The 461,373-nt window shown below is 45.6% G+C and carries 393 protein-coding genes, 6 tRNA genes, 1 other RNA gene, 18 pseudogenes, 1 CRISPR repeat array and 1 riboswitch; of the genes and pseudogenes, 237 read left to right on the forward strand and 181 right to left on the reverse strand.

Annotation, left to right across the window (positions count from 1 at the left end):
* Window positions 1–68 precede the first annotated feature (68 nt).
* Window positions 69–140 (reverse strand) — tRNA-Val (locus tag LKE40_00005).
* Window positions 141–297: 157 nt separating this feature from the next.
* Window positions 298–1,500: an alpha/beta hydrolase gene (locus LKE40_00010; protein MCH3915881.1), complete on the reverse strand. Its 1,203-nt coding sequence runs from the start codon at window positions 1,498–1,500 to the stop codon at window positions 298–300.
* Between the two features lie 137 nt (window positions 1,501–1,637).
* Between LKE40_00010 and LKE40_00015 the strand changes: the two genes are divergently transcribed.
* From LKE40_00015 to LKE40_00055, 9 genes are all read left to right on the forward strand, one after another.
* Entirely contained in the window at window positions 1,638–2,288 is a 651-nt protein-coding gene (locus tag LKE40_00015) for a TetR/AcrR family transcriptional regulator (protein ID MCH3915882.1), read from the forward strand.
* Between the two features lie 300 nt (window positions 2,289–2,588).
* Window positions 2,589–3,881, forward strand: coding sequence for an amidohydrolase (locus LKE40_00020; GenBank protein MCH3915883.1), 1,293 nt, complete (start codon window positions 2,589–2,591; stop codon window positions 3,879–3,881).
* Window positions 3,882–3,904: 23 nt separating this feature from the next.
* On the forward strand, window positions 3,905–5,011 hold the full coding sequence (locus tag LKE40_00025; protein ID MCH3915884.1) for a BMP family ABC transporter substrate-binding protein: 1,107 nt from the start codon (window positions 3,905–3,907) through the stop codon (window positions 5,009–5,011).
* Between the two features lie 16 nt (window positions 5,012–5,027).
* On the forward strand, window positions 5,028–6,587 hold the full coding sequence (locus LKE40_00030; protein MCH3915885.1) for an ABC transporter ATP-binding protein: 1,560 nt from the start codon (window positions 5,028–5,030) through the stop codon (window positions 6,585–6,587).
* Window positions 6,580–7,644, forward strand: coding sequence for an ABC transporter permease (locus LKE40_00035; protein ID MCH3915886.1), 1,065 nt, complete (start codon window positions 6,580–6,582; stop codon window positions 7,642–7,644). The genes LKE40_00030 and LKE40_00035 overlap by 8 nt, the downstream gene beginning before the upstream one ends.
* Before the next feature lie 9 nt (window positions 7,645–7,653).
* Window positions 7,654–8,607: an ABC transporter permease gene (locus tag LKE40_00040; protein MCH3915887.1), complete on the forward strand. Its 954-nt coding sequence runs from the start codon at window positions 7,654–7,656 to the stop codon at window positions 8,605–8,607.
* Entirely contained in the window at window positions 8,597–9,526 is a 930-nt protein-coding gene (gene add / locus LKE40_00045) for an adenosine deaminase (protein ID MCH3915888.1), read from the forward strand. The genes LKE40_00040 and add overlap by 11 nt, the downstream gene beginning before the upstream one ends.
* Before the next feature lie 413 nt (window positions 9,527–9,939).
* Window positions 9,940–11,220 (forward strand): ATP-binding protein, encoded by a 1,281-nt coding sequence (locus LKE40_00050; GenBank protein MCH3915889.1) that lies wholly within the window; start codon window positions 9,940–9,942, stop codon window positions 11,218–11,220.
* Between the two features lies 1 nt (window position 11,221).
* A complete protein-coding gene (locus tag LKE40_00055) occupies window positions 11,222–11,776 on the forward strand; it encodes a hypothetical protein (GenBank protein MCH3915890.1) in 555 nt (184 codons plus the stop codon).
* A 498-nt stretch (window positions 11,777–12,274) separates the two neighbouring features.
* Here LKE40_00055 and LKE40_00060 read toward each other — a convergent pair whose 3' ends face one another.
* On the reverse strand, window positions 12,275–12,430 hold the full coding sequence (locus LKE40_00060; protein MCH3915891.1) for a hypothetical protein: 156 nt from the start codon (window positions 12,428–12,430) through the stop codon (window positions 12,275–12,277).
* 93 nt (window positions 12,431–12,523) lie between these two features.
* On the opposite strand from LKE40_00060, the gene LKE40_00065 reads away from it, so the two are divergent.
* Window positions 12,524–13,663: a transposase gene (locus tag LKE40_00065; GenBank protein MCH3915892.1), complete on the forward strand. Its 1,140-nt coding sequence runs from the start codon at window positions 12,524–12,526 to the stop codon at window positions 13,661–13,663.
* Between the two features lie 201 nt (window positions 13,664–13,864).
* On the opposite strand, the gene LKE40_00070 is transcribed toward LKE40_00065, so the two are convergent.
* The 3 genes from LKE40_00070 to LKE40_00080 form a co-directional block, all read right to left on the reverse strand.
* Entirely contained in the window at window positions 13,865–15,223 is a 1,359-nt protein-coding gene (locus tag LKE40_00070; protein MCH3915893.1) for a multidrug transporter MatE, read from the reverse strand.
* Between the two features lie 613 nt (window positions 15,224–15,836).
* A complete protein-coding gene (locus LKE40_00075; GenBank protein MCH3915894.1) occupies window positions 15,837–16,409 on the reverse strand; it encodes a TetR/AcrR family transcriptional regulator in 573 nt (190 codons plus the stop codon).
* The gene (locus LKE40_00080) at window positions 16,384–17,556 is read right to left on the reverse strand and encodes an MFS transporter (GenBank protein ID MCH3915895.1); all 1,173 of its coding nucleotides are present in this window, start codon (window positions 17,554–17,556) and stop codon (window positions 16,384–16,386) included. Before LKE40_00080 ends, LKE40_00075 begins: the two co-directional genes overlap by 26 nt.
* Before the next feature lie 239 nt (window positions 17,557–17,795).
* Here LKE40_00080 and LKE40_00085 point away from each other — a divergent pair, with 239 nt between their 5' ends.
* Window positions 17,796–19,007, forward strand: a complete 1,212-nt coding sequence (locus LKE40_00085; protein MCH3915896.1) for an NADP-dependent isocitrate dehydrogenase — start codon at window positions 17,796–17,798, stop codon at window positions 19,005–19,007.
* A 40-nt stretch (window positions 19,008–19,047) separates the two neighbouring features.
* Here the strand turns inward: LKE40_00085 and LKE40_00090 are convergent, their stop codons facing one another.
* Both LKE40_00090 and LKE40_00095 read right to left on the reverse strand, forming a co-directional pair.
* Window positions 19,048–19,683: a hypothetical protein gene (locus LKE40_00090; protein ID MCH3915897.1), complete on the reverse strand. Its 636-nt coding sequence runs from the start codon at window positions 19,681–19,683 to the stop codon at window positions 19,048–19,050.
* 73 nt (window positions 19,684–19,756) lie between these two features.
* Window positions 19,757–21,382, reverse strand: coding sequence for a radical SAM protein (locus tag LKE40_00095; GenBank protein ID MCH3915898.1), 1,626 nt, complete (start codon window positions 21,380–21,382; stop codon window positions 19,757–19,759).
* A gap of 91 nt (window positions 21,383–21,473) precedes the next feature.
* Between LKE40_00095 and LKE40_00100 the strand changes: the two genes are divergently transcribed.
* The 7 genes from LKE40_00100 (at window position 21,474) to LKE40_00130 (ending at window position 29,472) form a co-directional block, all read left to right on the forward strand.
* Window positions 21,474–23,342 carry a YgiQ family radical SAM protein gene (locus LKE40_00100; protein ID MCH3915899.1) on the forward strand — a complete coding sequence of 623 codons (1,869 nt, stop codon included), beginning with the start codon at window positions 21,474–21,476 and terminating at the stop codon, window positions 23,340–23,342.
* Window positions 23,343–23,680: 338 nt separating this feature from the next.
* Window positions 23,681–24,193: a hypothetical protein gene (locus LKE40_00105; GenBank protein ID MCH3915900.1), complete on the forward strand. Its 513-nt coding sequence runs from the start codon at window positions 23,681–23,683 to the stop codon at window positions 24,191–24,193.
* Window positions 24,162–25,943, forward strand: coding sequence for a chitobiase/beta-hexosaminidase C-terminal domain-containing protein (locus LKE40_00110; protein MCH3915901.1), 1,782 nt, complete (start codon window positions 24,162–24,164; stop codon window positions 25,941–25,943). The genes LKE40_00105 and LKE40_00110 overlap by 32 nt, the downstream gene beginning before the upstream one ends.
* Before the next feature lie 80 nt (window positions 25,944–26,023).
* Entirely contained in the window at window positions 26,024–26,233 is a 210-nt protein-coding gene (locus LKE40_00115; GenBank protein ID MCH3915902.1) for a four helix bundle protein, read from the forward strand.
* 392 nt (window positions 26,234–26,625) lie between these two features.
* Window positions 26,626–27,645: a hypothetical protein gene (locus tag LKE40_00120; GenBank protein ID MCH3915903.1), complete on the forward strand. Its 1,020-nt coding sequence runs from the start codon at window positions 26,626–26,628 to the stop codon at window positions 27,643–27,645.
* 297 nt (window positions 27,646–27,942) lie between these two features.
* Window positions 27,943–28,287, forward strand: a complete 345-nt coding sequence (locus tag LKE40_00125; protein MCH3915904.1) for a DsrE family protein — start codon at window positions 27,943–27,945, stop codon at window positions 28,285–28,287.
* Window positions 28,288–28,443: 156 nt separating this feature from the next.
* Window positions 28,444–29,472 carry a branched-chain amino acid aminotransferase gene (locus LKE40_00130; GenBank protein MCH3915905.1) on the forward strand — a complete coding sequence of 343 codons (1,029 nt, stop codon included), beginning with the start codon at window positions 28,444–28,446 and terminating at the stop codon, window positions 29,470–29,472.
* Between the two features lie 135 nt (window positions 29,473–29,607).
* Here the strand turns inward: LKE40_00130 and LKE40_00135 are convergent, their stop codons facing one another.
* Window positions 29,608–30,909 (reverse strand): NCS2 family permease, encoded by a 1,302-nt coding sequence (locus LKE40_00135; protein MCH3915906.1) that lies wholly within the window; start codon window positions 30,907–30,909, stop codon window positions 29,608–29,610.
* Between the two features lie 280 nt (window positions 30,910–31,189).
* On the opposite strand from LKE40_00135, the gene ade reads away from it, so the two are divergent.
* On the forward strand, window positions 31,190–32,929 hold the full coding sequence (gene ade / locus LKE40_00140; GenBank protein ID MCH3915907.1) for an adenine deaminase: 1,740 nt from the start codon (window positions 31,190–31,192) through the stop codon (window positions 32,927–32,929).
* Here ade and LKE40_00145 read toward each other — a convergent pair.
* Genes LKE40_00145 through LKE40_00155 form a run of 3 tightly spaced genes read right to left on the reverse strand, consistent with a single transcriptional unit; the run spans window position 32,926 to window position 35,801 of the window.
* Window positions 32,926–33,693: an ABC transporter ATP-binding protein gene (locus LKE40_00145; protein MCH3915908.1), complete on the reverse strand. Its 768-nt coding sequence runs from the start codon at window positions 33,691–33,693 to the stop codon at window positions 32,926–32,928. The two genes, ade and LKE40_00145, sit on opposite strands and share 4 nt — an antisense overlap.
* Window positions 33,690–34,676, reverse strand: a complete 987-nt coding sequence (locus LKE40_00150) for an iron ABC transporter permease (GenBank protein ID MCH3915909.1) — start codon at window positions 34,674–34,676, stop codon at window positions 33,690–33,692. Before LKE40_00150 ends, LKE40_00145 begins: the two co-directional genes overlap by 4 nt.
* Before the next feature lie 9 nt (window positions 34,677–34,685).
* Window positions 34,686–35,801, reverse strand: a complete 1,116-nt coding sequence (locus LKE40_00155) for an ABC transporter substrate-binding protein (GenBank protein MCH3915910.1) — start codon at window positions 35,799–35,801, stop codon at window positions 34,686–34,688.
* A gap of 583 nt (window positions 35,802–36,384) precedes the next feature.
* Here LKE40_00155 and LKE40_00160 point away from each other — a divergent pair.
* The 5 genes and pseudogenes from LKE40_00160 to LKE40_00180 all read left to right on the forward strand — a co-directional run bounded on the left by LKE40_00160 (window position 36,385) and on the right by LKE40_00180 (window position 39,103).
* Window positions 36,385–36,692: pseudogene (locus LKE40_00160) on the forward strand (BrnT family toxin).
* Window positions 36,689–36,952: a BrnA antitoxin family protein gene (locus LKE40_00165; GenBank protein ID MCH3915911.1), complete on the forward strand. Its 264-nt coding sequence runs from the start codon at window positions 36,689–36,691 to the stop codon at window positions 36,950–36,952. The pseudogene LKE40_00160 and the gene LKE40_00165 overlap by 4 nt, the downstream one beginning before the upstream one ends.
* A 513-nt stretch (window positions 36,953–37,465) precedes the next feature.
* A complete protein-coding gene (locus tag LKE40_00170; GenBank protein MCH3915912.1) occupies window positions 37,466–38,230 on the forward strand; it encodes a TIGR04255 family protein in 765 nt (254 codons plus the stop codon).
* A complete protein-coding gene (locus LKE40_00175; GenBank protein ID MCH3915913.1) occupies window positions 38,231–38,524 on the forward strand; it encodes a hypothetical protein in 294 nt (97 codons plus the stop codon).
* A complete protein-coding gene (locus tag LKE40_00180) occupies window positions 38,525–39,103 on the forward strand; it encodes a hypothetical protein (GenBank protein ID MCH3915914.1) in 579 nt (192 codons plus the stop codon).
* 140 nt (window positions 39,104–39,243) lie between these two features.
* Here LKE40_00180 and LKE40_00185 read toward each other — a convergent pair whose 3' ends face one another.
* Window positions 39,244–39,702, reverse strand: coding sequence for an RloB family protein (locus LKE40_00185; protein MCH3915915.1), 459 nt, complete (start codon window positions 39,700–39,702; stop codon window positions 39,244–39,246).
* 76 nt (window positions 39,703–39,778) lie between these two features.
* Window positions 39,779–41,104, reverse strand: a complete 1,326-nt coding sequence (locus LKE40_00190) for an ATP-binding protein (GenBank protein MCH3915916.1) — start codon at window positions 41,102–41,104, stop codon at window positions 39,779–39,781.
* A gap of 397 nt (window positions 41,105–41,501) precedes the next feature.
* On the opposite strand from LKE40_00190, the gene LKE40_00195 reads away from it, so the two are divergent.
* The 4 genes from LKE40_00195 to LKE40_00210 are packed head-to-tail and all read left to right on the forward strand — an operon-like array spanning window position 41,502 to window position 45,627.
* Window positions 41,502–42,806: a glutamate-5-semialdehyde dehydrogenase gene (locus LKE40_00195; GenBank protein ID MCH3915917.1), complete on the forward strand. Its 1,305-nt coding sequence runs from the start codon at window positions 41,502–41,504 to the stop codon at window positions 42,804–42,806.
* Window positions 42,807–42,810: 4 nt separating this feature from the next.
* On the forward strand, window positions 42,811–43,935 hold the full coding sequence (proB, locus tag LKE40_00200; protein MCH3915918.1) for a glutamate 5-kinase: 1,125 nt from the start codon (window positions 42,811–42,813) through the stop codon (window positions 43,933–43,935).
* The gene (locus LKE40_00205) at window positions 43,919–44,878 is read left to right on the forward strand and encodes a hypothetical protein (GenBank protein MCH3915919.1); all 960 of its coding nucleotides are present in this window, start codon (window positions 43,919–43,921) and stop codon (window positions 44,876–44,878) included. The genes proB and LKE40_00205 overlap by 17 nt, the downstream gene beginning before the upstream one ends.
* Window positions 44,875–45,627, forward strand: coding sequence for an N-acetylmuramoyl-L-alanine amidase (locus tag LKE40_00210; GenBank protein MCH3915920.1), 753 nt, complete (start codon window positions 44,875–44,877; stop codon window positions 45,625–45,627). The genes LKE40_00205 and LKE40_00210 overlap by 4 nt, the downstream gene beginning before the upstream one ends.
* A 55-nt stretch (window positions 45,628–45,682) precedes the next feature.
* Here LKE40_00210 and LKE40_00215 read toward each other — a convergent pair.
* The 4 genes and pseudogenes from LKE40_00215 to LKE40_00230 form a co-directional block, all read right to left on the reverse strand.
* Window positions 45,683–47,140 (reverse strand): annotated as a pseudogene (locus LKE40_00215) (nicotinate phosphoribosyltransferase).
* A gap of 20 nt (window positions 47,141–47,160) precedes the next feature.
* Entirely contained in the window at window positions 47,161–48,438 is a 1,278-nt protein-coding gene (serS, locus tag LKE40_00220) for a serine--tRNA ligase (GenBank protein ID MCH3915921.1), read from the reverse strand.
* 73 nt (window positions 48,439–48,511) lie between these two features.
* Window positions 48,512–49,354 (reverse strand): pyrroline-5-carboxylate reductase, encoded by an 843-nt coding sequence (proC, locus tag LKE40_00225; protein MCH3915922.1) that lies wholly within the window; start codon window positions 49,352–49,354, stop codon window positions 48,512–48,514.
* A gap of 19 nt (window positions 49,355–49,373) precedes the next feature.
* The gene (locus LKE40_00230) at window positions 49,374–49,883 is read right to left on the reverse strand and encodes a tRNA (cytidine(34)-2'-O)-methyltransferase (protein MCH3915923.1); all 510 of its coding nucleotides are present in this window, start codon (window positions 49,881–49,883) and stop codon (window positions 49,374–49,376) included.
* Between the two features lie 109 nt (window positions 49,884–49,992).
* Between LKE40_00230 and LKE40_00235 the strand changes: the two genes are divergently transcribed.
* Window positions 49,993–50,817: an undecaprenyl-diphosphate phosphatase gene (locus LKE40_00235; protein ID MCH3915924.1), complete on the forward strand. Its 825-nt coding sequence runs from the start codon at window positions 49,993–49,995 to the stop codon at window positions 50,815–50,817.
* Here LKE40_00235 and dinB read toward each other — a convergent pair.
* Both dinB and murE read right to left on the reverse strand, forming a co-directional pair.
* Complete coding sequence (gene dinB, locus LKE40_00240; protein ID MCH3915925.1) at window positions 50,773–51,957, reverse strand: DNA polymerase IV; 1,185 nt, start codon at window positions 51,955–51,957, stop codon at window positions 50,773–50,775. The two genes, LKE40_00235 and dinB, sit on opposite strands and share 45 nt — an antisense overlap.
* A complete protein-coding gene (gene murE / locus LKE40_00245) occupies window positions 51,950–54,466 on the reverse strand; it encodes a UDP-N-acetylmuramyl-tripeptide synthetase (GenBank protein MCH3915926.1) in 2,517 nt (838 codons plus the stop codon). The genes dinB and murE overlap by 8 nt, the downstream gene beginning before the upstream one ends.
* 217 nt (window positions 54,467–54,683) lie before the next feature.
* Between murE and LKE40_00250 the strand changes: the two genes are divergently transcribed.
* Window positions 54,684–55,727 (forward strand): hypothetical protein, encoded by a 1,044-nt coding sequence (locus tag LKE40_00250; GenBank protein ID MCH3915927.1) that lies wholly within the window; start codon window positions 54,684–54,686, stop codon window positions 55,725–55,727.
* Here the strand turns inward: LKE40_00250 and LKE40_00255 are convergent, their stop codons facing one another.
* The 4 genes from LKE40_00255 to LKE40_00270 all read right to left on the reverse strand — a co-directional run bounded on the left by LKE40_00255 (window position 55,728) and on the right by LKE40_00270 (window position 58,731).
* Window positions 55,728–56,555 carry a metal ABC transporter permease gene (locus LKE40_00255; protein MCH3915928.1) on the reverse strand — a complete coding sequence of 276 codons (828 nt, stop codon included), beginning with the start codon at window positions 56,553–56,555 and terminating at the stop codon, window positions 55,728–55,730.
* 10 nt (window positions 56,556–56,565) lie between these two features.
* Window positions 56,566–57,345, reverse strand: a complete 780-nt coding sequence (locus LKE40_00260; GenBank protein ID MCH3915929.1) for an ABC transporter ATP-binding protein — start codon at window positions 57,343–57,345, stop codon at window positions 56,566–56,568.
* Window positions 57,342–58,202, reverse strand: coding sequence for a zinc ABC transporter substrate-binding protein (locus LKE40_00265; GenBank protein ID MCH3915930.1), 861 nt, complete (start codon window positions 58,200–58,202; stop codon window positions 57,342–57,344). Before LKE40_00265 ends, LKE40_00260 begins: the two co-directional genes overlap by 4 nt.
* 94 nt (window positions 58,203–58,296) lie before the next feature.
* Window positions 58,297–58,731: a transcriptional repressor gene (locus tag LKE40_00270; GenBank protein ID MCH3915931.1), complete on the reverse strand. Its 435-nt coding sequence runs from the start codon at window positions 58,729–58,731 to the stop codon at window positions 58,297–58,299.
* A gap of 151 nt (window positions 58,732–58,882) precedes the next feature.
* Between LKE40_00270 and LKE40_00275 the strand changes: the two genes are divergently transcribed.
* From LKE40_00275 to LKE40_00305, 7 genes are all read left to right on the forward strand, one after another.
* Window positions 58,883–59,053, forward strand: a complete 171-nt coding sequence (locus LKE40_00275) for a hypothetical protein (GenBank protein ID MCH3915932.1) — start codon at window positions 58,883–58,885, stop codon at window positions 59,051–59,053.
* A gap of 66 nt (window positions 59,054–59,119) precedes the next feature.
* On the forward strand, window positions 59,120–60,604 hold the full coding sequence (locus LKE40_00280) for a Mur ligase domain-containing protein (GenBank protein MCH3915933.1): 1,485 nt from the start codon (window positions 59,120–59,122) through the stop codon (window positions 60,602–60,604).
* 3 nt (window positions 60,605–60,607) lie between these two features.
* On the forward strand, window positions 60,608–61,477 hold the full coding sequence (locus tag LKE40_00285; GenBank protein ID MCH3915934.1) for a YicC family protein: 870 nt from the start codon (window positions 60,608–60,610) through the stop codon (window positions 61,475–61,477).
* A 12-nt stretch (window positions 61,478–61,489) separates the two neighbouring features.
* Window positions 61,490–62,023, forward strand: coding sequence for an AAA family ATPase (locus LKE40_00290; GenBank protein ID MCH3915935.1), 534 nt, complete (start codon window positions 61,490–61,492; stop codon window positions 62,021–62,023).
* A gap of 84 nt (window positions 62,024–62,107) precedes the next feature.
* Window positions 62,108–62,326: a hypothetical protein gene (locus tag LKE40_00295; GenBank protein ID MCH3915936.1), complete on the forward strand. Its 219-nt coding sequence runs from the start codon at window positions 62,108–62,110 to the stop codon at window positions 62,324–62,326.
* Window positions 62,280–63,245 carry a tRNA (adenosine(37)-N6)-dimethylallyltransferase MiaA gene (gene miaA, locus LKE40_00300; protein MCH3915937.1) on the forward strand — a complete coding sequence of 322 codons (966 nt, stop codon included), beginning with the start codon at window positions 62,280–62,282 and terminating at the stop codon, window positions 63,243–63,245. Before LKE40_00295 ends, miaA begins: the two co-directional genes overlap by 47 nt.
* Before the next feature lie 43 nt (window positions 63,246–63,288).
* Entirely contained in the window at window positions 63,289–63,741 is a 453-nt protein-coding gene (locus tag LKE40_00305) for an Rrf2 family transcriptional regulator (GenBank protein ID MCH3915938.1), read from the forward strand.
* A 43-nt stretch (window positions 63,742–63,784) separates the two neighbouring features.
* Here the strand turns inward: LKE40_00305 and LKE40_00310 are convergent, their stop codons facing one another.
* A complete protein-coding gene (locus LKE40_00310) occupies window positions 63,785–64,498 on the reverse strand; it encodes a YfcE family phosphodiesterase (protein MCH3915939.1) in 714 nt (237 codons plus the stop codon).
* Between the two features lie 163 nt (window positions 64,499–64,661).
* Here LKE40_00310 and LKE40_00315 point away from each other — a divergent pair, with 163 nt between their 5' ends.
* Together LKE40_00315 and cysK (LKE40_00320) are read left to right on the forward strand one after the other, a co-directional pair.
* Complete coding sequence (locus LKE40_00315; protein MCH3915940.1) at window positions 64,662–65,390, forward strand: DUF434 domain-containing protein; 729 nt, start codon at window positions 64,662–64,664, stop codon at window positions 65,388–65,390.
* Window positions 65,391–65,510: 120 nt separating this feature from the next.
* Entirely contained in the window at window positions 65,511–66,434 is a 924-nt protein-coding gene (gene cysK, locus LKE40_00320) for a cysteine synthase A (GenBank protein MCH3915941.1), read from the forward strand.
* 3 nt (window positions 66,435–66,437) lie between these two features.
* On the opposite strand, the gene LKE40_00325 is transcribed toward cysK (LKE40_00320), so the two are convergent.
* The 4 genes from LKE40_00325 to LKE40_00340 are packed head-to-tail and all read right to left on the reverse strand — an operon-like array spanning window position 66,438 to window position 71,718.
* The gene (locus LKE40_00325) at window positions 66,438–68,054 is read right to left on the reverse strand and encodes a hypothetical protein (GenBank protein ID MCH3915942.1); all 1,617 of its coding nucleotides are present in this window, start codon (window positions 68,052–68,054) and stop codon (window positions 66,438–66,440) included.
* Window positions 68,044–68,883, reverse strand: coding sequence for an AmmeMemoRadiSam system protein B (gene amrB / locus LKE40_00330; protein MCH3915943.1), 840 nt, complete (start codon window positions 68,881–68,883; stop codon window positions 68,044–68,046). Before amrB ends, LKE40_00325 begins: the two co-directional genes overlap by 11 nt.
* 1 nt (window position 68,884) lies before the next feature.
* Window positions 68,885–70,312, reverse strand: coding sequence for an NFACT RNA binding domain-containing protein (locus LKE40_00335; protein MCH3915944.1), 1,428 nt, complete (start codon window positions 70,310–70,312; stop codon window positions 68,885–68,887).
* On the reverse strand, window positions 70,303–71,718 hold the full coding sequence (locus tag LKE40_00340) for a bifunctional folylpolyglutamate synthase/dihydrofolate synthase (GenBank protein MCH3915945.1): 1,416 nt from the start codon (window positions 71,716–71,718) through the stop codon (window positions 70,303–70,305). The genes LKE40_00335 and LKE40_00340 overlap by 10 nt, the downstream gene beginning before the upstream one ends.
* A gap of 223 nt (window positions 71,719–71,941) precedes the next feature.
* On the opposite strand from LKE40_00340, the gene LKE40_00345 reads away from it, so the two are divergent.
* The 3 genes from LKE40_00345 to LKE40_00355 all read left to right on the forward strand — a co-directional run bounded on the left by LKE40_00345 (window position 71,942) and on the right by LKE40_00355 (window position 74,917).
* Window positions 71,942–73,672, forward strand: a complete 1,731-nt coding sequence (locus tag LKE40_00345) for an acyl--CoA ligase (protein ID MCH3915946.1) — start codon at window positions 71,942–71,944, stop codon at window positions 73,670–73,672.
* A gap of 9 nt (window positions 73,673–73,681) precedes the next feature.
* Window positions 73,682–73,978: a YhbY family RNA-binding protein gene (locus LKE40_00350; protein MCH3915947.1), complete on the forward strand. Its 297-nt coding sequence runs from the start codon at window positions 73,682–73,684 to the stop codon at window positions 73,976–73,978.
* A 387-nt stretch (window positions 73,979–74,365) separates the two neighbouring features.
* The gene (locus tag LKE40_00355; GenBank protein ID MCH3915948.1) at window positions 74,366–74,917 is read left to right on the forward strand and encodes a LemA family protein; all 552 of its coding nucleotides are present in this window, start codon (window positions 74,366–74,368) and stop codon (window positions 74,915–74,917) included.
* Here the strand turns inward: LKE40_00355 and LKE40_00360 are convergent.
* The 8 genes from LKE40_00360 to LKE40_00395 all read right to left on the reverse strand — a co-directional run bounded on the left by LKE40_00360 (window position 74,914) and on the right by LKE40_00395 (window position 82,048).
* Window positions 74,914–75,387, reverse strand: coding sequence for a hypothetical protein (locus LKE40_00360; GenBank protein ID MCH3915949.1), 474 nt, complete (start codon window positions 75,385–75,387; stop codon window positions 74,914–74,916). The genes LKE40_00355 and LKE40_00360 overlap by 4 nt on opposite strands.
* Entirely contained in the window at window positions 75,368–76,483 is a 1,116-nt protein-coding gene (locus LKE40_00365; protein ID MCH3915950.1) for a hypothetical protein, read from the reverse strand. Before LKE40_00365 ends, LKE40_00360 begins: the two co-directional genes overlap by 20 nt.
* 75 nt (window positions 76,484–76,558) lie before the next feature.
* Window positions 76,559–77,227, reverse strand: a complete 669-nt coding sequence (locus tag LKE40_00370; GenBank protein ID MCH3915951.1) for a TrkA family potassium uptake protein — start codon at window positions 77,225–77,227, stop codon at window positions 76,559–76,561.
* A gap of 16 nt (window positions 77,228–77,243) precedes the next feature.
* Window positions 77,244–78,542, reverse strand: coding sequence for a hypothetical protein (locus tag LKE40_00375; GenBank protein ID MCH3915952.1), 1,299 nt, complete (start codon window positions 78,540–78,542; stop codon window positions 77,244–77,246).
* A 186-nt stretch (window positions 78,543–78,728) separates the two neighbouring features.
* Window positions 78,729–80,216: a glycoside hydrolase family 32 protein gene (locus LKE40_00380; GenBank protein MCH3915953.1), complete on the reverse strand. Its 1,488-nt coding sequence runs from the start codon at window positions 80,214–80,216 to the stop codon at window positions 78,729–78,731.
* Window positions 80,217–80,250: 34 nt separating this feature from the next.
* On the reverse strand, window positions 80,251–80,787 hold the full coding sequence (locus LKE40_00385; protein ID MCH3915954.1) for a flavodoxin: 537 nt from the start codon (window positions 80,785–80,787) through the stop codon (window positions 80,251–80,253).
* A gap of 245 nt (window positions 80,788–81,032) precedes the next feature.
* Complete coding sequence (locus LKE40_00390) at window positions 81,033–81,512, reverse strand: protein-export chaperone SecB (protein ID MCH3915955.1); 480 nt, start codon at window positions 81,510–81,512, stop codon at window positions 81,033–81,035.
* Window positions 81,485–82,048, reverse strand: coding sequence for a hypothetical protein (locus LKE40_00395; protein MCH3915956.1), 564 nt, complete (start codon window positions 82,046–82,048; stop codon window positions 81,485–81,487). The genes LKE40_00390 and LKE40_00395 overlap by 28 nt, the downstream gene beginning before the upstream one ends.
* A 702-nt stretch (window positions 82,049–82,750) precedes the next feature.
* Between LKE40_00395 and LKE40_00400 the strand changes: the two genes are divergently transcribed.
* The 3 genes from LKE40_00400 to LKE40_00410 all read left to right on the forward strand — a co-directional run bounded on the left by LKE40_00400 (window position 82,751) and on the right by LKE40_00410 (window position 84,557).
* Complete coding sequence (locus tag LKE40_00400; GenBank protein MCH3915957.1) at window positions 82,751–82,933, forward strand: hypothetical protein; 183 nt, start codon at window positions 82,751–82,753, stop codon at window positions 82,931–82,933.
* A 315-nt stretch (window positions 82,934–83,248) separates the two neighbouring features.
* Entirely contained in the window at window positions 83,249–83,821 is a 573-nt protein-coding gene (locus LKE40_00405) for an SAP domain-containing protein (GenBank protein ID MCH3915958.1), read from the forward strand.
* Between the two features lie 169 nt (window positions 83,822–83,990).
* Window positions 83,991–84,557: a WHG domain-containing protein gene (locus LKE40_00410; GenBank protein MCH3915959.1), complete on the forward strand. Its 567-nt coding sequence runs from the start codon at window positions 83,991–83,993 to the stop codon at window positions 84,555–84,557.
* A gap of 7 nt (window positions 84,558–84,564) precedes the next feature.
* Here LKE40_00410 and LKE40_00415 read toward each other — a convergent pair.
* The 3 genes and pseudogenes from LKE40_00415 to LKE40_00425 form a co-directional block, all read right to left on the reverse strand.
* Window positions 84,565–85,455: pseudogene (locus tag LKE40_00415) on the reverse strand (AraC family transcriptional regulator).
* Between the two features lie 62 nt (window positions 85,456–85,517).
* Window positions 85,518–86,501 (reverse strand): beta-lactamase family protein, encoded by a 984-nt coding sequence (locus LKE40_00420; protein MCH3915960.1) that lies wholly within the window; start codon window positions 86,499–86,501, stop codon window positions 85,518–85,520.
* Entirely contained in the window at window positions 86,425–86,649 is a 225-nt protein-coding gene (locus LKE40_00425; GenBank protein ID MCH3915961.1) for a hypothetical protein, read from the reverse strand. The genes LKE40_00420 and LKE40_00425 overlap by 77 nt, the downstream gene beginning before the upstream one ends.
* Window positions 86,650–86,738: 89 nt before the next feature.
* On the opposite strand from LKE40_00425, the gene LKE40_00430 reads away from it, so the two are divergent.
* Window positions 86,739–87,575, forward strand: a complete 837-nt coding sequence (locus LKE40_00430) for a TIGR02452 family protein (GenBank protein ID MCH3915962.1) — start codon at window positions 86,739–86,741, stop codon at window positions 87,573–87,575.
* Window positions 87,576–87,658: 83 nt separating this feature from the next.
* Here LKE40_00430 and LKE40_00435 read toward each other — a convergent pair whose 3' ends face one another.
* Window positions 87,659–89,317: a diphosphate--fructose-6-phosphate 1-phosphotransferase gene (locus LKE40_00435; protein MCH3915963.1), complete on the reverse strand. Its 1,659-nt coding sequence runs from the start codon at window positions 89,315–89,317 to the stop codon at window positions 87,659–87,661.
* A 125-nt stretch (window positions 89,318–89,442) separates the two neighbouring features.
* Between LKE40_00435 and LKE40_00440 the strand changes: the two genes are divergently transcribed.
* From LKE40_00440 to LKE40_00450, 3 genes are all read left to right on the forward strand, one after another.
* Entirely contained in the window at window positions 89,443–89,979 is a 537-nt protein-coding gene (locus LKE40_00440) for a DUF188 domain-containing protein (GenBank protein ID MCH3915964.1), read from the forward strand.
* Between the two features lie 268 nt (window positions 89,980–90,247).
* Window positions 90,248–91,924 (forward strand): carbon starvation protein A, encoded by a 1,677-nt coding sequence (locus LKE40_00445; protein MCH3915965.1) that lies wholly within the window; start codon window positions 90,248–90,250, stop codon window positions 91,922–91,924.
* Between the two features lie 157 nt (window positions 91,925–92,081).
* Window positions 92,082–92,810, forward strand: a complete 729-nt coding sequence (locus LKE40_00450) for a GNAT family N-acetyltransferase (protein ID MCH3915966.1) — start codon at window positions 92,082–92,084, stop codon at window positions 92,808–92,810.
* 13 nt (window positions 92,811–92,823) lie between these two features.
* On the opposite strand, the gene LKE40_00455 is transcribed toward LKE40_00450, so the two are convergent.
* On the reverse strand, window positions 92,824–93,684 hold the full coding sequence (locus LKE40_00455) for a DMT family transporter (protein ID MCH3915967.1): 861 nt from the start codon (window positions 93,682–93,684) through the stop codon (window positions 92,824–92,826).
* Between the two features lie 369 nt (window positions 93,685–94,053).
* On the opposite strand from LKE40_00455, the gene LKE40_00460 reads away from it, so the two are divergent.
* From LKE40_00460 to LKE40_00470, 3 genes are all read left to right on the forward strand, one after another.
* Window positions 94,054–95,355 carry an ABC transporter substrate-binding protein gene (locus tag LKE40_00460; GenBank protein MCH3915968.1) on the forward strand — a complete coding sequence of 434 codons (1,302 nt, stop codon included), beginning with the start codon at window positions 94,054–94,056 and terminating at the stop codon, window positions 95,353–95,355.
* A gap of 106 nt (window positions 95,356–95,461) precedes the next feature.
* On the forward strand, window positions 95,462–96,301 hold the full coding sequence (locus tag LKE40_00465; GenBank protein MCH3915969.1) for a sugar ABC transporter permease: 840 nt from the start codon (window positions 95,462–95,464) through the stop codon (window positions 96,299–96,301).
* A complete protein-coding gene (locus LKE40_00470; protein ID MCH3915970.1) occupies window positions 96,301–97,161 on the forward strand; it encodes a carbohydrate ABC transporter permease in 861 nt (286 codons plus the stop codon). Before LKE40_00465 ends, LKE40_00470 begins: the two co-directional genes overlap by 1 nt.
* Before the next feature lie 87 nt (window positions 97,162–97,248).
* Here LKE40_00470 and LKE40_00475 read toward each other — a convergent pair whose 3' ends face one another.
* The 7 genes from LKE40_00475 to asnS all read right to left on the reverse strand — a co-directional run bounded on the left by LKE40_00475 (window position 97,249) and on the right by asnS (window position 105,414).
* A complete protein-coding gene (locus LKE40_00475; protein ID MCH3915971.1) occupies window positions 97,249–98,226 on the reverse strand; it encodes a LacI family transcriptional regulator in 978 nt (325 codons plus the stop codon).
* 172 nt (window positions 98,227–98,398) lie between these two features.
* A complete protein-coding gene (locus LKE40_00480; protein ID MCH3915972.1) occupies window positions 98,399–99,505 on the reverse strand; it encodes a hypothetical protein in 1,107 nt (368 codons plus the stop codon).
* Between the two features lie 8 nt (window positions 99,506–99,513).
* On the reverse strand, window positions 99,514–100,617 hold the full coding sequence (locus LKE40_00485) for a hypothetical protein (GenBank protein ID MCH3915973.1): 1,104 nt from the start codon (window positions 100,615–100,617) through the stop codon (window positions 99,514–99,516).
* 521 nt (window positions 100,618–101,138) lie between these two features.
* Entirely contained in the window at window positions 101,139–102,098 is a 960-nt protein-coding gene (locus LKE40_00490; protein ID MCH3915974.1) for a D-isomer specific 2-hydroxyacid dehydrogenase family protein, read from the reverse strand.
* A 112-nt stretch (window positions 102,099–102,210) separates the two neighbouring features.
* Complete coding sequence (locus LKE40_00495; GenBank protein MCH3915975.1) at window positions 102,211–103,125, reverse strand: SufD family Fe-S cluster assembly protein; 915 nt, start codon at window positions 103,123–103,125, stop codon at window positions 102,211–102,213.
* Window positions 103,122–103,862, reverse strand: coding sequence for an ATP-binding cassette domain-containing protein (locus tag LKE40_00500; GenBank protein ID MCH3915976.1), 741 nt, complete (start codon window positions 103,860–103,862; stop codon window positions 103,122–103,124). Before LKE40_00500 ends, LKE40_00495 begins: the two co-directional genes overlap by 4 nt.
* A gap of 163 nt (window positions 103,863–104,025) precedes the next feature.
* A complete protein-coding gene (gene asnS / locus LKE40_00505) occupies window positions 104,026–105,414 on the reverse strand; it encodes an asparagine--tRNA ligase (GenBank protein ID MCH3915977.1) in 1,389 nt (462 codons plus the stop codon).
* 371 nt (window positions 105,415–105,785) lie between these two features.
* Between asnS and LKE40_00510 the strand changes: the two genes are divergently transcribed.
* Genes LKE40_00510 through LKE40_00535 form a run of 6 tightly spaced genes read left to right on the forward strand, consistent with a single transcriptional unit; the run spans window position 105,786 to window position 112,363 of the window.
* Window positions 105,786–107,669, forward strand: coding sequence for a long-chain fatty acid--CoA ligase (locus LKE40_00510; protein ID MCH3915978.1), 1,884 nt, complete (start codon window positions 105,786–105,788; stop codon window positions 107,667–107,669).
* Window positions 107,670–107,725: 56 nt separating this feature from the next.
* A complete protein-coding gene (locus LKE40_00515) occupies window positions 107,726–108,061 on the forward strand; it encodes a hypothetical protein (GenBank protein MCH3915979.1) in 336 nt (111 codons plus the stop codon).
* 2 nt (window positions 108,062–108,063) lie between these two features.
* Window positions 108,064–108,840 (forward strand): MBL fold metallo-hydrolase, encoded by a 777-nt coding sequence (locus LKE40_00520; protein ID MCH3915980.1) that lies wholly within the window; start codon window positions 108,064–108,066, stop codon window positions 108,838–108,840.
* The gene (locus LKE40_00525; protein ID MCH3915981.1) at window positions 108,833–110,683 is read left to right on the forward strand and encodes an AMP-binding protein; all 1,851 of its coding nucleotides are present in this window, start codon (window positions 108,833–108,835) and stop codon (window positions 110,681–110,683) included. The genes LKE40_00520 and LKE40_00525 overlap by 8 nt, the downstream gene beginning before the upstream one ends.
* Window positions 110,684–110,704: 21 nt before the next feature.
* Window positions 110,705–111,784 (forward strand): 3-deoxy-7-phosphoheptulonate synthase, encoded by a 1,080-nt coding sequence (locus tag LKE40_00530; GenBank protein ID MCH3915982.1) that lies wholly within the window; start codon window positions 110,705–110,707, stop codon window positions 111,782–111,784.
* Window positions 111,785–111,820: 36 nt separating this feature from the next.
* Window positions 111,821–112,363, forward strand: a complete 543-nt coding sequence (locus tag LKE40_00535) for a DJ-1/PfpI family protein (GenBank protein MCH3915983.1) — start codon at window positions 111,821–111,823, stop codon at window positions 112,361–112,363.
* 51 nt (window positions 112,364–112,414) lie between these two features.
* Here LKE40_00535 and LKE40_00540 read toward each other — a convergent pair whose 3' ends face one another.
* Entirely contained in the window at window positions 112,415–112,828 is a 414-nt protein-coding gene (locus LKE40_00540) for a hypothetical protein (protein ID MCH3915984.1), read from the reverse strand.
* Window positions 112,829–113,047: 219 nt separating this feature from the next.
* Here LKE40_00540 and cysK (LKE40_00545) point away from each other — a divergent pair, with 219 nt between their 5' ends.
* From cysK (LKE40_00545) to LKE40_00560, 4 genes are all read left to right on the forward strand, one after another.
* Entirely contained in the window at window positions 113,048–113,956 is a 909-nt protein-coding gene (gene cysK / locus LKE40_00545) for a cysteine synthase A (protein MCH3915985.1), read from the forward strand.
* Between the two features lies 1 nt (window position 113,957).
* Window positions 113,958–114,701 (forward strand): DNA lyase, encoded by a 744-nt coding sequence (locus LKE40_00550; protein MCH3915986.1) that lies wholly within the window; start codon window positions 113,958–113,960, stop codon window positions 114,699–114,701.
* Window positions 114,698–115,834, forward strand: coding sequence for a hypothetical protein (locus tag LKE40_00555; protein ID MCH3915987.1), 1,137 nt, complete (start codon window positions 114,698–114,700; stop codon window positions 115,832–115,834). The genes LKE40_00550 and LKE40_00555 overlap by 4 nt, the downstream gene beginning before the upstream one ends.
* A 97-nt stretch (window positions 115,835–115,931) precedes the next feature.
* Window positions 115,932–116,588: a cytidylate kinase-like family protein gene (locus LKE40_00560; protein ID MCH3915988.1), complete on the forward strand. Its 657-nt coding sequence runs from the start codon at window positions 115,932–115,934 to the stop codon at window positions 116,586–116,588.
* Window positions 116,589–116,696: 108 nt separating this feature from the next.
* Here the strand turns inward: LKE40_00560 and LKE40_00565 are convergent, their stop codons facing one another.
* Together LKE40_00565 and LKE40_00570 are read right to left on the reverse strand one after the other, a co-directional pair.
* Complete coding sequence (locus LKE40_00565) at window positions 116,697–117,677, reverse strand: bile acid:sodium symporter family protein (protein MCH3915989.1); 981 nt, start codon at window positions 117,675–117,677, stop codon at window positions 116,697–116,699.
* 315 nt (window positions 117,678–117,992) lie between these two features.
* Window positions 117,993–119,318, reverse strand: coding sequence for an FKBP-type peptidyl-prolyl cis-trans isomerase (locus LKE40_00570; GenBank protein MCH3915990.1), 1,326 nt, complete (start codon window positions 119,316–119,318; stop codon window positions 117,993–117,995).
* 270 nt (window positions 119,319–119,588) lie between these two features.
* Between LKE40_00570 and LKE40_00575 the strand changes: the two genes are divergently transcribed.
* A complete protein-coding gene (locus tag LKE40_00575; protein ID MCH3915991.1) occupies window positions 119,589–120,626 on the forward strand; it encodes a translation initiation factor 2 in 1,038 nt (345 codons plus the stop codon).
* Window positions 120,623–121,327, forward strand: coding sequence for an MTAP family purine nucleoside phosphorylase (locus LKE40_00580; GenBank protein MCH3915992.1), 705 nt, complete (start codon window positions 120,623–120,625; stop codon window positions 121,325–121,327). Before LKE40_00575 ends, LKE40_00580 begins: the two co-directional genes overlap by 4 nt.
* Here the strand turns inward: LKE40_00580 and putP are convergent.
* Window positions 121,324–122,835 (reverse strand): sodium/proline symporter PutP, encoded by a 1,512-nt coding sequence (gene putP / locus LKE40_00585; GenBank protein ID MCH3915993.1) that lies wholly within the window; start codon window positions 122,833–122,835, stop codon window positions 121,324–121,326. The two genes, LKE40_00580 and putP, sit on opposite strands and share 4 nt — an antisense overlap.
* A 321-nt stretch (window positions 122,836–123,156) precedes the next feature.
* Between putP and LKE40_00590 the strand changes: the two genes are divergently transcribed.
* Window positions 123,157–123,615 carry a hypothetical protein gene (locus LKE40_00590; protein MCH3915994.1) on the forward strand — a complete coding sequence of 153 codons (459 nt, stop codon included), beginning with the start codon at window positions 123,157–123,159 and terminating at the stop codon, window positions 123,613–123,615.
* A gap of 100 nt (window positions 123,616–123,715) precedes the next feature.
* Here the strand turns inward: LKE40_00590 and LKE40_00595 are convergent, their stop codons facing one another.
* The 11 genes and pseudogenes from LKE40_00595 to LKE40_00645 form a co-directional block, all read right to left on the reverse strand.
* Complete coding sequence (locus LKE40_00595; protein ID MCH3915995.1) at window positions 123,716–124,861, reverse strand: ABC transporter substrate-binding protein; 1,146 nt, start codon at window positions 124,859–124,861, stop codon at window positions 123,716–123,718.
* A 12-nt stretch (window positions 124,862–124,873) separates the two neighbouring features.
* The gene (locus LKE40_00600; protein ID MCH3915996.1) at window positions 124,874–126,046 is read right to left on the reverse strand and encodes a nitrogenase component 1; all 1,173 of its coding nucleotides are present in this window, start codon (window positions 126,044–126,046) and stop codon (window positions 124,874–124,876) included.
* Window positions 126,043–127,356, reverse strand: a complete 1,314-nt coding sequence (locus LKE40_00605; protein MCH3915997.1) for a nitrogenase — start codon at window positions 127,354–127,356, stop codon at window positions 126,043–126,045. Before LKE40_00605 ends, LKE40_00600 begins: the two co-directional genes overlap by 4 nt.
* Window positions 127,353–128,126, reverse strand: a complete 774-nt coding sequence (locus tag LKE40_00610; GenBank protein MCH3915998.1) for a nitrogenase iron protein NifH — start codon at window positions 128,124–128,126, stop codon at window positions 127,353–127,355. Before LKE40_00610 ends, LKE40_00605 begins: the two co-directional genes overlap by 4 nt.
* Window positions 128,123–129,187, reverse strand: coding sequence for a [FeFe] hydrogenase H-cluster radical SAM maturase HydE (gene hydE, locus LKE40_00615; protein MCH3915999.1), 1,065 nt, complete (start codon window positions 129,185–129,187; stop codon window positions 128,123–128,125). Before hydE ends, LKE40_00610 begins: the two co-directional genes overlap by 4 nt.
* A 3-nt stretch (window positions 129,188–129,190) precedes the next feature.
* The gene (locus LKE40_00620; GenBank protein ID MCH3916000.1) at window positions 129,191–130,297 is read right to left on the reverse strand and encodes an ATP-binding cassette domain-containing protein; all 1,107 of its coding nucleotides are present in this window, start codon (window positions 130,295–130,297) and stop codon (window positions 129,191–129,193) included.
* Window positions 130,294–131,292 carry an iron ABC transporter permease gene (locus LKE40_00625; protein MCH3916001.1) on the reverse strand — a complete coding sequence of 333 codons (999 nt, stop codon included), beginning with the start codon at window positions 131,290–131,292 and terminating at the stop codon, window positions 130,294–130,296. The genes LKE40_00620 and LKE40_00625 overlap by 4 nt, the downstream gene beginning before the upstream one ends.
* Window positions 131,293–131,481: 189 nt before the next feature.
* A complete protein-coding gene (locus LKE40_00630) occupies window positions 131,482–132,171 on the reverse strand; it encodes a YjjG family noncanonical pyrimidine nucleotidase (GenBank protein ID MCH3916002.1) in 690 nt (229 codons plus the stop codon).
* A gap of 110 nt (window positions 132,172–132,281) precedes the next feature.
* Window positions 132,282–132,355: transfer RNA gene (locus LKE40_00635), tRNA-Arg, on the reverse strand.
* A 264-nt stretch (window positions 132,356–132,619) separates the two neighbouring features.
* Window positions 132,620–132,931 (reverse strand): helix-turn-helix domain-containing protein, encoded by a 312-nt coding sequence (locus LKE40_00640; protein MCH3916003.1) that lies wholly within the window; start codon window positions 132,929–132,931, stop codon window positions 132,620–132,622.
* A pseudogene (locus LKE40_00645) lies at window positions 132,931–133,234 on the reverse strand (type II toxin-antitoxin system RelE/ParE family toxin). Before LKE40_00645 ends, LKE40_00640 begins: the two are co-directional and overlap by 1 nt.
* 260 nt (window positions 133,235–133,494) lie before the next feature.
* On the opposite strand from LKE40_00645, the gene tcmP reads away from it, so the two are divergent.
* Together tcmP and LKE40_00655 are read left to right on the forward strand one after the other, a co-directional pair.
* A complete protein-coding gene (gene tcmP / locus LKE40_00650; protein ID MCH3916004.1) occupies window positions 133,495–134,766 on the forward strand; it encodes a three-Cys-motif partner protein TcmP in 1,272 nt (423 codons plus the stop codon).
* A gap of 63 nt (window positions 134,767–134,829) precedes the next feature.
* Window positions 134,830–135,603, forward strand: a complete 774-nt coding sequence (locus LKE40_00655; GenBank protein ID MCH3916005.1) for a radical SAM protein — start codon at window positions 134,830–134,832, stop codon at window positions 135,601–135,603.
* A gap of 407 nt (window positions 135,604–136,010) precedes the next feature.
* Here the strand turns inward: LKE40_00655 and LKE40_00660 are convergent, their stop codons facing one another.
* Window positions 136,011–136,937, reverse strand: coding sequence for a hypothetical protein (locus LKE40_00660; GenBank protein MCH3916006.1), 927 nt, complete (start codon window positions 136,935–136,937; stop codon window positions 136,011–136,013).
* 633 nt (window positions 136,938–137,570) lie between these two features.
* Here LKE40_00660 and LKE40_00665 point away from each other — a divergent pair.
* Window positions 137,571–138,860 carry a transposase gene (locus tag LKE40_00665; protein ID MCH3916007.1) on the forward strand — a complete coding sequence of 430 codons (1,290 nt, stop codon included), beginning with the start codon at window positions 137,571–137,573 and terminating at the stop codon, window positions 138,858–138,860.
* A gap of 286 nt (window positions 138,861–139,146) precedes the next feature.
* Here LKE40_00665 and LKE40_00670 read toward each other — a convergent pair whose 3' ends face one another.
* From LKE40_00670 to LKE40_00695, 6 genes and pseudogenes are all read right to left on the reverse strand, one after another.
* Window positions 139,147–139,527 (reverse strand): metal-dependent transcriptional regulator, encoded by a 381-nt coding sequence (locus LKE40_00670; GenBank protein ID MCH3916008.1) that lies wholly within the window; start codon window positions 139,525–139,527, stop codon window positions 139,147–139,149.
* Window positions 139,528–139,541: 14 nt separating this feature from the next.
* Window positions 139,542–141,254, reverse strand: a complete 1,713-nt coding sequence (locus tag LKE40_00675) for an ABC transporter ATP-binding protein/permease (protein MCH3916009.1) — start codon at window positions 141,252–141,254, stop codon at window positions 139,542–139,544.
* A pseudogene (locus tag LKE40_00680) lies at window positions 141,241–143,012 on the reverse strand (ABC transporter ATP-binding protein/permease). Before LKE40_00680 ends, LKE40_00675 begins: the two are co-directional and overlap by 14 nt.
* Window positions 143,009–144,484: an energy-coupling factor ABC transporter ATP-binding protein gene (locus tag LKE40_00685; GenBank protein ID MCH3916010.1), complete on the reverse strand. Its 1,476-nt coding sequence runs from the start codon at window positions 144,482–144,484 to the stop codon at window positions 143,009–143,011. Before LKE40_00685 ends, LKE40_00680 begins: the two are co-directional and overlap by 4 nt.
* 14 nt (window positions 144,485–144,498) lie before the next feature.
* A complete protein-coding gene (locus tag LKE40_00690) occupies window positions 144,499–145,206 on the reverse strand; it encodes an energy-coupling factor transporter transmembrane protein EcfT (protein ID MCH3916011.1) in 708 nt (235 codons plus the stop codon).
* A complete protein-coding gene (locus LKE40_00695) occupies window positions 145,203–145,814 on the reverse strand; it encodes an MptD family putative ECF transporter S component (GenBank protein ID MCH3916012.1) in 612 nt (203 codons plus the stop codon). Before LKE40_00695 ends, LKE40_00690 begins: the two co-directional genes overlap by 4 nt.
* Before the next feature lie 193 nt (window positions 145,815–146,007).
* Here LKE40_00695 and LKE40_00700 point away from each other — a divergent pair, with 193 nt between their 5' ends.
* Window positions 146,008–146,979, forward strand: coding sequence for an AraC family transcriptional regulator (locus tag LKE40_00700; GenBank protein ID MCH3916013.1), 972 nt, complete (start codon window positions 146,008–146,010; stop codon window positions 146,977–146,979).
* Between the two features lie 38 nt (window positions 146,980–147,017).
* Here LKE40_00700 and LKE40_00705 read toward each other — a convergent pair whose 3' ends face one another.
* The 3 genes from LKE40_00705 to LKE40_00715 all read right to left on the reverse strand — a co-directional run bounded on the left by LKE40_00705 (window position 147,018) and on the right by LKE40_00715 (window position 149,055).
* Entirely contained in the window at window positions 147,018–147,782 is a 765-nt protein-coding gene (locus LKE40_00705; protein ID MCH3916014.1) for an MBL fold metallo-hydrolase, read from the reverse strand.
* A 208-nt stretch (window positions 147,783–147,990) separates the two neighbouring features.
* Entirely contained in the window at window positions 147,991–148,410 is a 420-nt protein-coding gene (locus LKE40_00710; GenBank protein ID MCH3916015.1) for a hypothetical protein, read from the reverse strand.
* Between the two features lie 159 nt (window positions 148,411–148,569).
* Entirely contained in the window at window positions 148,570–149,055 is a 486-nt protein-coding gene (locus LKE40_00715; protein ID MCH3916016.1) for a hypothetical protein, read from the reverse strand.
* A 456-nt stretch (window positions 149,056–149,511) separates the two neighbouring features.
* Here LKE40_00715 and LKE40_00720 point away from each other — a divergent pair, with 456 nt between their 5' ends.
* The 5 genes from LKE40_00720 to LKE40_00740 all read left to right on the forward strand — a co-directional run bounded on the left by LKE40_00720 (window position 149,512) and on the right by LKE40_00740 (window position 152,311).
* Window positions 149,512–150,579 (forward strand): HD domain-containing protein, encoded by a 1,068-nt coding sequence (locus LKE40_00720; GenBank protein ID MCH3916017.1) that lies wholly within the window; start codon window positions 149,512–149,514, stop codon window positions 150,577–150,579.
* Window positions 150,580–150,767: 188 nt separating this feature from the next.
* A complete protein-coding gene (locus LKE40_00725; GenBank protein MCH3916018.1) occupies window positions 150,768–151,283 on the forward strand; it encodes a ferritin in 516 nt (171 codons plus the stop codon).
* 103 nt (window positions 151,284–151,386) lie between these two features.
* The gene (locus LKE40_00730; protein ID MCH3916019.1) at window positions 151,387–151,530 is read left to right on the forward strand and encodes a hypothetical protein; all 144 of its coding nucleotides are present in this window, start codon (window positions 151,387–151,389) and stop codon (window positions 151,528–151,530) included.
* Window positions 151,531–151,683: 153 nt separating this feature from the next.
* Entirely contained in the window at window positions 151,684–151,983 is a 300-nt protein-coding gene (locus LKE40_00735; GenBank protein MCH3916020.1) for a hypothetical protein, read from the forward strand.
* Between the two features lie 79 nt (window positions 151,984–152,062).
* Window positions 152,063–152,311 carry a hypothetical protein gene (locus LKE40_00740; GenBank protein MCH3916021.1) on the forward strand — a complete coding sequence of 83 codons (249 nt, stop codon included), beginning with the start codon at window positions 152,063–152,065 and terminating at the stop codon, window positions 152,309–152,311.
* Between the two features lie 209 nt (window positions 152,312–152,520).
* On the opposite strand, the gene LKE40_00745 is transcribed toward LKE40_00740, so the two are convergent.
* The gene (locus LKE40_00745; protein MCH3916022.1) at window positions 152,521–152,889 is read right to left on the reverse strand and encodes an ACT domain-containing protein; all 369 of its coding nucleotides are present in this window, start codon (window positions 152,887–152,889) and stop codon (window positions 152,521–152,523) included.
* Between the two features lie 143 nt (window positions 152,890–153,032).
* On the opposite strand from LKE40_00745, the gene LKE40_00750 reads away from it, so the two are divergent.
* The gene (locus tag LKE40_00750; protein ID MCH3916023.1) at window positions 153,033–153,434 is read left to right on the forward strand and encodes a hypothetical protein; all 402 of its coding nucleotides are present in this window, start codon (window positions 153,033–153,035) and stop codon (window positions 153,432–153,434) included.
* A gap of 8 nt (window positions 153,435–153,442) precedes the next feature.
* Here LKE40_00750 and LKE40_00755 read toward each other — a convergent pair whose 3' ends face one another.
* Window positions 153,443–153,847, reverse strand: coding sequence for a hypothetical protein (locus LKE40_00755; GenBank protein MCH3916024.1), 405 nt, complete (start codon window positions 153,845–153,847; stop codon window positions 153,443–153,445).
* Window positions 153,848–154,380: 533 nt separating this feature from the next.
* Here LKE40_00755 and LKE40_00760 point away from each other — a divergent pair.
* The 10 genes and pseudogenes from LKE40_00760 (at window position 154,381) to LKE40_00805 (ending at window position 165,298) form a co-directional block, all read left to right on the forward strand.
* On the forward strand, window positions 154,381–156,033 hold the full coding sequence (locus LKE40_00760; protein MCH3916025.1) for a peptide ABC transporter substrate-binding protein: 1,653 nt from the start codon (window positions 154,381–154,383) through the stop codon (window positions 156,031–156,033).
* Between the two features lie 87 nt (window positions 156,034–156,120).
* On the forward strand, window positions 156,121–157,062 hold the full coding sequence (locus LKE40_00765; protein MCH3916026.1) for an ABC transporter permease: 942 nt from the start codon (window positions 156,121–156,123) through the stop codon (window positions 157,060–157,062).
* A gap of 38 nt (window positions 157,063–157,100) precedes the next feature.
* Window positions 157,101–158,147 (forward strand): ABC transporter permease, encoded by a 1,047-nt coding sequence (locus LKE40_00770; protein MCH3916027.1) that lies wholly within the window; start codon window positions 157,101–157,103, stop codon window positions 158,145–158,147.
* 2 nt (window positions 158,148–158,149) lie between these two features.
* Window positions 158,150–159,235 (forward strand): ABC transporter ATP-binding protein, encoded by a 1,086-nt coding sequence (locus tag LKE40_00775; protein ID MCH3916028.1) that lies wholly within the window; start codon window positions 158,150–158,152, stop codon window positions 159,233–159,235.
* Window positions 159,228–160,169 (forward strand): ATP-binding cassette domain-containing protein, encoded by a 942-nt coding sequence (locus tag LKE40_00780; GenBank protein ID MCH3916029.1) that lies wholly within the window; start codon window positions 159,228–159,230, stop codon window positions 160,167–160,169. The genes LKE40_00775 and LKE40_00780 overlap by 8 nt, the downstream gene beginning before the upstream one ends.
* 268 nt (window positions 160,170–160,437) lie before the next feature.
* Window positions 160,438–161,466 carry an ABC transporter substrate-binding protein gene (locus LKE40_00785; GenBank protein MCH3916030.1) on the forward strand — a complete coding sequence of 343 codons (1,029 nt, stop codon included), beginning with the start codon at window positions 160,438–160,440 and terminating at the stop codon, window positions 161,464–161,466.
* A gap of 99 nt (window positions 161,467–161,565) precedes the next feature.
* Window positions 161,566–163,164: pseudogene (locus LKE40_00790) on the forward strand (iron ABC transporter permease).
* A 168-nt stretch (window positions 163,165–163,332) separates the two neighbouring features.
* Window positions 163,333–164,319 (forward strand): ABC transporter ATP-binding protein, encoded by a 987-nt coding sequence (locus tag LKE40_00795; protein MCH3916031.1) that lies wholly within the window; start codon window positions 163,333–163,335, stop codon window positions 164,317–164,319.
* Window positions 164,320–164,408: 89 nt separating this feature from the next.
* Window positions 164,409–164,861: a LytTR family transcriptional regulator gene (locus LKE40_00800; GenBank protein ID MCH3916032.1), complete on the forward strand. Its 453-nt coding sequence runs from the start codon at window positions 164,409–164,411 to the stop codon at window positions 164,859–164,861.
* Window positions 164,861–165,298 carry a hypothetical protein gene (locus tag LKE40_00805; GenBank protein ID MCH3916033.1) on the forward strand — a complete coding sequence of 146 codons (438 nt, stop codon included), beginning with the start codon at window positions 164,861–164,863 and terminating at the stop codon, window positions 165,296–165,298. The genes LKE40_00800 and LKE40_00805 overlap by 1 nt, the downstream gene beginning before the upstream one ends.
* A 90-nt stretch (window positions 165,299–165,388) precedes the next feature.
* Here the strand turns inward: LKE40_00805 and LKE40_00810 are convergent.
* Window positions 165,389–165,461 (reverse strand) — tRNA-Pro (locus LKE40_00810).
* Between the two features lie 57 nt (window positions 165,462–165,518).
* Here LKE40_00810 and LKE40_00815 point away from each other — a divergent pair.
* On the forward strand, window positions 165,519–166,160 hold the full coding sequence (locus tag LKE40_00815) for an endonuclease III (GenBank protein ID MCH3916034.1): 642 nt from the start codon (window positions 165,519–165,521) through the stop codon (window positions 166,158–166,160).
* Here LKE40_00815 and LKE40_00820 read toward each other — a convergent pair.
* Window positions 166,066–166,605, reverse strand: a complete 540-nt coding sequence (locus LKE40_00820) for a hypothetical protein (protein ID MCH3916035.1) — start codon at window positions 166,603–166,605, stop codon at window positions 166,066–166,068. The two genes, LKE40_00815 and LKE40_00820, sit on opposite strands and share 95 nt — an antisense overlap.
* A 222-nt stretch (window positions 166,606–166,827) precedes the next feature.
* Between LKE40_00820 and rpmB the strand changes: the two genes are divergently transcribed.
* The 4 genes from rpmB (at window position 166,828) to LKE40_00840 (ending at window position 171,480) form a co-directional block, all read left to right on the forward strand.
* Complete coding sequence (gene rpmB / locus LKE40_00825; protein MCH3916036.1) at window positions 166,828–167,058, forward strand: 50S ribosomal protein L28; 231 nt, start codon at window positions 166,828–166,830, stop codon at window positions 167,056–167,058.
* 112 nt (window positions 167,059–167,170) lie between these two features.
* Window positions 167,171–169,558 carry a bifunctional aspartate kinase/homoserine dehydrogenase I gene (gene thrA / locus LKE40_00830; protein MCH3916037.1) on the forward strand — a complete coding sequence of 796 codons (2,388 nt, stop codon included), beginning with the start codon at window positions 167,171–167,173 and terminating at the stop codon, window positions 169,556–169,558.
* Between the two features lie 93 nt (window positions 169,559–169,651).
* Window positions 169,652–170,923, forward strand: a complete 1,272-nt coding sequence (gene thrC, locus LKE40_00835) for a threonine synthase (protein ID MCH3916038.1) — start codon at window positions 169,652–169,654, stop codon at window positions 170,921–170,923.
* A gap of 176 nt (window positions 170,924–171,099) precedes the next feature.
* The gene (locus tag LKE40_00840; GenBank protein ID MCH3916039.1) at window positions 171,100–171,480 is read left to right on the forward strand and encodes a hypothetical protein; all 381 of its coding nucleotides are present in this window, start codon (window positions 171,100–171,102) and stop codon (window positions 171,478–171,480) included.
* 53 nt (window positions 171,481–171,533) lie between these two features.
* Here the strand turns inward: LKE40_00840 and LKE40_00845 are convergent, their stop codons facing one another.
* Both LKE40_00845 and LKE40_00850 read right to left on the reverse strand, forming a co-directional pair.
* A complete protein-coding gene (locus LKE40_00845) occupies window positions 171,534–172,802 on the reverse strand; it encodes a galactokinase (GenBank protein MCH3916040.1) in 1,269 nt (422 codons plus the stop codon).
* Window positions 172,802–173,866 carry a UDP-glucose--hexose-1-phosphate uridylyltransferase gene (locus LKE40_00850; GenBank protein MCH3916041.1) on the reverse strand — a complete coding sequence of 355 codons (1,065 nt, stop codon included), beginning with the start codon at window positions 173,864–173,866 and terminating at the stop codon, window positions 172,802–172,804. Before LKE40_00850 ends, LKE40_00845 begins: the two co-directional genes overlap by 1 nt.
* 84 nt (window positions 173,867–173,950) lie before the next feature.
* Between LKE40_00850 and LKE40_00855 the strand changes: the two genes are divergently transcribed.
* Complete coding sequence (locus LKE40_00855) at window positions 173,951–174,937, forward strand: LacI family transcriptional regulator (GenBank protein ID MCH3916042.1); 987 nt, start codon at window positions 173,951–173,953, stop codon at window positions 174,935–174,937.
* Between the two features lie 7 nt (window positions 174,938–174,944).
* Here LKE40_00855 and LKE40_00860 read toward each other — a convergent pair whose 3' ends face one another.
* The gene (locus tag LKE40_00860; protein ID MCH3916043.1) at window positions 174,945–176,414 is read right to left on the reverse strand and encodes a RecQ family ATP-dependent DNA helicase; all 1,470 of its coding nucleotides are present in this window, start codon (window positions 176,412–176,414) and stop codon (window positions 174,945–174,947) included.
* 126 nt (window positions 176,415–176,540) lie between these two features.
* Between LKE40_00860 and LKE40_00865 the strand changes: the two genes are divergently transcribed.
* Complete coding sequence (locus tag LKE40_00865; GenBank protein ID MCH3916044.1) at window positions 176,541–177,758, forward strand: arginine deiminase; 1,218 nt, start codon at window positions 176,541–176,543, stop codon at window positions 177,756–177,758.
* 2 nt (window positions 177,759–177,760) lie between these two features.
* Here the strand turns inward: LKE40_00865 and LKE40_00870 are convergent, their stop codons facing one another.
* Both LKE40_00870 and LKE40_00875 read right to left on the reverse strand, forming a co-directional pair.
* Window positions 177,761–178,711 (reverse strand): XdhC family protein, encoded by a 951-nt coding sequence (locus LKE40_00870; protein ID MCH3916045.1) that lies wholly within the window; start codon window positions 178,709–178,711, stop codon window positions 177,761–177,763.
* Complete coding sequence (locus tag LKE40_00875) at window positions 178,708–179,862, reverse strand: aminotransferase class V-fold PLP-dependent enzyme (GenBank protein ID MCH3916046.1); 1,155 nt, start codon at window positions 179,860–179,862, stop codon at window positions 178,708–178,710. Before LKE40_00875 ends, LKE40_00870 begins: the two co-directional genes overlap by 4 nt.
* Before the next feature lie 90 nt (window positions 179,863–179,952).
* On the opposite strand from LKE40_00875, the gene LKE40_00880 reads away from it, so the two are divergent.
* The 14 genes from LKE40_00880 to cas2 (LKE40_00945) all read left to right on the forward strand — a co-directional run bounded on the left by LKE40_00880 (window position 179,953) and on the right by cas2 (LKE40_00945) (window position 192,260).
* Complete coding sequence (locus LKE40_00880) at window positions 179,953–180,990, forward strand: YedE-related selenium metabolism membrane protein (protein ID MCH3916047.1); 1,038 nt, start codon at window positions 179,953–179,955, stop codon at window positions 180,988–180,990.
* Window positions 180,990–181,199: a sulfurtransferase TusA family protein gene (locus LKE40_00885; GenBank protein MCH3916048.1), complete on the forward strand. Its 210-nt coding sequence runs from the start codon at window positions 180,990–180,992 to the stop codon at window positions 181,197–181,199. The genes LKE40_00880 and LKE40_00885 overlap by 1 nt, the downstream gene beginning before the upstream one ends.
* A complete protein-coding gene (locus tag LKE40_00890) occupies window positions 181,199–181,432 on the forward strand; it encodes a DUF3343 domain-containing protein (GenBank protein ID MCH3916049.1) in 234 nt (77 codons plus the stop codon). Before LKE40_00885 ends, LKE40_00890 begins: the two co-directional genes overlap by 1 nt.
* 26 nt (window positions 181,433–181,458) lie before the next feature.
* Window positions 181,459–182,457, forward strand: coding sequence for a selenide, water dikinase SelD (gene selD, locus LKE40_00895; protein ID MCH3916050.1), 999 nt, complete (start codon window positions 181,459–181,461; stop codon window positions 182,455–182,457).
* A gap of 466 nt (window positions 182,458–182,923) precedes the next feature.
* On the forward strand, window positions 182,924–183,544 hold the full coding sequence (gene cas6 / locus LKE40_00900; GenBank protein ID MCH3916051.1) for a CRISPR system precrRNA processing endoribonuclease RAMP protein Cas6: 621 nt from the start codon (window positions 182,924–182,926) through the stop codon (window positions 183,542–183,544).
* A gap of 6 nt (window positions 183,545–183,550) precedes the next feature.
* A complete protein-coding gene (cas10, locus tag LKE40_00905) occupies window positions 183,551–185,977 on the forward strand; it encodes a type III-A CRISPR-associated protein Cas10/Csm1 (protein ID MCH3916052.1) in 2,427 nt (808 codons plus the stop codon).
* Window position 185,978: 1 nt separating this feature from the next.
* Window positions 185,979–186,377: a type III-A CRISPR-associated protein Csm2 gene (csm2, locus tag LKE40_00910; GenBank protein MCH3916053.1), complete on the forward strand. Its 399-nt coding sequence runs from the start codon at window positions 185,979–185,981 to the stop codon at window positions 186,375–186,377.
* Window positions 186,374–187,030, forward strand: coding sequence for a type III-A CRISPR-associated RAMP protein Csm3 (gene csm3 / locus LKE40_00915; GenBank protein ID MCH3916054.1), 657 nt, complete (start codon window positions 186,374–186,376; stop codon window positions 187,028–187,030). Before csm2 ends, csm3 begins: the two co-directional genes overlap by 4 nt.
* Window positions 187,017–187,949 (forward strand): RAMP superfamily CRISPR-associated protein, encoded by a 933-nt coding sequence (locus LKE40_00920; protein ID MCH3916055.1) that lies wholly within the window; start codon window positions 187,017–187,019, stop codon window positions 187,947–187,949. The genes csm3 and LKE40_00920 overlap by 14 nt, the downstream gene beginning before the upstream one ends.
* A 2-nt stretch (window positions 187,950–187,951) precedes the next feature.
* On the forward strand, window positions 187,952–189,067 hold the full coding sequence (csm5, locus tag LKE40_00925) for a type III-A CRISPR-associated RAMP protein Csm5 (protein ID MCH3916056.1): 1,116 nt from the start codon (window positions 187,952–187,954) through the stop codon (window positions 189,065–189,067).
* Between the two features lie 13 nt (window positions 189,068–189,080).
* Window positions 189,081–190,643: a hypothetical protein gene (locus LKE40_00930; GenBank protein MCH3916057.1), complete on the forward strand. Its 1,563-nt coding sequence runs from the start codon at window positions 189,081–189,083 to the stop codon at window positions 190,641–190,643.
* Complete coding sequence (gene cas1 / locus LKE40_00935; GenBank protein ID MCH3916058.1) at window positions 190,640–191,692, forward strand: CRISPR-associated endonuclease Cas1; 1,053 nt, start codon at window positions 190,640–190,642, stop codon at window positions 191,690–191,692. Before LKE40_00930 ends, cas1 begins: the two co-directional genes overlap by 4 nt.
* Complete coding sequence (cas2, locus tag LKE40_00940) at window positions 191,692–191,967, forward strand: CRISPR-associated endonuclease Cas2 (GenBank protein ID MCH3916059.1); 276 nt, start codon at window positions 191,692–191,694, stop codon at window positions 191,965–191,967. The genes cas1 and cas2 (LKE40_00940) overlap by 1 nt, the downstream gene beginning before the upstream one ends.
* Window positions 191,964–192,260, forward strand: coding sequence for a CRISPR-associated endonuclease Cas2 (gene cas2, locus LKE40_00945; protein ID MCH3916060.1), 297 nt, complete (start codon window positions 191,964–191,966; stop codon window positions 192,258–192,260). Before cas2 (LKE40_00940) ends, cas2 (LKE40_00945) begins: the two co-directional genes overlap by 4 nt.
* Window positions 192,261–192,461: 201 nt before the next feature.
* A CRISPR array of direct repeats spans window positions 192,462–194,174; the repeat unit is 36 nt; unit sequence GTCTAAAGCTATTGACCTGTAGAAAGGGATTAAGAC.
* Between the two features lie 240 nt (window positions 194,175–194,414).
* Here the strand turns inward: cas2 (LKE40_00945) and LKE40_00950 are convergent.
* From LKE40_00950 to LKE40_00965, 4 genes are all read right to left on the reverse strand, one after another.
* A complete protein-coding gene (locus LKE40_00950) occupies window positions 194,415–194,789 on the reverse strand; it encodes a metal-dependent transcriptional regulator (protein MCH3916061.1) in 375 nt (124 codons plus the stop codon).
* The gene (locus LKE40_00955) at window positions 194,776–195,114 is read right to left on the reverse strand and encodes a hypothetical protein (protein MCH3916062.1); all 339 of its coding nucleotides are present in this window, start codon (window positions 195,112–195,114) and stop codon (window positions 194,776–194,778) included. Before LKE40_00955 ends, LKE40_00950 begins: the two co-directional genes overlap by 14 nt.
* On the reverse strand, window positions 195,095–195,730 hold the full coding sequence (locus LKE40_00960) for a MarR family transcriptional regulator (GenBank protein MCH3916063.1): 636 nt from the start codon (window positions 195,728–195,730) through the stop codon (window positions 195,095–195,097). The genes LKE40_00955 and LKE40_00960 overlap by 20 nt, the downstream gene beginning before the upstream one ends.
* 480 nt (window positions 195,731–196,210) lie before the next feature.
* The gene (locus LKE40_00965; protein ID MCH3916064.1) at window positions 196,211–197,791 is read right to left on the reverse strand and encodes an EF2563 family selenium-dependent molybdenum hydroxylase system protein; all 1,581 of its coding nucleotides are present in this window, start codon (window positions 197,789–197,791) and stop codon (window positions 196,211–196,213) included.
* A 69-nt stretch (window positions 197,792–197,860) separates the two neighbouring features.
* Here LKE40_00965 and LKE40_00970 point away from each other — a divergent pair, with 69 nt between their 5' ends.
* A complete protein-coding gene (locus LKE40_00970; GenBank protein ID MCH3916065.1) occupies window positions 197,861–198,460 on the forward strand; it encodes a hypothetical protein in 600 nt (199 codons plus the stop codon).
* 84 nt (window positions 198,461–198,544) lie between these two features.
* On the opposite strand, the gene LKE40_00975 is transcribed toward LKE40_00970, so the two are convergent.
* Entirely contained in the window at window positions 198,545–199,879 is a 1,335-nt protein-coding gene (locus LKE40_00975; GenBank protein MCH3916066.1) for an acetate kinase, read from the reverse strand.
* Window positions 199,880–200,050: 171 nt separating this feature from the next.
* Between LKE40_00975 and LKE40_00980 the strand changes: the two genes are divergently transcribed.
* Window positions 200,051–201,076: a hypothetical protein gene (locus tag LKE40_00980; protein MCH3916067.1), complete on the forward strand. Its 1,026-nt coding sequence runs from the start codon at window positions 200,051–200,053 to the stop codon at window positions 201,074–201,076.
* Here the strand turns inward: LKE40_00980 and murB are convergent.
* Window positions 201,058–202,035: a UDP-N-acetylmuramate dehydrogenase gene (gene murB / locus LKE40_00985; GenBank protein ID MCH3916068.1), complete on the reverse strand. Its 978-nt coding sequence runs from the start codon at window positions 202,033–202,035 to the stop codon at window positions 201,058–201,060. The two genes, LKE40_00980 and murB, sit on opposite strands and share 19 nt — an antisense overlap.
* A 47-nt stretch (window positions 202,036–202,082) precedes the next feature.
* Here murB and cysS point away from each other — a divergent pair, with 47 nt between their 5' ends.
* From cysS to LKE40_01030, 9 genes are all read left to right on the forward strand, one after another.
* Window positions 202,083–203,498, forward strand: a complete 1,416-nt coding sequence (cysS, locus tag LKE40_00990; protein ID MCH3916069.1) for a cysteine--tRNA ligase — start codon at window positions 202,083–202,085, stop codon at window positions 203,496–203,498.
* A gap of 28 nt (window positions 203,499–203,526) precedes the next feature.
* A complete protein-coding gene (locus tag LKE40_00995; GenBank protein ID MCH3916070.1) occupies window positions 203,527–204,039 on the forward strand; it encodes an RNA polymerase sigma factor in 513 nt (170 codons plus the stop codon).
* 7 nt (window positions 204,040–204,046) lie between these two features.
* Window positions 204,047–204,613, forward strand: coding sequence for a zf-HC2 domain-containing protein (locus tag LKE40_01000; GenBank protein MCH3916071.1), 567 nt, complete (start codon window positions 204,047–204,049; stop codon window positions 204,611–204,613).
* Between the two features lie 407 nt (window positions 204,614–205,020).
* On the forward strand, window positions 205,021–206,160 hold the full coding sequence (locus tag LKE40_01005; protein MCH3916072.1) for a BMP family ABC transporter substrate-binding protein: 1,140 nt from the start codon (window positions 205,021–205,023) through the stop codon (window positions 206,158–206,160).
* 15 nt (window positions 206,161–206,175) lie between these two features.
* Window positions 206,176–207,660, forward strand: coding sequence for an ABC transporter ATP-binding protein (locus tag LKE40_01010; GenBank protein ID MCH3916073.1), 1,485 nt, complete (start codon window positions 206,176–206,178; stop codon window positions 207,658–207,660).
* Window positions 207,644–208,705, forward strand: coding sequence for an ABC transporter permease (locus tag LKE40_01015; protein MCH3916074.1), 1,062 nt, complete (start codon window positions 207,644–207,646; stop codon window positions 208,703–208,705). The genes LKE40_01010 and LKE40_01015 overlap by 17 nt, the downstream gene beginning before the upstream one ends.
* On the forward strand, window positions 208,698–209,654 hold the full coding sequence (locus tag LKE40_01020) for an ABC transporter permease (protein MCH3916075.1): 957 nt from the start codon (window positions 208,698–208,700) through the stop codon (window positions 209,652–209,654). Before LKE40_01015 ends, LKE40_01020 begins: the two co-directional genes overlap by 8 nt.
* Window positions 209,655–209,669: 15 nt before the next feature.
* Window positions 209,670–210,338, forward strand: coding sequence for an amidohydrolase family protein (locus tag LKE40_01025; GenBank protein MCH3916076.1), 669 nt, complete (start codon window positions 209,670–209,672; stop codon window positions 210,336–210,338).
* Complete coding sequence (locus tag LKE40_01030; protein ID MCH3916077.1) at window positions 210,298–211,425, forward strand: amidohydrolase family protein; 1,128 nt, start codon at window positions 210,298–210,300, stop codon at window positions 211,423–211,425. The genes LKE40_01025 and LKE40_01030 overlap by 41 nt, the downstream gene beginning before the upstream one ends.
* Before the next feature lie 464 nt (window positions 211,426–211,889).
* Here the strand turns inward: LKE40_01030 and LKE40_01035 are convergent, their stop codons facing one another.
* The gene (locus LKE40_01035; GenBank protein ID MCH3916078.1) at window positions 211,890–212,780 is read right to left on the reverse strand and encodes a Fic family protein; all 891 of its coding nucleotides are present in this window, start codon (window positions 212,778–212,780) and stop codon (window positions 211,890–211,892) included.
* A 73-nt stretch (window positions 212,781–212,853) separates the two neighbouring features.
* Window positions 212,854–213,003, reverse strand: coding sequence for a hypothetical protein (locus tag LKE40_01040; protein MCH3916079.1), 150 nt, complete (start codon window positions 213,001–213,003; stop codon window positions 212,854–212,856).
* 232 nt (window positions 213,004–213,235) lie between these two features.
* Here LKE40_01040 and LKE40_01045 point away from each other — a divergent pair, with 232 nt between their 5' ends.
* From LKE40_01045 to LKE40_01075, 7 genes and pseudogenes are all read left to right on the forward strand, one after another.
* The gene (locus LKE40_01045) at window positions 213,236–214,603 is read left to right on the forward strand and encodes an amidohydrolase (GenBank protein ID MCH3916080.1); all 1,368 of its coding nucleotides are present in this window, start codon (window positions 213,236–213,238) and stop codon (window positions 214,601–214,603) included.
* A gap of 26 nt (window positions 214,604–214,629) precedes the next feature.
* On the forward strand, window positions 214,630–216,384 hold the full coding sequence (locus LKE40_01050; GenBank protein MCH3916081.1) for an amidohydrolase family protein: 1,755 nt from the start codon (window positions 214,630–214,632) through the stop codon (window positions 216,382–216,384).
* A gap of 154 nt (window positions 216,385–216,538) precedes the next feature.
* Window positions 216,539–217,363 carry a MerR family transcriptional regulator gene (locus LKE40_01055; GenBank protein MCH3916082.1) on the forward strand — a complete coding sequence of 275 codons (825 nt, stop codon included), beginning with the start codon at window positions 216,539–216,541 and terminating at the stop codon, window positions 217,361–217,363.
* 129 nt (window positions 217,364–217,492) lie between these two features.
* Window positions 217,493–217,687: a type II toxin-antitoxin system Phd/YefM family antitoxin gene (locus LKE40_01060; GenBank protein ID MCH3916083.1), complete on the forward strand. Its 195-nt coding sequence runs from the start codon at window positions 217,493–217,495 to the stop codon at window positions 217,685–217,687.
* A gap of 422 nt (window positions 217,688–218,109) precedes the next feature.
* A pseudogene (locus LKE40_01065) lies at window positions 218,110–218,688 on the forward strand (Fic family protein).
* Window positions 218,689–219,431: 743 nt separating this feature from the next.
* Complete coding sequence (locus LKE40_01070) at window positions 219,432–219,710, forward strand: hypothetical protein (protein ID MCH3916084.1); 279 nt, start codon at window positions 219,432–219,434, stop codon at window positions 219,708–219,710.
* A 213-nt stretch (window positions 219,711–219,923) separates the two neighbouring features.
* Window positions 219,924–220,274 carry a hypothetical protein gene (locus LKE40_01075; protein MCH3916085.1) on the forward strand — a complete coding sequence of 117 codons (351 nt, stop codon included), beginning with the start codon at window positions 219,924–219,926 and terminating at the stop codon, window positions 220,272–220,274.
* Window positions 220,275–220,419: 145 nt separating this feature from the next.
* Here the strand turns inward: LKE40_01075 and LKE40_01080 are convergent, their stop codons facing one another.
* Window positions 220,420–221,100 (reverse strand): DinB family protein, encoded by a 681-nt coding sequence (locus tag LKE40_01080; protein MCH3916086.1) that lies wholly within the window; start codon window positions 221,098–221,100, stop codon window positions 220,420–220,422.
* A 607-nt stretch (window positions 221,101–221,707) separates the two neighbouring features.
* On the opposite strand from LKE40_01080, the pseudogene LKE40_01085 reads away from it, so the two are divergent.
* The 4 genes and pseudogenes from LKE40_01085 (at window position 221,708) to LKE40_01100 (ending at window position 225,300) form a co-directional block, all read left to right on the forward strand.
* Window positions 221,708–221,991: pseudogene (locus LKE40_01085) on the forward strand (type II toxin-antitoxin system RelE/ParE family toxin).
* Window positions 221,960–222,286, forward strand: coding sequence for a HigA family addiction module antitoxin (locus LKE40_01090; protein ID MCH3916087.1), 327 nt, complete (start codon window positions 221,960–221,962; stop codon window positions 222,284–222,286). Before LKE40_01085 ends, LKE40_01090 begins: the two are co-directional and overlap by 32 nt.
* 475 nt (window positions 222,287–222,761) lie before the next feature.
* Window positions 222,762–223,880, forward strand: coding sequence for a DUF4143 domain-containing protein (locus LKE40_01095; GenBank protein MCH3916088.1), 1,119 nt, complete (start codon window positions 222,762–222,764; stop codon window positions 223,878–223,880).
* Window positions 223,881–224,013: 133 nt separating this feature from the next.
* Window positions 224,014–225,300, forward strand: a complete 1,287-nt coding sequence (locus LKE40_01100; GenBank protein MCH3916089.1) for an ATP-binding protein — start codon at window positions 224,014–224,016, stop codon at window positions 225,298–225,300.
* A 135-nt stretch (window positions 225,301–225,435) separates the two neighbouring features.
* Here the strand turns inward: LKE40_01100 and LKE40_01105 are convergent, their stop codons facing one another.
* The gene (locus LKE40_01105; GenBank protein ID MCH3916090.1) at window positions 225,436–226,188 is read right to left on the reverse strand and encodes an NERD domain-containing protein; all 753 of its coding nucleotides are present in this window, start codon (window positions 226,186–226,188) and stop codon (window positions 225,436–225,438) included.
* Between the two features lie 530 nt (window positions 226,189–226,718).
* Here LKE40_01105 and LKE40_01110 point away from each other — a divergent pair.
* The 9 genes and pseudogenes from LKE40_01110 to LKE40_01150 all read left to right on the forward strand — a co-directional run bounded on the left by LKE40_01110 (window position 226,719) and on the right by LKE40_01150 (window position 237,328).
* A complete protein-coding gene (locus LKE40_01110) occupies window positions 226,719–228,014 on the forward strand; it encodes an ATP-binding protein (GenBank protein ID MCH3916091.1) in 1,296 nt (431 codons plus the stop codon).
* 8 nt (window positions 228,015–228,022) lie between these two features.
* Window positions 228,023–228,526, forward strand: a complete 504-nt coding sequence (locus tag LKE40_01115; GenBank protein MCH3916092.1) for an RloB family protein — start codon at window positions 228,023–228,025, stop codon at window positions 228,524–228,526.
* A gap of 478 nt (window positions 228,527–229,004) precedes the next feature.
* Window positions 229,005–231,164, forward strand: a complete 2,160-nt coding sequence (locus tag LKE40_01120; protein MCH3916093.1) for a type I restriction-modification system subunit M — start codon at window positions 229,005–229,007, stop codon at window positions 231,162–231,164.
* The gene (locus LKE40_01125; GenBank protein MCH3916094.1) at window positions 231,161–234,187 is read left to right on the forward strand and encodes a type I restriction endonuclease subunit R; all 3,027 of its coding nucleotides are present in this window, start codon (window positions 231,161–231,163) and stop codon (window positions 234,185–234,187) included. Before LKE40_01120 ends, LKE40_01125 begins: the two co-directional genes overlap by 4 nt.
* A 352-nt stretch (window positions 234,188–234,539) precedes the next feature.
* Window positions 234,540–235,427 (forward strand): abortive infection family protein, encoded by an 888-nt coding sequence (locus LKE40_01130; GenBank protein ID MCH3916095.1) that lies wholly within the window; start codon window positions 234,540–234,542, stop codon window positions 235,425–235,427.
* Window positions 235,428–235,477: 50 nt separating this feature from the next.
* Window positions 235,478–235,825, forward strand: a complete 348-nt coding sequence (locus tag LKE40_01135) for a hypothetical protein (GenBank protein ID MCH3916096.1) — start codon at window positions 235,478–235,480, stop codon at window positions 235,823–235,825.
* Window positions 235,826–235,937: 112 nt separating this feature from the next.
* Window positions 235,938–236,507 carry a DUF4352 domain-containing protein gene (locus LKE40_01140; GenBank protein MCH3916097.1) on the forward strand — a complete coding sequence of 190 codons (570 nt, stop codon included), beginning with the start codon at window positions 235,938–235,940 and terminating at the stop codon, window positions 236,505–236,507.
* Window positions 236,508–236,529: 22 nt separating this feature from the next.
* The gene (locus LKE40_01145; protein ID MCH3916098.1) at window positions 236,530–236,916 is read left to right on the forward strand and encodes a hypothetical protein; all 387 of its coding nucleotides are present in this window, start codon (window positions 236,530–236,532) and stop codon (window positions 236,914–236,916) included.
* Between the two features lie 79 nt (window positions 236,917–236,995).
* Window positions 236,996–237,328, forward strand: a pseudogene (locus LKE40_01150) (transposase).
* A gap of 197 nt (window positions 237,329–237,525) precedes the next feature.
* On the opposite strand, the pseudogene LKE40_01155 reads toward LKE40_01150, so the two are convergent.
* Window positions 237,526–237,726, reverse strand: a pseudogene (locus LKE40_01155) (integrase core domain-containing protein).
* Window positions 237,727–238,344: 618 nt separating this feature from the next.
* On the opposite strand from LKE40_01155, the gene LKE40_01160 reads away from it, so the two are divergent.
* Window positions 238,345–238,563, forward strand: coding sequence for a hypothetical protein (locus LKE40_01160; protein MCH3916099.1), 219 nt, complete (start codon window positions 238,345–238,347; stop codon window positions 238,561–238,563).
* A 263-nt stretch (window positions 238,564–238,826) separates the two neighbouring features.
* On the opposite strand, the gene LKE40_01165 is transcribed toward LKE40_01160, so the two are convergent.
* The gene (locus LKE40_01165) at window positions 238,827–239,780 is read right to left on the reverse strand and encodes a LysR family transcriptional regulator (protein MCH3916100.1); all 954 of its coding nucleotides are present in this window, start codon (window positions 239,778–239,780) and stop codon (window positions 238,827–238,829) included.
* A gap of 178 nt (window positions 239,781–239,958) precedes the next feature.
* Between LKE40_01165 and LKE40_01170 the strand changes: the two are divergent.
* The 6 genes and pseudogenes from LKE40_01170 to LKE40_01195 all read left to right on the forward strand — a co-directional run bounded on the left by LKE40_01170 (window position 239,959) and on the right by LKE40_01195 (window position 246,717).
* Window positions 239,959–240,881: pseudogene (locus LKE40_01170) on the forward strand (FAD-dependent oxidoreductase).
* Between the two features lie 31 nt (window positions 240,882–240,912).
* A complete protein-coding gene (locus LKE40_01175) occupies window positions 240,913–241,569 on the forward strand; it encodes an SGNH/GDSL hydrolase family protein (GenBank protein MCH3916101.1) in 657 nt (218 codons plus the stop codon).
* A gap of 193 nt (window positions 241,570–241,762) precedes the next feature.
* Window positions 241,763–241,854: riboswitch (TPP riboswitch) on the forward strand.
* An 88-nt stretch (window positions 241,855–241,942) separates the two neighbouring features.
* A complete protein-coding gene (locus tag LKE40_01180) occupies window positions 241,943–242,737 on the forward strand; it encodes a sulfide-dependent adenosine diphosphate thiazole synthase (protein ID MCH3916102.1) in 795 nt (264 codons plus the stop codon).
* Window positions 242,738–243,014: 277 nt separating this feature from the next.
* A complete protein-coding gene (locus LKE40_01185) occupies window positions 243,015–243,389 on the forward strand; it encodes a helix-turn-helix transcriptional regulator (protein MCH3916103.1) in 375 nt (124 codons plus the stop codon).
* Between the two features lie 209 nt (window positions 243,390–243,598).
* Window positions 243,599–243,838, forward strand: coding sequence for a hypothetical protein (locus LKE40_01190; protein MCH3916104.1), 240 nt, complete (start codon window positions 243,599–243,601; stop codon window positions 243,836–243,838).
* A 228-nt stretch (window positions 243,839–244,066) separates the two neighbouring features.
* Window positions 244,067–246,717 (forward strand): annotated as a pseudogene (locus tag LKE40_01195) (valine--tRNA ligase).
* Between the two features lie 378 nt (window positions 246,718–247,095).
* On the opposite strand, the gene LKE40_01200 reads toward LKE40_01195, so the two are convergent.
* The 4 genes from LKE40_01200 to LKE40_01215 form a co-directional block, all read right to left on the reverse strand.
* Window positions 247,096–249,420 (reverse strand): hypothetical protein, encoded by a 2,325-nt coding sequence (locus LKE40_01200; protein MCH3916105.1) that lies wholly within the window; start codon window positions 249,418–249,420, stop codon window positions 247,096–247,098.
* Window positions 249,421–250,144: 724 nt separating this feature from the next.
* Window positions 250,145–250,603 carry a GNAT family N-acetyltransferase gene (locus LKE40_01205; GenBank protein ID MCH3916106.1) on the reverse strand — a complete coding sequence of 153 codons (459 nt, stop codon included), beginning with the start codon at window positions 250,601–250,603 and terminating at the stop codon, window positions 250,145–250,147.
* A 112-nt stretch (window positions 250,604–250,715) separates the two neighbouring features.
* Entirely contained in the window at window positions 250,716–251,045 is a 330-nt protein-coding gene (locus LKE40_01210; protein MCH3916107.1) for a TfoX/Sxy family protein, read from the reverse strand.
* A 578-nt stretch (window positions 251,046–251,623) separates the two neighbouring features.
* On the reverse strand, window positions 251,624–252,877 hold the full coding sequence (locus LKE40_01215) for an MFS transporter (GenBank protein MCH3916108.1): 1,254 nt from the start codon (window positions 252,875–252,877) through the stop codon (window positions 251,624–251,626).
* Window positions 252,878–253,388: 511 nt separating this feature from the next.
* Between LKE40_01215 and LKE40_01220 the strand changes: the two genes are divergently transcribed.
* On the forward strand, window positions 253,389–255,710 hold the full coding sequence (locus LKE40_01220; GenBank protein MCH3916109.1) for a chitobiase/beta-hexosaminidase C-terminal domain-containing protein: 2,322 nt from the start codon (window positions 253,389–253,391) through the stop codon (window positions 255,708–255,710).
* Window positions 255,711–256,182: 472 nt separating this feature from the next.
* Here the strand turns inward: LKE40_01220 and LKE40_01225 are convergent, their stop codons facing one another.
* The 5 genes and pseudogenes from LKE40_01225 to LKE40_01245 form a co-directional block, all read right to left on the reverse strand.
* Window positions 256,183–257,457, reverse strand: coding sequence for a U32 family peptidase (locus tag LKE40_01225; GenBank protein MCH3916110.1), 1,275 nt, complete (start codon window positions 257,455–257,457; stop codon window positions 256,183–256,185).
* Window positions 257,450–259,924: pseudogene (gene lon / locus LKE40_01230) on the reverse strand (endopeptidase La). The gene LKE40_01225 and the pseudogene lon overlap by 8 nt, the downstream one beginning before the upstream one ends.
* A 209-nt stretch (window positions 259,925–260,133) precedes the next feature.
* Entirely contained in the window at window positions 260,134–261,081 is a 948-nt protein-coding gene (gene arcC, locus LKE40_01235) for a carbamate kinase (GenBank protein ID MCH3916111.1), read from the reverse strand.
* A gap of 83 nt (window positions 261,082–261,164) precedes the next feature.
* On the reverse strand, window positions 261,165–262,109 hold the full coding sequence (locus LKE40_01240; GenBank protein ID MCH3916112.1) for an AEC family transporter: 945 nt from the start codon (window positions 262,107–262,109) through the stop codon (window positions 261,165–261,167).
* A gap of 78 nt (window positions 262,110–262,187) precedes the next feature.
* Window positions 262,188–263,543: a DUF4105 domain-containing protein gene (locus LKE40_01245; protein ID MCH3916113.1), complete on the reverse strand. Its 1,356-nt coding sequence runs from the start codon at window positions 263,541–263,543 to the stop codon at window positions 262,188–262,190.
* Window positions 263,544–263,582: 39 nt separating this feature from the next.
* Here LKE40_01245 and recO point away from each other — a divergent pair, with 39 nt between their 5' ends.
* From recO to LKE40_01305, 12 genes and pseudogenes are all read left to right on the forward strand, one after another.
* Window positions 263,583–264,362, forward strand: a complete 780-nt coding sequence (gene recO / locus LKE40_01250; GenBank protein MCH3916114.1) for a DNA repair protein RecO — start codon at window positions 263,583–263,585, stop codon at window positions 264,360–264,362.
* 18 nt (window positions 264,363–264,380) lie between these two features.
* Window positions 264,381–266,531, forward strand: a complete 2,151-nt coding sequence (gene recJ / locus LKE40_01255; protein ID MCH3916115.1) for a single-stranded-DNA-specific exonuclease RecJ — start codon at window positions 264,381–264,383, stop codon at window positions 266,529–266,531.
* A 174-nt stretch (window positions 266,532–266,705) separates the two neighbouring features.
* Window positions 266,706–266,912 (forward strand): 30S ribosomal protein S21, encoded by a 207-nt coding sequence (gene rpsU / locus LKE40_01260; protein MCH3916116.1) that lies wholly within the window; start codon window positions 266,706–266,708, stop codon window positions 266,910–266,912.
* A 218-nt stretch (window positions 266,913–267,130) separates the two neighbouring features.
* Entirely contained in the window at window positions 267,131–268,018 is an 888-nt protein-coding gene (locus LKE40_01265) for an NAD(P)-binding domain-containing protein (protein ID MCH3916117.1), read from the forward strand.
* A 1-nt stretch (window position 268,019) separates the two neighbouring features.
* Window positions 268,020–269,102 carry a 3-phosphoserine/phosphohydroxythreonine transaminase gene (gene serC, locus LKE40_01270; GenBank protein MCH3916118.1) on the forward strand — a complete coding sequence of 361 codons (1,083 nt, stop codon included), beginning with the start codon at window positions 268,020–268,022 and terminating at the stop codon, window positions 269,100–269,102.
* Between the two features lie 2 nt (window positions 269,103–269,104).
* Window positions 269,105–269,560, forward strand: a complete 456-nt coding sequence (locus tag LKE40_01275; GenBank protein ID MCH3916119.1) for an Lrp/AsnC family transcriptional regulator — start codon at window positions 269,105–269,107, stop codon at window positions 269,558–269,560.
* Window positions 269,561–270,330: 770 nt separating this feature from the next.
* Window positions 270,331–271,498: pseudogene (locus LKE40_01280) on the forward strand (ABC transporter substrate-binding protein).
* Between the two features lie 68 nt (window positions 271,499–271,566).
* Window positions 271,567–272,436: a sugar ABC transporter permease gene (locus LKE40_01285; GenBank protein ID MCH3916120.1), complete on the forward strand. Its 870-nt coding sequence runs from the start codon at window positions 271,567–271,569 to the stop codon at window positions 272,434–272,436.
* Between the two features lie 12 nt (window positions 272,437–272,448).
* Window positions 272,449–273,273 (forward strand): carbohydrate ABC transporter permease, encoded by an 825-nt coding sequence (locus tag LKE40_01290; protein ID MCH3916121.1) that lies wholly within the window; start codon window positions 272,449–272,451, stop codon window positions 273,271–273,273.
* A gap of 204 nt (window positions 273,274–273,477) precedes the next feature.
* Window positions 273,478–274,473 (forward strand): dihydroorotate dehydrogenase-like protein, encoded by a 996-nt coding sequence (locus tag LKE40_01295; GenBank protein ID MCH3916122.1) that lies wholly within the window; start codon window positions 273,478–273,480, stop codon window positions 274,471–274,473.
* 1 nt (window position 274,474) lies between these two features.
* On the forward strand, window positions 274,475–275,611 hold the full coding sequence (locus LKE40_01300; protein MCH3916123.1) for a glycerol acyltransferase: 1,137 nt from the start codon (window positions 274,475–274,477) through the stop codon (window positions 275,609–275,611).
* A gap of 373 nt (window positions 275,612–275,984) precedes the next feature.
* The gene (locus LKE40_01305) at window positions 275,985–276,455 is read left to right on the forward strand and encodes a hypothetical protein (protein MCH3916124.1); all 471 of its coding nucleotides are present in this window, start codon (window positions 275,985–275,987) and stop codon (window positions 276,453–276,455) included.
* Here LKE40_01305 and mutL read toward each other — a convergent pair.
* Window positions 276,452–278,305, reverse strand: a complete 1,854-nt coding sequence (gene mutL / locus LKE40_01310) for a DNA mismatch repair endonuclease MutL (protein MCH3916125.1) — start codon at window positions 278,303–278,305, stop codon at window positions 276,452–276,454. The two genes, LKE40_01305 and mutL, sit on opposite strands and share 4 nt — an antisense overlap.
* An 83-nt stretch (window positions 278,306–278,388) precedes the next feature.
* Between mutL and metH the strand changes: the two genes are divergently transcribed.
* Both metH and LKE40_01320 read left to right on the forward strand, forming a co-directional pair.
* Window positions 278,389–281,934, forward strand: a complete 3,546-nt coding sequence (metH, locus tag LKE40_01315) for a methionine synthase (protein ID MCH3916126.1) — start codon at window positions 278,389–278,391, stop codon at window positions 281,932–281,934.
* 21 nt (window positions 281,935–281,955) lie between these two features.
* Window positions 281,956–282,909 carry a methylenetetrahydrofolate reductase gene (locus tag LKE40_01320; protein ID MCH3916127.1) on the forward strand — a complete coding sequence of 318 codons (954 nt, stop codon included), beginning with the start codon at window positions 281,956–281,958 and terminating at the stop codon, window positions 282,907–282,909.
* Between the two features lie 84 nt (window positions 282,910–282,993).
* Here the strand turns inward: LKE40_01320 and LKE40_01325 are convergent, their stop codons facing one another.
* The 6 genes from LKE40_01325 to LKE40_01350 all read right to left on the reverse strand — a co-directional run bounded on the left by LKE40_01325 (window position 282,994) and on the right by LKE40_01350 (window position 292,256).
* Window positions 282,994–284,298: a hypothetical protein gene (locus LKE40_01325; protein MCH3916128.1), complete on the reverse strand. Its 1,305-nt coding sequence runs from the start codon at window positions 284,296–284,298 to the stop codon at window positions 282,994–282,996.
* Window positions 284,282–288,283 (reverse strand): hypothetical protein, encoded by a 4,002-nt coding sequence (locus LKE40_01330; GenBank protein ID MCH3916129.1) that lies wholly within the window; start codon window positions 288,281–288,283, stop codon window positions 284,282–284,284. Before LKE40_01330 ends, LKE40_01325 begins: the two co-directional genes overlap by 17 nt.
* Complete coding sequence (locus LKE40_01335) at window positions 288,252–288,518, reverse strand: hypothetical protein (protein ID MCH3916130.1); 267 nt, start codon at window positions 288,516–288,518, stop codon at window positions 288,252–288,254. The genes LKE40_01330 and LKE40_01335 overlap by 32 nt, the downstream gene beginning before the upstream one ends.
* Window positions 288,519–288,716: 198 nt before the next feature.
* A complete protein-coding gene (locus LKE40_01340; protein MCH3916131.1) occupies window positions 288,717–290,045 on the reverse strand; it encodes a hypothetical protein in 1,329 nt (442 codons plus the stop codon).
* 185 nt (window positions 290,046–290,230) lie between these two features.
* Window positions 290,231–290,995 carry an adenine nucleotide alpha hydrolase gene (locus LKE40_01345; GenBank protein MCH3916132.1) on the reverse strand — a complete coding sequence of 255 codons (765 nt, stop codon included), beginning with the start codon at window positions 290,993–290,995 and terminating at the stop codon, window positions 290,231–290,233.
* Window positions 290,988–292,256 (reverse strand): HD domain-containing protein, encoded by a 1,269-nt coding sequence (locus LKE40_01350; protein MCH3916133.1) that lies wholly within the window; start codon window positions 292,254–292,256, stop codon window positions 290,988–290,990. The genes LKE40_01345 and LKE40_01350 overlap by 8 nt, the downstream gene beginning before the upstream one ends.
* Before the next feature lie 94 nt (window positions 292,257–292,350).
* Between LKE40_01350 and LKE40_01355 the strand changes: the two genes are divergently transcribed.
* Window positions 292,351–292,803, forward strand: a complete 453-nt coding sequence (locus tag LKE40_01355) for a hypothetical protein (GenBank protein ID MCH3916134.1) — start codon at window positions 292,351–292,353, stop codon at window positions 292,801–292,803.
* An 18-nt stretch (window positions 292,804–292,821) separates the two neighbouring features.
* Here the strand turns inward: LKE40_01355 and LKE40_01360 are convergent, their stop codons facing one another.
* From LKE40_01360 to LKE40_01395, 8 genes and pseudogenes are all read right to left on the reverse strand, one after another.
* Window positions 292,822–293,733: a carbohydrate ABC transporter permease gene (locus LKE40_01360; protein ID MCH3916135.1), complete on the reverse strand. Its 912-nt coding sequence runs from the start codon at window positions 293,731–293,733 to the stop codon at window positions 292,822–292,824.
* Complete coding sequence (locus tag LKE40_01365; protein ID MCH3916136.1) at window positions 293,723–294,655, reverse strand: sugar ABC transporter permease; 933 nt, start codon at window positions 294,653–294,655, stop codon at window positions 293,723–293,725. The genes LKE40_01360 and LKE40_01365 overlap by 11 nt, the downstream gene beginning before the upstream one ends.
* Window positions 294,656–294,732: 77 nt before the next feature.
* Window positions 294,733–296,074, reverse strand: a pseudogene (locus LKE40_01370) (ABC transporter substrate-binding protein).
* 86 nt (window positions 296,075–296,160) lie between these two features.
* The gene (gene ppk1 / locus LKE40_01375) at window positions 296,161–298,308 is read right to left on the reverse strand and encodes a polyphosphate kinase 1 (protein ID MCH3916137.1); all 2,148 of its coding nucleotides are present in this window, start codon (window positions 298,306–298,308) and stop codon (window positions 296,161–296,163) included.
* 271 nt (window positions 298,309–298,579) lie between these two features.
* Window positions 298,580–299,545, reverse strand: a complete 966-nt coding sequence (locus LKE40_01380; GenBank protein ID MCH3916138.1) for a carbohydrate ABC transporter permease — start codon at window positions 299,543–299,545, stop codon at window positions 298,580–298,582.
* Window positions 299,535–300,467 carry a sugar ABC transporter permease gene (locus LKE40_01385; protein MCH3916139.1) on the reverse strand — a complete coding sequence of 311 codons (933 nt, stop codon included), beginning with the start codon at window positions 300,465–300,467 and terminating at the stop codon, window positions 299,535–299,537. The genes LKE40_01380 and LKE40_01385 overlap by 11 nt, the downstream gene beginning before the upstream one ends.
* A 77-nt stretch (window positions 300,468–300,544) precedes the next feature.
* The gene (locus LKE40_01390) at window positions 300,545–301,885 is read right to left on the reverse strand and encodes an ABC transporter substrate-binding protein (protein MCH3916140.1); all 1,341 of its coding nucleotides are present in this window, start codon (window positions 301,883–301,885) and stop codon (window positions 300,545–300,547) included.
* Between the two features lie 81 nt (window positions 301,886–301,966).
* Window positions 301,967–303,112, reverse strand: coding sequence for an IS110 family transposase (locus LKE40_01395; GenBank protein ID MCH3916141.1), 1,146 nt, complete (start codon window positions 303,110–303,112; stop codon window positions 301,967–301,969).
* Window positions 303,113–303,835: 723 nt separating this feature from the next.
* Between LKE40_01395 and LKE40_01400 the strand changes: the two genes are divergently transcribed.
* Entirely contained in the window at window positions 303,836–304,111 is a 276-nt protein-coding gene (locus LKE40_01400) for a DNA-binding response regulator (GenBank protein MCH3916142.1), read from the forward strand.
* Between the two features lie 134 nt (window positions 304,112–304,245).
* Window positions 304,246–304,971: a methyltransferase domain-containing protein gene (locus LKE40_01405; GenBank protein ID MCH3916143.1), complete on the forward strand. Its 726-nt coding sequence runs from the start codon at window positions 304,246–304,248 to the stop codon at window positions 304,969–304,971.
* A 50-nt stretch (window positions 304,972–305,021) separates the two neighbouring features.
* Here the strand turns inward: LKE40_01405 and LKE40_01410 are convergent, their stop codons facing one another.
* From LKE40_01410 to lnt, 3 genes are all read right to left on the reverse strand, one after another.
* Entirely contained in the window at window positions 305,022–305,852 is an 831-nt protein-coding gene (locus LKE40_01410) for a hypothetical protein (protein MCH3916144.1), read from the reverse strand.
* A gap of 19 nt (window positions 305,853–305,871) precedes the next feature.
* Window positions 305,872–307,176, reverse strand: a complete 1,305-nt coding sequence (locus LKE40_01415; protein MCH3916145.1) for an aminopeptidase — start codon at window positions 307,174–307,176, stop codon at window positions 305,872–305,874.
* Between the two features lie 80 nt (window positions 307,177–307,256).
* The gene (gene lnt / locus LKE40_01420; protein ID MCH3916146.1) at window positions 307,257–308,960 is read right to left on the reverse strand and encodes an apolipoprotein N-acyltransferase; all 1,704 of its coding nucleotides are present in this window, start codon (window positions 308,958–308,960) and stop codon (window positions 307,257–307,259) included.
* A gap of 150 nt (window positions 308,961–309,110) precedes the next feature.
* On the opposite strand from lnt, the gene LKE40_01425 reads away from it, so the two are divergent.
* The 4 genes from LKE40_01425 (at window position 309,111) to LKE40_01440 (ending at window position 312,275) form a co-directional block, all read left to right on the forward strand.
* Window positions 309,111–309,608 carry a 2-hydroxyacyl-CoA dehydratase family protein gene (locus LKE40_01425; GenBank protein ID MCH3916147.1) on the forward strand — a complete coding sequence of 166 codons (498 nt, stop codon included), beginning with the start codon at window positions 309,111–309,113 and terminating at the stop codon, window positions 309,606–309,608.
* The gene (locus LKE40_01430; protein MCH3916148.1) at window positions 309,586–310,341 is read left to right on the forward strand and encodes a 2-hydroxyacyl-CoA dehydratase family protein; all 756 of its coding nucleotides are present in this window, start codon (window positions 309,586–309,588) and stop codon (window positions 310,339–310,341) included. The genes LKE40_01425 and LKE40_01430 overlap by 23 nt, the downstream gene beginning before the upstream one ends.
* Window positions 310,338–312,083: an acyl-CoA dehydratase activase gene (locus LKE40_01435; GenBank protein ID MCH3916149.1), complete on the forward strand. Its 1,746-nt coding sequence runs from the start codon at window positions 310,338–310,340 to the stop codon at window positions 312,081–312,083. The genes LKE40_01430 and LKE40_01435 overlap by 4 nt, the downstream gene beginning before the upstream one ends.
* Before the next feature lie 119 nt (window positions 312,084–312,202).
* Window positions 312,203–312,275, forward strand: a tRNA-Met gene (locus tag LKE40_01440).
* A 41-nt stretch (window positions 312,276–312,316) separates the two neighbouring features.
* On the opposite strand, the gene LKE40_01445 is transcribed toward LKE40_01440, so the two are convergent.
* Window positions 312,317–312,637 carry a thioredoxin family protein gene (locus tag LKE40_01445; protein ID MCH3916150.1) on the reverse strand — a complete coding sequence of 107 codons (321 nt, stop codon included), beginning with the start codon at window positions 312,635–312,637 and terminating at the stop codon, window positions 312,317–312,319.
* A gap of 126 nt (window positions 312,638–312,763) precedes the next feature.
* Between LKE40_01445 and LKE40_01450 the strand changes: the two genes are divergently transcribed.
* Genes LKE40_01450 through LKE40_01460 form a run of 3 tightly spaced genes read left to right on the forward strand, consistent with a single transcriptional unit; the run spans window position 312,764 to window position 314,353 of the window.
* Window positions 312,764–312,973, forward strand: a complete 210-nt coding sequence (locus tag LKE40_01450; protein ID MCH3916151.1) for a zinc ribbon domain-containing protein — start codon at window positions 312,764–312,766, stop codon at window positions 312,971–312,973.
* Window positions 312,974–312,983: 10 nt separating this feature from the next.
* Window positions 312,984–313,760: a hypothetical protein gene (locus tag LKE40_01455; GenBank protein ID MCH3916152.1), complete on the forward strand. Its 777-nt coding sequence runs from the start codon at window positions 312,984–312,986 to the stop codon at window positions 313,758–313,760.
* 2 nt (window positions 313,761–313,762) lie between these two features.
* Window positions 313,763–314,353 carry a class IV adenylate cyclase gene (locus LKE40_01460; protein MCH3916153.1) on the forward strand — a complete coding sequence of 197 codons (591 nt, stop codon included), beginning with the start codon at window positions 313,763–313,765 and terminating at the stop codon, window positions 314,351–314,353.
* Here LKE40_01460 and LKE40_01465 read toward each other — a convergent pair.
* Window positions 314,331–315,113, reverse strand: a complete 783-nt coding sequence (locus LKE40_01465) for a hypothetical protein (protein ID MCH3916154.1) — start codon at window positions 315,111–315,113, stop codon at window positions 314,331–314,333. The genes LKE40_01460 and LKE40_01465 overlap by 23 nt on opposite strands.
* A gap of 3 nt (window positions 315,114–315,116) precedes the next feature.
* Window positions 315,117–315,788: a 1-acyl-sn-glycerol-3-phosphate acyltransferase gene (locus tag LKE40_01470; GenBank protein ID MCH3916155.1), complete on the reverse strand. Its 672-nt coding sequence runs from the start codon at window positions 315,786–315,788 to the stop codon at window positions 315,117–315,119.
* A gap of 98 nt (window positions 315,789–315,886) precedes the next feature.
* Between LKE40_01470 and LKE40_01475 the strand changes: the two genes are divergently transcribed.
* A complete protein-coding gene (locus LKE40_01475; GenBank protein MCH3916156.1) occupies window positions 315,887–316,165 on the forward strand; it encodes a peptidylprolyl isomerase in 279 nt (92 codons plus the stop codon).
* 25 nt (window positions 316,166–316,190) lie between these two features.
* Here the strand turns inward: LKE40_01475 and LKE40_01480 are convergent, their stop codons facing one another.
* Both LKE40_01480 and LKE40_01485 read right to left on the reverse strand, forming a co-directional pair.
* Complete coding sequence (locus LKE40_01480) at window positions 316,191–316,904, reverse strand: tetratricopeptide repeat protein (GenBank protein ID MCH3916157.1); 714 nt, start codon at window positions 316,902–316,904, stop codon at window positions 316,191–316,193.
* 14 nt (window positions 316,905–316,918) lie between these two features.
* On the reverse strand, window positions 316,919–317,980 hold the full coding sequence (locus LKE40_01485) for a uracil phosphoribosyltransferase (GenBank protein MCH3916158.1): 1,062 nt from the start codon (window positions 317,978–317,980) through the stop codon (window positions 316,919–316,921).
* 214 nt (window positions 317,981–318,194) lie between these two features.
* Between LKE40_01485 and LKE40_01490 the strand changes: the two genes are divergently transcribed.
* Window positions 318,195–318,824 (forward strand): adenylate kinase, encoded by a 630-nt coding sequence (locus LKE40_01490; GenBank protein MCH3916159.1) that lies wholly within the window; start codon window positions 318,195–318,197, stop codon window positions 318,822–318,824.
* 105 nt (window positions 318,825–318,929) lie between these two features.
* The gene (rnhA, locus tag LKE40_01495) at window positions 318,930–319,385 is read left to right on the forward strand and encodes a ribonuclease HI (GenBank protein ID MCH3916160.1); all 456 of its coding nucleotides are present in this window, start codon (window positions 318,930–318,932) and stop codon (window positions 319,383–319,385) included.
* Between the two features lie 3 nt (window positions 319,386–319,388).
* Here the strand turns inward: rnhA and LKE40_01500 are convergent, their stop codons facing one another.
* On the reverse strand, window positions 319,389–319,892 hold the full coding sequence (locus LKE40_01500; GenBank protein ID MCH3916161.1) for a TetR/AcrR family transcriptional regulator: 504 nt from the start codon (window positions 319,890–319,892) through the stop codon (window positions 319,389–319,391).
* A gap of 195 nt (window positions 319,893–320,087) precedes the next feature.
* On the opposite strand from LKE40_01500, the gene fucO reads away from it, so the two are divergent.
* Entirely contained in the window at window positions 320,088–321,236 is a 1,149-nt protein-coding gene (fucO, locus tag LKE40_01505; GenBank protein MCH3916162.1) for a lactaldehyde reductase, read from the forward strand.
* A 149-nt stretch (window positions 321,237–321,385) separates the two neighbouring features.
* Here fucO and LKE40_01510 read toward each other — a convergent pair whose 3' ends face one another.
* The 5 genes and pseudogenes from LKE40_01510 to LKE40_01530 all read right to left on the reverse strand — a co-directional run bounded on the left by LKE40_01510 (window position 321,386) and on the right by LKE40_01530 (window position 330,264).
* Window positions 321,386–322,489, reverse strand: coding sequence for an ABC transporter ATP-binding protein (locus tag LKE40_01510; GenBank protein ID MCH3916163.1), 1,104 nt, complete (start codon window positions 322,487–322,489; stop codon window positions 321,386–321,388).
* 27 nt (window positions 322,490–322,516) lie between these two features.
* Window positions 322,517–324,754 carry an iron ABC transporter permease gene (locus LKE40_01515; GenBank protein ID MCH3916164.1) on the reverse strand — a complete coding sequence of 746 codons (2,238 nt, stop codon included), beginning with the start codon at window positions 324,752–324,754 and terminating at the stop codon, window positions 322,517–322,519.
* Window positions 324,755–324,855: 101 nt separating this feature from the next.
* On the reverse strand, window positions 324,856–325,932 hold the full coding sequence (locus LKE40_01520) for an ABC transporter substrate-binding protein (GenBank protein MCH3916165.1): 1,077 nt from the start codon (window positions 325,930–325,932) through the stop codon (window positions 324,856–324,858).
* Window positions 325,933–326,084: 152 nt separating this feature from the next.
* Window positions 326,085–327,542, reverse strand: a pseudogene (locus LKE40_01525) (2-hydroxyacyl-CoA dehydratase).
* A gap of 145 nt (window positions 327,543–327,687) precedes the next feature.
* Window positions 327,688–330,264, reverse strand: a pseudogene (locus LKE40_01530) (acyl-CoA dehydratase activase-related protein).
* 179 nt (window positions 330,265–330,443) lie between these two features.
* On the opposite strand from LKE40_01530, the gene LKE40_01535 reads away from it, so the two are divergent.
* Both LKE40_01535 and LKE40_01540 read left to right on the forward strand, forming a co-directional pair.
* Window positions 330,444–333,116, forward strand: a complete 2,673-nt coding sequence (locus LKE40_01535) for a hypothetical protein (protein MCH3916166.1) — start codon at window positions 330,444–330,446, stop codon at window positions 333,114–333,116.
* A gap of 70 nt (window positions 333,117–333,186) precedes the next feature.
* Window positions 333,187–333,966, forward strand: coding sequence for a hypothetical protein (locus tag LKE40_01540; protein MCH3916167.1), 780 nt, complete (start codon window positions 333,187–333,189; stop codon window positions 333,964–333,966).
* Here LKE40_01540 and thiI read toward each other — a convergent pair.
* Window positions 333,953–335,164, reverse strand: a complete 1,212-nt coding sequence (gene thiI / locus LKE40_01545) for a tRNA 4-thiouridine(8) synthase ThiI (GenBank protein ID MCH3916168.1) — start codon at window positions 335,162–335,164, stop codon at window positions 333,953–333,955. The genes LKE40_01540 and thiI overlap by 14 nt on opposite strands.
* Before the next feature lie 5 nt (window positions 335,165–335,169).
* Window positions 335,170–336,441, reverse strand: a complete 1,272-nt coding sequence (locus LKE40_01550; GenBank protein MCH3916169.1) for a cysteine desulfurase — start codon at window positions 336,439–336,441, stop codon at window positions 335,170–335,172.
* A gap of 113 nt (window positions 336,442–336,554) precedes the next feature.
* Between LKE40_01550 and LKE40_01555 the strand changes: the two genes are divergently transcribed.
* From LKE40_01555 to LKE40_01570, 4 genes are read left to right on the forward strand one after another with little or no spacing between them, the layout of a single operon-like run.
* Complete coding sequence (locus LKE40_01555; protein MCH3916170.1) at window positions 336,555–337,634, forward strand: 3-dehydroquinate synthase; 1,080 nt, start codon at window positions 336,555–336,557, stop codon at window positions 337,632–337,634.
* A 4-nt stretch (window positions 337,635–337,638) separates the two neighbouring features.
* Window positions 337,639–338,181, forward strand: a complete 543-nt coding sequence (locus tag LKE40_01560; protein MCH3916171.1) for a hypothetical protein — start codon at window positions 337,639–337,641, stop codon at window positions 338,179–338,181.
* A complete protein-coding gene (locus LKE40_01565; protein MCH3916172.1) occupies window positions 338,132–339,430 on the forward strand; it encodes a glycoside hydrolase family 31 protein in 1,299 nt (432 codons plus the stop codon). The genes LKE40_01560 and LKE40_01565 overlap by 50 nt, the downstream gene beginning before the upstream one ends.
* Complete coding sequence (locus tag LKE40_01570; GenBank protein MCH3916173.1) at window positions 339,369–339,647, forward strand: glycoside hydrolase family 31 protein; 279 nt, start codon at window positions 339,369–339,371, stop codon at window positions 339,645–339,647. The genes LKE40_01565 and LKE40_01570 overlap by 62 nt, the downstream gene beginning before the upstream one ends.
* Before the next feature lies 1 nt (window position 339,648).
* On the opposite strand, the gene LKE40_01575 is transcribed toward LKE40_01570, so the two are convergent.
* Genes LKE40_01575 through hisS form a run of 3 tightly spaced genes read right to left on the reverse strand, consistent with a single transcriptional unit; the run spans window position 339,649 to window position 343,491 of the window.
* The gene (locus LKE40_01575) at window positions 339,649–339,960 is read right to left on the reverse strand and encodes a hypothetical protein (GenBank protein ID MCH3916174.1); all 312 of its coding nucleotides are present in this window, start codon (window positions 339,958–339,960) and stop codon (window positions 339,649–339,651) included.
* Complete coding sequence (locus LKE40_01580) at window positions 339,899–342,145, reverse strand: ATP-dependent RNA helicase (protein ID MCH3916175.1); 2,247 nt, start codon at window positions 342,143–342,145, stop codon at window positions 339,899–339,901. The genes LKE40_01575 and LKE40_01580 overlap by 62 nt, the downstream gene beginning before the upstream one ends.
* Before the next feature lie 5 nt (window positions 342,146–342,150).
* On the reverse strand, window positions 342,151–343,491 hold the full coding sequence (gene hisS, locus LKE40_01585; GenBank protein MCH3916176.1) for a histidine--tRNA ligase: 1,341 nt from the start codon (window positions 343,489–343,491) through the stop codon (window positions 342,151–342,153).
* A 118-nt stretch (window positions 343,492–343,609) separates the two neighbouring features.
* On the opposite strand from hisS, the gene LKE40_01590 reads away from it, so the two are divergent.
* Window positions 343,610–344,893, forward strand: coding sequence for a poly(A) polymerase (locus tag LKE40_01590; protein MCH3916177.1), 1,284 nt, complete (start codon window positions 343,610–343,612; stop codon window positions 344,891–344,893).
* 3 nt (window positions 344,894–344,896) lie between these two features.
* Here LKE40_01590 and LKE40_01595 read toward each other — a convergent pair whose 3' ends face one another.
* On the reverse strand, window positions 344,897–345,757 hold the full coding sequence (locus tag LKE40_01595; protein ID MCH3916178.1) for a hypothetical protein: 861 nt from the start codon (window positions 345,755–345,757) through the stop codon (window positions 344,897–344,899).
* Between the two features lie 438 nt (window positions 345,758–346,195).
* Between LKE40_01595 and rsxC the strand changes: the two genes are divergently transcribed.
* The 23 genes from rsxC (at window position 346,196) to LKE40_01710 (ending at window position 370,690) form a co-directional block, all read left to right on the forward strand.
* Window positions 346,196–347,512, forward strand: a complete 1,317-nt coding sequence (gene rsxC, locus LKE40_01600) for an electron transport complex subunit RsxC (protein MCH3916179.1) — start codon at window positions 346,196–346,198, stop codon at window positions 347,510–347,512.
* Complete coding sequence (locus LKE40_01605) at window positions 347,509–348,603, forward strand: RnfABCDGE type electron transport complex subunit D (protein MCH3916180.1); 1,095 nt, start codon at window positions 347,509–347,511, stop codon at window positions 348,601–348,603. Before rsxC ends, LKE40_01605 begins: the two co-directional genes overlap by 4 nt.
* Window positions 348,600–349,154, forward strand: a complete 555-nt coding sequence (locus tag LKE40_01610; GenBank protein MCH3916181.1) for an FMN-binding protein — start codon at window positions 348,600–348,602, stop codon at window positions 349,152–349,154. Before LKE40_01605 ends, LKE40_01610 begins: the two co-directional genes overlap by 4 nt.
* Entirely contained in the window at window positions 349,151–349,795 is a 645-nt protein-coding gene (locus LKE40_01615) for an electron transport complex subunit E (protein ID MCH3916182.1), read from the forward strand. Before LKE40_01610 ends, LKE40_01615 begins: the two co-directional genes overlap by 4 nt.
* Entirely contained in the window at window positions 349,792–350,385 is a 594-nt protein-coding gene (gene rsxA / locus LKE40_01620) for an electron transport complex subunit RsxA (protein ID MCH3916183.1), read from the forward strand. Before LKE40_01615 ends, rsxA begins: the two co-directional genes overlap by 4 nt.
* Before the next feature lie 12 nt (window positions 350,386–350,397).
* Entirely contained in the window at window positions 350,398–351,201 is an 804-nt protein-coding gene (locus LKE40_01625; protein ID MCH3916184.1) for an RnfABCDGE type electron transport complex subunit B, read from the forward strand.
* A 23-nt stretch (window positions 351,202–351,224) separates the two neighbouring features.
* Window positions 351,225–353,072 carry a DUF1926 domain-containing protein gene (locus LKE40_01630; GenBank protein ID MCH3916185.1) on the forward strand — a complete coding sequence of 616 codons (1,848 nt, stop codon included), beginning with the start codon at window positions 351,225–351,227 and terminating at the stop codon, window positions 353,070–353,072.
* Window positions 353,073–353,163: 91 nt separating this feature from the next.
* A protein-coding gene (gene prfB, locus LKE40_01635; protein MCH3916186.1) for a peptide chain release factor 2 occupies window positions 353,164–354,262 on the forward strand; the annotation gives its coding sequence in 2 pieces (ribosomal slippage) (window positions 353,164–353,232 and window positions 353,234–354,262; 1,098 coding nt in all).
* A gap of 3 nt (window positions 354,263–354,265) precedes the next feature.
* Complete coding sequence (locus LKE40_01640) at window positions 354,266–355,657, forward strand: hypothetical protein (protein ID MCH3916187.1); 1,392 nt, start codon at window positions 354,266–354,268, stop codon at window positions 355,655–355,657.
* Window positions 355,658–355,668: 11 nt separating this feature from the next.
* Entirely contained in the window at window positions 355,669–356,538 is an 870-nt protein-coding gene (gene ftsY, locus LKE40_01645) for a signal recognition particle-docking protein FtsY (protein MCH3916188.1), read from the forward strand.
* 2 nt (window positions 356,539–356,540) lie between these two features.
* Window positions 356,541–357,560 (forward strand): hypothetical protein, encoded by a 1,020-nt coding sequence (locus tag LKE40_01650; GenBank protein ID MCH3916189.1) that lies wholly within the window; start codon window positions 356,541–356,543, stop codon window positions 357,558–357,560.
* A complete protein-coding gene (locus tag LKE40_01655) occupies window positions 357,560–358,711 on the forward strand; it encodes an FtsX-like permease family protein (protein MCH3916190.1) in 1,152 nt (383 codons plus the stop codon). Before LKE40_01650 ends, LKE40_01655 begins: the two co-directional genes overlap by 1 nt.
* Entirely contained in the window at window positions 358,704–359,414 is a 711-nt protein-coding gene (locus tag LKE40_01660) for an ABC transporter ATP-binding protein (protein MCH3916191.1), read from the forward strand. Before LKE40_01655 ends, LKE40_01660 begins: the two co-directional genes overlap by 8 nt.
* Window positions 359,407–360,573 carry an FtsX-like permease family protein gene (locus LKE40_01665; GenBank protein MCH3916192.1) on the forward strand — a complete coding sequence of 389 codons (1,167 nt, stop codon included), beginning with the start codon at window positions 359,407–359,409 and terminating at the stop codon, window positions 360,571–360,573. The genes LKE40_01660 and LKE40_01665 overlap by 8 nt, the downstream gene beginning before the upstream one ends.
* A 54-nt stretch (window positions 360,574–360,627) precedes the next feature.
* Entirely contained in the window at window positions 360,628–361,551 is a 924-nt protein-coding gene (locus LKE40_01670) for a ribonuclease Z (protein ID MCH3916193.1), read from the forward strand.
* A gap of 377 nt (window positions 361,552–361,928) precedes the next feature.
* Window positions 361,929–362,960, forward strand: coding sequence for a LacI family transcriptional regulator (locus LKE40_01675; GenBank protein ID MCH3916194.1), 1,032 nt, complete (start codon window positions 361,929–361,931; stop codon window positions 362,958–362,960).
* Entirely contained in the window at window positions 362,957–364,135 is a 1,179-nt protein-coding gene (locus LKE40_01680; protein MCH3916195.1) for a diphosphate--fructose-6-phosphate 1-phosphotransferase, read from the forward strand. The genes LKE40_01675 and LKE40_01680 overlap by 4 nt, the downstream gene beginning before the upstream one ends.
* A complete protein-coding gene (locus LKE40_01685) occupies window positions 364,132–365,289 on the forward strand; it encodes a class II fructose-bisphosphate aldolase (GenBank protein ID MCH3916196.1) in 1,158 nt (385 codons plus the stop codon). The genes LKE40_01680 and LKE40_01685 overlap by 4 nt, the downstream gene beginning before the upstream one ends.
* The gene (locus LKE40_01690) at window positions 365,289–366,149 is read left to right on the forward strand and encodes a triose-phosphate isomerase (protein ID MCH3916197.1); all 861 of its coding nucleotides are present in this window, start codon (window positions 365,289–365,291) and stop codon (window positions 366,147–366,149) included. Before LKE40_01685 ends, LKE40_01690 begins: the two co-directional genes overlap by 1 nt.
* Window positions 366,150–366,226: 77 nt before the next feature.
* The gene (locus LKE40_01695; GenBank protein ID MCH3916198.1) at window positions 366,227–367,687 is read left to right on the forward strand and encodes a lactate racemase domain-containing protein; all 1,461 of its coding nucleotides are present in this window, start codon (window positions 366,227–366,229) and stop codon (window positions 367,685–367,687) included.
* Window positions 367,688–367,773: 86 nt separating this feature from the next.
* Window positions 367,774–368,499: a sulfite exporter TauE/SafE family protein gene (locus LKE40_01700; GenBank protein MCH3916199.1), complete on the forward strand. Its 726-nt coding sequence runs from the start codon at window positions 367,774–367,776 to the stop codon at window positions 368,497–368,499.
* A gap of 67 nt (window positions 368,500–368,566) precedes the next feature.
* Entirely contained in the window at window positions 368,567–369,301 is a 735-nt protein-coding gene (locus LKE40_01705) for a hypothetical protein (protein MCH3916200.1), read from the forward strand.
* 177 nt (window positions 369,302–369,478) lie between these two features.
* A complete protein-coding gene (locus tag LKE40_01710; protein ID MCH3916201.1) occupies window positions 369,479–370,690 on the forward strand; it encodes an ROK family transcriptional regulator in 1,212 nt (403 codons plus the stop codon).
* Between the two features lie 395 nt (window positions 370,691–371,085).
* On the opposite strand, the pseudogene LKE40_01715 reads toward LKE40_01710, so the two are convergent.
* A pseudogene (locus LKE40_01715) lies at window positions 371,086–372,543 on the reverse strand (sulfatase).
* A 402-nt stretch (window positions 372,544–372,945) separates the two neighbouring features.
* Between LKE40_01715 and LKE40_01720 the strand changes: the two are divergent.
* From LKE40_01720 to LKE40_01740, 5 genes are all read left to right on the forward strand, one after another.
* On the forward strand, window positions 372,946–373,938 hold the full coding sequence (locus LKE40_01720) for a tripartite tricarboxylate transporter substrate binding protein (protein MCH3916202.1): 993 nt from the start codon (window positions 372,946–372,948) through the stop codon (window positions 373,936–373,938).
* A 20-nt stretch (window positions 373,939–373,958) separates the two neighbouring features.
* Window positions 373,959–374,402 (forward strand): tripartite tricarboxylate transporter TctB family protein, encoded by a 444-nt coding sequence (locus LKE40_01725; protein ID MCH3916203.1) that lies wholly within the window; start codon window positions 373,959–373,961, stop codon window positions 374,400–374,402.
* Window positions 374,403–374,414: 12 nt separating this feature from the next.
* Window positions 374,415–375,947: a tripartite tricarboxylate transporter permease gene (locus tag LKE40_01730; GenBank protein ID MCH3916204.1), complete on the forward strand. Its 1,533-nt coding sequence runs from the start codon at window positions 374,415–374,417 to the stop codon at window positions 375,945–375,947.
* Window positions 375,948–376,149: 202 nt separating this feature from the next.
* Entirely contained in the window at window positions 376,150–377,493 is a 1,344-nt protein-coding gene (locus tag LKE40_01735) for a sulfatase (protein ID MCH3916205.1), read from the forward strand.
* Window positions 377,494–377,596: 103 nt separating this feature from the next.
* A complete protein-coding gene (locus LKE40_01740) occupies window positions 377,597–378,874 on the forward strand; it encodes a glucose-6-phosphate isomerase (GenBank protein MCH3916206.1) in 1,278 nt (425 codons plus the stop codon).
* Window positions 378,875–379,077: 203 nt separating this feature from the next.
* Here LKE40_01740 and LKE40_01745 read toward each other — a convergent pair whose 3' ends face one another.
* Window positions 379,078–380,064 (reverse strand): hypothetical protein, encoded by a 987-nt coding sequence (locus tag LKE40_01745; GenBank protein ID MCH3916207.1) that lies wholly within the window; start codon window positions 380,062–380,064, stop codon window positions 379,078–379,080.
* A gap of 108 nt (window positions 380,065–380,172) precedes the next feature.
* Between LKE40_01745 and LKE40_01750 the strand changes: the two genes are divergently transcribed.
* A complete protein-coding gene (locus tag LKE40_01750) occupies window positions 380,173–380,583 on the forward strand; it encodes a septum formation initiator family protein (protein MCH3916208.1) in 411 nt (136 codons plus the stop codon).
* 2 nt (window positions 380,584–380,585) lie between these two features.
* The gene (locus LKE40_01755) at window positions 380,586–381,164 is read left to right on the forward strand and encodes an L-threonylcarbamoyladenylate synthase (GenBank protein ID MCH3916209.1); all 579 of its coding nucleotides are present in this window, start codon (window positions 380,586–380,588) and stop codon (window positions 381,162–381,164) included.
* Window positions 381,165–381,264: 100 nt separating this feature from the next.
* Here LKE40_01755 and LKE40_01760 read toward each other — a convergent pair whose 3' ends face one another.
* Window positions 381,265–382,551, reverse strand: coding sequence for a DUF1015 domain-containing protein (locus tag LKE40_01760; GenBank protein ID MCH3916210.1), 1,287 nt, complete (start codon window positions 382,549–382,551; stop codon window positions 381,265–381,267).
* Window positions 382,552–382,654: 103 nt separating this feature from the next.
* Between LKE40_01760 and LKE40_01765 the strand changes: the two genes are divergently transcribed.
* The 3 genes from LKE40_01765 to aroH are packed head-to-tail and all read left to right on the forward strand — an operon-like array spanning window position 382,655 to window position 384,012.
* On the forward strand, window positions 382,655–383,281 hold the full coding sequence (locus LKE40_01765) for a thiamine diphosphokinase (GenBank protein ID MCH3916211.1): 627 nt from the start codon (window positions 382,655–382,657) through the stop codon (window positions 383,279–383,281).
* Window positions 383,282–383,291: 10 nt separating this feature from the next.
* Window positions 383,292–383,633 (forward strand): hypothetical protein, encoded by a 342-nt coding sequence (locus tag LKE40_01770; GenBank protein MCH3916212.1) that lies wholly within the window; start codon window positions 383,292–383,294, stop codon window positions 383,631–383,633.
* Window positions 383,634–383,643: 10 nt separating this feature from the next.
* Window positions 383,644–384,012 carry a chorismate mutase gene (gene aroH / locus LKE40_01775; protein ID MCH3916213.1) on the forward strand — a complete coding sequence of 123 codons (369 nt, stop codon included), beginning with the start codon at window positions 383,644–383,646 and terminating at the stop codon, window positions 384,010–384,012.
* An 80-nt stretch (window positions 384,013–384,092) separates the two neighbouring features.
* On the opposite strand, the gene LKE40_01780 is transcribed toward aroH, so the two are convergent.
* On the reverse strand, window positions 384,093–385,985 hold the full coding sequence (locus tag LKE40_01780; protein MCH3916214.1) for a right-handed parallel beta-helix repeat-containing protein: 1,893 nt from the start codon (window positions 385,983–385,985) through the stop codon (window positions 384,093–384,095).
* Between the two features lie 84 nt (window positions 385,986–386,069).
* A complete protein-coding gene (locus LKE40_01785) occupies window positions 386,070–386,225 on the reverse strand; it encodes a hypothetical protein (protein ID MCH3916215.1) in 156 nt (51 codons plus the stop codon).
* A gap of 93 nt (window positions 386,226–386,318) precedes the next feature.
* On the opposite strand from LKE40_01785, the gene LKE40_01790 reads away from it, so the two are divergent.
* A complete protein-coding gene (locus LKE40_01790) occupies window positions 386,319–387,458 on the forward strand; it encodes a transposase (GenBank protein MCH3916216.1) in 1,140 nt (379 codons plus the stop codon).
* Between the two features lie 1,589 nt (window positions 387,459–389,047).
* Here the strand turns inward: LKE40_01790 and LKE40_01795 are convergent.
* Window positions 389,048–389,121 (reverse strand) — tRNA-Thr (locus LKE40_01795).
* Window positions 389,122–389,374: 253 nt separating this feature from the next.
* Here LKE40_01795 and LKE40_01800 point away from each other — a divergent pair.
* From LKE40_01800 to LKE40_01835, 8 genes are all read left to right on the forward strand, one after another.
* Window positions 389,375–389,456: transfer RNA gene (locus LKE40_01800), tRNA-Tyr, on the forward strand.
* A 60-nt stretch (window positions 389,457–389,516) separates the two neighbouring features.
* A complete protein-coding gene (locus LKE40_01805) occupies window positions 389,517–389,960 on the forward strand; it encodes a YkgJ family cysteine cluster protein (GenBank protein ID MCH3916217.1) in 444 nt (147 codons plus the stop codon).
* 1 nt (window position 389,961) lies between these two features.
* Window positions 389,962–391,779, forward strand: coding sequence for a DNA primase (dnaG, locus tag LKE40_01810; protein MCH3916218.1), 1,818 nt, complete (start codon window positions 389,962–389,964; stop codon window positions 391,777–391,779).
* 39 nt (window positions 391,780–391,818) lie between these two features.
* Entirely contained in the window at window positions 391,819–392,919 is a 1,101-nt protein-coding gene (locus tag LKE40_01815) for a CHC2 zinc finger domain-containing protein (protein ID MCH3916219.1), read from the forward strand.
* 1,003 nt (window positions 392,920–393,922) lie between these two features.
* Window positions 393,923–395,773 (forward strand): RNA polymerase sigma factor RpoD, encoded by a 1,851-nt coding sequence (gene rpoD / locus LKE40_01820; protein ID MCH3916220.1) that lies wholly within the window; start codon window positions 393,923–393,925, stop codon window positions 395,771–395,773.
* 69 nt (window positions 395,774–395,842) lie between these two features.
* Window positions 395,843–396,619 (forward strand): C4-type zinc ribbon domain-containing protein, encoded by a 777-nt coding sequence (locus LKE40_01825; GenBank protein MCH3916221.1) that lies wholly within the window; start codon window positions 395,843–395,845, stop codon window positions 396,617–396,619.
* 15 nt (window positions 396,620–396,634) lie between these two features.
* An RNA gene (rnpB, locus tag LKE40_01830) (RNase P RNA component class A) lies at window positions 396,635–396,967 on the forward strand.
* 21 nt (window positions 396,968–396,988) lie between these two features.
* A complete protein-coding gene (locus tag LKE40_01835) occupies window positions 396,989–397,756 on the forward strand; it encodes a hypothetical protein (GenBank protein ID MCH3916222.1) in 768 nt (255 codons plus the stop codon).
* Here the strand turns inward: LKE40_01835 and mazG are convergent.
* Window positions 397,753–398,610, reverse strand: coding sequence for a nucleoside triphosphate pyrophosphohydrolase (mazG, locus tag LKE40_01840; protein ID MCH3916223.1), 858 nt, complete (start codon window positions 398,608–398,610; stop codon window positions 397,753–397,755). The genes LKE40_01835 and mazG overlap by 4 nt on opposite strands.
* 93 nt (window positions 398,611–398,703) lie before the next feature.
* Between mazG and glmS the strand changes: the two genes are divergently transcribed.
* Together glmS and LKE40_01850 are read left to right on the forward strand one after the other, a co-directional pair.
* The gene (gene glmS / locus LKE40_01845; GenBank protein MCH3916224.1) at window positions 398,704–400,512 is read left to right on the forward strand and encodes a glutamine--fructose-6-phosphate transaminase (isomerizing); all 1,809 of its coding nucleotides are present in this window, start codon (window positions 398,704–398,706) and stop codon (window positions 400,510–400,512) included.
* A gap of 32 nt (window positions 400,513–400,544) precedes the next feature.
* A complete protein-coding gene (locus LKE40_01850) occupies window positions 400,545–401,801 on the forward strand; it encodes a sel1 repeat family protein (protein MCH3916225.1) in 1,257 nt (418 codons plus the stop codon).
* Between the two features lie 5 nt (window positions 401,802–401,806).
* On the opposite strand, the gene LKE40_01855 is transcribed toward LKE40_01850, so the two are convergent.
* Together LKE40_01855 and LKE40_01860 are read right to left on the reverse strand one after the other, a co-directional pair.
* Entirely contained in the window at window positions 401,807–403,219 is a 1,413-nt protein-coding gene (locus LKE40_01855; GenBank protein ID MCH3916226.1) for a B12-binding domain-containing radical SAM protein, read from the reverse strand.
* A 54-nt stretch (window positions 403,220–403,273) separates the two neighbouring features.
* Window positions 403,274–404,713 carry a hypothetical protein gene (locus LKE40_01860; GenBank protein ID MCH3916227.1) on the reverse strand — a complete coding sequence of 480 codons (1,440 nt, stop codon included), beginning with the start codon at window positions 404,711–404,713 and terminating at the stop codon, window positions 403,274–403,276.
* 570 nt (window positions 404,714–405,283) lie between these two features.
* Between LKE40_01860 and LKE40_01865 the strand changes: the two genes are divergently transcribed.
* From LKE40_01865 to larC, 8 genes are all read left to right on the forward strand, one after another.
* On the forward strand, window positions 405,284–406,087 hold the full coding sequence (locus LKE40_01865; GenBank protein ID MCH3916228.1) for a class I SAM-dependent methyltransferase: 804 nt from the start codon (window positions 405,284–405,286) through the stop codon (window positions 406,085–406,087).
* Window positions 406,084–406,620: an FmdE family protein gene (locus LKE40_01870; protein MCH3916229.1), complete on the forward strand. Its 537-nt coding sequence runs from the start codon at window positions 406,084–406,086 to the stop codon at window positions 406,618–406,620. The genes LKE40_01865 and LKE40_01870 overlap by 4 nt, the downstream gene beginning before the upstream one ends.
* Window positions 406,617–407,771 carry an ABC transporter substrate-binding protein gene (locus LKE40_01875; protein MCH3916230.1) on the forward strand — a complete coding sequence of 385 codons (1,155 nt, stop codon included), beginning with the start codon at window positions 406,617–406,619 and terminating at the stop codon, window positions 407,769–407,771. The genes LKE40_01870 and LKE40_01875 overlap by 4 nt, the downstream gene beginning before the upstream one ends.
* Window positions 407,772–407,845: 74 nt before the next feature.
* Entirely contained in the window at window positions 407,846–408,838 is a 993-nt protein-coding gene (locus tag LKE40_01880) for an iron ABC transporter permease (GenBank protein ID MCH3916231.1), read from the forward strand.
* Window positions 408,832–409,626: an ABC transporter ATP-binding protein gene (locus tag LKE40_01885; GenBank protein MCH3916232.1), complete on the forward strand. Its 795-nt coding sequence runs from the start codon at window positions 408,832–408,834 to the stop codon at window positions 409,624–409,626. Before LKE40_01880 ends, LKE40_01885 begins: the two co-directional genes overlap by 7 nt.
* Window positions 409,623–410,378 (forward strand): ATP-dependent sacrificial sulfur transferase LarE, encoded by a 756-nt coding sequence (larE, locus tag LKE40_01890; protein ID MCH3916233.1) that lies wholly within the window; start codon window positions 409,623–409,625, stop codon window positions 410,376–410,378. The genes LKE40_01885 and larE overlap by 4 nt, the downstream gene beginning before the upstream one ends.
* Complete coding sequence (gene larB / locus LKE40_01895) at window positions 410,378–411,133, forward strand: nickel pincer cofactor biosynthesis protein LarB (protein ID MCH3916234.1); 756 nt, start codon at window positions 410,378–410,380, stop codon at window positions 411,131–411,133. The genes larE and larB overlap by 1 nt, the downstream gene beginning before the upstream one ends.
* Window positions 411,134–411,136: 3 nt before the next feature.
* Window positions 411,137–412,336 (forward strand): nickel pincer cofactor biosynthesis protein LarC, encoded by a 1,200-nt coding sequence (gene larC / locus LKE40_01900; GenBank protein MCH3916235.1) that lies wholly within the window; start codon window positions 411,137–411,139, stop codon window positions 412,334–412,336.
* Between the two features lie 172 nt (window positions 412,337–412,508).
* Here the strand turns inward: larC and LKE40_01905 are convergent, their stop codons facing one another.
* The 9 genes from LKE40_01905 to rpe all read right to left on the reverse strand — a co-directional run bounded on the left by LKE40_01905 (window position 412,509) and on the right by rpe (window position 420,953).
* Window positions 412,509–413,330: a hypothetical protein gene (locus tag LKE40_01905; GenBank protein MCH3916236.1), complete on the reverse strand. Its 822-nt coding sequence runs from the start codon at window positions 413,328–413,330 to the stop codon at window positions 412,509–412,511.
* 123 nt (window positions 413,331–413,453) lie between these two features.
* A complete protein-coding gene (locus tag LKE40_01910) occupies window positions 413,454–414,137 on the reverse strand; it encodes a tetratricopeptide repeat protein (protein MCH3916237.1) in 684 nt (227 codons plus the stop codon).
* Between the two features lie 66 nt (window positions 414,138–414,203).
* Complete coding sequence (locus LKE40_01915; GenBank protein MCH3916238.1) at window positions 414,204–415,910, reverse strand: 30S ribosomal protein S1; 1,707 nt, start codon at window positions 415,908–415,910, stop codon at window positions 414,204–414,206.
* A gap of 16 nt (window positions 415,911–415,926) precedes the next feature.
* On the reverse strand, window positions 415,927–416,586 hold the full coding sequence (gene cmk / locus LKE40_01920) for a (d)CMP kinase (protein MCH3916239.1): 660 nt from the start codon (window positions 416,584–416,586) through the stop codon (window positions 415,927–415,929).
* A gap of 1 nt (window position 416,587) precedes the next feature.
* On the reverse strand, window positions 416,588–417,355 hold the full coding sequence (locus tag LKE40_01925; GenBank protein ID MCH3916240.1) for an rRNA pseudouridine synthase: 768 nt from the start codon (window positions 417,353–417,355) through the stop codon (window positions 416,588–416,590).
* A gap of 44 nt (window positions 417,356–417,399) precedes the next feature.
* Window positions 417,400–418,032, reverse strand: a complete 633-nt coding sequence (gene scpB / locus LKE40_01930; protein MCH3916241.1) for an SMC-Scp complex subunit ScpB — start codon at window positions 418,030–418,032, stop codon at window positions 417,400–417,402.
* Entirely contained in the window at window positions 418,032–419,069 is a 1,038-nt protein-coding gene (locus tag LKE40_01935) for a segregation/condensation protein A (GenBank protein ID MCH3916242.1), read from the reverse strand. Before LKE40_01935 ends, scpB begins: the two co-directional genes overlap by 1 nt.
* A 49-nt stretch (window positions 419,070–419,118) precedes the next feature.
* Window positions 419,119–420,222, reverse strand: coding sequence for a recombinase RecA (gene recA, locus LKE40_01940; protein MCH3916243.1), 1,104 nt, complete (start codon window positions 420,220–420,222; stop codon window positions 419,119–419,121).
* Between the two features lie 59 nt (window positions 420,223–420,281).
* On the reverse strand, window positions 420,282–420,953 hold the full coding sequence (gene rpe / locus LKE40_01945; protein ID MCH3916244.1) for a ribulose-phosphate 3-epimerase: 672 nt from the start codon (window positions 420,951–420,953) through the stop codon (window positions 420,282–420,284).
* A 181-nt stretch (window positions 420,954–421,134) separates the two neighbouring features.
* Here rpe and LKE40_01950 point away from each other — a divergent pair, with 181 nt between their 5' ends.
* From LKE40_01950 to LKE40_01960, 3 genes are all read left to right on the forward strand, one after another.
* Window positions 421,135–423,861 (forward strand): GreA/GreB family elongation factor, encoded by a 2,727-nt coding sequence (locus tag LKE40_01950; GenBank protein ID MCH3916245.1) that lies wholly within the window; start codon window positions 421,135–421,137, stop codon window positions 423,859–423,861.
* Window positions 423,862–424,312: 451 nt separating this feature from the next.
* Window positions 424,313–424,882 carry a TetR family transcriptional regulator C-terminal domain-containing protein gene (locus LKE40_01955; protein MCH3916246.1) on the forward strand — a complete coding sequence of 190 codons (570 nt, stop codon included), beginning with the start codon at window positions 424,313–424,315 and terminating at the stop codon, window positions 424,880–424,882.
* Window positions 424,883–425,016: 134 nt separating this feature from the next.
* On the forward strand, window positions 425,017–426,705 hold the full coding sequence (locus LKE40_01960; GenBank protein ID MCH3916247.1) for an oleate hydratase: 1,689 nt from the start codon (window positions 425,017–425,019) through the stop codon (window positions 426,703–426,705).
* A 79-nt stretch (window positions 426,706–426,784) separates the two neighbouring features.
* On the opposite strand, the gene murJ is transcribed toward LKE40_01960, so the two are convergent.
* The 17 genes from murJ to LKE40_02045 form a co-directional block, all read right to left on the reverse strand.
* Entirely contained in the window at window positions 426,785–428,353 is a 1,569-nt protein-coding gene (gene murJ / locus LKE40_01965; GenBank protein MCH3916248.1) for a murein biosynthesis integral membrane protein MurJ, read from the reverse strand.
* The gene (gene tgt / locus LKE40_01970; GenBank protein ID MCH3916249.1) at window positions 428,301–429,434 is read right to left on the reverse strand and encodes a tRNA guanosine(34) transglycosylase Tgt; all 1,134 of its coding nucleotides are present in this window, start codon (window positions 429,432–429,434) and stop codon (window positions 428,301–428,303) included. Before tgt ends, murJ begins: the two co-directional genes overlap by 53 nt.
* Window positions 429,431–430,510 carry an LptF/LptG family permease gene (locus tag LKE40_01975; protein MCH3916250.1) on the reverse strand — a complete coding sequence of 360 codons (1,080 nt, stop codon included), beginning with the start codon at window positions 430,508–430,510 and terminating at the stop codon, window positions 429,431–429,433. Before LKE40_01975 ends, tgt begins: the two co-directional genes overlap by 4 nt.
* Window positions 430,507–431,805 carry an LptF/LptG family permease gene (locus tag LKE40_01980; GenBank protein MCH3916251.1) on the reverse strand — a complete coding sequence of 433 codons (1,299 nt, stop codon included), beginning with the start codon at window positions 431,803–431,805 and terminating at the stop codon, window positions 430,507–430,509. Before LKE40_01980 ends, LKE40_01975 begins: the two co-directional genes overlap by 4 nt.
* A complete protein-coding gene (dut, locus tag LKE40_01985; GenBank protein ID MCH3916252.1) occupies window positions 431,771–432,211 on the reverse strand; it encodes a dUTP diphosphatase in 441 nt (146 codons plus the stop codon). Before dut ends, LKE40_01980 begins: the two co-directional genes overlap by 35 nt.
* On the reverse strand, window positions 432,211–434,337 hold the full coding sequence (gene pnp / locus LKE40_01990) for a polyribonucleotide nucleotidyltransferase (protein MCH3916253.1): 2,127 nt from the start codon (window positions 434,335–434,337) through the stop codon (window positions 432,211–432,213). The genes dut and pnp overlap by 1 nt, the downstream gene beginning before the upstream one ends.
* A gap of 323 nt (window positions 434,338–434,660) precedes the next feature.
* Window positions 434,661–434,927 carry a 30S ribosomal protein S15 gene (gene rpsO / locus LKE40_01995; GenBank protein ID MCH3916254.1) on the reverse strand — a complete coding sequence of 89 codons (267 nt, stop codon included), beginning with the start codon at window positions 434,925–434,927 and terminating at the stop codon, window positions 434,661–434,663.
* A gap of 4 nt (window positions 434,928–434,931) precedes the next feature.
* Entirely contained in the window at window positions 434,932–435,738 is an 807-nt protein-coding gene (locus tag LKE40_02000; GenBank protein MCH3916255.1) for an FAD synthetase family protein, read from the reverse strand.
* 2 nt (window positions 435,739–435,740) lie between these two features.
* Complete coding sequence (gene truB, locus LKE40_02005; GenBank protein ID MCH3916256.1) at window positions 435,741–436,646, reverse strand: tRNA pseudouridine(55) synthase TruB; 906 nt, start codon at window positions 436,644–436,646, stop codon at window positions 435,741–435,743.
* Window positions 436,636–436,992, reverse strand: a complete 357-nt coding sequence (gene rbfA / locus LKE40_02010; protein ID MCH3916257.1) for a 30S ribosome-binding factor RbfA — start codon at window positions 436,990–436,992, stop codon at window positions 436,636–436,638. Before rbfA ends, truB begins: the two co-directional genes overlap by 11 nt.
* Window positions 436,964–439,723 carry a translation initiation factor IF-2 gene (infB, locus tag LKE40_02015; GenBank protein MCH3916258.1) on the reverse strand — a complete coding sequence of 920 codons (2,760 nt, stop codon included), beginning with the start codon at window positions 439,721–439,723 and terminating at the stop codon, window positions 436,964–436,966. Before infB ends, rbfA begins: the two co-directional genes overlap by 29 nt.
* 9 nt (window positions 439,724–439,732) lie before the next feature.
* Window positions 439,733–441,337, reverse strand: a complete 1,605-nt coding sequence (gene nusA / locus LKE40_02020) for a transcription termination factor NusA (GenBank protein ID MCH3916259.1) — start codon at window positions 441,335–441,337, stop codon at window positions 439,733–439,735.
* Window positions 441,327–441,794 carry a ribosome assembly cofactor RimP gene (locus LKE40_02025; GenBank protein ID MCH3916260.1) on the reverse strand — a complete coding sequence of 156 codons (468 nt, stop codon included), beginning with the start codon at window positions 441,792–441,794 and terminating at the stop codon, window positions 441,327–441,329. Before LKE40_02025 ends, nusA begins: the two co-directional genes overlap by 11 nt.
* A 201-nt stretch (window positions 441,795–441,995) precedes the next feature.
* The gene (locus LKE40_02030; GenBank protein MCH3916261.1) at window positions 441,996–442,604 is read right to left on the reverse strand and encodes a hypothetical protein; all 609 of its coding nucleotides are present in this window, start codon (window positions 442,602–442,604) and stop codon (window positions 441,996–441,998) included.
* Complete coding sequence (mutS, locus tag LKE40_02035) at window positions 442,579–445,266, reverse strand: DNA mismatch repair protein MutS (protein ID MCH3916262.1); 2,688 nt, start codon at window positions 445,264–445,266, stop codon at window positions 442,579–442,581. Before mutS ends, LKE40_02030 begins: the two co-directional genes overlap by 26 nt.
* A gap of 101 nt (window positions 445,267–445,367) precedes the next feature.
* The gene (bamA, locus tag LKE40_02040; protein ID MCH3916263.1) at window positions 445,368–447,887 is read right to left on the reverse strand and encodes an outer membrane protein assembly factor BamA; all 2,520 of its coding nucleotides are present in this window, start codon (window positions 447,885–447,887) and stop codon (window positions 445,368–445,370) included.
* Between the two features lie 38 nt (window positions 447,888–447,925).
* Window positions 447,926–452,689, reverse strand: a complete 4,764-nt coding sequence (locus tag LKE40_02045) for a translocation/assembly module TamB (GenBank protein ID MCH3916264.1) — start codon at window positions 452,687–452,689, stop codon at window positions 447,926–447,928.
* Between the two features lie 174 nt (window positions 452,690–452,863).
* Here LKE40_02045 and tmk point away from each other — a divergent pair, with 174 nt between their 5' ends.
* Window positions 452,864–453,490, forward strand: a complete 627-nt coding sequence (gene tmk / locus LKE40_02050) for a dTMP kinase (GenBank protein ID MCH3916265.1) — start codon at window positions 452,864–452,866, stop codon at window positions 453,488–453,490.
* On the opposite strand, the gene queA is transcribed toward tmk, so the two are convergent.
* The 7 genes from queA to lepB all read right to left on the reverse strand — a co-directional run bounded on the left by queA (window position 453,483) and on the right by lepB (window position 459,782).
* On the reverse strand, window positions 453,483–454,532 hold the full coding sequence (gene queA, locus LKE40_02055; protein ID MCH3916266.1) for a tRNA preQ1(34) S-adenosylmethionine ribosyltransferase-isomerase QueA: 1,050 nt from the start codon (window positions 454,530–454,532) through the stop codon (window positions 453,483–453,485). The two genes, tmk and queA, sit on opposite strands and share 8 nt — an antisense overlap.
* A gap of 1 nt (window position 454,533) precedes the next feature.
* Window positions 454,534–455,577: a Holliday junction branch migration DNA helicase RuvB gene (ruvB, locus tag LKE40_02060; GenBank protein ID MCH3916267.1), complete on the reverse strand. Its 1,044-nt coding sequence runs from the start codon at window positions 455,575–455,577 to the stop codon at window positions 454,534–454,536.
* Between the two features lie 54 nt (window positions 455,578–455,631).
* A complete protein-coding gene (gene ruvA, locus LKE40_02065) occupies window positions 455,632–456,270 on the reverse strand; it encodes a Holliday junction branch migration protein RuvA (GenBank protein ID MCH3916268.1) in 639 nt (212 codons plus the stop codon).
* On the reverse strand, window positions 456,267–456,764 hold the full coding sequence (gene ruvC / locus LKE40_02070) for a crossover junction endodeoxyribonuclease RuvC (GenBank protein ID MCH3916269.1): 498 nt from the start codon (window positions 456,762–456,764) through the stop codon (window positions 456,267–456,269). The genes ruvA and ruvC overlap by 4 nt, the downstream gene beginning before the upstream one ends.
* A gap of 2 nt (window positions 456,765–456,766) precedes the next feature.
* Complete coding sequence (locus LKE40_02075; protein ID MCH3916270.1) at window positions 456,767–457,510, reverse strand: YebC/PmpR family DNA-binding transcriptional regulator; 744 nt, start codon at window positions 457,508–457,510, stop codon at window positions 456,767–456,769.
* 72 nt (window positions 457,511–457,582) lie between these two features.
* The gene (hemW, locus tag LKE40_02080) at window positions 457,583–458,788 is read right to left on the reverse strand and encodes a radical SAM family heme chaperone HemW (protein ID MCH3916271.1); all 1,206 of its coding nucleotides are present in this window, start codon (window positions 458,786–458,788) and stop codon (window positions 457,583–457,585) included.
* The gene (lepB, locus tag LKE40_02085) at window positions 458,775–459,782 is read right to left on the reverse strand and encodes a signal peptidase I (GenBank protein ID MCH3916272.1); all 1,008 of its coding nucleotides are present in this window, start codon (window positions 459,780–459,782) and stop codon (window positions 458,775–458,777) included. Before lepB ends, hemW begins: the two co-directional genes overlap by 14 nt.
* 65 nt (window positions 459,783–459,847) lie before the next feature.
* On the opposite strand from lepB, the gene LKE40_02090 reads away from it, so the two are divergent.
* Window positions 459,848–461,290, forward strand: coding sequence for a formylglycine-generating enzyme family protein (locus LKE40_02090; GenBank protein MCH3916273.1), 1,443 nt, complete (start codon window positions 459,848–459,850; stop codon window positions 461,288–461,290).
* Window positions 461,291–461,373: the final 83 nt, after the last annotated feature.

Raw genomic sequence — 461,373 nt, forward strand, 5'->3', positions numbered from 1 at the left:
ATAACGACTTGTTTCTGAACTTGATACAAAGAAAAAAAACATGTATCAAAAATGATACATGCCATCTATGGGCCCGATTGGGTTTGAACCAACGACTTCTACCATGTCAAGGTAGCACTCTCCCACTGAGTTACGGTCCCGTCTGTTTGTCTTTTCGTATTACCGAATCGACGTTTTCAGACCATACAGAAAAGGAAAAAAAAAGTCAATAGCAAAACCTATTTGTAACCATTTTTCGTAAGCTTCAAATTATAGACACTGAGGAAAGGGCACTCACTAAGTAATATGCATGGCTGCTCATGTGTTGAATGTTTTCTCTATCCATTCAAAAAGGGCCTCGTGAAACACACTGATTGCACCCATCTGGCAATGTTCCTGTCCGCCTTCCTGTTCAGTAAATATGCGGGTAGTTACGCTACGGGCATTTGTCAGGGCTGACTTGAATGAGGAGATCTGTTCCAGGGGGAAATGATGATCTTTTTCTCCAGCGGCAATAAAAACATCGCAGGTAATCAGTTTTGCAGTATCCCTCAGATTGTATTGCTTGAAGATACTCAGCAGGTCCGATGGGCTTTTTGCACCCATCGTCCATTTTGCATTCTGTACTCCCCATTGTACACCTGGTCTGGATTTCATTGCCGATTTCAAAAGGAAATCGACAAGACCGGTATGTCCTTTTCTGTACAATTTTCTTACAAAAACAGGGGTTTTTCTCATGGCCGCTTCCTGGAAGTCATAACAGACATCGAAAGCAACGACACCGTCGATTCGCTTTTCGAAAGCAGCTGCCCGAGGGGCAAGATAGCCACCCATGCTGGCGCCGACCAGTACTATTTTCTTAGGTTTTCCGAATTTTCCGATAAATTCATCCAGAACCGCACCTGTCGGTTTTTCCCATTCCGGAGTGAACCGCATGCCGTACTTACGTATTGCCGAGCCCTGTCCTGGGCCCTCAAAAATGAGAGCAGCGTAACCTCGTTGCAAAGCCGCAGCAGCAACAAGGGAGTAAAGTTCCTCCAGCGTTGAATCATAGCCACCGTGAGCAACAATCAACGGCTTGGAGCCTGCATCTGTGCCACCGGGGAAATAGACAGCTTTCAGTTGCTTTGACTCGTAAGGGATAGAGAATATTTCATAGTTGATACCCAGATGGCCAAGACCATCATCGAAAGTATTGACGCTCTTATCAAATGTCGGTAATCGGCGTTCATCCTTTGGGTTCAGGAAAAACTCCGCCGTACGGTAGTAATTGGATGCACGTAGCATGGCTTTCCCATAGCTGACAGGATTACAAAGAGCCTTTGCCCTGGTTTCAACCATGGCCGCGACTCTGTGCCACCCCTGATACCAGGCTTCGTCATCACCGTCCTTTATTCCTGATAGGGCAGACAGAACTTCACCGACTTCAGCCCCATTGAATGTACTTTCTCCTAAAGTCCTCAATACTTCAAAGTTATATGTCTGATTCTTGAACCAGCGTGTATTTGCCTGTTTATTCATGACCTGATCTCCTAAGCTATGATTTTGATGACTAAAAACATGAACAATGTTCATGTTTTAAATTGGCAAGTACTGAATGTCAAGAAAACATGAACTGTGTTCTTGTTTTTCCTTGCAGAAACTTATACTGTCAGAGTATGACAAAAGAATCACAGATACCGAATGCCAGCAGATCCGGGCATTCGGTAAAGAATCCAGTGCAGAAGAGATCAATACAGAAAAAAGAAAGGATCATTGCCTCTGCATTCCGATTATTCAAGACAATGGACTATAATTCAGTGAGTATCAGGTTGATCGCCCGGGAAGCAGGGGTTTCAATCGGCATACTCTATTCCTATTTTGCGAACAAGCAGGATATCTTCTTTGCGGCCAGAGGGCTTTACCGTGATGAGATCTATCATCGGTTTCTCGAAACGATTGAAAAAAAGATAGATGTTTCCGATTCTCTCGAAAATGCCATAGTAATGGTTCTGGAAACTCTAGATGCCAGTATCTGCGATTTTGAGATTTTCCATCGTCAGATTCTGCTGTTTTCACTTTCTGATGCATCAGTAGCGAAGAATCAAATGAACTTGGAAAAGAAATATGCCACAGCAGTGTCTGCTGTGTTCTTTGAAAAATTCAAAGATAAGATTGCCATTGCAAATACAGCTGCCGTAACATACCTCTTACACCGTATACTGAAGGAAACAGTGGAAAGACTGCTGTTTTTTCCCTCTGAGATTTCCAAAGAAGAGGTTTTTCACGAAGTGTCAAAAATGCTGGCAGATTACTTGAGGGAACAATAGTTGTCAGTTTCGGTCAAATGAAAACATGTGTCCTGTATGTTTGCGGAATGGCAATGGTATGCTGCAAGTTTACTGCTTGCTTGGTTCCGGGACATAGTTTGTTTTCCGAGTTGAGAAGTATGATAAAAGATATATCTGAATAATATCTAAACTTATACAAGTTTGTAGATGTAAACTAATTTTATATAGGAACGATTATACTCACCTGTAAAACGAAATTGATAAAAACACATGTTTAGTAGAAATATATCTGTTTCAGTGGCAGTCTCGTGACAATATAGCATGACTTAAAGAGGCCTTATGGACGCATTGTTTGATTGCATTGTCAAGAAGATGATTGACTTTGGTGAGGATGTCTTCAGACATCCTGAACTTGGATACAGGGAATTTCGGACCAGTGCCAAGGTTAAACAATTACTGGATGATGAAGGGATTCATTGGACTGAAGCAGCGTATACAGGTTTGACTGCCGTTATCGACGGTGGATTTCCAGGTCCGGAAATAACACTAGTCTGTGAGCTCGATGCGGTTCCTACTCTCGGACATCCCTATGCGGAAAAAGAAACTTCGGCAGCACATACTTGTGGACATTATGCGCAGCTGGGCATAATGCTGGCTGTTTTTCTATACTTGCACCGTTCCGGTGTCTTGGCATCCCTGTCTGGTCGTGTGAGACTTGTGGTCACGCCTGCTGAGGAATATTGTGACCTTGCCTATCGTAACGATCTGATCAAGAAGGGAGTTGTCAGCTTTGCTTCAGGTAAACGGGAGTTGATTCATGAAGGCATCTTCAAATCTGCGGATCTGATTCTTTCCTGCCATACCATGGGCATTGACCAGGATCGCTGGGATGCGGAAGTCGGGTCAACCCTCAATGGGTTTATGTACAAGAAGGCGACGTTCATCGGCAAGGGCGCCCATGCCGGTTCGAATCCTGCAGGAGGCATCAATGCCCTCAATGCAGCAGATCTTGCCATGACTGCCATAAATTTCCAAAGGGAAACCTTTCGGGAAGAAGATGCGATCAGAGTACATTACATTCTTTCCAACGGCGGGCTTACCATCAATAGCATTCCAGAAAAAACCGTCCTGGAACTCTATGTCAGGGGAAAGACCCTGGAAGTAATCAAAGAGACGAACCAGAAGGTCGATAATTGCCTGAAGGCCGGTGCCCTTGCCATTGGTGCAAAGGTCGAGATTGCAGATAGCATGGGTTATCTGCCATTGTTCCAGGACTCAGCACTGACAGCGGTAGTCAAGCAGCAGATTGAGAAAACCTGTGTTGCTCCGAGGATTGCAGAAGGAACACATGGCTTTGCAAGCGGTGATATGGGCGACTTGTCACAGATTTATCCTACGGTCGAAATCGGTATTTCGGGATTTGAGGGCCATATACATGGCAGTGACTTCAAAACCAAAGATACCGGACGTGCTTATCGTGAACCTGCGGCATACTTTGTTGCGACTGTCATTGCGTTGCTTCGTGACCATGCAGCCAAGGCAAATGAAGTCAAAAGCTCGTTTAACCGGCGGTTGAATGAAAAGGAATACTTTGAACTCATAGCAAATCTGTCCGGTGTACATATGTATTGATATTCTTTTACTAGGAGAAAAAGATGAGAAGATTTCTTGTAGTCATGCTCGGACTCATGCTGACATTGGCTCCCGTTTTCGCACAAGGAAACAACGAGACGAAGAAAAACGCCGATGACGGTAAACTTAAAGTCACATTGCTGGTGACGGGATCCTTCGGGGACAAGGCATTCAACGATTCTGCACTCGCAGGCGTCAATATGATCAAGTCAAAGCTTGGTGATAAAGTTGCAATAAATACTGTTGAAATGGGAACGGACAAGTCTAAGTACGAAAGTGCCGTCCTTGATGTGGCCGACAGCGGTACGGATATCATTGTCACCGGTCTATGGGAAATGGCCCAGGTCATCCAGGATGTTGCTCCGCAATATCCTGACAAGAAATTTATTCTTTTCGATACATCCGTGGATTATAGTGCCGGAGATTATTCGAATGTGTATTCGATCAGCTACAGACAGAACCAGGCAGGTTTCCTTGCAGGCGTCCTTGCCGCAGGTGTTACGAAATCTGATATGCCAGAGTGTAACCCGCAGGCTACCATCGGTTTCATAGGAGCAAAGGAAAATGCTGCGGTTATCAACGATAGTGCTGTCGGTTATGTAGAAGGTGCCAAGTTCATTGACCCCAACATCAAGGTATTGGTTTCATATGTCGGTTCCTATGTTGACTCAGCTACGGCAAAGGAACTTGCACTTACACAGTATTCCAATGGTGCTGACATCGTATTTGTTGCTGCCGGACCTGCATCTGTGGGGGCTATCGAAGCTGCCTTTGACAGCCAGAAGTACATTATCGGTGTCGATTCTGACCAAGCTGCTGCCTATGCTGACAATTCCAATGCAAAATATATCATTTCCTCTGCCCTGAAGAATGTCGGAATGTCAATCTACAACAGTATCAGCCAAGATCTGGCAGGGACATTGCCGTATGGTCATTCCGAAACCCAGGGGCTTTCCAGTGATGCTGTCGGACTTGCCATGAACTCCATCTATGAATCAGAAGTTCCGGCTACGGTCAAGCAACAAGTAGCTGATGCCAAGAAGTCTTTGATCGAAGGTAAGGTCAAGGTCAATACCGCTTACGGCATGGAATTCGACAAGCTTAAAGCAATCATCAACAGTGCCCAATAACCTTGGGAGGGGAGCCATGGATTCTCAAACTGCTCTGGCAGTCAAGCACATCACTATGGTCTATCCCGGTGGCGTTGTCGCCAACCGGGATATCAACCTGGAAGTCAGAAAGGGGGAGATCCATGCTCTCATAGGTGAAAACGGCGCAGGCAAGTCTACTTTGATGAATATCCTCTATGGGTTGCTTGTTCCCACTAAAGGGACCATCGAAGTTGACGGACATGCCGTGACCTTTTCCAGCTCAAGGGATGCCATCAAGGCAGGGCTTGGTATGGTGCACCAGCATTTCAAGCTGGTGCCTTCGCTTACTGTAGCGGAAAACCTGATCCTTGGCGACGAACCGATGAAGGGGAAATATTTCATCGACAGGCGCAAGGCTGTCGACGTGACCAAGTCGTTGAGCAAGAAATATCAGCTCAATGTAGTCGCAGAGGAACGTGTCAGGGATATTTCACTGGCAATGATGCAGAAGCTGGAAATACTCAAGGCCCTGTACAGGGGAGCCCGGATTCTGATCCTTGATGAACCGACGGCCGTCTTGACTCCTCAGGAAACCCTTGAACTGTTTGAACAGTTGAAACTTTTGAAAAGCCATGGCATTACCATTCTTTTTATTTCCCACAAACTCAATGAAGTAAAACAGCTATGTGACAGGCTTACGGTACTTCGTGATGGACATGCCATGGGTACCTATGATGTCAGCAGCCTCAGTGAGAAGCAAATATCCACCCTGCTTGTAGGGCGGGAGGTCAACCTTGATATTGAAAAGCCGCCCGTTAAAGCCGGAAAGGTAGTTTTTTCTGCGCAGGGTCTTTGCTATACCGATCATTTCGGCAAGCTTCGTGTCAATGAAGTTTCGTTCAGTGTCCATGCTGGAGAAATCGTGGGCATTGCCGGAATCGATGGCAACGGACAATCGGAACTTGCAGAGTTGATCGTAGGTTCCTTGAAACAAGACAAGGGCATCATGATGTTCAACGGAACGGATATTTCCCATGCTTCGATTCGCCGTCGTCAGGATCTTAAGCTTTCACATGTCTCCGAAGACCGTATGCTCATTGGAACTGCCCCCCGTCTGTCCCTGGAAGATAACCTGATATCAAAGAGCTACGACAGTGGAACACTCCAGTCACATCATTTGTACCACAGGAAGAAAATTACTGAGTTTTCCAAACATGTCCTGGATGAGTTCCAGGTAAAATATGACCATACCCAACAGCATGTTACAGAATTGTCCGGTGGAAACATCCAGAAGCTGGTCGTCGGTAGGGAATATACTTCAGATCCTGATTTCATCATCCTTAACCAGCCTACAAGGGGCATAGATGTCGGTTCGATTGAGTTCATCAGGAAGAAGATCATCGGCAGCAGGAGCGAGGGTAAGGCAATATTGCTTATCTCTGCGGACTTGAGCGAAATAAGATCCATGAGTGATGTCATCCTTGTCATGCATGAGGGACGCATAGTGGCCTATATCGAGAACGTCAGTGAGAGTACAGAGGAAGAACTTGGTCTCTATATGCTAGGCGTGAAGGAAGATAATCCTGCACATATAAGGAAAGCGTACAATGGATAAGCGTAGACTATCAGTAAACGGTCTGTTTGATATCATCAGGGTTGTCGTTGCCATGTTGATAGCCGTGGCAATTACGGTTGTCATCATCTTTGCAGTCAGCAAGGAACCTGGTACGGCATTATTCAACTTGTTCATAGGTCCGTTTTTGACGAAGCGGCATTTCTTCGATATCGTGCAAAGCGCCATTCCTCTGATGTTCACGGGCTGTGCCTTGGCTATGATCTTCAAATCCGGCAATTTTTCCTTGATCGGCGATGCTTCCTTGTATCTTGGTGGTGTTACCACGGCAGCCTTGGCTGTTTTCGTACATCTGCCTCCCGTCATCCATCCTCTTTTCATCATAGTTGCCGCAGGGATCGTCGGAGCTGCCATCGGTGCCATACCTGCCATCTTGAAAGTGCGGTACGGAGCCAATGAATTGGTAACGTCCCTGATGCTCAACTTTGTCTTTGATGCCTTCGGCGTGTTTATCATAAATACATTCCTTGCCGATCGCAATGCCGGTACCTTTGCTTCTTTGAAATACGACAAGTCCGCAGGACTTGGAAACATGCTTTCCGGCACGAGACTGCATTGGGGGTTACTGGTTGCGTTAGGAATTGTAGTCCTTTCCTATCTTATCATGGAACGTTCCACCTTGGGATATAAGATCAAGGCTTGCGGCTCAAATCTTACCTTCGCCAAGCATGCAGGAATCAATACCGGCATGACCATCATACTTGCACAGGTCATCGGCGGTGCCATCTGTGGCATTGGTGGGGCAACTGAGCAGCTTGGCATGTTTACCCGCTTTATCTGGGCAGATTCACCTTCCTATGTATGGGACGGAGTCATCGTGACCATACTGGCTCGCAACAATCCCAAGAACATTCCCTTGTCGGCATTTTTCTTGGCATATCTTCGCATAGGTGCAGATTTGATGTCACGGCGCAGCGATGTACAGAATGAATTGGTTGCCGTAATCCAAGCCATCATCATCCTTTTCGTGACTGCGGAAAGTTTCCTTGCCGGCATGAAGCAGCACATGGAATCACGTCAGGCGCTGGCTGTCAAATAGGAGCATCACATGAGCATATTGAGTACCATATTACATACATTGATGAAACCTGATTTCTACTATGCAGTCCTGCGCAGTGCCACACCTGTATTGTTTGCTACGCTGGGCGCAATCATTTCTTCCGCCGCCCATTGCAGCAATATAGCATTGGAGGGGATGATGCTGATGGGAGCCTTTGTCGGTGTTGTTGTCAGTGCGTTTACCCAGAGCGCATTCCTAGGATTGCTTGCGGCTATGGGAGCGGGGCTGCTTATGAGCCTGATCCTTGCTTTCTTTGCCATAAACCTCAAGTCGAACATCATTATATCAGGTATTGCGCTCAATACCCTTGCTTCGGGAGGTACCATTTTCATGCTGTATCTCATCACTGGTGAAAAGGGTGCTTCTACCAGTTTGCATTCCTTGAAGATACCTGATATTGACATCCCGTTCCTTGATCATATTCCCGTGTTGGGAACTATCCTGTCAGGACATAACTTGCTGACATATACTGCGCTTATCTGTGTTATCCTGATCTGGGTCATGTTCAAGTATACACGTCTGGGGTTGCATATCATCGCAACCGGTGAGAACGAAGGGGCTGCCAGGTCCGTGGGGATCGATACCGTAGGTATCAAGTACATAGCACTTGGCTTGTCAGGAATCCTTTCTGCAATGGGCGGAGCTTTCCTTTCGATGGGATATGTAGGACTGTTTTCATCCGGCATGACCGCAGGACGTGGCTATACGGCCTTGGCGACCCAAGCCATAGCAGGCAGCAATGCTGTCATCGGGCTGCTGGTTTCCTTGTTGTTCGGTTTCTGTGCCAGCATGTCGAATTATCTGCAATCGACGGATATTCCCCTGCAGTTTGTGAAAATGGTACCTTATTTGACCATTGTCATTGTCTATACGTGGTTCTGTGCCTCGACTCGGAGGAAAAGCCAAGGGAAGAAGAAGGGGAGGTTGCCTGATGAACTGTGAACTTCATCTGCATCTTGATGGTTCGCTGAGACCTGCCACTGTTGATGAATTTCTTGGGACAAAGTCTCCTGGATTGGATAAGGTTACCGATCTGCTTAGGGTGCCGGAGAACTGTCCGAGTCTTGAGGCCTGTCTTGAGCGTTTTGAACTGCCGCTTAAGGTACTGCAGGACCATGATGCCTTGGAGCGGGTTTCCTTTGAGTTGGTAGAAGATCTTGTACATCTGGGACTTGACTATGCAGAGATACGGTTTGCTCCTCAGCTGCATACGGGAAAGGGTGCTTCACAACAGGCGATTGTCCAGGCAGCGGAGCGTGGTGTGCGACAGGCCATGAGTCAATACCCTTCCATACGTGTAGGATTGATCCTTTGTATGATGCGTGGCCGTGACAACCATGCCGAGAACATGGAAACGGTACGTGTTGCCCAGAAGCTGCAGGATGATGTAGTATGCGCGCTTGACCTTGCCGGAGCAGAATCCTTGTATCCTACTTCTGAGTTCATGAAGGAACTTCAGTGCGCGAAGGCCAGCGGGCTTGGCTTGACCATACATGCAGGAGAGGTGGATGATCCCCAAAGTCTCAGGGATGCCTTGAGTCTCAGGCCGGACAGGATCGGACATGGTATCATAGCGGCACGGTATCCAGACATCATAGATACGCTTATCAGGGAAGAAATAACGCTGGAAGTCTGCGTAACGAGCAACTACCATACCAAGTCAGTTGCTTCCATTGCTGAACATCCTATTCGATTCCTGCTTGACCATGGGGTCAAGGTAGCTGTCTGTGCAGACAATATGACGGTTTCACATACCGATGTACTGCAGGAACTTGAACTGGTCAGACAGACCTTCGGGCTTACTGACGCCAGCATGGATTTGTTCAGGTCATATGCTGAGGCGGCACGCTTCCTCAAATAAAGTCGTATGTTATAATGAATTTTTGCAAGTCTGAAAAAAACTCAAGGATATCTGAACAACTATTGATGAACGGTGCAAATTAAAAACAACGATTATGCTGGCATATCTGCATAGGTTGAAAATAGTTTTGGTATTGTTCTTTGCTTAATTGAAAAATATCTAATGATATTGTTACTATTATATCAGATAGTAAAAGCATCGCTGGCTACTTCCGTTAGGATATTCAACGGGCAGCAACTCCTTTGGACGAAGATAACTAAACAAATATTTTATTGTAATAAAAGGAATTGATTTTTTTCCATTAATACGTATGTCCTGATAGGATGTTGCTCCTTGACCAAAAACAAAAGAATCAAGTAGCATCAAGATAGTAGTATAAATCGTGTTATTTACTAAATTGATAGGTGTTGATTATGAAAGTTCAAATATCAGATATTGGGAAAATTCAAACTGCAGAACTTGCACTGGATGGAATTACAGTAATTGCAGGACAAAACGGCTCAGGAAAGACCTCTTTAGCAAAAGCGATTTATGGCATTTTATCTCCAGTATATAATTTTGAAGATCATATAATGGAGAAACGACTGACAAGTATACTTGCATCTGTACGGGAATGGTTTCGTTTCAGTTATGCAGGAAAACTTTCTTCTCAGCAAAATAGAAGTACAATTTTGCTTATGAATAGAGTCATGCGGTGGGTTAAGAACTATGTTAAGGAAAAAATTGACTTAGGTTGTGAAGATCTTGAATTGACACAAGCTAAGCTTGTAGAAATTTGTCTTTCAGCTGATAGCGATTCTTTTTCTCCTGAGTCTTTTGAAGAAAATAAGCGTACTCGAGAGACAATTGATAGGATTGGTTTGTATTGGGAAAAAGCAGATGAAGAATATGCAAGTTTGATTTATTTCCAACAATTCAGAAATTTATTTGAAAATCAAATCGTTTCTTTTGATTGTAAGCATCCGGGAGAAATTAAATTCGATGATGGTATCAGCGTACGTTTGACCAATGATAGAATTGATTCTCTAGATTATTCTGCAACTGGAAAATTGGGTGAGGTAGTATTTTTTTCAACAGACCGTGATTCTCTTCTTGGAAGAAATTTGTATACTGATGATTCACTTGCTAAGCAACTTAGGAGAAAGAATCTATTTGCAGATCAGGATATAACTCTTGAAACCTATAATGAGAACCTTGAGGCCGTAACTAAATTTCACCAGTTAATTGACAGTGTCATACATGGAAAATTCGTTAGCCAAGAAAATGGAATAGACTTTAATTTTGTTGAGAATGAGCATTCTTCTGAAAAATTAGAATTATGTAATATGGCATCAGGAATTCTTCCCTTTGCAATGATTGAACAGTTAATTGAAAATGGCACACTTTCCCGGGATAGTCTGCTTATCATTGATGAGCCCGAAATGAACCTTCATCCTGAATGGCAGTTGTCATTTGCAAAACTTATCATTGGTTTAAACCATCTGTTACATGTGAAAGCTCTCTTGATATCGCACAGTCCTTATTTTATACGTGCAATTGAAAAGGTGCTTTCAGATACTGAATATCAAGGAGTATCAAGAGCTTTTTATCTTATGGAAAAAAACAGCGGGAATGATCAATATCACACAAAAGATGTCACTAACGAAACTGAATTGATCTATCAACAGCTATATAGGCCCCTAGAGGAATTATAGAATGGGAAAAAATTTTACTAAGGGTTTTTGTCCTTTATGCAACTATAAATCATTGTTGGCACAAACCTCCCTGAATACTGCTTCTATGGAGTCCCTGCTTGATTCTGGAACTGAGGTTTATGATTTTGATAAATTAGCAGAGACTCTTTCTGGACTCAGAGGTGACGAAGCTTTAAATTCCTGTGATGCGTATTTTGAAAAAGATGATAAAATATACCTTTTTGAATTCAAAGATCAACCAAGGTGTAATATTCCTAATAAAGTAATCCAACAAAAAGCGTTTGATTCTGTAGCACAATTGCTGATGTCATGGAAAAATGGTGATTCACAGCAAATAGTATCAAGTAAATTGGTCCTTTTCGTTATTTTTAATAGTGAAAAGGAAAGGTCTTATGAAAAGACAAGCAAAAAAATTTATACAATGGCTTATCCTCACTCGCAGGAAGAGCCATGTTATTTTGGATTGGATTCGTCAATGCTCAAAGAATATTTTGTAAGAATTCATACAATTTCAATTGATTGTTTTATAGAAAAAATATATGCCGTTGATTTTTGATGAAGGCTGAATTACTTTGTTGAAGTGAAGTAACAAGACAGGCATCCTGCTATATTTACAGCATTCTCATTTGTCTTCAATTGGCCGATGGTTTCGTCTTTGGAATATTCTGTGGCAATCGGAACTGCTTGTTATGATCAAGTCATATTCCCCGCACAATTGCAGGCGTGTGGCTGTTATTTCCGGAGTATGTGAGGGGTAGAAGCATTCGGTTCCTTCAATTCCTTCAGAAAGCAATTCTCGGATGATGGCAGTGAAGGCATCTATCGATTTTGTCTTGATAACTTTGCCGGGATGGGCAAGGATTGCCTTGCCACCTGCTTCATGGATCCAACTGCAAACTTCTTTGACTGAGGGAAAATGGGTAAGCTGTCCGGATGATTATAGTTTAGATCATTTTTCAAGAATCAAAATCGATAATGAAAAAAATATCGGTTTTGATCTAATCATTATAATTATATATTTAAAGAGGTTTTTGCAAAACTCGAAACTGATGGGTCAGTGTGCATAAATATGCAGTTTTCTCAGCAGGATTCCCGGCCTGTGCCCGGAAGGGAAAGAAAGGGGAGAAACTGAGGGGAAGGCTGCACCGGCATGCCATGGTGCCGGGAGGACAGCCCCGCCCCGTACGGCAAAGGACAGGTGTACCGTCATCTTTTTCTTGAAAAACAATTCTTTTTAGGGTATGAAAAAAGGCTCGCTTTTGATATACTTTGATTGTAAAAAAGAATAAAAGGAGCCTTTACCATGGATAGTACACCGAACCGCCTTTCACTGCAACCCCTCCTCTTCGACCGGCAGGACCTGTGCGGCTGCTTCTTCCTTGAGCCCACCCCGAAGGAGGTGGAGTTCCTGCGCTACTGGCAGGCACTGGTTGCCCTGGTCCCCACGCGGCTTTCACGGCCTGCGGGAGGGCGTACCGGGCGCAGGGGCTACAGCCTGATGGACATACTGGCGGTGCGTGCGGTGCTGCTCTTCTTCCGCCTGGACACCGTCACGGCTGCGGTTGCCCTGCTGCAGTCGAGCCCGAACCTGAGGACGGTGACACAGCTGGGGCGGGTACCCAGCCCGTCGTCGGTGAGCAGGCGGACGTCACGGCTGCTGGAGGAGATGGACTTCCGGGGGATCCATGACCGGCTGTGCAGGCAGTTCTATGCAGGCAGGACGGTGTGCCACCTGAGCCTTGACAGCACGCCCGTGGATGCACGGGAGAAGCCTGCGGTGAGGGCGAAGCGGCAGAAGGGCCGGAGGGGCCGCCCGAAGGCCGGCAGCGCAGAGGAGAAGGCGGTGCAGGAAAGGAAGGGGCAGGAGGCACGCCTGGTGCAGCTGCGCGACAGCGGGGACCCCCATGCCTACCTGGCCACGCTGGAACAGCGGTGCACGGTCACGGGGAAGCGGAACAGCAGGGGGCACATGCAGTGGCGCGTGGGCTACAAGGTACACCTGGCAGTGGACGACAGCGGCATCCCGGTGGCCAGTGCGGTGACGGGGGCGTGCGTGCATGACACGCAGCCGGCGATCCCCCTGCTGCGCATCGCCGCAGGGCGGTGCACCTGGCTGTATGCCCTCATGGACGGTGGCTACAGCAGCGGGGCGATCAGGGACAGGGTGCTTGCCATGGGCAGGGTGCCGCTCATCGACTTCAAGGCCGACCGCAACGGGGCCAAGGAGGAGATGGACCCTGCGGGACGCGCCAGGTACCGGGCACGGACCACGGTGGAGCGTACCAACAGCGAGCTGAAGGAGTGTTTCCTGCCGAAGGCGCTGTACGGCCGGGGGCCGAGGGCACGTTTCGACCTGCGGCTTGCGGTGCTGCTGCTGACCGTCAAGCGGATGGGCAAGGTGCTGGAAGCACGGCAGCAGGCGGCAAGGAAGAAGAGCGCATAGCAGGAAGGAATGGAAATGATGGCAGAGTGCAGGCACCCGGGAGGGCGTCCGTCCTGCGTGTGCGCGCAGGCCTGCGGCAGGCCATGAAGGCTACGTGATGCGGCCGGTTTCCATCCCCTGCAGCTGTCAGGCATGGCTTCTGCATGGATATGCATCATCCGTGAATATTTATTCAGGCATTCGTGAGTTTTGCAAAAACCTCTAAAGTTTAATCTTCACTGTATGCTTTCGAATATAGACTAACGAAAAAGCCATTATAAAGAATTCTGAAACAGGTATAGCAATCCAAACACCATTTATGCCTAAGAAAATTGGTAATACGAACAAAAGCATTCCACTTGCAAGGCTCCTGAAAACAGCAATAAGCATAGATGCCATATCTTGCATAGTCGATTGTAAATAATAAGTTGACAGTACATTGATGCCAAGGAATAAATATATACTAGAATAAATTCGAATGATTTTAGGTGCCATTTCGAGAACACGTGGAGTAGTGGCCATAAATAGTTTCATAATCTGAATGGGGAAAAGTTGCCCAAGTCCCGCAAGCAATAGACCTATGACAATAACTAGTAACATGGACATGTTGTATATAGTACGAATACGTTCTCGCTTATTTGCACCATAATTTAATGAAACAATTGGTTGAATGGCTTGTCCCACACCACAATAAAGGGCTTGTATTAAAGACGAAATACTTGCAATCACTCCATAAACAGCAAGTGCCACAGAATCACTGTATCGCATGATTTGATTATTTATGATGACAGCTAGTACTACAGTTCCTAGATCAAGCAAACTTGAACCGAGACCAATCAAAAGAATGTCTCTAGTAGCCTTGGACATGCTGAATGGTTTCTTTAGCCTTAACCCACAGCTTTTCTGCAGGAAGTGACTACTCATGATGATGGCTTGCGCTGATGTTCCAATCACGGTTGCTATTGCAGCGCCTTCAATTCCCATTCCCAACGGAAATACAAAAAACCAATCACCAAAGACATTGATAAGTCCCCCTACAATGACTGCAGACATCGCCAAATTTGGAGCACCATCATTACGGATGAATGCACTTAAAAAAGCGGGGAAAATAAATATAGGCCAAAAACGAATTAGCCATTTTGCATATTTCATTACCATTGGTAAAGATTTTTCATTTGCCCCTAAAAAAAATAATATCTGTTTGGAAAATATTATAAAACCTATCCAAGAGAGAATTGTTAACATACTCATTAGAATAATTGCTGCAGTAAAATATTCATTACCTCTTTGATCTTTTTTTCCTCCTTTTGCATTACTCATTAATATTGATCCACCTATTCCGCAAAGGATAGCGAGAAAGACTTGTATCTCATAAATGGGCATAATAATCGCCATTGCAGCTGCACCTGCAGGACCTTCTGATTGTCCTACTGCAAGTGTGTCTACAAGACTATAGATTGACATAACGAGCGAACTACCCATCGATGCCAATAAATATTTAGTAAATAAACTTTTAATGTTGTCAGTTAATAAGTTGATTTTAAAGTACCTCACAAAAAAAAGACCGGATAAGCTATCCAATACACTTGTCTATCATATCTGGCGGCGTCACTACGATTGCGCGCGCTCTCTGATAAATAATGTATTCGACATCTTATCCGGTCTTGAAACTACGGTTACAAAGCCTCCGATGGTGAAAAAAGTTTACTAAGAATATTTATTTTTGTCAATCAAACACATTGAATTGCGCAATATCAAAATTGACAAAGATTTCAAGTGCAACAATCAGTCAAATTCTAAACACACCGATTCCTATCTTGACATTTTTTACTAGACGAATAAGAACTATATTCTTTGAAGAAGTGACTGATATAATAGATTGATTTGAAATATTGTTGGATGATTTTTCTATAAGAAAACGTTTATTGTAGGCCGACTACACCTGTTTTTTAACATTTTTTGTAAATATTTCAAAAAACAGAGGAAAATCTCCCTTATTAAAAATAGTGAAATTTTTTAAATCTTTGACATCCTAATGGTAGTTTTGTCTAATGGTTGGAAGTAATATGAAACTTCTGTATATAAAACTACCAATTGCAGAAAGCAACAAGAAAATCTATCTACAATTGGAAGATGTCGCATCCTTGTACAGGAAATCTATGAGTAGGACCAGGATGAGGATCCGGGATGTATGTTATTCCGTCTTAGCCTTTTCTTTTACTATGCCGAAAAACAGGATATCCAAGGAAGCGTCAATGGACTTTCCTACGGTCATACCCTGTTCCATTAGGAAGGGAAAGTCCATATACATGTTACTCATTTCCTTTATCATCCTGTTCAATATGGTCCAGTTGACTTCGGGTTTGAAGAGACCCTCCGTGATGCCCTGCTGTGCAACCTGTCTGAATATCTTGAACTTGAAGTGTTTGAGTTCTTCTACTTTTTCCCATTGCTCAGGGTAGTACTGCCGTATATCCTGCAGCAGTGAGACAGGAAGCGGGTAGGTATGTGTCGCATGGACCAGCATCCTTAGCTTTTTTATTGCATCGACAGGTGCGGCAAGGATTGCCTCGTCTCCCTCCTCGTTGCATGCAATTGCCGAGGCAATATAGCAGGCAATGAGATTTTCCTTGCTGCTGAATTGCTGGTAAATCGTCTTCTTGCTGATTTTCAATCCTGCGGCAAGCTCATCCACCGTGAACTTTTTTGGTCCATATTGTTTGACCAGCTTACCTGTAGCCTCAAGTATACGATCTCTTGTTTCCATGGTTTTTCTCCTCTTCGTGCGCCATGATGATACCAATCATACCAAGACAAAGCAACGGTATGTCCGTTGCAATGCTTGATACATCCCAGAGCATGCCTATAAGCACGGGGCCGATGAAATTGCCAAGATATTGTATGGCATTGAAAAGTCCGTTTGCAGTTCCTCTGGAAGCATTCGGTGTCAGTTCGTTTACTTTGGAAGAAATGATCGTTACATTGGATGCATATCCTCCTGCGAACAAAGCAAGCCCGAGCATAGTGGACAGTAACGATACTTTCATTATGCATAGTATCCCTATTGTGTCCAATAGGAACGAGAATCCCATCATCCGATAGCTGAAACCTTTGTTTACGGCCTGCACGGTCAGCCTGATCATCAATATTGCAACAGCCAAGGCCGGAATGAATACAATCCAAAGTTGTGTTTCCTTGAGCAACCCTTGCAGATGCATCGGAACAATGAAAAGGATAGATGTCAACATAAAATTGTTGATGAATGCAGCACTGCAAAGCCTCATGAATGGCCTGTCCGCGAGGAACTGCCGCAAAGCTACGCCATTGATCCTTCCCGTTGTTTCCCTTGGCTTGCCTGAAGAGGGAGTGAAAAAGAGTATGTACAGCTCAGTCATGATGATGAAAATGGCACAGCAGAGGAAAATCTGGTTTACGGCCAGATAGTTGCGAAGCAATGGTCCGAGTATGAATGACAGCATTGCGCCGAATGAAACCATGAAGCTGAGGATTCCCATGGTCTTGGCTCGTTTGTCATCTGGTGCCATTCCTGCTATCCATGAGTAGCCGACACCGATGATGGCTCCACAGCCTTGCAGCATCCTGGAAATGATAAGGGTATAGATTGATGTGGCGACATAGGCAAGCAACAGGCCCGCTACCGTGATAGTAAGGCCGATGAGCAGTATTCTCTTTGTGCCGAACTTGTCGCTCAGCATGCCGAACGGTGTCTGCAGGATGGCTTGCATCAGACCGAATATGCCCAATACCATTCCGGCAAGCATCGGCGTGTAACCAGTCAGTTGCGTACAATAGGTGGCAATGAACGGTGCTACGATGGAAAGTGACATCTGCCGTAGCATGAGGGCCAGGCTGATCATGAAAATGGCTACGTCTGTATGTGTGGAATGTTTCATGTAATGCTCCTGTGTACTATAGAAACTAAAATTGTATTTTTAGTTTCCAACAGGTGAAAATATCTTAGTATTTTTACTTTTCGTCAAGTGTTCGCTAGCCAAAAACAATAAAAATACTATGGCTTGGAGCTCTGGTTCTGTTGTTGCGTTTCTTTGTCGGAACCGGAATGCCTGATGTATTCCCACTCATGGCGCATATGTTGTATGGTAGAGGAAAACCCTGGATTGGAGGAACTTACGTGGATAAAATTCAGATGAAAACCCCTATCGTCGAACTCGATGGCGATGAGATGACAAGGATTCTCTGGAAAATGATCAAGGATGAACTTATCATCCCTTATGTTGATTTGAAGAGCAATTACTATGACCTTGGACTGGTAAACCGGGAAAAGACCAAGGACCAGGTAACCGTCGATGCGGCCAATGCCATCAAGCAGCTTGGAGTAGGTGTCAAATGTGCTACGATTACGCCAAATGAACAGCGTATGAGTGAGTATCACCTGACAGAAAAATATAAAAGTCCCAATGGTACACTCAGGGCTATCTTGGATGGTACGGTTTTCCGTACACCGATTACCATCGATTCCATCAAACCTGTGGTCAGGAATTGGAAGAAACCCATTACCATCGCCAGACATGCCTATGGTGACGTGTACAAGGCGACTGAATACAGGGTAGAGGAACCTGGCAAGGCTGAACTGCTGTTTACCGGGGAAAGTGGCAAGACGGTGCGCAAGACCATCTATGAATTCGAGTGTCCCGGAGTGCTTCAGGCACAGTACAACAAGGACAATTCAATAACCAGCTTTGCCCATAGTTGTTTCAAGTTTGCTCTTGCCACGCATCAGGATCTATGGTTTTCAAGCAAGGATACGATCAGCAAAAGCTATGACCAGCGTTTCAGACAGATTTTCCAGGACCTGTACGAAGACACATACAAGCAGAAATTCGAAGAAGCTGGCCTGACATATTTCTATACGCTTATCGATGATGCCGTTGCCAGGGTCATCCGCAGCGAAGGTGGGTTCATCTGGGCCTGCAAGAACTACGATGGGGACGTCATGTCCGATATGGTTTCCACAGCTTTCGGTTCCTTGGCCATGATGACAAGCGTACTTGTTTCTCCGGATGGAAAGTACGAGTATGAGGCAGCTCACGGTACGGTAACCAGGCATTACTATCGGTATCTGAAAGGCGAAGATACTTCAACAAATCCTATGGCAACCATCTATGCTTGGACGGGAGCACTGAAGAAGCGTGGAGAACTCGATGGCTTGCATGATCTTTCACAGTTTGCAGATCAGCTGGAAGCTGCCTGCATGCAGACGCTTGACGATGGGATAATGACGAAGGACCTTGCTCATTTGGCAGAAGGTATCAAGGTGACCGCAGTCAATACGGCCCAGTTCATCAGTGCGATCAGAAAGCATCTGGATGCCATCAGAGGCTAAGAAAACATGGTCGGATTGACCGGATAGTCTTGCTGTCCGGTCAGAGACCGAGATCCTGTGCCTTTTGGGCAACGAGAGGATATTTCGCATATGCCATTACCAACTGTACAGGAGCTTCCAGGTTACCGTGGTTGTCTGAGGCAAAGACATCAATAAGGTCCCTGTCAAGGTATTCCTTGGTTTTCGGCAGATTGATGTCTTCTGCATTGCATTGGAAAATTACGCCCATGTCCTGGAGCTGCTTGAAAAGGTCTCCGTTCCATGTCAGCCATGGAAAACGTTCTACATGTGCGATGATTACCCTGTATCCTTTGTCTTGGACCATCTTGATTTTCTGTATGATGAAATTAGGTGGGAACAATACCGGAAATTCTATGAGATAGAATTGATTTCCGATAGGAATGCCTTGGATATCCTTTTCACTGTCCTTGACGAATATTTCAGAACCCAAGTAGCAGGTGATGCCTAAGTCTTCCGCAATGGCCTTGCAGTTTTCATAGGTATGCATGATGTTCGGTATATCTGTGTGTACGTATGGATTGAACAGATGCGGGGTAAATACCAATGAGGTAATGAAGCATTGGGCATATGCCCGAAACATCTTTGGCAGCAGGCTTTCGTCTTTCAGACCATCATCAATGCCGGGAAGCAGGTGTGTGTGGATATCAATGTACATGCTCCTATAATACCTTTTCTCATTATTTTGTACATGGCTTGTTTTTTGCTTTTAGATGAGTGCTTTTGACAATTCAATCAGTTAGTCTGAAAAATTCAATGCCATTTTCTGTTTCGGTGATGAGATAGTATGCAGGCTGCTGACTCCTGTGAGTCCTGACAAAGTCCTTCACAGCCATCTTGTCCAGCAAGGCAAGTTCATTTGGATCGTAGCGGAGGCTTACTTCAGGTTCTTCCTTGCAGTCCATCAGATAGTCGATGCCTTGATGGAGTTCGACAAAGGAGATGACAGCATCCTCAATCTCTGTGTCTTTGCAGTCCTTCAGCAATTGTCTGATGAATAGTTCCTGCTGTCCATAGATATCTTCCTCTTTGTTCCTGTGTTCAATGAACAGTGCAAACTCCTTGAACAGTTGGCTTGCCGTGAGTCCCGTGGCTTCAAGGACCGTGTGGAGGAACATGGAAGCCCCTCCTTTTGTGTAGAATTCATCACATCCGTGCTTGATTACCATGGCTTCCTGTAACTCGGCAGGACTCAATGTCGATGTACAACGGATAGTGTACGTATCGTCATCACTGACTTCAAGGCCAAGTTTTGCTGCCTCATGCGCCAGTTTTGTCCCGGGCAGGAGGGAAAGCGGAAATATGTCCAGGTTGCTTGGTTGCAGACCTGTGGCAAAGTTGAGGCTTTCTTTGAATTTTTCCAGGGTATCTCCGGGAAGACCGATGATGAGGTCCAAACCGAAGACGATGCCGCTTTTTACCAACATCCTGACTTTTTCTTCAAATAGCTTACGGTCAAATTTACGGTCAGCGGCTTCCAATACATCCTTATGGATACTTTGCAAGCCGATCTGGAGAGAACAGTAGATTTGGCTGAATGCCTCGACGAGGTCTTCATCCAGCAGCTCGGCTCTGAGCTCGAAGGTGAAATGGACATCAGGAGCCTTGTCCCTGATCATGTGAAGGATGTGCAGGGTCCGTTCCTTGTTGATATTGAAGGTCGGGTCCAGTACGAATACGTCGGCCACGCCTTTGCTTACGATATAGTCAAGTTCCGCTTCCGTCCGTGCCATGGGATAGTCCCTGACGCTTCTCAGGCCTTTTGATTCAAAACAGAATGCGCAGTGATATGGACATCCTCTTGTCATTTCCCAAAGGATGGAGCAACCCGGAAAAAGGAAGGGATCGGCAGTATGGGTAAGCAATGGGGAATCGAGGCTTTCCAGATTCCTGATGCTAGCGAAGCTTGGTACGGTACATTCTTGAGTATAAATGCCTTTCCCTTCAGGTTTTTTCCCTTCTTTCAGCTGGACAAGGGCTGCAGGGGTACTTTCTTCACCCTCACCGACAACAAGGAAATCAAATCCATCTTTCCTGAAATTGCTGTAGTTGGCGCTGATCTCGGTTCCACCTGCGAACAGCCATCCTTTGTAGTTGGACTTCTTCAATGTTTCATGAAAGGAAGAAAACCATTTCCGGTTCCACAGGTAGATTGAAAAACCGATGCCATCAGGATGTTTCACAAGTATCTGCTTAGCGGCTTTCTCCGGCTCATCCGCAAGGCAGAAGAGGGATGTGTTGACGGAACAGTCCGAAAGCTGTGGGGTGTGCTCCAGTGCTGTCTGGATGCAGAGGGCTCCCAGGGGGTAGGAAAGGTTGTCTTTTTCAATAGCTGTCGAAACAAGTTCAATATGCATGGCAATAATCTAGCAGAAAGGACAAAGGACTGCAATTGCACATGTCTGACCCATATTGCAATGGAAGTGGAAAGCAACGTACAGTAGCGGTATGAAACAAGATGAGTATCGTGCTGCATTTCTTCCGGTGACGAAACAGGATATGGAAAACCGTGGCTGGGAACAGCTGGATATCGTGATGATAAGTGCCGATGCCTATGTGGACCATCCGTCCTTCGGCGTTCCTTTGCTGGCCCGCTTGCTGGAAAGCAAGGGCTACAAGGTCGGTATCATAGCTCAGCCGGATTGGCAGGATGACAAGGCGTTTCTCAAGTTAGGTGTGCCACGGCTTTGCTGCATGATAGGAACTGGTAATATTGATTCCATGGTTCTGAAGTATACCAGTGCCAATAAGCCGAGAAGTGAAGATTTCTACGCTCCCGGAGGCAAGTCCGGGTTCCGCCCTGATCGGGTCGCTCCTGTCTATGTATCCAAGGCGAGGCAGGCTTTCGGTAAGGATGTGCCGATCATCATCGGAGGCTTGGAAGCTTCACTGCGCCGGTTTGCCCATTATGATTTCTGGAGTGACAGGATCCGCAATTCCGTTTTGCTTGATGCCAAGGCTGACATGCTTATTTACGGGATGGGTGAGAAACAGACCTTGGAAATTGTCCGAAGGCTTCAGGAAGGCCAGAAGGTGGAAGAACTTACCGATATCAAGGGAACCTGTGTTTCATTTTCTGAAAAGCATAAGGAAGAGATTCTTAAAAATTCCGTATGGCCGCTTGTTATGTTACCTTCTTTTGAAGAGGTCGCTGGCAGAGATAAGAAGTCAAACCGTCCGACCGAGGAAGGGAAACGGGCGTATGCAGAGGCCTTTCAAATGCAACTTGAGCATGAAAACCCGCTCAAGAGTACACGCATACTCCAGCAAAGTGGCAATCGTTATGTATTGCAGAATCCTCCCGCCGACAGGTTGACGACAAAGGAGTTTGACAGCTTGTATGAACTGCCTTACACGAGGATGGCCCATCCCGATTATGACAAGGACGGTGGGGTTCCTGCCTTGAGGGAAGTACAGTTTTCCATTACGAGCAACAGGGGGTGTTTCGGAGGGTGTTCCTTCTGTGCTATTACCAGTCACCAAGGTAGGATGATTCAGATCAGAAGCAAGGAGAGCCTTGTACGTGAGGCAACATCATTGACCAAGCTCAACGGTTTCAAGGGCTATATCCATGACTTGGGAGGGCCTACTGCCAATTTCCAAGGTTTGGCTTGTATGAAGCAAAGCAAAGCCGGTCCCTGTGATCAAAGGCAATGTCTGTTTCCTTCTCCATGCCTGAATCTGCAGGATACCCACCGGCACTATCTGGAAATCTTGGAAGCGGTTGAGGCAGTCCCTGGGGTCAAGAAGGTTTTCATACGGTCTGGCATCAGATTCGATTATCTGATGGAAGTCTGTTCTCCTGAGATCAGGGAGCAGTTCATTGACCATATGGTAACCCATAATGTCAGTGGTCAGCTCAAGGTGGCACCGGAACATATTGATCCGCAGGTGCTTGCCGTAATGGGCAAGCCTCGGGTAGGGGCCTATGAGGCTTTTGAGGAAGCATTCCATCAGGCAAACCATAAGCATGGGTTGAAACAGTACCTTATTCCGTATTTCATTGCCGCCCATCCTGGTTCTACACTGCAGAGTGCGTTGAAGCTGGCACTGTACCTCAAGAAGGTCGGTTTTGTGCCTGATCAGTGCCAGGAGTTCTATCCGACACCGGGTACTGTTTCTACCTGCATGTACTATACCGGATTGGATCCCCGGCCCGGTATGGATTTCGCTCCTGTCTATGTGCCGAAGGGACGGGAGCGTACCTTACAGAGGGCATTGCTTCAATTCAATAAACCTGGCAATGCCAAGCTGGTCAAGGAAGCCCTGCAACTTTGTGATCGGATGGATCTCTATCATGTACTATGCAGGAGATAATGACAGTAAAGATGTGGCACTTGTGTCACTATTTGTAGTAGCAGTTCAATGATGAAAAATATGCATAAATCGGTGGATTTAACTTGTGACTGTTTTTATAATTTCTAATAATATCTGATATAGATAAAATATTCTTTATACAAACTGTGCATAAATATTGTTTGTTTAGGAAATAAAATTTAATAAATATATGATTTTTCTTACATTTTATGATAGTTGTCTATTGTGAATAATGAAAGTTATGACATAATCAAACCTGAAAAAAGAAAATCTGCATGGAAAGGTGTTTCTGTATTTGTATGGAAACACTTTCTTCTTGGATTGAAAGAGGTTCTGTTATGTCCATAAACAAGAGACTGAAATCTGCTAGAGGTGTATATAAACTTTTGTTCATTGCTTTACTTGCTGTTTTATTATTGCTGGTAGGTTGCAAGGACCCTGATCCCTACGGTGAACTGCAGTTTGGCTTAGACGAAGGTACGTCCAAGTCAATAACTCCCGGAAGCAGTGCCAAGGTCACCCAGGTGTCCTTCTGGGGGGAAGAGACAAACAGCAGCAAGACGCTTTCCAAGCAGACATTGATCCTCGGTGAAAAGAATACGGTCTCCAGCATTCCCGTAGGCACCTGGGACTTCCATGTGGAAGGGATGAACAGCGACGGGACGGTGATCACCGAACAGGCCGATGCAACCGGAGTCGCAGTCAACTCAGGGAAGACGAGTTCCATCAGCTTCACCCTGCATTACCTTACAAGTGACAACGGGACCTATAGCATAGGGATAGGCTGGCCGGATGACCTGTCATCGACCTTTACCAAGGTTGAGGGCAAGCCTCGGGGACAGCTGGTATGAAGGAGCCGTGAGCGGGGGCAGTGCGACGGTGAGTGGCAGTGCCGCTGCAGGCGACTACATGGTAGGGGTGAGGTTCACCAATCCCTCCGGTACACAGATTACTTTCTCAGGGATGGACATGGTGAACGTGTTCACGGGGCTGGAGTCGAGCGGGACGATCAGCTTCGAGGACGCAGACTTTGCCAAGGCGGCACAGCCGACGATAAGCACAGGGGATGTGACCGGCGGCAAGCAGGTGACCATGGCAACCGATACAGCAGAAGCGGCAATCTACTACACGACAGACGGGACTGACCCTGCCACCAGCAGTACGAGAGAGAGCTATACAGCTCCGTTCACCTTGGCAGAGAGCAAGACGATAAAGGCGGTTGCCGTGAAGGCAGACCTGCTGGATTCAGAGGGAGCCAGCCAAGTCGTCACGGTTTCTGCTGTTGCGACACCGACTTTCAGCCTGAGTTCAGGAGATTCGCAAGATGTTGCCATCAGCTGCAAGACTGGCGGAGCAACCGTCCATTACCGGTATGCAGTAGGCAACGGAAGCTACGGGAGCTGGACAGAAGGGATGGCAGTGCCGGTGACGCAGGGCAAGGAGCTCAAGGTGGAGGCCTATGCAGAAAAGGACGGGATGGTCAGGTCTGCCACAGGGACACAGGCCTACAGCGTTGCCACAGGACCAGACTTCAGCAAGACCACCGGAACCTACAGCAATACATTTACGCTGACACTGACCGGCGATACCATACGCTACAAGGCAGGAAGCGGTACCTACCGGACCTACTCGTCAGGCATCAGCATCGCAAGCACAGGGACGACGGTCACGGCATTCGACGAGGCAAGCGGAGAAGTGAACTCTGCACCTGTGAGCAATACCTACACGCTCAAAGTAACGACACCAGTCATTTCCCAGAGTGACACCACCGGAGGGCAGAAGGTAAGCATCAGCTGTGGGACCAGCGGAGCAACCATCCACTATACGACAGATGGGAGCACGCCTGCATCGTCCAGCACTGCCTACGCCGGCGCAATCACGCTGACATCAAGTACGACGGTCAAGGCCATTGCGGTGAAGGACAACTTTGCCAGTTCCGAAGTGGCAAGCAAGGCAGTTACAGTTTCAACAGTAACGACACCGACTTTCAGTCCCACAGGCTGTACTTTCAGTGATACGCAAAGCGTAACAATGACAAGTACTAGCGGGGCCACCATCTACTATACGACAGATGGTACTACACCGACGACAAGCAGCAGCCATGTTACATCAGGAGGAAGCATTACCCTCAGTGCCACAACGACGGTAAAGGCGATGGCAGTAAAGAGTGGCATAGCAAACAGCAGTGTGGCAAGTACAACCTATAAAACCTATTCCGTAGGAGATGAAGGTCCTGCGGGAGGAAAAGTTTTCTATGACAAAGGTTCTTATATTGATGACTGGCGGTATCTTGAGGCTGCTCCTGCTGATGAAAGCGGAACATATACTTGGTATTCAGCAAAAAGTAAATGTTCCAATAAGACGGTATCATATGGCGAAAAAACATATGATGATTGGTTCCTGCCATCAGTGGGTGAGTTATATGAAATGTACGAGCAAAAAGATAGTATCGGAGGATTCGTTAGTAGTCAGTATTGGAGTTCTTCTCAGTCCGGCGCTTACAGCGCGGGCGCGGTCAGCGTGGTCTTCAGCAGTGGCACCTGGTACGACGACTACAGCAGGAAGCACATCCACTCTGTTCGGGCTGTGCGGGCTTTCTGATTACCTATTTGTCTATTTGACTATTTTAAAAGGAGGTGCAGGAACTTGGGGCCCTGCACATGAAATACAAGGAGCTTTCTGTGGCATTATACTATGACTTGCCGGTATTCCATGATGTGTACCATATGATCCTGTTGCTTTTTCAGTATACAAAAGATTTTCCGCGGAAATACAAGTTTACGCTGGGACAAGATATGAAAAGGGATGGTATTGTATTGGTACGTAGTATTTATCGTGCGAACAAAGCCATGGAAAAACGGAGATATCTGGAGCAGTTCCTTGATGACTGAGAGATTCTGAAATTTGAAATTCGGCTTTGTGTTGATCTCAGAATCATGAGCATGAAACGGCAGGCAGCCCTTGCCGTATATATGGAACGAATAGGAAAACAAATCATCGGTTGGCGTAATGCCAGTCGGTGAAGGCCGGAATGACTGTGGTTACGGCCATAGCTAGCGAGCCAGGCTTTGGATGAAAGCGGCAGGAAGTCTGTATGGTAATACACACAGGGAAATGGTCTGACAAAGACGGGCGTCTCTGTCAGCAAAACGCTCCTGCGTCATTGGATTTGGTCCGTATGCGAGCTAGACGCAGGGCCTGTTGCAGTCCAGCGCTTACAACGCGTACAACGTAAACTTCAACAATGGCAACAAAAACGACAACAACAAGAACAACAACAAATATGTTCGGGCTGTGCGGGCTCTCAGGCCAAAGCTATGCGGGAGCTGGAGAAAAGATTTCCAGTTCCCGCATTTGTCCCTATCCTATACCACTTGTGGATTTCTATGATGCATATGAAGCCTGCCGGCAGCATACACGGCATACAGCTGCAGCCCAGTTGTTTGAGCTGGATTATGAGAAAAACTTAGAAGCACTTTACAAGGAAGTCAATTCAGGAACATACAAGATCAGTCCCGCTACGGCTTTTGTCGTGCGGGAACCCGTACCCCGTGAAATATTTGCTTCTGCGTTTCGAGACAGGGTCATACAACACCTTGTCGTACAAAAAATCCTTCCATTGCTGGAAAAACAAAACATCCAAGACAGCTATGCCTGCCGTAGGGGAAAAGGTACCCATGCCGCTATCCGAAGGCTGGATCATTTTATCAGAAGCTGCTCACAGAATTACACCAAGGAATGCTGGATTCTGAAACTTGACATCAAAGGTTTTTTCATGAGCATAGACAGGACAATCCTCTATCGACAGCTTTTGTCCTTGCTTACGCCTCTGTGCAATGAACCGAGTTTTTCCCTTGTACTTGCCTTGATTTCCCAAATTATTTTCCATGATCCTACGACTGACTGTATCATCAAAAGAAAGAGAAGCGACTGGAATCTCCTCCCACAGGAAAAAAGCCTTTTCCATGCGAAGAAAGGTTGTGGACTCCCACTTGGAAACTATACCAGCCAAATCTTGGCCAATTTCTACCTTTCTTCATTTGACCACTTTAGCAAGCATGACCTTAGGATCCGTCGGTATGTACGATATGGTCATTGTTCATTTGAAAAAGAATTTCCTGCAATTTCTTATTCCTGTTGTCCGCGCTTATCTTGCAAAACATCTGCATCTTACACTTCATCCGAAGAAAATGTATCTGCAACCATGCAAGAACGGGGTCCGTTTCCTTGGAATCCAGTTCAAGCCAGGTCATCTTCTTGTCTCCCGACGTGTTACGGAGCATGCCTTCAGGACAGTAGGTGAATGTAACAAAATTGCTTTTTACCATAAACCTACCGTTGAGGAAACCTTGCATGTACAGGCACGTGTCAATGCATACTTTGGCCTATTGTCCCATTACCATACCTACAGGCTTCGCAGAAATTTATCCCTTTCTCTTGTTACCTCATGGAAAAACCGTTTGGTTCCGGCTCCTGCCTACCGTTTTATGGTCCGTAAGAAATAATAGTCTGGCAGAAATGTCTAGTAGTTGGATTTGTCATTCAGTTACCTTGACTCCATTTTCCTAGGTGAGTAAGCTTGTTGACAAGGAAGGTTGCCATGGAAAAATCAAATCAACTGTATATACTCTGGACCAATGCTGATGAGTTGACATCAGAAAAGATGGTAATGATGTATGCCACCAACAGCCTGCTGGAAAAATGGTGGGATGCTGTAACCGTCATTATCTGGGGCGCCACCACGAAACTGGTTGCGGAGAATACCTCCATCCAAACAAAGATACAGGTTGCCCAACAAGCGGGAGTGCAATTTTCAGCCTGCAAGGCCTGTGCTGACCAGCTGGGCGTTGCTGACAAGCTCATCGGTCTGGGCATTGAAGTCATCTATTGGGGTGAAGGGTTGACGACAATACTGAAAGACGGGGATAAACTGCTGACCGTCTGACACAACAGGGAACAAAGGAATCAAGATATCCATCAACATTAGACGAGAATTCAGTTACTTTTTCTATTTCGCAAATTGACAGTAATCGGCCAAAGTTTTACCATTGTCCCAATATAGATTGCAGTATACTGCAAAATTAGTATTTGGAGCTGGAAAATGGAAAAGAAGAACATCGATTGGACTAGCCTTGATTTCTCCTATCGTGCGACCGACAAACGCTACGTAGCTGAATACAAGGATGGTTCATGGGGCAAGGGATACCTTACCAATCAAAGTGAAATCGTCATCAATGAATGCGCAGGAGTTCTTCAGTATGCCCAGACCTGTTTTGAGGGCCTGAAAGCCTATACTACCAAGGATGGACGAATTGTTACGTTCCGTCCTGACCTGAACGCCGAGAGGATGATGAATACCTGCAAACGACTATGCATTCCAGTCGTAACAAAGGAAATGTTCCTAGAGGCAGTAGACCAGGTCGTAGCGGCCAATGCAGCCTATGTACCACCGTTCGGAACAGGTGCAACACTCTATCTTCGCCCGTACGTATTCGGCAGTGGCCCTGTAATCGGCGTCAAAGCCTCGGGCGAATATCAGTTCAGGCTGTTCGCAACACCTGTCGGCCCCTATTTCAAGGGAGGTGTCAAACCCGTGAAGCTCATGCTCAGTGACTATGACAGGGCAGCTCCGCATGGAACCGGCAATATCAAGGCTGGACTCAACTATGCAATGAGCCTGTATCCGGGAACCCTCGCACATAGCCTTGGCTATGCTGACAATATGTATCTGGACTCAGCTACCAGAACCTATGTCGAAGAAACCGGAGGAGCCAACTTCCTCTTCGTGGACAAAGAGGGTACCATTGTCATTCCGAAGAGCCCGACGATTCTTCCTTCCATTACCAGAAGATCCTTGGTCACTGTTGCAAAGGATATGCTCGGCATGAAAGTCGTCGAACGTCCTGTTGCCTATACTGAAGTAAAGGACTTCGTTGAATGTGGTCTCTGTGGCACTGCTGCAGTCATCAGCCCAGTCGGACAGATCCATACCAAGGACGGAGATATCAACTTCGCAAGTGGCATGGACGAGATCGGGCCAGTAGCAAAGAAACTGTATGATACCCTGACAGGTATCCAGATGGGAGTGATCGAAGGCCCTGAAGGGTGGATCAGAACCATTATCAAATAGCATAGAAATTTCTTGTTTGCATATGGATGGGGATGGTTACCAAGTAGCCATCCCTGTTTTTCAGACAAAAGGAATCTCCCGTTTGCTTGCGGGAGATTCCTTTATGATGCTTTCGTAAAAATCATGCCATATGGCTTATACCAGTGGGCTGAAGATGATTTCAAGTATGAACAATATAGCAACAACCCATGTCATGACGGTGATATCCTTTCCTTTCCCGGTAAAAAGCTTCAGTACTGTATAACCCAGGATACCGATCAAGATACCATTGCTGATAGAGTAGGTGACGACCATGAACAGTATGCACAGATAGGCGGGAACCAGTTCTGTAAGATCGTCGAATTCAAGATCCTTGATAGGCGAGACCATCAGGACACCGACGAGGATAAGTGCTGGAGCGGTAGCCGCTGATGGAATGGATTCAAATATAGGACTTAGGAACATTGCCAGCAGGAAAAGAATTGCCGCAGTTACTGCCGTGAGCCCGGTCTTGCCGCCTTCAACAACACCAGCTGAGGATTCGACAAAGGTCGTAACCGTAGAACATCCGAGAATTGCGCCTACAGTAGTACCTACTGCATCTGCAAACAATGCTTCTTTGACGTGTGGGATGGAACCATCTTCTTTAAGCAATCCAGCCTTCGTTGAGCAACCGATGAGGGTCCCGACCGTGTCAAACATATCTACGAACAAGAAAGTAAAACAGACTGTGATAAAATCGAAGGAAGCCATGTGCGCAAATTCAAAAGGGAAGAAATACGGTGCATGGGGTGCAAAACTACCTCCGGCATAGTTGGTTACACCAAGAGGAATACCGATGACGGTCGTTGCAAGAATGCCGATCAGCATGGCACCTTTGACTCTCTTGACCATCAGTACAATCATGATGACCAATCCGATGACAGCGACGATAGGACCCGGAGTTGAAAGCCATTGAGGGTTCAGCTCAACAAGCGTCGATGCGTTGCCTTTGACAATACCTGCGTTTACCAATCCGATGAAGGCAATAAAAAACCCGATTCCTACAGAAATTGCTTTCTTCAGGTTGCTCGGGATGCTGTTGATTATTGCTTCTCTGATGTTGCAAGCTGTCAAGATCAGGAAAATGATACCTTCGACGAATACGGCCGAAAGTGCGAATTTCCAATCATAGCCCATTCCTAGGCAGACAGTGTATACCATGAAGGCATTGAGGCCCATTCCAGGGGCCAGTACAAACGGGAGGTCAGCCCAGAGTCCCATCACCAATGTAGCAATGGCACTAGCCAGACATGTTGCAGAGAATACCTGCTCAAATGCCATTCCCATGCCATTTGATGACAGCATGCCAGGTTCGACAGCTAGGATGTAAGCCATCGTCAGGAAGGTTGTCAACCCAGCCATGACCTCGGTACGTACATCGGTTTTTCTTTCAGATAATTTGAAGAACTTATCCATAACGCACTCCTTTTTCGATTGATAGCTTATTGTAAACCTGAATATCTGATTCGTACAGAAAAAAAATAGAATCAAGTGAACAAATTTGTTAAATAAAACTAATCGAGAATAATTATCATACAAAATTTATGTATACATAAAAAATCAAATAAAAAATATATTTATCTATAAATTACATACTGTGCAATTTATCTAAAAAAATGATAAAAAACTTGTTGCCTATGCAGACTGGTGATATGATGCAAGCATCAGAATCCAAAGATAATCGGGAGTAATACCAATGAAAGATTTGAAACGTTTGGTTGATGTTGCCATGGGAAGGAAGCAGGCACAGCTGTGTATCCGGAACGCAAAAGTGGTTGATGTCCATACATTGGAAGTGTTGGAAAAAGATGTTTTGATTGACAACGGCATCTTTGCAGGTTTCCGGGAACCTGACAAGGGTATGGCTGAAACGGTCTATGACGCTAAAGGCAGATATATGGTTCCCGGATTCATCGACGGACATGTCCATATCGAATCTTCCCATTGTGGTCCCCAGGTTTTTTCGGATCTCGTAGTCCGTAAAGGTACGACTACCGTTATCGCCGATCCCCACGAAATCTGCAACTGCAGTGGTTTGGATGGCCTTGATTGGATGATTGAGAATTCAAAAGGCCTTCCGCTCTCCATATATTATATGGTACCAAGCTGTGTACCCGCGACAGCCTTTGAGCATGCAGGGGCAACAATGCTGGCTGACGACATTGCAAAACGGATTGATAATGAGAGGGTACTCGGTTTAGGAGAGATGATGAATTATCCCGGTGTTCTGGCGGCTGACCCCATGGTACTGGACAAGATTGCCGTAGCACATAAGGCCGGAAAACTCATTGACGGACATGCTCCCAGTCTTGAAGGCATAGGCTTGGATGCCTATGCTGCCATGGGTATCAGGGATGACCATGAATGTACGACAGTGGAGGAAGCCCGGGAACGGCTGCGCAGGGGCATGTACGTGCTGGTCAGGCAGGGGACTGTCTGTCAGGATGAACTCAGGTTGCTTCCTGCGGTTACCATGGCAAATTTCAGGCATTGTCTTTTCTGTACCGATGACCGTCAGGTCGCCTCCCTGCTGGAAGAGGGAAGCATCAACAACAACGTAAGACTGGCTGTTGCCCATGGCTTTGATCCACTTATGGCAATAAGCATGGCCACGATAAACAGTGCCGAATGTTTCCGGCTTTCTGACCGTGGAGCCATAGATCCTGGTCTTAGGGCAGATTTCTCCCTTGTGGATAATCTGAAGGATTTCAAGATACACAGGGTCTATGTAGAAGGTCGGCTTGTTGCCGAAGGCGAACAGATGCTTGAACCGGCAACACCGGGAGAAGTAGGTGACAAGGTACTGTGCAATATCAACATCGGTTCTTTTTCCAAGGGGAAACTGGTTTTGCCACTATCTCAGGGACATGTACGTACGATCCGGCTCAAGGAAGGCGGTGTCGTGACTGAAGCCGGTGAAGCTTCGGTGAAAGTAGTGGATGGGCATTTTGTCCATGATCCGACTTTGGATGTCGTCAAGGTCTGTGTCCTTGAACGGCACCATGGGACAGGAAATATCGGCCTTGCCTTGTTGGAAGGCTATGGTATAAAACGAGGAGCTGTTGCTACGACTGTGGCCCATGATTCCCATAACATCATCTGCTGTGGTTGCAATGACGATGATATGTATCTGGCAATCGAGACACTCAAGGAGAACCATGGTGGCATGGTAGCTGTTGAAGGTGGCAAGGTCCTTGGCAAGCTTTCTCATCCGATTGCCGGACTTATGAGCAACAGGAAGGCTTCCGAAGTTGCCGAATCCCTCAAGGAGCTTGGAAATCTGGCATGGGAAAGATTGGGAGTTTCGAAGCAGTACGACCCGTTCATGACACTTTGTTTCATGGCTTTGCCAGTAATACCCGTATACAAGGTTACTGATCTTGGTCTCTTTGATGTATCCAAGTTCTCGCTGGTAGATATTGAGATCAAGGACTAATCCGTGATGAGTATCCTTTTGCCTGCTTCCTGCAGGACGGAAACCTTGGTGCCGTAGACAGCACTCAGGATTTCTCCTGTCAGGCAATCTTCGAGGGAACCGAAAGCTACGAGGTTCCCTCGTTGCAGTATAGCCGCCTTATCAGCGAGGTCATTTGCAAGCGTTGGATCATGTGTCGTGAAGAGAATGGTCTTTCCACTTGCATTGAGGGTCTTGATGAGGTTTTTGACCTTTACCTTATTACCAAGGTCAAGTGAGCTTGTCGGCTCGTCCAGAAGCAGGATTTTTGCATCCTGACAGATGGCACGGGCCAGTAAGGTAAGCTGTTCTTCTCCACCGCTGAGTGTGGTAATCGGCTTGTCGGCAAATTCTGCCATACCGACTTCCTGCAGTGCTTGCATGGCAATTTCCTGATCTTGTGCCTTCGGGCTTTCAAAGCCCTGAAGATATGGGGCCCGACCGAAAAGTACATAATCAAGGCAAGTGAAGGAAAACGGCGGTTTCTCTACTTGGGGTACCAAAGCCATGAGCCGGCCCCGTTCCTTTTTGTCATAGGATAGGATGTCCTTTCCGAAGGCAAAGACGGTATGCTTTGTGGGAAGGTATGAAAGCACAATATCCAGCAACGTGCTTTTCCCTGCGCCATTAGGGCCGAGCAATGCGACACATTCTCCTTCTTCTACGCTGAAATTGATGTCATTGAGCGTAGGCGCTGTATTCCCGTCATAGGTAAAGCACAGGTCCTTGACCTGTATGGCAGTCATAGCTTGCCTCCCTGTTTTTTCTGGGAAAGTATGATGATGAAGATCAAGGCTCCGACACTGCTTGTGATAAGCCCTATGGGAAGTTCACTTGCAAAAGCGCTTCTCCCGAATGAATCGCAGAGCAACATGAAGATTGCGCCGATGAGCATGGAACCTGGAAGTGCCACCGTTGAATCCGAACCCATGAGTTTTCTTGACAGATGGGGAATGATCAGGCCGATCCATCCGATCAGTCCGGTTACCGAAATAATCATGGTCGTGCCTACGGTTGCAACAGTAAGCAGGAAGATTCTCTCTCTTTTCGGTGAAGCGCCCATGGCAAAGGCTGTCTTTTCATCGAGGCTGAGAAGGTTGAGTTTCCACCGAAAGAGGAAAAGTATAAGCAGGCATGGAAGTGCGAGAGGTAGTATTGACAGCAGTCTTGCCCATGTTGCGTTCCAGAGTCCTCCCATCATCCAGAACGTAATGTCCTGCAGGTCCTTTGTGGGATCTGCTACCAGTTTGAGGGCTGAGAGCATGGAAGAAAAAATGGCAGATACCGCGATACCGGAAAGTACCAGTCTCAGGAGCCAGCCGCCGAACCGAAAATGGCGTGCCAAGGTATAAGCCAGAAAGAGGGCAAGCAGGGCAAAGAAAATTGCCGAAGCCTGCAGCAAAGCCGGCTGATAACCGATGTAGATAATTACCAATGCTGCTCCGAAAGCCGCGCCTTGGGATACTCCTAGGAATCCTGGTTCGACTAGAGGGTTTGAAAAAATCATCTGGAACGTAAAGCCTGCGGCGGAGAGCATGGCGCCGGCCAGAATTGCCAAAAGTATCCGTGGCAACCTGACCGACAGTATGATCGTCCGTGAAAGTCTGGTCGTAAGATCGAAAGAAAAACCTGGGTGGGGATATCTACCCAGAAACAATGTCAGTCCTCCGATAAGGAAAGTCAGGGCAAACAATTCCCACAGATATCTATGGCTTTTTCTTCCTTCCATGACGCCTTTCTACCTGTTGTTGTCTGCTACTGACTTGCGATAACGGGTAAGTAGGTCATTGATGATATTCTGATCAGTTATGCCGTAGAAATCCTTGAAGTACTGGGTAATGACATCTTCAAAATTGACACCTGCATAAAGCTGCGGATGCATTTGGCTGCATAGCCACTGTTCGCACAGAATCCAACGGGAGATAGGCTGGGCCCAGCTGAGATAATCCTGTGGGGTAGCCATGATATGTTTCTCCTGGACTGCCTTCAGCTGTTTCCATGCATTGCTTGAATAGATTTCATCAAGATATTTCTTGCTTGGAGCTTTGAAGGAGGTTACGAATATGTAGTCTGGGTTCCATTTTGCAATCTGTTCGAAGGAAACGACACTCCAGCTGCTTTTGTCAGCAAGCTGTCCTTTCCATACGGGAATTCCACCGGCCTTTTCAATCATTTCTGTCTGGATCCATGAATCCGGTGCAACGGAGAAAGCTGTGACACCGTCCTTGGAACTGAACTGCATCAGCAGGACCGTCGGTTTGTCACTGTCTTTGAGCGTGGCAACTTTTGCAGCAAGATCATCAATTCTTGTTTGATAGAGTTTGTCAATCTGCTGGGCCCTTGGTTCATCACCGATAAGCTTGCCTAGTTGCAAAGTCTCATCCATCCAACTCTTGGATGTTTCCAAGTCCAAAGTAAACAAAGGAATGCCCAGTTGCTCTATGTTCTTTCCAATTGATGAATAGTTGAAAGATTTTGTAAGTACAAGATCGGGAGACTGTGCTGCAACTTCCTCGGCACTTATGTTGTGGGGTAGCCTTTTTTCTGTCTTGAACTCAGGATGGATAGCTGGGAAAAAATCACCGATGCCTTGGTTTGTCTTTGCAAGGCCGCTGATGTCCTTTACTTCATCACTGAACAGAAAAACCATATCGGCCGGCATGATGGCTGATTTCCCGACTACCATTATATGGGCAGGCTTTTCCTTGAGGGTAACGGTTCTGCCAAGAACATCAGTAGCAGAATAGGTTTGCTGAGGCTGTGAAACAGCTGATTGCGTTTCGACATTCCCATTGGCAAAAACAAGGCTTATTGCCGTCAGGAGCATAAGCAGGGACAAAGTTATTTTTTTCATACGTACCTCTTGAGAAAAATGTTGCAATATGTTGCGTATGATACCATTATTTATTTAAAAAAGCAATGGAGTAGTTATTAAGAAGAGAAAACATCTTCATCAAAGATACACTAGATTTCTTGATTAATGGAACCTTTTGCCAGATTTTTACCTTCACAGGCAATCAGTATTTCTGGTATGACAGACATGAAAACCCGTTTCCTCTTAAGTTGCCTTTGTTGTTGCCTTTGTATTTTTCCTGTTGTTCCTTATAGCTATGGAACTCATTCTCAGGTCATCTTCGGTAATCTTGCAAAATCCTTCTGCTTTCTGAGTCTGGCTAGGTTGATGGAGATTGTCTTTGAATGCCTTCCTGAAGCCATCGGAGAGAATCTGAAACCGGCTGTTATGAGATGTCTATGATCAAGCAATGGGGATATGATTTCTTCGACATATGAATGAGGACAACCAAAACCAAAGAAAACTTCTATAGTACATTATAAGACAATGAAATATAATTTGTACTTATGTATTGTAAATATAATATATATTTACATTCTGGGGAAGATACGCTATGCTGAAACTGGGTAAGAAAGAAGCTTGCATGGAAGTTGTCGGGAACCGTTTCGAATGGAACGAAACCAAGAACGAGGACAACCAGGAAAAACATGGGTTTTCCTTTGAGGCCATCATTCCGATGTTTGATGATCCTTTTTTTTAGAGCGTTTTGATAAAGAACGTTCGAGTGTTGGAGAAGATCGGTTCTTTGGCTTGGGCCGTGTACAGAATTATGTCGTCGTTGCCGTAGTTTACGTAGAAGATGAGCATATCCGAATCATATCTGCACGATTGGCAACTCCATGTGAAGAAAAAATATACTACGACAAAGTAACAAGGAATCTGGACTTATGAAGAAAATAACAGAATTGACCCCGGAATTAGTAGAACGGATAAAAGCAAAAGGCATTGACCTTTCGGATATTCCTGAGCTTACCGAGACTCAGGCCAATGAATTGTATCCCCGAAATTGGAAGCCAGTGAAAAAAGTCATTACCATCCGCATTGACATGGATAACTTGGAATGGCTCCAATCCAAGGGTAAGAAGGGGTATCAGGGTCGTCTTAACGAGGTACTTAGGTGGGCAAGGCTAAAAGGGTGTCCATTCATATAAGCCCGGGTATATGACGTAATCCATGCAACAATACCTTACTGAGTTGTCTGTTGTTTGAAGCTTAGAAGATATTGTACTAATTTAAAAACAGTAGTAGATGATTCTTCCTGAGCTGGAGAATAGTGGGAAAGCCTGTCGTAGATTTTTTGTGCCCGTCTGATTGCAAGTGTTGATTGTCCGGTGTCTGGAATATATTAATGGTCCTTTTGCAATACTACTGTACATAATTATCAAATAAGTTTTTGAACTTGTAAAAGATTGAAAAAGTGATTTTATAAAAATAGTAAGCTACTTACTTGATCTGTGATATCATATAGTCTTACTAAGGGTTTATGAATGGGAAGAAAAAGCTTCCTGTAGTCCGGTTTGAGCAAAGAGGGAGTAAAGGCGTTTGAAATGACTAATAGAATTGTAAAAAATCAAATCAAATTGAAAGTGAAAACAAGGAGTGATGTATTTTTTCCTTGCATAAATCTCTTCGAATCTATTATATTGTAGTTCAGGAAAGGAAAAATGGAAGAGTATCCTCGTCAGCTAAAGAAAGGGCCGTTGGCCGAAACAGTTTTTGAAATTAGATTTACCTCATCTTTACCGGATGATGCTGTTTTCGGTATAATATACCAATCTCTTCTCGCAAAGATTAGCACACAAAACAAAGTTATAAATTTACCAATATTACAAATTCCGCCAGAAATTCGTAGCAGAGATCCAAACTTTAGATACCAACAATATTATCAAATACATAATACGGGCGTATATGATTTGATAATCGGAGTGGGACCTCGTGCTATTTCCTTTTCGAATCGATCTTCCGATTTGGTTTGGGAAAAATATCATGATGCTATTAGTAGTTTGCTCAATGAAATATTGAAACCATCAATATTTATCCAAATTGAACGGACAGGACTTCGGTATATCAATGTATTGGATGAGCCATTATTCAAATCCGCAAATTTACAATTGACTCTTGGAGCCAACCAAATAGGTAAAGATTCTGTAACAAATATTATGACCGAAGTATTAGAACCTGATTCCTATAAAATAACTTTACAGTTAAAGAATAATGCAAGGATTTCAATACAAGGTCAAAAATCTAAGATTGCTTCTATGATTGATATTGATGTTACGCATGACTCGATTTATACTTTTACTGCGTTCAAAAATACCTATGACGAGATACTAGTTCATTCGCATCTGTTGGCTAAGCAAGAATTTTTTGATTTATTAGATAAAGAGTATATAAAAACTTTTGACCCAATTTTCGATGAGGACAAATAAATGTTACACAGTGATACGACATTTAAAAAATTGGCAGCTGTTTTAGGATCTGCAGCGGTCAGTGTTATTCCTGTCAGTGGGGCAAATGATGTTATAGAGTCTGTATATGCAATACCTGTTGAATATATTTCTGTACTTACTACTCCTGAAACATATTCCGATCCTACATACATTACTTACGAAGCTAATGTATTCCAAGACAATCCAGAAGAATCTGTCATAACTTTACCTATTGCAGGGACCGTAAAACTGAGACTTTCGAAATTTAGCAAAAGGGAAAAGGTTTGGATTTAAATGGCAGAAGAAGACTATCCTTGGTATGATTATACGGTATGTGGAAAAACTCTAGAGCAAGGAGATATAATAGAAAATTGTAAGATTATTATACCATCAGATGAAGCTTATGAGTCATTACTCAATGATACAGTAACTGACAGTATTTCTGAATTTGTTGAACACCATTGTATCATTCTTTCGCAATCCTGTGATTTGCAAAATGAAAAAATAGAAAGCGTAATAGTCTGTCCCATACTTTCCCTTAAGGAACTCATTACTAATGGAGGAAATGGAGATTTTTATAGAAGTAAATCTGCAAGGGAGCAGTTAAGGCAAGGGAATCAACCTGCATACCATTTATTAAATAAAGTCGCTATAGGCTCAGAAAATGAAGATTATTACTGTGTATCTTTTAGGACAATTTACTCAGTACCTAAAAGTTATCTTATAGCTTTGGTTGGTTATAAAAAAAGAATTCGTTTGCTGCCTCCCTATCGGGAGCATTTATCTCAAAGTTTTGCGCGCTATTTCATGCGTGTAGGTTTGCCTTCTGGTATACCCTCAGATGAAATGAAACATTATAATTATACCACATAATAAATCTTGAAAATTTTTACATTCCAGAGGCTTTTTCAAAATTTACGGATACCTGAATAAATATTTATGTACGATGCATATCCATGTAGAATCCATGCCGACAGTTGCAGGAAATGGAAACGAGTAGCATCACACAACCTCTATAATCTGCTTGGAAATATCAAGGAAATTTTTCCGTAAGCACTTTTGGAATGGCTCCAGTCCAAGGGTAATAAGATTGCAAGTGTTGAACGTTCAGTGTTTTTTTCCTCATCTTTACTTTGCAACACATTGAATATTTCAGACGTAATGACCTTACAACCATTGCCTTCGTATTTCAAACCAAAGGGAGACAATTCTTCATTTATTATTTCTGCATACTGTTTTCTATCCATTGCACTTCCTTGATGGTCCCTAAAGTGTAAGATTATCCAATACTCAAAGGCTTGATTTGAATAAGCTACTTCGAAACCGTTTGCTTGGGCTTTGCTAACGGCATTGTCAAAATCGCAATTTGGAAAATCATCTTTATCAGATACACACCCGACTTTTTCATAAGAATGTCCTTTTGCCAAATTTTTACCTTCACAGGCAATCAGTATTTCTGGTATGACAGACATGGAAGCCTGTTTCCTTTTAAGTTTTCTTTGTTGTTGCCTTCATGCCTTTCCTGTTTCTCTTGTAGCCATGTTGTAATTATTCCTTTTCGCAGCATCGTTGGGCTGTGAATTCATTTAGAAAAGGCACGGCTCCATATTTTCCCTTGAGATAGCTTGTTTCAAAGTTTTCCCCTTTGCGAACTTTTGTTGATTTGAAATCTGATAGAGCATAGAGATGGGCGGCTTCAAATTGGTCTTTTTCTATAAACCATAGTTGATCTTTTCGTAGTATCCCTTCTTTTAGGAAAATTGAGTTTTGGGCTGTTATGATTAGCTGGGCCCCTTTCCCATTGATTTTGGAATTATTGAACAAGGCAAACAGCTTTAGGACGAGGTTCGGATGCAGACGTGCATCAAATTCATCAATAAACAGTGTTTGCCCTGTTTCAAGAGCGTTGATGATCGGTCCGGTCAGGTAGAAATATTTTTTGGTACCATCTGATTCATCTTTCTCCATCATGAAGTCTGTCTTGCCGATAATTCGATTCGTTTCATCGTAGTGGTAGTGGGTGGTGATTGTCCCCGTATAGACGGGGATATGCTCACTTTCAATTTTTGAAAGGAGAAATTCTTTCATTTCTTTTGGAGCACCAGTGGGTATTTCATTAATGCCCATCGTCTTGGACGTTACTTCTCTGATGGACAGATCTGCTACCTCTAACAATTTCATGATTCTGTCATGGAAGTTTTTATCTGATAATTTCTTCATGGTGTAGCCCTTGTATTCAATCTCTTTTTGAGTTGAAAGTACTGCTACTTGGTTGGTAAACCATTTGACGATTTTGCTACAGATTGAGTCATTGAACTGTGCGGCGACAGAAAGCATGAGTGCATTGTCCCTGACAAGTTGCTGTTCATGCAGCATGTTGCCTTTCTTGAAAAGTTTTTGGTGGCCTTCGAAGGTTCCATCGACTGTATCGCGATAGAAAATTTGCACCTCTCTGGTTTTTGCTTCCATCTTTTTATAAAAAAGCCATTCACTAAGTACCTGTTTACGTGTTACTTCACATCCATATCGGTAGATAGCACTATCATCCAAAAAAATGATATTAAATTCCGTCGGGGCGTTTTCAGTTGTGGAAGAAAGCAGAAATGGTTGTACATTGATTGGCTCTTCCTGTTGGCCGTTCTTGGATGAGTTGATAACTAAATGACGCAGAGTTCTTAACGATTCCAAGAGTTTTGTCTTGCCTGAAGCGTTTGCACCATAAATGACAGCAGATTTCAGGATGCGAAGCTTCTTGTCAGGTGTTTCAAGAAAATTTTCCTTTTGATTTTCCTTGTCATAGTTGGAAGCAATGAAGCTGATAGTTACTTCTTCTTTGAAAACCTTATAATTTTTTACGGAATATTCAAGAATCATAGTTATTACCTTTTTTGAATCACTTTTCGTTTAAAACAACATAAACATAATCAATTATACATGTAATAAATTGATTTTTCAACATAAAAATGTATTAAATTGATTTTATAAAATACTATCATGAAATAACGTTTCTAAAATTTGATACTTTTTGGGGAATTTAATCCTAGAAAGCAATGTTTTAAGTTTTTTTTGCTTCATAAGATGGTCTTGTGAATTACGGACTTCTTTGTTTGAAAGTAGAACTGGTTGCCTTTAATCCGGTAGTCAGCCGTATTCGTTTTCAATTTCATCAATTTAGTTGTTTTCCCAGGGTATATTGAGATTGCTTCCTTCTTGCGTTACATTGTAGAAAACAAGGATTGGAAATTTCCCTGTTTTCCTCAAGGAGATACAGATGGACTTGGCAGCACAATTGAAAAGCGTACGGCAGGCATCACAAAAACTTGCATCCAGTAGCTTGGAAGAGCGCAATCAGGCTCTGCGCCTTATAGCAGCAGGACTGAAAAGAGACAAGGTTTCTCTCTTTGCTGCAAATGAACAGGATGTTGCGCAGGCAGAGAAAAATCATGTGGCTCCTGCATTGCTTGGCAGGCTTCATTTTGATGAAAAGAAACTGCAAAGCGTACTCAGTGGTCTTGAAATGGTAGCGACACTTCCTGATCCGATCGGGAAAGTACTTCAGCGCCGTAAGTTGGACGATTCCCTGTTACTTGAGAAAGTTGCCTTTCCTCTAGGGGTCATCGGCATGATTTTTGAAGCCAGACCTGACGCCTTGGTACAGATTGTCTCGCTTGCCTTGAAAAGTGGAAACGGCATAGTCCTCAAGGGTGGCAGGGAAGCAGATAAAAGCAACACTGCGTTGGTAGCTTCGATAAAGAAAAGTCTGGAAGAGACATCATTCGGCAGTGATTGGTTACTGTTGATCCATTCTCGTGAAGAGACTCGCAGACTTTTCGACATGGAAGGTCTGATAGACCTGCTTATTCCTCGAGGATCCAATACCTTTGTCCGGTATGTCATGGAAAACACAAAGATACCGGTCATGGGACATTCCCAGGGACTTTGTTCCATCTATGTTGATGACAGTTGCGATATCGAACAGGCCGTAGCAGTCTGCGTGGATGCAAAAGTACAGTATCCATCTGCCTGCAATGCTGTTGAAACATTGCTGGTCAACCGTAAGATTGCCTCTGTGTTCCTGCCACTCCTGAAGAAGCAGCTGGAAACCTATGGTGTCATTATCCATGGGGATGAGACTTGTCGACGTCTCATTGACTGCGTACCTGCGACGGACGAGGACTGGGACACCGAGTACCTTGCCTTGGAAGTAGCAATCAAGGTCGTCAATTCCGTGGAAGAGGCAATGGAACATATTGCCCGCCACGGTTCGCATCATACCGATGCCATCCTGGCGGAGGATGAGACAAAACAGAAACTTTTCCTGACTCAGGTTGACAGTGCCGATGTATTCGTCAACTGCAGCACCCGTTTTGCCGACGGTTATCGGTTCGGCCTTGGCGCTGAGGTAGGCATAAGTACCAGTAAGCTCCATGCCAGGGGACCTGTGGGTATGGAAGGATTGATGACTACCAAGTACTTGCTGAAGGGTTCGGGAAACATAGTTGATTCCTACAGCAATGGTACCAGCCATTTTACCCATGAGGAGCTTTCCTTGGACGGGAAAGCTATGAACAGGTGAAATGATGGGTAGAAATTTTTCCCAAGTCAAACGGATAGTCGTCAAGGTCGGAACAAATTTACTGTCAGGGCCTGAAGGCATAGATGAAACACGGATTGAAGACATTGTCAGGCAGATCATGGAACTGGAAAAATCAGGTTATCAAATCCTGTTGGTTTCCAGTGGCGCCATCGGAATGGGAGCGAAAGAAATAGGGCTCTCACATTCCATCAGCCAAGTTGCAATGCGGCAGGCCTGTGCCTCAATCGGACAGCCGATTCTCATGCATGCCTATCGCAGGGCCTTCAAGAAATTCGGTGGTATCTGTTCCCAGGTACTTCTGACGCGTAAGGAACTTGATAACAGGACTACCTACAATAACCTGAGAAACAGCGTATTTACGTTGCTTGATCTTGGGGTAATTCCCATTTTCAATGAGAATGATGTCGTCAGTACTTCTGAAATAGGTTCGGCTTTTGGGGACAATGACAGGATGAGTGCCTTCGTAGCCAGTAAGATTGATGCCCAGTTGTTGGTTATCCTGACGGATGTCGATGGACTGTATGATGAAAATCCGAAGCTGACAGACGCGAAATTGCTTAAGGAGATAGATCAGGTTACCGATAAGGTGTTTTCCTATGCAGGTGGGGCCGGTTCTGCATTTGCTACCGGTGGCATGCGTACCAAATTGCTTGCCGCCAGGATTGCAAGCGTAGCCGGTTGTCAAAGTCTTATTGCTTCCGGTTATGAGAAGGATATCTTGCCCCGGCTTCTGGCTGGGGAAGAGATCGGAACCTGTATCCATGCCGTGGAGAAATTGAAACAGCGCCAGCGATGGATACTCAACAACAACCATAGCGGTGCCATTACCGTGGATGCAGGAGCAAAGGATGCACTGGTAAACCACAACAGCCTGCTTCCCAAGGGTATAATTGCAGTTGAAGGGGTTTTCAATGCCGGTGATGTGGTGGAAATCAGGGATGAAGGTGGTGTTGCCTTTGCAAAGGCAGTGCCGTATTATGATAGTACGGATATTGCCGCGATAAGCGGACATAGGAGTGATGAAATTTCCAAGTTGCTGGGACCAGGCAACAAGGATGTAGTCTTCCGTCCTGAGGATATGGTGTTTTTACATGAGTCAGATGAGTAAATACAGGATATATCACAGAAAGCAGGATGTGGGAAAGAAGATTGAGCAGCTTCACCGCAGTGAACAGCTGGCAATCGGCATCATTGATGTAGGGACGCTTGAGCAACTCAAGACGACACTCAGCAGATACATTTCTGAAATGAACTGTTGCCTGCATGCAATCATCAGCAGTGAGAGAGGAGATATCGCTACCTTGCTTGATGAGTTTCCAGATGTGACGTTCATTGTCTTCAATGGCCTTGGTTATCTTGGTGAGTTGATCAATGCTGTGGCTGACGAATGTTTTACGACCTATTTCATGATCGTCAGGACCGACATGGAGCTCGTACGTTTTGACGGTGCCTATATCCTGTCGCTTTTCAATGATGAGCGGGCGCCTGGCATCATCGTTCCTGCCATCGCAAACAGCAATAAGGAAATAATTCCTTCCATGAGGTCTCCTCGTCTTACAGGCAATCTCATTGATCCTGATTCGTATTTTCCTGTCATGTCCGATACCGGTATGTACCAGAGCCTGTATCCGTTCAAGGGCATCGGTTTCTATGACAGGGCATTGTTCCAGCGTCTGCGAGGCTTTGATTTTTCGATTCCCAGTGAGTATTGGCAATGTCTTGACCTTGGATTACGTTGCAACCAATTTGGAAATACAATCGGCTGTACCAGCAGTTTCATCATGAGTTTTCCTGATCGCCTGTCAATAATCGAAGACCGTAGTCCCGTTGAAGGTATGAACAAGGTGCATACAAGGGCCTTGGGTGTGGAAACGATCAACGGAAAGAATTTTGCCCATAAGTTCAGAGGACATTTCGACCGTAAGACATTCAATGAAGAAGTGAAAAAGAGGACGATGTTCCTCATCAAGAAAGATTGGCATACCCTCTGCGCTACATGGCAATATCCTAAAGAGGATAAGACAGAAGACAGCGGGAAGGATGCCCAGTGAAAAGAGTTGTTGCTTTCATTGCCGTCGGTTTGTTTTCATGTCTGTTTCTATTTTCCATGAATCCATTTTCCTATCCTGTTGAGACCGTCTTTATAGACCCTGGCCATGGAGGACAGGATTCCGGTGCAGTCCGGAATTGGGATTTCGCTCCTGGTGGAGAACTCATGGAAAAGGATGTGAACCTTGCCATATCGCTTATCCTGAAGGACTATCTGAAACAAAAAGCTCCGTCTTTGGATGTCGTGCTGACACGTAGCGATGATACCTTTCCCTCGTTGCAGGAGAGGAGCCAGCTGTGCTACCGGACTGTTCTTTCTCCCAAGACAGCTTCTTTGTTTTTGTCCATACATGCAAATGCTTCGACAAACCAATCCGCTGAGGGATTTGAAGTCTTTACGAAGCCAAAAGACAAACAGGTCCCAATCATTGATGAAAAGACGCCGTTGCTGAATATTCCTCTGTTTGCTTCAGAGGACAACAAGACATTGAATGTACAGCAAATGGAGGAAAACCTGAAATTTGCAGGCAACATTGAATCTTCATTGGCTGCAAGCTTTCCTTCCATGGAAGACAGGGGCATCAAGGAAGATGACCTGTATGTACTCAATGCCTGCCGTACCTGTGCGGCCTTGGTAGAAGTCGGTTTCATTTCCAACAGGGAAGATGCATTGCATCTGCTTGATCCGGCTTGGCAGCATAACATGGCCCAAGCCTTGGGAGATGCCATACTCAAATATGTACAACGATAAAAAAAGAAACTGCCCTTGCAGGCAGTTTCCCTTTTCCGTATATGAGTCTTGTTTGTCAATCCTCTCCGATTTTCATCCTTTCCTTTGCAATCAGCTCCCGTTTCAATGTCTTCAGGGCATGAGAGAGACTGACCTTGTAGATGTGCGGATTGATTTGCCGTTTGTAAGACTCGTGGAACATGGCAAGGTTTGCCTTTGCAAATTGCTGTAGCTGTGGCAATGTCTTTTCCTGTGCAATGCGTTTTCCCTCCTTTTATCTTGAGAGATAGCAGGGGAACGCAGGAATTATACATTGGCCCTTTCATCCTGAAGAAATCTGTATCGGAAAAGGGGTGATAGAACGTATATTCCTTGCCAGTTTCTACTTTTTCATCTTCAAGGGTAATAAGGTCTGCCAAAGCGGTGTGCTTCTTGTCATAGAATCTCCAGACCTGCTTGATCCCAGGATTGGTCGTTTTTCCAAAACTGTTGGAAAGTTTCATGGTGGGGATATATGGCTTGTCTGCTTCCGGTTGTTTTGCGCAGAGTTTGTAGACACCGTTGAGTGAGCTTTGGAACCCTCCCGTGACAAGATGCGTGCCGATGCCCCATGAGTCGATAGGTACTTCGTCCTGCATCAATGTCTGGATGATTTCTTCCGTCATATCATTGGATACACAGATCTTGGCATCAGGCAGTCCTGCGTCATCAAGCTTTTTTCTGATCATCTTGGGCAAGTAAGACATATCGCCGCTATCAATCCTCACACCTATGCTCGGAAGTCCCTTGGCTTTCTGTTCAAGGCCGACGATGATTGCATTGTCAATTCCGGAACCTAGTGTATCGTAGGTATCAATCAACAGGATGGCGTTATCAGGATACAGTTTCGCAAATGCCCTGAATGATTCCAGTTCGGAATCGAAACCCATTACCCATGAGTGTGCCATGGTGCCTGCAACGGGGAATGCCATATTTCTTGCCTGCCAAGGTGTTGCTGGTGCTCCGTGTGCCTCCGATGAACGAAGCTCTGGAAGCCGACAGTGCACCATCATCACCTTGTGCCCTTCTTAGCCCGAATTCCATGATCAAGCCATCCTTGCTGGCGTTTACCATGCGGGAAGCCTTTGTGGCAATGAGTGTCTGGAAATTCAGCGTATTGAGCAACATCCCTTCAATCAGTTGGGCCTCGATCAAAGAAGTATGGACTCTGACCAGCGGTTCTCCTGCAAAGACGACCTGTCCTTCGTCAACGGAATAGATGTCTCCGGAAAACCGATAGGAGGACAGATATGAAAGGAACTCAGGCGTAAATTTTCCCAAGGACCTGAGGTAGGCGATATCATCGTCACTGAAACTGAAACCTTCAAGTTTTGCAATCAGTTCCTCCAATCCCTGTGAACAGTGCATAGCCACCGTTGAAGGGGTTGGTCCGATAGAACATGTCAAATACGACATTGGGATTATATCCAAGGGTGTAAAACCCCTGCATCATGGTCAGTTCATAGAAATCTGTAGTCAATGCGCTGATTTGCATACAGTCTTACCTTGCCTTTCCTACTCAGCCTGGATGATCTGGAAACCGGTGTAGGGTACCAAGTTTTCCGGAATCCTGATGGAACCGTCAGCTGTCTGATAGTTCTCGAATATTGCAACAAGAGCCCGTGAAAGAGCGACCGCCGTGCCGTTGAGCATGTGGACGTACTTGATGGCCCCCTCGTCATCCCTGTAACGGATCTGCAATGACCTTGACTGATAGTCCGTACAATTGCTCGTACTGGTCACTTCCCCGTATTCTCCGTTTTCACCTCGGCCTGGCATCCAAGCCTCGATGTCAAATTTCCGATAAGCCGGAGCCCCCAGGTCACCAGTGCAGGTATCTACGATCCTGTAAGGAAGCCCAAGGCCATGGAATATTTCTTCTTCAATTGAAAGCAGCTTCTGATGATAAGCATCACTTTCCTCTGGCAGACAGATGATGAACATCTCAAGCTTTGAGAACTGATGGACCCTGTACAATCCCTTTGAATACTGTCCTGCGCCTCCTGCTTCTCTCCTGAAACAGTGTGAAAGTCCTGTCATCTTTATCGGAAGGTCTTTCTTGTCTATGATGGTGTCACTATAGTAACCGCCCAATGTGATTTCTGCTGTTCCTACCAGGCAAGTTCCCGTTCCTTCTATGGTATAGATATTTGATTCTGCTCCACGTGGATTGAAGCCGATACCTGCAAGTATTTCTTCTTTTGCCACGTCAGGAGTAATGAACGGCGTAAAGCCGTGCTTTACGACAATGTCCATGGCATACCGCTCCAATGCCATCTGAAGCAGTACGGCCTTGTTCTTGAGATAATAGAACTTCGGACCTGCAACTTTTGTACCCTTGTCAAAGTCCAGCAGATCGAGTTTTTCACCAAGCTGTACATGGTCAAGCGGTTTGAAATCGAACTTGGTCGGCTCTCCCACGAACTTTACAGCCAAGCTGTCCTTGTCTTCCTTGCCTACGGGTGCATCAGGATGGGCATAGTTTGGAATTCTTCGGCTTTCTGCATCAAATTCCGCACTGGTTGCGGTCAGTTCCTTTTCAATTTCCGCTATCCGGTTCTTCAGGTCCTTGCCTTCCTCAATCAGAGCCATCCTGGCCTGTTGGTCCATCTTGCCTTTCATCTTGGATGCATTTGCATTCCGCTGTGCACGCAACTCTTCACTTTGTCGGAGCAACGTGGACCGTGCATCCTGCAATTCCATAATATGTTCCAAAGGTACATCCATGAATCTGTTCTTGATGTTCCGGGCAATCTCGTCATGCCTGGTCTTCAGTTCCTTGATGTCAATCATTATAGTACGTCCCTTTAATTAGTGATGATTATTCAGTCTACTTCTTTTAATCCATTGTTGCCAGTAGGAAAAGTTACTTTCCCTTTGCAGCATCTTCCATCTTCCTTGATTTTTCTGCCGTCTTTGCTACGGCTTCGATGACTGTCCCGTTGAGGCCCCCTTCTTCCAGAGCCTTGACTCCTTCGATGGTAGTGCCACCTGCCGAGCAGACTTTCATTTCAAGTTCCATAGGAGCCACTGTACCTTCCTTTCCAAGGGCAAGGGCAACAGCACTTTCCATGGTCGCGTAACAGATGGCATGGCTTTGAGGATAGGGGATGCCTTCCAGGCAGCCCCCTTCGGCCATGGCATGGATGAACTGATAGATATAGGCGATACCACTTCCGCTGATGCCGATGAAAGCCGGCATAAGCCGTTCATCCAAGGGAAATGCCGAACCGAAGCTTTCAGCTATTGCCAAGGCAGTAGTCTTGTCAGCTTTTGTACAGGAAGGACCAAGACAGATTGCAGTGACACTTTTCTTTACTTTGGCCGCAATATTCGGCATGAAGCGTACGACACGTCCTGTACCCAGCCTGTCTTCCAGTATTGATAGCGGTACGCCGGCTGCTATGGAAATGAACAAGGTTTTTCCTTTGTCAGCTTTTCCCAGCCCTTCATAAAGTGTCGGAAGTACCTGAGGCTTGACACAGATCAACACGACTTGGGATTGTCCCAACAGATCCTGCAGATTGTTTGCCGGTATGACAGAACAGGCTGCATTTGCCAAGTCAGCCGCTTTTTGACGTGTGTCTTCTCCCGTATGTGCAAGTATGCACAGACTTTTGAACAGATCGCTGTCAGCCAAGGCTGATGCAATGGCTGAGCCCATGTTGCCCAGCCCGATGATACCAATAGTAAGTTCTTTCCCTTCCATCGTTTTTCCTCTCTGTAGTTCAGTCTTTCCAATGACTGTGATGTAGCTGTCCCTGTCCCTGCAGACCGATGAAATCAGTCTGCCTGAGATATTCATAGGCCGCAATGGCCACACTGTTCGAAAGATTGAGGCTTCTGAGTGCCGGACGCATCGGTATCCTGACACAGTTTTCCTTATGTTCTACCAATACTTCTTCAGGAATACCTGCACTTTCCTTCCCGAAGACCAAGTAGGTATCGCCCTCGCTGGTATAGATGACTTTATGATAGGACTTGGGAGCCTTTGTCGTGTAGAGGAAGAGTTGTTTTTCCTGTCCGTGTATTTCCATGAACTGTGCGATATCTTTCCATTTTGTTATTTCCAGCTGGGACCAGTAGTCCAAGCCTGCCCGTTTCAGATGTTTCTCATCAAGGCTGAAGCCAATGGGATACACAAGATCCAGTTTGGCCCCTATGACTGCACAGGTCCGTGCAATGTTTCCGGTGTTCTGAGGAATTTCTGGTTCAAAAAGTACAATATGCAGTGACATGTCTTTCTCCTTGCAAAACCTTATCATCAGAAGGCTAGCTATGCAAGGAGTTCTGTCCCGATGGTACCGAACCATTGTCAAAAGTGCTGTTTTTTTTTATAGTCGTGATATGTTTGAAATGGTAAAAGCCGTTATATTCGGTATCGTAGAAGGAATCACAGAGTGGCTTCCTATCAGCAGCACCGGTCACCTGTTGCTTTTGGACCAGTTCCTGAAGCTGCAGGTTCCACAGCATTTCATGGACCAGTTCCTGGTACTTATCCAGTTGGGAGCAGTATTTGCGGTCATTGTGCTTTACTTCGGACAGCTCAATCCGTTTTCATTGCGGAAAGATACCGAAGAAAAGAAGACGACGTGGCTATTGTGGGCCAAAGTCGTAGTTGCTACGATTCCTGCCGGTATAGCTGGCTTTTTCCTAGATGACCTGATGGACCGTTATCTCAACAAATGGCAGGTCATCGTCCTTGCATTGTTCGTCTACGGCGTTGCCTATGTGCTTGTGGAACGACATCCCGAACGGAGGAAGACCAAGGTAGACGATGTGGATGGATTATCTTTTCCGGATGCCATAAAAATCGGTCTGTTCCAAGCCCTTGCCATTGTACCTGGTACGAGTCGTAGCGGTTCCACTATCCTGGGAGGTGTCCTGTGTGGCATTTCCCGTCCGGCAGCGGCCCGTTTTTCATTTTTTATGGCAATCCCGGTCATGTTCGGGGCGTCACTTCTCCGACTGGTCAAGCTTGGTCTGTCATATACGCCCGCTGAGGTGCTGATACTTGCCATAGGTTCTGTCGTTTCTTTCCTGGTTTCCCTTGTGGTAATCAAGAAGTTGATGGCATACGTCCGGTCCCATAGCTTTGCAGTCTTCGGCTGGTATCGTATTATCCTTTCAGTCGTCCTGACGGTTGTGTTTCTGCTTCTCCGTCAGCAGTGAGGCCTTTGTCAGGTTCAGGCCTTTCTTTGAGAGCGAGTAGGCTACCTTTTCGATTTCCCTTTTCTTTTTTTCATCTTCATCAAAGAACTCGGGTTGCATCGGTGCCGTGCCTGCATATGTCTGAAAAAGACCGACACCCAACAGTCTGATCGGATTGTGGTTCCATTTTTTGTCCATAAGATCCTGGCTCAGTCCGTATACTTGGCTTGCGTTGTAAATAGGACGGTCCGGTGTAATTTGACAGGAAAAGGTCGTAAAATTCCCATATCTGATTTTGATGCCTATAGTTCGGGCTATCTGCTTTTCCTGCAGGGAACGGTAGATTACCTCAAGACTCATTTCCAGCAATGCATGGTCAATTTCATTTTTCTGGAAAATGTCTTCGGTAAATGTACGCTCAGTGGAAATGGAATGGGACTTTGCTTCCTGTGTATAGATACCGGGATCGATTCCCCTGCAGATTTCATAGAGGTATGTTCCCATTGCCTTGCCGAACAGATGTTCAAGTGAAAGCTGGGTATATTCCCTCAGTACCTGATTGTCGGTGATATGATGTTTCTGCAGCAGGTCCCTTGTCGATTTTCCTATTCCCCATAGTTTCCATAGCCCTACGGCATCGACGAATGGAATTTCCATGCCGGCATCGACAATGCACAGTCCATCAGGCTTGTTATAGTCGCTTGCCATTTTTGCAATGAGCCGGGAAGGGCCGACGCCGACTGAAATGACAAGGCCTGTGTGTTCCTTTACTTTCTGCTTGAGGGCCAGGGCTGCTTCCTTCTTGTCCTTGTAAAGATAGTTGAATCCTGACATGTCCAGGAAGGCTTCGTCGATGGATATCTGTCTGATATCCGGCGTAAAGCTTTTGAACAGTTCCATTACTTCATGGCTTTTTTCACTGTATCTTTTCATCCTGCCCCGGATGACAATGGCAGAAGGACACAATCGCAAGGCTTGGACCATAGGCATCGCAGAATGTATGCCGTATCGCCTTGCCTCATAGCTGCAGGTTGAAACAACGGATCGGGGAGCCCTGGAACCGATAAGCACAGGTTTTCCTGCCAGATCCGGATTATCCAGTATTTCCACTGATGCAAAGAACGCATCAAGGTCGACATGGAAGAAAACAGTCTCAACCATACAGGGTCTTCTCCAGAATGCACCCGACTGCAGAAGAAAATGATATGCCTTCACTTTCTACCAAGACAGGGAAATGGCTGGAAGAGGTCAACCCAGGCAGAGTATTTATTTCATTGATCAGCAAGGTACCGTCCGATCTTAGGAAAAAGTCGACGCGGGCAAAACCGGAACAGCCAAGAGCCTTGAATGCCTGCAATGCCTGGTGCCTGACCTGGGCTTTTGTTTCTTGGCTGACGGGAGCAGGGCAGATGATATGCACGCCCCCTTGCCTGTATTTGTTTTCATAGGTACAGACCCCCGCAGTTTCCTTGTCGGGATCAATGACAAGGCCAGGACCACAGGCAACCAAGGTCCCGTCCGGTTTCTCCAGTATGGCACATTCGATTTCATCCTTGTCGTCTATATAAGGTTGGATAAGCACCCTGGGACTGAGGGACAGCCCCAGTTCGACTGCCTTGCAGAAAGTTGCTTTGTCAGGAACCTTGAGCAAAGTGACCCCGACAGAGCTTCCTGTCGTTTCACTTTTTACGACAATGCTATGGGTATGCAAGGCCTTGCAGGCTTCCTCCAGACTGATTGGGTCTTTTCTGGATGTTATCAGCGTCGGTATGGTAGCCAGCCCTGCCTGCTGCCACACTGCTTGGGCCAGTCCCTTTGCCATACCCAAGGCGCTTGCAGTTGCATCACAGCCACAGCAAGGAATATTGCAGAGCTGAAGAAAAGACTGAAGCCTTCCGTCTTCTCCCTCATTGCCATGGATAATGTCAAAGACGGCATCGATTTCCAGCTGTTTCCCCTGGGGGCCGGTTGCCAATCCGACTCCTGGTACGGCAATGACTTTTTCAGTCGCGTGCCATGAGTTTTCTTCCATGCTGTCCTGAAGGAAGAAATTTCCTTTTTCATCGACTTGAACCAGATAAGGGACTACTCCTGTCTGGATGATGATGTAAGGGAGGATACCCCTGGCACTTTCGGCCGATACCTTCCGCTCGGGAGACCTTCCTCCGAAGAACAAGGCGATGTGGAATCGCTTTTTTCTCAGTTGTAGTTTTTCTGTTTCTTTGATAGCCCGCAAGGCCTCAGCTTTTTCATCCCATGGTAGTTTCTTGTCTTTGAACTCCATGCTATGTTCGTGTCCCTTTCCGAGGAAAAGGACGGTGGCGCCTTCTCCTGCAACGGACAGAGCTTGACGCATTGCAAGTTTTCTGTTGTCAGCACGGATGAATTTCTTTCTGTCATGGCTGTCTATCATGCTTATGATATCGTTGAAAATAGCCTTGTCATCTTCACCGCGTGGGTCTTCCTCACAGACAAAAGCCATCTGTACATAACGGGCTGCAGCTTTTCCCATTGCGCTGCGCTTGCTTTTGTCTCTTTCTCCTGCGGCTCCGAATACTATGATAAGCGGGCTGTCTGGACGAAGTTCCCTAAGTGAAGAAAAAAGCTTGGTAAAGGCATCTGCCGTATGGGCAAAGTCAATTGCTATGTGTATCTTCAGATGATTGTCCAGGACTTCAGAGCGTCCTTTCGGCAAGGAAAGCTTAGGCAGAAGCGGCAACAAGTCTTTTGTGCTGCACTTGAGAAGCAATGCCGCTGTTTCCATTGCAAGCAGGGCATCTGTCCTGAAAAAATAGGGAAACAGCGAACATGCTGTCTTTGTTCCATCAACAGTTATCTGACGAGGGGTTGGGTTGGAAATGCAATGTAGGTCTTCGATGATCCTGACGTTGTGTCCTGTCTGCTTTGCAATTTCCATGCAACGGTCAAGATGGGGATTTTCCCTGCTGGCGATCAACATGCCTTGAGGTTTCAGCTTCCGTATCAGATTGCATTTTGCCTGTATGTAGCCTTCTATGGTTTTGTGCAGTTCCAAATGTTCACTGGTAATGGTCGTAATGACCGCAAGATCAAAACAGACTGTTGCGAGTCTGTCGAGTTCGGGACTGAGCGCATGGCTGGTCGTTTCTACGATTGCCATTTTCAGACCATTGGACAGACAGGTAGCGAAGAAAGCCTGGAGGCTGTCTGCTTCCGGGGTGCTCTGACGATAAGGTGAATCTGCCAATCCCGTACCGTCATCCATATAGACGGTAGAGACAAGGCCGACTTGCAAGCCTTTTGCCTTGAGCAGCTGGTAGAGGAAAAAGGCGGTACTGGTTTTTCCGTCAGTACCTGTTATGCCGATGAGAGACAGACGGTCTGCTGGATGTCCGTAGAAATTGGCACACGCAATGGCAAAAGCTTGTCTGACATGAGGTACCGTGACATAGACGATACCTTTCTCCAACTTGTCGATTTTCTTTTCTGTTACCACAAGCCTTGCACCTTTTCCAATGGCGTCAGCAATGAAGTCATTGCCGTCGGTATGCGTTCCGGGAAAGGCAAAGAAAGCATCACCTTCATGGACTTTGCGCGAATCATAACACAGATGTCCTATTCCCTTGATGGACCGTTCAGCTTCAGTGCAGCTGAAGTCCGTACCTTCAAACAACTCTCCGATATTCAACATGCTGTCATGATACCTGCAACGGTCCTGTTGCGCAAGAAAAAGTGACTTGACAGTAGTAGCAAGGATGCAAATATGCTATAGTCAGGGCATGCGATATGCGGCATTTTCATTGAGAAAAGTCAGATTGCCTGCTATAAGAAAGCTTTTGCGCAGGAACAGATTCTGTTCCTGCTTGTTTTCCTTTCTTCAGGCGGGGCCTCATGCAGGGCGTTGCAGGATGAAACAGCATCTTGTGCTGTTGCTGTTCTCTGTCTCTATCCTGCCAGTCCTTGACGCTTCTGGATTGTCAACTTTTTCCCCATATGCCCTTTGTCTGGGTGGTGCAGGGATTGCGAATGACGAGGGAATGGAAAATCCTGCGAATCTTGCATCGGAAAACATGGAAGATATAACATTCAGTGATTATGCCTCTTATCAGGATACCTACGGTTCTTCATCTGGGTCGGGAAGCAATTCATCCATCTTCCAGAGTCCTGTTTCCTATCTGGGGGCCAGCTTCTTCGGTACCGGTGTATCAATGACCCTGCAAATAAAAAATTATCTTGATGACAAGAAAGATTCGACCGAAGATGCTGTTTCCTTTACCGGACACACTTTGACGATGATGCAAATGGATATTGCCTTGCCTCTGAAATTCCTTCAGGTAGGGCTGCGGTTGAGAGGGGGCAGTGAAGTCAAAAGGCAGAATGCCATAATCCGCAGTGGTTTGCTGGCAATACCGGACTACTTCATCCAGACTTATCTCGAACGTTATGAATATGTGGAAGGTTCTGAATCATACAGTGTCGGGTTAGGAGCAAGGAAACAGATCAATGATGCGTGGGCTCTTGCTTTTACAGCTGACTTGTACCAGGGTGGGGAAGATGCCAGTACGCATTATTTCCTTGATACGCTCAGACTTGGTTTTTCATATGCTACGCCGACCTACAACAAGGAAAACGCACTCAATTTCTTCAAGGTCAGGATATTCGGTGATATCTCCGGTTTTACTGACAGTGACAGCAGATATGTGAGCTTGGCAACTGAGGTCAGATGCCAATTGCTCAGGGACCATTCCGTCTCATTCTTTGCTGCAGTGAAAGCGCTGAAACCTGAGCTGATGGATTATATTACCTTTGATGCAGAAAAAATGTTGGCTACCACTGCATTGGCTCTTTCTTTGCCGTCTTCTGCATATTCCGTTGCGGTATCTTTCCCGCTTTCAGATTTCAGCGACTTTTCTGCTGTTACCGTTTCCTTGACTGGTCAGTATAGGCTATAGTCATCCTTTTTCAGTTGTCAGTTTCTGGACTTTGCCATTGACCAACCTGACGATCATCTGGACGGCGACGGCAATGATGACGATGATAGCTCCGCTGGCAAGGTCAAGCGTGTAGGATAAGGCCAGCCCAGCCAGGCATTCTGCTTCTCCTATCAGCATTGCCAGGAACATCCTTGATTTCAGTTTCCTACTGAGCAATGAAGCGGTTGCCGCGGGGGCACTGATCATAGCAATAAGCAGGATTATGCCTACCAACCGTATGAGGACCACTACTGACAATGCAATAAGCACCAGCAGAAGATATTCAAGGAATGTTACCTTCATGCCGGAAAGCCTTGCGAATTCAGGATCAAAAAGATAAGCCTTCCAGTCTGCAAACAATGCGACGAGAAGAAAAACAACGATTACGGTCAACAGCAGCATACGTAGCAGATCTGCATCGGTGACAGCAAGGATATTGCCAAAGAGGTAGGAATTCATGTCAGGGGGATACCCCGGCATCAATGAAGTGAACAGGATGCCCAGCGCCATACCCAGTGACCAGAACAAGGCTATGGTCACTTCACCGTCTTTTTCACCTTTGCGGCGCGTGTGTCCGATGGCAAGGGCTGCGAGCGTAGAAAATCCCATTGCTCCCAACATCGGGTCGAAACCGAGCAGGTAGCCGAGCCCGACACCGCCGTATGCTGTATGTGCTATGCCGCCGCCCATGAGTATGAGTTTCTTTTCAACGATGATTGTCCCTATAAGACCACAGACTATGCTGGCCAACAGGGTTGCAAAAAATGCGTTCTGTAAAAAATGGTAATGAAACAATGCTTGGATCATATATGCTTCCTCATGTGTGCTCGTGTGGGGGCAGTACCCTATGTGGTACTCCGTGTGCGATCAAGTCGACAGGACAACCATACATGTGTTCGACAATCTGTTCGTTGATCTCAGGATTACCATGGTAGATCAGATGCTCGCTGATGCAGGCCAGATGCTTGACTTGTGAAGAGATTGCCATCATGTCGTGGGAGACAAGGATGATGGTCATGCCCTTTCCATTAAGTTTTGCCAACAGGCTGTATATCTGTTCTCTGCTGGCGGGGTCAACGCTGGCAGTCGGTTCATCGAGCAACAGGAGCTTTGGATGCCTTGCCAGTGACCGGGCAATGAGCAGCCGTTGAAATTCGCCTCCTGACAGGCTTGCTATCTGCCTGTCTGCCAGTTCTGTAAGTCCGACTTCATCCAGTGTCTGCCTGGCCCGGTCAATATCCGCCTGGCGTGTCCGATGAAACGGATGGAGCCCGCTGCCAAGCAGTGCCGTGAGCATGACATCCATGCTGGTTACCGGATAGGAACGGTCGATGTTCGCAAATTGGGGTACGTAGCCTACCTGTTGCCAGCTTTCTTTCAGCGGATGCCCGAAAAACAACACAGGGCCACCCTGGCTCGGTATGAGCTCCAGGATAGCCTTGAATAGTGTTGATTTGCCTCCTCCGTTGGGACCTATGATCCCAAGGTAATCACCGCAGGGAACCTGCATTGAAATATCCTTCAATGCAAGGTTTCCTTCTTTGTATCTGACACTTAGGTGATGTACGGCAAGGGCGAATTTTTCGCTCTCACTCATAGCGTCTCCTTGAATGTATTTGCCATCTTGACCAGGTTGTTGACATAATCCCCGCTCAGAGGGTCAAGCTGGACAGCCTTTCCTCCGATTTCTTCGGCAAATGCCTGTGCCTGGCGACTGTCAATCTCTGCCTGATAGAAGATGACTTTGCAGCCTTCTTGCTTTGCAAGGTCAACCATCTGGGCCATATGCTGGGGCGAAGCGTCCTTGCCTTCTTCTTCCAAAGCGTACATCTTCAGACCGAAATCATCGGCAAAGTAGCCGAAGGCAGGATGATAGACAATGAAGGTCTTGCTTTCCGTTTGGAAAAGGATACCCTTGATCTGTGTAGAAGCTGCTTCGATTTTTCCGATATATGCTTTTGCATTTGCTTTGTAGAACGTTGCGTTGTCGCTGTCGATCTTGCTCAGTTCATCTGCGATTTGGTTGACCATTACTTCCGCTCTCTTAGGACTGAGCCAGATGTGCGGGTCTCTTCCGTCTCCCATTTTCCTGTCAGGATATTGCTGACGGCATGCGGCAGCTTGGTCCACGACTTTCATGTTTGCAGGAAGTTTCGGCAGGATGGCACTTTTTTCAGTCGGTACGCCGATAGAGAAATAGAGCTGTGCATCCTCGAGGTCTGCCATCTGGCGGGGAGTCGGTTCGTATGTTTCAGGACTTGCCCCTGGTGGGATTTCAGTGGAAACGGTTACTTTTGACTGTCCTACTTGCTTGACGAAGGTTGCCTGCGGGACGATGGAAACGGCAACTTTGGGATTTGTGTTGTTTGCTTGTGTTTCAGGCATGCCTGCTGCAGCCAAAGGCATGGCGGCACACAGGGCTACGATTGCAAACAGATGTATTCTTTTTTGCATGTTTTGCTTCCTTGTTTAAATTTGCAAGTAATTTGCAAATTGCACGCTATCATCAAGAAGGCTTCATGTCAACAGCTCTATGAAAAATCTTTGATTATTTTTTCTTGCTTTCTTCGGCAAGTTCTTTTTTGCATGCCTCGCACAGACCGAAAAGAATTGAATTGTCGCAGGTGAGGTCAAACCCATGCTGCTCAGAAATATGTTTGACAAACTGTTGCATGAATCTGCAGTCGAGGTGAATGACTTTTCCACATCTGGAACACTGGAGATGGAGGTGTTCGTTGCAGGTAAGGCATGGTTGGATCTGGTAGTAGGCTTTGTGCCCGTCAGTGGCGGGAAACTTGAGGATTTTGCTTTCTTCGGAAAGCCGGTCAAGGTTCCTGTAGATGGTGGTAAGGTTGAGGTCGATGCCTTTGTCCTCCAGCAATTGGTGGATTTCATCAGCACTGAGGGTAGTATCTGCATGCTTTTCCAGCAGGTCAATCAGCGCTTGTCTGCCTTTTGTGTTGTAGCTGATAGTCTTCATCATATATCCTCTGTGTCAGACTATAGAACAAGCTGAAGTTTTGTACCAGCCCTGAATAAAGTTAAAATGCCCTGTTTATTCTTCATCGGGCTTGACAGTATGAGCCGCTGTGGATATCCTTTTCCCACAGTATTGATTTTGGAAGGAGTACAATATGTCCAAAGCACATAGAGGAACTGGTATTCGTGCAGAAAAGAACCATGGACGCGGAACCTGTCCCGTTTGCGGCAGGACCGGAATCAAGGTTCTGTATGAATCGACCACCGGTGAAGAAAAGGTCATGATCTGCAAGCAATGCAATGCCCGGAAAAACAACGGCAAGTAAGCGGTATTCTTGGCTGAATGGGAGAGACTGTCGGTATGGCAGTCTTTTTCTTTGTTGGGAGGATGCATGGAAGCCAGTTATTTCCTCATCGGTATAAAAGGTACCGGCATGTCCAGCCTTGCCCTTCTGCTGAAAAGGAGAGGAGCTTACGTCTGGGGATGTGACAGCAATGAAGTCTTCCAGACCGACAGTGTCTTGGAAAAATCCGGTATCACCGTGGTGGCAGGATTTGACAGTTCGCATCTGGACCGGTTGGACGAGGCTGCCTGCATCATCTATTCCACGGCTTTTGGGCGAAAGCCTATTGTTTCTGAGGCCAAGAAAAGAGGCTTCAGGATATATAGTTACATTGATTTCCTTGCAGACCTTACAAAGACTTGCCAAAGTTATGGAGTAGCGGGAACCCATGGAAAGACAACCAGTACCGCCGCTACCTGCTGGGCGCTTTCACAAGGAAACAGAAGCAATTTTCCATTTTTTGCACTCTTCGGCTCTTTCCTGCAACATGGCAGCGATGGGCCGATATACCAAGGGAGTGAGGATTTCTTGCTTGAATGCTGTGAGTATGAGGATCACTTTCTCTCTTACAGGTTACGTGGGGCCTTGCTTACCAACGTCGAATGGGATCATCCGGATTATTTTGATGATTATGAAGCAACGGTCAGAAGTTTTGAAACCTTTGCCTGTAAATTGGAGCAGGGAGGTTTCCTTTTGTATTGCCATGATGACAGCGGCGCGAAAAAGGTTGCTGAGTATACCCGGTTGCGTCGGCCTGACCTCAGGGTCATCAGTTACGGTTTTGATGATCCCGGACCTTTTGGGATCAGCATCGATCGGCTTCAAGGAGGCTACAGGCTTCCTGTAACAGGTCTTACGTCTTTTTCTTTTCCCGTGTGGGGCAAGGATTTTGTACGGGACCTTGTCGGGGCTGCTGTATTTGCAACCTGCATCCTGCTGGACAGGCCGAATCCCAGCCTCTATCTGGATAAGGATGCCCTTGTGGTTGACGAAGCGTTGGTCACGGTCCTTGCTACATCCTTGAAGCTGCTCTCTTCCTTCCCTGGAACGGAAGGCCGATGTCAGATCATGGCCGAGGACGGAGGCGTAACCTTTGTAGATGACTATGCACATCATCCGACTGAAATACAAAGTACCATAGCTTCCCTTCGCAGCAGATGGCCTAATCGGCATCTGCTTGTTATCTTTGCTCCTCATACGAGCAGCAGGACCAGGCAGTTCTTCAAACAGTTTGTAACGGCACTGGACAGGGCTGACAAGGTCATTGTCCAGGATACGTTTGCTTCTGCACGTGAGGATCTGACTGATGTCAACTATTCAGAGCTACTGGCAGAAGAAATTGAGAAAAGCGGATTCCGTAGCAGGAAAAACCTCTGCGGGGCATGCATCTATGTACCAGGCAATGATGAAAAAGTCGCTCAGGTAGCTGCAGGCTGGTTGCAAGAGGGCGATGTGTGCATTACCATGGGAGCCGGCAACAACCATTGGCTGTATCGCCGGATCATTGAAAGAAGAAATGCAATAAGGAAATAAAAGATGAAGAGTATGACAGGATATGGTTCAGGGGAAGTCCTCTGTACCGATTTTCAGATGGTAGTAGAAGTCAAGAGCTATAACAACAGGTTCTTGGATATCCTTCATACGATCCCTTGTTACTTGGCACCGTTCGAGGCTGAAATTGACGAGGAAGTGAAGAAGGTTGCAAAGCGCGGCCACGTTGAGGTTTCCGTCAAGATCAGGTTATTGAAAAATGATGTTTCCCTTGTCGTCGATACGCAGGCTGTCAAGCAATATGCAAAAGCCTATGACAGTATCATAAGTGAGAGTGGTTTCAATATCAAACCTGAGCTTTCCGATTTCCTGTCGGTAGAAGGAATCGTATCCAGTGTCAATGCTACTGACAGTGAAAGGTTCAAGCCTGTGCTTTTCCAGTGCCTTACGCATGCGTTGGATCAGTTCGGGGCAAGCAAGGCAAGGGAAGGTGAAGCTACCAAGCAGGATCTGAAGGAAAAAGCTGAAGATATCAAGGAAGGACTTTCAGTCGTCAGCACCTATGCAGATGAGCTTGAGTCCATGATAAGGAAGAACCTTACTGAACGGATTGAGGAAATGCTCGGCGACGCTGGCTATGACAGGAACAGAATCCTGCAGGAAGTAGCCCTGATGCTTGTCAAGCAATCCATAAACGAAGAAATCAAGCGTTTGGGTATCCACCTGAGGGAATTTGACAAGTTGCTTGAAAAAGACGGACCTGTCGGTAAGCGGATGGATTTCCTCTGTCAGGAAATGAACAGGGAAATCAATACGATCGGCTCAAAAAGCCAGATAGCTGAACTTAACCTGCAGGTAGTCAGGATGAAAGACAGCTTGGAGAATATCAGGGAACAGGTCAGGAATGTTGAATAGGAGAGGAAAACTATGAGGATTGCGATCAGCGGGAAAAGCGGCTGTGGCAACACGACGGTAACCGGGCTTGTTGCCGAAAAACTGGGGTATCCCATGGTAAACTTTACATTCAGGAACCTTGCCAAGGAAAAAGGTATCGAATTCTGGGAATTCTGCAGATTGGCTGAGACTGATGATGCATATGACAGGGAGCTGGATCGGCGGCAGGTCGAGATGGCAATGAGGGAGAAGGATTGTGTCCTTGGCTCGCGCCTTGCCATCTGGATGCTTAAGGAAGCGGATTTCAAGGTCTATCTGCATGCAAGCAGCAAGGAGCGGGCCTTGCGGATCCTTAAAAGGGAAGGCGGAGATTTGAAGCTTCGGATGGAACAGACGGCCCGCAGGGACCGCAATGATAGCGCAAGGTACATGCGCATCTATGGCATTGACAACAATGATACGTCTGTAGCTGACCTTGTCATTGATACCGATGGGAAAAATCCTGATGAAATTGCAGAGATGATTGTTGAAATTGCAAAAAAACGGGAAAAGACAGCAGAAAAATAATAACAGCTTATCATTGCTACTATACATTTCTGAAGTATTACGATAAAATACCTTCCGCTGTAGAAGCGAATAGGAGTCAAGAGCGTGAATAAAATTCCATTGGACAAACTCATCGATTACAAGGGGAACATCTATGAAACCACTTGTGTGGCAATCAAGGAAGCTGAAATCCTCAGCAATCCCGGTTGCGGCGGAAAGGAAATCGAGGAAGCCAACGGCAAGATAGTGACCGAAGTTCTGGACCGGGCTTTGGAAGGTGAAATCAAATACACCAAGCTTGATGACGAACGGAAAGCTGAATAGCCGATCCTTTTCCAAGCTGATCTTTCTCTTCGGTCCTACCGGAGTCGGGAAGACAGCCCTTTTGACAGAACTCTGCAAAGATTGTTTTTCGGTAATAAATGCCGATTCGATACAAGTATACAAAGGCTTGGACATCGGATCGGCGAAGGTGTCTCCAGAGGTCATTGAAAGAGTGCCTCATTATTTGGTGGATATCCTTCAGCCGTGGCAGCAGTTTACTGTTGCGAAGTTCATTGAACTGGCCGATCTGGCAGTGGAGGATATAGTTGCAAAGGGAAGGATTCCGATTGTCAGCGGAGGTACTGCATACTATTTCAAACACTTTCTCTATGGCCTGAGCAATGCCCCCCAATCTACTGCAGGAACCCGACAGCAAGTTGCCGCATGGATTGAGAAAAACGGCATTGCGGAGGCTAGGAAGAAACTGCTTGAGGTCGATCCTGTTTCATATGGGAAAATCGCTGCCAACGATGTATATCGGCTCAGCAGGGCTTTGGAAGTCTATGAAGACAGCGGGAAACCTTTGTCGTCTTTTGAAGTTCCCACAACTTTCCGATATGGCATGGAGCCTTTGGTCATAGGTCTTTATAGATCGAAGGAAGAAATGGACCAGAGGATGCGTCTTCGTTTTTCCATGATGATGGAAGCCGGGCTCCTTGAGGAGATCGGACGGCTGAGAAGGGAAGGTGCCGATCCCCGATGGCCTGGCATGCAGGGAATCGGCTACCGTGAATTCTTTTCGGCGATGGAAAGCGGAGAGTATTCCATTTCCCAGATCGGTGATGAGATCGTCAGGGACAGCCGCCTGTATGCCAAACGTCAACTGACATTCTTTCGTTCTTTCTGTGATACGGAATGGGTCCATGCTGATGATATGGGTCGGGTACTTTCCTTAGTAAAAACATATCTTTCAACTTGAATATCTTAATTCCTTTTATTACACTAGGAATTGGAGGCCCATTATGATGATTTCTACCAAGGGCAGATATGCCCTGCGTGTCCTTGTTGACATGACCCGCCATGATGGCGAAGGTTTTGTATCCCTGTCCTTGCTTTCAAAGAGGGCCGGTGTATCACTTAAGTATCTTGAACTGATTGTTTCCGTCCTTAACAAGGGAGGCCTGTTGCTTAGCAAGAGAGGCAAGGAAGGTGGCTACAAACTTTCCCGCCGCGCTTCGCAGATCAGTGTGGGAGAAATCCTTAGGCTTACGGAGGGAACACTGGCTCCTGTGGAGTGTCTTTCAAAAGATGAGGACTGTCCACGTTCAGAACAGTGTCCGACACTTCCTCTTTGGCATAGGCTAGACCGTTTGATAGAAAATTACCTTGACGGTATCTCATTGCTCGACCTGAGTGAAGGGAAGTTCGATGATACTTCAGTGCAGGTACAGCCTTCTGTGTCTTTCCAAGGTTGAGATTTCAGTTACATGAAAGCTGAACTTTTTTTAATCTTACGTTTCAGTTGAACTGCATTGGCCTGGCGTGTTCGATTGCATAGGCAATGCTTTTCAATAAGGGGTATTTTTTTATCTGTGCATTAAGTTCGGCAAGATATTCCTGCCAATCATAAGCAACATGCCGAAATTCGACTTTTTTTCCATCCAATATGGCATATGAGGCCCTTCGGTCTCCATCAAAGGCATAACCGATTGCCCCTGGGTTGATGATTCTCTTTCCCATCGTGCTGAAATCGCAGGAATGGTGGGTATGTCCGGCAAGGATGATATGTGCCTGTTCCTTTGATAATTTTTGTTTCAGTTCGTGGCTGAGGCTTCCTTTATCAGACAGGCTTTCCTTGAATGAGTAGGGGCTTCCATGGCAACAGAGGAAATCCTGCAGGGGACGGGCAATCGGCCACGAAGCAATTGTTTCCTTTGCAAGAGAAGTAAGTCTGTCATCGCAGAACAGGATCAGATCGAGCAGTTCCTGCTCAAATTCGGAAGATGGAGTGAAAGTTTTTACTTCCTCAAGGTTCCCGTCGGTATTTCCTTTTATACAGATGATGGGGTTGAGTTGTTCCAGTGCATCAAAGCATTCTTGGGGATACAGGCCGAGAAAGACCAGATCACCTAAAAAGATGACACCATCGATATCTTGCAGGGATAAGTCCTTGATAACCGCAGTAAATGCCGGCAGGTTTCCGTGTATGTCACTGATACAGGCGTAACGCATATTTTCCCTCCGATATGCAAAAGCAGATGCATCTTTGCAAGATTATTCTCACTATAGACTTATGAACTTTCAATGTCGATAAGGCGTGCTTGGAATTGAGTTTTTTTGTTTTGCGCAACTGTCTTCGGTTGTGTTCTGTGTAAGCCCACGGTACAATCGGGCTATGAATGATGAAATTGCCGGCAATGAGCCAAGACATGTACGGAGGGGGTATTGTCCTTCGGACGAACAGCAGTTTACAGGAGAATCTCGATTACGCTTGGAATCGGGAGCAGAAGATATCATATATCTTCTTGACCGTGGCTATAGTATGGACAGTGCAATTTCCTTTGTCGGTAACCATAGGAGGCTTACTGCTCGTCAGCGGCTTGCCTTGATGCGGCTTTCTGCTTCAACGCAACAAATTGAAGGACGTAGTGCCCGTTGTCTTCCTTCTGTTGCCTTACAGGAAAGCGATGTCTATATTGACGGATTCAATATCATCATTACTTTGGAAACGGCACTTTCACATTCACTGCTTCTGTCGGGACGTGATAGAGTGGTAAGGGACCTTGCTGGAGTGCGGGGAACCTACAGGATCATCGATGTCACGGAATCTGCCATACGTCTGCTTTTTTCTTTTCTTGCTTCACTTTCTGTCCGTAAGGCAACGATATTGCTTGATGCTCCGGTATCCAATTCTGGAAGGCTTTCATGGTTGCTTGAGCAGCTTGCTGGTATGTATCCGTTGCAAGTAGACTCCATGGCCGTACCAGATGCAGACCGGATCTTGGGCAAACAGGAATGTGTCATGACCGGAGACAGTGTTATTTTGGATCGCTGTTCCCATTGGTATAACCTTGTCCGAAACATGTTGCCGCTCCTGGGAGATTACTGGCTTTTTGATTTATGAAATCCTTGGAAACGGATTAATTCCTAGTATTTTAGTATAAAATTACGCAGAACACTTGACAACAGGGATTTCATTGTATAAAATCCTATTAAAATAATAGGAATATAGGAAGGACAGTATATGCAGACAGCAAAAAGCATTGTAGATTTAATCGGCAACACGCCGTTGGTAGAACTGAAGCTATCGACCGATAGAATTTCCGACGTCAGATTGCTGGCGAAACTTGAGCAGGCCAATGCAACAGGTAGTGTCAAGGCAAGGATTGCAAAGGCAATGATCGAGGGGGCGGAAGAAAGAGGAGAGCTCAAGCCTGGATCGGTAATTATCGAGGCCACAAGCGGAAATACCGGAGTGGCTTTGAGCGCCATAGGAGTAAGCAAGGGTTACAGGACCATCATTGTCATGCCTTCGTCTATGAGCGAGGAAAGACGTCAGTTGATTGCAGCCTATGGGGCGGAACTGGTACTGACTGATGGTAGTCTCGGCATGAAAGGTGCGATAGAAAAGGCTCAGGCACTTTCCCAGGAGATTCCTGGAAGTTTCATACCATCCCAGTTTACCAATGCAGACAATCCGAAAGTCCACTACCGGACTACGGGACCTGAAATCTGGAAAGCTACCGAGGGCAAGGTTGATGTTCTCGTTGCCGGTGTAGGAACAGGCGGGACTTTGACCGGTGTTGCTACCTATCTCAAGGAACAGAATAAGGATATCAAGGTCATTGCGGTTGAGCCTGCAGGGTCTCCCGTACTTTCGGAAGGACATGCAGGCAAGCACAAGATACAAGGAATCGGCGCTGGTTTTGTACCGGAGGTCCTTAGGACTGAGCTGATTGATGAAGTCCTTACGGTCAGTGACGAAGAAGCCGCAGCAGGAGCAAAGGAACTTGCAAAATCCCAGCAGATCCTAGCCGGTATATCTTCCGGTGCCGCCTTTGCAGCAAGTCGAAAAGTAGTTGGAAGACAAGAGAGTCAAGGCAAGGTAATCGTCGTAATCTTCCCTGATGGCGGCGAAAGATATCTTTCTACAGGTCTCTTTGGCTAAAACTCATTTTTCATCCAATAAATGTTCTGAATTGGCTTCAAGTTTCTTGTCGTGGATTATTTCCACTTGCTTTGCTGAAGCTGCTTCCTTTGCATCTGCTGCTTGGGAAGCAGCGCCGGCGGCAAGCTGGCCCAGAGCCTTTGTCTTGGTATAGGTCGGAATCTTGAGGGTATAAAGGTACGATACTTTGTCCTGGGAAATCGAATCAATGAGGTACCAGCCGTGCTTGCTCATGGTCAGGTGGAACGTCTGCTGCTGTTGGTAACAATAGCAGTACGTATAGCCTTCCGGCTCTGTTACATCCTCATCTTCGTCAGAAGAGGAAAGATAGTCACTCGGTGAATAGAGCGTTGCTGTTGCCCTGTAGTATCCCTTTCCGAGATCTTGGATGGAAATGTCAGTCACACCGTAGATGTTGGTAGTGGCAGCAAGTGCTGGTTTGCCTTCGTCAATCCAAGTCTTGGGAGCGATGAAGGCTGGAACATTTTCGTATGCCATCCGGGTTTGCCTGGTGACAAACAATGTCGTTACTTCCGTTTCAACAGGGCTCTTCGTGCCACGTGAGAGGCTCGCATCAAGTTTTGTGACATCCAGGTCGTTCTGTGCCTGATAATAAGCCTGTATGACTTGTTCAGGTGCCATGTCAGCGGTGTAGGGAGGGGCAAGGGCTTCTTTGATCCTTGAAGCGGTAAAAGCGCCCACGATGATTATCGCTGCCGCTATGATTGTAATCTTTACGCCCTTATGCCGCCAGAATTTCTTTCTTTCGGCTTTTTTTGACTTTGCGACAAGAAATTCGTTCAATTTTTTATTTTTGTGCATTGTCTCTTCTGGATCCGGCAGCACTTCAAGGTTTTCAAGGTCCCAGCTTACATCCTTGAACCTTTCGATGAACCATTCCAAGGCAACCTGGGGATTCATGTTCCCGCTCAGCTCCCGTTGCTTGCCTAAGGGAAGCGTGAGGATACCGTCCAGGCGGCTGGCAAGCTTGGCGTCAAGTGACGGGGCAAAGACAGGGCCGCACAGCTTGAGCGGAATGATGCTGAATCCGGTTTCCCTCACATCTTCCCTTCCGAACGGCTTGAATCCTGTGATAGCATAGTAGTAGAACTGGGCCATCTGGTCGATCAGTGAGAAAGGCCTGTGCAGTTCGGCATGGATCCAGCCGGTACTGTTGTCAAAGCGGGCTTCGTTGGACACGCTTGAGGCAAAGATATCAGCAATATCGTGAGGAAGCAGCAGGACATCGCCTTCATCGGTGAAGAATATTCTCCACGCGCTCATTATGCCTCCATCCAAGTCAAGGAACGCATTGGTACAGAGCCTGAGCGCCTGTGCGAGGGCAGTGATAAGCTGTGGAGCCCTGTGCCTTAGGCCAAGTGCCAGCTCCGACATCGGATGGATATTCATCTTTTCGAAATAGACACAACGTTTTTCACCGATGACATTGAAGCCGCTCCAGAACCAAGGCCTGAGATTACCGTCGGTAAACAAGTAACCGGGTTGTTTTTCACCTTGAAGAAGGTAGCTTGGAATTTCCATGTCCTTGTTGCCGAACATGATCGCCGTGTATGTCTTTCCCTCGACTTCGATTGTCGTTATGTCTTTCTCAGTGAACACCGTTGCCCTCCTGGTTTGTCATCTTTGCGCACATGTGATAGACCGTCTTTCCTGTTGCAGTGATTTCGTCAATTGTCTTGCCTCTTTTCCCTTTTGCTTCTGTTCCCAGTATCTGCCAGATACCTTGGGGAAAGGCTCTCTGGATGGCTTCAATGATGGAAGCGCCGCAGGCAGAGATTTCCTTTTTCCGCAACGGTAGGAGCAGCGGTGTCTTGTTGACCAAGAGCTTGGCAAAAGCCGTTGCCTGAGTGGTGCAGGAAAGTGGATCAGCAGCTGCATTGCAGTTGCTGCTGACTATGGTCAATGTTCTTCCATTTTGCGTAATTCTTCCTATGAGGCCTGCCAGTTTCTTTACTTGGTCGGCCTTTTCAGCCATACAGCAGATAGGAAGGACCGTTGCCTTCGGAAGCATCGTCTGGATGAATGGCAGATTCAGCTCAAGGGCACATTCTTCCTCAAGATAACTGTTTCCTGATGATATGAAGGAGAATTCCTTGCAAAGTCGGTCTGCTGTCTGTTTTTCGAACTGTACCGTTCCCAGCGGTGTTTCTATTGATTCATCGGCAGGAACAGACAGGAATGCGTTGCCTTCGCTTTCCAACTTACCTTGGTGGCTGGGGTAAAGGAACAGCACACGGTCAAAAAGGGAGGCATCGATTGTGGCATAGGCAAGGACAAGCAGGTCTGCAATGTAATCATAGGCTGCATGCGGAGTCAGAAGTACCATCATATCGGCATCACTGTCTTTTCTTTCTGATGCGGCTACGGTATAGGAGTGCAATTGTCTTTGGTCACTCGGATAGAATATATCCTGATGATAGGTATGCATGTCAGGCCTCCTTTTCAGAAAATAATCGTTCAAGACGCTTTTCGTCTATCTCAGCGACGATGTTTTTTTCATGAGTCGGCAATACGAGCCCCAACGGACCGTCCTTGGCCCTTCTCAGATACTTGACTTGTGTAAAATAAAGGTCTGCCTTTCCACTGTTCTTTGCTCTTGAATAGGTTATGGCAAGGTTTGCGGCATCCAGGATGACGTCCAAGGGGATGCTCTTGTCTTTTTGAGCCTTGATGAATACATAGCCTCCCGGATAATCCCGGGTATGCATCCACCAATCATTGCCTCTGGTATATCGGCGTAGCAACTGATCGTTTTCCTTTGCATTCCTGCCTACGAGCAGAGTAAAGGAACCACTGTGCAATACCAATCCTACAGTCGGTACTGCCTTTGGTTTGTCTGCAGTCTGTTCACCCAAGGCTTTCTTGAATCGTCTTATATCGCTCTCATCATCTGTATGGGAAAGCAGGTGCTCATAGTAGGCCTGTTGCTTCCTGTAGTTTTCAAGAGCCTGTCTGTATTCTTCCTGGGCGTTCTGGAACGTACCTTTTTTCTTTTGGTACTTCTGATAGTACAGCTCGATGTTCTGTTTGGAACTGAGTTTCGGGTCCAGTATAAGCAGCCGTTTTCCACCATTGAACCAGTCGTCGACCTCAAGCTGGTGCTGGTCTGCTTTCAAGAGGTACAAGTTGGAAGCAAGAAGATCTCCGTTCTGCTTGTCATGTTCGAAATTTTCATTTGCATGTTGCCTTGCAAGCAATGCCTTGACACTTCCTTCCAGTTCCCTGAGCTTCCTGTCCCGTTGCTGTTCGATACGTTGCCTCAGCTGGGCAGCAGTTTCATCAGTACTTTTTCGTCCATATGCAAGTTCTATCTGGCGGTTGAATGATAGGCCTTCTTCCCGAGGACGGATAGGGAACCTGCCGTCATCTTCTTTTGGTTCGGGCAGAGGGAAGGGCTTTCCTGCGGTTTCATCCCGCCCCGGCCGTCTGTAGAGTAGCTCACTGATGACAAGCTTGTCATCAGTAATGATGATGTTTGCGCCGGCACCGGAATAGAGCCTGAAGAAAACATGCAGATGTCCTGTGGTGTCTTCCATGTGGAGATGCAGTATCCTGTCTCCTGGTATCGTTGATGCCTCCACGATCCTGCATCCTTCCAAGTGTGCCCTGCAGTACTGGATGAACCGTTGCAGCTTGCTTGTCTTTCCCGTCTGGGTCGGTGCAGTTTTTTCTGTTTCCCTGTGGATCCTGGCATTTGGGGTACCGATTTCCGTATACAAGGTCCATCGGCCCTCATCGGGATGATGGAATGACCATGACAGGCTATGGAAATCGTGCTGTACAACTGACTGCAGCCTGCTTTCTTTCAAAGGCAATTCACTGCAGATGAGCTGAAGTTCACGCCAGTTCAAAGACATGATGCCTCCCTTTTCCATTCTTCTGCAATTTCTCCGGCAAGATAGAATGAGCCGCAGACGAGGATGGCTCCTTCGGCTGGGCATCGTTGCCTTGCTTCCTTCAATGCTGCATCTGCCCCTATTTCAAGCAGTATGTCATGTGTATTGTCCGTATCCTGTTGCATGAACAGTTCGTACAAGGACTGCATGTCACTTTTCTTATAGGTCCCTGGCCTGCAGAGTATGATGGTCTTGTAGCTGTGGAGCAGCAGGTGCGCCATATGCAGATGATCTTTGCCTTGGATGGCTCCGAAAATGACGATTGTCTTTTCAGGGGCATAGAGCTGTTCCATCGAATCAATGAGAGCCTTGAGGCTGTGGTCTGTATGGGCACCGTCGATGTAAATCGGCGGATCATCGGAAATCTTTTCGAATCTTCCAGGTAGCGTACAGCTTTCCATGGCAACTTTTGAAGCTGGGGCATAGAGCTTGAGGATCCTCAGGCAGAGGAGGGCAAGTGCGCAGTTGGCGGCCATGACCCGTCCTTTCATGGCTAGGGTAAAGTGTTCTTCGAACACAGGTCTATCGTGCCATGTTGTTTCCTTCAGGTGCCATTTGGCGGTATCTTCGGTAATTTTCCATCGATAGGTTGCGATTTCTCCATCTGTAGTCGTCTTGCTCTCCATATCAAGCAACAGGTCTGAAAGCAACCACTGGGGACTATGGACATCCTTTGCCTGAGAGGCCATGACATTTCTGGCTTCAGGCAGCAAGGCTGCGACAAAGGAAGGGATTCCTTCCTTTATTATTTTGCTTTTTTCCGTGGCAATGGCATGGATGGTCTTGCCAAGTATCTGTGTGTGTTCGAGTTCAATCGGACAGAGGACGGAAGCTATGGGCGTGATTGTGTTCGTAGCATCCAGCCTTCCTCCCAAACCTGTTTCAATGACGGCATACTTGCAACCCCATGCGGAAAAGAGCATGAAGGCATACAGCGTATACAGCTCAAAGGTGGTGACTGAAGTTTCTCCCCATTCATCGCTGAAGCAAAAACCTTCCAGTCCTTCCCTGAGTCTGTTGCCGACTTTGACAAGAAATTGATCGGGAAAGAAAGTACCGCAGAGCGAAAAACGTTCCCTGTAATCGATCAAGTGGGGAGAAGCATACAGACCGGTCTTGAAACCTTGGGCCTGGATGGCCGAGGCGAGAAACATGGCAGTACTTCCCTTGCCTTTGCTTCCTGCTACATGTATGGCTTGGAAATCTTTTTCCGGATGAGCAAAATGGTCAAGCAGTGCACGCATCCTGTCCAGCCTATAGACTCTGGTAGTGTAATGGTCTGTCTGCTTTTCAAGGTTTGTGAAACTTTCCATATAGGAAATGATATCGTCAAAAGTTTCGAAACAATGTTTCGGCGTATTATTCATAGCAAGACTGTACCCTCAAATTTCTTTTTTGTGAACTACCGGCAGGCTTCCTGCAGAGGGAAGGAATTGCCATTGTCTTTACCCCAATTTAGATGTTTTGTGTAACAATACCCCTAGTAGTTGACAGATTTAAAAAAAATGTAATATTAACGGCTTGATTTTCTGAAAAGAGCTGAATTATCATTGTAACGTCATTAAGAGATCGTTGTTTGGAGGAGAGCTGATGAAGAGACAGGATGACCGCCCGTGGAGGACTCTGGATCCGTTCAGAGGGAAAATGTTCACTGGAGAATGGCCGACACTTGTCGAACTGTTTGATATAACCTGCAAACGGTTTCCGCACAGACCTTGCTTCAGGCAGTTTATTCCAGAGGACTGGACCCTTGATTTTACCCAGGCGCATGACCATATCATCGGCATTGCCAACTATATCCTTGCACAGGGAACCAAGAAGGGTGACAAGATAGCAGTCAGTGGCAAGAACAGCTGTGAATGGGCCCTTGCCTATTTAGGTGCGATTTATGCAGGATGTGTCATTGTTCCTTTGGATGCGGCCCTGAAACTGCCGGAAATGGAACATTTCATGGAATTTGCAGGCGTCAAGGGAGCTTTTCTCGACAATGACAAGCTGCAGAAGCTTTCTGCTGAAGGGGGAAGCAGACTTTCCTTTGCCTTGGGCCTTGATAAAGTTTCCGGCGATGCTTATCTGCTTGACCATGAGATTGCGGGGCCACTGTCCGAAGATGCCCCGAAAGCTATCTCTGGCGACGTGGCGGCTATTCTCTTTACCAGTGGTACGACCGGAATTCCGAAGGGCGTACAGCTGACCCATGAGAATATAGTGTCTGATACATTCCTGGCTGAATGTTATATGCCGGTCGATGCCTATGACGTATGGTATGCGATTCTCCCTATCCATCATGCTTATACGATGGTGGCTGTCTTTATGGAAGGAATAGCAACCGGCGCAGAAGTCGTCTTTGGCAAGCGCCTGGCAATCAACCAGCTTTTCAAGGAACTGAGGGACGGAAAGGTTACCATGTTCCTTGCCGTGCCGATGCTGTTCAACAAACTGTTGTCCGGGCTTATGGAAGGCATAAAGAAGAAATCCATCATAGCCTATGGCCTGATCCGGTTCGGAATGGGATTTTCCGGTTTTGTAAAGAAGCTTACGGGCAAGAACATAGGCAGAAAACTGTTCGGCGGGTTGCTTCGCAACATTGCCCTTGAAAGCAACAGGATCTGTATCTGCGGCGGCGGTCCTCTTCCTGCATCAACTTTCAAAATGTACAACCAGTTGGGAATTGATTTCGTGCAGGGATATGGCTTGACGGAAGCAAGTCCCATTACGCACCTCAATCCTGTCGATGCCTATAAGGAAACATCGGTAGGCAAGTTGTTCCCGACACTTGAACAGAAGATCGTGGATCCTGACGAAGACGGCAATGGCTTGCTGTATATCAAGGGATCTGTAGTCATGAAGGGCTATTATAACAATCCTGAAGCGACTGCTGAGGTACTGGCTGAAGATGGTTGGCTGAATACCGGTGATGTGGGACACTTGGATGATGAGGGATACCTTTACTTGACCGGACGCAAGAGAAACATCATCGTGACTGAGGGAGGCAAGAATGTCTTTCCTGAGGAAGTCGAGGATCATTTCCAGCTATACAATGAAATTGAACAGATCTGTGTCTGCAGCTACGTGAAGGACAAGGATATGAAGATCGAGGGTATACGTGCGATAGTCTATCCGTCTGAAGCATTGCGGAACAAATATGCTGAAGGAAAAGTATTGCAGACAAAAGTCCAGACAGTCATTGACCAGGTGAACAAGGGACTGCCTTCCTATGAAAAGATTGAGAAGTTGGTCATATCCATGCAGCCGTTGCCGGAGACGAGTACCAAGAAAGTAAAGCGTTTTGAGGTTGCAAAAATCTTTGAAGATCAATAGTATGCAGCTATGAACAGCAGTGTAAGGAATTTTCTCCGTGCGCAAGCGCACGATGTACATCCGATAGTAATGGTCGGCAAGGGTGGCTATGATGAAATGGTGGCAAAGGCCTTGGACGAGGCTTTGCTTCATCATGAACTGGTAAAAGTCAAGTTTCAGGCCAACAGGGACCAGATGGAACAGATTGCCTCTCAGTTGGCGGTGGCCACAAACTCCGAACTGGTCGGTAAGATCGGCTTCATCTCCATTTTCTATAGGGAAAGTGAGGAACATCTTATCACGATGCCAAGGGCCCTATTCAAATAGCAGGAAGGAACCGATGAAAAGACTCCAGCGGTCCTTTCTTCTATTGAAAGACTGGTGTCGGTTTTGGCCGTAGGGAGAAGTATAAGGCAGGGTGTTTCCTGCCTGAGTCTGTATGTATATGTTTTTCAAATAATTTTCTCTTTTGCCATCCGAAACTTTCATTTGAACGGTTCAGTCATCTGTCTCCGTTCATTTTTTGTCTGTACATGGCATGAGTTGGCAGATTTAAGGATTTACTAGTCAAGTTGCTAATCATAAAGCAAATACAAAGCCCGGCCAAATCTTCAATCAATATGTATAGAACTTGGCGAACTGTCAGCAAGGGGCAGGTGTAGGGGCCTTGCAATTGATATGGTACCGTACAATCGGTAGAATGAAGCCAAGGAGTTGACTATGGTCTATATCATTCTGGCGATTGTCGTTGTCTTGCTGCTCATCTATATCTCACTGTACAACAGCTTGGTACGTCTGAGAAACCGGAGCGAAGAAGCAGAAGCACAGATCGGCGCTCATGAAAAACAGCGGTACGATCTTATTCCGAATCTTGTTGAAACTGTCAAAGGGTATGCAGCCCATGAGAAAGGTACCCTTGAAGCTGTCGTAGCGGCACGGAACAAAGCTATTTCTTCTACGGGTATAAGTGAATCGGATGCAAGCAACAAGGAACTGAGCAATGCCTTAGGTAAATTGTTTGCCTTGGCAGAAGCCTATCCGCAGCTCAAGGCCAATGAAAATTTCATGAACTTGCAGCAGACTCTCAGTGCCGTGGAAGAGAAGATTCTCAATGCAAGAAAGTATTACAATGCCGTCGTGAGGGAATTCAATACCCGTTGTGAGACATTTCCTTCAAATCTAGCTGCAAGCATGGGACACTTTTCCAAGAAGCCATATCTTGAGATCGAAGAGGCTGCAAAGCAGAACGTCAAGGTCAGTTTCTAATCCATATCGGGTGTGAACAGGTTCTTGATTTTCTTTTTATGTCCTGTGCGTTTCAATAACCATCGGGTAACTTCCCTGCCATTGGCGGGGAAGAATATCCACATTGCAATGTAGTAATCAAGTGAACAAAGTCCGAACGCTGCACAGAAATAGGGCAATGCCGGCAGATTGATTTTGGAGAGAAGCCAATCTGTTGCCAGAGCCGTGCACATCAGCATGCTGAAATTCTTGGCAAAATCAATCATGTAAGGTTTCATGCTTTTGTGAAAACCATATTTGTGCACCATGTATGGTTCTATCCAGCTGCTGGTAAGAAGTTCACTGATGACGATTCCTAAAAAAATACCTGCTGCTTTGTAATACAAGCCGAATATATAGGAAAGCAGGACACTGAGGACAGTCTGGAGAACCGGCTTGTAGCGGTCTTGGTAAAATATGCCGTAGCTGCTCTCATAGATAGTTGCGATCAACCTTTTGTAAAGCAGGTATTGGGTCATGGAAATCAGGAACTACCGTTTTCGTAGAGAAGGTCGCTGCCTGTGGGTAAACCAGATGGAAAAACGGGTTGAAGCACGCAATGAGGATGATGGCAAGGTAGCCGATGCTGAGAGAATAGATATGGTTGATTTTTACGAACCATTGGTAGCAATACTCGGGGCTTTCCATCGTACAGAGGTTGCCTATGCTTGATTCTATGGATTTCTGCATCATGGCAATGCCTGTGGCAAGTCCCAATATGACCAACTGATAGTTTGCAAAACACCCAAGGGTAGAAGCTCCGAGCATCGCTGAAAGCAGTACGCATTCAATTGTCATCGTGATACTGAAGCCCATCCGATGGAAAATAAGTGCCCGTGTGCTCTTCCCGATATCCTGGACCGTCTTTTCAGGCAATGGAGCAATTGTCTTTTCCCGTAGATAGGGAAACATCCTGAATGACTTGTATCTTGCGATGACATACCGGAGCGTATTTGACAAAGCGTAGGCAAGGGCATATAGATAGAAATTCCTGGTAAGCAGCAGGATTGCTACCTGCACGACAAGCTGGAGCATCTGTGCAACAGAGATGATGGTAGTGGTGATATACTGCTTCTGGTCTGCCTGGATGATGATGGCATGCCAGCTGTTGAGCAATGACCCTACCGTTCCCAGCAGATAGATGAGGAAATAGATCCGTATCTGGTATGGTGCAATATGCGTAGTATTCGCTACATTAGGAATGAACGGAAGAAATGCCAGTCCGAACAACAGTACTCCATAGGTAATCCTATGATAGATTTTTCTGATATAGTGATTGAGGGATTTGATCTTTTCCTTGTTCGCTTCGACAAGCGGTGCATACAGATAAAAAGCAAGCGAGCTGCTTATGCCGAATTCCGTAATGGACAATACCATCAGGATGCTGGTGATCAATCCCTTTAAGCCTAAGTATTCTGCTGAAAGGCACTTTATGAAGAATGAACGCTCTACAAAGCCAAGCAAACCCGAAGAAAGCTGGAATATTGTAGCAAACTTGATGTTTCTCTTGGAATTGTCGATTCTTGTCTTGTCGTTGTTTTCTACCATGAATTCTCCGTCAGCTAGTAGCACAAATTTATAAGGGAAAATTTACAAGAAAGTGTGAAAAAAATCATATTTTTTTTACAAATTCTTTGAATTCATAGCTTCAAAGGCATTTACAGCGTTATTATCACCGCTGACTACCAAGATGTCACCTGCTTTCAGCATCGTAGATGGGGCTATGTACCCGTTTGCCTTGTCATCCCTGACGATGGCAACGATATTGATATGAAACTTTTCTCTGAAATTGACTTCCCTTACCGTCTTGTCAGCATACTTGTCATTCATGACCAATTCGATGATGGAAAAATCCTCTCCGATAGGCAACACATCCAGCGTCAGCTTGGCTGTGAGTGTCTTGGCAAGCTTCGCTCCCATTTCAACTTCAGGATTGACTATTTCAGCTCCAATCCTTCTCAGTAGCCTTCCGTGTTCTTCGTTGAGGGCTTTTGCTATTACCCTGGGAACGCCCAATTCTATGGCATTCATCGTGGCCAGAAGATTGGCCTCGATATTCTTGCCGATGCAGACAATGACCGTTGCACAGTTCTCTATGCCGGCAGATTTGAGTTCTTCTATGGTGAGGCGTTCCATTACCATGAGGTCATTGACTTGGTTCCTCAAGGGCTCAAGGCTGGCTTGATCCTTGTCAATTGCAATGACAGTCTTGCCTTCTTCCAGCAGTCCCCTAGCCAGGGACAATCCGAATCTCCCGATACCGATTACTCCAAATAGATTGTTATCTGACATATATCTGCTCCTTTTCTTATCCGATCAATATATCTTCCGTGAGGTAGTTCACGTTTTTCCTGGCTCTATGCCAGCTGCAGGTGATGGTCAACGGGCCAAGCCTTCCGATGAACATCAGCAGAATTAAGGTTAATTTACTGCAGATTCCCAGTCTCGTCGTTATGCCCATGGAAAGTCCTACCGTACCAAATGCACTTATGCATTCGAAGAGAACTTCCAGAAAGTTGAACCGTGGTCCCTCGACTGAAAAAACAATGGCTGTTGCAAGCAACGTAAAGAGGATGCCAAGGACCGTTACCATAAAAGCCCGAAGGATTGAGTCATCGTCAATAGTACGGTGGAAAGCTGAGATTTTCGAATGTGTTTCGATTTTTCTAATGGAAAGCAATACGGTAAACAGTGTCGTCGTCTTGATGCCGCCGCCGGTCGAACCAGGCGAGGCTCCTACGAACATCAGTAACATGGTCAGCATTGAACTGGTATTTGTAAGCTGTGAGATGTCGATGGTACTGAAACCAGCTGTCCTGGTAGTCGTACTCTGGAAAAAGGCCTCCATCCATGGAATATGCTGTGAAAAGTGGAAGCCGATAGTACCCAGTACCAGCAGCCAGAAGGTCATGGTCAGCACGATCTTTGAATGCATCTTCAACCTGTGGTTCTTCCTGTAGGCAAAGATGTCGTTGATGACATAAAAACCTAAACCACCGATGATGATGAGTGTTGTCGTCGTTATGTTGAGCAGGACACTGTGCCTGTAGGGAATCAAGCCGGTGAAGTTGCCAAGCAAATCGAAACCTGCATTGTTGAAGGCGGAAATGGCATGGAATATAGATATGCCCAGAGCTTTCATCGGCAGATAATCCTTGCTGAATACCTGATAGCTGAGCAATGCTCCGATTGACTCACAGACCAAGCTGGTTGCAATGACCGTACGCACGATTGAATTGATATCAAAACCGGGTTTTGAGTTCAGTGCTTCCCGTGCAAGCTGGATGTTTGAGTAACTTCTGTTACCTCCGATCAGCATGAGAAAAAAAAGGGCAAAAGACGCAAAGCCGATGCCTCCCAGCTGAATCAAGGTTCCCAATACAAAATCTCCGAAGAAAGAGAGCGTGTTTCCTACATCAATCGTAGAAAGTCCTGTTACACAGACGGCGCTGGTCGAAGTGAAAAAGGAATCTATCAACGAAATTTCCTTTCCTGGCTGATGGCTTATCGGAAGCCAGAGCAGGAAAGTACCCATGACGATGATTGAGGCAAAACCTAAGATAAGACGCTTGCCTGGCGTCAATCGTCTACGAAATGAAGATTTCATAAGGAAAAGTATACTGTTGCATGAAGAAGATTTCAACCTATGTCGTAACTGTATGACCTACAGTAATTAACGTAAGTCATATTTGCTGTTGCCATTGAATATTTCCACTGGTTTTGTGTGGAAAATGGCGATGTGTGGCGAACATCCTTTCCTGACATTCCCGATGCTCTTTGGTGATATGCTCTGCTACTGTTCTTCGATTATTGACAGGCTCTTTACCTCATGTACCTGCAGAGCTTTCAGCAGGCAGTTTCCCTTGAATTCAAGAGTTTCTAAATTTTGGATGGCTTCATTGGTCCTTGTGGCACAATACCTTCCACCGTCAATGAAGATTTCCATGACGCTATGGTCGATCAAAAGATCTATTTCGGTTGCGTTCTGCCTTGTGGATGGTATGTGGATACTGTCAAAGACGATTTCTTCAGGAGCAATACTGATTTTGCAGATTTCACGTGTTCCGGCTTTCAACAGCACTTCCATTTCTGCTGTTGCTTCGGATCTGATGACTGTACATGTAATACGGCATTGGAGCAGGGCAGGATCAGAAATCTGCATGGCGCCGTTGAGCATGATATCTGCCTTGTCCTTGCCGCCGCTAAGCAAGCTTTTCCCTTGCAACGTGTCAAATTCACTGATCGGCAACTGTACAAGTTCCCTGTTATCGGTAAGCGACAGTGTCCTTGGTATTGAAATGACATTATTCCAACCCTGTCCACTGCTGAAACCGTTGATGAATGCAACCAAGATGGTTCGGTTCCTGTTATCCCTGAAGGTATTGGTTGCATAGAATTGGGAACTGTGGTCGATCAGGCCGGCTTCTTCTGTTTTGAATTCCAGTTTTTCCGTATTAAAGGTACCCGTTTGATATTGTACCTGCCCATAAGGGGAGCCGAGAAGCACCCATTTGCCTTGCAAAGGGAAAAAGTTTGGACATTCCATCAGCTCGATTATCGGTTTGAATGTCTGAAGTACTTTCAGGTATTTCCAATTGACAAGACTGCCGTCTGGACTTTCAAAAAGAAGGATTGAAGGAACCTGTGAAGAACCTACAGCGGCTCCCAGGACAAGGAAGAACCTTCCGTCCGCATTGAACATGTAAGGATCTCTCCAGTCATGTCGTATTTCCGAAGGCAGACCTTCCATATCTACGGTAATCGCGTTGATCCGCTCATCTGACAGAGTTTTCATGTCCTTGTCCAGTAGGACGGCTTTCTGAATATTGGGATTGTGCTTCTCATCGTATTGTACACTTGTATACATGAGCACCGGATTACCATTGCTGTTGATGCCTATGCATCCTGAAAAGCAATGATGTTCTCCTTTCTCATGCTGAGGGCAGAGCATATCCTTCATGACCTCATAATGTATGAAATCCTTTGTACGGGTATGTCCCCAATGCAGATTACCCCATTTGTCCGAAGCAGGGTTATACTGGTAAAAGAGATGATAGCTGCCGTTGAAGTAGATGGTACCGTTCGGGTCGTTGATCCAATTATATGCTGGCCTGAAATGAAAACGTGGGTAATTCTTGTCCATTTTTGTCTGATGGTGAGGAAGCAAGCTTATCAAAACGACGCTTCCGCCTTTCTCCTGTTGAAAGATACGTGGAATTCTTCCTGATAGAATTCCTTGCTGTAGTGGCAACAGAATAGGAAAGACTGCAGGAAAAGTCAACAAAATGACTTTTGGCAGTTTCAGAAAACTTTTGTCAGAACTGTAAATCCTTAGCCCATCGCAAAGCTTTTGCTTCGTTGTTTTCCGTAGTGTTGATCGATTGGTCCAGGAAGTCCTGTCCACTGACACAGGTATTGCCGGAAAGTTCTTTTTTCAGTTGTATGAAGCATTTTTGTGCCGCATTTTCCTCTTTGCTTGCGTGGCATGCAAACAGAGCTATTTTTTTGCCTTCAATTTTATTTTGTTTAATAAAGGTATGAATGGGTGAAGCATAGGAACCTGCCCAGATTAGTGTGCCGATGATGATGTTTTGGTAAGAGTTTAAATCAACAGCAGAATTGACAAGTTTTGGTTTCATCTTGAAAATTGTACTTGCTCCGCCCAGAAAGAATCGCATGAAGCCTTTCGGTGGCAATTTCTTTTTTGGTTTTATCGCGAGCAAATCTGCCTGCAGTTGCTTGGCTATTATTTCCGCGATATATTTGGTGTTGTTTGTAGATGAATAGAATACGACTAAAGTTTTCATTTGATTTATCTTCTTTTTTAATATCAGATTAAAAGTATTTGCCATAGGCCTGGTTTTATCTCAAAGCCGATAAAAACATTTTAGGACCAGAATCTTCTGCATGTTTACACTTATACTCTTGCAGGTTCTATTAGTACTCAACAGCATCCAAGTATTGTATGCTAAGTATATAATATTTGTTCTGAAAATTCTCTCAATATTTATAATATGAGAAGAACTATTTTATAAAAGATAACCTTACTAAGAGGTTTTTTTTCTATGCTTTCAGTGTGATGGAATTGATTGGGAACTTACACTTTCTTGCTTTTATCAATGTCATCAACAAGATTTTTTACATTGATTAAAGGAAAAATAATAGCGCCAAAACCAGCTGTAGCAAATGTAGTTGTAATTGTTGCACGTAAATATGGAAATAAAATAGCTGGCATCGTATATTTTTCAAAATATGTTCCATTTTGAGTATGTTCTATTTCTTTTTTGATTCGGAAAAGTCCTGTTATACAGAATTCTCCTTCAGCTAATTGATTTTCATATTTTTCTGAGGCGAACGCTTTCAATTTAATTCCAAATTTACAAATAAGTATTTTATATTCATTGTTTGTGTCGTTGATAGATTCAAATGGAGGAATTCCAAAACTAAATCTAAAATTTGATAATGGCGCTTTATATTGTAGAACATCAGTATTATTTTTTACGTTGAAGTCAATTTTGTCTACTTTGTATGATAAAAATTCCAAATCAGCTAAGCAACCAGGCTTATCTTCTTGCATTCATTTCCTCTCTTTATATTAGCTGGGTTACATAAGTTGCTTTCAGATGTATACATGATTTTTTCTTTTGAACAAAATCTATCATTTATGTAACTTTCTGTATATTCTATGCTATATAACTCATTGCATGTTTGTACATGTAAGAAGCTTCCTGGTTCAAAGAAATACTTTTGAGGTTTGGTTTCTTTATGAATTTCAATAATATTTTGTGGTTTGCCCGCTTGAATTTCAAATGTAAACATTGGCCTGGAATTAAACAGTAAACTCATATCAAGTGTATTATTCTTTACATTTTCTATTTCTTGCTTAGTTACAGAGACGCAAATATATTTGAATAACATTCCATTGTCATCAGTAAAAGAACATAAAAACCACTTGCCAGAATTTTCTTCTTGTGCTGAAAACAATATCGGAAAATCATAATAATCTAGCATTTCTATTAATTGAATTTTCATAATATCCTCACTGAACCAATTTCCAACTTGTTGATATCCACCATGAAATGTGTTCTTCCTTTTGGAGAACCATTCCGTCATTTTCATGTAAAGTCAACATATAAATTTGCTGTTTTCGAAACTTGAGTACTCGCTTTTGTCTGTCTTTTGCAGCTTCCTTAGACTCAAATAAAGAACAAGCTCTTGCAATACATTCTAATTTTTCATTTTTCTGTGGAGGTTTACCGAAAAGAAAGACTGGCGTGTTTGAGGACTTTTCAGTTGATTCATATATTTTTCGTTGCGACCAAAAATCCGTTTCTGTAGGTGGCAATTTCCTTACAAATCTAAAAGCTTTCTTATTGCAAGGATAAATAGCCTCTTTGGGCGGGCAGGTTTCGCGTATATCGTCTAGTTTTTCAGTGAACTCAAATTTTTCTCTTTATTGAAACTAACATATAATTTTAAATATGTCAATTTTATTTTTTACCTAAGCTGTATACGGAAACAAAAAAATATATTTATATGTGAAATAGAAGGAAATCTATGAAAATCCGTATTTGCAAGCAAGTACCATTTCTGATTAGTGCCGTAACTGTCTTGGACGTAATAGAAAGCTGTTGAATCTGGTTATGAAGTTCTATTTGTAGTGTAGTATTCCTTTGCGGGATTAACGCCAAATTTTTCAAGAAACCATGTAGGACGCCCAGGGATTGTCTGGGAAATCTGGAACCATCCCAGATTTAACCCAGACGAACCCTGGACAAGAACACCATGATGACATCCAAGGGCTGACTTGAGAACGTGTTACTGCTTGTTCCCGAGTTCCAGAAATCGATAATAATCGAAGGAACAATGTTCATTGATGAGATGTTCTATGCTATTGTGATTTATGAAATTATTACTATTGAAGACAAGGAGCTCAGGGGTATTTCAAGGAACCAGAGGTGTATAGATATTGTATGTGACGAGCCCCAGCCTGTGTGACTGGTTCCTGAGTCGATTCCTTAAGAGGTTTATGCAGCATTCTGTGACCATATACAGCCGGGGTTTGCGTTGTGTCACGATAGGGAAAATACATTCTGCGATTGAAGTACTTTGATTGGCTCTTCAAACGTAGTTGAATTTTTTACCGTTTTTGACATAAAAAATGTCCTCCCTGGGTCACATCGTTGAGAGGTGCGGGAGGTCCTGTTACTTATTACATAGTACAAGATGCGAAGTTTTGCAAGTTTTTCTATTGATGATATCTTAGAATCTTTCAAAATAAAAAAGAGATTTTATAAATTACAGGGGAATAAAATGGTTGATAGACCGTATCTGGATAATCAATTGGATGGAAAAACATTTCGTAGTTTTTATTACTTGAAAGAAGAATTGGTTGGTTTCTGCAGAAAGAATGGTCTGTCGACTTCTGGCGGGAAATCAGAGATTACTGACAGAATTGCTCATTTTCTTGATTTCGGTGAAGTGATGCCTGCAGTCCACAAAAACAAAGTGGTAAGACAAATCGGGATAATTACGGAAGATACCAAAATAGAATCCGATTTTGTATGTTCTGAAAAACACCGTGCCTACTTCAAGCAAAAGATTGGCAAGAACTTTTCTTTTAATGTCACTTTCCAGAAATGGTTAAAATGTAATACCGGTAAAACATATGGAGAAGCAATTCAGGCTTATTACCAAATACTTGATGACAGGAAAAAAGAAAAATCAACGATTGGCAAACAGTTTGAATATAACACATATATCAGGGATTTCTTTGCTGAAAACAGAGATAAAACATTGGACCAAGCAATAAAATGTTGGAAATATAAAAAAAGCAAGGAAGGTCATAACCGCTATGAAAAAACTGATCTTGCGGCATTGACATGACTTGATTGGTTTTCGATTCAAAGTGATTTGGTTGACTATTGCTATAACTTCCGGAAACTATTATCGATCAACTTTATGATGTGAAGGAGCTCAAGATGTTCTTTGTTGACCTTGCTAATCCAATTAGCTAATTTATTACTATAAATAACAAAGAAGTTGGAGAATACCTATGCATGTTACAAAGGCAGCAGTAATTCAGGTGGCATCTGAGATTGCCGACAAAGATGGGCTCAAGGGAGTGTCACTGAAAAATGTTGCAGAGAAGCTGCATATCCGTACACCGTCTTTGTATAACCACATACAAGGGTTGGATGATTTGCTGAGGCAAGTTGCCCATACCGGAATGAAAACTATGAATGAACGGATGGCAAAGGCTGCAATAGGTACGGCCGGGGATGCGGCGATACAATCCGTAGGCGTTGCATATCTGCAGTTTATGATTGAACATCCGGGAGTATACGAAACTATCCAGTGGGCTACATGGAACGGGGACAAAGAAACTGCTCAGATTTTTGACACCTACACTTCACTGCTTACTACGTTGATCCTTTCCTGTGGTTTTACGAAACAGAATATTGAGGAAATCTTACATTTGCTGATGGGAGTTCTGCATGGGTATACGACGCTTCGGCTTGGTTTTGCCCTTGCAGAGCCGGAGGTGGCGAAGACGGATCTATGCAATGCAATCGATACCGTCTTGCTCGGTATACATCAGAAATATCAAACAAGGAACTGAAGGGAGACTATCTGCACATTATCTCTTTCTTTTCGACGGCAACCCATATTTCACAAGTATACTGAGGATTGTTTACATCTGCTGATGGATATGCTTCAAAATCAGTGCCATCGCATGGCCGGTATGCACTTGCAGGGAAGAATTCGCTGTAGATTTGCTGATAGAGCCTGTCAAAAGCTTCTGGCATTGCTCCGACACAAGTAAATACCGCATAGGTATGTGATGGAATCCTTTCTATTGTAAGACCATTTTTCTCTGTCGTTTCTCCACTATAATGGACACCGATGGCATAGGGGTAGTTTGTATCTGAAGTATCCTTGCCAAGACTCGCGCCGACAATACTGTCACCGAATAGGTTGCCTTTTGGAATGTACCTACACAGTGATGAAATCGTTCCATCTGTTCGGCATAGTTTCCAGAAATCCGAGATTTCGGCAGGAGTCAGTTCTTTTCCGCAGGGTTTATGCAGTTTCTTACAGATGATGGAGAATTCGTTTTTCGTTTCGATCCTATAGTTCGTCAAAGTACCACCGGCCAAAGTCAATTTCACGGATAGACGGGAAAACGATTTGAGATTTGCACCGTTTCGGGCCTGTGTCGGCGATACTCCATGGAAACGGGTGAAAGCCCGGCTGAAACTCTCCTGTGTTTCGTAGCCATACTTCAAGGCGATATCCAATATCCGTGCATCAGAAGATGCCAGTTCGCTTCCAGCAAGGGAGAGACGTCACATACGGATATAATCTCCGAGCGTAAAACCGCAGAGGATACTGAATATTCGCTGGAAGTGAAAGCTCGATGAATATGCTTGTCTTGCAATTTCACAGAAATCAAGTTTTTCCGTGATATGAGTCTCTATATAGTCAATGGCTTGCTGTATGCTACTGATCCAATCCATGGCCTATACCTCTTTGTCCATGATAGGACAGAATCGACAATGAAACCAGTCAGATAACATTGCTATCCGAACAATGGGACGATATGTCCTGTAATCAGCGCGAGTACCTGTTCAATCTGTGCCTTTGAACTGATTGTAAAGCGGGAAGCGATTGCGACTGCCATGTCTTTTCGCGGATTGACAAAGATTATGTTTCCTCCGTCACCTATGGCAGCATAGCAGTGATTTCCATTGCAGTCGATAATCCACCAGAGATAACCGTAAGGGAATTTCTCCCATTGGCTTTTTTCACTTGTACTTTCTTCAATCCAGTTTGAAGAAAGAATTTGTCTGTCTCCATATAGACCTCCGTTTGCATAGAGCTGGCCGAACTTTGCCATATCACGGGGTGTCAGACAAAGCCCCCAACCGGCAGTATGCACACCTTTCGGATCGACTACCCAACCACTGGCATGCCTACGATTCAGAAAAGCGATGTGTTCCTCTTTGCTATGGATTACCGTATTGTGGGGTGCCTTGATATCTAATGGTGCAAACAGGTATGCAGTGGCAAAATCGATTACAGGTTTGCCTGTTGCATTTGTAAGGATTCCTGATAGGATCTGGGTACCGATGGTGGAATACCTGAATTTGCCGGTGATACCAGATTTTCCTCCGAGCAGGTCAAGTGCTGCTTTTGTCCAGTCTGTGCTTGCATATACCTTTGTATATGGTTCTGATCTGTATTTATATGGTGCGGTCATTGTCAGCATATGCCGGATGGTCACATCCTGTATTGTTCTCTCTCCTCGTTTAGGCTTGTACCCAGGGAAGAAATCTATGACCTTCTGATCTACGCTTTCTATGTAGCCTTTGTCGATGGCAATACCGACCAAAGCTGATACTATGCTCTTTGTCACTGACATCACGTGGACGGTGTCAGTGGTATTGAACCCGTCAAAATAACTTTCATAGATTCTTTTTCCGTTTTTATGTACGACGATACCGACGATATCGGCATACTCTGTCCTGATCAGCTGTTCCAATTCCATGATCTGTCTTCCCATTTCCTTCTCCACCGAAATAACGTTCCGTATGTCCTGCAACACTATCTATTATATGAAGGAAGGAAAGCTTGCCGCTTGACATTTTGTGCGGAGCACTGTCAGGTAATGAAACGATGATGACAGATTGCCAAGATGTCTTGTGGTACATTTGATTTCTTCAAGTCTGCATGTCTTCCTGTGCTGTGGACCTTGTTTGGGAAGAAGCATATCATGTGAAGAAAGAGGGGAAGATGTGCCATGGCATGGAATTCAGAGATATGGCTTGCTGATTATGAGAATGCCGTACGGGAAAAAGATTGGCAAAGCAAGGCAAAATTGCTCAAGGCTGTCTTTGCATCGACGCTTGTTGCTATAAGAGAAGGGAATATGCTTCCCGCTTCTCCTAGCCTGATGATAAAAGGGCCGTTGAAATTGCCTTTTTCTGAGGAACACAAAACAAAAATCCATGTTGTCAGGGAAGATTGTCTGGCTGCGGCAAGGAAACTGAGAAATCGGTATACCCATGTTGCCGTACTCAACATGGCAAGTCCCGTCCATGCCGGAGGTGGTGTCAAAGAGGGGAGCGGAGCTCAGGAAGAATATCTATGCAGATGCAGCAACTACTATCCCAGCCTTATAGAATTGCAAGACCAGTATCCGCTTGATGCACGGTACGGTGGCATATTTACCGGAAATGTTACCGTGTTCCGTGATACGCAGGCACATGGCTACAGGATGCTTGATACACCGTTTTCCATCGATATCATTGCTGTGGCTGCAATGGACCATCCGCTTCTTTTACCGGATGGCAGATATGCTCCTGATGCCCAGGTCCTTACCGAACGGAAGATCAGGACTATTTTTGATATCGCCCTATCCCATGGCGAGCAGGCACTTGTCCTTGAGGCCTTCGGATGCGGTGTATTCGCCAATCCTCCATATGCCATGGCCAGGGCTTTTGGAAATGTCCTGAAGGAAAAACCATATCATACTGCCTTTGAGGAGATTGTCTTTGCAATCTTGGAAGATGCCAACAGTCCTGCCGGTGGCAATTTCCTGCCGTTTGAGGAAATCCTAGGCCGGACATTTTCCTGATGCAGACAGGAAGTCAGAAAAAAGCTAAAAGGTAAAAAATCAGGCAGGAAAGGCTCCTGCCTGATGTATGGGATTCTGAAAACTTATTTGTTGTGTTCCAAGGCCAATGTTCTGGTGGTGAGGTCACATACCTCTGCCGGGCCATAGTACTGGATGGCACCTGGATAGGTGAAAGAGGTCTCGATTGCCCATGTGTCACGAAGTCCGGCAAAGTAGGTGAACGGTTTGCCGTCCAGTTCTACCAAGGCTTTCTTGATGACAGGCTTCATTTCTCCATGGCGTTGTTCCATGTTCATCATCATCGTGATAGGAATCCCCCCTGCCTGCCACTGTTCTGCAGGAGCTGCAAGGTTCCTGATGCTTGATAGGTAACCTGTAAAGCCGCTTGCAATCAGCATGAAGGCATTGTAGCCCAGACTGTAGCAATAGTCTGCATCGAAATTCGAGGGGAACGCACAGCGGCCTTCATAGCCGAAGAAGTGGTGCTGGCTGCTGAACTTGCCTACATATTTGCCTTCTTTTTTCATTTCAGCGAGCTTGTTGCCGACCATCTCGATCAACAGCTTGTCGGTTTCAATGCGTGAAACCTGTACATTTCCGTGCGGGTCGCGGTCCATCAGCAACTGCTGGCGGATACCGGTCGGCAGGATTGAAAAGACTTTTGCACTCGGCTTGGTCAGATGTGCCGTGATGAAGGCAAACTGGGCGTCAGTACCTTCGCAGGCAGCATAGGCTTTTGCATCCTTTGCAAGCAGGTCATTTATTTCCTCAATCAAGGTCTTGACTTCAGGGATGAATTCAACGAGGCCTTCGGGAATCAGGATGACACCGAAATTCATGCCTTTTTCTGCCCTTTTGGCAATAATGGAAGCAATGTTGTCTACTACACCGGCAAGACTGGTGCCGTGCTTTTCGATTTCTTCGGAGATAAGGCAGATGTTCGGTTGGGTTTCCAAAGCACATTCGAGTGCGATATGGGAGGCACTGCGCCCCATCAGCTTGATGAAATGCCAGTATTTCTTTGCAGAGTTTGCGTCACGTTCAATATTGCCGATCAACTCCGAATATGTCTTTGTTGCCGTATCGAATCCAAAAGAGACTTCTATGCTGTCATTTTTGAGGTCACCGTCAATTGTCTTGGGGCACCCGATGACTTGTATGCCTGCCTTCTTGTTGAGAAAGTACTCGGCAAGGACTGCAGCATTGGTATTTGAATCATCGCCACCGATGATGACTACAGCGCTGACGCCCCATTTGTGGCAGGAAGCTTCGGCTTTTTCGAACTGTTCTTCTGTTTCAAGCTTTGTGCGGCCTGATCCGATGATGTCAAACCCTCCTGTGTTGCGGTATGCTGCCAGATAATCTGCTGTGATTTCAATTGCATCGTTTTCAATGATACCGCTGGGACCGCCTTTGAAACCGATGAGTTTGTTGTTCGGGTTTGCTTTTTTCAAGGCGTCATATAGGCCGCTGATGACATTGTGTCCACCCGGTGCCTGTCCGCCGGAAAGAATGACTCCGACATTGGTCGGTTTCCCGATGGTCGGGTGTTTGCCTTTTGAGAATGAGACGGTTTCCATACCACAGGTATTGGGAAACAGTTTCTTGATCTGTGCTGCATCATTTGCCGGGGTTGTCCTGTCGCCGAGTACAGGAACGATGGTATCAATGGGTTCGCGCAGGATGGCCGGTAGTTTCGGCTGATACGCGTACCGTGCTTTTTGAAGAGGTGAAAGATTCATGAGTGACTCCATTTATAATTTTTTCTTAATCGGATTGAAAAATACGTTCCGATACGATAAAGATAATGTAAAGCAAGGCTGCTATGCAAGTAGAATGCGGCCGACGAAAGACTTGGAGATTGAATGTGAAAATACTTGTCGATGCAGATTCCGTACCCTGCCAGATCAGGGCCATCATACTCAAGGCTGCGAGAAAAAGACGGCTGACCATACTGTTTGTTGCGGATAGACATCTGAAAGATGTGGACTTGGCGTATCAAGAAGATACTGCGGAGCTCAGGAAAGAGGCAAGGGAAAAGAATGGTGAGATGAACAGCCGTTCCCTACGGGCAATCCGCAGCAAGATCCGTTGGGAAACCGTAGTGACAGGAGAGAACAGCGCTGACGACAGGTTGGTTGAATCGGCAGAAGCAGGGGATCTTGCCATTACACATGATATTCCCCTGGCTGCCCGATTGGCTGACAAGGGGTGTACTGTGCTCGATGACAGGGGCGGTACCTATGATAAGGATACGATTGCCCGAAGACTTTCTGAAAGGAACCTGATGACTGAGCTGCGTAGCTATGGCATCCAGTCGGAAAAGACAAAAAGCTATGGGGAACGGGAAGTCAGGCTGTTTTCACAAGCGTTTGTTACCCAATTGGATAGGATGCAGCAGTAAGGAAGCTAATCTTTGTCACCGGACCTTTGCCGCTGTTGGCATGAAGGTCTGTTCTTCTGTGTACAATTTTGATAAATTGAACCAATACGTAAAAAATGATAAATATTTTACATGATACCTCAATTTATAATAATTTAATATATAATAAATAATTAATATACAATATTGAATATTTTCTGTATATTATTTGCATATATATACTAGTCATGCATAAAGAAAAATAGTAAGGTGCTATCAAAAATAGTCACATATCTAGGAGATAAGAATTATGAATGGAGTCATTATTCTTGTGATTGGTTGTGTCGCCTTGTTGAGCGGCTACCTTTACTATGGGCGTCGTCTTGCCAAGAAATGGGGTGTGGATCCTTCACGCAAGACACCTGCTTACGAATTCGAAGATGGTGTGGACTATGTTCCGACCGATTCAAACATTCTGTTCGGGCATCAGTTTGCATCTATTGCCGGAGCTGCTCCGATTATCGGACCTATTGCGGCTTCTGGTTTCGGATGGTTGCCCGTATTGCTATGGTGCTTGATTGGCGGTGTGTTTTTCGGAGGTGTCCAGGATTTCGGTGCAATGGTAGCCTCTGTAAAGAATGAAGGGCATTCCTTGGGATTCATCATTGAGAAATATCTGGGAAAAACGGGAAAGAACCTTTTCCTGCTTTTCTGCTGGCTGTTCTGTATCCTTGTCATTGCTGCCTTTGCAAACATCGTTGCCGTTTCTTTCGGCTCAGTAGCTGGAAATGAAGCTCTGACCAGCAGCAACGGAAGCACTGCAATGACATCCTGCCTGTTCATCGGTTTTGCCGTTGCATTCGGTTTCTTTGCCAGAAAAGTACATCCGGGCACGGTCATGCAGACAATCATTGCAATCGTGCTGCTAGTCGTTGCCATTACAATCGGCTTGCTTGTACCTATTACCAGCCTGACGGTCGGTCAGTGGACTTATATTATATTTGCCTATATTCTGGTTGCTTCTGTAGTACCTGTATGGGCTTTGCTCCAGCCGAGGGATTATCTGAACAGTTTCCTCTTGATTTTCATGATTGCAGCAGCAGTGCTGGGTATCTTTGTAGCCCATCCTTCGATGAAGCTTCCCGCTGTTACAACATATGTTGTCGGCGGACAGAGCATGTTCCCGTTCCTGTTCGTTACCATTGCCTGCGGTGCTGTTTCAGGTTTCCATGCCTTGGTAAGTTCCAATACTTCCAGCAAGCAGATCAAGAGTGAAAAGGACATGCTCAAGGTCAGCTATGGTGCCATGCTTGTCGAGTCGTTGCTTGCTGTCATCGCTTTGGTCTGTGTCGGTTCATTGGGCGGTATGCCCAAGGGGATTTCTGCTCAGCAGACATTTGCCATGGCAATTGCAAACTTCCTTGATGTGTTCCATGTCAAGCACAGTCTCAGCCTGACATTGATCAATCTTGCAATCAGTGCCTTTGCATTGACTTCACTTGATTCTGTTGCCCGTATTGCCCGTCTATCCTTCCAGGAATTGTTTACGGAAGACGGACAGGATCCTGCGACCATCAAGCCCGTACAGAAACTTTGCCAGAACTCGGTTTTTGCAACCGTACTTACCTTGATTCTTGGTTATGTACTTTCAAAGGGTGGCTACCTTAAGATCTGGGCTTTGTTCGGAAGTTCAAACCAGATGTTGTCAGCCTTGGCACTCAGTGCTGTCGCTGTATATCTGAAAAAAGCAGGAAAAGACAGCAAGAATGTCTGGATTCCGATGATTGTCATGATGGCTGTTACCTTTACTGCCCTGATGATGCTGAACATCAGCAACATCAAGTCTATCGGCACTCCTGCCTTTGAATTTGAGAAACAGGGTATGCAGTTGATTTTTGGTATCTTTATCCTGATACTTGGCATACTCATTTCCGTCAATTCAATACGGACATTGTTCTTCTCTAAGGATGATAAAGCCAAGGCTTGAGTCTAGTAACTGAAAGGTGTCGATTGCAACTCAGGAGTTGTGATTGATATGGTCAGGTGTAAATGCAGCGGCGCCCTAAAAAAAGGTGCCGCTGTTTGTTTTGCTGTATGGTATTAATGTCTTGCTTTGTCTTTGCCGTATGGAGGAGGATTGTACTATGGATGCCATGGAAAGGATTTCCATGCTGTTTGCAGGGTGGAATGATACCTTGGTGAAATCTTGCCTGCAGGGGTGCATGGGGGAAGCCGTTGCTGCAACTGATTTTTCTGCTGCCAGGATTACCGTAGGTGATTTCTGTTTCTTTGCAGGACAGCCTTCCGTTGATTTGGTAAGGGAGGCTCCTGCTCCGATATTGGTTCCCCATGATGATGCATGGGCAGCTGCAATTGAATCGGTATGGCAGGACCAGGTGAAAAAGGACCTGCGCTATGCCATACGCCAGGAACCGGCAGATATCTTTGACTGTGAAAAACTTGCGGGTTACGCAGCAGATCTGCCGGCAGGTTATTACCTGAAGTTGTTTGACCGCGCCTGCTATCATCAGTCGATGGCTCAGGTCTGGTCACAGGACTTCTGTGCCTTGTTTGCAGGTCCTGAGGATTATCTTGCCAGGGGAATCGGGGTGGGTGCATACAAGGATGACCTGCTTGTTGCAGGAGCTTCGTCATATGCCGTGTACGAAGGCGGTATTGAAATAGAGATAGATACCGAACCTGAATTTCAGGGAAAAGGCCTTGCCTCGGCATGTGGGGCACAGCTTATTCTTGCCTGTCTTGCGAGGAACCTGACGCCTACATGGGATGCCTGTGACCTGCGTTCAGTCCATCTTGCAGAGAAGCTTGGATATCATATGAAAGGGCCTTATATGGTTTATTTTCTCCGATGATGTCCGATGCAACCTATGTAGCAATGGCTTTTCTTTGCATCTTGAACATGGCCAATCCTGCTGCAATCATCACACCATAGCCGATAAAGCTGAGAGAACTGGGAAATTCACCGAAAACGCATATCGAAAAAATGGTTGCAAAGAGCATTTCGGAATAGTCATAGACGGATATCTGTGCACCAGGTGCGTAGGTATAGGCTCCTGTCAATGCAAATTGTCCGCAGGTCCCTGAGAGACCAACGAATAGCAGTATGAGTAGTTGAGCCGTTGAAGGCATCTTGAAAACAGGAAGTGACGCGAGCAGGCAAGTGATCGTGGAAAAAGTTGAAAAACAGAAGATGACGAGATTTGCATCGACATGGAGAAGCCGTACCTTCCTGAGCCCCGTCTGGGCCAGTCCCATGTTGACTGCTCCTATCAGTGCGATGATATAACCGAGCCGGCTGCTATTGCATGCCGGTCTGGCAACAAGGGCTACGCCAGCAAAGGCAAGGACAAGGCATGCAAGCTGTCCTTTCGTAGGCTTTTCGCCTATGAATAGATATGAGAAAAGCAATACAAAAAACGGTGATACCCTGCCGATGGTAGAAGCATCACTTAGGATCAGGTGGGAAAAAGCATAATAATTGCAGAGAATGGCAATGGTACCCGAACCTACCCGTAGCAACATGTACAGGGACTGTTCCCTGTCCATCCTGAATGAAATCCTTTGGCGGATGATGGGAACAGCCGTGATAAGCATTCCCAGGAAATTACGGAAGAAGGCCTTTTCTGCGGAAGGCAGATCACCTGCAAGTTTGACGAACATGCTCATCAGACTGAAGAAGAAGGCACTGACAAGCATGAGGGTGATGCCTTTTTGATTTTTTGTCACGTCATGGGCTCCTGAAAAAATATACAGGTATTATCTTCTTTTCGGTAAAACCTATCCAGTAGTTTTTTGAAAAACATGGCAGAAAGGAGTGCTGTTTACTGGTTGTTTTTGTTTTTTTCTTTGCCATTGGTCTTCCATGTGCTTGAAACGGTAAAATGACAATCGATGAATATATTTATTCAAAATTATCTAGAATATAATTGATATAACCTTAGAATAACTATAGAGTCCATAAAACAATAAGTATATAAGTACTATATTTATAGAAATTAAATAAATTTGTATGTGTAAAAAACGATATATCAAACGATTGACATATTTTTGGATTGTGCTATACTGATTACATCAAAAAATCATTAGGAGGAAAAAATGAAAAAAAACATAGCATTTCTGCTTGTCGCTGCACTGGCGATTACAAGTGCCTTCGCCAACGGCAAATCAGAAGAAACTGCTTCTTCAGCGAAAGAACCGGCTGCTTCCATTACGTTTCTGAACAGTAAAGGAGAGGTGCAGGTTGCCTTGGAGGACCTTGCCAAAGCTTATGAAAAGCAGACAGGCAACCACGTTGAGATCATTGCCTGCGGAACAGGTGAAGTACCATACACCAAGGTCACCACCATGTATAATTCCGGCAATGCGCCGACTATTTCCATGCTTGACCAGACTGATGTCTACTCCTTGTACAAGGACTATGCTGTTGATCTCTCGAATGAGAAATGGGTAGCACAGACCAATGGTTCGGCTTTGACGATTGATGGCAAAGTCTATGGTTTTCCTTTCTGCATAGAAGGCAGGGGCATCATCTACAATGGTGCGGCAATTGACAAGACCTTGAAACATCATGTGGACCTTGGCACGATCAACTCATATAGTTCTTTCAAATCCCTGCTTGAACAGCTGCGTGCCGCAGGTATGAAGAACCCTGTGTTCCTTGCAAAGGAAGACTGGTCCTTGGGCGCCCATCAGCTGGGATTCATCTATGACACCTATGACGGCACGACGGCTGGTTCTGCAAAGATCATCAACCAGCTTGAGAACGGATTGGATCCGCTTACCTATGATCGTTTCAACGAGTTCATCAAGACTTTTGATCTGCTGAGCCAATACAACTACTATCAGGCTGATCCTCTTGGGGCTGATTATGATGAAGGTGCCATGTTGCTTGCAGATGGAACGGTTGCTTTCTGGCCGAATGGCAGCTGGGCTTGGCCAAATCTCGCGGAAGGCGGTGCAACTACGGACCAGGATTTCGGATTCATTCCGTTCTTCCTTGGCGATGATACTTCTGATTTTGCCAACACCGGGATCGAAGCTGCCGCTACGAAAGTCCTGATGCTGGACAAGGTCCAGGCCAGTGCCGGACAACAGCAGGCTGCAAAGGATTTCCTCAATTGGCTCGTGTTTGATCCGACTGCACAGAAGCTGCTTGTAACGGATGCAAACATCATTCCTGCGGCAAAGAACAATCCTAACAAGCCGCTTGATCCTCTTGGGCAGAATATCGTTACGCGTATGGCAGAAGGAAAGACTTATCCTTCATGTTTCATTGCTCCTTCAGACCATTGGAGTGTCATCGGAGCTGCCATGCAGAAATACCTGGCAGGAAAGTCATCCAAGGATGATCTTGCCAAGTCCCTTTCTGCCTACTGGGTTGCACAGAAAACCAAGTAGTACGGTGTTACGGTACGGGAGAAGCACGTGCTTCTCCCGGATTATTTTGTCAACAAAAGGATAAGACATGATTAAATCTAGACATGATGATATCAAGGCCGGATTTATGTTTGCCCTTCCCGGCCTGGTTTTCTTTGTGTGTGTTGTAGTAGTACCGTTCTTCTATGGTTTCTATCTTACGCTGACCGACTGGAACGGCATGAACCCTGTCAAGACGTTCGTAGGGTTTTCAAACTACGTCGTAACGCTTCATGATGCTGCTTTCTGGTCTTCGATGTGGTTGACTATAAAGTATGTCTTTTTTTCCGTATTGCTGATCAACGTACTTGCTTTCCTTCTGGCGTATCTGCTGACCAACGGTATGAAGGGACAGAATGTTTTCAGGGGCGGTTTCTTTACGCCGAATCTTATCGGTGGTGTCGTGCTTGGTTTCATATGGGAATTCATATTCTCCAGGGTTCTGGTTTCCTTCGGCAAGGGTACCGGAATTGCATTGTTTACCTCATCTTGGCTTTCAGATCCTACCAAGGCTTTCTGGGCGTTGGTAATCGTGACTGTATGGCAGCTGACCGGCTATATGATGCTTATCTACATAGCGGGATTTACAAGCATGAGCCATGATGTCCTTGAGGCAGCTTCCATCGACGGAGCTACCGGATGGAAACGCATGAGGGACATCATCATGCCGTTGATGGTTCCTTCGATTGTCATCTGTACGTTCTTTTCATTGAGCCGGGCATTCATGGTCTATGATATCAACCTGACATTGACGAAAGGCGGCCCGTATGATACGACCCGGTTGGTTGCCATGTATGTCTATGACATGGCGTTCAAATCGAGAAAGTATGGTGTGGGGCAGGCCGAAGCTCTGTTCCTGTTCCTGCTTGTTGCTGTGGTGAGTATCATCCAGGTACAGCTAGGCAGGTCAAGGGAGGTGGAAGCATAATGGCAAAAACCAACCAAGTACGCGGTACAAGAGAGAAAGTCATTGCAACCATTGAATGGATACTTGTGCTTCTCCTTTTCCTGCTTGTGCTTTTTCCGTTTGTCATGGTGGCAATCAATTCATTGAAGGTGAAGAGGGATATCATCATGAATCCCTTCAGCATCATCACAGCCAGGGGACTTACCTTCAACAACTATGTCGAAGCATTCGTGAAGATGCATTTCATCCGCAGTTTCTTCAATTCCCTGATGGTGACCGGACTTGCAACCTGCCTGTCCATACTGACTTCCAGTATGCTTGCTTACTATCTTGTCCGTTATGTGAACAAGTTCACGGCTATAGTGTCTGCTATTCTCATAGCCTCCATGATCATTCCTTTCCAGGCACTGATGATTCCGCTTGTTTCAATCTATGGAGCTGGGCTGGGCGTCCTCAACCATAGGCTTACCCTGGTGTTCATGCATACGGGATTTGCCTTGGCCATGAGTACGTTCATTTACCAAGGATTCATCAAATCTGGGATTCCTCTTGCACTTGAAGAGGCTGCCTTGATCGATGGCTGTTCGAAGTATGGTATCTTTTTCAGGGTCGTGTTCCCGTTGCTGGGGCCTACGACTGCGACACTGGTCATCCTGAACGTACTTGCTTTCTGGAATGATTATCTGTTGCCTTCCTTGGTCCTGAGCCTGAAGGAATTGCTGACACTGCCGCTGACGACTTATACCTTCTATGGTACGTACAGTGCGAACTATGGGGTAATTATGGCAGCTCTTGTCCTTACGGTCCTGCCGATTCTCATACTTTATTTTGCACTGCAGTCCAAGATCATTGAGGGTGTCGTATCCGGGGCTGTGAAATAGAGCGATTTCCTGTAAGGATTTGTTTTTAAAAAGGGTTTCCGTCCGCAAGGATCAGGAGCCCTTTTTGTTGATTATACAAAACGGTGGTTATGTTGAGCCTCGTTGGATGAGTTTGACCGGCAGTTTGATGTATTTCGGTGCTACGTTGCCTTCCGTGACACAGCGCAGGCAATAGAAGGTATTGGTTGCCATTTCTTTCAATGGCTGTTGGATCGTCGTGATCGTCGGGGTAATCCAGTCACAGATGGCAGTATCATCAAAACCGATTACCTTGAGGTCCTCTGGTATGTTCCGTCCCATGAGCCTTGCCGTATCAATTGTCTGGAGTGCCGGGAGATCCCCTGAAGTGAATATGCCGTCGGTAGTAGGATAGGCTACCAAAGCTTCACGGATTGTCTGCTGATAAGCCCCTGAGTAAAATTGGCTGACGCCCAGTCTTATATTATGGCAGGATATGCCTTCTTGTGTGGCAACATCCATGAAACCTTTTGTCCTGTCGTCAGCCGGCATCGGAACGTTTCCGTCTCCGTTGAGGATCATCAGTTCCCTGCATTCCCGTTCGATGAGATGATGTGCTGCCATGGCACCGCCGGCATAGTTGTCGCAGACGATGCTGACGGTGCTGCCGTCCAAGGTCCTTTCTATTGAAATGACGGGAATATCGTTGGATGTAATGCGAGAAAGCGATACGCCGCCGCTGCAGAGAATAATTGCTGCAACACGGTTTTTCCTGCACTGTTGGATCTGCTCCTCTTCAATGTCGGCAAACTCATTGGAAATCATGACAAGCGTCTGGTAACCTTCCTGATGTGCCTGTTCCTGGAGTAGGGAAACAAGCTTGGAGAAGTAAGGATGCTGTAGGATAGGGACGATGATACCGACCAGGTTGCTTCGTTTCCTCAGCAGGCCCCGAGCCATTTCATTGGGTTGGTAGTCCAGTTCCTTGATGGCTTCATTGACTTTTTTCCGTGACTTGTCGCTTATGTAGCCACGGTTGTTCATGATCCTTGAAACCGTGCCGATTGCAAGCCCGCTTTTTTCTGCTATATCCTTGATTGTTGCCATGGATTAAGTATAGGCCAATCATTTTGATATGTCAAACGTTTAATATTTTTTATTTTTTCATACATCAGCAATTGTGTTTGTTTGACAGTATGATATGGTCCTGTATGTTTATGTGAAACTATACAACTTCTAGGCAACTGCTCCAGGCTGAAGACCAGCAATGGAAAGAGAATCATTCGGCAACGGAAAAACCTATTGAGACGTATCGTGTCCGTTGGTAGAAGAAGTTGAGCAAGGGGAATCTTCCGTCGTGGTAGAATACTTCAAGACGGGCAGAAAGGCCTGTAGGACCGGAAGGAAAGACAAGGGCTCCACCGACCGTATAGTCTGTCTCCCATGGATTGTCTGCGTCATATGAAGGAGAACTTGTGAACATATCCTCAATTTGTCCATCTTGGTAGAACTTCATGTCTGCGGCAAGTGTCAAAGACCCGACAGTCGGGATCGGGATAGCATATTCGATGCCTCCCTGCATGATCCAATCCTTATAGGACTGGTCATAGTCATTATAACCGTAGAGTACGCCGGAGGAAGGTTTCCTTACCCATGATGGAACAACGATATGTGGACTTATCCAAGAACTTTCCTTGGGTAGGCTGGCTGTTGCATATAGCCTCAGTGGTTTTAGTGGTGTCAGGCTCATGCCGATGGCAACATCATTGTCCCTGCAGTAGTCGACCAGGCTGCCGTCAGCCAGAAGTGTGTCATCATGGTCATATGCATTTTCAATTGTTTCATCACCGTAGTGTCCTGAATAATGCTGCAGTCCTGCCCTGAAGGTTACCATATCGAACAGTCTGGCATTTGCTCCGATAAAGAAGATTCCGTCATACCCCAGGTTGTCGGCTCCGCCGAAGCCTTGGAATACTGAGTTGAGGCCGCCTTGCAGGGTCAGTTCACTTTGTATCTTGTTGTCAAAGAGCGAAACCCTGAAGAATCCGATGTTGACTCCGGTCTTGAGCTGCAGATAGAGGTTTTTGTCCGTGTATGAACCTTCGCCATAGAGATTTTCCTTAGTGAAGGAACCGTCACTTTTTTCCTTATACAGGTACCGTGGTGTTCCTTCTTTTACCTGAAGGACTTTCAGGCTTGAGGAAGCAGCAAAGGGATCTGCTATAGCCGTAGGAAAGAGGGCATTTGAGGCGACCCAATCGAATCTGAAGTTCCCGTCGAACAGGGAGTATGCAGAGGCATTGGCTGCAGACATACCCAGCATGCAGAGCAGGCAGCACAGGGCAAGACGATGTTCCTTGATGTTGTACAGTGATTTCTTTTTCATAGGTTCCTCTATCCATTTATGGCAATGCCGAATACGATGTATCGGCTTCGTTGGAAGAAATAGTTGAGAAGGGGAAAGCGACCGTCATGGTAGTATGCTTCAAGGCGGACTTTCCTGCCTAGCTGTGTCTGGTTGAATTCAAAGCCACCGCCGATGGTATATTCCTGTTCCCATGGATTGCCCGGGCTGTAGCTGCCGCCTGTCGTTGCCTGGGTCTGCCCATCCTGATGGAACTTGACGTCACAGGCCAGAAAGACGGATCCCAGGGACGAAACCGGGAAACGCTGCTCTGCTCCAAGTTCAATGATCCAAGCCCTGTATGAGCTGTCATAGGGAATTGCACTCAAGCCTTCTCCTTCTGTGATATTTGTGAACTGTGACTCAAAATTGCCTGGCTTGAGCACATAGGATGGGACGAAAAGGCCGGGGCGTATCCATGAGTGCTGCATCGGAAGATCTGCCATTGCATAGAACCTGGTCCACATGGTCGGTTCAAATGACACGGCTGCCTGCAAAGTATTTCCTCTGGTATATTCCAATAACTTGTCATAGGTAGCATCGGGATTATATGTTTCCAGATCCTCAAGGATCTCATCGCCCCAATGTCCCGAAAAATGATGGAACCCAGCACGGAAGGCCAGTTTTCTGTACAACTTTACGGTAATGCCTGCTCCATACATGCCGTCAAATCCCATGCAGTCTACTGAGCCAAAGCCTTCGAAGACCGTGTTGATGCCGCCGCGTAGGTAACCTTCCATCTGGAATGGGCCGGAAGTAAAACGGAGAAATCCGATGTTGACGGCGCTTTTCATCTGCCAATATGCAGTATGGTCCGGATCATCATCTTCAAAGGCAATCCTTTCATATGAACCATCGTTGGAAACAAATACATCCCGTGGTGCACTTGTATCGTCTGTGACGACAAGACGTCTGAAACTTGATGAATCGGAAAAAGGGTCCGCCAACGGTTCTCGGAAGAGTGGATTTACAGGAACCGGTTCGAATATGACATTTCCACCGAAAAGCTTATATGAAGCCGAGGCAGATACCGACTGCATGGCTATGCAGAAAAATGTGATAGCAATAAGTAGTCGCATCTGAAATTGTTTCATCTTATTGTTGTGCATCCTTCTAATAGAATATCTTTATATTATACTTTGTCAATATAAAACTATAGTACCTATATCGGTACTATAGTTTGGACACAAACAATAGATTTCGATAAAAGGATTTTGTTTTCATTGTTGCAGAATTTGAATTAGCTGAAATATGACTGTGACTCATCTGCCTTGCCAAAGCTTAGATCTTTTGCTTTTGAGTCGGATTCCTATAATCGGGTAAAAGATGGGGTAGAAACCTATGGCAATCAGATAGATCCCGTCTGTTGAAGGCCATATATGTTTTTGTGACAAGTATAACTTGCATTAGCCTGATACTGTCTGAAGTGAAGTGTCCGATGAGGTGTCATGTGAATTCAGACTTGTTTTAGAAAAGTGGTCATTTTGCCACTTTTCTAAAACAGAGTGATTGCGTCAATATTAACCGATACATGAAACATGTCATAACGAGCAAAGGCAATGACACATAGCATATCAGTGATGCCAACTATCCCTGGACACTGTCTGACTGTTGTTCAAGCTTTCCCGACATGTTCAATGCAGGTCTTTATTGAGTTCTCTACCATATCGCTGATTGCCTGGTCCGTATGGAATGCCGTATGGGGCGTGATGATGACATTCGGATAAGAATGCAAGGTCGCAAATTCCCGGTCAGGAATTGGTTTGAAGCGCAGGTCATTATAATACAGTGCTTTTTCACCCTGTACGACGTCGAGGGCTGCAGCTCCGATCTTTCCGCTTTCCACTGCATCCATGAGAGCCTGTTGGTCAATGAGCGAGCCCCGTGCCGTATTGATCAGGACCGCACCGTCTTTCATGCCTGCGAATTCATTTTTGCCCAACAGGTGATTTCCATCAGGCGAAGCAGGTACATGCAGGGTGATGACGTCACAGCTGGACAACAATGTCTGAAGCGGCACGTAAGTAATTGTTTTCTGAAGTTCAGGATTAGGGTAGGGGTCAGTTGCCATGATCTTGCAGCCGAAACCTTGCAGGATGCTGATGACCGTGCGGCCTATTTTTCCTGTTCCCACGACACCGACCGTCTGGTTATGCAGTTGCCTGCCTGTGGTTGCCACAAGAGAGTAGTCCTGTATTTTTTCTTTTGCAAAGATTGTCTTGACCTTTCTGAGGGACATCAGCATGAGCATTACTGCATATTCTGCTACGGCATAGGGAGAATAGGCTACGTTTCCATAAGGGATTCCAAGACTGTCAGCCGCAATCCCATCAATGTGTTCGAAACCCACGGTACGCGTTGAAAGGTACTGGATACCCAGTTCCTTGAAGCGTCTGAGCAGGGTGGCATCCACGGGTGTCGTGATGATGCTTATGGCTTCATGTCCTGCAGCCATGTCTGCTGTTTCAAGATTCGGTGCTCTGTCTGTCGTATCGACGACAACATCATATTTTTTTGAAAACCTATGGAAAAGCCCGATTTCATCAGGCCTGACTGAGTATGCAAATATCTTCATTCGTTGTTACCTTCGGCTACTTTTCTTGTGGAACAGACTAGCGACTACCAAGAGAAAAATCAAGTTCAGGGAGAAAAAGTACATCCGACTGGAAGAAGCCGGATGCCGTTGTTTACTTGAGGAAGCCCTGGATAATCCAATTTTCGGCTTCACTTTCAGTCAAGCCCAGTGTCTGTAGTTTCTGGATCTGTTCTCCGCTGATCCTTCCGATTGCAGCTTCGTGTACCAGGCTGGCATCGGGACAATGAGAAATAACTATAGGCGATGAAGAAACCGTTGCATCACCCGTAAGTATGGAATCACATTCACTATGTCCCTTGCTCAACGTATAGCCGTCAATCCTACTTACAATGGTCTGGTTGGAATGGTCCTTTGCCACAGACCGGGAGACAAGGTCCACTGAGGAGCCTTTTCCTTTCAGGTCAACGGAAAAGGTCGTATCAGCTTTCTGTGTCCCTGTAGTGAGCAACCTTTCCTTCAGTTCAAGGGAAGCTCCGTCTGCAAGGGTCGCACGGGTAATCCTTTCCGTCTTGTCGACACCCTCGATCTGTATTGCCTCAAAGTAGAAATGTGAATCTTCATCCTGTCTGATGTCAGTGACCGTATCTATGAGATGTCCGGCACCTGCTCCGGTGCCAAGATGGTTTTCTTTGTAGGTAACATCTGCATGCTTGCCGATGACGAAAAGATGCATTCCTTTATGGTAGGATTGTCCATGCTCGCTGTGGACTGCACAGCCGGCATCGATGGTAACCTTTGCACCGTCTTCGACGATAAGGTCCGTATATGCCATGTCGTTGACACCGCTATGGGTAATACATGCAGGAATGAAGACTTTTTCTCCGTTGCATGAGGATTTGACGGTGACCGTGATACCTCCGCCTTCTTTCTTTCTTTCTTCGATAGTAACGTTCTCGCTGCTGCTCCTGGCTGCACAGAGACCGTCTTCACGGACATTTACTGCCTGGCTGTCTGCATAATCAGAACCAAACAGCTTGGTAAGGAAATTCTTGGTTACTGCATTCATGAAAATACCCCCTGTACCATGCAGACGTCGCAGAGCTGTGGATCCTCGGGTTTTTGCCGGTGTTCCATGAGCTGAGGAAGAAGCTTTTCACGTGACCCTGCTTGCTGTACTTCGCCTTTTGCCATGACGATGATCCTGTCTGCCTGTTCAAGGATACGTTCCTGGTGGCTTATGACGATAACGATCTTGTTGTCTTGTCTCAGTTGTCCGAATACTTCCAGCAGACCGGAAAAACTCCAGATGTCAATACCGGCTTCCGGTTCATCCATGATCAATACGTCTGCCTGTTTCCTGGCTAGGACACTGGCAATTTCTATTCTTTTTATTTCTCCGCCTGACAAGGAACCATCAACACCTCTGTCGAGATATTCCTTGGCACAGAGTCCGACTTTTGCCAACAGTTTTCCCAACTCCTGGTCAGTACAGTCAGAACCGGCTGCAAGGGTAAGCAGGTCACGGACCTTTAGTCCCTTGAAGCGGACCGGCACCTGGAAACCATAGGCAATGCCGGCCTTTGCCCTTTCTGTTATACCTAATTTCGTAATATCCTTTCCATCCAGGATGATGTTTCCTGATGTCTGCGGTGCGGTTCCTGCAAGTACCTTTGCAAGGGAAGTCTTTCCTCCTCCGTTAGGTCCTGTTATGGCATAGATCATACCAGGACTGAAAGAGAGGTTGATGTCCTTCAGTATCTTGATGTCACCTACGGTGTAGGTAAGGTGTTTGGTTTCAAGCATATTATTTTCCTCGATGTTTCTTAGCAAAAACTACTCAATTGTCTGCCGTTCGCCTAGTGTAAGGACGGTATAATCGGCAAAAACTGGGTATCGGACACAGACAAAAAGGCCCTTTCCTTGTTTGACCAAAGGAAAGGTGCCTTCCCTATAGGTGGGTATACTCCTAGAACTCGGCGTTTCCTGCTGTCCGTGGATAAGGAATTACGTCCCTGATGTTGGAAACTCCGGTAACGTACTGGACAACCCGTTCGAAGCCCAAGCCGAATCCGGCATGAGGTACAGAACCATATTTGCGCAGGTCCATGTACCACCAGTAATTCTTTTCATCAAGGTCAAGTTCTGCCATCCTTGTCCTGAGCGTCTCAAGGTTTGCTTCCCTTTCTGATCCTCCGATGATCTCGCCCAGCCTTGGCACAAGCACATCCATGCCACGTACGGTCTTTCCGTCTTCGTTGAGCTTCATGTAGAAAGCCTTGATTTCCTTCGGATAGTCCGTGACGATGACCGGAGACTTGCAGACTGTTTCGGTAAGATAGCGTTCATGTTCCGTCTGCAGGTCAGATCCCCAGTGGACGGGATATTCAAACTTGTCATTTACCTTTTCCAGTTCAGTTATGGCATCGGTATAGGTCATATGGGCAAAAGGCGTGTCAATGACGTGCTGAAGAGTTTCCCTGACGCCCTTTTCCACGAACTTTGAGAAGAATTCCATATCTTCGCTGCAGTCGTTGAGCACTTTGCTGAAAAGGAATTTCAGGAAGGCTTCCGCAACTTTCATGTTGCCATCCAATTCCATGAATGCCATTTCAGGTTCTATCATCCAGAATTCTGCCAGATGACGCTTCGTATTGGAATTTTCAGCCCTGAAAGTCGGCCCGAAGGTATAGATGTTCTTGAAAGCCATGGCGTAGGTTTCCCCTTCGAGCTGTCCGCTGACGGTAAGGTTTGCCTGCTTGCCGAAGAAATCCTTGCTGTAGTCGACTTTTCCTTCTGCGGTCTTCGGCACATTCGCAAGGTCAAGCGTCGTAACCTGGAACATTTCGCCGGCTCCTTCTGCGTCACTAGTGCTGATCAAAGGAGTATTGACATAGATGAATCCATTGTCCTGGAAAAATTCATGGATACCGTAGGCAAGTGTGTTCCTTACCCGCATCACTGCACCGAACAGGTTTGTCCTAGGGCGAAGATGTGCTATTTCCCGCAGGTATTCCTCCGAGTGCCGTTTCTTCTGCAGCGGGTAATCGGCAGGTGAAGGACCTACGACCGTGAGGTTCCTGCAGGACATTTCAACAGCTTGGTTTCCACCCTCGCTCTTGACTATCGGTCCTTCGCAAACCAACGCTGCCCCTGTGTTTATCTGTGGCAGCAAGTCTGCCAGGTTTGCCAGTTTTTCCTTGTCGATGACAATCTGCAGACCTTTGAGGCAGGAGCCGTCATTAAGTTCAAGAAAACATACATTCTTGCTTTCTCTCTTTGTCCGTACCCACCCCTCGGCCGTAAGGAGCTCTGGCCCTGGTTCTTTCTTCAGCAACTGGGAAATTCTGTCTTTCATTGCTACGTAAGCTACATGGCCGCGTCTGAACGGTCCATGGAACTTTCCTCCTATCAAATTCAATTGTTGTCGTATACCTGTACGATTCCACTGCGAAATTGAAAAAAAAGCAACCTACCGTCTGCAGGTGTTTTTATTTTTCCAGTATATGTTGGAAATCATGTAATTATCAATGTTTTTTCCCTTGGCCGTCAAGTCATCGGGGAAAAAAAACGATGGACAGATAATTTTTTAATTCGGATTGCCTTTGCCGGGATAGAGGACAGTCAGATATTTATACTTGACATTATTTGCCATAAATGTCAAAATAGACAAAAATATATAAAAGTGTCAGAATAAAAACAATGGCCATGACTGGCAAGGAGACAAATATGCAGACCATAGCACAGATGTTCCATGCAAACGTACAGCGATATCCTGATCTGGATGTCATCTGGGAAAGAAAATCCGGCAAAGGTGCTTTTGTGCCGGTTACTTACCTTGCTTTTGAAAAAAAGGTGCTGGCTTTGGCGACAGGACTTAGGCAGTTGGGTATCAGAAGAGGTGACATGGTTGCTATCCTTGCTGACAACAGTTCAAAATGGTTGCTCAGTGACCTTGCGCTCCAGTATTTGGGAGCAACGGATGTACCTCGGGGTACGGATGCGACGGACCAGGAAATCCTGCAGATACTTTCGACCTGTGAGGCTCACACCTGTTTCGCTGCTGACCAGGCAATGCTTGCAAGGCTGGAAAAACTCAAGGAACAGCTTCCTGCCTTGCAGAGGGTCATCATACTTCAGCAGAAAGATACTTCAGTTCCTTGTAATTCTTTTGAAGTGATTGACTTCAACAGCTTGCTTGTCGGTATTCCGTCCAGCTCTTCAGAGACAGAAATCTTGGCTGGACTGGCTGATGGGCAAGGCGAGGATATCGCTACGGTCATCTTTACCAGCGGTACGACAGGACTGTGCAAGGGAGTCATGCTGACCCATGGCAATTTCATGTACCAGTTCAGGCATCTTCAGCAGATTGTCGACGGGGCATTCCAACCGGGACAGCGTTGGCTGTCCGTACTGCCCATCTGGCATATCTTTGAGCGTATGGCAACCTATGTTGCCTTGTCCTATGGGCAGTGCATTGCTTACTCCAAGCCGCTGGGTAGCCGGCTTATGCTTGATTTCAAGCAGGTAGAACCTCATTGGTTTGCATCGGTGCCAAGAATATGGGAGATGATTTACAAGGGTGTCTGGAATAAAGTCGAACGTAGCAATGAGGTTGAGAAGGCTATCGGCAGGTTTTCTTTCGCAGTGGGTACTGCCTATCGCGATAATCTCAACATTTTCAATGATAGTTTTCCTGATTTTGGTTCAGGTCGGAAGAAAAGCCGTACCAAGGCCGCAGTGAAGGTTGCTTTGCTTTTTCCTTTTGCAAAGTTCGCTGATGCTGCTGTATTTTCCAAGTTGAGGAAAAATTTCGGTCCCAATCTGATCGCAGGGGTTTCCGGAGGCGGTTCCCTTCCTGCCATGATCGACCGGTTCTTTGATGCCTGTGGCATCAGGCTGCTGGATGGCTATGGGATGACCGAGACCGGTCCGATTATTTCCGTACGCAGGCTCCATGGGGGCAGGCTCGGTGCCATGTCGGTTCTTGACGGTACCCGGGTAAGGATACTGAAAGACGATGGCAGCGAAGCTTCCATCGGGGAGAAGGGCGTGCTGTGGGTCAATGGACCTCAGGTGATGAAAGGCTATTTCAAGATGGAAGGCGAAACGAAGAAGGTCTTCGATAAAGAAGGATTCCTCAATACCGGGGACCTGGTACGGAAGACTGTCAGCGGTGAGATTGTCATAGCAGGACGTGCAAAGGATACCATCGTGCTTGCCGGTGGAGAAAACCTTGAACCTGTGCCGATAGAAGCAAAGATACTCGAAGATGATGTGTTTGCCAATGCTGTGGTAATCGGGCAGGACAGGAAATTCCTTTCGGCCCTTGTTGTCCTGGATCCTGCGAATATAAAAGAGTATCTGGCTTCTGCCAATCTGCCGACCATAGGGACTCCGAATTATTTCCAGGAGCTACGGTCCCTGATACTCAGAAGGATAGAAGACAAGGTCAACATCCGTGCTGGATTCAAGAAATATGAGCAGATTGCCAAGGTGTATATATTGGATAAGCCATTTGAAGTCGGAAAAGAACTGAGCGCAAAACATGAACTCAAGCGCTTTGCCATTGAAAAACTATATCAGAAGGAGATCAATGCACTCTATACATAAACCTGCTGTTGTCATTTTTCTCTTGGTTTCGTATCATAGGCGCCAGGGAGCACTATATGTTGCAGATCATCGGATGGAGAAACTGCCGGCAGACGCAGAAGGCTATGAGAAATTGCCGTGAATCCCGTGTGGACTTCCAGTTCGTCGACCTAGGGAAAAGGGAACTTTCCGCAGGGGAATGGGAACATATTTTTACTGCTGTTGATGCAGAAGACTTGCTTGACAAGGATAGCAGCTATTACAAAAAGAATGGCTATGAGTACAGGACTTATGATGTCAGGGAAGAATTGATTGAACATCCCCAGCTGATGAAGACCCCGATACTTCGCAGCAAAGGACGTGTAGCCGTTGGCTTTGACCGGGCAACGTTGGGAACATGGGGGATAGTATAAATATGTTCCACGCAGTATTAGGGTCAGGTTCCTGTGGAAATGGCTATGTATTCTATGACGGCAAGGATGCCGTGCTGATCGATGATGGTTTTTCCCTTGCCGAATTGAAACGTCGTCTGGTACAGTTTGATGTCCCTCTTGATGCAGTCCGGTGTGTTTTCCTGACTCATTTCCATCCTGACCATCATCGGGGTCTTGGCGTATTCGCCAGGAAACTCGGTCTTCCTGTGTACATGAACAGGGAAGGTGTGGAAGGTGAGCGTACCAAATTTGCCAAGTTGGGTTTGCCGGAAGAAACGGTAAGGCTTACTGAGCCGTCTGTACCTGTTGCTGTCGGAAACTTCTGCCTCAGCAGTTTCAAGACAAGCCATGACAGCAAGGGGAGCGTCGGTTACTTCATTTCCCGTGGCAGTGAGCATGTGACTCTTATTACCGATACAGGTACTACCAGCTCTGAAATGGCAGGATATGCCTATGCGAGTGACATGCTGTATCTGGAAGCGAATTATGATCCTCAGATGCTGCAGGAAGGTGCCTATCCGGCTTTTCTCAAGCAACGTATAAGCGGCAAGTGGGGACATTTGTCAAATACTCAGGCTTTCCAGTTCATTAAGGATAGCGGTTTTCATGGAAATGCTGTATTCTTTATACATCTGTCCCGTAATAACAATACGGTTGATTTGGTCAATGCAGGAGCCCAAAGTTGTAATTTTCCTTTCTTTACTTTTGCATGTCCACGGGGCGAAGCAGTGAATCCGGCGGAGGTGCTTCATGGCTAGCAGGAAAGTTGTCAAGGGAAAGATGCCCAGACATATGGAAGTCATGACCTATAAAAAGTGTTTGGCTATAAAAAGGCCCGATGGGATCCGGATGCGGAGCCTGGACAAGTTTACTATGCCGGCACTCCTTCGTTGTACGGTATCAAGGAATTTCAAGCGTCCTTATCTTGCTACATACGGCGACGAAGAATATATCACCTATGGCAAATTCAATGTAATGGTCCAGAATGCCATGGCCTTTATGGTCGAAAAGGGTATGCATCCGCAACAGAGGATTGCATTGGTCGGTGAATCTTGCCCGAATTGGATGATTGCCTATTTTGCGACGACCTGCATGGATTGCATTGCCGTACCTATACTTCCTGATTTCTCTGCCAAGGAAATGAATATGATCCTTGATCATTGCGGCGCAGAGGCTGTGGTAGTCAATTGCAAGCAGGTCGAAAAGGTGCTTCCTTATCTGAAGCAGCATCCTGATGTCCCGCTTGTCCGTCTCGATGACCTGTTCTACATTCCCAAGAATGTCCGTGGGGAGATCATGGGACGGAAGGATTTCTGTGAATCACCAGGAATAGATCTCAGCCGTTTCAAGCATAGTAGGAAACTTGATGAACAGATTTCGGCGCTGCAGGTTGAGGAAGAGGACCTTGCGTCGATCATCTATACCAGCGGTACCACAGGAACCAGCAAAGGCGTCATGCTTACCCACAGGAACCTGCTGTCAAATGCTGATGAGGGCAGTTATAAATTTGTCAAGATCCATCCGGGTTATACCTTGTTGTCCATTCTTCCTGTCAGCCATGTCTATGAGTTTACCATCGGACAGCTGGTGCTGATGATGAACGGGGGAAAAGTCTGTTTCCTTGGCAAGCCGCCGGCCCCTAGCATCCTGATGCCTGCCTTGGCTAAGATCAGGCCACGGATCATACTTTCGGTTCCTTTGCTGATGGAGAAGGTCTATCGTTCGGCAGTATTGCCTGCCATACAGGGCAACAAGCTGCTGGCAATGCTGATGAGACATAGGTTGACTCGCAGGACGGTATCGAAGGTCATCGGCCGTAAGCTGATGATTACATTCGGAGGAAGGGTGAAATTCTTTGGTTTGGGAGGTGCTCCTCTTGATCCTGAGGTTGAAAAGTTCCTATACGATGCAAGGTTCCCCTATGCACTTGGATATGGCATGACTGAAACCAGTCCTCTCATAGCCGGTTGCAAGCCAAAGCACTCTGATCATAAATTGGGAACGATCGGCAAGTTGGTGACATACGTCAGTGTCAAGTTTGATCAAGTTGACCCAAAGACCGGCATAGGCGAAATCATGGTAAAAGGTCCGAACCTGATGAAAGGCTACTACAAGAGGGATGATCTCAATGCCGAGGTGTTTACAGAAAACGGTTATTTCCGTACTGGTGATTTGGGTATCATGAAAGGCAACCGGCTTTGCCTGAGGGGAAGGTCAAAGACGATGATTTTAGGCGCAGGGGGAGAGAACATCTATCCTGAGTCAATTGAGAACCTGCTCAACAACATGGAGTTCGTGCAGGAATCCCTTGTCGTACCGGATGGCGCAGGGCTGATGGCATTGATCAAGCTTGATCTGGAAGCTTATGCTGCCATAAAAAAACTTTCATACAATGATGCCAAGGTTGCCGCAGCAGAATATGTGAACAAGCTGAAACGAGACGTGAACAAGGAATTGAATTCCTTCTCACGGCTCAATTCTGCCAAGGTGCAGGAAGAGCCGTTCCAGCGGACACCGACATTGAAGATCAAACGATTTCTCTATACCCATAAACAGGAAGAAAAAAATAAGGATGATGATAATGGACACACCAAGACATGAGAAAAAAGTGCGAGGGGTAGCATGAGTACAGGCAATATAGATATCAGGATCAAAAGCTATGAACCGTTGATTACTCCTGCACAGCTCAATAAGAAATTTCCTCTTACCAAGGAACTTGAGGCAAAGATCAGGGAGAGCAGGGCGACGGTAAATGCAATTCTGAAGGGTGAAGACAAGCGTCTGCTTGCCATAGTCGGCCCTTGTTCGATACATGATCCGAAAGCTGCCCGTGAGTATGCTTCCAAGCTGAAAGTACTCAGCGACAGCCTGCAGGATGAAATTTTCATTGTCATGAGAACATACTTTGAAAAACCTAGGACGGTCGGCGGCTGGAAAGGTCTGATCGTAGATCCTGATATGGACCATTCCTACAAGATCGGCAAGGGACTGGAAGTAGCCAGGCATCTGTTGCTTGAAATTACGGAGATCGGCCTTCCTGTCGGCTGTGAGGTGCTTGATCCTGTCGTTCCCCAGTACATTGACGAACTGATGAGTTGGTCGGCCATAGGCGCGAGAACTACGGAAAGCCAGACACACCGGAACATTGCTTCCGGTCTGTCGGTTGCCGTAGGCTTCAAGAACAGTACCAACGGATGTGTTACCAATGCTATCAATGCCATAAAGTCATGCAATATTCCTGCGGCTTTCATCGGTATTGACCGCAATGGCAGCGATGTGGTGATACGGACTACCGGCAATGACCTTGGGCACCTGATCCTTCGCGGTGGTGACAGAGGCCCTAATTACTATGAGGACGAGGTTGAATTGGCAAAGCAGCGGATGGTAGAAGCCGGTCTCCAACCTCGGATTATCATTGACTGTTCCCATGCAAATTCCCGCAAGAGATTTTCTCTGCAGTCACGGGTACTGCGTGCTGTCATTGATGAGGTCTGCTGGGGAGAACATGCAATCAGGGGCTTTATGCTTGAAAGCAACCTGTATGAAGGTTCCCAATGCCTTGATGATGATGTCAAGCTTAAGTATGGAGTATCAGTTACGGATGGCTGCATCGGTTTTGACGAGACGCAGAGAATCCTGACGGGAGCCTGTCAGCTGCTCCGTAGGGCAAAGTATGATGAGACATTGTCCCGCCCTCTGTAGGTCGGGATGGCGACAAGCTGGCAAGGAGAAAAGATTATGAATGCATTGGTATTGTTTGCAGATGGCAGCGAAGAAGCGGAAACAATCCTTCCCATTGACGTATTGCGTCGGGCCGGGGTCGAGGTTACCGTTGCAGGTGTCGGAGGCAAACATATTGTCGGCGCACATAAGGTAGCCGTCGAGACAGACAAGGATGTCGCCGACTGTGACAAGGTCTATGATATGATTGTCATTCCCGGTGGCATTCCCGGTGCTGTCAACATTGCAGAATCATATGAGGCCATGGAACGGATCATCAACACGGCTCAGAAAGGAATCGTGGGTTGTATCTGTGCTTCGCCTGCTGTCGTGCTGGGCAAGACTGGAATTCTGGAAGGCCATGAAGCGACTTGTTATCCGGGAATGGAAAAGAGTTGTCCGTCTTTCAAGTTCTCAAAGAAACGTCTGGTAGTCGATGACCGTCTCATTACAGCCCAGGGACCGGCTGTTGCAATGGATTTTGCCTTTGCCTTGGTCGAGAAATTGCTTGGAAAGGCAAAGCGTGACGAAGTTGCCGAAGGCTTCCTCTACCTGCAGTAATAAAAGTCAGGAAAGGCCAGCCTCCTTCCTAGGGGGCTGTACGATCCTGATTCAACACCTGTGATGCTGCAGCATATGGACCAGAAGTCTTCCTCTTCTGTTGTCCCCATATGCCGTACAATATTCCTCAGCAGCTTCTTCTGCTGTTATGCTTGGGCGTTTCAACCTTTCGAAATACAGGTGGTCCACAAGCTCAAAATAAAGTTTCGATTTTTCTTTCTTTGGAAATGAAACATCGAATTCCCAACTGCAGACCAGTTTCATCAAAGGCCTGAATATAGTCTTGAAATAGCTTTCAGCGGCTTCTTCCCATGAAGGGGACGTGTGGGTGTCCAGTCCAAGGAAATACTTATGGCCGTCAATCTGTTCTTCTATTTCAAGGCAAGCCTTCTTGTCAAACGTATTGAACGTTTCTGCGGTAATGGCCCGCTCAAGCTTTGCTGTCGTTTCCCTATCCAGCGTCATATAATTATGCTCCTTGAATATTCATGGTAGGATTCCAATCCTTTGCCGGGTGTAAATATAATGCGAATATCTGCAAGTGAAAAGGGGGGTCTTGCCCGACAGAACGAAGAAAACCGGTAAATTGCCGTTTCTTTTCCTTGTGTACCGTGGAAAAGCATGTTCCGTTCTCATTGACTAAAGAAAACCTTTGAAGTAGTTTCTGTACAAGAGGTAGCCAATATGTTGATTCCAGATATTACAAAGGCAATCGGCAATACACCGTTGGTTCACATCCGGCATTTGGCCGGGAAGGACCGTTTCCTGTATGCAAAGGTCGAAGGAATGAATCCGCTTTCCAGTGCCAAGGACAGGGTTGCGCTTGTGATGATCGAAGAAGCGGAGAAAAAAGGCTTGCTTCACAGCAGCTCAGTCATAGTAGAACCTACCAGCGGTAATACCGGCATAGGTCTTGCCTTCGTGGCCGCAGTAAAGGGATATCATTGTATCCTTGTAATGCCTGAGACGATGAGCATCGAAAGAAGAAAGCTCGTGAAAGCTTTAGGAGCCGAGCTCATCCTGACTCCTGGTGAAAAAGGAATGCAGGGAGCAATAGATAAGGCAAAGCAACTTGCTGTCCAGGATGCCAAGTACTTCATTCCTTCCCAGTTTGACAATCCTGACAATCCTCTGGCGCATTACAGGACTACAGGTCCTGAAATATACAGGGATATGGATGGCAAGATAGATTTCTTCATTGCAACGGTAGGTACCGGTGGTACGCTCTGCGGCAGTGCAAGATATCTTAAGGAGCAGGCTCCCCATGTGCAGGTCATTGCGGTGGAACCATCGGCTTCAGCTGTCCTTGAAGGCGGAAAACCTGGCCCTCATGGCATCCAGGGTATCGGTGCAGGCTTCATACCCGGCAACTATGATGCCTCTTTGGTCGACAAGGTCATTGGAGTGGATGATGAGGCTGCCATGGCATATGCCCGCCGTGCGGCAAAGGAAGAGGGACTGCTTGTCGGAATTTCATCAGGTGCTGCCCTTGCTGCCGCCGTTGAGGTAAGCAATGCCCATCCTCGGAGCCGGATTGCCGTTATACTTCCTGACAGCGGTGAACGTTATCTTTCTACAGCGCTTTTCAGCTAGTATGGATTTTCATCTGGAACATACCCTTTTCTGCGGACAATGTTTTTGCTGGCGAAAGGAAAGAAATGGTTGGTGTGCCGTATTGGAAGGAGAGCTCCGCCATATCTGCCAACATGATGAACCGGAAGAGGGTTCTTTTCTCTATAGGTATCTTGATTTTGATTTTGACTATGTGAAGGCGCTTTCTGAGATTTCACAGATGGATCCTATTCTGAAAAAAGCTGTAGGACAACTTGGTGAGATCCATATCTTGCGACAGGACCTATGGGAAACCATAATCGGCTTCATTTTGAGCCAGAACAATAACATCAAGAGGATTGAAGGTCTCTATGACCGTCTGTCCTTTGCCTATGGGACTGATGTCGGTGAAGGCTTCCATGCCTTTCCCCGTCCTGAACAGATGTCCCATGTGAGTGAACATGAGCTACGGGAACTTGGTTTGGGATTCCGTGCAGGCTACGTGCTGGATGCCGTGGATAGGAGCGACAAGTTGCTGGGAATTGCAGGTCTTGAAGCAGATGAGGTCGATGAAGTATTGCGCAAGACCCGCGGGATAGGGCCGAAGGTAAGTGCTTGCATCAGGCTTTTCGGCTTGCATGACCTGTCGGCATTTCCCCGGGATGTGTGGATCAACAGGGTAATGGGCTGCTGGTTCCCTGACAGGGAAACATCTTGCTTTGCACCTTATCAAGGCCTTGTCCAGCAGTACCTCTTTGCATTTGCAAGGGCTGGGGGATTACCATGAAATTTTCAATCATCAGCCTTGATTTCCGTGATGACAATGCATTGCGGAAACTGCTGGAGGGGAAACTTGCTGAGAAGGCTAGACTGCTCTGCCTGTTCAAGTCCCGTCTCCAGCTTGAAGGCGTATTGTTGCTTCATACCTGTAACCGTCTTGAATTGTGGGCTGTCGGTGCAGAAGGGGATTTCATCGAAACATTGCTCAGGGTCTTGTCTCTTCCTATCCTTGCATACAAGCCGTACTGTAATCTCATCGAAGGAGAAACTGCCTGTATCGAACACATCTTTGAATTGGCCTGCGGCTTGGATTCGGCATTGTTCGGAGAACAGCTGATCATGCATCAGATGACCCGTGACCTAGAACAAAGCAGGATATGCGGCTGTAGTTGCAGCTATCTTGAAGTCTTGGTTAGGAAAGCTGTGGAAACAGGTCGGAAAGTGGCTTCATCTGTCAATTTGCAGATACCCGATCCATCTGTTCCACAGGCAATAATAGAAGACCTTGTACGCAGGCATAGGGATGTTGACGATTTGCTGGTAGTAGGTTCCAATGGACAGGCCCGGCTTTGTGCCAGGAAGTTTGCTGAACATGGCATCCATGTGACGATGACTTTGCGGGATATTGAGAAGAAGGACCTGCTTGTTCCTGACGGCATTGCCGCCGTAGGTTATGCCCAGCGTTTTGCAAAGGCAAGGGATGCCCAGGCCGTTGTCTGTTCTACCAGCGGTTTGGATTTTGCTTTTCCCCATGGCAGTCTTCCTGAGCGGTGTCTGGTCTATGACCTTGCTTCTCCCCATGATGTCGAAGACGATGATCGGATTGTCCTTGTGAGGCCAGACAGACTTCATATACGCTTTGCTGCCCGTACAACTGAAATTGATAAGGCACGGAAGCTGATTGCGGAAGGACAAGGGGCATTCTTCTCATGGTCGGAAGCAAGTCTGCAAAGCCCTGCTGTCGCTGATTTGGCCCATGATGCATCGATGGAACTTGTCTATAGGATGAGGTCCGCTGTTTCTGCCCTTGGACTTGGAAGTGAAGGCGAGGAAAAATTCAGAATGGTACTCGGAGAGTCGGCACGGAAGGCTTTTTCTCATCAGTTGTACCGTTTTTTTCAGCATGAAACAAAAAAATAAATATTTTTTTGATGAAGTGTCTCCCTTTGAAATTGTTTTTGTTTACGCAGGGTATCTCTCAGTGCTATAATCAAGTTATGGTTTGGGAGGTGCATATATGGCATTTGATACGATTTTTACGATCGGCAGGCAGTTCGGAAGCGCCGGACGCAGAGTGGGAAGCGAAATTGCAAAGAAACTGAATATACCTTTTTATGACAAGGAGCTTATCTCCCTTGTTGCAAAGGACAGTGGCCTGAATGAAGCAATCATAGAAAACGCAGATGAAAAGGCGGCGAATTCCTTTTTCCAGTCTTTGCTGGTCGGGACAAATCCCTTCGGAGCTTTTCCTCTGGCAACTTCAAACCTAGGCATGTCAGAATTGCCTTTGAATGAAAGGGTCTTCCTTATCCAATGTGATACCATCAGGAAAATAGCTGACAAGGGGGCCTGTGTCATCGTCGGCAGATGTGCTGATTATGTGTTGCGTGAGAACAGGGACAGGTTGTTGTCTGCATTTATCACCGCACCTCTTGATGACAGGATGGAACGAGCTATCAACCTATATCAGATTCCTGAAAAGAAAGCGACGAATGAAGTCCTGAAGAATGACAAGATAAGGGCTCACTACTACAACTATTTTACCGACAAGAAATGGGGTGCATGTGAAAATTATGATATTTCAATTGACTCTTCCTTGTTGGGCATAGAAGGAACTGCCCAGTTCCTTATAGATTTTGACAAGCTGAGAAGGGAAAAAGCTTCGTCAAAATGATGTAGTATGTTTCAAGACTATCGGTGTGATTACTATGCACTGCAACAAAAAAACTGGCAGATGCCCTGAGGCCTGCCAGCTTTTTGTTGCCATGCAATCTGATTTTGCTCAGATAGTTGCGGTATCATCCGCCATGGCAGGAGCCTTTTCCTTGTCCTTGATGTTGGAAAAGATATTTGCAAGGATTGCGCCGCTGATGTTATGCCAGACGCTGAAGATAGCTCCTGGAACCATTGCCATGGGTTCTGTGGGGAATGTCGTCTTTGCCAGACTGGTAGCCAATCCGCTGTTCTGCATGCCGACTTCAATGGCAAGAGCCTTGCTCTTTGCAATGTTCAGATGCAATGCCCGTGCAACGAGGAAGCCTGCCAGATAACCAAAACAGTTGTGCAGGATGACGACTGCAAAGACTATTGCTGCGCTGGAAAGGATCTTGGCAGCACTTACCGATACGACGGCAGCTACGATCAATACGATTGCCGTGACTGAAACCAAGGGCAGCACAGATACTGCCTGCTGGGTCTGCTTTTCAAAGAAGTGGTTGATGACGAATCCCAGTCCGATCGGAATCAAGACGACCTTTACGATTGAAAGGATCATGCTGGCGACGGGTACGGCAACGGTGGTACGGAGCAGTAGGTACGTAATTATGGGCGTAAGCAACGGAGCAAAGATCGTTGAAACGCAGGTCATACCCACTGAGAGAGGGACATCTCCGTCTGCGAGATACGTCATGACATTTGATGACGTACCGCCGGGACAGGTACCTACCAAGACGACCCCGACCAGCAAAGCATCAGGCAGGTGAAATGCCTTACCTAAGCCAAAAGCCAGCAACGGCATTATGGTAAACTGGGTAATGAAACCGATGATGACATCCCGAGGACGTTTGAATACGACAGCAAAATCTGCCGGCTTGATGGTAAGTCCCATACCGAACATGACCACCATCAACAAAGGAACAACCCATGAGGTAGTAAGCCAACCGGTGAATGTCTGTGGCACGAAAAGAGCCAACGCTGCAATGACGAGCACGATGTACGCCATGTACTTTCCGACAAAATTACTCAATTTCTGAAGAAATTTCATAAAACCCTCTGTATATTTATTCAATAAATTTACAAAATTTTGTATATGATAATAGAGCTTTTATCACACAATGTAAACAGTATTTGCAAAGAAAATCACAACTTCGGCAAATAATGGATATTTTTGATATGTTTGACAATATTTTCTTTCAAAGGAAAAAATTATCCAAATTATCACAGATGGAAACATTTACCCCAGACATATAGGTAAGGTCAAGAATGTACTCCCCTGTATATGCTTTCCAAAGGTATGAAAAAGCCGCAAAGCCTGGTTTAGGCTTTGCGGCAAGCAATTTGCGATTTGGTGATTGTGCGTTTACTTTGCGGAAGCCGCAGCATCGGTACCTGCCGAGGCATTGGCTGTAGCATCAGTACTAGCCGGAGTAGTGGCTGCAGCAGCGGTATCAATGGAAATCAGCTGAATCTTGAAGGTAAGCATCATGTTCGGTTCGATGCCCTGTGTTCCATTTTCCCCATAGCCAAGTGAAGGGTGGATCCAAGTGATGATGGTCGACCCCACATGCATCTGTTCTACGGCTTCGGCAAAACCAGGTACTACCTGATTGAGGGCAAACTGCACGGGTTTGCTACCAAAGCTTGTCGAAATGACGTTTCCTTTAGGATCTGAGAGTTCGTAGTTGAGGGTCACCGTATCGGTACTTGCCGGGATAGGGCCGTCTCCTGCCGTAAGGACCTTATACTCGATGCCATCAGCTGTGGTAGTAACATCGGCATTTGTCTTGTTGGTCTTGAGGAAGGTCTCTGCAGCGGCAAGATTTTCCTTGGCAAGCTTTGCAGCTTCCTGCTGGCGTTCTTCCGTATACTGCTTCTGATAATCATTCATTGCCAGTTGCTGCTGGACGTCAGTGATCAACGGTGTATTGCTGAAGAGGTGATCAAGGATTCCTTGGGCAAGGTAATCTCCCTCGATGTCCAGTCCCTGTGAAAGCATCTGGGCTGAAAGCAGATAGCCATAGGCGTAGGAATATTCATTGTCTATATTGTCGCTTGATTCCAGTTGCTTGACCTGGTCCATGTCCATCTTCTCTCCGTTGTCCTTTGGCAGCTTGTTGTTTGCCATTATGTCGTTCTGGAAGGTTTTCAGGAAATCTGTAAGCTGATCCATGGTATAGAGCGTATGCTCTGCCTGATTGACGCAATCAATGATGCCTCGTGCAAAATAGCCACCTTGAAGCGTGAGCTTGTTGTCGTTCATCGATTTACCGATCAACTCACCATATGCATAGGAAAATGCCTGGGCCAAGTTGTCTGTGCCATAGTCAGTCGGAGGAACCGTAATCTGTACGGGGAACTCTTTGAACGGAACAATGCCGTTGATTACCAGCGGCGTGATGTAACGGATGGTATCGGTATCTGGGTTGACCGTAATATAATCACCGATTCTGTAGTTTGCCGGATTCATGATACTTTTCGTTGAGGGATCGACATGGATGGTTGTCTCTGCGTTTTCGGTCACTACATCGAAATTCCATTCTCCTTCTCCGGTTTTCGTGATGTTGACGACTTTTGCTACATCTGCCTCAGGAGCGACTTCTCTGGTTCCTTCTGCAAAAAGCATTGTTGAAGTCAACAGCAGGGAAACTGCAGCTATGATCAGCACGGATTTTCTTTTGTTTTTCATTTGCATTTCCTTATCTCACGCTTTACGTGGTAAATGACATTCTTTTTCACAAGAGTACGTCAACTTTTTGTTTTCGTCAAACAGTACTTTGGCAACTGCCGTTGTTATGGCCCCTTATCTATATTGTGAACAATCAGATATTTTGTTTTGACAAATGTGTAGTTTGTGTGAGCCAAGGCAATCCAAGCCAAAAATGACTGTCATTCCATCATATTATTTTCTTGCATTGCTCTTCCAATGCAGGTATGCTGTATGTATGCAGTGAGGATAATGATTGTGCTTGATTTGCCTTATGTACTTCAGAAGGACCATATCTGCCATTATGCTGATGATATCTTCTATATAGGAGACCGGAGGAGTTTTCCTTTTGAGAGAAAGGATGTGGCCTGCCAGACCTTTGAAGAGGTTGCTTCCGCACTGAAATGTATGGTCACCCAGGGTGGAGGCCCCCTCCAGGTTGCACTGACCTGCTTGGAATTTGCTGCATCATTGATTGATGAGGGAAAACTGCCGCTTGGAAAAGATACCTTCAGTGATTGTCTTCGTCCTGTCCTCGGAAGCCGACCTACCAATACTACGATGAAAAGGGAAACTGAAAAGCTTATTTCCAAGATCAACATGCTTTATGACCAAGGTGAGCTTTCCAAGGGAAATGCCAGTATACAAGTCAGACGGCTGGTCGGGCAGAGGGAAGAAGAGTTGGATCAGCTCTATGACCGTATGGCAGAGTATGGGGCCTCGTTGCTTGAAGACGGGGATGTCGTGCTTACTACCTGTTTTGCAGAACATACGTTCCTGCTTTCTCTTTTCCATGCAACCAAACAGGGAAAGCACATCCGCGTGCTGGTGAATGAGACCCGGCCATACTTGCAGGGAGCCAGACTCACTGCACCCAGCCTGCAGGAAATGGGAATAGACTGCAGGATCATTACTGACGGTATGGGAGCACATTTCATGAGAGAACACGAAATCACCAAGTATATGACTGCTGCAGACCTGGTGACCATGGATGGCACTGTAGTCAACAAGACCGGAACCCTTGCCAATGCAATTGCTGCATGCCTGTATGGAATTCCTTACTATGCATTTGCAATGTCCCCTGATAGTTCACGGCATGATGCCGGCGATATTGTCATGGAGATGCGAAATCCCCGGGAAGTTACCGTGGTTATGGGAAAACCGACCACAGCGGAGGGAATAGAAGGGCTTTATCCTGCTTTTGATGTCATTGATCCGGATTTGGTCACTGCCGTTGTTACCGGCAAAGGTGTACTTACACCTGGACAGATACAAGGAGCATTCGTATGAAAGCAATAATCGGAGGTACAGGTCTTGATGAACTGTACAGGGAATGTGAACCTGTAGAAATCACGACTGAATATGGCAAAGTGAAACTGTTTGAAAGGAACAACCTGGTCTTTTTGCCCCGTCATGGGTTCAAGCATTCCATACCACCGCATCTCATCAATTATCGTGCAAATGTCGCAGCCTTGAAGCAATTGGGTGTTGATGAGGCCGTAGGTATCTATTCTGTAGGAGCCATTACACGTCGCATTGCTCCTGGAGAAGTAACTTTGATATCGGATTTCATTGACTTCACGGGAGGCAATCGGGCCGGTACTTTTCAGGATAGTGAAGGAGCGGCTGTTGCACATGTATCTATGGAACAACCTTTTTCCCATGCATTGCAGGAGAAACTTCTTTCTGTAGCCAGGAAATTGAAGTTTCCTCTTTCAGAAGGCGGTATCTATGTATGTACCAATGGCCCTAGGCTGGAAAGCCGTGCTGAAATACGGATGTTTTCCCATCTTGGTGGGGATTTTGTCGGCATGACGGGTTGCCCGGAAATTTTTCTCATGGCAGAAGCCGGCATCGCTTTTGCTGGTATTGCCTATTGCATCAACTGGGCCAGTGGCATCGCTGCCTCGGGAATCATGTTCCTTGATGACTTGACCATCGCAGAGATTTCCAAGGCATTGATTGCACTTTGCAAGGCTGCCCTGGCTTAGGCGTCCTGATCACTGTCCTTGATGGCAAGGAATTCATCGAATTGTCCGGCTACCATGGGATCCTGTCTGTCCTGCCGTACCAAACCGATTACCAGCATTACCAGAAGAGCAATGATAAAACCAGGCAACAGTTCATATACATCGAATATACCGCCTGACAGCTGTTTCCAGATGACAACGGTAACGAATCCTGAAATCATACCGGCTATAGCACCTTCCCTGGATGCCTTTTTCCAGAAGAGAGAGAGGAGGATCACAGGTCCGAAGGATGCTCCGAAACCTGCCCAGGCATAGGAGACGACATCGAAGATTGATGAAGTAGGATCCATGGCCAGCAATCCGGCAATCAAGGCAACGGTAAGTACGGTAATCCTGGATACCAGAAGGGTCTCCTTGTCGCTTGCATCCTTTCTGAGCAGTGCTTTGTACACATCCTTGCTGAAGGCTGAAGCTGCTACCAGCAGCTGTGAATCGGCAGTGGACATACTGGCGGCCAAGATTCCACAGAGGAAAATACCGGCAATGAAAGCAGGGAACAGCCTTTGCATGCTGATGATGAAGACTTTTTCCGCTTCGGCTTGGCTTGCAAAGGTGGTCGGAGCAAGGAATGCGTGTCCGATTACTCCCATGAGCAATGCTGCAATGAGGGCAATTACGACCCAGACCATGGCAATTCTTCTTGAGGTTTTTATTTCCTTGTTGCTCCTGATTGCCATGAAGCGTACAAGGATATGAGGCATGCCGCAATAACCCAGTCCCCATGCCAGTGCCGAGACAATCTGCATGAACCCGAAGCTTGGTCCACTCTTTGCAAAGGGCGTGATGAATTCCTGTCCTATGGATGCAACTGCCGCATAGGTCTTGTCAAAACCACCAAGGGCCGCTGTAGCAAAAAGCACGGTGGAAATCAAGGCTATGAACATCAGAATACCCTGTATGAAGTCAGTTGAGACGACTGCAAGGAAGCCTCCTAGGAGCGTGTATCCCAGAATGACTGCCACGCCGAGCAGAAGAGCTACGGGGTAGCTGAGCCCGAAGACACTGTTGAAGAGCTTTGCACAGGTAAGGAACCCGCTTGCTGTATAGACGGTAAAGAAAATAAGGATCAATATGGAAGCAATGGTTGAAAGTATATGCTTTTCATCATGGAACCGATTGGTCAGATATTCGGGAATAGTGATGGAGTTCCCAGCATGTATGGAATATTTCCGAAGTCTTTTTGCAACGAAAAGCCAGTTGAGGTAAGTACCCACGCTGAGGCCCAGAGCAGTCCAGAAAGCTTCCTTGAGCCCTAGAAAACAAGCCAGTCCCGGTAGTCCCATGAGAAGCCATCCTGACATGTCTGATGCTTCGGCCGAAAGTGCCGTAAACCAAGGTCCTAGTTGTCTCCCCGCCAAAAAGTAATCGTCGGCATCGGAATTCTTGCCATAAGATTTTATGCCGATGACAATGAGGATGACTAGGTAGATTGCGAAAGCCAGGATTGTGGCTACCATGGATGATTTCATAACTTGCTCCTTTCCTGTATTGTCGAAAGAATATAAGGAAAAGACCTCTTTTTGCAAGGGAAATTGAATTATTTATGCAAACTAATGTATAAATATACATGAAATTTCTTTGTTTTTTCTTTGCATATCTTTTGTTCCAAGTTAATTACATGTTGTGGGGAAAGTGTTGCAAATTCATGAAAAAGGCTATTGGTTGCCTCCTGAGGCATGTTTTTCTGTTTGGTTACATCCAAACTACATATTTCTTCATGTCATTGCCATTTACTTTTGAAGGCTTAGGATTTATCGTTTTTATGATAACTGATAACAAGGAGCATCGAAATGAAAAAGTGTGCAGTATGGACGTTGGTTTTCAGTGCCATTGCCCTGGTGCTGGGAATTGTCCTTGATGTAAATGCCTTCAGATTGGCTTCGACACCGATTACGATCCAACAGTATGCCGGTGGCTTCGCAATGGGGCCAGGGTTCGGTGGTGCCATCGGTATTGGTTTTTCCTCATTGTCCCTGATGCTGTTGATCTTAGGTAGCAGCCTGTTGGTATGTGCAGTCTGTCTGCTGGGAATTTCAGTCTATTGTTTCGCACATAGCACTGAGTCCTACGGAAAGAAGAGTCATGCTCCTCTTTTTCACAAGACAAACAAGAAGCAGACAAGGACATCGGTTGCTGAAACCAAGGCACAGCCTTCAGTCCCTCCTGTAAGCCAGCCAGTTCAGGCTCCTGCAGCGGCACAGCCGGTCCAGGAACCCTCTGCCATGACAGAGGAACCACAAGACAAATAAAGCCAACACCGTTTGTCATACAAAAACAGGCCGGGATTGAACAGTTGATGTTCGTTCCCGGTCTGCTTTACTAACGGAAGCCTGCAATGCAATTGGTTGGTTACTGGGCTCTTACCTGATAGCCATTGGCTGCAGCCCTGTTTGCGTTGAACATTGTTGTAATCTGTTCATCGCTGAGGTTGATACCGTAGATGTCATGGTAGTATTTCCTTGTTTCCTGAGGGATGTTGATATCTTCGAAAAGATCAGGATAAACTTTCTTTGCCATCCATAGCAGGGTAATCGGAGTATCGACGCCGGGAGTGTAGCTTCTGTAGCTGCCAAGTGGCATCTTGAAAACCTGCTTGTTTTCGACTGCTTTGATCTTGCTCCAGTCGTCACTTCCGATGGCATTGTTGTACAGATCTTCAGGCTCCGCAGAGGTGAAGTTCGTAATGAAGATGGCATCTGGGTTCCATGCGTAGACCTGCTCCATGGTAATTACCGCATTGGAATTACCCAGCTGTACGCCTTCTGCGATATTCTTGGCGCCGACTGCATTTGCCCACCATTGTCCGAAGAAGTGCTTGCCGGAGGTAATCATCTTCTTGTCGTTGTAGAGGAAGAGGAACAGTACTTGTTTCTTCTGGGTGTCGGTCAAGCCTGCTGTACGTTTCTCGATCATTGCCTTCGTATCCTTGCTGTATTTGTCTACCTTCTCTGCGACATTCCCATGGTCGGGGTACAGCTTTCCCAGTATGTCAGTCCACTGTCTATAGGTTTCCAGTACGTCATAATCCCATTTTATGGCAGAGACGCCCACAGCCTTGAAACCAGCCTGTCTGAGCTTTTCTCCCTGGGACTTTGACTCTGCATTGTACAGTACCACATCTGGATTGAGTTTCATCAGCTCTTCAACGTTGAGATCTGCACCCTGCATGAAGCCTGTGGAAATGTTCAGGAAATCAGGATAAAGCTGTCCCAAGAGACCATTCTTTGCAGCACTCATGCTGGTCGGATGTATGCCGACGATCGTCTTGCTGCTGTTGAGGAATACGGTCATGACGGATGGAAGCGGATAGATATCAGTAATGGCTACCCGTTGAGGATTGAGCTTGACTGTGGTGACATCACCGTTGTTGTCTGTAATATCTACCATTTGCTGTGTAGCAGCTGCAGGGGCCTCCTGCTGTGCTTGCCCGAAAAGCGGTGTCATTAGGATTGCTGCTGTCAGCAGCAAGGTAATTGACTGTTTCTTCATGTTCATCTTTTTTCTCTCCTATGTGTCCAACTGATTTGCCAATAGCCATGCATTGCCTTTCCCATCGGACAAAGACGGTACCTCATCGGTATACATCCTGCCTGAAAAAGCAAAGTGCGGGACTCTGACAAATCGTGTATGTGCATTTGTGATGTACTTGAATGTCGGATCTCCGATGACAAGTTCCATATGTTCAAGTTCCCTCTGAAGTTCCTCTTCTCCCTCACCCAAGTAATCCTGTTTTGACAGTACGTTGCCTTCATCCTCCAGGAGAGTACCTACCTTTGCCGGATAAGGAAGCAATGCCGCAAGGGCAAGGCTTTGTACCGGTTCTCCCAAGACGATGGCTGTTGCCGTGCCCGGTTTTCTTTTTTCTGTGAGACGTTCTTTCCATATGGCACGTAGTTGCCGGTCATCTTCCCCGGACATTGCACGTTTGAGCAACGAGACGAGTGCGTCTGCACCTTTCTTGCCGAAGGGAAGGGCTATGATGTAGGGAGTACCAAAGCGTTCTTTGAAATATTTTGCCACCTTGAGCCCGACGGAAGATATGACAAGATTACAGGCTGCGCTTCCTGCCTGTGCCATTTCCTCAGGACGGCTGCCCATGGCCCAGACGGACAGTACTTTCATGCCTCTTGCCTCAAGGCTTCTTTGTATGTCCGATACGATATCCTGACGGGCAAAATCAAGCGGAGTGGCTCCAAGGATATTGATCGTGCCCGGAAGTTTGTCTGCTGTATCAACGACAAAGCGTTTTGCCCATTCAAGCAAAGCAACCGATGCTCCCTGGATGTAGCTTTGCATGCCATCGGTTGCAATACCGAAGGTAGGGATGCCCGTTTTATGTTCTATTATACCTGCCAAGGCCTTGATATCCTGTCCCATCATCATGGGAATGGGAGAAGGCGCAAGGGCGATGAAACGGGGATGTTGTTCCTTTGCCGTAGTGACACAGTCATCGATGAGCTTGCTTTCATTGCCAAGTATGGCGTCATATTCCATCAGGCCTGAAAGGTAGATCCTTGATGGCATAGTGTACCATCTGGGTTCATCATGGGTATTATAGGTACTGTTGCATCCTGAAGGATCATGTATGACGCTCATGCCGTCCAGCTCATAAAGGGCGGAACAGACTCCCGAGGTATCGCTTGTGTAGACCGGAAGTATCATCATTGCATCTTTGTTCATTTGCTGCACCCCCATCCCTTGATCTGGATTATCTTGCTGGGATCCCGAGCTGTGGCGTATGCATCCTCTATGAGATCAAGCAATTTGCTTACACCGGAAAGCCCAAGCAGTCCGCTGTTTTCGATGAGGTTCACGAAGTGGTCCGTTCCCTCGTAATATGCCGCCTTTTGTCCGATTGCCAGGACATGCTCCTGTTTCTGGTGCAGAAACCTTGCTGCTGGATGGCTGGGACAAGCCAGTACAAGGGAAGGGTAGTGTTCCTTCAGATAATCAAAACTTTCCTTGTCTTCCCTTGCTACGGCTTCAACGTAGATTATCTTGACCTTGATGCCGTGTTGGAGTAGTAGCCTGGCAAGGGACAACGGTGCCGAAGTCGCCGTGTAATCGATGGCTACTTTCCAGTCTTGCAATGTCTTGGCAATTTTTGCCAACTGGTTTTCGATTTTGTCATGGATTTCCTTTGTGTTGAAATTTGCCACACCGAGCAATGAAGCAGCTTCTGTGTCGGCTTTTTCCAGTTTGTCCAGGTCATAGGTGACAGGGTAGTATTTAAGTTCGCCTCCGATTCTTTCAACCAGAGCTTCTGCTCCCTTTGCAGCTGAGGGAATGGTATAGAAAAATGTCTTGCTTTTTCCTAATTCCTCATATTCCTTCCAGGTCTTTGTGAGGCAGATGTCGCGGTAGGGTCTTCCTGACTTGGCAATCATCTGTAACAGTTCATTGTCAGGATCGAGCGGGTAGTTGTTTCCTAAAAGTGTGATGCCGTTGTCCCGTCTGTCATTGATATCTATCAAGGAGTAGAGCTGACGTCGCATCGTCTCATCGGGGGTAATGCCACTTTTTTGGGTGATGGGGGTCATGTAGCAGTCTGTGAAGCGGATATTCGGATAACGCTTTCTTAATTGTCCATAGCAATATTCCAGGTCACAGCCGGTAAAGTAGTGGATGCAGGTAGAAAACATCTGGATGGCCTTCGGCTTTGGTTCCAGCCTATCGATGATGTCACTGGCTCCGTCTATTATCTGTTGTTCCATCGTACCGTCAATGACATTGTGTTCTTTGATGGTGATGCAGGAGAATTGCTTTTCCTTGCCAGCTTCATAGGCAGTCAGGACGACTCCGCGCATACAGCCTTCGCCTCCGACGAAGATTTCGTGGCTTTCCGGCATAAGAAATCCTTGATGGACAATGTTCCATGGACCTCTGGCTGGTGGTGCGAACTGTAGCCCTGCATAGAAAAGGTTGTTTTTGTTTGCCTGTGCTATGGGAAGGGAGAACGTCGAGTAATCTATCTTGTGTAGGTCGATCATGATGGCTCCTTGGTGTGCTTTGACAATTTCAGTATGTTTTCTGCCAAGGCAATATACTGCTGGGCCATGGAGCTTTCAGGATATAATTCAAGGACTGTCTTCGATTGTTCATCAGCTTCTTGGACTTCCTTGCTGAAATCCAGTTTTCCCGCAAGCGGGGCCTCAATATCATCGCAGAACTGCTTGATTTTTCCTTCTTCGTTATCGACATTCCTTTTGTTCAGGATGACGCCTGCAACCGTTGCATAGCCTCTGTCCTTGAAACTGTCCACAGCCAAGGCAATGTTCATGGCTGCGTGCAATGCCATTTTCTCTCCACTGGTAAGGATGTAGACGTTTTCAGCATAGCCGTCCCGTATCGGCATGGAAAAGCCGCCGCATACCACGTCTCCCAGTACATCGTAGATGACGATGTCAATGCCGTAGGTCTGATATACGTGTTTCTTTTCCAGTTCTTGGAGGGCTGCGACGATGCCTCGTCCTGCACAGCCTTGTCCCGGTGGTGGACCACCTGCTTCACTGAGATAGACACCTTCGGTTCCCTTGATGACCATATCCTCCAAGGTTATGCCGGTTGGTCCCTTTTTCCTCAAGGATTCGAGGACTGTAGGGCAATCTTTTCCATTCCTGAGCAAGAGGGTCGAATCTGCTTTTGGATCGCAGCCTACCTGAAGGACCTTGTAGCCTTTTTTAGCAAAAGCCAACGATAGGTTTGATGCCGTGGTGCTCTTGCCGATGCCACCTTTTCCGTATATTGCCAATCTGATCATATCTGAGCTTCCTCCTTGTAATCTCCGCGTTCAGTTACACCATAGTAGGCGATGTCACGGAGCATGTCGTTTATTTCGTTGATACCGATGCTGTGTGTTGTTCTCAGTTCGGCCATGTCATTGTACAGTTTATAATTTGCCCTTTGCCGTGCCGGAGTAATATTCGGCATGATGACGTTGCAGCCTGCCAGTACTGCTTCTTTCCTGCCATATTTCCTGACGGTATCCATTGCCGTAGTAGCCGGAAGCAGCACGGTGGGACGCATCAGCCTGAGGATGGAAAGCAAGACCAAAGTAAGATCGAAACTCCCTTGTGGTTCGTTCCTGAACGGTGTCTGGCTGTGAGGAATGAACGGACCGATGCCGATCATATGCGGACGGAACTTTTCAAGATACCTCAGGTCTGTTACCAAGTTGTCAACGGTCTGATAAGGGGCTCCTACCATCATGCCGGCCCCGACTTGGTAGCCGATCTGCTTGAGATCTTCCAAGCAAGCAAGACGATGCTGCAGTGTCTGCACCTTGGGATGCATCTTTGCATAATGGATCGGATCTGCTGATTCATGACGGAGCAAGAATCTGTCTGCACCTGCATCGAACCATTTCTGGTAGAGGTCATGTTCCCTTTCTCCTACGCTGAGCGTGATTGCGCAGTCTGGAAATTCTTTCCGTATTGCCCGTATGATTTCTTCGAACAGTGAGGCATCATAGGTCAGGTCTTCCCCTCCTTGGAGTACGAAAGTCCGCATGCCTATGGTATAGCCTACTTTGCAGCAGGAAAGTATCTCTTCTTTGTTCATCCTGTATCGTACGACCTCTTTGTTGCTTCGTCGCAATCCACAGTACAGGCAGTCATTGCGGCACCAGTTCGTGAACTCGATGATTCCCCGAAGATATATTTTCTTGCCATAGACCCTGTCACAGACGGTCCTTGCTCTCTGTGCCAGGAGAAGCCTGTCTTCTGTGGTGAAGGTAGACAGCAACTGCCTGAAACCTTCATCAGAAAGTATTTTCTTAGATTCCAGTTCTGCAATGAGATCCTTGTTGGTTTGCTTTTCCATATCTTATTCCTTGACCTTTGAGTAGGTCGTCTTGATACTCAGCTGTTTCAGCTTGCCAAGTTCTTGGCTCAAAGCCATGATCTTGGCTTTCGGTGCTTCAACTGTCAGATTGATCAACTGCAGGTTGTTCCGGCTTCGCATGCCCATCCTGCCTGTGATTATGGAAGCATGCCTGTGCAGGATGGTGTTGATCTCAGGGGTTATGGTCGGATCTTCGATGATAAGTGAAAGGATGGCAAGTGTGCTGGCAAGCTCACAGGTGTCGTTTTCCTTTTCATGTTCCTTCCAGCTGATTTTCTTTTCGAACAATTCCCTTTTTTCCTGGTTGAGCACTTCCAGGGGCAATACGTCGGGATAGCATTTGTCGTCTGTTTCAATTTCCCCGATGATGGCCTTGACGCCGAAGGCTCTGGCAATTGAAGCTTCGGTGATCACCTCATATGTAGGACCGAAGGTTGCCTTGCCTCCTTTTTCAAGCAGAAGGGATTTGTTTGCCCGTTGCAGGGCGTGGTCGGGATAGTGGGTGTTGAAGATGACCCCCATACCGGAGGCTGCAAGGCGGGAAAGGGTATCGAGTACGATGATCTGATTTCTGAAATCGAGATTTGATTCGGGCTCATCCAAGATTAGTACCTTCGGATTTGATACCAGGGCCCGTGCAATGAGTACCATCTGTACTTCGCCGCCAGACAGCTGGTTGACTTTCCTGTCTCTGAGTTCAAGGATGCCAAGTTGTTCCATGGCTTCTTGTGCCGCGATGAGATCTTCCTTTTTGGGGAGGGCAAGGAAAGAGAGACTGCTTGCCCTTCCGAGGAGGACCTGTTCCAGGCAGGTAAGGGATGAAAGTCTGTTCTTTGCCTGTGGCACATACGAGATGATGCTCCATAGTTCCTGGCTGCCATAATGTCTGAGATCCTTGCCGAAAAGGGAACTTGAACCTTTCTTCCATGGTAGAAATCCCATCATGCAGCGCAGGAGTGTCGTTTTTCCTGCGCCATTCGGACCTAGGATAGCCAGCAGGTCGCCTTCATCGGTAGAGAAAGAGATGTCATGCAAGACAGACCGTGCTTCATTGTATCCGAAGAAACCTTCCTTGACATCGAAGATCATAGGCTCCATCCTCCTTTTCTTCTGAGCAGCAGGATGAAGAAAGGTGCTCCTACGATGGCTGTAAGGACTGAAATCGGTATTTCGCTTGCAGTAGCACTTCTTGCCAATGTATCGATGATAAGCATGAAGGTTGCTCCGATTGATATGGAAGCGGGTACCAGCTTGCTGTTGTCACTGCCGAAGAGCATGCGGCAGGCGTGCGGGACCAGCAAGCCTACCCAGCCGACCTGTCCGCACATGCTTACGGCCGAGGCCGTGATCATCGTAGCACTGATAACGGTGGTAGCTCTCAGCAGTCCTACGTTTGTACCGGTGCTTTTTGCTTCGTCGACAGAAAGTGTAAGTATGTTAAGTCTCCATCTGAGCAGATAGAGCAGGACTAATCCGACTACTATGAAGGGAGCTCCCAATAACAGACTGTGATAGTTTGCACTGGAAAGTGAACCCATGAGCCAATAAGAAATGCTTGGCAGCTGTGTTTCTGCATCGGCCGTATACTTTACCAATGTGATGAAGGCGTTGAAGAGAGCTCCGATGATGATACCTGCAAGTATGACTGTGGCCGGTTCCATCTGGTGATTGCTGTTGCCGGTGAGAAAGGTCAGCATGACGGCTACAAGGCCAAATACAAGAGCCAGTATCTGTACACCTATGAGGGAAAAGCCAAGGGAAAGTGCCAGTACGGCACCGAAGGAAGCACCGGATGCTACACCGACGGTATCAGGGGTGGCAAGCGGGTTGGTGAACAGGCTTTGGAATGCCGCTCCTGAAACTGAAAGGCCGGCTCCTACGAGCATTGCAAGCAGAATTCTGGGAATACGTATATTCCTGATGACTATTTCCATCTGCTGGTTTGCTGCATGTCCTCCTGTAAGTACAGAAATGATATCGGAGAACGGAATGGGAAAACGTCCTATGGAAATGGACAACAGAGCTGTTGCAAGGGGAACCACAACCAATAACACTATGGCGGGTAGTTTCAGCCTGTCGTGCACGATGACCTCCTTTATGCCCCGGATACGGATAGGGCACTCCCACCTTATATGTGGGATGGAGGCTCGATCCAATCTTTTCTGTCAGGTGCGTGACCTTGGGGGCAGATTGTTCTTTTATTGACTTCCATACGAGCGTTGTAGTGAAAATCTAACTGAAATATAACGTTTACCAACCGAATATGCAACTGTTTATGCAAGTATTGCACATAATTGGTCCAACTTATCAATCGTATAAGTCGGTGTGGCAATTTCAGAGAGGGGAAGGTGTGTCGGATTATACCAGGCAGTATCTATTCCTGATAGGTTTCCTCCCTTTATATCGGAACTGAGACTGTCTCCTATGATGAGGCACTGCTTCTTTGAGACGGCAAGTTCTGAGAGTACATGGGAGAAAAAAGCAGGAGAGGGCTTCTGTATGCCCATTTCTTCGCTGATGAAAATCTTTCTGAAGAAAGGTCCGAGTCCTGAAGCTTCCAGTCTTCCATGCTGTGTGGTAGCTATGCCGTTGGTAACAAGGGCAAGTACATAGCCTTCACTCTGAAGCTTTTGCAAAAGTGTATCGACGCCTGTGTAGATTTGGCCTTGTTTTGAGAGTTGCTGTGCATAGATGGTACATAACTGTTCTGGGCTCAGTTCTGTATGGCAGTTCGTTTTTGTAAGAAATTGCCTGAAGCGTTCTGTTTTCAGTTCTTCTTGGGTAAGCTCATTTCGTTCATAGGCATTCCAGCAGGTTTGGTTGATTGCAGCATAGGTTTCATAGATATAGTCGGTATACTCAAGGCCGCAGGCCTGTGCGACAAATGCAAGGGCTGTTCGTTCTGCTGTAGGGAAATCAAACAAGGTCCTGTCTGCGTCAAAGAGAAGTGTCGTGTAATCCATGGCAGAAGGATACGTGGAATGGTAGGGCAAGGTCAACAACGTACTTGGAAGATTCGTGGAAATAAAAAGACATACAGTCTTGGAGGCTATATGTCTGGGAAATTATAGTATACACCAATGAGGATTCGAACCTCAGACCCACTGCTTAGAAGGCAGTTGCTCTATCCAACTGAGCTATTGGTGCAAAAATAAAGATGTTTTCCTTGCTTTCAAACCTGTTGTGGTTATTTTCGCAACGAACGTATTTCTATCTCATTTTACTAAAAGTGTCAACATGCAGACAAAACCAGGAAGTGTGGATATTTGCAATCAAAGACTCTTGGCTTGTGTATTATTGAAAACAGTCAAGGAACCTCTGCACTTCCTTCTGGGGGACTAACCCATGAAGCAACTGATATTTATTAAAACGGCTGCAACTTTTTCCGATTATGACTGGTGCTTGTTCTTATCAATTGGTTGCAAGAATCTTTTCGACATATGTAGGATTTGCAGAAACAATCTTCAGCAAAGCAAGGGCTGGGCCCTCAGGTTTCCTTCTGCCTTGTTCCCAATTGCGCAAAGTCCCGACACTGACGCCTATCATCCTTGCAAAATCCTCTTGGGTTTTATCAGTTGTGTTTCTTATTGCAACGATATCAGGAGGCGTAAGGGTAAATCTACGGGAAGCTATCATTTTGTTCTTGCTGATGGCAACTGCTTGTTCTGTGCTTTTCAGCAATTCATCAAACATGCTGTCACTCATAAATTTGTTAGCCATAATCAAAGTTCCTTTACTAGTTTTGCTAACCGATTGACTTGGTTGTCTGTCAAGTTATCAGCAGCATTCTTTGGATTGCAAACAGAAAGTATATTTGCTGATTTGCATTTTTGTAAAAGTAACTTATCCGTATGTCTCCACTTTTTCCTTTATTTTGCAAAGCCCATCGGATTTTACGGATACCGCCACCACCTTTGATGATCTTCCATGTTTCATTAAAAGTTCATTCTGTAGTTTTCGATAAGAACTGTCATTCAGCAACCGTACTATCTGCTTGGTAAAAATCGGTGTTTCAATAAATTCCATATCGCAATACTCCATCAGTGTACGTCAATGACGTAGTAGCGTCAATAAATCAAACGAACATCTAAAAATTATATGTTACTAACTATAATAACAGTTAAATCGAATTTAATTGTAAACTAATAATATATGATTCCTATAGTATTAGTATAAAATTTACTTTTAATTGTTACTAATATATATGTTAGTTTAGAAAAATATTGTACGGAATAAAAAACAAGTATATCCTAACAAAAATAACATATCTTATCAAGGAGATTATAATGGGAAGTTCAACTACTGAGAATTTTTTTACTAATGCAAAACCAAGATGGTCATATATTAAGGATGATTTGCTAAGATGCTATTTACGTGGATACACGAATAAGATTTTAAAAACAAGAAAACCAATTATATACATTGATGGTTTTGCTGGCAGTGGTTTGTTTGAGGGAAAGTCTGTTGCTCCTCAAATTGCCATCACAGATGGGAAAATTCCCTCTTGCTGGGGTTCTCCACTGATTGCACTCAAAACACTTGAACTTGCGGCTAAGGAATCAAAAACAGAAAATCCTCGATTTTATCCTATATTCATTGAAAAAAAATATTATGATCAGTTAAAGAATAACGTAAATAATTCTCAATTTTCTGATATGGATTTGTCGATTGTCCATGGAGATTTTAAAGACGTTATCTCTGATATTATCGAAAAATTAGCAGAGAGTAGTAAGAGGTATAATTTATTTTGCTATATTGATCCATTTGGTATTCGTGATTTAAAAATGACACTTTTGAAGAAACTGAAAAAAGCAAATTTTTTTACTATGGAGTTGTTGATTAATTTTAATTCTTTTGGTTTCTTTAGATCTGCTTGTGCTTTGTATAAAGTTAATGTACGTGAGCTAGAAATTGTGCGTGAAAATGAGGGCCTTGATAATAGTAGTATAGAATATCATTCGGCATCTAAACAATTTTTTGATGAAATAATGCAATGTAATGATTGGTATAATATTATCTTGGATTATAAAAACAATATTATTGATGGTTATCAAGCTGAACAAAAAATTGCTGAATTGTATAAAATGCAACTTATGACTGAAATGCCAATGAATTATGTTTTAGATATTCCCATTAGATTTGATGAATCAAAGCATCCAAAATATCGCATGATTTATGCAACTATGAGTGAAGATGGTGTTCTCCTGATGGCGGATGTAATGAGAAAAAGGGAAGAAATTCTTTTCAAATGCAATGCAAATGGTGATATACAACTAACGCTTTTTGAACAAAAAGATGTGTACGATCCAAAGCCTGCTTTTGATGCGTTCATGGCAATTCTTGGCAACAGAAAAGAAAAAGAGTTGAAAGATCTGTTTGTTGATTTTTATACTCAATTTGGTTTGATTCCTTGGACACGGTGTGAATTTGTGAAAATGTTAGAAAAAGCCGATAAAATTGTCATACGCCGAATTCCTCCTGTTAAAAAGAATGGAATGCCAACGGCGTTTTATACAGAAGGTCCTTCGAGGGAAATTTATATAAAGAAAAAAGGCTAGGGGCATAGTGATTGTTTTTCCTTATTCATGTGTGTTATTTTAGCAAAAGGGAAGGAGACTATTATGGATGCAGATAAGCTGTTATTTGGAACCAAAGAATGGGCTCCTAATAATTTTAATTTTATGAATGGTTGCTCTAATGATTGTACGTATTGTTATGCAAAGAGTATGGCTATCAGATTTAAACGGAAAACTGCCGATACATGGAAAGAGGAAGAGCCTGTTAACATGAAGGGTAAATCATATAGCCACAAAAATGGGTCGATTATGGTACCTTCTTCGCATGATATTACGCCGGGAAATATTGATATTGCATTGTCTGTTCTGAAAAAACTTATTGAAAATGACAATGAATTGCTTTTAGTAACAAAACCCCATTTTGAATGTGTGCAGAAAATTGTAGATACCTTTCAAAAAAGAAAAAAACAGATTTATTTCAGGTTTACTATTGGATCAGCAGATTCATCAGTCCTTAAATTGTGGGAACCTTCTGCTCCTGATTTTGATGAAAGGCTACAATCGCTCATCTACGCTTTTGAAAATGGGTATTCTACGAGTGTTTCCTGTGAACCTTTGCTAGATGATCATTTTGATATACTGTTCAATGCTGTAGTTCAATATACTACAGATGCGATTTGGGTTGGAAAAATGAATATGGCAAAAAATCGAGTAAGAATGAATACCAATGGAACTTTTCCTGTTAATAAAATCGATGAGCTTATTAAAAGCCAATCAGATGAGAAGATACTTGCCCTCTTCAATTCATATAAAAATGAACCAAAGATAAAATGGAAGGAAAGCATAAAAAAAGTTGCTATTTTGTATGGCTTGTTATAACAACATAATATGAATTTGTATTTTATGTTATGAAAGATTGACTATATGATTATTCTTAAAGTCAATAAATCCAACTTGGAAGTTTTTTCTTTTGTTTTTATGCATAAGAGAATTTTCCTGTACTGGTTATAGTTGCCAGCAAAGACTAGATAATCACAATACTGCTATATTAAAAAATATGTAAAAACATTTTGAGAGAGTTAAAAAAAATTGTTTGTAAAATATAGTTTTAAACTATCAATGTTTTCTGAATTATTGAAATTCTAGAATAAAGAAGCCCTTGCTTGCTGCTAGGGGGAACTAACAGAGCAAGGGCAGAAACATAACATAAAAGGCAGTTTTCCCAAGAAATAATCGTATGACTATGACTGTAGGAACAATGGTTTCATGTTATATGTTTGAACTTATTACATGTTTCCATAAGGATACTGAGGCCCATAATAAGCCGGATAGGGGTGGGGACCTGGCATCGGACCCTGCTGGAAATTGCCTTGGGGGGCAGCTGGAGGATTACCTTGACAGTTAGGACAAGGACCAACTGGCCGTCCCATCATATTGCCTGTTCGATATTGCATGGGATTTCCTTGCTCTGATCCGTATCTTTCTTGTGGACTGAAACGCATTACTTCTCCCATCCTGGGTGGTGCTTGGAATGTTCTTGGTCCAGCTTGCTGTCCCATACTCATACAAGTCATCTCTTGTCTGAATTGGAAATTACTCTGTTGCATGTTTGGCATTGTCCTGCCTTGCTGCGGCAGTGCAACTCCTGCACTTCGCTGCTGGATGCGGACCGTAATGTTACCACGCATACCTGCAGTTCTGTTTACTTGGTTTGCACTTGGTCCTTGTGCAGTAGCGCCTGTGCTTTGCTGTTGATCTTGAGCTTTATTGGTGTCAGGGGCATTGAAGGGCCCTGTTGTACCATTGGCTTGCATAGATTTGCTGTTTCCCTGTTGCTGGAATTGCATATTGTTTGGCGCACCAAAACTATTGTTGCCATGGTTTTCAATCCCAGGTCCAGGTTGAGGTCCTCTGGGCATAGCTTGCTGACCCATAGCAGGCATCTGTTGTCCATGCATATTCGGTACCTTCTTGGGAATTTGTACGATCAGCAACTCTTTTCCAAGAGTACCGCTGGTCCGTATATACAATATAGACAGTATGTAATTGCTGTTAGGTACTGTATTCCCTTTGGGAGCAGTGAGTTGGTTGGAAGCAGTTGCGTTTTCTGGATTTGCTGTTTCCTGTTCTGGAGCTTGAGCAAATGCCATGCTGCAGCTAAGCAACACTAGCAACGACAGTACTGAAAACTTGTGTTTTCTAAAGTTTATCATTTCTTTTTCCTTTCTCTTGGGTTCCTTAGCTCCATTTCATGTAGCCTTGTCGGAGTTGCATGAAATGATCTGTCTTGCCGGTTCATTTTGTTTGGTGTGGAACTAACTTGATGTACAGATTTTCATTAGTAGTTTCTATCACCTCACATCTAGTTTAGTTTTATGACAATATTGTAGACAAATTATGTGTAGATTAAGTACAACTTTCCCAATCAATAGGACTATACAATAACACTTGAAATCATCCATTTTTCATACAGAACCCCTCTTTCCTGTAATTTATGGAGAGGGTTACAGTCGATTTGTCGTGTCTCTCGCGGCTTTGCTTGCGGAATGTTGGAAATTTCTCATGTCAGCATACGGTTTCTTCTTGCATATATAGTCTAATTATTGTATAATTAAGACTATACACAAGGAGGGACTGCCATGCCGATCCCAAAGGAAGTACTAGCGGTCGAGCGACCCAAGAATTCAATCGTCATCGTGTACGGCAAGGACCGCGACCGTTACGCGGTAAGGGCCAGGGTCGGATGCAGAAGTGTCGGAAGCCGAAGACTTCCGGTCAACGGTCCGACCATCGGCCATATAGTGGACGGCAAGTACATACCCCTCGGGGAGGATGCCCCGCCGCCCGTGTCCGGGGCGGCAGTGGACCTCAAGGACTGGGCAAACATCATCCTTGCGCAGAAGCTCTTTGCTGACATGCTCATTGAGCTAGGAGAATCCTATGGCAGGGAGGATGCGCTCAGGATCTGGTCCATCGCTGTACTCAGGGTCTGCTTCAGCGGCATCAAGGATCATGAGCTGAAAGATGCGTATGAGGAGAGTTTCCTGTCCGAGCTGTATCCTGATGTAGCCCTCTCGAAGAACACGGTCTCCACCTTCCTGAACAATCTTGGACGTACCTGTTCAAAGATCACCCTGTTCATGAGGGCCAGGGCTTCGAAAGTCGAGATGGATCACCATGTACTGATTGACGGGACATTGAAATCGGATGAATCGAAGGTAAATTCTCTCTCGGATTTTTCCAGGAAAGCCAGGACGAAAGGAACCAGGGACATCTCTGTCCTGTTCGCTTTCGATCTTGAAGCGATGGAACCGGTATGCTCCAAGTGTTTTCCGGGCAACATGCTTGATGTCACCGCCTACGATGAATTCATCTCCGAGCACCAACTGACAAAGGGAATCGTAGTTGCAGACAAAGGATTCCCCCAGTCCGTAGCAAGGCAGCATTTCAAGCAGCATCCCGACCTCCATTACCTGAATCCTCTGAAGAGGAATGCGAAGATTGCATCGCAACTCCATATGCTTGAGTTTACAGAGCTTCTTCAAGGGTATGAAGGCATAACCTGCAGGAAGGAGAAAGGTGGGGACCGATGGCTCTATTCCTTCCGGGATGCCTACAGGGCTTCAAAGGAAGAACGTGACTGGCTGAGCCGAAGCCGGAAAAAGAAGAATTACCGCCTCACTGATCTTGAGAAGGCAAGAGCGACATTCGGGACGGTGGTCCTTGAGTGCGATCTGGACACAGATCCCCAGACGATCTACAAAGCCTATTCCAAGAGATGGGAGATCGAGATTGTCATGAGATTCTACAAGTCAGCACTCGAATTCGATGAGACCCGTGTGCATGACGACTACAGCGTGATAGGAAGCGAGTTCTGCGACTTCCTCGCTTCCGTGCTCACCTTCAGGATGATAGCTGCCTTTGACGAGGCCAAGTTACTCGAAGATTTGCCGTATAAGAAGATCATGAGGATCCTGGCAAGGGCGAAGATGTTCAATGATCCTGGTATCGGGTGGCGTCTGATCAAGATCAATCCGTCACAGGAGGAAGTCCTGAAGAGACTCGACATTCATCCCACAGAGAAGCTTCAACCGAAGAAGAAACGCGGTCGTCCTCCTAAAGTGAAGCCCGTATAGTCTCACTCATTGGGAAAGTTGTAATTAAGGAAAAAGTTGTAAAATGGAAGTAAGGTTGAAATAAGAGACAATCAGATACGTAGCAACAGTGAATTTTTGAAAAGTTACGAGTAAGTTGCGGCATGGGGAGCCAGATAGGAGAAAAGAACAGCTGGTGCTAGTAAAAATGATTTTGGCAATCTGGATTATTTTTTATTTTGACAGCAGCACTTTTTGTATTTCAGCTATGGAACTGCTATAAAGCCAATCAGGCAGTACGAAGGTGATGCAGATAGCAAAAACAGTCCTACTTACAGATTTCAAATCGATTTTTATAAAAAATCTTCAACTTCTGAAATGAATTATTGCTTATAACGTGTGCAATTTGATACGCATCTTTTTGTGCAATATCAGAATCAACGCCAATTTGGACGAGCATAGCTGATAGTATAAGATGCTTTTCATGGGTCTGCCTCGCGATTCGTTCTCCTGCAGGAGTCAAATGGAGAAATTTATTCTGGTCCATGGTAAGAAAGCCTCCTTTCCGAAGAGAGGAAATTGCAAGACTGACACTGGCCTTGGAGCGCTCCATACACTGTGCAAGGTCAATGGAACGTACTTTGTGCTTTTGTTTCAGAAGTAAGAATATCGCCTCAAGATAATCATCATTTGTTGCTTGTGTCTTCATTAAATACCTCATTGTTAAAAATCAGAAAGGTGTTGTTCTGCATGCCACATGGCTGTATATTTTCCGTTCTTTGCAAGCAGCTCCTCATGAGTTCCTGCTTCTGTAACCTTGCCGTTGCATATTACTAAGATTTGATCTGCATGTTTCACTATGGATAAGGTATGAGCAATCATTACGACTGTTTTCTTTCTTTTCATTAAGTTGGCAATAGCTTGCTTTACTGCCAGCTCATTTTCAATGTCCAGGGAAGCCGTAGCCTCATCCAAAAGTAAAATAGGACTATCTTTCAAGATAGCACGGGCAATAGACAAACGTTGTCGCTCGCCGCCTGAGAGGAAGTTGCCATTTTCTCCAGTCAAGGTTTCATACCCCTGTGTCATTTTTTGGATGAAGTCATTGCAATTGGAATCTTTACATGAGGCTTCAATTTCTTCGTCTGTTGCATCAGGACGAGCATGTTTGATGTTATTTCGGATTGTATCATTGAATAGAAACACATCTTGGTCAACCATGGAAATTTGTTCCAGTACCTGTTCTGCGGCTATATCGTCAATAGGTTTTCCTCCGATTGAAATTGTTCCTGAGTCAGCTTCATAATATTTGGCAATGAGGTTAAGAATTGTCGATTTGCCAGAACCTGAATCTCCTACGATAGCGGTTAACTTACCGTCAGGCAGTACGAAAGACAGGTCCTGCAACACGGGTTCTCCTTCTAGATAGGAGAAATCAACATTTTGAAAAACAATCTCATGGGTATCGGTTCTAAAAGGTTCCATGCTGCCTTTTTCTTCTGCTTCATCGAAGATATTCGTAATTTTTTTCTTAGAAATTGCCAGGTTTTTGTAGCTTGTCAAATCGACAAAGATTGTAATGTTCAATTTGGCGAGGAATAAAGGCAACATAGTGAGCAGCAGGTATGAAACCATATCCAATGAACCACTTATTACCGGGTTGGCTGCGATCACCATGATAACAGGGATACTGCACCAAGCGAGGATGCTGTTGACCGCACCGATAGGGATAACTTTGGCTTCGTACCGGTAACTTATATCACTGAAGTCTTTCATTGTCTTTGTTACTGTTTTGTTCTTTGTTCCTCCGATGCCATATGCCCGGAATGTCTGCATGCCTGTTACATATTCTACGATATTACTGACGTTCTTTGCACAGATCTGGTTCTTTGCATTTCCATATTTTTTGACAGCACGGAAAGAAAACCAGAATACCGGGACAAGAATTAAATCTGTAATCAGAAAAATAATCCCTGCCGGTAACCAGATTACTGATGAAAAGATGATGAGCATGATTGAAAGAGAGATATTCTTGACCAGGTCCGCTGTCTTATGGGTAAGTATTTTTTCATAGTTGCTCACATCGCTGGTGATGGTATTGATGTATTGTCCTGTCTGGTTTTGAGTAAATCGGGCAAGAGGAATCTTCTTGATTTTATTTCCCAGATACATCCGGATCTGTTTACTTACTGCCGCCCCACCGATTTGCACTTGGGTATACCCAAAACTATAGATGCACAAGCGAAATAGAAACACACCTACTAAGATTCCTGCAAAGGTAAAAAGTAAATGAATGTGCATAGTACCTAGGAACAACATTTTCATGACTGCATATAAAATCAAGAAATTACACCCTGATAGCAATCCTTCCAAAATTGTAAGTGCCACGCCAATATAAAAATGTTTGTTTTTGTGCAAAACTTTATACTTCTTCATTGAAGCTTTCTCCCTTCAGTTGATAAGACATTGAGCGTGCCTTTTCGTAATCCATCCATGCCCGTTGATAGTATGCGTTTCTTTTCAAGACTTCCTTATGTGTGCCGACTTGGGTAATCGTATGGTTTTCCACGACGGCAACTTTGTCACACATTTTGATCGTTCCTAGTCTGTGGGCAACAATAATGACTGTCTTTCCCTTGCAGAGGTTTTCGATGGCTTTGTCGATTTCCATTTGATTTTCCGGGTCAGCCGCGGAAGTTGCCTCATCAAGAATCAGTATCGGTGCATCCTTGAGGATTGCGCGTGCGAGGGCAATTCTTTGTTTTCTCTCCACCGGAAAAGCGAGAACCAAAACTCCCGACCTTTGTGTCATAGCCATCCGGCAAAGGACATGATAAACTTGTCAATCTGTGCTTTCTGAGCAGCACATCTCACTTCTTCCAAACTGCTGTTGCTTCCCATTCGGATGTTTTCCAATACACTGTCACTTGTCAGAAAAGTTTTTTGGAATACTATGGCAATATGCTTAAGCAATGAGTCATAGGCAATACTTTTGACGTTTTTTCCCCCGATAAGGATTGTTCCTTCCCTGACATCATAAAATCGGGCAATCAACTCAATGATGGTACTTTTCCCAGCCCCTGAACGGCCTACCAAAGCTATTTTTTCACCTAAGGCAATCTGCAGGTTGCAGTGTTGTACTACGTCTGTTTTCCCATCATAGGAAAAGCTGATGTCGTTCAATTCGATGCTGGAATCGGTTGGAAAGTTCCCCTTGCTATCATAAGTGGGAATATCGAGGATTTCTTGGGCCTTTGTCACTCCTGTGAGAACTTTGGCAAAATTACTTCCGAGTTGTTGAAGCGGACGGATTTCCGTCAGGTATAATGAACCGACGTAAGCGAATAGCAGGAAAATACTGGCACTGATGGAACCTTTTAGGAAGAACATCCCGCCTATCGGGACCATAAGCAAGATACCGCATTCAATGATGACGATAAATATTGCATACGGGGGGCCCATTTTCCTTGATGTTTCGTTCCATACCGTATTCTCTTCGTTGATAGCCATTGAAAAATTCCGAAAAGACTGGCTTCCCATATTATAAGCCTTTATCAGCTTCATGCCGCTGATGTATTCAATCATGATGGAGTTGAGTGACATGATGGAGTGATTTATCCTCTCCATCATGTCGCTGGCATTATGAAATAGAATTCCCATTGTTGCGATTGCAGCAAGCATAGGTACCAAAGATATCAGAGCCAACGGCACATTGACTGTCAGAAGATAGACAAATACTGCAACTGGACCGATCATGTAGTAGATCAGCTCGGGTAAATTGTGAGCTAGAAAGAGTTCCAATTTTTCAATGTCTTCATTCAGGACTGTTTTGATATTGCCGGTACTCCGTTCATCCAAAGCTCCCAAGGGAACTTTTGCCATATGGTCGATTACCATACAGCGCACTTTGAACAATGCTCTGTAAGCTCCCTTGTGGGAGGCTATGCCTGCACATCCGAACAGGATGAAACGTACAAGTATCGCAACCGTAATCATACTGGCATTCTTGAGGATGATCTGCTCTGTCATCTGCTTTGCAAAGCCTGCTTTCATCAAGCAATAGATGCCATAGTACGGAACCATCATGCATAAACCGCTGATAGCAGCCAACAAGACAGACAGAAACAAATACCATTTATCTTTTCCTGCCCACTGTAGCAGCAGGGTAACTGAATTTGTTTTTTTTGGCTTCATTTTTCTTGTCCTTCTTTCGTAATGGAAAACAAGGCTTTTATCTTGTTTGTATTTTCTGGGCAGACCAACAGGTTGCTGGCAAGCTTTCCTTTGTCCATGTAAAGGAGCCGATTGCAGGTCTGGCACACGAATTCATAGTCGTGTGTAGTCACGAATATAATTTTTCCTTTTCGAGCCAATGACTCGATGAGCCTTGCTACTCTTGTCATGCTGTCATAGTCAAGGCCGCTGGTAGGCTCATCAAAAACCAAGATTTCTTTCTTGCAGATTACACTGACAGCTACGGCAAGACGCTGCTTTTGTCCTCCTGACAAAGTGTTTGGATGCCAGTGTCGGAACGGTGTCAGCTCCAGTTCCTGTAACGTAGCATTTGCCAAAGCCTTGTCAGGATCCTTGATCCCGAACGTACATTCTTTTTCTACACTTTCTGCAAAAAGCTCATAATTGACGTCCTGCATGACCAGATAGGATTGTTTCATGAGCATTTTGCGGTTTTGCAAAGAGCCATTTAATATGATTTTTCCGTCTGTTTCCTTGTGCAAGCCGCAGATTGCACGGGAAAGGGTTGTCTTTCCTGCTCCGTTATGTCCTGAAATTCCAATGATTTCTCCAGCTTTTACAGAGAGACAGATGTCTTTCAAGGTTTTTTGTTTTTTGTGGAATAGATTGATATCCTTTAATTCCAATGTGGTCCTTGTAGGCCTGGCTTGGGCAGAGCATGGTAATACAGTATGAAGGTCTGTTGCACGTAAGCCCATTTTTCCCCGTAGGAGGGGAGAGAGCAATTGAAGCTCAAGGGGTGAGTACCTACCTTGCAATCTGCCGTTTTCAAAGTAAAATGCACAGTCTATTACATCCATCAGATAGTATAGACGATGCTCTGCAATCAAGATGGTTTTCCGTTGCTTCTTTAAAAGAATTAAGGTTTCTTTCAAGTCTTCAATAGCGCTTATGTCCAGGTTTGAGGAAGGCTCGTCCAAGAGGTAGATGTCAGGGTTCATTGCATATACCGAGGCAAGGGCAATCTTTTGCTTTTCTCCACCTGACAGTTCAAAGATGCTCCTGTCTGATAGATTTTCAATGTGCAGGTCCTTTTTGGCTTGCGTGACTCTCTGATGAAGTTCTTTTGTCGGCAAAGCAATGTTTTCGGTACCGAATGCAATCTCGCTATCTGTGTCTACATTGAAGAACTGCGTTCTGGGATTTTGAAATACCGAGCCTACTTGTGTAGCAATTTTGTGCATTGGCGTTTCAGAAATTTCCATATTGTTGACAGTGATATGGCCTGTCAGCTTTCCTGGGAAAAAGTATGGGATCAGACCATTTATAAGCCGCATGAAGGTCGTTTTCCCACAACCGGAGCGTCCACAGAGTAGGATGCATTTGCCCGTAGGAATGGTAAGATCAATATTTTCCAAACTTTTCACAGCCCTGCCGGCATATGAGAATGATACATTTTCCAATTGAATCAAATTTGTTTACTCCTTTATAGAAAATGCCTTGCAATAAAATAAACGACGAAGCTAGAAAGGATAATGTAGTCAGTAGCACGAAGGTGTATGCGTACAAAGCAGGTACGGGGCTTTGGGTTCTCTATACCTCGCGTTACAGCTGCGATTGATAGCTCATCCGTTGCTTTTGAGGCTGCCATCAGCAATGGTGTGTAGACACATTCAAGAGTTGTCGACGGGTGTTTCAAAAATCCGATTACCGTAGGTGATACATCCCTCAGCCGCATGGCATCTTTGATGAACTGCCAATCTTCCCGTATTGTCGGTATGTATCGGAGCATGATTGCCAAAGGGATTGTAAGTGCTTTTGGTACATGAAGTTTGTGCATGGCAGAAAGAAATTCATTGACTTTTGTCGTTTTTATTATGATGTTCCCCATGAAGCCGCATGGGTACACCTTATGTACCAATCCCAAGAAAGCAACAAGCACAGCTTGTGTGGATTCCTTGGGAAAAGAATATATTGCTTCTGTCAGGAAATAGAAAATTACATAACCGACGATTCCCAAGATTGCCATGCGCAACCTTCCACACAGAAGTGCGAAGAGTGCAATGAGGAGTACAAGACCCAGTTCATATGGTAAGTCAGGAGCCATTGAAGCTGCTAATACACTGATTACCAGAATAGACATTTTGGTTCGGGGATCGAACCATATGCCCTTTCTGTTTGTTTTGCTGTTCATGCAGTAATGCCAGCTTTTTTAAATTGTTTTTTCAGCAGTTTCTTGCCAACCAAGCCACTCAGACTTGCTATGGCTATCGTGCCTACAAACATGATGATCAACACGATTGGACTTGCCATTGCATTCATTGTTTCAATATAGGATTGAGTCGTACCGCCTTCCATCATCGTCGTAGCCCAACTTGAAGGATTGATGAAATAGACTAGATAGGTACCTGTACCACCAAGACATAGGATTGCATAGGCAACAATATTCATTCTTGTACTTTTATATTTTTTGCTTCCGGCAATTATATCGGCTATGATACCACATATGATATAGCCAAGGTCCATTCCCCAGTGCATTCCCAAGAGGAAATAGATGATACCGAGCAGAATTCCTGCAATAGTTATCGGGCCGCGTTTCGGAACTTTTGCTATTAAAAGTAAGAATATAGGTCCTGACAGCAAGGCAGAACCTATCGGCATGTAAAAGGTTGTCATCGGGTTGATTCCAAATGGTATGCTGGCAATAAACATTGCCATCCACAGTAGTGCTGAAAAGATGCCGGTAGTAACCAAGTCTTTTATTGTAAGTCCTCTTTGGTTTGCATAAGATTTTCCAGACATTTTCTCTACTCCTCTTCGATGTCCCAAGCTTCTGTCTGTTGACGTCTTCTTGGGTCGATTGTATAATTTTTGTTAGATAGAACTAACTATATGGACCAAAATAGCATCGAACTTGATGAAGAACAATAATTCGAGCGAAATTTTGCCTCATCGTTTCAAAAGAAAGCCTTATCGTTTCAAGAGGGGGTACGTTATGCAGGAAACAATGGAGGGTTGGAATACTACAATTGTTGAATCTATGGGTTTTTCTTTATGTTTAGGGGAAAATCGCTATGGAACAATGGGGCAATGCTGGAAATTAGCACCTGAGGTAGGGGAGGGATTTTTTTGGGCATATGGAGAAAAAGATCTGTTTGATATCAAAATCCATGATTTTTATTTCAATGAAGATATGCTGATTGAAAATAGGATAGCAGGGTATCTGAGTATATTTTATTATGATTCCATTTCAGGAGAACAACTTACGCCTTATAGGCAAATGAGTCCTGGATGTATTCAAAGCCTTGTCGGCAACGACAAACCATACAGAATTCGGATACATAAGAAAATCCCTGTCCGCTGTATCGGGATAGGAATTTCGCCGGTCTATTATGGGAACTACATGAAAGATCGTTATTCAAAAGAGTATTTTGATCCACATACTGCCTTTGCCAAGCTTAATCAAGATGAGGATTTTCCTGAACTGGTATTTTTGCTGAAGCAGGTTGAAAACTATAGGGGAGAGGGAATTGCTGCCAAGATGTTCTATGAGGGTAAGGTTTCAGAAGTCGTTTCCTTGTTAATCGGACGAATGGAACGCAACTCTCGACAAATGAGCAATAGAAAAATCGATGAACATGATAGTAAGCAGATAAAGGTAGCAGTCGATTATATTGATGCTCACTATGCCTATGATATTCCTTTGAAACAGCTGGCTGGATTTGCCTGCATGGGTACTACAAAGTTCAAAGTAGTATTCAAAAATCTATATGGATGCACGGTGACAAACTATATTCAGCGACAGCGGTTACATCATGCAGAATGTCTTTTGACACAAAACAATCTGACCGTAGGTCAAATTGCGGAAAGTGTCGGTTATTCAACTTCCAGCCGATTGGCAAAACTGTTTCGGCAACATACAGGTCTCTTGCCGACAGAGTTCCGAAAAATGGTCAAAAGAAACTAGCAAGAGAATCAATGGCAAATGTAGCTCATATACTTATATCAATGTAGTTGAACCAGCTTTTTCCCTGTATATTTTCCCATATTCTTCTTGAGTTTGCTGACGGGAAACGGCTTGCCATGTGCTGGGTAGATTGTTTTCGCTCCATCTGCAATGATTTTTTGCCAGCTTTTGTAATATTCATCTATGTTACAGATGAAAATCACACAGTTCTTTGTACCTGCAAAGGAAAGCATATGTGCAGCGGTATCTCCTGCCAAACAACTGCCGTCATCGAACAGGACTGAAATTGAATCTACGGTATGACCTGGCGTAGCAATGATCTTTCCTTGTAAAGGAATCCCTATTTCCTGTAACTGCATATCGCCATCGACAAGGATATCACAGTCCCTGGTAATGTATGGCGTAAATTTCAGATTCTTTGCCTTGTCGACTTTTTTTCTCAAGATGACTGAAAGATAGAACTGTTTGCGTCTGAGAAGCCATGCAACCCGCTTGTTGAGCAAGCCGCCTCCATGGGATTGGTCATTTTCTCCTTTTGCAATGAGATCCTTGCATGGTTTTGACATGACGATACGGATGGAACTGTTTTCCTGAAGAATGTAATGCAACAGCCCGCAATGGTCGTCATGATGATGCGTCAGGATCATATAGGAAACTTGAGAAAGGGATATTCCTACTTCTTTCAACCGTTCCTTGAAGAGGTCCCGATCTTCTTCATAACCGCTGTCCACAAGTACGTATTGGTTACCTGCTTTTACCAGAAAACAATTTGTAACACTTAGTCTGATCGGAATTATTTCCATTTCCTACCACCTGTTTCAGTGGTATCCCAAGGATAATCAGAAAGTCAAGGGATTTACAAAAGGTCTTTATCCTTTCTATGTTTTTCCATATACATATTGTTCTTTTTTGGAAATACCAATCAGGAATATTGAGAAAAGAATAGATGGTTCAAAATGAAAAGCTACACCGGTAGGTCGATGTAGCTCTAGAAATAACATATCCTTTTTATCAGATGCTGTAGACAAAACCAAGGGTAGGTGTGACGGAAATAACTGATTCATCCTTTGCATTTTCATCAGCAAGAAAATCGCCGGTTACGAAAGGATCCCAGGTTACCATACAGGAACAGGACAGCGCCATGGAAGAGTTGAATGTATATTTCAGCTTAGCTGCGATACCAGCACCCCAAGCAGAATGACTTTTAAAATAAGAATCATCGTGGGAGCTGAACACATGGATGAAATTCGGTCCTGCCGCAAGGCCGAGTACCATGGACGGGGAAAGTGCAATCGGATATTGAGCACCTGCAAACAGAAGAATCCAGTTGGCATTGTAATCGTGAGAATCAAAAAATACATACGTGGTACCTCCATCAAAAGGTTCGTATGCAATTGTTGTCAATGACCTGCAGAAATCAACATTTAGCAAGGCTATTGCTGGGACACCGAACTTTGCCGTGACCGTTTCACCAAGGATTGTTCCTTGTTGTGCTACATGTGTTTTTATTGTAGGGAATAGGTAAATATATTACCAAATTAATCAGTAAAGTAAATACATTATATGCTACATATTTCCTATATGGGTCGCTTAGGGCTTCGGTGGCGGGACCTCTTCTGGCTCTCCATGAGGAGGTAGTCCTGGCGCAGGGGCAGGTGGGAAATGTATTTCCATCGTTGGTTTCGGAATGATTTCGAAAACTTTGCCGCAGATTGCTGTCTTTGTCCCAGTCTTGTCAGTCATGTAGCACTGGGCAGTATACAGGCCGGTTGATATCTCATTTATGCTGAAATCCTGAGGAAAGCGAAAGACAGTATGTATATGTCCGTTCTTCCAATCTACCGAATGGGTTTTTGCAATATAGATAGTTCCATTGGGCGCAGTGATATCGCATCCCAAGACTGCGGTTCCTGTCGCAGTACTGTCCCTGACATCGTAACGGATGCTCGCAGTTCCTGAACGGTCGATGAATACGCTCATTGAATAAGGATTTACATCGGGATCCCATCCAAAAGTGGCACATCCGCATAAAAGAAGAAGAAACGGCAATAACAGGACAAATCTTTTTACGTACATGTGACCCTCCACAAAACATGTTTCTGGCTTTTGGAAACAATACCTGAGATCAGGTTGTTTTCCTCTTGATAGCTTCTGAGAAAGAACAGCTATAGTCTATCATACAATCAGGGATGTAGCAATGTTGCTGTTTTATTTGCTTTTTGAACATATAGTTAAGTGATTGATATGTTGAACTGTACAACCAATGGAACCAAGCAACGGACTACAATACATTAGTATTGTTTATAAAATACAGTGTATCAACTTTGTATTGATTCTGTAACATTGGATTGAGTTGGATGTTATTTGTTTTGTACATAATGACTTATTTCCTTATTATGGACAGATGAGAAATGTTAGGTTATAGTTATTGTATAGGACCACTTACTTAGTATCCTATTTCACATTAACAGAGAGGAGTTTATTGCGCGAAGTATAGCCGTAGTTGGTCGCTGAAGACAAATGGAGGAGAATATGAATGACGTCGTCGTTGGTATATGTCCCGAAGAACAAAAAGTCCTGTTGCCGGTACTTGCTCCGTATACTGTTCTGGCAGCTTCTTCAGTCTCACAGCTGTTGTCTTTGCTAGATATACATAGGGATGTTCTTTTTGTGGTTGCAATGCCGGATTATCTTGGTGTCGGAAGCAAAGAGCTTACCCGTGAAGTGAAAAGAAAATTACCTAATTTGCCTCTTTTGCTTATTGAAAATGATGAAACAACATCTTTTGGCAAGGATTACTTCAATTATGGAGTAGTTGATTTTTTGGAATATCCCGCTACTGCCGAGGCTTTTTCCCGAAAAATAGAGGTTTATGTCTTGTTCGATGCCATGCTTGAATCATTGGCGGGAGGTTGCCTGATCTGTACCGAGAAAAACCATCTTGCAGTAGATGACCAGCTGGTCGAGAGGATAGTAAGAGTATTGCAGGTCAACAATGAAGAACTTGAGACACATATGAAACGGACTTCACTGATGATGCAGGTGCTTGCAAACCAGGTTGCGTCACAGCATATTCCTGGATATGAGCTTACCTCAAGACAATTGGAAGCCATGGTCAAAATGGCACCATTGCATGATATAGGCAAGTCCTGTATTCCCCCAGAGTTATTGAACAAACCGGGAAGACTGACCAATGATGAATTTGAAGAAGTAAAACTGCATGTGATCTGTGGAGCGGCGATGATGCAGCGTCATAAGCCAAGGACTGCTGAATGCCAGATGATGCAGGAGACTGCCAATTCCATTATTCTCTGTCATCATGAAAAGTACGATGGAACAGGTTATCCGTATCATCTCAGGAAGGAAGAAATTCCTTTGCCAGGTCGTCTGATGGCTGTGATAGATGTCTATGATGCATTGACAAGCGAACGTCCCTACAAGCATGCTTATCCACACAAACAAGCAGTCCACATACTGTTGTCAGGCAAGGGCACTCACTTTGACCCGACGCTTATCAACGTATTCCTGACAGTTCAGGAAAAGATACATGAGACTTCTGAAGACTACCATTCTTTGGAGAAATCAGATCAATATTACTAAATCGGCAAGTTGCCTTAAAAGTAGCTTCTTAATGCCTGCGATGTTGATTGCAGAAAGCAATGAGCTCAGTATTTGATTTCTTTGTTTCTCAGGATTGAAAAATAAACCTTTAAAATTATCAATAATTATTCTCAATAGCTTGACCTGCAACAGTATCCTTTGTAAATTGGAGTCATGGAGGAATTTTTATGCTGAGTAAGAAAGTAGTCGCAGCTTTGAACGGACAGATAAACAAAGAATTCTATTCGGCTTATCTGTATGTGGATGTTTCAAACTATTATGCAGACCTTGCGCTGGATGGATTTGCAAACTGGTATGATGTCCAGGCAAAAGAAGAACTGGACCATGCTTCATTGATGCAGCAGTACCTGCATGACAATGGTGAAAAGGTTGTACTGGAACCCATCTCAAAGCCAGCACTTGAATTCAAGGACATGAGAACGGGTGTCGCAGGTGTACTGGAACACGAACAGTATATCACAGCGGCAATCAATGATGTCTATACCATTGCGATGGATGAAAAGGATTTCAGGACGATGAAGTTCCTTGATTGGTTCATTGATGAACAGCGGGAAGAAGAGAAAAATGCGGATGGAATTCTCCGTAAGTTTGACCTACTTGATGGTAAAAACGGAAAGAACCTGTATCTTTTGGACAAAGACCTGGCTACCAGGACTTATGCAGCTCCGTCGTTGGTTCTGTAGGTGTACATAACAAATTGACAATAGATAAGGCAGGATTTCCTTTGAGAAGTCCTGCCTTTTTTTGTTTGCCCGGCATGGGTGTTATCTAGACGGTGAAAGTCCGTTGCAGGTTGCGATACAGGAGGAAGAAAACAGACCTGAACTGCTAGCCAGAGGCAAGGGCGTACCAGCGATGGTGGGTCTGAAGGAAGCCCGAGGCAGGAGTGCAGATGAAGTGGCTGCATGGGATGAAAGACAACATCCTTGACCGGGGAGGTCTTCGGGGCGACCTAGGCTGCAATGATGCCGTTTGACGGTCGTAGACAAACGAACCCGAAGAAGTCAGCAGAGGCCATAGCAGTGCAGGGAGAGTGCATGAAGGGCCGAACAATCAGATCTTTCTGAAGGAGGAAAGGCCATCATGCAGAAGACAGACACCCTGAGAGGGACTCAGCCACGGCATGGGGGGAGGGATACCATGAGGGAAGGAAATCCGACAGTACCAAACACGGAGCTTTGCGAGAGGATGCTCTGTCCCGACAACATTGGACTAGCCGTGCAGAACGTGAAACGGAACAATGGCAGTGCAGGGGTCGACGGCATGGAGGTCAGTGAAATCGACGGCCGCATGCGGGAGGACTGGGCACGGATCCGGGGACGGATCCTGGCAAGGAAGTACAAGCCTCAGCCGGTCAGGAGGGTCCATCAAAGGATACCTTGAGGACAGAACAGTCCCGATCCACAGGAGAATCCGCCAATGTCTATGGAAGCAATGGAAGAAGCCTGGGAGAAGGGAGGAGATGCTGAAGAAGCACTGTCCATCTCAGAACAGGTGGAGGCTGAACAACTTCCATGCCTATTCCAGCAACAGGCACTGGTATTTCAGCAAGGCAGTGCTCAATGCATTCATTCCGAAATCGACGATAATCCAAGGGTACGGATTGCTTGACATCGAAGCCTATTACAGGCAGGCGCATGCCAGGAGAATGGAGACAGACAGACGTGTATGTGAAAGTCGCCAGCTAACGCTGGAATTCGGATTTGATTGAACCGCCATATACCAGACCGGTACGTACGGTGGTGTGAGAGGAAAGGTTCTCCGGTTATCCGGAGAACCCGACCTAATCGATTGTAGGTTGCAGGAATAAAATTCAGTCTCTGCAACTGCTCATAATATGTTTTCTTATAAGCATCAAAGTAGGGACATACAATCAGCCAGGCTTGTCTATTACTAGGCATGAGGTCACTTTTACATAATTTAGCTCTCTATGGTATAACCATGTTTTTCAAGCAGGCTGATTGCTTGTCTGAAGTTTTCTTTCTTTGTCAGCACATAATCAGTATCGAAGGTGGAGATTGCAAAGATGCTGATATCATGTGCAGCAAGAAGAGAAGAGATATCTGCAAGGATGCCGATGAGTGAGAAATCAAGAGGCCCGATGACCTTGAAGCATTTCCATCCGCTATCACAGGCAAGTGCATTGGCAGGGACAGAGGAAGAACGGCAGACAAAGGAGATTTCTTCATCTGTTTTTCCAAGAAAACAGAAGCTGTCATTCTCTTTTATCTGGGAACAATCAGGCAGTTTGCATACCGACAGATCTACGTCAAATGTTTTTATTTTCATTTTTTCTCCTTGGAGCTGGTTGCTGTCCATCAGACCTTATGTTTCACAAATATGTCAAGACCATGGAGAAAATACTGGTGTTTTTGCTTGCTGATGCAAAGGATAAGAGGTAAGCTTCTTTCGGCGAGGAGGCCGATATTGCTATGGATGACAATAGAATTGCCCGACTCTGGCTGGAAGTTTCCAGGCCTGGTATGCCGATGTATGTGAAGCAGACCATAGAGGTTGATACCGAGGGGAGTGTACATCAGATTCTTGAGCCCATGGTTTATCTGGGACAAGCTCGTGAGTACTGGTATCGGTTGGAAAAAGAAGATGTTGCAGAATTCTTTGCCGAATTAAAAATCAAAGAGTGGAAGATCAGGCGTGAAGAACATTTTTTTTCCTCCGGAAGCTGGAAATTGACAGTCTGTTATACCGATAATACAAGAGTTTCTGACGGAGGAGCCTGCATCGAGCATCCTACAAAGGAGGTCGTTGCCTTCATGGAATCGCTGCTGGGACTTGTACCGTTCATCGAAGCTCCATGGAGACCCTATCTATGACTGTCTTCTCATGCAACAGTCGAGCATGTCCTTCGTTTCAAAAAAGGGCGGTAAGCCTGTGCCTTGTGGTGAAAATAATCTTCTGCAGCTTCTCTTGGGGTAATCTGTACTCTATCCAGTGAAAGGAAATACCAATTGTCACAAATGCCGAAGAATATTTTGCTGAGAAGTGTCTTCGGGCAACTTTCACAATTTGACATGAACCTATGCATGGAAATGGAAAGCGGAAGATAAATATTTTCCATCCATGAGTAACCGGCATCGGTAAATGTTATCAACGGGCTGATGTCCTTTCTTAGAAAATAGAGGTGTCCGTTTACAGACATACAGATTGCTTCCTTGTCTTTTGCTGTAAAGATATCCGGTGTAGAGGCAATGATGCTGCTGATGATCAGTTTTTCTTCGGTATCCATAGGATGACCTCCTTGAAAAGATTTTAGTGTTGTCAATAATGACATTTTTACTATCTTATATACATAGGATTATTACAAGCTGATTAACATAATTTTATAAAAATTTACATACTATAAATATAATTATACAGACTAAATAAGTCTCTAAGTATATCAAGTATTGTAGAATATCTATCTGTCTAGGGATGGGAAGAGAATCAGCTGTTGTAAATAACTGGTGAACCATTAGACAGAATTTTGCAAAATAGATGAATAAGATACAATATCTGGTTTTGATTCTATCGACATTTTCATATTATTTTACTATTTATATGTTTACTCCAAATCGTATAATATGTCACATAATTGATTTGTATGTAGTTCTATTTTTGCATAAAGTTGCACAAAATTGATATTATTTGCATATTTTAGCACTTCGTATGCAATTTCCCTTGTGTTTGCCATTAATTTAAATTATTCTAGAGCCTAACAGGACGCAAGGATGCGTGTAAGGTTTGCACTCGTCTTGTGGCCTTTTTTTTGGAGGTAAGAATATGAAAAAACTTCTTTTGGCAACCATGTTGCTGGCTTTGCTAGGAAGTACTTTGCTGTTTGCCAACGGTAGCAAGGAAACTGCTCCGGAGGCAACTGCAAAAAGTCCTGACAAAGTGCTGAACGTCATGATTGAAGTCGAAGTTGAGAGCCTTGATCCTCAGGTAGCAACCGATGGTACTTCCTTTGAAGTCATTGCCAACTACACGGACGGCCTCAAACAGATGGCCGCTGATGGCTCTGTCATCAATGCACTGTGTGCAGATGAAAAGGTTTCCTCTGATGGCCTGACTTACACATTCAAGATCAGGGATGATGCCAATTGGTCCAATGGAGAGCCTGTTACTGCACAGGACTTCGTTTTTGGATGGCAGCGTGCTGTGGATCCGGCTCTTGCCAGTGAATATTCCTACATGCTCAGTGACATCGGACAGATCAAGAATGCAGCAAAGATCATTGCAGGAGAACTGCCTGTTACCGCTTTGGGTGTAAAGGCGCTTGACAGCAAGACCCTGCAGGTTCAGCTTGAAGTACCTGTTTCTTACTTCGATGAGTTGCTTTACTTCCCGACATATTATCCTGTCAACAAGGCTTTCTTCGAGAAGTGCGGTGATTCCTTTGCTACCAGTGCCGATACGGTACTGAGCGACGGCGCTTTCAAGCTTACTGAATATGAACCGGCTGCAACCAGTTTCAAGCTTGTAAAGAACCCGGACTACTACAATGCGGACAAGGTCAGGCTTGACGGCCTCAACTACCAGGTGCTCAAGGATAGCCAGCAGGCTTTGATGAGCTATCAGAACGGTGACCTTGATATCATCCAGCTTTCAGGTGATCAGGTTGACCAGGTAAAGGATGACCCGGAATTCAAGAGTGTCGGTGCTGGTTATCTGTGGTACATCAGCCCCAATATGGCAAAGGTACCTGCCCTTAATAACCTCAACCTGCGCAAGGCCATGACCTTTGCCCTTGACCGTCAGTCAATCGTTGACAATGTCGTCAAGGACGGTTCCACTGCTGCTTTTGCTGCTGTTCCTTCTGAACTTGCTACCAATAAGGGAGAAGATTTCACACCGAACCAGACTGAGTTTGCCGATGTATGTGCCTATGACAAGGCAAAGGCTCTTGAGTATTATAACAAGGCCAAGGCAGAATTGGGCAAGGATTCCTTTGAGTTCGAAATGATCGTGGATGACACTGCCATCCAGCAGAATGTTGCAGCAGTCATCAAGGAAGAACTTGAAAAGGCACTTCCTGGCTTGAAGATTGACCTGCGGGTCGAACCCAAGAAGCAGAGGGTCCAGGATATGCAGGACGGTACATTTGAGCTTGGCCTTACCAGGTGGGGGCCGGATTATGCAGATCCTATGACTTATCTCGGTATGTGGGTAACTGACAACAGCAACAACTATGGCCTGTGGAGCAATGCAAAGTATGATGCACTGATCGCAGAATGCACCACCGGTGATCTCTGTACCGATATCGATGGTCGTTGGAAGGCTATGAAGGCTGCTGAAAAGATTGTCATGGATGAGGCTGTCATCTATCCACTGTATCAGCAGTGCAATGCTGACATGATCAAGTCAAACGTGAAAGGCATTGAATTCCATCCTGTCGCACTCAACAGGGTATTCAAGAATACCGTCAAGAACTGATAGTCAGTAAAAAAGGAGCTTTTCTTCCTGTCCGTCAGGGCAGGGAGGCTCCTTGCATTATTTTTTTTGACAAGGTGGAAAGAAAGATTGAGAAAATATATATTGAAAAGGATCCTTATTTCGATCTTTACCCTATTGGCAATCACCTTGGTGCTATTCATGTTGCTTCAGTTGATGCCAGGTTCTCCATTCAATGATGAGAAATTGTCCGCATCCCAGCACGCAGCTCTCAATGAGAAATATGGGCTTGACCAACCTCTTTACGTGCAGTATGTCAGGTACGTAGCCAATATCTGCAAAGGCGACTTCGGCGTAAGCTACAACATAAGCAAGAATACACCGATAAGCCAATTGATACAGTCACGGCTCCCAATCAGCATCAAGATCGGCTTTCAGGCTGTGTTCGTAGGGGCTCTGATAGGCCTTATCCTCGGTATCCTTTCGGCAATATACCATGATACCATATGGGATACCCTGTGTACGTTTATATCGGTCCTGGGAGTTTCCATTCCCAGTTATGTGTTTGCACTTGCCCTCAGCTACCAGTTCGGATTCAAATTGCGATGGTTCCCGATGCTCTATGCAACATCTGCGCCATTTTCTTCTTCCGTATTGCCAAGCATCAGCCTCTGTATGTTTACCTTGGCTTCCATAGCAAGGTTTACCAGGACTGAGATGCTTGAATCATTGGGCAGTGATTACATCATGCTTGCGCAGAGCAAGGGCATCTATGGGCCGGCCCTTATATTCAGGCATGTGCTCCGCAATGCGTTGATTCCTATTATTACCGTACTGGCTCCTCTTATCGTGGACCTGATGACCGGTTCTCTTGTCGTAGAGAAGATATTCTCGATTCCCGGTGTAGGTTCCTTGCTTGTAACGGCAATCCAATCAAATGACTATAATGTCGTCATAGCACTCAGTTTCATCTACAGTGCCATGTATATCGGCATCATGTTGGTCGTTGACATACTTTATGGTGTCATCGATCCAAGAATACGACTTGCAAAAGGAGGTACCAACTCATGAGTGAATGTGAAGTTGCTGCCATTGAAAAGGATACCTCCATGGATTTTGGATCTGTTTCAGATGATGGGGTACGTGATGATGATTTCCGCCTGATCAACGATGAACAGGGTGTCCGCATTGATTCGAACTTCATGAGCCAGGGATACTGGACGGATGTGAGGATGCGGTTCATGGCGAACAAGGGTGCACTGGTGTCCCTTGTCATTATCCTGTTCCTGATTTTCTTTGCATTTGTCGGACCTAGCCTGAATTCCTATTCATATTCTGACCAGAATCTGGTCCAGAAAAACTTTGCACCTAGGATTCCGTTCCTTGAGCACTTTGGAATCTTCAATGGTGATGAAGCGCTCAAGACGACGACGGGCACGAAGCTGCTTAACAAGTATGTCAGTACCAATGAAGAGGATGTATACTACTGGTTCGGTTCCGATACGCTCGGTCGTGATATCTGGACCCGGACATGGATGGGCACAAGGGTCTCCTTATACATCGCTTTTGCGGCAGTCATCATCGATATGATCATCGGTATGTCCTATGGCCTGATCTCCGGCTATTTCGGCGGTGCCGTAGACAACGTCATGCAGCGTTTCGCTGAAATCGTCAATGGTATCCCGCGTCTTGTCATCATCACTTTACTGATGCTGATTCTGAAACCTGGTCTTACTACTATCATCTTTGCCTTGATGATTACTGAATGGATAGGGATGGCTAGGATTGCAAGGGCTGAGATGCTCAACCTGAAGGAACGCGAGTTCGTACTTGCTTCCAGGACTCTGGGGGCAGGGGACTTTACCATAATCTTCAGGGAAATCCTGCCTAATATCATCGGACAGCTCATTACCCAGACCATGTTCAGCATTCCTACGGCAATCTTTACCGAAGCTTTCCTTTCGTTTGTCGGACTTGGTATACCCGTACCGCACTGTAGCCTCGGTTCCTTGATCAACGATGCGTTCAACAGCTTTACGACGCATCCGTATCAGATACTGCCTCCGATCATCGTACTGGCTCTCCTTATGCTTTGCTTCAACATCCTTGCAGATGGCCTGAGGGAAGCTCTCGACCCGAAGATGAGGGAGAAGTAAGCATGTCAGAAGAAAAAGAAACAATCCTTTCGATTGAGAATCTCAATATTTCCTTCAAGACCACTGCAGGATTGGTCAATGCCATCCGTGGCGTAGATCTACGGCTTCATAAAGGTGAGACGATAGCCATCGTTGGGGAATCCGGATCCGGTAAATCAGTTACCACCAAGGCTGTGATGGGTATCCTGGACCGCAATGCCATCGTCAACAGCGGTAGCATCAAGTTTACCTATGAACGTAACGATGGGGAGGAGGTCCATTGCGATATCCTCAAGATGCCGACACGTGATATCAGACGTCACATCAACGGCAAGAGGATTGCCATGATTTTCCAGGATCCTATGACAAGTCTTGATCCGACGATGACCATCGGCAAGCAGGTGATGGAAGGCATGATGTGGCACTATGGGACTTCCAAGGAAGAAGCTTACCGCAAATCCCTGAAGCTGCTTGATGAAGTCGGTATCGTCGATGCCAAGAAGCGGATGAAGAATTACCCGCATCAACTGTCAGGAGGCATGCGCCAACGTATAGTGATTGCAATTGCCCTTGCCTGTAATCCCGAGCTGCTCATCTGTGATGAGCCGACGACGGCTCTGGATGTAACCATCCAGGCAAAAATCATCGAACTTATCAGGAAGGTACAGCTTGAGCGTGGCATTTCCGTCATCTACATTACCCATGACCTTGGTGTCGTGGCAAAGGTGGCTGATTTCGTTAATGTCATGTATGCCGGCAAGATCGTCGAGAAAGGTACTGCCAATGAAGTATACTTCGATCCGGCCCATCCCTACACATGGGGATTGCTTTCCGCCATGCCTGACTTGGATACCAAGGATGACCGGCTATATTCGATTCCGGGCTCCCCTCCGAATCTGCTCCATAAGGTGAAGGGTGATGTATTTGCTGCCCGTAACCGTTATGCCATGGAAATTGACCTGAAGAAAGAACCTCCTATGTTCAAGATTAGTGATACCCATTATGCGGCAACCTGGTTGCTTGACCCACGCGCTCCGAAAGTCGAAATGCCTGCGCAGCTCAAGGCTCGCATCGAGCATATGAAACAGGAGGTTGCAGAGAATGCCTGATAGTACACCATTGCTTAAGGTCAAAGGACTCAAGCAATATTTCAAGATCAATGCAAAGTATACGGTCAAGGCAGTTGACGGAGTTTCTTTCGAGATTTTTCCTGGCGAAACCTATGGCCTTGTGGGTGAATCCGGTTCGGGTAAAAGCACCATCGGCCGGAGTGTCATCCGGTTGTATGAACCGACGGCAGGCAATATCAACTTCAATGGAGTCGATATTTCCGGAAAGCTCAGCAAGAGTCAGAATGAGAAGCTTCGCACTGACATGCAGATGATTTTCCAGGATCCTATGGCTTGTCTCAACCCTCGTAAGAAAGTAGGGGAGATCATTGCCGAGGGGCTTGATATCCATCACCTGTATGGCAGCCGAAAGGAACGTACTGAAATTATCAGGCAGATCCTTGATAAAGTAGGTCTTTCTCCTGAACATATTGACCGCTATCCTCATCAGTTTTCCGGTGGACAGCGTCAGAGGGTAGGTATCGCGCGGGCTTTGGTGATGCATCCCAAGCTTATCATAGCAGATGAATGCATCAGTGCCTTGGATGTGTCCATCCAAGCCCAGGTAGTTAACTTGATGAAGGATATTCAGCAGACGACGGGAACTGCATATCTTTTCATTGCCCATGATCTTTCCATGGTCAAGTATATCAGTTCCAGGATCGGTGTACTCCATTTGGGACATTTGCTGGAAACGGGTACGACGGATGAGATATTTTCCAACCCGATTCATCCGTATACACGGAGCCTGTTGTCTGCAATACCACGGCCGAACCCTGTAATGGAAAAGAAGCGGGTCCCGCTGATGTACGACTATGCTGCCAGTGGCATCAATTATGATGCCTGTACCAGCTATCATGCCGGAGGTACGCACTATGTGCTTGCTGATGACCAATTGCTGGAAAAATGGAAGGCTGAACCTTTTGAACTGTAAGAACAGATTGCATGGATGAAAGGAAGAGGGTGCATGCTGTTTTCCTTCTTATTCCATGTATTTCTGTTGTCTGTTGAAAGGTTTTACATTATGTCATTATCATAAATAACGTAATATCTGATAAGTATTATTAAGTATCTGCCAAGTTGAAATGCAACTTGGCGGTCTTTTTTTGCAAGTTATGCTTTTCCTGCAGCATGGGCTTGTTTCTATGATAGCTTCTTCTCGTCATGTGAGAATTACAATATGACTAAAGGAGAAGAAAGAAATGAAAAGACTTACTAGGGTGGCAGTGGCTTTGTCCTGCCTGTTGATGGCCCTTCCGCTTTTTGCCCAAGGGACAAGTGAGACGACTTCTTCAGCGGATGAAGTGTATGTATACTCCATCATGCCGGAGAAATATGCGTCAAAGGTCTTTGAAGAATTTACAAAGGATACAGGCGTCAAAGTCAATTTCGTAAGGATGTCTTCAGGAGAAGCCTTGTCCAGGATCATAGCTGAAAAGAACAATCCCCAGGTAGACTGCTTATGGGGTGGCCCGTCGGATACTTATGATGCCGGCGTAGAAAAGGGCGTATTTGCCCAGTATAAACCAGCAGAAGCTGACAAGATTCCTGCAAATTATCGTTCCGCGGACGGTTACTGGACGGGTATCGGTATCATTCCGTTGACTTTCCTTTCGAATACGGATTTTTTGAAGAGTCATAATATCGAGGCGCCGACAAGCTGGCAGGATCTGCTTGATCCAGTCTATAAGAACGGACTGCAGATGGCAGATGCCAGGACTTCAGGAACAGCCACCGAAAGAATCTATACATTGGTCAAGGTCTTTGGTGAAGACGGTGCCTTTGCGTATCAGAAGAAACTGAACAAGAACGTACAGCTCTATACCAAGAGCGGTGCAGGTGGAGCCCTTCCCGTTGCAAACGGACAGGCTGCTGCCGGTATCTTCTATCTTGTAGACTCCCTTGATATCGTCCATCAGGGTTATCCATTGGTGGTGACTTACCCGAAGGAAGGTGTGACCTATGGAGTCGAAGGTGCCGGTATCCTGACAGGATGCAAGCATCCTGAGGCTGCAAAGAAACTGATGGATTGGGCTTCTTCCAAGCGTTTGGGCGAAGTCATGGTAGCAAATGATATCTGCTACATTCCTACCAGGACAGATGTTGCGGTCAGCGATCCTGCATTGGATATGTCAAAAGTCAAGCTCATTCAGGCTGACAGTGCTTGGAAGGGTAAAAACCGCACCAAGTTCGTACAACGTTTTGTGGATGAAATAATCCAACAACAGTAATATCGGCCTATCCGGGGCCTTGGGCCCCGGAAATATTACTTCAGTGGAGGTCTTCCTTTGGTAAAATCAGGAACAACTACTTCTTCTGGAAAGGTATCCATGCTGAAACGGGATCCTTCCCTTTTTGCCTTTCTTGTCATCATATGGATCTGCCTAGGCATATTCGTACTGTTTCCATTCATAAAACTTTTTGCATCAGCCTTTATCGTTGATGGTCATTTTTCTTTCCAGCAGATAAGCAGTAACCTTGGTGACCGATATACGCTCAAGGCCTTGTTTGATTCTCTGATATTGGCAATAGCCGTTTCAGTGAGCGGTACTTTCATCGGGTACTTGTTTGCCCTTATCATTACCAGGACCACTGTCCCGAAGGCTATGAAGGTACTGATTTCAATGGTTACGTTGCTACCGTTGATCTCACCGCCTTTTACCAGCAGTATTTCCCTGACTCTTGCACTTGGACCCAACGGTACGCTTCTCAAGCTCCTGGGCATAAGGAACCTGAGCCTATACGGTTTCCTTGGGACATGGATTTCAGAAACATTGACCTATTTCCCAGTTGCTTTCATGATTATCTCAGCAGTGCTGAATACAATGAACGCTTCATTGGATGATGCTGCGATGTCCCTTGGTGCTACAAAATCAAGGATACTCAGGACGGTTACGCTTCCACTTTCAGTTCCTGCCATCGGTAATTCAGTATTGTTGCTTTTCGGTTCGTCACTTGCCGATTTTGCAACTCCCCTTATCCTTGGGGGACAAGGTTTTCCTGTATTGCCGACACAGGCATACCTGCAGATTACCGGTTTGTTCGATATCCATGGCGGCGCTTCAATTTCATTCCTGCTGTTGGTACCGGCGTTGATTGTATTCTGGATGCAGAGGATGATGGTCGGAAACAAAAGTTTCGTGACTGTCACGGGTAAGAACGGAGCACAGTCTGATTTTGTCAGACTGCCGACGGCTGTAAGTATAGTCATGTGGACTTTTTGTTCAATTGTCATTGCCTTTATCCTTTACCTGTACTTCATTATTTTCTGGGGATCGTTGGTAAAGACTTGGGGAGTGGACAATTCCATAACCTTTGAGAATTACAAGTATGTATTTACCTTTGGAGTCAAAGCCATTGCCGATACGCTCAAGATCGGTTTCGTGGCTACGGTACTGGGTAGCCTACTCAGTGTGGTGATCGGCTATATCATCCAACGAAAACAGTTTGCCGGCAGACGTCTGCTGGATGTCATCAGCCTTCTCAACTACGCGCTTCCTGGGACTGTGGTAGGTATTGCCTATATAATTGCTTTCAATGACAAGCCGATAGTCCTGACGGGTACCATGACCATTTTGGTGACAGCCTATATGTTCCGGTACTATGCGACAGGGATCCGGTCCGTCATGACTTCTCTTCAGCAGATTGATCCAGCTTTGGAGGAGGCTTCGATGAGTTTGGGGGCATCCTCGGTACGGACATTCAGCCAGATAACGGTACCGCTTATCATTCCTGCTGTCCTGGCGGGCATGAGGTATCTGTTCATCCATTGCATGACGGCAATCAGCGCTACGATATTCCTGGTATCTGTCCGGTGGACATTGCTGACCACAAGGATCTTGGAATCGATGACGGAACTTCAGTTTTCCCAAGCATGTGCTTTTTCTGTAGTCTTGATCATCATCGTGTTCCTTGCAGATGCCCTGATGAATCCTGATGCTCAACCTATATTCCAACCATTTCAGGGAAAATGCCAAGGAGGTAAGATGATGGATGATTATGCGCTCAAGATTGAAAATGTATCGAAGGTATTCAGCAAAGGTTCTGAAAACGTCCGTGCGGTAGATAAGGCGAACATTTTCGTAAGACAAGGGGAAATGGTTACGTTCCTTGGTCCTTCGGGTTGTGGCAAGACGACGACGTTGCGTATGGTTGCCGGTTTCGAGCTGCCTACCGAAGGCAAGATTACCATAAAGGGAAAGGATGTGACCGCTATTGCCGTCAATAAGAGAGGTGTGGGGTTTGTATTCCAGAACTATGCACTTTTTCCTCATATGACAATCTACAACAATGTAGCTTATGGACTCAGGTCCCAGAAGATGGATGAGGGAAAGATCAGACAGAAAGTGGAAGAATCCTTGGAACTTGTCGGACTGAAGGCTGCGGAAAGAAGATATCCGAATGAACTGTCAGGTGGAGAGCAGCAAAGGGTAGCCTTGGCGAGAGTCATCGTGATGGAGCCTTCCCTGTTGCTGATGGATGAACCTCTTTCCAATCTTGATGCCAAGCTTCGTATACGTATGAGGACTGAGATAAGGAAACTGCAGAAAAAGCTTGGCATTACCTGCCTATATGTAACACATGACCAGGCTGAGGCACTTACCGTAGCTGACAGGATTGTCGTCATGAGCCGTGGTAAGGTGGAACAGATAGGCACACCGCTTGAAATCTACAGCAAGCCGAAGACAACCTTTGTTGCTGATTTCATCGGACAGGCAAACATCCTCAAATGCGAAACTGAGGAAGACCATGGAAGCAGCGTTACCGTATTGCTTCCAGGAGGCATTCCTTTTACCGCAAACAAAGTCGAAGTGTCTGAATCGAAATTCAGCAGAGGGACGACTGTCAGTCTTATTATACGACCGGAGAACATAAAAATCCTTGACAGGGAAGAAGGAAAGGTAAAAGCTACGGTAGTGACGGCAATCTTCGTAGGTTCGCATACTGAATACGAACTCCAGCTGGAACCTGGAAAGATTATCCAAGCATCAGTGGCGTTTCATCTCAGGGGAAAACTTTACAGTGAAGGAGATGCAGTCAGCCTTGAATTTGACGATGAGGCTGCCCTTGTCCTTGACGAGTGATATATGAAAGTCCTGGAGGCTGCAATGATTGCGGCAGGAAATGCTGATCAGATAGAGATAGTCTTTGGAGGAAGAGGTTTGGCGGGTCGATGGACGTACAGTTGATTTGTGGCGTTGAGAATAGAGCAAGGTTACAGAAAGAACTTGAAGAAAAAGGCTTTGTCATCAAAGATAAGGCAGCCTTCATATTCTATGAGGCAAACTTTTCTGCCAAGAAATTTATCTTTGCCCAGGATGCCCGGCAAGCAATCTCCATGCTGAAGTTTGAAGATATCCTCTATTTTGAAAGTTTTGACGGTGAGACCTTTGCCGTAACCTTCGATGGTAAATATACGGTAAGGGAAAAATTGTATGAACTGGAAGAACAGTTGGTGCTGAGAGATTTCTGCAGGATTAGCAAATCGGATATCGTGAACCTGGTCAGGATTGTAAAGATCATTCCCTGGATAGGTTGCAAGCTCTTGCTGGAATTGGAAAATGGTGACCGGGTAACGGTCACCAGGACCTATTATGATGATTTCAAGAAGAGGATCGGCCTGTGATGAAAGACATGCTGTATGAACCGCTCGTTTGCCTGGGGCTTGGTTTTGTTTTTTCCATTGCCATTGTCTTCTATTACTGCAATGGATTGGGAAATGCCATGTTGATCGTCGAGGGAACCATTTTGATAGCCCTTGTCATCTGGGTAATGGAAAAACTCATGATGTTGCTGTTTCTTAAGACAAATTTGCCCGTGTTTCTCAGGGTGACAGTCAATTTCTCAGCAGATCTGCTTCTTTTCTTCTTTTGCTTTAAGATTACGTCGTTCCTTGCCTTTTCCCGTATGGTTGACTATAAGATATTCATTGTTCTGCTTGCTCCGTCCCTGCTGATAGGGGATGTCATGGTGGAACAACATTTCAACAGAAAGATGGCCCATTTCAATGATACGTTCAAAGCAAAGAGATTTTCTCACCAAAGCAAGGATGGAAATATCTGAGTAAACAAAATAAAAAGCATCCGTCTGTAGGATGCTTTTTTTCAGTCTGATGATATCTCATCAGAAAATCAGGTGTAAATATACTGATATTCGGGATGAAAGGACTCGAACCTTCGATATCTTGCTCCCAAAGCAAGCGCCATAGCCGCTAGGCGACATCCCGCAACGAGGGTGAGTATACTTGGTTGCTAAAGTTTTGGTCAATAGGTAAAGTGAAAAAATGAAAAAGTCAGAATTTATTTATCAGGTATATGTACTGCTTGACGCCAATTCACCGAAGACGATTACGTTTCTTGACCGAAGGGAACCTTTCCAGTTTCTCATTTCAGTCATCTTGTCTGCGCAGACGACGGACCAGACTGTCAACCAGGTAGTACCGGCCTTGTTTGCCAGGTATCCTGATGCCGTTTCATTGGCTTCGGCTGATTATGAAGAAGTCTGCAATCTGATCAGACGGACCGGTTTCTATCGGAACAAGGCCAAGAATATCATTGCTTGCAGCAAGGCACTTGCAGGAGGAAGAATACCAGATACCATCGAGGAACTGGTCAAGCTTCCTGGAGTGGGACGGAAGACTGCCAATTGTGTCGTCGGCGACATCTATCAGGGAAGTGCCGTGATTGTCGATACACATGTAAAACGGGTACTGAAGCGTTTGGGCTTCACTTCTTCATCCGATCCTGACCGCATAGAAGCACAGGTGCGGGCTTCCCTTGCAGAAGAGTACCTATATCGATTTTCAATGATAGTCAATCTGCATGGCAGGCTTATCTGCCATGCCCGCAAGCCGGATTGTGCTCATTGTCCTCTTGCAAGGCTTTGTCCTTCGAAAGATGTCGTTGGTCAAGAAGGTGCCAGATGACGCCTCCTGCATCGAGGAATCTGACGGAGTAGCATTCCAGCCGGAAATCGGTAAGGACAGGGCGGAAGTCCGTTGCTGCTGCAGCAGGGAACAGAAACGGTACAGCTGATTCCAATTGAGGCAGCAATGCCTTGAGGCAGTCATTGTCATTTGGAGAGGATGCAACGTTCGGCTGTCTGTCCGGTTCATCAGCTTTCAACACTTGCAGCAAGGGCGTGAGCTTATGCAGGTCTGCAGCACTTCCTGTCTCGAATTTCCCATTGATTGCAGGCAGTCCTTTTGGAATAGCTGAAAGGTGTGTCTGCATAAGGAAAAGGGCAGGCGGAAGCATCAAGGACAGTCCTTGTCCGCTGGTTCTGAAATATGTTCGTCTTTTGGCTGTCCATTGGCGTCTGTCTCCATCGTTCAGCCTAAAGCCCAGAAGGTTAAGTGTATATTGAGACATGGAGACAGCATACCTCTGTCGGCTATACAGTTGCAAGGGGAAATCTTTCGACTTGTTGTGCTGAGGTATTTACATAACCTCGATTATTTGGTATTTTGCTCTAAGTTGAGTCCTTGCTGTCCGACGTTCTTGCGTTATGCTCACAGAATAGGGTTTTCTGTGCAGGATGGACCGGATAGCTTCAACAGCAGCAAATTAATGTGAGTGAAGGTGGATATAAGTATGGCTCGTAGATGTGAAATTTGCGGTAAAGGCCCTGTAGTTGGGAACAATGTGCCAAGGAAAGGCCAGGCGAAGAAGAAAGGTGGTGTCGGCCAACATATCGGCGTAAAGACAAAGCGCGTATTCCGACCCAATTTGGTTTCTGTGAAAGCAATTGTCAATGGCAGTCCCCGTACGATCAAAGTATGTGCACGTTGCCTTCGCAGTGGTGCAGTCGAGAAACTTTCATAAGTTTCTGTTTGGCACAAGCAAGAGAAAAAGAGCCCGAGAAGGGCTCTTTTTCACACTTGGAACTTTTGTTTGATGTTTTGTTCATTATGTTGAAACTGAGGGAGAGATGTTGATGCGACAGATTCAGCTACATGCGATTGAAGGATCTATGATACTTAGCCAGTCAGGCAAGGAAAAACTTCAGAAACTGTATGGACTTGCTGATGGGGAGCGCTTGGTCTTGGTCATTTCTTCCCAACAGGAAAAATTGCTTTCAATACGTTCTTTGGTCGAAGGTGCCAAGGAACATGACGAAAGGCTATGGTCCAATATTGAAAAGGGTCAGCTTTTCTGGCTGGGACTCGTCGACCAACTGCTCCAGGGTGAAGGCCGGAAACAGACGGCAGATTTAGTCAAGAAAGGCTTTACCCATCTTGAGGAACTGCTTCGCAGTGCATGGCTTGTCGGTGACATATCATCGGGGACGTTCGGTTATCTTGACCATGTCGTCGGTTCGTGGATAGCTAAGATGGCTGGCTTCATGTTGGCAGAAGTCTGTGATGATGTTGTCCTGTGCGAGATGGACAAGGCGCTGACCATGCCGGCTGAGGATGTGCCTTCCGTCTTGGTCGTTTCCAGTCCTTGCCATGAAGGATGGCAGGCCTTTGATGCGGAAGCTGTGGCTTCTTCGCTCTGCATCCAGTATGATGCCCATACCATGACCTGCTGGAATTCCATATCCCTTGTCAGGACTGCGGACCTGAATGAAGTGCCAAGTGCACAGGTCATCCCCCTGCTTTCCTACAGTGAGGCAACTGAACTCTCATATTTCGGTTCCAGTGTCATTCATCCGAAAGCATTGCTTCCGGCCATTTCCAAGGGATATGAAGTAAATCTCCGCTGCTGGAATGATTTTGAGGAACCTGGTACCGTTGTTACTCCTAATGAAGATCCCAAGGGAAGCGGTACGATCAAAGGGTTTTCCGTCATTCATAATACTTCGCTGGTAAATATCGAAGGTGCAGGATTGAGCGGGGTCATCGGATTTTCTGCCAGGCTTTTTGCCGCGATGACCCAGGCAGGTATTTCTGTTATCCTGTACTCTCAGGCGTCCAGTGAATACAGCATCTGTCTTGCTGTACCGTCACAACAAGCCGAAAAGGCTGTGGAAACAGCAAAGAGCTGTTTCCATGAAGAATTGGAAGACAACAGGGTCCATGCCATTGAAGCAAAGGATGGGCTTGCCATCATTGCCGCAGTAGGGAACCAGATGGCAGGGAAATCAGGTGTATCCGGCTTGTTCTTCTCGTCTTTGGGCAAGGCTGGCGTCAATGTCATGGCTATTGCACAGGGATCAAGCGAACGCAATATCAGTGCCGTGATAAAAGGCAAGGACTGCACGAAAGCCCTGAGAGGTCTGCATGCTTCTTTTTTCCTTTCCCGTCAGGCACTGTCTGTCGGTCTGATAGGTCCCGGCAATATCGGAGGGACTTTGTTGGACCAGATTGCCAAGGAGAAAGTCCGGTTGAACGAACAGTTTGGCTTGGATATCAGGATCCGTGCCATTGCCAATAGCCGGAAGATGTTGCTTGATGACGAAGGGATTGACCTTGACAACTGGAGACAGGAATTTGAAGAGCGCAGTGTCGACTGCGACCTGACGGCCTTTGAAACCCATGTCAGTGTGACCTACTTTCCCCATAGTGCAATCATTGATTGCAGCTCAAGCAGTTTCCTTGCAGGCAGGTATGTTGCATGGCTGAAGATGGGCATGCATGTCATTACCCCGAACAAAAAGGCAGGAACGGCCGATTATGCCTATTACCGGCAACTTTTTGATACCTGCAGGGATACGGGCAGGCGCTTCCTTTATGAAACTACTGTGGGCGCAGGACTTCCTGTGCTAGGTACGCTGAAGGACTTGGTGCAGACCGGTGACAACATAAGGAAAATTGAGGGCATTGTTTCCGGTACGCTTGCCTGGCTTTTCAATAATTTTGATGGTAGCAAACCATTCAGTGCTTTGGTCAGGGAGGCCAAGCAACTGGGCTATACGGAGCCTGATCCCCGTGATGATTTGTCCGGTATGGATGTGGCACGTAAAACGGTCATCCTAGCCAGGGAATTGGGATATGATGTGGAAGTGTCCCAGGTCCCGATCGAAAGCCTTGTGCCGAAGGAGCTTGCGGCTCTTCCTGCTGACTTGTTCCTTTCCAGGCTTGATGAACTTGATGGACCGATGCTGGAACGTTTCCGACAGGCTGGAAATGAAGGAAAGCGGCTATGCTATGTAGGACAGGTAGATGCCGGTGGCAGCTGCAGTGTTGCCCTGAAGGCGTATCCTGCCGACCACCCGTTCTCCCAGGCCAGCGGAACGGATAATGTCATCTGCTTTACTACTGATCGATATCTGGATCAACCGCTGGTAATCAAGGGACCTGGAGCGGGAAGGGAAGTGACTGCCGGAGGTGTTTTCTCTGACATCCTCAGGCTTTCTGCCTATCTTGGTGCCAGGATCTGATAGATGGCCGTCTTGGCGACGGCTGCTGATTATACTTAACCGTAAGGAGGAAAGGCAACTGCCGGAAGGTAGACTTGGATTGCCTGATGTATCATGAAATTTGTATCAACTAGAAGATTATCAAAGCCTCTGAGTGCAAGTGAGGCTATTCTCAAAGGCCTTGCTGATGATGGTGGTCTGTATGTGCCTGAGCAGTTTCCTTCCCTTGTGCACCTTAATACAGGGGCAATTTCTTCCTATCCGGAACTTGCCTTTGAAGTACTTGCACCGTTTTTTGAAGGAGATGTGCTCAAGAGCAATGATTTGGCTGAAATCTGTGTGGATGCCTTCAACTTTCCTGTACCGTTGGTGCCGACCGGAGACAAGTCCTGCATCTTGGAACTGTTCCATGGACCAACGGCAGCCTTCAAGGATTTCGGTGCCCGGTTCCTGGCTTTTACGATGGAAAAGCTTCTGGAGAAGCAACCGCGTAAGCTTACTATCCTGGTAGCTACCAGCGGCGATACCGGTGGAGCCGTGGCCGCGGCTTTTCATGGGAGGAAGGGCATTGACGTAAAGGTACTGTATCCGAAGGGAAGAGTCAGTGCCCGCCAGCAGAAACAGCTGACTGTCTGGGGAGACAACGTTCAGGCGTATGAAGTCGACGGTACCTTCGACGATTGCCAGAAAATGGTCAAGTCTGCTTTCATGGACAAGGAACTGAGTGCAAAGTATGGGCTTTCAAGTGCCAATTCCATTAATTTGGGTAGATTGTTGCCACAGACCATCTACTATATCTATGCCGCTTATCTTTTCAGATCCATGTTTTCTACCAATCCGACATTCATCATCCCTAGCGGAAACGTCGGCAACAGTTGCGGAGCTTATTGGGCCTTTACCTGCGGAGTACCGATTGACAGGATCGTACTTGCCGTCAATGCAAACAAGACCATTCCGGATTACCTTGCGACTGGCAAGTATGCACCAAGAAAAAGCATAGCAACGCTGGCCAATGCCATGGATGTGGGAGCTCCCAGCAACATGGAACGGTTGCAGGACCTTTATCCTGACATAGAGACCTTCAGGAGCTTGGTAAGTGCCTGGTCGGTCGATGATGACCAGATAAGGAAAACGATCAAGGAAACCTATGATGAATCAGGTTACATCCTTTGCCCGCACACTGCCTGTGCCGAACGGGTGAGGCGGGATCATTTGAAGGATGCTGCTGCCATTGTTGTTTCAACGGCACATCCTGCCAAGTTTGATACTATTGTCGAACCGTTGATCGGCAAGACAGTAGAGGTGCCTCAGAACCTGGCAAAACTGCTGGACAAGGAGAGCCATTTTATCTCTGTCGGGACTGATTATCACCAATTGTTTGAGTAAGACCAGCATGCTGCATCTCAAATAGTTTAAAAAACTTTTGAGATGCAAAATATTTTATTCTTCTATATTCTTCACTTATTGTGTTTTTTATCTTATCAAATGTCATTAATTTGTGACATTTGTTTTTTTAGCTAAAAACCTGTCATAAATATGTGAATTTGCGGTATTATATATACATGAAGAAAGAGATTGGAAAGTATTTCTGGCAGCGCGTAGATGAATTGATTGAGGGCAGATACAGCGTGCAGGATCTATGCAAGATCTGCAATCTCAATTACAGAACGATACGCAACCAGCGGTCGACGGAGACTGTTCCCGACATCTGGCATGTTTACCTGATTGCACTCTTGCTCGATACTTCCATGGATTATCTTTACTATGGGGATAGTACGCTTGCTGACCCTGAGGTCAAATATCTTGCAAAAAAACTCAGTGAGATGACTCCTTTGCAACTTGCTAAGGCAAGGAGAAGAATCGAAGTGCTGAGTCAACCTTCTGACAAGGTGGCAGAAACACCTCTTTCTCTGTCTAAGGAAGAAGAGCCTTGCGAAGAATGACAAGCGATTGTAACCCTGTTCCCTTAGTTTTTTAAAAACAGGCCAATCACAACTTATTCTGCAAAGCAACAGCTTTCTTTTGGGCGTATTGCCAACTCTGTTACAGAGCCTTTGCCAAAGACAGTATCCATTCTCTGCTGGTAGGCTTTGAGCATGTTGACAGGAACATATGCTTGGATTGTTCCTGCAAAACCTCCGCCGTGGACCCTGCAGGCACCTTTCCCCTGAAGCAGGTCTTCGCTCAGTGCCAATGCCAACGGTAGTCCCTGTTGCCTGTAATCTGCATAAAGGTTCTGCAGGAAGCAGAAAGAACTTCTGCCACATTCGTTTACCAGTGAAAGATAGTAATTGAAATCATCATTTCCAAGTGCTTCGACCATCTTTGTAACCCGTTCGTTTTCACTGAAGAAGTGGAATGCCCGCAGCAATGCCCTGTCATTTTTCAGTTCAGTCCGTAATGTGGGTAACTGTTCCATAAAGCTTTTCTCAGTGATGTCTCTCAGATGTTTCCCTCCCAGCATGCCTGCAACTTCTTTCATTTCATGAGGAATGGATGCATAGTTCGCTGTAAGATCTTCATGGCTGCCTTTTGTATCAACGATGACCAATGCATAGCCATGAGATGCGAAATCGTACTGGAGGGCGGTGACCTTGGGAGACTTGGTTTCCTTGAAGTCGATGGCGACGATGCCACCTTCGGCACAAGCTACCTGGTCCATCAATCCGCTTGGTTTTCCATAATATTCATTTTCTGCATATTGTCCGATGATTGCCAGCTCAAGGGGAGTCAACTTATCGTTGTTGAAAAGGTGATTGAAAATTGTGGCACAGAGTACCTCAATGGCGGCAGACGATGACAGGCCAGAGCCCTTGAGGACACTGGTAGACGTATTTGCCATAAATCCTCCCACTTTAAGTCCTCTGTCATGAAATGCCTTTGCAATGCCTCTGACCAAGGCATCGGTGGTATTCTTTTCTTTTTCGTGCATGCTGAGGTCAGACAGGTCAACTTTAACGATTGGGAATCCCTCACTTTTCAAGATGACGGATGACTGGTCTGTTGCATGTACGGCAGCAATGGTATCCAGATTGATCGTCGCAGCAAGTACCTTGCCTTGATTGTGGTCGGTATGGTTGCCTCCCAGTTCACTTCTCCCTGCAGTTGAGTAGAGTTGTACGGAATCCTGGCCGAATTCCTTTCCATGGGTCCGTACCAATTCAATGAATCTTGCATCCAAGGCTTCTTCATCATAGGAAGAACCGTATAGGTTTGGATATGCTCCATGTAGATTGCCGTTCTTGATATCAGTGATCGTTGCCATCAGTGTTGCTCCTTGAGCATGTCAATATAATGTATATCGGGAAGACTGCGAAGTGTCCGTGCTGCCTGTTCCGGTGTAATGTCCCTTTGGGGCATGGCAAGCATTTCATAGCCTACCATGAATTTCTTGACTGTAGCGGAACGGAGCAGGGGTGGCAGGTAATGGAAGTGCATGAGTATGCCTTCCCGGCTTTTTCCGTCAGTCGGCATCTGATGGATGCCCATGGAATAGGGGAAACTTGTCTTGAACAGGTTGTCAAACCTGATGCCCAGCCGCTTGATGATATGGGCCAGATCTTTTTCTTCTTCTTCAGAAATTTGGTCAATGCTGCTGATTGCTCTCTTATATGGCAGTACCATCGCCTCATAGGGCCATGTAGCCCAGAACGGTACGACAGCCAGAAAATGTTTGCCCTGCACGATGATCCTTTCCTTGCATTCGGCTTCATACAGGGCATAGTCAAGCAGCATTACACTCTCATGCACCTTTGCATAGGCTTCCTGCATCTCAAGTTCCCTACGTGGTATATCGGGGATGATTTCCTCTGCCCAGATCTGTCCGTGTGGATGTGGGTTGGAACAGCCCATGATCGGGCCTCTGTTTTCGAATATCTGGACGTGGTTGATGAAATCCTTGGTTCCCAGTTCAAGATATTGGGCCTTCCAGACATCGATGACTTGACTGATAGCCTGTTCCGGCATCCGTGCGAGCGTCAGGTCATGGCGTGGTGAAAAACAGATGACCTTGCAGATACCACGTTCTCCCCGTGCTTTCAGCAGGCCATTCGGTCCTTTTGTTTCTTCTTCACTCGAGCCCTCGGAGAGAAGTGCTGAAAAGTCATTCGTGAATACGTAGGTACCTGTATAATTAGGGTTTATGTTGCCTGATGACCGTGTATTGCCCGGACATAGGTAGCAATGGGGATCATACTGCGGCCGTTGGTCTACCTGAGGTGCTTCGACCTGTCCTTGCCAAGGTCGTTTTGCCCGATGGGGAGAAATTTTTACCCATTCGCCGGTCAAGGGATTATACCTGTTGTGTGTTGTGTCTTGTAGGTTTATCATGAGAACTCCGATTGTGCTGTGTTGCTTAATTTTGTGTACACGTGTACAATACAGTGCCTTACTGAAACTGTCAAGGAGGAAAGTATGTCGCAGGTTACCAGAGATTCCGTGGCAAAGAAAGCCGGAGTCAGCAGTGCGACGGTGAGCAGGGTGTTCAATGCACCGCTGTCTGTTTCACCTGTATTGAGAAACAAGGTCCTGGAAAGTGCCAAGGCACTTGGCTACATACCGAACAAAGCTGCAGCTCAGCTGCGCCGGTCAGGGACCGGCGTCATTGCCGTCGTTGAACTTGCAAAGAAAGGACGTCCTTACTATTGGGGAAGCCTGGCGTCCTTTGACTGGTTTTATGGACAGGTAATGCGTGGACTGCAGACTGCAGTTGAAAAGAGCAGTTGGCAATTGACCTTTGCAAGCATCAGAAACGAAGAAGAGCTTTTGCAGCTTGCTGCGCGTTGTGATGGTATCATTGGCTATGATGTCGATGACAAGGAAGAAGAAAAACTTTTCATGGATGCCGGCATTCCATGTATCCTGTGCCATCATATCATGCCTGGGCCGGGATTATGTCGGTTTTCTACAGACAATGAACGTGGTGGAGTCCTGCAGGCGGACTATCTTGGTTCCCTTGGCAAGAGCCGGCCTCTTTATGTTACGGGATATCTTTCCCAGGTCCAGCCTCATGTCCAGAGAATGAAGGGATTCTGTTCCCACGCATGGGAACATTGTGCCGTCGAAGAAGTTGCATTCGGTTGCCGGGGTGAGGTAGAAAAACTTGCAAATAGGGTGCAGGGGATGTTTGAAGATGGACTCATTGACAGTATTGCCTGTGTCAATGACTTGACGTTGGTACAGTTGCTGTTGCATCTGAAGGAGTATGACCTGGCTTGTGTCGGCTATGATGCGGCTCCTTTTTCAGATTTTCTTCCCGGGACCATAGCCTCGGTAGATTTGCATATCGGAACTATTTACCAAAGTGCCCTTGCCAGTCTTATTGCCCACCTTGGAGGAGCTGACCTTGAAGGACGTACCTTTGAGCCTTCTTTGGTAATCAAAGGCGAGGGAAAGCCGTAAGATTTTCTCATGTCTTATGCTGTGTGCTATAGCTCTTGAACAATGATTCCAGATGGAGTCTTCGTTTGATTTTGTAGAAAAGATGCCCCTTTGTCTTTCCGAATATGCCAAGGCTTACCAGACATCTGATTGTTATCTGTACATCTTTTTCTTTCCAGCTTGACAGGATGCCCCATCGGCTGTTGCCTCTTTTTGCTGGACTCATGCCACAAAGCAGTTTTGTTGCTTGAGTGACGGTATACCGTAAGGGAGCAAAGGCAATCAGGCTGACGATCTCCTTCTCACCATCCCAAGTATGTTCAACGGTATCATCACAGACGCTGCAGCCACTGCAGCCATCGACTTCTTCTCCGAGCAGGCGGCAGAGAGCTTTGCGATAACAGTTTTCAGAAAAGAAAACAGAGGCAAGTACGTCACCTGAGATGAATTTTTTTATTTCTTCCATGCCGAGCAGGACATAACTTTTGGCAGGTTTCTTATCACGTCCTGCCCGTCCGCTTTCCTGCAGGAAGGCGAGGGCATCATTGCAAAGTGAACGGTGGATCGTTGTCCTTACGTTTTTCTTGTCGACACCCATTCCATAGGCGGTTGTAGCAAAGAGGACGCCATCGTCACTTTGCAGGAACCAGTTTTCTTTTTCTTGCTTTTCCTTGTCGTCAAGTCCTGCATGATAGTAGGCGCAGGATCGGAAGCCATGGAAACGGAAGCTGTTGCAGGCAGTCACAGTTTCTTCTCTTGCACTGCAGAATACGATTGCGGGACGCTGTGACGGGTCCCTGAGCAACAGGGAAATCTGCCGGTCTTTTGCCAATGTCCGACAGGTGTAGTATGATATGTTCTTCCTGTCACAGCTGCCTCTTACCATCCGTATGGTATCATGGAACAGGTAGGTACGCAGTGCCTTCAATGTAGTTGCATCGGCAGTAGCCGTGAAGGCAAGCAACTGCCTGTAATGGAGGGTGTTCAGAAGCCTGCCGAGGTTGCAGTATGCAGGTCGGAACGTAAGTCCCCATTTGCAGACGACATGGGCTTCATCGATGACGACAAGACTGATGAAGCAGCTTCTGAGAAAGCTAAGCATGGCAGGCGTGTCCAGTGTTTCTGGGTTTGTAAGTATGAGTTTTGCTTTGCCACTGACTACAGATTGTTCCATCTGTGCCCTTTCTTCTGAGTTTTGATTCCCATGGAAGGATGCAAAGGGAATCTTGGATTTTTCCAGTCGGGTTTCTTGGTCGCGTTGGAGTGAACGCAATGGATAGATAAGCAGGGTATTGTCCTGTACCAACAGTGCAGGCAATAGGAAGCATAGGCTTTTCCCGCTTCCCGTAGGAAGCAGTACCAACAGTTCTGCCTGTTGTTGTCTTTCTTCGGCCTCAAGGATTTCCGTAATGACAAGTTCTTGGTAGGGGAAAAGGTAATCAATGCCAAAGACCTGTTCTGCAAGGTCATGTATTTTTTCTCTCAGTGCTATGTCCATGTCCTTCTTAGCTTGGAAAGGCCTGTTTTGCTTCCATGTATCTACCTTGCACCTTGTTTGACGTAGACGTAAGATAGAAGGGAAGTACCCGATGACTATCGGGCCCTGATCCATGGAGACGACAAGATGGTAAAGTGCACAAGTGAAACGGGAATTCTTAAGAAGGTACTGCTTCATCGTCCTGGCCTTGAGCTGGAACGATTGACTCCTGATACCCTGGAACCTTTGCTTTTCGATGACATCCCTTTTCTCAAGCGTGCCCAGGAAGAACATGATGAGTTCGCACGGGTCTTGGCGTCCAATGGGGTAGAAGTATTGCATCTTTCAACCCTTGTGGCACAGAGCCTTGATCAGGATGAGCATGTCCGCCATGCATTCATTGAAGATTTCATCGATGCCAGTGGCAATGCCGTTACCTTTTCATACCGGAAGGAATTGCTGGATCTGTTTGAAGGTATAGAGGATAACAGGGAATTGGTCATCAAGGCAATGGGTGGCGTGACGATGGAAGAAGTCGAACGTGTGGATCGTCATCCGCTTGCATCGATGGTGGGCACCTGTCGCCGTTTTGTCCTTGATCCTGTACCGAATCTATACTTTACCCGCGATCCTTTTGCTGTAATCGGAAATGGTGTGAGTATCAACCATATGTATTCAAAGACCAGGCGCAGAGAAACAATTTTCGGTAGATATATCTTTTCCTATCATCCTACATATGCAGATGTGCCCCGATATTATACGGATGATTTGCCTTTCCGAATTGAAGGGGGAGATATCTTCAATCTTTCACCTACTACGCTTCTTGTCGGGATTTCCGAGCGAACTACCCCGGAGGCAATCGAATTGCTTGCAACCAATTGCTTCAAGGATCCTCGTTGCAGTATCGATACGATTGCGGCCTGCTACATACCTTCCCTGCGGGCCTACATGCATCTTGATACGGTATTTACCCAAGTGGATAAGGCAACATTTGTCATTCATCCGCTTATAAAAACCAGTTTGAGGGTGTTTGTACTTACCAACAAGAAAGGGAAAACAGGATTATCTGTCAAGGAATGGCATCACAGTTTTGAGGATCTGCTGTGCCGTCTGTTGGACGAACAGGAAGTTCAGCTTATCTTCTGTGGTGGCAATGATTCCATTGCTGCTGCCAGAGAGCAATGGAATGATGGTTCTAATACGCTCTGTATTGCTCCTGGTGTCGTAGTTGTCTATGACCGAAACCAGGTAACCAACAGTATACTCAGAGAAAACGGCATCAAGACCATTGAAATCCACAGCAGCGAACTTTCAAGAGGCCGAGGCGGTCCACGATGCATGAGCATGCCGTTTGAAAGGCAATGACCTTATTTGTTACCTGCGAACGGAGTAAGAAGTATCGTTGCGTTGCCGCCACAAATCATTCCTAGGTTTCCTGCTGAGGCTGATGACAGGTCTTGTCTGAGGGCCTGTGGAATACGTATTCCTTCTGCAAACATCTTGAGGCTTTCGTCAATTGCCTGTTTTTCACTGGCTCCGCCCCCGATGGTACCGAAGCTGCTTCCATCGGAAAAGATTGCCATGGATGAACCGACTTCCCGTGGTGCCGAACCGCTCTTTTTGATGATTCTTGCGATGATGAACGGGGCATTGCACGAAGCAAGATAGTCAATGAGACTGCAGTCGACCTCGCTTTGCTTCTCTTTTCCCTTTGTTTCCTGTATGACCTGTGCCGCTATGGAAACGGCAATTTCTGCTGGCGTCTGTGCGTTGATCGGAAGTCCTATCGGTGCGTGCAGAATTGAAAAATCCACAGAAGGGTCCTCATCCTGCAGTGCCTTTTTTGTCATTGTAACCTTTGTCTTTGATCCGATCATACCAAGATACCTGCAATGGCGTCTGATCAGATGACGGAGACATTCCTTGTCATTCAGATGTCCTCTGGTAGCAATGCAGAAGGCGCTTCCTTCACTTTCAATCTTTGACAGCTCTTCCACGTAATCTCCGACTGCCGTCGTTGCCCCCGGAAAACGTTCTTGGTTACAGAATGCACTGCGGTCATCTATGACAGTTACGTTCCATTCCAGCAGACGGGCAACCTGAAACAATTTTTGTCCTACGTGTCCTGCTCCGATGATGACTAACCGGAGAGGTGGGACAAGATGTTCGACAAGAACCGGTTGGCCAATCTTTTCGCCTGCAAGGAAATTCCCGTCTTTGTCACAAAGGCATTCCTTGCCTTCTGCATCCGTTTTTCTCACTACAGAGTTTATCAGATGTTCTTTCAGTATGCTGAAATAGGTGTTTCCTGTAATCACTGTGCAATTTCTCCGATGGCTTTCAGAGCCTGTTCGATTTCGTCAAGAGTCGTAAAAGGTCCCGGGCTGAGTCTGATTGTGCCTGAAGGGAATGTACCCATTGATTTATGTGCCAAAGGTGAACAATGCAGACCGACCCGTAGTTCGATTTTCCTGTCGTTGAGCAATAATGCTGTCTGAGCAGGATCCTGTCCATCTATGGTAAAGGAAACTGCAGGACTTCGTCCGTCGGTAGTCTGTTTTCCATAAAGTCTTACCTTGTTTATGTGTAGCAGACCTTCCAACAGCCTTCCTGTAACTTTTTTTGTCTGTTGTTTCCACAGGTCTTTCTGGTGGACACCGTTGACGATCTTGTCCTGTTCTTCTATGGCAGCAAGGAGTCCTGCGATACCGGGAAGGTTCATGGTTCCTGCTTCGAGTCGGTCCGGCAGAAATCCTGGCATGGTAAGCAGGTCGCTGGCACTCCCTGTACCTCCGCAAAGCAATGGTTCAAGCTGGGAAAGGAACGCTTCACTTGATACGATACCTCCGGTTCCCATTGGTCCCATGAGGCCTTTGTGACCTGCAAAAGCTATGGCGCTGATACCGTCAAGTGTCAGGTTTGCTGACGGATAGCCTTGGGCCGTGTCTACAACGAGGTCAAGATGATGTTCTTTGCAGAAATCCTTTGCCTTGTCGATGTCCGTGATAGTTCCGAAGACATTCGATGCCTGTGTGAGTACCATGCCTTTTGTCTGGTCAGTCAACAAGTCGGTTGCTTTGTCGAAGAGTGTATTGCCGAATCTGTCACAGGGAATACAGGAATAATCTATTCCTGAACCGACGATCGGCCGCATGACGCTGTTGTGTTCAAGGCTTGTGACCAGCAGATGGTCACCCTGTTTCCATTTTCCTTTGATCAACAGATTCAGTGCAGCTGTTACACCACTGGTAAAAACAACGGCCTTCAAGTCCGTACTGCCGAATAATGAGGCAATTTTTTGTCGGGCAGAAAGTAGCAGTTCTGATGAATCAAGGGCACTGGGATAACATCCTCTTGAGGGGTTGCTCCCTGCATGCACGATGAACTGGTAGACTGCCTCTGCAACTGAGGCAGGCTTCGGATAAGAGGTGCTTGCATTGTCAAGATAAATACCGTGTTTACTGTACATGCTGTCAGTATAACATCAAATTGCAACAATATCCATTGCCTTTTGAAAAATATGATGGTACAATCAAATGAGTTTGATTTGGAGGGCGAAATGGATAAAGAACGACGCTGGCTAGGCTATACAGGTCTGGCAATCGGGCTGGCTGCCTTGATACTGGTTGCCAACGGGAATCCCAAGAACATGGGGTTCTGCATAGCCTGTTTCATCAGGGACATTACAGGAAGTCTTGGACTTCATCAGGCTGCAAAGTTGCAGTATGCAAGGCCTGAAATCTTTGGTTTGATTCTTGGATCATTCTTACTTTCTTCTTTCAGAAGAGAATGGCGTCCCACCGGTGGTTCGTCAATGGTCGTCAGGTTTTTCCTTGGATTCTTTATGATGGCGGGTGCCTTGGTGTTCCTTGGCTGTCCTTTGAGAATGGTACTTCGCCTGGGCGGCGGTGACGGCAAGGCAATTTTTGCACTGATAGGTTTTTCAGCTGGCATCTGGCTTGGCACAAGGTTCCTGAACAGTGGCTTTACACTTGGCAGGGCCTATAAGCAGACCAAGGTCGAAGGATCCCTGTTCCCTATCGTAAGTGTCCTGATGCTGATCCTGTGTCTCTTCGGACTGATAGGTGATGCAAAGGCTGCAACCCATGCACCGTTCTTCCTTAGCCTTATCCTGGCTCTTGTCTGTGGTGCTTTTGCCCAGCGGACAAGATTCTGTATGGTCGGTGGTATCAGGGATATGATCCTTTTCAAGGATTCCCATCTGTTTACAGGTTCCCTGGTCCTTTTCGTGACTGTTCTCATCGGAAACATCATCCTTGGTAACTTCAAGTTCTCCATTACTGCAGTTGATGCCATCTGGTATGCACTGTCGATGGGACTTGTCGGCCTGTGTGGTGCCCTTCTTGGTGGTTGCCCGTTACGTCAGCTGATTCTGACCGGCGAGGGCAATACTGACAGTGCGATTACTGTCTTGGGCATGGTAATGGGCGCTGCTATCAGCCATAACTTTACTTTGGCAAGCAGTGCAAAAGGTGTAACGGCCGGAGGAAAGGTTGAAGTAATCATCGGATTGGCCTTGGCTGTTATCCTGGGCCTTGTCGTGATAAGCAAGCAGAAGAAGGAGGCTTTGGCATAATGAACGTAGTAGATGCAAGAGGACTGAGCTGTCCTGTACCGGTAGTAATGACAAAGAAAGCTCTCAAGGATAAGCCCGCTGAATTGAAGGTCTTGGTTGACAATAGGGCTGCTTTTGAGAATGTGACTCGCTTTGCAAAGGCAATGAAGTATGATGTAGTCCAGAAGGAGGAGGGTGACGACCTTGTCCTTGAGCTGAGGAAGCTGTAATGGATTACCTGCTGACATTCCATACGCAATTGGATGCAGTAATTGCACGGAATAAAGTCAGAAAAGAAGGGAAGGGGGATTGCAGGCTTCAGCCTGTGCCCCGGGTCCTTTCTTCTTCGTGTGGTACGTGTGCCACGGTAAAGGATGGGGATCTCTCATTTCTGAAGAAGCTCGAACATGCAGAGCTTTACAGGATTGAAAATGGACAATATATAAGGGAGGATGAACAGTGAGTAAGAAGGGTGTAAAGTTGACTTCAATGGTGAAGACAAGCGGGTGTGCGGCAAAACTTGCACCGGCTATACTTGATTCGGTACTTTCTTCTCTTCCCAAGATGAGCTGTGATAAGCTGGTTGAGGGGTTCGGCGGTAACGAAGATGCCCTTGTCTATGACCTTGGTGAGGGTAATGCATTGGTTGAGACTGTGGATTTCTTTCCTCCTATGGTGGATGATCCCAGGACGTTCGGCAGAATTGCTGCGGCCAATGCCATTTCCGATGTCTATGCCATGGGTTGTACACCGGCTTTGGCACTCAATATTCTCTGTATTCCTTCCTGCCTTGATTCATCCGTGATGAGGGAGATTCTTCTTGGTGGACAAGAAAAAGTCGCCGAGGCTGGTGCAGTAGTGGCCGGTGGCCATACGATCAGCGATCCGACACCGAAGTATGGAGTGTGTGTAAGTGGTTTTGGTAGGATAGCATCAATCTGGAGAAACCAAGGGGCCATGATAGGGGATGTGCTTGTACTGACTAAAAAGATAGGTACAGGCATAATCATGACTGCCAGCAAGGGAGAAATGGTAGAACAAGATAGCTTTGATGCTGCGGTTTCTTCTATGCAGATGCTTAATCGTAAGGCAAGTGAATCCGCAAGGGATCTTGCTGTCCATGCTGCAACTGATGTTACTGGTTTTTCTCTTTTGGGCCATAGTCTTGAAATGGCTGGCAAAGGTGATGTAACTCTTAGGATTGAGGGCAACAAAGTGCCTCTCATGCCTCATGTACTTGAGCTTGCAAACTTCGGTTTGTTGCCAGAAGGAATGTATAACAACCGTGACTTTGTGCTTGGAAAAGTAGATTTCAATGGTATCTCTCAGCAGATGCAGGATGTATTGCTGGATCCACAGACAAGCGGGGGCTTACTTTTTTCCATGCCTGTTGGTGATGCGGAAAAACTACGTGACAGATTGGACGGCAATGCCTGGATCATAGGTGAGGTACTTCCTAGGGGTGACAAGCTATTGGTAGTTGTATAGAGAAACTATCAGGATGGCTGATGTTATCCGCCTTGGGCTGTTGCATGAGACAACAGCCCATTTTTAGTTTGGCAAGTTAATTGCTTGTATGGTATTGTAATGTTTTTCTAATCAAAATCCTATGAATTATGCTATAGAGATTTATGAATAATAAATAGTTGCTCACTACAGAATACTATGCTATTATTTTTCAATAAGGTGGCTTATTGTGCTTAGTTATTTTTCCCTTGAATATTCTATCTCTTTCTCAGAAACTGTCGATTGGGGAAATGTACCACCGTCTATGGTTATCCGAAGTGTATTAGGTTATCAACTCCGACATCTGACATGCGTATTGAGGAATGAGCCCTCTTGTACAGATTGCATGCTTAACCATACTTGTGTCTATGCACGGTTCTTTGAATCTCACTTAAACAAAAAAAATGAAGTACTTGCTGGAAGGGATAGAGCTTCGCACCCTTTTTCGATGGATATTTTTCTTTCTGATGATAACAAAGCCGTGATTGCATTGACGGTGATTGGTCAGGCAAGGAATTATATTCCTTACCTGACCATAGCTTTGCAAAGGGCTGGGGAACAGGGAATTGGTAGAAAAAGGACTCCTTTTGCTATGGAAAAAATTACACACGAAGGAAAAACATTCGACTATAGCATAGAAAATGTAGAGAAAAAAAGTCTTTTTTGGCCAGATGCCATAGGCATGCAAAATCTAGGAACGATTATATTGGATTCTCCGTGTCGGATAAAAAAAGCAGCTCACTATCTGCAGACTATCTATGTTGACGATTTGTTGCTTGCAGCACAGCGGCACATGTACATACTTGACAGATTGTACGGAGATGGAAGGTTTTCGATTCAAGAATTACCAAATCATTCAAGTATTCCTGTAGATCAACATTGGATAGATCAGAATTATTATTCAAGCAGACAACATACGCATATGAAAATCGGTGGTGTAGTTGGCAAAATTGAACTGAAAAACTCACTGGACCAATATAGCTATGAATTGTTGGAAGCCTGTCGGTTGTTCCATGTAGGAAAAAATATCAGCATGGGGTTGGGAAGAATATTGTTAATGAGAAGGTGAATATAGATGCAAAATCAAAAGACTCAATATGAAATAGCTATAGCAGCATTATTACATGATATAGGTAAGTTCAAGCAACGGGCTTACAAAGGAGTAGAAAAAGGGAATGTTTCTTCAAATGCGGTAAGCATGGAAGGACAGATTCTGCCACCTGCGAGGAATGAATATGGATATGCTTATCGGCATGCTCTCTGGACATATGATTTTTTCCAAGCAGATTTGCTGCCTATTGTCAGGAAGATTCAATTTGACATGAAACTTGATTGGGAAAAGATTGCCCGTGAAAGTGCAAGCCATCATAATCCTAGCACATCATCCTATGCTGCCTACATTGCCGAAGCAGACAGAGTATCTGCAGCGAATGATCGTGTTGGAAAGGAAGAGGAATACCGCAAGGGATCTTATTATAAAAAACCGTTACGTTCTTTGTTCCCTGATATACATCTGGATGGTGAGCATCAGGCAGAAAAGAGCTTATACTACTATGCTCTTGCTCCTATTTGTAAAACGCCTTATCCTTCCTACCCTTTTTCTGAAGGGACTGAATTGGACTATAAAAGACTGTGGGATGAGTTCCTGTATGCGTTGCATAACTTGCCGGAAAGTATGACCATACTGCAGCTGTTGGCAAAGTTGAAGGACTTGCTTCTTGAATATACGTGGTGTATACCTTCTGCAACCAATGACAATTTCAATGATGTTTCATTATATGATCATTCTGTGACGACAATGGCTTTTGCCTTGGCACTTTCTAACGGAGTGTCTGATACTGGAAAGGTGCGGGTATTTGCTGCTGATGTCTCAGGTATCCAGCAGTTCATTTTTCAGAGCAAGTACAGTTCATTCAAGTACGCTGCAAAGATTTTCAGAGGACGTTCGTTTATCGTCAGTGCTTTTAGCAAAGCCTTCAAATTAGCTCTGGCAAATGAGCTTGGGCTTATCCCTTTTACCGATATCATAGATGCTGGTGGTAAGTTTACCATTTTGTTGCCGAATGATGACACATTGGTGGTAAAGCTTGATGATTTCATGAAAAAGCAAGAGGACTTCTTCCTGAAAAAATATATGGGGTCTTTGGCTGTCTTGGCTGACTATTCAAAAGTCATTGCTCTTGATGAATTTGGCAAAGACAGATTTAGGGATACCCAGAAGGAACTTGCTCGTTTGCTCAATGCACAGAAAGGAAGGAAATATTCGGCTATACTTGCTGACATTGATCCTGTGCTGAGAAGTGAACCTATTGATGGAAACCGATGCCAGATTTGTGGAAAACATACAGTACATGCTGTAGGAAATGAGGTGATTTGTAGTGATTGCAAAGAGTTGATTAGACTCGGAGGGCACTTGCTGAAATTTCCATATATTGCATTGTCTGAGGCCAATGAAGATTCCCATGGTTATGAAATTGTATCAGGGCTATGCATAGATGTATGTGAACATCTTGCTACTGATGATATGTCTGTTTTTTCACTTCAAGGCAATGATGCTTCTTATCCGATTTGGCGACTGAATACCTATAGTCCTGACACCACGTTTGAAGAAATTGGCAAGAGCAATGTCGATGAAAATGGTATAGGTAAACATTTTCTGGCATATGTGAAGATTGATGTTGATAACTTGGGTGAAATCTTCATACACGGTTTCCCCAGTGATACCTATTCCATTTCTCGGTATGTAACATTGTCCAGATTGCTGAATACGTTCTTCAATGTACATGTATATTACTTATTGGAGGAAAATTATCCGATGGCTTATACCGTCCTTTCGGGCGGAGATGATGTCTTCATCATCTTGCCATGGAAACAAGCCGCTTCCTTTGTGCTTGAATTGAGGAAAAGATTTGCTGATTTCTGTTGCCAGAATGAAGCTTTGCATTTCTCTGCCGGCATCGTTGTCGGAGGAAGTTCAGAACCTTTTTCCTTGCTTGACAAGCGGGCTAACGAAGCGTTGGATGGAAAGGCAAAGGAATTTGAAGAACCTGAAGCTATCTCTGGAAGTGTTCCAGTCAAGATGAACAAAACATTGGATGGAAAGGCTAAGAAATCTATAAAGAAAAACTGTGTCTGCTATTTCAATGTGTGTTTTACATATCCTTTGCTGGAACAGTTGTTGGTGGATTCCGATACATTACAGAAATTCATACGCGATGAAGCATATGGTTTATCATCAGGTTTTGTATACCGGATGTATCGCTATGTCAATGACAGCTTAAGCAAGGATTTACGAAAAGAATATTCGGTTTTTTCAAAGATACGGTATGATTTGGTACGAAATGTAGCTGCAAAGGATGAACTGAAACGTGATGAAGTTTTCTCTTTTTTCCTAACAAAATTTGACAATTTTAAAGACAGAAAGGAAAAGGAACGATTTAAAGTAATGCTGATGCATACGATGTATATGTTGCGGAAAGATACTGGTAAGGAGAATGAGTGATATGTTGAAATTGACCAAAGAACTATTGACAAGTATACCCGAAGGAATTGCAAGAGATGTAATGGAACATCCTAAAAACAAGAAAGCGTCATCGACACAAATCAGAAAGTACTATGATGATTTATTGCTGTTGCATTCCAAGGCGCATGTAGAAGGTTGTACGAAAGAGAATTTCCATGATTCGATTTTGCCTCTTGTTGCTTTTTCCAAGGCAAAGCTTGCTTATGGAGTGGGAAGAAAAGTTGTTACCGATGAGTTCAGGGATAAGTTGGTATCCTATATTGATCAGATTGAAAGCCGGGATGATTTTGACCATTTCATTTTGTTTTACCAAGCTTTGATAGGTTATACAAAATACTACGAAAATATGGCAAATGGTAATAGGAATGGGAGGCGCTGAAAATGAGCATGGAAATAGTTTCAATTACAGGAAAACTTGAGATTGTAACAGGACTGCATATCGGAGCAGGGAACGCTGAAATACATATCGGTGGTATTGATTCTGCCGTCATAAAGAATCCATTGGATGGTTATCCGTACATTCCTGGTTCTTCACTTAAGGGAAAAATCAGGTCATTGCTTGAACTGACTGAGGGAATCGTCACTGATGGGAACATTTCCAATCGAAAAAATACAGAAAGCCTTATTCCTGTCGTATTCGGAGATACTAGCCAGCAGGGAATGTCCCAAGTAATTTTCCGTGATTGTTTCCTTTCTAAGGAATCAAAACAGAAGTTACAGGAACGGAATATACTGGCAACTGAGGAAAAAAGCGAGAATCATATTGATAGAATTACTGGTGTTGCTTCTGATCCCCGCAATATTGAAAGAGTTATTCCTGGTATGATATTTGATTTTGAGATGAACCTTAGGATTACTGACAGTGCGAAGAGAGAAAAGATTCTGCAACTGATTAAAAACGGACTATACCTGCTTGAACATGATGCCTTGGGCGGATCAGGTAGCCGAGGTTATGGCAAGGTAAAGTTTTCTGGGCTGAAGTGTGATGGTACGGATTTTCCTGTGGAGTATGATGCACATGAAGTACTGTAAACTTCGTTTTTGTGCAAAAAGTGCCTTCTCAAATCTCTTTACTGCCGATCAGGTTTGGGGGCAGATGGTATGGGCAATTTCTGCCTTGGAAGGAGAAGCTGCTGCGACGAAGTTTGTCGAGGACTTTGATGAAGTACCACCTTTTGTGCTTTCTGCCATGATGCCGGAAGGTTTTTTGCCGAGGGTTGTGCTTCCTCCGATGCAATCGAAAGAAAAAATGAATGCTGTAGAGGAAAGAAAGGCTCGGGAAAGAGTAAAATCAAACAAGAAAAGGAAGTGGATTCCAATCAATACCTTGCTTGAAGTGCAGGATAATATTGCTTTGTTATCACAAAAAGAGATTCCTGGGAAGAAAGATCAAGAGGTGATACAACCTGTCAATGAAGTACATGTTTCACTGGACCGTACTACCAATACGCCTTTTGAGGATGGGGGTTTGTATAACCAGCAATACTACATTTCAACAAAGCCATTGATTGTCTACGTTCGCCTTGATAGAGATGAAACGGAGTGGTCTGCATGGCTCAAGAAAATCTGTAAGTATCTTGAAGCCGTTGGCATCGGCGGAGACCGTACTGTTGGTAAAGGAAGTTTTAGCATCAGCGTGGAAGAGCTTGATGAGAGTGAGCAGAAATTGTTTGACTACAAAGGTGGAAATGCATGGATATCGTTGAGCAGATGTGCGGGTAGGAATCTAAAGCCACTGTACTATACAATAAGTCTTTATGCTGGTATAACCGGTGGTTCTCTTACTGAGGCAAAGACCTATAACAAGTATCCTGTACTCTACTATGAACCAGGTTCTTTGTTTGATGCCGGAGGAGGGACGGGAAGTCTGCTGCATCATGTTCAGGAAGACCCTAGAATCTGTTCATATGGTTATCTGTTTCCGCTTCCAGTGAGAAGCATTGGAGAGTGATGATGGAAGAAAAATGGACAACGTATCCGGTTGTAGTAGAAATTATAACACCGGTAATTATCAATACCGGAGAAGTATACGAATGTGGTGAGCTGTTCTATGATGAAAATGTAAAACGCCTGTATCAACTACGTGTCGATAATTTACTAGCTGCTATGAACAAAGAAGAAGCTGACCGATTTGTTCGTATCGTATCTACCGGTGTGACACAAAGAAATCCAATCCAGTTCCATGAGCAGATGAAGCTAGTATCGACGGTCATAGGAAAACATCCTGACCAGTTGAGAAATATCATTGCAAGGCCGATGGGATTCACTGAAAATGGACAAAGGATGTTCAGTAAGAAACCTTGGTCGGAAGTTTCAAAGATTATGACACGTAAGTTTAATGAAAAACCATACTTGCCAGGTTCTTCGATCAAAGGAGCTCTTCGGACCGCAATACTTGAGCAGATGCGGGGAGTACAGGATTCTGATGGCTCGAAGTATACAGTAGTCCACAGTCAAGGTATGTACACTAAATATATCAAGAGCCAAGAACTTGATGCAAAGATTCTTTCTGATAACAATTGGGCGCGTTTTGATATCAAAAGCGATCCATTCAAGTTTATTCGGGTAAGTGACTTTGATTTTTCCAGTCCACAGGCAAAAGTCATCTTGGGGCAAGTTTCTATTACGACTCATGCAGAACCGATTGAGTACTATACAGGTATGAGTGAGGCAACCTGTCTAGGGGAAGAATGCATGTATGCAGAAGGGAGTATTTCCATTTCATCTAGAATTAAGGAAACAGCTTTGAAAAGTTTTTTCTCAGTAGATGCTATCTTTCATGCAGTGGATGAATTTTACTTTGCTGCCTATAACAATCATCGGGAAAAACTTCCCATTTCCGTTGCAACGACAATGGACAAGTTGCTGCAACCTTACGTAGATAACAGAAAACCTTTGCTTCGTTTAGGAAAGTACAATGGCATTGAAAACAAAACCTACAATATCGACAGGGATTCTGATATTCGTCCTAAAATGCCACAGGATGCCAATAAGACAGGAACTTCTTCATGTGCTACGGTAAACGGACGGTACTTGCCAGGATATTGCGTCATCTACAAGAAAAAGTAGTGAGGAACACAATATGAAATTGATTGTAAACCTTGGAAACAGTGATCTTCGGGTAAAGTTGTCTGATGTTGATGGTTACTATGTATTCAGAAAAAGAGAAAACTATCTTGCAAATCTGAGGGAAGTTACCAAAGCCATTGATGCTGTTCCCGAAGTAAAGATTTCTGCTGATGGCATCGTAGAAGATGCATTGTGTATCGAGGGCAATACACATCAGATAAAAAGCATACAGTTTCCAATTCTTGCAGAGGAAATACATGCCATTGAAAAGGCAGAAGGCAAAATTCTGACAGATATCATCTGCTTTGTAACCATGCAGGAACCTGAAGTAGGAACCGATACCTATGGGCTTGCCAAGTTGTTGGATGGACCTGTTGGACAGCAATTGTTTCCAAATAGAAGATTTACGTTTGTCTGTATCAAGGAAAATCCTTCTGATTACGGAGCAATGATGGCTTACTATACAGCATTTTTCCATGATAGGGGGGATATTGCTGATATAGTGGTTTCCATTGCACAAGGAACTCCTGCCATGTGTTTTGGCCTTTCTACAGGAATTGCCAAGCTAAGCCCGAATGTACATCAGTACTATGCTTCAAATAATTTCATGGATGACAAGATAAGAATCGTCAGATTGGATTATTTTTCCAAAGCAGAAAAAGAACAGCAGATAGATAGATATTTTCAACTGATGGAAAGGGGTGATTATCCTTCTGCCTGCAATATGATCAAAGGATCGGTATTGGAAGGATATGCTTCAGTTGTACCTCTGACCCAGTACTATATTTACAGATCAAATTACCGTTTTGACGATGCTGTAAATTCTTTGGTTAAATTGGAACAGCTTGCATTTGCACCAAGACAGGTATCACTTGTAAAGGACAATGTAGAGCGGATTCTTTCTACACTTATCCCAGGTGATAAAGGAAAGTTTGATTTGGATTTCAATTCTGACAATTTTCCCTATGATTTGCTTGAAACGCTAGTAAATATCAGATTCAACTATCAGCATCAGAATTTTTTCCTTGCCATTGCGTTGATGACTTCATTCTTGGATGTCTTTGAAAATTTCCTTGTTTGCAGAGGACTTGGATTATCCAATATGGATTATAAAAGTTATCATTATCCATCTTTAGATTTGTATATAAAGGAACATATTGATGTGGATAAATTGTCAAATACGAAATATAGGGAACTTAAAGAGAATTGGAAACAAGACGAGAAGGGAGAATATTACCTTAATATTAATGGGTTGTCCAGATATTGTATGTTGAAATGGATTTACGAAACAAATCCAAACTGTTCATTTGTTGTTTCTTATTTCCCTTTAGCGGAAAAACAAGGAAAATTTGCAGACTTGAGAAAGTTACGTAACCGTTTGCCTATTGCACACAGTGTTGATTCTATTTCTGAAATGAAAATAAACAAAACCTTAAAGGAAATTAATTTCATAGAATTGATGGACAGGTTTAAACACATTCTTGACGGTATGCTGTCCAAGGAGCAACCTCGTTTTCCTGATTATTTTTCTCAGCTGAAAGATTTTGAAACAGAACTCAGGGCGTACATAAAATGATTGTGTATTTGGTATCAAACAATGGAACTTTAAAAAAGGAAAATGATGTACTGTTGTACAGCGACTACAAAGGGAATGTGACTAAATTAATTCCTGAGAAAGTTTCACTGTTGATTATCATTGGAAAATTACAGATTACAGGTTCTGCTTTTCAGTTGATCTGCAGGCAAAAGATTCAATTGTTTTTCCTTTCCAAGAACGGTTTTGGCAATGGGAAATTTATCTATGGAGATAGCAAAAATACCTTGCTGAGGCATAAACAGCATCAGTTATATGATAATTCACAAAGTGCATTGGCCATAGCAAAGGATATTGTTGCCGGGAAATTAAGCAATGAGTTTTATTTTTCCCAACGGATTGCAAGGACCCGCAATTGTCAGGATATAAATAGTGATATAAGAACTATTCGTCAATTACATGATATGGTCGCTTCTTGCGATTCCATGGATGGTGTCCGGGGTATAGAAGGAAAAGCTGCTACATGTTATTTTAATTGTCTTGGACATAATTTTATTATTGATTGGACTAAGTTTTCAAAACGCACGAAAAATCCTCCTTTGGATGAAATCAATTCAGTGTTGAGTTTTTTATATACATTGGTTGCTAACAGAATTGATATTTTATTATTTCAAGAAGGTTTGGATGATTCTATCGGTTATCTCCATGCACTTTCCTATGGACGCAAATCATTGGTGTTTGATTTGGAAGAAGAATTCAGGACACCGGTAGTTGATACTTTGGCTTGTGCTCTTTTTAACAGAGGGGAGGTGGAACAGAATGATTTCGAAACTAAGGAAGATGAAGGTAATGAAGAGAACGGATCAAATGAAACTATTGAAAACAGAAGTTTGCGGAAAGGTGTCTATCTGACAGAGGGTGGTATGAAGAAAACGATTGCAGCATTTGAGAAAAAATTGCTTCAAGAACACTACTATCCGGAACTGAACAAGAAGCTGAGCTATGAAAAGATACTAGGTGAACAGGTAAAGCTTTTCAAAAGTGTAATCAGCGGAGATCGAGAACATTATGTTCCTTTTGTGGTGACGTGATGATATACTTTTGTTGTTATGATATAACTGATGCCAGACGTCTGAAGAAAGTTGCCAAGACACTTGAAAAATGGGGAGTTCGTGTTCAGCGTTCATTTTTTTGCTGTGAAGAGGATTCTGATGCCATACAGGCTTTGTCGGCAGAAATAATAGCACAAATTGACCAGAAAGTAGATAAGTTCTGTGTGTATCCTATCTGTGATGCTTGTTTCAAAAAGATTGTATACTTCGGTTGTGATGCATCTTTCATAATGCCTGAATATATGATACTATGAAAAAAGTTAGGTTGTATCTGCTGGTCTATGATATTACAAATGCACGGGTGTATCGGAAATTGTACAAAATCCTCGATTCTTATGTCTACCAAAGAATAGAGAAATCTGTTTTAGAGTTGACGTTGACCGATATGGATTTGGTAAGATTACGACGCCAGTTAGGGAAGCTTTTCCCAGATGATGAGGAAAAGATAATATTGATTCCTGTCTGTAGGGATGACCAGAGCAAGGTGCGGGTATATGGCGCTGTCTGCAGAGAAAGTGTAAGTGAACCCGACTTTGTAATGTTGTAGCGCAGACCCCTGGTAGAGTAGCTTTTTGCCATTTTTACCGTAGGGTTCGCGAAGATTTGTAGGTATTTATATCGGAAGGAGTTAGCCATTATGTACCATTTTGATAAGAGCAAAAGTATGTATTGTTGGAAAGATACAGTGGGTAGATTCGCGCAGAAGGACGAACAACTTATTACAATGGTAAGAAATACAAAGAGTGGAGTCTAAAGCTATTGACCTGTAGAAAGGGATTAAGACAGCGACCAGACAGAAACGGTCTTGTAATCGATGACATATCGTCTAAAGCTATTGACCTGTAGAAAGGGATTAAGACATCTGTTCAATTGCATCATAGACGATTTCTTCATCAATCTGTCTAAAGCTATTGACCTGTAGAAAGGGATTAAGACTGTCATCGCATCGATGTCTTTTGCCTCCGGGAATATCTTGTCTAAAGCTATTGACCTGTAGAAAGGGATTAAGACTGGCGCACCGATGAAACTCAATGTGTACTCCGTACTCTCTGGTCTAAAGCTATTGACCTGTAGAAAGGGATTAAGACAAAATCTTTTTTGTTTGGTTGACGCTGTATCAATCAACCTGTCTAAAGCTATTGACCTGTAGAAAGGGATTAAGACTCTTTTACTCCTCTTGCGGTTCATATTCAAAAACTTCACCGTCTAAAGCTATTGACCTGTAGAAAGGGATTAAGACTATTTTTTAAATTCTGTCCAATAGGCTTTTTTACAAAATCCGTCTAAAGCTATTGACCTGTAGAAAGGGATTAAGACATCAGCCAAATTCCAACCGTAACGGTTAACATCTCTACCACTGTCTAAAGCTATTGACCTGTAGAAAGGGATTAAGACTCCAATTCCATCGGGATTGTTATCGTCGATTAAAGCGCCACAAGTCTAAAGCTATTGACCTGTAGAAAGGGATTAAGACTAGTAGCCACATAGTAAGGATAATCCCTATCTTTACCTAAATCGTCTAAAGCTATTGACCTGTAGAAAGGGATTAAGACTGTCCTTGCCAAATGCCAATACTTTTTTGCCACCTTTGGTCTAAAGCTATTGACCTGTAGAAAGGGATTAAGACTAGTCATTATCAAAAGTGGCACTTACAGCGATGACATTATACAGTCTAAAGCTATTGACCTGTAGAAAGGGATTAAGACTTTACGACCTCAATTTTTTTAATCTCTTTTTTCATTTTTCGTCTAAAGCTATTGACCTGTAGAAAGGGATTAAGACTTTACAGTTCTTGACATATTTTACTCCTTAAAAAAGTGTCTAAAGCTATTGACCTGTAGAAAGGGATTAAGACGCACCTGGTTGAAGGAGCCCTTCTCGTTTGCGAGATATGCGTGTCTAAAGCTATTGACCTGTAGAAAGGGATTAAGACCTGATTCTCTGACCAGCAATTACAACGTCCTTGAAATTGTCTAAAGCTATTGACCTGTAGAAAGGGATTAAGACACTGGTTCAAGAGCCCTATATATTCTGCACGACTTATTGTCTAAAGCTATTGACCTGTAGAAAGGGATTAAGACCCATGCTCACACAGGTCCTTGTGCTCCTCAGGAGTCCTTGTCTAAAGCTATTGACCTGTAGAAAGGGATTAAGACGAAAACCCCTGAAATTTGTAAACCGTTATCGTAGGGATTGTCTAAAGCTATTGACCTGTAGAAAGGGATTAAGACAATGTCACTATCATCATCACACACCTCTCATTTTCTGGTCTAAAGCTATTGACCTGTAGAAAGGGATTAAGACAATCAGCCGCCTTTGCGGCCTCTTCGCCCGTCAAGAACAGGCAGGTCTAAAGCTATTGACCTGTAGAAAGGGATTAAGACCGCCCGTCAAGAACAGGCAGGCTTGCCTGTCTGTGATAGCTGTCTAAAGCTATTGACCTGTAGAAACATATAACAAGGGATGTTTTTGTAATACTCGAAACTAATTGATTAGGGTGAATAAATATACAGTTATCCCGGCCTGTCCGCGGGCATATCGGACACAGGGGCTATATAGCCTAGTGGACATACTTGCCGTGAGGACGGCACAGCTGCTGTATGGATATGCATTATTCATGAATATTTTTAGCTCCGAACGACACAGTGCGTAGTTCGGGGCTAAGAAATCCAAATACCTCGTAGCTTGCACGGAAGAGGATTCATTTACTGGTTGCCTTGTCTAGTTCTTTAAACTTTTCGAAAGTCTCCGGGCTTACCAAATGTTCTAAATGGCGAGCATCTTCATGAGCGGCTTTTGCCCCAACTTTGAGGACATGCGTTAGAAAGTCTTCGATTATCACTTGGCGTTCAAATATGGAAGTAGCATATTTTTGTCCACTTTTTGTTAGAACAAGGTTGTGATGTTCGTCGATATCAATCAAACCTTCATTATGAAGTCTTTTAATTGCATTGCTGACACTTGGTTTTGAGACTCCAAGTTCATTTGCAACGTTGATGGAACGGACAGAACCAAGCTTACGCTGCAGCAGAAAAATTGTTTTCAGATAGGTTTTGGAAGATTTACTGATTTGCATTTTTCCGGCACAATTGCATTTGATAGCTACCTTGAGAATTCAGTACCTGCAATTTGCAGCTTACAGGCTCTATACCATATACTTGGCGTTTATCCATAGAATTATCACCATCACTGACATGGTATATATTCTGTATGCTTTGACCGCTCAGTTTACCGATCTCAAGTATAAAGGACTGTTTCTCACAATTTTGCCAATTGTTCTCTAAGGCAAGTTTCCAAAGATAATCAACCAGAATATCTGGAAGGATGACCTTTATGTTGGATGCTACCGATAAGTCCACATTACTGCATATAGTCAGATTCTTAGTTATCGCTTTCATCATTTTCAGTTTCTTCTCCCATGAATGGCCTCATCTCATCCCTATAGTGCCTGCGTCCCCTGGTACGTCTGGAACTATGCCTGTAGCGATTATAATCGGTGTCGGTATGTTGCCAATTTCCATAGATTTTTCCATAGTAAGACATAAAATCTTCCATATACTTACGGCGGTTCTCAAAATCAACATCAGGAAATTGCTTCTCATATTGCTTGATGATGCGTTCCAAGTATTCGCTGAAAGTAGATAATTCATCATCATTCAGGCACTCAAAGACTTTTAAGACATCCGATTCGTTTTCATTCGTGTCCTCTGTGACTTTTGCACCGGCCTCAGTCAGATGAATAATCATGATCCGTTTGTCGTCCTCTGAGACCTCACGGGTTATATAGCCACTTCTTTCAAGTTTCGTAAGTAGTTCTGCAACTGATTGTTTGCTCATGTTAAGCAGATACGTCAGTTCTTTTTGGCTGATTGTCGGTTTCAATTTAAGGATTGCCAATACTCTGCCTTGTCCTCTGTGCGGGTTATGTGTGCTGCCTAAATGGCTGATCATTGTACGGTGCATAAGCATATGAAGCTGTTGTAGCTGTCCAATGATAGTATCTGTAATTTCATTCATAGTTATATTCTCCTATTGACATTTGTTAGATTAGTCAAGCGCCTGACTTTATAATTAGTATGGCGCCTGACTAATTTAATGTCAAGTACCTGACTGTATTTTTTTTTACACCTGAGAGGACTTTACTTCAGATCAGAAGAAGGTAAGAAAACTTTTGAAAGAGGACGGATAAGTTGAATGAGTGTACTTTAGACAGACTTTGCTATATAGGTTTTGGGTTGCATCATAATGATGGCAGGCTACAAAAAGAGGAAAGAGAAGATACCTGTTGCCCCGAAAAATCAAGGCAGCACTAGTTGCCGATATACCATGGCAAAAAGTGAGTTCAAGTTGTCATGTCGTTTCCTTTTGTCTGTTACTGACAACCTGGACTGCATTGTAATTAACTGTTTTCTTCAATGGCAAAAATACATTTGCTTCTTTTATATGGCTTTAAGGGTAAAAAAATTGCCAGGAATGATTTTCCTGGCAGTCTTTTTCTCACTTCATTTCCCGAAGGAACTTCTCAACTGCCTGCAGGACCCCGCCGCCTATGGTACGGCCTTTATCCGAGCAGTGGAGGTGATCAACCGAAGCACCTCTGGGATCAACATCGGCAACCTTGAAACCTACGGTGACAGGCAGGCCCGAATGGAGCAGGCCCCGAAGTTTACCAGAGATGACTGTCTGGACCGGAACGCCGTCTACCCCTGCTATGATATCTCCTTTTTCAACGAGATCCCCGATTTTATGGTTGGAAGAGAAAATGCCTTCTGCAGGGCTCTTTATGACCCGTTCCTTCCCATAGCCACCGATAACACCCGGAGTTCCTGTGTTGGGCTGGGTCTGTCCTTCCGTTAAGACCCTTCCAAGGTCATGTCCTCTCATTGTCTCGATGACGGCATCGCAGTCAATACCTGCGGTAAAGCCTGGCCCCAGTGCAAGTACCAAAGGAGCATCATCTTTCTTTGTACCGATGTTTACCTTTGCCAAGATAGCATCGACGACAATGTACGGATGTAATTTCTGTATCAATGTAGCATCAGGATCAACTACCAGTGGTACGATTCCTTCATCAAGCAGTGCGGTAATCTTTTCCAGGTCTTCTTTCGCAGTCAAGACACCCTTGACTCCTTCGACTTCAATCGTACCCTCATACATTGCTTCTCCGAACGCAACCGTCCTTCTGATGACTGTCGGTTTTTCAATATCCAAGGCAATTACACGGTGCCCTGCGTTATGCAGCATGAGAATGACGGAAGTAGCCAGGTCTCCGGCACCTCTGACGATGATAGGCCGATAGGCGATACCCTTTCTGATTGCAGGTCTTCCTTCAAAGAAAGCCAGGATTTCACTTACCAATGAAAGACCGACCTGATAAGGCATCTGCCCTCCGATGTCAACGCCGATCGGGCAATGAATCCGGACCATTTCCTCTCTGTTCAGCGGTACATCTCCAAGGATACGATGCATATGCTTATGGCTTGCCATGATACCGATATAGGGAGCCGGTGTCTCAAGCAATGCCTTATAGTCCTTGCTTCGCATCAATGCATGGTTCAGTACGACAATCGCAGTGTCTTCATCAATCGGTATTTCCGATAAAGCTTTCTTGACTGTGCCTTGCAGGATAATCTGGCTGGCAGTAGGGAAGAGTTCGGTACTGGCAAATTCCTTGCGGGTTTCGATGACCTTTGTTTCAAAACCTGCTCCCTGTGCAATCCTTGCAGTTTCCTGGGCTACGTGTCCGCCTCCGATGATCAACAGGCAATGTCCTTTTTCGCCAATGTCGATCGAAATGGTCATAGAAGATATGGCATCGTTGTTTTCGTTTGTTCTCTTGAGCCTGAAAAGTCCACCTTTGCCTCTTTGTAGACAAGCCAAGGCATTCTGTTTTGCCCGGAATTCAATTTCTCCGCCTCCTATGGTACCGTAGGAAGTGCCGTCTTTCGTAACTAGCATTCTGCCACTGGTCCTGGTTACCGTACCAGTAGTAGCGGCGATGGTTACCCATGCAAAAGGTATATTTTTTGCTTCCAAATCAGAAGCAATGGTATATGGTGAATTGTTCTGTGTACTCATGAATGGTAGTATAGCATGTTTTTATAAAAAAGAGTTACATTTTGCACAAAACATTGCTATGCTGTTTACATGAACAGGAATTTGGGAACAGGGCCGCATTATGTAGGCATAGAAATATATGGGAATCGGTTTCGGGCTGTAATCATGTCAGATAGTACCAACGCATATAGGACCTACAAGGGCGATCTTACCTCTTCTTTTCAAAGTGAACGATTGCTTGGCAGATTGCAGGAGAATGACCATCTTATCATCAACCAAAGCAAGTTTGCCGTCAGGGCAATGGAGAGGGTAAAAGATACTTATGTGCCTTCTGACGAGTTGTGGGAAGCATGGAAATTTGCCCTTGGAGAAAAAAGTACGGAACTCTGTCTTTTTGCATGCAGGTTCAACAAGCGGGAAAAGGGGAAACATCCTGTTTCTTTTTCTCCTGCCATGGAACAGCAGGTACTCAATGCAGGAGCAGAAAGGCTTGCACAGTTGCAGGAACTCTGTGATGATGCCTCAGGGCAATTGGATGCCTCTTCACCAGATGTCAATCAAGCAAAGACATTGGAATGGGATGCCCGTCGCTATAGGGGAGAAGCGATGAGTGCTGCCGGCAGTAGCATGGAAGAGCTTCTGCTTCGGTTCCGGCAACTCAAGGAAACCTATGAAAGTTTCGAGGAATAAGATCCGATATTTGTCATGTTTGGAATAAAAAGGAGGAAGCCATTGTCGCCTCCTCCTTTTATGTATAATCCAATCACATCCTATTTATTTGGCTGTGACAAGGATTTCCTTCAGTTCCGGATGTTTCTTCAAATCTTCGACAAGCCCTCTTGCCCTTGCCTTGTTCTCGTAATCTTTGCTTTCGAAGGTGTAATGGAATTTGGTATGGACATCGTAGGTGCCTTCCATGAGCGCATAGGCATCTTCGGTGATGACCAATTCTTCATCAGTAGGAATCACGAAGATACGAGTCGGAGAATCGGATGTGCTGATATCAAATTCGCCGTTTCTGCAGTGGCAGATGGCATTCTTATGTGCATCCATGCTGATACCGATATTTTCCAGTCCTTCTGTAGATCCCTTTCTGATATGGTCGCCCATTTCACCGACACCGGCAGTAAAGACGACAGCATCGACCCTGCCGAGCAAAGCTTTGTAGGCACCGATATACTTCTTCAGTCTGTGGCATTCCATATCGATAGCCAACTGAGCCTTCTCATCTCCCTTGAGAGCAGCTTCGTGGACATCACGGCGGTCACTCATGCCGCAGATACCTACAAGACCACTCTTCTTGTTAAGGGCAGTATCCATTTCGCTGGCACTCATGCCGGTCGTGTTCATGATATAGGGGAGGATGGCGGGATCAAGATCACCGCTCCTGGAACCCATGACAAGGCCTTCAAGCGGTGTCAGCCCCATGGAAGTATCGACGCAGATGCCGTCCTTCACAGCGCAGACTGATGCTCCGTTACCGATGTGGCAGATGATAAGGTTGGTATCCTTGTTCTGTTTGCCGAGCAGTACTGCAGCCCTTTTTGCACAATAGAGGTGACTGGTTCCGTGGAAACCATATCGGCGGACATTGTACTTCGTATACCAATCGTAGGGAACTGCATACATGAAAGCTTCTTTGGGCATCGTCTGATGCCAAGCTGTATCCATGACGATGGCATGAGGAATGTTCGGCATTACTTTCCGTGCTGCTTCAATACCCATGATGTTGGCTGGCATATGAAGAGGACCGAGAGGAATGATTTTCTTCAGATCTTCTACTACCTGGTCATCTACCAATGCAGATTTCTTGAAATATTCTCCACCATGCAATACCCTGTGTCCAACGGCGCCGATTTCACTCAAATCTTTGATTACGCCATATTTTTTGTCGACCAACATACTGATGATGAGTTCAATTGCTTCCTTATGTGTAGGAGAAGAAAATTTTGTAAAATAAGGTTCTTTTCCCGTAGCCTTATGGGTAATTGTTGAATACTCAAGTCCGATTCGTTCAACTACACCGACAGCAAGTACATCCTTGTTGTCCCAGTCGAAGACTTGGTATTTGGCAGAAGAACTGCCACAGTTCAAGGTCAGAATAACCATAACGATGCTCCTTGGTTTTCTAAAAAATAAGATTTATACTGATTGCTTTAGTTTTGTCCTTTTGCAAGAAACATGAAAAAGTATCACACATTTTCTTAGAGAGTGCAAGGTAAAAAGGGGCTTTTACCTCTGCAATTAATGCAAATATATAGTTTTTTTTCATAGGGAAATATGAAGGATTTTGCTATTGTCCTGCTGTTGCTTGCAGTTCCTGTCTATTTGTCAGCAGATAGATTTGTTGTTTCTGGAACCAGTGCGGCAAGGACATTCGGAATGGCTATCTATACAGAGGCCTTGGACTTGGAACTCTCGGGTGGACAGGAAAAGCAATTTTCTGTTGCAACTGCAAGATTCGAAGAAGGCAAGTTGCAGATAGTCAGGGAAATTCCTTTCGTATCTTCATTGCTCAGCAGTGGTTTCCCTTCGGCCACTGTAGCAAATTTTACATTTTCTCCTTCATTGCATGTCTGCTTCGGGATATCCGATCGGGATGAAGAAGGGTTTGCCATCGGCGGAATTGTCTATCGGAACAGTAGGACTGAACTTGAGCTAGCACGGTTTGTCGGAATGGAAAGCGAGGGGAATGGCTATTATCTGAAGAAGGGAATGCTGTGTGATGAAGGGCCTGGGATATTCATGCATGTTGCCAATGAGGGTCAAAGATGTTCCTTTGTCTTCGAATGTGCCTTTTTTGCCCAACAGACTGAAGTCGGCCTGTTGGCTTCGATAGTAGCCGGTCCCCTTGTTTTTTTTACTGACCATATTTCTCAAACGGGAGAACAGGCTTTTGGGGTAAAGGTAAAGACTTCTACGGCTTCCCTTACGTTGAAGCTACAGAATTTCCCTGAGAGTCCCTTCGGAGGTGAAGGAAAAGGCGGTACCTATGATTGCAGCTTTGAAGCAAACATTCCCTTTTGGTCATGGAATTGTTCCCTTGCTACCGAGAGATCGGTTTCATTGAAACATGACGGTACCATTGCAAAAACAGATACCGTCAAGCTTAAGGTTGCCTATGCAAGGCCAGCAGGTTTTGATCTTTCCTTGTCCCTCGGAACAAAGGGCATTGAAGCTGAGGCAAGGCTCGGTACCTGCCTTATCAGCAGAAAGAGGATAAAGCTACAGGGTAAGAAAGGCAATTTTCATTTTTCTGTTTCTACGAGCGGCATCATCGGCTGTAGCTATGAACTTGTTTTTTGACCAGGCCAAGTCCCAAGCAGTTGGATTTCATATGAAAGGTCGATGCCGAAACGCTTTGCTACTTCATCTTTTGCAAGCTGGCTCAAGTCGAATATGTCACGGCTGGAGGCACCGGCAGCATTGACAATGACATTTGCATGTTCCTGGCTGACCATTGCACCTCCCAGTGTCTTGCCCTTCAAGCCACATTGGTCAATGAGCCAACCGGCTTTCTGCCCTTCTGGATTCTTGAAGATAGATCCGGCATTCGGAAATGAATGTAGGCCTCGCTTGCCATGTTCCCGTATACATTGTTCCTTTATTTTTTTCGCTTCTGAGCTCTGTCCGGTATTATCAAGGCTAAATGCAGCTTCAAACAGTATGACTGTCTGTTTCATGTCCATGAACGGACTATGCCGGTAGGAAAAATCTTCTCCATCGGCATCCATCCTGTGGAGTCTGCCATCCATGGTAAAATAATCGACGTAAACCAGCCTGTCGCTGATCTGATGGTTGTCAGATCCTGCATTACCTCTTACGGCACCACCTACGGTACCAGGAATTCCACCAAGGAATTCCAAGCCTTGCAGACCATCGTCTATGGAAATCGAGATTGCCCGGTCCAAGGACATGCCGCAACGGGTTGCAAAAAGGTTGCCACGCAATGAAAAGCGGGAAAGATGCTGGGTACACAGTACCATTCCTTTGATGCCCTCATCACTGATCAATATATTTGTCCCGCCTCCGATGATGGTAAGCGGCAGATTATACTGTGTGGACAGCTTTAGGATGTCAATCAATTCATGCATTCTTCCCGGCATTGCAAAGTATTCGGCATTTCCGCCAGTGCCGAACGAAGAATAGGGTGCAAGAGGGACATCCTGAGCCGTAAGTTTTTCAAACTTGATTTTTTCACTGCTATGACTTACATTGGTATGCATGGTTGTATAGTAATCCAGTTCCGACAAGTCTACAACCATATTTTGCTGCAATCATCTTGCATTGCACTATGACCAGTGAGGGAAACATGGAAGTCAAGCTATATAATACGATGGGACGGAAACTGGAAGTCTTCAGACCTATCAACGAAGGAAAAGTCGGTCTGTATACGTGTGGTCCTACCGTATACAACTATGCACATATCGGTAATCTCAGGACATTTCTGTTTGAAGATGTACTCAAGAGAACGCTCATGCATGCTGGCTATGACGTGGAACACGTCATGAATATCACGGATGTCGGTCATCTGACAGACGATGGGGACGAGGGTGATGACAAGATGACGAAGAAGGCAAAGGAAAGCGGCAAGTCAGTCTGGGAAATTGCAGCCTTCTATACGGAAGCTTTTCTTCATGACTATGATCAGCTTAACATGATCCGTCCTGCGGTACTGTGCAAGGCGACCGACCATATACAGGATATGATTGCCTTGATCAAACGGCTTGAACAGCGGGGCCACACATATCTCAGCGGAGGCAATGTCTATTTCTCCATAGATACATTTCCTGACTATGGTAAGCTTGCAGGTCAGAACCTTGACGATCTGCAGACTGCTGTCCGGGCTGATGTCACGGCTGACAGCAACAAACGGAACAGCAAGGATTTTGTCCTTTGGTTTACCAAGAGCAAGTTCGGACAGCAGCAGATGATGTGGGACTCACCTTGGGGAAGAGGCTATCCTGGTTGGCATATTGAATGTTCTGCAATGAGCATGAAGTACCTTGGGGAATCATTTGATATCCACTGCGGTGGAATTGATGCCATCCCTGTACATCATACCAATGAGATTGCCCAGAGCGAAGCCGCAACAGGACACAAATGGGTCAATTATTGGCTCCATGGAGAATTCCTGCTGGATGAGACCGGGAAGATGAGCAAGAGCAAGGGAGATTTCCTTACGCTTGGCCTGCTGGAGAAAAAGGGATATGATCCGATGGATTATCGCTTTTTTACACTTGGCGGGCATTATCGGTCACAGCTTCGTTTCAGTTTCGAGAATCTTGATACGGCTAGGAACGGAAGGCTTTCCATCATATCAAGGATCCAAGACTTGCTGGATGCAGGAGCTAAGAAGCTTCCGTTGGCCGGAGCTGTTGCAAAGACCTATGCCGAACGTTTTGATACGGATATCTGCAATAACCTCAATATGCCGAAGGCTGTTGCGGACCTGTGGGCGACACTCAAGGCAACAGATCTTACCGATGATGAAAAATATAGCCTGGTATTGTACTATGATGAAGTGTTCGGCCTGAGATTGGATAAGGTCGAGGCCAGAGGAGATGTGTCAGTTCCTCCGGAGGCTATGCAGCTTCTTGCCAGAAGGACACAGGCAAAGAAGGAAAAAAACTGGACGGAAGCCGATGCAATGAGAGATCAGCTTGCGGCCTTGGGCTTTACGGTAAAGGATACGCCCCAGGGACCTATCCTTCAAAAAAAGCTGTAACCCACGGTTACAAGGGTTGTTATCGATTATGGAAATACGAAGTAACAATGAGAATGATTTCCGACAGATCTATACTGAGGTATTCCCCCAGTTGTTCAAGGTTTCGAACAACATCGTAAGGAATCCCGATAGGGCAGAGGAATTGTGCCAGGAAGCATTCACACGGTTCTATGACAAGGCTTTGGTCTTTCCTTCCGAAAATGATGCCAAGTACTGGTTGATTCGGGTAACGAAGAACCTTTCGATCAATGTGGTCAAGCGCAAGAGCCGTGAGGCCCATATGATTGAGAAGTTCAAGCGGCAACCGAAACGGAAAGAAAAAACAGGAGAGGACCTGATGGTGGAAGAGGCTTCCTGCAAGGAGGTAAGGGATGCCATTGAACAGCTTCCTGAGAAACTCAAGGTAGTAATAACGATGAAGACGTATACGGACCTTGATTATAAGGAAATTGGAGCTACGCTGAATATTTCTGAAAGTAACGTGAAGGTGAGAGTCTTCAGAGCTCGTCAGATGCTCAAGAAGATTCTTTTGCAGGAGTGATAGGGGTATGTGCTTGGATGATGCATTGCTGAATTCTTATCTGGATGGCGAATTGCAGGAACCTTGGAAAACACAGGTTGAGGAGCATATTGCTTACTGCAAGGGATGTCGTCAGAGACTTGAAGAGCTGCAGGCTTTGGACAAGAGACTTAAAGCTGCCGTTGAAAGTGATGAAGAAATTGCACGGCGGAGTGCACGGGTGATGACTTACTTTGAGAAGAATCGTTTTAACAGGCAACCCCATACGAATATCTTCAAAAGGAAAGTCCAAGTCAAGCTTGTCCCGACATTGATTGCCAGTGCTGCTGCGTTTGTCGTCATATTCATTGGTTCTTTTGTGCTTTTTGGGACAAATAACCGTCAGACCAGCCAGATTTTGCCTGAAGTCATGATGCCTATTTCGTCCAGCCAGGTGCAGCAGGTAAGTGAGAAGCAGAAAACTACGCTTGATGATTTCTCCTTGGAAGAAATCGTGCAGTATCTTGATTCGAAGGGCTATGCCGTACAGTTGCAGCTGAAGTCCATTGCTCCGATACCGGAAAAGAAGAATGCAACTGCTGATACTCAGAAATAAAAAAGAGATAATTTGAAGAACGAGCTGTACCGGAAACTACTGGAAATAGTTTTCGGTACAGTTTCTTTATATGGTTGCATAATAAGGATATCTTTCTGTAAATTAAGCTTCTTTTCCTTTTGCTGTTTTCCCTTGTCTGTGGTACTGACCTGGACGTCATTGTTGCAATTCATGGTAGTCCTGTTGCTGGGTCAGGTAATAGCTTCCATATGAAAATCATCTATGACCATTGTATGAACTGAAGGATTTGCCGGAAGCCTTATTTTGCAACGTTTTTTTCATTTTTGTAAATGATTTTGATCTTTTCACAATTATACTTGCACCTATAGTAACTATAGGAAGTAAGGTTCGCATATCCGGATAGAAGAGTATTTGTATTTGGTTACGAAAAGTGTGAGGAGCAAATGATGAAAAAGACTGTAATGTTGTGTTTGTCAGTATTGACGGGCCTTGGCATGTTGTTTGCCAACGGGACAAGTGAAAAACCTGCTGCTGCGAGTACTGCTACAAGTGCTGTTGCAAGTGCTACGACTGCATCCGGCCTGCCTGCCTTGACCAAGGATACGATAAAAGTAGGGTTTATCTATGGCAGTCCCGTAGGAACCGAAGGCTATTCCTACTGCCATGACCTAGGAAGACGGGCATTGGAAAAAGAAGGTATCAAGACGATGTACCTGGAATCAATTTCAGAGACATCTGCCTGTGAAAAGGCAATGCGGGACCTTATCAACCAAGGTTGCAATGTCATTTATGCAACAAGCTTCGGCTATGGGGAATATGTGCTTTCCCTTGCAAAGGAATACCCGGACGTCTACTTCAACCATGCTACCGGTTATCAGACTGCAAAGAACGTTTCAACTTATATGGGCAGGTTATATGAGGCTGAATATCTTACCGGTATGGTTGCCGGCATGATGACAAAGAGCAATCAGATCGGCTTCGTGGCTTCATTCCCGCTTCCTGAAGTAGTACGTCAGATCAATGCCTATATGCTTGGCGCAAAGGCAGTCAATCCGAAGGCAACCATTGAAGTGAAATGGACCAATTCCTGGTATGACCCTGCAACCGAAACGGCTTCGGCAAAGGATTTGGTAAACGACGGATGTGATGTCCTTGGTGCTTATTGCGATACCATGAACCCGCAGTCAGCGGCAGCCCGCATGGGCAAATGGGTGACCGGTTGTTCATCAAGCGGTTATGATGCACTTCCTGACAAATATCTGACAGCTCCGCTGTTCCACTATGATGTATTCTATCCCGAGAATGTCAATCAGATCCTGGATGGTACGTGGAAAGCAGACAGCAAGTGGGAAGGCATTGACCACGATGTCGTCGACATCGACAAGATTACCAACTGTCCTCCTGAAGTCAGTGAAAAAGTCATGAAGGCCCGTCAGGACATCATCGATAAGAAACTGGATATTTGGAAGGGCGAACTCAAAGACAACAAGGGTAAGGTACGTGTTGAAGCAGGACAGACCCTGACGGATTCGGATCTGACATCCCTTGACTGGTTCGTTGACGGTGTCATCGGATCGGTAAAGTAGCAGGTACGGACTGAGATGGCAGAGTATCTTGAACTGAAGGATATAACCAAGAAGTTTGGTTCAGTGGTAGCAAATGACCATGTATCCGTCTCTTTCAGCAGAGGTGAAATTCACGCTCTGCTGGGAGAGAACGGTTCGGGAAAAAGCACGCTGATGAACATCCTTTCCGGTATCTATGCTGCAGACAGCGGGCAGATACTGCTTGAAGGCAAGGCACTTGACATTTCCTGCCCGAAGGATGCCTTGAAACATGGTATCGGAATGATTCATCAGCATTTCAAGCTTGTTGATGTATTTTCCGCCTTGGACAATATCATTGCCGGTCATCCTACGGGCTTTTACTTGGATAGGCAGCATCAGTTTGCAGCCATACGGCAACTCTGTGATCAATATGGCTTCAAGGTCGATCTCAAGAAAAAGATCTATGAAATGTCCGTCAGTGAAAGACAGAAAGTTGAGATCATCAAAGTCCTGTATTTCGGTGCCCGCATACTGATCCTGGATGAACCCACCGCGGTGCTTACACCGCAGGAAACGGAAATACTCTTCAATGTCCTTCGGGAAATGAAGAAACAAGGGTGTGTCGTTATCCTGATCACCCATAAATTCAATGAGGTAATGAGTGTCAGTGACCGTATTACGGTCCTGCGCAAGGGCCTTATGGTCGGTTCCGTCCGTACGGACCGGACTGACAGCAATGAACTGACACGGATGATGGTCGGTCATGAGATTGCCCTCGATATCCCTACGGTCCCGTCCTATGATGGCTGCAGGACGGTGATGAGGCTCAAGGATGTGACTGTCGAGGGCCATGCCCATCTCAAGCTGCTCGATGCAGTGAATCTTGAGTTGAAATCCAACCAGATCCTGGGCATTGCCGGTATTGCCGGGTCCGGACAGGAAGCTTTGTGTGAGGCCATTGCAGGTCTGTTGCCTCTTACCGGCGGTAGCATCGAAGCGGAAGGATTCCAACAGATCGGCTTTGTACCTGAGGACCGCTTGGGTATGGGACTGCTGGCTTCTGCATCCGTAGTAGATAATGTCCTGTTGCGTTCCTACAGGAAGGGCAAGTATTTTTTCGTGGACAGGACTGCCGGGAAAAAACAAGCAGAAGAGCTGGTAAGGAAATATAACGTTTCTACACCTTCCATATATCAGAAAGTCAGCCGTCTGTCCGGCGGCAATATCCAGAAGATTCTGCTTGGACGGGAAATTGACTGCAAGCCTTCTGTTCTTTTGGTTGCTTACCCGGTCCGAGGATTGGACATACAGGCTTCAAATTTTATCTATGAACAGCTCAATGCCCAGAAAGAGAAAGGTGTTTCCATAGTATTCGTCGGAGAGGACCTGGATGTCCTGCTTGCCTTATGTGACCGCATTGCAGTCATGCATGAGGGTAGGATTGCCGGAATCTATAAGAAAGATACGATTTCAAAGCAGGAAGTAGGATTGCTCATGATGGGTGAAAGATTAGGGGAGAAGCATGATCAGAACAATTAAGAAGGAAAGTGCTGGTGCTGATGGATGGAAAAGGACAGTCTTCTCCCTTGCCGTTGCCCTGCTGGTTACAGCTTTTCTGATAGCCATGCTTGGCTACAATCCCTTTGCCGTGTATGGACAGATGCTGAAGGGTTCCCTTGGTTCGTCCTATCAACTGAAGGAGACGATCAACAAGACCATTCCGCTGCTTGTCATGTCATTGGGGGTCTGCATTTGCCTCAAGGGCCAGTTCGTCAACATAGGGGTCGAAGGTCAGTTTTTCCTTGGGGCTATCGGGGCTACGTTTGTCGTACGGAAGATAGGGACCGCTATGGGAAGCGGTATCCTTCCTGTCATGTTTCTGTTGGCTTTTGTGGCCGGAGGCCTGTGGTGTCTGCTTCCTGCTTTGATGAAGGTCAAGCTGAAGGTCAATGAAATTGTCGTAACCCTGATGCTCAACTATGTTGCGCTTAAAATCGTATCGTACCTGCAGTATGTTGTCTGGAAGGACCCGAAGGCCTATGGTTTTCCAAAGATTGCAAATTATCCCGACGTTGCGACGTTACCGAAGGTCTTTGGCATCCATTGTGGGTGGATCATCGCAATTGCCTTGGTCATTGCCGTCTATCTGTTGCTTGACCGTTCAAAGTTCGGTTATGAGCTGACTGCCGTAGGGCTGAACCCGAATACGGCGCGGTACGCATCCATCAACGCTGACAAAGTCGTGATGCTGGCAGCTTTCATCGGCGGCGGCCTATGTGGTCTTGCCGGCCTGATGCAGGCTTCAGGCATTGAAAGGACGATGAATGACCAGATGTCACAGGGACTTGGGTTTACAGCAATTGTCATTGCCTATATGGCGCGGCTAAGCCCTGCCGGTAGTGTCCTGGTTTCCCTGTTCTTTGCTATCATGCTTCAGGGAGGATCATATATCCAATCTTCACTTCAGATTCCATCTGAGATTTCAACAGTACTTGAAGGTATCATCCTTCTGACCATACTTGGATCTGAATTCTTTACCAAGTATCGTATTGCCATTGTTGGCAAAGGAGAGGGCAATGCATGAACTAGCTCTGTTTCTCCAACTTTCCTTTCAACTGGCGACACCTTTGCTTTTTGCCACCTTGGGAGAGATCATTACCGAGAAGGCCGGTAACATGAACTTGGGCGTAGAAGGCCAGATGATGGTCGGGGCTTGCTTCGGGTATATCGTCGCTTATTCTACGGGCAATGCTTTCTTGGCTCTTGTTGTCGCTGTCATTGCCGGAGCAGCCTTGGCCTTGGTATATGCCATGCTTACTGTTTCCTTGCTGAGTGACCAGCTGGTATGCGGCTTTGCCATTACGATATTCGGTACCGGTTTTGCCAATTTTGCCGGCAAGCCGTTGTTGGGTACGTATCTGTCTGATACCATTGCCAATAGCATAGGCGTCAAACCGATACCTGTGCTTTCCTCCATTCCTTTTGTCGGCACCATTTTGTTTGACCAGAGTTGGCTGCTGTTGCTTTCTATTGTACTTGCCTTGCTTATGGAGGCCTATCTCTACAAGACAAGTGCCGGACTGAAGCTGAGGATGACCGGAGAGCAGCCGGCCGCCGCTGACGCGAGCGGCATTGATGTGACGAAGGTCAAGTATCTGCATATCCTTGTCGGAGGCGGACTGTGTGCCTTGGGGGGAGCATATCTTTCCCTTGTGGATGTACCGCATTGGCAGAATGACATTACTGCCGGTACAGGCTGGATAGCCATTGCCTTGGTTATCTTTGCCATGTGGAGTCCCTTACGGGCAATCGGGGGCGCCTATTTGTTTGGCATCCTTAGGGCACTGAGCATAAAATTCCAATCATGTACGTTCGCTGTCATCGGCGTGCATATCACCTTGTCATCACAGATCATGGACATGATGCCGTATGCAATGACCATCCTTGTCCTGTTGGTGACTACGTTAGGGAACAAAAAAGAAAACCTGGCACCTGCCAGTCTTGGCAGGGCCTACTATCGGGAAGAACGGTAGGAAGGAGTTGTATATATGGACAAAGATTTGATTTCGGTAGCACTTGGCAAGAAACCTGCTGATATCGTCATTCGAGGGGGCTTGCTGATCAATGTACATTCTGGGGAAATCTATCCTGCAGATGTAGCTGTTTTCCACCAGACCATTGCCTCTGTCGGTTCTCTTCCCGAAGGGTGCATCGGTGCACAGACTAAGGTCATCGATGCTTCAGGCCTGTACCTTGCGCCCGGTTTCATCGATGCGCATATACATTTTGAAAGCAGTATGCTTTCCTATACCGAATTTGCCAAGATGGCCGTCATACACGGTACCTGCTCGGTGGCGTCGGATCTGATGGAAGTGACCTTGGTCAGCGGAGTCGAGGGCATGAAGCACATTTTGGAAGAGGCAAAGCAGACTCCTGTGTCACTGTACTATCCTGTACCGGCTTTCATGGGGGACGATGATGTCCAGACCAGCGGCAGCTCCCTGAGCCTTGACATGATGCAGGATCTTGTCAAGCTGCCTGAAGCTGTCGGACTTGCCGAAGTGCTTTTCCCACCCATTCTTGCAGGCAGCGATAAATCAAAGTGGATGCTGGATCTGGCCCAAGAGAACCATCTGGTTGCAGAAGGGCATGCCCCCTGGGCTTTCAGGAGCGGCCTTGCAGGCCTATGCAGGCTGTCATATCAACAGCGACCATGAAAGCTCGACGGCTGAGGAAGCCTTGGGCAAACTCAGGGCCGGCATGAACGTCCTGATGAGGGAAGGATCAGCTGCACAGGATCTCAAGGCTTGCCTTTCCATGATTGTCAAAGACAAGATCTCAACCCGTCATTGTTCAATGGTGTCGGATGATATCGATGCTCTGCATATGGAAGAAAAAGGCCATCTGGACCATAAGGTCAGGATGGCAATCAAGGAAGGGGTGGATCCGATAAGTGCCATTGAAATGGTGACGATCAACCCTGCAGAAAACTTTCGTCTGCAGGATACGATAGGAAGTATTGCACCGGGCAAGCGTGCAGATATCGCTTTCCTTTCTTCCCTTGAAGATTGCAAGGTGGAAAAGGTCATGTCGAAGGGCAAGCTTGTCGTCGACAAAGGAAAGCTTGCCGTTGCCTTCCCGCCGTACCATTATGACAGGTGCCTGCTTGATACCGTCACCATCCCTGCGGGACTCAGGGCTCAGGATCTGTTGATCCCTTGTAATGCCAACCAGGCTAAGGTGCATGTCATCGGAGTATCCGGAACGACGCTTCTTACCGAAGCCAGAGAAGCCGTAGTACGTACAGAGGATGGCTATCTTGCAAGCGATGTTTCCCGTGACCTCCTTCATATTGCGACTGTCGAACGGTATGGCAAGGGCGGTGGCGTAGGCAGAAGCTATGTCCAGGGATTCGGTTTGAAGAAGGGTGCAATCGGTCTGAGCGTAGGGCATGACCATCATAATATCACGGTGGTGGGGGCAGACAGCAGGGACATGCTGGTTGCCGTAGAAGAAATCGGCCGGTTGTCCGGTGGATTTGTCCTGGTAGAAGACAGAAAGGTCATGGCATCCATTGCCCTGCCGATCTGCGGACTTCTCTCCGACAAGGATGGGCATGAGGTTGCCGCAGAACTGAAGGAAATGGTGTCATTGCTCCATAGCTGGGGATGTACCATGGAATCTCCTAATGTGACGCTTTCATTCCTTACGCTGATCTATATTCCTGCCTTTGGAATTACTGACAAAGGACTGTATGAATTTGCATCGCAGAAGATCATCAGTCCGATAATTGAAACATTATAGATAGATGGAAAGGAGTACAGCAGAAATAAAGCAGTATTGCTGAACATGGATGTAGTACAAAGACTGTGTGTTTTGCTGTGGCTCAGTCCTCATTCAAGATGACAAGGTCGTTGCAGTAGGCAAGGCAGACCAGCTGAGTACGTTCTGATGCCGAAGCCGTGGACCTGCAGGGAAAGTGTGTGCTCAATACATACGTGTACGCTTCCCCGCAGGTCAACCGGGAAAGTGAGGACAATGTTATTTTATTAAGACTGGTTACTTCCAAGTACGAGAGGCTTGTAAGGGGAAAAAGCTGTCAGGAACATTTGCCTGACAGCTTTTGATGATCTGCTATATCGTTAGAGTCTATAGTCTTGAACCACACAGGAGACCATAGATGAAGAAATCTAGGTGACAAAGTCGTTTGCACGATTATGCTGTTTTCTGAACCTTGTCGACTTTATGACAGTTCTGATGAGTGTTCGTCAATATGCAATCCTGAAGTACTCCAGCCATTCCTTGAATCTATCCTGCGCAACGAGGCAAGTATCAGTGAGATAACCCTTTTCATGTTGCCACTCATGTAAGCCACGATAGTAATACATCTTCATATCATCATCGATGATGAAGGGCGTAATGCCGTTTCTCAGACATTCCTTGAAAAGAATCAAGCGTCCTATGCGGCCATTGCCATCCTGGAAGGGGTGGATGGTTTCAAATTTATAGTGAAAGTCGATAAGTTCTGCTAATGTTTTTCTCTGTGTGCTGTTGTATTCCGTAAGCAACCTGTTTATTTCAACGGGTACATTCTCCGGTAAGGTGGTCTCCCTGCCTCCTACTTCGTTGGGAAGTCGTTTGTATCCATCTACGGAAAACCAATCCTTGCGTGAATCGCTGGTACCGGTCTTCAATGTAGCATGAAGCTGCAGGATGAGCTTCTCCCTGAGTTTGTCACCGGCATGGTCGATGATCAAGTCTATGCAGCGGAAGTGGTTGGCTGTCTCGATGATATCATCCACATTCATGGCACTGCCATCTGCACTGACCGTGTTGGTTTCGTAGATATAGCGGGTCTGGTCATGCGTGAGCCGGCTTCCCTCCATATGGTTGGAATTATAGGTCAATTCAATCTGTATCTTTTGATAGATGCTACCCTTGATCCTGGCCTTTTTTTCTACCTTCAGGATTTTCAGCAATGTCTTTGGCGCTTCCTTGTGCCTGTTGCTCCGTTCTGGCTTTATTGCCGTCTTTGGGATGTTCCATGTCTTTCCTGTCATAACAGCACCAGGAATGCGTCCTGTGGCGCAGTAATTGCGTACGCTACGTTCTGAAAGTTTCCACAGTCTAGAGGCTTGAACAACGGAAATATAGTCCATCTGAATCCTCCCGAATAACTTTTATCATAGTATCTTATCGGCAAAATTTCAATCAACTATATTGTATAAGAAACTAAATTTTGCCGATAGTTACAAAAGGTGATAGCACATCAAAATCTCTGAGTGCTATCGCATGCCAATCTTCATTAGGTCGCTTGTCTGCCATAATAGCTCTATTTTGCAACGTTTTTTTCATCTTTGTAAATGATTTTGATTTTTTCATAATTATGCTTGCACCTATAGTAACTATAGGAAGTAGGGTTCCTATATCCGGATAGAAGAATTATTGGTATCAGGTACGAAAAGTGTAAGGGAACAAAGAGTGCCAAAGGCTGAAATGACTTTGCCGATTTGCGGATTTCTGTCCGACAAGGATGGGCGTGGGGGCTAGTTACAGAAGATCATCAAGCCAATAATTGAAACATTATAGATAGATGGAAAGGGGTACAGCAGAAATGAAGCAGATATTGCTCAAACATGGATATGTCGTATCAATGGATGACAAAGACCGGGTGTTTGACGGTGGATCGGTTCTCATCGAGGATGACAAGATTATTGCAGTAGGCAAGGTAGACCCGTCAATGATACAGCCTGATGCCGAGGTCGTGGACCTGCAGGGAAAGTATGTGCTTCCTGGATTTGTCAATACGCATGTGCACACTTCACAGCAGATCAGCCGGGGAGTCGGGGATGATGTCGATTTCCAGACCTGGTTGCATGACCGCATGTGGCCGTTCGAAAGCAATATGACTGAGGAAGATTCCTATGTCTCAACCTTGATGACCTGCCTTGAACTTATCAAGAGCGGTGTTACTTCCTTTGCCGAACCGGGCGGTCAGTTCGTTTCTGCCATGTGCAAGGCAACTGCGGAATCGGGAATCAGGGGCAAGCTTGCAAAGTCTGTCATGGACTGTGGTGAAGGCCTGCCTCCGATCTGGCAGCGGACGGCACAGCAGGAACTTGACCAGGAAGTCAAGGACTTGGAGACGTATAATGGTACTGCTGACGGACGTGTACAGGTATGGTTTGGTCTCAGGACCATTTTCAATGATACTGATGAACTTATCGTCAAGACCAAGGAACTTGCAGACCATTATGGCGTCGGTGTCCATATGCACGTTGCCGAAGCGAAGAGCGAAGTTGAATATACGAAGGAAGTCTACGGCGAGCCGACGGTCACCCATCTTGAAAAACTGGGTGTCCTTGACAAGAATCTCTTGGCTGTCCACACGGTATGGCTGACTGATGAGGAAGTTGAAATGTTCCGTAAGCGTGAGGTCAAAGTATCCCATAATCCTGCATCAGCCATGAGGGTACTTGGTTTTGCCAAGATTCCCAAGATGATCGACCGTGGTATCTGTGTCTCTATCGGTACCGACGGCGCCTCTTCAAGCAATAGGATGGATATCGTCGATGAGATGTGGCTGACTTCCCTGATCCACAAAGGCTGGCGGCTTGACTCTACCGTGATGCCTTCCCAGAATATACTGAGGATGGCCACGAAATGGGGCGCAAAAGCCTTGCTTGATGAAAAGTACTATGGAAGCCTGAAGCCAGGTCTGAAGGCTGATCTGATCATCATCGATCCTACCGGACCTTCCATGATGCCGGTGAATGACAAGATTGCAAGTCTCGTGACAGCCATGCATTCGACTAACATCATTGCGACAATGTGTGACGGCAAGTGGATCATGAAGGACAGGAAGGTCCTGACGCTGGATGAGGATGCAATTCTGAAAGAAGGTTGCAACAGGGCACAGGCAATCTACCGCAGGGCAGGTATTGTGCTTCCTGACCGTTTTCCCGTTACAAAGGTTGACTGAGGTATTTTGATTATAAAGGAGACCCTATGAAAACCAAGTTATTGCAAGCAATCAAAGAAAAAGGCTTTGCTGATTCCGTTATCATAAACGGCAAATTCGTGAATGTTGCCTCCAAGGAAATCTATGAGGGGGGCGTTGCAGTCAAGGATGGCTTTGTCTTGTCCATTGACAATGTAAAGGACTATATCGGTCCCCAGACCAAAGTCATTGATGCACAGGGCAATTACATTACTCCGGGATTCATTGACGGACATATCCATCCTGAAAGTTCGAATCTTTCGATCAAGAGCTTTGCTGAAATCATTCTCAGGCATGGTACGACTTCCATCATGACCGACCTGCATGAGATAGGTGTGGTCAGTGGGCTGGAGGGTATTGAGGCTGTCTTGGAAGAAGGGAAGGAAACAGACCTGAATATCTATTTTGTCGTACCTTCCCACGTGCCGTTTGCTCCTAACCTTGAAACAAGCGGCGGACATTTCAACTTTGAGGTGATAAAGAAAGCCTTGGACCGCCAGGATGCAGTCGGCCTTTCCGAGATTGTTGCTCCTTATCTTATCGGAGGGCTTCCTGACTTGGTTGCTTCCATGGATGAAACGCTTGCAAGAGGAAAAAGCTGTCAGGGACATCTGCCTGACATCGTCGGCACCGACCTCGATTACTGCATTGCGGCAGGTGTGACCACCGACCATGAATGCCTTACCACCGACCAGGCAATTGAGAGGGTCAGGAAAGGTTGCCATCTGATGATGAGGGAAGGATCTGCAGCCCGAAATCTGAAGGAATGCATCAAGGTACTGACTGAACACCATGTCGATTCGACTTTGTGCAGTATCGTTACTGATGACTTGCATACCATCGATGCCGTAGACCGTGGGGACCTTGATGACGCGCTGAAGACTGCCATCGCAGAAGGTGTCGATTTCCTTACGGCCGTACAGATGGTAACGATCAACGCAGCCAGAGCCTTCCACCTTGAACATGAGGTCGGCCTCCTTGCTCCCGGAGCACGGGCAGATATCTGCATACTCGACAAGGAATCCTATGCAGTCAAGACAACGATTGCCGGTGGCAACCTTGTCTATGACCATGGTGAATTCCTAGCTCATTATATGCAGAAGCCCCATGCTTCCTGCTTGTTGCATACGGTACATCTGTCGGAGTTTACCTCGGAAGACCTGGCGATAAAGGTCTCGCCTGAAGCAAAGCAGGCAAAGGTACTTGCAATGCGGACGCTTGACTGGATTCCTATTACCGTTGCCCAGGATGCAACGCTTCCTGTAAAAGATGGTATCGTCCGCTGTGATGTTGACCAGGATGTGCTGTATATAGCCCAGGTTGAACGATATGGCATCAATGGCAATATCGGCAAGGGATTCATCGCGGGGTTCAACCTCAAGAGCGGTGCCATGGCTTCCTCGATTGCCCATGACAACCATAACATCATTGTCATGGGAACGGACTTGGATGATATGGCTTTGGCACTGCGCCATTGCCAGGAAATGAACGGAGGCCAATGTCTGGTTGACCATGGAAAGGTACTGGCTGATGTTGCTTTCCCGATCTGTGGCTTGCTCAGTGACCTTTCGGCTGAAGAGCTGTCTGCCAAGAAGAAGTATATGATCAAGGAATGCCATAGGCTGGGTTCGCCTATTCCTATTCCGTTCATGTTCCTGTCCTTCATCGGACTAGCAGCAATTCCGTCCTATGCCATAACCGACAAAGGTTTCGTCGATGTCATGCAGCAGAAGGTAATTGACCCCATCCTAGAGGTAAAATAACTTGCTGGAAGAGCTATCGCACGGCCAAGATATGGCTTTTGCGGTAGCTCTTTGTTTTTGGTATCCTTGCCATCTGAAACAACAGTGATCATTGCAATATGAAATGCTGTCTGCTATGCTTTGTCATGCACTGAGTGGGGCATGAGAGGCAAAGATGAAGAAGATATCCAACGGCGGTTCAAAGACATTTACCATCGGTCAGATGGCCGAATGTTTCGGCATAAATATCCAGACTCTTTACTACTATGACAGGATAGGATTGTTTTCTCCCTATAGCAGGGAAGGTAGCAAGGATGTGCGGAAGTATGATTTCAACCAGCTCAATACCTTGGCTTCAATCCTTTATCTTAAAAAACTGGGACTGTCAATTGATGAGATAAAGGAACAGATGGCCGGCACTGATGCAAATAAGTCTGTACGGCTGTTGCTGGGGCGTTCCGAGAAGCTCAGATTGCAATGGGAAGAATTGCTTCAGATCGATGATGCCATCCATAGAAAGATAGAATTCGTACAACAGGCATATAGGGAGTATAGCAGCCGTCCTCAGGAAAAGATTGTCTGGCGTGATACCTGTCACTATATACCGATGGGTGATGAGTACATCATGTACAGCAAGGAAATATTTTACTTTTATCCTACGATAGCTCTCTATGATGAAGGAGGAAAGTCATTCGGTGCCATGCTGGATGAGATTTCCTATCATAGCGTCGATGCCCATCTGGTCCATACCATTCCTTCCGGTTGGTACTTCATTTCCTATCACTGCGGCCCCTATGAGACCATTGTCGATCATATGGTTGAGATCATGCAAGCTCACCCTGAGTTGAAATTCAAGGGCAATGTCGTCGACTTCAATATCATAGACCAGTTTCTTGATACTGATCCAGAGCATTACATTACCAGGCTTGAATATCCTTTGATAGGGGATTGGTCTGCATATGTACACACAGACAACAATGAGGACGCTGAGCATATCTGAGGTAATTGTATGATGTGTTCTGTGCCAAAATTGCTTGACAATATGTACGTAATAACGTACGTCATGGAAAAGGTGATAATTATAGACATATTAACTGCCAGTGCAGCATAGTCGAATTTATATAAACTTATAGATCAGGTAAACGAATTCCATAAACCTGTCGTTATTTTTGGGAAAAAGGATAGTGCAATTTTGGTTTCAGAAGAGGATTGGAATACAATACAGGAAACACTATATTTGACTTCAATCCCACGAATGAGAGAATCGATTATTGAAGGAATGAAAGAACCATTGGGAAAAAGTCTGAAGAATCTTGATTGGTAATGTGGGAAATTATATACACAAAACAAGCTGTAAAAGATGCTCGAAAAATAGAAGAATTACATTTGAAGCGTAACGTATTCTTAGAATGTGGACACATTATGAGTAAATATGTGGAAATGTAAAAAAGGATTTCCGTTCATTGACAAGGATAAGTTATTCTATGTAAGGTAAGGATGTTTATCTTAGGCTTAATTGCCAATAGAGTAATATAACTGAAATCTTGTCCGATTCCAAGCCAAGTCTGGTGGATGATGTATGGGAGGAAAGAGCCGTGGATGACAAAAAAGAACTTTATCAATGTTCCCATGTCACTTTTGTCAGATCAACTCAAGATTATTGTTTTTTTAAAAGACAATGTTTCAATATGTTTTTTTGACTGGTAGTTTTATCTTTGAGGATTCCTTTGTTGTAGGATGGTAGCTATGAGTGAGTTTTCTTATCAACCTCCGTTTCATATGACGGAGGAAATCACCAATCTTGTCATTGAAATCGGCGAATATGTTGGTTCTATGACAACCTATGATGCATTGCACCCTAATCCGGTATTACGTAGGCAAAATAGGATTAAGTCTATTCATTCTTCATTGGCAATTGAACAAAATACTCTTTCTTTGGATCAGGTAAGTGATGTCATTGATGGGAAAAGGGTCCTTGGACCTCCACAGGACATTAAAGAAGTCAAGAATGCATACGAAGCTTATGAACGAATTTCTACACTGAATCCATATAGTGTAAATGATTTGCTTTTTGCGCATAAGATCATGATGGAAGGTTTGGTAAAGGAGGCTGGCAGATTCCGTAATGGTGGGGTGGGTGTCTATGCTGGAAATCAATTGATCCATGCAGGTACGTCGGCGAAGTATGTACCTGATGTAATCAAACAGCTGTTCGTATGGTTGAAGCAATCGGATCAACATCCGTTGATCAAGTCTTGTGTTTTTCATTATGAATTTGAATTTATTCATCCTTTTGCAGATGGAAATGGGCGAACCGGAAGATTATGGCAGTCCTTGATTCTTCAAAAATGGAAGAGTTTCTTCGCTTGGCTTCCGACCGAGACGTTGATTCATGAGCATCAGAATGCTTACTATGAGGCACTGAATCAATTAAATACGGAAGGTGACTCCTCATTTTTTGTTACTTTCATGCTAAGGATGATTCTGAATGCACTGAAAGAGATCGTAGCAAATCAAAGTTCGCGACAGAAAGAAATTGCCGTCGGTACAAATGTCGGTACAAATGTCGGTACAAATGTCGGTACAAATGTCGGTACAAATGTCGGTACAAATGTCGGTACAAATGTCGGTACAAATGTCGGTACAAATGTCGGTACAAATGTCGGTACAAATGTCGGTACAAATGTTGGTACAAATGTTGGTACAAATGATGAGGAAGTCATAGTAATGCTTCTGCACAATCCAAAATTTACTGCTAAAGCTCTGGCAACAAGGTTGGACTTGACTGAACGGCAAATCGAAAGAATTTTGTCTGACTTGAAGAAAAAAAAGAGAATTATTCGTCATGGAGCCAGCAAGAACGGCTATTGGGAAGTAATCGGGAAGTAGCCTGTGGTAAGGTCAAATATTGTTCATTGTCTCTGCTGTGTCAGGAAAAGACAAAATTGTCAGGAGAAAATCTTTTGCTATTTTGTTGCCAAACAAACAGTAGATTTTTTTGATAATCTAAAACATAGTTTACAACTGTATATTATGGTTATATACTTAACAAATGAACAGAGGTCAATATGAAATCACTGACTGTCAAACCGGCTGAAATAGGTTTTGCTGAACAAGGATCCGAGAGTAGGTATATTACTCCATGTAATTCTGCCGAAGATTTGGAGAGAGCCTTGAATGTATATGTCTGGCAGGGATATGATGAGATTATCGTAGACTATGCGGGAACACGGTTTTTCAATCCATATTTCCAGGAAGAGATGGAACATTACCAGGCAAGGATGAAAAAAGACCATAATTGCAACATAGTTTTCAAGAACTGGAGAAACAGTCCGATTGGTCAGTAAAGGGAGGATGTATGGGAAAATCAGAGTACTTTTTTTGTGTATAAAAGGAGTGCTTGATAATGATATACATTTATCCATTGATATAAACTCTAGATCCTATATTCTTTTAAATCTTTCTATTTTGCAAATAATTCCCTGAAGTTCGGGATTATAGGCAATTGTTTCCATCTTATCCTTTAGCTTGGTTCGATTATCCGTAATTGGGAGTGTACTATGCTATTTGATTTATTGGTTTTCCCAGTAGCGTTGTTTGTCGTCGGTCGCATACTCTCGGGATATAATCCTAAGTTTTATGATACCCATCCTAAATATTTCAGTCAGAATGGCATGAATCTGACATTTCTGAATTTTACCGACAAACAATGGGACTTTTTCCTTACGAAACTAGCAAAGAGATATTATACTTTCTGCGCTATTCTATCACTTTGCTTCAATAGTATTATGATGTTGTTCTTTCATGGGGACCCAAATGAACTTCCGTGGATAAATTTTGCCTTTGGAATGATCGGAGGGGTTGTTACCTTCATACTTATGGTACATAAGACAAAAGCAGTTAGTGGTTAAAATCTGGAAATAAGGATGGAAGCATCGAGGAATGAGAATCCGTGCAAACTTTATGCCAACACACTGGGTAAGTTGTTTTTTGTCGTATTGTCAGCATTCGGAGGCTTGCAGATGGATTTGTGTTTTAAAATCTTCATCTTCCAGCCTACCTGAAATCCTTTCGGTAGCGTTCTTTCAATTTAAAGCACTTGTTTAGGTGGAGTATCTGATGTCGAGTAATTGGCATTGTCAATAATCCTGTCATTGTCTTTTTTCCCCAGAATTCCAACAACCAAATTGAATCCTTTTCTTGAGTCAGGACACCTTCGGAAAGAATCCTGTCCAGTTGCCCTTTCGTAGGTTTTCGTTTTCTGTTTTCGATACTCAGTTTCTTAAGGACAGTCTGGGTGTTTTTCCCAACAGCTTTCCTGTAGTTCAATAACTCTGATGTATCTATTGCCTGATCAAATTCATCAACATTCTCTTTGGTAAAAGCATTTCCTGTATCTGTTACGTCAATCTGCATTCTATCCAGCCATTCACTGTTTAGAACCTGCTTTGAATCATCGATTAAAATATTTGATACTGCATCTTCAATTCTTGTGATATGCCACAGATTCCACGCAATGGAACGGGAATCATTTTCAGGACGATATGTAATCATTTCGGCTGTCAGGTCCGTAATCAGGTTTTTATATATGGTCGGACTGCCATTGTCAGAAATACCATGCACTTGATTGTGCATTTCAAGGCACAAGGATATGGCATCAGCAAAAGTTTGAGGTTTAGATAACAACAATGCCAGCCGTTTTTGTTTTGGGTTCCAGTCTTTTGCTACAGAAAACATAGTATACCTCCTAAAAAGTCCTTTATGGAACAGTATGGTTATTTTAATAAAGTCTTCCATGACTAATCTATATGTACATTATCCGTGTTCATGTTGGTAAAGACAAGAATGCCTGTACCTAGGAAATTTTCCAGGCTTCCCCATAGTAAGGTTAATCTTGGGCATTCATATTGCTTTTGTGTCCATTTTTTGTGATAAGTGGACGAAAAATCAAGCAAAGTGGACGTACATGCTTTGAAAAACAACAACTATGATCCAGCAAATTCCTAAGGAAAACGATACTTGAAACAGAATAGGAATGTATAAAACAATGCTTCTGCTTGTTTCCAGTTCCAAGTCTTCTTTTCTTCTGAGGTATAGCGTCCATAGTACATTCACCATATTTCTAAAATGGATATTTCCCAGCTTATTTGTACTGGTCTATTCAGTTCCTTGGATTTTTTATTTGAAGGTTTTGAATAGTGTCTTCTATATATAGATACTAATAGATATAAGTGTCAAAGTTATATTGACACTTATGAAAACTTTCATAACCTGTTATCTACAATATATTCCTGTAATGATCAAAAAGATTGGCAATACTCCTGTAAAACATTAGTATCTGTGTATGATAAAGTCATTCGTAGATAATGAAACAAATTCAATCTTCGATGGTATACGCTCGAAAAAGTTACCAAATGAAATACAACATACAGCTCGAAGAAAATTACGAACGCTTGATACCGCAGAAAAATAGATGATTTGAGAGTTCCTTATGGAAATAGCCTCGAGCAATTAAAGGGGAATTTTCAAGAGTATTATAGTATCAGAATAAATGACCAATGGAGAATTGTATTTAAATGGCCAGATGGAGATGTGTATGAAGTCAGAATCATTGATTACCACAGATGAAAAATTGTCGAACATACATCCAGGCGAAATCCTTCTGGAGGAATTTTTGAAACCGTTGCATATATCAGCATACAAATTGGCAAAAGAAATCAACATTCCTCAGACAAGGATATCAGATATAATCCATGGAAAAAGAAGGATAACGGCGGATACTGCATTGCGATTGTCACGTTTTTTTGGAACTTCGACGAAGTTCTGGTTAGGCCTGCAGGATGCATATGATGTTGAGGAAGAAGGACGTAAGCATTCAAAAGAGCTTGAAAAGATACAGAGATATGTGTCTATGTTAGCATAATATTTCTTTGTTCAAAGCTTTTACAGTGTCGTATTGCTGTGCTGCTAAAACAAAGCAAAAGGATTGTAACGGAAAGAAGTTGAAATGTAATTCTTTTGCTTTGTCTTGAAATAAATGCTTTTACTTGATTTCAGCCTGATTCTTTTTTTGCTTTTGTAGAATATACCTATACTGTTTCTTATCAAGTAGATCAATGTATTTTCTAGAACGAATAATTCTTTATATAAATGAAATTATATAGTATATTTTTGAAAATTTATCTAACTATTGAACAATATGCAGTATGTATAATGAACAATTTGCAATATATAAATTGAACAATTTGTCATATTTGGTTATGCTGAAGTGAGAAGGAATATATATGGAACTAATAAAAAGATGGGCGATTGAACGGGTATGTATATATCTCAGAGTTATGAGAATTGTGTCCATTGAAGGACCTAGACAATCTGGGAAAACAACACTTGGAAAACAGATGTTGGATTCATCTGATGCTTTTTTCAATTTGGATATTGCTCAGCTGCGAGCAATAGCAGAAAATGACAAGATTACTTTTTTTTCTTTACTTCAGGGACATTTTCCTTCAATGATTGATGAAATACAGAAAGTCACTTCACTGATTTCTGAATTGAAGGCTAGGGTAGATGAGAATCCAATAAAAGGACAATTCTTGATTACAGGATCTACAAATATTCAATCAATGCCTAGTGTCAGGGAAAGTCTTGCTGGTAGATTAGGTGTAGTAAGACTACATACGCTGAGCCAGGGTGAAATAGCAGGCAGCAACAACAACTTCCTGAATTGTGCATTCAAAGAGAAGTTTAAGACTTCCAGTTTGTCCTGTAGCAAGCAGGCAGTTGTAAAGAATGCGCTTATCGGAGGATATCCAGAACCTTTGCAAATGAATGCAGAAGAACGTAACATTTGGTTCAATTCTTATATTTCCAGAATTTTCCAACGGGATCTAAAAGATATTTCCCATATCACCCGAATCAATAAACTTGTTGATCTAGTTTATATATCCGGCTTGTGGTCGAGCAAATATCTCAATACCACACAACTGGCAGCAAGACTTGGAATTTCAAGGAATACGTTGTATGCATATTTCAATGTACTTCAACAGCTCTTTCTTGTTGACTCTGTGCCTGCATGGACAAAATCGCCTTACAAGCGCATAGGAAAAATTCCAAAGATTTTTCTGACTGATACCGGTTTGCTTTCTTATCTCAACAAATGGGATGATTCTGTAATATATGACGGAGATTCCTGTGGTAAGCTCATAGAATCCTTTGTTTTTCATGAACTTTCCGTGATGGTCGATTTGGAATTGAATGCCAAGCTGTATCAGGTCCGAGATAACGTAGGGCATGAAATTGATTTTCTCATTGAACAGGCAGATGGGAGTTTGCTTGGAATTGAGGTAAAGGCAAGTGAAACTATCGGGGATAAAGATTTTAAGTCCCTTAGATGGTTTGCTGATACCCAGGTGAATCCAGGAACCAATTTTACCGGTATTGTACTGTATTGTGGTCCATATACCTATAAAAAGGATGAACACCTTTTTGCAGTATCAATGGCAAGGCTATGGACGTGATATCTATCTGAGATAATGCCTCTGTCAAAAATGTTTAGGTTTTTACAATATCTATACACGCTAACAACAATATATAAAAGTGTCAAAATTATATTGACACTTTTATAGTATAATGACAAAATAATATGCACATATGGAATTACTTGAACAAGATATCAAACAGATAGTATTGGACAACCAGCAACTTGTAGTACAGAACAGTTTCTTTCGACGTGAACTGCGGGTTGAACGGTTGCCAAGGAAGGCAACAATCATTACAGGTATACGCCGTGCAGGGAAAAGCGTCTACATGATGCTTTATCTCCAATCGTTGGTTGCCAATGGCGTTTCATCTGAAAATTTTTGTATCTTGGATTTTTCAGATGATCGGTTGTATCGTTTGCGGTCAGAAGAGCCCTCTGTCATTGCAGACAGCTATTATGCGCTTTTTCCTGAGAAAACCAACGAAAAAGTATATTTCTTTTTTGATGAGATTCAATATCTACATCATTGGCAACTGTTCGTCAATCGTCTGCAGACTACCCGTAACTGTGAAGTAAATATTACTGGCTCTTCTGCAAAGTTGCTAGTCAAGGAAATATCGACGGAATTTGGGGGCAGGAGCCTGTCCTGGGAACTCTTTCCTTTTTCTTTCTCTGAATTTGTTGCGACAAAAGGAAAACAGTACAATTTACCCGACTTTGACCATATGACAAGCGATGATAGCAACTATTGTCGCAGTTGGTTCAGGACATACATGAAGATTGGAGGTTTCCCTGAAAGTCTGATGATCCAGAACGAAAGAACCCGTATCCGATTTCTTCAGGATATTGCGCAATCTGTAGTCTTCAGAGATGTGATACAGCGATACCGCGTTACAGATACCAATGCAATTCTTCGTCTCATGCAGATGTTGCTGAATCAGATGGGAGGATTGACTTCGTTGAGGAAGCTGAAGCAACGGATGGCAGGTGAACGATATCGGATTTCCATTGAAATGATACGGCAGGCAATTATCTATTTTGAAGATGCCTATCTGTTGTATCCTGTAGAAATCTTCAGCTTGAACAGTGCCGTCAGGTCAAATAATCCTAAAAAAATCTATTGTGTAGACCATGCGCTTGCCATGTCCATTTCAGAAAAACTTACTCCCGATTATGGTAAAATACTCGAAAATATTGTTTTTATCTATCTACGGCATTATACAGATAGAATCTACTATGCAAGGACCAAACATGGCAGGGAGATAGATTTTGTGACAATGGCTTCAGGTACGGTTATGAGCGAGCATACTTCTGTCCATTTGTGGCAAGTCTGCTATGAACTTGATGATATTGATACCTTGAATCGTGAACTTGAGGCATTGAAAGATGTTGAGAACAGCTATGTCATTTCCAAGGCCACTATTGTCACCTATGATACGGAAGGATATCCGATATGAAGGAACTTTGAAAATTGACATTATTCCAGCATGGAAGCTCCTGTTGGATAAAAGGAAAAATGATGATTTTGTGTAGCAGGTCTCTAATTTATTTCAAGAACATATAGCTGACAACAAATCAATAGAGAGATGTATCTATTTGCTACGGGTATATCTACAAGTGGGATAGTTTGAGCATCCGTAAAACTTACCAAATCTGCCGTTTCGTTCAACTAAGGTTCCTCCGCATCTGGGACAGACCAAAGGAGCTTCTTTCCATTGACGAAATCGTGCCTGTTGATTGATTTGATGTACATGCTCTGATTTGGTAACCTTATTTTTATTGATGTAGAAAAGTATGTCCTGTCTGATTTGTCTGATCTGTTCAATGGACAGACAAGGGGTGATACTGCTGCATGTGATGGTTTGGATAAGCTCGTTTCCATATATGACCGGTGTATGGGCATATATGTTTTTGAATTTTGCACTACCAACAAAAACAACAATAGGGTAGTAAGGGATCTGTCTGAAATCTGAAAGAATAGTTTTTAGTGCATAAACATGGGCCAAGTTTTGTCTTATTGGGTTTCTAAATTGATTTTTCTCTTTATAAATGATTTGACTCCAATATTCGGAAGCTTCACTGCCATAAATCCAACCTTTATAGTTTTTAGTCTCAATGACGAAGATTCCATAAATTGAAATGACTATGTGATCGATTTGGCTACTCCCATATTTTGTTTGGAACAGCAAGTCATTTAGGACAAGATATTCATCTTTATCAAGTTGCTTCAAACTCCTTGCAATCCAAGATTCTCCTTTGGAACCTTTTTTTGTAGGGCTGGAGATTGAAAACAATGGAAAGAAAATGATAATAATAATGAACGTAAGTATCAAAACACTTTCCATATTATCCTAGAAACTCCCTGTCTATGAGTAACGCATGATGTACATTACGGAATAAAAAATAGTGTTTATTCCATAAATCCAAAAGATGCTTTCTTGATTATCAGATATTTCACTTAAATTCGCAAGTTGCGTTGATGTAATAACTTTGATTTGTACTTTATTCAGATTTAGGTTCAGGTCAAGTGTTTTGATTCTGTAATCAATTCAATCAATATAGCAGGGAATGACTTGGTTGAAATTATAAAAAGTTATTCTGTTGTCTTTTTGCAAAACTTTTTCGTTCAGTTCTTGTGCATATTGGGAAAACAAGGAGACCTTGTAGAAATGGGAAATGATTTCCATGGATACTATATAGCACATCATAGAATTTTTGTATGCCAGTATAAGTGAGCAAATAATGTTAATTATTTTTCAAAAAAATATACTAATTTAAGCTTATAATCCTATTTTAGCTAATAAAATGAGAAAATATCTCATTCTTCTTGCATTTATTTTGTTTTCGATAGATACTGTCTACAAGAGGTGAGATTATGTTGTTGCAGTTTCGTTTCAAGAATTTCAAATCCTTTCAGGAAGAAGCTGTCCTTGATATGACGGCAACGGGAATATCTGAGTTATCAAATCATGTTGTCAATCTAGGAAAGGGAAAAATACTACCGGTATGTTCAATATTCGGTGCCAATGCCAGCGGAAAGTCCAATGTGCAGCAAGCTTTTGAGTATATGACAGATCTTGTTCTGAATTCCTTTGCCTTTGGAGATAGCAAAGAAAATGATGTTGAAAGACAACATGATTCATTTCCTGTTCCGCCGGTTTTTGTATTTTGTTCAGATAAAGATAAATGCAGAGAAAGTGAATTTGAAGTATTTTATGTTGATCATAAATCATGTAAGACCATAAATTATGGTTTCAGTGTCGATGATGAAGGTGTCATTGAAGAATGGTTGATTGAGACGACCAAGGGAGGTCGGAGCAAACATGAAATCATCAGCAGGGACCGTAAGGAAAATGTCCTGGACTTGGATGAGAAATTTATTCCAAAAGAGCAAATTGCAAATTTAAAGGCGTCTTTGGAAAAAGAAACTTTGGTGGTTTCCTTAGGGGCAAAACTGAAGGTAAGAAAATGTAAGGATGTCAGAGATTGGTTCTTGGGCAATGAGATTATTGATTATGGAGATTCAGAAGAAAATTTTTTTCGTTCACGCCTTCTTCCAAGAAATTTTGACACGAAAGAAGTGCAGGACCAAGTTGTTGCTTTTTTATCGACATTTGATGAATCAATCAAAGGTTTCAAGGTCGAGAAGCATCCTTCAAAGACACGAAAAAATGCTGTCAACTATCATGTGTTTTCTCTTCATGAGGCTGTGGATAGTAAAGAACTCATTCCAATCGAGCTAAGTGATGAGTCCTCAGGTACGTTGAAGATGTTCTCCTTATATGTACCGATGATTAAGATTTTGCAGTCTGGAGGAATCCTATTCGTTGATGAACTGAATGCTAAGCTGCATCCTTTGTTGGTACGTAATATCGTTCTGACTTTTGCAAACGAAGAGACAAATCCGAATCACGCACAATTGCTTTTCAGCACCCATGATACGTGGTATCTGTCGAACAACCTTTTCAGAAGAGATGAAATCTGGTTTACAGATAAGGATGAGAAAGGAAGGAGTACCTTGTATTCCTTGGCAGAATTCAAATGCAACGGAGAAAAGATCAGGAAGGATGAACAGTATCAGAAGAATTATCTGCTTGGTAAGTACCATGCTATTCCGACTATCAAGACAATGAGACTGATTTTTCCTGATTTGGCGGATGATGAAGGATAGGGGATGTTATGACTAAACACAAGCATACCGGTATTCCTAGGGCTCGTACAGTTTGCACAAAAGAACCTGCGTTGGGTTATTATGTGATATTCACGGATACTGAAGCAACTGAAACTTGTTATTTCCGAGGCTTGAGAGATAGCCTGAATACTGACGGTAAACGGGAAATTACAATCAAGGTATTTGACAATATCAAAACAGAAAAACTGGTAAACAACTGTTTGGAAAAAATCAGTGAGAATCCTCAGTTTGCAGTTCCTTGGATTGTATTTGACCGGGACAAAGTTCCTGCTTTCGATGCTATTATTGCAGATGCGAAAGTTCATGATATTCATGTCGGTTGGTCCAATCCTTGCTTTGAAGTATGGCTGTATGGATATTTTGGTACATTGAATGGTGTTGAAGATTCTGTTCAGTGTTGCAGACAATTTGGAGAGAAATTTAAAAAAGTTACTCACAACGAATATGTCAAAAGTAAAAAGACTATATGGGCTGCTTATTCGTTATGGTGATGAGGAACAGGCTGTCGACATTGCAAAGCGACAATTTGAACGATTAGGTTCATCTTGTAAAGAATGCTCTGAAATGTATCCTTGTACTGCTGTTTTTCCTTTGATTGAAGAAATAAAATCAAAATGTCATTCTGAGTAGTGATAGAGTAGTCAAAAACGAAAGTTATAGTATGGTTTATTATAATTAAACTACTATAATCAATCCTACAAACGTGAATTCACGTGTTTTACTGATAATTTTACCTTTTATCGCAGGGGTATAAATAAAAATTTACATTGCGGTTTGTTTTTGTTGGTAGTATGCTTAATCAATGTTGCATGAATAGTTTCTATCAAGATTCATTGGAGAAAAACAATATCCAAGTGAAGTTTCTATTACATGTTTTTGATGTGATAGAAATGATAGGAATATTTTACTGTTTTTCTGCATGAAAGAAAAGAAGCAACAAGAATTATGTATACCTGAAAGGAAAACAAAATGACCGATAACCGGAAGGAACAGGAAAGAGCTGAATTACACCGTACAATCTGGGGAATTGCAAATGATTTACGGGGAAGTGTTGATGGTTGGGACTTCAAACAATATGTGCTTGGAATGTTATTTTATCGCTATATTTCGGAAAATCTTTCAAATTATATCAATAACAATGAACATGATGTTGATGGCAACGTCAGTTTTGACTATGCGAAAATTTCTGATACAGAAGCTGAACCAACTCGTAAGGAACTTGTAGAAACCAAGGGGTTTTTCATCTTACCAAGCCAACTTTTTGAGAATGTTCACAAAAAGGCTGCAGGAGATGACAATCTCAATGAAACTCTTGATGCTATTTTCCAAAGCATTGAAAATTCTGCACAAGGGACTGCCAGCGAAGAAAATTTCAAGGGGTTGTTCGCTGATATGGATGTCAACAGCAACAAGCTTGGTAGTTCCGTAAAAAGAAGGAATGAGAAGCTTGTCAAGCTTATGGATGGCATTGCCGAGATGAAACTTGGTAATTTTCAAGATAATACGATTGATGCCTTTGGTGATGCATATGAGTATCTGATGGGTATGTATGCTTCCAATGCAGGTAAAAGCGGTGGTGAGTATTTTACTCCTCAGGAAGTTTCTGAATTGCTGGCACGCATAACCATCGTTGGAAAAACTGAGGTGAACAAGGTCTATGATCCTGCATGTGGTAGCGGTTCACTTCTATTGAAATATGCCAAGATACTTGGAAAGGAAAATGTTCGTGATGGTTTCTTTGGACAGGAAATAAATCTCAGTACCTACAATCTCTGTAGAATCAATATGTTTTTGCATGACATCGACTATGACAAGTTTGATATAGCTAATGCTGATACTCTTATTGATCCTAAGCATTGGGATGATGAACCTTTTGAGGCTATTGTTTCCAATCCTCCGTATTCGACAAAATGGGCAGGAGACAGTAACCCTCTCTTGATAAATGATCTTCGATTTGTACCAGCAGGTGTATTGGCTCCAAAATCCAAAGCTGATTTAGCATTTATCATGCATGCTTTATCATGGCTTGCGACAAATGGTACCGCTGCAATTGTCTGTTTTCCTGGCGTCATGTATAGAGGAGGAGCGGAACGAAAAATAAGAAAGTACTTGATTGATAACAATTTTATTGATTGCATTATCCAACTTCCAAGCAATCTTTTCTTTGGTACTACCATTGCTACGTGCATCATGGTCTTGAAAAAATCGAAACCAGAAAACAGTACGCTGTTCATTGATGCTTCCAAGGAATTTGTCAAGGTTACAAACAGCAACAAGTTGACTGAGGACAATATCAAGAAAATTCTTGATGCATTTACAACTCGAAAGGAAGAACATTATTTCTCACATGTGGTCAAGAATAGTGAAATTCATGACCAAGATTATAATCTTTCTGTTACCACATATATTGAACAAGAAGATACCAAGGAAAAAATTGATATCGTAGCATTGAATGCGGAGATAGATCAGATTGTAGCAAAAGAGCAAGTACTTCGTGATGAAATAGCCAAGATTATATTGTTTTTCCCAAAATACCAGTCTAAACAAATACAAAGGATGACCTTTGAAGAAATTACAGCGCAAAATATTGGAGGAGGAACTCCCTCAAAATCAAATCCTTCTTATTGGCATGGAAACATTTTGTGGGCATCAGTTAAAGATGTAGTAAGGGAAGGAAAGTTTTTGAACAGGACTTTAGATACCATAACAGAAAAAGGCCTTAACAATAGTTCTTCTAACTTAGTGCCAAGAGGGTGGTTAATTATGTGTACTCGAATTAATCCCGGTTTATGTTCAATAGCAAATAAAGAAGTTGCAATAAATCAGGATTTACGAGGAATAAGTTTTAAACCATTTGTTTTGACAAAATTTATTTATTACTATTTTCAAACTTTATCTCTTGCAGGAAACGGAACGACCGTAAAAGGAATTTCCCTTAAAGAATTGAATCAATTAGAAATTCCAATTCCACCTTTACCTGAACAACAACGTATTGTTTCCATCCTTGATCGTTTTGATGCTCTCTGCAATAACATTACCAAGGGCTTACCGGCTGAAATTGAAGCACGTAAGAAACAGTATGAATACTATAGGGATAAGCTTTTGACTTTTAAGGAATTAAAGAAATGAGTCTTTATAATTTGGTATCTACTTCCGATGAAAGTACCGTGGTTGCAGAATATGCTCCGACATACTATACACATTCTGATGCATTTCAAAGCGAAGCGTTGCTTGAAAAAGAGTTTATTTCGTTGCTAACTTCACAAGGCTATGCATATCTTCCAATTCATACAGAAGCAGACTTGATTGCAAATCTCAGAAAGCAATTGGAACTATTGAACCAGTATGAATTTTCCGAGGCAGAATGGAAACGATTTTACTTGGAGTGTATTGCTGACCCAAATGAAGGTATAGTAGAGAAGACACGTAAAATCCAGGATGATTACATTCAGATTCTTCATCGTGACGATAGTTCTTCCAAGAATATCTATCTGATTGACAAAAAAAACATTCACAACAACAGACTTCAAGTTATCAATCAGTATGAGGAAAATGAAGGCACCCATAAAACACGCTATGATGTAACGATTCTCGTCAATGGTTTACCATTGGTCCATTGTGAGTTGAAACGTCGTGGTATACCAATCCGAGAGGCATTCAATCAGATTAAAAGATACCAAAGAGACAGTTTCTGGGCTTCCAGTGGCCTTTATGAGTATGTTCAGATTTTTATCATTTCCAATGGAACCTATACCAAATATTATTCAAATACCACACGTGATAGCCATATCAAGGAAATGGGAGAAAACGCAAGAAAAAAAAGTAAAAAAACAAGCAATAGCTTTGAGTTTACTTCCTTTTGGGCAGATGCAAAAAATAAAGTTATCGCAGATTTAGTAGATTTTACAAAAACATTCCTTTCCAAGCATACCCTTTTAAGCATTCTTACAAAATACTGCGTGTTTACTTCCGAAAACTTGCTGTTGGTCATGCGGCCTTATCAGATAGCTGCAACTGAAAAAATTCTGCTTCGTATCCAGACATCCAATAACTACAAACAGGTTGGAACAATAAAGGCTGGCGGATATATCTGGCACACGACAGGTAGCGGGAAGACCCTGACCTCATTTAAGACAGCTCAGTTGGCTACTGCACTTCCATTCATTGATAAAGTCCTTTTTATTGTTGATCGTAAGGATTTGGACTACCAGACGATGAAGGAATATGACCGATTTCAGAAAGGAGCCGCAAACAGCAATACTTCAACAAAGATATTACAACAGCAACTTGAGAATCCTAAGTCTCGGATAATCATTACGACTATCCAGAAACTAAGCGTCTTCATAAAGAAGAACAAAAAGCATTCAATCTACCATAAGCATGTAGTCTTGATTTTTGACGAATGCCATCGCTCTCAGTTTGGAGATATGCATGCCCTGATTGTCAAATCCTTCAAGAATTATCATTTGTTTGGATTTACAGGTACGCCAATATCCGCAGTAAATGCCAGTAGTAGCGGTAATCCGCTTTTAAGGACAACGCCACAGGTTTTCGGAGAACAATTGCATGCATATACCATCGTTGATGCAATCAACGATGGAAATGTCCTCCCATTTCATATCGACTATATCAATACTATGAAAATGAAGGATAGTCTACCTGATGCTGAAGTTCAGGCAATCAACACAGAAAAGGCAATGAGCGAACCTACGCGAATCCGTGAGATTGTAACCTATATCCTTGAACATTTTGATCAGAAGACTCGTCGAAATAGCTATTATTCATTGCGAGGACAACGCATTGCGGGGTTCAATTCCATATTTGCCGTGAGTTCCATCTCAATGGCAATGAAATATTACTTGGAATTCAAAAGACAACTTGCTGAAAACACAAAGCACTTGACCATTGCAATTATCTTTAGCTTCAGCCCAAACGAAACCGATCCTGATGATGTACTTCCTGATGAAGATTTTGATACAGATCGACTTGACCAAACTTCCAGGGAGTTCCTCGATTCTGCGATAGCTGATTACAATGCTACTTTTAGCGTCAATTATGATACATCGGTAGATAAGTTTGAAAATTACTATAAGGATGTCTCACAACGGGTAAAAAACCGAGAGATCGATTTGCTTATTGTCGTTAACATGTTCTTGACTGGATTTGATGCAACGACACTAAATACCTTATGGGTTGATAAGAACTTGAGACAGCACGGATTGATCCAAGCTTTTTCAAGGACAAATCGTATTTTGAATTCTGTCAAAACATATGGGAATATTGTCTGTTTCCGTAATCTGCAAAAGGAAACTGATGAAGCCATCGCTCATTTTGGTGACAAGGATGCCGATAGTATTGTACTTCTGAAGAAATATGAAGACTATTACTATGGGTATGATGAAAATGATAAGCATAATGCAGGCTATACTGAATTAATAGCTGAACTACAGGAACAATATCCACAGGGACAGCAGATAATCGGAGAACAGAAACAGAAGGATTTCATTGCTTTGTACGGTGCAATTCTGAGAATGAAGAATATTCTGTCAGTATTCGATACCTTTGAAGGCAATGAAATACTTAGCGAAAGGGATTTCCAGGATTATCAGAGCACCTATATTGATTTGTATCGTGATATCACCGAAACCAAGACGATTTCTAGGGAAGATATCAATGATGACATAGTCTTTGAAATTGAATTGATCAAGCAAGTTGAAGTCAATATTGACTATATTTTGATGCTGGTTGCAAAATATCATGATACCAACTGTAAGGATAAGAATATACTCGTTACCATAGACAAGGCCATTGGTTCAAGTCTTCAATTACGAAGCAAGAAGGAATTGATCAAAGCGTTTATTGACAAGGTCAATGTAGCTACCAATGTAGATGATGACTGGCATAGATTTGTTTCAGACCAAAAGGAAAAGGAGTTAGCAACAATTATCAGTGATGAGCGCCTAAAGGATAAAGCTACTAGAAAATTCATTGATAATTCCTTTAGAAGCGGAGAACTTAGGACAACTGGTACAGATATAGATAGGATTATGCCTCCTATTTCTCGATTTGGTAGCAATAATAGAAACACAAAGAAACAGACTGTCATTGAACGATTGACTGCTTTCTTTGAAAAGTTCTTGGGGATTATATAAAGAAAGAATTGAGTTGTTAATAACACTACGAAAAGTATGAAAGAAAAGGAATTTATATTTTTAACTCTTCAGTAAAATTTGTGCATGGAAATTGTCCTAAAAGTCTAAGAATCAAACGAATTTTATTACAGTAAAATAATTGGATGGAATTATGTATATGAAATAAAGATTCGGGAAACTTTAATGAAAAGAATAGACACAAGTTAAAAACTCTTTCGATATATATTTTAGGCTAATATTTTGTAACGTTCGTTTTCATGCCATAAATTTATTTGCATGATTTTAGTTTTTTGAATTAGTTATATGGTTTAATGGAGGCAAAAAAATTAACAAACAAGAGAGTAAATTTGAATTGCTCCAAAACAAAAATATTTTATCTATTCTTGATGGTGACAAGGATTTTGGTAATCTTGAACTCAATGGAGTTGAGAGCAATATAAAAATATCTATGCCTTATTTAAGTGGGCCGGTTCTCTGCAATATATCAAAAAAGTTTGGACTTTCGGTTACATATGGTGGAAATGGTGGCGCAAAGAGTAGATGGGTGTATCTTGCTGACTTATTTACCTATTGTATACAACATAAGACTGAATCGGATTTGCTCGAATTTCTATTTTCTAAGGGACAGTTCGCAGACAGGTTAAGAGGGCAGACATCAGAAAATATTGAATATGCTTATACTCAAATTGTAAAAAAAGTAATTGGACAGATCAATGGAGATTTGTATTTTGGTGGTAATGAACTTGTGCAAATAGGTAGGGGGTTTGTAGTTAGAAAAATTGGTACATCCGTTACTATTGATGCCCCTACTGTAAAGAATATTGATAGAAGTTATATAGCAGATTTGTCTGAACGCGCAATGCAGGACATTTTGGATGAAAATTATGACAGTGCCATTACGAAATCAAGGACATTGCTTGAAGAAGTGTTTTGTTATGTTATTGAAAAAAAAGGTGAGTTACCATCTGAAAGCGGAGATATTGGAAAACTTTATACTCAAGTCAAACAACTTTATCATATGCATCAGGATAAAGATATGGATAAACGAATTAATAGTTTGCTTTCAGGACTTGAAAAGATTTTATCTGCAATAGCCGAGATGAGAAATAAAGGAAGTGATTCTCATGGTGTTGGATCAAAACGAATTAAAATAGCTTCTCATCATGCTCGTTTATTTGTAAATTCTGCGATGACAATGGCTGATTTTGTGTTATCTGTTGGAGAAAAAAACGATGGATAATCAAGAGTTCTCTATGAAACAAAGCAGTATTCAAGGACTATCTATACTATATGTTTCGTGAGATAAGTTTTTTATTGCTAACTGAAGTTTCGCAGTTGATCAGGCACTCGCTTTCAGGTTCTCTCCGAGGGCATCGGGAAGGTGCTTCAGGAAGCTATCCATCAGCCTTGTTCTGTCCGGCTCAGAAAGACAGAAGGTCTAGTCCACCTTACATCCGCTGTGTCGAGGAGGACCACAGGGCGCGTTTCATCACGCCGTTCGTAGGCAAGCAGGTCCGGATCTGCGAGGCCTTCGGGATCGACATCCCGGATCGGTGTGCACCTGGTTATACTTCACGCAAGGCCCATGAGAAGAAACGGGGCCGGCCTCCTAAGAAAACGGTCGATTTGGATTCCTAATAGAAAGTGTTGCAAAATTCAAGTTAAATGGGTATTTTTAGGAGATGAAGTACAACTGTAATATCAATATTAGTTTAAAGAGATATCTTTTTAATCAATAAAAAGGATTGTTATGAATAAAAAAAAATCGATAAAAGATATAATGTTATATTTATTTTTGTTTATTATTATTTTAATAATTATTAATACTATATCAGAACCTAAATCTACTACAAATAATTCAGAGGAAGAAATCATTAATTATAATGTTGGAGATATTGTAAAATTTGAAAATATGGAAGTTAAATTATTGTCAGCTGAAATTATAGGAGATAAGTTAACTTCTAATAATATATTTGTTGAAGATAAAAACACTGATGGTAAATTTGTAAAAGTAAGATTTAATGTGAGTAATATTTCAAAAAAAGAAATTGAGTTTAATTATTTTACTGATAGGAATCATCCAAATATATATGATTCAGAAGAAAGAGAGTATAAATATATTGATAATATGGAAAATTATTTATCAGAAGCTGATATAGCTACTAATTCTTTATTTGAAAACACAAAAATTCAACCTGGCTTTGATAAAAATTTTGAAGCAATTTATGAAGTCCCAAATAATTCTAAGGATTTAAAAATACGTATAAATTCACTTAATTATAGCAATAAGACTCAGAAAGATATTTTATTAGGTTTTTAATCATATTTAAAGAGGAGATAAAATGAAAACTTTAAGAATGGTAATAGGTATTATTTGTTGTTGCCTATTTTTAGTCGTAATGGTGCAGTCATGTGCTGTTGGAATTGGTAATACATTGGAAGGAAGTGGAGAGACTAGTGGTTCCTCAGGTTTTATTTTTGCTATAGTGTTTTTAATTTCAGGGATTCTTGGAATAGCTGGTAAAAAATCTAACGGAGCAATTATAACAGCCGCAGTTTTATTCCTTTTAGCAGGAATTATAGGTACAACAGGTGCTGGAAGTTATTCAGATTTAGAAATTTGGGGTATTTTAAGTTACATATTTAGTGGTATATTTATTTTATCAGTTATTATTAGTAGAAAAAAAAATGCAGATAATAAAGAAAATAAAGTAAATATAGAAAAATAGAGAGTATGTAATAAACTCTGTAAGTTCTAGACAAAGCAGTCTTCTATGATAAAATTTTTATCAAGGAGACTGTTTTATTATGGCTAGACGAAAAAGACAGGAAATGAGTGAAGGCAAGAAAAAAGTAATTGAAGGCTTAATTAATGAGTATGACATTAAAAATGTACAAGATATCCAAGATGCATTAGCAGACCTTTTAGGAGGAACCATAAAAGGAATGATGGAAGCAGAAATGGATGAGCATTTAGATTAAGAGAAGAATGAAAGGACAAGTCCTTCTAATGCTAGAAATGGATATAAAAGTAAAAAAGTAAGAAGCCAATATGGTGAATTTGACCTAGATGTTCCACAAGATAGAGATAGTAGCTTTGAACCTAAAGTTGTACCAAAAAGAAGTAAAGATATCTCTAAAGAGGTTTTTGCAAAACTCACGAATGCCTGAATAAATATTCACGGATGATGCATATCCATGCAGAAGCCAGGCCTGACAGCTGCAGGGGATGGGTAAGGTGGACTGGATTGTCAAGACACTTTTCTCTCAGAAAATAAGCTTTTGCCTCCTTATGCAATCTGTATCTTCACTGGCCTGTCAGGCCGGTAATAGGCCTTCGGGCTCTTGTAGCCCAGTGATTGGTGCGGTCTCTCATCGTTGTAGTAGGCGATGTACTTCCTCAGTGCCTTCCTCAGGCCCCGGGGACCTGCATAGGCATTGAGGTAGATCTTCTCCTCATACTTCAGCGTCCTGAAGAACCGTTCCACGAAGATGTTGTCCAGCGCCCTGCGCCTGCCGTCCATGCTGATCCTGATGCCGTTGTGTGTTTAATCAAGCCTTTTTCCCCTTTTGGATATTCTTAGTCTAGCAAACACAGCACGGGAGCTGGCTTGCTTCATCTGGGGCATGATGACCGACAACATCGGCTAGCACAGGCCAGTACGGGGCAAGGACGGAGGAGTATTTGCCATGGACAGGGACAAGGGAAAGGAGCGGTACATGATCCGGCTATCTTCGACTAGACTATGAGACTGAAACAGACTCTTGCTTTTAGACTGAAAGGGCTTTCGACGAACCATTGACCTGTAGGTACCCAATCCACGTATATCAGAATGGCCAAGTGTCGAAAAGACTGTAGCCTTTTCCTTATCCGTGTCCATGGCATCTGCAGAAACGGCTCAGCCGATGAAAAAGGAGTAAAGATTGTTACAATAGTGCTTGACAAACGGTCACATCATATCAGTCTAGCAAACACAATCTCTACATGCGTAGGGATGTGAATGTCAAGAAGATTTTTTCCCAACGTGCCCTATGAAGCGACCGTGTCCTGTTCCCTACATGCAGGGATAACCAGAGAGTAAGGCTCAAATGCTTTTTTGTAGGGAAAAAACTCTTCGAAAATCCGAAACAAAGGGATTGTTGCTGCTTTTGCTTATATGAATGTAGTAGAAGCATGGGGGAGCGGCATCCCTAAGATGTTCAGGGAGGCCAAAGAATATGGTCTGCGAGAACCGGAATTGATTGATATGGGCAGTGATTTTCGTGTAAATCTTTATCGAAAAACTGTTGCTGTCGATCAGAATGGTGTCATTGATTCGAAGAATCTGGCACAATCCGGCACATCGCCGAAATGCCGGATCAGGAACAGACAATAGTCATGTACGTTAAGGGAAAACGGAACCTGCACGACTGCAAAGGTAGGAGAGTTGCTGGAAGTCAAAGATAGAAGGACAAGGCAATCTAGAAACAACAGATTTTAAAGAAGCAGGGAAAAGCAAGGAACACAATCTATCTTGCTGGTGAACAATTTCCAGCTTGACTAACACGCTATGGGAAAAGGAACTTAAACCAAATTATGGATAAGGTACTAAACCTATGGGAAATATCCAAGAACTGACCTGTTTGCGTAACAATAAGGCTAGTCCTGCATTGGAAGAAATATCAAAAAATGCAGAGAAAAGGTACTATTATCATCAAGCCTTAGTAGAAGGACCTCCCGTCCAATAATCTTGTGGCATAGCTTTCTGAAAGAAGCCGAAAAGATACTACCTTTTCCCCAAATGAAGTTGAACTCATGGAATACATGGTAAAAAGGAATTTCAATAGGGACAAGCAACCCCTTTTCAATTTCATCCTGTACAACAGATCGATAAAGGAAGCTGATACCTAGGTTGTGTTCTACTATCTGTACAATGAGATGCAGGTCGTTGATCGTCGAAACTTGGGTAAAATGTTCAAGTGAATAACCATTTTCCCTAAGATATCTTGCTAGGACTTCCCTTGTCCCTGAACCTTGCTCACGGACAAACAGGTGATAGGAAAACAACTCTTCGATAGTATGTATCGCTTTCATTGGGTAATTTGCACCACGGACTGCCACCAGATCTTCCCGCTTGATGAGCATATGTTCATATTCAGTCTTGGGAAAATACCCCTCTACCAAAGCGAAATCAATTTCTCCGCTGTTCAAACGAGCCAACAAATCCTTTGTATCCATGACCGTCAGATCAATCTGAAGATTCGGATTACCTTCCAGGAAGTGGATCAGCTTCTGTGGCAGGTAGTAGCCTCCGACAGAAAGGGTTGCACCGAAACGCAGACGTTTGGGAGCTTGCTCTGCAAGCTGTGCATTTTCTTTCAAACGAAGTTCATCATGGTGAAAAGAAAGCATCGCATTGTATATCTGATTTCCGGCCTTTGTAAGCTGTAGCCTTTTGTTGTCGAAGGTAAACAGTTTGACACCATAGTAATCCTCAAGATAATGGATATGTTGTGAAACACAGGGTTGTGTGAGATTCAGCTTCTCAGAAGCCTTGGTATAATTCATGTACTTGCAGACAGCTATGAATGTCTTGATCCTGAAATCCAGCATAATTTCTTCCTAGTTTTATCATAAAAAATATTTATTATATCATAATTATAAATAACTTTATCTTATTATGTCAACAAGTTATACTACTGCTGATGGAAAAAAGAGTTTATCGAACAGTTTTTTCTGAAGCTGTTCGGTTATTACGACATCACGGTCCACGTGATAAGGAGATAGACATATGCGATATGATTTGATTGTTATTGGCGCCGGTCCTGCAGGAATCAGTGTAGCAGTATATGCAGCCAGCCGAGGTCTTCAGGTTCTTGTCTTGGAAAAGAAAAAAGTCGGCGGTATCATAGGAAACGTATCAACCGTTACCCACTATACAGCCATATTACCTGAAGAAACGGGTGCAACTTTTGCAAAGCGCATGGAAGTGCAGGCTCTTTCTTCCGGTGTAGAGATCAGATATGAAGAAGTTACAGAAGTAACGCTTGAGGGAAAGCCAAAACAATTACCACAAACCAACAGGTCTATGAAACTTCCGCAGTCATCCTTGCAAATGGATCAACGCCAAAGAAACTTGATATTCCCGGAGAATCTGAGCTTGCAGGTAAAGGCATCGGTTTGAATGCTGCAAGGGATGGCAAGAACTATGAAGGTAAGGATATCTATGTTGTAGGTGGTGCTGACGGAGCCATCAAAGAGGCTATCTACCTCTCTGCATTTGCTAAAAAGCTCACAGTCATTCATTTTGAAAGTAGACTGGGAGCTATTCCCCAGTTCATGACAAACTTTCCAAACTTGACAATGTAGAAGTATTGCTTGAAAAGCGCCTGACGGCAGTCTATGGTACAGACCATGTAGAACGGCTTGAACTTACAGATGAAAAGACAGGTACAAAGGCAACTTGTCGACGACGACGGTTGCGGCATCTTTGTCTATGCGGGAACAGTTCCGAATACCCAGCTATATACCCAACTTGACCTTGCAGGAGGCTATATCTCAGTCAATGCCAAGATGGAAACAAAAATTCCAGGCGTCTATGCAGCAGGGGATATCAGAGTCAAACAGGTTCGCCAGGTCGCAACGGCCGTCTCTGACGGCGCGGTTGCAGCAATCAACGCTGCGGTATATATAAAAGGGCTGGCTGCCTTGTAGTCCTGGATACACGAAGCATAAGGAGAAACAGATGAATCAAGTGAAAAACATACTTTGTTACGGAGACTCCAACACGTGGGGCATCGATTATACTACCGGAGGAAGAGTCCCTTTTCCCGAGAGATGGCCAAATGTCCTGCAGCAGGAATTAGGATCTTCTTACCACGTCATTGAAGAAGGCATGAACGGACGCACGACTGTCTACGACGATCCTCTTGATGACTGTCCGGAAGCCAAGAACGGGAAGAAAAGTCTTATCCCTTGTTTACGATCACACTTTCCGCTTGATATGGTCATCCTGATGCTTGGAACCAATGATTTGAAGCTACAGTTCTTCGTCGATGTTGACTCTATTGCCGACCATATCGGAGAACTGGTAACAATGACCAGAGAAGAACTGCAAGTCCGACAGGGGAGTGTTCCTCCTGTTATGATCGTTGCTCCGATGCCTTTGGGCCCTACCATTGAAAGTTCTTCGTTCTGCAGTGCCTTCGGAGGAAAGAAGGCACTTGCTCCGTCAATTGAACTTGCATCCGTATTGGGGAAAAAGGCAAAAGACCTTTCCTGTGCATTCATTGATGCAGGCAAAATAGCGCAGCCGAATACAGTCGATGCCGTACATTTTACCAAGAAAGGTCATCATACTTTTGCATTGGCTGTTGCAAAGGAAGTAAGGGACTTGCTTTAATAATTTCAAGTTTTTGTAGTAAATTACTATCAAAATACTGTAATACGATAGTATTACAGCATAATAAGAATAGTTAAACAATTTGTTATAATATAATAATTGTATTTGTTTTATTGTTTTACCGTACAAAATAAGAATTGAACTTATACCTTTTTTAAGACTCTTGCATCTTTTCTTGTTGCAAGTTAGGATAATGTTATCACAGGGGTGCCCGTGCGGGGCTGAGATCATACCCTTTGAACCTGATCCGGATCATGCCGGCGAAGGGAGGATGTAATGAAACTGAAGACAATTTCCTATTTCCCCCGACTAAAGTACCATATGATGTTTTTTCCTGCACGGGATACCTATATCCATACAGCAGGAGGCTTATATGCTGGAGTACACCATTTCGGAACGTATCGCAGATACGTATTATGCCAAATTCAAGTCAGCTCTTCACTCTGATGCCATTATCGTCGGCGCAGGACCATCAGGACTGATTTGTAGCTATTTCCTTGCAAAGCAAGGATACAATGTCACCATATGTGAACGGAAACTGACGCCCGGCGGCGGTGTATGGGGCGGCGGTATGTTTTTCAACAATATACTCGTGCAGGAAGCAGCTGCCCACGTATTGGAAGAGATGCAGATACCACTTCCGGAACCAAAGGATGGATTCTACACCTTGGATGCCGTATTCTTGGCATCAACTCTGATAAGCAGAGCTGTAGGGGCAGGTGTTAAGATCCTTAACATGATCAGTGCAGAAGATGTTGTATTTGCATCAGATGACAGCATTGCTGGTGTCGTCTTGAACTGGACACCTGTCCAGAGGGACAGGATGAGCGTTGATCCTCTGATGGCCGTCTGCCGATGTGTGCTTGATGCAACGGGACATCCTGCAGAAGTCGTCAATACCTTGCTGCGAAAGAATGATATAAAATTGCAGACTGCAACCGGCAAAGTAATGGGAGAAAGATCCCTGAAAGTCCGCGATGCTGAAGAAGCTACCGTCAAGCATACAGGGGAAGTATATCCACGCCTGTTTGTCAGCGGTATGGCTGCCAACGCGGTCTATGGAGCCTATCGCATGGGCCCTGTATTCGGTGGTATGATACGGTCCGGTAAAAAGGCCGCAGGACTTATGGCGAAAGTCATTGAAGGACCCGAACCTGTTTACTCATAAACAGGACGGTAAATGTGACCGGCATGTCCAATCAAAGACATGCTGGTCTGTAGCAATATTCCATATCTTATCGAAGATTCTACAGAATTGTGTTAAATCCTTTTTGTTCTGTCACATTGTTTTGTGAGGAAAATTTTTGCAAAAAGGGGACTTTGTATTATTTTAAATAGGTTTTTTGAGATTAAAATAAGAAAAGTATCTAATATGGATATTAATTACAGCTATTGTTTGATGCAGTATGTTTTAGGCAGAGAGGAAAAGCAAGGCAATGACCAATATGAATGAAGTGCTTGCACATAATATCTATATGCAACTTAAACAACTAAAAAAGAAACAAACTGATCTTGCTGAAAATCTTGGGATTTCTAAACAGACTGTTAACAAAATGCTTAATGGAGGAAGAACGATAACTGCACATGAGCTCAAGCAGATTGCAGATTATCTTGAGGTGCCAATGGAGGAATTGGTCAAAATTTCTGATTCTAGTAAACCAAAGGCGCCACTTAAGGCATTTATGGGTAGAGTTTCTTCTACACAGGGAAAAGAAGGTATCAGAATTGCTGAAAAACTGATACAGATTTATTTGTTCCATGCAAAATATCAGAAGGAAGCATTCAAAAAGTGGCGGAACGAGGAATGGAGTGATGAATAAACTTCTATCTGAATCATTGTATTACCAAAACAAAAATCGATTTTATGAATTACGCAGTGAAAGCTTTGATTACCGTAAGGCATATATCGGACAATATAATTCTGTGGGATGGAGTTTTTCGGCTACTGGTATAAATATAGGTTAATATACAAATAAATCTGAAAAGTAAGTTACACAACAACTTGATCTTTACAAAGTAAACATTACTGATGGATACTTTCGCAATATCATATAAAGCAGTAGTGCTGAAGTTGTTTGAATGTGAAATTTTTGATGCAAAAACTGTTGATTCGATGCTGAAAGCGGATATGAACAATAGTTTTAAAAAATATGCACTTTTACACGATATCGGTATTAGGCCGACCTATGAAGAGAATTTTTCCCTGAAGGAACTTGTAAAACAAAATGAAAGGGGAGAGGCATTTTCATCTGTCCGATGTAGGAACTAACTGCTTTGACTTTTATTATCAAGTTCTTCAATAAAGAAGAACTTGATAATACATGGAATGAATTCCTTTGGATAAGTGTACTATTTTTCGTAATACAATAGAAGCCAACTCCGATGATAAGATTTACTTTGGAAGAACCTTATTAGCCTCTGGAAAGGTGTTGTTCACATTTTGCCTTTTTGGTAGTATGGGTGCTATGCATTTCGTATCTATTCAGGAGGCATCGACGTGAAGGCAGTTGAATTATCAAAAGCCTATGACCCAAAGGATTTTGAGGATAGGATCTACGCACAGTGGAAGCAGGAAGGGCTCTTTGGCCCAAAAGATGGAAAAGGCGAGCACTTTTCCATCGTAATGCCTCCACCGAATGTTACAGGTATCCTTCATATGGGACATGCTTTGAACAATTCCCTGCAGGACATACTTATCCGTTACTATAGAATGACTGGAGTCCCTACACTCTGGGTTCCGGGAACCGACCATGCCGGCATAGCCACGCAGAACATCGTGGAAAGGCAATTGGCAAAGGAAGGCCTGCGAAGACAGGACATCGGAAGGGAAAAGTTCCTGGAAAGAACATGGCAGGTAAAAGACAAGCACCATGCCATCATCACCAAGCAGCTTGAAAAGATCGGATGCTCCTGCGATTGGAACCATGAAAGGTTTACCATGGATGAAGGCCTGAGCAGGGCAGTAAGGGAAGCCTTTGTCTCCTTGTATGAAAAAGGTCTCATCTACAAAGGTGAGTATCTTGTCAACTATTGTCCGCATTGCGGTACGGCCCTTGCTGATGACGAAGTAGAATATGAACTTACCCCTGGCAAACTGTACGATATACTCTATCCATACAGTGACGGTTCAGGTAGCATCAAGATTGCAACCACAAGACCTGAGACGATGTTCGGTGATGTAGCTGTTGCCGTAAACCCTGATGACGAACGTTACAAGGACTTGGTAGGCAAGATGCTTGATCTGCCGCTTACCGACCGAAAAATTCCGATCATAGCAGACAGCTTCGTTGATATCGGCTTTGGTACCGGCATGGTAAAGATTACCCCTGCCCATGACCCTAACGACTGGGAATGTGGCAAACGCCATGGACTTGAAGCAATCAACATCCTCAATCCTGACGGAACCTTGAATGACAACTGTCCTGAAAAATACCGCAATCTTCCTGCTGTAGAGGCAAGGAAACTTGTTGCAGAAGACTTGGAAGAACTGGGACTGCTGGTCAACGTGACCAAGCATGACCACGAAGTGGGACATTGCTATCGCTGCCATTCCATAGTTGAACCGTATCTGTCTCAGCAGTGGTTTGTCTCAATGAAGGATATGGCTGCAAAGGCTCTTTCTGCTTGGGAAAAAGGTGAGATTAAATTCTACCCGAAAAGATGGGAAAATACCTATACACACTGGCTTACTTCAATCAGGGACTGGTGCATAAGCCGTCAGCTGTGGTGGGGACATCGAATTCCTGTGTGGTATTGCCAGAAGTGTGGCAAGATGATTGTTGCCCGTGAGGATCCGACGGAATGTCCGGAATGCGGCAGTACTGACCTGAAGCAGGAAACAGATGTGCTTGATACTTGGTTCAGCTCTTGGTTGTGGCCTATTTCAACTCTCGGCTGGCCTGACAAGACTCCTGACTTTGACAAATTCTTCCCGACGACTACTTTGGTTACCGGATACGATATCATTTTCTTCTGGGTATCCAGGATGATCATGGCAAGTCTTGAGTTTGTCGGAGAAGTCCCGTTCCGTGATATCTATATCACAGGCCTTGTGCGGGATCGTCAAGGACGTAAGATGAGCAAGAGCCTGGGCAATGGCATAGACCCGATTGATGTCGTCAATGCCTATGGTGCAGATGCCATGAAGTTTACACTTGCCTATATGGCTACCCAAGGGCAGGATATCCTCATTGATATGGATTCATTCAAGCTTGGTTCCCGTTTTGCAAACAAGATCTGGAATGCAGCACGTTACCTGTTGATGAACCTTGAAGGAAGGACCTTGGTAGATGTGGCAGCCATCAAAAAAGACACGATGGACCGTTGGATCTATGACAGCTTCGGCAAAGCCTGCCAGAAAGTCAAGGAATCAATGGAGAACTATCGGTTCAATGATGGGGCCCAGGCAATCTATGACTTCTTCTGGAATGATTTCTGTGACTGGTATGTCGAGGCTTCCAAGCGAAAGCTTTACAGCGATGATGAAAAAGCAAGGATGAAGCAATTTCTCTGTTGCTTGACTTGCTGACTCAATCGATGAGACTGATGCATCCATACCTTTCTTTCATTACGGAAGAAATCTATGACAAGCTTCCTGGTTGTGATGGTCCCCTTATTACCAGTACGTTCCCGACCTATCAACAGGAATGGGTTGATGAAGAGGCAAGCGGTCTTGTGGCTTCCATGCAAGAGGCCGTAAAGGGCATACGGGCACTGAGGGCAGATCTTGGTATTGCACCAGATAAGAAGGTGAGAGTGACCATCAAGTGTGACGCAGGTTTTGCCGCAACAGATTTCTTTGAACAGAAAAAAGAATTACTTGCTAGTTTTGCTTCCTGCAGTAGTCTTGTCATTGATGCTGACGGAAGTGCTGATGTTGCCAGTGCTGTTCCTTTTGCCGGTCAAGGATTTGAAGCCTTCCTGTTCGTTAAGGAAGCAATTGACGTTGAGAAGGAACTTGCAAAACTTGAGAAAGAGATCAAGGTTGCACAGAAAAACCTTGAGGGTTCAGTACGGAAGCTTTCAAATAAAAAGTTCATTGCCAATGCCAAGCAGGAAGCAATAGACAAGGAAAAATCCAAAAAAGCTGAATTCGAGGAAAAGATTGAAAAGGGCCAGAAGCATATTGAGATGCTCAAAGCCTTATAAGATTTCTTTCTAGAAACCGTTGAAGAACAGGAAGTACCTCTAAGTAATGCTTCCTGTTCTTTTTTAACCATCCTAGACTGTGTCGACATGATGGTATAAGTCTACTAGAGGGTTGCATGATGAGTTCTTATGAAAAAGACGCAGGAGAATATAAATCCCTGAAGTCGCTTACATAAGGGAACCAATATTCTTTCCTGTTAAACTCTTTCAATTTACATTGATAGTATTGGTAGAATAAGACCATGTCAATAAGGGAATTATTTCCTGTGTTTCTTAGATATGAAGATAAAGTATAAAATAATCCAAACCAATAGATTCAAAAAAATACTCTTCTTTGACAATTTGTCAAAGAAGAGCATTCTTACTTAAGAGTGAGGCTTAAAGTGAGAAATCAAGACCTAATGTGCCATAGACATTGTTACCAAAAGCATCACTTGAGAATACCATCTCATCTCCAATGCCTACCATTACAGCAGTATTGCCAGAAACAGGAATCAATGTACCAGTTTCAATTCCAAGAGAGAATGGAGTTGCCAGACTGTCAGATGCGTCAAGATTAATGATTGCACCTGCACTTGCCTGTACATAAACAGGAACAACAAGTTTGAAGTCTTTGCGTATCAACGCTTTGATATCCATCCGTTGTTTGTCGCTTGAGTTGTTGGAATTATATTCAGCTCCATATGTATAATCGATGGATAAACCTCCCTTTAATCCGTTTGTAAAGAGATAGGTAGCACCGACTGTACCAGAAATTCCCAGTTGCGGGTTATCTGAAAGATCATCCTGGTAATAGAGATCACCCTTGATGCTGGTCTGAATTGCCCAAGGACTCTTTGCTGTAGTTGCTTTAGAAACCGTAGTTTCCTGTTCACTGGTAATAGCAGCTGGCTGTGAAACAGGGGCAGTTGTTTTTGCTGGTGTAGCAGTAGTAGCTTCAGCAGTAGTAGCTTCAGCAGTAGTAGCTTCAGCAGTGGTTGCTTCAGCAGTGGTTGCCTCGGCAGTAGCAGCTTCGGCAGTAGTAGCTTCAGCAGTAGTAGCTTCAGCAGTAGTAGCTTCAGCAGTAGTAGCCTCAGCAGTAGTAGCTTCAGCAGCGGTAGCTTCAGCAGTGGTAGCCTCAGCAGTGGTAGCTTCAGCAGTGGTTGCTTCAGCAGTGGTTGCCTCAGCAGTCTTTGTAACTGTTGATGTTTCCTTTGTTGTGGATGTTGCCTTGGTTGCTTCAGTTGATTTCTGATGTTGTACGTTTCCCTCAAGGTCAATCATTACTGCATCATTTTTGTCAGTTGTAAGGGTAACTACCTTGGTTTCTGCAACATAGGCAGCTTTTGCAAAGTTACCGGCAAGCAGTACGTTGGCATTTGAATTGACAATGGTAAGGCCATCAGATGTTTGCTTGATTGCATTGCCATTCTGGAATGAGTACGTATATGTTCCTGTCGCATCAGCAGAAATCTTAGCACCATCTTTCAGAGAAAGTTCAAAACCTTTTTCTGTTACAGAGAAAGATGTGATTGCTGAAGTTTCAAGTGGCTGACCTGCAAAGGATATAAGTGTCTTTTTCCCGCTTAGCAACAGGGTAAGCTTGCCGTAGCTAGCAGACAATTCCTGAGGTGTGTCCTTGATGAGTATGTCTTTTCCGTAAGAGAACTTGTATCCATTATCCTCTGTGCTGAAAGATGTCAATGGAAGCTTTATTGATACAGATGAGCCATAACCTGTAGTGAAGGTACTCAGCTTTGCATCGGTCTTGATGGTAATCTGATTCGGAAGCTTTGCCGTAATGGTGCCGTCTTTGTCTACAATTATAATAGTTCCATCTTCTAAGGTGTAAGTCTCAGAAGTAGCATCGCTGGTATCTTGCGCAATACTTGAATTGCTCAACAGCAGGCTCTTGAAATACAACTTGGCGTCTTTGACAGTGAAACCGAGATCGGAAGCATTGAAGGTGTTTTCTGCTTTTGCGGTCTCTTTCTGAGTTGCTTCAGTAGTAGTAGCAGAAACAGCTGTTTTTGTTTCTTCTTTTGCAGTTGTGCCAGTAGCGGTTGTTGTCGTAGCTTCTGTTGTTGCTTTCTTAGTGGAAGCAGCCGCACTGGTAGTTGCCGTTTCTTCAGTAGCGTTGGTTTGTGCCGTCGTAGCAGAAGAGGCTGTAGCTGCAGTGGATTCTTCCTTTGTAGCTGTAGGCTGTGCTGTTGCAACCTTGGCTGTAGTTGTTGTTTCTGCAGCTGTCTTGGTTGCTGTCGTCGTTGCTTCCCCAGTCGTTGAAGCTTCTTTCTTAGCTGTCGTAGACTGTTGTTCTGTTGCATTTGTGCTAGATGCTGCTGTGGTAGTTGATGTTGCTGCAGTAGGAGCAGCTGGTTTTTGTGCAGTTACTTCCTTGGTAGTTTCGGCCTTTGGTTGTTCTGCAGAGGTTTTTACCGTGCTAGATTCAGTTGCGGTAGTTGCTGCAACAGTAGCCGTCTTTGTAGCGGTAGTTGTTTCCTTGTTGGAAGATGTCGTAGCTTCTGTAGTAGCAGTTTCTGCCTTAGTAACTGTAGGCTGCGCTGTTGTAGTTTTTGTAGTGGTGCTTGATGCTGTTGCAGCAGTTGCCGTCGGTGTTGAAACTTGTTGGGTCGACTGCTTCTTACATCCTGTCAAGCCAAGTGAGACTGCCAGGACAAGCGTTGAATAAAAGAAGATTTTCTTTGTTTGTTTCTGTTTGTTCATGTAGATGTTGCAAAAAAGGATTTTGAAATACTCAAAATTCGATTTGCTTTCCTCCTAAAATTGTTATCAGGTTCTACGAAAACCGATAAAAAGTAGTATCAGTTGATACCATGATTATCTTTTCTTAATCTATAGTTCCATACTTCTGTTATAGTTATTTAGTCGTTTTTTACAGACTTCCTAAGCAATAACTGATCCTAGCATAGATGTAAGTAAGAGGCTTTGCAAGTGGTAGCACGCAAAACACATCAAAACACACTGAAATGACAAATTCCCCACATATTACCAAAGTGATGTTACACAATTTTTTATATATACCAAAATATAGTAATAAACTTACCTGTATGACTAAAATATGATTTCAAAAAAGTATAATTATTTATTTTACTAATTGATTGCATATCTATTTGCTGCTTTGTTTTCCCCCAAAACGATTCTATTTGTTTTTGGGAAAACAGTTTTTGTTGTAAGTCGCTTTTCATAGACCTTTAAGTTATAAGTTCTACTAAATAGATATTTGTATAAATTTCCTTAGAACAATCTAAAATATTTAATTGTAGTTTACTGCTACTTTGATTGTCGGTATACATTATCATCAATGAACAGAGGTTTTACAAGCAAAATTTATTTGTTTCTTATAAGTTCTTAAAATAAGATCTTGGTAAGATATATTTCGTATTGTATCATTTTAGGTTCCATCAATTTCTTTGAATAGAACTTATAGCTAGGGAATCAAATCCTTTTCCATACAAATGGATTCTGGCATATTGCGATATTGACCATAGTTTTTGATGATATGAAAACCATTTGAAGCATACAGTCCTATTGCTTCTTTCAAAATCATTCCAGTTTCCAAGATCAACCTTCTATAGCCTTTTGCAAATGCTCTTTTCTCAAGTGCTTCCAATATGGTTTTACTGTACCCCCGATGCCTATACTTTTCTTTTGTAAAGACTCTTTTTATTTCTGCTATGCCAGGTCCGTACTCTTTGAAGCTTCCACATGCAACCGCTTCTCCGTTTTCGATAACCAGAGCAACATCATGTATATTTTCCAACTTATTGTATTGGACATATTGAGCCCTTTGTTTCTCTCCACCGACAATGTAGTTCAAATACTCATCCAATTCATGGCACAGTGCGATAAAATGTTTATCATTGCCATCTGTAAATATAAGATCCATTCTGAGTTTTTCCTATCTTTCATAAAGTACTCATCTACACTTGAATATCTGGCTATAAGTCATACACCTGTGTGTCAGGCTATAACCTTTTTCTCTTAAAGAGTAGGTGTAATCATGTTGTACGTTTTCGCTTTCTTGGCTTTTGTTCTGATAATTCTTCACAGGTTGCAGTTACCAAAGCCACTAAGGTTTCTGAATCATCAATATCCTCGATGAGGAAATAGTCCTTTGCTCCTGCATAAGGTGGCATCTTTGCCAATTCAGGACGAAGTCTGTGTCCTGCATCCGTAATTTTTATAAAAAGCTGATCATCACAAACAAGTGCAAAGATTTTCCCGTTACAATATAACCCATACTCACCGAACATCTTGCGATAGGTGATACACCCTGCATTTTGCATCTGGTCCGTGAGATATTGTACAAATTCCTGCTGTGATGCCATCAAACTTCTCCTGTTACAACAGCGTAGAAACTGATTAAGTTTCTTGCCGGATGTGCAGTCTGGCAAGCATACTGTTTCTGTTTCGTAATTCCTACAAATGTCCTGCTTATAGTATAAAATCTTCCATCTATTATTCATTGCATTGGAAAATACCTATTAGCAATACCTTATAGATATTAATGACTAGGCCGTCACCAATTTCTAAAAAGGCGTTCGGTTCCCTTATCTTTCTGTTCTTGGCTGTAACTATCTTATCATAGAAGGAATGACAGCTCTATGGCGTCAACTGAAGTTTCGCAGATGGAATTGACAGATTGTAATCGTATATTTCCATAATACGTTAACTCAACCGAAAATGAAAATTGATTTTATTTCCGTATAGTTAGATAGTGTTTTGAATCCTGTATCCTTATCATTGAGAGAAATAGATGCCTTCAGTAGGTGATGTGACTGCGGAAGGTTCAGGATGTTATTGTGAGGAAAACCTATAAACTGTAAAATCATTATAAAACAAAGTGAAATAAATCATCTGAATTTTTTAATCTTGAAAAGAATTACTACATAAGCCAAGCACTGTATCAGCTCTTTGTTCCTGCATCTTTGTGAAGAATTTTATCAGTTTGGAATTTCTTGTTTCCTAACATGGCAAAGCAGAGAACTGCTATGCTGGCGCCGGTTCCTGCGGCAAGCCAAAGTCCATGGTAAGAAAAAGCACTCAGCAGCATACCACCAAAAAGTGGCCCTAATAGTTTTCCTGCAGTCCAGAACATCTTGACCACTGCACCGAGTCTTCCCCTGAAGTTGATCGGTATGTTATTGAACCGATAGGCGGCTTCGTTGTTGTTTACCAGCAGTTCTCCAAGAGTAAAAATTACTGTCAACAGATAGAACTGCCAAGGTATATGGATAAAGGCAAACAGGGTAAATGCAATGGTAAACAAGATTGCCGCCATAACCAGGCTTCGAATCTCATTTCTCTTTTTGCTCCATGCAAGCACAAGTGGATTTGCAAGAAGGATAAGTCCTGCGTTGACTGTGACAATGGTTCCGTAGAGCTTGGCGCCATTAACTCCGAACAAGCTTTCAGTTTCCAGTGGTAGAGAAAACGTGGTCTGGCTATAGGCAAAATTACATAGGAGGATTCCAAAAGAAAACCAAATCAACTGAGGACGTGCAAGGAAGGCCTTCAATGTCGAACCAGTTTCAGCCCGTTCTGCAGTTTCTGTTTTTTTACTTTCTGAAACAACTTCTTTTGTTGGCAATGTTTCTGATACCAGAACCAGTACGATGATCATAGCAACAAGTTGTAACAATCCGCTTCCCCAGAAGAGCCAGCTTGGATGCGTTGTATAAAGAAAAGCTGCCAAAAGAGGCCCTGTTGCATAAGCAACATTGATGGCAAAATAAATGAGGCTGAAAGCAGCCTGGCGGTCTTTGGGACCTGTAATATCAGCTTCCAAGGCTTCTCTGGCAGGGTCGGTGATACCATCGAAGAATTTGCCTAGGATGATAAGATATGGAGCAAAGGATTTGGTAAGAAAGAATCCACATGTAAGGTAACACACTGCCATGGCAGTCTGGCTCCAGATCATTTGTCCCTTTCTGCCGAACCGATCACAAAGCTTTCCTCCAAGTAGGGAACCAGGGATATGCGCAATGAACAAGGCAGAGACCATAATGCCTGCCGTTGCTGTGGTATATCCAAGTTTCTGTGTCAAGTAAAGAGAGAAGAACAATGTTATGAACTCACCGAAGCAGTTGATGAATGAAGCAAATGCCATGACGTAGATCTCATGATGCAATCCCTTATAGATACCCAAAGGGTTCCTCATAGCTTTGCCTCCTAACTGCATGTTTTTCCATACAATATATTCGTTTAGTATAAAAATTCTATACAGTGTAGGTCAATATAATTAAGTGTTAAGGACTCTATCTTTGTAATAGTGTAAGACAACTTTTTGTACACGATAATAGGCTTTTAAGAATTATGACAGAACAAAGCCGTAATAGAAAAACAGGCACCCTTGTTGATAGAAGCGGTATACACTTGTGGTATAAGTTGCTAAAGATAAGTTCATTGTTTAAATTTTTCTTTTTTGCTCTTTTACCCTTTCTGGCGTGATTTAAGCACTTGAGTAATTTGTATTTTTGAAAAACAAAGAAATAATTCAATTTAATATATAACTTTTCTTACAGTTTGAGTTAGTTGTCTATTGTAAATAATGAAAGTTATGACATAATCAAAACTTGAAAAGAAATCACATGAAGGGGTGTTCCTGTACCTATAAGGAAACACTTCCTTATTGGGTTAAAAGAGGTCCTGCTGTGTCCATAAACAAGAAAGTGAAATCTGCTATATGTGTATATAAACTTTTGTTCATTGCTTTGCTTTCTGTTCTGCCTTTGTTGGCAGGTTGTCAGGAACCTGATCCCTACGGTGAACTGCAGCTTGGCTTAGACGAAGGTACTTCCAAGTCGATAACTCCCGGAAGCAGTGCCAAGGTCACCCAGGTGTCCTTCTGGGGGGAAGAGACGAACAGCAGCAAGACGCTTTCCAAGCAGACCTTGATCCTCGGTGAAAAGAATACGGTCTCCAGCATTCCCGTAGGCACCTGGGACTTCCATGTGGAAGGGATGAACAGCGACGGGACGGTGATCACCGAACAGGCCGATGCAACCGGAGTCGCAGTCAACTCAGGGAAGACGAGTTCCATCAGCTTCACCCTGCATTACCTTACAAGTGACACCGGGACCTATAGCATAGGGATAAGCTGGCCGGAAGACCTGTCATCGACCTTTACCAAGGTTGAGGCAAGCCTTGGGGACAGTTGGTATGAAGGGACAGCAAGCGGGGGCAGTGCGACGGTGAGTGGCAGTGCCGATGCCGGTGACTACATGGTAGGGGTGAGGTTCACCAATCCTTCCGGTACACAGATTACTTTCTCAGGGATGGACATGGTGAACGTGTTCACGGGGCTGGAGTCGAGCGGGACGATAAGCTTCGAGGACGCTGACTTTACCAAGGCGGCACAGCCGACGATAAGCACAGGTGATGTTACCGGCGGCAAGCAGGTGACCATGGCAACCGATACAGCAGAAGCGGCAATCTACTACACGACAGATGGGACTGACCCTGCGACCAGCAGTACGAGAGAGAGCTATACGGCTCCGTTCACCTTTGCAGAGAGCAAGACGATAGAGGCAGTTGCCGTGAAGGCTGACCTGCTGGACTCAGAGGAAGCCAGCCGAGCTGTTACGGTTTCTGCTGCAGTGACACCGACCTTCAGCCTGAGTTCAGGAGATACGCAAGATGTTGCCATCAGCTGCAAGACTAGCGGAGCAACCGTCCATTACCGGTATGCGGTAGGCAGCGGAAGCTACGGGGACTGGACAGAAGGGATGGCAGTGCGGGTGACGCAGGGCAAGGAGCTCAAGGTGGAGGCCTATGCAGAAAAGGACGGGATGGTCAGGTCTGCCACAGGGACACAGACCTACAGTGTTGCCTCAAGTTCGGGCTTCAGCAAGACCACAGGAACCTACAGCAATACATTTACGTTGACACTGACTGGCGATACCATACGCTACAAGGTAGGAAGCGGTACCTACAAAACATATTCCTCGTCAGGCATCAGCATCACAAGCACAGGGACGACGGTCACGGCATTCAACGAGGCAAGCGGGGAAGTGAACTCTGCACCTGTGAGCAACACCTATACCCTGAAGGTGGCGACACCAGTCATTTCCCAGAGTGCAACGACAGGCGGGCAGAAGGTAAGCATCAGCTGTGGAACCAGCGGAGCAACCATCCACTATACGACGGACGGGAGTACTCCGACTGCATCGAGTACAATAGGGACGAGCCTTACCCTGACAAGTGGCAAGACGGTGAAGGCCATAGCGGTGAAGGACAACTTTGCCAGTTCTGGAGTGGCAAGTAAGGCAGTTGCAGTTTCAACAGTAACGACACCGACTTTCAGTCCTACAGGCTGTACCTTCAGTGATACGCAAAGCGTAACAATGACAAGTACCAGTGGGGCCACCATCTACTACACGACAGATGGTACTACACCGACGACAAGTAGCAGCCATATTACATCAGGAGGAAGCATTCCCCTGAGTGCTACGACTACAATAAAAGCCATGGCGGTGAAGAGTGGCATGGCAAATTCTGCGGTTGCAACAAGCGGAGAATATACGAAGAAAATTACCTATACGATCGGTAGTACTGGACCTGCGGGAGGTAAGGTGTTCTATGACAAGGGTTCCTATAGCGATGGCTGGCGGTATCTTGAAGCGGCACCTTATGATGAAGGATATTATATCTGGGGAGGCTATGGTACATCAGTCTCGACGTATACTGCAATCGGGACAGGGAAGGCAAACACTGAGGCAATTGTGGGGGCACTTGGAAGCGGCACCTATGCAGCAAGGTTGTGCTATGACAAGACACTGAACGGATACAGGGACTGGTTCCTGCCATCAAGGGATGAGTTATATGAAATGTATAGGCAAAGAAATAGTATCGGAGGATTCAGGAGCGATTGGTATTGGAGTTCTTCTCAGTCCAGCGATTGCAGCGCGTACAGCGTGGACTTCTACGATGGCAGCAAAGTCGACAGCCACAGGGGCAGCAACAACTATGTGCGGGCTGTGCGGGCTTTCTGATTACCTATTTGTCAATTTGACTATTTTGAAAGGAGGTGCAGGAACCTAGGGGCCTGCACATGAAATACAAGGAGCTTTCTGTGGCATTATACTATGACTTGCCGGTATTCCCTGAGGTGTACCGCATGGTTCTTAGTATTCTGAATGAGCTAATTACAGAGAATATGGGTTTGTCCTTAGATGTGCTATGCCAATAAGAAAATAGCTTGTTGGCTTAAAAACATTGTTTGGCAAACCAATACATCTAACTTTATGAATTGTACAATTACATACAAAGATGGATATCAAAGTCCATCTTAACCGAAGAAACTGTTGTAATATAAAGCAATTAAATCGAAGTTACTTTCCCCTGTTAGGTTGATCATCCTGATGATAATCATGAAAGTATCTTAAAAAAAAATCCTTCTGTCTGTTTACCAGACAGAAGATAACTTATTCTCATAATTAGAAATGATTAATGACAGATATTTGACTATGTATTGTTCTGTTCTGGAAGCAATGCCGTTGACCTCAGATCACCTTCATTCAGACGTCTGATGATATACCCGTTTTTTACAGGTTTGTCAGTCTTCAGGTACTGGACTTTGCAATGGTCAATCTGGGAAACTTCATTGAACTGGTCATCCAACAGTGTATAGTCATCATCAATCAGATGCAGGACATCCTTTCCGATATATTCCAACCTTTGGCCTTTCTTGACTTGGAACCGGACATCAAGGCTCCATATCCCTGGTTTGACTTCATCATGAATGATACCGATAAACAAGTAATTTCTCTCATAGCCGTCGATAGTAGGTGTGTTGATATCATCATCCAACTTGTTATTGTTGCCATAGAAGAAGCCCGTAGAGTATTCCCTATGGCTGATATTGAACAAATCCTTGCGATATTCCTTCCAGTCATCTACATGGTCAAGAGCTTTCCTGTATGCCCTGGTAACAACTGCTACATAGTAGAGGCTTTTCATCCTGCCTTCAATCTTTAAGGAATCGACACCAGCATCAATGAGATCCTGCAGATGGTCAATCATGCACAGATCCTTTGAACTGAGGATGGTCGTATAGCCGTTTTCCTCGCTGATAGGATAGTATTCCCCTGGTCGTTCAAGCTCTTCAAGAGCAAGGTCAGCAGGCTTCTTTTCAGCTAGCCGATAATGCCACCGGCAGGAATGGGCACAGTCACCCTGGTTGCCGGACCTCCCTGCAAAGAAAGCAGAAAGGAGACAACGGCCTGAATAGGCCATGCACATGGCACCATGGACAAACGTTTCTATCTGGAGTTCAGGCACGGCATCCTTGATTCGCTTGATATCGTCGATCGAAGCCTCACGGCCAAGAATGACTCTTTTCGCACCAAGCCTGTAGTATGTCTTTGCAGCTCTGGCATTGAGGCAACTTGCCTGGGTGGAAATATGGATCTCCTTATCCGGACAATATTCCTTCAGTATATCCATGGCTCCTAAGTCAGACACAATGAAAGCATCGAAAGGCCAGGAAGCAAGCTCTCCTGCACTTTTTTCAAAGTGCTCAATCTGATCCTGATGAAACAGGATATTGGTTGCCAGATACAGTTTCTTACCGGTCTTAACCCTCAGTTGCTCAAGAGCTTCCTTGTCATCCAAGGCAATGTTACGGGCATTTGCCCTAAGCGAATAAGCAGGAAGCCCCATATAAGCGGCGTCGGCCCCGAAAGCCAACGCCGTCTTAAGTTTATCAAAATCTCCGGCCGGGCTGAGGAGCTCAACCATTGAGAGCCTCCTTGACCGCGGTCGCAATGGTCGCTGCCATTGTCTTCAGCTTCTTGTCTTCCTCGACAGAAGCAGCTTCCTTTTGTGGCCGGACTGCATCCTTGTCATCAGGAAAAGCAAAATCCAAGACTTCGTTTACCTCGTGCATCAGATGGAAGCTGACACCCTTGGTTACTAGTTCATCCAGTTCATCCAAATCCTTCTTGTTGTTTGCAGGAATAAGGATATCTGTAATCCTGTTTCGCTTTGCAGCAAGGACCTTTTCCTTCAGGCCTCCGATAGGCAGTACCTTGCCCATCAGGGAAATCTCACCTGTCATGGCAAGATGCGGCCTGATGACCTGGCCTGTAGCCAAGGAGAACAAAGCTGTCGTCATCGTGACACCGGCACTTGGTCCGTCCTTCTTGATGGCGCCTTCAGGTACATGGAGATGAATGTCATGGGTGGTGAACCACTCAGGATCAATCCTCAGCTGTACTGCATGACTCTTCAGCCAGGTGAGAGCAATGTTGACACTTTCCTGCATCACATCACCCAGCTGACCTGTCAACTGGAGTTTGCCGTTTCCCTTGAAAGCTTGGGCTTCTATTGCAAGCGTATCACCGCCCATGTTTGTCCAAGCCAATCCAATTGCCATACCCGGTTTGTCAGCGACGATGATATCATCGTCATTGAAATATGGAAGGCCAAGGAATTCCTTCAGATCCTTGTCATTGACCTTGATAGGTCGGGCAAGATCCGGATTTTCCAATATCTTCAAGGCAATCTTACGATTGATCTTGTCCAAATTCTTCTCAAAGTTCCTTACACCGGCTTCCCTGGCATAGCGCTCTGCGATTTTTCTGAGAATTACTGAGGAAAATTTGACATCATCGCCGGTAAGCCCGCTCTTTCTTCAGGCTCTTTGGTACCAGATATTTCTTTCCGATCCTGACCTTTTCCTCACTGGTATATCCGCTGACCTCAATCAGCTCCATCCTGTCCAGCAACGGAGTAGGTATGGTAGAAATTGAGTTGGCAGTTGCAATGAAAAGTATATGGCTCAGGTCAAAGGGGAGATCCAGATAATTATCCCTGAAGTGATTGTTCTGTTCAGGATCAAGCACTTCCAGCAGGGCACTTGCCGGGTCTCCTTGGTAGGATTCACCCATCTTGTCTATTTCATCGATGAGAAATATCGGATTGTTGGTCTTGACCGTCTGGAGTCCCTTGATGATCTTGCCAGGTATTGCCCCGATGTAGGTCCTTCTGTGGCCTTTGATCTCAGCTTCATCCCTCATGCCACCGACAGAGAAACGGAAATATTCCCTTCCCAGTGCACGGGCAATGGAAGTACCGACACTCGTCTTACCTACGCCGGGAGCTCCGACCAGACAGAGTATGGCACCCTTGTCATCTTTCTTCAGGTCCTTGACGGCAAGGAATTCCAGTATCCTGTTCTTGACATCCTTCATGCCGTAGTGATCATGATCAAGTATCTTCCTGGCAGCCTTGATATCAAGGTTCTGCTTTTTCCCCTCTTTCCATGGCAAGGCAAAGACAACATCAAGGTAAGTCCTCGTAAGTGAGAACTCAGGACTCATCATATCAAGTCCTGCCAGGCGTCCGACATCATCAGCGACTTTTTCCTTTGCTTCATCGTTCATGAAAGGACTGAGTTTCTTGAACTTGTCATGATATTTCTTGATCAGGTCATCCTTGGGGTCTTTCTTTATCCCCAGTTCCATCTGGATGGTGTTCATTTCCTGACGAAGGAAAAATTCCCTCTGGTTCTTTGACACCTTCTGGTTGACCTTCTCAAGGATGTTCTGCTGTATCTTGGAGATTTCCTCTTCATTCTTTATGTGGATCAAGAGCTTCTCGATCCTTGCGCGTACGTCGAGCTCCTCAAGCAGTTCCTGCTGTTCCTTGCCATCGATCTGGATATTTGCAGCAATGAAGTCCTGCAAGTTTGCCAGGATCCTGTATGTTGATCATATTGAGCTTCATCTGCTCGGTGAACATCGGATCATGTGAACCTAAGTTCTTTATCTCTGACATACAGCTGACGTGTCCATGGGACAAGGGTATCATCTCCCGGTAAAATATCATCCAGATATTCAGCTTCAGCAATCAAGTAGGGGCCGCTTTGCAAGAAATTACGTACCTTGAATCTCTTTATTGTTGAAATGAAGACATGTACGCCTCCATCCGGTAACTTTATTTGCTTGACTACCTTTGCGACGGTGCCTACTTCATAGAGGTTTGTCCTATCATAGGATTCACCCTCTTCAGCTGAATCTTTAGTGAGGATAAGGCCGAGGTTACCACCGTGTTTGATGGCCTGATTGACCACGTCGATGTCCCTGTTGTCAGTGAACATCAGGTGCGTAAGCAAGCCAGGAAATACCGGGGTAGGGCTTACCGGTAATATGAATAGGTTGGACGGGAGCATCTGTTCGGCTCTCATCAGGTCCTTTTCACTCATGTATTCCTCCGAATAGTTGTATCTTTCGTACAAAAGATAACCAATAATAAGCTAACGGGATAGCCCCAATTTGCGTAAAAAACTACCAAAATACCATGGATTGGTAAAATCTGCAGCAATAGGGAAGGAACAGGACAAGAAAAAGCTGTACCTGATTCTGATTGCAGGTACAGCTTTTTTGAAACAGCCAAGTTCTCTTATAGTACTTGCTACCTTACGATCTTTGTTCCTGCATTGCCGTAGAGAGCATCATATATATGAGCTGGGTCCGTGATAAGTCCTGTATTGCCTGTATGTCCGACGAAATCTACCATTGCCTGGATCTTCGGCAACATGGAGCCCGGTGCGAAATGGCCTGCTTCCATGAATTTTCCTGCTTCTTCGAGATTGATGGTATCAAGGGTCTGCTGGTTCGGCTTGCCGAAGTTCAGGCAGACTTTTTCGACAGCCGTGCTTATGACAAACAGGTCTGCATTGAGCTGTTTTGCCAGCATTGCTGCTGCCAGATCCTTGTCAATGACTGCATCCCTGCCAGAGAGCATCCCATTGCTCTCTCTTACTACAGGAATGCCACCGCCTCCGGCAGCTATCACCACTACGCCGGCTTCTGTCAGGGCCCGTATCGTTTCGATTTCAATGATATGCGTGGGCTTTGGACTTGGGACGACCCTTCGCCAGCCTCTTCCTGCATCTTCCTTGCAGACCCAGCCGTTCTTTTCCATCATTTCTTTTGCATCCTCTTCACTCATGAACGAACCGATCGGTTTTGAAGGCGCATCGAAAGAAGGATCTTTTGCATCAACTTCTACCTGGGTTACTATTGTCGTTACCTGTGGATGAAGTCCCACTTGGATGAATTCATTGTCCAATGCCATCTGCAGTTGATAGCCGATGGCACCTTGGGTATCAGCTACGCATGAATCCAACGGGACGTCATGCAGTATCTTCCTGGAATATTCCGCCCTTAAGAGTATGTAGCCGACCTGGGGGCCGTTGCCATGGGCTATGACGACCCTGTTGCCGGCCTGTACCAAGCGAACGATGTGATGCGCCGTTTTTCTGGCTGCCTCATATTGGGCATGGACGGTAACATGCTTTGCATCTTCAATAAGCGAATTACCTCCGATGGCTATGACGATCAATTTCCCATTGGCCATATCTATCTACCTCCGACAAGGATACCCTATCATATCATGTTTGCAACATAATGCAACAGATTTTTTAAACAATAGATACGATGTCAGAAAGAAATGAGACCATTTGCGAAAAGTATTGCCGGGATAGTTCCGATACAGACCAGTGTCGACAACCCCAACAATGCAGAAGCATAGGTATTGTCGCGTCCGAAGCGCAGTGCAAACATCGGACTTGTGGAACCTATAGGGCAGGCCGTTGAAACCAGGACCGTCAGCCAGACGATATCATTTGGCCAACCCAGTTTGGCCAGAAGCAATCTGCCGAAGATCAGGAACAGGACGGGATAGACGATATTATGCATGATGGTAATGAAGTATCCTCTGGCAGAAAGGAACAGGTCCTTGAATGAATTCATAGCCAATGAAGCTCCGACAACCAGCATTGCAAGCGGCGTGTTCATTGCAGCTATCTGCTGCATGGGGGCAAGTATGATATCCGGTAGCGTGAAACCTGTCACATAGCAGGGAAGTCCTATGAATATGGCTATCATGTTAGGATTCAGCAAGATATTGAGCAGGTCCTTACCTGTTACCTTGCCTTTCAGCATGACCACGCCGTATGACCAGCAGATGATTTGGAAGACGGAGATGTAACCAGTGACAAGGAAAACTCCTTCCTTGCCGAACATTACCTGCAGCAACGGCAATCCGATGAATCCACAGTTCGTGTACATCAGGGACATCCTGTCGACCAGATAGTCCTTGCTCTGTGCATGCTTGCTGACAGCGATGATGGAAAAGAATATGGCAACACCCATGGAGAGGAAAGACAAAGCAATGACCTGCAGGAGCGAATGGAGCTTTGCAGGAGAGAAAGGTGTCTGGTAGCTGGTGAAGATAAGGATGGGCGAAACGATATCCAGCAATAGGTCCGTCAGCTTCTTGTTACCCTCTTGGGTAAAGATGCCTTTTTTCATCCCTATCATCCCGATTGCCAATATTACGAAGAGTTTTAGGATGGAAGAAGCCGTATTTGTCACTATATCCATAAATTATCTGCAGCTACCCCTTGGCCTGACATATTTTGGTGATACTATATACCTTTGTCACTTATGTGAAAAGTAAGCTTAACTGACTTTGTTGCCGTCCAGACGGATTTTCAGGCGTTTCTGTGGGGCTTGCATAATATAGAAAAGAAGGATGGGGAGTACGATGTTGTAATTGTCCTGGAACAATATAGTGGAGTGAAGAATCAGTTTTACCAACAAGTAGACAGCAATGAATATTGCTTCAAGGCGACAGACCTTTGCAAAATGCAAGAGGCTCCTTGGATTCCTTTTCCGTATGATCCTGATGGCAGAAGCAAGCAAAAGACCTGCTGTCACAGGGTTGACGAAAATGAAGTTTTCGTTGAACCAGGCGGGATCGAGATCCGAAAAGAACATGAGGAAGGCAAGTACCAGTGAAAGGACAAGCAGCAATGCTGCAACGATAGTCATGAGAATTCCGTATGGCAAATGGCTTCTCAGACGCCTGGACAACAGAAAAAGTAGATTTAGCCCCAGTACGAACAGAAGGGGGAAGCAAAGATATATGAAGAATGCATCGCTGAAGGGCGATTTTCGTATGCCGGCCGTTTCTTGGTAATATACCTTTGTATTTGCAAACATATCCGGTGTTTTGTCTTGGATGGTCTTTTCCAGCCGTTCTGGAAGAAACATGGCGTCCCAACTGCTGATCTTCTTATCACAAGGCTGTCCCATGATGAAATTGAGGAACCAGCCAATGAACATATTCTGACTCATATAAGGGAGGGAAAGTGATCGATAGGTCCCTGCATTGTCATGGGCCGTGGCTTGTTTCAACTTGCCGTCAGAGACCTTGTCGAGTATATCCCGTATCCTGGTAGCACAGTTGTCCTTGAAAAAATGATAGAGATAGACCTTGTTCTTTTCAGTTGCATTGTAACCGAGGAAGTCAATGATTCCTGCCTTTTCCTCCGGGCTTAGGTTGAGCTTTGTCAACTTGATGCTTCTATCTTCCTCCACGGTATAACCCAATCGGCCGGCAGCATATGATAAGTCAAGCTGATAGTACATTTTTCCTTCGATGAAGTGGAAATAGAAATTCTTTTCACGGTTGTTGAAGACCCCATAGTCATAGACAACCCCTTCCTTTCCTGGCCGTTCCAGAAGCAGGGCCGTATGCCCGAACCATTCCCAGACTGGATTCCCGGAAGCAATGGAAACGAGGTAGATATCGTAGGTATCAAGGATTTTCTTCTGGTTGTCCGAAAGTGGCTCTGAAAAACTGCAGGAAGTCAATTCCTTTTCACTTGGAAAAGGATTTGACAGATGATTGCCGGCAAGACTGGCTCCGAACAACGGGACCAAAGAAAGCCACACGGCGATAAGGGTGAAGTTGAATTTCCTCAGATGCATGGGATTATCATAGCACAGGAGGGGTAGAGAGAAAAGCATCATTGCTTCGCTTCATGGCTTTTGTTGACTCTCATGGCCTTTTTGGACTACCTTTCGAAACTGGGGGTAATGGTGGAACGCAATGTAACGGCGCAGGCAATAGTCCTGCAGAACAGAAAATCCGGCGAAAGCAACCGAAACTTGACATTGTTGAGCAAGGAGCTTGGGATTTTTGAAGTTACGTGCTATGGGATGCGTAAGCCAAAAGCTGGCATACATGTGCGCCAGTTTATGGAAGGTGTGTTTTATTTATACTATTATCAGACCCATAAGCGTTTTGTGTTGAAAGATTTCAATCCGCTGAAAACCAATGATGGCATTCTCTTGGATTATGCACATGTAGTCAGTGCCGATCTGCTGTGTGAGTTTGTACTGAAGACTGGCTGCGATGATATGACGTATGCATACCGGTTGCTTTCCAGAAGTTTGGAATTGCTTTGTCTTGGAAATATTCCGGAAGATTTGATTGTCATTCAATTCCTTCTGCGTCTGATTAGGGAAAACGGTTTTTTTTCTTCATTTGAGCGTTGTCCGGTCTGTGACAGGGAAATAGATGCACAGGAAGTCATGTCCTTTACTTCTCATCTGAGTGCTCCTTGCTGTGAACAGTGCGGAGACCTGGGGGCAACCATGATACTACCTCCAGGGGCGCGGCGGTATCTCAGCCTGACGATGGACATGGAACTGGACCAGGCACTTGAGGTCCGGCTGACCGTACAGACCGGTGCCAGGATCCGAGCTTACATGCAACGCTGGGCCATGCATGTGATAGGCCGCCCTTTCCGTAGTTTGGATGCCCAGGTTGCTGCTGTAAAGAACTGAAAAGAGAGATAGATTGCTGTGAAATGGAATAAAAAGAAGATTGATGTTACGGAACTGAAAAGATTGCATGATCTTTTTGGTGTTGATGTGATAAGTGCCTCGGTATTGGCCAGAAGAAATATTACCAGTAAGAATGACATAAAGTTTTTTCTTGAAAATGAACTCATTTATCTCCATAGTCCCTTTCTTTTTGAGGATATGGGAGAGGTCGTTGACAGGATCAACGAGGCCTGCGAGGAAAAAGAAAAGATCAGGATATTCGGAGACAGGGATGTGGATGGTATTACTTCCACTTCACTGCTCAAGGAAGAATTGGATGGCATGGGCCTGGATGTGACATGGTCGGTACCAGACGGCGATGATCCCTATGGCATGACGCTGGATAAAGTCCATAAGGCAAAGGAAGATGGCATCAGCCTCATCATTACCGTTGACTGCGGGATAAGTGAAGTTGAGGAAATTGCGCTTTCCAGACAACTTGGCATTGATACGATTGTCCTTGACCATCACCTTGCAGGGGAAACCTTGCCGCCTGCCATAGCCATTATTGACCCGAAGATTGAAGATTGTGGGTATCCGTTCGAACATCTTGCCGGTTGTGGAGTAGTCAGCAAGGTCATATGGGCCCTGCGTTTTTCCCAGACTGACCTCTACAATGAATCTGTCATCCTGCTCCATGCCCAACCTGGGAATGAGACTGTACGGATCCAAGCCCTGAAATTCCGTAATTTCATTGAGACCGACAGGGTAGTGGATGAAATAAGTCCCGGACTCATCAAGGCATCACAGTCCAAGATCATACCTTTCCTTGACTGTGGCCTTCCGATCCTGGTACTTGATGCTGCTACGGAAAAAATCCAACTCACTGCTGCCTTTGGCAGCAATGTGGATATCTACCTGCAGGACCTGCGTGCAGATGTCGACAAGTCCATTCCCCAAGTGCGTGGAAAAAGTCTCTTCAATTTGTCGCTTGTATCTCATTCAGGAAGGTATAGCCTTATCGAACATGATGAGCTGGATGTCTTGCTTGGCCTGTTCCAATCCCTCTGTCTTAGACGTTATCCACGTATCGGAAAAGAATTTGACAGTGTATTGGATCTGGTTGCCATAGGGACGATTGCCGACATGATGCCGATGGTCGATGAGAACCGCATACTGGTCAGACGCGGCCTGCAGGTCCTTTCGACGGTGCCTCGCATGTCATTGGTACCGCTATTGACAGCAAAGGGATTGCTGGGAAAGAAGATCGGGACTACGGAAATCGGTTGGAATATTTCTCCGCTTATCAATGCTGCCGGTCGTATGGGCAAGCCTGACGTTGCCGTAAAGATGCTTCTTGCGGACAAACAGGAGGAAATTGAGGAACTGAGCCGTCAGCTCATTGCCTTGAACAAGCAGCGGCAGAAGCTCGGTGATACGGCGTGGACCGAGATGCAGAAGGAAGCAAAACGTAGTTACGAATATTTCGGAACCAAGATGGTGCTGGTGGAACATACAAGCGTCAACCGCGGGATTACCGGGTTGATGGCTTCAAGGTTGCTTACCCTTTTCGGTGCGCCGGCCATGGTCATTGCAAGGACAGGTGAGGGAAGTATCACCGGCAGCATGCGTAGTCCCGAAGGATTCAACATACGGGATTTCCTTGCTAATTTTGATTCCTTGCTTGATGATTATGGCGGACATGCCTGTGCAGGTGGCTTTTCCCTTTCAGAAGCCAATCTTCCTACGTTCAAGAAGCAGGTGGAAGATGTATTGGATACCATGGATTGTCTCGAGGAACAGGAAGATGTCATTGATATCGACTGTACGGTGCCTCCCCAGTATATGACTCCCAAGCTCCTGAAGGTTTCGGAAACTTTTGAACCCTATGGTGAACAGAACCCTGCAGTGGTCTATCAGATCAGCGGAGCCAGGGTCCTTGATGCCGTATTCATCGGAAATGCGGGATCTGGAGTCCGCCATCTCAGGCTTACCCTTTCCTATGGTGCGTACAAATGGCCGGGCGTCTATTGGCGAGCAAGTCAGAAACTTGATAAGGATTTTGCTGTGGGGGACAGTGTCGACTGCGTATTCAGGTTGGGACGAAACAATTTCAGGGGACAGGAGACGCTTCAGCTTACCATCATGGACATGCATAGGATAATGAAAAAAGAGGATCAAACGGTGTAGTCTGTTGCCTTTGTTTCTAAAAAGATTTTCCAACAGACAAAAAAATATCGATGAGTGTTGAAATTTTTTTCTCAATTTACTATAGTCACTTACGGTACAGCCCAAGGCCGTGCTCCGGTCATTTTGCCGACCGGTAAGTTTCCCCGATTGACATGTGGAAAGGAGGTGATAAGAATGGCATATGTAAAAGTTGAAGACAATGAACCCTTGGAAAAATCAATCAAGCGTTTCAAGCGCATGGTTGAAAAAGAAGGCATCATCCGCGAATGGAAGAAGAGAGAATACTTCGAGAAGCCATCCACCATCCTTAACAGGAAAAAGAAGGCACTTGCACGCAAGCAGCTGAAGAAGACATCAAAGATGCATTCCAAGAATTACTAGGAAATTGTCCGCCGGGGTATCCCGGCGGTTTTTTACTCTGTCGCAGATTTGTTTCCCTTTGTTTCTATTTTCTGACATGACTAATTTAATTGTAAATATATTAGTTATTTATTGAGCATATAAGAAAATTCCCATATTCAATTTGACATAATCATAAATACTGTATATACTAAGATAAAATTTATGTTGAAGACTCAACAAAAGATAAGGGGTAAAGAATGCTCATTCTAATTTCAGATGCTTTTGATGCGGCCTTACCGGAGAAATTGTCACGGTTCGGAGAAGTAACTGATGACAAATCCAGGCTCCCTGAAGCTGAAGTCGTACTCGTACGCAGCAAGACGAAATGTACGAAAGAATACATTGACCAGGCAAAGAAACTTAAGCTGATCATCCGCGGTGGTGTAGGAATTGACAACATCGACAAGGATTATGCACAGTCAAAGGGAATCGTCGTGAGGAACACCCCGAAGGCTTCATCTGTTGCGGTAGCTGAATTGGCTATGGCACATATGATTGCTGCTTCGTCCCATCTGATCGAGTATCATGTCGGCATGAAGGAAGGAAAGTGGCTCAAGAAATCCATCAAAAGGACGGAACTTTTCGGAAAGAAGCTTTGTCTTGTCGGATTAGGCCATATCGCCCAGCAGGTTGCAATCAGAGCAAAGGCATTCGGCATGGATGTAGTAGCCTATGACAAGTATGTCCCTGCTTCGGATCTTGCTACGCTTATGCCTACACTGGAAGAGGCTGTTGCTGATGCAGACTATATTTCCATCCATATTCCTCTTACCGATGAGACCAAGGGCATGTTCAATGACAAATTGTTCCAATCATTCAAGAAGAGTCCGATCATTGTCAACACCTGCAGAGGTCTTGTCGTTGATGCGGATGCTATGGCAAAGGCTTTGGAAGATGGCAAGGTGTCATTGTATTGTACCGATGTCTATCCTTCCGATCCTCCTGCTGAAACATATCCCTTGCTTTCCAGTGACAAGGTCATCCTCACTCCGCATGTGGGGGCAAACTCAAAGGAAAATCTGCTTCGGATAGGTGCTGAAGCAATTTCTATCATAGAAGAATCAGTGAAGGAAGGAGTTATCTGAAATGGCGCGCAAGATGAACTTTTTTGCAGGACCTTCTGTCCTGCCCATGGAAGTACTTGAGACTCTCCAGAAGGAATTGGTTGACTACCAGGGCAACGGACAGTCGATGATTGAAACCAGCCACAGGGGTGCAATGTTCGAGAAGATGTATCAGGAATGTCTCAGTGACCTTCGTGAAGTCATGGGAATACCGGAGGATTACTATGTGTATTTCCTTGGTGGCGGTGCAACATTGCAGTTTACGATGATTCCGATGAATTTTCTCAGGCCAGGGACTGTTGCCGATTACCTGAAGAGCGGCTCATGGTCAAACAAGGCTGGTGCTGATGCTGAGAAACTTGGTAACGTCCATTACTATTTTGATGGTACGGCAAGCAAGTTCACGACATTGCCGGATCCAAAGACAGTCAAGCCGAGTGAGGATTCTTCTTATCTGTATCTTTGTTCGAATGAAACCATCGGGGGCATCGAATGGCAGGATTTTCCTGATACCGGTGATGTTCCCCTTATTGCTGATATGTCTTCGGACTTGCTTTCAAGGCCGGTACCGGTTGAAAGATTCTCAATGATCTACGGCGGCGTGCAGAAGAATCTGGGTCCTGCAGGCGCAACTCTCATCATCATGAAGAAAAGCTTGCTGGAAAAACAGAATTTAAACATGACTGCTTATATGGATTATGCCCTGCATGGCAAGAAAGAAGGGTTGTATAATACACCACCGGTGTTTTCAATCTGGGCTGTCAAACTTGTCCTTGAATGGATAAAGAAGAATGGCGGTGCAGAAGGTATGCTCAAGAGAGCAAAGGAAAAGAGTTCTCTCATCTACAATGTGATTGATTCCAGCGATTTCTGGAAGTCTCCTGTAGACAAGCACTTCAGAAGCCGGATGAATGTCGTATTCAGGCTTTCCAGCGAGGAGCTTGAAAAGAAGTTTGTCCAGGAATCTGCGGCAGCGGGAATGCTGGGACTGAAAGGACATCGGAGTGTCGGTGGACTGAGGGCCAGTCTCTATAATGCCTGCCCGAAGGAAGATGTTGAGGCTCTTGCACAATTCATGAAAGAATTTGAAAGGAAGAACGGCTGACTATGACAACCAAACTTGACGATACCAACAAGCAGATAATCAGGGAACTGATTGATGGCAGAAAGCCCTTCAGTGCCATTGCAGAGCACCAAGGGATAACTGAAAATACGGTTCGCTCGCGTGTAAACAAACTTATTGACGAGGGTATCCTTTCGATTACCGGTCTGGTAGATCCTGAGAAATTTTCTGGAATGCAGGTAGTAATCATGGGGGTGAAGCTCAAGACGCTTGATCTGGAGCAGAAGGCAATAGAATTTACTCAGCTGAGAGGAGTTGTTTCTGCTGCGGTGGTAACCGGCAGGTATGATTTGGTATGTGAGCTTGTACTGAATGAGGATGATGGGCTTTCATTGCTTGATTTCTTCAAATATGAGCTTGGTAAGGTGAGTGAAGTAGCCGATGTAGAAACATTCATCGTGTATCAGAGCCATAATCTGAAAGTACCTTACATCCTCTAGTCCTGTATTGTTTCAATTTGTATTCTTGTGGAAGTCACCTGTGAGGCGGCTTCCATATTTTTGACCATTTGACCTTTGCTTATCATTACAAAAATCATTTCTGGATAGTTTAAATTTATGTTTAATAAATGATACACAGTCATTCTATCTTCTGGTAATATTTTCTACTTGGCTTCAATCTGGATATACAAGTAAAGTAAAAGATTGGAGCATTTGGAATTTTCTCTTGACCTTGAAAAAACAATCAATGGCTTTTTATTTTATAATTTTATTCTAATTAAATAATTATACTTAATTTATTTTATAAAATAATGCATTTGTCTTTATCTTGTAACATACTGATTGTACACAGGAATATACAGAATATGCTAAGTGGATGTTAGGATTGATACTGTTGGTATTTATTTTTATCACTGGTTCGTGTTGCAATAAAATTCAACAGAAACCATTGCCAACTGAAAAAAATGGTAAAATTTTGATTGATTTTTAGGTTAACTGATATATACTAGAAATCGGAGTTGCTTTTCGGAAAAAATGACAGGCATTTTTTCCGAAATGCAAGAAAACAAAAGGAGATGAATGTAATGAAACGATTTCAAATTGCTGTACTTGCTATTTTCTGCAGCATGGGATTTTTGTTTGCAAATGGACAGAAGGAATCGGCGACGCCTGCTGCTACCGTCAATGCTGATGCACCGGTTACCATTGAATTCTGGCATGCAATGAGCGGTGACAGGATTGATTTGATTCAAGGTATTGTCGATAAATTCATGGCTGTGAATCCCAATATTACGGTAAAAGTCCAGTATACGGGTTCATACGATGACACGTTGAACAAAGTCAAGGCAGCCTACAAGGCTGGAAATGCTCCGGCAGTTTTCCATAGCTATGAGGTCGGTACCCTTGGTATGATCAATTCAGGCATGATCAAGCCTGTCGATGACCTTGCAACCGAATATAACCTGCCGGTCGATTGGGATAACTTCTTTACTCCTGTACAGTCGTACTACAAATACCAAGGCAAGCATTATTCCATGCCATTCAATTCTTCAACACCGCTCCTGTATTATAACAAGACGTTGTTCAAGAAAGCGGGCCTTGACCCGGACAATCCTCCGGAGACTTTCCAGCAGATCAGGGACGCAGCAATTGCCCTAGCAGAAGATCGGCATTGCAAAGCCAATTACGTGGAACTTGCATGATTGGTATTTTGAAGAATTCCTCTGCCTGCAGGACGCTCCGTTCGTCAACAGTGACAATGGACGTGGTGCAGAGCTTCCTACCAAGGCATTGTTCAACAGTGAATATGGCAAGAGGGCCCTTGACTGGTGGATCGGGCTATACAATGACGGACTGTTCAATGACGTAGGTCCCGGTTGGTCCAACCATAGGGCAGCCTTCGGAAGCGGAGATGCTGCAATCATCCTTTCTTCCTCTTCGGATGTTAACCTCCTGAGCAAGGCCTTGGCACAGAAAGGTTGGGAAATGGGCACCGGATTTATTCCGCATCCGGAAGGTTCCAAAGGTGGAGTCGCCATCGGTGGAGGTTCGTTATGGATTACCAACAAACTTACTCCTGAACAGGAATTGGCAACATTGAAGCTTGTTGAGTTCATTGCCAATGATGAATCACAGACGGCATGGCATAAAGGCACCGGTTATTTCCCTGTAACGAAGTCTGCAATGAACAAGCTTGATTCAGAAGGTTGGTTCAAGGAAAATCCAAATTACAAGACGGCATTTGACCAGCTGTTGGCAAGCCCTGGTACACTTAATTCTTCAGGAGCCTTGCTTGGTGTATATCCAGAGACAAGAGCCATAATCGAATCCAAGATCCAGGAATGCTATAAAGGTAAGGATACCCAGGTAGCACTTGATGAGGCTGCAGCAAAGGTCAATGACCTTATGGCTGAATGGAATGAACTGATCAAACTGTGACCAGTTGATGCATACAGGTATCGATAGGGGGCAATATGCTCCCTATCGTTTTAAACCGGGGAATTTCAATGAATCAATCTTCTTTCAACAACAAGTACCTTCCTTATGTCCTGCTTCTGCCGACGTTTGTTGTACTTGTAATTTTTCTGTTTTATCCTGCCATAGTGACATTCTTGTTGGCTTTCTACAAGGTAAATCCTTATACGAGTGCCAGTAAGTTTGCCGGATTGTATAACTTCCGAAAACTTTTTTCCAGCAGCGGGTATCTGCATAGTTTCCTGTTGTCCCTATGGTTCAGCATCCTTGTAGTGGTCTTGGGACTCGTGGTTTCTCTTGCACTTGCGGTTTTGTTGGACCAAAACCTGAAAGGTTCGAAGATCTACAGGACACTGCTGATATGGCCGTATGCTCTGTCACCGGCTATTGCAGGAGCCTTGTTCAATTTTTTGTTCAATCCTGCAAATGGAATTGTCTGTTATTTCAGCAAACGCTACACCTGGATGACTGAGGGATCATGGGCTTTCTTTGTAGTCGTCCTTGCTGCTACTTGGAAAAACCTTGGATATAACATTGTCTTTTACCTTACAGCTTTGAGGAATGTTCCTTCTGATTCACTTGAAGCTGCAAGTATCGATGGTGCCGGAGCATGGAAGAGGTTCTTCAAGATTACCCTTGCGTATATTTCACCGACGACATTTTTCCTGCTTGTCATGAATACGACCTATGCATACTTCTCTTCCTTCGGGCTGATTGATGTGCTTACCGAAGGCGGTCCTGCAGATTCTACCAATATCCTTATTTATGAACTTTATAGAGATTTCTTTGTTAATTCAAGAATTGGATTTGCAGCGGCAGAGAGCTTAGTCATGTTTGTCTTGGTCGTCATCATTACTGTCTTCCAGTTCAGGACAACCGGGCGCAGTGTACATTATCAATAGGAGGTAAATGAAATGATCAGAAAAAAAAGGACTGTCGTCCTGTTGCATATCCTGTCTATACTGGCCGTCATATTGGTATGTCTTCCTGTGTTCCTGGCCTTAGTCATCAGTTCCCAGACAGATGTGGAGGTTTTCTCGAATCCACCCAAGCTTACGTTTTCCATGAACTGGATACCAAACTATACCACGGCATGGAATCGTGTAAACCTTGGCCGCATGCTGTTCAACTCTACTTTCATTGCTGTAGTAGTGACATTCGGAAAGCTGGTCATGAGTCTGCTTGCGGCATTTGCCTTCACGCATTTTGAATTCAAAGGTAAGCAGTTTCTGTTTTTCGTAATCATCATAACTCTGTTGCTGCCGGTTCCGGTCAGAATCGTGGCATTGTTTGATGTCGTCAAAGATTTCGGTTGGATTGACAGGTATGCCGGTCTCATTGTCCCGTTCTGGGCCAGTGCAACCGGTACATTCCTGTTCATCCAACGGTTCAGGACTGTTCCCTCGGAACTTGTCGATGCTGCAAAGATAGATGGATGCAGACCGATGCAGTATTTTTTCAAGATACTGCTTCCTCTTTGCCACAATACCATCGGGGCTCTGGTTGTCATTGAGTTCATTTATATATGGAACCAATATTTGTGGCCTTTGATGGCAACAAATTCAGATTCCATGCGTGTCGTTCAGATCGGTGTCAAGATGCTGATGAATGCAGAGAGTGCCAATAACTGGGGGGTCATCATGGCTGGTGTCATCATGACTATCCTTCCTCCTCTGCTGATTTTCTTCTTCCTGCAGGATGCTTTCATGAATGGATTTGCATTGCAGAGTGACAAATAATTTCGAAAAACATGTAATTTGAGTTGTTGGAACCGGCCCTGCCTTTTCAAAAGGAGGACCGGTTTTCTACACATTACTGGGTGCCAGATTGATTGAACTCCAACTATATTGCAACAATCTCTTTTGATTTACGCTCTTTTATGGTATTCTAAGTCAGATGAAGGTTTTGAAATTCCGTCAACAATAGATAAGGAGTTGGTACACATGGCTAACCTAAAGACATCGTATATGGGGCTGTCCCTGGACAATCCGATTGTGGCTGCTAGCAGTCCTCTTACATCAAATATCGATTCCCTCAAGCGTCTTGAAGACGCAGGGGTCGGGGCAGTGGTCCTCAAATCCATCTTTGAGGAACAGATCAGTGAAGATGCTCGCAGTACTATTGAGGCAATGGACAGTTACCTTACTGGAGCTGAGGCATACAATTTTATTTATAATTCAAGTCAGGATCATTATATAGATCAGTATCTTGAACTGGTTGAAAAGGCAAAGAAAAGTCTTTCCATTCCTGTCATCGCATCACTCAATGGAGCTGGCGACGGAAGTTGGCTCGGTGAGTATGCTTCGCGTTACATACACTGTGGAGCTGATGCCTTTGAACTCAACCACTACCTCATTGCGGCAGATGCCAAGATTGAAGGAGCCGAAATCGAACGCCAGTACATTGCTTTTGTCGAAGCTGCAAAGAAAGAGATTTCCTTGCCGATTTCTCTGAAAATCGGACCATTCTTTTCTTCACTTTCCAACATGATCCATATGTTTGACCAGATGGAACTGGATGGTATCGTACTGTTCAACAACTTCTTCAATCCTGACATTGACATTGAAGCAATCAAGATGACAGGTGGCGGTATACTTTCTGATGCCAATGATTATCTGGCAACACTTCGCTGGACTGCCTTGATGAGCGCTGAACTCGATCATCTCCAGATTTGCAGCAGCGGTGGCATACATGATGGAAAGACTCTGATCAAGATGCTTCTTGCCGGTGCTCAGGTCGTCCAGGTCTGCTCTGTCCTTCTGACTGACGGTCTGCCTTCCGTTGCAAAGATGAAAGAAGAACTTTCTTCATGGATGGACCGCCATGGCTTCTCTGAGCTGAGTGACTTCAGGGGCAAACTGGCTCAGGAACGGATGGATGACCCTTGCCAATGGGAAAGGACCCAGTACGTCAAGTCCCTGCTTGGCAAGGAGGCCTGAAATGGATCGGGAAAATTATGATGACATAGCTCCGTATACAGGTGAAAGGGCTGAGCAAGCCGTCCGGACACTTCGTGAGCATCCTCAGATACTAAGGAACTTTGCCACCATCCTTCTCGATCCCACGTTGCTGACCTATGAACAAGACGTCAATGGCTATACGCAGCAGATCATTGAAAAGTTAAAGGATACCCATTCCTATGATGATTTCCAGCGCTATATAACTTCGGGGTACTTCATTCCGTCTGTGTTGAAACGGAGTGTTACTGAATTTTCCCATAGTGGTGGTAAGGATTTGGATAAGAGTGAAAGTTATCTTTATTTTTCCAATCATAGGGATATCGTGCTCGATTGTGCCTTGTTGGACTATGCCCTCCTTGAAGATGGTCGCCAGTTATGTGAAATGGCTATAGGTGACAATCTTATCAAGAACAAGAACATAGAATTGCTTTTCAAGCTCAATGGTGCAATTACAGTAAAGAGATCATTGCCTTTGCGCGAAAAATACTTGGATTCGATCCATCTGAGCCAGTACTTTGTCAAGAAGATTACTGAAGACAGGAAATCAATCTGGGTAGCGCAGAAAAGCGGACGTTCAAAGGATGGGATTGACAAGACTGCACCGGGCATAATCAAGATGCTGTACCTGTCACAGAGACGGGCCGGTGTTTCTTTTTCTTCTCTTATACGTAATTGCAGGATCGTACCTGTTGCCGTAAGCTATGAGTATGATCCCTGTGATATCAACAAAGGAAGGGAAGAAGTCTGGAGAAATCTGAACAAAGGGGAATACAGCAAGAAAAAGTATGAGGATCTCATAAATCTGATCCGTGGTCTGCGAAAATTCAAGGGTAGGGTACATATCAGTATCGGAAAGCCCTTGGTAGAAAAAGATTACAAGGACCAATATGAGGTAACGGCAGATATTGACAGACAGATTCATCTCAATTACAAACTTTGGCCGACAAATTGTTTTGCTTATGATTTCCTTGAGAAGACCGATCGATTCAAGGATGTCTATGCTGATTTTGACAAGGATGCATTCCTTGCCAGATATGAACATTTGAAGCCGGCAGTGAGAAATTCTGTACTCAATGCCTATGCAAACCCTGTTCGCTCATATCTCAGTGCGCTGTAAGTTGCTGGGAAAGGCAGTGGCCATTCTGGCCCTGCCTCTGTTCCTTTGTGCCTGTGCAGAACATCCTCTGTCTGTGGGACAGGTGACTTTTCAACAGGCGGTTGTCAGGGAATATCCTCTTACACTCGAAAGTAATAAAAAATTAACAAAAACTACCGTAGATTCTACTAATATTACTACAGAAATATCATCAAAACAAACTGATACAATATCAGATAATAAAAAAATTACTGATGAATCTGTAAAAAATAATGATGATACTCAAAAAAACGATATCGATAATATAATAAATGATATTGTATTATACACAAACCAATATCGTTGTTTAAACCTGTATATTACTGTTGCAGACGAGAAGACAGAAATCAAACAGATGATACTTACAGGAGACAATGGATTGTCGTGGACGTTTGTGCCTTTATCATTCAAAAGCAATGGAAGTGTACTGTTCGGACGGGATTTCCTTACCGCAGGGACTGAAAGTGATTTGGCAGGGACCTATTCCCTTGAAGTACTTGGTGGTGATGGTACGACTGACAAAAAGACATTTGAAATACCTACAGAGACTGCAGACAGCGAAAATACCGTCTCTATTGCTGATGGAAAACTTGTCTTTGTGCAGAAAGTTCTCAAGGATGCCCGATATAGCTATCAGATTGACTTGTGGACAAATGGACAGGCACATGATACGCAGACAGTCCTTCCTTTCAGGGATATGAAACCTTCTGCTGCTGGCACAAGCCAATATGCAGCAATTGATATTCCTGCGGGAACCTACGACATGCTGAGTGTCACTACGGTAGATCCTGCATCATCCCTGCTGTACTGCTATCGTTTTACTTAGGTCCTTCCGACCATCTTTGCAAGTTCATCTTTCTGCAACCGTATCAGGAATGTCCTTCCATGAGGACAGCAGGGTTCTTCAAGTCTGAATACTTGTTCAACCAATTCCTTTGCACTTGTCTCTGTGATCGTTTCACCTTGCTTGATTGCACTCTTGCAGGCAATGATGGCAAACAGGCCTTTTTCGATTGCTTCCATGCTACCTGTGTTGTTCTTGATGAATTCGACTACCTGCGATTCTACCGGCCTGTACATGGTAGGAACAGCTTTCAGTTCCCATTGCTGAGGTTCCTTCCTAGCCAGTTCAATACCTAACGAAGCATAGAGATCACTATTGGTTTCCAAATAGGTATCGACATCAGGTTCGACATCAAACCCATAGGGGACAAGCAACCGCTGGGATCCCCTGTGATTGCGAATTTGGTCAAACAGGATCCTTTCATGTGCAGCATGCTGATCGATCAGATAGAGTTCATTACCTTTTTCGACTATAAGGAACAAGTTGAAAGCCTGTCCGATATATCGTAAGGATGCTGTATCATTTTCCTGCCATTTTTCTTCCGGATTTGGACTTGATTGAGTTGTCTGGCCTGTTGCCATGCCTTGGTTCTTCAGGTCCGGATGCGTTCCAGCCTGTTCGGGAACCGCTGGCTTTGCAAGAATCTGTTTTGCTTTGTCAAACCAGTCAGGATTTTTTGGCTTTTCTTCAGAAACAGCTGAAGTATGGTATCCTGGAGCATGTTCTTTTGCCGTACCATGCATGGCTGTCCATTCATGCCATGTCTTCCTTGCAGTTTCCTTGGTATCGCCTTCAAATCCAAAATCTCCCTGTAAATTCTGTTTTCCTTCTTCTATGGCAGGAATCGGGCGAATCATCTGCGTTTTTATCATCTGTGTGATGCTGTGATGTACCTCTGCCTGTATGCGTATCTTTACCTCCCGTTTTGTGGGATGTATGTTGAAATCTACAAGTTCCGGGTCGATGGTAATGAAAAGATAGCAATAGGGGAAACTACCGCCGGGCAACAGTTCGCCGTAACCGTAAGTCACTGCCTGTATCAGCGGATAGCTGTTGATCGGCCGGTTGTTCACGAATATCTTGATTTGGCTTCTGTCCGTACGTCTGACCAATGGAGAAGCAGCAATTGCCTTGAGGCTGTAACGGGGAAATGCAGCTTCCATCTCAAGGACTTCTTCTTTCTTGAAACGGTAGTCACCCGCCAAGGCATCGCAGACTCTCTGCTTTTGGTCAGCTGCTTCAAGCGTAAGCAGAAGCCGATCTTCGTTGTAGTATCTGAATGTAATCCCAGGAAAAGCCATGGCTTTCTCAACCATGACGCTCCTGCATAGGGAAGCTTCACTGCTTGGCCGTTTGAGGAATTGGCGTCTGGCAGGAATCTGACCGAACAGATCCTCGACGGTTATTCTGGTCCCATGGTCAGGGCCTCCCTTTGTTACCGGCATGACGGCCCCGTTGTCGACAATGAACGTATTGGCACCTTCTCCCTGGTAGTTGCTGCTGATCGTTATCTTGCTGACGGCAGCAATTGAATATAGTGCTTCACCCCTGAATCCCATGCTGTGTATGTGATATAAGTCATCCAAGTCAGTTATCTTGCTTGTACTATGGCTCTTGCAACATAAAGGCAGGTCTTCTCCTGCTATCCCACATCCGTCATCTATGACCGTTATTTCCTGAAGGCCACCTTCCTTGATGACCAGACTGATATTTCCTGCACCTGCATCAATCGCATTGTCGAGCAATTCCCGAGTCACTGATGCAGGTCTTTCAATGACTTCTCCTGCTGCAATTCTCTGTGCAACCAGTGGATTCAGTTGATGGATTTTCATACTCCCTACTATACCATGATTGCATAAAGATATGCAAAGGCCTGTTCCCTTTGCTGGGGTTTTTCTATATCCTGTAAAATGTGATGACAAGGACAGAATATCTCTATAAGCTGGCTTCTAAACGTGTATTGCTTCTTGACGGTGCATTTGGAACGCAATTGCAGAAACAGCATCTGGATGATGAGGCTTATGCCACTGATTGTATCGATGGTAAGGATCGTGTTGTCTATGGCCTGGGAGAGGTCCTCAATCTGACTCGGCCCGATATCATCTACGGCATACATGAATCATATCTTGACTGCGGCTGTGATATCATCACGACGAACACTTTCAATTGCAATGCACTTGTCTTGGCTGAATATGATTTGGAGGCTTATGTAGGGACCATTGCCCAGGCCGCCTGTGAAATTGCCCGCTCGGCAGCCCGGGAAGCTGAACATGAAAACGGACGGTATGTCTTCATTGCAGGAAGCATGGGACCGACTGGGAAAATGCTTTCTTTTTCTACTGACGCGGAAGATGTGACCAAGCGGGTCCCTTCCTATGATGACTTTGTCAAAGCCTATGAAGAAGAAGCTGTTGCCTTGCTTATAGGCGGATGTGATATCCTCTTGCTTGAAACAGCTTTTGATACCTTGGTCTGCAAGGCCGCTTTGGAAGGGATTCATCATGCATTTCTGACTACGGACATTGAACGGCCCATTATGGTCAGCCTGACCCTCAGTGATGAAAGCGGAAGAAGCCTCAGCGGACAGGGGCTGGCAGCATTCCATATCTCGTTGCAGGAAGAAAAACTGTTTTCCTTGGGACTCAATTGTTCCCTTGGCGCTGCAGAACTGGCTCCTTTCATCCAACAGCTTGACCAATTCAATGTTTTCTATACTTCCTTGCATCCAAATGCAGGACTCCCCGATGAAAACGGCAATTATGCCGAAAGTCCTCAGCACATGGTTGAACAACTCCTTCCCCTGCTCAAAGAGGGCAAGGTCAATGTAATCGGAGGTTGCTGTGGTACCGGGCCAGCTCATATACAGGCTTTGCATGCCGTACTTGGGCAGGCTGTTCCACGGAAACGACGTCAAAGACCTGCAAGGCTGACGTTGTGCGGATTGGACAGTTTTACGCTTCCCGATAGAATTGCCGTGGTGGGGGAACGGAACAATGTCGCAGGCTCCAAGAAATTCCGTGATATTGTCTTGGAGAGAAGATGGGAAGATGGGTTGTCCATTGCCAGGGCTCAGGTAGACAAAGGTGCAGATATACTTGATATCTGTATGGATGGACCGATGATCGACGGTGTAGCCTCGATGCGGATATTCCTTCGGTACCTTGTTTCTGACCCGAAAGTAAGCAGGGTTCCCTTTATGATTGATTCTTCCGATTTTGAAATTGTCTTGACAGCATTCAAGGAACTGCAGGGCAAATGTATTGTCAATTCAATAAGTCTGAAGGAAGGTGAGACAACTTTCCTGGAAAAAGCTGAAAAGATACATAGGGCCCAGGCTGCAATGGTGGTCATGCTCTTTGATGAAAAAGGACAGGCCGATACTTATGAACGGAAGTGCGAAGTTGCCCGCAGATCCTATGACTTGCTTGTTGCTGCCGGCATTCCTTCCGCTGATATCATCTTCGATCCGAACGTGCTTGCTGTTGCAACTGGAATTGAAGAACATGACCGTTGCGCCAAGGATTTTGTAGATGCCTTGCGTTTCATCAAGGAAAACTGCCCAGGTACAAGTTGCATCGGCGGTGTGAGCAACCTGTCATTTTCCTTCCGAGGCAACAATGCTATAAGGAAGGCCATGCATACCGTTTTTCTGGACCGTGCGTTCAAAGATGGTCTTGACCTTGCTATAATTGACCCGGGACTTGACCTCGATGTTGAGAAAGTGCCGACGCAGATTCGGTCCATAATCACTGAAGCCTTATTTGATCCTTCTCCCGAACATCGTGAAAAACTCATAACACTGGCCCTTGAACTGGGAAACAACAAGCAACGGCGTTCCGTAAGGACTGCAGAACCGGAATGGAGAAACAAGGATGTAGCTTCACGTCTGAAACATGCCTTGTTGGAAGGTTTGGACACTTTCTTGGAGACGGATGTGAAGGAACTGCTTGCACAGGTAGAAAAAGAAGGTAAATCACCTGTTTCCATCATCGAAGGTCCCCTGATGGAAGGTATGGGAGCAGTCGGAGATCTTTTTTCCCAAGGAAAACTGTTTTTGCCTCAGATCGTAAAGAGTGCCAGGACGATGAAGAAGGTCGTTGCCTACCTGCAGCCATCCATTGAATCATCCTTGGAACAGACCGGAGTGTCTGCTTCTACAGGCACTATTGTGTTTGCGACTGTAAAAGGTGATGTACACGATATCGGCAAAAACATCTGTACCCTTGTGCTTGGGTGCAATGGCTTCAGGATCATTGACCTTGGAGTAATGGTGGAAGCAGAAAAAATCGTAGAGACTGCAATAAGCCAGAAGGCCGATATCATCTGTCTGTCAGGGCTGATCACTCCTTCATTGAAAGAAATGGAGCATACGTTGGATATCTGTCGTGAACATGGATTGGAAGTCCCTGTAATTGTCGGCGGAGCAACGACCAGCGAGGCTCATACGGCTCTTCGCCTTCGTCGCCATTATCCATATGTCCTGCAGGAGAGTGATGCTTCCAGTCTGGCCCGTCTGGCATCGCAGCTGATGAGCGACCGCAAGGGAACGTTCACTACCTACGATGAGCGTTATCGCCTTTTGGTTGAAATGGCCTCAAAGAAGGACGAAAGTAATTCATCTGCTTCGGTCGGATATGCTTCATGTTTTGACAGACGTTTCATAAAGAAACAGCCTTCTGCTATACCGGCTTCACTTGGGGTGGTTACCTTGGAGGACATCACGTATGCACGGCTTGAACCTTACATCCGGTGGAATACCTTGGTCCATGACCTGCGTGTCAAACCAGGTACACCGCAGGCGGCCCAGCTCAAGGAAGACATAAAAGCACTGCGTGATGATGCTGCAATAGCAGATTTGCTTGACCACTGTACAAAAGCCTGCATGGGAATGTTCCGAGCTTCCGGTGACGGTATCTGTATAAAAGTAGGGAGTGAACAATTTTGTTTTCCACGGCAGGAAAATGCAGAGGGACAGACGCTTTGCCTGGCTGATTATTGCTGTGAAAAAGATTACATTGGCCTGTTTGCCTTGACTGCCGGACTTGGTGTTGCAGAGACCAAAAGCAAGCTTGATGAGGAAGATCCCTATAAAGGCCTGCTTCTCCAATTCCTGACGATCAGAATGGCAGAAGCCTGTTCCATGCTGCTGGAAGATGAATTTGCAAAGGTCTGGGGCAGACCGTTGATCAAACCGGCGCCAGGGTATCCCATCTGTGCTGACCATAGCGCGAAAGAGGGAATCTTCCGTTTGCTCCAAGCCGAGGAAAGGATCGGGATCCGATTGACGGAAAACTATATGATGGAACCCTTGCAAAGTATCTGTGCTTTTGTTTTCCAAGGTCCTGATGCTGCATATTTCAAAATGGGAAAGATCAGCCATGAACAGGCAGAAGTGCTATGTACCCGCAAACATTGCTCACTTGATGACCTGCAGGCCTGCGGTCTGCAGGTCATGCAATAAAGGAAGAGAGGAGAAATTGTAATGAAAGTCAGCCAGATCCTGAGCGAAGCGAAGCATACCTTGTTTACGTTTGAGATCCTACCTCCGTTGAAAGGGCATACGTTGGATGGCATTACTTCGACCGTTGACAAACTCAGGCAGTTCAATCCTGCATATTTCAATATTACCAACCATCAGATTGAAACGGTCTATGAGGAAAAGGAAGACGGCACCATCATCAGGAAGACTGTCAGGAAACGGCCGGGAACGATTGCCTTGTCTGCGGCTCTCCAATACCGATACTCCATTCCTGTTGTTCCCCATATCATCTGTGGTGGCATGAGTGCCGATGAAATTGAAAACGTACTTATTGAACTGAATTTTTTGGGCATCGAAAATGTCTTTGCACTCAGAGGTGATCCCCCGAAAGGAGAACGTCGCTTTGTACCTTGCCATGGAGGCTGGGAACATACTGACCAGCTTGTCAGACAGATACAGGCCATGAATGAAGGCAGATATCTTGATGATGAACTGAAGGATCCTGTAAAGAGCAATTTCTGTATCGGAGTTGCCGGCTATCCTGAAAAGCATTTTGAAGCAGCAAACAAGGCTATTGATATCAGGAACCTGAAGCGGAAACAGGATGCCGGGGCAGATTATATCGTGACTCAGCTTTTTTATGACAATGAAGCTTATTTTTCATTTGTCAGGGAATGCCGCGAAGAGGGGATTACGGTTCCGATAATTCCAGGGATCAAACCATTCAGCAAAAAAAGGGACCTGACGATGTTACCCCAGACCTTTTCGATAGATATTCCCTCTGAATTGTATGATGCCGTGGACAAGGCAGGAAAACCTGAAGAAATCAGACAAATCGGTATTGATTGGTCCATTAGTCAAGTACGGCAACTGATTGCTGCAAAAGTACCTGCTGTCCATTTCTATACCATGGGGTCTGTGGACAGTGTTGCAAAAGTGGTAAGAGAAAGCTTTTAGTCATTCTCTGAGATGTACACTGAGAAAAAAAGGGCTCCTGGAGGTACCGTACCTCTAGGAGTCCTTGATACTTCAGATAGCAAATCAGATACTGAAGTCAAAACGGTAGTTGCCGATCAGGCTGAACTTGTAATTTTCAGATGAACTGTCTTTATAAGCTTCTGCTTTTCCTTCAAGTCCTAGGTTACCGACAGTACCTTTGATGTACAAGCTTGTTTCAGTTTCTGTATTTATGAAATAGTCCTTGATTCCATCGTAGGATGGGGTGAATCCAGCAATTTTATCTACAACCCCTTCCTGTACAAAGCTACCACCGAAGACGATGTCCTTATATTTGAAACCAAGATCAACAGAAAGCAAGTCTGCTTTATTGGAAACAGACCAACTATCTGTAGTAAGCGGTACATAGTAACAGGTCTTGAATATGACATTTCTTGTATCGCTGGAGAACTTGACTTCCGGTATCAAAGTGCCTGAATCAGGCGCAGTAAACATATCGGATGCATCAACTTCCTTATGGAACATGTTGGTATAGATGGCATTTTGTACATCATAGACGTCATAGCTTGCTCCAAGGCTCAACTGGGTATTTTCGTAAAATGTCATGCTGAGTCTACCACCGACTACATAGTTCCTGAAGGGATTATTTTCTTCTGCATCAAAGAAATCACTATATACTACCTCAGGATAGACCGGCAGATACCCTGTTGCATCGCCTTCGAGGGCAATCTTCAAGGCTCTGTTGTCTATGAAGGTCATATCCAGTCCGACCATAGGATAAAGTTCAGTCTTTGTCGTAGCTTCAGGACCAGTGACTCTTACGGATGTACCGAAGTCAAGTCGTAGAAGATCAAGGCCTGAATATCTATAGGAACCATAGATGCCACCTACCTGAGACTTAGAAGTTGCCGATCGGTAACCAGCCAATGAAAGGTCATCAGCCATTGCAACCAATGATATGGTCGGCGTCGAATATCTTGCTATGGCGTGCAGCATCGTGTCATCGTTTCCCTGCTGGTCATAAAAGATTGATGAGTCGATTGCAGGGGCATAATGACCACGGGAGATGTCGACATCGAAAATATCGCCACGTGTCTGGTAAGTCAAATGGTCAACCAAGGAAGTTGTATAGGCTACATAATCAGAAACGGTTGAAAGTGTATCAGGCTGTACATTGAATGCTGCGGTCGGGTTTCCTAGGTCATCATAAGAAACTTGAAGCCTGAACCCGAGGGAAAATCCTTTGTAGCTGATATAAGGTTTCAACGTTGCCGTAGCAGGGAATTTCGAATTTGACATCTGGCTATCTGTTCCTGTAGCTTTTGCCGTTGCATGGATGTCAAACCCAAGATGAATACTATCATCCTCTTTCTCATTGGTGACGATCATTACCGGTGGCAGGTGCTTCAGATTCGTTTTCGTTTTTCTCCGATGGTGTTACAGCATTTTCTGTTTCAACAGCTGCCTGTTTTGTGACCGTCGCCATAGCAGGTTTACCAGAAACTGATGTTGCCTGTTCAGGCTGTTCAACGACAATTATCTGTCCTGGCACTGCAGGTACTTTTGCGCTGATGACCGGGTTTTTCAATGTCGGTACTTCAGGCGTACTCTTCACCGTCCCGATGCCAAGCCCTGCAAGATAGGACTTCACCTGGGCATCCTCCGACACCTGGGCTAACCCATATGTTTTGGCCAGCTTGCTGGAGGCCATGTCGTCCACGTCGGCCTTGCCGATGAGCGTCGGCGTGGTGGCGGCAAGCCTGCCGTCCTTCACTGTGATGTCCACCAGCGCCACGTCCTGCAGGCCTTCCCCGGTCGCCACATAGGAAGTCGTGCCTATCTGCCTGCTCGAGGCTTCCTCGGATGCTCCGTCTATGAACAGGTCGATGCCCTTCAGCTTGCTGCAGATGCCGCTGCCGTCAAGCTGCGGCGTGTCCACGTTAGACAGCACGATCACGTAGTCCGCCAGCTTCCTTGCCTCGTCCAGGTATGCCTGTGCCTTGCCGACCACCTGCTGGGAGTCGAGCTTCACCCCAAGCGCGTCGGTGACTGCGTTCGGTCCCGTCAGCCCGGTGACCAGCACCCTGTAGCCGTTGTAGTCGTAGACCTGGTAGGGCTGGAACATGAAGGAGCCGCTCTCGTCCAGCGCGTTGGCGCTGAGCACCGCAGGCCCTCCGGCCTTGCCGCTTGCAGCCGCAGTGTCCTCCAGTGCCTGGGTTCCGTAGGCGAAGTCCGCAGGTCCCGGCACCATGGCGTCGTAGCCAAGCAGCACGGCAAGCTCCTTCGCCGCCTTGCCGCTGTCCTTGTTGACCAGGTTGCTCCCGCTGAGGAAGTTGCCTGCGTCCAGCAGCAGGTTGTTGTCCGTGTAGGCCCTGCCTTCCTTCAGCAGTGAGGCAAGCTTCGCGATGTCCATGCCGCCCGCAGCCCCGCGCGTGTTGCCCGTGGCTGCCACATAGATATCGAAGTCCTTTGCAAAGGTATTGCTTTTCACTATCGGTTTGATACCGTAGGGAAGTATCTGAGCTTCAAATTTTTCCCGTTCGTCCAGAAGGTTGGAAACGGTCTGTTTTGCTTCAAATTTTTTGATTGCCATCGGTTCTCCGGCGAAAGTCGGAGCTGCCGGAACTTTTGGTACTGTTACTGTGGCTTTTCCCATCGTCGGTGCCTCAGGAGTACTTTTCACCGTCCCGATGCCAAGCCCTGCAAGATAGGACTTCACCTGGGCATCTTCCGACACCTGGGCTAACCCATATGTTTTGGCCAGCTTGCTGGAGGCCATGTCGTCCACGTCGGCCTTGCCGATGAGCGTCGGCGTGGTGGCGGCAAGCCTGCCGTCCTTCACTGCGATGTCCACCAGCGCCACGTCCTGCAGGCCTTCCCCGGTCGCCACATAGGAGGTCGACCCTATCTGCCTGCTCGAGGCTTCCTCGGATGCTCCGTCTATGAACAGGTCGATGCCCTTCAGCTTGCTGCAGATGTCGCTGCCGTCAAGCTGCGGCGTGTCCACGTTGGACAGCACGATCACATAGTCTGCCAGCTTCCTTGCCTCGTCCAGGTATGCCTGTGCCTTGTCGACCACCTGCTGGGAGTCCAGCTTCACCCCAAGCGCGTCGGTGACTGCGTTCGGTCCCGTCAGCCCGGTGACCAGCACCCTGTAGCCGTTGTAGTCGTAGACCTGGTAGGGCTGGAACATGAAGGAGCCGCTCTCGTCCAGCGCATTTGCGCTGAGTACCAAAGGTCCCCCTGCCTTGCCGCTTGCAGCCGCAGTGTCCTCCAGTGCCTGGGTCCCGTAGGCGAAGTCGGCAGATCCCGGCACCATGGCGTCGTAGCCAAGCAGCACGGCAAGCTCCTTCGCCGCCTTGCCGCTGTCCTTGTTGACCAGGCTGCTCCCGCTGAGGAAGTTGCCCGCGTCCAGCAGCAGGTTGTTGTCCGTGTAGGCCCTGCCTTCCTTCAGCAGTGAGGCAAGCTTCGCGATGTCCATGCCGCCCGCCGCCCCGCGCGTGTTGCCCGTGGCCGCCACATAGATATCGAAATCCTTTGCCGTGGTATCACTCTTTGCTATAGGCTTGATACCATAGGGGAGTGCCTCCTGTTTTGTTGCCGATTGAGTCTGAACGGCGGCACTTGGCGTATGTGTCGGTTCAGAGATTGTAGGTTCTGCAGGTACTGCTTTTTCTTTTGCAGTTGCTGTAGTTGTTTTCAGTGTCGGTGCCTCAGGCATGCTCTTCACCGTCCCGATGCCAAGCCCTGCAAGATAGGACTTCACCTGGGCATCTTCCGACACCTGGGCTAACCCATATGTTTTGGCCAGCTTGCTGGAGGCCATGTCGTCCACGTCGGCCTTGCCGATGAGCGTCGGCGTGGTGGCGGCAAGCCTGCCGTCCTTCACTGTGATGTCCACCAGCGCCACGTCCTGCAGGCCTTCCCCGGTCGCCACATAGGAGGTCGACCCTATCTGCCTGCTCGAGGCTTCCTCGGATGCTCCGTCTATGAACAGGTCGATGCCCTTCAGCTTGTTGCAGATGTCGCTGCCGTCAAGCTGCGGCGTGTCCACGTTGGACAGCACGATCACATAGTCCGCCAGCTTCCTTGCCTCGTCCAGGTATGCCTGTGCCTTGTCGACCACCTGCTGGGAGTCCAGCTTCACCCCAAGCGCGTCGGTGACTGCGTTCGGTCCCGTCAGCCCGGTGACCAGCACCCTGTAGCCGTTGTAGTCGTAGACCTGGTAGGGCTGGAACATGAAGGAACCGCTCTCGTCCAGCGCATTTGCGCTGAGTACCAAAGGTCCCCCTGACTTGCCGCTTGCAGCCGCAGTGTCCTCCAGTGCCTGGGTCCCGTAGGCGAAGTCCGCAGGTCCCGGCACCATGGCGTCGTAGCCAAGCAGCACGGCAAGCTCCTTCGCCGCCTTGCCGCTGTCCTTGTTGACCAGGCTGCTCCCGCTGAGGAAGTTGCCCGCGTCCAGCAGCAGGTTGTTGTCCGTGTAGGCCTTGCCTTCCTTCAGCAGTGAGGCAAGCTTCGCGATGTCCATGCCGCCCGTAGCCCCGCGCGTGTTGCCCGTGGCTGCCACATAGATATTGAAGTCCTTTGCCGTGGTATCACTCTTTACTATAGGCTTGATACCGTAGGGAAGTACTTCCTGTTTTGTAGCTGTGGCCGCTGTACTTTTTTGTTTTGCCGTAGTTTCTACGGGTTCAGTCTCTTGACTTGCGTTTGCTTGGGGTTTGGTTTCCGTAGAAATTGTTTCCGTTGATGATGCAGCAGTTTCAGGTGTTGGAAGCACAGTTTTTTCAGTCACCTGAGGTTGGGCTTCTTCGCTGGCAGCAGCAGGTTGTGTTGTTGCAGCTGCAACCTCTGTTTTCTCCGTTGTCTGAGGTTGGGATTCGCTGGCAACTGTTTCCATGGATGCTGTTGTTGCCTTTGAGGCAACCTGTAGGGATTCGGTCCCTGTCGTGGCAGATTGCTGTGTGCTGGCAGCAATAACACCTGTCGTTGCTGCACCTGCAACAAATGCCAAAGCTGCTCCACTGGCAGATTTTTCTTCCGAGACCGTTGCAACGGTTTCAGGCTTTGTCTGCGTAGCCTTCATAGCCGAAATATATTGCGTTGTCGGAAGGCTTGTGATGTCTTCCTCTGAAGATGCAAGGAATGCATGTTCCTTGAACTGTGTCTGTGTAATAGCTTGGGTTTGGCTTGTGTTTGCAGACATATCGACAAGTTGGAGCTTTTCTACCTGAGCCTTTCGTTTTGTAATGTCATTGTAGGAATTGATAGATCCTTGGAAGACCTGTGCACTTTCATCATCTTCTGTCGAACTTACCAGGAAAGCGCCGCTTCCTTTCATTTCATAGGATGAGACAGGTGTCTTGACAGTCACGGTACCGCTGTAGCTTTTGCTTGTCTGGATGGTAAGTACACCATCGACAAGGTAAAGTACAGGGACGATCCTGCTGGACTGACTTGACGACGAGGAGAGAATCACCTGTGAGGGTAACAGTTCCGAACGGAGTGACAAAGCTCCATCCTGCAGCACCCGATCTTACGATGGTGTCAGGTTTTAAATTTGCAATCGTAAGTGACTGAATATCCAGACGCTTTGCCCTGACTGTCATATACAGTCAACCCCTTGGCAGTATTTTCCTGTAAAGGTGCAGAACCTTCTGCCGCAAAAAGTGCCGGAGCTGTCAGAGCAGCCAATAGTAATGCGCAAGTTTTCTTGGTAGTAGTTGACATCGTTGCTATTCCATCCCTTACTTGGTCATAAGATTGAAAGCCTGTAACCAAGTTGATATTGTGTGGTCGTATAATTGTCATCGTCCGTCGTTACTTTGATACCTACTGGTAAATACCTGCATATGGTAGACGATGCCGCAGCTCGCTTTTATCTCTGTATTACGTAAAGTTGTCAGGCCGGTGACAAAGTCCTCGTCCATGTCAGGATAATCCTTTTTGTATGAGACGGTAAAGTCCTTGAATATGGCAACCTGCTTGTTGATTTTTGCACTGCCCGTGATACCATAGGAAGTGAACTCCAGATCTTCGATGGTAGAGGTTGCCTTGAACTGGAAGTAAGTCAAGCCATTGTTGCTGGTGTAGCCGAAATTACCTGAGAGAATCATATCATCAGTAAATACCGGCAAAGCAGTATTGGTAACCATATCCAGCAGATTTCCGCCGAATGAATCATCAGCAGTTACTTCCTTTACCAAAGTCCTGAGGTGAGCATTGTAGCTGATCGTATTGAACAACCAGCCACCAAGGCCTACTTGCCAAGACAAGTCACGTATGCTGTCGTCATAGACAAGGGATTCGTCCTCATACTGGACAACGGTACTGAGCATATCATAGTAGAGATTGAGTGTTGTACCATTTTTATTGAACAGCCCCTGGGTCAGGTCGATGCAGTAATCCTGCATTAGGGTACCGGTAGAATACAACACATCAGGGTCGCTATCTACGCTGTCCCCCTCTTTGTAATGTTTTGCATTCAGCAGTGAAAAACCTACTTCAAGGTCACTGAGAAGCGGTACTGCAGTCATCTTCAGTGGTTTCACATAAATGCGACCGCCGAACAGAAGAGGGGTGAATAAATCATCAGTAAGGATTTCTCCGCCAAGATAATCAAAATTAAATGCCCTGCCGTCTAAGCTAAGTGTAAGGCCAGGCTTGCTTTCAAAGGTACCTACGCTGTAGTCAGTGTAGGAATCCACCAAAGCTCCGTCATGCAGTGAGGCATCAATGAGTTTTCCAAAATGGAAATGGAACGGGTCTGTATGGCTCCCATAGACGATGTAGTTGATGAACTGCAGATAATGGCCTGCATTGAGCAGGATATAATCCTGTTCACTCATGTCGTCCGTCTTTTCAATAGGTTGGTACGTACTTTCATCAACTTGCAGTTCATTGTCAACAAAACCGATGTTGACAGGCAATCTCAATTCAATGGTGGCTTTCCCGATTGAAAAAGAAGGCAACGCAACTATGGAAACAGGATATGAATTGGTTTCGCTGTTTCCCTCCAGATCTGTATCTGAATTGTTGAATGTTACTCCCATATCCAGATTGAATGCAAAGACCGAAGCTGTTGAGGCAGCAAATACTATTGCAGAGGAAATGATGCTTTTGAAAAGTTTTTTCATTTTTCTTCCTTTTTTGCACCGCTTCTAGCGGAAAACGGCAGGTTCCGGTGTTTTGTAGAATGAAAAATCATACAGATCCAGAAGTATAACTAATCATTTTCATTATATAGTATAATTCACCCTGAGAAAAGACATTTTTCTGCTTTTTTCCGGTACTGTATCCATTTCCGGATAGGGGCGCATGTCTATTTTTCACGAGGAATTCTGTATGTGAACGTATGGGATTGGAATATATGTTCCCGTGTCAGTTTGTCAATCTGCGCAAGGGACCTGACAATTGGCTTCAATCTTGCACGTATGTTCGTCTGGTCGAATGGGCAGACGGGCTTGACGACAGGAAGATCATAGGCTTGTGCAAGCCTGGAAAGGACTTGTTCATGTACTTCAATCATGGGTCGTATTATATGCAGTGATGATGAAAAGAATTCCTGAATCGGCTGCATGGTTGAAAAATTGCCTCTGAAGCAGGTGTTGATCAGGGTAGTTTCTACCAAATCATCCAAGTGATGGCCTGTGGCTATGAGGGAAAGACCCTTTTCTGCTGCATATTGGAAAAGTATCCTTCTTCTGTTCCTGGAACAAAGGTAACAGTTGAATTCTCCTTTGAATGAGGTCGGATACTGTGGCTCATCTACGATGGCAAAGTCAATTGACAAGGCATTGAAATAGGCCCGTAGCCGATCCTTTGCCTCCTCATCGACAGGATGTTCGATCCAATTGATCATCAGGGCCTGGATGCCGTAGTCAATCGGAAGCCATTTGCGTCTCAGGGAAAGTGCCAAGGCCAAGGCCAAGGAATCCTTGCCACCTGAGACTGATAGGAGTACCGTCTCACCGTCCCGTACCATATCAAAGGTATTGATTGTCCTTCCTACCTGCTTGATATACCTTCGTACCCAATTGGGCATTTCGCCTTCGATAAGGGACTGATAGGATAATTTGTCACACATTTGCCAGGGCCTCTTCCATTTCTGATTTCTGGATATAGGAAGGTGCAAAGATCCTTGTCTTTCTCAAAGCCGAGATGAATCTGGCTTTCACATCTGCACTGAAAAGTGCATCATGGGAACTGAAGGACACGGTACTGCCGTCTGAAAGGACCAAGGGTATGTCCGCTTCAAATGAAATCGGTTCGGCTGTATCGATGATGATTTGATCCCTGCGTAGTTCAGGATGCTGTTTCCTCAACTTGTCACAGAGTGCATTTTCCAAATCATCACGTCTGTAAATATCTTTGCAGTGGCTTTCAAGTACTCCGTTTTTCTGATAAGGATGTTCCATGATGCAGGGTAGCAACTTGCCGAAAGTAACATCAAGGACATTGGATAGCTGTTGTTTTTTCCCCTGTGCAAGACTATAGAATGAGTAGTCGTCCAAAGCATACAGCTGTTCAGGTTCCAAAGTGCCGTCTTTCAGGCACGTGAACAGGGATTTTTTGATCATGGACGTTGCAGAACGGACTCTTTCGTGCCAATAGACGGCTTTGTACATCTGATACTTTGAGAAAAGGATTTGTTCCAAGGACCCTTCGGCTTGGAAGAGAAGTGCGTTTTTTCCATCCTTGGTAACCGTAAGATGCGATATGATGTAGGAATAATCCTGCTTGCCGTAGGGTACGCCGGTGAAATAGGCATCCCTTGTCAGATAATCCAATTTGTCAGGGTCAAGGGCACCGGAAAGCAATGATCGGAAATAGAGGGTCTGGGGATCACTGGTGTTCCTGTCTTTGTCGATTATGGCGCAGATTCTCTCCTTATTGAATCCCCCTTGGTCAAGGGCTCGGGTCAGCTCATTGCCTTGGAGAATCAGGTCTGTTGCAAGTTTCTCATGCTCCCTCAGGGGAAGTTCCTTGAGTGAATGGGCATATGGAAAATGTCCGATATCATGCAACAGCGATGCACAGAGAAAATCCCTGATTCCCTCTTCTGTAAGGAATGTTCCCAGTCCTCTTGTGAGGAGTGAAGTGACGATGCACCATGAGAGATAGTATACTCCTAGGCTATGACAGAGCCTGGTATGCATGGCTCCAGGATAGACAAGGTAGGCAGGCCCTAGCTGCTTGATGAGGTTCAATTGCTGTACCTGAGGGGTCTGCAATACGGCCATAAGGCTTTTGCTGAGTCTGATTGCAGGCCACAGAGGGTCTCTGATATCAAGTGAGTAATCATTCTGCAAGGCTGCAAGTGCAGCATTGGCTTGCGTTCTGTTCATACGGACAGTCTAGTGATTATCAGCAGGCTTGTGAACTACTGTAATTGAACTTTTCCTGCTTGCCTCATGAAGCTTCCTGCGCTAGGATAAATGCATGAAAAAGTCTGCAGTCCTGTTATTCCTTGTTTTCCAACAATTGGCTTGCTTTTCCCTTTATGCTGAAGCAGAACCTTTCTTGCAGCTTTCCGGTTTGTCTGCAACAGCAGTATTTGCTTCTGATGCTGATATCGGAAAACTTTCTGTCCCTGCGTCAGGCACCTTGGAGAAACTGTCTGTTGATTGCCTTTCTTCTGCCTATGATACCAGTTGGATGGAAAAGTGGGTGGAAAAAGATCTCCAGTATGGATTTGCAAGAAGTTTTTCCACGGCATTGCTTTCGATACTGCCACTTCATAAACCCATGAAGGTATCGCTTCCCGTTTCTGATGGAGACCAAGTTATTGTGAGCGTCAAGGACGGACAAGGCTTGGTGGCCGTACTGACCTGGGATAGCCCGGATCCGACAAAAGCCAAGCTGGTTGCCCTTCAAGTCAAAAAAACTAAATAATCTGTTCTTTTTTTCCATCTACTTGTTTGAGGAGAGTGCGTAGCCGTTCATGAAGGCGTTGTAGAGCAGTGCGAAGACCAGCAGCGGGGGGACCATGGCCAGCACGGCGCCGGCCATCACATGGTTCCACATGATGGAGTCGCCTGCGCTGATGATGGAGTTGAGGCCGACCTGTATGACCTGGTTGGCGTTCTGCCGTATGACGACCCTGGGCCAGATGTACTGGTCCCAGACGTAGACGAACTGTATGACGGTGAGCGCGCCGATGGTGTTGAGGCTCATGGGCACCAGTATCCTGGCGAGGAACTGGAGGGAGTTTGCCCCGTCCATCCTTGCCGAGTCGACCAGGGACCTGGGGATGGTGAGGAACTGCTGCCTGAAGAGGAAGACGCCGGTGGCGGAGGCGAGGAAGGGGAAGATGACGCCCAGCTTGGTGTCGCCCCAGCCGAAGCCGTACTTCGTCGGTGCGAGGAAGAACTCCTTTGGGTTGAACATCCACTGCAGCAGTGCCGCCAGGGTGGGGGCGCCCTTGTTGCTCACCAGCTGGAAGAGGCCCAGGATGAGGATCTCGGTGGGGAACATGAGGGTGACGATGATGAGGCCGAAGACGACCTTCTTGCCCCTGAAGTCGTAGAAGACGATGGCGGTGGCGGCCAGCAGGGAGAGGACGATCTTGCCCGCCGTGACCCACAGGGATATGAAGAAGCTGTTGCGCATGTACATGCCCAGGTCGTACTGGGTCCACACGGTGCGTATGTTGTCGATGAGGTGGCCGCCCAGCGCCAGCGAGGGGGTGATGACGCCCTCCCTGGTCTGCGTGGCCTTGATGATGGCGAAGAGCATGGGGAAGCAGACGAAGAAGCATGCGGCGACCAGCACCACGTGCACCCACGGCCTGTCCTCCTGCCCCAGGCGTTTCCTATGCGTCATAGCTGACCCTCCTTGAGAAGACGCCGAACTGGAAGTAGGACATCAGCAGCACCAGGGCCATGAGGATGACGCCCTCGGCTGCGGCGAAGCCCATGTCGCTGCTGCCCCCGAATCCGTCGACGTAGACCTTGTACATCAGCGTGGTGGTCACGCCCACGTTGCCGAAGGCGCCGGTGCCCACCGGCGCACCCTTGGTCATCACGTCGATGATGCCGAAGGAGTCGAAGAAGGCGTAGGTGAGGTTGGTGAAGGCCAGGAAGAAGGTGGTGGGGCTGAGCATGGGCATGAGCACGTGCCAGAACCTCTTCCATCCGGTGGCCCCGTCGATCTGTGCGGCCTCGATGGGTTCCCTGGAGACGTTCTGCAGGGCGGCCAGGTAGAAGACGATGTTGTAGCCCAGGTTCTTCCACACGGCGGCGCCTATGGTCACGGCGAAGGTGAGCTTGGGGTCGCTGAGCCACAGGGGCTTTATGCCGAACAGGCGGGAGAGCACGTCGTTGACGATGCCCACCTCCGGGTTGAACATGAAGCTGTAGACGGTGCCTGCCACCGCAGGAGAAAGGGCGAAGGGCCAGATGAGCAGGATGCGGTAGATCCTCGCCCCGCGGATGTCCTTGTTGGCCTGGATGGCCAGGAACTGGGACAGGACGATGCCGATTGCCAGCACCAGGATGCTGTAGATGATGGTCTGCACGAAGCTCTGCAGGAAGCCGGGTGCCAGCACGCCGGTGAACAGGTTCCTGAAGTTCCGGGTACCGATGAACTTCCTGGTGCCCAGGAAGAAGTTGCTCCTGTAGAAGGCGAGCACGACCGTCTTCATGGCCGGGTAGTAGATGAACACCAGCAGGATGAGCAGGGTGGGCAGCAGGTAGAGCCACGCCACCGAGCCCTTCTTGAAGACCTCATGGTCAGACTGCGACATGTGGACCTCCCTTGGGCCGGGCTGTCAGAAAACCCGGCCGGCCCGCAGGCCGGTCGGAGCGGACAGCCGGACGGCGCCTACTGTATGTTGGCATTGTACTCTGCCAGCTTGGCGTCACTGAGCTTCTTGGCCTCGGCCATGGCCTGCTGGGGGTCGGTGCCGTTGAGGATCTTCTGCAGCGCCTGCTCGACGATGGTCCTGTTGTCATACACGGAGCCGGCAAGCCCGCCGGCGCTTGCCGCGTTGACCTTGGTCTGCAGCAGCTGGTTGAAGGCGACAAGCTGCTTCGCGTTGCTGTCGAACCAGCCTTCGGCCTTCAGCTTGTCGATGGAGGACTTGCGCACCGGGTAGTAGCCGGTGAGCTTGTGCCAGGCCACCATGTTGTCGGTGCCGGTCAGGTACAGGGCGAAGTCCCTGGCTCCCTGCAGTACCCTCGCGTCATCGTTCTTGGTGACCCACAGCGAGCCGCCGCCGATGACCGTGCCGTTCCTGCCGGTGCCGTCTGGGATGGGGATCATGCCCACGTTCAGCCTGAACTTGGTGCCGATGGCGTTGGTGATGTTGACGATGTCGGCGGTGGAGGTGATGTGGAACATGGCCTTGCCGCCGGTGAATATGGCGTCGCTGCCGTCCCAGTCCTCGAACTTGCCGGTATAGGTGTAGAAGCCCCTGTCACGAAGGTCGGCGTAGAACCGTGCGATCTTCAGGGCCTCGGGGGAGTCGAGCATCGTCTGTGTCGCGCGGGCGTCGCGGCCGTTGCCGTTGTCGAAGATGCAGGCGTCCTGCTCGCTCATCCACTGCTCGAAGAACCAGCCGTTGAGGCTGACGGAGAAGTTGGCGTCCCTGACGCCCTTCTTCCTTGCCGCAGGAGAGTGCGGCGAGCACGTCGCCGAAGGTCTTGGGCACGTAGTCGGCAGGGTAGCCTGCGGCCACGAGCATGTCGGTGTTGATGTAGAGCACGGGGGAGGAGCTGTTGAACGGTATGGAGTTCACCTTCCCGCCGATGGTGTAGTAGTTGAGCACCGGCTGGATGTAGTCGCTGGTGTCGAAGGTGCCGATGTCGCCCACGGGGGTGAACATGCCGGTGTCATAGGCGAGCTGTGAGCCGGCCTCGGCGATGTGCACCAGGCTGGGGGCGGTGCCCTGCTTGTAGGCCAGCAGCGCCGCCTGGAGGGTGTCGCGGTAGGAGCCCTTTGTCTCCTCGCTGACGACGTACTTGTCCTGGCTGGCGTTGAACTGCTTCACCACGTCCTGTATCCAGCCGCGCCTCTTGGCGTCGCCGAAGGTGTGCCAGAAGGTTATCCTGACGGGGCCTTCCCCCTGGCCTGCGGCGGCAGGGGCTGTCTCCTGCGTACCATTGGCAAAGAGTGATGAAAAGGCCAGTAGTGAACAAATGAGCACTATACTGATTTTCTTCATTGTTTCCTCCATTGAATTTTCTTTTTGTTCGATTTCAGAATGGATGAAACAAGTTAAGAAAGTATCAGCAAAGTATTAAAGAAGTATCAATGAAAACTTTGCTTTCGCTTGAACAGGCGGGATAGGAAATTGCCTTTTTTCCTTTTTGGGGAAATCTGTGTTGCAGCGTTCAAGGCTTCGGTCATGAAAGTATTCTGACTGTCAACCATAGGGTTGTCATCCTTTATCTTGTGCAGTTGCCCGTCATTTCCAAGTTTTCTTGCCTTGACATTGTCCGCAAAGCAGGTATCAAGGATATGGTGGAGTTGGGCTTTTACCTGTTCATCATAGATCGGACAGGCAACTTCCACCCTTCGTTCCGTATTGCGTGTCATGAAGTCCGCAGAAGAAATGAAAAGTTTTTCCTCGCTGCCGCTCCCGAAACAATAGATCCTGGAATGTTCCAGATATCGTCCGACGATGGAATGGATTTCTATATTTTCGGTCTTATCCTTGACACCGGGTACGAGACAACAGATGCCTCGTACGATCATACGGATTTTGACTTGCTGGCAGGAAGCCAGTTTCAGGCGTTCGATGATATCTATGTCGGTAATGCTGTTGATCTTGATCATTATCCTGCCGTTTTCCCGCTTTGCAATTTCTTCGTCGATGAGATTGAGCAAAGTTGACTTAAGCCCGACAGGGGCTACGATCAGATGCTTGTAGCTGCCCATAAGATTGCCGATTGACATATTCTTGAAGAATTCAGTGGCATCCAAGCCAATTTCCTGATTTGTGGTGATGAGGCAGAGATCAGTATATGACTTTGCCGTTTTTTCGTTGTAGTTTCCTGTACCGACCTGTGTAATATACTTCACATCGCCCTTTTCCCGTATGGTAATCAAGGTAATCTTTGAATGTACCTTATAGCCTTCAAGGCCATAGATGACCTGACAACCGGCTTCTTCCAGCCTCTGGGACCAGTCGATGTTGTTCTGTTCATCGAATCGTGCCCGCAATTCAATCATTGCGGTTACGTCCTTTCCGTTTTCGGCTGCGGCACAGAGATATTCCACCAGCTTTGCCTGCCGTGCAAGGCGGTAGATGGTAATCTTGATGGAAATGACATGCGGATCATATGCGGCTTCTTTGATCAGCCTTAGGTAAGGGCTCATCTTTTCAAATGGATACGAAAGCAGCAAATCTTTCTTTTGGTATTGTGAGATAAGGCTCTCATCCATCCTGACCCGAGGGCATGGCTGCGGTTCGAAAGGCCTGTAGGAAAGAGTCCGCTTTGCCGCCATGGCAACTTTTGATTCAAGGGAAAAAGCGTAGGGAAGGGAAAGCGGTGCGCTGGTGATGAATACTTGGTTTTTCTGAAGATCAAGCTTTGAAGCAAGGAAAGGAATAAGGCTACCACCTACGGCTCTGCCCAATTCCAGTCGTACGGCTTCAAGTCTTTTTCGTTGCTGAAGCAATTTCTTCATTTTTTTTCTGAAGTCATTCTCAATGTCAAAGGCTTCGTCGTCGGCGTTGATATCTCCGTTTCTGGTAACCCTGAAAACGGTTTTTTCTCCTATCTTGTACATGCTGAAGACAGTTTCATAGTATTCCAGTACAATGTCTTCCATACCTACATAACGTACTTCGTTTCCTGGAAGGAAGATAAGATCCGGCAATGCAGTTGGAATCGGGATAACTGAAAACAATGTCTTGTCTTCTATCTTTATCATGGCACCTACGTGCATGACTTCATTGGCAAGATGAGGGAACGGATGGTGTGAATCCACTATCTGCGGAGAAAGAATAGGTAAGACTGCATTTTCAAAATATTGTTTTACGTATTTTTTTTCAGAAGGTGTCAGTTCTTTGATTTTCAGTCTGAAGATGCCATGGAGCCTCAGCTGGCCCTCTACTTCCTCATAGGCCTTTTCCTTTTCCTTGTAGAGGGGGCGGACTTCCTTATAGATAGCTTCAAGTTGTTGCTCGGCTGTCATGCCGGAACGGTTGTCAACAGCCGGTTCCTTCATGCCGAGCATGTCATGGAGCGAGCCGACTCTTATCATGAAGAATTCATCAAGGTTGCTTGTGAAGATTGAGATGAATTTGAGACGTTCCAGCAAAGGGACTGTCTCATCCATACCTTCTTCCAGTACTCTCTTATTGAACTTCAACCACGACAGTTCCCTGTTCTGCGTGTAACCCTGCTTGTGAAGTCCTGCTGCCTTTGCAGCTGCAGCATCCTGTTCCATTTCCGTCATCTCCTGTCTGCATGCAACATTCCGCCGTTTTCCGTATTACATCATTTATATAGTACAGGAAAAGGAGCCTATGCTATCGTTCATGACAGTGGCAATACTGGGAAAATGGAATCTGTTGCCGGAATAATCTTCGGTTGTCTGTCTTTTCCTACTGTAACCGATAAGCAACCATCATGCAAGGAGAGGAAGCAAAATGTCACCTCTGTGATGTTCGTTACAATAAGAAAGACTATGTCCGTTCCGGATGCAACTTGCATAGCTGTCAGGATGGACATAGCCTTGCGCAATGTATGATACGGTTATGTTTTTCTTTTTCTACTTGTTTGAGGAGAGTGCGTAGCCGTTCATGAAGGCGTTGTAGAGCAGTGCGAAGACCAGCAGCGGGGGGGACCATGGCCAGCACGGCGCCGGCCATCACATGGTTCCACATGATGGAGTCGCCTGCGCTGATGATGGAGTTGAGGCCGACCTGTATGACCTGGTTGGCGTTCTGCCGTATGACGACCCTGGGCCAGATGTACTGGTCCCAGACGTAGACGAACTGTATGACGGTGAGCGCGCCGATGGTGTTGAGGCTCATGGGCACCAGTATCCTGGCGAGGAACTGGAGGGAGTTTGCCCCGTCCATCCTTGCCGAGTCGACCAGGGACCTGGGGATGGTGAGGAACTGCTGCCTGAAGAGGAAGACGCCGGTGGCGGAGGCGAGGAAGGGGAAGATGACGCCCAGCTTGGTGTCGCCCCAGCCGAAGCCGTACTTCGTCGGTGCGAGGAAGAACTCCTTTGGGTTGAACATCCACTGCAGCAGTGCCGCCAGGGTGGGGGCGCCCTTGTTGCTCACCAGCTGGAAGAGGCCCAGGATGAGGATCTCGGTGGGGAACATGAGGGTGACGATGATGAGGCCGAAGACGACCTTCTTGCCCCTGAAGTCGTAGAAGACGATGGCGGTGGCCGCCAGCAGGGAGAGGACGATCTTGCCCGCCGTGACCCACAGGGATATGAAGAAGCTGTTGCGCATGTACATGCCCAGGTCGTACTGGGTCCACACGGTGCGTATGTTGTCGATGAGGTGGCCGCCCAGCGCCAGCGAGGGGGTGATGACGCCCTCCCTGGTCTGCGTGGCCTTGATGATGGCGAAGAGCATGGGGAAGCAGACGAAGAAGCATGCGGCGACCAGCACCACGTGCACCCACGGCCTGTCCTCCTGCCCCAGGCGTTTCCTATGCGTCATAGCTGACCCTCCTTGAGAAGACGCCGAACTGGAAGTAGGACATCAGCAGCACCAGGGCCATGAGGATGACGCCCTCGGCTGCGGCGAAGCCCATGTCGCTGCTGCCCCCGAATCCGTCGATGTAGACCTTGTACATCAGCGTGGTGGTCACGCCCACGTTGCCGAAGGCGCCGGTGCCCACCGGCGCACCCTTGGTCATCACGTCGATGATGCCGAAGGAGTCGAAGAAGGCGTAGGTGAGGTTGGTGAAGGCCAGGAAGAAGGTGGTGGGGCTGAGCATGGGCATGAGCACGTGCCAGAACCTCTTCCATCCGGTGGCCCCGTCGATCTGTGCGGCCTCGATGGGTTCCCTGGATATGTTCTGCAGGGCTGCCAGGTAGAAGACGATGTTGTAGCCCAGGTTCTTCCACACGGCGGCGCCTATGGTCACGGCGAAGGTGAGCTTGGGGTCGCTGAGCCACAGCGGCTTTATGCCGAACAGGCGGGAGAGCACGTCGTTGACGATGCCCACCTCCGGGTTGAACATGAAGCTGTAGACGGTGCCTGCCACCGCAGGAGAAAGGGCGAAGGGCCAGATGAGCAGGATGCGGTAGATCCTCGCCCCGCGGATGTTCTTGTTGGCCTGGATGGCCAGGAACTGGGACAGGACGATGCCGATGGCCAGCACCAGGATGCTGTAGATGATGGTCTGCGCGAAGCTCTGCAGGAAGCCGGGGGCCAGCACGCCGGTGAACAGGTTCCTGAAGTTCTGCCAGCCGATGAACTTCCTGGTGCCCAGGAAGAAGTTGCTCCTGTAGAAGGCGAGCACGACCGTCTTCATGGCCGGGTAGTAGATGAACACCAGCAGGATGAGCAGGGTGGGCAGCAGGTAGAGCCACGCCACCGAGCCCTTCTTGAAGACCGCATGGTCAGACTGCGACATGTGGACCTCCCTTGGGCCGGGCTGTCAGAAAACCCGGCCGGCCCGCAGGCCGGTCGGAGCGGACAGCCGGACGGCGCCTACTGTATGTTGGCATTGTACTCTGCCAGCTTGGCGTCGCTGAGCTTCTTGGCCTCGGCCATGGCCTGCTGGGGGTCGGTGCCGTTGAGGATCTTCTGCAGCGCCTGCTCGACGATGGTCCTGTTGTCATACACGGAGCCGGCAAGCCCGCCGGCGCTTGCCGCGTTGACCTTGGTCTGCAGCAGCTGGTTGAAGGCGACAAGCTGCTTCGCGTTGCTGTCGAACCAGCCTTCGGCCTTCAGCTTGTCGATGGAGGACTTGCGCACCGGGTAGTAGCCGGTGAGCTTGTGCCAGGCCACCATGTTGTCGGTGCCGGTCAGGTACAGGGCGAAGTCCCTGGCTCCCTGCAGTACCCTCGCGTCATCGTTCTTGGTGACCCACAGCGAGCCGCCGCCGATGACCGTGCCGTTCCTGCCGGTGCCGTCGGGGATGGGGATCATGCCCACGTTCAGCCTGAACTTGGTGCCGATGGCGTTGGTGATGTTGACGATGTCGGCGGTGGAGGTGATGTGGAACATGGCCTTGCCGCCGGTGAATATGGCGTCGCTGCCGTCCCAGTCCTCGAACTTGCCGGTATAGGTGTAGAAGCCCCTGTCACGAAGGTCGGCGTAGAACCGTGCGATCTTCAGGGCCTCGGGGGAGTCGAGCATCGTCTGTGTGGCGCGGGCGTCGCGGCCGTTGCCGTTGTTGAAGATGCAGGCGTCCTGCTCGCTCATCCACTGCTCGAAGAACCAGCCGTTGAGGCTGACGGAGAAGTTGGCGTCCCTGACGCCCTTCTTCCTTGCCGCTGAGAGTGCGGCGAGCACGTCGCCGAAGGTCTTGGGCACGTAGTCGGCAGGGTAGCCTGCGGCCACGAGCATGTCGGTGTTGATGTAGAGCACGGGGGAGGAGCTGTTGAACGGTATGGAGTTCACCTTCCCGCCGATGGTGTAGTAGTTGAGCACGGGCTGGATGTAGTCGCTGGTGTCGAAGGTGCCGATGTCGCCCACGGGGGTGAACATGCCGGTGTCATAGGCGAGCTGGGAGCCGGCCTCGGCGATGTGCACCAGGCTGGGGGCGGTGCCCTGCTTGTAGGCCAGCAGCGCCGCCTGGAGGGTGTCGCGGTAGGAGCCCTTGGTCTCCTCGCTGACGACGTACTTGTCCTGGCTGGCGTTGAACTGCTTCACCACGTCCTGTATCCAGCCGCGCCTCTTGGCGTCGCCGAAGGTGTGCCAGAAGGTTATCCTGACGGGGCCTTCCCCCTGGCCTGCGGTGGCAGGGGCTGTCTCCTGCGACCCGTTGGCAAATACAGATGCCGCACCTAAAACCGCACAGAGAACCACCAGAGTGATTTTCTTCATATTTACCTCCTATAAAAAGTCAATAGTTTCTACGGAAACTATCAAGCTCCGTTTGTTTTCTCCTCATAGGAGACCTTACCTTTAGGCCCCTATGACCTCCTCCGCACTCAGTGATCCCCCGACTTCCCTTACCATCAGGGATTCGTCGAACGGCCTCCTGCTGTTCAGGATCGCAAAGATGACCCTCGCCAGCTTACGCGTCGTGGCTATGATGGACTTCCCCGACCCCTTCGTCTCCTTCATCCTTCGGTAAGCCACCATCAGCCGCCAGCTGCCCGTCTTCTTGGACAGCCGCAGCATCCCCATCGTCGCCTGCACCAGCGCCGTGCGCAGCATCTGCGGCCCGTGCTTCGTTATCCTCCCCAGCAGGACCGTGTCGTTCGAGTTGTGTACCGACGGCACCAGCCCCGCATACGAGGCAAACTTCCTGAAGTCTCCCCCGAACCGTCCCTGCAGGTCCCCTGCATAGGCCGCGATCGTCATCGCCGTGACCGCGCCGATCCCCGGCACCGTCCTGAGCAGCGCCACGTCCTCGTTCTCCCCGGCCGTCTCGGCCAGCTGCTTCTCCACTGCCTTGATTTGCTCCGCCAGGTCGTCTATAATGCCGAACAGAAGCTTGAGCGAAGCGGCGGCGGTCTGCGTGAATCCATGGTCTTCGAGATCTTTCAGCAGTCCCTGCCGCTTCCTCTTGCTCTGCAGCTGGCTGTGCCTCGTGTCGACCCCGTAGCCGAGCATCATCCCGTGGACCTGGTTCTTCACCTTCACCTGCGTGCTCACCAGGATGCTCCTGGCCTTCAGCAGCCGCCTGGCCTCCTCGCTCTGCTGGTCGCACAGGTGGCTCTGCGGGAGCATGTCCTTGTACAGGTAGTAGGCCAGCGTCCTCGCGTCGTTCCTGTCGTTCTTGCTCGTGCTCTCGCTGATGACCTTGAACCTGTTCGTGTTCACCACCGTCACGGCAAAGCCTTCCTTCTCGAACCTGTTCTTGAAGTACCGGGCGTTGCCCGTCGTCTCCACGGCAAGCCGTACCGGGCAGCCGTATGCCTCCTGCAGGCCATGCAGCCTCGCTGCCAGCTGTCCCAGCCCGTCATGTCCCCTGGTGACGTATGCCTTCTCCTCCACGGGCCTTTCCTCGTCTCCGTCCGCAAGGACGCATACCGTCACCTGCGTCTTGTGCAGGTCCACGCCTACGTCCAGCCTCTCCGTCCCTTCTTCCATGCCGTTTGCCATATCAGGCCTCCTCGCTTCAGTTTCCGGGCAGGACGGCTTCCGTTCGGTGATTCCTTCCAATCTCCTATCCGGCCTCAGCCGCATCGCTGCGGCGGACCACTGAGTGATTCGATGTAAACCCTTCCATTCTCCTTTGCGACATCAAGTGCCATTAGATATGCCGGACTTGCATCTCAGCCTTCCTGCCTGTACCTTCCAGTATAGACCCTCCAGCTCCTAGGTAATCACCAACTATTTACTTTTTATCACTCCTCCTTGATGTTTTCCTTCAGTTTCCTGAATTGATAATTCCTTTTGTGTATATATAATGATGAATCATAAAATAGCCACTGTCAAGTTTTTTTCTGCTTAATGATTTAACAATAAATTAACCTTCAGTATACAAAAACTAAATTTTCTTGCATAAATAACTGATATAGAATTTTAAAGGCAATAGATACGGAAATAAAATACAGTTGTATTGTTAAAAAAATGTAATAAACATTCAAATGGGATTGACTTGATTTCAATAAAATTGCAACTATGAACCAATGTGAATTGTGCATAATGTAAATGAAAGTGGCCCGAATCTAGAAGGGCAAAGAAAAAATTTTAAACAGGGAGATGGCTTATCATTCTATATCGTTTGGAGTCGGTGTTATGCAGAGCAAGGGCTCTCGCATGACAAATAGGCGGTGAGATAACCCTTGCTCAAATCTGAAATTAAAATTTTGGAGGAGCATAATGGGCTATAAGAACGCAGTCAGTGTATTTCCGACAATACTGCTAGTAGAAATACAAAAATATATTGATGGAGAGTATGTATATATTCCCCGAAAAGCAGAGAATAAAAAAGAATGGGGTGAAGTAAAAAACAGCAAGAAATATATCCAGGAACGTAACAAGATGATTTTTTCCCAGTATCAGAACGGTATTTCGGTTGAGGATATAGCAAGTTGTAATTACTTGTCACCCAAAACGATTTACAGCATATTGGCTAAGATGAAGAAACAATGCTGAATGAGATGCGACATGGTGATGCGGCCATGTCGCTTTTTTGATTCTGAATTATCTTTTAGGGTGCATTGTCAGTTCAGGGTTGCTATACTCAACTCATGTTCACAAAGACAAGAAATATTCGGAGGCAGACTGACATGTGTACATTTACAAATCAATTCATTTCAAATCAGCAGAACATGGAATTTTTAAAGAAAACCATGATGGGACCCAATGCCATGCGACTGTCTGAGGAACTGGCATCATACCTGACTATCAATGAGCATATGCGTATACTTGATCTGGGTTGTGGCAGTGGCCTTTCAACGCTCTTGCTGACACAAAAATATGGTGCAAAAGTCTTTGCTGCTGACTTATGGATTCCCCCGACTGAAAACTATGAACGTTTCAAGGTTATTGGGATTGATGACAAAGCTGTTCCTATTTCTGCGGATGCAACCAAGGGGCTTCCTTTTGCAAATGAGTATTTTGACCTGCTTTTTACTGTGGATGCCTATCATTATTTCGGGGATAAACCTGACATGCTCCCTTCTCTCATTCCTTTTGTAAAAAAAGGAGGGTATATCGCCGTGGTTATTCCGGGGCTGACATACGAATTTGGGAAAAACGTCCCTGTTGATCTGCAACCATTTTGGAACAGTGAAATGGAAAGGACCTTGCACTCCCTTGGTTGGTGGCAGGAACTGTGGGAAAAGACCGCAGGTATTGAAATGGTCGACAGTCGCGAAATGACTTGTCTGCGGCAAGCTTGGAATGAATGGCTGACCGCTTATCATCCTGTCGTTGCTGAGGATAGAAAAATGATGAAAGCTGAGGGTGGAAAGTATTTCAATCTCATTCAGTTGATTGCCAAAGTAATCTGAATGATACAGAGGCTTTGCCTGGGGATTACCCCAAGAGCAACAAGTTCTGGCTATTGTTCCTCGTGTCCTTTCAGGTTCTGCAATTGTCTGGTGGCCCGGGAATGTATCAAAGTCGTGCTTTCGCTATCCATGATCTGTTCGAAGCAGCTCATCTGTTTTTCAGGACAACCTTCCTGTTCATGGACCAATGCCAAGAGGAATATCGTATATTCCTTTTCCATTCGATGCAGGTTCTTTGTTTCCAGGTCGAGCAGAAATTGACTTGAGGCAGGTGGCAGCGGCTGGGAGGAAATCAATGCAAGATGTATCTTTGCCCGATAAAGGCAGTCAGCAAAAGTGATTGAGGTAATTGCCTTGGCATTGGAATGAAGATGCATCATATGTTGCATGCGGTCAATGAGAAATGTAGATCCTTCCTTGTCTCCGGCAAGCATGCGGTATTTCAGCAGATGTGTCGTCAGTTCCAACTGTGCATGTGCGTTTCCTTTTTCCGGAAGCTTGATTTTCTCAAGTCTTTCAATGGCTATGTCTGTTTCTCCTGCCGATGCATATGCATCGCAGGTGGCCAGTTCCAAGATGAACGTCTGTTCCTCGCTGAGCCTTGTCTGATCGAGGACCGGTCCTACCTGATCAAGAAAGACATCAGGTCTCAGCCTGTCATACAGAGAGGAAAGGAGGGTAAAATAACCATGCCGTTTTACCAATGCCAGGACAAAGCGAAAAGAAAGCAATAGGCAGATGATACAGATACCAGCTCCTAGGATTGCATGCCTGGGTGTACGTAGAATCCATAGGGCCAATGCAATGAGAGCTGTAAGCAACAGGCTCAGTACAATGACTATTTTTCTTGCTTTGTGCAGGGAATCCTTTATCGGTTGCATCAGATGGCTCCGTTCCTGCCTAGGCGAGCGTCAGGAAAGCCTTGTAGCAGTCTCTTGCGCTATGCAAATCCTCTGTTGCAATCGTTTCCCAAGGTGCATGCATGGAAAGTACTGCAATTCCGCAGTCAAGCACCTGCATGTTGTACCTTGCGGCATAGGCGGCTATCGTTCCTCCGCCACCTTGGTCGACCTTGCCAAGCTCGCAGAACTGGAACTTGATGCCGTTGTCATCCATCAATCTCCTGATTTTTGCAATAAATTCAGGATTTGCATCATTTGAACTGAATTTGCCACGGACACCGGTATATTTGTTGAACGTGACGCCGCCGCCCAGTGCTGCAGTATTCTTCTTGTCGAACAACGAGGGATTGAGCGGATCGTAAGCAACGGAAACATCAGACGAAAGCATCTGTGAGTTTCTCAGGCACCTGGCAAGCCGAAGCCCATCAAAGCCATCGGTTCTGGCAAGTACCTCGCTGATGACATTGACAAGGAAATCCGACGTCATGCCCGTTGCACCTACCGAACCTATCTCTTCCTTGTCCATAAGCAGGCACAGCCCGGTCCTTTCCTGTATGTCTGATTCCAGGATTGCTTCCATGGAGGCGAAAGCACAGCAACGGTCATCCTGCCCATAGGCGAGGATCATGGAACCATCCAGCCCTTGTATCCTTGCTTTTCCTGCCGGTACTACCTCAAGCTCACTTGACAGGAAATCATCTTCGTCAATGCCATATTTTTCCTTGAACAAGGCCAAAAGTTCATCCTTGCCTTTTTCCTTTTCCTTGGCCAGTCCTGCAAGAAGGTCCAGGTCCTCTCCCTTGATAGCTTCAGCGACAGAAAGCTTATCCTGTTCCTTGCTCAGATGTGGCAGTATGTCACTGATGGAAAGAGCAGGTTCGTCAGGATCTTCACCGATGGTAAGGTGCAGTACCGTTCCGTCCTTTTTTACCAATACACCATGGATGGCGAGCGGCAGCGTTACCCATTGGTATTTCTTGATTCCGCCGTAATAGTGGGTGTCAAGGTAGACCAATCCATCTTTTTCATAAATAGGCCGTTGCTTGATATCCAGACGAGGGCTGTCAATATGTGCCCCGAGTATATTCATGCCAGCTTCAAGAGACGAAGAACCTATATGCAGCAGTGCGATCGACTTGTTCATCAGAGAATAGTAGACTTTGTCACCTGCCCTGAGTCGGTCAGTTTCAAATATATCTTTATAACCTTTTGCTTCGGCAAGGGAAATGATAGAATTGACGCATTCTCTTTCTGTCTTGCCATTGTCAATGAAATCTCTGTACCTGCATGCAAGTCCGTCCACTGCAGCAACCTCCTGGATTTTTTTTCTCCAATAGTGAAAGGCTACCACTATCCTGGGAAAAAAGAAAGCTGTCTGTTACCTTATGAAAGGGATTCCATATCTTTTCCACTTTCTTGTGAGGTAATTGTCTTTGCATGCTGCTTTTTCTTGTATGTGGCGGAGGCTGCCTTGGTGAATTGGAATACAAGGCTTATGCAGGTAATGATGAAGATGATCCTGGCAAACCAATCATCATGTTTGCTGTAGGTGGTGAGTCCAAAACTTTTCTGGCTGTAGATAGGAACTTCATATACATGGTAGTTGCAGGTAAATGGCTTGATAGGGTCAATGACCTGGCCCCACGGCGTAATCATGCAGGTAATGCCGCTATTGGTACTCCGTACGACAGCTCTTCTGTTTTCAATGGCCCTGAATGTGCCCAGTCTCATGTGTTGCATTTCTGCGCTTACGGCATTCGACCAGCTGTCATTTGACAAGTTGAGCAACAAGTCTGATCCCTGACGTACGAATTTTGCACTGATGCTGCCGAAAATATCCTCAAAACAGATCGAAGTGGAGAAATCAAGCCCATCATAGGAGAATATCTTGGATTTTTTCCCAGGCAACCACCAATGGAAATCATGGTTCTTCAGCCATTGGTAGAAACGTGGCATCTGCTTTTGATAGGGAAAATACTCAGTGAACGGCACCAGATGCTGTTTCCTGTAGGTGTCATAGATCTTGCCGTCTGCAAAGAGTATGACTGAGTTGTAGTCAATCCTGTTCCAGTTGCCGTTCTTGTCCCAAGTCCCCATCGTCGGATCCTTGATTACCCCTTCAGGATTACCGGTAACCAGCGGACAAGGAAGTGACTTGCCGAAGTTTATGAAATCCTGTACCAGCTTGCTTGTCTTAGGATCGGTAGGATGCGCAGTATGCCAGGCTACCGAAGGAACAAAGGCTGTTTCAGACCACATTACCATATCAGGATTTTCTGCAAGGGATTCTTCTGTAAGCTGTTTCATGGTAAGGAAGTTCTTCAGATATTGGTCGTAACCGCCTTTCCATGTGTCACTGTTGTGCTGGACCGTTGCTATCTTGATGACTTTATTCGGCTTTTGCATCTGCCAATATGAAATAGTATGGAATCCGAAGACAAGCGTGGAAATAAACAGTGCAAGGTAGACGTAGATACCACCTTCGGTTTCTTCAAGATGTGAGGAAAGTGATATGCCGTATGTATGTCTTCTGGCGAGGAAATCAGCTGCATAGGACTGGGGGATGAACATGAGTAGGGAAATGGCCCAGCTGCCGAATACTGAGGAAATCTGAATCAGCGGCAACCATGTGGCAAAAGCAGAACTGAGATTGCCGTAGGGATACCCCAGGAAACCCAATTGACCGACATAGATGTAGGCTATATATGAACATGACTGGAGCAGTGCCCTGCCTTTCTTCGGAAGGTTTTCGGCAGCTTTCATCAAAGGAAAATAGAGCATCAGCTCGAATCCTTTGAGTATAGGGGCTATGAATATTGCCATCGGATGGAAAGTCGACAGCCAGTAATTGAATATGGCCAGATATGAAAACCCGAACAGGAAACCGAGCAAGGGAGCATATCCCCATCTGGTCCTGTCTACGGCATAGAGCATGGGTATCAGGGCAAAGGTTGCAAGGAAAGGGAAACCGTTGTCATTGAGAAATGATGGAAAGGCGAGTGCATACAGAAAAGCTGACAGGAGGGTAAGCAGTATCTCAAGGGGAAGATCTCCAAACCTTCTCCGCCTTTTTGGTGGTAAATCCATGAAACGCTCCTTTCGGCATTATAAAAAGCAGAAGTGGTCTTTGCAACCATACCATATGTTGTCTTGATTATACAGACAGTGTGTGGCACTATCAGCAGTGGAGGACCTGCATGTCTGTCGTAAACCACTATGGGGATGTCATCAAGCATTATGCTGACCAAAAAGCCGAATGTTGCCAGGGGAATGGTGGATGTCGGTCTATCCCTTGAGCATTACCGGTCTGCAAAGCATGCGGACAAGAGGATACCTGCCAGTTACCGCTATCTGAACACCATGGCACTAGGAATGGTACAGAAGGGGATGAGAGAACCTGAGATGACTTGCTGGAACAATCTCTTCGCTCCTGTCGAACTTATGGAAAGCTTTGATATCAACTGCCTGTCCATGGAAGCCCTTTCATCTTTTTACAGTGGCTTTACCATTGAAGACAGGCTTATTGATGAATCAGATGCAATCGGCATAGCAAAGACACTATGTACCTACCATAGGAACTTTATCGGTGCCAACAGTCTTGGTCTGCTTCGTAAACCGACGGCCTGTGTGACGACCAGCAGTATCTGTGACGGCAATACGAACACATTCAGGTTTGTCTGTTCGGAACGCCGGATACCATTTTTCCTTGTTGATGTGCCGCATCAGCTTTTGTGATGAAAGCATTGCCTATGTAGAGCAGCAATTGAAGGAACTTGTGGTTTTTCTTGAAGACAATTATCACCTTAAGTACGATGAAAGGGAACTTGCCAGGATCCTTGCCCGTGAGAATGAAAGTCATAGGCTCTATGAAAAGTATCTTTCCCTTATCGGTACCCGCAAGCTTGCCTCTACGTTGACACTGCAGATGTTCATCTTGTTTGCAAGCCATCTTTCGATCGGCAGTGAAGAGTCCTTGAAGTTCTATCAGATGCTGGTTGATGATGTAACAGCTGCTCCGCCCTTCGACGGCAAGAAGATATTGTGGGTCCATGTACTGCCATTCTTTGAAGAAAGTCTCAAGCAGGTATTCAATCTCAGTGACGACAACCAGATCCAATGTGTGGAAATGAACAGTGATGGCAACGGATATCTCAATCCCCAGCATCCCTTGCATAGCCTTGCTTCCAAACTGGTTTCCAATGTGTACAACAGGGGGTATGAGGCTAAGGCCCAACTGTGTAGCGAACTTGCAAAAAAATGCAATTGTGACGGTGTCATCCATTTTGCCCATTGGGGCTGCAAGCAGACCAGCGGGGGAGTCAACATACTGAAGAAAAGGTTGCAGGAAGATGGGATTCCTCTTCTGTTGCTGGACGGCGATGCTGTGGACAGGCGTAACGACGGAGCTGGTCAGATACGGACAAGGGTAGAGGCTTTCATGGAGATGTTGTCAGGAGAAAAGAAATGATTGCCTATGTGTGCAAGTATACTCCGATTGAAGTCTTCCAGGCTATGGGAGAGGAAACGATACTGCTTGAAGGTGCTGCAGGACAGTGTACTGAGGCTGAAAGCTGCATGCATCCGAATCTCTGCAGCTACGCAAAGGCGGCTTATGAGACTTTGGTCAGGCATCCTGAGTATGAGGGAATAATCCTCACCTCCTGCTGTGACAGCATCAACAGGCTTTACGACAACCTATGCCGACGTTTTCCTAAGCGTTTTATCTATTTGCTTGATTTGCCACGGAAAGTCAATGACAGTTCCGTCATGTTGTACCGTAGGCAGATAGCGTTGATGGCTGAAGCATGGGAAGCCTACAAGGGAGAAATATTTGATCCTGTGGCGCTACAGGAGTATATTGGCAACGGCATCAGTCCGATAGCAGAAGATGCCGTTGCTTCTGAATCAAAGGATAGACTTCGTATCGGCATCATGGGTGCCAGATGTTCCAAGAACCTGTATAGGCTCCTGAAGGCTGATAGGATTGTCTTTGACTTGACCTGTGCAGGTATCGGGCGGTCAATCAGAAAATTGGCTTGTGACGATATCCTTACAGATTATGCACGTTCGCTCCTGGAGCAGCTACCTTGCATGAGAATGTGTGATGTTACCCGGCGGCTGGATCTGGTTCGGAGTCTGGAAGGCAAGGTGGATGGCATTATCTACCATGTGATCAAATTCTGTGATCTCTATCCCTATGAGTATTCCTTCATAAAGAAAGAGATCAGCGTACCTGTCAACTATATCGAGACTGACGGTACGGAAAGCAGTTCCGGCCAATTGCAGACAAGGATTGAAGCTTTTGAAGAAGAACTGCAGGCAAGACGCAATGAGGGGGAGGTTCCTGTGAGATTGATTGCAAGGTACAAGCATCACCACGATGCTGATAGGGATGAAAAGATACGGAGCAAGGGATATTTCCTTGGTATCGACAGTGGTTCGACTTCGACCAATGCCGTTGTCATAGACAATGGATGCAGGTTGCTGGCAAGCTGCGTTATTCCGACAGGAGCACAGGTTGCAGACAGTGCCGCACAGGCCAAGGCAATGGTCCTGGGAAAAGCCGGCATCGGGACCAAGGACGTGTGCAGGATAGTCTCGACCGGATATGGCCGCAATGGCATAGTCGGCAGTGACCAGGACATTACTGAAATCTCATGCCATGCAAAAGGTGTGCATTTCCTTTTTCCTGACGTCCGGACTATCCTGGACATTGGGGGCCAGGACAGCAAGGCGATAAGGATCAATGAAGCCGGCAGTGTCGTTGACTTTGTCATGAACGATAAGTGTGCCGCCGGCACAGGCCGCTTCCTTGAGATGATCAGCAGCACGCTGGATATCGGGCTTGAAGAGATGGGCCCATTGTCCCTTACGTCAAAAAAGGATGTTGAAATCAGCAGTATGTGTTCAGTGTTTGCTGAAAGTGAAGTCATTTCCCTTGTTGCGGAGAACAAGGAATTGGCCGATATCATCCATGGTGTGCACAAGACGATTGCAAAAAAGGGCTTGGCACTGATGAAGCGTGTAGGACTTGAATCTGAGTACTGTATGAGCGGCGGAGTTGCCCGTAATGTAGGAGTAGTGGAAGTGCTTTCCCAACTTCTGGACGCACCTGTGAAAGTCTATGGGCAACCTGATATCGTAGGAGCTTTGGGCGCTGCATTGTTTGCCAGACAAAAGCATCTGTCTACGGGAAACAGCGTAAAATGAACAGCAATCAGGTATGCCATCGGAAAATTATCCAAAAAATTAGAAAACCGTATTGACGAAACATCCAATCCATTATATCGTAGCGAACGTGTCCGGCGCCTTCCAGTCACAATCCTTTTGGCGGCATAGCTCAGGTGGTAGAGCGAACGGCTCATATCCGTTATGTCAGGGGTCCGAATCCCTTTGCCGCTACTTTGCTTCCTGCTTTATCAGCAGGAAGTTTTTTTTGCCGTTCAAGCGGATGTATCGATCCAACTGTCTATGACAGCTTCGTTCTGTATGGTCCCTTCCATTCGTCTTACCAATCTGCCCTGTCTGTAGAGAAGAAGGGCCGGAATGGAATATACGACAAGCGTATCAACAAGATTACGTGCTTCATCCGTATTCAAGGTAACAATCTTCAGGTCCTTGTATTTCTTTTCTCTTCCAAGTGCTTCAAGGATTTCTCCTTGTATTTTGCACATACCGCACCATGGTGCCCAGAATTCAGCCAGTACCAGCTCATTTTCTGCCAATGTTGTTTCAAACTCATCTTCATTGATCGGGAAAGTCATATGCAATCTCCTTCCTACAGTATAACTGAATCTGTTTTTACAATCTGTGACTAGGTTACCTTCGCTTTTGTGTTGACGTTGGTTGGGATTCCTGCGATATTTATCTATGACAAGGAGTGACTACAGATGGAAAAGATGCAATACGTGTGTCCAAAATGCGGATGTACGCATTATACGACCGATACGCTTCAGGCTACCGGAGGTAATTTCGCAAAGTTGTTTGATGTGCAGAACAAGAAATTCATAACGGTCAGCTGTTCCCAGTGCGGGTATACGGAGTTTTATAAGAAACAGAATTCCACAGGAATGGACATCCTGGATTTTCTGATGGGCTGAGGCTGATATAATGATAGGTTTTTTCATCAAGAAAGCTTTCTTTGATGCATGGGACAATCTTATTGGACTTGTGCTTTCGAACTTGGGGTTCCTTGCTTGTCTGCTTGGTCTGCTTGGGTCTTTTACCCTTTTTGGACATTCTACCTTGCTTGGGCTCATCTGCATGGTACTGTGTGTCGGATTGCTGTCCTTCCATGCCATCGGTATCTCCTCCGTAGTGGAAGCCTATGGCGATTACAAACGTGTGGGTTGGGCAGGTTACAAAAAAAGCTTCAGGCTGTATTGGCGCCATGCTTTTCTTCTGTGGGGCGTACTGCTGGCTATGTTGCTGATGCTTGTGGTCGTCATGCCTTTTTACCTGCATGTCGGGAATTGGATCGGCCTGATGCTCGCAGTAATCATCTTCTGGGTCTTCCTTACGCTGTTGCTGTCTTTGCCGTACTATCTGCCGTTGATGATTCGCTTCAGTGGAGACAGACCGCTGAAGACCTTGAAGAAATGCTTTTTGGTTGCAATCGGTAATACAGGTGTTTCCTTTTTCCTCCTTGTATTCAACCTGATTCAAGTCGTGCTTGGCGTTCTTACCGTGGGACTGCTGTTCAGCGGATGCGGTATCATGCTGGCAAGTCAGGATGCCTTCAAGCTGTTGATGTATAAGCTTGATTATTTGGAAGAAAATCCAGATACCAAGGCAAAGGCTATACCGTGGGACGATATCCTGTATGAGGAAAAAGAAAATGTCGGACATCGTTCGTTGAAGGGAATGATCTTCCCTTGGAAGGACTGAGCATGGCTGCAGAAATCGAACTCAAAGCCCATGTAGATGACTGGCAGGCTCTTTTGGCCCGGATCAGGGAAACGTCTGGTATCTCAGCTGAAAGCTATCAGGAAAAAAGAGATGTTTACTTTGCAAGGAAAGGCAGTCTTGACCGACCGATGCTCAGATCCCGTCTTGAGCTTTCAGGTCCCGACAAGGAGCATCTGACCGGTTCAGTCCTGCTTACCTGCAAGGACAAGATGGAAAAAGATGGTATCGAGGTCAACCACGAAATTGAATTTTCAGCTCCGGGCAGTGATTTTGCCCAGACTATTGTCTTCTTCAAGGCGCTTGGCTATGAAGTATGGCTGGAAAAAGAGAAAATCGGTTATTCCTTTATGCTGGACAAGTATCATGATACACTCCATGTAGAATTGATTGAAGTGCCACCGCTCGGATGGTTCCTTGAAATGGAATTCTGCCTGCCGGACGGGATTGACAAGTCACAGGCTGAAAGCTACCGTTCCTACCTCATGCAGGCACTTGCTCTTTTCGGCATTCCTGCCGACAGAATCGAAGATCGCTATTACATGCAGATGCTCAAGCCAGAACTATGGCATTGAGCAACAGTGAGAACGAGATGAATCCCAATGACATGAAAATAGGATTTGTCTTTGCCACCTTGTCTTCCTTTACTACAATAAACAGCAATGACGACAAGCAAAGGAAGATACTTGTCGAAACAGTAAGCAAGGTACCACTGCACATAAGCAATGTAAAAGGCAATATTGCACTCATGATCATGTGAAGATATACTGCAGTCTTTGTCCCCATACTAAGGAACAGCAGTGAGAGTGCCGATTCAATGAAGGCAATGAACAGCACGATGGTAAAGGCTGCCGGCTTTATCAAAGAGGCATAGGTAAGGCTGCAGACCAGCAGAGTCAGGACCTTGAGGGCTTGGCTTACATTGAACATTGCTTTCCTGTTTGGGTTTGTCTTGTCCATGAGATGATAGATGGAATCCGTGACGAACAATGCGACGAAATCGAGAAAAGTTGATCCGAATACGATTGCTTGGAAAAATGAAAGATCTCTCAGATGGTAGACGCTGGGATACTTGCCAAGAATGAACAAGGCAATGAAAGCCAGGGCAATTGCAGCTGAAATGATATCCAATACAGCATTGAATACACCTGCAGGTCTATAACTTTGTTCACCATCTTTGTTGTGATAGTGTTCACTGTCATACTTGAAACTGAAGCCTGTGCCGTTCTTGAGGCTGCAGGTGAAGTTTACTTTGTTGACGTTCTCAGCATGATCAGCAATCTGACCAACCTGTGACTTGAATTCCTTGAACATTTCATTGAGATTTTCGTCCATTTGTCAACTCCAGAATTTATTTGTCTTGAGATCATCGATGAGGCGGTAGATTTCTTCCTGGAGCTGGTCCAGAATCATCTGCTCCGCTTTCTTTTGATCAGTTTTCGCGGTTTCCAAGGCGTCTGGGAATTCCATGGGCCTTCCGATATTCGCATAGTAGTTACGTGAGACAATGGTAAGATTCCGACCTGCTGCGGCGCTATGCCTGTGCCTGACCCTTCTGCGAGGAGCCAGCAGGCCTATCGGGATAATCGGAACATGTTTTTTCAGGTACATTCGGGCAATCCCGGGTTTGAAATTCTCCATCTTTTCCATTATATTCAGTTTTCCTTCAGGAAAGATATAAATATTCTCGCCCTTGTCCAGATAGGTAACTGCCCTGTCCACGACTTTTGCTCTGTTTTCCTTTGTGTCAGCAGGAATCTGTTCCATCCATCGAAGCAGGTGCCGTACAAACTTTATGGTGAACCCAGGACCGATGACCATGTGCAGGGGGCCATCACTCAGAGTAGTGACGAAATGCACGTCAGAAGAAGAAAAATGATTGGAGCAGAATATCTTTGGCCCCTTCGGAAGTTCCTGGGCCTGCCATACCTGAAAGTCATAACTGATCTGAAGTGAGGCTTTTGTAAAAAGTCTGTACACACCATTTAAAAATCTGGATAGCAGTTTCACGATAAGCATCGTAGTGGTTATATTCTTTCAGGTCAACAAGGAAGGCATTTACAAACAGTCATTCTGTGCGTATCTTTATGGGCAAGAGGTAGTTTGTCATGCAGTATAGGGCATCACATATTTTGGTCAAGGACAAGGCTCTTGCAGATATGATCTGCAAGAAGGCAAAGGGTGGGACAGACTTTGCAAGGCTTGCAAGGGAGTACTCGACTTGTCCATCAAAGAGTAAAGGTGGAGATCTGGGATGGTTCGGTCCTGGTCAGATGGTTCCTGAATTCGAAAGGGCAGTACAGAAAATGGGCTATGGAAGCATCAGCACTCCTGTGCATACCAAGTTCGGATATCATATCATCAAGAAAACGGGCATGAAGGATTAGCAGAGGTATACAAAGTCTGGAAAGTTTATTGTCCGGCAGCGGTATCCTTGACAGCGGCAGGGTCAGGTCCTGTTGTCTGGCTCTGCTCGTCATCTGTGATACCATTGAGTTCCTTCCATTTTTCCTTGTCGGCCTGATAGAGGAATATCTGATAGCTGATCTCATCCGGATGATATTTCGCAAGATAGTAATATGCTTCGCCGGCATAGTCGGCTGTCTTGCTGAGCTGCAATGCTTCCTTCTCCAGGAGGGCAAGATAGACCGTACGGTCGGCATCATCAGCAGGTAGCGTATCAATGTAGGTCGAGAGGGCTTTGAGATAAGCCAAATGGGTCTGTCCATCTGCCGGATTGAGGGCAAGGCTTCTTGCATAGCAATCCAGTGCTTCCCTGTAGTTCTTCTGATAGTACAGTATCCTTGCCTTTATCTGAAGGAATTCAAGGTAATTGGGATGTTCCTTGAATCCGTTGTCAGCTCGTTGCAGGGCCAAGTCAAACTTTCCTGACTCACAGAGGGCAAGGATGCTGTCATATAATGCCGCAGGGTTTTTTCTGTCCAGTGCCAAAGCTTTGTCAAATTCGGTAAGGCTTGCATCAAAGTCTTTTCTGTCCAGAAGAGCAGTTCCTGCCTGCAGATGGGTTTCAACCCGACTGTCAGTCGAGGAACTGGTTGCACAGGAAGCACACAGCAGACTGCATATGAAAAGCAGGAGAGCCGGTAAGAAACTGCTTCTGGACATGGACATGCTGCTACCTATCGGCCTAAGACGGTCTGCTCTATTTCCCTGACCTGATCACGATAGAGGTTGGTGATGTTTGAGCCATAGTCTGCAATCAACTGGATCATATTCCTTGGGACCTTTCCGTCCATGCCGTTCAATCGGTCACCTGCATCGCCCAGTCCAGGAAGAATATATGCCTTTTCATTGAGCACTGGGTCCATCCAGAGCGTATGGACTTCTACATTGGGTATGGCACGGCAGATCCTCACTGCACCCTTGAGTGCTGAGATGACATTGATGAATTTGATTGAATGCGGTCTGACACCCTGTTGTTCCAGATAACGGACGATGGTAACGAAGGAACCGCCTGTCGCGTTCATCGGATCGGCAAATACCAAGTCCTTGCCATCAAGCTCTTCCAAGTCAAAATAGCTTTTATCAAGGTTGAGTATGTAATCCATATTTACTTCTTTCTTGCTTTCATCCCGTTTTATCTTGAACAAGGCAAAGGGAGTGACAAAGGCATCGCTGCTATAATCCTGTATTTCCTTGCTCATGATCATCGAAGGAAGCAGTGCACCCCTGAGCATGACACACATCACGCAGTTGTGGATTTCCGCATCGACATTAGGAATACGGTGGGCTGCAAAATTGGTTACAGGGATATTCACGGGAGTCTGTGTAATGATTGACCGTTTGTGAGGCAATGCAGCATCTGTATATACATGGGCGAACATCATTTCATAGGCACGCTGGATGTAGTAGAGGAATTCTTCATGGCTGGTAGACGGCTGTCTCAGTTTTGCAACCAGACGGGATGCCTGTCCATGCTGTTCCTGTGGGGTTTCAAAGGAATAGACGTGGATGCGTGGTTCATTGGCACAGAAGCTGTCAAGGAAATCCCCGATCTGCCCTGCGGATTCCGTAAGGCCTTCTCCGGCTGTCTTCAGTTCCGTCTCATTCTCCGAGGATCCCAGGACCTTGCAGTGGTCAAGCGATACCTGGTACATCCGGCTTACGGTTTCAATTGCTTCTTTGTCATTCTCTGTCAGGTAGCCGTCCAAATCGGCAGCGTGCAATACAATTTCGTTCATGTGTTACTCCTGAAGGTGCATGTTAGCATTCATAATGAGTAATTGCAATAAAACCACGGGGATTCAAACTCACCTTCTGCATTAATCCGTAGGGTTTCGTCGAGACTTTGAAATCGTCATTTATGAAAGGATGGTATTTGCCAAATGGCTTACCATCTGTTACAATATGTCCAACCAAAGCATGCCGTGATGACATGTAAGAATCGAGGTAGATATGAATCTAGTATTCCTAGGCCCTCCGGGAGCAGGCAAGGGCACCATTGCGGCGATTGCCAAGGATTTTTTCGGAATTCCCCATATCTCTACGGGTGATCTTTTCCGAAGCAATATCAAGAATGAGACAGAACTGGGCAAACAGGTAAAAGCCATATTGGCCGGAGGCAACCTTGTTCCTGACAGTGTGACCATTGCCATGGTCAAGGACAGGCTTACAGAAGCTGATGCCAAGAAAGGTTTTATCCTTGATGGTTTTCCACGGACTGTCCCGCAGGCAGATGCATTGGGCGATATGACAAGCCTGGATGCTGTCGTCAACTTTGTCCTGGACAAGGATACCATCCTGAAGAGGCTTTCGGGAAGACGGGTATGCAAGAGCACTGGCAGGACCTACCACATACTCTACAATCCTCCGAAAGTAGAAGGCATTGATGATGAAACTGGTGAACCCCTTATCCAGAGGGATGATGACAAGCCTGAAGCCATTCTCAACAGGTTGGAAGTCTATCGTTCCCAGACAGAACCTCTTATCGGCTATTATAGGGAAAAGGGGTTGCTGGTTGATATCGATTCCTCCAAGTCACCTGAAGTAGTGATGGAAGAGCTGAAGAAAGCCGTGGCCAGATGAGTTTTGCCATATGATTTGAAATCCAGATGCATAAGGTATGTGTCTGGATTTTTTTGCAAAAGGTTTTCAATTGACTGCACTGCCGTTTCACCATAGAATGACCCCATGGATGTTAAGAACTTGATCATGTATACGGACGGGGGATGCAGCGGAAACCCTGGTGTCGGGGGCTGGGCCTTTGTCCTTGCAGGCGAAGATGGCCATGCAGAGATGGAAAAAAGCGGTGGCAGTCGCTATACGACCAACAACAAGATGGAATTGACAGCAGTCATTGAAGGCTTGAAATATTGCTTGGAAGCACAAGCAGGAAAGGTAACGGTCCATACTGACAGCCAGTATGTCAAGAATGGTATTACTGCCTGGATAAGCAACTGGAAGAAGAATAACTGGAAAACTGCTGCACGCAAGCCTGTAAAGAACCAGGAACTCTGGAAGGAGTTGGATAGTCTCAATGCTTCTCTTGATGTTTCCTGGCAATGGGTGAAAGGCCATGCTGGCATCGAGCTGAATGAACGGTGTGATACCCTTGTCGGTCTCGAAATGGACAAACTTGGTCGTTGAAACCTACTTTTCATTCAAAGCCAGCAGATATGGCCTAAGACGGTTTGGTACGCTTGCTATCAGGAGTGATACGATTTGATCAATCGTTTCTTCCAAATACCCTGTAAGCCACCTGACGGTCATGTAAATTGAACCTTCGCAATACATTTCCAAGAGAAAACGCAGATCTTCAGGCAAAGGCCTCTGAAGTTGTTTTTCTATGGCCTTTGTATAAAAACTATAGATCATCCTATAGTCGTATTGCTTCAGATTTTCGCTATCCTGTGACCGAAAGGCCTGGCTGAAAAAGGGCTTTTCATTTTCGAGGAAACTAAACTTTTCATGCAAGGCTTCCCTGAGGGTCAGGGATACTCCCATAAGAAGGAAACTCTTGTCGCATAATTGTCGGAAATACCAGTTGACCAGTTCATACTTATCCTTGAAATGCCGATAGAAAGTCTGTCGTGAAACTTGGCATTCATGACAAATATCACAGACTGTAATCCTATCCAATGACCTTTGTTTCATGAGTTTTTTTATTCCTAATGCCAATAATATCTTAGTATCTTCCATGGATTTATTATCTTTGAAAATGCGGGAAAAGTAAAACCCCTTTTGCCGTTTGGGTTATTTTTCCCAAGTGACAGATGAACCATATTGTAACTTGCTCATTCCAGGAACCCCATTCTATCATATAGTGACAATAATCAGAGGAGCTATCAGATGACAAGAAGATTTACATTGAATGAGACATCCTATCATGGAAAAGGCTGCATTGCCGCCATTGTCGATGAAATCCAAGGGCGGGGGTTCAGGAAAGCTTTAATTTGTTCTGATCCAGGACTTTTCAAGTTCAAGGTCGCTACCAAAGTCTGTGACCTGCTTGACCATGCCGGATTTCCCTATGAAATCTATTCAGGCATCAAGCCTAATCCTACCATCAGCAATGTCCAGGAAGGAGTCGAAGCTTTCAAGAAAAGCGGTGCTGATCACATTATTGCAATTGGAGGAGGTTCTTCGATAGACACGGCAAAAGCAATCGGTATCATCGTGAACAACCCCGAATGTGCAGATGTCCGTTCGCTTGAAGGTGTTTCACCGACAAAGAACAGATGTGTTCCTATAATTGCTGTCCCGACTACGGCAGGGACAGCAGCTGAAGTGACTATCAACTACGTGATTACAGATCCGGAACGTCAACGAAAGTTCGTTTGTGTCGATCCTAAGGATATACCGATCATTGCAGTAGTCGATCCGGATATGATGTCCGGTATGCCCAAGGGACTGACTGCATCAACAGGTATGGATGCATTGACCCATGCCATTGAAGGCTATACCACCAAAGGAGCTTGGGAACTTTCGGATATGTTCCATATAAAGGCAATTGAAATCATTGCCAGATCATTGAAAGGTGCCGTAGATGGAACGGATGACGGGAGGGAAGGCATGGCTCTGGGACAATACATCGCAGGCATGGGTTTCTCCAATGTAGGCCTTGGTATTGACCATGCCATGGCACATCCTCTCAGTGCGTTCTATGATACGCCCCATGGTGTTGCCTGTGCGATACTGCTCCCGACCAGCATGAAATATAATGCTGAATATTCAGGGGAAAAGTATCGTGAGATTGCCCGTGTGTTTGGTATACCTGGAGTCGATGCCATGTCTCCGGCTGCATATCGTGAGGCCGCTATTGACGCTGTCCAACAACTTGGACTAAGTGTCGGCATCCCAGCGGATCTCAAGGGCATTGTCAAGGAAAAGGATATTGATTTCCTTGCAAAAAGTGCACATGCAGATGCTTGTTTCCCAGGAAATCCCAGAGATGCAAGTATTGAGGATATCAAGGAACTCTACCATTCGTTGATTTGAAAATTTGCTTTTGTAAAAGACAAAATGACCAGGACAGTACGGCCGCCCTGGCCTTTTTTGCCATTGCTGGTTTCACACTCATCGGTATGAGCAATTTTCTTGTCAGAATATGTCCTGACAAGCCAAAACTTACTTTTCAGTATGGAATTCTAGTTTGTGGAGGTATCCAGCAACCGTACCCTGTCCATTGAGAAATCAATTGATACGTCTGCTCCTTCATCGAAGATTCTCTTTTCATGCGGATCGTCGACCTGTACCAATATCTCGCCGAGGTTCGTATCTACATAGCATTCCATGCTGCTGCCTAAATAGACATCAAGCCGAACCTTACCTTCGATCTTTCCCTTTCCTGGTTCGACTACCCTCAATGATTCCGGCCTTGCCATGAGTACGGCATCGGAACCTGGCTGAAGATCGGGAGCAAAATTGGTAATCTGCAGATCCTTGTCATTGAACCTGCATCTGTAGGATTCCTGCTGTTTTTCCATGATCTTGACCGGAATGAAAGCTGCTTTGCCGACAAAACCTGCCACGAACCTGGAATTGGGATATTCATAGACTTCCGAAGGTGTCCCGATCTGACGTATGACTCCTGCTTTCATGACGATGATACGGTCTGAAAGGCTCATGGCTTCAATGCGGTCATGGGTGACATAGATGGCCGTGATGCCAAGGCGTTTCTGTATCTTTCGTATTTCAATCCTCATCTGTTCCCTGAGCAATGCATCAAGGTTTGAAAGCGGTTCATCAAGCAGAAGTACGCCCGGTGTCACGATCAATGACCTAGCTAGTGCAACCCTTTGCTGCTGTCCTCCTGAAAGTTTGCTGGGGGCCCTGTCCCCATAGCCGCCCAAGCCTACCATTTCAAGTGTTTGGTTCACTTGGTCAGCAATTGCCTCTGTCGGGACCTTCCTCAGTTTCAGTCCATAAGCTACATTGTTGAAGACACTCATATGGGGAAACAGACCATATGATTGGAACATTGTTGCAGTATTCCTCTTGTTCGGCGGCAACAGGGTCACTTCCTCGCCTCCGATGAAGACCTTGCCCTCGGTCGGTAATTCAAAGCCTGCAATCATTCGCAAGGTAGTAGTCTTGCCGCAACCGGAAGGACCTAGAAGCGTAACAAGTTCGCCCGGTTTGATGGTGAGATTGGAATCACTGACAGCAATGACATCTGCCTTGCCTTTTGTATCTTTGAACCTCTTGGTAACATGTTCAAGTATTACGGATACGCTGTTGTTTTCTGACATGGTAATAAGTTCCTTTCAATTTTTCCGTCACTGTGCGGAAATCTGTTTGTTGGTCAGCTCATCGCCCTTCGTGAAATGATTCATGAGGCTGAAGGCTGCAAGGACGATGACTATCAATATCGTTGACAGGACCGAAGCAAGTCCGAAACGGAGATTTTCGGAGAAGTTGAAGATCAAGACCGTAAGATGATTCCATCTGGCGCTAATCAGGAAGATGATGGCTGAAACTGCTGTCATGGCCCTGACGAACGTATAGGACATCGAAGAAAGGAATGCTGGCCTGACCAAGGGGAGGACAATGGACCTGAAGACTGTCTGTGTATCTGCTCCAAGGTCACTGGCGGCTTCCTCTATTGCAGGATCAATCTGGTGGAGTGCCGTTATGCCGTTTTCTACACCGACAGGAAGTTCCCTTATGATATAGTTGATTACGATGATTGCCGCGGTTCCGACGAGCAGTATCGGCGGCTTGTTGAAAGCAAGGATATAGGCGATACCAATCAAGGTGCCCGGTATTGCATAAGGAGTCATGATCAGCATTTCAAGGAGTCTCTTGCCAGGAAATTTCTTTCTGACGATGAGCATCGAGGCAAGCATGGCCAGCAGGCCCGCAATCGGTGCTGCAATTGCAGCAAGGAGGACAGTATCCCGTATGCTTGTCCAGCCTCTTTGCAGTGCTTCAGGCCAATTTGCGAGAGTCAGGCTGTAATCGATGCCCCAGTTCTTGACAAAGCAACCTGCGACGATCGTAAGATACAGACCGACGATGAATGCCATGAGTACATAGCAGATGCCTTCAAGCAGATGACGGACCGGCGTATTTGTCAGATCAGTCAAGGTTCCCGATGGCTTGCCTGTAACGGTGACGAAGCTTCGTTTCGATACCCAATACCTTTGGGCAAGGAAAGCTGTCAATGTAGGCAGCAGGAGCAGGAAGGACAATGCTGCACCTGCGCCCAGTTCACTTCTGCCGGTGACCAGCATATAGGCTTCTGTGGAAAGTACCCGATAGTCTCCTGACAACAGCAGGGGATTTGCAAAATCCGCCAGGCTGTTGGTAAAGACAAGCAGCCATGCAGACAATATTCCTGGGGAAGCCAGAGGAAGCGTGATGTCGCGGAAAGTCTGCCATCGTGTGGCAGAAAGATCAAGGGAAGCATCTTCAACGGTACTGTCGATCTGTCTGAGTACACCGCTGATGGTCATGAAGGCAATCGGGAACATACCTATGGTTTCTACCAAAGTAAGGCCTCCCAAGCCATATATCGACATATTGAGATGCAGCAACTGCTGTGTAATCAATCCATTGTTGCCGAACAGCAGGATGATTGAAAGCGAGAGGGAAAAAGGAGGACTGATGACCGGCATGGTGGCCAAGGTCGTCATAGTCTTCTTGTACTTGTAACTGGTACGTTCGATGAGGAATGCAAACAGAAAACCGACGATGGTAGAGAATGTTGCAGTCAGTACTCCCAGTTTAAGCGAACCCCACAAAGCAACCAGATAGGTAGGGGAAAGGCACATCTTCCACGTAGCGAAGCTGAATCTGCCATCAGTCATGAACGAGAGGCGGAAAGCCTCGAATAGCGGGTAGGCGATGAAGAGCAGGACAATGATGAACAGCCCCATTACCATGAAGTTTGCCATCGGGTCTCTTGTAAACATAAGGATGAAAGAGATTGCCAGGAAGATGAGTGCGGCTCCGACAAGCAGGTTCCTCAGTAGTGAGAGAAAATTTGAAGTACCGATTCTGGGAGCAACTACCATGACAGCTCCACGAGGTGCTGCCCCTGTGGCATCCGCAACAGGATAAAAGTAGATATCACTTGGATACGCCGTCGAAATGACAGTATCAGGGTCAAGACTGAAATCCGCTTGGTATGTACTGGGCAATTGCATCGGTTCCAGGTAATCAAGGCTTTCGAAAGCCTTCTTGAATACGGAATCCTCACTATGATGTTCAAAAAGCCACTTTGCAACTTGGCTGCCGCCTTTGGCTGTGTATTTCCAACTGTCAGCATCAAAGTCAAAATAAAGGGCTCTTGCACCTGGAATAATCTGTTTTATGCCTTCTGCCCAGGTATCTATTGCTTCCGCTGAAGCATTTTCCGGAGCCGTCCGGGCAAAAAGGTTTATTTCCCTGTCATTGCGTTCCTGGGTGTCTGATCTGAATTCCTGAGACAGCGAATTGAATATGAAGATATCTGCAAAGATGAAAATGAGGGCAAAAGTGATGAACTGCCTGACTGTCTTGCGATGTACCATCGTTACTCCTTTTCCGTCCGATCTGCCGGATGTGGATGGATAAGACAACCTAAGGAAGGTTATACACCTTCCTTAGGCTGCAACATGCTTGCATGGAACGATCAGCGCTTGTTGCCGATTTCATTGTTCCACTTGTCAAGTAATCTTGTCTTGTTGACTTTGTCGCCATCCCAGAGGAAATCAGGTGTGATCGTCTTGATCTGATCCAGTGAAAGTGCCTGCGGATGCTTGACGGCACCGTCTGCAACCAGAACGACATACCATTCCGTGAAGGTCTTCTGTGCTACCGGACTGGACAGGATCCAATCATAAAGCTTCTTTGCATTGACTGTATCTTTTCCACCCTTGACCAGCGACATGGAGGCCAGTTCATAACCGGTACCTTCGGCCGGTGCGTCTATTTCGATATTTGCTCCTGCAACCTTGAGCTTTACCTGGTCATGTGCAAAGCCGAGGGCAATTGGAATCTCTCCTGTTGCAACGCTCTTGCCAGGTGCAGATCCACTCTTGGTGTATTGGTCAATGTTCTTGTCCAGTTTTTTCATATACTCAATCATGGCGTCTTCATCTTCATTGAAGATATAGCGAAGGGTAGTCAGCACCGTATAAGCCGTTCCTGAAGTATTCGGGTTTGCCATCCTGACATAACCTTTATATTCCGGTTTGATCAAGTCTGCCCAGCTCTTGGGAGGGGTAAGCCCCAGTTCCTTTGCACGGTCAAGGTTCGTGACGATGGTAAGCGGTCCGACATACAGGCCGATCCAATAATGGTCGGGATCCTTGTATTTTGCAGGAGTCTTTGAAGCATAGCGGCTGACATACGGAGTGGTCAGACCCTTTGTCTTTGCCGTAATGTGATCCAATCCGACACCGCCTACCCAAATCGATGCCTGAGGGTTTTCCTTTTCAGCATCAAGCCTTGCAACACATTCGCCGCCTGACAATCTGACGAAGTTTACCTTTATACCTGTTTCCTGCTCAAACTGCTGGAACAGTTTTGCTGCAAGCGGTTCTTCCAGCGTTGTATAGGCATTGACGCTTTCTCCGCTTTCCTTTGCCGGTGCAGAAGCAGGTTGCCCTGCTGGCTGTGGTGCCTGTTGAGTCTCACTTGCTCCATTTGCAAAGGCAAAAACTGCTGCTAGGGCAAGTACAAGCAGCGTTGAAATACATTTTTTCATATAATCCTCCCTTTTGTAGATAAGTCAATGATTTATGGTCATTGTTTTCCAGAATAAATCCACCAAAGTGATTTGTAAAGAGAAAAAAATACGAAAAATAGTCAAATAATACATATATCAAGAAAAAACGCAAGCAAGTAAGGTTTTCCGGTTTACTTGCGCTTGTTTTCGCGTGCTATGGAAAGCATGAGTTTGATACGGTTCTCTTGGTTTACGACTGTTGCAGACGGGTCATAATCAATAGGAACGATATTTATATCCTTTGCTACTGCACTGACACTTCTGATCATGCCTTTTGCAACGATATGGTTGGGAAGGCAACCGAATGGCTGTGCGCAGACGATGTTGTTGTATCCGAGTTCTGCAAGTTCAAGCATTTCACTTGAAAGCAGCCAGCCTTCGCCCATCTTGACTCCCTTGTCGATGATTGAGGAGGAAAGTCTTTTCATATGGGCAAAGCCCTTTGGCAGGACAAACTTGTCAGTCACGTCACCGACATTGGTATAGACCATCTTTTCCAGTTGCTCCGCTATGTAGAGGATAAGGCTGGAGAAAGGCTGCTTGAACCGGCGTTTGAGACCTCCATAATACTTGACATCCCATTTGCCGTTTTCAAGGCTATACATAAAGAAACCCAAGAGGGAAGGTATCATGACTTCACATCCCTGTTCTTCCAGAAGGTCCTGGAGATGGTTGTTACCCAACGGGGCAAACTTGATGAAGATTTCCCCGACGATTCCGACTTTGACCTTGTCTTCCTTTTTGCTGGGAATTGATGCAAAATCCTTTGCGATGGCAATGATATTGTGCTTCATTGCCCAGCCTATATAACCATGGTTTTCACTGAAGCGCTGGCTGAGATATTTGACCCACTGTTCGATATGCCGGTTTGTTTCCCCTGCATCGGTTTCATAGGGGCGGACTTGATTGGCAAGCAGGGTAATCAGATCCCCATAGACAATGCCTGCAAAAGCCTGCAAGAGCATTTTGGACGTCATCCGGAATCCAGGGTTCTTTTCCAAGCCGAAGGAAAGGGAGATGACAGGGATATAAGCCATGTCGGCCCGTTCAAGTGCCTTTCTCAGCAGGAAAATATAGTTGCTTGCCCTGCATCCTCCTCCTGTCTGCGTGATGACCAATGCAATCTTATGCTTGTCATATTTGCCGCTCTGCACGGCGTCAATCATCTGTCCGATGACCAGCTGTGCCGGATAGCACATATCATTATGAACATATTTCAGCCCCTGCCTGATCACGTTCGGACCTTCATTGAGTAGCAGTTCAGCCTTGTAGCCGTTGTTCTGGAATACTTCCCGTATGATCTTGAAATGTATCGGCAGCATGTTCGGCAACAGGAGCGTATAGCTTTTCCTCATCTCCTTTGTAAATGGCACACGTGGTATTTCAGCCATTGTTGTCCTCCTTCAATGCTGCCAGAAGACTTCTGATCCTGATCCTGACAGAACCAAGGTTTGCAATCTCATCAATCTTGAGCTGAGTGTAAATCTTGTCTTTTTCCCTGAGGATGGATTTTACTTCATCGGTAGTAACGGCATCAAGTCCACATCCGAAGGATACGAGCTGGATGACCTGCATGTCGTCCTGTGTATTTACGAACCTTGCTGCATCATACATCCTTGCATGATAGGTCCACTGGTTGAGAACCAGCCTTTTTTCCTTGTCCATGAGGTAAGAAAGGGAATCTTCACTGACGATGGAGCATCCCAGCTGAAGGATCAGATCATCAATGCCATGGTTGATTTCCGGGTCAATGTGGTATGGCCTTCCGCACAGTACGATGATCGGGCGATGCTTTGCCCTGGCAAGCTCTACGATTTCCTTTCCTTTTTTCGAAACGGCTTTCCTATAGTCTTCCAGAGCCTGATAAGCAGCCTTTGTAGCCTTTGAAATCTGGGCAGGGGTAAAATGCCCAAGTGGGGCAAGCACTATATGGATCCGTTTCTTGAATATCCTCTTGTCGGCTATGCTGACAAAACCATGGAGGTAGGTGACGTCTCCTTCCATGATTGCCTTTGTATTGTTATGGATGACCTCAGGATAATAGCCCACAACAGGGCAGTTGAAGTTGTTGTCACCTTTGTTTTCATTGATATTGTAGGAAGAGGAAGGGTAGAAGATGGCATCTACTTTCTCATCGATAAGTTCCTGGATGTGTCCATGGACCAATTTTGCAGGATAACAGACAGTATCACTTGGAATCTGGTTCTGTCCCTTGAGATAGGTTTTCCTCGTGGAAAAAGGAGTCAGTTTGACCGTATATCCCAGACTGGTGAAGAATGCATGGTAAAAAGGTGCAAGTTCTACCATGGAAAGGGCAAGAGGCAGTCCGATTGTCTTTCCTCTGGAACCTTCGACAGGGACAAGCTGAGAAATATATTGTCTCTTGTAGGCATACATGTTGTAGTTTTCCTTGTCGGTGATATATGCCTTTGGATTGACGATCTTTTCACAACGGTTGCCGCTGATCAGCTTCCTTCCGCCTGGAAAAGTATTGACAGTCAGCTGGCAATGGTTCGTACAGCCGTTGCAGGTCATGGTCCGGGAGGTATGCTTGAAATGTGCAAGTTCCTCCAAAGTTGGCAGCGTCGTCGGTACATCGTCCAGGTGGTCCATCTGCTTGGCATAGAGCGCACAGCCGAAGGCTCCCATCAGACCTGCCTGCTTGGGACGGGTGACTTTCACACCAAGTTCCTGTTCGAATGAGCGTAGTACCGCATCGTTGAGGAATGTACCGCCCTGTACGACGATATGCTTGCCTAGGCTTGTTGCATCCGTGCAACGGATTACCTTATAGAGAGCATTCTTGACGACGCTGATGGCCAGGCCAGCGAAGATATCGCTGATCTTTGCACCGTCTTTCTGTGCCTGCTTGACGCTCGAATTCATGAAGACCGTGCATCTGGAGCCAAGGTCGACCGGAGCCTTGGACTGCAGGGCAAGCCGGGAGGCTTCTTCCGTCGAGTAACCCAAAGCCTGGAAAAATGTCTGAAGGAATGAACCGCAACCGGAAGAACATGCTTCATTGAGGAAGATGTCATCGATGACACCGTCTACGATCTTGAAACATTTGATATCCTGCCCGCCGATATCAATGATGAAATCAGTATCCTTGTCAAAATGCTTTGCAGCCTTATAGTGGGCCACTGTCTCGACAAGGGAATATTCCAGGTTGAATGCCTGTTTGATGAGGGCTTCGCCATAGCCGGTAGAACAGCCTTTCCTAAGGTTGATATCGGGATATGTGCTCATGAACGTGGTAAGGAATTCCCTGACAGCTTCTATGGGATTTCCCTTGTTGCCTTGGTATCGTGTATAAAGCAAGCGGTCCTCTGTATCGGTAATACAAAGCTTTATGGTAGTCGATCCGCTGTCGATACCAAGGTAGGCATCACCTTTATAAGAAACTGGGGAAGCCGTCTGAAGGGATGCACCTGCATGGTCCTGCCGGAATTTTTCGAGTTCTGCCTCATCCCTGAACAATGGGGGAATTGATTTGTACTGGCAGATCTTTTCGTCATTCGTCAGCTTGACCTTCAGTTTTTCAAGGTCAAAGGCCTGGTCGGCTACCATGGCAGAACCAAGTGCCACATAGTAAAGGGAATGGGCAGGGCAGGTCCCTTCCGTACCGATTGTCTGGTCAAAGCATGAACGCAGCTCACTCATGAAGGTAAGAGGGCCCCCGAGATAGACGACATTCCCCTCAATCGGCCTTCCTTGGGCAAGGCCCGCTATTGACTGATTGACGACGGCCTGGAAGATTGACCGTACGATGTCGCTTTTCTCAGCTCCCTGGTTGATCAGAGGCTGGACATCACCTTTTGCAAAGACACCACATCGGCTTGCAATCGTATAGGTCTGTGTGGCATGCTTTGCATATTCGTTCAGTTCTTCCGTCTTCAGATCCAGCAGGGTCGCCATCTGGTCAATGAAGCTTCCCGTGCCACCGGCACAGGTCCCGTTCATACGTACCTCAAGATTTCCCTTCAAAAACAATATCTTTGCATCTTCTCCGCCCAGTTCTATGACAACGTCGGTATCCGGCAGGTTCTTAAGCACGGCAATCCTCGTCGCATAGACTTCCTGGACAAATGGGATACCAAGCCTGCCTGCCATTCCCATGCCGGCAGAGCCTGACATTGACAGCAGAACTTCCTTTCCACCGAGATAAGGTTTTGCCATGTCAAAAAGTTCAATCGTAGTTTCCTGGATTTGGGAAAGATGACGTCTATATGTTTCAAATATAATTTTGTTGTCTGCATCAAGTAAAACGCATTTAATCGTGGTTGAGCCGATGTCAAGGCCAAGCTTCACTACCGTTCCTCCTGAGTGTACTATCCGAAGTACAGTGTTGTTATTCTGCAGTTTTTGCTCATTTTTCTCAATAGGCAAAAGATACTATTTACGCAACACTTCAAAAGTGTGGTAAGAAGATTGTAAAATATCCTTGCCCGAAGCTTCCTTTTTCCAAAGGGTTATTCTATAGTTGCCACATGAAAATCAAATCACTTACACTTTTGTTGCTTTGCCTGTGTCTTGGAACCACAGCGTTGCAGGCAAGCATCTATGAAAAACCAAAACAATTGTATACGGTGCACACTGACCATTTCGATATTATTTTCCCTTCTGAATGTGCGCCATCGGCCCTTTTGCTGGCAAAGGACGGTGACAGGATCTATGAGAAAATCGAACAGGAAACGGGATTGTATAGGAATTTGCATTTTCCACTTGTGCTGACAGCCGATACCCAGCAGCTGAATGCCTATTTTACATCTGCCTATACACCTCGGATCGTACTGTATGATACGCCTGCAACAGGCAGTGACCTCGATGTCTTTTCACAACCGTTGCTTTCTACATTCAAACATGAATTGACCCATGCCATTTCGCTTACTTCGGATGACTTGATTTCACTCCTGACCAACCATACCTTCAGCATCTATGATATAAATGCCACTCCGGCTCTGATGGAAGGTATAAGTGTCAGCGAGGAAAGTTGGGAGGGGGAAGGAAGGGTCAATGATCCTTTCTTCAACCAGCTTCTGCTTCAGTCCAAGCTGGAAGGCAAGCTTCCTGGTTGGCATGACATACAAGGAGCAGCAGATCGTCCCTATACCATTTCTACCGATTACTATACCTGGGGCGGTGCCTTTACCTATTACCTGCGAACAACCTATGGACAACAGGCTTATGCAACCTATTGGAACAGCCTAGGCAGATTCTACCTGTGGGTTCCTTTTCTGCCCGGCCCGTTTGAAAAAGCATACGGTATGAGCATCGGGAAAGCCTGGGACAATTTCCTTGCTACCATTCCGACAGTCGCTGTCGATGATACCATTCCTGCCACGGATATTGCCAAAGGCAGGTACTATTCCCTTGCAATGTATGATGGCAGTCCTTGTACGATCGATGCCTCAAAAGAAGCCTTGGTCAGCATTTCGGACAAAAGAAAGACAAAAAAACTGTTGGGTGACATAGAAAGATATGAGCAGCTGACCTATGCGGACGGAAAGGTCGTTTCCAATGGTTACGTGCCTGACCAGATGGCAAAGACGCGTTTTGTCACTCTTTCTGCAGAAGGTTCTTCTTTCCATAGGACAGACGGTTTCCGGTTGGCAGTTCCTTTCCATAAAGGCTATGCAGGACTGGGGAACAAAGGCAGTACGACCTGGCTTTCTTTCCGGGATTCAGATGGAAAGGAATACAGGCAGGCAAGATTGTGCAAGGGCGAGCAGGTCAGGTGTATCGGGGTCTGGGATGACAAGCTTGTACTGCTATCGCATCTTGCTGACGGAAGGAGACTTGTCTCTTATCTTGATGCAGAAGGAAATCGGAAAGGATGGTACCTCCCGGCTGACCTTGTAATTTCCCAGTTCAGCATTGATTCCGGAAAGCTTTACATGAGCTATGGTGTCAACGGTAACCTGCCTAGGTTGTGTTGGTTCGACCTCTCGGACGGGACGCTTACCCTTATGCTGCACAATATAAGCGGCGGTGTCTGCAACCCTGTCGGGACAGGGGACAAGGTATATTTTCTCAGGAAAATGACAGACGGGTCAATCCTTTCTTCCATGGATCTTTCCGCAGTCGGCCCGACTGAGCAGCGTCACTTGCAGTTGCAGGATATCGCAGTCGAACCTGCAGGTACATCTGCCATGGATGAACTTAAGGAAGACTATGAAGTGTGCAACTATAATCCTCTGCCGTATCTTGCAAAGGGATTGCTGTTGCCTTCCATGCAATCGAGCGACGGGATCCTGCAGATAGGCTTGGATTTCACGTCACTGGAACCGACGGAAACCGTCTCCATGGAATTGTCCGGAATGGCTGCCTTGGATGCTGATGATGCTTCGCTGAGAGGATTTACACAAAAAATTGCATTCGGCGGACAGACAGGCAACCGGTCCTGGAATACCAGTTACACCTACAAGCAGCTTGACGAGAAGAAAACACACACATTGGATTTCTCTTTCTGTTTGCCTCGATATTTCAATACCAATTCCGTCTTGGCACTTTTCCCATCGGTAACATCAAAAATAACAGAAACGGAAGGGGTAACCTCCGGGACTGTGACGTTTGACTCACAACTGGAATATATCCATCGCCATCATGATGGACTGGGAGCTTTTGCCTACCGTGGCTATACGGTCTTCGGGGAAATCAGCACCCGGCAGGATGCCTTTGACCTGTCCGACAATCAGAACTATGGAATAGCCGGAGGATTGTCTCTGAGATTTCCACGACTGCTGCCGTTTGACAGTACGGAGTTTACCTATAACCTTCCTGTTTCACTAGGAGCGAGGGAATACTATACGGTTGAAAAAGGCTGGTGGAATTCGCTTTCTGTTTCTACCGTATTGTTCTCAAAGGAGATCCAGAAGCCGTTTTGTACACCTGTCTTTGTCAGGAGATTCCATATTGATGCCATGGCCAGGTTCTATTCGAAGCAAGTAGATCTGAGTGACTATTACGCAGAGGCGTTTCCTGATAGTACTTTTGCAGACCGTTTGCTTGATATTGAAGCCATGTTCGATATTGCTCCGAATGTAACGGCACTGACGGGCAGCGGCCTGTCTGTAGGACTTGGAATCTGCTGGTATTGGAACGATGGAGTTCCTGCCGATGAGCCTGCAGTCTATCTGTCATCAGGTTTGATTTCTCTGTAGTTTTCCACAACAAGTTTCACTGTTTCTTCAGTTATCTGTATGTAATCTCAGATAAATGAAGGAAACAGTTGTGACGACGGATACAATAAGACAGATAGAAAAGGCAGTGGTTGTTTCGAAGCAACAAAGGATAGCAGACAAAGCCTTTTATCTTGGTGCCAGATTCAGGGAACTGGACTGGACGGGTATGCAAAATTATAGGGTATGGGCATACTGTACCCAGATCAAGGCAATGCTTGGCGGCGATGACCGTCTGTACTCGTATCCGGCTCTACGACAGGCTGTAGAAACTTCAATTTGCATGGATAAGCTGGCAGAAAACGGGACCGTGTACGTGCTGATGGATTTTTTCCAGCAACTGTCTTTGGGAAAACTTTCCGCCTGCCATGGCAGGGAACCGATACTCTATGGCATATATGCCGATCTGGTACATGCACATCAGCGTCCGTATTCACCGGTCATTGCAAAGGAGCTGGAAGCATTGCTTTGTGGGACAGCTATCGACAGCAGTTATATCTGTTCAGGCGGTTTCCAGCGGATGCTCAAGGACAGGATGCTGTTTTGGCCGATAGAAACGACTGTTTCATTGCTTGCTTATCAGCTGGTGCTGCCTGCCGTATTCCATGGCTTCTGCCCGCTGGTTCCGCTTGATGACGGTATGGGCCTTGAGCTTGCCTTGGACAGGGCCCGTAAACATCTGTCGCGGCTGCGGACAGTTTCCTCGGCTGTTGCAAAGACAGATATCCATTGCCTTTCGGACTGCTTTTGCATTGATCCCTTTTGTCAGGAAACTCGGCAGGAAAGCAAAACAGCTTTCATACGGCAGCAGGTTGCTGTCAATGAAGCTTGATGGCACTGTTGTATTCGGCTTCTTCACCGGTTGCAAGGAAATCAAAAGTCTTGGTTTCCTCAACTGCCTTGTCGAGCAAGGCAGATATATCCATCTCAGTGAAATGCTCCATTTCGACTTCTGCAATCGGATGGGTAAGGGGATGCTTCGGCGAAAAGATGACACAGCAATCCTCATATGGAAGAATGGAAGTTTCATATGTACCTATGTTTCTGGCTACATCCATTATTTCTTCCTTTCCCATGCCTACCAACGGCCTCAGGACGAGCAGATCGGTGGTCTTGTCAGTAAAAGCCATTGAGTCGAGCGTCTGGCTTGCTACCTGTGAAAGTGCCTCTCCGGTCACAATGCAGGTAGCATTGTGCCTGACGGCAATTTTCTGTGCCACCTGCATCATACAAGCACGGAACATAAGCGTCGTTTCTTCTTCATGGCAATGGGTCTTTATCCACAGCTGCTGTTCAGTGAAAGGCACGACATGTAGCCTGGTTCCCTGGAGATAAGGGGCAATCTTTGCCGCAAGCATCCTGACCTTCTGCAAAGCCTCATCACTGGTATAGGGATAGGCATGGAAGTAGATGCATTCCATCTTGAGACCTCGGGCTGCCATACGGTAGCCGGCGACAGGGCTGTCAATGCCACCAGAGAGCAACAGCATTCCCTTTCCTGCCGTCGTGACGGGTAAGCCGCTCGGTCCTTTCTTCATCGTCGTGAACATATAGGCCTTGTCTCTGATCTCAATGAAGAAGTCAAAGTCAGGGTTTTTCAGCTTGACCTTCAGATCCGGATAACGTGCAGAGATGAGTTCAGCCATCTGGCAGCAAAGCTGATGCGAATCAAGCGGAAAATTCTTGTCAGAACGTTTTGCCGTGCATCTGAATGTGTTTCCATTGGAAAACCTGCCGTCATCGATCAACCGGCGGGCCTCTTGGGTAATTACATCCATATCCTTCTTGCATCTGATGCATTTCGTATAGCCGACTACGCCGAACGTCGTGCTGAAAGCAAGGTCGCACACCTCGTCGCTGCAGGCAGCATCAATTTCAAAATAGAGGCGCCCCTTCTGCTTCGTAACGACACTGTGATAAGGCCGAAGCTTTGTCTTTATGTTGTTCTTCAATGTTTTTTCGAAATATGAGCGGTTCAGGCCCTTGAGGGAAATTTCTCCCAGCCTGACCAGGTAAAGTTTTGTTTCCATGTCTGTCAATTCCTTATGCTTATAGTGTACAGTTCGTTGATTGTGTTGCACAGAAGCTCAGTTTCATCCAAAGTCGTCTCATCACTGAAACTCAACCTGATGCTTGATCTTGCAACCTGGGGCTTGATGCCCATGGACAGCAGTATGCCTTCGCCTTTCTGCCGTGCATTGTTGCTGCATGCTGAACCGCTTGAGACGCAGAATCCCCTGTCCGAAAGCATTCTCATGAAGACTTCAGAGGGAAAGGGTTCTACGGCAATTTCCAAGATGAACGGTGAATAATCGTGCCAAGGAGACAGGATGGGACAGGCAAGATGTTCACGTAGGAAATCATTGGCACTCCAGACTGTCGGAAAGAGCTCACGGGGACATTTTATGTCCTTCCTGAATTCAGGCAGGCAACGCAGGAATGCTGCTTCCATTGCTGCAATCGCACTGAGATTTTCCGTTCCGGGCCGTAGGCCAAATTCCTGTCCGCCGCCTCTCGAAAGAGCCTGCAGGCCTGTCTTTTTGCAATATAGCAGGCCACAGCCCCTGGGACCATGCAGCTTGTGTGCGGAAAAAGATGCAGAGTCAACATCCAGGCCTTTCAGGTCAAGCTTGATCTTCCCAAGAGCCTGGACAGCATCAGTATGGAAATGGATAGGACGTCCGAAATTCTTTCCTGCGGTCCTGGTGACCTGTACCAATGACTTGATATCCTGGATGGAACCGACGACATTGTTGACTGTCTGGATGCAGACCATCCTGGTACGGGAAGTAAGGGCTTCTGCAAGTGCTTGGGGTTGTACGAATCCTCCTGGGGCAAGCAGGGTAGTGATTTCCCAACCATGTTGCTTGAGTATCCTGGCAAAACCGCCGGCTGAGGCGTGTTCAATCGAGGAAATGATGATTTCGCCTGGACTCTGTGACCAGAGCAGGGAAGAGAGGACGATTGAGTTGGATTCTGTCCCTCCTGAAGTGAAATATAAGTCGGAAGATGCAACTTGCAGGAGGTCCGCAAGATTCTTGCGTATGGTCTCAAGCCTTACGTTTGCTTCTCTTCCAAGGGGATGTAGTGCGGAAGGGTTGCCTGGATAGTTCCTGGCTGTTTCCCCATAAGCAGCAAGTGCCTGCTCGCACATGAAAGTAGTAGCTGCATTGTCAAAATAGTGTTGCATGTTTCCTATGACTTCCTGGACTGGCTTGCCGAAGCAACGTCTCTGATTTTGATGGGATAGCTTGAAGGTATATCCGACAACCTTTTCCCCGGCCCAAAGCATCAGCTTCCGGTACACAGCAGTCTATCATGCAAGCTTGGTTACTGCAAGAAAGGCAAGTATGTATATGTTGCTGAATTTTTCCAATGCAAATGATGGAAAAATCATATTCTTTGCTGTACAATCACCGTATGAGTGGAAATATGAAAGTTACCCTTGCCAATGGCAAGGAAACCAATGTGCAGATGGTGGAAAGCCTGCAGGAGCTTTCAGAGAAGCTGGGAGGCTATGGCAACAATGTACTGTGGGTAGCCGATTCAAACACAGCTACCTTGTTCAAGCGTTTTCCCAGTGGAAATGTCATCATTGAAGCCGGAGAACTTTCAAAGACTTTTTCAAGTGTCGAGAGAATTCTGCGGGAAGCTGTTGACCAAGGCTTGGGACGGGACAGCTATATCATAGGCTTCGGCGGAGGCGTGGTATGCGACCTTGCAGGATTTGCTGCATCAATCTACATGAGAGGCTGCAGGCTTGTGCTGGTGCCGACTTCCCTGCTATGCATGGTAGATGCCACTTTGGGAGGAAAGACCGGATGCGATTTCCAAGGAGGCAAGAACCTCGTCGGCACATTCTATCCAGCCCACGATGTGCTTATTTGCCCTGATCTCCTCAAGTCTTTACGGGAACGTGAATTCCATAATGGCCTTGCTGAAGTGCTCAAGCATGCCCTGCTCAGTGAGGATGAACAGCTTTATAAATTTCTTATTTCTCGCAAAAGCCAGATCCTTGAACGGGATCCGACGGCCCTCCATATCCTGCTTGAACTGAGCCTGAAAGTAAAGAAAAGCTATATCGAACGAGATCCGGAGGAAACAAAAGGGGTCAGACAGGCCCTTAATCTGGGACATACGTTCGGACATGCCCTTGAGTCCTGTGGCAGGTTCTCGAAGTTTTCCCATGGGGAGGCTGTTGCATGGGGGACTGTATGCAGTCTGGAAGCAGGCGTGCTGATGGGGGTTACCGATCCTGCCTTTGCACATTCGGCAAAACGGCTCTTTGCTTCGTATGACTATGACCCGGATTACAGAATCGGACGTGGCGAATGGCTTGAATTCATCGGAAATATAGCAAAGGACAAAAAGAAAAAAGATGGCATCGTGCAGTTTGTCATCATGGAAAAACAAGGCAAGTACCGCCTGATGGAAGTGCCGACACAGATAGTCAAGAGAGTCGTGCTGGAATCTCCTATTTCTTCGGGAGCGATGGTCTAGGCAAGTGGAGCGCAAGTCAATCCTCTTCATAGACTCTTCTGATTTCTGCAGATGCCAGTTGGCTGAATCAGTCCTTTCCTTCCTGCTTCAGCTGCGGGGACATCTGCGCAATTATTTTATTTCAAGTTGTGTCACCGATATGGACAAGGAAGAAAACAGGACGTCGTTGCCGGCACAGCTCTTGCTGCTTCATCATGGAATCCCAAGCGTAGCCCATGAAACGTTCCGACTGGCCTGCAGTGATGCATACGACTATGATTTCATCATCTGTCCTGCTGAGGAAGACATGATAGCGGCTGGCAAGGTCCTTGATTCCTTCGGACGGCGAAAACTTTCGCTGTTGCTTTCCTATTGCGGCAGATGTGAAGATATAGCTGATCTTTCCTTGGCAAGGAATTTTCAAATTGCCTATACACAGACCCTTGGAAGGCTGCAAAGCGTTGGTGAAAAAGCTGGAAGACCAATGGATTGCAGGATAACAGCAAGGAGGCGTGGTCATGAAAACAAGGCTTGGAGCTGGCAGGTGGTGGGGAGGCGTTGCTACTGACGGCATGAGAATGCCCTATGGCAATGGAACAGGCCTGACGCTGGATCTTGCTTCGCACGGAAGCCATGGACAGGCATCGCCGTTCTATGTCAGTGATGACGGGCGATATCTCTGTTCCCCAAAAAGTCCTTTTTCCCTATCCATCGGCACTGACGGAAATCTGGAAGCCGAAGGAATGAACCTGCTGGCAGGAAAAGGCGAGGGAACTTTGAAATCTGGTTACCAGAAAGCCTGTTGGCGTTATTTTCCTCCCACAGGAAAATGTCCTCCAGCGATTTTCTTTTCAAAGCCACAGTTCTCCACTTGGATGGAATATTTCTATGATCTTGACCAGGAAAAAGTGCTTGCCTTTGCAACCAGGATACTGGAAGAAGGGTACCAGCCAGGTATCTTCATCATAGATGACGGATGGATGTCCTTCTATGGCAGTTTTGAATTCGACCTGTCCAGGTTTCCTGATCCTGGGAAACTGATCAGGAATCTACACGAAATGGGATTTGTAGTCCTCGTGTGGGCAAGCCCTTTTGTCAGTACGGATTCTGTGGCTTTCCGCAACCTGGAAGATGGTGCAGTCCTGCTGAAAGACAAGGATGGGGAGATTGCCATCAGACGATGGTGGAACGGATGCAGTGCCTTGGTGGACCTGACAGGTACAGAAGGACAGGACTGGATGTCAGCAAGACTTACTCATCTTCACGATGACTTTGGCATTGACGGCTTCAAATTCGATGGCGGAGACCAATGCTACTATCATGATGATGATCAGCCTGGGATACCTGCGGTATTGCAGAGCAAGGCATATGGGGAATTCTGTACCCGTTATCCATATAATGAAGTCCATTCCTGCTATGATACAGGAGGCAGGGAACTTGTCCAAAGCATGTGCGATGTCAGGCACAGCTGGAGCGAAAGGGGAGGAATTGCTTCCTTGGTGCCGTATGCTTTGGCTGCTGGCCTGATGGGATACTGGTATTTTTGCCCGGGAATGGTTGCGGGGGGCCAGTATCTGGATTTTACCCCGGAAGGCGACTGCGTCGACGAGGAACTCTTCATCCGGTTTGCCCAATGTGCGGCTCTTATGCCGATGATTCAGTTTTCAGCCGCTCCATGGAGATTGCTTTCGGCTGAAGGCCGAAAACTGTGTCTGGATGCTGCAATGCTTCATCAAAGATTTGCCCCATACATCTGTGAGGAAGCGAAGAAAACCAGCTTGGAACTGCAGTCCGCTGGTCCGTTCCCTGTACTATGAATTCGGAGATGAAGAATACCTTGAAGCCAATGACCAGTTCCTCGTCGGCAGTGAACTGATGGTTGCACCGATCCTCAGGAAAGGGCAGATAGCAAGGGAAGTCATCTTTCCACCCGGAGTCTGGGAAGGCGATGATGGTTCCATCATAAGCGGAAAACGCCGACGTACGGTCATGGCGCCACTGGAACGCCTGCCGTACTATCGCCGTCTGCTATAGATCAGTCAAATTTCCTGAGAAGCTTGTCATAGACTGCCTGGACCTTTGCCGCTTCCTTCTTCTTGCCTGCGACTTCAAGCTCATCTACGAGAAGCAGCAGGTTATAGAGGGAATCATCCAAAGCCTGGAAGTAATCAGTCTTGTCCGTCAGGTAGTAAGAGCCTTCACCTCTGGCCTCCAGGGTAACGAAGCTGAATGTTTTCTTCCTGTTGACCAAACCGAGAAGCAACGGTACCTGCTCAAGCAATTCATCAAGGTTGTCTTGGCTGAAATTGTCCTTTGAATAGGTAAGGATCTGTTTTGATTCTTCCAATTTTCCCGCCAGTTCCAAGGCTTGCCGGAAACTTACTGCCTTCTTCAAGGTATTTGCCCATGAACAATACCTTGCAAGGCATGTTCTTGAACTGTTTTCCGGCATTTTTGTCCTTGTCCTTCAGATAGGCAAGATCCTCGTATGGAATAAGGACGGTATCCCTTCCTTTCTTCTTCTTTTCTGTCCTGTAGGTCCTGCCATAGATGGTAACGGAATCGAACCGTTCCGCCTTGCCGCTCCGCCGCTGTTCCTTTCGGTCATCCTGATAATCTTCTTCCTTTTCAGGCTCTTCCTTTGCTTTCTGCATACCGAGATGGACAAGCCTGTCCTTGAGCCCTGGCATGATGTCATCAAGCCAAGCTTCCTTCAGCGGACTGACACTCCTGGCATACAATCGGCTTGTTTCGACCAGTTCTCCTGCAACAAGGTACTGGGGAAGCCGTTTCAGATATGCTGACCCAGGATGGATGAAGATGGTACTTGCCGTAAGGCTGTCATAGATATAGCCATGTTCCTTGATACAGATATATTGTCTCAGGCCACTTGCAATGCAGCAGAGGTAGTCATGTACGGAACCTCCCTTGGTAACGGGAATATCCATTTCACCTACGATGTCTTCCAATTGCTCCGCAATATGGACAACTTCCTGCATCGACTGTATATCCATGAAGTATTCCTTGCAGAAAGTCATTTTATCCACCTTGCTTTCCTGGGATTCGTATTCCCTGTATATGGTAAGGTAGCTGATGAAATCGCCATATTTATCATTGTTGAAATGCTTCTGGGCTGCCCGTGCTTCATTTTCTCTTCCGGGAGGAAGAATGAACGGTGATTTGGTAGACAGGAAGGCTATTGCGATGATTACTTCTTCTAGGACCGATGGGAAACGCACGATGGCTTCTACTACAACCCTTGCATGCCTGGGCAGCAGGGGAAACTTTACCATCATTTCACCGACGGTCGTCAGATGCCTGTCTTCGTCAATGGCTCCGATGAACCGCAGTGTCTTTTCCGCACTGTTGATTGCTTCCTGCTTGGGTTTTGTCAGGAACGGAAAATGTTCATAGTCATATAAGCCAAGGTCACTCATCCGCAGTACTACTTCCGACAGGTCCGTCCTCAGGATTTCTTCGGTACCGTAGGTGGAGCGGGCTTCATAGCTTTGTTTTGTATAGAGCCTGTAACAGACACCGGGACGAGTCCTGCCAGCTCTTCCTGTCCTCTGTTCACAGCTGGACTTGCAAGTCGGCAAGGGAACAAGGGAACTTGTGAAGTCCTTCTGGTTGTAGAAATTTACCTTTGCAATTCCTAGGTCGATGACCGTCGTAATACCGTCGATGGTAATGGAAGTCTCTGCTATGTTCGTAGCAACGACAATCTTTGTATGACCCTCAGGAGTAGGAGTAAAGACAGATTCCTGCTCTTCCTTGCTCAACCTGCCATAGAGAGGGTAAATGACAAGTTTCATTTCCTTGTCCCAACTGCAGAGGGCATCGACACAATTCTTGATGTCAAATTCACCCGGAAGGAAAATGAGGATATCTCCGGGGCCTTGCTTGACGGTTTCTGCTACTATGCTGACAATCTGGAAATTCCGATATTCCATGCCTTGCTTTGCAAGTGGACGGTAGATGACCTTTACAGGGAACATCTTTGAATTTATGGAAATGATCGGCGCATGGTCAAAGAAATCAGAGAATTTCTTTGTGTTGATGGTAGCACTTGAAACGATGACTCTGAAATCCGGCCTGTACTGCAGCACCTGTTTGAGCATGCCGAGAATGAAATCGATGTTGAGGCTCCGCTCATGTGCCTCATCGATCAACATCACGGAATACTGGTTGAGCAAGGGGTCAGCTTTCAGTTCCATAAGAAGGATGCCGTCCGTCATTACCTTGATCCGGGTATTGGATGTCGTCGTGTCGTTAAAACGCATCTTATAGCCGACATAGCTGCCTTCATCTCCGATTTGGTCCTTGATGAAATCACAGACAGAGAGCGTAGCAATCCTTCTAGGTTGGGTAATGCCTATGGAAAGCTGGCTGTCATAACCTGCCTGATGCAGGATAATGGGGAGCTGTGTGGTCTTCCCTGATCCTGTAGGACTTTCCACGACAATGATCTGATGGTCCTTCAAGGCATCGAGGACATCCTGACGGTGCTGGTATACCGGTAGGTAGGTCATGTCTTTCACTGGCGGACCTTCCCTATCACCTCACAGGCCTTGCTGACGGTAATGCTGTCAAATTGGCTTCTGTCCCGCAAATCCCTCAGGCACAACGTATGCTGTTGCTTGTCTGCCTCACTGAGGAATATGCCGAAAGGGATATGATTTGCTTCAGCATATTTGAACTGCTGGGGCATCTTCTTGCCGAGCAGGTATGTATCAACCCGAATACCCTTTTCCCGCAATGCAGAAGCAATGCTGGTGCCGTATCCGAACAGGGCACTGTCCTTGTTGAAGATAATTGCATCTGCAGAGACAGTATCATTGAGCTGTGGCAGCTTGAGTTCTTCCAATGCGCTGAGCAGACGGTCAAGCCCTATGGAGGACCCTACGCCGGGCAGCTTCGTCTTTGTATAGAGTGAAGCAAGGTTATTGTAGCGTCCGCCGCTGCAGACTGAACCGAAAGAGGGCAGGTCGTCAAGGAAAGTCTCATAGACAATGCCGGTATAATAATCAAGCCCTCTGGTAATCGAAGGATCAAAGATAAAATGTGAGGCGATGCCGCTTTCTTCCAGATAACCATAGATCCTGTGCAGTCTTTCTGTATGTTCGGTTTCTCCTCCGGCCAATGCAGAAAGACGGTCGACTGTCTGCAGGAAGGATTCGTCTTCCTTGCGCGTTATGTAGTCGAGCACTGCATCCGTCTTTTCTTCGTTTCCCGTCAAGGTAACCAAGGCAAGCTTGACATTTTCTTTTCCTATTTTTCTCAGTTTGTCGACTTCACGCAGTATCTCTACACTTGATCCTGATAATCCAAGGTGGTTGAGGAACGCATTGAACAGGCCCCTGTGGGCAACGCAGAACGTATAATGTGCTATGCCCAGCTTCCTGAAACTGGTATCCATCATCGAAAGGATTTCAAAGTCAGCTTCAGCATTGTCGCTTCCTACGATGTCAAAGTCACACTGGTAGAATTCCCTGAACCGTCCTTTCTGAGGTTTTTCACCTCTCCAGACCTTGCTGATATGGTAACGCTTGAACGGAAGTTCGAGACTATCCTCATGAGCTGCAAGAAAACGGGCAAAGGGTACGGTCAGATCGAACCTAAGGGCAACATCACGGCCGCCGTTATCCAGAAAATGAAATATCTGCTTGTCAGTTTCTCCACCGCCTTTTCCAAGAAGGACCTCAGTATACTCCAAGGCCGGGGTATCGATCGGAACGAAACCATATGAGCGGAACAGATGCTCAAGCCGGGCAATGATAGCCCTTTTCCGCAGTTCGTTTTCCGGTAGTGAATCCCTGAATCCTTTGAGTATCTTAGGGTCTATGATCTTCTGATTTGCGTCTGCATTCGCTGACATGTGAACACTCCTGTTGAAATTGTTTATATATTGATGTACAAATCGTAGTATATACGATTCATCGACACCTTAACAATAAGGATCAGATAAACTATATCCAATACTATTGAGACCGAAGATGCTAAAGAGATACAAACAGAATGGAAACGGCAAACAGATTCTTTTTGCCAAGATCTACACGAAGGACGAACATCACATTGATCCTACTTTGATAGACAGGGATGCCATACGGGCAATCAGGGTGCTGCAGGACAACGGAGAGGAAGCCTACCTTGTGGGAGGAGCCGTACGGGACCTGCTGCTTGGTAACATACCGAAAGATTTTGACATTACGACCAGTGCTTCCCCCAGGCAGATACATAAGATGTTCTGGAATTCACGGATAATCGGCAAAAGATTCAAGCTGGTCCATCTGGAATATGGGAAGAAGATCATCGAATGTTCGACGTTCCGCAGCGGTGAAGAAGCAAAGGATGGAAACAACAATATATTCGGCACGGTAGACCAGGATGCCAGGCGGCGTGATTTTTCCATCAATGCGCTGTACTATGATCCTATAAGGGAAGAAGTGCTTGATTTCAATGATTCAATGGTCGATTTCAAGAAAAAACGGATTTCTTCAATCATCGATCTCAATTATTCCTTCAAGGAAGATCCCGTACGCATGATACGTGCGATAAAATATGGCGTGACTACAGGCTTTGACCTCCAATGGAATGTCAAGCGTGCAATCAGGAGGGACTATCAGGGCCTTTCTACCTGTTCTACCAGCCGTCTGACAGAAGAAGTGAACAAGATACTGGCTTCGGGACATAGCTATGAGATCTTCCGCCAGTTGGACCATTACCGTCTCCTGGCTTTCCTGCTTCCGAGCTACAGCAATTTCTTTCGTATTGGAAATGTCAGTGAAAGCTTGAAGGAACTTGACAGCAAGGTCACGAAAGCAAAGCAGGGCAAGGGACCTGACGTACCTGTCTGCGAGATGATCCAGTACATGGTAAAGGACCTTGTGATTTATTCCGATGAGGAAATGACTGCCAGGGATCGATTCAAGGAAACATTCAGGCAAGTCAAAGTAATTATTTCCCCAATGACACCAAGCAATTACGAAGTTGAACTATGCTGTTCCCATCTGCTTGATGCAAAGGGCTACAAAGTCCCCAGGGGATGCGTGAGAACCCCAAGGACTGATTACAGGACCAAGGGACGGCCTCCATATGGAGGAAAGGGCAGGCACCAGAAAAAAAGATCGGAAGAAAAGGCAAGGGAAGCTATGTCCGTACCTCGTTCCAGGAAAAAAAAGAAAAAGAAATCTGCTCCGGCTGCTGCTGCAGTTCCTGTAGAACAGGTGAAGCAGTCCCCTCAGCAGAGAGGCCCCGAGAGTTTTGCCTTGGAGGAATAAGGCTCAGCCCCATTCTTCCATTTCTACACTGACATTGCATACGAAGATCGATCCGTATTTTTCCAGGGATTCGCTGATATATTCCTGAAGTTCTCCGATTGTCGTCCCCATCATATGTCTTGTCGGGATACGAAGCTTTACAAAGATTGAATACCCCTCGTCCTTGATCTCCGAAGAAACCTGTACGACCTTGATGGCCGTATCGAATTCATCAAGGCAATGGATTACCATCTGCGTAAGGGCAGCATCGCTTATGATGGTTTTCTTTGTCTGCGTAAATTCAGGACGTACCACTGTTTTTTCAAAGACCATCTTCTTTTTCCACGGCAGGCGGTTGCCGCCTTTGAAGAGGACTTTCATCGAGTCGAGGACAATCTGCGGAGCTGTCCGTGTTATTTCGATGGAAGGTACAGGTATGACGTGTTTCCCCTCGGTAAAGCGAATGCGCATTGCAGTATCAATTTCATCTTTTGTTGCAATGTCCTCGATATGGAAGATTTTCTCAGGCTGGGGAAGCGAAAGCCTGTCGGCTATTCTCCTGGCCATTTTCTCACTGGTTCCTATGATCAGTATCCTATGGTAGCGTTCTTTCTGCAATGCCGCCATCACTTCCTTCTGATGTTCCGGTTCGTCGAATACTGCCGTACGCACTGCAGCAAGGAAACTGTTGTCCTGTTTGGCACTTCTGCCTGCCAGGACTTTGTTTCCTTTGATCAGCAATCCGTCGTCGATGATCAGGTCGATGTTATGTTCTTCTGCTACCATTTTGGACCGGAAGCTCTTACCTGTGCCGCTTTTGCCGACAAGGGCATAGACCTTCGTGCCTCCGATCTTCCAAAATGCATACTTGAATATGCGGTTCATACCATGAAATATAGCATAGCCTGTGGAAAAAGCAAATATAACGGCTACCTGTGTACCCTTGTTTCAGATGTAGGTTAGTTGCCATGTATTTATATTGTCAAGAATACATTTGCTGGGTCCGGACAATAGAAAATGAAAAAATCAAAGCTTGTTTCCTTATGTTCCCTATGATTGATTGGAACGCTGAATGATTAAATTAAAAATAACATCAAATTATGCTATATAATATGAATATTATAATTATTAATAGTCATTTAAGCATATAAAATTTAACAATATGCCGTTCGTGAGAATTTAATCCCTTTAAAGCACACATGTGCACATTCCTGTGAAATACTATTGAGAATAATTGTGACATTGTTTACTATTCAAAGTCGAGGTGTCAGCGGATGCGCTCTGACTGACCCTGTGTAAACATATTTTTAGAAGGAGTGTACAATGCCTAACAACGTTTCTACGTTCACCAGAGGCGGGGTACATCCGGATGACAAGAAACAACTCAGCAATAGGAAACCTATTGAGAAGTTGCCTTTGCCATCCGAAGTTGTCGTCAGCCTGTCCCAGCATCTAGGGGCACCTGCAAAAGCCTTGAAGGCCAAGGGTGATACTGTCGTCAAAGGTGAGAAAATCGGGACTGCTGCAGGGTTCATCAGTGCAGAAGTCCATTCTCCTGTGACCGGAACCATCAAGGACATCAGAAAGGTTACCCTGGCAAACAGTGTCTGCTGCGATGCCTATGTCATTGAAGTTGACAAGGATGCGCCTGAACCCCAATGGGAACAGCATGACTGGAAAAGTGAAAGCAGGGAAGATCTTCTCGCAACGATCAAGGACCTTGGTATCGTCGGCATGGGCGGGGCAACTTTCCCGGCTCACGTCAAGTTTTCCATTCCGAAGGGCAAAAAAGCTGAATATTTGGTGGCCAACGGCGTGGAATGCGAACCATACCTTACCAGTGATCACCGGACCATGCTGGAAAGGGCAGAAGGTGCGCTTGAAGGCCTTATGGTCATTGCCAAGGTCATTGAAGCCGAACATGTCATCGTCGGTGTCGAAGTCAACAAGATGGATGCCATTGAGCATCTTGAAGCAGTGATCAAGGAAAAAGGCTATCCGATTAAAGTGCAGCCACTTAAGCTCAAGTACCCCCAAGGTGATGAGAAACAGTTGCTCAAAGCTACCATAGGTCGTGAGATTCCCAGCGGAAAGCTGCCCTTGGACATCGGAGCCGTCGTGGCAAACATAGGTACCTGCTATGCAGTATATGAAGCCTGTGTCTTCCATAAGCCGCTCATCGAGAGAGTTGTCTGCGTCAGCGGAGAATGCATTGCCGAACCGAAGAATGTCCTGGCACCGGTCGGAACCAAGATCAGTGATCTTGTCCAGTTCTGCGGCGGTTTCATTGAGGATCCCTACAAGACCATAAGCGGGGGCCCCATGATGGGTTTTGCTTTCAGTGATCCTGATACGCCTATCCAGAAAGGCACAAGCGGCATATTGGCAATTCCGCTTTTCGATGACAGTGAGACCACTGCCTGCATTTCCTGTGGCAGATGTGTCAGGGCCTGTCCGATCGGTTTGATGCCGACTATGCTGTACAGGAACATCATGCATGGCAACTATGAGGCAGCCATGAACAAATATTCCCTCATGGACTGCAAGGAATGTGGCAGCTGTGCCTTTGTCTGCCCGGCTCATATTCCTCTTGTCCATGCAATGAAGCTGGGCAAGAAACTGGGGAGGAAGAAAAAATGAACAGGACAATCAGTTCGTCACCGCATATACATCAGCCGGGAAGCTCCACAAAGAACATCATGTGGAGCGTTTCTGTTGCCTTGACTCCTGCTGCACTGTGGGGTGTCTATGTATTCGGAGCAAGGGCCCTCTTGGTCCTCATCGTTTCGATTGCCTCTTCGGTTATCGTAGAATATCTGCTTGGTAGGATCGACGGAATCAAGGAACTGAAAGAAAGTACCGTTACCGATGGTTCGGCTTTCCTGACCGGACTTCTGATAGGCATGAACATGAGCCCGTCGGTTCCATTGTTCATTCCTGTGCTCGCAAGTGCCTTTGCCATGTTCGTGGTAAAGTGGATATTCGGTGGTCTCGGTTCCAATTGGATGAACCCAGCTCTTGCAGGACGTGTATTCGTATTCTTCAGTTTTTCCTCTGCAATGAGCCGTTTTGCCGTTCCTCGTACGCTTGCCGGCCTGATGCCTGATACAATCGGAAGTGCGACGCCGCTTTCGTATGTGAAGACAAGCATTGTCGGTGGTGTCAGCGGTCTGGGAGCTACCGGCGTGATGCAGCAGGGAGGTTATCCGTTTACCAGCTTTGCAGGTTCTGTTGCACATACATTGGGTATCAGCCCGTATGCCGTTGATGCATTCTTCGGAAATATCGGAGGGTGTATCGGAGAAGTAAGTGCTTTTCTGCTTATTCTTGGTGCAATCTATCTGCTGTATAGAAAGATCATCACCTGGCAGATACCTGTTACTTATCTGGTAAGTTTTGCAATTCTGACGTTTATATTTTCAGGAATCCGGTCCGGTCTGGGTCTTTTCCACGGAGAAGTACTTACCCAGTTATTCAGCGGCGGTCTGATTCTCGGTGCCTTCTTCATGGCAACTGACATGGTGACTTCGCCGATTACTTCCAAGGGCCAGATAATCTTTGGAATAGGGTGTGGGTTCTTTACCTTCCTGTTCAGATATTTCGGGTCCCTTTCAGAATCTGTATCGCTGGCAATCATCCTGATGAACATTACGGTACCGACCATTGACAGATATATCATGCCGGTCAAGTTCGGTCAGACAAAGGTCAAGACCGTAAAGGAGCGTGCATGATGACAAAGACTTATCTAAAGACTTCACTTATCCTTGCTGCAATCTGTGCTGTTGCTACGTTGATCCTTGCAGAACTCAACAGTGTCACCGCTCCGCTCATTGCTTCCTATGAAACAAGCAAGACGCTTTCTGCACTTGAGGCTGTCAGCGGAAGCCAGAAACTAGGCAAGGAAATTGCTGTGTCCGACAACACTACCATTTCCGCCTACTATAAACTGACGACTGACGGTAAGCCGAGCGGTTACTTGCTGAAGCTTGCCAACAATGGCTATGGCGGTGCCGTCAACCTTGTTGCTGCCTATGATCTCAAGGGTCTGGTCACAGATGCCAAGGTAGTATCGGACAGTGAAACCCCTGGATTGGGCAAGAAAAGCGAAGAGTCTTGGTACATGAAGAAATTCATCGGCAAAGATCCGATTCCAACGAAAAAGAACATGCTTTCCAGTGAAGATGCTGCTGCAGTTTCAGGTGCTTCGATTACCTTCGGAGCAGTCAGCTCAGCTTTGGAGACCGGAAGCAAATTCGTAAAAGGTTTGGGAGGCAATAAATGAAAGGTTCACATATTGACCAATTGAAGAAAGGCCTGTTCAAAGAGAACCCTACGTTCATCCTGATGCTCGGCCTGTGCCCGACCTTGGGTGTTACGACGATGGTATCGAATGCCATCGGTATGGGGCTGAGCGTGCTGTTCGTGCTTACGTGTTCCAACATAATGATCAGCTTGCTTAGGAAGCTTATTCCTGATTCGGTAAGGATTCCTTCCTATATTGTCATCATTGCGTCCTTTGTTACAATCATCGAGATGCTGCTCCATGCTTTTATGCCCAGCCTCTATGAAGCATTGGGTGTATATCTACCGTTGATCGTTGTCAACTGTATTATTCTTGGTAGGGCAGAGGCCTTTGCCAATAAGAATACCGTACTTGACTCGATGTTGGATGGAATCGGCATGGGTATCGGCTTTACCATGTCTCTGACGCTTATTGCAACAATCAGGGAAGTATTCGGAGCCGGTAGTATCACTTTGTTCCCGATAGGTAGCTGGAATGGATCTATTATTATCCCAGGACTGCATACCTGGCCGGTACGTGTAATGACCCTGGCTCCCGGAGCCCTTCTGCTGATGGGCTTCCTTAAGTCGTACTTCAATTGGCTTGGATCCAGGAAAGCCAAGAAGGAGGTTGCAGCATGAGCATCATTGCTATACTGATCACCTATATTTTCATAAGTAACTTCATCTTGGTGCAGTTCCTCGGACTGTGTCCTTTTATCGGAGTTTCAAAGAACAGCGAGAGTGCCTTGGGCATGGGTATGGCCGTAACGTTCGTCACGAGCTTGGCATCCGTGGTCTGCTGGAGTGTCTATCAGTTCCTGCTGGTACCCTTTGCATTGGAATACCTGCGGACAGTATCTTTCATTCTTGTCATCGCAGCCTTGGTCCAGTTGGTTGAACTGGTCGTGCGTAAGATCAGCCCTCCGCTGTATAAGGCATTGGGTATTTTCCTGCCGCTGATTACCACCAACTGTGCAGTTCTTGGTATTGCAATCATCAATATCGATGAACACTATACGCTGTTGCAGAGTTTCTTTGCCGGCCTTGCTGCCGGGCTTGGTTTCACGCTTGCCATCGTGCTGATGAGCAACATAAGGGAAAAGCTCGATCTGGCACCGGTAAGAAAGGCTTTCAAATCTGTACCGATTGCCTTTGTTTCAGCTGGTCTGATGGCATTGGCCTTCATGGCCTTTGACAAGAGCCTGCTTGTCAACTTGCATTTGGTATAGGGGGAAAGACATATGAATATATTCATAGCATTCTTGATATTGACGGTCATGGGTCTCCTCCTGGGATTCGGACTTGCCGTGGCTGCAAAGAAGCTTGAGGTAAAGAAAGACAAGAACCTCATTGCGCTTGAAGCCATTATGCCCGGTGCAAACTGTGGCGGATGCGGTTATGCAGGCTGTTCAGCCTATGCAGAAGCCGTATCCAAGGGAGAAGCAGAAATAGGTCTCTGCGCTCCTGGCGGCGGAGAACTTGCAAAGCAAATGGGCAAGATCATGGGAAAGGAAGTCGAAGCTGACGCTTCTGCAAAGAAGAAAGTTGCGCAGGTATTCTGCAGAGGCAACTGCGAACATACCAACAGTGATTACGACTACAAAGGCCTGGACGACTGCAATGCGGCTGCATTGCTGTTCGGAGGTGACCTATCCTGCAAGGAAGGCTGCCTGCATCTGGGATCCTGCATTGCCGTCTGTCCCGTCGGTGCCATCAGCAAAGATGAGAAAGGGGATATCGTCGTTGATAGAAAACTGTGCATAGCCTGTGGCAAGTGTACTGAGGTTTGTCCACACCATGTCATCAAGCTTGTTGATGACGACAGCCAATGGATTGTAGCCTGCAACAACCACGAAAGTGGTGCAAAGGTTCGCAAGGAATGTCAAGTCGGCTGTATCGGATGTAAAATTTGTGAAAGGAAGTTCCCTCAATCCGGTTGTACTGTTGACAACTTCCTGTCTTCATTCGACAATGGTAAACCTCATGATCAGATTGCGGAGGCTGCAGAAGCCTGTCCAAACGGCTGTATCGTGAAAAGATTCTGATCAACTGTGGGAGCTGTATCGTTATGGCAATTCTTTTTGGTGCTTATAGCCAATTGGCATATGGAACGCCGAATCATGTGTATGAAGATACACTTACAAGGGTTTTGGAACCTCTGCTGACTGGTATCTATAAGCACGCGAATGCCTCGGTACAGCTTTTTTTGACAGGAAGTCTGATGGAATGGGTGGAATCTACCCATGGAGCTGTCAACATGCTCATTGCCGATTTGTCCAAGATGGAACGTCTTGGAGAACTTACGGGAAGCTTCCATCAGGCAGTCCTGCCGTCATTATGTCAGAAGGACCGACTTTCCCAAGTCGAGAAAACAACGACATGGATAAGCAGGAATTACCATTACAAAAGTACTTCTTTCTGGAGCAACTGGCAGTTCTGGTCTCCGTCTTTGATCCGTATGCTGAACCTTGCCCGCCTGGGAACCGTCATCATAAGTCCCTATGAAACGAAACATGGTGTTTCCTGCAGCAAACATCCGTTCAGGATGAAGGAACTGGGAAAGAGTGCTGTCATTGTGCCGACAGATATTGATGCAAGCAAGGCAGTCCATGACTTTGCCCTTGGGCTGATTGCCTTCAAGGATCTCAATGATCTGCTCCTGCAAGGGACTGAAGACCGTTGTATCATGCTCAATCTTGACCAACTGTGCCAGGGAGGTATTGCCTCCGAGGAAATGGGAACACTTGTGGACAGCCTTGCCAATCTCGGTACGTTCTCTACGGTTGACGAGTATGTAGCCCAGCGTCCACTTGGACATGACTTCCTTGAAGAGGGTGTCTATGGCTTTGACTGCAACCGCAAGGGGATTACTTCACTTCAAAAATTGCTCTGCAAGGACGAAGGCCTGGATTATCTCTACCATCGTTGCATGGTGCTCAGTGAAACCGCCAGACAGTACAAGAAAGACAAGGATGTCCGTCGCAGGATCGAGCATCTGCTTACCAAGCTGTTCTGTGGCGCTCCGTATGTAATGGATGCAAATGCCTCGATGCTCCGTGGTACTATCAGACGGGCAATGTGGAAGATCATCATTGAATTGGAACGGGTATTGGTAGGCCTGGATGATTTTACATATCCTTTCATACAGGATGTGGATAGGGACGGCTGTGAGGAAATCCTTACAACCGGAAAGACGCTCAACGCCGTCGTTGATTCAAAATGCGGTGCCTTGGATGAACTGAAATATACTCCCGCACTATGCAATCTTGGAGATGTCGAGTCACCGCCTGAAGGGGTATCTGCCGAGCCTTCCATGCTTGTACCAGGTAAAAAGCAACGTCTGTTTGCTGATGTCTTGCTTCCTGTCGACTATGACATTGCTTCCTATTGCCAGGCTGACAACCAGGCTTCATGCATCGTCTACTCTTTGGAACAACTGGACCGGAAACATACGGAATTCGGCTTGCTTGGTCAGGAGGGAAGCTGTGGCCTGCAGTTTTCCAAATATTACAAGTTCATGTCCAATGTCATCAGATTGACCTGTGGTATCACCAATTCGTCCAAGGAATTCCAGGAATATCTCTATGGCCTTGAGCTGCCATTGTCCCTGTTTCCGGGAAAGGTCGACTGCCAGATTTTCATAGATGATGAAAATGAACAGCGTCAAGGAAAAGAGCTCTTTTTGCAAGAAGTCCATCGAATTCGTCTTGTTGACAAGACAAACAATATCAAAATTACGCTTTCCAGTGATGAACCGTTCGAATTTCTGAAAAGTGACCTCAGAAGCAGCTGCAGGACAACAGTGGGGAACGAAACACTCTATCAGGCAACATTCTTGCTTCCTCTGTTCCATCTCTGCCTTGATCCCGGTGCAACAAAAGAACTCAAGGTCAGCCTCAGGGTTGAACGCAATTAAGTAATTTCTCTGTTCCTTTGTTGCTTTTGACGGCACAAGTGTGGTATTTTTCTACTATTGCCAGAGGCAAAAATTTCATCGGAGGAATTATATGTTCATACAGAATAAAGCAGTATTTGATACGATAAAAGAAGAAGCCTATACAGTATGGAGGCGTCTTTGACCAGAATGGAACCAAATCCCAGATAGAAAAACTGGAACAGCAGACCATGCAGCCTGGTTTTTGGAATGATAAGACCACTGCGGAACAGGTCTTTGCAAACCTCAACAAACTTAAGGACAGCTATGAGCCTTGGAAGGATCTGCTAGCCCAAATAGAAGAGATTGATGATCTTTTGGAACTGTATGCAGGAGAAGACGATCCTGAGATTTCCAGACAGATAGAAGAGCAGATAGAAAAAATATCTGCATGTTATGAACCGCTTAAGATCAAGACACTCCTGCACGGCAAGTTCGATGCGAATGATTGTTTTCTTTCCATTCATTCAGGTGCAGGTGGAACAGAAGCCTGTGACTGGGCGAACATGCTGATGCGATTGTATCTCAGATGGTGTGAACGCCATGGATTCAAGGCCGATGTAGTCGATTTGCTTGAGGACGAAGGTGGCATCAAAAGTTGTACCATAGAGGTAAAAGGACAGTATGCATTCGGCTATCTGAAAGGAGAAGCCGGTGTACACAGACTGGTCAGGATCAGTCCGTTTGATTCACAGAAACGGCGACATACGTCCTTCACCAGTGTCTATGCTTCACCTGTCATGGATGATGATATCCAGATCAATATCAAACCTGAAGATTATAGGCTTGATACTTACAGGGCAGGTGGTGCCGGTGGACAGCATGTAAACAAGACAGACAGTGCCGTAAGAATTACGCACTATGCCAGTGGAATCGTCGTGCAATGCCAAAATGAAAGATCACAGCACATGAACAAGGAAGTCGCTTTCAAGATGTTGCGGTCCAAGCTCTATGAGTATTATGAAAAAGAGCGGGAAAAGGAACATCAGTCCAATGCAATTGCAAAGAAGGAAATTGCATGGGGCAGCCAGATCCGAAGTTATGTATTCCAGCCATATACGATGGTAAAGGACCATAGGACAGGCTATCAGGTAGGGAATATCCAGGCTGTCATGGACGGTGACATCGATGGTTTCATCGAAAGCTACCTGCAATGGTTGGAGGAAGCATAGACAATGGGCAGGAGGTTTTTCCCGCTGATCCTACTGCTTTTGGTCTTTTTCCCGTCGGTAGTGTATGCTGCCGACGAAGAGACCTATGTAGTCGGGATATGCCAGGCGGAAGAACCTTCCCTGTCGTCTTTATCAACAGTGCAAATGGATGGGAATGCACGTCTGAAGACCTTTGAAGCCCTTGAAAAAAACAAAACGGCGCAAGACCATGCACTGGCAGCCGAAAAGCTCCTGAATGATTTTCCTTTGCAATTCACCCGATTAGGCAAGGAAGGACTTGCAGCTTTTTCAAAGATGCTGCAGCGAAAACAAACTGCTGAGGCATATGACAAGCTTGCAGAACTCTATGGTAGCCATGCGACGGTTGATAAGATCCAGCAACAGAAGAAGGCGGCAATTGAAGCTGCTCCAAAACTGCAGGCTTCTTATCCCTCTGTTACACCGAAATTACTTGATGACCAGGTTTTTCTCGGTATGCTTCTTAAAGGAACTGCAGACCGCCAGGTCCTGCTGAAGCAGCTCTGTGCAAGGGAATCAGTCAACGGGATACTCGTTTTCCTTGTCAGTGATGTCGACGGATATACCAGATTGCGCCTGTACTTCTATGATTCACTGCAGGATACTTTCGATGTGTTGCTTGATGGATTGGAAACAGACTTGGATGATCTTACTGTAGACACTGCCATTGTCAGACAGTTTGATGGAAAAGCAGCTTTTGCCAAGATACTGCAACCGTCAAGCGGTCTGGAAATTCGTCTTGTTCCTCCATCTTTTGATGAAAATGCCAAGAAACTGGAAGATATGAAAGAAAATCTGGCTGTGCTCACGGCAGCCGATGGCCTTGTGCTACTTCCGTATGTTCCTTGCAAGCTGTTGCTTACAGCTTTTGACTACGAACCTAAGCTTGTAAAGATCAGCGGAAAACTGCAGTCACTTGACGGTAAGCTGGAGCAGACGGTACATCCGCCGTTGCATCTGGTAAGCCTGACAGGTCCTGTGCATTGGACTTGCCAAGGAAAAGATTTCGGTTTTTCTTCCACGGTGCTTCTGGCACACCCACAAATTCCCTTTGTGGCCTTGGCAACAAAAGATGGATTCGCTATCCTTTCTTATCAGACGAATGTAGAGCAGACAAGGGTTACCGTTGATCTGAGGCCAAAATGGATGGCTGATACAAAGGTCTCTTCACTTTCTCAGGACAGGTTCTACTATAGTCTTGAAACGATATTTGCAATCTTTGCCATACAATTGACGGCAAATACCATTGCAGAAACGGTTGGAGAGGATACGACCGCAACACAGGTAGTATCGACGATGTCTACGGGACTGACACTGGCAGCGCTGTTGTCTATGGGACAGCAGCTGGCCCAGTACATCAGGCTGTCAGGAATATGATGAGGTAATATATGTTTGGAAAATTCGGAGCTAAACTGAGGTCGTTGTTCGGCTCAGGTAGGTTGGATGAGTCCTTTTTCGAAGAACTGGAAGATACATTGGTCGAGGGAGACCTCGGAGCTTCTATGGCAATGGAGATATCGGATGAGGTGAGGGCTACGGCCAAATCTGACAAACCCAAGAGCCAACAGGAGCTGCAGGAACTGGTCAAGAAACTGCTTGCTCCGAAAATAAAAGAATGGCAGCCTGTATTTGACGGACAGCTGACAGTATTCCTTGTCCTTGGAGTCAATGGTGTCGGTAAGACTACGACAATCGCAAAACTTGCCGACATGTGGAAAAAAGAGGGCCACGGCGTACTTCTTGCAGCAGCCGATACGTTCAGGGCTGCAGCCATTGACCAACTGGAGACCCATGCTGAAAGAATCGGAGTAAGGATTGTAAAGCAGAATATGGGCAGCGACCCGGGTGCTGTCATTTTCGATGCCCTTTCAAGTGCTATGAATCATGGAGAAGAAATAGTCCTGGCAGATACGGCAGGAAGAATGCATAACAAGGACAATTTGCTCCGTGAGCTTCAGAAGATTGACAGGATAATACGATCCCGTGGAATTGATGACCGACATTACAAGAAGCTGCTGGTCATAGATGGTACAACGGGGCAGAATGGTTTTTCCCAAGCAAAGCTGTTCAATGATGCAATCGGTCTGGATGCCTTGATACTGTCAAAATATGACAGTGCTGCAAAAGGCGGTACGCTGATACAGATAGGCGACAAGTTGTCCATCCCTGTTGCATATGTGGGAACAGGGGAGCACTATGGGGACATCAGACCTTTTGACAAGGATGCCTTCCTTGATTCCCTTGTCGGACTGAACTGACAATGTCCCGTATTCCTGTCTTCATCGCTTGTTTCTTTGCCATAATTCTGCCTCCATCTGTCTATGCCCTGCAAAAGTCAAATGCAATCGGGCAGGATCTTGGACCTGCGGATGGAGACAGTGGCTATACAATGTCTGTCGATGCAGGCAATACGACATTGTACAAGGATGGGGTTCCTATAATGAAGCTGTTACAGGAAAAGACCTCAGGAGGGGATACGGTATCCATACGACAGGATCTTGATGCCGGTACACAGGAACGCCTTGTCATTGCTGCAGGAAATCTCATGCAGGAAGAGACTGATGGCAACAAGACGGTCTTCGTCCATGCCTCCGACGGAAAGGTAATTTCATCCCGTACTTTGAAAGGTGAGGTCCTGCTCTCGTTTACCCGATATTACTATGACAAGGACGGGAACCTGTCACTGACAATAACAAAAGACAATACAGACAAGGTTACTTACGCGTCTTTCAGTACTGAGGGCCAATCCCATGTCCTGCTGGTAGCTTCTGGCTCAGACTCCTGCCGCAGGACTGTGGCGAGGGGAACGACCATAGCCAGTACGCAATGGAAGGGTGAAGATGAAGTTTCCGGCATATCGTTCGGCACAGACAAAGACGGAAGTTTCAGTTTGACTGACAAGATTTCCGGCAAGAAAGAATACTATTCTTCGGAAGGTTTGCTGGAACGTTCGGTTCAGACAGACACAGACGGGTTGACAACGACTTCATATGAAAGGAATGCCGAGGGAACTGTTGTCAGCAAAACAGAAGAAGAAGTTTCCGAACTTCCGGACGGAGGAACAACCATCAGGCAGCAGATTTACTCCTATGAAGCCGGTCAGCTTGTACAGCAGAAAAATTCCCTGGACGGAAACTTGATTTCTCTCACAGCTTATAAGGATGGTGTGCCGCAGTCAAAGATACTGTATGCTGAAGGTAAAGCCTACTGTACACTGCAGTATGAAGAGGATGGAAAGACACTCAAATCTATAGACTATGCGTCGGAGGGAGCAAAGTGATGGTTGCAAGACTGGCTTGGCGCTATGCATTTTCACGAAAAAACCGTCACCGTTCGACAAGTATACGGATTGCTGTCGGACTTGCATTGAGTACCTTTGCCCTCAATGTCGTAATTGCCTTCATGGTCGGCCTGCAGACCCAACGTTTTGCTTCCATCCGTACCTATCTCAGCTATGATGCGATCGTGAGCAATATCACAGGAAGTGCCGATGATGTGAAAAAACTTCTGCTCACGGACGGAGGCATCGACCATGCCTATGTCTTTGAAGAGCTTCCCGCGGTCCTTGGCAAAGGTACTGTGGCGAAGGCCGGTAAGGTGAGGGCTTTCAATACTGAAGATTTTTCAACCTTGCCATATATGATCATTGCGGGGAATCCTGAAAAAGGAATTTGTCTCAGTTCTTCCCTTATGCGGGATCTTGGCTTACAGTTAGGTGACAGCGTAGAAGCAATCTTGCTTGCAAAGGGTCATACGGCCACATTGGTGCCAGTCAAGTGCAACTGTACGGTAAGTGCCGTCTATTATACCCCTCTTGCGGATTTCAACGGAAGTTACTTCCTGCTGAGCAGTACGTTGCTGGAACAGCTTGCAGGCAAGCAGACCCAGCAGATTGCCATACGGGGAACAACCGATGGTATACAGGAACTTTTGGGAAAACAAGGAACTGTCGAAGATTGGAAACAGCAGAACCTCAGTCTCTATGCTGCAATGAAACTGGAAGAATGGATGATGTATCTGATGCTTTCGATCATGAGCCTGATCATCCTGATCAATCTCCATTCAAGCAACAGGAACCTTCTTGATGACAAGTTAGGCGAAATGTTGATGCTCCGGGCCATGGGATGCACGAAGGGAAATGTGATGCGCATATTCGTACTCCAGTCTTTTTTTGTTTCGCTTGTCGGTGTAGTATGCGGAAGTGTAACATCATTTTTTGTATTGCATTGGTCTGACAAGCTGCTTTTCTTTGCTGACAGGCTTACAGGCGGTACCGTCCCCTTGCTTTCCTTGCCGTTGGAAATTCATTTTTCCCTTTCCATGCTTTTTGCGGTGGCTTTGCCGATTCTGGGATTGGCTACGTTGGGTGCCGTCAGACCGACCGTAAAGGAGCTGAAGAAAGCTCCGATGGAGATACTTGCCGATGAATGACTGCATTTTGGAAACCAGACATTTGACAAAATCATATCCTATTCCAGGAAACAGCGAAGCTCTTGTAGTGCTCAATGATATCGGACTGCAGATAGAACGGAGCAAATCGACTTCCATCATTGGAAAGAGCGGGTGCGGAAAAAGTACGTTGCTTCAGGTCTGTGCTTCCTTGCAATGTCCTACGGGTGGCAAGGTGTTGCTTGATGGGGTAGACCTTTTTGCCCTCTCTGACCGCCGTCTTTGCGAGCTGAGGAACAGACGTATGGGATTCATATTCCAGAACAGCTTGCTGCTGGACGATTTTTCTGCCAAGGAGAATGTCATGCTTCCGCTGCTCATCGCAGGTTGGTCAAACCGTAAGGCTTCCGAACGTGCAGAGTCCCTCCTTGAATTGGTCCATCTTTCTGACCGAATGCTTCACAGGGGTGATGAGTTGTCTGGCGGGGAACGCCAGAGAGTGGCCATTGCCCGCGCACTCTGCCTTGATGCTCCCATGATCTTTGCAGACGAACCGACCGGTTCCCTTGATGAGGAAAACGGACATGAAGTAGAAGAACTGTTGCTGGGTCTGGTCAACCGACAGCAAGCTACGCTTCTGTTGGTTACCCATGACAAGGATTTTGCCCTTCGCTGTGATACGACTCTTGAATTGACTTACCATACCCTCAGACCTTATGAAGGGGAAGAGGAAAACCATGAGTGATCTTTTTCTCCTTCTGCAGGGGAAGATCTTGGCCGGTAACAGAAGGAAAAGACGACATACAGTCCGTTCCATGCTGCTGATTGTACTCATCGTTGCATTGCTTTTTCTGTGCCAGGTCTTTGTTACTTCAATGGTCGATGGCATTGAGAGTACCTATGTATCCCTGGGAGGTGGCAATGCAACTACAGGTGCTGAGGTAGAAGTGCCTGATCTGCCGTTTGTCAGAAGCTGTGACAAAGTAACGACAGGAACAGTCCTTGCCTATGGGAAAAAGGGAACGAATGTCTGTATGATGAAAGGGGTGGATGAGTCTACTTACTTTACCAAAAGTCGTATGCAGGCTATTTCATATCATAAGGAGACTTTAAGTACTTCTCTGCCGACAGTGACGATTTCTCGATCTCTGGGGGAAAAACTTGGAGCCGGGATAGGAGATAGCATTGCCTTGGTGGCCGTCGGCGGTGAGCAGATGGACAAGATCCGCCCTTGGCTGTGCAAAGTTGACGGCTTGTATGATTCAGGATACAAGGAGCTTGATATGGCACTTGTGTTCTCAGATAGAAATTTCGTAGAAAAGATTTTTCCCTCCGAGAACAATGCCAGCCAAGAAATCCTGTTCACGGAAGGCTATCCTACTGACAAGGGCGTAGCACAGCTGCAGGCTTCCGGGATCTCCTGCACACCTTGGTATACCCAGGTACCTTCTCTTTACCAGAATCTACTTACCAGTGAACAGACCTTGCTTGCTGTATTCATTGCGATTGCAATCCTCTGTGGTTTCTTTGTTTCCTCCCTTGCCCTTGAATTGGTCCAGAAAGATTACAGGACCATTGCCGTAGAAAAGTTGCTGGGCCTCCGGAACGGAAAGATCAGAAGTGTTTATTTTGCCGTAGTTTCCTGGGTGACTGTATTGGCAATGGCTACCGGTGTCCTCCTAGGTTTTTGCCTGAGCCGGCTCATGCCATATTTTCTTTCCTATCTTGCTTCACTTCACCTTACATTCCTTGACTGGTATTTGCTCAAGTTCGAAATACAGTATCCATGGAAATCCCTAGGCATTATCTTCTGCATACTGTTTGCCATATCTGTCATTTCCGTTTGGTTCAGTCTCGGCAGGATACGTAAGGTTGACCCGATTGAGTTGGTAGAAAGATCATAAGATATCACATATTTTGTTGATGAACCTTCTGTTTTTCCCTATACTGGATGAACTATGAATTTTGAAGTATTTGTACTAGGTACCGGAGGAATGATGCCTCTTCCCGGTCGTTTTCTTACCAGTGCCATGCTCAGGAGAGAAGGTGAACTGTTTCTCTTTGATTGTGGTGAAGGCACCCAGGTTTCCCTGAAAATGCTCAATCTGAAGTGGAAGAAGATCAACAGGATTTTCATTTCACACATGCATGCCGATCATGTGACGGGTCTTCCTGGGATATTGATGCTTTCTTCTCAAGTCGACAGGGAAGAACCACTGTATATCTATGGACCGGTAAAGCTAGGTGAATATATTGATTCTTCCCGTAAAATTCTCGATATGTATATAAATTATGAGATTATTTTCTCCGAAGTCAAAGATGGCATTATCCTCGACGAACCGGAATACTATGTCGAGGCAGTCAAGCTTGATCATACGAAGCTGTGTTTCGGTTATGTATTTCATGAAAAGAACAGGCCTGGTATATTTCATCCGGAAACGGCAACTGGCCTAGGGATTCCCAAGGGGCCTCTATGGGGACAACTGCAGAGAGGAAATGAGGTCGTTTTGCCGGACGGTCGAAGGATTGAACCTTCACAGGTGATGGGAAACGAACGGAAGGGCAGGACTTTCAGTTACATTACCGATACAGCGTACATGCCGGAGATTGCTCCAAGGGTAAAAGGAAGTGACCTGTTGCTTTGTGAAGGTATGTTTGAGGAAGGCCTCGAAGATACTGCAAAGGAAAAGAAGCATATGACTGTTACGCAGGCTGCAACCATTGCAAAAGATGCAGCAGTCAAGAAATTTGGCCTGCTTCATTACAGCCCGCGTTACAGCGACTGGGAACTGAAGGATCTGAAGCTTCAGGCAAGGAAGATTTTTCCGGAAACGATACTTACCAGGGATCGCATGATTTTTGAAATCCCGAATGAGGACTGAAAACCAATTGTTCGCCGATACCTTGATGGACCTGTAAAAACAGGTCCATAATTTTGTCCCTTTGAAAATATGGATATGGATCTAAAGGTTACGGAAATCATTTCCTGAAGGTACATGCTTGTTCTTACTCTGCATGACATTAACTGATTAGATGGTTAGAAAAAGGCGATAACCAAAAAATTTGTTCCAATTTTTGGATTATAATCTTGATATGCAATTTGTGTATTTTTTAATAAAATGATAATTATTTTATTTATAAGCAGTTAAATTAATCCAAAAATATCTTGATTAATCCAAAAAATTGGTTTATTCTAAGTATGTTACGGTGCAAAGATAACTGTGTATCTACCATAATATCGGCAAAAGAGGAAAAGAACATGGCAGCAGTAAAACTCAAGGACATTGCAAAAGAGGCAAAACTTTCCATTTCTACGGTTTCACGTATACTTTCCGGAGATACCTCCCGTAAGGCAAATGTACAGACTGTCGAAAGGGTTATGCAGATTGCAAAGGACCTAGGATACTTCGATGCCCAAGTGAAAAAAATTTCCGCCAATACTGCAAAGACACCCATCAATGTCGGCTGTGTATTTACCTCAGATCATGAATCATTCGTTTCACCGTTCTTTTCCCAGATACTTCTTGGTATTCAGGAAGAACTTCAGAAAGCTGAAACACAGTTTGACTGCCGTTTCTATACTTTCAATCTGACTGAATCCGGTTTTGCAGGAGCTCTTGAAGATATACATCTGGATGGTGCCATTATCCTGGGAAGGACCAGCTTGGATACTGTTTCCAAATTGAAGCGTACGATTCCAGATATCGTCTATTGCGGTATCAATTCCATGAACCAAGGTATTGACGAGGTAACCTGCAGTGCCTACCAGGGAGTCAGGGATGAAATTACCTATCTCTATGGACTTGGGCACCATGAAATAGGATACATAGGACCTACGGACAAACAGCAACAAGTATTCAATGAGCATAGATATCGGGGATATATAGATGGACTGTCTGCCTGCGGACTGGTTTTTGATGGCCGTTTTGTCGAAGACTGTTACCTGTCTGCCGCCGACGGCTACAACGGACTGAAACACATGTACGGATCCACAGGGCTTCCATCAGCATTGATCTGTGCCAACGATGCCGTAGCGATGGGTGTACTCAGGGCAGCCGGAGAACTTGGGATATCTGTTCCTGATCGCCTTTCATTGGTAGGTTTTGACAATGTCGAAGCTGCTGCCTTTACACGTCCGTCTCTTACTACCGTTGATGTTCCAAAGCTGGAATTGGGACACGTTGCAGTCAAGATACTGCTTGACCGGATACATGGCGGACATGTCTCCCAACTGAACGTACAAATTCCTTTTTCCCTCGTGGAACGTGAATCTTGTCTAAGGAGAATATAATGGGTGATTTGTTGCTTATACACGGAGGTGCACCGACTGCGGTCATAAACTCTTCCTTGTACGGGGCTATCTGCGAAGCAAGGCATTCGAAGGAAATTTCGCACATACTTGCCTCTCGGGCCGGTATAGCAGGACTTTGGTCCAATCGTTTCATTGACCTTACTGATATACCCCAGTCCAGGCTGGAGTTGCTGAAATCGACCCCAGGATCTGCCATTGGTACAGGACGAGACCATCTTGAACCGGAAGATTATGAAAAATTGGCAGAGTTGCTGGAAAAACGCAAGATTTCCTATGTGCTGATGACAGGTGGCAATGGCACGATGGATACCTGCAGGAAACTTTCGCAGGCCTGTGCTCCCCGGGGAATTGTAGTCGACGGCATTCCTAAGACCATGGACAATGACCTTGAAGGGACCGACCATAGCCCCGGTTATCCATCTGCTGCCCGCTTTATTGCCGGTTCCGTCAAGGAAGTTGCCCAGGATGTGAAAGGTCTTGCAATCCATGTCGTCGTCATTGAGACATTCGGACGTGATGCCGGTTGGATTACCGCATCAAGTGCCTTGGCCCGGGAAAACCCTGGTGATGCCCCCCATATGATCCTTTATCCTGAAATACCCTTTGATGAAGCAAAATTTCTCAAACGGGTCAAGGAATTGTTTGAAAAGAATGGGGAAGTAGTCGTCGTTGCCAGCGAAGGTCTGCGTTATGCTGACGGTACACCTATAGTGGAACCTGTCTTTAGCGTAGGCAGGAGCGTCTACTTCGGAGATGTCGCTGCCTATCTGTCACAATTGATCATGAAGAAGCTTGGTATCAAGGCACGGAACGAAAAACCCGGTATCCTCGGTCGGGCTTCAGGCATGTGGGCAAGTGAAATTGACAAAGAAGAAGCCATTGCATGCGGAAGAAAAGCTGTCCAGCTTGTCCTTCAAGGCAAGCAGGCATATATGCCGGTAATCCACCGCATCAGTACTGATCCCTATCAGAGTGTCGTTGATGCCGTACCGATTGATGACAGTGTACTGCAAGCCAAGGCAATGCCTGCAGCTTATCTGGATCCCGATACCTATGATGTCAATGATGCATTCGTTGACTGGCTGAGACCTTTGATAAAACCGGAATTGCCGTCCTATGTTTCATTCTTGGACGATAAGGAGATAAAAAGATGAGCTTGATACCGATGCGTCCTATTTTGGAAGCGGCTGACAGGCATATGTATGGGAACGGAGCATTCAACATGAATGCATTCTGTCAGATTGAAGCTGCCTTGGAAGTACACAGGATGTTGGGTTCACCAGCCATCCTGCAAGGTGCAGACCTTGCAAATGGATTTATGGGTGGCAGGATGGATTTTCAGAATTCTACCTTGGAAGACAAGAAGAAGGGAGCAACCAACATTGCACAGGCAGTAAAAGCAGCTGTTGCAAAATATGATGTGCCCGTCTGTCTTCATCTTGACCATGGCAAGAATATCGATAGCGTAAAGGCAGCGATAGCCGGCGGCTATACTTCAGTCATGATTGACGGTTCATCCTTGCCTTTTGCACAAAACGTTGAACTGACAAGGGAAGTCGTCAAATTGGCACATCCGCTGGGAATAACCGTAGAAGGGGAGCTAGGGGTACTGGCTGGGATTGAGGATGATGTATTCTCCCAGACGAGTACCTATACCAATCCCTTGGATGCCATCAGGTTCTTCAAGGAAACGAAGGTTGACGCCCTTGCAATAAGCTATGGAACAAAACACGGTGCAAACAAGGGAAAAGATACGGTAATACGGAAGGAAATCGCAATCGCAGTAAAGGAGTGCATGCTCCATGAGCATATCGACGGCTTCTTGGTTTCCCATGGTTCTTCCCTTGTTCCGCAGTATATAGTCAATGAAATAAACGGTCTTGGCGGAACCATCGGAAATGCCCATGGAATTGCCATCGGACAGCTACAGCAGGTAATTTCCTGCGGTATCAACAAAATCAATGTAGATACCGATATCAGATTGGTCGTGACACGGAACCTGAGGGAACTGTTTGCCTGCAAACCAGATCTCATGCAGATGCCTACGACCTCATCCATATGGAAACTTATGGAAAAGGATCCAAGCAACTTTGACCCGAGATACTATCTTGTTCCCATCATGGACACGCTTATGTATGGTATGGTTTCTGATGCACAGACCAAGACTGTAGTTGAGGCAGTGAAGGCTGGAGTCAAGGAAATCCTTGCAATATTGATCGTACAGTTCGGAAGTTACGGAAAGATGCCGCTTGTTGAACAGACCAGTCTTGAAGAAATGGCAGAAAAGTATAAAAAGGAAGGAATCTGATGCAACATATTGCAGTGAATTTCAAAAGATTTGACGTACCTGCAGTACAGGGAGGCGTCAATAGGCTTGGAAAAATTGAGGATTTTTCAAAAATCATCATTGAACGTACACTAGCTGAACTTGAGCAATACGACTGCACTGCAGTCGGCTTTTCCCAATATTATCCCGAGGCTCAGCTACCGACTGCAGTCAAGGCTGTAGGTAGCTCAAAGGCTCTTGCTATCGGTTGTCAGGGGGTATACCGGGCAGACATTGCACCAGGTGGCAATTTCGGAGCTTTTACAACCAACCGTCCAGCAGCAGCGGCCGTTGCCTTAGGTTGCAGCACAACTATCATCGGACACTGTGAAGAGCGCAATGACAAGAATGAATTGTTGGCCTTGGGAGGAAACAAGGACCGTAAGCTTGTAAACACCATTTTCAACAAGGAAATCATCTGTGCACAAAAGCAGGGAATGGACGTATTGTACTGCATCGGTGAGAAGGCAGAAGAAACAGATGATTGGCAGGCCGTTTTGACTGAACAGATCCAAGTAGGGTTGGATGGTTGTAATCTTTCCAAGATTATCATCGCATATGAACCTGTATGGTCTATAGGTCCTGGTAAAGTACCTGCTGACAAGCCATATATCACGAAGGTCGCCAAGCTTATCAAGAAAGTGGCTGGCAAGGATATGCCTGTCATCTACGGCGGAGGCCTGAAGAAGGACAATGCTGCCATGCTTGCCTCAATCGACGAAATTGACGGTGGGTTGATAGCATTGACTCGCTTCTCAGGCGATTTCGGCTTCTATCCTGATGAATACCTGGAAATAGTACGGCTTTACCTTGAAGGAAAGGGTATCAAAGCAAGAACCTGACCGATTAGGCAACATCCTTTTGAAGAAATTCTCGAAGATTAAACAGGCGTATCATAGGAAACGCCAAGGAGTGTAAGATGAAATTAAGTTTTGAGTATGGCAAAGGCATGATGGATGCACAGCTTCCTGATTACATGGATGTGTTCGTACCGGGAGAGACCGTTGCTGATCCTCCGTATATTCCTGAGGACAAACTTGAGGAAGAGACGTTGAAAAGCCTACGCAATCCAATAGGAATGCCACCTCTTACCGAACTTGCGCACAAAGGGAGCAAATGTGTCATTGTATTTCCAGACAGGGTCAAAGGTGGTGAACAGCCGACCAGCCATAGAAAGATTGCAATCAAACTTATTCTTAAGGAACTATATAGTGTCGGAGTAGAAAAGAAGGACATTCTCCTGATTTGTTCAAACGGCCTGCATAGAAAAAATACCGAAACAGAAATTCATAATGTGCTGGGAGATGAAATTTTCAACGAATTCTGGCCATCAGGGCAGATCATCAACCACGACAGTGAAGATTATGACCATATCGTCAACCTTGGAACTACGAAACGAGGAGATCCGGTCTGGTTGAACAAGTATGTCTATGATGCTGATGTTGCTATCCTTATCGGACATACCATGGGTAATCCCTACGGTGGCTATTCCGGTGGCTACAAGCACTGTGCAACAGGACTTAACCACTGGACCAGCATTGCTTCCCATCACGTACCGTCGGTCATGCATCGTCCTGATTTTACTCCTGTAAACGGAAAAAGCCTCATGAGACATAAATTCGATGAAATTGGCATGAAGCAGGAAGAAGGTATGGGAAAAAAGTTTTTCTGCTGTGATGCAGTCCTTGATACGAAATCCAGGCAAATTGAAATCAACAGCGGCTATGCCAAGCTTATGCAGCCGAAGAGCTGGATTACTGCTGACAAGAGGACCTATGTCCATTGGGCAGAAAAAAAGTACGATGTAATTGTGTTCGGAATGCCGCAGTTCTTCCATTACGGTGATGGTATGGGAACAAATCCCATCATGCTGATGCAGGCACTGTCTGCCCAGGTCATCAGGCATAAACGGATCATGAGTGACCATTGTGTCATCATCTGTTCATCAATATGTGATGGCAACTTCCATGAGGAACTATGGCCTTATACCCCCGAGATGTACGAAGTATTCCAGAACCAAGGCAATATCCTTCCTGATATAAACGAAATCGGCAAATCTTTTGCCGAACGTCCTGATTATATCGAGAAGTATCGCTTCGAACATGCATTCCATCCGTTCCATGGTTTCTCAATGATCAGCTGTGGGCATATAGCGGAGATGGACACCAGTGCAATCTACCTTGTCGGTGCCCAGAAACCTGGATATGCAAGAGGTATGGGGCTGAAGACCCGTGCGACATTTGAAGAAGCTCTTGAGGATGCTAAGAAGAAGTATGTCGGACCTCATCCGAACATCCTTGCGCTTCCGAGGACTTTCACGACCGGTGCGGTACATCTTTGTATGAAGGATAATCCCGATATCGGACCTGTGTTAGAGTAAATGGGTCGATCCATGCACTGTCTGCAGAAAATTTTTCCCGCAGACAGCAATTTTATCAGTGCAGGGACCAAGGAGGTTTGAGCTGCATGTTGTATTTCTACATTGCCTTGGTCTCTGTTGCTGCTGGTTTTGTGCAGAGCAGCGGTGGGTTCGGACTTGCCATCATTACTATGGCAATCTGGACACAGTTCTTGCCTTTTATGACAGCTTCGATCATGGAAGCCTTGATAGCAATGTTGCTGACGACTGTCATTATGATACGGAAACGTGAATATATTGACTGGAAACTGGTCCTTCCTTGTGCGGCAGCAGCAATGCTTGCTTCTTTTCCCGGTGTCAGCACATTGACGAACTTGGATGAAAAGACGTTACAGTGTATCTTAGGAAGTGTATTGATCGGCCTAGGTGTCTATTTCCTTGTATTCAGCAAGGGAATCCGTCTTAAGCCTACGGTTACAAGCGGCATCATTGCAGGTACAGTCAGTGGATTTGCCGCAGGACTATTCAATATAGGCGGTCCTCCGATGGTAGCTTATTTCCTTTCAGTCTCAGATGACAAGGAAAAATATCATGCAACACTCCAGACCTATTTTACATTGCTTGGAATCGCTGTAATCGGGAATCATCTCCTTCAGGGGCATATAACCACCACTATCATGGGATACAGCGGAGTAGGCATGATAGGCGCGCTGTGCGGTGGTTGGTTCGGCCTGAAACTTTTTGCAAGGCTCTCTTTCCGTCGGATCAAGATTTTCATGTATGTTTTTATGATTGTCTCCGGTATTTATACCATCATAGCGGCAAATCTGTAGCAATCTGATACTTTTCCTTCTATTTTCCTATATTCTCAAGATTATGTTGCTAAACGGAGTAGAAAATATGCTTACTGTACTAGAAAACGAAAAACTAAAAGTACAGATCAATTCAATAGGTGCCGAGCTTTGGTCGGTTATAGACAAAAAGACTGGATATGAATATATCTGGCAAGGAAATGAATCTGTCTGGGAATGGCGAGCTCCAATTTTGTTTCCCCAATGTGGCGCATATCCTGATGGTTATATACAGGATAACAGACGATATCACTTGCAGATGCATGGTTTTGCCAGAGAAAAAGCCTTTTCTTTCATACATCCAGGAACCTTTTGCCTTGAATCAGATAAATCCACATATCTATGTTATCCCTATGATTTTTCCCTGGTCGTTTCGTTTGTGCTCAACGACCGGACATTGACACAGACAGCTTTGCTTACAAATACAGGAAAGTCCTTTATGCCGTTTTCATTGGGCTTTCATACAGGATATAACAAATTTCCAGATACCAGATTACGACTGGGAGACAGAGAAACCTTGCTGGATGATGAACAGCTTTCCGTAACACGGTTTTTCCATGGGCTGCAAACAGGCGACTTCGGATTATCTGACCTAGTCCACGTCAAAACTGAAGGATGTGTGTCTCTTGTACTTTGGTCCGCAAAAAACGGACATGATTGCATGGCCTGCCTCGAACCAAGGACAGACCAAGCCTGCACCAGGACAGGCTTTCCGTTTTCAAAGACATTGCAGGCAGGGGCAACATATATACTGAGACAAGGCATTGAGTTTTTTCCTGGATAGCATGAAATAAATGAAACCGGTCGCAAAATGATTTTTCCATGGATTTATCAATGGATGTAACTTCTTTCCAGAAAAGATACTGATCTTTTGCTTGTAAACCTAGTTCAATGGCGTTACAATCTATCTATTGGGATTTTAAATTATAAATTAAATTAAATTATATATCGGGAGAGCTCTATGAAGACTGGAAACAACCTGACGAAGGCAAAGATGCTGAACGATGAGCTGATCAAATCGATACTATTTAAGTTCGGTCCTATTTCCAGAGGAGAGATTGCAAGTCTCCTTTCATTGACGCTTCCTACCATTACAACGAAAATCAAATCGATGCTCAAGGAAAAGCTAGTAGTTGAAGTACCGGTGCAATTCAAGGGGCAACAAAACCCCGGTCGACCTTCGCTTGCAATTGAGTATAATCCAAAGGCCCGTTATTTTTTCGGAGTGGAGAAAGCTCCATATTGCACACCAATCGTGCTATGTGATCTGAAAGGAACCTTGGTCGATTCCTGTGTCCTTGATCCCTGTGAAGATGATTATGGACGCTTTCTCAACTCTGTTGCAGATGGAATAAAAAAACTTATCAAGATGCATAATCTTTCTCAGAAAAAGATTGTCGGCATCGGCGTAGGGTTACCAGGTCTTGTAGATACCAAGGCAGGTATACTTAAGACAGGAGCTTTCAGCCATTGGCATGACAAGCCAATTGCTGAAGACCTGAACAAACTGCTGGGTTTCCCTGTGGTCATTGAAAACAATGTCAAGGCTCGGGCCATAGCAAAGGAACTGATGATTCCTTCGATAGGCAGTGAAAGCTTTGCATACTTTTTTGTTGCCAGAGGTGTTTCCTGTCCTTTTGTACGGAGAAGTCAGATCAATGGCCTGATTTCAGTTACAAGCGGAGAAGCCGGCCACATGATCATTGAGCCTGAAGGGCCTGTCTGTCCTGTCTGCGGCAACAAAGGCTGCATTGATGCCGTTGCGTGTGACAGGATATTGCTTGATGCTTGTCGAGCTGCCATAGAAGAAAGAAAAGCTCCCTTGCTGGCGCAGATTTGTCCAGAATCGGAACAACTTACCATTGATGATATTCTCAAAGCGGAAGAGCAGGGTGATACGTTTGTCCTTACGCAGATACATCATCTACTTAGTCTGCTGAGCATCGGACTTGCAAATATCACGAATCTTATAAGTCCGCAGACAATTTTCATTGATGCGCAGATTCTGACCCCAGTCCAGAATCAAGTGGAATTTGAGGAAATGACAAGAAAGATGATCTTTGATACCAATATCGATGCAGTAAAATTTCAGTTTCTTCCTTATGATCTGCATAGAGGTGCACACTGTGCCGCTCTGTTGGCACTTAAGGAACTGTTCATCAATGTAAATTGAACTTTGCCGTCCCTGCATTAAAATCGAGAAGATCGGGTTCCCTAGGCAAACCTAGGGAATCCGATCTGTTCAATTACCCTGATATTCTTCTATTTGTATCTGCTGTTGAGAATAACAGCACGTTTTACGTTTTTCAGATGTCCTGGATCGACTGATAATTCAGTCAACTGCAGTAAATCCTCATAAGTGAGGTGAGTGCTCACAGGAAAAGTCTTTTTCAGAAGTGCGGGTAGCTGTTTGCCCCCATCCTTAAGCAGACGCTTGAGACAACAGTACATGTTGATGGCTTCCTGTGTCCAAGAATAGGCATGGACAAGTTCCTGCTCGATACCGGAAAACTTGATCTCTTCTTTCAGAGCCCTGAGCTTCCCTACAGTCATTTGACCGTCTTTCTGCAATCCATATCGGCCATAGAGTTCCTCAGGGGCATCAGCTTCGTAAAGCTTCTTGCTCATTTCATTGAGTAATCTGGTTTCCAATTCAGGATCGTCAATAGGAGAAAGTTGTCCTGGATCAGTTTCTGTATCAAAAAGCAAATCGCCATAATTTGTACTGTCAACAGGGCCGTCGATTCCCTTGACCTTCATTGTCTTGCATCCTTTTGTAAAGGTGAAAGGCTTTGCAAGTTCAATTTCCTGCAATTCGTCAGTACTGAAGAAATTTCTCATATGAGTCGGCATAAGCGTATACTCATAGAAATTACAATCTCTTTCCGGCGCATGCATATAGGTATACCTACCGTCGGTAATATTGATCTGCTTTCCATGATAGCCATAAAGGATATAGTCATGGACAGAACTGTCTTCTTTGATGACAGGGACCAACGATTTGCCGTCCATTTCCTTGGGCAATGCAATGCCGAAGAAATCAAGGATGGTAGCCGGCAAATCAATTGTCTGGGTAAGGGCACTTCTGTGTTGACCTTTCAATTTGAACCGCGGGTCATAGATAAAGAGCGGTGTCCTTGCAAGCTCATCATAAACCGGCATGCGTCCCTTGGCCCACCAACCATGTTCACCTAGGAGATACCCATGGTCGGTATTTACGATCAGCAGGGTATCCTTCCACATGTCATGGGCATCCATGAAATCGAGGACCTTTCCAAGATAGGTATCACACATGGTAATCAAAGCCGCATAATAATTGCGTACCTGTGTGACCGTATCAGCATCTTCTGTAACAAAGTAGTAGGGAGGCCAATCAGAAACAGCAGCATCAGGTTTTATCTCAAAGGCCTTGCGATAAGCTTCCTGGGTAAAGAATGGCTCATGTGGGTCAAACGTTTCAATCTGAAGGAACCAGTTGTCCTCTGCAACATTGCGGGAAAGGAATTCAAGGCCATGCCTGAACGTAGTTGCCTGAGGCATCCTTTCTTCACTAGTGATATATTTTCTGTTGGACTGGTCCTGGAATTCTTTTTTTTCATGGTAGACAATGTCCTGCTTGCCTCGCAATTGTTCAATAAGTTCTGGATAGACTTTCCAAGGGTCGCCTTCCTGTCCTCGTGAGCATTCCCATGAACTATATCGTGTATGATAGGTACAGCCTCCGTCTTCCCAATAGTGGTAGTGATCAGATATGAGATGGGAATAGATACCGTTTTGTTTGAGCATCTCAGGCATAGAGTTGTCATACGGTTCCATAGGGCCCCAGCTACGGTGAAGGAAATTATACCTTCCGGTATGGAGTTCTCTTCTTGCAGGCATACAGGGCATGCTGCCTACATATTGACAATCAAAGGTAAGGGAGTTGTCAGCCAATCGCTTGAAATTTGGCGTTGGAATCCAATTGCATCCGTAGGGTTCCAGCATCCTTCTGTTAAGGGAATCAAACATTACCATTATTGCTTTCATCAGTCGTTCTCCTCGTAGATGGTTACAATCTGATAGCTGCATCAATAAAAAAAAGAATATCCATGTCGCTTCGGAAAGGGAAATCCGAAGTCATGCTTCACACTAACAGAAATCATTCAGCAAGTCAATCTAGAATTTATTTCCAGCTATTGAAAGGAATAGATATGCAGTTAAAAAATTTATTTTTTCTTTTGACAAAACAGTAACCTGGGGTTATCATACTTATGTAAATTTAATTAAATAAATTAAAAAAATAAAAATCTGATTGAATCCTGCATCAATCAAAAGAAGTATCTGGCCTTTACAGGGAAAAGGGAATGAGCATATGTTGCAACTCATGGAAATATAATGATAAAGCCACATATGAAGTTTTTAGCGCATCAACCAATGGAGGTTTGCAAAATGAAAAAGAGAGATATCTTGGCAATGATCTGCATGCTGTCAATGGCATCAGCAGTTTTCGCCAATGGCAAATCAGAGCAGCAGTCTGCTTCTGAAAGTGGAGCAGAGTGGAAACCGGATCATAATATTACCATCCGTGTACCTAATTCTGCCGGTGGCACAATGGATACCCTGAGCCGAATCTTCGCACAGGGCGTACAGAAAGAAATGGATGTACCTACCGTAGTGAAAAATGTTACAGGTGCAGCCGGTGCCCTTTGTCTCAATGACCTGAACAAATCAGATCCAAGTATCAGTGAAATGATGGCAAGTGGCATAGCCTTCTTCACATTGACTCCTCTTGTCAACAAGGATGTAAAGGTTTCATTAGATGACTATGACCCCATTGCCAGCCTTGTAAGTGAGGATTTTGTACTCTATGTTGCTCCCAAGGATACCGGTATTGAAAATTGGGATGATTTCCTTGCCTATGCCAAGAAAAACGGCATAACAGCAGGCTGCAATGCACCTGGTGGTGCAACCCACATGCTATTCTCTGCCTTGCTGGGTGATGCAGGGATCAAATGGAATGCTGTTTCAACTGCAGGTTCAAACAAAGATTTGCTGAATCTTGTGTCAGGCAATGTCGATTGTGTCATAGCGACTGTTTCTGTAGGAAGCCAATTCGTCGAAGGTGGTATGGTCAAGCCGATTGCCTGTTTCTCGGACGCACCATTTACAGGGTTTGATAATTATACGGTTCCGACGGTATCCAGCAAAGGATATAACATCGTCTTCAAGTCCAATAATTTCATAATGGTACGTAAGGGAGTACCTCAGGATCATATTGATGCCGTGTACAACGCTTATATGGATTACCAGAAAACTGATGAATTCAAGGCTTTGGCCCAAAAAGCAAATTTTACTCCGAATACGATGAACGGAGCGGAAATTCGTAAGAGCGTCAATGATGAAAAAGACTTTTGCCAAACTTACTATAAGAAATACTATTGATCGGGTTTAGGAGTTTTGTGTTGAAAATCAAATACAAATCCAATTTTATCGCAGGTGTCTGCTCTGCCGTGTTTGGGGTCGTGGTACTTCTATTGATCCCAAGCCAGGTAGGGGTGGATACCGGTAAAACGTTCGGCGTCGGATCTGCGTCAATTCCTATGGGTATGGCACTGGTCTGTATTGTCTGTGGTATATTGCTGGTTATCAAAAGCAAGGTATTCAAGGATGATGTTGAAAAAGAACTAGAGGTCTCTCGGGAACTCAAGATATTCTTGTATTTCCTTGTACTACTTGCCTATGCTCTTACGTTTGATTATAGCTTTGTCATTTCAACCTGTATATTGGCTGTAGTGACGCTATTGTTTACCGGCTCGAGAAAAATCTCCTATTACTTGATTTCAGTCGGAATGGTTCTGTTGTTATATGTCACGTTCAGATTTTTGCTGAACGTCAACTTACCTTAGGAGGAGTGAGGAATGTCCCCAGTTCTTGTTGAAGCTTTTCATAATTTGTTATCATTCCAAAATCTGCTCTTTATCAATCTTGGAATGTTTATCGGCATAATCTTCGGAGCTATTCCTGGCCTGAATGGCAACCTTGCCATTACAGTACTGCTTCCGTTCACTTTTTCCTTGGGAACAGTTCCTGCCATATTGTTGCTTACTGCTATTTTCTTTGGTTCAAATTTCGGTGGATCAATCAGTGCAATACTGATCAATACCCCGGGAACAAATGCTGCAGCGGCAACTCTACTTGACGGATATCCACTGGCCCATATTCAGAACAAACCAAGGAAAGCCCTGGATGTTGCCTTGCTGGCTTCTACCTTCGGCGGTATCGTAAGTGCCTTGTGCCTTCTTTTCTTTGCTCCGCAAATCAGCAAGGTTGCAATGAAATTCGGTCCACCGGAATATTTTGCCTTGGCAATCTTCGGATTATCAATCATAGCATCCGTCAGTGGTAAAAGTATCCTGAAAGGATTGATCATGGGAGCTTTCGGAGTCCTTTTGTCCACCATGGGTATGGATACCATCAGCGGGAATCCTCGTTTTACTTTCCATAATCTTACATTATACAATGGTGTAGGTATGCTTGCTGTGTTGCTGGGCGTCTATGCAATTTCCCAGATGCTGGCAAGAATCAATGGATCAGAGAAAGTCCATCAACTGAAGGATTTGAAAAAACGTGATGAAGATGACCGGTTGACCAAGCAAGAGAAAAAACATCTTATACCTACGATGCTGCGTTCTTCCCTGATCGGTTCTTTCATCGGTGCCATTCCTGGCACAGGTGGTGCTATTGCAGCTTTCATTTCCTATAACCAGGCACAGAACCGTGCTAAGCCAGGAGAACATTTTGGAAAAGGTGAAATAAAGGGAATTGCAGCGCCGGAATCTGCAAATAACGGTGCTACTGCCGCGACTCTGATTCCTTTGCTGACATTGGGCATACCGGGTGATGTTGTTTCCGCTACTCTTGCAGGTGCCTTTACCATGCAAGGCCTGATTGTTGGACCGAGACTGTTTATCAACTCAGGACCTACGGTCTATGCAATTCTTCTCGGTTGTCTTATAACTCAGATTTTTATTCTTATACAGGGAAGGTACCTGCTGCCTGTATTTGTCAAGATCACACGCGTACCACAGGACTTGTTGACAACCATCCTCATCGTAGTCTGCTGTGCCGGAGCTTTTGCCATTTCGGATTCATCCTTTGATCTGAAAGTCATGCTTATCTTCGGTGTGCTAGCATATTTCTTCATGAAAGTGGATCTTCCGCCGGTTCCTATTGTACTTGGAATTGTCCTTGGGCCAATCGCTGAAGAAAACTTCAGGAATTCCCTGGTCATGTCGAAAGGTTCATGGAGTATTTTCGTTACCAGACCGATCAGTCTTCTTTTTATTGTACTGACGTTCATCTTTATCTATTTGTTGAAAAAGAATGAAAAAAAGGAAGCACAGGCTGCGGAAGAATTCAAACGGACGACACAGGGTACTGAAGAACTCTAGCATTCCATAGGTTCTGGTCAAAGGTTGATAGAGATCAGCCTGACATATGGTTTTTCCGTACTCTATATAATAATGAAATCTTTTTCGTAAAAAAGAATTGATATTGAAGTTTTCCCTGCATCAGTATCCATAGAAAGGATACTGGAATCGGGGAAAGGGTAGTCTTTATCATTTCAGGCAAAAATAAGGAAGGACAGTTACTATGAAATATAACATAATCTACATACATACCCATGACAGCGGTCGATATTGGAGTCCGTATGGTTATGATGTACCGACACCGAATGTCATGGAATTTGCAAAAAAAAGTACAACATTTCGCAATTGTTTCTGTGCAGGGCCGACGTGTTCACCAAGCAGGTCTGGTCTGCTGACAGGGACATATCCGCATCAGAACGGAATGTTAGGCCTGGCCCATAGAGGTTTTGCACTCTATGACTACCATGACCACATTGCAAACTATCTGAAAGACTCTGGATTCAAGTCCGTACTATGCGGTGTGCAGCACGTGGCGGCCCATAAATCTACCATTGGGTACGATACAATCGTAGGAACAAAAGACAAGGACTTGTTTGATCCTGTCTCCATGGAAAAATGGGACAGGGACAATGCCGATGCCTTATGTACCTATCTGCAGAAAACAAAAAGTGAAAAGAAACCACGGTTTGTTTCCATGGGTTTCTTTTCTACACATCGGAAATATCCGGCACCCGATCCCTCTGTTGTAAATGCAGATTACATACATGCGCCTTTTCCCATTGCAGACTGTCCTGAGACACGTCAGGATATGGCCGGTTACTGTCAGTCTGCCCACATATTCGATGAATGTTTCGGAAAAGTTGTCACCTCATTGGAACAGAATGGATATTTTGAGAATTCAATCATACTGTTGACTACTGACCATGGCATTGCTTTCCCTCAGATGAAATGTACACTCTATGATACTGGTATCGGAGTTGCCTGTATTGTCTATTATCCTGGAAATCACGCAAACGGTACTGTCTGTGATGCTTTGGTTTCACAATTGGATATTTTCCCGACTTTATGCGAGCTCGAAGGGCTTGAGAAGCCAGAAAGGCTCCAGGGAGTTTCTCTCTTGCCGTTGCTTGAAAAGAAATCTGCTGCAGTGAGAAAAGAAATCTTTGCGGAAATAAATTACCATGCTGCCTATGAACCTGCCAGATGTGTCAGGACAGATAGGTACAAGTACATACGACGATATCTTGCATATGACAAACCTGTACTTTCGAACATCGATCCTTCTTTGAGCAAGACGATGTTGCTCTCAAATGGGCTGGCAGAAAAAAAAGGTGTAGCCAGTGAGATGCTTTTTGACTTACTTTTCGATCCATGTGAACGTATAAATCTGATAAATGATGTTTCGTATGCTTCTTGTGCAGCAAAAATGTCAGCTGATCTGGACGACTGGATGAAAAAAACAGCTGATCCAATCCTGACTTATGGTGCACGTATCCCGAAACCCGATGGGGCAGTAGTCAATACATTGTCATGCATCAATCCAAAAGATCTGGACTATGAACTCTGATTGCTGTCATTGAACCGAAACCATTGGAAATTAATTAAAGCTTGATTTGGCATATCTGTTGACAGCATCTAGCATCAGACGGATATGGAAGGAGTACTGTGGTATGGAAAAATTTCAGTTTTCGGTTGTGGATACTGTCGGTTTGCTCGGACAGGATACCCTTACGAAAGAATGTAAAAGACAATTATCGGTCCTGCACAAAGTGCAGGCCGGAGAACAAAAATACAGTGATAATCTTGGTTGGTCGACGGTTGATTCATGGGCAAATGAAAAGCAAATAGACGACTTGCTGGCATTGTCCAAGCAGATCAAGGAGAAGGCTGATACCCTTGTAGTCATCGGCATCGGTGGGTCAAACCAAGGAGCAAGAGCTGCGATTTCTGCCTTGAACAAGAAATCATCCGTGGAAATCATTTGGGCAGGCAATAACTTGTCCAGTTACGAAGCCAACAAGACACTTGAGCACCTGAAAGACAAGGTATTTGTCATAGATGTCATTGCAAAAAACTTTGAAACGTTGGAACCAGGTGTAGCATTTCGGATTTTTAGACATGAATTGGAGTTGCGCTATAAAAAAAATGCAAAGGATTATATTGTCATAACAGGTACCAGAGGAAGTTTTTCACAGCAGCTTGCACAGCAGCATGGCTACCGTTTCTTGACATTTCCGACTGATATCGGCGGCCGATATTCTGTTTTGAGTGATGTCGGGCTCTTCCCGATGGCTGTAGCTGATATAGACATCAAGCAACTGGTTGCAGGAGCCCGCACTATGCAGGATAAACTTGCAAAGAATGATACACCAACAAACCCTGCATTGGAATATGCAGTTTTTCGCAATCTGATAGGCAAATTGGGTTATAAAATAGAGATGCTATCATTCTTTGAACCGCGCTTGACCGATTTCGGGAGATGGTGGGTGCAGCTGATGGCTGAAAGTGAAGGAAAAGACAACAAAGGATTATTTCCTGTCGTATCCTGTTATTCAGAATTGCTGCACTCAACCGGTCAGTTTGTCCAGGAGGGATCAAACATCCTGTTTGAAACATTCATACGGGTAGTGGATGATGGAAGCCCAGTCATATCCTTGCATAATGACAACGTGGATGATCATTTTGACTACTTGGACACAAAGAACCTTTCACAAGTAAACCATGCTGCTTTCAAGGCAACATTGACTGCACATGCCATGCGCTTCCCCTGCCTGGAACTGACGGTGGGACGACTTGAAGAATTTGAACTAGGGGAGTTGTTTTTTTTCTTTATGTATACATGCTACCTTTCTTGTCTGCTTACAGGCGTAAATCCCTTCGACCAGCCTGGAGTGGAAGCTTATAAGAACTATATGTTCCAGGAATTAGGGAAAAATTCTGCAAAATAAAACATCTTGGATATAGATAGCATCGGTAGCTGCGTAACGATGGGAAGTCTTCTCACGTCAGCTACCGATTACTTATCGGTTCAGATTACTTTTCTGCTTTATCCAGTGTGACATTCTGAAGCAAAGCTGATAGGAATTATAACTTTACGACAAAACCACCTCAAAAAGAGGTGGTTTTCAATGAGTAATTCGTTTTCCTCTTATCAACCATCGATGATATCATCGGTAACAATCTGCTGATCCTGCAACTCTTCTCCAGAAAAAGCTTGGGCTTGGGCAGCCATACGATTCTTTAAATCTGTCTCTGCCTCCTGAAGAAGTACTTCAGCATCAATACGCCGACCCTTACGAGTCGAAAAACCAAAGTTGCAAGATTGACCAGCTGCGTGTCCAGCAAAAAAATGTGTAAGATAGTGGCTGGCTTCCTGTATGTTGTAGAAGGGGAAGATCAGGCACACGGCACCGTCATTCATGACGTAGGAAAAAGCGGCATTGTCCGTGTTATGAAGCAATGTCTGTTTCAGTGCTGCTGGCAAACCATTTTCTTGGGCAAAGATACAAACAGAAAGATCATAATCATTGGCTATGCTTTCTTCAAGTTCATAGGCAAGTGCACTTTCCAAGGTCGGAAGCACCGTCGTTTCATGAACTTTTCCTGTTGCAGACGGTTCTGCAGCAGATTGCACAAATGGCTGTATATCTTCATGTTCCAGATAATTCAGTATGTCCATTACCTGTGTAGGCGTCAATCTGTTGAGGACTTTCATCGTCTCGTTGTTAAGAGAAACATAAGCATGTTCTTTTCCTTCAGCAGATTGCGGATTGTTTTTCCTTATAGGCTCAAATGTTTCTTCCTTTTCAGATTCTTCCCCAGGTTCTTCTCCCTGCGGTAGCGGATCATCGCCTGGCAATGTGAATAGCGGAGCATCATAACTGTTACGTGGCAATATGTCCGCTTTGTCTTCTGCATCAGCAGTATTTCTGTCAGCAATGATGGAAGCAACCTCGATGAGACACAGACCTATCAGCACCGGGAAAATATAAATCATCAGATGATAGAGAGTTTCAGCATGAATATTATATTTCGGAACCAAATATCGAATAAAAAGGAATCCACCTAAAAAGAGCACACCTGCGGAGATAATGAAAGAAAAGAAAACCTGTTGGACAAAACTACGTTTGTGTTGCATTGATCACTCCAGAGCTGTATTTCGGCAGGAATATTGAAAATTCACTTCCTATTATATATGCTATAAACACCCATGGCAATAAAATATTTCCGATTATTTGTTTTTAGTATGATTATTTTGTATTTTTCCTTATCTTCAGTTTTCTCTTCAAAGGGATATTTTGCCAATCGTCAGCTTCGTGAAGAGCTCATGGCACAGGAGGCGCAAGAACAGGAGCTTGAGGCACAGACTGCCGCGTTGGCACAGGAGCAAACCGAACTTGAACAAGGAAAGGGCGTGCTTGACGGCGTATATCATTTGGGATTCGTTGAAAACGGCGATTCGGTTTATCGCTTGGATTTACCGAAAGACAACCAAGAAAAAGGCAATACGGACACTTTTCATGCTACAAAGGAAGCACATACATTTATTCCTCTGTCCAGGAAGACAATTTCTTTGATTTCCTTGGCTTTCTCGCTTGCAATTTGTCTATTCTCTCGCATAATATCCTATCATATACAGAAATTAAAGGAACGATAGAAATGAACTTTGATGAAAATTCAGAGGTACTGTACCTCGGTGAACAGAAAACTTTTGACCGCATCGTCGAGCTGATGAATGCCAATGAAGTAGTCATACTTCCATGCGATACCATCTATGGGCTCTGCGCAAAAGTCGGACCTGCGGAACAGAACCTGCGGAATATCAAAGGGCGGGAAATGACAAAACCTTTCATTCAGCTGGCAACAGAAGAACAGGCGTTGTCAATTTGTGAAGTGCCAGATGAAATCAGAGCACTCTGGCCTTGTCCGTTGACATGCGTCATGAATCGGAAAGACGGCATGGGGACTCTTGCCATACGGGTACCGTCTGATCCTTTTCTGCAAGCAGTAATGACTAAGATTGCCTCGCCGATGTATTCGACAAGCGTCAATGACAGCGGCTATGAAGCCCTGACCAACATCATGGATATAATTTACACATATAAAGATAGAATTCCTGCTTTTGTCATCGGTGATGAAAAGCAGGGTACCGTTCCTTCAACTTTGCTCGACGTAACAAAAAGACCATTCAGGATACTTAGGCAAGGCGGCTATGATGCCTCCTTCCTCCTGCAGTAATTGCCTTTTCTTCCATAGGTTTCTTAGCTTACCGGCAACAAAAAATCGGTTGCCGGCATTTTTTATCTCAAAAGCCGATGTACGATGCGTTGTGCCATCTTCAGTCTTTCAACGACCTTGCTTCCAGATAATATCGCTTTTCATTGGCCTCTCCCATGGAGAATGTCTTACGAGGCAAAGCCCTGTCCTTGATAATTGCGGAGAAGAAAGTCTGTTTCGATACATCAGGAAGCACAAGGCCAAGATTGCCTGTCTGGTTGCCCAGCCGCAGGGTCTCATCGACACCATGGATATAGTCTACTTTGCCGTTCGTTGTTTCAAGCATGAGGTCTATGACTGACTGTATGCTTCCGGCGGCAAGCGAAGCTTTCGGCTCAGAAAGCGTATAGACCAACAATCCTTCTCCGGCTTCTGAAAGCCCGAACCTCTGTGCACCCGGTTCATTGATCTGTTTCAGGAAACCTGCAGCACTGCCTGTTACTTTTGCCACAGAGAAAGAACGGCACTGCTTTGTAAGCAAAGCGTCAAATTCTTTTCTTGACAAATTGAAGAAAACACGATGTATCGGCTCGAATTCCAAACCCTCATCATGGATATTCTCTATCTCAACCAAAGCGTAACGTGCCGGATGATGAAGTGCTTCCTCAGGGCTCAAGCGATTCCGTATATCTTCCCAACAACTTTTTGCCGTAGCCAGCGAATGGTTGCCATCTCCCATGGCAAAGAGAAGGGGATTGTCCGGGTCAAGTTTGTCATAGAGGCCCTGCAATGCTTCTGCAATGTGGGTAAAATCTTCTTCACTATCGACAAGATAACCACTTACATGGCCTCCGTTTTCCATCAGGTCCGTATCATAGACAAGTCGGTGTCCTGCCTTGAGAGGTTCTATGAGGCTTTTTTCTCCGTCGTCAATAAGAACCATGATATGCGGCAGTTCAAGCAATGCATGTTCTCTGATTGCTTTTCTCGGAGGAATACGGGAGACAATGGTACCTTCGGTAGCCCGTATGAGGGAAGTAGAATCAGGGCTGAAATCATAGGCCTCAAGATCGAGGCAACCTACCAAACCCCATCGGGTACTTCTTGGTGTGTCGCGCCTGACAAGCATGAAGCAGTTGTGATATGTGTCGAAGATACCATCCTTGACGTATTGTTCCATTGCCTTGTTGATCCGTTCAATCCTCTGTGCTGAGTCTTCGTCTTCAAGATAGACTTCAGGAAATGTCAGGGCCAATGTGCTGTAAGCATTGCCTACATAGTTGCTGACCCTTTCCCAATAGCTCTTGTTTGATGTATACTGGTCACAAGCTACGGTAGCCCACTTCCTTAGGTTGATTCCTTTTTTCGGTATAAGGATATCAGCTGGATGTAAGGCTAACTTAGCCATGCTTTCTACTGGGTTTTTCATTATCTGACCTCGGTTTTGATATATTCAAATATATCTTACTTCAAGGTTTAGGAAATCGCAATAGTTTGCTGAAAGGAATAGTATGAAGACTGCATTGATCATAACAAATGGAAATGCTCCTGCATCCCTGCCACCGGGATTGCCTGAAGGCGGTGAATTCATCGTGGCCGTGGACAAGGGCCTGGAGCTGTGTATTGTGCTTGGCGTAGAGGCAGATATTGCCGTAGGAGACTTTGATTCACTTACTTCCCTTTCCTTGTTGAAGGGTATCGAAACACGTTGTTTCCCCGCTGACAAGGACTGTTCTGATACAGAACTGGGTATCAGACAGGCATATGAAAGCGGCTGTGACTCCTATGTGCTTCTTGGTGGCGGAGAGGGTAGAATGGACCATTTGGCTGCCATATGGAGCCTGTTTCCCACCTATGGGGCTCCGCAATGCTGGCTGACCAGACAGGAAGCCAGCTATAAGGTGGATGGGAAAAGGACTTTTCTTTGCAGCAAGGATGAAACGGTCAGCGTCCTTCCCTGTGACCCTTCGGTCATTTGTCATGTGACTGCCGAACAGTTGCGCTGGCCTTTGCATGATTTTACTGTAGGGAAAGGGGCGCTTTCTCTTTCCAACAGATGTACCGCAGGAAAACTGGAAGTTTCAAGTGATGGCCCGGTCTTCATAACTTTTCTGAAACCGCGCGAGAATCATTGGTAAGGAGAAAAGGATGCTCAGAGAAAGAAGACTCCTTGAAATGGGAGACCGTGTACATTGGTACATGGTCTTTGCATTGTTGGGATTGCTGGTCTTTTATTTTCTATGCCTGCAGGCAGAAATAAATGCAAATTATCTGCAGTATGTTGCAGATAGCATTTCCTACCTTGTGCTTGTTTCCCTTTTCTTTGGGTTTTGGCTGGTAATTTTCTCGATTTCCGTGTACATCAGGGACAGGATTTTTCCGGTTTCTGTATTTATGTTGTCCTTGCTGCGGCTGTTGATGGTTGCCGGCATGGACTTCTTATTTTCCCTAGCCAGCAAATTTGTCCTGAAAGGTTTTATATTTCAATAGGAGTAGTTCAGTGAAAGAAAGAATTGTCGATGCACTGAGAGGTGCCATCTGTGTTTCTTCCGATACATCGGATGCAATCGATGATGCAGTAAAGAAACTATATGAGAACATCATGGAGAAGAACCATCTTGAAACAAATGATTTGGCATTTATTCTCTTTACGCAGACAGGGGACCTAAGAAGCAGGAATCCTGCTGCTGCATTGCGGGCTTCAGGACATGGAAATGATGTGCCTCTGTTCTGTATGCAGGAACTGGAAATAGAGGGTATGCTGGAACGAGTCATACGCATCATGATCGTCACCAACGTCAAAATTGAGAATCCAAGACCGGTCTATATGGATGGAGCACAGCAGCTCCGACCTGAATTCAAGTTTTGAACGCTATAGGAACATAAAAGAAGGGGCTGTTTCTTAAGTCTAGTTTTCTTAGTCTTTTGAAACAGCCCTAAATATATCTATTATTTCGCAGCATATGCTCCAATAGACCAACTACTTCCTCGTGGAGTACCATTCATATCCTTACTTAATATGTCCATGATCTGCTCACCTGTAAAAGAAAAATCAGCACCGGTTGAAGCCATATATGAATCCAATTTTGCGGAATCCAGCACAAACCCTCCGGTAGTAATAGAGCTATTTGCAGAAGGGCTCAAAGTAAAATCATCATTGGTATAATCAGTAAAAATTGTCGAAGGATCCCAAGTATCATCGGAAACACCTATTGTTCCACCTACATTTCCTGACATATCTTCAGTGTCCAAGCCAGTACGACTCGTTGTAAACTGGCTGGGAGAAAGAACATAATACACGCTTGTTGTACTCCGTGGTGCATATAATGCGGTTGTAAAATCAAAATAGGCATTATTCAATAGCTTTTGAGGTTTTATGGAACTTGAATCAAAGTAAACGCCATAGCTTTCATATGTGCTTTCCTTAGAGAAGAGACCATTATTAATGAGTATAGGTGATCCACTTGCAACGTATATATCATATTCATTTTCTGAAGAACTTTTACAAGAGCCTCCTGCAATTGTATTGTTTATGAGTAATGGATAGTTGCTTCCTGTAGAATATATTCCGTACATTGAACCTCCTGAAGTACTCTTGCCCATGTTGATAACATTTCCGGCAACAATACAATTTGAAGAACTGAAATACAACCCATATTGATTCATAAAACTGGTTGGCATACTTATAATGTTGTTGGCAATCAATGATGAAGACTGGGAACTCCAATAAACGCTTCCACTTCCACCAAAACCATTTGGTTTCGAGATAATTGTATTTTCAGTAATAATGCTAGTCGATGCGTTTTCAGATATTGCTCTCGTTCCTAATGAAATCCCAAACATACTAAGTGGTCCTCCAGCACTAGCCAGAATAGCATTGTTTTGAATCGTTGTTGTTGAAGAAGAATTAACAATTCCCATTGAAAAGCCGTAAAAACCATCCGAGTTCAATCCAGTGCTAATAATACAACAATGAGAGATAACAACATCCTTAGCAGAACTATTATATATTCCTTGTGTTCCTGAAAGTGCCGTACTAGTCTCAACTGAACTATATGAGATTTTCATACTACCACTTTCATTGTAAATTCCATCAGAATATTTAGCAGCTCCCGATGTTATTGAACAATTAGTTATCGTAGAAGCAGAATCAATATTTCGTATTCCTTGGGAATATGAAGTAGCTGTTCCCGAAGTTATTTTACAATTCTGAATAAGTGGACTTGCATTGTCACTTATTAGAATTCCAGCAATGCAATCTCTTGATAAGGTATCATATTCAATAGTCAATCCATTGATCTGCGTAGCATTCGTAAATGAAGATCCTGACATTGATATAACAGAAAAATATGCATTAGAAGTTCCTGCTGCAATTGCATTACATGTAATTATGGATTGAGGATCAACTTCGGAACCCTGTTCGCTTTTAGAATATGTAGCAGCCGTCCAGTCTTTGCCATCAGTGCTGACAGTATAATTACCAACCAGTGATACACCCGGTTTCATCGTCAGTGTTGCATCTGTTGCATAATTACCAGTAGAAATTCTAACAGTTCCCGACGTTAGGCTGTTTATCGCATCTTGAATGTTACTAAATGGTAATCCTTTGGAACCATTTGCAGTATCACTTGCATAACCGTTTGGAGAAACATAAGCAATGCCAGCTTCAGCTACTGTTGTGATGTAAACAGGTTTTATTTCTTTATCTTCTGTTGCATCGAAGGAAATTGGATTGTCCGTTGAATCAACACCATTTATTCCCCAACTTGTAAAGATGCTATTTGTTGTGGTCTGATATTTCGCATATAACGTATCACCAGAGCCAACAGTATAGGTAGTCACATCATTTGAAAATGTTCCAGTTAATGGTTCTCCTGAACAATTGTTCGTTTTATAGAGGTTTTTGCAAAACTCGAAACTGATGGGTCAGTGTGCATAAATATGCAGTTTTCTCAGCAGGATTCCCGGCCTGTGCCCGGAAGGGAAAGAAAGGGGAGAAACTGAGGGGAAGGCTGCACCGGCATGCCATGGTGCCGGGAGGACAGCCCCGCCCCGTACGGCAAAGGACAGGTGTACCGTCATCTTTTTCTTGAAAAACAATTCTTTTTAGGGTATGAAAAAAGGCTCGCTTTTGATATACTTTGATTGTAAAAAAGAATAAAAGGAGCCTTTACCATGGATAGTACACCGAACCGCCTTTCACTGCAACCCCTCCTCTTCGACCGGCAGGACCTGTGCGGCTGCTTCTTCCTTGAGCCCACCCCGAAGGAGGTGGAGTTCCTGCGCTACTGGCAGGCACTGGTTGCCCTGGTCCCCACGCGGCTTTCACGGCCTGCGGGAGGGCGTACCGGGCGCAGGGGCTACAGCCTGATGGACATACTGGCGGTGCGTGCGGTGCTGCTCTTCTTCCGCCTGGACACCGTCACGGCTGCGGTTGCCCTGCTGCAGTCGAGCCCGAACCTGAGGACGGTGACACAGCTGGGGCGGGTACCCAGCCCGTCGTCGGTGAGCAGGCGGACGTCACGGCTGCTGGAGGAGATGGACTTCCGGGGGATCCATGACCGGCTGTGCAGGCAGTTCTATGCAGGCAGGACGGTGTGCCACCTGAGCCTTGACAGCACGCCCGTGGATGCACGGGAGAAGCCTGCGGTGAGGGCGAAGCGGCAGAAGGGCCGGAGGGGCCGCCCGAAGGCCGGCAGCGCAGAGGAGAAGGCGGTGCAGGAAAGGAAGGGGCAGGAGGCACGCCTGGTGCAGCTGCGCGACAGCGGGGACCCCCATGCCTACCTGGCCACGCTGGAACAGCGGTGCACGGTCACGGGGAAGCGGAACAGCAGGGGGCACATGCAGTGGCGCGTGGGCTACAAGGTACACCTGGCAGTGGACGACAGCGGCATCCCGGTGGCCAGTGCGGTGACGGGGGCGTGCGTGCATGACACGCAGCCGGCGATCCCCCTGCTGCGCATCGCCGCAGGGCGGTGCACCTGGCTGTATGCCCTCATGGACGGTGGCTACAGCAGCGGGGCGATCAGGGACAGGGTGCTTGCCATGGGCAGGGTGCCGCTCATCGACTTCAAGGCCGACCGCAACGGGGCCAAGGAGGAGATGGACCCTGCGGGACGCGCCAGGTACCGGGCACGGACCACGGTGGAGCGTACCAACAGCGAGCTGAAGGAGTGTTTCCTGCCGAAGGCGCTGTACGGCCGGGGGCCGAGGGCACGTTTCGACCTGCGGCTTGCGGTGCTGCTGCTGACCGTCAAGCGGATGGGCAAGGTGCTGGAAGCACGGCAGCAGGCGGCAAGGAAGAAGAGCGCATAGCAGGAAGGAATGGAAATGATGGCAGAGTGCAGGCACCCGGGAGGGCGTCCGTCCTGCGTGTGCGCGCAGGCCTGCGGCAGGCCATGAAGGCTACGTGATGCGGCCGGTTTCCATCCCCTGCAGCTGTCAGGCATGGCTTCTGCATGGATATGCATCATCCGTGAATATTTATTCAGGCATTCGTGAGTTTTGCAAAAACCTCTATAAAGCTTAACATATTGTTGTTTGCTCGGCTCCTGTACGGTTATTATCCTAGGAATTTGTCGTACTGAGATACTGATCGATAAATTTTCATTTATGGAAGAAATAAAACCACTTGTTGCGCTAGAACTTGTAAGTTCGTTCCATTCGTTAACTTCATAATTTTTTGTATCCAAATCAACAATGGAGACAATTATGCTTGAACCGCTTTTTACATATTCGCTGACAATCTTACCTGCTAAAACAGTCTGTAGCGTACCATCATTAATCTTATAAGTAAGATTGTAGTTATCAGGTACATCGATTGTTATACAAGGCATCAATGCAGTTGAAAAAGAAATTGTCTCATCCTCTGAAATGGTTAAGTCAGCTGAATCTTCCGTTAGAATATCTACATCATCATTGTCAGACCTTAGTTCGTGATGCTCAGGTGCATCTATTAAAGAAAAAGTATAAATATCGCCGCTCCAACCTTCAATTGAAGTAGTTTCTGAGGCTGTTAATGTCTCCACTACATTATTGTCTTTACTAATATTCAAAGCAGTATCGGAAGGTGCTGTAATTGAAAGAGAATGTTTTTGTTTAAATTCTACACTAATCTCGGTATCTGCGGATGCTATAACTGTAGCAGTCGTTGAAGAAACCATGGTCGCCTTGTTCCAGCGATATACTTCATAGTTTTGATCTTGATATGAAGTAAGCATACTAAGTTGAAGTGTTATTGTTTTTCCATCAACGACTTTGATCGTAGTACTTGTACCGGCATTTACTGTTTCTGATATAGAATCACCTGTTACAAGTATGTTCGCTTGTTCAGGTGCTTGAATTGAAATATTCCATGATACAGTTGGTTTACTGGAACAGGAAACAAAAAATAGACTTGTGATTAACAAAAAAATGTTAAGAATTCTTTTCAAAATACTTTCCCCTTCAAGTTGTTTACTTATCAATATTTATAAAATATATAAGCAAACAAGTTTTTATTTTTTAGTAGAAATATAACGTAAATGAGGATATAAGTACAGGTACATAATTGCTTTGGTTCCGATGAAATTGTTCTTTGAAAATTTGTCGTTTATTTTCTTATACTTGTAAGTAGAGAATTATAATAAATTAGATTTTTATTTTCTCAATGTTTGAAAAAAACAAAAAAGTAAGTCTTTTTGTAACATTCAAGTTTGAACTATCCAGACAAAGTAGGGTGTAAGATAATATAAACTACTGAAGTAGATAAATGAATGGGTTGAAACCATTACAGTTGCCAAAGAATGTAAGTGCAGAGGAAAAAGAAAAAGCAAATCGTTATACTTGAATCGTATCCACGGTCTGCTTTCTTGTTTGTCTGTGGTTACTCAAAACTTAAGTTTGTAATAACCTGCTTTTTCATAAGCCATCTGTCAGATTCGAACTGACGACCCCGAGATTACAAATCACGTGCTCTGGCCAGCTGAGCTAAGATGGCAAGTCGCTTTTCCAAGCGCCATTCTGTTTTGACTGTCGAATGGTACAGATTTTCCTTTTCTTTGTCAATCAAATCCGATATTCTTTTTTTAGTCCTGTCTTTTTGCACGGTCTGTACCCTTGCAGAAAATGCCCAGCATGTCTAAGCTGGAAGCAAGGTGTTCTTTGTTGGAAAAAATAGTTTTGTTTTTTTTTGCGAAGCATGTTGACAGGATGCTTCATTTTCTCTATATTCCTACTTGTCTTGAGCGCATGGAGAGGTTCCCGAGCGGTCAAAGGGGGCAGACTGTAAATCTGTTGGCTCCGCCTTCGAAGGTTCGAATCCTTCTCTCTCCATAACTTGTGAACACCTTCTTCAGTCGCTGAGGAAGGTTTTTTTTATCCTTGGGGGTAGACATGGTGCATTTTTATGATAAAGGACTCTGTTTTGCCTGCAGAGGGTGCCATTACTGTTGCAGCACAGAACCTGGATTTGTATTTCTCAACCAAGGCGACGTGGATGCAGCCTGTGCATACCTGAAACTTGATGAAGCATCTTTCATTGCTTCATATTGCCGTAAGGTACCCCAGGGAGAAGGATGGTATAAGATAAGTCTGATTGAAAAAAAGAATTTTGACTGTATCTTCCTGACAAAAGAAGGGTGTGGCATTTATCCAGCCAGACCACTGCAGTGCCGGACCTATCCCTTCTGGCCGTCAATCATGGAAAACCAGCACAGCTGGGAGGAAGAGACACGGTATTGCCCAGGAGTAGGAAAGGGGACGCTGCGGTCAGGTGAGGAGATCAGACATCTGCTGAAACTGCAGGAAGAAAATGTCCCGTTGCTGAAGAGGTGCTGAGGTGAAGATATCGGATGAAGTGCTGTCGCAGATAAAGGAAAGGCTCTCGCTTTCCCAGGTAGTCGGCCGGTATGTGACCTTGCACAGCGCAGGAGGAAGTGATTTCAAAGCTTGCTGTCCTTTTCATCACGAAAAGACCCCCAGCTTCTATGTCCACGATGACAAGGGCTACTATCATTGTTTCGGTTGTGGCAAAAGCGGTACAATCTTCAATTTTGTCATGGAAATGGATCATTTGACTTTTCCTGAGGCTGTAGCCAAACTTGCTTCGCAGGCTGGCATACAGCTGCGGGAAGAAAGTGAAAATGACAAGAAAAACCGTAACCAGAGGCAAAGCCTCTATGAGCTTAACCATAGATTGTCTGCAACTTTCCATTATTTGTTGCTCAAATCAGACCAAGCAACCTTTGCCCGCCAATACCTGAAAGACCGAGGCGTCAGCGACGAAATGATAGAGAACTTTAATTTGGGATATGCTCCGGCGGGAGGCAGATGGCTGTATACTTTCCTCAGGAAAAAAGGCTATGACGACGTGCTGTTGCAGGCAAGCGGCTTGTTTTCAAAGAACTATTTTCCTTATTCCATCTTTCAGGACCGTCTGATGTTTCCCATACGGACCTGGGACAACAAGACCATTGCTTTTTCCGGCAGGCAACTGAACGGAGAAAGCAAGGCCAAGTATATAAATTCCCCTGAAACAGCAATCTTCTCAAAGAAACATAATCTTTTCGGGATCCATGAGGCACTGCAGACACTGAGGGACAAGAAGGAAGCCCTGCTCTGTGAAGGCAACTTCGATGTCATGGCTTTGCATCAGGCGGGTGTCACCCAGGCAATGGCGCCTCTTGGAACGGCATTTACACAGGAACAGGGCAAATTATTAAGCCGCTACTGCAGCAAGGTAAGCCTGCTTTTTGACAATGATGCAGCAGGAGCGTCTGCAACAAAAAAGGCAGTGGTACTCCTACAGCAATTGGGACTCGAATGCCAAGTCATAGACATGCAGGGAGGGAAAGATCCCTCGGAAGTTCTCAATTCACATGGGGCAGAAGCCTTGCATGCAGGAGTTTCCTCTTCTCTTTCCGGTTTTGATTACCTGGTCCAGGTCAACAGAAAAGAACATGATATCAGGAAACCGAAAGGCAAAGGCGACTTCTTTGCAGCCATGTGTCCCTATCTTGATGCCACGGACAACGAAATTGAAAAGGATACATTCCTCAGGTCTATTGCAGAAATACTGCAAGTTGACCGTAATACCATCAACCAGCAATATCTCTCAGCACAACAACAATTCCGACGACAGGACTTTCAGCAGCAGGCTGCCGAGCCTGCCGTCCATCCTCTATCCTTGGACCGGTTGTCGGTTGACCTTTACCTGATGCTGACGGTTGCCAACAACCGCAGTCTGTTTGTTGAACTGAGGCAACATCTGGATGCGGAAGAGCTTAAGGATGACGAGGCACGACAGGTTTATACGCTTCTGGAGGACTTGGGAAGAGAACAGGAAGGCAAGAATGATGAATACTTGCTTCAGGCATGCCATGATCCGCAATTGCTTTCTGACTTGAAATCTTCATTCATACTCTCTGATTTCCACAGAGAAAACAGCCATCGGATAATGAATGAGCTGATTGACCGCATACTGTTGAGGAATATGGAAGAACAGCGAAATACCATCGTGCACCTGATCAGTCTTTCTTCCGAAGACGGCAGACTCGAAGGACAAGAGGAGCTGCTTCAGGAAAAAATGGAACTGGACAAGCAGATCATGCTCCTTAAGGCAAAGCCGATAAACTCTATAGACACTTTCAGAAACTGAAAAGGACTTCTTTCCTGCTAATAAGGGAGGAGGGACACCATGATGGAATTTACACGAAGGGATCTCGACAGGATTTCACATGCCTACAGCATCACCGAGGCATTGTCACAGTTTGCAGGAATCGACATCAACTGCAGAACCAGAACAGGAAAACGTGTAGTCATCCGCTGTCCTTTTGCAGATCATGAAGACCGCCATCCAAGTTTTGTCATTTACCAAAACAGAAGGTTCTGTTGTTTCGGTTGTCATCGTAGTGGCGATGTATTTACACTGGTCCAAGAACTTACCGGTTGGAATTTCCTACGTACCGTCAGGACCATTGCCCGTCTTTCAGGAATCAATCCAGCAACGATGGTACAGGACAGGATGAAAAACGATAGGTTGCTTGACAGGCAAAGCCACCTGTACAACCGTCAGTTGGCAAACTGTAGCAAAACCGTTTCGCTATATCTTGCCAAACGGGGATTTTCCGTCAGCCAGCTCGTCATACAAGGAATCGGGTTTGCTTCATCTGCGCTTCATACCCATTCTTACGAATCTCTTGAAAAAAACAGTGCTCCCTTTTCAAGTTCAGGATATATCGTTTTCCCACTGGTTTGTGTCAGCGGACATACGGAAGCATTTCTTACGCGCACTGTCGGCACTGGGATGCCTAAGTATAGATTGAATCAATACTTGGAACGAAGACCTTTGTTCTACGGTGCCCCTGAGGCATGGAAAGCCATAACAGCAGCAGGCAGGACGATATTGGTCGAAGGTCCATTTGATGCCCTTGCTTTTGTCGTTTCAGGAGAAAAAGCTGTCTTGGCAGAATGCGGATGCTATCTTTCTGAGGCAGCAATTGCATTGTTGAAGCGACAAAGGGTACAATGTGTCTATCTTTGCCTCGATAATGATCCTGCAGGAAGGATTGCAGAAAGAAGGCAAGTATTGGAACTTATGCAGGCAGGGATGACTGTTTTCATAGGCCGTTACACTGCCAAGGATCCTGCGGAATGTCATGCCAAGGCCATGTTGTCCGATATTGTCTGGCTGAGATGTAATCTGAGAGCCGAAAGAGATAAAAACCAGAGAAAAAGAAGGCTGGAAACAGTTAAATACAGTACCCAGATGGTTGACAATCGAACAATTTTGCTGTAGTTTTAGCAGTATTGCTTATTATCGTAAAATGGGTTGGACTCACTTTTTTTTCATTGAGCTTCAACTCACGATAGTATATGTGTTTTCGTTGGAGGGGCAATGGCTTAGGTACATGGAATCAAACGAACAGAACAAATCCCAGCTGATACTTGCCTTTGGAAAACAGTGACAGGAAAAAAGAAACTGCCAGAAAAATCAATAATATACAAGGAAGTAAGTTGAAAGGATTTGTCCAAGCCGGTGCTTGGATTGCCGGATCGTGAATGGCAGGTTCCCATATGGTCAGCCTGTCTGTCGCTCTGTTGATACGATTTTCCCTTAGAGGGCATAGAGGAACTATTTCAGGATGTTTGATGGTGAAAACCTCCCTTTCTTTAAGAACTTAGTGATGCTTTCTGAAAAGAAAGCTTTGACACAGGAAGATGTCAAGCAAGCAATCGGACCAGACAGTTCCAAGGAACTTTTTGATGAAGTTGTGGAAGCTCTTCAGGCTCATGATGTGAAGCTTGCCTTCATTCTTGATGATGAAAATGAACCGGAATTGCCGGATGGTGACATCGGAACTGACATGGAAGAAGAACCTGAAGATGATATCTTCGTCGATGATGAAGATGTCGATATGGAAGATGAGACCTTTGTTCCTGAAGATACAGGCAAAGGGACACCGGCTTCCGATGCAGACAAAGGCACGTATCTTGACATCGAAAATGACGAAGAAGATACGGAAGAGTCTGACGATGAAGAAGAGGAAGATGACGATGATGATGACGATGATGATGACGATAATGATGAAGAGGAAGATGATAGCGAGGATTCTGACCTTACGCTTTCTCCGTCCATTTCCCTTTCTTCTGATTGGAACAATTCGGATGATGAAACAGTAGGATCTTCCGAAAAGTATCCGGATGTCGCTTCCATCGGTTCATCCCATGACCTTTCGGAAAGACCATCCAGGCAAGGAGCCGTTCTTTCCAGCAAAGGGGACGGAAACGTCGATGACCCCATCCGTCTGTACCTGCGGGAAATAGGAAAGGAAAGTCTGCTCAAGGCTGAAGATGAAGTCGAGCTTTCAAAGGCAATGGAAGAAGGAACAAGGATTATACTCTCAGTCATCCATGACAGCGGCATACTTATTTCCTTCTTCAATGAGATCATTACCAAACTTGCGACCAAAGTCGACGAAAGCGAAATGGAGTTTTCCCAGAAAGAGCTCAAGGAGCTGCTTTCCGAGCAGAAACGATATAGCCAGTACTATAGGGAAAGCCTGAAGAGAAACATCAGCGTCGACTTCAAGACCTTGCAGGAAAAGCAGACCAGGCAACTTGAGCATTATGACAAACTGATCAAGATGCAGATGGAAGCAGTAAAGCAGGCCGACAATGAAGAAAACGAGGATGAAGACAAATCCAAACTTATGTCTTCAGGTCCAAAGCTTGATGTCCCTGAAAATCAATTCTACAAGAACTTCAGTGAACGGGTCTTGTCTCTTTGGTATGAAAGGATATTTGACCAGATTTCAGAAGAAGGCCAGACTCTCGACCTTGATGTTGAAGGCAATGCTGTAATTGATGCCTCTACCCAGACATATAGACAGTTGATTGAAAAGATTACAGAAGTACGAAGTTTGATTACCGGTACGAAATCAAAGACCGTAAAGGAACTTCCGAATGTCATGGATACACTTGCCGTCTATGAAGAAATGAAACAGAACTGCATCACCAACGGAGGCCTTTTCCTTGAAGATGAAAATCTTCTGGCCTTACGGGAATATCTGATGGTCGTGCTTTCCTGCATCGAGTTACAGCCGGAAGAACTTACAGCCTTCACGGAAAAGTTCATTGCAGCAGAATCTTCGATCGTAGAACTCATGGATATCATGCAGACGTTGGAAAACAAACTGCATATTTCTTCCCAAAAGGATTTTCTCCTGCTTAGACGGGGACTGGCAACACGGTCCAAGTGCAAGGCAATCGAAGAAAAGCTGATGATGAGTTCCTTTGAGATCAAGGAATATATTTCCCGCTATCAGAGAACTGAAAAGCAACTGAGGGATATAGAATACAAATTTGAAGCTCCGAAAGAACAGATTCTTGCACAGGCAGTAGATATCAAAAGCGGCAGAAAGAAGATGAAGGATGCAAAGGACCGTCTGATACGTGCAAACCTCCGTCTTGTCGTTTCAATTGCAAAGAAATATACCAACAGGGGATTACATTTCTTCGATCTTGTCCAGGAAGGAAACATAGGCCTGATCAAAGCTGTCGAAAAATTTGAATACCGAAAGGGATATAAATTCTCGACTTATGCGACATGGTGGATCAGACAGGCAATCACCAGGTCTATAAGTGACCAAGCAAGGACAATCAGGGTACCTGTCCACATGATCGAACAGATCAACAAGGTGGTACGGGAATCCAGGATGCTCATGCAACAGCTGGGGCAGGAGCCGACTGACGAGCAGATTGCCGAACGTTTGGGCTGGGATGAGAAAAAGGTCAAAGGCGTCAAGGGTGTTGCCAGAGAACCCATAAGTCTTGAAACTCCGGTAGGCGAAGAAGAAGATTCCTTGCTTTCTGATTTCATTGAGGACAAGGATGTGGAGAATCCGGCAACCCAAACAGCATACAACCTGTTGAAGCAGCAGCTTTCTGATGTCCTTGATACCTTGCCGCCACGGGAGCAGGAAGTCATCAAGATGAGATTCGGACTTGACGGTGGTTACCAGCTTACGTTGGAGGAAGTCGGACTGTACTTCGGGGTGACACGAGAAAGGATTCGGCAGATTGAAGCAAAGGCACTTCGCAGACTTCGCCATCCGAAGAGAGCGAAGCAGTTGAAGGACTTCATGAACTGATTGATTTCAATTGTAAAAAATTGTACTATACGATTCGCATTTCGTTATAAATAAATTTGGAGTTATGCAATGCAAAAGAATGTGTTCGAAAAGTTGGCGGTTCTTCAGGATAGCTTAAAGGAGAAATTCAAGCTTGAGGATGAAATCAAGTCCTTGCCCTTGGACCTGAGGAACAAGCAGGATGTACTTGCCAAATCCAAAAGTAAATTTGAGGAATTGAGTGAACAGGTAAAAACTGATGAAGCTGAACTCAAGACATTACGGTTTGACTATGCCAATGCTGTGAATGCCCATGAAAAATCAATGAAACAGATGGAAGTCATCACTACCCAACGTGAATTCGAAGCATTGGAAAAGGAAATCAGTGATGCTGATGCCTTGGAACAGAGCCTTCTCAAACAGTTACATGCAAAGGAACGTCAGTTCAATGACCTTGTTGCCATAAAAAGTTCAGATGAAGAGACTTTGGTTGCCCTTGATGCAGAAGTAAGCGCAGAAACAAGTAAGATTGATGCTATTCTCAAGGACAAGCAGGCAGAACTGACTCGGCTGGAGGAAACCTGCAAGGCTTCCATTGATGAAGACATTACACCGCAGCTCTATACCAAGTTTGCAAGTATTGTCCGTAACAAGGAAGACAATGGTATCGTACCGATACATAACAATGTCTGTTGCGGTTGCCACATGGTACTGCCGGTACAATTCGTAAACGATGTCCGTTCCATGCATGATATCGAGTTCTGTCCGTACTGTTCCAGGATTCTTTACTATGAAGAAGTAGAGGAAGTAGAGACACAGGGACTCGATGCTTTCACGTCGGAAGAGGATTTCGACGACATCCTGTAGTTTTAGTTTTTTTTCAAGGTCGGCTAGATGATCGCGTGTGGTTCTGCCACATGAGGAAAGTCCGGGCTCCACAGGGCATGATGCCGGGTAACACCCGGGAGCAGCAATGCTATAGAAAGCGCAACAGAAAACAAACCGCCTTCGGGTAAGGGTGAAATGGTGGGGTAAGAGCCCACCGCGTCGGCGGCAACGCAGGCGGCACGGCAAGCCTCGTCAGGAGCAAGTTCAAGCAGTGGATAGGGTAGCCCGCCTGTTATCCACGGGTAGAATGCTTGAGGTACACGGTAACGTGTATCCTAGATAGATGATCATCGTTATACAGAACCCGGCTTATTGCCGACCTTGTTTTTTTTATGTTTCTGGGGGTGCATGATGAAAAAACTGCTATTGTTCATCGTCTGTACCCTTTCTTTTTGCCTGGTTTCCTGTTCTTTTGTCCATGATAGGAAATTGTCTGCGTATCTCTCACGTGAAGACTATTCCGAAGGCATCAGCTACTGCCAAAAGGAAGGGGTACACTCTTCTCAAGATTTATATTATATGGGACAGTTTTCATATGGCCTAGGTAAAAAGGAAACAGCATACCGTTATCTGAAGAGTGCATTCCTGCTTTCTTCTGCTACAGCCTGCCTGCCTTTGGCCTATCTTGCCAGGGACAGAGGGGAACAATCTCTTGTACTGGCTGTGGTAAGCCATCTTCCCGAGGTAAATGAAGAGGGAAGGATGCTCCAGTTCCAGGCATACTCCATACTTGGAGACAAAGAAAAGGCACAGGAAATCCTTACTACCTATCTCAAAGGCAACATGCCTGCGTACACATACCTGTCAATGCTTGTCCAAGGCGGTGGAAATGCAAGCGAAGTAAAGGACCTGCTTCTGAAAGGTAAGTTTACACAGGAACAGCTTAACAAAATCCTGAAGCAACTGTACGACAGGCACTACCTGAATGAAGGATATATCGATTATCTTCAATCATTGCTTGATGATACATCCATAGATTCCATCATACGGTCAAATGTTGCTTCATACCAGGCATCCATATATACCGATATGGGAAGCCGAGTCATGGCAAGACGATACAATGCTGAGGCACTTCGGCTGAATCCTGCCAATGGTTTGTCAAAAGACAAACTCTAACCGTTCTCTTTCTTCTTCACTTCATTCCAGATTGCATCCATTGCTGCCATATGGGCCTTATCCATCGGTACATTCTTCTCACGGCAACCGTCAGCTACATCATTGAAACGTCGACGGAACTTAAGATTTGCAATGTGGAGTGCTATCTGAGGATCAACATCCAGGTGCCTGGCCAGGTTTACAACAGAAAAAAGCAGATCACCTATCTCTTCTGTAAGAGCTTCCTTGCCTTTATCTGCTGCGTCCCGGGTCTCTTCAATTTCTTCATTTATCTTTTCATAGACTTCTTCAGCATCATTCCAATCAAAACCGACTTTATGGGCTTTTTTCTGCAGTTCATAAGCCTCGGAAAGAAACGGAAGGTGTGAGGGTACGCGGGAGAAGAAATCCCTTTCGCAGGTTGTCCGTCCTTCTACCTTTGTCTTGACCTCATCCCAGATCTTCAATACCTCATCACTATCTGCTGCATCCATCTTGTCGGTAAAGACATGGGGATGGCGACGGACCAACTTCTGGCTTTCCTTGTCAATCGTATCTCTCAAGTCAAGGTCACCCATATCTTCTTCTATCTGTAGGATAAACGTCATATTACCCAGCAGATCACCCAATTCTTCGCTTCGGTTTTCTATATCCTTGCTGTAGATTGCATCAAGATACTCATATGTTTCGTCAATGAGATATTTTGCATAATCCATATTTGTCTGCTTCCTGTCCCAAGGGCAGCCGTCTGGAGTCCTCAGTAACCGCGTAATCTGCGCAAGTTGCCTATAGGCTTCCTCAATTGTTGTGCTTGTCTTGCATGTATAGTCAATCATGACCATAGTATAGGGACAAACGTCCCTTTGGTGAATCATTTTTTTGACCAATGTGTATTTTTCACTTGAATTCAATTGTTATCTGGGTAGGTATGTTGTAAAATCAGTAGGATAGTAGGGAGATAAAGTCATATGTGCGGAATCGTTGGATTTGTAGGGCAGGAAGGGCGTACTGATGCCTCACGGATATTGCTGGACAGCCTTGCCCAGTTGGAATATAGGGGATATGACTCGGCTGGTATTGCAGTCATTGATACCAAAGGAGCTCTCCAAGTACTGAAAAGCAAGGGTAGGTTAGCAAAGCTGGAGGCCTTGGTAGCAGCACATCCGGTCGAAGGTACCTGCGGTATCGGACATACGCGTTGGGCAACCCACGGGGAACCGAGTGATGTCAATTCCCATCCCCATACCGACGTAAGCGGTGACATTGCCATCGTGCACAACGGCATCATCGAGAACTATGCGTCCCTCCATAGCTGGCTGGTAAAGCATAAAGTGACGTTCCGTAGCGAGACTGACAGCGAATGCGTCGCACATCTGGTGGATTTCCATTACAACGGGGACCTGCTGACAGCCGTGCAGGAAGCCGTGAAGCGTCTGGAAGGCTCCTATGCCATCGGTGTCATCTGCAAGAATGAACCGGGAACCATTGTCGTTGCAAGGAAGGATTGCCCGCTTGTCATCGGCAGGGCCGATGGCTGCAACCTGATTGCCAGTGACGTTACCCCATTGCTTGCCTACACAAGGGAAGTACAGTACCTTGACAACGGCCAGATTGCGAAGATTACGGCAAATACCGTCGATATTTACCAGGATGAAGAGAAGGTTGACCTGCCTGTGGAGCATGTCGACTGGGACCTGCAGAGCGCACAGAAGAACGGCTATGAACATTTCATGCTGAAGGAAATCTGTGAGCAGCCCAATGCAATCGACCAGACATACAGGGCAAGGGTCTACGGAGGTAAACTTGACTTGGGAGACATCGAATCGTATGTTGCCTCGTGCAAGCGGGTCGTCATCCTTGGATGCGGTACTGCCTATCACGCAGCAGTAGTTGCAAAATATGTAATAGAGCATTTTGCACGTATCCCCGTCGAAGCGGACGTTGCCAGTGAATTCCGCTACCGTGACCCGATCATCAACCCTGATGACCTGTGCATCGTCATCAGCCAAAGCGGTGAGACGGCTGATACGCTCCAGGGATTGCGGCTTCTCAAGAAACGCAAGGCAAAGGTGGTTGCAATCACCAACGTCGTAGGTTCCTCTGTTGCCCGCGAGGCTGACAAGGTCATCTATACGCAGGCAGGACCGGAGATTGCAGTTGCTTCCACAAAAGCCTTTACGACGCAGCTGCTGTGTGTCTATCTGCTTGCCTGTGCATTGTGCAAGGACAAGGAAGTGAAGACAAGGCTCCTGGAGGAGCTTGCCGAGTTGAGCGAGAAAAGTGCAAAGGTACTCGGGCAGCAGGATGTGCTGCAACGGTTTGCGTCCAGACAGTTCAACAAATCGAAGGTATTTTACCTAGGCAGGCAGTGTGATTATGCAATCAGCCTTGAATCTGCCCTGAAACTGAAGGAAATCAGCTATACGCACAGCGAGGCCTTTGCCGCAGGAGAACTCAAGCATGGTCCGATTGCACTTGTCGACGATGATACCTTGGTGGTAGCTACCTGTTGTCTTCCCAGCCTCTATGACAAGATGGATTCGAACATCAAGGAAGTAAAGGCTCGTGGAGCCCGAACCCTTGCCATTACCTTTGAAGGAAACAACCGGTTTGACGAATGTGCGGATGAAGTATTCAAGATTCCTGTGACGGATCCTTATTTCTCATCTATCCTTGCCGTAATCGTCACTCAGCTGTATGCTTACTACTGCAGTGTGTACAAAGGCAATGATCCTGACAAGCCGAGGAATCTTGCAAAGTCAGTAACTGTCGAATAAATTTTAGATATGGTAGGTAGGAGAATTCCATTTTGAAGGTTGAAGACCTGAATAGAGAAGAATTGTTTGCTCTGGCCGGTGAATATTATCGGAAAAATGAATACAGCAAAGCTGTTGCCTGCTTTCTTCGCGCAGCACAGAAAGGTGATGGAAAAAGCCAATATAATCTGGGCGTATGTCTGTCCCAGGGCAAGGGTACAGCCAGGGATCTTGACAAGGCTCTGTATTGGTTCGGCAAGGCAGCACATCAAGGGATTTCCAAGGCACAGTACAACCTTGCCGTTCGTTATGACAATGGACAAGGCATAAAGCAGGATTTTAAGAAAGCGCTGTATTGGTATACCAAAGCAGCTGAACAAGGAGATGCAAGAGCCCAATACAATCTTGGTGGCTGCTATGCGTTGGGGCAGGGTGCAGACAAGAATGAAGAGAAGGCATTCTTCTGGTATCACAAAGCTGCAGAAAACGGTGATGCAAAGGCCCAATATCATGTCGGTATCAGATACGAGAACGGCAAGGGTACAGAAAAGGATGACAAACTGGCTGCCTACTGGTATCTCTGTGCGGCAGAACGGGGCGTTGCAGAAGCCCAACTTGGCATAGGTCTGTGCTATGCTTACGAAATAGGTGTAAAAAAAGACGAAGAAAGGGCTGCCTATTGGTATCTGAAAGCTGCAGAGCAAGGACTGGGAGAAGCTGAATACAACCTTGGTGCCTGCTATACCTTCGGACTTGGTGTCCCCAAGGACTCAGAAAAAGCGGCCTACTGGAACAAGAAGGCCGCAGACAAAGGGGTAGTGAAAGCCCAGTCCCTGTTTGCTCTTTCTGTTGCCAACGGCATAGGTGTAGAACAGAATGAGGGCGAAGCTGTCCGTTGGTATAGGAAGGCCGCCGAAAGCGGTGATGCCGAGGCTGCTTTCAATCTGGCAATCTGCTATTCTGTAGGCAGAGGTGTGGAGAAAGATGATGAGCAGGCTTTCTATTGGTTTCACATCAGCGCAGAAAAAGGCGACGACAGGGCCCAATATAACCTCGGTGTCTGCTATGATATGGGCAACGGAGTCGGCAAGGATTATAAAAAAGCAGTCTACTGGTACAGCAAGTCTGCCGACCAAGGCAATGACAAGGCGCAATACAATCTAGGAATCTGCTATGCCAATGGGAATGGTGTTCCTCAGGACTACGAAAAAGCAGCACAGTTGCTCTGTCAGGCTGCTATCCAAGGCAATGAAAAAGCACGTTTCAGACTCGGTGTAAAATGCAAGGATATCGACCTTGATAATTTCTAGGACAGTCAGGAAGCAATGATAACTTTTTTAGGTTGCTTCAGCAACTGGGCATAAGTATATGGATAGAAATGTCGCAATTGGTAAAACAATGACTTTTTTACATGTTTTGACGTGAATTCCACTGCATGGAGACCCAATCGGATCAATACCATGAGAGCCAACCTGCGGTATTCATATTCTTTACCGAATATTTTCCCGATCCGCACTGCCGAAGCCCGGTCATAAAAGACTTTTGCAGCATGGTAAAATTCCTTTTGCAATTCCCACGGTGTCAGATTCATCGGCAGGAAAGTCGTATTGAACATGTCAAAATAATTCCATTCTTTAAAAATAATGCGCTTTTGTTGAGTCATTTGGTCAAAAACGGGCGTACCAGGATAGGGCGTAAGCAAGGCCGGTTGCAATTGATATGCATCGATTGATTTTGTAAAATCAACTGATTTGCGGATATCCTCCCGTGAATCTTCGTCAAGTCCGAGCACGATGCTGGCAATCAGCCGTATCTTATATTTCTTACAGGCAGCAGCGGCATTCTTGATATCTTCGACATTCTGACGTTTGTTGATCGAGTCCAAAGCCTTTTGGTTCAAGGACTCAATGCCTATAAGGACTCTGCTGAGATGGGCATCATGAAGCAACTGCAAAAGTTCCTCGTCTCGTGCCAGATCTGTCCTGCCAAAGAAAAAGATTTCCCTGAACATCAGATTCTCTTTGATCATACGTCGGCAGATTTCCTTTGCCCGCTCCTTATCTGCCGTAAAGTTATCATCTTCAAAGTTGATATACTTGAAACCCATCTCCTTATACATGCGGATTTCTTTGATGACATTGTCAACGCTTCGCTGTCGATAGGGTCTGAACATCCTGGAGGATGAACAGAATGTACAACTGAAAGGGCAACCTCGTGTCGTCAGTACATTGGCAGCCTGACATGGCGTCTTGAGTACGGAATAATCAGGAAAAGGATTGTCATCGAGATCTGCACTTGGCTTCCCTTGGACAATTTTCTCTGTCAGACGCCCTTCTACTACATCAACTATGACATTTTCTGCTTCTCCGACAATTACCTGGTCAGCATGCTCGGCTGCCTCATTCGGCAATGCGGATGCATGGTACCCACCGATGAGTACACGGGCCGAAGAATTCTTATGAATCATATCAGCAAGTTCGTATGCACGGGGAGCCGTGGAAGTCATCGTATAGAGACAGAATATATCTGTATCTTTTAACAGCTGCTTATAAGGAACGCTCCCGTTCAATTCTTCATAATCTTCCACTTCGTAGCCAGCGCGTTTGAGAATACCACCAAGGATCAAAGGACCGGTTATTGAATTTGAATGACCGTATGCCAGGCCCGCCAGACGATAAATCTTAGTTCTTCTTAGAGTAGTCGTAGGAACAATAAAAACAATTTTCATTCTGCGCCTCCAGGTTCACAGTAACCTGCCTGTTGCCTCTTTGCTTGCAACCGGTCAGGGAGAAATAAGGAAAGGCTGGTCAACCAACAGAGACCTGTAGCGGTAATCAATGGTGTTGAGAGTTTTTCCTGGTATTGCATAGCCATTGCTGACAGTGCACTTCTGATTTCTCAATTCATGAAAAATCCTGCCTATATCAAGTCCTTGGGAAGAAAATTCCTTATCAAGGAGTGATGTAATCATTGAAGCTATGAACAAAACAAGGAACTGTCCCTTGATTGCTTGCAGTGAATTGCCTACTGGAAATCCTGTCAGCATGCCAAAGTCTTTGTTCGCCTTGTTTTTTGTACAGAAAAGTGGCAATACCTGATCTATCGGAAGGTCTGCAGAAGAGACAAACACAGAGGTTCCTTCGCATGTATGGTTGATTTTTTCTTTTTGCTTGTATCCTGTAGGCATAGTTTGGTTGTTGGCTAAAGTAAGATAAGCATATACAGGAATTCCGTCTCCAAACAAATAAGGAATTTTCTTGATGAAGTACTGTTTCATGCCATAGGTAACGATATTTTCAGGTCCATAGGTTTTTGAAGAATAAGAATCGACGATTTCCCTGAACAAGGAACTACCAGGGACCAAATCAGTAATGTAGGCGATTGCTTCCTTATGAAGCAATGACAGCAAGGTTTCAGGCAATTGACGGTTATCAGGAATGGTAAAATCTGTAGCTATGCCATATTTATGTAAGATACTGATCGTCTTGGCCATAGGTTGCACAAGGTCAGATACGCTGTCAAGGCCATAAGAAAAATAAAGTGGAAGTCCTGATGATCTTTCAGCGACATAGAGCAACCGTGAGGGAAATAAGTCTGATGATGATGAAAAAAAAGTATTGCAGTCCGACTTTTGGTTTTGCGAAGGAACATCGACAAGAATACCATGAATATCCTTTTCTTGTGAAAGTTTTCCAAAATATGCTGTAAAAAACCTGTTTTGTATTTCTGTACTCCCTAGGTACTCCAACAATGCGGAAATTCCCTCTGTATCCAGCTCAGCTTTCGGAAACAGATGTTTTACAAAGTTTCCATACCACCATGGCTGCACGTACTCCAAGGGACCAGGGGAGAGAATATGGTAAGCAAGCAGTGAAAAAAACGTATCAGACACGCCTGGTGCCATATTTTCGAGAATTCCATAGTAAGGCGTCTTCTGCAGAAACGAAAAAAGAAAGTGACTATCGCCAAAATCAAGGAGTTCTGCCTCACTGACAGGTATCTTTGATATATGGTAGGACGCAGAAACCGGTTCAAAGCCTCCTTCTAAGGTATACTTGAAGGTCCCTTGTTTCCTATTGGAAAAGAGGCTGTTTTCCTTGTCTAAGACACGTCCAAGATACGTCATCTGGTTGACTTTCTTTCCTTTGATACGCTTTGGCAGGCAGACGGATGCATACTCGTTGTTACCTTTTCTTTCATAGCGTATGAATTGCTTGGCCATAGAGCACATTCCTTTGTGGTGAGAAAATATTCTCACCACAAATCAAATGTTACACTGTTGAGTAATTTAATACAAGGAAATTTAATGTAGTGTATGTGTAGTTTTATGAAGTAGCATCACAAATCATATAATTGCAGTTACCAGTGATGGCAATTAATATTCTACCGATATTCTAGGCATGGCACTGAAAATTAAAATACGGAATAATAGCTTTCAGTAGGATGAATTGTGGCATCTATCAATGAAAGCAGAATGCAAAATGTAAATTACGCTATCCGATTGCTTGGACACTATTGCAGTCTCACGGGAAATAAAAATATTGTTGACACAATTTTTATAATGAAGTAGAGTACTTTTCGAAAAACAGGTTTCAGGAAGAAATCTGACAATAACATTCATAAATCATTTTACTTTCGTTAAAAGACCATGAAGGCCAAATTGGGATAGGAAATCCCTGTTTTGCTTCTATGGTCTTTTTTTACGCTTCAGTCTTCAGAAATATTTTCTTGTGACAGAAAAACAACTATGACTGCAACTGCTTAGATAAATTTATACTGAATGGAGGTATTTATGCAGCAATTCCATGACACTGACTCCAGCCGTGCATTCTGGGATGCCATGGCAAGTTCCTTTTCCAAAGACAGCACTTTGCCCGACATCCAACATGACAGGACAATGAAACTGATCATGGAAAACCAAATGATAGGACCGGACAGAAAAATCCTTGATATCGGTTGTGGTACAGGACGACATGCCTTCGCATTGGCACAGGAAGGTGCAACTGTCACTGGCATTGATTTTTCTTCAAAGATGCTTGCCGCAGCAGAATCAAAAAGGAAAGGAATGACTGATGTCAGTTTTTCTCTTCTTGACTGGTCACAGATCGACCTGGACCATGAAGGATGGAATCATTGCTTTGATCTCGTACTTGCCAATATGACACCTGCGGTTTCCTCTGATGAAACATTGCTCAAGATGTGCCAGGCTTCCAAAAACTGGTGCCTTATAGCAAAACCGACAAGAAGGATAAACTCGGTACTGGACCCTTTGCTGGAAATTTCCGAAACTCAAAGGGACCGGACTGCCTTAGATGAAAGTTTTGTACATATGTTTGATTTACTTTGGGCATCAGGTTACTGTCCCAACATTACTTATGAAAAACAAATCTGGCATTCCTGCGAACCGATCATAAAAGCAATTCGCATGTATACCGACCGCATCGCTTCAAAAAAAGAACTTAGCAAAGACCAGCAGGACCATATAGTGGACTACCTGCAGTCCATTGCTGTCAATGGACAGGTTGAAGAAGAAACACACGTGACTGTTGCTACACTTTACTGGCAAGTCATTGATGAAAAAGGGAGAAGGCTATGACTCAACATGAATTATGGGAAAAGGCAGTTGCTTTTCATGGGCATGAATGTCCTGGACTTGCAATAGGTGTGCGGGCAAGCATGATTGCTATGAAAAGATTGAAAATCAATGACAGGGCCAAGGATGAAGAACTTGTCTGCATAACCGAAAATGATGCCTGCGGAGTCGATGCCGTACAAGCATTGCTTGGCTGTACACTTGGCAAAGGTAATTTGATTTTCCGTGATACAGGGAAACAGGCATTCAGTTTCTACGAACGAAAAACAGGAAGCAGCTTCAGGATTGTACTGAACCAACTGCCCAAGGAACTGAACAGGAACGAAAAGATCAACTACATACTTACCGCTGATGAAGAAAAAGTATTCTCATCCACACCTGTCAAATGCCAAATACCGGAAAGAGCCCGTCTGTTTACATCGGTCCAATGTGAAACATGCCACGAATATGCCTCTGAAGGCAGGATACGTCTGCAGAATGGCAAGAAAGTCTGCATGGATTGCTTTGTTCCATATGAAAGGTGGGAAAAAAGATGAACAGATTCACTATAACATCAATGATCATGTTACTTTGTCTGAGCCTTTCAGTGACAGTCAGTTGTACAAAGAAAGAAACCAGCAGCCAACGTGCACAAGGAACAATTTCAAAGGAAGAGGCCACTGCAACGGTACAAGACAATGCCGAACCTACAAAAATGCGTACAGTTACAGACCTGTTCGGACGGCAAGTCCAAGTACCTGAAGAAGTAAAGACAATAGCCGCAATAGGGGGAGCCGCACGGCTCCTGACGTATGCCGGGTGCGCTGACAAACTTGTCGGTGTAACGGATATGGACAAGGAAAATATACCTTCCATGCCATATACAGTTGTCAATGCTGACCATTTTGCAAAAATTGGGAGCGTAGGAAAAGGAGGTAGCAAAGATGTCTGCTACCCTGAGAAACTTGTAACCCAATCTCCAGATGTCATATTTGCCTTGACTGATCAGGATACGGTGCAATCTATCCAAGAACAGACGGGTATACCGACCATTGCCCTGTCTGTCGATGATATGTTTGACGTAAAGCTCTACAAAAGTCTGATGCTTGTAGGAGACATCATGGGAACCGATAGCCAATGCAACCAAGTAGTGGATTACATCAAGTCCTGCCAGAAAGACCTAGATGCAAGGACACGGGACATTCCTGAACAAAACAAACCCACTGTCTATACCGGAGCTGTCAGTTTCAGAGGGGCCCATGGTTTTGAAGGAACTTATGGTGCTTATCCTCCTTTTGATGCCATCCATGCCAAGAATGTCGTCGACAGTACCGGAACAAAAGGAGCACTATTGGTTGACAGAGAAAAAGTTGTCGTTTGGAATCCTGATATCATTTTTCTCAATCCTACGAACCTACAGCTTGTGCGTGATGATTATCCCATTCATAGATCGTTCTATGACAGCTTGACCGCAGTACAGGAAGACAAGTTATATGCACAGATTGCCTACAACTACAACTGGACGAATATTGAACTCTCCATTGCCGATGCCTACTATGCAGGAAAGATCATCTATCCTGAGGCCTTCAGTGATATTGATCCTGCTAAAAAGGCTGATGAAATATTTACAGTTATGTTAGGAAAGCCTATTTATCAGTCTTTGCAGGACGCAGGACTGGGATTCGGGCGATTGAAAATCAAGGATTGATAGAGACAATGAAACGATGTCAAGAAAAAAACTATGAAGGATATATACACAGGAAAATCAGCATCATCATTTGCATGGGAATACTTGCAGTTGTTGTTTCTATAATTGCAATCGGGGCAGGGGCATCCAATCTGAGTTTTTTTTCAGTAGTACAGACACTTCTGGGACATGGGACGAAACAGGCAAAGATTATCATCTTCGATATCAGGTTACCGCGGATCATTGCCGCCTGTGTAGCGGGCATCGGCCTTGCAGTATCAGGTTGTGTCATGCAGAGTATCCTGAAGAATCCTCTTGCTTCCGCATCGACACTTGGAGTTTCTCAAGGAGCGGCCTTTGGGGCTGCCTTTGCCATTATTGTCCTTGGTGCAGGAATGACAGACCAAGCGGCAGATAGCGTTGCTATTGCAAATCCCTATCTTGTTACGTGCTGTGCCTTCATAAGTTCGATGCTTTCAACCTTTGTAGTTCTTGGACTTTCACGATTCCGACACATAACACCGGAAACGATGATACTTTCAGGCGTAGCCCTCAGTGCATTGTTTTCCGGAGGCACGACACTTTTGCAATATTTCTCATCTGATGTAAAATTGGCTTCTGTAGTATTCTGGACATTCGGAGACCTTGGACGTGCCTCATGGAAAGAAATTGCAGTAATGTCTGTAGTTACTTCTGCCTTGCTGTTGTATGCATTGTATAACAGATGGAACTACAATGCTCTTCTTTCTGGCGAGCAATCTGCAAAAAGCCTTGGTGTCAGCGTAGATGTGTTACGGATGGTAGGTATGGTCCTTTGTTCCCTTGCCGCTGCAACTATTGTTTCTTTTGTCGGGATCATCAATTTCATTGGCTTGATTGCACCGCATCTGATGCGAAGGCTGGTAGGAAGCGATTACCGTTTTCTTCTACCGACATCGGCATTATGCGGAGCCTTGCTGATGTTGCTCAGTGATACAGCGGCTAGGATGATCATCTCTCCGATAATCCTACCTATCGGAGCAATAACTTCATTCCTTGGAGCACCATTGTTTCTTTATCTACTTGTAAAGGGGGCAGACAGATGCTGATGCAGATACATGGCATGGGCTTTGGCTATACATCCCATTCTCCTATATTGACGGATATCTGCTTTGACGTTTCAGAGGGAGAAAGTATTGCCGTACTCGGCAACAACGGAGCAGGCAAGAGTACGTTAATCAAGTGCATCGATCGGATTCTCAAGCCAAATCTCGGTACCGCATACATCAATGGCAATGATACCCGACAAATGAAACGAATGGAACTTGCAACGAATATTTCTTACGTACCTCAACAGGGTGAAACTGACAGACTTACTGTATTTGATTCCGTCTTGCTCGGAAGGAAACCATACATGAAGGGAAATCCATCTGAAGAAGATCTTAAGCTGACTGCAGATGCCATATGCAGGATGGGATTGCAAGGTCTTGAATTAAGATATCTTAATGAATTGTCTGGTGGTGAATTACAGAAAGTCATGCTTGCAAGGGCCTTGGCGCAACAGCCGAAAGTACTACTCTTGGATGAACCGACAAGCAATCTTGATCTCCATAACCAATATGAAGTGCTTGCCAACATTACGGCCATTGCCGAAGAGCAAAGGTTCGGAGTTGTCATTGTCATACACGATCTGAATTTGGCACTTCGTTATTGCAGCAAGTTTCTGTTTCTCAAGGACAGAAAGGTCTTTGCTTACGGTGGTACCGAAGTAATGACAGAGAAAATAATCGACGAAGTCTATGGTCTGCCTGTCGCAGTTGAGACAGTATGTGGAATCAGGACTGTAATTCCATTACCACAGGAAGATACCGCTAAGAAAATAAGGATAACATCATGACATTGGAAGATTTTTTTGCCTTGCATGACAATTGTGCAGTCTGCTTTTCCGGTGGATGCGATTCAGCTTATTTACTATATGAAGCCATGAAATCGGCAAAATCAGTCTGTGCGTACTATGTAAGATCAGCGTTTCAGCCACAAGTTGATCTTGAAGATGCGAAGAAAATTGCCGATATGTTACATGCTCATCTTACAATAGTAGATATTGATGTATTGTCTGATACGAAGATCAGAGAAAACAGCACCTTGCGATGCTACTATTGCAAGAAAGCAATCATGGCTGCAGTAAAAAAACAGGCTGAAAAGGATGGAAAACCTGTAATACTTGACGGCACCAATGCTTCTGATGAAGTTTCAGACCGTCCAGGTATGAAAGCTTTGGAAGAAGAGGGCATCCTGTCACCCTTGCGATTATGTGGTTTGACCAAGAAGGACATAAGGGAATCATCGAAACTGGCTGGTCTTTCAACATGGGACAAACCTGCAAATGCCTGTTTGGCAACAAGGATTCCTTGTGGAACTGAATTGTCATTATGTCAGCTTCAAATAATCGAAACCGTTGAAGATGGTCTCAGGAAACTTGGTTTTTCTGATTTTAGGGTAAGAGAACGAGGCTCAACAGCTAGACTTGAGGTGCCTATACAGCAGCTTTCAATGGCAATTTGGCAACGTTATGAAATACTCGGCATACTGCAGCCTTATTTTTCAGATATTGTACTCGATCTCAAAGGAAGAAAAGGAACAGACTAATGGAAAAGAAAGAGATACGTCAGTTGCTTGAACAAGTCGCAGATGGAAGGTTATCTATCGATAAGGCTTTGCTCAAACTTAAGATGGAACCGTTTGAGGAATTAGGTTTTGCCAAAATTGATACTCATCGTTCACTCAGGCAAGGAGTCAGTGAGGTGATATATGGAGCTGGAAAAACCGTAGAACAGATGTCAGCTATAATCAGTGCAATGCTACAGCAAGGTCAAAAAACAATTCTTATTACACGATTGACAGCTGCAGCAGCAGAACAACTTGCAGCAGACTATGCACTTGATTACCGTAGTGCTGCAAAAATCGGTATCATAGGAATGGTACCGAAGCCGGATGGTGTTGGAAAGATAGTGGTTGCAACCGGCGGTACGAGCGATTTTCCCGTGGCAGAGGAAGCGGCAATAACGGCAGAGGTACTGGGTAATCAAGTTATCAGGCTCTATGATGTCGGTGTCGCTGGCTTGCATCGGCTTTTGGCGCATCTTGAAGAAATCATGGATGCCCAAGCAATCATTGCTGTAGCCGGCATGGAAGGAGCACTTGCCAGCGTCATCGGTGGTTTGGCAGATTGTCCTGTCATCGGCGTACCGACCAGCGTAGGGTACGGTGCATCATTCAATGGGCTTTCAGCATTGCTGTCAATGCTGAACAGCTGTGCCAGCGGAGTAAGCGTCGTAAACATAGACAACGGTTTCGGTGCCGGTTATCTGGCAAGTATGATCAATCATGGAAAGGAGAAATAACAGATGAAGACATTATATCTTGAATGTACTATGGGAGCTTCCGGTGATATGCTTACCGGAGCATTGCTTGAATTATTGCCAGATGCAAAGTCATTCATGCAACGTCTTAATGGCCTTCAGATTCCTGGTGTGTCAATTACTTCAGCCAGCTGTACGAAATGTGGTATCGTCGGTACACATGTTACGGTAAGCATACACGGAACTGTCGAGGGAGAGGTTCATACCCATGAGGAAGAGCATAACCACCATGGGCATGAGCATCATCACCATGAAGGCCTTCACGGAATTGAACATATCGTACATCATCTAGACTTGGATAAACAGGTTGAAAGCGATGTGCTCAATGTCTATCAGTTGCTTGCGGAAGCCGAAAGCCATGCCCATCAGATGCCGGTTGAAATGATACATTTCCATGAAGTCGGCATGATGGATGCTGTTGCTGATATCGTCAGTGTCTGCATGCTCATCAGAGAACTTGCACCGGAAAAAATAGTGGCATCTCCAGTCAATGTGGGAAAAGGACAAGTATCCTGTGCACATGGAATACTTCCTGTTCCAGCTCCAGCTACTGCATACTTACTAAAAGGTATACCGACGTATAACAATGAAATTGAAGGTGAACTTTGCACGCCGACCGGAGCTGCCTTGCTTAAATATTTCGTAAATAGTTTCGGCCCAATGCCATTGATGGCAACAGACGCAATAGGCTACGGTATGGGAAGCCGTGATTTTCCTGCTGCGAATTGTCTCAGGACATATCTAGGAAATACTGGAGATCAGAATAAAGACACAGTCATCTCATTAAGCTGCAACCTAGATGATATGACTGGAGAAGATATTGGTTATGCCGAGGAATGTCTGCTTACAGCAGGGGCCCTGGATGTCTATACAATTCCCATCGGTATGAAAAAAGGCCGACCAGCCGTAAGACTTTGCTGCATGTGCAACAAGGAAAGCGAACAGGCAATGGTAGCATTGTTGTTCAGACATACCACGACACTTGGCATGCAGAGAATAGAAATCCAAAGATATGTCCTGGAACGCAATGAGAAAACCGTACAGACTGATTTGGGTCCTGTAGAAGTTAAGCAAGCAACAGGCTGGAATATCTCAAAGAAGAAATTCGCTTATGAGGATTTGGCTGGCATAGCAAAAAAGCACAATATGCCATTGTCTGAAGTAAGAAAAAAAATGCCGCAGTAATAACAAATAAAATATTTGAAAATGGTTAATAGATCATGCATAATCTGGATGCCATTTTCAGATAACTTTTTGTGTATTTTTTCCTGTAGAGTTTTCTACAGGAATTCTAGTTTACAGAATATACATTATTTACAAAATTTTGAATTGAAATTCTCTTCATCGGGCCACTTATTCAATCGCCAAAACTGATATCTGCAAGTAGCTGCAAAGGACTCCACACAATATTTGTAAAACCTGCACCGTCTACCGGAGAAAGATTGAATGCCATAAAAATCAGCAAATCATAGGTAGAAGTATCATTTATACTGCTATCATTCAGTATATATGCGGGATTGAAATCCTCATCGCTATAGTCAGCTGAAAGGCTAAAATTTTTTCCATTTGTTCGATAAAGATAAACTGGATCAGCTGTAAATAGTGAACCATCAGAATTATAATCTACGTCATCTTTTTGGGCATCAGACTGGCTCAATTCAAAACTTAATACACCATCAGTATCTGTCTTTGTTAGAGTGAATGTGGTCGAAAATTTTGTACCATCTTCCAATGAGCCACCCGCGGTTATTGTATAAGCAGGCGAATTCTGCTGTTCAGGTGTCGTTGTTGAACTAGCTACAGTCATCCCATAAAGACCAATACTTTCAGTATCATTATCAATTGACAAGACAGGACTGAACTTAGATGAAGAAAAGTTCTTACCATTATTACTTCGAACAAAATCAGTAGAAAAAGTTGATTTAAACGTAGATATACAGGTATCAACATCATCGACATTATCATCGGAATTGTTTGGCACAATTGCATAGAACAATGCAATTGAGGGTGTGTCCTTTCCCACAATTCCACTTATATTATATGAAAGTGCATTGCCATCACTATCCGTATCGCTTAACCGATAAGTCAAGGTCGTATAATATTCTGTCTTTGTCGTATTTTTGGTTGCAGTATTGAAATAGTAATAACATGGAGCATCATCATTTATACCATTATACAAATAGATCCACGTCGGCACACCACAAGACGAGCAAAAAAAGACACACCCGACCACAAGTAACAGATACTTACAGAATCGGATGTGTTTTGCTTCCATATAGATAATCTTGACCAAGTGCTAAAATCAGAATTTCAGCAGACTATTCTTTGCAAGCTTTCCATATTCACTCTTGGGGAACTGGTCAGCAAGCTGCTGATACTGAGCCTTTGCAAGGTCATTCTTTCCCTCTTTTTCATAAATTCGTCCAATGGTAAACATCGCCTTTGGAGATTCAGCAGCAAAGTTACCGAATTTATCCAACAGTTGTTGGCTATATTCCAAAGCCTTGTCATCATTACCCATTTGTTCCGCCGTAGCTGCAGCAGAACTCAATGCAACAGAACCCAAGTAATTCTTGTCAGAAACTTTGTTCCAAACAGCAACATACAGATCCAAAGCATCCTGATACTTCTTTTCGGCATAGTAACGATCAGCAACAACAAGTTTTGCTTTATCCCCGACATAGCCTTTTGAATTCTCAAGTGCAATGACGCCTTCCAATGCCTTCTGCACATTAGCATCATAATCAGAAGCCTTGCTGTCAGCTTGGATAGCCTGTGACAAAGCAACCTGTGCATTGTAAAGCTGGTCATATTGCTTGGCAGAAGTCTTATTGCCATAGATTTCAACAAAACCGATGATAACCAATGCAGCAACGACAACAATACATCCCCACAGGATCTGTCTCAGATGACTTGAAAGAAACGTGTTCAGCTTGTTTTCGGCTTCCAGTTCACTTTCTATATTTACTTTTTCTTTTTTGCTCATCTTTCACTCCTTGGATTGCAGGAAGACTGGCAGATGGCACGAGACCATCTACCAGCCCTACCCGATTTACTTCTCATCCTTGGAACGCATGAGATCAGCAAAGGTAAAAGTATCACTTTCATCATCATCGTCATGGATATACTTTGCAATCTCAGACTGTTCAGAACGCTTGATCATTTCCTTGATGGAAAGTGAAAGCTTCTGGGTACTTGGATTGCATTCAATGACCATGGCGGTAATCGGATCCCCTACCTTGAATTTCTCCAATACTTTGTCGGTGTACTCTTCATCAGGACCAATCAGATTGTACTTGCTGATCAAACCCTCGATATCACCGATAACTTTTACAAAGACACCGAAATCAGTTACGTTCGAAACAGTCCCGTTTATGGTGCTGTATTTCGGATAATCATGACGGAGTGTCTGCCAAGGGTTGCCCTCAAGCTGCTTGACGCCAAGACGAATCCTTCTGTTTTCCGGTTCGACGCGTGTAACAACGACATCAAGCATATCTCCTTCCTTGCAGAACTGAGACATATTCTTGACTTTCTTTGTCCACGATACATCGTCGATATGCAGGAAACCGTCGATACCTTCTTCCAAATTCAGGAAAGCACCACTGTTGGTAACCTTGACAACCTTTGCTGTCAACGTCTTGCCGACAGGATATCTCTCACCGATAGTATCCCACGGATTTTCCATCAGCTGCTTGAGGCCAAGGGAAACACGCTTCTTATCGAGGTCATATCCAAGAATCTTTGCATTGACGACTTGTCCGATACTGAGGACTTCTTTTGGATTATTGATTCTCTTTGTCCAAGACAGCTCAGAAATATGAGCCAAACCTTCAATACCCGGTTCAATCTCAATGAAAGCACCGAAACTGGTAATCTTTGTTACCGGAGCCTTGATGACATCACCTACATGGTAACGCTGTTCAAAGGTCGTCCATGGATCTTCAGACATGTGCTTGAGACTGAGGTTGATCTTCTGAGTCTCTGGATCAATATTGATCAGACGAAGCTGTACGACCTGTCCTTTCTTTACAAAATCCTTAGGTCTTGTTACATGTCCCCAGCTCATATCATTGATATGGAGCAGTCCATCAAAACCTCCCAAATCAATGAAAGCACCAAAGGAAGTAAAAGATTTTACCACACCTTCCACGACATCACCGATCTGTACGGTAGAGAAAAACTTCTCTTTGTTTTCTTTTATCTTTCTGTCAAGGTATTCCCTGCGGTTCACGACACTCTTCAGTTTCGTACCTGCATGGAACTTGTCAATGATGAAGTAATCTTCAATGCCAATAAGTGTCTCAGGATCTTCAACCCTGACTACATCAGCCTTTGAGAGAGGGCAAAAGCCTCTGTACTCACCACCGAGGTCGACTTCAAAGCCACCCTTTATGACCTTGACGAACTTGCCAAGCACTGGTTCGCGTTTTTCTGCTGCTGCCTTGAGGATGTCAGTCCTTTCCTTGGTATCAGCTCTTTTCTTGGAAACGACGATCTGTCCGCCCTTTCCTTCCTTGTTGATGATGACGACATTTACCTGATTCCCGATTTCCGGTACTTCCTGGAACTCTTCACGAGGAATTCTACCCTCGCTCTTGTAACCGACGTCAACAAAAACATACTCGTTGTTTACCTGAACCACAGTTCCGGTCACGAGCTGACCGTCTTCGATGTCATCAAGAGATTTAAGATTATCCTCCAACATCTGCTTCATCATGTTGGTCTTCTTTTCATCCATCTCACTCTCGTTAGCCACTTGCTTTCTCCTGATCCTAATATTTCCTATTTCTCCGCATGTTATGCGAGTTTATAGCAGATACCACTTTCTCACAAACTTCAGATATGGTCAAGTAAGATGTGTCAATTATAACTGCATCTTTTGCAATCTTAAGGCCGCCGAAGGCTTTTTCCTTGTCAATCCGGTCCCTGGCAAGGATTCCGTCAAGAACGCTTTTGTAATCTGTATCCTGGGGATGCTGTTCATAACGTCGCCGTGCCCGTACCTCTGGAGTTGCATCAAAGTAAAACTTGAAATCAGCATCAGGAAATACTACCGTAGTAATGTCCCTGCCCTCTGCAATCATATCCATTCCCATTGCAATGGAACGGATCTGCTTGTTTACCCACTTACGCAACCGAGGGTCTATGCTGACCTGTGCAACCCATCTGTCTACCTGGGAAGTGTGTAATTTGTCCTCAATGGGAATTCCCTTGTTACAGACCTTGCCCTCCGTTACGGAAAGCACCATGTGCTCAGCAACGGCAAGCACTGCATCCTGGTCCAAGGGATCAACACCCTCAAGTTCAGCCTGATAGGTTACGCCTCTGTAGAAGGAACCCGAATTAAGATAATAAAGGTCCAATCGCTGTGCAATCAAGGCAGCAATCGTACTCTTGCCCACACCGGCAGGTCCGTCAATCGCAACAATCATCCTAGTTCGCTTCCCGTGAAGCCTTGTCTGCGGGCAAATCTCCCACCAGCTTCTGCATTTCCTGCACCGACAACTGCCTGTATTGGCCTACTTTCAGGTTCCCAAGCTGGATATTGCCGATTCTGGTCCTGCATAGTTGCTTGACTTCATAGCCGAAATAACTGAATATCTTTCTCAGTTCCCTGTTCTTGCCTTCGGTAAGGACGACTTTTGTCCATTTGCTTGTCAACATCTGGTAACTTTTTATCTTGTAGGGTTGCTTCAAATCAATATAAAGGCCCTTACATGCAAGTTCAAGATCTCTTTTATGCACTTCCCTGTCACAGGAAACCAAGTATTCTTTTTCAATCTCATGCGAAGGATGTGCAATTTTGTTTGCTATATCACCATCATTGGTATAAATGATCAGTCCTGTAGAATCCTTGTCAAGCCTTCCCACATGGAACAGCAGGTCCCAGTCATTGATCATGATGAGCTCACGGGCATAAAGCCTTTCGTTCGGATCATAATTCGTGCAGACATACCCTTTGGGCTTGTTCAATGCAAAATAGTAGTTTTTTTCAATCGGTTCCACCGGTACATCATCAACCATTACAGCATCTTCCTTGTTGACTTTTGTCCCCAACTTCACGATGCGCTCATTGTTGACCTTGACTCTTCCTGCAACGATAAGGGATTCGCAGGATCTCCTGCTGCCTACACCGCTCTTTGCCAAAAATACCTGCAACCTGATCGGATACTCAATCTTCATCTCAATTCCTTTAATCAATTCTTTTGTAGCAGATGAACTATACAGGGTTTGACCATATGAGTCTAGCGCTCATCTTCATCTGACTGTTTTTCTTTCTCATCATCACCAGTAGCCACGAACCGCTGTTCATCAATCATAGACAACCTCGGCAAATCACTTATACTCTGCAAATTGAATTCCAGTAAGAATTTTCTGCTGGTCCCGTAGAGACATGGATGTCCGGGGACATCCTTCCTTCCGATTACCTTGATGTATTCCCTATCGCGAAGCAATCTGACGATTGTATCACTGGTAACCCCCCTGAGGTTATCAATTTCCCTCCGAGTAATCGGCTGGCTGTAGGCAATTATTGACAGAGTTTCCAATGCCGCCCTGCTAAGCCTTCTGTCCACTTTCTTTCCGTAGCAGGCCTTCAACTCATCATGAAGGTCAGAGGAAGGCAGGAACTGGTACCGGCCGTTCTTGTCAGAAAGTTCCATGCCATGCATAAAAAGCAGGAAATGTTCCTTCAATTCGGACAATGCACCCTCAAGGGCATTGTCATCCATACTTGTCATCTTGGCAAGTCTTTCCATCCCTACGGGTTCATTCTCAAGGAAAAGGATAGTTTCTACCAACCTTGCTTCCCTGCTGAGGATAGGACCCGTTTCCATGGTGGCCTTCCCCTTCGTCTTTGTTACCGACCTACGAGCCATCAGTCATCTTCCTTATCATCAGATTCATCTTCATCCAATGAGATTTCTTCGAAATCCCCGATACCGACCAAGTCTTCCCTTTCACCTTCAATTTCCCGTCCAGTCTTTTTGTCTGCCGTGGCTTCGGCAGGAACTATAGGCTTGTCAGGCAGGGATTCATCTTCTCTATGAATGGAGAAATCATCACCGTCTTCATCGTGAAGAATTTCCTGCTCCTTATAGTACCCCTTTTCAATTGCCTTCTCATACATTTCATCTATTTCATCAGCTTCTTCATCGCTGATTGTTTCTTCTTTCCGTTTCCTGATCAATATAGGACCGAACTGTTTTTCCTGTCGGATGGTAATCATCCTGAACTTACAGCCTTCGAGAATTGCCATGAACGCACAGATGACATGCATAGGACGATCAGGATGTACAATTACCTCAAGAAAATTTATTTCCGTTTTTTTTTCGAACAGTTCCATCATCAAGGTAAGCTTTTCGTTGACAGTGACTTCTTCAAAGACATTGAAAACCTTGGTTATGTTCTTGTTGGAAATGATATTGCTGAAGACTGAACGGAGCAGGTCAAGGTCAACGCCTTCAAAAAGCTCCTGGTCATCAAACGGAATCATAAAATCAGTCGGTTTTCTTTCAATGTAAATCTGGTCGTCTGCGGCTCCCTCTTCCAGCAATTTTGTGTATTGCTTGAATTTCTGGTAATCAAGGAGCCTGTTGACAAGTTCCTGGCGGGGATCCTCATATTCTTCGTCAAAATCAACTTCGACAGGCAACAGCATCCTGCTTTTGATATAGAGCAAGTCAGCTGCCATTTTGTAGAAATCAGATAGATCACCAAGATTAAGCTGACTGGCCTCACTGCTATGCAGATAGGCTAGGAACTGTTCGGTGATGTTACTGATGGGAATATCATAGATGTTGATCTCAGATTTCTGAATGAGAAACAGCAACAAATCCAGCGGCCCTTCGAAGGCCGCTGTCCTGAACATATGGGGAGCTCCCTCAAGTTTTGTACTTTCTGCCGTTTCCATCATTGTCCTTTCCTGCAAGAAATAACGGAGAAAAGAAGTTCACCTGGTCCCATCAGCTTTCCGATGACGGCTTTACCTCATTGCTCGCAGCTTCCTCACCCTTTTTTTCTTCCGAAGCTTTCGGGAACATAAGTGCACGCAGTTTTTTGTCCAAATCTGATGCAATATCAGGGTGATCAGTCAGGAAGGTAACTGCATTGTCTTTTCCCTGCCCGATTTTTTCATCATTGTAGCTATACCAAGAGCCACTCTTTTCAATCAGGTTATACTTGAGCGCGGCATCAAGTATGGAACCCGTATAACTGATGCCATGTCCGAACAGCAGGTCCAGTTCAACTTTCTTGAAAGGAGGCGCTACCTTGTTCTTGACAATCTTTACTCTGATACGGTTGCCATAGATATCATCGGCGCCTTTGCTGAGAGTCTCGATCTTCCGTACTTCCATTCTTACCGAGGCATAGAACTTGAGGGCATTGCCGCCTGTCGTCGTCTCTGGATTGCCAAACATCACGCCGATTTTCATTCGGATCTGGTTGATGAAGATGATAGTCGTATTGCTCTTTGAGAGAATACCTGTCAGTTTCCGAAGAGCTTGGCTCATCAGACGGGCCTGAAGCCCCATATGGGAATCTCCCATTTCCCCATCAATTTCTGCCTGGGGTGTCAAGGCAGCAACCGAATCAACGACAATGATATCAATTGCACCGGATCGGACCAACCTCTCACAGATTTCCAAGGCCTGTTCACCACTGTCCGGTTGGCTGATCCAAAGTTCGTCTATATTGACGCCGAGGTTCTTGGAATATGAAGGATCCAAGGCATGCTCGGCATCAATGAAAGCAGCTATACCGCCCTTTTTCTGGGCTTCGGCTATTGCATGGAGTGCCAAGGTTGTCTTGCCGCTTGATTCTGGTCCATAGATTTCAATAATCCTCCCTTTCGGATAACCTCCGATACCGAGGGCTTCATCCAAAAGAAGTGAACCGCTGGAAATGGCATCCACATCTGTCCGGGCCTGCTGGTCACCCAGCTTCATCAGTGATCCCTTGCCGAACTGTTTGTCAATCTGGCTACGGGCCATTTCTAGGACTTCTGCTTTCTGCTTGTCTGAAGAAGGAGTCCCCAGTGTACTATTGTCTTTGTTTGACTTTGCCATATGTATCCTCTCTAGTTTGTATACCCTATGATATACATGGAAAGCGACTGCTTTGTTTTCTAAAGGCTATCTGCCTGCCTATGCAGGTCAGCAACAAATTCCCCACGGTCTTTGTTCTTGAAAAAAGCACTGCCACATACTACGGCATCAACCCCTGCCTTTCTGACCTTGCAGACCGTGTTACCATTGATTCCACCGTCACAGCTGATCTTATAGGAAAAACCTTCCTTTTCTCTGATTTCAGCAAGCCTGGCAATTTTTTTGAGTGTAGAAGGAATCAGTACTTGACCACCGAAACCAGGATTCACCGTCATGACCAGAACAAGATCGACCATATCGAGTACAGGCTCAACCATTTCGACAGGAGTGCCGGGATTAAGCGCAACGCCACAGCCCTTGCCTGCATTCCTGATCATCTGCAATGCCCTGTGCAAGTGTGCCGTAGCTTCAGCATGGACTGTCAGGCAATCACAGCCGGCAGTAATGAAGTCCTGCAGGTAACGCTGCGGTTCTTCAATCATCAGGTGACAGTCAAAATACAGGCTGCTATGTGGCCGCAGGTCCTTGATGAATTTCGGCCCAAAGGAAATATTGGGAACAAACGCCCCATCCATGACATCCAGATGTACCCAAGATGCACCGCTTTTCCCTATGGTATCGACTTCATCAGCAATATGGGAGAAATCAGCAGAAAGAATGCTGGGTGCGATAATCAATTTTTCATTTTCCATACGCAAAAGCGTACCAGAAAAGAACGCTTGGTGCAATCGCTCTACTGATCCATACTTGCAAAATGTACCCAAAAGGTTTACCATGAAACTACAAATATGGAATTGTCATACTCATCGAGCATCTTTTCAATTGTTGCTCGTTTTTTTTGCGTTTCATTTTTTGTTTTTTTGGGAGGAAAATATGGAACTGAATGATCTGCAAGTCTTGTTGGCTGAAGAAAATTGGTCACCTGCTCGTATGCTTCGCTATACACCCGATTACTTTGATGAACTGGACAAGAAGATTGATACATTCAATGAAGAAGACCTGTATGAAGCCAAGGCCATGTGCGACGAACATGTTGAAAAAATTGTCCCGAACAGTGTAGTCGCGCGTTATTTGTCCGGCATTATTTCACTCCGGACCAGACCCCAGGAAGACAACTTCAATTTCCTGGATCTTATCTCTTCCTTCGTGCAGGTGCAGCAATGGCAGATCGTCGATTACCTATGCGCAAAAGTACTTGCAAAGAACGAAAGCAAGCATGCGCTGCGTTTCTTTGCCCAATCATGTGAAGCGCAAGGTAAGGAAGACGAAAAAATTGCCTTATGGCGCAGACTTGTAAAAGTAGATTTTGAAGAAACGACCATTGTCATGAACCTTGCAAAGCTCGAATTTGCAGCAGGACATGAAGAAGAAGGAATTGCCTATCTGAAGAAAGGTATCAACCGCTTCATCAACAATAAGGATTCTGTATCCATCAAGGCAAACTTCCCTCTGCTTATTGAGAAATTACCTGGGGAATTTTCCTATATGATGAGTCTTTGTGACCGTGTCGCATCACGTGTCGGCAAGAGCTATGCTGTTGCATTGCTCAACGACCTGCAGCCGCAGTACAGGGATGATGTTGACAAGTCAATCACCATCTATAAGAAAATACTTACCTTTGCACATGAAGACCAAGGAGCCAGGAAAAACCTCATCGAAGCCTATAAGAAAAAATATTCTGACCATGGCAGATTGAATACCTGTCTGGTCCACAGCAAGTTGGATACCCGTGGCAGCAAGGATATCCTGCATGCCATCGAAGACTTTGAAACAGATATCGCTTTCGACAGAGGAACTTTCGTTTTCCAGAAAAGTACCGGCAGAATCGGCCGCATACGGAGCATCGATGAGAAAAAGGTCATCGTTGACTTTGCCGGACAGAAAGGAACGGCTGGTTCACAGATGACTACATCAATGGCTTTCCGTAGTCTCCAAGCTTTGTCAAAGTCACATATCTGGGTCTTGAAAAGTGCCCTTAGCAAGGAAAAGCTAAGCAAGAAATTCATCTCAGATGTAAACTGGGGACTCAATATCCTCATGTCAAGCAACGGTGACAAGGCTTCTCTGAAGGAAATGAAAGCAGAACTGGTTCCGGATTTGCTTACTCCACGTGAATGGACAAACTGGAGTAATGAAGCAAAGAAAATGCTCATGAGTGATCCTCTTTTCGGTGTCAGTCCCAATGATCCTGATGTCTTTATCCTGCGGTCAACGCCTATCACCTACGAGGAAAAGCAACTCAATATCTTCAAGGGTGAAAAATACTTCTATGACAAAGTCAAGGATATGAGGGAATTCATTCTTAACAAGGGTGATGTCGAATCCGATTCCTTCCTTGAAATGGTAGCTTATTTCTACAGCTTCATCACGAACAGTGATGGAACTGCGCTTGCCTTGAATGATGTAACTGATACCATCGTTTCCAGTTACATGCAGCTTGAACTGCTTTACAATGCCTACAACATGAGTTTCATAAAATTGCCTGATGGGCTACCATTTGAAGCCCTGTATTCAAGAATTGACAATAAGATAGAACTTTTCTGCAATATCAAGGACAACGAGCTGAAGAAGTGTTTCATCAAACATGTGGAAGAGTGTGATCCTGATTGGGAAAAGACCCTTCTGGATATTTTCCCTTACTTCCTCAATAACACCATTCCGAATGCCTTCAGGACACATAGGAAGACCAAGGACTTTACAAAGATCTTCCGGCAGAGCGTCGATCAGGTACGTGATATGGGCAATGTGTTCATTTATCTCCATAAGGAATATCCACCCAAGGAATGGGCAAAGGCCGGTATAAGTGAAGAGCAGATGCTCTTTGCTGCCATCCAGCATCTTGACTATGCTCTCAAGTGCATCAGCAACAAGAGCAATGTCACAGAAAACCGCAAGAATGCCAAGATCCTTTCATCGTATCTGTTTGAATCAAAGACTGTGTATAACTACATTGAAAACGGTGATGAAGATCAGGCAAAGATGGTTTATTCCCTCATTGCTGACCTTCCGTTGGATGCTGCCCAAAGCGGACGGAAGATTGAGGTCAAGCACCAGATATCTACCAAGTATCCAGGATTTGATTTCTCAGACGAAGCTCCGCTTCCGGACAGGACAAAGATCATCCCGACCGGTTTGTTCTGCCTGCAGGCCAGCCTTGACAAGAAAAAGGCTGAAATGTATGACCTGCAGCATGTCCAGATTCCTGAGAATTCAAAGGAAATCGGCATTGCAAGGGAAATGGGTGACTTGCGGGAAAACAGTGAATACAAGTATGGCAAAGAACGGCAAAGATTCCTCAGTGCACAACTTCAGAAACTTTCAGGTGAATTGGACCGTGCCCAGGTAGTAAAGCCTGAAATGGTAAAAGGCGACATCATTGAGTTCGGTACCCGCGTGACGTTGCATGACAACCTGAAAGACAAAGATGTCGTGTACACGGTAATGGGACCTTGGGAATCCGACCCGAACAACAATGTGATAAACATGGTTGCTCCGCTGGGACAGCACATGCTGAACCACAAGGTCGGGGAAACGCTCAAGTTCACCATCAATGAAACCGAATACGATTTTTCTGTATTGAAAATAGAAGCAGCGATCTGATACAGGTTCCTACTAATGTTTGCAAAGGGCTGTTGCAAAAGTAAGTTTTGGATAGGCCCGAAACAGATGGAAAAGCAGACCATGGATACAATTGAAGTATGATGGCCTGCTTTTTCTGTCTTCCGACGACATCGTCCACTTTTCCATAAAAGAGAAAAAACACAAAACCTGTACACACAACATATCAGGATTTGAATCAAATCAGTGGATCATTACCGTGTTCTCCGATTTTCTGGTTCCGCCTGCAAGTCCATGTACCCTACCGGATTCATTTCGTTCCAAATGTACTCAAGGCCGGCAACCTCCGCTGTGAGAACCATGTAGGGATCAAGCAAGCAGTTCCTTCCTTCACATGATGGCCTTTTTCTACTAGACTGTATTTCATGAATATTTCAATTCTGTCAGCACAAATTTACCTTTTCACCCGTCATGAGGAAAAGGCGGAGGTCGTATGTCGACAGCTATGATCACCCAGCAGGCCATGGCGAATTCCCTGAAGCGTCTGATGAAGGTCATGCCCATCGACAGCATCCATGTGCAGATGATCACCGAGGACTGCGGGTTGACGCGCCATACATTCTACAATCATTTCCGCAACGTCTATGATCTGCTCGGGTGGATCTATGACAGGGAAGTCATAGATGGACTGGAGCAGTACTGTACGCTTCAGGATTGGCAGAAAGGACTCAGACTGGTGCTTGACTATACCCTCGACAACCGCATCGTCTGCTTGAATACCTTTCATTCCATAGGCCGTGACTTGCTGGAGGATTTCCTCCATCGGGTGTTCTTTCACCTGCTCCATGCAGTGGTCGAGGACATTTCCCGTACGGTGCAGGTATCCGGAAATCTCAAGAGCGAGTGCTGTGAGTTCTATGCCGATGCCTTGGTAGGTGTCTTCGTCGCCTGGTTGAAGGACAACCTCATGGAAGATCCAGAACGCATGGTCCGCCGCATAGACCGGATGTTGAGCGGAAGCATTGTCAGCCTGCTGGAACGTTATGCCGATCAGCCATTCTGAGACACAGATAGCTGCATCTGTGTAAATCAAACACGGAATCGCTATGTTGTTCATTGTATTCACGGGAACTACGGACTACATTCAGCTATGCAAAGGCCTTTGAAATACAAGAATGAATAGGAAATGAAACAACCATGAACAACTATGAACGAATAAACCCCAAAGCTCCCAAGGGCATCGAGAAACGACACGCGTATCTGCTGGGAGGCGGCATAGGCTCCCTTTCTGCGGCTGCCTTCCTGATACATGACGCCCATATGCCGGGCAACAACATCCACATCGTCGAGCAGTTGGACCGCATAGGCGGATCCATGGACGGAGCCGGAAACGCGGAAACCGGGTATACTGCAAGGGGCGGACGGGAGATCGAATCTCATTTCGAATGCTTCTGCGACCTTTTCTCCTTCATACCCTCCTTGACGGATCCTTCTTCCAGCGTACTTGATGAATTCAGGGCGCTCAACCTTGAGGAACCCATCGAGTCCCATTGCCGTTTGGTAGAGAAACAAGGAGTTCCAGCCGATTTCTCCTCGTTCGGACTGCGTCCAGAAAACGTCCTCGAACTGTCCAGGCTACATGCCCTTACGGAAGAGACCTTGGGGGCAACTACTGTGGAGCAGTTCTTCTCCCCCGGATTCTTCCAGACCAACTTCTGGTATTTCTGGGCTACGATGTTTGCCTTCGAACCTTGGCACAGCGTCGTTGAGGTAAAACGATATATGGAACGGTTCATGCATCTGATCGGAGGCATGAATCAGCTTAAGGGGATCCTCCATACGGAATACAACCAGTATGATTCCCTTATCCTTCCATTGCTGACATGGCTACGCAAGAATGGAGTATGTTTTGACTTCGGCTGTACCGTGACCGACATCGACTTCGATTTTTCCGACGACAGGAAGACTGCAAAGGGTTTCTCCTTCATCAAGGACGGAAAGGACAGGTATACTTCCGTAGGCCCTGATGATCTCGTCCTGTTCACCAACGGATCCATGACCCAGAACACCGAACGCGGAAGCTTGGATGTTCCTGCCATGCTCAACCGTTCGGAGGACAAGGGATGCTTCTCAGTATGGAAGAATCTCGCAGCAAAGTCTCCCGATTTTGGCCATCCTGACGTGTTCTGCTCCGATATCGACAAATCAAAATGGATGAGTTTCACTGTAACGCTGCGCGACGATGACATCGTGTTCCCCTACCTCGAGAAACTTACCAAAGACAAGCCGGGAATAGGCGGGTTGGTCACCATCAAGGATTCTCCTTGGTTGATGAGCTGGGTAGTGCCCAAGCATCCTCATTTCATCAATCAGCCTGATGATGTGAAGGTACTATGGGCCTATGCGCTCCACCTTGATGTGCCGGGGACATATGTCAAGAAGACCTATGAGGAATGTACCGGAAAAGAGATGTTCGAGGAACTGCTGTACCATATGGGACTTAAGGACCGGATTCCTGAAATCCTTTCCCATACCGTCAACGTGATTCCGGCGATGATGCCATACATTACTTCCCAGTTCATGCCCCGTGTCCATGGAGACCGGCCTGCGGTCATTCCGAATGGAAGCAGGAACTTCGGGTTCCTCGGCCAGTTTGCCGAAGTCCCCCGTGACTGCGTATTTACGGTGGAGTACTCCGTCAGATCCGCCATGATGGCAGTCTATGGGTTGCTTGGATTGGAGAAGCCTGTCGAGGAAGTCTATCCCTGCAGGTATGATGTACGCGTTCTTGCCAATGCGGCGAAGACTTGTCTCGGAATGAAGGATGTGCCGTTGTCAGCCCTGCTTTCTCAACTTGGAAATCTTGAGGTCAGCAAGTTGCTGTAGTTTCCTGCTAATGGAAAAAGCGACCCGGTCGGTTTGATCGGGTCGTCTCTCGCTTTCCTAAACTTTTGTAACGACCACTTTATTTTTCCTGATGCCTTCTGCCGCCAGCCTTAAGGAAATCAATGACTGGAATACCTGCAATATGATAGCTGAACAATACCAGGATGCCCAGCAAAAGCATGCACAGGCAAAGATAGAGAAGATTCCGTCCTGTCGAGCCCGATTGGAACCACGTAAAGTCCTGATGGGCATACAGAAGCAAGACAAAGAGCAAAGGCAAATTGGCGAGAATGACTTTCAGACCTGAAGCAAGAATCCTTTTACCCTGCATGTCGTTTTTCAACAGGCCGATGTAAATCATCAGCATGACAAAAGCACTCAGGTTACCCGCTATCGGAAGGACTTCCACCGAATGATACTTGCCAACCAACAGCCAGCTGAGAAAAATATCAAGCAATGCTTCTATTATGGTCAAAGACAAAGTCTTGTTGACTTCTCTCTTTGCCAACATGGTCCTGTACATGCAGGCTTTCAATGCAACGATGACGATACCTGCCATCAACTGGATCAATACCCCTGATGTCAACTGGGTATCTGCGTAGGTAAAACGGCCTGTCTGCAGTATGCAGGCAATGACTTCCTTGCTAAGGAATCCAAGTACCAAGGCACTGGGAACCAAGCAGGCAACAAGACCGTTGATCGCATAGGAAAGATGAAAGCTGAACCGGTCAGCCTGACCATGAGAATGGGCATCGGAAAGCTCAGTGAAAGCTACGGCAACTATACCGTTGAAAATGATGCCATACGGTACCGAAAAAAAGATGATACCGTTGGCATAGGCAGTAGCACTCCCTTCTGCAAGACTGCTTGCCAAATATTGTGAATATTGCTGGGAAAGGATTGTTATAGCCGAAGAAAGGATGATGATCAACCAAGCCTTCAGCACTTTCAGGAAATCAGGATCCCTGAATGCAAGGGACAAGTGAAAGGAATAACCGAACCTGACCGTCAATATGATACAATAAGCCATCTGAAGCAACGAGCCGATGACAGTACCTAGCGCCATGCTGAATGCGCCAAGCGTATCAGAAAGGAAAGTAAGGCAAAGGATTATTGCTATGGAACAAAACAAGGGAGACAAGGAAGCAAGTAAAAACTTCCTATCACACTTCAGCAATCCCCAGAAAACTGTTGCAATTGAAAGAAACGCAAGAAAAAGCATAAAAGCCGGTAGCAGGTTTCCACCGAGTCTCAGGCTTTCACCTTTGAAATCACTGATAAAACCAAAAATATCATAACGGAACAGATACGTGATGCCGACAAGCAGAAGGAAAAGACCTGCCTGAAATGATACGATAAGAGAAAGTAGCCTGCTGCGGTCCTTTTTGCTGTCCATAGTTGAAAAACCAGGTATGAAAGCAGCATCAGCAGCACCCTCAGCAAAAAGTTTCCTCAGGCTGTTCGGGAAAAAATAAGCGACATTGATGACATCTGCAACAGCCCCTGCACCGAAAGCAGCAGTAAGGGCCCTCGCTTTTATGATGCCCAGCAATCTCGATGCCAGCGTACAGGCCATTACCTGAAAACTATGCCTGCTATTTTCCTGTACCGTAGAATCTTTCAAGATAATCTCGCTTGAATTGGGCAAATCGGTCTTCCCTGATTGCCTGACGTATACGTTCCATAAAATGATAAAGATAGGTCAGATTATGTTCCGTTGCAAGCATGCCGGCCAACATTTCCCCAGTCTTGACCAAATGATGCAGGTAAGCCCGTGAATAATGGGTACAAGCTTCACATGTACATCCCTCCTGCAACGGTCCATGGTCGAAGGTGTGTATTGCCTTCTTCAGCGTTACGATGCCATCATCGGTAAAGACTGCACCGTTTCTTGCCATTCTGGTTGCAAGTACACAATCAAAAAGATCAATACCGTTCTCCACTGCAGCCAGAATGTAATCCGGAGAACCGATGCCCATCACGTATCTCGGTTTTGCCTCATCGATGTAAGATGCCGTATAAGCCAAGTAGTCAAGGAACTTGCTTTTTTCCTCACCTACCGACAGCCCACCGATAGCAATACCGGGGAAGTCAAGGGAAGAAATGAACTCAGCGCTTTCTTTGCGTAAATCCTTGTAGAAATTGCCCTGTACGATACCGAACAGCTTGCCATGAAAGTCTTCTCCAAGTTCTTCGGCTTGATGTTGGGATCTCTGAGCCCAGCTATGCGTGATGTCCATAGCTTCCTTTGCAGCCTTGTAGGTTATATTCGGAGGTGTACAGACATCCAATACCATGCAGATATCTGATCCGATGCTTTTCTGGACATTGATGACTTTTTCAGGAGTAAAGACATGTCGGGAACCGTCAATGTGAGACTGGAACTGTACGCCGCTTTCTTTTATCTTACGCAGGTTCGAAAGTGAAAACACCTGAAATCCACCGCTGTCAGTAAGTATGTTACCCTGCCAATTGGAAAAATTATGCAAGCCGGAAAAACTATCAAGGACTTCAGTTCCGGGACGAAGATACAGATGATAGGTATTTGCCAAGATAAGGTTATAGCCAATCTGCTTTACTTTGTCATGGTAGATGCCTTTTACCGTTCCATTTGTGCCGACCGGCATGAAGGCAGGTGTCTGTACGACGCCATGGCCCAGCGTAACCTGCCCTAGCCTGGCATGGGAACCAGCATCCTGATGTATCTTTTTATAAATAAGTTCACTCATGTTTTATTCCTGTCAAACTTGAATAGAAGCGGTAGGAAGCATACCACAAAATAAGGAATCATGACACCCCAGCCAGGTGAAATGACACCTTGACGAGACAGAATCTGCAGAAGCATCTTGCCTACATAGTAGACAATGGCAATAAGAATTGAACTGAAGATAGAAAAAAGAAAAACATTACGTCTGTTCCTATAATCGATCAGACAGGCTATCCAAGCCATGACGAGGACAGTCAAGGGTGTAGACAGACGATCATAGAAGGTCGTTGCCTGCTCCCACCATGATTCAATGTCTACCCGATGAAGTTGCCCGAGGTATCGGATTGCAAGATTGATTCCCATAGTAGCTATGTCCGTAGAATTATTACGGAAGAGATTTGGCGCCAATGTCACACGGTTATCTGAAAAACTATCCATGCGTACTCTTGGAAGTTTTCCTGCCTCAGGTGTCGATACCAATGCATTCTTGAATTCCCACACACCGTCCGAGAAAATTGCCCTGTCAGCATCTACCCGTCTGGAAATTTTTCCCTGACTGTCCTTGAAGACCAAGGTGGTATCCCGAAGACTTCTGTCACGCTCAACATATCGCCTGGCATAGAGGATATAGCCTTGGGATTCATCCATAAGCGTAATATTCCGATTGTCAAAGTTCTGGGTAGTCTTGAACAGTCCATCAACATACTGTTGATGATCAACAGTCGTCGGAAGAACAACAAACTCATTGAAGAAAAAGGTACTGACAGAAATGACCATTGACAAAATCAAGATAGGTGCCAGTATCCTGGGTAGCGAAAAACCACTTCCCATCAAGGCAATCATCTCATTGTTTGCATAGAGCTGTGACAGGAAAAACGTCAGAGTAAACAAGATGGCCGGAGGCAATACCAACATGAAAGCCTGCGGGGCATAAAGCAAAGTTGCCCAGACAATCTGAAGTTTTCCCACATCATGGGAAACATAAGAATCAAGTTTTGAAAACAAATCAACTGACATGAGCATCAGGGTACATAACAGTACGGACAGTATCAGTATCCTGAGTATGGAAGAGACAATATGACGGTCCAGCAACTTCATGTCATCCTCCGTATCTTGAGCAAAACCATTGCCAAGACAAACATAAGCGCATTCGGCATCCAAATCCAAAAAAGAGGATTTACCATATGGGAAAAGACTTGGAGCTGGGCAAAGAAAAGCAAATACCAATAACTGACTGCAACCAACATAGAGATGGCAAAACCAAGAAGCCTCCCATGCCTGAACTTTACGAAACTCAGGGGGAAAGCAATGAATACCAAGAAGAAACAAGCAGCAGAAAGTGCAAATTTTTTTTGAAGTTCAGCCCTGAAGTATTGCAGATAAAAGTCCTCAGGTCGTTTTTTACCCAAAGATTTGAAATGCTGGTAGTCAGATACAAGTTGTTTCCTTCCTGTGGCAGCATCAGAAAGTCCGAAAGCAAGTTCATCCGATGCTTGCCTCAGATCTTTTCTCCAATCCTGCACGTCTTCTTGCAAAGCTTTGCTGTTCTTACGTATCTTTGCAAGCAGATCGACCGTACTGAGGTTACTTGGTGCATTCGTTCCCATTGAGGGGACTTGGGAAGAAAAATCAAGGAAAAGCCTCGCATGTTTTCCCTTTGCCACACTCCAGTCTTCCAAGCTGTTTTTTCTGGTAACCATCAGGTTCGGGTTCTCGAGATCCAGCATGTAGATGAAATTGAGAGGATCAACCAATGCAAGGGTCCCTTTTGCAGCCCCCAACAATTGGTCATCCCCATTCGATTGCTTCTGCATGATGACAAGGTCATTGATCGTCTGTCCCTCAACATGTCCATTTGAAATGATTACATCACCGATGGAATTGCTACTGTTGCTTTTCACTTCCAGTGTCGGCAGAGAAGACATCAGATGAGTATAAAGCTTGCGATACTGTACGGCAGAATACGGAAGCAACATATCTGCAACAAGAAAAGTAGTACACGATAGGACGATGGAAATGCAGATGATCGGAGCGTAGATGCGCCTGAGCGAATAGCCGACAGACCGAAGAGCAAGAATCTCATTCGTGCTGGTAAATTCTCCGATTACCATCGATGCCCCGGTAAGGGTTGCAAAAGGAAAGGTATAAAGAAGGAACTGAGGAATAGCCAGCAAGACCAATGTAAACAAGGAATCAGGGGCAATCTTGTTCATCGGAATCTGCTTGGCAAGAAGCAGAATCTGATTGACAAAGAAAATCATAAAGAAAAAAACAAATGCTGCACAGAAAGAAAGCAGATATTGCCTGCTCACATAGTATCTTGCCAAAGAATACTCTGCTTTTCCCCGTTGCAACAACTCATACTCCAGTGGAACCGAAGCCACCTTCCCCACGCTCGGTAACATCCAAAGTCGCAACGGCCTTGAATGAAACCTGACAGACGGGTACAATGACCAGCTGCGCAATCCGATCTCCGTCATTCAGGTGAAAAGTCTCATTCCCTAGGTTTATCAGAATTACCTTGACCTCTCCCCTATAGTCGGCATCGATGGTACCCGGTGCATTGAGAACCGTAATTCCATTGCGGATAGCAAGTCCGCTACGTGGCCTTACCTGTGCTTCAAAACCCTCAGGAATGGAAAGCTTCAGTCCTGTAGGGACCAATACACGTTCCATCGGTTTGATGATGAGCTCACCGTCAAGATGAGCCCTCAAGTCAGCACCTGCACTGAGGGCCGTAGCCTGCAGAGGAAGGGAAACCCTATCCTCTGTACATACTGGTATGGTAATCACTGCCATCAGTTCTTATCGTCCTTCTTTTCCAAATCCATCAAAGCATCTATGTAAGAAAGATTCAACCTGTTTTGTCTGTCAATTTCAATCAGTTTGACAGGAATTTCCTGTCCGACTTTCAGCACATCCTCAACGTTGTTGACACGCTTCTTTGAAAGCTTGGAAATATGACACAGACCTTCCTTGCCTGGAAGGATTTCAATGAAAGCACCGAAATCCATGATACGCTTTACCGTTCCATTATAGATGCGGCCGACTTCTGGCTCCTCGATTATCTGATTGACCAGGTCACGTGCAGCCTTTGCAGCCTTGCTGTTCGGTCCGTAGATGGTGATGGTTCCGTCATCTGAAATATTGACTTCGGCACCACTCTGTGCCGCAATTCCCTTGATGGTCTTTCCACCTGTACCGATGACTGCACCTATTTTTTCTTCAGCCACCTTCATGGTAAGAATCTTCGGTGCGTTTTCATTGACTTCAGTCCTAGGTGCAGCAATTGCTTTTTTCATGATACCAAGGATATGCAGTCTACCTTCCTTTGCCTGGGCAAGTGCCTTGCTCATGATCTCAGGAGTAACACCAGCAATCTTGATATCCATCTGGAAAGCCGTGATACCATCTTCAGTACCGGTTACCTTGAAATCCATATCACCCAAATGGTCTTCTTCACCAAGGATATCGGAAAGAATGACATACTTGGAATAATCAGCTCCTTCAGTAATCAGACCCATGGCAACACCTGCAACAGGCTTCTTGATGGGAACACCTGCATCCATGAGAGACAGGCAGCCGCCGCAGACACTGGCCATTGAAGAAGAACCGTTGCTTTCCATGATATCGGAAACGACACGGATGGTGTACGGGAATGTTTCCTTTGAAGGAACCACAGCCTGCAAAGCCCTCTGTGCAAGATGTCCATGGCCGATTTCCCTTCTTCCGGTGGTCAGTCTGCCTGTTTCTCCTACGCTGTACGGAGGAAAGTTATAATGCAGCATGAAGGAAGAAAAAGTTTTTGCTCCATCAATATCATCAAACATCTGTTCATCACTGGCAGTTCCGAGTGTGGTAGTTGCCAAAGACTGTGTTTCACCACGGGTAAACAATGCAGAACCATGGGTCTTGGGAAGAACACCTACTTCACAGGTAATGGGACGGATTTCCGTCACTTTCCTTCCATCAGTCCTTACCCCTTTGTCAAGGATAGACTTACGCAATATGGTATATTCCAGTTCATCATACATTGCAGCCATCTGGGCAGGTCTCTTGGGATCTTCTGCGATGACCTGTGCATATTCACTGTTGATCTGCTCATGCACCTTTTCCAAGGCTGCATAGCGCTTCTGCTTTCCTTTTACGAACGAAGCTACTTCAACCAAGGGATATGCAGCAGCCCTTACCGGCTCAATCCAACTCATATCGATGTCTTCATGGAATACCGGAAGTTTTTCCTTGCCTGCAAGTTCCTTCAGTTCAAGCTGTGCCTGGCAGATCTGCTTGATGACAGGATGAGCCTTGGCAATTGCTTCAAGCATGGTCTCTTCGCTTACTTCCTTTGCCCCGCCTTCAACCATCGTGATACCGACCATAGTTCCGGCAACTACGATATCCATTTCAGCTTTTTCAATCTGCTGGAAAGTCGGGTTGACAACAAGTTCTCCATCGACCTTGGCCATCCTTACAGCTGCAATAGGACCATCAAAGGGAATATCACTTATCGTTACAGCCGCAGAAGCTGCGTTGATGGCAATGATATCAGGACAATTGATCTGATCGGTCGAGACAACCGTAGGAATTACCTGGATCTCACGGCCAAATGCCTTGTCAAACAAGGGTCTCATTGGACGGTCAATCAGACGGCTTACCAAAATCTCCTTGTCTTTCGGTCTAGCTTCTCTCTTGAGATAACCTCCGGGAATTTTCCCGGCAGCATAGAATTTTTCATTGTATTCCACGGAAAGGGGAACATAATCGAGAGCCTCTGTAGGAGCTGGGCCACAGCAGACCGTTGCAACGACTGCGCTTCCTGCATAGCGTGCATAGACTGCACCATTGGCTTGCTTGGCAATTTTTCCCGTTTCAAAGATCAGTTCGTCATTACCGATGCGAACACGTGAAGTCTTTGTTTCAAACATGTATTGTTCCTTTGCCTTTCCAATAGTTTCTTTCAACCCTATTATAATTTTCCATAGCAGGCTTCCTCACAGCGAAAAACTCCTAAAGAAAATCCAATAGGAAGGAACTATCAGAAAGTAATTGAGATTATGCAATTTTCATTGCAGACCTAATTATCACAGAATCCTTTGTTTCATGCAAGGTCTGAAACATGTTTTCAACAACATTCCACAGGGAGTCCTTGCTATCAGGAAATAAAATGACCGATATATTTCTTTGGAAAGGCTAAAGCCAAAAAAGAGACACCTGTATAAAGCAGGTGTCATGCAATTTACAGAAGAAACTATTTTCTGAGGTTCAGTTCCTGCAGAAGAGCCCTGTAAGCAGTAATATCCGTTTTGTTGAGATAGCGCAACAGCCTTCTTCGCTGACCAACCATCTGCAACAGACCTCTTCTGCTGGCGTGGTCTTTCGGATTCTGCTTGAAATGGCCTTGCAAATCATTGATACGGGCTGTCAACAATGCAATCTGGACCCTTGTACTGCCGGTATTAGTGGCAGATTCACCGAACTTGGCTATGATTTCAGCCTTCTGTTCCTTTGTAATCATCTTGTTACCCCTTCGGCTGGATTAATTCCAGTCCATTTTTTTGCAAGAGAAACGTATCCTCAGTGTCAACTTCAAGCACATGGGCATCAATTCTGACGCTTACAGGCTCGCTGTTTCCTGCTACCCTGGCATCATACAGACCCTGCCGGGGAAGCAACTGTTTCAACTCTTCTCTTTTATAATACAGACAGCTACCGGAAACATGGGAGGGTGTTGACCCCAAGTCCAGCAAATACGGTCTGCCGAGCAATTCCCGGACAATGTCCAGTCTGCCCTCGACAAGTTGTTTTCTGACCATGCTGCTGCTGATGACCTTTCCCTTGCAATCAAGGACTGCAGGAGGAACAACCAGAACAGTAGCAGGATACTTTCGAAGCAGATATTCCCGCAGCTGAGAAGCCCCATAAGACGTAGTGGGTTCACCGCATCGGAAATCCTCTCCGACGATCACCTTGTCCACCTTTACCGAAGCAAAAACTGAATCAAGGAACCTGTCTGCGCTAAGTTTACTGAATTCAGGAGAAAAGTCAATTACTATCTCCTTATCAAAACCAAGTTTCTCAAATATCCGGCTACGTTGTTCCTGTGTCGTCAACGGTAAACGTCTTTTCATCGTACCACACAGCATCTTGGGATTGACATTGAAAGTCATGACAAGTGCCAATGTATCCTTCCTTCGATTTTCAAGGCAATGTGAAAGGATAGAAATATGTCCTCGGTGCACTCCGTCAAACACACCGATGGTAAGATTGGCATGGAAGGATTCCAATGGTCTGCCCGCTGTAAATTCAGTAAAAGAAATCCTCTCCATTGCTAGTTCTCCTGCGGTATACGGGCAATAACCTTAGTACAGTTGCCTCCTGCATCAAATTCAATGACAGCCTTCAGCAACCCATCTGAAGTATACAGCAATCCATAACGGAAATCACAGGCAGAAGTGCAATCAACTGTAAGTTCTGATTTGTCGGGCCTTTTTCCACTGGACATCAACGAAAGGAAGGCCTTGTCAGGAATCGTACAGGAAACTACTCCCTTGAGCCTCAGCAACAAAGAATCCCTCTGAGATGCAAGACGGGAAATACCTTCATCATCATCTCCAGCTACAGCTTCATCAACCGTATAGGGACCTATGGAAGTCCGCCGCAATGCAACCAGATGCCCTCTGCTTCCACAGCTGAGGGCAAGGTCCCGTGCAATGGAACGGATATAGGTCCCTTTTGAAACCTCGAGATGGCAGGAAAGGTCCTTTCCGTCCCAAGACAAAATCTCAAAGGAACGGATATAGACCGGCCTCTGCTTCATTTCAACCTGTTTGCCTTCCCTTGCCAATGCGTAAGCACGCCTGCCATTGACATGGATGGCAGAATACTGCGGCGGAGCCTGAAGAATGGAACCAGAAAAATGTTCCTGAATTGCCTGCTTTATGCAGGACAGCTGAGGAACAGGTGCTGTTGCCACGACCTCGCCTTCGGGATCAAGCGTATCAGTCTCTTCTCCGAATCTGATCGTAGCCGTATACCCCTTGTCCAAACCAGAGAAAAGCCCGTTAAGTTTCGTCAACGGTCCGGTGAGTACGATCATAAGCCCTTCGGCAAATTTGTCCAGCGTCCCGCAATGCCCTACCTTGCCGCCAGTTTTCCTTTTTATTGCTCCCAACGACTGAAAACTGGTCAAGCCACATTTCTTGTCAATCAGGAGCACAGAAGCCCTATTTCCCATCTTGGACCAAAGAGTCAATCAAATTGTTGATTTTCTGGGCATCCCGATAGGACGTATCCATCTTGAATGTCAGTCTGGGAGTATTCTTCGTACCAAGCAGATGGCCCAGCTTTCCCTGGATAAAGGGTGCTGCACTCTGCAATCCCTCAACACTTTTCTTGAGCACAGAGTCCTCAAGAAAAGAAGAAATATACACCGTGGCATAGGAATTGTCATGGGATAAGGAAACCTTGCTTACAGAACAAAGGGAATTTACCTTTCTGTTCTTGATCTCACCATTGACGATAAGGGTACTGATTACCTGAGAAATCTTAGTTTCAATCCTGTCCTGACTGTACTGACTCATCCTGCTTTACCTCTTCCAGATTCCTGGCGACTTCCTGGGTTTCTACAATCTCAAATATATCTCCGACCTTGATGTCCTGGAAATTCTCAAGTCCGATACCACATTCAAATCCAACGGCAACTTCCTTGGCATCATCCTTGAAACGCTTGAGACTGGTCAACTTGATCAGATCCTTTGAAATCTGGATATTGTCTCTGATGACCCTGACCAAACTATTGCGTTTTACCTTGCCTTCCGTGACATAACAACCGGCAATTATACCGATCTTAGGCACCTTGAAGGTATCCCGTACTTCAACCTTACCGATATCAACTTCCTTGATGACAGGCGAAAGCAGGCCGGCCATTGCAGCGGTCACGTCATCCACGACATCATAGATGATGTTATACTTGCGGATTTCAACCTTTTCCTGGTCTGCCAAAGCCTGTGCTCGAGGCGTAGGCCGTACATTGAAGCCAATGACCAAAGCATCGGAAGCAGATGCAAGCGTAATATCACTTTCAATGATAGCGCCGGCACTTGCACGTATGACATTCAGCTTGATTTCATTGTTGGACAGTTTTTCCAAAGATCCCTGAAGAGCTTCAACGGAACCCTGTACGTCACCTTTGATTATGACGTTGAATTCCTTCATGTTGCCTTCCTTGATCTTCGAGTACATATTCTGCAAGGTAAACTTGTTCTCACTTGCCATGGTGCCGAGCTTCTGCAGTTCCTGCCTCTTGGCTCCTACCATCCTTGCCTGTCTTTCATCTTCCGTCACCTGGAAGGGATCACCAGCACTTGGAATATTGCTCAGGCCGATGATTTCGACAGGAGAGGAAGGTCCTGCTTCTGAAATCTTCTTGCCGGTATCATTGAACATGGCTCGTACTCGCCCAGGATAGATACCTGCGACGTAGTAATCACCTTGATGCAACGTACCACGTTGGATCAATACCGTAGCTACTGTACCACGCCCCTGGTCAATCCTTGACTCAAGGACTTTACCTTCTGCCCTGCAATCAGGGTTTGCCTTCAGTTCCAGAATCTCACTTTCCAGCAGGATGGTATCAAGCAATTCATCAATACCTTGCTTCTTCAAGGCAGAAATCTTGCAGTACAGTGTCTGGCCACCCCACTCTTCCGGCATCAGTCCAAGATCGGAAAGCTGCTGCATGACCCTCTCAGGATTAGCCTCGGGAAGGTCGCATTTGTTGATTGCAACGATGATAGGTACTTTTGCGGCCCTGGCATGATCGATTGCCTCACGTGTCTGCGGCATGACGCCGTCATTTGCGGCTACGACGAGGACGACAATGTCAGTAACCTGTGCACCACGGGCCCTCATCATCGTGAAAGCAGCATGTCCGGGAGTATCCAGGAATACGATATTGCCCCTGTCCTTGAGGTTGACCTTATATGCACCGATATGCTGGGTGATTCCTCCGAATTCGCCTCCGGCAACATTGGTAGACCGTATTGCATCGAGCAATTTCGTTTTACCATGGTCAACGTGACCCATTATGGTTACGATCGGTGCTCTGGGCTTAAGATCTTCCTTCGTATCCTTATCCGATTCAATGATTGTCTCATCGTACAAGGAAACAAGATGGACTTCACAATTATACTCACTTGCAATAATCTCTGCAGTCTCATGGTCAATCATCTGGTTGATCGTTACCATCTGTCCCATTGAAAAGAGCTTGGAAATGATATCCGTAGCCTTGAGATTCATTTTCTTTGCAAGGTCAGCAACAGTGATGGATTCCATCATGTCAATGGATTTTGGAACTGCTGCAAGCTTGGCTGCAACCTGTTCCCGCTTCCTCTGGATCTGGAACTCCTTCTCCATCTTGGCATCACGCTTCTGATAGTTTTTCTTGCTGTTACGGTTCTGGGAACGCTTTTGGGTCTTCCCTGTGTCAACCATAGGCCGGTCAGACGTACCATTGTTACTGCCTCCAGTCCGAGGCCTGAAACCGCCACCCGGTCTATTATTGGAACCAGGTCTGCCACCAGCATATCCTCCGCCAGGTCTGCCGGCATATCCCCCACCGGACCTGCCAGCGTATCCTCCGCCGGGCCTGTTATTGGAACCAAAGCCTGTAGATGGACGTCCGCCGGCATTATAGCCTCCACGGTTGTTGTAACCACCGCTCCTGCTGTTACCTGAAAAATTACGGCCGCCACCATTGTAATTGTTATTACGGTTATATGTACGGGTAGGCCGTGAACCCGGTGCAGGTTTGCCACCTACGGTCCCAGCAATCCTAGGACCTTGGGAAGGAACCGGCATTTCCTGTTCAATGACTCCAGGATTCTTGCTTTGCCATTCGGCATGGTCCTTTGCAGTCTGGCCTTGGTTCGGCACAGGAGGCAGATTCTTGGACCGAATGATGACTGGCCCATTGTGAAGAGGTGAAATACCTTTTCTCGTAATTGGTTTGCCCAATCCAGGTCTGACGACACTGTTGCCGGCTATGGTCTTTCCTTCAAATTCCTTGGCTGCCTTGTCTTTCTGTTTCTTAGGTTCAGACTCCGTCACATTCCTCTGCTGCGAAGTAGCAGCAGTCCCCGTGCCGGTATCCGGTTGCACAAATTTGGAAGGTTTGACAGGTTGTGACTTGACTATGATTACTTTTTTCTTGACCCTCACAACCTTCTTGCGTTCCGGCCGTGACTTTGCTTCATCATTGGCTGTAGTAGTTTTTGGTTGTTTGATCAATGTTGGTTTTTTTACTTCACTCATTTATTTCGCTTATTCCTCATCTTCGGTCTCAGTATCATGGTCCACCGCTTCATCTTCTTCCTTGGTGTCCTCAATGGTTTCAAAGGCAAGTCCAGTACCACAATTGGGGCATTCGGTCATGTCAGGGGTAATGGTATAACCGCAATTCGGGCACTTGTATTCGACCTGTTCGGTTTCCTCTTCTTCATCGACGATATCTACATATTGTTCAATCACAGACTGGATGCTATCCAAATCCTCCTGTGTAAAATCACCGAACTGTGCAAAGTCATTCGGTGTAAGATTGACATACTCTTCTACTGTATATATATCATGGAACTGCAGCTTCATCACAAGATTCTTATCAATCGGAAGTGATGCAAGTTCGAGCTCATCCTCATCGATACCGCTTTCCTGACCTTCCTCAACCCTACCGGCAGGGACAAGATCATCAGTTTCTCCGACTTCTTGTTTTTCTTCCTGAGGTTGCTGCTCCATCTGTTCATCGCCGGCAACAAGCTGTTCATCATCAAAGGCCGGTGCAAACAAGGATTCTGCCTTCTGCCTTGCGACATCGGTCAACTCCAAGTCATTGAACTGTTCCGGAGTCTTGACATCAATCTTCCAATCACACAGTTTCTTTGCCAGCTTGACATTGGTTCCGCCTCTGCCGATAGCAAGGGACAGCTGGCTTTCATCTACGATTGCTACAGCACTGTAGGTCAATCGGTCAAGGATGATCACATCCTGGACCTGTGCAGGAGAAAGGGCATTCTTGATGAAATTCACTGGGTTCGGATCAAAATGAAGAATGTCAATCTTTTCCCCTTCCAGTTCATTGATGACTGTCTGGATCCTGTTGCCTTTCAGTCCGACGCAGGCTCCTACCGGGTCAATATCAATATTGTTTGAAGCAACGGCAACCTTACATCGGATTCCGGCTTCCCTGGCAATTGCCTTGATCTCAATCTGATGATTGGCAATTTCCGGGACTTCAAGTTCAAAAAGCTGACGGACAAGTTCAGGGCTTGTCCTGGAAAGGATGACCCTGACACCTCTGTCCCCTTTCTCGACTTTTTCTACATAGCACTTTATCTTCTCATCCTGCTGGTAACTTTCACGCGGAGATTGGAACCGCCTGGGAAGTATGCCTTCAGTGCTGCCGATATCCACAAAGATATCACCTCTGACCTGTCTGTTGAAATAGCCAATGATCAGCTGGCCTTCCTTTGTCTTGAATTCACTGTAGATGGCATCCTTCTGGATATCACGGAAATCCTGGTGTGCTTTCTGCTTTGCACTCTGTACACTGATTCTGTCAAATTCCCTGTCGATATCAATGGGAATGAGGAGCACATCACCTACTTCACAGTCTGCATCAAGTTTCTTTGCTTCTTCAATAGGGATTTCAAACATTTCCTCATAGTAGTTGTCGTCATCAACTATTTCTTTCCGTGCAAACAATTCAACAGTATTCAAGTCATCACTGAACTTGACGACTGCATTTTCATCAGTTCCATATTTACGTTTATATGCAGCCTTGAGAAAGTTTTCTATGGTTGCCAGAACCAGATCCTTCGAGATCCCTTTCTCTTCTATCATCGAATTGATGGCATTGCTCAGATCAGTTCCCATGTGATCTATCCTCCCAAATATATTCTAACTTAGCTTTCTGGATTGAGTCAAAGAAGATTTCCATATCATCAGAATCATCATCAGACTTCATTGGCTGTCCATCACTTGTCCTGCAATCGGTCAAAATTACTTTTTTTTCTTCCGTTGCAAGTATAATGCCGGACAGCCACACCTTGCCGGCAGGAAGAAAAACACGTACCCTTTTCCCTTTGAACAGAGAAAATTCATGGGCATCATGCAATACTCGCTGCAAGCCTGGAGTTGATACTTCAAGCTGCAGGTCCTTACCGGAAGGAAGTTTTGCTTCCATCCGCGTCTTGATCAGGTTATGCACCGTGGCACAATCATCAACGCCGGTTTCGCCGGCCTTCAAAATGATGGTGACATGCATGCTATAAGCAACCGGAGTATCTGAGGCATTGATATCAACTATCTCCATGCCCAATTGTTCAACCATCGGCTGAAACTCCTGATAAAGTGGTGTTGTCGTTATACTATTTCTCAATGATACCTTTCCTCATAAAAAAAGACCAATAATAAGGGGACCTTTCGGAGGTCCCCAAACAGTTAATCTTCATTAACGCGCTCAGAGTAGACGATTGACAGTTCCTTGTCAAGTGGTATTGCACAGAAATCATGGCCCCCTGGTTCCTGCAATTCAATTCCCAGCCAGGCAGACACATTCCGGCAACTCATGCAACTGTGCTGCAACCAATGTGCGTGCCTGGACACAGGATGTACCTGTGACTACGATATCGTCAACAAGGATAGCTTTCCATCCAAGCCTGGACAATGTATCGGCCTTTCCTACTTTTCTCAGTTCAAACAAATCAACCGTATCATCATGATTCTTTCCACCAAAGCGTTCGGGTCGGCATTTCCTTCTCAGCAGATGCACTGCTGCAAAATGATTGCCATCCGCCTTTTCAAGCAAGCCTGCAATATCTGCCATCTGGTCAAAGCCCCTTTTCCGTCGTCCTGCCCTGCTGCAGGGAATCGGAATGATCATCCAGCCTGGATGTGGGGAACTTTCCGCAGGAAGGGCTTCAAGCAGTCGGCGTAATGCAGAAACAAAAACAGAAGAAAGGTTCCTGTTGCCTCCTGATTTCCATGCTGTCATCAGAATGCTGACAAGACCTTCATAGTGCCAACCATAGTATATGCCATCTTCCTCACGGAGAGTAAAATCCGAAAAAAGCCTGGCATTGCATTCCCTGCACAGCAGCTGGTCACAAGGTCTTTTACAGAGGCTGCATCCCCAATCCATCCTTTTCTCTTTCCTCCTTGCCGATCTCATCCTTCAGCTTCTGCACAAAGAGCATTGCCTGCATCGGTGTGGCATGTTCCAAGTCGAAGGAAGCAATCTCATCAAGTATTGGAGAAAAATCAGGAATATCAGTTTCCTGTACCTGTTCCTTCTTGTCCATTTCATCAAGCAGGAAACTCGAAAAAAGGTCCATATCCATTGAACCCATCACATAGCTGCTGAAATATTTCCTCTGGAAACGGGAAGCGTCCTTCAAGATCGAAGCCGGGACACCGGCAAGCTTGGCCACATGAAGTCCATAGGAAGATGTAGCGATGCCATCGATGACCTTTCGGACAAAGATTACCTGCTTACCCTGTTCCTCTACCTGCAGGGTCTTCAGCTGCACCTTCGAGGTATCGAGAAGTGTCAGCTCATGGTAGTGCGTAGCAAACAGGCACTTTGCCCCGAGTCCTACCAGATAATTCATGAAAGCAAATGCAAGGCTCATGCCATCCTGCGTACTTGTACCCCGCCCTATCTCATCCATGATGACGAAGGATTTCCTGGTAGCAGTCCGCAATATGCGGGCAGCTTCCTGCATCTCTACCATGAACGTAGATTCACCTCTTGCAAGGTTGTCTGAAGCTCCTACCCTACAGAACAGCTTGTCTACCAATGACAGGCTACAGGCAGCAGCAGGGACAAAGCTGCCGACTTGTGCCAGTATGATGATCAGGGCACATTGTCTCAGATAGGTCGATTTACCTGCCATGTTCGGTCCGGTAATCAGTGCAAAACGCTTTGAATCTTCTGTAAACTCCAGGGAATTTGCAACGAATACTCCTGGTCCAAGTTGTTTTTCCACTACGGCATGCCGTCCGTCCTTGATACAGAGGGAATCTTCTTCCGCAAAAACCGGCCTGCAGTAATTGAGTTCAACGGCAACCGTGGCCAAGGCCTGCAGCACGTCTATCCGGCTGAGCGTATTGCCCAAGGCAAGAAGCAGGTCGTGGGCATCGGCACATCGTTCGACAAGAGCTTTGTATACCTGCTTTTCCCTTTCTTCGGCAGCAAAGCTTCCCTGAAGGATCTGCTGATCCATTTCCATAAGTTCCCTGCTGGTATATCGTTCTGCATTTACAAGGGTCTGCTTACGTATCAGGTCATCGGGAACCTTTGATACATTTGCCTTGCTTATCTCAACATAATGTCCGATAATCCGGTTCTGCCCAAGCTTGACTTTTTCTATGCCCATCTGCTCTTTGAGCCTGTCCATATACTCATCAAGCACATGGGCACTGTTTCCCCTGATATGCCTCAGTTCGTCCAACTTGCCGTCATAACCATCCTTGATAACCAGACCTTCCTGGAACAGTCCTTGGACGTCTTCCCTTATCGCCCGGTTGATTTCGTCTACCAAGGCAAGCAGCTGCTCCAGGCCCTGCTCCCCTATGCTGGAAAGGCCACTTGTCTCATCTGTTTCCAATCTGCTGGCATCTACAAGCTTGCCATAAGTAGTCCAATCTTTCGTAATGAGGTCAAAGAATGCCGATGCAGTACGGCTTATGCCAAGCAGATCAGCAGGACTGTTCCGCCGCATCGTAATGCGGGAAGTAAGGCGCACCAGATCCAAGACTTTTGACAATATGGTACGTATACGTTCCCTTTCTTCCTTATGTTCAACAAAATATTGCACCCAATCCTGACGTTCTTCCAATCTTCCTTTGTCACGCAATGGATTTGCAAGCCACTTCTTCAACAGACGTGAGCCTCCGCTGGTAAGCGTCCTGTCAACCGTTGCAAAAAGCGTATTGGATTTTCCACCATCCTGGGTATTCTGGAGTATCTCAAGGCTTCGGAAACTGGATGCATCGATTTTAAGTGAAGAAGAATTGGTTTTCAGCGTATATCCTGCTATCTGCTTGAGGGAACTCATGGCTGTCTGCTGCAGGTAGTACAGCAATGCTCCTGCGACGCCGATTGCAGGTTCAGCATCTTCAATTCCGAACACCGTCAGATTCGAGATTCCGAATTGGTCGCATAGGAGCTTGAATGAACGACGGTGCTGAAACTGCTGGGAAGAAAGCTTGGTTACCATCTTCTGGGTTTCGTCAATGACTTTGGCAAATTCAGGATATACGAAATAGTCATCATCATCTACAAGTATTTCCTTGGGAGCCAGCGAAGCAAGAAAAGACCTCAAAGAGGCATAGTCACTTTCACAGCCAATGCTCTGGAGACAGAATTCACCGCTGGTGATATCACTATAGGCAAGCCGTATGTAACGGCGGTCAAGCTTTATGCAGGCAAGATAACTGCTTTCCTTCGAATTGAGGAAATCATCATCAACTACCGTTGCAGGTGTAATTACTTGGATAACTTCCCTTTTTGCCAATTGCCGTGCATCATTTGACAATTCCAATTGCTCACATATTGCAATTTTTTTTCCTTCATCCAGCAAGCGCTTTATATAGGACTTTGCAGCATGGTAAGGGATGCCGCACATAGGTACCTGAGCCCTACTCGTCAACGTCAGATTGAGCAATCTTGATACTTCAATTGCATCATCCTCAAACATTTCGTAGAAATCACCAAGACGGAAAAAAAGTATCTTGTCCTTGTTCTGTTCCTTGATTGTCCTGTATTGGACCATCATGGGTGTTTCTTTCTCTTTAGCCATGTGCAAAGTATAGCAACTTCAGTGGATTTTTCCTACAACTATCACAAAAAACAAAAAGGACCTGCCCGCAGGCAGATCCCTCGGTCCCGATCCTTTGCAGGTCAGAACAGATTCGTCGAAATCGAAAGGACGATCTTCATACCATTGAATATGCCGCTTCCGAAATCGAAGAGAGAACCATCATCCCATGAGAAACCATCCGATGCAGTCCATGTGGCATCCTTGACAAGATACAACCCTATGGGAAGACTTGGAATCTTGACCTTGACGCCGGTTCCTGCAGCCAAATACCAGGTGTAATCGGAAGGGTCTCCAGTCATTTCAGAAAGATATTCCTTTACCGTAGTAGCGCTGACGAATGTATCCCATGCAACCATCTTGTCAACCAAAGTGGTCTCAACCGACAACTTGTTGTCAAACAGGAAAGCCTGGTCCGTAAGTACATCATGGCCCAAGGCAATGGTCATACCATCGATATAGAGCATTTCACTGCTTGTTGCACCGCTCTGGGCATCTTCTTCCCAACTGCCGTCACTCAGCACGTACTGCGGGAACATGAAACTGATTGAAGATGCAAAAGATGCAACTGTCTTCTGTTTCTTGCCGTTGATTTTCATCGCACCGATCTGCCTGAAGATCGAGAATGAGGTTGCACTCTTGATATAGTTTGAAATACCACCCAGCACACCTCCGGCATAGGTAATGGTCTGGGTAAGCAAATAGCCCTTCGTAGTCTGCTGGACCAAGTCCCTGCCATCCCAGCTCAGACCGATCGAAAGCAGATTGGAGAACTGCCACTGGTCAGCATAGAGTTTGATCAGATAGTTATACGGATCGTATTGTTCATCATATGAGGCCCTGTTCACGCCGATGGAAAGCCCTGTACTTGCTTTGAGGGAACCGGCATCATACCGCCAAGTATATCCGGTATTGTAACCGACAGCCACTCTCCAGCTTTCATATTCCATGAGCTCGTCTGCAGCAGGGGTAGCCTTGCCTGCAGCAACATATGCCTCATAGCTGCTATAGCCACTTGGATAGGCTTTTGCTGATGCATGGCCTCTATAGTACGGACTGTTTGCTCCGCGTTGGAGGATATCTGTCTCATCTGCATGCCTGAAGGTAAGCGTAAAACCATTGGACCAAGGTATGTCTCCGAACCACTCATCAGTATAGCCCAGTACTACCTTTTGGGTTGACGGACTCAAGGTAAGGGAAAGCGAAAGATCATTGCCGGTTCCTGAGAAGTTGTTGTCGGTCCATGTAAGGAATCCGCTTATCGGGAACTCGGTGACCGTACCGCCGAAGGTTGCACCGAACTGTACGTTCTTCTGTCCTCCCTCGGTCAGGTTGAAGATGACGTCGACCTGCTTCATGTCTTCAGTATTCTTTATGTCATAGTTCAGATCGGAAAGCAAAAGTGTATTCTGCAGATTCTGCATTGACTTGATCAAGGCTGCCCTTGAGAATATATCGCCCTCGTGAATCGTCAGCTCACGTCTATAGACTTCTTTCTGGGTAGAACCAGTTCCGTTGAGTATGATCTTGCGGATGGTAGCCTGCGGTCCTTCAGTTATTTTCAGATTGAAATTGATGACATGGTTATCCTCATCCTTGGTACGTTCAGGAATGATATTGAAATAGATGTATCCATTGTCGTAGTAAAGCGATGCAATCTGCTGAAGTTGTTCATTGAACTTGGTAAAGTCCATCTCATCACCCTTCTGCATCGTAATCTTGCTGCGCAAGGTTTCGGTAGGATACACGGTGTTGCCTGCAAAGGTAATGGAACCAAGTTTCCAGACTTCGCCCTCTTCGACGGGGAATACAGCCTTGACCCGTTCAAACGTATCATCTGGCTTCGAAATATCGACAAGTTCAGGAGTACTGACCCTGGCAAAGGCATAGCCTCGGCTCTGATAGTAATCCATCAATGTCTGGACATCCCTTGCAATGGTGGTAGGATCATAATACCCGTTGTTGAAGAAAGACCGGGTCTTGGAAGAAACCTTGGCAGAAAGCACATCACTGGGAATCTTTTCATTTCCACTGAATGCAATCTCTCCGATGACAACCTGCCGTCCTTCGTCGATGGTAAACTTCAGGGATACCGTGGAAGTCTTGTCATCAGAAGTCAACGAAGACTCTATCTTAGCATTTATATATCCCTTGCTCTTGTAATAGTCTTCCAGCTTTTTCTTTGCAAGGGACATTTCCGTACCTTTGTAAAAAGTCCCAACCTGAAGGCCCGAAGTATCCAGCAAGTCCGAATCCTTTATCTTTTTGTTGCCCTCGAACACAACATCCCTAAGCAAAGGAATCTCATAGAAATGGAACTTGATTATCATTCCCATGGAATCATTGGGATTTTTCGTAGCTTCAGGATAAAAATAAGTAAAGCACCCCAAATCCTGCAGTTTCTTCTGCAGCTCAGTGAGCAGAGCATCACTGTAATTGTCGCCCTTATACTGATAGAGGATATCCTTTATCGAATCGACAGGTGCATTGATAATCCCGTCATAGGTGATGTCATCTATCTTCAGCCCATCATACCAAGCAGAAAATGCACTTGTAGAAACAATAGACAGAAGAAGCAGTAGAGCCAGTATCTTCCTTTTCATAGGTTCTCCCTGAAAGCTATAAATCATTATCATGTATGTTAACGAAACTCAATCGTCTTGGTTACACTAAAACCCATAGTATCCAAAACATCCGGTATGGACAACTGCTGGGGATTGGTAAAAACAGAAATCCTGCCAAGTGGAGTGGTTTCTTCAAAACTGATCCGAAGATCCATCACCAGATCGTCGGCAAGGAATTTCAATTTATTCTTTTTCTTGCTGGCCATCAAGTTGAACAATATCTGCAGATAAGCATCACTGGAAAGGTACTTTCCCATGTTTATCGTCGTGTTATTCAAATAAAAAGACATCGGTGAATATGTAGTTTCTGTGTTGTCAAAGCTTATGGCACGTACCAAGAGGTTTTCTACTATGTTGCTTCTGATCGAGAAGTTGTCAAGGTTCAATATCTTGGCAATGTTCCTGTTAAGTTCACTTAAACCGTTGATATCAAAGAAGCCAAGGCTTGTAATCATGCTGGTAGCAGCACCTGCAAGAGATGCAACGGAATTGTTTTCTGTAAGGCTTTGCCCTAGAAGAGCCATGATCTGTGCCTGCGCAAGTGAGGGGCTGCTCGTAAATTTCATGGTAAGGTCATTCAGCGGTGACTTTGGCACTGAAAGTGTAATGTTTACTATGTTACTGTCCTCATCAAGGGCCCTGTATGTAGCGGTAAACTGCAGTTGGGGTACAAAAGCACCGGTCTGTGGGTCCGTTGCAAATGCAAAGGAACCATCATCAATATAGAAATTGTTCTTGAAATAGAAGAACTCTCCCTGGGCAATGTCAATCTTTCCTTTTCCGCTCAATTTCTTTGAAGAAGATGCAAAGGAAAAGCTGAACTGCTGGTTCTGTGCAAATGTAGCCTGCATGATCGGAGATGCAGAATTCGGATAGGTGAAGCTTACGCTTGGTCCTAGGGTAATATCAAAGTCAAAGTTTCCTTTCTTACTTGGTACGATGTAACTCGGATATGATTCAAGTCCATACGTAGCCACGGTATTGCTGATCTTGAGCTTTCCTCTTGTCCAATAGTCATCATCGGCAGCATGATAGCTGAAGTTCCCTTTGAATTGTCCGCGGACGTTGATATTCTGCTGGATAAGCGGAAGGAAGAAAGGTACGTAGTCAGCAATATCAAGATCCATGTCCAGTGACTTCATCGCCCATCCATCCATTTCTATCGAAAAGCTTCCCGAAATGGCTACAGGCTGATGTGTATCAGCCCTCTGTACGTTTCCGTTGACGGATGAAGCAGCAATGCGCGTCCCATTGGCAACGAAGATAAGGTTGTTGAACAGGAACAGGCTGTTTTCTGTCCAAAAAGTCCTTGCACTGAAATCATCAAGGAAGAGGGTTCCGTAATATCTGGGCGAAGTCTTGAAATCCTTGATCCTGAGTTCTCCTGTAATGCCGGAACCTTCAAAAGCAAAAACAGGATTATGCATGAGCAACTGGCCCAGATTGACGGGAACATCAATATCTGTCAGCAGCAAATTTCCTTTTCCTTTGAAGTCTGCTTTCCCTTCCATGCTGATGGAAGCAAAATCCTTAAGACTGAATTGCATGGTCTCAGAAGCAAGATGATAGGTACCATTCAGATATGTACTGCTGACCTGCATGGAATCGGCAGAAAAATCTATATCCAGGGTATTGTCAGGGATATGCACCTTGTCTTCTGCACGTAGCTTGAACTGACGGTCAAAAGGCTTGGCATCTTCAAGCAGGTGTACGTTACGAATCGATATCTTTGCCGTCATGCCGGACAAATCCGAAAGAGACAGCTTCCTGATATGCCCTACAAGGGATTTCATGTCCACTTTTCCGAATTCGGCAGAAAAGCCAAGGTCAGCACTGGTTTTTTGATCAACAGGGAAATCCTTGCGCACCGAAGCAAAGTTCATTTTCCCTGCTGCTGTCCTGCCCTTCAAATCAATGCTTATGTTTCCATCCGAAATCGTACTGTTGCCCTTTGCAAATGAAAGGGAACTGAGCGTACATTGCTCTGCCTTGAGGCTCAGGTTGCTTTTCATGCTCAGGCCTTGTCCAGGATTGCTGAGATCAACGATACCATTCAGTGAATTTTCCGTACGGAAATCAGTTTCTCCAGCTATCCTGAGGTTGAGCGAGGTCCCCCCAAGAGAAGGAAACAATGTTCCCAATGACAGCATGGATGCGTCAAGCAGCAGTTTGGTATGGATGGTATCAGTATTGTCCATGACCAGTTCAAGAGTCTGGCTGCGTCCATCTCCCAGACTAAGCAAGAAGGAATATGGGACTTGAAGCCGCGTAGAAATCAATTTATAGAAAGGACTGCCATGGTAAGAAGCTGTCCCGTTATAGGAAACAAGTTTTCCGTCTGCCTGTTTCCTACCAAAGGAAATGGAACTGAAATCGAGACTGTCCGCTGTAAGTTTTCCTGAACAGCCGAACGTATAGTCTCCACCGTTATAGGAAAATACAAAATCCTGCAAACCGGCATACCAGGTATCCTTGTCCGTGTAATCGGCCAGGAATGCTCCGCTGATCGAAGTAGTCGGCAGGAAAGGCAACGGAAGCTTGTCCATGGACAAGGACAAATGGGTCTTGCCCATGAAGGAAGCATAAAGGTTCAGCTGTGCCCCTGAGATGATTGAAAGGGAAAGCCTGTCCATATTGAATTTGATCGACATCGGATAAGTAATGGTATCCAACGTCAGGTCAAGCGAGGAAGTGACCGTCCGTGCAGTACTTGTATCAACGATGCCTTTGATCAACAGGCTCGGGACCGGAGGTGCCACGACCTGATAGCTATACTGCCCGCTTCTGCTTGAATCGAAAGAAACAGACATGATATTCTTGCCGTCCTTGACAGTATCCAGCCTAAGTTCGCCCCTAGGCAGCATTGGATCAAATCCTATCGAACCCTTGTAGCTGAAGCGGTAGCCGAGTACGCCCAGGCTGAATGTATTTACCGTCAGGGTATCTGATTTCATGTAAGCATCCAACGTCATGCCGATATTGAAATGCGACGAAGCAAAGGCAACTGAATTGAAGACCAGCTGCCCGTTGATCCTACCATCGATCGGAACGACTTTGCCTTGTGAAAGCGAACCCTGGATATTCAGGGTTCCCCACATCACCGTAGAATCGGTGATGAACGGATGCAAGGCCGGTGCATAGGTTGCAAGGAAGGGACCGAAAGACATAGGCTTGAAATCGTCAAGGGAAACAACTCCGGAGAAAGATGAGTCCTTGATGGATTTTCCAGAGATGCTGTAGACGCCTTTGATATGAAGGGAATCACCATAGGCAAAATCAGCTTCAACCATCTGCAGCTTGTCTGATTCAAGAGGCAATGTCCCCTGGTAGCCGAGGGAAAGTCCTGCATCCTGGGAGAAAGTCGGCACGCTGATATCCGATACCTTGAGCTGTACGCTCGTCGCCGTAAGGTTATTCCGGCTGCTTGCTTTCAGGTTGACCTTGCAGGTTCCTTTTTGCCCAAGCAAAGGAATGGTACCGGCCGCCTGACCAGAAAGTTGAAGTGAAAGGTCATGGTAATTTTTCCGTAATGTCTCCAGCAGGGATCCATCTCCCATCACAGGTTTGTCCGAAACAGGCGTCCCGGCCACCTCAAGGCCGAGATTGCCGGCAGTGCCATCATATTTGCTGCCTGCAAACGTAAGCTTTTCAAGGGTTCCCTTCAAGGAAGTCGGCAAAGTCCCATTGCAGAGCAGGACCAGCTGCAGGTCTTCCGTACCAAGTTCCAGATGTTCTTTCCCCAACAATGTACAGGAAGCTTTGTTTCCCTTGTGCACGACCAGCTGCAGCTGTTTGTCTACATAGGAAACTGCCAGATCCAAGTCAGTCATCGTAGCATTCGCCTGACTGCTTGTGAACGCAATGTCATCCATCTTCAGATGGACGGAAAAATCCCTCAGGTTGGTAACCAGGCCGGCAGAAAAAGAAGAAACATCAATATTGCCACCAGCGGCGGATGCGACTGCACCTGTCCCTTCTACCGTGACATTGCCAGGTTGAGCCAGGCCATAGGCAATATGTAGCTTTTTCAGGCTTCCTGCATAGGAAGTACCAGCAAAAGAAATATTCTGAAGATACAGGGAAAGTTTGTCATTTTCCCAAAGCAGGTTGAAGGAATCCAACTTTGCCCGCCCGTCTTTGACCCCAATGATACCCTCGTTTCCCTTTACCTGGACATTTGTTATATCTCCAGTCTCATTTAAAAAGAATACAAGGGAAGAAAGATGGATTCGGGAGTGGTAGCCTGTCCCCTTGATTTCTACTTGTCCATCGGCAAGTCCTATACGGAAAGATGAGCCAAGCAGCTTCTGTGGCAAAACGGAAGCGATATTGAAGTGACCGGAAGCAATGAATCCCTCGATCTTTGACAATATCCAGTCCATCTGCACCTGGGATGAACCGTCATTTGCTTCCCCCTGCTCCAGATTCAAGGTAACGCCATCAAGCACAAGGTCCACTTGGGCCTTATGACCGAAGAAAACAGCTATATTGTCCACAAGGGAATGGGAAGCTTCCATAGTAGTCACATGGAGAAGTGTCTTACCTTGATGGGTAAGCGTAATATCATGGAAAACCTGATGGGAAAGGAAGGACGAATTCATCTGTCCTATGCTGAGTTGGAAATCATCGGGCAGCTGAATAGGATCAAGGAGGGCATCGGTAGTGATTTCAATAGGTGAATATAGACGGGCATACCTCTGGCCACAATAGACCAAGGCTAGGACAACGCAAAGAATCATGGTCATTACCCAGACCGTCTGCCTGTTGCTATGGTATTTCACGTTCCGTTTCCTCTGTCGCCAGTATACTTCATGATTACCTTTTTATGTATCTTTTTCAACCGACTGCAGGAGAAAAAAGAGACCGATAGGTTTACATCGGGCGGTGTCCCCGATAAAATCAGGGTGTTTCCTGCCTGCCGGAACCGGTCGACATGAATCAGACAAGGAAGGAACATGCCAACCATACTAAAGAATTTTGTGGTCATTGAAGGCCTGGATGGGTCAGGTACCACAACACAGCTCAAGGCACTGGATAAAATCCTCACAGATGAGGGTAAAAAGACTTTCATCACCTGTGAGCCTACTACGGGTCCCATAGGTTGCCTTATCCGTCAGTTTCTCAGCGGTCAGATCAAGACGACGCCCGGTGCGCTGGCAAGACTCTACAGTGCTGACAGAGAAGACCATCTTTTTCATGAAAATGATGGAATCATAGCAAGATTGAAAGAAGGCTATACCGTACTGAGTGACCGTTATCTTTTTTCTTCCCTTGCCTACCAGAGCATCGGAATCGGCTATGCACAGGTAGCATTGCTCAACCGTTTTCCACTTCCTGAAAAGCTTATATTCATAGATACACCGGTAGCAGTATGCATGCAGAGAATAGAGAAGCGCGGCAATTGCAAGGAAATATTTGAAAAGCAGGCTTTTCTTGAAAAAGTCGAGGCAAACTACAGGAAAATACTTTCAGAGCTCGACTCCGGCATATGCCTGATCAAGATCGACGGTACCTTGGGCCCCGATGCCATCACCGCAGAGATCCTGCAGCAATGGCACAGGGCTGTACCGCTTTCTACATAAGGAACATTGCGTCCCCGTAACTGAAGAAATGGTACTGCTGCTCTACGGCATGGGCATAGGCATCAAGGATATGCTTCCTTCCTGCAAAGACGGACACAAGAACCAGCAAGGTGGATTCAGGAGTATGGAAATTAGTCAGCAACTGGTTCACTACCCGATAAGCAAAACCTGGCTTTATGAACAGATTTGTCCTATTCATGCCACTTCGCACACTGTCGGTTGCCGGATCATAGGCACTTTCCAGTGTCCTGACGCTGGTCGTACCGACTGCGACGATCTTCCGGCCTTCCTTTCTTGCCTGATTGATGGTTGCTGCGGCTTCCTCACTTATCGTGTACCGTTCAAAATGCATTTGGTGGTCCCCTACCTGCTTGGTGCGCATCGGTATGAATGTCCCCATGCCGACATGCAGGGTGACCTCTACGATTTCAATTCCCTTTTTCCTGATTTCATCCAGCAAGCCGTCAGTAAAATGCAGTCCGGCAGTCGGGGCAGCAACACTTCCCTCATGTGAGGCATAGACCGTCTGGTAACGTTTCGTATCCCAGGAATCATCCTTTCTCTTGATATAGGGAGGAAGCGGTACATGTCCATATTGCAAGAAGAAATCTTCGCCAACGTGCCTGTCAAAGGAAACGATCTTCGTCCCATCGTCAAGTTCCTCGGCTATCGTTCCCTGCATGCCGTTTCCAAAGACAAAGGTCTTGCCTACCTTTTGTTTCTTGCTTTTTGTAACCATGCAGTTCCAGCTATGGTCTTCCCGTTCCTCAAGGAACAGGAATTCCACCTTTCCTCCATATTGGCTGTTGCCGTATACCCTTGCCTTCCTTACTTTGGAATTGTTGATTACCATCACGCTGCCGGGGGTAAGAAGCGATGGGAAATCGCTGATCATGAGGTCCCTGTACGCACCGGTCTGTCTGTCCATTGCAAGAAGCCTGTCCTCACCCCTGCGCTCGGCAGGGACCTGGGCAATAAGTTCTGGCGGCAGGTAAAAATCATAGTCCTCCGTCAGGAGGCCTGTCTGTGTTTCATCAGTCATGTTATCTATCCTGTTCCTCAGTAAAAAGATTATTCCGGCAATCATCGGAAGGAATTGGTTTTCCCAACAGTTCATAGGCCTTGTGCGTGACACAACGGCCTCTTGGCGTCCTGACGAGATAGCCTTGCTGGATAAGGTAAGGTTCGTAGAAATCTTCCAAGGATTCCACAGCCTCGCCGACACTTATGCAAAGGGTTGAGCCACCGACAGGGCCTCCGCCATAATAGTTGATGATTGTCGAAAGTATGTTACGGTCCTGGCTTTCCAGTCCGTTGGGATCGATGCCAAGGCGTTTGAGACTCTCCTTCACTACATCCCTGTTCACTGTCCCGTCACCGATTATTGCCGCAAAGTCCCTCATACGTCTGAGAAGACGGTTTGCTATCCTTGGTGTACCACGTGAACATTTTGCCAGCATCCTTGTTGCCTCAGCATCAATTTTACAGCCGATCAGCTTTGCCGAACGGGTAATGATGTTCGAAAGGTCATCTTCCTGATAATAGCTCAGATGACAGGTAATACCGAAACGGGAATGGAGCGGGGAAGATACCTGCCCTGCCTTGGTCGTTGCCCCGACAAGCGTAAAATGAGGCAGTGGGATCCTCATGGTCCGTGCAGCAGGTCCCTGGCCTATTACCCAGTCTATCTCAAAGTCTTCCATGGCAATGTAGAGCATTTCCTCCAGGACGGGCTTGAGCCTATGGATTTCATCTATGAAGAATATGGACCCCTCGCTGACATTTGTCAGTATGCCTGCCAGATCCTTCGGCTTTTCAAGTGCCGGGGCACTGGTCATTCGGATTTCCGTACCCATTTCATTGGCAATGATCGAGGCAAGTGTCGTCTTGCCGAGCCCCGGAGGCCCGATGAGAAAAGTATGGTCCAAAGCTTCACCACGTTGCCGTGCGGCCTTGATGAATACGGAAAGATTGTCCTTTATCTGCTGCTGTCCCTGGAAATCCGAAAGCTTTTTCGGACGAAGTATGTTTTCCTGTTCATCTGCATCCTGCTGGAATGAGGACGAAACAGGAGAATTGGCCTGCAGCTGTGCCACGTTTTCAAGATTGTCTTCAATAGTATGATCTTCCACTCGTTCCTCCTAGCTCAGACTGAACATGAGATCCTTGAAGATTTTCTGTTCTGCCTTGTCCCTGTCCAGCGACTTCAGTACTTCTTCGTCCTTTGTCAGTATGGCCTTGAGTCCTGTCTCAATTCTTTTCCTGTCATACCCCATTTCCAAGAAGGCATCAATGAGCTCATGGTACGGGCGAAGGGATGAGTCCGTAAGGAGAGCAACACCGCCGTCTGCTGCAGTTTCATCTTCGATTACCAGACGATTGCGCAGGGCAAGTACAAGACGCTGGGCAGTCTTTGCACCCACGCCAGGAAGCTTGGACAATGCCTTGACATTGCCTTCATCCAAGTCATGCACAAAAGATTTGACTTGGGTACCGCCGAGGATTTTCAGGGCACCTCTCGCACCGATCCCCTGTACCGAAAGAAGCTGCAGGAATATTTCCCTGGTCTTCTCATCAAGGAAACCATAGAGAAGCATTGCATCTTCCCTATGGACCAGATACGTTACCAGCCTCACTGCCAGCCGGTCTTCTCCTTTCAGCATGCTTAGTTTCGAGGATGTCTGACCATCTATCAGAATCTGATATTCAATGGCTCCGGCCTTGAGGATAACCATATCCTGGCTTACGTTTACGATATCACCCGTCACTGCGTTGATCATATTCTTTTTCCCATCCTTATACGACTGGACTCCAAGGTAGCAAGGCAGATGGCAACGGAAAGTGCATCGGCTGCATGGTCCGGCTTCGGTACTTCCTTGAGTCCGAGATGAAGCCTGACCATTTCCTGCATCTGTTTCTTGTCTGCTCCGCCATATCCGGTAATGGTTGATTTTATCTGTACGGGCGAGTACAGCCTGATCGGCAATTCCTGTCCTGCAAGTTCATGGCAGACAGCACCGATTACCTTTGCCACCGAAATGGCCGAGGAGATATTTCTGGTAAAGTATATATCCTCGATACCGACTGTTTCAACAGCATACTTTTGTGCAATGTCCCCGATTTTCACTGCTATGTCATGAATCCTAAGCGGTTCTTTTTCATCACCGCTTGTCCTTATGACACCAAAAGAAACAGGCCGGAAACGCTGGCCGATGCCGTCGACCACGCCCCAGCCTGTATTGGCCAGCCCAGGATCAATCCCAAGGATCCTCACAGTTATTCTTCGTCTTCGTAGTCATCAGGCAATTCAAGGTTCGTAGAGACCATCTGAACGTCCTCAAGATCCTCAAGCCTGTCGACTATCTTCATGATCTTCTGGGCCTTTTCCTTGTCCAGCTGGATCATCTGGTCTGCAATTTTGTTGATCTCTGCACTTTCCTGATCGAAACCTGCATTCTGCATACCTTCAAGGACATTTGCAAAATCAGCTGGCTGACAGGTAACCTCGATGGTTCCGTCACTTGTTTCGACATCCTCTGCACCAAGATCCAAAGCTTTTTCAAAGATTGCATCTTCTGTATATTTTTCTGCATCGTAGTCGATGACACCTTTGGTCTGGAACATATACGAGACGCATCCTGTCGTCCCAAGGGAGCCGCCAAGCTTGGTCAGTGTCGAACGGACGTCGGCAGCAGTACGGTTCTTGTTGTCCGTAAGCGTATCGACGATGATTGCAATCCCTCCTGGTGCATACCCTTCATAGGTAAGTTCGTAATAGGTGGATGTATCTGAATCACCTGAACCTTTCTTGATCGCCCTTTCAATGTTATCTTTCGGCATGTTTTCTGCTTTTGCCTTAAGGACAGCAGTCCTGAGCGCAGCATTGGATTCAGGATCAGGACCGCCCGTTTTGGCTGCAACTGTGATCTCTTTGATCAGTTTCGTAAACTTCTGGCCACGCTTTGCATCTGCGACGCCTTTCTTGTGTTTGATTGTCGACCATTTGCTATGTCCTGACATATATACCTCTTGTATCTCTTAAGTAGAATAATCGGAACTTTAAAAAAATTCCATAAAAATCTAGCATATTGGCTAGATACGGTCAAGGGCAAGGGCAAGGGTCAGGATGACTGCATCACTGACAAGAAGTCCTTCCCTTGTCAGGGAAAAAGTATTTTTCCCTTCAGTGTACCAAGATGGATTGATATAGGCTGCCCGCTCCAGCAAGTCGGAAAAAGAGAATCCGAAACGTTCCTTGAACTGTTTCCGATCAATACCCTCTGCTGTCCGGAGCTTGACCAGCAGATATTCTTCTGCTTCCTTTTTCCGATCAAGTTCTTCAAGTTCAAAACCACTGAAAGCAGCCCCTTCGAGATATTCCGGCAACTGTTGCCTGACAGTCAGCCGCAGCAGGTTGCCGCTTTTTTCCCTCAGGGTCGATGCAGCACTGCAGCCCAATCCCAGATAAGGCTGAAGTCTCCAGTACCTTTGGTTATGGAAACAGGCTGCTCCCTCTTTTGCAAAGTTGGACACTTCATATTGATGGAAACCTTTGGAAGCCAGATATTGCCACAGTTGCCCAAGGTTATCTGCCATCTGGTCATCATCAGGTACAGAAAGTTCATGGCCCCGTACCTGAGCTGTCAGTCTTGTGCCTTCCTCAAGTGTCAGGCAATAGAGAGAAAGATGAGTCGGATGAGCAATGTCCACTACTTCATCGATATCAGCCTTGGCGCCCTCAGGCGTCTGCCCTGGAAGGCCTTCCATCAGATCAAAGGAAAGCCTGCAGTCCGTCGGAAGTTGACAAGCAAGCCTGAGAGCCCGAAGATTGTCATTCCGCCTGGCATGACGGCCAAGCAGGGAAAGCGTAGCATTGTCCATGCTTTGGATACCCATGGACAGACGATTGGCCAAGCCACTGGAAAAAAGATCCAGATGTTTCTCTGTAAAACTTTCAGGATTGATCTCAAAGGTCGTCTCCTTGCTAGGGCCAGCAGACCTAAGCAAATGAGCCAATTGGGCGACAGTCAGGTTACCGGGATTGCCTCCACCGACAAATATCGTTTCAAAAGGCTTCCCGTAAGCATTCCGGGCCATAATGATTTCTTTTTCCAGCCTGTCCAGATATGGCTGTATCCTTGCCTGCCAAGCTGGCATTTCTTCACTGTAGAAGGCACAGTAACCACATCTTTTTCCGCAGAAAGGCAAATGTATATACAGTGAAAGGTCTTCCTGTCCATGGATGCATGCCAACAAACCGGAAGCTGCAGATTGTAAACCGAGGCTACTTGTTCCCAAGATAGGCAATCCTGTTGAGCGGCCAGAAGCGTGCCAAGACCCTTCCGTTGACTTTTTCCTGGGAAATCGGGCCGAAATACCTGCCGTCTGAACTGTCGTCCCTGTTGTCACCCAGCGGCAATACGCAACCTTCCGGTACCGTGACACCCAGTTGATATTTTGCCGCATCGCTGCGGAACGTAAAATCATCTGGACGGAGCAGGCTCTTTGACAAAGTCCGTGATGCTTCGAACTGATACATGTCCCTGGGATACTTGTTGTCCTTCAGCTGTGTATAGGCACTGAGCAGGTATGAAGGTGCCTGGTTGGAGGAATACTTGAGGTCCTGATAACCTATCAGGCTTCCCCATGCCCTCAGACCCGTATAGTAACTGGAATCAAGTGTACGGTTCGGTCCGTCGCTCAGTCCATTCTTGCTTCTAAAAGCAGTTTCTTTCTGGAAATCAGCACTGCCGGCAGGACGGATGAGGACGTTGCCGTCCACGAATCTGACCGTATCTCCTTCCAAGGCTGCACAGCGTTTTACCAAAAGACGCTCTGCAGGCGTACCATCAGCATTCTTATCGATGTTGACCAAGGAAAAGGTAGCGGAAAACAGCAATTGGCTGAGCGTATCAAAAAGCGGTCCCTTGATATGGTAGTCAGGGTTATAGAACGTGATGATATCATCCCTGTGTACCCGTCTGTTTGCCGTGAATATCTTCTTGCTGTCAGGATAGAGTTCCATACCATAGATATTCTTGTTGACGAATACCCTGTCGCCGATAAGCAAGGTCTTCTCCATTGACGGACTGGGGATGACGAACAGCTGGAAAAGATAGAGGTTGATGATGAAGATGACGACAACTGCAAAAAGTATTGCATCAACCCATCCTTTCAGTTCACCCAAGAACGTACGCTTGGGCGCATGCTGGCGCTCATAGAGCTTCAGGGCCTTTCGTTTGGTCAGATACCGGCTGGCATAGCCTTCCACTTTGGTTAGAAACGCATCCATATGGGCAACTGTACACCAAACAGGCCGCAGTTGACAAGGATGTTGCGAAAAGATACCTTTCACCTATGAAACAAAAGATCGAATTGCCAAAGATTGAGCCGGTAAAACTGAAGCCGTGGGGGCCGATCCGGCCCGGTATATACGTGCTTGTCCTCTTCATCCTGGCTGTGGCATTGATCCTCTTTCTTGTCGGTTTCCTGCCCGGTATCCTGCACGGAGGCAGAACCGTCAACTTTACAAGTGAACTGCAGGATGTGGGTGTAAGCGTCGATGGTACCTACATAAGCGGTACACCGGCACAGTCATTCATTTCATCAGGTGACCATGAGGTTACTTTTTCAAAGGGTGGCATCGCCCTTTCTACCCAGAACATACATATCGATCATCCCGTTTTCTTTACTTGGCTGGTATTCCGCTATAAAAAAGTCGCAATGGAACAGCCTCAGCTAGATGCAAGCCAGCAACTTGACCTCAGGAATTTCGACCTGCAGCAGATCATCGACCAGAGTGCTGTCCTTGATTTCGACAGGGTCAACAACTACATCCCATATTTCTTAGGTTATGCAAAGGATGCCGTCAGACTTTCCTTTTCAAAGGAAGACATAAAGCAGGACATGGAAATCGCCTGTGCTTTCATCAGCAGCCGTCAGATGCTTGACGACGCAAAGAATGCCTTTGATTATCTCGGCATAGACGGCAATGCATATTTTTCTGCAGCTCAATCCCTCTTCAACGGCAAGGACGGTATGAAGATGGGCAAGGCTGCCGATGAAAGTTTTGTGCCACAGGCAACCGATGACAAGCTTTCCCTCGGCAATGGAGTCACCATCACAGGTTCAAGACTTGCAGCTGCTTCATATCTGATGGGAGACAAAGTATCAGCTTCCTATCCGACTACAAATTCTTTGGGCATGGAAACACAGGTCCCGGCCTTTTCCCTTGCACAGCTCCCGGTAAGCGAATACCAATATGCACTGTTCGTCCAGGACAATCCGGAGTGGGCAAAGGAAAACAGGACGAAGCTCATGGAAGAAGAATTGGTAGACGAAAATTATCTTGCAGGAATCTCACTGTCAGTCTCCCAACCGAATCTGACGGCAATACGCAATATCAGCTTCAAGGCTGCAAAGGCATTCTGTGCTTGGGCAAGCAAGAAAAGCGGCCGTACCTGTTTCCTTCCTACGGAAGAAATGTGGGAGGAAGCCTCTTATCTCAATCAGAGTAATTTTGCCCTTTCCTTGGTCAACCTTGATGATTCGAACGCACGTTTCAAGATGATGATGGGCGGTGTATGGGAAATGACTTCAACTCCCTACGTGCCGCTTGCACGTCTGGTCCCTGCGAACAAATCAACTCTTGAAGGAGAACTTGCAGACAGAAGCCTGGCCTGTGACTACATCGTAAAGGGTGGTTCAGTACTCGATGACTCCGTTTCCCGACATACCGTCGGTGCCGTTGGTCCCACAAGGCTGAATCCTACGCTGGGCTTCCGTCTTGCCTGGCAATAGGCTGCTGCAGATCCTTCCCACCTACCCCCTTTGTCTTGGAATGTTTTTTGCAGTATACTGCCCCTTGTCCATTTTATGAGTGA

The sequence above is a fragment of the Spirochaetia bacterium genome (assembly GCA_022482625.1).
Lineage (GTDB): Bacteria > Spirochaetota > Spirochaetia > Sphaerochaetales > Sphaerochaetaceae > Pleomorphochaeta.

Coding starts and splice junctions, on each gene's coding strand:
- LKE40_00010 (MCH3915881.1), bottom strand. CDS start 1,500: ATGAATAAACAGGCAAATACACGCTGGTTCAAGAATCAGACATATAAC.
- LKE40_00015 (MCH3915882.1), top strand. CDS start 1,638: ATGACAAAAGAATCACAGATACCGAATGCCAGCAGATCCGGGCATTCG.
- LKE40_00020 (MCH3915883.1), top strand. CDS start 2,589: ATGGACGCATTGTTTGATTGCATTGTCAAGAAGATGATTGACTTTGGT.
- LKE40_00025 (MCH3915884.1), top strand. CDS start 3,905: ATGAGAAGATTTCTTGTAGTCATGCTCGGACTCATGCTGACATTGGCT.
- LKE40_00030 (MCH3915885.1), top strand. CDS start 5,028: ATGGATTCTCAAACTGCTCTGGCAGTCAAGCACATCACTATGGTCTAT.
- LKE40_00035 (MCH3915886.1), top strand. CDS start 6,580: ATGGATAAGCGTAGACTATCAGTAAACGGTCTGTTTGATATCATCAGG.
- LKE40_00040 (MCH3915887.1), top strand. CDS start 7,654: ATGAGCATATTGAGTACCATATTACATACATTGATGAAACCTGATTTC.
- add (MCH3915888.1), top strand. CDS start 8,597: ATGAACTGTGAACTTCATCTGCATCTTGATGGTTCGCTGAGACCTGCC.
- LKE40_00050 (MCH3915889.1), top strand. CDS start 9,940: ATGAAAGTTCAAATATCAGATATTGGGAAAATTCAAACTGCAGAACTT.
- LKE40_00055 (MCH3915890.1), top strand. CDS start 11,222: ATGGGAAAAAATTTTACTAAGGGTTTTTGTCCTTTATGCAACTATAAA.
- LKE40_00060 (MCH3915891.1), bottom strand. CDS start 12,430: ATGACGGTACACCTGTCCTTTGCCGTACGGGGCGGGGCTGTCCTCCCG.
- LKE40_00065 (MCH3915892.1), top strand. CDS start 12,524: ATGGATAGTACACCGAACCGCCTTTCACTGCAACCCCTCCTCTTCGAC.
- LKE40_00075 (MCH3915894.1), bottom strand. CDS start 16,409: ATGGAAACAAGAGATCGTATACTTGAGGCTACAGGTAAGCTGGTCAAA.
- LKE40_00080 (MCH3915895.1), bottom strand. CDS start 17,556: ATGAAACATTCCACACATACAGACGTAGCCATTTTCATGATCAGCCTG.
- LKE40_00090 (MCH3915897.1), bottom strand. CDS start 19,683: ATGTACATTGATATCCACACACACCTGCTTCCCGGCATTGATGATGGT.
- LKE40_00095 (MCH3915898.1), bottom strand. CDS start 21,382: ATGCATATTGAACTTGTTTCGACAGCTATTGAAAAAGACAACCTTTCC.
- LKE40_00100 (MCH3915899.1), top strand. CDS start 21,474: ATGAAACAAGATGAGTATCGTGCTGCATTTCTTCCGGTGACGAAACAG.
- LKE40_00105 (MCH3915900.1), top strand. CDS start 23,681: ATGTCCATAAACAAGAGACTGAAATCTGCTAGAGGTGTATATAAACTT.
- LKE40_00120 (MCH3915903.1), top strand. CDS start 26,626: ATGTTCGGGCTGTGCGGGCTCTCAGGCCAAAGCTATGCGGGAGCTGGA.
- LKE40_00125 (MCH3915904.1), top strand. CDS start 27,943: ATGGAAAAATCAAATCAACTGTATATACTCTGGACCAATGCTGATGAG.
- LKE40_00130 (MCH3915905.1), top strand. CDS start 28,444: ATGGAAAAGAAGAACATCGATTGGACTAGCCTTGATTTCTCCTATCGT.
- LKE40_00135 (MCH3915906.1), bottom strand. CDS start 30,909: ATGGATAAGTTCTTCAAATTATCTGAAAGAAAAACCGATGTACGTACC.
- ade (MCH3915907.1), top strand. CDS start 31,190: ATGAAAGATTTGAAACGTTTGGTTGATGTTGCCATGGGAAGGAAGCAG.
- LKE40_00145 (MCH3915908.1), bottom strand. CDS start 33,693: ATGACTGCCATACAGGTCAAGGACCTGTGCTTTACCTATGACGGGAAT.
- LKE40_00150 (MCH3915909.1), bottom strand. CDS start 34,676: ATGGAAGGAAGAAAAAGCCATAGATATCTGTGGGAATTGTTTGCCCTG.
- LKE40_00155 (MCH3915910.1), bottom strand. CDS start 35,801: ATGAAAAAAATAACTTTGTCCCTGCTTATGCTCCTGACGGCAATAAGC.
- LKE40_00165 (MCH3915911.1), top strand. CDS start 36,689: ATGAAGAAAATAACAGAATTGACCCCGGAATTAGTAGAACGGATAAAA.
- LKE40_00170 (MCH3915912.1), top strand. CDS start 37,466: ATGGAAGAGTATCCTCGTCAGCTAAAGAAAGGGCCGTTGGCCGAAACA.
- LKE40_00175 (MCH3915913.1), top strand. CDS start 38,231: ATGTTACACAGTGATACGACATTTAAAAAATTGGCAGCTGTTTTAGGA.
- LKE40_00180 (MCH3915914.1), top strand. CDS start 38,525: ATGGCAGAAGAAGACTATCCTTGGTATGATTATACGGTATGTGGAAAA.
- LKE40_00185 (MCH3915915.1), bottom strand. CDS start 39,702: ATGTCTGTCATACCAGAAATACTGATTGCCTGTGAAGGTAAAAATTTG.
- LKE40_00190 (MCH3915916.1), bottom strand. CDS start 41,104: ATGATTCTTGAATATTCCGTAAAAAATTATAAGGTTTTCAAAGAAGAA.
- LKE40_00195 (MCH3915917.1), top strand. CDS start 41,502: ATGGACTTGGCAGCACAATTGAAAAGCGTACGGCAGGCATCACAAAAA.
- proB (MCH3915918.1), top strand. CDS start 42,811: ATGGGTAGAAATTTTTCCCAAGTCAAACGGATAGTCGTCAAGGTCGGA.
- LKE40_00205 (MCH3915919.1), top strand. CDS start 43,919: ATGAGTCAGATGAGTAAATACAGGATATATCACAGAAAGCAGGATGTG.
- serS (MCH3915921.1), bottom strand. CDS start 48,438: ATGATTGACATCAAGGAACTGAAGACCAGGCATGACGAGATTGCCCGG.
- proC (MCH3915922.1), bottom strand. CDS start 49,354: ATGGAAGGGAAAGAACTTACTATTGGTATCATCGGGCTGGGCAACATG.
- LKE40_00230 (MCH3915923.1), bottom strand. CDS start 49,883: ATGTCACTGCATATTGTACTTTTTGAACCAGAAATTCCTCAGAACACC.
- LKE40_00235 (MCH3915924.1), top strand. CDS start 49,993: ATGTTTGAAATGGTAAAAGCCGTTATATTCGGTATCGTAGAAGGAATC.
- dinB (MCH3915925.1), bottom strand. CDS start 51,957: ATGGTTGAGACTGTTTTCTTCCATGTCGACCTTGATGCGTTCTTTGCA.
- murE (MCH3915926.1), bottom strand. CDS start 54,466: ATGTTGAATATCGGAGAGTTGTTTGAAGGTACGGACTTCAGCTGCACT.
- LKE40_00250 (MCH3915927.1), top strand. CDS start 54,684: ATGAAACAGCATCTTGTGCTGTTGCTGTTCTCTGTCTCTATCCTGCCA.
- LKE40_00255 (MCH3915928.1), bottom strand. CDS start 56,555: ATGATCCAAGCATTGTTTCATTACCATTTTTTACAGAACGCATTTTTT.
- LKE40_00260 (MCH3915929.1), bottom strand. CDS start 57,345: ATGAGTGAGAGCGAAAAATTCGCCCTTGCCGTACATCACCTAAGTGTC.
- LKE40_00265 (MCH3915930.1), bottom strand. CDS start 58,202: ATGCAAAAAAGAATACATCTGTTTGCAATCGTAGCCCTGTGTGCCGCC.
- LKE40_00270 (MCH3915931.1), bottom strand. CDS start 58,731: ATGATGAAGACTATCAGCTACAACACAAAAGGCAGACAAGCGCTGATT.
- LKE40_00275 (MCH3915932.1), top strand. CDS start 58,883: ATGTCCAAAGCACATAGAGGAACTGGTATTCGTGCAGAAAAGAACCAT.
- LKE40_00280 (MCH3915933.1), top strand. CDS start 59,120: ATGGAAGCCAGTTATTTCCTCATCGGTATAAAAGGTACCGGCATGTCC.
- LKE40_00285 (MCH3915934.1), top strand. CDS start 60,608: ATGAAGAGTATGACAGGATATGGTTCAGGGGAAGTCCTCTGTACCGAT.
- LKE40_00290 (MCH3915935.1), top strand. CDS start 61,490: ATGAGGATTGCGATCAGCGGGAAAAGCGGCTGTGGCAACACGACGGTA.
- LKE40_00305 (MCH3915938.1), top strand. CDS start 63,289: ATGATGATTTCTACCAAGGGCAGATATGCCCTGCGTGTCCTTGTTGAC.
- LKE40_00310 (MCH3915939.1), bottom strand. CDS start 64,498: ATGCGTTACGCCTGTATCAGTGACATACACGGAAACCTGCCGGCATTT.
- LKE40_00315 (MCH3915940.1), top strand. CDS start 64,662: ATGAATGATGAAATTGCCGGCAATGAGCCAAGACATGTACGGAGGGGG.
- cysK (MCH3915941.1), top strand. CDS start 65,511: ATGCAGACAGCAAAAAGCATTGTAGATTTAATCGGCAACACGCCGTTG.
- amrB (MCH3915943.1), bottom strand. CDS start 68,883: ATGCATACCTATCATCAGGATATATTCTATCCGAGTGACCAAAGACAA.
- LKE40_00335 (MCH3915944.1), bottom strand. CDS start 70,312: ATGTCTTTGAACTGGCGTGAACTTCAGCTCATCTGCAGTGAATTGCCT.
- LKE40_00340 (MCH3915945.1), bottom strand. CDS start 71,718: ATGAATAATACGCCGAAACATTGTTTCGAAACTTTTGACGATATCATT.
- LKE40_00345 (MCH3915946.1), top strand. CDS start 71,942: ATGAAGAGACAGGATGACCGCCCGTGGAGGACTCTGGATCCGTTCAGA.
- LKE40_00350 (MCH3915947.1), top strand. CDS start 73,682: ATGAACAGCAGTGTAAGGAATTTTCTCCGTGCGCAAGCGCACGATGTA.
- LKE40_00365 (MCH3915950.1), bottom strand. CDS start 76,483: ATGGTAGAAAACAACGACAAGACAAGAATCGACAATTCCAAGAGAAAC.
- LKE40_00370 (MCH3915951.1), bottom strand. CDS start 77,227: ATGTCAGATAACAATCTATTTGGAGTAATCGGTATCGGGAGATTCGGA.
- LKE40_00375 (MCH3915952.1), bottom strand. CDS start 78,542: ATGAAATCTTCATTTCGTAGACGATTGACGCCAGGCAAGCGTCTTATC.
- LKE40_00385 (MCH3915954.1), bottom strand. CDS start 80,787: ATGGCAAATACTTTTAATCTGATATTAAAAAAGAAGATAAATCAAATG.
- LKE40_00390 (MCH3915955.1), bottom strand. CDS start 81,512: ATGCAAGAAGATAAGCCTGGTTGCTTAGCTGATTTGGAATTTTTATCA.
- LKE40_00395 (MCH3915956.1), bottom strand. CDS start 82,048: ATGACGGAATGGTTCTCCAAAAGGAAGAACACATTTCATGGTGGATAT.
- LKE40_00405 (MCH3915958.1), top strand. CDS start 83,249: ATGGTTGATAGACCGTATCTGGATAATCAATTGGATGGAAAAACATTT.
- LKE40_00410 (MCH3915959.1), top strand. CDS start 83,991: ATGCATGTTACAAAGGCAGCAGTAATTCAGGTGGCATCTGAGATTGCC.
- LKE40_00420 (MCH3915960.1), bottom strand. CDS start 86,501: ATGGGAAGACAGATCATGGAATTGGAACAGCTGATCAGGACAGAGTAT.
- LKE40_00425 (MCH3915961.1), bottom strand. CDS start 86,649: ATGTACCACAAGACATCTTGGCAATCTGTCATCATCGTTTCATTACCT.
- LKE40_00430 (MCH3915962.1), top strand. CDS start 86,739: ATGGCATGGAATTCAGAGATATGGCTTGCTGATTATGAGAATGCCGTA.
- LKE40_00435 (MCH3915963.1), bottom strand. CDS start 89,317: ATGAATCTTTCACCTCTTCAAAAAGCACGGTACGCGTATCAGCCGAAA.
- LKE40_00445 (MCH3915965.1), top strand. CDS start 90,248: ATGAATGGAGTCATTATTCTTGTGATTGGTTGTGTCGCCTTGTTGAGC.
- LKE40_00450 (MCH3915966.1), top strand. CDS start 92,082: ATGGATGCCATGGAAAGGATTTCCATGCTGTTTGCAGGGTGGAATGAT.
- LKE40_00460 (MCH3915968.1), top strand. CDS start 94,054: ATGAAAAAAAACATAGCATTTCTGCTTGTCGCTGCACTGGCGATTACA.
- LKE40_00465 (MCH3915969.1), top strand. CDS start 95,462: ATGTTTGCCCTTCCCGGCCTGGTTTTCTTTGTGTGTGTTGTAGTAGTA.
- LKE40_00470 (MCH3915970.1), top strand. CDS start 96,301: ATGGCAAAAACCAACCAAGTACGCGGTACAAGAGAGAAAGTCATTGCA.
- LKE40_00475 (MCH3915971.1), bottom strand. CDS start 98,226: ATGGCAACAATCAAGGATATAGCAGAAAAAAGCGGGCTTGCAATCGGC.
- LKE40_00480 (MCH3915972.1), bottom strand. CDS start 99,505: ATGAAAAAGAAATCACTGTACAACATCAAGGAACATCGTCTTGCCCTG.
- LKE40_00485 (MCH3915973.1), bottom strand. CDS start 100,617: ATGAAACAATTTCAGATGCGACTACTTATTGCTATCACATTTTTCTGC.
- LKE40_00490 (MCH3915974.1), bottom strand. CDS start 102,098: ATGAAGATATTTGCATACTCAGTCAGGCCTGATGAAATCGGGCTTTTC.
- LKE40_00495 (MCH3915975.1), bottom strand. CDS start 103,125: ATGAATGCAGTAACCAAGAATTTCCTTACCAAGCTGTTTGGTTCTGAT.
- LKE40_00500 (MCH3915976.1), bottom strand. CDS start 103,862: ATGCTTGAAACCAAACACCTTACCTACACCGTAGGTGACATCAAGATA.
- asnS (MCH3915977.1), bottom strand. CDS start 105,414: ATGAAAGACAGAATTTCCCAGTTGCTGAAGAAAGAACCAGGGCCAGAG.
- LKE40_00510 (MCH3915978.1), top strand. CDS start 105,786: ATGCAGACCATAGCACAGATGTTCCATGCAAACGTACAGCGATATCCT.
- LKE40_00515 (MCH3915979.1), top strand. CDS start 107,726: ATGTTGCAGATCATCGGATGGAGAAACTGCCGGCAGACGCAGAAGGCT.
- LKE40_00520 (MCH3915980.1), top strand. CDS start 108,064: ATGTTCCACGCAGTATTAGGGTCAGGTTCCTGTGGAAATGGCTATGTA.
- LKE40_00525 (MCH3915981.1), top strand. CDS start 108,833: ATGGCTAGCAGGAAAGTTGTCAAGGGAAAGATGCCCAGACATATGGAA.
- LKE40_00530 (MCH3915982.1), top strand. CDS start 110,705: ATGAGTACAGGCAATATAGATATCAGGATCAAAAGCTATGAACCGTTG.
- LKE40_00535 (MCH3915983.1), top strand. CDS start 111,821: ATGAATGCATTGGTATTGTTTGCAGATGGCAGCGAAGAAGCGGAAACA.
- LKE40_00540 (MCH3915984.1), bottom strand. CDS start 112,828: ATGACGCTGGATAGGGAAACGACAGCAAAGCTTGAGCGGGCCATTACC.
- cysK (MCH3915985.1), top strand. CDS start 113,048: ATGTTGATTCCAGATATTACAAAGGCAATCGGCAATACACCGTTGGTT.
- LKE40_00550 (MCH3915986.1), top strand. CDS start 113,958: ATGGATTTTCATCTGGAACATACCCTTTTCTGCGGACAATGTTTTTGC.
- LKE40_00555 (MCH3915987.1), top strand. CDS start 114,698: ATGAAATTTTCAATCATCAGCCTTGATTTCCGTGATGACAATGCATTG.
- LKE40_00560 (MCH3915988.1), top strand. CDS start 115,932: ATGGCATTTGATACGATTTTTACGATCGGCAGGCAGTTCGGAAGCGCC.
- LKE40_00565 (MCH3915989.1), bottom strand. CDS start 117,677: ATGAAATTTCTTCAGAAATTGAGTAATTTTGTCGGAAAGTACATGGCG.
- LKE40_00570 (MCH3915990.1), bottom strand. CDS start 119,318: ATGAAAAACAAAAGAAAATCCGTGCTGATCATAGCTGCAGTTTCCCTG.
- LKE40_00575 (MCH3915991.1), top strand. CDS start 119,589: ATGATTGTGCTTGATTTGCCTTATGTACTTCAGAAGGACCATATCTGC.
- LKE40_00580 (MCH3915992.1), top strand. CDS start 120,623: ATGAAAGCAATAATCGGAGGTACAGGTCTTGATGAACTGTACAGGGAA.
- putP (MCH3915993.1), bottom strand. CDS start 122,835: ATGAAATCATCCATGGTAGCCACAATCCTGGCTTTCGCAATCTACCTA.
- LKE40_00590 (MCH3915994.1), top strand. CDS start 123,157: ATGAAAAAGTGTGCAGTATGGACGTTGGTTTTCAGTGCCATTGCCCTG.
- LKE40_00595 (MCH3915995.1), bottom strand. CDS start 124,861: ATGAACATGAAGAAACAGTCAATTACCTTGCTGCTGACAGCAGCAATC.
- LKE40_00600 (MCH3915996.1), bottom strand. CDS start 126,046: ATGAACAAAGATGCAATGATGATACTTCCGGTCTACACAAGCGATACC.
- LKE40_00605 (MCH3915997.1), bottom strand. CDS start 127,356: ATGATCGACCTACACAAGATAGATTACTCGACGTTCTCCCTTCCCATA.
- LKE40_00610 (MCH3915998.1), bottom strand. CDS start 128,126: ATGATCAGATTGGCAATATACGGAAAAGGTGGCATCGGCAAGAGCACC.
- hydE (MCH3915999.1), bottom strand. CDS start 129,187: ATGGAAAAGCAAACCAACAAGGATCTCATTGCAGAACTGGAATCTAAG.
- LKE40_00620 (MCH3916000.1), bottom strand. CDS start 130,297: ATGATCTTCGATGTCAAGGAAGGTTTCTTCGGATACAATGAAGCACGG.
- LKE40_00630 (MCH3916002.1), bottom strand. CDS start 132,171: ATGGATTACACGACACTTCTCTTTGACGCAGACAGGACCTTGTTTGAT.
- tcmP (MCH3916004.1), top strand. CDS start 133,495: ATGGGAAGTTCAACTACTGAGAATTTTTTTACTAATGCAAAACCAAGA.
- LKE40_00655 (MCH3916005.1), top strand. CDS start 134,830: ATGGATGCAGATAAGCTGTTATTTGGAACCAAAGAATGGGCTCCTAAT.
- LKE40_00660 (MCH3916006.1), bottom strand. CDS start 136,937: ATGATAAACTTTAGAAAACACAAGTTTTCAGTACTGTCGTTGCTAGTG.
- LKE40_00670 (MCH3916008.1), bottom strand. CDS start 139,527: ATGAAGACACAAGCAACAAATGATGATTATCTTGAGGCGATATTCTTA.
- LKE40_00675 (MCH3916009.1), bottom strand. CDS start 141,254: ATGAAGAAGTATAAAGTTTTGCACAAAAACAAACATTTTTATATTGGC.
- LKE40_00690 (MCH3916011.1), bottom strand. CDS start 145,206: ATGAACAGCAAAACAAACAGAAAGGGCATATGGTTCGATCCCCGAACC.
- LKE40_00695 (MCH3916012.1), bottom strand. CDS start 145,814: ATGTCTGGAAAATCTTATGCAAACCAAAGAGGACTTACAATAAAAGAC.
- LKE40_00700 (MCH3916013.1), top strand. CDS start 146,008: ATGCAGGAAACAATGGAGGGTTGGAATACTACAATTGTTGAATCTATG.
- LKE40_00705 (MCH3916014.1), bottom strand. CDS start 147,782: ATGGAAATAATTCCGATCAGACTAAGTGTTACAAATTGTTTTCTGGTA.
- LKE40_00715 (MCH3916016.1), bottom strand. CDS start 149,055: ATGTACGTAAAAAGATTTGTCCTGTTATTGCCGTTTCTTCTTCTTTTA.
- LKE40_00720 (MCH3916017.1), top strand. CDS start 149,512: ATGAATGACGTCGTCGTTGGTATATGTCCCGAAGAACAAAAAGTCCTG.
- LKE40_00725 (MCH3916018.1), top strand. CDS start 150,768: ATGCTGAGTAAGAAAGTAGTCGCAGCTTTGAACGGACAGATAAACAAA.
- LKE40_00735 (MCH3916020.1), top strand. CDS start 151,684: ATGCAGAAGACAGACACCCTGAGAGGGACTCAGCCACGGCATGGGGGG.
- LKE40_00740 (MCH3916021.1), top strand. CDS start 152,063: ATGCTGAAGAAGCACTGTCCATCTCAGAACAGGTGGAGGCTGAACAAC.
- LKE40_00745 (MCH3916022.1), bottom strand. CDS start 152,889: ATGAAAATAAAAACATTTGACGTAGATCTGTCGGTATGCAAACTGCCT.
- LKE40_00750 (MCH3916023.1), top strand. CDS start 153,033: ATGGATGACAATAGAATTGCCCGACTCTGGCTGGAAGTTTCCAGGCCT.
- LKE40_00755 (MCH3916024.1), bottom strand. CDS start 153,847: ATGGATACCGAAGAAAAACTGATCATCAGCAGCATCATTGCCTCTACA.
- LKE40_00760 (MCH3916025.1), top strand. CDS start 154,381: ATGAAAAAACTTCTTTTGGCAACCATGTTGCTGGCTTTGCTAGGAAGT.
- LKE40_00770 (MCH3916027.1), top strand. CDS start 157,101: ATGGATTTTGGATCTGTTTCAGATGATGGGGTACGTGATGATGATTTC.
- LKE40_00775 (MCH3916028.1), top strand. CDS start 158,150: ATGTCAGAAGAAAAAGAAACAATCCTTTCGATTGAGAATCTCAATATT.
- LKE40_00780 (MCH3916029.1), top strand. CDS start 159,228: ATGCCTGATAGTACACCATTGCTTAAGGTCAAAGGACTCAAGCAATAT.
- LKE40_00785 (MCH3916030.1), top strand. CDS start 160,438: ATGAAAAGACTTACTAGGGTGGCAGTGGCTTTGTCCTGCCTGTTGATG.
- LKE40_00795 (MCH3916031.1), top strand. CDS start 163,333: ATGGTTACGTTCCTTGGTCCTTCGGGTTGTGGCAAGACGACGACGTTG.
- LKE40_00800 (MCH3916032.1), top strand. CDS start 164,409: ATGGACGTACAGTTGATTTGTGGCGTTGAGAATAGAGCAAGGTTACAG.
- LKE40_00805 (MCH3916033.1), top strand. CDS start 164,861: ATGAAAGACATGCTGTATGAACCGCTCGTTTGCCTGGGGCTTGGTTTT.
- LKE40_00815 (MCH3916034.1), top strand. CDS start 165,519: ATGAAAAAGTCAGAATTTATTTATCAGGTATATGTACTGCTTGACGCC.
- LKE40_00820 (MCH3916035.1), bottom strand. CDS start 166,605: ATGTCTCAATATACACTTAACCTTCTGGGCTTTAGGCTGAACGATGGA.
- rpmB (MCH3916036.1), top strand. CDS start 166,828: ATGGCTCGTAGATGTGAAATTTGCGGTAAAGGCCCTGTAGTTGGGAAC.
- thrA (MCH3916037.1), top strand. CDS start 167,171: ATGCGACAGATTCAGCTACATGCGATTGAAGGATCTATGATACTTAGC.
- thrC (MCH3916038.1), top strand. CDS start 169,652: ATGAAATTTGTATCAACTAGAAGATTATCAAAGCCTCTGAGTGCAAGT.
- LKE40_00840 (MCH3916039.1), top strand. CDS start 171,100: ATGAAGAAAGAGATTGGAAAGTATTTCTGGCAGCGCGTAGATGAATTG.
- LKE40_00845 (MCH3916040.1), bottom strand. CDS start 172,802: ATGGCAACGATCACTGATATCAAGAACGGCAATCTACATGGAGCATAT.
- LKE40_00850 (MCH3916041.1), bottom strand. CDS start 173,866: ATGATAAACCTACAAGACACAACACACAACAGGTATAATCCCTTGACC.
- LKE40_00855 (MCH3916042.1), top strand. CDS start 173,951: ATGTCGCAGGTTACCAGAGATTCCGTGGCAAAGAAAGCCGGAGTCAGC.
- LKE40_00860 (MCH3916043.1), bottom strand. CDS start 176,414: ATGGACATAGCACTGAGAGAAAAAATACATGACCTTGCAGAACAGGTC.
- LKE40_00865 (MCH3916044.1), top strand. CDS start 176,541: ATGGTAAAGTGCACAAGTGAAACGGGAATTCTTAAGAAGGTACTGCTT.
- LKE40_00875 (MCH3916046.1), bottom strand. CDS start 179,862: ATGTACAGTAAACACGGTATTTATCTTGACAATGCAAGCACCTCTTAT.
- LKE40_00880 (MCH3916047.1), top strand. CDS start 179,953: ATGGATAAAGAACGACGCTGGCTAGGCTATACAGGTCTGGCAATCGGG.
- LKE40_00885 (MCH3916048.1), top strand. CDS start 180,990: ATGAACGTAGTAGATGCAAGAGGACTGAGCTGTCCTGTACCGGTAGTA.
- LKE40_00890 (MCH3916049.1), top strand. CDS start 181,199: ATGGATTACCTGCTGACATTCCATACGCAATTGGATGCAGTAATTGCA.
- selD (MCH3916050.1), top strand. CDS start 181,459: ATGGTGAAGACAAGCGGGTGTGCGGCAAAACTTGCACCGGCTATACTT.
- cas6 (MCH3916051.1), top strand. CDS start 182,924: ATGGATATTTTTCTTTCTGATGATAACAAAGCCGTGATTGCATTGACG.
- cas10 (MCH3916052.1), top strand. CDS start 183,551: ATGCAAAATCAAAAGACTCAATATGAAATAGCTATAGCAGCATTATTA.
- csm2 (MCH3916053.1), top strand. CDS start 185,979: ATGTTGAAATTGACCAAAGAACTATTGACAAGTATACCCGAAGGAATT.
- LKE40_00920 (MCH3916055.1), top strand. CDS start 187,017: ATGAAGTACTGTAAACTTCGTTTTTGTGCAAAAAGTGCCTTCTCAAAT.
- csm5 (MCH3916056.1), top strand. CDS start 187,952: ATGGAAGAAAAATGGACAACGTATCCGGTTGTAGTAGAAATTATAACA.
- LKE40_00930 (MCH3916057.1), top strand. CDS start 189,081: ATGAAATTGATTGTAAACCTTGGAAACAGTGATCTTCGGGTAAAGTTG.
- cas1 (MCH3916058.1), top strand. CDS start 190,640: ATGATTGTGTATTTGGTATCAAACAATGGAACTTTAAAAAAGGAAAAT.
- cas2 (MCH3916059.1), top strand. CDS start 191,692: ATGATATACTTTTGTTGTTATGATATAACTGATGCCAGACGTCTGAAG.
- cas2 (MCH3916060.1), top strand. CDS start 191,964: ATGAAAAAAGTTAGGTTGTATCTGCTGGTCTATGATATTACAAATGCA.
- LKE40_00950 (MCH3916061.1), bottom strand. CDS start 194,789: ATGCAAATCAGTAAATCTTCCAAAACCTATCTGAAAACAATTTTTCTG.
- LKE40_00955 (MCH3916062.1), bottom strand. CDS start 195,114: ATGATGAAAGCGATAACTAAGAATCTGACTATATGCAGTAATGTGGAC.
- LKE40_00960 (MCH3916063.1), bottom strand. CDS start 195,730: ATGAATGAAATTACAGATACTATCATTGGACAGCTACAACAGCTTCAT.
- LKE40_00965 (MCH3916064.1), bottom strand. CDS start 197,791: ATGAGTACACAGAACAATTCACCATATACCATTGCTTCTGATTTGGAA.
- LKE40_00970 (MCH3916065.1), top strand. CDS start 197,861: ATGAACAGGAATTTGGGAACAGGGCCGCATTATGTAGGCATAGAAATA.
- LKE40_00975 (MCH3916066.1), bottom strand. CDS start 199,879: ATGGTTATTCTGACCTTGAACTGTGGCAGTTCTTCTGCCAAATACCAA.
- LKE40_00980 (MCH3916067.1), top strand. CDS start 200,051: ATGAAGGATTTTGCTATTGTCCTGCTGTTGCTTGCAGTTCCTGTCTAT.
- murB (MCH3916068.1), bottom strand. CDS start 202,035: ATGGTTGTAGACTTGTCGGAACTGGATTACTATACAACCATGCATACC.
- cysS (MCH3916069.1), top strand. CDS start 202,083: ATGGAAGTCAAGCTATATAATACGATGGGACGGAAACTGGAAGTCTTC.
- LKE40_00995 (MCH3916070.1), top strand. CDS start 203,527: ATGGAAATACGAAGTAACAATGAGAATGATTTCCGACAGATCTATACT.
- LKE40_01000 (MCH3916071.1), top strand. CDS start 204,047: ATGTGCTTGGATGATGCATTGCTGAATTCTTATCTGGATGGCGAATTG.
- LKE40_01005 (MCH3916072.1), top strand. CDS start 205,021: ATGAAAAAGACTGTAATGTTGTGTTTGTCAGTATTGACGGGCCTTGGC.
- LKE40_01010 (MCH3916073.1), top strand. CDS start 206,176: ATGGCAGAGTATCTTGAACTGAAGGATATAACCAAGAAGTTTGGTTCA.
- LKE40_01015 (MCH3916074.1), top strand. CDS start 207,644: ATGATCAGAACAATTAAGAAGGAAAGTGCTGGTGCTGATGGATGGAAA.
- LKE40_01020 (MCH3916075.1), top strand. CDS start 208,698: ATGCATGAACTAGCTCTGTTTCTCCAACTTTCCTTTCAACTGGCGACA.
- LKE40_01025 (MCH3916076.1), top strand. CDS start 209,670: ATGGACAAAGATTTGATTTCGGTAGCACTTGGCAAGAAACCTGCTGAT.
- LKE40_01035 (MCH3916078.1), bottom strand. CDS start 212,780: ATGGACTATATTTCCGTTGTTCAAGCCTCTAGACTGTGGAAACTTTCA.
- LKE40_01040 (MCH3916079.1), bottom strand. CDS start 213,003: ATGAAAAAATCAAAATCATTTACAAAGATGAAAAAAACGTTGCAAAAT.
- LKE40_01045 (MCH3916080.1), top strand. CDS start 213,236: ATGAAGCAGATATTGCTCAAACATGGATATGTCGTATCAATGGATGAC.
- LKE40_01050 (MCH3916081.1), top strand. CDS start 214,630: ATGAAAACCAAGTTATTGCAAGCAATCAAAGAAAAAGGCTTTGCTGAT.
- LKE40_01055 (MCH3916082.1), top strand. CDS start 216,539: ATGAAGAAGATATCCAACGGCGGTTCAAAGACATTTACCATCGGTCAG.
- LKE40_01070 (MCH3916084.1), top strand. CDS start 219,432: ATGAAATCACTGACTGTCAAACCGGCTGAAATAGGTTTTGCTGAACAA.
- LKE40_01075 (MCH3916085.1), top strand. CDS start 219,924: ATGCTATTTGATTTATTGGTTTTCCCAGTAGCGTTGTTTGTCGTCGGT.
- LKE40_01080 (MCH3916086.1), bottom strand. CDS start 221,100: ATGTTTTCTGTAGCAAAAGACTGGAACCCAAAACAAAAACGGCTGGCA.
- LKE40_01090 (MCH3916087.1), top strand. CDS start 221,960: ATGAAGTCAGAATCATTGATTACCACAGATGAAAAATTGTCGAACATA.
- LKE40_01095 (MCH3916088.1), top strand. CDS start 222,762: ATGTTGGATTCATCTGATGCTTTTTTCAATTTGGATATTGCTCAGCTG.
- LKE40_01100 (MCH3916089.1), top strand. CDS start 224,014: ATGGAATTACTTGAACAAGATATCAAACAGATAGTATTGGACAACCAG.
- LKE40_01105 (MCH3916090.1), bottom strand. CDS start 226,188: ATGGAAAGTGTTTTGATACTTACGTTCATTATTATTATCATTTTCTTT.
- LKE40_01110 (MCH3916091.1), top strand. CDS start 226,719: ATGTTGTTGCAGTTTCGTTTCAAGAATTTCAAATCCTTTCAGGAAGAA.
- LKE40_01115 (MCH3916092.1), top strand. CDS start 228,023: ATGACTAAACACAAGCATACCGGTATTCCTAGGGCTCGTACAGTTTGC.
- LKE40_01120 (MCH3916093.1), top strand. CDS start 229,005: ATGACCGATAACCGGAAGGAACAGGAAAGAGCTGAATTACACCGTACA.
- LKE40_01125 (MCH3916094.1), top strand. CDS start 231,161: ATGAGTCTTTATAATTTGGTATCTACTTCCGATGAAAGTACCGTGGTT.
- LKE40_01135 (MCH3916096.1), top strand. CDS start 235,478: ATGTTTCGTGAGATAAGTTTTTTATTGCTAACTGAAGTTTCGCAGTTG.
- LKE40_01140 (MCH3916097.1), top strand. CDS start 235,938: ATGAATAAAAAAAAATCGATAAAAGATATAATGTTATATTTATTTTTG.
- LKE40_01145 (MCH3916098.1), top strand. CDS start 236,530: ATGAAAACTTTAAGAATGGTAATAGGTATTATTTGTTGTTGCCTATTT.
- LKE40_01160 (MCH3916099.1), top strand. CDS start 238,345: ATGAATGTAGTAGAAGCATGGGGGAGCGGCATCCCTAAGATGTTCAGG.
- LKE40_01165 (MCH3916100.1), bottom strand. CDS start 239,780: ATGCTGGATTTCAGGATCAAGACATTCATAGCTGTCTGCAAGTACATG.
- LKE40_01175 (MCH3916101.1), top strand. CDS start 240,913: ATGAATCAAGTGAAAAACATACTTTGTTACGGAGACTCCAACACGTGG.
- LKE40_01180 (MCH3916102.1), top strand. CDS start 241,943: ATGCTGGAGTACACCATTTCGGAACGTATCGCAGATACGTATTATGCC.
- LKE40_01185 (MCH3916103.1), top strand. CDS start 243,015: ATGAATGAAGTGCTTGCACATAATATCTATATGCAACTTAAACAACTA.
- LKE40_01190 (MCH3916104.1), top strand. CDS start 243,599: ATGGATACTTTCGCAATATCATATAAAGCAGTAGTGCTGAAGTTGTTT.
- LKE40_01200 (MCH3916105.1), bottom strand. CDS start 249,420: ATGAACAAACAGAAACAAACAAAGAAAATCTTCTTTTATTCAACGCTT.
- LKE40_01205 (MCH3916106.1), bottom strand. CDS start 250,603: ATGGATCTTATATTTACAGATGGCAATGATAAACATTTTATCGCACTG.
- LKE40_01210 (MCH3916107.1), bottom strand. CDS start 251,045: ATGGCATCACAGCAGGAATTTGTACAATATCTCACGGACCAGATGCAA.
- LKE40_01215 (MCH3916108.1), bottom strand. CDS start 252,877: ATGAGGAACCCTTTGGGTATCTATAAGGGATTGCATCATGAGATCTAC.
- LKE40_01225 (MCH3916110.1), bottom strand. CDS start 257,457: ATGGTTGAGCTCCTCAGCCCGGCCGGAGATTTTGATAAACTTAAGACG.
- arcC (MCH3916111.1), bottom strand. CDS start 261,081: ATGGCCAATGGGAAATTGATCGTCATAGCCATCGGAGGTAATTCGCTT.
- LKE40_01240 (MCH3916112.1), bottom strand. CDS start 262,109: ATGGATATAGTGACAAATACGGCTTCTTCCATCCTAAAACTCTTCGTA.
- LKE40_01245 (MCH3916113.1), bottom strand. CDS start 263,543: ATGATGCTTTTCTCTCTACCCCTCCTGTGCTATGATAATCCCATGCAT.
- rpsU (MCH3916116.1), top strand. CDS start 266,706: ATGGCATATGTAAAAGTTGAAGACAATGAACCCTTGGAAAAATCAATC.
- LKE40_01265 (MCH3916117.1), top strand. CDS start 267,131: ATGCTCATTCTAATTTCAGATGCTTTTGATGCGGCCTTACCGGAGAAA.
- serC (MCH3916118.1), top strand. CDS start 268,020: ATGGCGCGCAAGATGAACTTTTTTGCAGGACCTTCTGTCCTGCCCATG.
- LKE40_01275 (MCH3916119.1), top strand. CDS start 269,105: ATGACAACCAAACTTGACGATACCAACAAGCAGATAATCAGGGAACTG.
- LKE40_01285 (MCH3916120.1), top strand. CDS start 271,567: ATGAATCAATCTTCTTTCAACAACAAGTACCTTCCTTATGTCCTGCTT.
- LKE40_01290 (MCH3916121.1), top strand. CDS start 272,449: ATGATCAGAAAAAAAAGGACTGTCGTCCTGTTGCATATCCTGTCTATA.
- LKE40_01295 (MCH3916122.1), top strand. CDS start 273,478: ATGGCTAACCTAAAGACATCGTATATGGGGCTGTCCCTGGACAATCCG.
- LKE40_01300 (MCH3916123.1), top strand. CDS start 274,475: ATGGATCGGGAAAATTATGATGACATAGCTCCGTATACAGGTGAAAGG.
- LKE40_01305 (MCH3916124.1), top strand. CDS start 275,985: ATGATACTTACAGGAGACAATGGATTGTCGTGGACGTTTGTGCCTTTA.
- mutL (MCH3916125.1), bottom strand. CDS start 278,305: ATGAAAATCCATCAACTGAATCCACTGGTTGCACAGAGAATTGCAGCA.
- metH (MCH3916126.1), top strand. CDS start 278,389: ATGACAAGGACAGAATATCTCTATAAGCTGGCTTCTAAACGTGTATTG.
- LKE40_01320 (MCH3916127.1), top strand. CDS start 281,956: ATGAAAGTCAGCCAGATCCTGAGCGAAGCGAAGCATACCTTGTTTACG.
- LKE40_01325 (MCH3916128.1), bottom strand. CDS start 284,298: ATGATCGTCACCAATGAGAAAGAGGATGATAGTATTCATCTTGGGTTT.
- LKE40_01335 (MCH3916130.1), bottom strand. CDS start 288,518: ATGACAGTCAGGGCAAAGCGTCTGGATATTCAGTCACTTACGATTGCA.
- LKE40_01340 (MCH3916131.1), bottom strand. CDS start 290,045: ATGAAAAAACTTTTCAAAAGCATCATTTCCTCTGCAATAGTATTTGCT.
- LKE40_01345 (MCH3916132.1), bottom strand. CDS start 290,995: ATGTGTGACAAATTATCCTATCAGTCCCTTATCGAAGGCGAAATGCCC.
- LKE40_01350 (MCH3916133.1), bottom strand. CDS start 292,256: ATGAACAGAACGCAAGCCAATGCTGCACTTGCAGCCTTGCAGAATGAT.
- LKE40_01355 (MCH3916134.1), top strand. CDS start 292,351: ATGAAAAAGTCTGCAGTCCTGTTATTCCTTGTTTTCCAACAATTGGCT.
- LKE40_01360 (MCH3916135.1), bottom strand. CDS start 293,733: ATGACGCATAGGAAACGCCTGGGGCAGGAGGACAGGCCGTGGGTGCAC.
- LKE40_01365 (MCH3916136.1), bottom strand. CDS start 294,655: ATGTCGCAGTCTGACCATGAGGTCTTCAAGAAGGGCTCGGTGGCGTGG.
- ppk1 (MCH3916137.1), bottom strand. CDS start 298,308: ATGGAACAGGATGCTGCAGCTGCAAAGGCAGCAGGACTTCACAAGCAG.
- LKE40_01380 (MCH3916138.1), bottom strand. CDS start 299,545: ATGACGCATAGGAAACGCCTGGGGCAGGAGGACAGGCCGTGGGTGCAC.
- LKE40_01385 (MCH3916139.1), bottom strand. CDS start 300,467: ATGTCGCAGTCTGACCATGCGGTCTTCAAGAAGGGCTCGGTGGCGTGG.
- LKE40_01390 (MCH3916140.1), bottom strand. CDS start 301,885: ATGAAGAAAATCACTCTGGTGGTTCTCTGTGCGGTTTTAGGTGCGGCA.
- LKE40_01395 (MCH3916141.1), bottom strand. CDS start 303,112: ATGGCAAACGGCATGGAAGAAGGGACGGAGAGGCTGGACGTAGGCGTG.
- LKE40_01400 (MCH3916142.1), top strand. CDS start 303,836: ATGGGCTATAAGAACGCAGTCAGTGTATTTCCGACAATACTGCTAGTA.
- LKE40_01405 (MCH3916143.1), top strand. CDS start 304,246: ATGTGTACATTTACAAATCAATTCATTTCAAATCAGCAGAACATGGAA.
- LKE40_01410 (MCH3916144.1), bottom strand. CDS start 305,852: ATGCAACCGATAAAGGATTCCCTGCACAAAGCAAGAAAAATAGTCATT.
- lnt (MCH3916146.1), bottom strand. CDS start 308,960: ATGGATTTACCACCAAAAAGGCGGAGAAGGTTTGGAGATCTTCCCCTT.
- LKE40_01425 (MCH3916147.1), top strand. CDS start 309,111: ATGCTGACCAAAAAGCCGAATGTTGCCAGGGGAATGGTGGATGTCGGT.
- LKE40_01430 (MCH3916148.1), top strand. CDS start 309,586: ATGTGCCGCATCAGCTTTTGTGATGAAAGCATTGCCTATGTAGAGCAG.
- LKE40_01435 (MCH3916149.1), top strand. CDS start 310,338: ATGATTGCCTATGTGTGCAAGTATACTCCGATTGAAGTCTTCCAGGCT.
- LKE40_01445 (MCH3916150.1), bottom strand. CDS start 312,637: ATGACTTTCCCGATCAATGAAGATGAGTTTGAAACAACATTGGCAGAA.
- LKE40_01450 (MCH3916151.1), top strand. CDS start 312,764: ATGGAAAAGATGCAATACGTGTGTCCAAAATGCGGATGTACGCATTAT.
- LKE40_01455 (MCH3916152.1), top strand. CDS start 312,984: ATGATAGGTTTTTTCATCAAGAAAGCTTTCTTTGATGCATGGGACAAT.
- LKE40_01460 (MCH3916153.1), top strand. CDS start 313,763: ATGGCTGCAGAAATCGAACTCAAAGCCCATGTAGATGACTGGCAGGCT.
- LKE40_01465 (MCH3916154.1), bottom strand. CDS start 315,113: ATGGACGAAAATCTCAATGAAATGTTCAAGGAATTCAAGTCACAGGTT.
- LKE40_01475 (MCH3916156.1), top strand. CDS start 315,887: ATGCAGTATAGGGCATCACATATTTTGGTCAAGGACAAGGCTCTTGCA.
- LKE40_01480 (MCH3916157.1), bottom strand. CDS start 316,904: ATGTCCAGAAGCAGTTTCTTACCGGCTCTCCTGCTTTTCATATGCAGT.
- LKE40_01485 (MCH3916158.1), bottom strand. CDS start 317,980: ATGAACGAAATTGTATTGCACGCTGCCGATTTGGACGGCTACCTGACA.
- LKE40_01490 (MCH3916159.1), top strand. CDS start 318,195: ATGAATCTAGTATTCCTAGGCCCTCCGGGAGCAGGCAAGGGCACCATT.
- rnhA (MCH3916160.1), top strand. CDS start 318,930: ATGGATGTTAAGAACTTGATCATGTATACGGACGGGGGATGCAGCGGA.
- LKE40_01500 (MCH3916161.1), bottom strand. CDS start 319,892: ATGAAACAAAGGTCATTGGATAGGATTACAGTCTGTGATATTTGTCAT.
- fucO (MCH3916162.1), top strand. CDS start 320,088: ATGACAAGAAGATTTACATTGAATGAGACATCCTATCATGGAAAAGGC.
- LKE40_01510 (MCH3916163.1), bottom strand. CDS start 322,489: ATGTCAGAAAACAACAGCGTATCCGTAATACTTGAACATGTTACCAAG.
- LKE40_01515 (MCH3916164.1), bottom strand. CDS start 324,754: ATGGTACATCGCAAGACAGTCAGGCAGTTCATCACTTTTGCCCTCATT.
- LKE40_01520 (MCH3916165.1), bottom strand. CDS start 325,932: ATGAAAAAATGTATTTCAACGCTGCTTGTACTTGCCCTAGCAGCAGTT.
- LKE40_01535 (MCH3916166.1), top strand. CDS start 330,444: ATGAAAATCAAATCACTTACACTTTTGTTGCTTTGCCTGTGTCTTGGA.
- thiI (MCH3916168.1), bottom strand. CDS start 335,164: ATGGAAACAAAACTTTACCTGGTCAGGCTGGGAGAAATTTCCCTCAAG.
- LKE40_01555 (MCH3916170.1), top strand. CDS start 336,555: ATGAGTGGAAATATGAAAGTTACCCTTGCCAATGGCAAGGAAACCAAT.
- LKE40_01565 (MCH3916172.1), top strand. CDS start 338,132: ATGAAAACAAGGCTTGGAGCTGGCAGGTGGTGGGGAGGCGTTGCTACT.
- LKE40_01580 (MCH3916175.1), bottom strand. CDS start 342,145: ATGACCTACCTACCGGTATACCAGCACCGTCAGGATGTCCTCGATGCC.
- hisS (MCH3916176.1), bottom strand. CDS start 343,491: ATGTCAGCGAATGCAGACGCAAATCAGAAGATCATAGACCCTAAGATA.
- LKE40_01590 (MCH3916177.1), top strand. CDS start 343,610: ATGCTAAAGAGATACAAACAGAATGGAAACGGCAAACAGATTCTTTTT.
- LKE40_01595 (MCH3916178.1), bottom strand. CDS start 345,757: ATGAACCGCATATTCAAGTATGCATTTTGGAAGATCGGAGGCACGAAG.
- rsxC (MCH3916179.1), top strand. CDS start 346,196: ATGCCTAACAACGTTTCTACGTTCACCAGAGGCGGGGTACATCCGGAT.
- LKE40_01605 (MCH3916180.1), top strand. CDS start 347,509: ATGAACAGGACAATCAGTTCGTCACCGCATATACATCAGCCGGGAAGC.
- LKE40_01610 (MCH3916181.1), top strand. CDS start 348,600: ATGATGACAAAGACTTATCTAAAGACTTCACTTATCCTTGCTGCAATC.
- LKE40_01615 (MCH3916182.1), top strand. CDS start 349,151: ATGAAAGGTTCACATATTGACCAATTGAAGAAAGGCCTGTTCAAAGAG.
- rsxA (MCH3916183.1), top strand. CDS start 349,792: ATGAGCATCATTGCTATACTGATCACCTATATTTTCATAAGTAACTTC.
- LKE40_01625 (MCH3916184.1), top strand. CDS start 350,398: ATGAATATATTCATAGCATTCTTGATATTGACGGTCATGGGTCTCCTC.
- LKE40_01630 (MCH3916185.1), top strand. CDS start 351,225: ATGGCAATTCTTTTTGGTGCTTATAGCCAATTGGCATATGGAACGCCG.
- LKE40_01640 (MCH3916187.1), top strand. CDS start 354,266: ATGGGCAGGAGGTTTTTCCCGCTGATCCTACTGCTTTTGGTCTTTTTC.
- ftsY (MCH3916188.1), top strand. CDS start 355,669: ATGTTTGGAAAATTCGGAGCTAAACTGAGGTCGTTGTTCGGCTCAGGT.
- LKE40_01650 (MCH3916189.1), top strand. CDS start 356,541: ATGTCCCGTATTCCTGTCTTCATCGCTTGTTTCTTTGCCATAATTCTG.
- LKE40_01655 (MCH3916190.1), top strand. CDS start 357,560: ATGGTTGCAAGACTGGCTTGGCGCTATGCATTTTCACGAAAAAACCGT.
- LKE40_01660 (MCH3916191.1), top strand. CDS start 358,704: ATGAATGACTGCATTTTGGAAACCAGACATTTGACAAAATCATATCCT.
- LKE40_01665 (MCH3916192.1), top strand. CDS start 359,407: ATGAGTGATCTTTTTCTCCTTCTGCAGGGGAAGATCTTGGCCGGTAAC.
- LKE40_01670 (MCH3916193.1), top strand. CDS start 360,628: ATGAATTTTGAAGTATTTGTACTAGGTACCGGAGGAATGATGCCTCTT.
- LKE40_01675 (MCH3916194.1), top strand. CDS start 361,929: ATGGCAGCAGTAAAACTCAAGGACATTGCAAAAGAGGCAAAACTTTCC.
- LKE40_01685 (MCH3916196.1), top strand. CDS start 364,132: ATGAGCTTGATACCGATGCGTCCTATTTTGGAAGCGGCTGACAGGCAT.
- LKE40_01690 (MCH3916197.1), top strand. CDS start 365,289: ATGCAACATATTGCAGTGAATTTCAAAAGATTTGACGTACCTGCAGTA.
- LKE40_01695 (MCH3916198.1), top strand. CDS start 366,227: ATGAAATTAAGTTTTGAGTATGGCAAAGGCATGATGGATGCACAGCTT.
- LKE40_01700 (MCH3916199.1), top strand. CDS start 367,774: ATGTTGTATTTCTACATTGCCTTGGTCTCTGTTGCTGCTGGTTTTGTG.
- LKE40_01705 (MCH3916200.1), top strand. CDS start 368,567: ATGCTTACTGTACTAGAAAACGAAAAACTAAAAGTACAGATCAATTCA.
- LKE40_01710 (MCH3916201.1), top strand. CDS start 369,479: ATGAAGACTGGAAACAACCTGACGAAGGCAAAGATGCTGAACGATGAG.
- LKE40_01720 (MCH3916202.1), top strand. CDS start 372,946: ATGAAAAAGAGAGATATCTTGGCAATGATCTGCATGCTGTCAATGGCA.
- LKE40_01730 (MCH3916204.1), top strand. CDS start 374,415: ATGTCCCCAGTTCTTGTTGAAGCTTTTCATAATTTGTTATCATTCCAA.
- LKE40_01735 (MCH3916205.1), top strand. CDS start 376,150: ATGAAATATAACATAATCTACATACATACCCATGACAGCGGTCGATAT.
- LKE40_01740 (MCH3916206.1), top strand. CDS start 377,597: ATGGAAAAATTTCAGTTTTCGGTTGTGGATACTGTCGGTTTGCTCGGA.
- LKE40_01745 (MCH3916207.1), bottom strand. CDS start 380,064: ATGCAACACAAACGTAGTTTTGTCCAACAGGTTTTCTTTTCTTTCATT.
- LKE40_01750 (MCH3916208.1), top strand. CDS start 380,173: ATGATTATTTTGTATTTTTCCTTATCTTCAGTTTTCTCTTCAAAGGGA.
- LKE40_01755 (MCH3916209.1), top strand. CDS start 380,586: ATGAACTTTGATGAAAATTCAGAGGTACTGTACCTCGGTGAACAGAAA.
- LKE40_01760 (MCH3916210.1), bottom strand. CDS start 382,551: ATGGCTAAGTTAGCCTTACATCCAGCTGATATCCTTATACCGAAAAAA.
- LKE40_01765 (MCH3916211.1), top strand. CDS start 382,655: ATGAAGACTGCATTGATCATAACAAATGGAAATGCTCCTGCATCCCTG.
- LKE40_01770 (MCH3916212.1), top strand. CDS start 383,292: ATGCTCAGAGAAAGAAGACTCCTTGAAATGGGAGACCGTGTACATTGG.
- LKE40_01785 (MCH3916215.1), bottom strand. CDS start 386,225: ATGACGGTACACCTGTCCTTTGCCGTACGGGGCGGGGCTGTCCTCCCG.
- LKE40_01790 (MCH3916216.1), top strand. CDS start 386,319: ATGGATAGTACACCGAACCGCCTTTCACTGCAACCCCTCCTCTTCGAC.
- LKE40_01805 (MCH3916217.1), top strand. CDS start 389,517: ATGGTGCATTTTTATGATAAAGGACTCTGTTTTGCCTGCAGAGGGTGC.
- LKE40_01815 (MCH3916219.1), top strand. CDS start 391,819: ATGATGGAATTTACACGAAGGGATCTCGACAGGATTTCACATGCCTAC.
- LKE40_01825 (MCH3916221.1), top strand. CDS start 395,843: ATGCAAAAGAATGTGTTCGAAAAGTTGGCGGTTCTTCAGGATAGCTTA.
- LKE40_01835 (MCH3916222.1), top strand. CDS start 396,989: ATGATGAAAAAACTGCTATTGTTCATCGTCTGTACCCTTTCTTTTTGC.
- mazG (MCH3916223.1), bottom strand. CDS start 398,610: ATGATTCACCAAAGGGACGTTTGTCCCTATACTATGGTCATGATTGAC.
- glmS (MCH3916224.1), top strand. CDS start 398,704: ATGTGCGGAATCGTTGGATTTGTAGGGCAGGAAGGGCGTACTGATGCC.
- LKE40_01855 (MCH3916226.1), bottom strand. CDS start 403,219: ATGAAAATTGTTTTTATTGTTCCTACGACTACTCTAAGAAGAACTAAG.
- LKE40_01860 (MCH3916227.1), bottom strand. CDS start 404,713: ATGGCCAAGCAATTCATACGCTATGAAAGAAAAGGTAACAACGAGTAT.
- LKE40_01865 (MCH3916228.1), top strand. CDS start 405,284: ATGCAGCAATTCCATGACACTGACTCCAGCCGTGCATTCTGGGATGCC.
- LKE40_01870 (MCH3916229.1), top strand. CDS start 406,084: ATGACTCAACATGAATTATGGGAAAAGGCAGTTGCTTTTCATGGGCAT.
- LKE40_01875 (MCH3916230.1), top strand. CDS start 406,617: ATGAACAGATTCACTATAACATCAATGATCATGTTACTTTGTCTGAGC.
- LKE40_01880 (MCH3916231.1), top strand. CDS start 407,846: ATGGGAATACTTGCAGTTGTTGTTTCTATAATTGCAATCGGGGCAGGG.
- LKE40_01885 (MCH3916232.1), top strand. CDS start 408,832: ATGCTGATGCAGATACATGGCATGGGCTTTGGCTATACATCCCATTCT.
- larE (MCH3916233.1), top strand. CDS start 409,623: ATGACATTGGAAGATTTTTTTGCCTTGCATGACAATTGTGCAGTCTGC.
- larB (MCH3916234.1), top strand. CDS start 410,378: ATGGAAAAGAAAGAGATACGTCAGTTGCTTGAACAAGTCGCAGATGGA.
- larC (MCH3916235.1), top strand. CDS start 411,137: ATGAAGACATTATATCTTGAATGTACTATGGGAGCTTCCGGTGATATG.
- LKE40_01910 (MCH3916237.1), bottom strand. CDS start 414,137: ATGAGCAAAAAAGAAAAAGTAAATATAGAAAGTGAACTGGAAGCCGAA.
- cmk (MCH3916239.1), bottom strand. CDS start 416,586: ATGATTGTTGCGATTGACGGACCTGCCGGTGTGGGCAAGAGTACGATT.
- scpB (MCH3916241.1), bottom strand. CDS start 418,032: ATGGCTCGTAGGTCGGTAACAAAGACGAAGGGGAAGGCCACCATGGAA.
- LKE40_01935 (MCH3916242.1), bottom strand. CDS start 419,069: ATGATGGAAACGGCAGAAAGTACAAAACTTGAGGGAGCTCCCCATATG.
- recA (MCH3916243.1), bottom strand. CDS start 420,222: ATGGCAAAGTCAAACAAAGACAATAGTACACTGGGGACTCCTTCTTCA.
- rpe (MCH3916244.1), bottom strand. CDS start 420,953: ATGGAAAATGAAAAATTGATTATCGCACCCAGCATTCTTTCTGCTGAT.
- LKE40_01950 (MCH3916245.1), top strand. CDS start 421,135: ATGGAACTGAATGATCTGCAAGTCTTGTTGGCTGAAGAAAATTGGTCA.
- LKE40_01955 (MCH3916246.1), top strand. CDS start 424,313: ATGTCGACAGCTATGATCACCCAGCAGGCCATGGCGAATTCCCTGAAG.
- LKE40_01960 (MCH3916247.1), top strand. CDS start 425,017: ATGAACAACTATGAACGAATAAACCCCAAAGCTCCCAAGGGCATCGAG.
- tgt (MCH3916249.1), bottom strand. CDS start 429,434: ATGAGTGAACTTATTTATAAAAAGATACATCAGGATGCTGGTTCCCAT.
- LKE40_01975 (MCH3916250.1), bottom strand. CDS start 430,510: ATGAAGTTGCTGGACCGTCATATTGTCTCTTCCATACTCAGGATACTG.
- dut (MCH3916252.1), bottom strand. CDS start 432,211: ATGGCAGTGATTACCATACCAGTATGTACAGAGGATAGGGTTTCCCTT.
- pnp (MCH3916253.1), bottom strand. CDS start 434,337: ATGTTTGAAACAAAGACTTCACGTGTTCGCATCGGTAATGACGAACTG.
- rpsO (MCH3916254.1), bottom strand. CDS start 434,927: ATGATTACAAAGGAACAGAAGGCTGAAATCATAGCCAAGTTCGGTGAA.
- LKE40_02000 (MCH3916255.1), bottom strand. CDS start 435,738: ATGGAGAGGATTTCTTTTACTGAATTTACAGCGGGCAGACCATTGGAA.
- truB (MCH3916256.1), bottom strand. CDS start 436,646: ATGGGAAATAGGGCTTCTGTGCTCCTGATTGACAAGAAATGTGGCTTG.
- rbfA (MCH3916257.1), bottom strand. CDS start 436,992: ATGAGTCAGTACAGTCAGGACAGGATTGAAACTAAGATTTCTCAGGTA.
- infB (MCH3916258.1), bottom strand. CDS start 439,723: ATGAGTGAAGTAAAAAAACCAACATTGATCAAACAACCAAAAACTACT.
- nusA (MCH3916259.1), bottom strand. CDS start 441,337: ATGGGAACTGATCTGAGCAATGCCATCAATTCGATGATAGAAGAGAAA.
- LKE40_02025 (MCH3916260.1), bottom strand. CDS start 441,794: ATGGTTGAACAATTGGGCATGGAGATAGTTGATATCAATGCCTCAGAT.
- LKE40_02030 (MCH3916261.1), bottom strand. CDS start 442,604: ATGGATTGGGGATGCAGCCTCTGTAAAAGACCTTGTGACCAGCTGCTG.
- mutS (MCH3916262.1), bottom strand. CDS start 445,266: ATGGCTAAAGAGAAAGAAACACCCATGATGGTCCAATACAGGACAATC.
- bamA (MCH3916263.1), bottom strand. CDS start 447,887: ATGAAAAGGAAGATACTGGCTCTACTGCTTCTTCTGTCTATTGTTTCT.
- tmk (MCH3916265.1), top strand. CDS start 452,864: ATGCCAACCATACTAAAGAATTTTGTGGTCATTGAAGGCCTGGATGGG.
- queA (MCH3916266.1), bottom strand. CDS start 454,532: ATGACTGATGAAACACAGACAGGCCTCCTGACGGAGGACTATGATTTT.
- ruvA (MCH3916268.1), bottom strand. CDS start 456,270: ATGATCAACGCAGTGACGGGTGATATCGTAAACGTAAGCCAGGATATG.
- LKE40_02075 (MCH3916270.1), bottom strand. CDS start 457,510: ATGTCAGGACATAGCAAATGGTCGACAATCAAACACAAGAAAGGCGTC.
- lepB (MCH3916272.1), bottom strand. CDS start 459,782: ATGGATGCGTTTCTAACCAAAGTGGAAGGCTATGCCAGCCGGTATCTG.
- LKE40_02090 (MCH3916273.1), top strand. CDS start 459,848: ATGAAACAAAAGATCGAATTGCCAAAGATTGAGCCGGTAAAACTGAAG.